Source organism: Winogradskyella vidalii, assembly GCF_013403955.1.
Lineage (GTDB): Bacteria > Bacteroidota > Bacteroidia > Flavobacteriales > Flavobacteriaceae > Winogradskyella > Winogradskyella vidalii.
Window position 1 is genome coordinate 1,268,774 of the sequence record NZ_JABFDG010000001.1, and the last position, 323,632, is coordinate 1,592,405.

266 protein-coding genes, 6 tRNA genes, 1 other RNA gene, 2 pseudogenes and 1 riboswitch (1 of these 276 only partly in view) are annotated in these 323,632 nt (G+C 33.2%); of the genes and pseudogenes, 167 read left to right on the plus strand and 108 right to left on the minus strand.

Annotation, left to right across the window (positions count from 1 at the left end; all coding sequences use genetic code 11):
- Positions 1 to 4,413, minus strand: the 5' portion of a protein-coding gene (locus tag HM982_RS05425) for a DUF4132 domain-containing protein (protein WP_179352088.1). 588 nt of this gene lie to the left of the window's left edge; only the first 4,413 of its 5,001 coding nucleotides appear in the window; its start codon is at positions 4,411 to 4,413; its stop codon lies off the left edge, out of view.
- Between the two features lie 219 nt (positions 4,414 to 4,632).
- On the opposite strand from HM982_RS05425, the gene HM982_RS05430 reads away from it, so the two are divergent.
- The 7 genes from HM982_RS05430 to HM982_RS05460 all read left to right on the plus strand — a co-directional run bounded on the left by HM982_RS05430 (position 4,633) and on the right by HM982_RS05460 (position 15,419).
- The gene (locus HM982_RS05430) at positions 4,633 to 7,146 is read left to right on the plus strand and encodes a leucine-rich repeat domain-containing protein (RefSeq protein WP_179352089.1); all 2,514 of its coding nucleotides are present in this window, start codon (positions 4,633 to 4,635) and stop codon (positions 7,144 to 7,146) included.
- Positions 7,147 to 7,224: 78 nt separating this feature from the next.
- Positions 7,225 to 9,750: a leucine-rich repeat domain-containing protein gene (locus tag HM982_RS05435; protein WP_179352090.1), complete on the plus strand. Its 2,526-nt coding sequence runs from the start codon at positions 7,225 to 7,227 to the stop codon at positions 9,748 to 9,750.
- Positions 9,751 to 9,916: 166 nt separating this feature from the next.
- Positions 9,917 to 11,026, plus strand: a complete 1,110-nt coding sequence (locus HM982_RS05440) for a sensor histidine kinase (RefSeq protein ID WP_179352091.1) — start codon at positions 9,917 to 9,919, stop codon at positions 11,024 to 11,026.
- Positions 11,023 to 11,739: a LytR/AlgR family response regulator transcription factor gene (locus HM982_RS05445; protein ID WP_179352092.1), complete on the plus strand. Its 717-nt coding sequence runs from the start codon at positions 11,023 to 11,025 to the stop codon at positions 11,737 to 11,739. The genes HM982_RS05440 and HM982_RS05445 overlap by 4 nt, the downstream gene beginning before the upstream one ends.
- Positions 11,740 to 11,838: 99 nt before the next feature.
- Positions 11,839 to 13,023 (plus strand): Lcl C-terminal domain-containing protein, encoded by a 1,185-nt coding sequence (locus HM982_RS05450; RefSeq protein WP_179352093.1) that lies wholly within the window; start codon positions 11,839 to 11,841, stop codon positions 13,021 to 13,023.
- Positions 13,024 to 13,122: 99 nt separating this feature from the next.
- Positions 13,123 to 14,346, plus strand: a complete 1,224-nt coding sequence (locus HM982_RS05455; RefSeq protein WP_218849764.1) for an Lcl C-terminal domain-containing protein — start codon at positions 13,123 to 13,125, stop codon at positions 14,344 to 14,346.
- A gap of 56 nt (positions 14,347 to 14,402) precedes the next feature.
- Positions 14,403 to 15,419 carry an arylsulfotransferase family protein gene (locus HM982_RS05460; RefSeq protein WP_179352094.1) on the plus strand — a complete coding sequence of 339 codons (1,017 nt, stop codon included), beginning with the start codon at positions 14,403 to 14,405 and terminating at the stop codon, positions 15,417 to 15,419.
- Between the two features lie 134 nt (positions 15,420 to 15,553).
- Here the strand turns inward: HM982_RS05460 and HM982_RS05465 are convergent.
- The 8 genes from HM982_RS05465 to HM982_RS05500 all read right to left on the minus strand — a co-directional run bounded on the left by HM982_RS05465 (position 15,554) and on the right by HM982_RS05500 (position 20,694).
- Positions 15,554 to 15,626 (minus strand) — tRNA-Gly (locus HM982_RS05465).
- A 148-nt stretch (positions 15,627 to 15,774) separates the two neighbouring features.
- Positions 15,775 to 15,856 (minus strand) — tRNA-Tyr (locus HM982_RS05470).
- An 88-nt stretch (positions 15,857 to 15,944) separates the two neighbouring features.
- Positions 15,945 to 16,017: transfer RNA gene (locus HM982_RS05475), tRNA-Gly, on the minus strand.
- A 261-nt stretch (positions 16,018 to 16,278) separates the two neighbouring features.
- Positions 16,279 to 16,470 carry a hypothetical protein gene (locus HM982_RS05480; protein WP_179352095.1) on the minus strand — a complete coding sequence of 64 codons (192 nt, stop codon included), beginning with the start codon at positions 16,468 to 16,470 and terminating at the stop codon, positions 16,279 to 16,281.
- Between the two features lie 3 nt (positions 16,471 to 16,473).
- A complete protein-coding gene (larC, locus tag HM982_RS05485; RefSeq protein ID WP_179352096.1) occupies positions 16,474 to 17,757 on the minus strand; it encodes a nickel pincer cofactor biosynthesis protein LarC in 1,284 nt (427 codons plus the stop codon).
- Positions 17,754 to 18,416 (minus strand): nickel pincer cofactor biosynthesis protein LarB, encoded by a 663-nt coding sequence (gene larB, locus HM982_RS05490; RefSeq protein WP_179352097.1) that lies wholly within the window; start codon positions 18,414 to 18,416, stop codon positions 17,754 to 17,756. Before larB ends, larC begins: the two co-directional genes overlap by 4 nt.
- Positions 18,409 to 19,206, minus strand: a complete 798-nt coding sequence (larE, locus tag HM982_RS05495; RefSeq protein ID WP_179352098.1) for an ATP-dependent sacrificial sulfur transferase LarE — start codon at positions 19,204 to 19,206, stop codon at positions 18,409 to 18,411. Before larE ends, larB begins: the two co-directional genes overlap by 8 nt.
- Positions 19,207 to 19,233: 27 nt before the next feature.
- On the minus strand, positions 19,234 to 20,694 hold the full coding sequence (locus HM982_RS05500) for an aldo/keto reductase (RefSeq protein WP_179352384.1): 1,461 nt from the start codon (positions 20,692 to 20,694) through the stop codon (positions 19,234 to 19,236).
- Between the two features lie 480 nt (positions 20,695 to 21,174).
- On the opposite strand from HM982_RS05500, the gene HM982_RS05505 reads away from it, so the two are divergent.
- The gene (locus HM982_RS05505; RefSeq protein ID WP_179352099.1) at positions 21,175 to 22,134 is read left to right on the plus strand and encodes a sterol desaturase family protein; all 960 of its coding nucleotides are present in this window, start codon (positions 21,175 to 21,177) and stop codon (positions 22,132 to 22,134) included.
- 1 nt (position 22,135) lies between these two features.
- On the opposite strand, the gene HM982_RS05510 is transcribed toward HM982_RS05505, so the two are convergent.
- On the minus strand, positions 22,136 to 23,941 hold the full coding sequence (locus HM982_RS05510; RefSeq protein ID WP_179352100.1) for an SLC13 family permease: 1,806 nt from the start codon (positions 23,939 to 23,941) through the stop codon (positions 22,136 to 22,138).
- A 367-nt stretch (positions 23,942 to 24,308) separates the two neighbouring features.
- Here HM982_RS05510 and HM982_RS05515 point away from each other — a divergent pair, with 367 nt between their 5' ends.
- On the plus strand, positions 24,309 to 25,109 hold the full coding sequence (locus HM982_RS05515) for a phospholipase A (RefSeq protein WP_246296575.1): 801 nt from the start codon (positions 24,309 to 24,311) through the stop codon (positions 25,107 to 25,109).
- Between the two features lie 6 nt (positions 25,110 to 25,115).
- Here HM982_RS05515 and HM982_RS05520 read toward each other — a convergent pair whose 3' ends face one another.
- On the minus strand, positions 25,116 to 26,114 hold the full coding sequence (locus tag HM982_RS05520) for a metal-dependent hydrolase (RefSeq protein WP_179352102.1): 999 nt from the start codon (positions 26,112 to 26,114) through the stop codon (positions 25,116 to 25,118).
- Positions 26,115 to 26,418: 304 nt separating this feature from the next.
- Between HM982_RS05520 and HM982_RS05525 the strand changes: the two genes are divergently transcribed.
- The 9 genes from HM982_RS05525 (at position 26,419) to HM982_RS05565 (ending at position 37,003) form a co-directional block, all read left to right on the plus strand.
- Positions 26,419 to 26,829 carry a response regulator gene (locus HM982_RS05525; RefSeq protein ID WP_179352103.1) on the plus strand — a complete coding sequence of 137 codons (411 nt, stop codon included), beginning with the start codon at positions 26,419 to 26,421 and terminating at the stop codon, positions 26,827 to 26,829.
- Complete coding sequence (locus tag HM982_RS05530) at positions 26,829 to 27,368, plus strand: heme NO-binding domain-containing protein (RefSeq protein ID WP_179352104.1); 540 nt, start codon at positions 26,829 to 26,831, stop codon at positions 27,366 to 27,368. The genes HM982_RS05525 and HM982_RS05530 overlap by 1 nt, the downstream gene beginning before the upstream one ends.
- Positions 27,368 to 29,710, plus strand: a complete 2,343-nt coding sequence (locus HM982_RS05535; protein WP_179352105.1) for a PAS domain-containing sensor histidine kinase — start codon at positions 27,368 to 27,370, stop codon at positions 29,708 to 29,710. Before HM982_RS05530 ends, HM982_RS05535 begins: the two co-directional genes overlap by 1 nt.
- A 2-nt stretch (positions 29,711 to 29,712) precedes the next feature.
- Entirely contained in the window at positions 29,713 to 30,846 is a 1,134-nt protein-coding gene (locus tag HM982_RS05540; protein WP_179352106.1) for an FIST signal transduction protein, read from the plus strand.
- Complete coding sequence (locus tag HM982_RS05545; protein ID WP_179352107.1) at positions 30,846 to 31,898, plus strand: sensor histidine kinase; 1,053 nt, start codon at positions 30,846 to 30,848, stop codon at positions 31,896 to 31,898. The genes HM982_RS05540 and HM982_RS05545 overlap by 1 nt, the downstream gene beginning before the upstream one ends.
- Positions 31,898 to 32,215, plus strand: coding sequence for an Hpt domain-containing protein (locus tag HM982_RS05550; protein WP_179352108.1), 318 nt, complete (start codon positions 31,898 to 31,900; stop codon positions 32,213 to 32,215). Before HM982_RS05545 ends, HM982_RS05550 begins: the two co-directional genes overlap by 1 nt.
- 10 nt (positions 32,216 to 32,225) lie before the next feature.
- Entirely contained in the window at positions 32,226 to 32,951 is a 726-nt protein-coding gene (locus tag HM982_RS05555) for a LytR/AlgR family response regulator transcription factor (RefSeq protein WP_179352109.1), read from the plus strand.
- 363 nt (positions 32,952 to 33,314) lie between these two features.
- Positions 33,315 to 35,891, plus strand: a complete 2,577-nt coding sequence (locus HM982_RS05560) for a DUF6923 family protein (protein WP_179352110.1) — start codon at positions 33,315 to 33,317, stop codon at positions 35,889 to 35,891.
- Positions 35,892 to 36,085: 194 nt separating this feature from the next.
- Entirely contained in the window at positions 36,086 to 37,003 is a 918-nt protein-coding gene (locus HM982_RS05565; protein WP_179352111.1) for a hypothetical protein, read from the plus strand.
- 372 nt (positions 37,004 to 37,375) lie between these two features.
- Here the strand turns inward: HM982_RS05565 and HM982_RS05570 are convergent, their stop codons facing one another.
- Positions 37,376 to 39,439, minus strand: a complete 2,064-nt coding sequence (locus HM982_RS05570) for a tetratricopeptide repeat protein (RefSeq protein WP_179352385.1) — start codon at positions 39,437 to 39,439, stop codon at positions 37,376 to 37,378.
- A gap of 145 nt (positions 39,440 to 39,584) precedes the next feature.
- Here HM982_RS05570 and HM982_RS05575 point away from each other — a divergent pair, with 145 nt between their 5' ends.
- Together HM982_RS05575 and HM982_RS05580 are read left to right on the plus strand one after the other, a co-directional pair.
- Entirely contained in the window at positions 39,585 to 40,850 is a 1,266-nt protein-coding gene (locus tag HM982_RS05575) for an oligosaccharide flippase family protein (protein ID WP_179352112.1), read from the plus strand.
- Between the two features lie 109 nt (positions 40,851 to 40,959).
- Complete coding sequence (locus tag HM982_RS05580) at positions 40,960 to 42,177, plus strand: glycosyltransferase (protein WP_179352113.1); 1,218 nt, start codon at positions 40,960 to 40,962, stop codon at positions 42,175 to 42,177.
- 32 nt (positions 42,178 to 42,209) lie between these two features.
- Here HM982_RS05580 and HM982_RS05585 read toward each other — a convergent pair whose 3' ends face one another.
- The 3 genes from HM982_RS05585 to HM982_RS05595 are packed head-to-tail and all read right to left on the minus strand — an operon-like array spanning position 42,210 to position 48,021.
- The gene (locus tag HM982_RS05585) at positions 42,210 to 43,724 is read right to left on the minus strand and encodes a glycoside hydrolase family 2 TIM barrel-domain containing protein (RefSeq protein ID WP_179352114.1); all 1,515 of its coding nucleotides are present in this window, start codon (positions 43,722 to 43,724) and stop codon (positions 42,210 to 42,212) included.
- Positions 43,718 to 44,932 (minus strand): hypothetical protein, encoded by a 1,215-nt coding sequence (locus HM982_RS05590; protein ID WP_179352115.1) that lies wholly within the window; start codon positions 44,930 to 44,932, stop codon positions 43,718 to 43,720. Before HM982_RS05590 ends, HM982_RS05585 begins: the two co-directional genes overlap by 7 nt.
- Positions 44,932 to 48,021: a hypothetical protein gene (locus tag HM982_RS05595; protein WP_179352116.1), complete on the minus strand. Its 3,090-nt coding sequence runs from the start codon at positions 48,019 to 48,021 to the stop codon at positions 44,932 to 44,934. The genes HM982_RS05590 and HM982_RS05595 overlap by 1 nt, the downstream gene beginning before the upstream one ends.
- 181 nt (positions 48,022 to 48,202) lie before the next feature.
- Between HM982_RS05595 and HM982_RS05600 the strand changes: the two genes are divergently transcribed.
- The 12 genes from HM982_RS05600 to HM982_RS05655 all read left to right on the plus strand — a co-directional run bounded on the left by HM982_RS05600 (position 48,203) and on the right by HM982_RS05655 (position 57,816).
- A complete protein-coding gene (locus HM982_RS05600; protein WP_179352117.1) occupies positions 48,203 to 49,381 on the plus strand; it encodes a response regulator in 1,179 nt (392 codons plus the stop codon).
- A 21-nt stretch (positions 49,382 to 49,402) separates the two neighbouring features.
- The gene (locus HM982_RS05605; protein ID WP_179352118.1) at positions 49,403 to 49,885 is read left to right on the plus strand and encodes a glycosyltransferase; all 483 of its coding nucleotides are present in this window, start codon (positions 49,403 to 49,405) and stop codon (positions 49,883 to 49,885) included.
- A gap of 20 nt (positions 49,886 to 49,905) precedes the next feature.
- A complete protein-coding gene (locus HM982_RS05610) occupies positions 49,906 to 50,874 on the plus strand; it encodes a type I phosphomannose isomerase catalytic subunit (RefSeq protein ID WP_179352119.1) in 969 nt (322 codons plus the stop codon).
- Positions 50,875 to 50,962: 88 nt separating this feature from the next.
- Entirely contained in the window at positions 50,963 to 51,760 is a 798-nt protein-coding gene (locus HM982_RS05615; protein WP_179352120.1) for a sulfite exporter TauE/SafE family protein, read from the plus strand.
- A 463-nt stretch (positions 51,761 to 52,223) separates the two neighbouring features.
- Positions 52,224 to 52,481, plus strand: a complete 258-nt coding sequence (locus HM982_RS05620) for a heavy-metal-associated domain-containing protein (RefSeq protein ID WP_179352121.1) — start codon at positions 52,224 to 52,226, stop codon at positions 52,479 to 52,481.
- A gap of 18 nt (positions 52,482 to 52,499) precedes the next feature.
- Positions 52,500 to 53,498, plus strand: coding sequence for a Tll0287-like domain-containing protein (locus HM982_RS05625; protein ID WP_179352122.1), 999 nt, complete (start codon positions 52,500 to 52,502; stop codon positions 53,496 to 53,498).
- A gap of 14 nt (positions 53,499 to 53,512) precedes the next feature.
- Positions 53,513 to 53,806, plus strand: coding sequence for a thioredoxin (trxA, locus tag HM982_RS05630; protein WP_179352123.1), 294 nt, complete (start codon positions 53,513 to 53,515; stop codon positions 53,804 to 53,806).
- A gap of 118 nt (positions 53,807 to 53,924) precedes the next feature.
- A complete protein-coding gene (locus HM982_RS05635) occupies positions 53,925 to 54,119 on the plus strand; it encodes a hypothetical protein (protein WP_179352124.1) in 195 nt (64 codons plus the stop codon).
- A 284-nt stretch (positions 54,120 to 54,403) separates the two neighbouring features.
- Positions 54,404 to 55,129, plus strand: coding sequence for a peroxiredoxin (locus tag HM982_RS05640; RefSeq protein WP_179352125.1), 726 nt, complete (start codon positions 54,404 to 54,406; stop codon positions 55,127 to 55,129).
- Positions 55,130 to 55,391: 262 nt separating this feature from the next.
- On the plus strand, positions 55,392 to 56,738 hold the full coding sequence (locus tag HM982_RS05645; RefSeq protein WP_179352126.1) for an MBL fold metallo-hydrolase: 1,347 nt from the start codon (positions 55,392 to 55,394) through the stop codon (positions 56,736 to 56,738).
- 13 nt (positions 56,739 to 56,751) lie between these two features.
- Positions 56,752 to 57,204, plus strand: coding sequence for a methyltransferase family protein (locus tag HM982_RS05650; RefSeq protein ID WP_179352127.1), 453 nt, complete (start codon positions 56,752 to 56,754; stop codon positions 57,202 to 57,204).
- 6 nt (positions 57,205 to 57,210) lie between these two features.
- Positions 57,211 to 57,816 carry a class I SAM-dependent methyltransferase gene (locus tag HM982_RS05655; protein ID WP_179352128.1) on the plus strand — a complete coding sequence of 202 codons (606 nt, stop codon included), beginning with the start codon at positions 57,211 to 57,213 and terminating at the stop codon, positions 57,814 to 57,816.
- Positions 57,817 to 57,882: 66 nt separating this feature from the next.
- On the opposite strand, the gene HM982_RS05660 is transcribed toward HM982_RS05655, so the two are convergent.
- From HM982_RS05660 to HM982_RS05680, 5 genes are all read right to left on the minus strand, one after another.
- Positions 57,883 to 58,500, minus strand: coding sequence for a TlpA family protein disulfide reductase (locus tag HM982_RS05660; RefSeq protein WP_179352129.1), 618 nt, complete (start codon positions 58,498 to 58,500; stop codon positions 57,883 to 57,885).
- 11 nt (positions 58,501 to 58,511) lie between these two features.
- Complete coding sequence (locus HM982_RS05665) at positions 58,512 to 60,173, minus strand: bifunctional metallophosphatase/5'-nucleotidase (RefSeq protein ID WP_179352130.1); 1,662 nt, start codon at positions 60,171 to 60,173, stop codon at positions 58,512 to 58,514.
- Between the two features lie 55 nt (positions 60,174 to 60,228).
- Entirely contained in the window at positions 60,229 to 60,651 is a 423-nt protein-coding gene (locus HM982_RS05670) for a sulfur reduction protein DsrE (protein WP_179352131.1), read from the minus strand.
- 2 nt (positions 60,652 to 60,653) lie between these two features.
- Complete coding sequence (locus tag HM982_RS05675) at positions 60,654 to 61,058, minus strand: DoxX family protein (protein WP_179352132.1); 405 nt, start codon at positions 61,056 to 61,058, stop codon at positions 60,654 to 60,656.
- A 100-nt stretch (positions 61,059 to 61,158) separates the two neighbouring features.
- Positions 61,159 to 61,521, minus strand: coding sequence for a hypothetical protein (locus HM982_RS05680; protein ID WP_317167418.1), 363 nt, complete (start codon positions 61,519 to 61,521; stop codon positions 61,159 to 61,161).
- Between the two features lie 261 nt (positions 61,522 to 61,782).
- Here HM982_RS05680 and HM982_RS05685 point away from each other — a divergent pair, with 261 nt between their 5' ends.
- The 13 genes from HM982_RS05685 (at position 61,783) to HM982_RS18615 (ending at position 74,017) form a co-directional block, all read left to right on the plus strand.
- A complete protein-coding gene (locus HM982_RS05685) occupies positions 61,783 to 63,117 on the plus strand; it encodes a cytochrome ubiquinol oxidase subunit I (protein ID WP_179352133.1) in 1,335 nt (444 codons plus the stop codon).
- 2 nt (positions 63,118 to 63,119) lie between these two features.
- Positions 63,120 to 64,196 carry a cytochrome d ubiquinol oxidase subunit II gene (gene cydB, locus HM982_RS05690; protein WP_179352134.1) on the plus strand — a complete coding sequence of 359 codons (1,077 nt, stop codon included), beginning with the start codon at positions 63,120 to 63,122 and terminating at the stop codon, positions 64,194 to 64,196.
- 14 nt (positions 64,197 to 64,210) lie between these two features.
- Entirely contained in the window at positions 64,211 to 64,507 is a 297-nt protein-coding gene (locus HM982_RS05695) for a hypothetical protein (RefSeq protein ID WP_179352135.1), read from the plus strand.
- Between the two features lie 93 nt (positions 64,508 to 64,600).
- Entirely contained in the window at positions 64,601 to 65,215 is a 615-nt protein-coding gene (locus HM982_RS05700) for a TetR/AcrR family transcriptional regulator (protein ID WP_179352136.1), read from the plus strand.
- Position 65,216: 1 nt separating this feature from the next.
- A complete protein-coding gene (locus HM982_RS05705) occupies positions 65,217 to 66,467 on the plus strand; it encodes a TolC family protein (protein ID WP_179352137.1) in 1,251 nt (416 codons plus the stop codon).
- Between the two features lie 125 nt (positions 66,468 to 66,592).
- Positions 66,593 to 67,498, plus strand: coding sequence for an HlyD family secretion protein (locus HM982_RS05710; RefSeq protein ID WP_179352138.1), 906 nt, complete (start codon positions 66,593 to 66,595; stop codon positions 67,496 to 67,498).
- Positions 67,499 to 67,621: 123 nt separating this feature from the next.
- Positions 67,622 to 68,080, plus strand: coding sequence for an OsmC family protein (locus HM982_RS05715; RefSeq protein WP_179352139.1), 459 nt, complete (start codon positions 67,622 to 67,624; stop codon positions 68,078 to 68,080).
- Between the two features lie 6 nt (positions 68,081 to 68,086).
- Complete coding sequence (locus HM982_RS05720; RefSeq protein ID WP_179352140.1) at positions 68,087 to 68,989, plus strand: ABC transporter ATP-binding protein; 903 nt, start codon at positions 68,087 to 68,089, stop codon at positions 68,987 to 68,989.
- 112 nt (positions 68,990 to 69,101) lie between these two features.
- Positions 69,102 to 69,830: an ABC transporter ATP-binding protein gene (locus HM982_RS05725; RefSeq protein ID WP_179352141.1), complete on the plus strand. Its 729-nt coding sequence runs from the start codon at positions 69,102 to 69,104 to the stop codon at positions 69,828 to 69,830.
- Positions 69,831 to 69,952: 122 nt separating this feature from the next.
- Positions 69,953 to 71,059 (plus strand): ABC transporter permease, encoded by a 1,107-nt coding sequence (locus HM982_RS05730; RefSeq protein ID WP_179352142.1) that lies wholly within the window; start codon positions 69,953 to 69,955, stop codon positions 71,057 to 71,059.
- Positions 71,059 to 72,180, plus strand: coding sequence for an ABC transporter permease (locus HM982_RS05735; RefSeq protein ID WP_179352143.1), 1,122 nt, complete (start codon positions 71,059 to 71,061; stop codon positions 72,178 to 72,180). Before HM982_RS05730 ends, HM982_RS05735 begins: the two co-directional genes overlap by 1 nt.
- 153 nt (positions 72,181 to 72,333) lie before the next feature.
- Positions 72,334 to 73,791 carry an NAD(P)/FAD-dependent oxidoreductase gene (locus HM982_RS05740; RefSeq protein ID WP_179352144.1) on the plus strand — a complete coding sequence of 486 codons (1,458 nt, stop codon included), beginning with the start codon at positions 72,334 to 72,336 and terminating at the stop codon, positions 73,789 to 73,791.
- A 91-nt stretch (positions 73,792 to 73,882) separates the two neighbouring features.
- The gene (locus HM982_RS18615; RefSeq protein ID WP_256371294.1) at positions 73,883 to 74,017 is read left to right on the plus strand and encodes a hypothetical protein; all 135 of its coding nucleotides are present in this window, start codon (positions 73,883 to 73,885) and stop codon (positions 74,015 to 74,017) included.
- Between the two features lie 118 nt (positions 74,018 to 74,135).
- Here HM982_RS18615 and nadB read toward each other — a convergent pair whose 3' ends face one another.
- From nadB to HM982_RS05760, 4 genes are all read right to left on the minus strand, one after another.
- The gene (nadB, locus tag HM982_RS05745) at positions 74,136 to 75,719 is read right to left on the minus strand and encodes an L-aspartate oxidase (protein WP_218849765.1); all 1,584 of its coding nucleotides are present in this window, start codon (positions 75,717 to 75,719) and stop codon (positions 74,136 to 74,138) included.
- 10 nt (positions 75,720 to 75,729) lie between these two features.
- Positions 75,730 to 76,725, minus strand: coding sequence for a quinolinate synthase NadA (gene nadA / locus HM982_RS05750; protein WP_179352145.1), 996 nt, complete (start codon positions 76,723 to 76,725; stop codon positions 75,730 to 75,732).
- Between the two features lie 208 nt (positions 76,726 to 76,933).
- A complete protein-coding gene (gene pncA, locus HM982_RS05755; protein WP_179352146.1) occupies positions 76,934 to 77,536 on the minus strand; it encodes a bifunctional nicotinamidase/pyrazinamidase in 603 nt (200 codons plus the stop codon).
- A gap of 2 nt (positions 77,537 to 77,538) precedes the next feature.
- Positions 77,539 to 78,936 carry a nicotinate phosphoribosyltransferase gene (locus HM982_RS05760; protein WP_179352147.1) on the minus strand — a complete coding sequence of 466 codons (1,398 nt, stop codon included), beginning with the start codon at positions 78,934 to 78,936 and terminating at the stop codon, positions 77,539 to 77,541.
- A gap of 230 nt (positions 78,937 to 79,166) precedes the next feature.
- Between HM982_RS05760 and HM982_RS05765 the strand changes: the two genes are divergently transcribed.
- The 5 genes from HM982_RS05765 to HM982_RS05785 all read left to right on the plus strand — a co-directional run bounded on the left by HM982_RS05765 (position 79,167) and on the right by HM982_RS05785 (position 85,733).
- A complete protein-coding gene (locus HM982_RS05765) occupies positions 79,167 to 80,477 on the plus strand; it encodes a TolC family protein (protein WP_179352148.1) in 1,311 nt (436 codons plus the stop codon).
- An 80-nt stretch (positions 80,478 to 80,557) separates the two neighbouring features.
- Positions 80,558 to 81,637 carry an efflux RND transporter periplasmic adaptor subunit gene (locus tag HM982_RS05770; RefSeq protein ID WP_179352149.1) on the plus strand — a complete coding sequence of 360 codons (1,080 nt, stop codon included), beginning with the start codon at positions 80,558 to 80,560 and terminating at the stop codon, positions 81,635 to 81,637.
- Positions 81,638 to 81,826: 189 nt separating this feature from the next.
- Positions 81,827 to 85,021 (plus strand): efflux RND transporter permease subunit, encoded by a 3,195-nt coding sequence (locus tag HM982_RS05775; RefSeq protein WP_179352150.1) that lies wholly within the window; start codon positions 81,827 to 81,829, stop codon positions 85,019 to 85,021.
- A gap of 128 nt (positions 85,022 to 85,149) precedes the next feature.
- Positions 85,150 to 85,455 (plus strand): hypothetical protein, encoded by a 306-nt coding sequence (locus tag HM982_RS05780; RefSeq protein WP_179352151.1) that lies wholly within the window; start codon positions 85,150 to 85,152, stop codon positions 85,453 to 85,455.
- Positions 85,456 to 85,523: 68 nt separating this feature from the next.
- Positions 85,524 to 85,733: a YgaP family membrane protein gene (locus tag HM982_RS05785; RefSeq protein ID WP_179352152.1), complete on the plus strand. Its 210-nt coding sequence runs from the start codon at positions 85,524 to 85,526 to the stop codon at positions 85,731 to 85,733.
- A 65-nt stretch (positions 85,734 to 85,798) separates the two neighbouring features.
- Here the strand turns inward: HM982_RS05785 and HM982_RS05790 are convergent, their stop codons facing one another.
- Complete coding sequence (locus HM982_RS05790) at positions 85,799 to 87,535, minus strand: alkaline phosphatase D family protein (protein WP_179352153.1); 1,737 nt, start codon at positions 87,533 to 87,535, stop codon at positions 85,799 to 85,801.
- Positions 87,536 to 87,729: 194 nt separating this feature from the next.
- Between HM982_RS05790 and HM982_RS05795 the strand changes: the two are divergent.
- From HM982_RS05795 to HM982_RS05825, 7 genes and pseudogenes are all read left to right on the plus strand, one after another.
- Positions 87,730 to 88,091, plus strand: a pseudogene (locus HM982_RS05795) (DUF4870 domain-containing protein).
- Between the two features lie 134 nt (positions 88,092 to 88,225).
- Positions 88,226 to 91,135, plus strand: a complete 2,910-nt coding sequence (locus HM982_RS05800; RefSeq protein ID WP_179352154.1) for a sensor histidine kinase — start codon at positions 88,226 to 88,228, stop codon at positions 91,133 to 91,135.
- A gap of 7 nt (positions 91,136 to 91,142) precedes the next feature.
- A complete protein-coding gene (locus HM982_RS05805) occupies positions 91,143 to 91,895 on the plus strand; it encodes a LytR/AlgR family response regulator transcription factor (protein WP_179352155.1) in 753 nt (250 codons plus the stop codon).
- Between the two features lie 113 nt (positions 91,896 to 92,008).
- Entirely contained in the window at positions 92,009 to 93,241 is a 1,233-nt protein-coding gene (locus HM982_RS05810) for a hypothetical protein (RefSeq protein WP_179352156.1), read from the plus strand.
- A gap of 38 nt (positions 93,242 to 93,279) precedes the next feature.
- Entirely contained in the window at positions 93,280 to 93,786 is a 507-nt protein-coding gene (locus HM982_RS05815; protein ID WP_179352157.1) for a hypothetical protein, read from the plus strand.
- Positions 93,787 to 93,947: 161 nt separating this feature from the next.
- Positions 93,948 to 97,043 (plus strand): T9SS type A sorting domain-containing protein, encoded by a 3,096-nt coding sequence (locus tag HM982_RS05820; protein WP_179352158.1) that lies wholly within the window; start codon positions 93,948 to 93,950, stop codon positions 97,041 to 97,043.
- An 80-nt stretch (positions 97,044 to 97,123) separates the two neighbouring features.
- A complete protein-coding gene (locus tag HM982_RS05825; RefSeq protein ID WP_179352159.1) occupies positions 97,124 to 97,666 on the plus strand; it encodes a hypothetical protein in 543 nt (180 codons plus the stop codon).
- An 80-nt stretch (positions 97,667 to 97,746) separates the two neighbouring features.
- Here the strand turns inward: HM982_RS05825 and dnaN are convergent, their stop codons facing one another.
- From dnaN to HM982_RS05855, 6 genes are all read right to left on the minus strand, one after another.
- Positions 97,747 to 98,865, minus strand: coding sequence for a DNA polymerase III subunit beta (gene dnaN / locus HM982_RS05830; protein ID WP_179352160.1), 1,119 nt, complete (start codon positions 98,863 to 98,865; stop codon positions 97,747 to 97,749).
- Between the two features lie 219 nt (positions 98,866 to 99,084).
- On the minus strand, positions 99,085 to 100,755 hold the full coding sequence (gene gldG / locus HM982_RS05835; protein WP_179352161.1) for a gliding motility-associated ABC transporter substrate-binding protein GldG: 1,671 nt from the start codon (positions 100,753 to 100,755) through the stop codon (positions 99,085 to 99,087).
- Positions 100,742 to 101,239 carry a hypothetical protein gene (locus tag HM982_RS05840; RefSeq protein WP_179352162.1) on the minus strand — a complete coding sequence of 166 codons (498 nt, stop codon included), beginning with the start codon at positions 101,237 to 101,239 and terminating at the stop codon, positions 100,742 to 100,744. The genes gldG and HM982_RS05840 overlap by 14 nt, the downstream gene beginning before the upstream one ends.
- A gap of 1 nt (position 101,240) precedes the next feature.
- The gene (gene gldF / locus HM982_RS05845; RefSeq protein WP_179352163.1) at positions 101,241 to 101,963 is read right to left on the minus strand and encodes a gliding motility-associated ABC transporter permease subunit GldF; all 723 of its coding nucleotides are present in this window, start codon (positions 101,961 to 101,963) and stop codon (positions 101,241 to 101,243) included.
- 17 nt (positions 101,964 to 101,980) lie between these two features.
- The gene (locus tag HM982_RS05850) at positions 101,981 to 102,277 is read right to left on the minus strand and encodes a putative quinol monooxygenase (protein WP_179352164.1); all 297 of its coding nucleotides are present in this window, start codon (positions 102,275 to 102,277) and stop codon (positions 101,981 to 101,983) included.
- A 4-nt stretch (positions 102,278 to 102,281) separates the two neighbouring features.
- Positions 102,282 to 103,121 (minus strand): SAM hydrolase/SAM-dependent halogenase family protein, encoded by an 840-nt coding sequence (locus HM982_RS05855; protein WP_179352165.1) that lies wholly within the window; start codon positions 103,119 to 103,121, stop codon positions 102,282 to 102,284.
- Between the two features lie 120 nt (positions 103,122 to 103,241).
- Between HM982_RS05855 and HM982_RS05860 the strand changes: the two genes are divergently transcribed.
- From HM982_RS05860 to hpf, 3 genes are all read left to right on the plus strand, one after another.
- Complete coding sequence (locus HM982_RS05860) at positions 103,242 to 104,195, plus strand: PhoH family protein (protein ID WP_179352166.1); 954 nt, start codon at positions 103,242 to 103,244, stop codon at positions 104,193 to 104,195.
- A 155-nt stretch (positions 104,196 to 104,350) separates the two neighbouring features.
- On the plus strand, positions 104,351 to 105,298 hold the full coding sequence (locus HM982_RS05865; RefSeq protein ID WP_179352167.1) for a phosphoribosylaminoimidazolesuccinocarboxamide synthase: 948 nt from the start codon (positions 104,351 to 104,353) through the stop codon (positions 105,296 to 105,298).
- Positions 105,299 to 105,426: 128 nt separating this feature from the next.
- Entirely contained in the window at positions 105,427 to 105,726 is a 300-nt protein-coding gene (hpf, locus tag HM982_RS05870; protein ID WP_179352168.1) for a ribosome hibernation-promoting factor, HPF/YfiA family, read from the plus strand.
- A gap of 169 nt (positions 105,727 to 105,895) precedes the next feature.
- Here hpf and rlmH read toward each other — a convergent pair whose 3' ends face one another.
- Positions 105,896 to 106,369 carry a 23S rRNA (pseudouridine(1915)-N(3))-methyltransferase RlmH gene (rlmH, locus tag HM982_RS05875; protein WP_179352169.1) on the minus strand — a complete coding sequence of 158 codons (474 nt, stop codon included), beginning with the start codon at positions 106,367 to 106,369 and terminating at the stop codon, positions 105,896 to 105,898.
- A 111-nt stretch (positions 106,370 to 106,480) separates the two neighbouring features.
- Here rlmH and nadC point away from each other — a divergent pair, with 111 nt between their 5' ends.
- From nadC to priA, 4 genes are all read left to right on the plus strand, one after another.
- Positions 106,481 to 107,338: a carboxylating nicotinate-nucleotide diphosphorylase gene (gene nadC, locus HM982_RS05880; protein ID WP_179352170.1), complete on the plus strand. Its 858-nt coding sequence runs from the start codon at positions 106,481 to 106,483 to the stop codon at positions 107,336 to 107,338.
- A gap of 68 nt (positions 107,339 to 107,406) precedes the next feature.
- Positions 107,407 to 108,369 (plus strand): YihY/virulence factor BrkB family protein, encoded by a 963-nt coding sequence (locus HM982_RS05885; protein ID WP_179352171.1) that lies wholly within the window; start codon positions 107,407 to 107,409, stop codon positions 108,367 to 108,369.
- 253 nt (positions 108,370 to 108,622) lie between these two features.
- Positions 108,623 to 109,048, plus strand: coding sequence for a DUF2147 domain-containing protein (locus HM982_RS05890; protein WP_179352172.1), 426 nt, complete (start codon positions 108,623 to 108,625; stop codon positions 109,046 to 109,048).
- Positions 109,048 to 111,501, plus strand: a complete 2,454-nt coding sequence (gene priA, locus HM982_RS05895) for a replication restart helicase PriA (protein WP_179352173.1) — start codon at positions 109,048 to 109,050, stop codon at positions 111,499 to 111,501. Before HM982_RS05890 ends, priA begins: the two co-directional genes overlap by 1 nt.
- Positions 111,502 to 111,698: 197 nt before the next feature.
- On the opposite strand, the gene HM982_RS05900 is transcribed toward priA, so the two are convergent.
- A complete protein-coding gene (locus HM982_RS05900; RefSeq protein ID WP_179339550.1) occupies positions 111,699 to 112,394 on the minus strand; it encodes a LytR/AlgR family response regulator transcription factor in 696 nt (231 codons plus the stop codon).
- Between the two features lie 202 nt (positions 112,395 to 112,596).
- Here HM982_RS05900 and rpsF point away from each other — a divergent pair, with 202 nt between their 5' ends.
- The 5 genes from rpsF to HM982_RS05925 all read left to right on the plus strand — a co-directional run bounded on the left by rpsF (position 112,597) and on the right by HM982_RS05925 (position 115,377).
- Positions 112,597 to 112,947 carry a 30S ribosomal protein S6 gene (rpsF, locus tag HM982_RS05905; protein WP_179352174.1) on the plus strand — a complete coding sequence of 117 codons (351 nt, stop codon included), beginning with the start codon at positions 112,597 to 112,599 and terminating at the stop codon, positions 112,945 to 112,947.
- Positions 112,947 to 113,246 carry a 30S ribosomal protein S18 gene (gene rpsR / locus HM982_RS05910; RefSeq protein ID WP_173280593.1) on the plus strand — a complete coding sequence of 100 codons (300 nt, stop codon included), beginning with the start codon at positions 112,947 to 112,949 and terminating at the stop codon, positions 113,244 to 113,246. The genes rpsF and rpsR overlap by 1 nt, the downstream gene beginning before the upstream one ends.
- A 14-nt stretch (positions 113,247 to 113,260) precedes the next feature.
- On the plus strand, positions 113,261 to 113,722 hold the full coding sequence (rplI, locus tag HM982_RS05915) for a 50S ribosomal protein L9 (protein ID WP_179352175.1): 462 nt from the start codon (positions 113,261 to 113,263) through the stop codon (positions 113,720 to 113,722).
- Positions 113,723 to 113,865: 143 nt separating this feature from the next.
- The gene (locus tag HM982_RS05920; protein WP_179352176.1) at positions 113,866 to 114,753 is read left to right on the plus strand and encodes a glycerophosphodiester phosphodiesterase family protein; all 888 of its coding nucleotides are present in this window, start codon (positions 113,866 to 113,868) and stop codon (positions 114,751 to 114,753) included.
- A 150-nt stretch (positions 114,754 to 114,903) separates the two neighbouring features.
- Positions 114,904 to 115,377, plus strand: coding sequence for a DUF6495 family protein (locus tag HM982_RS05925; protein WP_179352177.1), 474 nt, complete (start codon positions 114,904 to 114,906; stop codon positions 115,375 to 115,377).
- 119 nt (positions 115,378 to 115,496) lie between these two features.
- Here HM982_RS05925 and HM982_RS05930 read toward each other — a convergent pair whose 3' ends face one another.
- Positions 115,497 to 116,738 carry an ABC transporter permease gene (locus HM982_RS05930; RefSeq protein WP_179352178.1) on the minus strand — a complete coding sequence of 414 codons (1,242 nt, stop codon included), beginning with the start codon at positions 116,736 to 116,738 and terminating at the stop codon, positions 115,497 to 115,499.
- 240 nt (positions 116,739 to 116,978) lie between these two features.
- On the opposite strand from HM982_RS05930, the gene hisS reads away from it, so the two are divergent.
- The gene (gene hisS / locus HM982_RS05935; protein ID WP_179352388.1) at positions 116,979 to 118,349 is read left to right on the plus strand and encodes a histidine--tRNA ligase; all 1,371 of its coding nucleotides are present in this window, start codon (positions 116,979 to 116,981) and stop codon (positions 118,347 to 118,349) included.
- Positions 118,350 to 118,413: 64 nt separating this feature from the next.
- Complete coding sequence (locus HM982_RS05940) at positions 118,414 to 118,758, plus strand: DUF3024 domain-containing protein (protein ID WP_179352179.1); 345 nt, start codon at positions 118,414 to 118,416, stop codon at positions 118,756 to 118,758.
- Positions 118,759 to 118,875: 117 nt separating this feature from the next.
- Here the strand turns inward: HM982_RS05940 and HM982_RS05945 are convergent, their stop codons facing one another.
- Positions 118,876 to 122,115, minus strand: coding sequence for a LamG-like jellyroll fold domain-containing protein (locus HM982_RS05945; RefSeq protein WP_179352180.1), 3,240 nt, complete (start codon positions 122,113 to 122,115; stop codon positions 118,876 to 118,878).
- 344 nt (positions 122,116 to 122,459) lie between these two features.
- Here HM982_RS05945 and HM982_RS05950 point away from each other — a divergent pair, with 344 nt between their 5' ends.
- Together HM982_RS05950 and HM982_RS05955 are read left to right on the plus strand one after the other, a co-directional pair.
- Positions 122,460 to 128,525: a PKD domain-containing protein gene (locus tag HM982_RS05950; protein ID WP_179352181.1), complete on the plus strand. Its 6,066-nt coding sequence runs from the start codon at positions 122,460 to 122,462 to the stop codon at positions 128,523 to 128,525.
- 7 nt (positions 128,526 to 128,532) lie between these two features.
- Entirely contained in the window at positions 128,533 to 129,537 is a 1,005-nt protein-coding gene (locus tag HM982_RS05955) for a PorP/SprF family type IX secretion system membrane protein (protein WP_179352182.1), read from the plus strand.
- A 16-nt stretch (positions 129,538 to 129,553) separates the two neighbouring features.
- On the opposite strand, the gene HM982_RS05960 is transcribed toward HM982_RS05955, so the two are convergent.
- Both HM982_RS05960 and HM982_RS05965 read right to left on the minus strand, forming a co-directional pair.
- Complete coding sequence (locus HM982_RS05960; RefSeq protein ID WP_179352183.1) at positions 129,554 to 130,783, minus strand: hypothetical protein; 1,230 nt, start codon at positions 130,781 to 130,783, stop codon at positions 129,554 to 129,556.
- Entirely contained in the window at positions 130,776 to 132,071 is a 1,296-nt protein-coding gene (locus tag HM982_RS05965; RefSeq protein WP_179352184.1) for a DUF4270 family protein, read from the minus strand. The genes HM982_RS05960 and HM982_RS05965 overlap by 8 nt, the downstream gene beginning before the upstream one ends.
- Positions 132,072 to 132,357: 286 nt before the next feature.
- Between HM982_RS05965 and HM982_RS05970 the strand changes: the two genes are divergently transcribed.
- From HM982_RS05970 to HM982_RS05990, 5 genes are all read left to right on the plus strand, one after another.
- Positions 132,358 to 133,185: an outer membrane beta-barrel protein gene (locus HM982_RS05970; protein WP_179352185.1), complete on the plus strand. Its 828-nt coding sequence runs from the start codon at positions 132,358 to 132,360 to the stop codon at positions 133,183 to 133,185.
- A gap of 10 nt (positions 133,186 to 133,195) precedes the next feature.
- Complete coding sequence (locus tag HM982_RS05975; RefSeq protein ID WP_246296577.1) at positions 133,196 to 134,188, plus strand: Kelch repeat-containing protein; 993 nt, start codon at positions 133,196 to 133,198, stop codon at positions 134,186 to 134,188.
- A 119-nt stretch (positions 134,189 to 134,307) separates the two neighbouring features.
- Complete coding sequence (locus tag HM982_RS05980) at positions 134,308 to 134,661, plus strand: DUF4907 domain-containing protein (RefSeq protein WP_179352187.1); 354 nt, start codon at positions 134,308 to 134,310, stop codon at positions 134,659 to 134,661.
- 22 nt (positions 134,662 to 134,683) lie between these two features.
- Entirely contained in the window at positions 134,684 to 135,733 is a 1,050-nt protein-coding gene (locus HM982_RS05985) for a sensor histidine kinase (protein ID WP_179352188.1), read from the plus strand.
- Entirely contained in the window at positions 135,714 to 136,442 is a 729-nt protein-coding gene (locus HM982_RS05990; protein ID WP_179352189.1) for a LytR/AlgR family response regulator transcription factor, read from the plus strand. The genes HM982_RS05985 and HM982_RS05990 overlap by 20 nt, the downstream gene beginning before the upstream one ends.
- Positions 136,443 to 136,448: 6 nt before the next feature.
- Here HM982_RS05990 and HM982_RS05995 read toward each other — a convergent pair whose 3' ends face one another.
- Positions 136,449 to 137,888 carry an SLC13 family permease gene (locus tag HM982_RS05995; RefSeq protein WP_179352190.1) on the minus strand — a complete coding sequence of 480 codons (1,440 nt, stop codon included), beginning with the start codon at positions 137,886 to 137,888 and terminating at the stop codon, positions 136,449 to 136,451.
- An 813-nt stretch (positions 137,889 to 138,701) separates the two neighbouring features.
- Here HM982_RS05995 and HM982_RS06000 point away from each other — a divergent pair.
- Positions 138,702 to 139,502: a hypothetical protein gene (locus HM982_RS06000; protein WP_179352191.1), complete on the plus strand. Its 801-nt coding sequence runs from the start codon at positions 138,702 to 138,704 to the stop codon at positions 139,500 to 139,502.
- A gap of 767 nt (positions 139,503 to 140,269) precedes the next feature.
- Here the strand turns inward: HM982_RS06000 and HM982_RS06005 are convergent.
- The 3 genes from HM982_RS06005 to HM982_RS06015 are packed head-to-tail and all read right to left on the minus strand — an operon-like array spanning position 140,270 to position 144,158.
- Complete coding sequence (locus HM982_RS06005; protein WP_179352192.1) at positions 140,270 to 141,178, minus strand: endonuclease/exonuclease/phosphatase family protein; 909 nt, start codon at positions 141,176 to 141,178, stop codon at positions 140,270 to 140,272.
- Positions 141,178 to 142,134 carry a hypothetical protein gene (locus HM982_RS06010; protein ID WP_179352193.1) on the minus strand — a complete coding sequence of 319 codons (957 nt, stop codon included), beginning with the start codon at positions 142,132 to 142,134 and terminating at the stop codon, positions 141,178 to 141,180. Before HM982_RS06010 ends, HM982_RS06005 begins: the two co-directional genes overlap by 1 nt.
- On the minus strand, positions 142,134 to 144,158 hold the full coding sequence (locus tag HM982_RS06015) for a phospholipase D-like domain-containing protein (RefSeq protein WP_179352194.1): 2,025 nt from the start codon (positions 144,156 to 144,158) through the stop codon (positions 142,134 to 142,136). Before HM982_RS06015 ends, HM982_RS06010 begins: the two co-directional genes overlap by 1 nt.
- Before the next feature lie 294 nt (positions 144,159 to 144,452).
- On the opposite strand from HM982_RS06015, the gene HM982_RS06020 reads away from it, so the two are divergent.
- The 9 genes from HM982_RS06020 to HM982_RS06060 all read left to right on the plus strand — a co-directional run bounded on the left by HM982_RS06020 (position 144,453) and on the right by HM982_RS06060 (position 157,802).
- Positions 144,453 to 146,021 carry a type I restriction-modification system subunit M gene (locus HM982_RS06020; RefSeq protein WP_179352195.1) on the plus strand — a complete coding sequence of 523 codons (1,569 nt, stop codon included), beginning with the start codon at positions 144,453 to 144,455 and terminating at the stop codon, positions 146,019 to 146,021.
- A gap of 1 nt (position 146,022) precedes the next feature.
- The gene (locus HM982_RS06025) at positions 146,023 to 147,192 is read left to right on the plus strand and encodes a restriction endonuclease subunit S (protein ID WP_179352196.1); all 1,170 of its coding nucleotides are present in this window, start codon (positions 146,023 to 146,025) and stop codon (positions 147,190 to 147,192) included.
- Between the two features lies 1 nt (position 147,193).
- Complete coding sequence (locus HM982_RS06030; protein ID WP_179352197.1) at positions 147,194 to 148,258, plus strand: abortive infection family protein; 1,065 nt, start codon at positions 147,194 to 147,196, stop codon at positions 148,256 to 148,258.
- On the plus strand, positions 148,259 to 151,105 hold the full coding sequence (locus tag HM982_RS06035; protein ID WP_179352198.1) for a type I restriction endonuclease subunit R: 2,847 nt from the start codon (positions 148,259 to 148,261) through the stop codon (positions 151,103 to 151,105). It begins immediately after the preceding gene.
- A gap of 2 nt (positions 151,106 to 151,107) precedes the next feature.
- Complete coding sequence (locus HM982_RS06040) at positions 151,108 to 152,244, plus strand: phospholipase D-like domain-containing protein (RefSeq protein WP_179352199.1); 1,137 nt, start codon at positions 151,108 to 151,110, stop codon at positions 152,242 to 152,244.
- Positions 152,237 to 153,076: a GIY-YIG nuclease family protein gene (locus HM982_RS06045; protein WP_179352200.1), complete on the plus strand. Its 840-nt coding sequence runs from the start codon at positions 152,237 to 152,239 to the stop codon at positions 153,074 to 153,076. The genes HM982_RS06040 and HM982_RS06045 overlap by 8 nt, the downstream gene beginning before the upstream one ends.
- Before the next feature lie 40 nt (positions 153,077 to 153,116).
- A complete protein-coding gene (gene rnhA, locus HM982_RS06050) occupies positions 153,117 to 153,821 on the plus strand; it encodes a ribonuclease HI (protein WP_218849766.1) in 705 nt (234 codons plus the stop codon).
- Between the two features lie 52 nt (positions 153,822 to 153,873).
- On the plus strand, positions 153,874 to 156,861 hold the full coding sequence (locus HM982_RS06055) for a DEAD/DEAH box helicase (protein ID WP_179352201.1): 2,988 nt from the start codon (positions 153,874 to 153,876) through the stop codon (positions 156,859 to 156,861).
- Positions 156,862 to 157,463: 602 nt separating this feature from the next.
- On the plus strand, positions 157,464 to 157,802 hold the full coding sequence (locus HM982_RS06060) for a hypothetical protein (RefSeq protein ID WP_179352202.1): 339 nt from the start codon (positions 157,464 to 157,466) through the stop codon (positions 157,800 to 157,802).
- Between the two features lie 119 nt (positions 157,803 to 157,921).
- Here the strand turns inward: HM982_RS06060 and HM982_RS06065 are convergent, their stop codons facing one another.
- The 5 genes from HM982_RS06065 to HM982_RS06085 all read right to left on the minus strand — a co-directional run bounded on the left by HM982_RS06065 (position 157,922) and on the right by HM982_RS06085 (position 161,540).
- A complete protein-coding gene (locus HM982_RS06065; protein ID WP_179352203.1) occupies positions 157,922 to 158,107 on the minus strand; it encodes a hypothetical protein in 186 nt (61 codons plus the stop codon).
- A 71-nt stretch (positions 158,108 to 158,178) separates the two neighbouring features.
- Positions 158,179 to 158,790 (minus strand): DUF1989 domain-containing protein, encoded by a 612-nt coding sequence (locus HM982_RS06070; protein WP_179352204.1) that lies wholly within the window; start codon positions 158,788 to 158,790, stop codon positions 158,179 to 158,181.
- A complete protein-coding gene (gene gntA / locus HM982_RS06075; protein ID WP_179352205.1) occupies positions 158,787 to 159,470 on the minus strand; it encodes a guanitoxin biosynthesis heme-dependent pre-guanitoxin N-hydroxylase GntA in 684 nt (227 codons plus the stop codon). The genes HM982_RS06070 and gntA overlap by 4 nt, the downstream gene beginning before the upstream one ends.
- Before the next feature lie 265 nt (positions 159,471 to 159,735).
- A complete protein-coding gene (locus tag HM982_RS06080; RefSeq protein ID WP_179352206.1) occupies positions 159,736 to 160,188 on the minus strand; it encodes a hypothetical protein in 453 nt (150 codons plus the stop codon).
- A 119-nt stretch (positions 160,189 to 160,307) separates the two neighbouring features.
- Complete coding sequence (locus HM982_RS06085) at positions 160,308 to 161,540, minus strand: cation:proton antiporter (RefSeq protein WP_179352207.1); 1,233 nt, start codon at positions 161,538 to 161,540, stop codon at positions 160,308 to 160,310.
- Positions 161,541 to 161,813: 273 nt separating this feature from the next.
- Positions 161,814 to 161,910, plus strand: a riboswitch (TPP riboswitch).
- A 63-nt stretch (positions 161,911 to 161,973) separates the two neighbouring features.
- On the opposite strand from HM982_RS06085, the gene HM982_RS06090 reads away from it, so the two are divergent.
- The 6 genes from HM982_RS06090 to HM982_RS06115 all read left to right on the plus strand — a co-directional run bounded on the left by HM982_RS06090 (position 161,974) and on the right by HM982_RS06115 (position 169,212).
- Positions 161,974 to 162,690, plus strand: coding sequence for a class I SAM-dependent methyltransferase (locus HM982_RS06090; RefSeq protein WP_179352208.1), 717 nt, complete (start codon positions 161,974 to 161,976; stop codon positions 162,688 to 162,690).
- Entirely contained in the window at positions 162,690 to 163,745 is a 1,056-nt protein-coding gene (locus tag HM982_RS06095; RefSeq protein ID WP_246296578.1) for an AIR synthase family protein, read from the plus strand. The genes HM982_RS06090 and HM982_RS06095 overlap by 1 nt, the downstream gene beginning before the upstream one ends.
- Complete coding sequence (locus tag HM982_RS06100) at positions 163,742 to 164,383, plus strand: thiamine phosphate synthase (protein WP_218849767.1); 642 nt, start codon at positions 163,742 to 163,744, stop codon at positions 164,381 to 164,383. The genes HM982_RS06095 and HM982_RS06100 overlap by 4 nt, the downstream gene beginning before the upstream one ends.
- The gene (locus HM982_RS06105) at positions 164,380 to 164,670 is read left to right on the plus strand and encodes a Trm112 family protein (protein WP_179352210.1); all 291 of its coding nucleotides are present in this window, start codon (positions 164,380 to 164,382) and stop codon (positions 164,668 to 164,670) included. Before HM982_RS06100 ends, HM982_RS06105 begins: the two co-directional genes overlap by 4 nt.
- 494 nt (positions 164,671 to 165,164) lie before the next feature.
- Positions 165,165 to 166,802, plus strand: a complete 1,638-nt coding sequence (locus HM982_RS06110; protein ID WP_179352211.1) for a tetratricopeptide repeat protein — start codon at positions 165,165 to 165,167, stop codon at positions 166,800 to 166,802.
- Between the two features lie 106 nt (positions 166,803 to 166,908).
- Complete coding sequence (locus HM982_RS06115; RefSeq protein WP_179352212.1) at positions 166,909 to 169,212, plus strand: T9SS type A sorting domain-containing protein; 2,304 nt, start codon at positions 166,909 to 166,911, stop codon at positions 169,210 to 169,212.
- Between the two features lie 269 nt (positions 169,213 to 169,481).
- On the opposite strand, the gene HM982_RS06120 is transcribed toward HM982_RS06115, so the two are convergent.
- Positions 169,482 to 169,555 (minus strand) — tRNA-Met (locus HM982_RS06120).
- A 182-nt stretch (positions 169,556 to 169,737) separates the two neighbouring features.
- Here HM982_RS06120 and HM982_RS06125 point away from each other — a divergent pair.
- Entirely contained in the window at positions 169,738 to 170,130 is a 393-nt protein-coding gene (locus tag HM982_RS06125) for an START-like domain-containing protein (RefSeq protein WP_179352213.1), read from the plus strand.
- A 129-nt stretch (positions 170,131 to 170,259) separates the two neighbouring features.
- Positions 170,260 to 171,111 carry an aminotransferase class IV gene (locus HM982_RS06130; RefSeq protein WP_179352214.1) on the plus strand — a complete coding sequence of 284 codons (852 nt, stop codon included), beginning with the start codon at positions 170,260 to 170,262 and terminating at the stop codon, positions 171,109 to 171,111.
- 81 nt (positions 171,112 to 171,192) lie between these two features.
- Here the strand turns inward: HM982_RS06130 and HM982_RS06135 are convergent, their stop codons facing one another.
- The 5 genes from HM982_RS06135 to HM982_RS06155 all read right to left on the minus strand — a co-directional run bounded on the left by HM982_RS06135 (position 171,193) and on the right by HM982_RS06155 (position 175,742).
- On the minus strand, positions 171,193 to 171,747 hold the full coding sequence (locus tag HM982_RS06135) for a YqgE/AlgH family protein (RefSeq protein ID WP_179352215.1): 555 nt from the start codon (positions 171,745 to 171,747) through the stop codon (positions 171,193 to 171,195).
- 132 nt (positions 171,748 to 171,879) lie between these two features.
- Positions 171,880 to 172,152 (minus strand): HU family DNA-binding protein, encoded by a 273-nt coding sequence (locus HM982_RS06140; protein WP_008271173.1) that lies wholly within the window; start codon positions 172,150 to 172,152, stop codon positions 171,880 to 171,882.
- 196 nt (positions 172,153 to 172,348) lie between these two features.
- Entirely contained in the window at positions 172,349 to 173,308 is a 960-nt protein-coding gene (fmt, locus tag HM982_RS06145) for a methionyl-tRNA formyltransferase (RefSeq protein ID WP_394354342.1), read from the minus strand.
- Positions 173,305 to 175,200 (minus strand): RecQ family ATP-dependent DNA helicase, encoded by a 1,896-nt coding sequence (locus HM982_RS06150; protein WP_179352216.1) that lies wholly within the window; start codon positions 175,198 to 175,200, stop codon positions 173,305 to 173,307. Before HM982_RS06150 ends, fmt begins: the two co-directional genes overlap by 4 nt.
- Positions 175,200 to 175,742, minus strand: a complete 543-nt coding sequence (locus tag HM982_RS06155) for an AAA family ATPase (protein WP_179352217.1) — start codon at positions 175,740 to 175,742, stop codon at positions 175,200 to 175,202. Before HM982_RS06155 ends, HM982_RS06150 begins: the two co-directional genes overlap by 1 nt.
- Before the next feature lie 214 nt (positions 175,743 to 175,956).
- Between HM982_RS06155 and HM982_RS06160 the strand changes: the two genes are divergently transcribed.
- The 4 genes from HM982_RS06160 to rocD all read left to right on the plus strand — a co-directional run bounded on the left by HM982_RS06160 (position 175,957) and on the right by rocD (position 179,791).
- Positions 175,957 to 176,250: a DUF493 family protein gene (locus HM982_RS06160; RefSeq protein ID WP_179352218.1), complete on the plus strand. Its 294-nt coding sequence runs from the start codon at positions 175,957 to 175,959 to the stop codon at positions 176,248 to 176,250.
- Positions 176,251 to 176,340: 90 nt separating this feature from the next.
- Entirely contained in the window at positions 176,341 to 177,000 is a 660-nt protein-coding gene (locus HM982_RS06165; RefSeq protein ID WP_179352219.1) for a DUF4290 domain-containing protein, read from the plus strand.
- A gap of 6 nt (positions 177,001 to 177,006) precedes the next feature.
- The gene (gene murA, locus HM982_RS06170; protein WP_179352220.1) at positions 177,007 to 178,323 is read left to right on the plus strand and encodes a UDP-N-acetylglucosamine 1-carboxyvinyltransferase; all 1,317 of its coding nucleotides are present in this window, start codon (positions 177,007 to 177,009) and stop codon (positions 178,321 to 178,323) included.
- Between the two features lie 223 nt (positions 178,324 to 178,546).
- Positions 178,547 to 179,791 carry an ornithine--oxo-acid transaminase gene (gene rocD, locus HM982_RS06175; protein WP_179352221.1) on the plus strand — a complete coding sequence of 415 codons (1,245 nt, stop codon included), beginning with the start codon at positions 178,547 to 178,549 and terminating at the stop codon, positions 179,789 to 179,791.
- An 80-nt stretch (positions 179,792 to 179,871) separates the two neighbouring features.
- Here rocD and HM982_RS06180 read toward each other — a convergent pair whose 3' ends face one another.
- Positions 179,872 to 180,204 carry a CCC motif membrane protein gene (locus tag HM982_RS06180; protein ID WP_179352222.1) on the minus strand — a complete coding sequence of 111 codons (333 nt, stop codon included), beginning with the start codon at positions 180,202 to 180,204 and terminating at the stop codon, positions 179,872 to 179,874.
- A 12-nt stretch (positions 180,205 to 180,216) separates the two neighbouring features.
- A complete protein-coding gene (locus tag HM982_RS06185; protein ID WP_246296579.1) occupies positions 180,217 to 180,519 on the minus strand; it encodes a DUF2752 domain-containing protein in 303 nt (100 codons plus the stop codon).
- A gap of 175 nt (positions 180,520 to 180,694) precedes the next feature.
- On the opposite strand from HM982_RS06185, the gene HM982_RS06190 reads away from it, so the two are divergent.
- Both HM982_RS06190 and HM982_RS06195 read left to right on the plus strand, forming a co-directional pair.
- On the plus strand, positions 180,695 to 180,910 hold the full coding sequence (locus HM982_RS06190; protein ID WP_179352223.1) for a hypothetical protein: 216 nt from the start codon (positions 180,695 to 180,697) through the stop codon (positions 180,908 to 180,910).
- Positions 180,900 to 181,457 carry a Smr/MutS family protein gene (locus HM982_RS06195; RefSeq protein ID WP_179352224.1) on the plus strand — a complete coding sequence of 186 codons (558 nt, stop codon included), beginning with the start codon at positions 180,900 to 180,902 and terminating at the stop codon, positions 181,455 to 181,457. Before HM982_RS06190 ends, HM982_RS06195 begins: the two co-directional genes overlap by 11 nt.
- Here HM982_RS06195 and HM982_RS06200 read toward each other — a convergent pair.
- On the minus strand, positions 181,454 to 182,404 hold the full coding sequence (locus tag HM982_RS06200; RefSeq protein WP_179352225.1) for a hypothetical protein: 951 nt from the start codon (positions 182,402 to 182,404) through the stop codon (positions 181,454 to 181,456). The two genes, HM982_RS06195 and HM982_RS06200, sit on opposite strands and share 4 nt — an antisense overlap.
- Before the next feature lie 161 nt (positions 182,405 to 182,565).
- On the opposite strand from HM982_RS06200, the gene HM982_RS06205 reads away from it, so the two are divergent.
- Positions 182,566 to 183,714, plus strand: a complete 1,149-nt coding sequence (locus HM982_RS06205) for a cysteine desulfurase family protein (protein WP_179352226.1) — start codon at positions 182,566 to 182,568, stop codon at positions 183,712 to 183,714.
- A 43-nt stretch (positions 183,715 to 183,757) separates the two neighbouring features.
- Here the strand turns inward: HM982_RS06205 and HM982_RS06210 are convergent, their stop codons facing one another.
- The 3 genes from HM982_RS06210 to HM982_RS06220 all read right to left on the minus strand — a co-directional run bounded on the left by HM982_RS06210 (position 183,758) and on the right by HM982_RS06220 (position 189,962).
- A complete protein-coding gene (locus tag HM982_RS06210) occupies positions 183,758 to 185,566 on the minus strand; it encodes a T9SS type A sorting domain-containing protein (protein WP_179352227.1) in 1,809 nt (602 codons plus the stop codon).
- A gap of 140 nt (positions 185,567 to 185,706) precedes the next feature.
- Entirely contained in the window at positions 185,707 to 188,175 is a 2,469-nt protein-coding gene (locus HM982_RS06215) for a TonB-dependent receptor (protein ID WP_179352228.1), read from the minus strand.
- Positions 188,176 to 188,273: 98 nt separating this feature from the next.
- Complete coding sequence (locus HM982_RS06220) at positions 188,274 to 189,962, minus strand: M23 family metallopeptidase (protein WP_179352229.1); 1,689 nt, start codon at positions 189,960 to 189,962, stop codon at positions 188,274 to 188,276.
- Between the two features lie 280 nt (positions 189,963 to 190,242).
- Here HM982_RS06220 and HM982_RS06225 point away from each other — a divergent pair, with 280 nt between their 5' ends.
- The 4 genes from HM982_RS06225 (at position 190,243) to rny (ending at position 192,681) form a co-directional block, all read left to right on the plus strand.
- Positions 190,243 to 190,533, plus strand: coding sequence for a hypothetical protein (locus HM982_RS06225; protein WP_179352230.1), 291 nt, complete (start codon positions 190,243 to 190,245; stop codon positions 190,531 to 190,533).
- A 21-nt stretch (positions 190,534 to 190,554) separates the two neighbouring features.
- Positions 190,555 to 190,842, plus strand: a complete 288-nt coding sequence (locus HM982_RS06230) for a cell division protein ZapA (protein ID WP_179352231.1) — start codon at positions 190,555 to 190,557, stop codon at positions 190,840 to 190,842.
- Between the two features lie 62 nt (positions 190,843 to 190,904).
- Positions 190,905 to 191,051: non-coding RNA, 6S RNA (ssrS, locus tag HM982_RS06235), on the plus strand.
- Between the two features lie 58 nt (positions 191,052 to 191,109).
- A complete protein-coding gene (gene rny, locus HM982_RS06240) occupies positions 191,110 to 192,681 on the plus strand; it encodes a ribonuclease Y (protein ID WP_179352232.1) in 1,572 nt (523 codons plus the stop codon).
- 40 nt (positions 192,682 to 192,721) lie between these two features.
- On the opposite strand, the gene HM982_RS06245 is transcribed toward rny, so the two are convergent.
- Both HM982_RS06245 and xerD read right to left on the minus strand, forming a co-directional pair.
- Positions 192,722 to 193,903 carry a PAS domain-containing sensor histidine kinase gene (locus HM982_RS06245; protein ID WP_179352233.1) on the minus strand — a complete coding sequence of 394 codons (1,182 nt, stop codon included), beginning with the start codon at positions 193,901 to 193,903 and terminating at the stop codon, positions 192,722 to 192,724.
- Between the two features lie 68 nt (positions 193,904 to 193,971).
- Positions 193,972 to 194,868: a site-specific tyrosine recombinase XerD gene (xerD, locus tag HM982_RS06250; protein WP_179352234.1), complete on the minus strand. Its 897-nt coding sequence runs from the start codon at positions 194,866 to 194,868 to the stop codon at positions 193,972 to 193,974.
- 367 nt (positions 194,869 to 195,235) lie between these two features.
- On the opposite strand from xerD, the gene HM982_RS06255 reads away from it, so the two are divergent.
- The 4 genes from HM982_RS06255 (at position 195,236) to HM982_RS06270 (ending at position 197,710) form a co-directional block, all read left to right on the plus strand.
- Complete coding sequence (locus HM982_RS06255) at positions 195,236 to 195,856, plus strand: outer membrane beta-barrel protein (RefSeq protein ID WP_179352235.1); 621 nt, start codon at positions 195,236 to 195,238, stop codon at positions 195,854 to 195,856.
- An 81-nt stretch (positions 195,857 to 195,937) separates the two neighbouring features.
- Positions 195,938 to 196,354: a type II 3-dehydroquinate dehydratase gene (gene aroQ / locus HM982_RS06260; RefSeq protein WP_179352236.1), complete on the plus strand. Its 417-nt coding sequence runs from the start codon at positions 195,938 to 195,940 to the stop codon at positions 196,352 to 196,354.
- Between the two features lie 52 nt (positions 196,355 to 196,406).
- Positions 196,407 to 196,889 (plus strand): outer membrane beta-barrel protein, encoded by a 483-nt coding sequence (locus tag HM982_RS06265; protein WP_179352237.1) that lies wholly within the window; start codon positions 196,407 to 196,409, stop codon positions 196,887 to 196,889.
- A 182-nt stretch (positions 196,890 to 197,071) separates the two neighbouring features.
- Complete coding sequence (locus HM982_RS06270) at positions 197,072 to 197,710, plus strand: porin family protein (RefSeq protein WP_179352393.1); 639 nt, start codon at positions 197,072 to 197,074, stop codon at positions 197,708 to 197,710.
- A gap of 395 nt (positions 197,711 to 198,105) precedes the next feature.
- On the opposite strand, the gene lpdA is transcribed toward HM982_RS06270, so the two are convergent.
- Together lpdA and msrB are read right to left on the minus strand one after the other, a co-directional pair.
- The gene (gene lpdA, locus HM982_RS06275; RefSeq protein ID WP_179352238.1) at positions 198,106 to 199,482 is read right to left on the minus strand and encodes a dihydrolipoyl dehydrogenase; all 1,377 of its coding nucleotides are present in this window, start codon (positions 199,480 to 199,482) and stop codon (positions 198,106 to 198,108) included.
- Positions 199,483 to 199,742: 260 nt separating this feature from the next.
- Positions 199,743 to 200,234 carry a peptide-methionine (R)-S-oxide reductase MsrB gene (msrB, locus tag HM982_RS06280; RefSeq protein WP_179352239.1) on the minus strand — a complete coding sequence of 164 codons (492 nt, stop codon included), beginning with the start codon at positions 200,232 to 200,234 and terminating at the stop codon, positions 199,743 to 199,745.
- 137 nt (positions 200,235 to 200,371) lie between these two features.
- Between msrB and HM982_RS06285 the strand changes: the two genes are divergently transcribed.
- The 9 genes from HM982_RS06285 (at position 200,372) to HM982_RS06325 (ending at position 212,260) form a co-directional block, all read left to right on the plus strand.
- Complete coding sequence (locus HM982_RS06285; RefSeq protein ID WP_179352240.1) at positions 200,372 to 201,775, plus strand: glycogen synthase; 1,404 nt, start codon at positions 200,372 to 200,374, stop codon at positions 201,773 to 201,775.
- Positions 201,776 to 201,779: 4 nt separating this feature from the next.
- On the plus strand, positions 201,780 to 203,045 hold the full coding sequence (locus HM982_RS06290) for a glucose-1-phosphate adenylyltransferase (RefSeq protein WP_179352241.1): 1,266 nt from the start codon (positions 201,780 to 201,782) through the stop codon (positions 203,043 to 203,045).
- Positions 203,046 to 203,048: 3 nt separating this feature from the next.
- Positions 203,049 to 204,983 carry a 1,4-alpha-glucan branching protein GlgB gene (gene glgB / locus HM982_RS06295; RefSeq protein WP_179352242.1) on the plus strand — a complete coding sequence of 645 codons (1,935 nt, stop codon included), beginning with the start codon at positions 203,049 to 203,051 and terminating at the stop codon, positions 204,981 to 204,983.
- A gap of 230 nt (positions 204,984 to 205,213) precedes the next feature.
- Complete coding sequence (locus tag HM982_RS06300) at positions 205,214 to 205,621, plus strand: hypothetical protein (RefSeq protein ID WP_179352243.1); 408 nt, start codon at positions 205,214 to 205,216, stop codon at positions 205,619 to 205,621.
- Positions 205,618 to 206,472: a hypothetical protein gene (locus HM982_RS06305; RefSeq protein WP_179352244.1), complete on the plus strand. Its 855-nt coding sequence runs from the start codon at positions 205,618 to 205,620 to the stop codon at positions 206,470 to 206,472. Before HM982_RS06300 ends, HM982_RS06305 begins: the two co-directional genes overlap by 4 nt.
- Before the next feature lie 176 nt (positions 206,473 to 206,648).
- The gene (locus tag HM982_RS06310; RefSeq protein ID WP_179352245.1) at positions 206,649 to 209,066 is read left to right on the plus strand and encodes a glycoside hydrolase family 31 protein; all 2,418 of its coding nucleotides are present in this window, start codon (positions 206,649 to 206,651) and stop codon (positions 209,064 to 209,066) included.
- A gap of 72 nt (positions 209,067 to 209,138) precedes the next feature.
- Positions 209,139 to 209,963: a M48 family metallopeptidase gene (locus HM982_RS06315; protein ID WP_179352246.1), complete on the plus strand. Its 825-nt coding sequence runs from the start codon at positions 209,139 to 209,141 to the stop codon at positions 209,961 to 209,963.
- Between the two features lie 89 nt (positions 209,964 to 210,052).
- Positions 210,053 to 211,435 (plus strand): MFS transporter, encoded by a 1,383-nt coding sequence (locus tag HM982_RS06320; protein ID WP_179352247.1) that lies wholly within the window; start codon positions 210,053 to 210,055, stop codon positions 211,433 to 211,435.
- A gap of 33 nt (positions 211,436 to 211,468) precedes the next feature.
- On the plus strand, positions 211,469 to 212,260 hold the full coding sequence (locus tag HM982_RS06325) for a hypothetical protein (RefSeq protein WP_179352248.1): 792 nt from the start codon (positions 211,469 to 211,471) through the stop codon (positions 212,258 to 212,260).
- 155 nt (positions 212,261 to 212,415) lie between these two features.
- Here the strand turns inward: HM982_RS06325 and HM982_RS06330 are convergent, their stop codons facing one another.
- The 3 genes from HM982_RS06330 to HM982_RS06340 form a co-directional block, all read right to left on the minus strand.
- The gene (locus tag HM982_RS06330) at positions 212,416 to 213,504 is read right to left on the minus strand and encodes a hypothetical protein (protein ID WP_179352249.1); all 1,089 of its coding nucleotides are present in this window, start codon (positions 213,502 to 213,504) and stop codon (positions 212,416 to 212,418) included.
- The gene (locus HM982_RS06335; protein ID WP_179352250.1) at positions 213,482 to 214,036 is read right to left on the minus strand and encodes a hypothetical protein; all 555 of its coding nucleotides are present in this window, start codon (positions 214,034 to 214,036) and stop codon (positions 213,482 to 213,484) included. The genes HM982_RS06330 and HM982_RS06335 overlap by 23 nt, the downstream gene beginning before the upstream one ends.
- A gap of 142 nt (positions 214,037 to 214,178) precedes the next feature.
- Positions 214,179 to 214,727 carry an RNA polymerase sigma factor gene (locus tag HM982_RS06340; RefSeq protein WP_179352251.1) on the minus strand — a complete coding sequence of 183 codons (549 nt, stop codon included), beginning with the start codon at positions 214,725 to 214,727 and terminating at the stop codon, positions 214,179 to 214,181.
- Positions 214,728 to 214,955: 228 nt separating this feature from the next.
- Here HM982_RS06340 and lon point away from each other — a divergent pair, with 228 nt between their 5' ends.
- The 5 genes from lon (at position 214,956) to HM982_RS06365 (ending at position 220,565) form a co-directional block, all read left to right on the plus strand.
- Positions 214,956 to 217,409, plus strand: a complete 2,454-nt coding sequence (gene lon / locus HM982_RS06345) for an endopeptidase La (RefSeq protein WP_179352252.1) — start codon at positions 214,956 to 214,958, stop codon at positions 217,407 to 217,409.
- Positions 217,393 to 218,163: a LysM peptidoglycan-binding domain-containing protein gene (locus tag HM982_RS06350; protein ID WP_179352253.1), complete on the plus strand. Its 771-nt coding sequence runs from the start codon at positions 217,393 to 217,395 to the stop codon at positions 218,161 to 218,163. Before lon ends, HM982_RS06350 begins: the two co-directional genes overlap by 17 nt.
- Positions 218,164 to 218,314: 151 nt before the next feature.
- A complete protein-coding gene (gene porQ, locus HM982_RS06355; RefSeq protein ID WP_179352254.1) occupies positions 218,315 to 219,346 on the plus strand; it encodes a type IX secretion system protein PorQ in 1,032 nt (343 codons plus the stop codon).
- Between the two features lie 84 nt (positions 219,347 to 219,430).
- Positions 219,431 to 220,120: a (d)CMP kinase gene (cmk, locus tag HM982_RS06360; RefSeq protein ID WP_179352255.1), complete on the plus strand. Its 690-nt coding sequence runs from the start codon at positions 219,431 to 219,433 to the stop codon at positions 220,118 to 220,120.
- 43 nt (positions 220,121 to 220,163) lie between these two features.
- On the plus strand, positions 220,164 to 220,565 hold the full coding sequence (locus HM982_RS06365; RefSeq protein ID WP_179352256.1) for a hypothetical protein: 402 nt from the start codon (positions 220,164 to 220,166) through the stop codon (positions 220,563 to 220,565).
- Positions 220,566 to 220,641: 76 nt separating this feature from the next.
- Here the strand turns inward: HM982_RS06365 and HM982_RS06370 are convergent, their stop codons facing one another.
- Complete coding sequence (locus tag HM982_RS06370; protein WP_179352257.1) at positions 220,642 to 221,019, minus strand: LysM peptidoglycan-binding domain-containing protein; 378 nt, start codon at positions 221,017 to 221,019, stop codon at positions 220,642 to 220,644.
- A gap of 288 nt (positions 221,020 to 221,307) precedes the next feature.
- Between HM982_RS06370 and rpsA the strand changes: the two genes are divergently transcribed.
- The 5 genes from rpsA (at position 221,308) to HM982_RS06395 (ending at position 226,270) form a co-directional block, all read left to right on the plus strand.
- Positions 221,308 to 223,140 (plus strand): 30S ribosomal protein S1, encoded by a 1,833-nt coding sequence (rpsA, locus tag HM982_RS06375; RefSeq protein ID WP_179352258.1) that lies wholly within the window; start codon positions 221,308 to 221,310, stop codon positions 223,138 to 223,140.
- Positions 223,141 to 223,449: 309 nt separating this feature from the next.
- Complete coding sequence (gene pyrR, locus HM982_RS06380) at positions 223,450 to 223,989, plus strand: bifunctional pyr operon transcriptional regulator/uracil phosphoribosyltransferase PyrR (protein WP_179352259.1); 540 nt, start codon at positions 223,450 to 223,452, stop codon at positions 223,987 to 223,989.
- Between the two features lie 102 nt (positions 223,990 to 224,091).
- Entirely contained in the window at positions 224,092 to 225,021 is a 930-nt protein-coding gene (locus HM982_RS06385) for an aspartate carbamoyltransferase catalytic subunit (RefSeq protein ID WP_179352260.1), read from the plus strand.
- A 3-nt stretch (positions 225,022 to 225,024) separates the two neighbouring features.
- Positions 225,025 to 225,360, plus strand: coding sequence for a ribonuclease Z (locus HM982_RS06390; RefSeq protein ID WP_179352261.1), 336 nt, complete (start codon positions 225,025 to 225,027; stop codon positions 225,358 to 225,360).
- A gap of 1 nt (position 225,361) precedes the next feature.
- A complete protein-coding gene (locus HM982_RS06395; protein WP_179352262.1) occupies positions 225,362 to 226,270 on the plus strand; it encodes a ribonuclease Z in 909 nt (302 codons plus the stop codon).
- A gap of 2 nt (positions 226,271 to 226,272) precedes the next feature.
- On the opposite strand, the gene HM982_RS06400 is transcribed toward HM982_RS06395, so the two are convergent.
- On the minus strand, positions 226,273 to 226,689 hold the full coding sequence (locus HM982_RS06400; protein ID WP_179352263.1) for a hypothetical protein: 417 nt from the start codon (positions 226,687 to 226,689) through the stop codon (positions 226,273 to 226,275).
- Between the two features lie 82 nt (positions 226,690 to 226,771).
- On the opposite strand from HM982_RS06400, the gene pdxH reads away from it, so the two are divergent.
- Positions 226,772 to 227,419, plus strand: a complete 648-nt coding sequence (gene pdxH / locus HM982_RS06405; RefSeq protein WP_179352264.1) for a pyridoxamine 5'-phosphate oxidase — start codon at positions 226,772 to 226,774, stop codon at positions 227,417 to 227,419.
- A gap of 314 nt (positions 227,420 to 227,733) precedes the next feature.
- A complete protein-coding gene (locus HM982_RS06410) occupies positions 227,734 to 228,234 on the plus strand; it encodes a CAP domain-containing protein (RefSeq protein ID WP_179352265.1) in 501 nt (166 codons plus the stop codon).
- Positions 228,235 to 228,304: 70 nt separating this feature from the next.
- Here HM982_RS06410 and HM982_RS06415 read toward each other — a convergent pair whose 3' ends face one another.
- The 4 genes from HM982_RS06415 to HM982_RS06430 all read right to left on the minus strand — a co-directional run bounded on the left by HM982_RS06415 (position 228,305) and on the right by HM982_RS06430 (position 237,467).
- Positions 228,305 to 229,210, minus strand: a complete 906-nt coding sequence (locus HM982_RS06415) for a carboxypeptidase-like regulatory domain-containing protein (RefSeq protein ID WP_179352266.1) — start codon at positions 229,208 to 229,210, stop codon at positions 228,305 to 228,307.
- Between the two features lie 151 nt (positions 229,211 to 229,361).
- The gene (locus HM982_RS06420; protein WP_179352267.1) at positions 229,362 to 231,302 is read right to left on the minus strand and encodes an OmpA family protein; all 1,941 of its coding nucleotides are present in this window, start codon (positions 231,300 to 231,302) and stop codon (positions 229,362 to 229,364) included.
- A gap of 13 nt (positions 231,303 to 231,315) precedes the next feature.
- The gene (locus HM982_RS06425; protein WP_179352268.1) at positions 231,316 to 232,251 is read right to left on the minus strand and encodes a PorP/SprF family type IX secretion system membrane protein; all 936 of its coding nucleotides are present in this window, start codon (positions 232,249 to 232,251) and stop codon (positions 231,316 to 231,318) included.
- A 14-nt stretch (positions 232,252 to 232,265) separates the two neighbouring features.
- Positions 232,266 to 237,467 (minus strand): DUF6923 family protein, encoded by a 5,202-nt coding sequence (locus tag HM982_RS06430; protein WP_179352269.1) that lies wholly within the window; start codon positions 237,465 to 237,467, stop codon positions 232,266 to 232,268.
- Between the two features lie 605 nt (positions 237,468 to 238,072).
- On the opposite strand from HM982_RS06430, the gene HM982_RS06435 reads away from it, so the two are divergent.
- From HM982_RS06435 to HM982_RS06450, 4 genes are all read left to right on the plus strand, one after another.
- On the plus strand, positions 238,073 to 238,558 hold the full coding sequence (locus tag HM982_RS06435; protein WP_179352270.1) for a SixA phosphatase family protein: 486 nt from the start codon (positions 238,073 to 238,075) through the stop codon (positions 238,556 to 238,558).
- Positions 238,558 to 240,612: a polyphosphate kinase 1 gene (ppk1, locus tag HM982_RS06440; RefSeq protein ID WP_179352271.1), complete on the plus strand. Its 2,055-nt coding sequence runs from the start codon at positions 238,558 to 238,560 to the stop codon at positions 240,610 to 240,612. Before HM982_RS06435 ends, ppk1 begins: the two co-directional genes overlap by 1 nt.
- A 2-nt stretch (positions 240,613 to 240,614) precedes the next feature.
- On the plus strand, positions 240,615 to 241,520 hold the full coding sequence (locus HM982_RS06445) for a Ppx/GppA phosphatase family protein (RefSeq protein WP_179352272.1): 906 nt from the start codon (positions 240,615 to 240,617) through the stop codon (positions 241,518 to 241,520).
- A 104-nt stretch (positions 241,521 to 241,624) separates the two neighbouring features.
- Positions 241,625 to 242,155, plus strand: coding sequence for a porin family protein (locus HM982_RS06450; RefSeq protein WP_179352273.1), 531 nt, complete (start codon positions 241,625 to 241,627; stop codon positions 242,153 to 242,155).
- 110 nt (positions 242,156 to 242,265) lie between these two features.
- Here the strand turns inward: HM982_RS06450 and HM982_RS06455 are convergent, their stop codons facing one another.
- The 3 genes from HM982_RS06455 to HM982_RS06465 form a co-directional block, all read right to left on the minus strand.
- Positions 242,266 to 243,846, minus strand: coding sequence for a M28 family peptidase (locus tag HM982_RS06455; RefSeq protein ID WP_179352274.1), 1,581 nt, complete (start codon positions 243,844 to 243,846; stop codon positions 242,266 to 242,268).
- Between the two features lie 125 nt (positions 243,847 to 243,971).
- Complete coding sequence (locus HM982_RS06460; protein ID WP_179352275.1) at positions 243,972 to 245,003, minus strand: M28 family metallopeptidase; 1,032 nt, start codon at positions 245,001 to 245,003, stop codon at positions 243,972 to 243,974.
- A 157-nt stretch (positions 245,004 to 245,160) separates the two neighbouring features.
- The gene (locus tag HM982_RS06465) at positions 245,161 to 245,484 is read right to left on the minus strand and encodes a hypothetical protein (RefSeq protein WP_179352276.1); all 324 of its coding nucleotides are present in this window, start codon (positions 245,482 to 245,484) and stop codon (positions 245,161 to 245,163) included.
- Positions 245,485 to 245,789: 305 nt separating this feature from the next.
- Between HM982_RS06465 and HM982_RS06470 the strand changes: the two genes are divergently transcribed.
- Positions 245,790 to 245,874: transfer RNA gene (locus tag HM982_RS06470), tRNA-Ser, on the plus strand.
- A 170-nt stretch (positions 245,875 to 246,044) separates the two neighbouring features.
- Here the strand turns inward: HM982_RS06470 and HM982_RS06475 are convergent.
- The 3 genes from HM982_RS06475 to HM982_RS06485 all read right to left on the minus strand — a co-directional run bounded on the left by HM982_RS06475 (position 246,045) and on the right by HM982_RS06485 (position 248,859).
- Positions 246,045 to 246,500 carry a hypothetical protein gene (locus HM982_RS06475; protein WP_179352277.1) on the minus strand — a complete coding sequence of 152 codons (456 nt, stop codon included), beginning with the start codon at positions 246,498 to 246,500 and terminating at the stop codon, positions 246,045 to 246,047.
- Positions 246,501 to 246,597: 97 nt separating this feature from the next.
- Entirely contained in the window at positions 246,598 to 247,827 is a 1,230-nt protein-coding gene (pepT, locus tag HM982_RS06480) for a peptidase T (protein ID WP_179352278.1), read from the minus strand.
- A gap of 201 nt (positions 247,828 to 248,028) precedes the next feature.
- Positions 248,029 to 248,859 carry a universal stress protein gene (locus tag HM982_RS06485; protein WP_179352279.1) on the minus strand — a complete coding sequence of 277 codons (831 nt, stop codon included), beginning with the start codon at positions 248,857 to 248,859 and terminating at the stop codon, positions 248,029 to 248,031.
- A 136-nt stretch (positions 248,860 to 248,995) separates the two neighbouring features.
- Here HM982_RS06485 and HM982_RS06490 point away from each other — a divergent pair, with 136 nt between their 5' ends.
- From HM982_RS06490 to HM982_RS06505, 4 genes are all read left to right on the plus strand, one after another.
- Positions 248,996 to 250,024: a quinone-dependent dihydroorotate dehydrogenase gene (locus tag HM982_RS06490; protein ID WP_179352280.1), complete on the plus strand. Its 1,029-nt coding sequence runs from the start codon at positions 248,996 to 248,998 to the stop codon at positions 250,022 to 250,024.
- 123 nt (positions 250,025 to 250,147) lie between these two features.
- Positions 250,148 to 250,765 carry a LysE family translocator gene (locus HM982_RS06495; RefSeq protein WP_218849768.1) on the plus strand — a complete coding sequence of 206 codons (618 nt, stop codon included), beginning with the start codon at positions 250,148 to 250,150 and terminating at the stop codon, positions 250,763 to 250,765.
- A gap of 4 nt (positions 250,766 to 250,769) precedes the next feature.
- Positions 250,770 to 251,516 (plus strand): hypothetical protein, encoded by a 747-nt coding sequence (locus HM982_RS06500; protein ID WP_179352281.1) that lies wholly within the window; start codon positions 250,770 to 250,772, stop codon positions 251,514 to 251,516.
- A gap of 131 nt (positions 251,517 to 251,647) precedes the next feature.
- Positions 251,648 to 252,511 (plus strand): hydroxymethylglutaryl-CoA lyase, encoded by an 864-nt coding sequence (locus HM982_RS06505; RefSeq protein ID WP_179352282.1) that lies wholly within the window; start codon positions 251,648 to 251,650, stop codon positions 252,509 to 252,511.
- On the opposite strand, the gene HM982_RS06510 is transcribed toward HM982_RS06505, so the two are convergent.
- Together HM982_RS06510 and HM982_RS06515 are read right to left on the minus strand one after the other, a co-directional pair.
- Positions 252,512 to 253,693 carry an HmuY family protein gene (locus HM982_RS06510; RefSeq protein WP_179352283.1) on the minus strand — a complete coding sequence of 394 codons (1,182 nt, stop codon included), beginning with the start codon at positions 253,691 to 253,693 and terminating at the stop codon, positions 252,512 to 252,514.
- A 5-nt stretch (positions 253,694 to 253,698) separates the two neighbouring features.
- Positions 253,699 to 255,855: a TonB-dependent receptor plug domain-containing protein gene (locus tag HM982_RS06515; RefSeq protein WP_179352284.1), complete on the minus strand. Its 2,157-nt coding sequence runs from the start codon at positions 255,853 to 255,855 to the stop codon at positions 253,699 to 253,701.
- A 101-nt stretch (positions 255,856 to 255,956) separates the two neighbouring features.
- Here HM982_RS06515 and HM982_RS06520 point away from each other — a divergent pair, with 101 nt between their 5' ends.
- The 6 genes from HM982_RS06520 to guaB all read left to right on the plus strand — a co-directional run bounded on the left by HM982_RS06520 (position 255,957) and on the right by guaB (position 263,037).
- Complete coding sequence (locus HM982_RS06520) at positions 255,957 to 256,859, plus strand: DUF6607 family protein (RefSeq protein WP_179352285.1); 903 nt, start codon at positions 255,957 to 255,959, stop codon at positions 256,857 to 256,859.
- A gap of 22 nt (positions 256,860 to 256,881) precedes the next feature.
- A complete protein-coding gene (locus tag HM982_RS06525) occupies positions 256,882 to 258,363 on the plus strand; it encodes an ankyrin repeat domain-containing protein (RefSeq protein WP_179352286.1) in 1,482 nt (493 codons plus the stop codon).
- Positions 258,364 to 258,371: 8 nt separating this feature from the next.
- Complete coding sequence (locus HM982_RS06530; RefSeq protein WP_179352287.1) at positions 258,372 to 258,860, plus strand: DUF2271 domain-containing protein; 489 nt, start codon at positions 258,372 to 258,374, stop codon at positions 258,858 to 258,860.
- A gap of 9 nt (positions 258,861 to 258,869) precedes the next feature.
- Complete coding sequence (locus tag HM982_RS06535) at positions 258,870 to 261,068, plus strand: PepSY domain-containing protein (RefSeq protein WP_179352288.1); 2,199 nt, start codon at positions 258,870 to 258,872, stop codon at positions 261,066 to 261,068.
- 12 nt (positions 261,069 to 261,080) lie between these two features.
- A complete protein-coding gene (locus tag HM982_RS06540) occupies positions 261,081 to 261,434 on the plus strand; it encodes a DUF6686 family protein (protein ID WP_179352289.1) in 354 nt (117 codons plus the stop codon).
- 130 nt (positions 261,435 to 261,564) lie between these two features.
- Complete coding sequence (gene guaB, locus HM982_RS06545; protein ID WP_179352290.1) at positions 261,565 to 263,037, plus strand: IMP dehydrogenase; 1,473 nt, start codon at positions 261,565 to 261,567, stop codon at positions 263,035 to 263,037.
- A 102-nt stretch (positions 263,038 to 263,139) separates the two neighbouring features.
- On the opposite strand, the gene HM982_RS06550 is transcribed toward guaB, so the two are convergent.
- From HM982_RS06550 to thrA, 9 genes are all read right to left on the minus strand, one after another.
- Positions 263,140 to 264,000: an SDR family oxidoreductase gene (locus HM982_RS06550; protein ID WP_179352291.1), complete on the minus strand. Its 861-nt coding sequence runs from the start codon at positions 263,998 to 264,000 to the stop codon at positions 263,140 to 263,142.
- Positions 264,001 to 264,013: 13 nt separating this feature from the next.
- Positions 264,014 to 264,214 carry a hypothetical protein gene (locus HM982_RS06555; protein WP_179338400.1) on the minus strand — a complete coding sequence of 67 codons (201 nt, stop codon included), beginning with the start codon at positions 264,212 to 264,214 and terminating at the stop codon, positions 264,014 to 264,016.
- 87 nt (positions 264,215 to 264,301) lie between these two features.
- Positions 264,302 to 265,165, minus strand: coding sequence for a helix-turn-helix domain-containing protein (locus HM982_RS06560; protein ID WP_179352292.1), 864 nt, complete (start codon positions 265,163 to 265,165; stop codon positions 264,302 to 264,304).
- A 174-nt stretch (positions 265,166 to 265,339) separates the two neighbouring features.
- Positions 265,340 to 266,104 (minus strand): thioredoxin family protein, encoded by a 765-nt coding sequence (locus HM982_RS06565; protein WP_179352293.1) that lies wholly within the window; start codon positions 266,102 to 266,104, stop codon positions 265,340 to 265,342.
- Positions 266,105 to 266,110: 6 nt separating this feature from the next.
- Positions 266,111 to 266,665, minus strand: a complete 555-nt coding sequence (locus HM982_RS06570; RefSeq protein ID WP_218849769.1) for a TlpA family protein disulfide reductase — start codon at positions 266,663 to 266,665, stop codon at positions 266,111 to 266,113.
- Between the two features lie 70 nt (positions 266,666 to 266,735).
- Entirely contained in the window at positions 266,736 to 267,086 is a 351-nt protein-coding gene (locus HM982_RS06575; RefSeq protein ID WP_179352294.1) for a ribose-5-phosphate isomerase, read from the minus strand.
- A gap of 39 nt (positions 267,087 to 267,125) precedes the next feature.
- Positions 267,126 to 268,415, minus strand: coding sequence for a threonine synthase (gene thrC, locus HM982_RS06580; protein WP_179352295.1), 1,290 nt, complete (start codon positions 268,413 to 268,415; stop codon positions 267,126 to 267,128).
- A 208-nt stretch (positions 268,416 to 268,623) separates the two neighbouring features.
- Positions 268,624 to 269,547 (minus strand): homoserine kinase, encoded by a 924-nt coding sequence (locus HM982_RS06585; protein WP_179352296.1) that lies wholly within the window; start codon positions 269,545 to 269,547, stop codon positions 268,624 to 268,626.
- 26 nt (positions 269,548 to 269,573) lie between these two features.
- On the minus strand, positions 269,574 to 272,048 hold the full coding sequence (gene thrA, locus HM982_RS06590; RefSeq protein ID WP_179352297.1) for a bifunctional aspartate kinase/homoserine dehydrogenase I: 2,475 nt from the start codon (positions 272,046 to 272,048) through the stop codon (positions 269,574 to 269,576).
- A 443-nt stretch (positions 272,049 to 272,491) separates the two neighbouring features.
- Here thrA and HM982_RS06595 point away from each other — a divergent pair, with 443 nt between their 5' ends.
- Complete coding sequence (locus HM982_RS06595; RefSeq protein ID WP_179352298.1) at positions 272,492 to 274,063, plus strand: NAD(P)H-hydrate dehydratase; 1,572 nt, start codon at positions 272,492 to 272,494, stop codon at positions 274,061 to 274,063.
- Positions 274,064 to 274,127: 64 nt separating this feature from the next.
- Here the strand turns inward: HM982_RS06595 and HM982_RS06600 are convergent, their stop codons facing one another.
- Entirely contained in the window at positions 274,128 to 275,168 is a 1,041-nt protein-coding gene (locus HM982_RS06600) for a TlpA family protein disulfide reductase (RefSeq protein WP_179352299.1), read from the minus strand.
- 126 nt (positions 275,169 to 275,294) lie between these two features.
- Between HM982_RS06600 and hutH the strand changes: the two genes are divergently transcribed.
- Entirely contained in the window at positions 275,295 to 276,824 is a 1,530-nt protein-coding gene (hutH, locus tag HM982_RS06605) for a histidine ammonia-lyase (protein WP_179352300.1), read from the plus strand.
- A 12-nt stretch (positions 276,825 to 276,836) separates the two neighbouring features.
- On the opposite strand, the gene HM982_RS06610 is transcribed toward hutH, so the two are convergent.
- Together HM982_RS06610 and HM982_RS06615 are read right to left on the minus strand one after the other, a co-directional pair.
- Positions 276,837 to 277,226 carry a hypothetical protein gene (locus tag HM982_RS06610; RefSeq protein ID WP_179352301.1) on the minus strand — a complete coding sequence of 130 codons (390 nt, stop codon included), beginning with the start codon at positions 277,224 to 277,226 and terminating at the stop codon, positions 276,837 to 276,839.
- Between the two features lie 75 nt (positions 277,227 to 277,301).
- Positions 277,302 to 279,851, minus strand: a complete 2,550-nt coding sequence (locus HM982_RS06615; protein ID WP_179352302.1) for an ATP-dependent Clp protease ATP-binding subunit — start codon at positions 279,849 to 279,851, stop codon at positions 277,302 to 277,304.
- A gap of 425 nt (positions 279,852 to 280,276) precedes the next feature.
- Here HM982_RS06615 and gyrA point away from each other — a divergent pair, with 425 nt between their 5' ends.
- Together gyrA and HM982_RS06625 are read left to right on the plus strand one after the other, a co-directional pair.
- Positions 280,277 to 282,814, plus strand: coding sequence for a DNA gyrase subunit A (gene gyrA, locus HM982_RS06620; protein ID WP_179352303.1), 2,538 nt, complete (start codon positions 280,277 to 280,279; stop codon positions 282,812 to 282,814).
- A gap of 37 nt (positions 282,815 to 282,851) precedes the next feature.
- Positions 282,852 to 284,138: a tetratricopeptide repeat protein gene (locus HM982_RS06625; protein WP_179352304.1), complete on the plus strand. Its 1,287-nt coding sequence runs from the start codon at positions 282,852 to 282,854 to the stop codon at positions 284,136 to 284,138.
- A 47-nt stretch (positions 284,139 to 284,185) separates the two neighbouring features.
- Here HM982_RS06625 and HM982_RS06630 read toward each other — a convergent pair whose 3' ends face one another.
- Both HM982_RS06630 and HM982_RS06635 read right to left on the minus strand, forming a co-directional pair.
- Entirely contained in the window at positions 284,186 to 284,935 is a 750-nt protein-coding gene (locus HM982_RS06630) for a C40 family peptidase (RefSeq protein ID WP_179352305.1), read from the minus strand.
- 9 nt (positions 284,936 to 284,944) lie between these two features.
- The gene (locus tag HM982_RS06635) at positions 284,945 to 286,123 is read right to left on the minus strand and encodes an acetyl-CoA C-acyltransferase (RefSeq protein WP_179352306.1); all 1,179 of its coding nucleotides are present in this window, start codon (positions 286,121 to 286,123) and stop codon (positions 284,945 to 284,947) included.
- A 110-nt stretch (positions 286,124 to 286,233) separates the two neighbouring features.
- Between HM982_RS06635 and HM982_RS06640 the strand changes: the two genes are divergently transcribed.
- Positions 286,234 to 288,285, plus strand: a complete 2,052-nt coding sequence (locus HM982_RS06640) for an HD family phosphohydrolase (RefSeq protein WP_179352307.1) — start codon at positions 286,234 to 286,236, stop codon at positions 288,283 to 288,285.
- A gap of 121 nt (positions 288,286 to 288,406) precedes the next feature.
- Here HM982_RS06640 and HM982_RS06645 read toward each other — a convergent pair whose 3' ends face one another.
- The gene (locus HM982_RS06645; protein ID WP_262886535.1) at positions 288,407 to 289,123 is read right to left on the minus strand and encodes a tRNA-uridine aminocarboxypropyltransferase; all 717 of its coding nucleotides are present in this window, start codon (positions 289,121 to 289,123) and stop codon (positions 288,407 to 288,409) included.
- A gap of 326 nt (positions 289,124 to 289,449) precedes the next feature.
- Between HM982_RS06645 and HM982_RS06650 the strand changes: the two genes are divergently transcribed.
- Positions 289,450 to 290,706, plus strand: coding sequence for a tyrosine-type recombinase/integrase (locus HM982_RS06650; RefSeq protein ID WP_179352309.1), 1,257 nt, complete (start codon positions 289,450 to 289,452; stop codon positions 290,704 to 290,706).
- Positions 290,707 to 291,495: 789 nt separating this feature from the next.
- Here HM982_RS06650 and HM982_RS18620 read toward each other — a convergent pair.
- From HM982_RS18620 to HM982_RS06680, 6 genes and pseudogenes are all read right to left on the minus strand, one after another.
- A pseudogene (locus HM982_RS18620) lies at positions 291,496 to 291,624 on the minus strand (SUMF1/EgtB/PvdO family nonheme iron enzyme); the annotation flags it as partial.
- A 77-nt stretch (positions 291,625 to 291,701) separates the two neighbouring features.
- The gene (locus HM982_RS06660) at positions 291,702 to 292,721 is read right to left on the minus strand and encodes a UDP-glucose--hexose-1-phosphate uridylyltransferase (protein ID WP_179352310.1); all 1,020 of its coding nucleotides are present in this window, start codon (positions 292,719 to 292,721) and stop codon (positions 291,702 to 291,704) included.
- A gap of 13 nt (positions 292,722 to 292,734) precedes the next feature.
- Positions 292,735 to 293,883 (minus strand): galactokinase, encoded by a 1,149-nt coding sequence (gene galK, locus HM982_RS06665; RefSeq protein WP_179352311.1) that lies wholly within the window; start codon positions 293,881 to 293,883, stop codon positions 292,735 to 292,737.
- A 5-nt stretch (positions 293,884 to 293,888) separates the two neighbouring features.
- Positions 293,889 to 295,535, minus strand: a complete 1,647-nt coding sequence (locus tag HM982_RS06670) for a solute:sodium symporter family transporter (RefSeq protein WP_179352312.1) — start codon at positions 295,533 to 295,535, stop codon at positions 293,889 to 293,891.
- Between the two features lie 10 nt (positions 295,536 to 295,545).
- Positions 295,546 to 296,460, minus strand: coding sequence for an aldose 1-epimerase (locus tag HM982_RS06675; RefSeq protein WP_179352313.1), 915 nt, complete (start codon positions 296,458 to 296,460; stop codon positions 295,546 to 295,548).
- A gap of 4 nt (positions 296,461 to 296,464) precedes the next feature.
- The gene (locus HM982_RS06680) at positions 296,465 to 297,463 is read right to left on the minus strand and encodes a GntR family transcriptional regulator (protein WP_179352396.1); all 999 of its coding nucleotides are present in this window, start codon (positions 297,461 to 297,463) and stop codon (positions 296,465 to 296,467) included.
- Positions 297,464 to 297,579: 116 nt separating this feature from the next.
- On the opposite strand from HM982_RS06680, the gene galE reads away from it, so the two are divergent.
- Both galE and HM982_RS06690 read left to right on the plus strand, forming a co-directional pair.
- Positions 297,580 to 298,611 carry a UDP-glucose 4-epimerase GalE gene (galE, locus tag HM982_RS06685; RefSeq protein WP_179352314.1) on the plus strand — a complete coding sequence of 344 codons (1,032 nt, stop codon included), beginning with the start codon at positions 297,580 to 297,582 and terminating at the stop codon, positions 298,609 to 298,611.
- Between the two features lie 6 nt (positions 298,612 to 298,617).
- Complete coding sequence (locus HM982_RS06690; RefSeq protein WP_179352315.1) at positions 298,618 to 299,613, plus strand: LacI family DNA-binding transcriptional regulator; 996 nt, start codon at positions 298,618 to 298,620, stop codon at positions 299,611 to 299,613.
- Between the two features lie 573 nt (positions 299,614 to 300,186).
- Here the strand turns inward: HM982_RS06690 and HM982_RS06695 are convergent.
- Entirely contained in the window at positions 300,187 to 300,783 is a 597-nt protein-coding gene (locus tag HM982_RS06695) for an RNA polymerase sigma factor (RefSeq protein WP_179352316.1), read from the minus strand.
- 26 nt (positions 300,784 to 300,809) lie between these two features.
- Between HM982_RS06695 and HM982_RS06700 the strand changes: the two genes are divergently transcribed.
- From HM982_RS06700 to HM982_RS06740, 9 genes are all read left to right on the plus strand, one after another.
- Positions 300,810 to 302,054, plus strand: coding sequence for a FecR family protein (locus HM982_RS06700; protein WP_179352317.1), 1,245 nt, complete (start codon positions 300,810 to 300,812; stop codon positions 302,052 to 302,054).
- Between the two features lie 166 nt (positions 302,055 to 302,220).
- On the plus strand, positions 302,221 to 305,652 hold the full coding sequence (locus HM982_RS06705) for a TonB-dependent receptor (RefSeq protein WP_179352318.1): 3,432 nt from the start codon (positions 302,221 to 302,223) through the stop codon (positions 305,650 to 305,652).
- An 11-nt stretch (positions 305,653 to 305,663) separates the two neighbouring features.
- Positions 305,664 to 307,034, plus strand: a complete 1,371-nt coding sequence (locus tag HM982_RS06710; protein ID WP_179352319.1) for a RagB/SusD family nutrient uptake outer membrane protein — start codon at positions 305,664 to 305,666, stop codon at positions 307,032 to 307,034.
- Positions 307,035 to 307,068: 34 nt separating this feature from the next.
- Entirely contained in the window at positions 307,069 to 308,370 is a 1,302-nt protein-coding gene (locus HM982_RS06715; protein WP_179352320.1) for a YdcF family protein, read from the plus strand.
- Positions 308,371 to 308,381: 11 nt separating this feature from the next.
- Complete coding sequence (locus tag HM982_RS06720) at positions 308,382 to 310,301, plus strand: outer membrane protein assembly factor BamB family protein (RefSeq protein ID WP_179352321.1); 1,920 nt, start codon at positions 308,382 to 308,384, stop codon at positions 310,299 to 310,301.
- Between the two features lie 321 nt (positions 310,302 to 310,622).
- A complete protein-coding gene (locus tag HM982_RS06725; RefSeq protein ID WP_179352322.1) occupies positions 310,623 to 311,507 on the plus strand; it encodes a DUF6528 family protein in 885 nt (294 codons plus the stop codon).
- A gap of 26 nt (positions 311,508 to 311,533) precedes the next feature.
- A complete protein-coding gene (locus HM982_RS06730; RefSeq protein ID WP_179352323.1) occupies positions 311,534 to 312,487 on the plus strand; it encodes a glycerophosphodiester phosphodiesterase family protein in 954 nt (317 codons plus the stop codon).
- A gap of 95 nt (positions 312,488 to 312,582) precedes the next feature.
- Complete coding sequence (locus HM982_RS06735) at positions 312,583 to 313,887, plus strand: MFS transporter (RefSeq protein WP_179352324.1); 1,305 nt, start codon at positions 312,583 to 312,585, stop codon at positions 313,885 to 313,887.
- Positions 313,888 to 314,833: 946 nt separating this feature from the next.
- A complete protein-coding gene (locus tag HM982_RS06740) occupies positions 314,834 to 316,090 on the plus strand; it encodes a tyrosine-type recombinase/integrase (protein WP_179352325.1) in 1,257 nt (418 codons plus the stop codon).
- Between the two features lie 241 nt (positions 316,091 to 316,331).
- On the opposite strand, the gene HM982_RS06745 is transcribed toward HM982_RS06740, so the two are convergent.
- On the minus strand, positions 316,332 to 316,706 hold the full coding sequence (locus HM982_RS06745) for a transposase (RefSeq protein WP_179352326.1): 375 nt from the start codon (positions 316,704 to 316,706) through the stop codon (positions 316,332 to 316,334).
- A gap of 95 nt (positions 316,707 to 316,801) precedes the next feature.
- Entirely contained in the window at positions 316,802 to 317,437 is a 636-nt protein-coding gene (locus tag HM982_RS06750) for a class I SAM-dependent methyltransferase (RefSeq protein WP_179352327.1), read from the minus strand.
- 647 nt (positions 317,438 to 318,084) lie between these two features.
- Here HM982_RS06750 and HM982_RS06755 point away from each other — a divergent pair.
- The gene (locus tag HM982_RS06755; protein ID WP_179352328.1) at positions 318,085 to 318,696 is read left to right on the plus strand and encodes a hypothetical protein; all 612 of its coding nucleotides are present in this window, start codon (positions 318,085 to 318,087) and stop codon (positions 318,694 to 318,696) included.
- A gap of 322 nt (positions 318,697 to 319,018) precedes the next feature.
- Positions 319,019 to 319,100, plus strand: a tRNA-Leu gene (locus tag HM982_RS06760).
- Between the two features lie 340 nt (positions 319,101 to 319,440).
- Here the strand turns inward: HM982_RS06760 and HM982_RS06765 are convergent.
- Positions 319,441 to 320,274, minus strand: coding sequence for an aldo/keto reductase (locus HM982_RS06765; protein ID WP_179352329.1), 834 nt, complete (start codon positions 320,272 to 320,274; stop codon positions 319,441 to 319,443).
- A 91-nt stretch (positions 320,275 to 320,365) separates the two neighbouring features.
- Positions 320,366 to 321,304, minus strand: a complete 939-nt coding sequence (locus tag HM982_RS06770; RefSeq protein WP_179352330.1) for an aromatic alcohol reductase — start codon at positions 321,302 to 321,304, stop codon at positions 320,366 to 320,368.
- Positions 321,305 to 321,409: 105 nt separating this feature from the next.
- Between HM982_RS06770 and HM982_RS06775 the strand changes: the two genes are divergently transcribed.
- Complete coding sequence (locus HM982_RS06775) at positions 321,410 to 321,793, plus strand: winged helix-turn-helix transcriptional regulator (RefSeq protein WP_179352331.1); 384 nt, start codon at positions 321,410 to 321,412, stop codon at positions 321,791 to 321,793.
- 238 nt (positions 321,794 to 322,031) lie between these two features.
- Here HM982_RS06775 and HM982_RS18675 read toward each other — a convergent pair whose 3' ends face one another.
- From HM982_RS18675 to HM982_RS06790, 3 genes are all read right to left on the minus strand, one after another.
- Entirely contained in the window at positions 322,032 to 322,193 is a 162-nt protein-coding gene (locus tag HM982_RS18675; protein WP_394354343.1) for an integrase core domain-containing protein, read from the minus strand.
- 75 nt (positions 322,194 to 322,268) lie between these two features.
- Complete coding sequence (locus HM982_RS18680) at positions 322,269 to 322,460, minus strand: DDE-type integrase/transposase/recombinase (RefSeq protein ID WP_179352332.1); 192 nt, start codon at positions 322,458 to 322,460, stop codon at positions 322,269 to 322,271.
- 487 nt (positions 322,461 to 322,947) lie between these two features.
- Complete coding sequence (locus HM982_RS06790) at positions 322,948 to 323,175, minus strand: transposase (protein WP_246296580.1); 228 nt, start codon at positions 323,173 to 323,175, stop codon at positions 322,948 to 322,950.
- Positions 323,176 to 323,632 lie beyond the last annotated feature (457 nt).

Genomic DNA, 323,632 nt, shown 5'->3' on the forward strand with positions numbered 1-323,632 from the left:
ACCACGTAATAAGGCTACGGTTTTTTTAGGTTGAATTTGGTGGCCTTGGTAACGTTCTGAGCGGTTACTATGCTCACGCTCATCGTCGGTTATGAGGTATAATTCTCTAAATACTTGTTTAAAGGGTTGTACTAAGCGTTCTGCAAATAAGTGTTTTTGATAGATATCCCATTCAACATTTTTGTAAAGATGAGATGGATGCGCAATAAGCAAGACATCGTCTTCTGCTAATTGGTGTGTTTTACCTGTGGCATCTGTTAAAATACCTGCGGTGTAAAATCCGGTAATTTCTTTTTCTGGAACGTACATGACTAATTTGCTCAACATCACTTTTACAATAGGATGCTGCATCATATTATGAATTTCTTGTGCCGTAAATTTATCTTCGTTTACCATCGCATTTTCCAACGATAAACGTGTTCTGCTGTATTGTCTAGACAGATATGTTTTGTTATCTTTTAAAGCAATAACTTGCTTGTCTTTACGTAATTTAGCCGGAATATTTTTTAATGATTTTCCTGCTTTGGTGATTTTAAATTCTGTTTTACCAAGGTCATTAATTACTAATTCTATCACCGTTTCTTCTATAGAGATTACGGCATTTTTCATAATAGTTTGCGTGGCTTTGGCTTCCATGGCCCAACTGAAACGTACGCGGTCTTGGTAACCTGCAGTTCTAGATAAATTATCTAGACTAATTTCTACGGCAGTAGCTTCACTTTCCTGACGTTGTGCCCCAAATTGCTTGCTTTCTTTAAGGAAGTCTTGCAATAAGTTGTAACGTTTTAATAAATCTTTTTCTGGTACGGTTTTACTTAACGGAATTAAACCTAAAGCACGCACGTAATCTTTATCGCGTTTGTCTTTAATTTTTTTCAGCGTCTCGGTGATTTTTACTTCGCCAAGCATCACACTAGAATAGAGTTTTACTTGTCGGTGTCCGTTTCCATCAGTAATATATTTGGCGGCATCGTGTAGTAGTTTCCAATTGCTTTTTCCAATAGTTTTATAAACTTTATTAAACCAATCGACATCGATGGCGCCAAGAGCAAAATCACTTTTTGGAATGTTAGAATAACGCGAAATAATCGTTTCTTTTTCGCTATTCATATAATCTGAAGCGTGTGCTTGAAACCACCAAACAGCATCTTCTAATTTTTCTAACCCTAAATATTCACCCACAACACCTGTCCATTGTGTGGCATAACAGGCCAATTCTATTAATCGTTTTTTAGTCACTTTAGAGCCGTCTGCACGTGCGGCAAAATCGGCATAACTTTCATTGTCTTTAAAAAGAGATTTTTTTAGAAGGCCGCTAAAAATTGTTTTTTTACTATCGCCGTAATAGCTGTAACCACGTTCAAAATTATCTTTTCCTAAACGTTCTAAAATTCTAAAGACATAATCTACACCTTCTACGCGGTGAATACCATTCATGTAGCCTGTTGCCGTGGTTTCTAAATCACCGCGCTCTAATTCTGTTTCTAATAAATTGGTTTTTAAAGGTAAAAATACGTGCTTAGGCACACAGTCTTTTTCTATCCATTTATAATTCATTCTGTAATTAAAACCACCATCCATGATGACCATCAATTCACGAGAATGTAAGGCTTGAAAGCGTATGTCATCATCATTAATTAAGCCTTTTTTGTAAAGTCTTAATGTAACAGCGATACTAGGGAATGGTACAATACCAGGTCTACTGAATTGTTTTGTAATTACCTTTACATCCTCAGTCGTATTAGGATAAGCAATATCTTGTGCTACTAAATACATATAAGTTCCCCAATATTTTTGAAGTTGTGCTTCTGTAAGAAACTCCAAATTACTCATACTTAAACTTGGTACAAGAGGTAAAATAACATTTGTCCAGTTAAACGTTTTTTTATTGTAACGATAATTAGAGGTTTGATACTGTACTGACTTAAGCTTGTCAGGGAAATTAGCAATCATATCTTCCATAACATCTAGCTTAAAATTAGCAATCGTTTTTTCTTCTGCGTAGACTTTAAATAGACGAATTAAAATTTTAGTATAGGCATCAGATTTTGAATTGTAACGATCTTTTTTATCTAATTTTAAACCATTTAAATCTGGATAGTACTGTCTAGCAAAAGACTCAAAATCTTTATAATCTCCAAACGGGTTATTGTGATTTTTAATGTAACGAATTGCAGCATACATTTCAAAATCATTTAGTTGACTTTGTTCGTACCATGCAATCCAAGCTTTAGCTAATGGAATGTTATGCAACAGCTCTTCTGGTGTTGCATCATCACCTAAGCGTTTTATATCTCGAATGCCTTTTTCAATATAAGTAGTTGCTATTTCTCCTTTATAAAGTTCTGTTTGATATTCGTAATTATTATTTTTAGTAACACTATCTATTAACGCATTAACAGCTTTTACAATTTTATTAGTATCAATAAATTCTTTGAATTTAAACCCTAAAGATCCAGATGTTGTGATTCCTAATTTATCAAAGAAATTGGTTTTTTTCTCAAAACGTGATTGTGGAATATATAGAGGCGTTAAATTATCGTAATCGATAGCTCCAAAACCATTACTGTAATTAAATTCTTCTGAAGTATCCGAAAATTTATCTAAATACACCTGTTCGTTTTTAGTGATTTTAGGACGCTCGTTATACATGTGAATTTGCTCTTCTACATAATTAGATTGTCTGTTGGCATCATGCAAAAGGGTTAACACTTCTAATCCTGCTAAACGCTGGTCGATGCTTTTTGAAGACACTAAATTGGTTGTACGCGTTCTTAAGCTGTCTACCGGTAATTGGAGTAGTAACTGAATTAAAGCCGTTCGTAAACCTTTATGTTTTCGTCTTAATAAATCTTCAACAATGTCTAAATCGGCATCATAAAGATGCATTTTACTGAACAAATTTAACCCCGTAGACATGAGCAGTTCATTACGGTTGTAAATGGCTTTTCTTGCTAAGGCGCGTTTCCAAGAATATTGGTCGAAATTTAAACGTTCTTTCTCCTTTAATTTTTGTTCGTAATTGTAAAAAGAATAGCTGTAATGTTTTGAGAATACTTTTCGAATATAGTCTTCTCTAAATTCGGTTGGTATAATCTCTAAATCATTAGAAATTAATTCTAATTGCGCTTCTGTGGCACCATTAATTAAAAAACGATAGAAATACAGTGGATTTGGTGTAAAACTCCACCATGAGAATATTTTACTTTCAAAGGTTTTACCTTTTGCTTCGGCTGTTTTTGCAACAGTAAATAGTTTTAAAAAGGTTTCATTATCTAAAGTTTGGGTTGGTAAGTTTACCGCTACCCAATGGTCTAGAGCATAATCTTTACCTACTTCATTTTTGAAAAAATCCACCAAAAGATCATTTGTTTTGTCGGTTTGACTAATGAAATATAAGGCAAGAACCTTTTTGTGTCTATCTTCCGATTCAAAAACAATATCGAGGGCTTTTCTGTTTGCGGTATCTACATCTAAAATACCAATGGACCACAAACCAACTAACACTTCTAAATTATCTTTACTCTTTAAGTAGGTGTCTACTTCTTTTACATTTAAAATTAGAGATTGCGCCAATTGTAATACGCGGTTAATAACCGATTTTTTAGGCGTGTCCCAATTTAATCCAAACCACGTGCTCACTGCCCTGTTAACACTGCTAAAACGAGCTAAGTCGTTTTCTAAAACAACAGAAATCATATATTTTAGGGCGCCAAGACCAGATTCATCTAAAGCTTCTAAAATGGTTTGTCTTAAACCTTCTTGACGTTGGGCGGCGAGTAGTAATTTACCCACCATTTCCCAATGTTTTTCGTCTTCAGAAAGTAGCAGGGCTTTTATAATATCTGCGCTTATACCACCAATTTCATCTTCATTTTGAATAATATCGTCTAACAATTCATCAAACATACCATTTCCATTATGAAGTAAAATGGCTAAAAAGAGGCTGTTTCCGTGAGGAAAATAGGTGCTGTATTGAAAATGTTCATGTAGTGTTAATCCACCAAATCCCATTCTGCTAGAGTTTAGGAATGCTCTAAAAGTCACTATTTTTTTGTGTATAACATCTTCGCCATCTCGCGATCTAAAGGCTTGCCTATTATAAGAATCTTGATAGGGTAAGGTGTTTATAAAATCCCACATTGCTGCTAGATATGGCGCTTGAATAATACCGAATAACTGCATTCCTAAACGCATCCCTTCTGGTGTGGTCCAAGGATTTATATTAAAAGGATCTTCGAAGGCGGCAATAAAATCATACTGATTATAGTAGACGCGTTTATCTTTTTCTATACCAGCCAACACTTTTGCTAAAACACGATAAGGCTCAGAATACGCACGAAATTCAAACCGGTCTACCGCTGGTTTTTTGTATTGCTCAAGGTGTTTTCTAGCATCTTCTATAGGGATCATATCTCTTAAATATTTTTAACTATGGTCATTAACAATGATTTGTCTTTTTCTATACAAACCGAATTACTGATGGCAAGGTAAAAGAAATCTGTTTGTTTAAACTCACGGTATTTAGTGATTTTTATAAAGGGCGTTTTTTACGTTTTAAATATCACAGAATACAGTGACAAAACACAGCTGCTTTTAAAATAGGTTTGTAACATAAAATTAAACGGCCTTATGATACTTGCTAAACACGAACTTGGTTTCAACTTTTATGAAGATGAAGCATCTTTTGAAAAAATTAAAGGGTGTAAAAATTATCCTGAAGATTTTTATTACGAGATTTTTGTACTTGCTAAATCTACTAAAAACAAGCAGATTAGAACCGAATGTGCCAATATCATAAAAAAACAGGCACCAGAAACTTTACAACTCGCCTTTAAGAGTCGAAAAAAAATAACGACAATACAAGATTCTCAATCTTTTAACAAAAAACTGATTGCTATATTAGAATACGGTGTACTTTCAGAAGACTTAGACCTTTTTAAACTATACACACTTGTTTGTAAGCGTTTAACGCTTTCGCTTGAATATAGAAGTAAAGAGGTTATTGAACTTTTCATAGAAACACCACGTCTTTTAAGTCAGTTTAATGGTATTAAAGAATTAACAATTAGCACCTCTAGACAGAAAGAAGGTTTTAGTAGCGTTGTAAACAACATAACGCAACTTACTTCATTAGATAAACTTGAACTTGACATTGATTATAAATACATACCAGAAGAACTAGAACGATTAGTTAACTTAAAAGAGTTTATACTAGCAGCACCTAATTTGGTATGGGTTCCCGTAGGAATAACAAAACTAAAAACACTTAAAAAGTTGGAGTTTAGAGGAAGTTTTCCTTTTGGTAATGACGAGCCTAATCCTAACATAGTTAACTTTACTTGGCTTAAAGAATTGACAAGTTTAAAGCATTTAAAAATAGGTTCTTTTGCGGTACAAGATCTCTCTGATGTTGAGCTTCCGGCAAGTTTAAAAAAATTAGAGCTTTTTAGGTTAGAAAATCTAACCGCTTTACCAGAAACACTTGGTCACTTACCAAAACTAAAAACATTAAGGCTAAGTGGTATGAGGGAGCTAGAACACTTTTCTGCATCTGTTAGTGAATTTAAAACCTTAGAGGTTTTAGAAGTTATTCATTTATCTAAATTAAAAAAAGTTCCTGCATCCTTTATTTTTGGACCAAATATTAAACGTTTACTAGGTTTGTATACAGAGTTTATGCCTTATGGAGTAACCCCTGTAACTAAGCTAAAAAGAATCGTTTTTACCAATCCAGAGCTTCTTAGTTTTGTATTAGGTAATGCCTTGTCTTTTCCTAATTTAAAAGAGATAGAAATTACTTGTGATGCACCACAAAGAAGAAGTGCGCATACGCTTTCTGCATTTAAAAAACTTAAAAACCTTAAGTATAAGTTAGCACATCATTTAGAATGGGTTTTAGAGGGTATTCACGAATGTAAAAAGCTAGAAGACGTTTTTATTTATGGTATATATAATGGAGCTGATGCTGAAATAACGAACGCTGATGTTGCTAATTTTCCTCAGTCATTTTCTAGAATAGAACATTTGCAAACCTTAAAAGTGCACAGTGCAAAAGCACTTGTTTTAAATACAGATTATTTACCTATAAAGACAGATAGTCTTATCATTACAGATATAAAAGTCATTGAGCCGGGTATTGAAAATTTTGAGGTAAATCATATAAAAGTAACAGATACACCTATTACCGCATTGCAAAAGTTTTATTCAGTAATACGTGCTAAAAAAATTGAGTTAGACGATGTAAATAGTGTTAAAAATGAGACTTTAGATTTTGATACTTTTAAAGCCCCTGAAAGCTTTAAAGATTTTATATTTAATAGTAATGTAAAAGGTTTAGATAAGGCATTAAAAGCACTTTGTAATTTACAATCACTAACCATTGATTTTAATAAAGATAATGCCAAACAAAACAACGGTTTAACCGCTTATACACACCATAATTTAAAGAACTTGACTATTAAAAATTTTAATGGTGACACTAGTGTTATTAAATTATTATTAGAGCATACGCCTCATCTAGAGTTTTTAGAAATTTACGATTGTATAGGCCTTGTAAATCTTCCTAAGGTTACTTTAAATAAACTAAAAACGCTAAAATTATTTTATAGCGATGATATACAGTCTATAGAAAACTTAACAGTGCCCAACATAGAACTTTTTAAAGTTTTATCGTGTGACAATTTTGGTTACGATGCTATGGTTACGGCATCGCATTGGAAAACGCTTAAGTTTCTTTGGTTACAGAACATTAGTAAAGATCTTGAAACCTACCCAGAGACTATTGCAGACTTAAATTTAGACACCTTTTTTATTGATGGATTTTTAACTAAAAGACAAATACCAAAATGGATAGGCAGAATGAAATCCTTACGAGTTCTAGGAATAGAACAGTTTTATTATTGTCCATTACCGGAAGAATTAGCCGAATTAACCCAATTAAAAATAATGAGTATCAGAGGCTGTGATTTTACAGAACAAGTGTCTGATAAATTTAAGAATTTGAATTTAGAAGATTTAATTTACAGGTATTCAAAATTTAATGGAAACAATATGAAATCCTCTAAATTTTACGCATTAGCTAAAAATAAAATCTTAAAAGAGGATTTTGATAACAGATATGAAAAATATGATCTGTACTGTTAAAGAAATTAAAGCACAACGTACTGTATCTAAAAAAACTGTTTCCAAAAGAAATTTATACTTTAAAAATTAACGATTATTATGACAAAACCAGCAGAAACACCTGTTTTCAAGTTTTATACAATGGATGAGTATTATGAAGACATTAAAAAGTGTAAAAACTTTCCAGAGGATTTTTATTATGAAATTTTTGTGATTGCAAAAGCAACCTCAGATAAAAAAAATAGAACAGAGTGTGCTAACATCATAAAAAAACAAGCCCCAGAAGCTTTGCAATTAGCTTTTAAAAGTCGAAAAAGAATAACACAAAAAGGAAAGCGTGTAGCCAGAATGATTTCTATTTTAGAATATGGATTGCTATCTAAAGACTTAGACCTTCTTAAATTACATAACCTAATTGGTGGAGGAACAAAACTATGGTTTTTACATTCTTCGACAGATTTTTTAGATCGCTTGTTAGAACATCCACATATATTAAGACGATTTAATGGCGTAAAAAGTTTAGAAATCCATTTAAAAGGAGAAGGCAATACCTATGATAGTATTCTTAATGAGATATCAAAATTAACGTCTTTAGAAGAAATAGATCTAGAAGGTGATTATGAACAACTACCAGAGGATTTTGGTAATTTATCAAATTTAAAAAAACTAAAGCTTGTTGCGCCTTCTTTAAAAAAGTTTCCAAGTACAATGTCTCAGTTAACAGCCTTAAAAAAAATACGTATTGAAGGTGATTATTGGATTGGAAAAATTATTCCTAATATGAATCTAACCGATTTTAATTGGCTTACAAAACTTACTAAATTAAAAGTGTTCAAACTACGTTATGTAGGCGTGCAAGACCTATCTCAAGTCGTGTTTCCTGGATCCTTAAAACGTATAGAATTGTTTTACTTAAATGAATTAACAGCATTACCTAAAGATGTAAGCCATTTAAAGCAACTAAAAGAGTTTGAGGTTTTATCTAAAAGCATAGATAACTTACCAAGCGGATTTGAAGATTTACCAAAATTAGAACATTTTAAACTTAGTGCACCTAAGATAGATTCCATATCATCTACCTTATTTTTTGGCGATGCGTCTAGATGTTTTGAAGAAACGCCTAGACCTAAATTAGAAACAAAAATTACATATAGCGAAACTAATATTTCACCAATGACGGAAATTAGTCTGCGAGAATCTATAGAAATAGATTCGGCTAAACTTCTGAACTTTGTGTTAGATAACGCGTCGTTTTTCCCTAATTTAAAGACGATAACAGTAGATTGTGAAGCACCAGAAATCCCTCATAAAACATCATTAGCTGTATTTAAGAATTTAACTACGCTTCATTACAAACTAGAACATAAACTAGATTGGCTTTTTGAAGGGATTGAGCAATGTACAAAACTTAAAAATGTAGAATTATACAGATTTAAAGAGTGGCATACTAAAGATATAAAATTAGCTGTTAGAATTTTTCCTTCAGTATTTTCAAAAATAACGCAGTTAGATAACCTGACGATTAAAAATGCGAGTGCTTTAGTTGTAGACACCGGTCATTTACCTAAGCATATTACTAATTTAACTATTTCTGAAATTAAAGGCATAAAAGCAGGAACAGAACCTTTTGATGTGTTTAATCTGGAAATTAAAGCCACACCAATTCTTAATTTACAGGAATTTTATGCAGTAATTAGTGCGGCTAAATTTAATCTTGGACATAGAAATAATGATGTCAATAATGTGTTAGATTTTGAAAACTTTAGACATCCAGAAAAAATTGAATCGTTTGATTTTACCAGTGATGTGAGTCAGTTAAATAGCTTACTTAAAAACTTCGAAAATTTAAAAGAGCTTACCATCACATTTAAAAAAGCCAATCCAGAACGTAACAATGCATTAACTGCTTTTAAACACACCAATTTAAAAGTATTAAGAATTGATGATTATAACGGAACTACCGAAGCTCTAGAACGTTTATTAAGTCAGACACCAAACCTTGAGTTTTTAGGAATATTTGAAGCTAAAGGTTTTGATGCTTTTCCTGCTGTAAATTTGCCTCAGCTTAAAAAATTAAGAATGCAGAGTGTCGCGCTTAAAACCATAGACAAGCTTAAAGTAGAAACTATAGAAGCGGTAAAACTAATACATTGTGATCATATTAACGATGAAAGTATTGAAGTGATATCGCATTGGAGTTCTCTAAAACATCTTTGGTTAGAAGGTTTAGATGAAAAGGGAAGCACATACCCAGAATCGATTTCTGACTTAAATTTAGAAACACTTTTTATTAGCGCACATAACAGAGAGGAAAAAATACCGACTTGGATTGCCAATCTAAAAAAATTACGTGTTTTAGGAGTAAATAAATTCAAACAGGTGGTTTTACCTGTGGAATTAGCATCATTAACACAGCTTGACGTGTTAAGTATTAGTGGATGTGAATTTTCAGAAAAAGTATCGGAAGACTTTAGAAATCTTAATCTAAAGAAATTAGTGTATTGGACGTCTAAATTTAATGGAAGTAATATGAAGTCTGAACTCTATGAGCCCTTAGAACATAAATTAGTGTCCCAACGAAATTTTGATGAAATAGATAGTGAAGCGGCTTTTAGATACGAGTAAAGTAAATAAAGTAGGAGTTTTCCAGTATTAGCGCGTTAAGCGTGCTATCCGTTGCTTGTAATTTTATTTCTGTTGAAGGATAGGAGGTTTCTATTGAATATTTTTGAATCCTAAGGCTAGGAGTTGCATTTTTGTAGAGATAGTTAAAGCTCATTAATACGCAAGCATGAATCTGAAATTTTTAGATAAGCAACATTCAAAATTTTTCGAGTTGGTTTTTATAACCGCGTTTTGGCTGTTATTATTTATGGCACCTTTGTTTTTTCAGTGGATTAATAAAGGGATGGTTAATTGGGTGGTGCTACTTAATGTTTGGAGCGATTATATTCCTTTACTTATAGTCTTTGCAATTAACCGTGGTATATTAATTCCTCAGGTTTTATTTAAAAATACACTTCCGGTATACTTGCTTACAGTTGCGGTTTTAATTTCAGTAACGGTTTTTGGTTCCATTTCTGTTAGAGACCATTTATATCCGGAAAAAACACCAACAGCCATTCAAGGTGGTACGCTTCGCTTTCCAGATGCCAACAAAGCTAAAACTAATAGAAAGCTTCAAACACAGAAAGTACCATTGTCAGCCATACCACCATATGTGAATCTTGTTTTGTTATCTATTTTATTGGTAGGTTTTGATACGGGGATGAAACTTTCGGTAAATTATGCCCAAGCGCTTCAGAAAAATGCAGAAGTAGAGAAGGAGAATATTAAAAACGAATTAGCTTTTCTTCGGAATCAAATTAGCCCGCATTTTTTAATGAATACGCTTAACAATATTCATGCCTTAATAGATTTCGATTCTAAAGAAGCACAACGCTCTATAGCGAAGCTTTCAGTTTTAATGCGGCATTTATTGTATGAGTCGGATGCCAAACCAACCACTTTACAGAAAGAGATTACCTTTATTAAAAGTTACATAGAACTCATGCAGTTGCGCTATTCAGACGATGTGCAAATTAAACTTGAATTGCCAGAACAGATTCTTAATATTTCAATACCACCGCTCTTGTTTACGAATATATTAGAAAATGCTTTTAAATATGGTATTAGTTATGAAGAGGAATCGTTTGTGTATATAAAGCTAGAGCTTCGGGATGCCGAGTTAGAATTTCAAATTAAAAATAGTGTGCCCCAACAAAATAACCATGCCGAGCAACATGGAATAGGTATAAATAATACCGAAAAACGCCTTAAATTATTGTACCAAACTAATTATACGTTTACCCATGGCCAAAAAGATAATATCTTTACGGCAACTATAAAAATTCCGATATGATACGATGTATAGCTGTAGATGATGAGCCTTTGGCACTGAGACAGATGTTGTCTTATATTGAAAAAACACCATTTTTACAATTGGAAGCTCAATTTATGAGCGGAAAAAAGGTAAAAGACTATCTAGAAACCAATTCAATCGATTTAGTTTTTTTAGATATTAATATGCCTGATTTAAACGGTATGGAACTTGCTAAATCTTTGGAGAATCCACCCAAAATAATTTTTACAACAGCTTATAGTGATTATGCTATTGAAGGCTATAAAGTAAATGCCTTAGATTATTTACTAAAGCCTATAGAGTATGACGATTTTTTGTTAGCCGCGACGAAAGCCGAAACGGTTATAAAAAAAATGGCCTTGCTTAAAACTGAATTTAAAAAGACGGGCGATTATCTATTTATTAAATCGGGGCAAAAACACATTCGTATCAATTTTAATGATATTGAATATTTAGAATCTCAAAAAGAATATGTCTGTATTCATTTAATACATAGTGAGCCGGTAAGAACCTTAATCCGACTAAAAAATATTGAAGACGTACTGCCTTCAGCTAATTTTATGCGTATTCATCGATCTTTTATTGTGAACCTCAATCATATTGTAACGGTAGAACGCAATCAGATTATTTACAGCAAAAAACGATCTATTGTGGTGAGTGATACTTACCAAAAAGCCTTCAAGACCTTTCTTTCCAATCATTTTTGTAACTGAGTTTTCATTGATAAAAACCGCAGTTCTGTTGATTGTACTTTTATTTCATTCCTATTTTAAGGTCATTTGTAGTATGTAAATGATTAAAAAACGATTAAGATGAATATAAATAAAAGAATAACTGTTGGCCTGGGGCTTATTAGTTTCTGTTTTCAAATGCTAACGGCCCAAAGTAATTACCCCATAGTAGATACCAATGTTTCTGATTTTTATAGTGATGTTAATATCATTTCAGAACCGAAAATATCCGATGCTTTTTACGGACAAGATGCTACCTATGATGGAAACCAAACTTCGTATACGGATAATAACGATGGTACTATAACAGATCAGGTTACTGGCTTAGTTTGGGAACAAGATATGGGCGATAAAATGACTTATGAAGCTGCTTTTATTAAAGCCGAACAGTCTACACTTGGCGGTTATACAGATTGGCGCGTGCCAACCATAAAAGAGTTGTATTCCTTAATTCAATTTACAGGTCAAGTGAAAGGACAGCATACCATTAGTAGGTTTATCGATACAGATTATTTTAATCAACCGCTTGGAGATACTTCAAAAGGCGAACGCGAAATAGATGCACAAACCTGGTCGGCAACAGAATATGTAGGACGTACCATGCGAAATGACAAAACTGTTTTTGGGGTGAATTTTATAGATGGTCGTATAAAAGGCTATCCCGTGGTTAAAAAGAAAACGGGTAACAATAATACCATGTATTTCCGTTTAGTTAGAGGTAATACAGACTATGGTAAAAATAATTTTATAGATAATGGCGACGGTACAGTCAGCGATTATGCAACGGGATTAATGTGGCAAAAAACAGATGACGGCGAAGGACACGATTGGGAAGACGCTTTGGCCTATGCCGAAGATTTAGAATTAGCAAATCATAAGGATTGGAGGTTGCCAAATGCTAAAGAATTACAGAGTATTGTAGATTATTCTAGATCGCCGCAAACTACAAGTTCTCCAGCTATAGACCCCTTGTTCTCGACTTCAGAAATCAAAGATCCTAATGGGAAATCTGGACAATATCCATTTTTTTGGACGAGCACCACACATTTAGACGGAAAGAATCCCTACGGTAGTGCCGTGTATATTGCTTTTGGAGAAGGTTTGGGGAAGATGCATAACACGTTAATGGATGTGCATGGTGCAGGATGCCAAAGAAGTGATCCTAAAAGTGGAAATTACAATCGTTATCCTGAATTTTTCGGTCCGCAAGGCGATGTGCGTTACGTATATAACTATGTGCGCGCTGTAAGAGATATAACTGAATAACTTTTGGTTGATGATATTGGACCTTCTGTTGATATCTATTGGAGAGGCCATCATCCGATAATAAATTTGAAAAAATATGAATTTAAACGCAAAATAAATATGAATTTTAAGAATAGAAGCTTAGCTGTTTTCATGCTAGCATTAACAATGTTTTCTTGTAGTAGTGAAGATAATAATGGGGAAGAAAATCAAATTTCTGTAATACCTACAGATCATACCTATGCGATTGTAGATACGGGGGTGTCAGATTTTTATAGTGATACCAATATTATTGCAGAACCCGCCGTGGGCGAATCTTTTTATGGTCAAGATGCCAGCTACAATGGTAACCAACCTTCATACACAGATAATGATGATGGTACGGTAACCGATAACGTTACAGGTCTCATGTGGCAACAAGATATGGGCGTTAAAATGTCTTATGCTGACGCCGAACTGACCGTAGCATCTTTAAATTTAGGAGGCTACAATGATTGGCGAATACCAACTATTAAAGAATTGTATTCCTTAGCAAATTTTACCGGACGTTGTTTTGGAGATGAAGCGGTAGATATGTTTATCAACACTGATTATTTTGAGCAACCAATTGGAGATGAATCTATAGGGGAACGTGAAATTGATGGGCAAACATGGTCTAAAACGCATTATGTCGGTCAGATTATGAATGGGGAAGAAGCTATTTTTGGTTATAATTTTGTTGACGGTAGATTAAAGGGCTATCCTAAATACAAAGCAGCTACAGGCGCTCCAAATACCATGTATTTCCGTATGGTGAGAGGGAATACAGCATATGGTGAGAACAATTTTATAGCGAATGGTGACGGTACTATAACGGATCTTGCAACTGGGTTAATGTGGCAACAAGCAGATAATGGCGCTACTTATGATTGGGGGAGCGCTTTGGAATATGCGGAAGATTTAACACTTGCTGGACATAGCGATTGGAGAATGCCTAATGCCAAAGAATTACAAAGTATTGTGGATTATATGCGCAGTCCTTCAACCACAAATTCACCTGCGATAGACCCTTTGTTTTCATGTACAGCAATTGTAGACACCAATGGTAATTCTGGTCAGTATGGTTATTATTGGTCCAGTTCGCCTTTACAAGATGGACCAACACCATACACCGATGCGGTTTATTTTTGCTTCGGAAAAGCCCAAGGTATCATGAATGGGCAATTACTAGATGTTCATGGTGCAGGTGCGCAACGTAACGACCCTAAATCGGGGGATGCAGCAGACTTTCCTGATAGTTTTGGGCCACAAGGTGATGTGCGTTACGTCTATAATTTTATCAGATGTGTAAGAAACGCAGATTAAAAATGAAGGTGGTTTTATAAGTTAAATTATGGTATAACATGAATTTTTTCAAGACTATGAATTATTTAAATAAATTAATCATTTTAACCAGTTGCGCTTTGTTTTTTACCTGTGATTCTGATATGGATACCGTAGAAGAATTGGTAACTGCGCCTAGCGATGGCTATGTGCTGTATGCCTTTATGGGAGATACTACTATTCATCTTATAGATACGCTAGGGAACGATGTTAAAACTTGGACCTCTAGTAACAGAACCTCTGGAGCGGCTTATCTCTCAAAAACTAATAACCTCTTACGATTAGGTGCCACGCCTGAAGCAAATACAGGAGTTTTCTCTGGAGGTGGTGCTGTAGGAGGTCTCATTGAAGAGTTGAATAGTGATAGTGACGTGGTTTGGTCAATTCGGAAAGAAGACAGTGAGGCAACCTTTCATCATGATTTTAAAGAAATTGATGCGCAAAGCATTGTAGCATTGTCTTGGGAGCTTGTAAATTATAATGGTAATATTTATTGGAATGAAAACATTCTGTGGATTGATAAAACGAGTAATGAGGTCATTTGGTCTTGGAGTGCGATTGATGATGGAGAACTCACACCTAACGCTACTAGCCAAAAAGACTTTCTGCATTTTAATGCCGTAGATTATAAAGACGGTGAGATTCTTGTGAGCTCTAGAAGTCAGAAAAGCCTTTATATCATCAATAAAGAAAGTAAAACGATAACGGCATCATTAACTGCCAATGGTAGTTTGTCAGGACAGCATGATGCCACCTTTTTAGAGAATGGAAATATCTTAGTCTTTAATAATAATGCAGGACCTAATGCATCAGAGGTTTTAGAGCTTTCTAGATCCGATGAAATTGCATGGAGTTACTCTAATGATTTTTATTCCAACCATATTTCAGGGGTTTCTCGATTAGATAATGGAAATACTATTATCTGTTCAGGTGTCGAAGCCCGTTTTATAGAAGTCACAGAGTCAGGCCAAGAGGTTTGGGACTTTATACCAGAGCATACGGTGACGTTTAATTCTGAAGAAATATTCAAGATTAGGAAGTATACAAGTTATTAGATGTTGCTTATATAAATATGGTACAACGCCTTTAAAAATAAAGGGGCGCTGTTTATACAAAGTACTAATTGGTGTTAAACAGCGTGTTGTGCTTAGAGCAAAAAAAAGACCTCATAAAGTTATGAAGTCTTTAGAGCGAGAGACCGGGTTCGAACCGGCGACATTCAGCTTGGAAGGCTGACGCTCTACCAACTGAGCTACTCTCGCGTTTTATAATTAAATGCCTTTAATTAATGGTGTTTCTATACTGTAAAAACCGCTTGGCTATATTTTAGTTTTTAGCACCTACTTGATTAAAATTTTATTGAAAATAGATAAAGTCGGGTCGACTAAAATAAACGATTGGTAAATATAGTGGGGAGAGCAGGATTCGAACCTGCGAAGACGTAGTCAGCAGATTTACAGTCTGCCCTCGTTGGCCGCTTGAGTATCTCCCCAAAAACTTTAATTCAATATTTCAAAAATCATTAATTGATTAATGATTTAGGCTAAAAAAAGACTTCATAAAAAATTGAAGTCTTTTTGAGCGAGAGACCGGGTTCGAACCGGCGACATTCAGCTTGGAAGGCTGACGCTCTACCAACTGAGCTACTCTCGCAGTGGTTATAAGCGGGGTCAAAGATATAACTATTTCATAAAATAACCTTAACTTTTTAAAGCGTATTTTAAAGAATTTTCAAGAATGAATTAATGTAAATTAAAACGTTTATTTACACTTAATTAGAAGTCATTTTTTTAACCGTAAGCGCTGCTACATTTTTTTTTGACACAAAAAAAGAATAAAAAAAAAGCCCATAGGTTTCAAGCAAGGGCTTTTTTTAGTCTTTATAAATAATCGTTAGTTGTAAAAAGTAAAAAATTAGTTTTCGCTTTTTTTAGATTCTGATTTGCTGTTAAATTTCCATATAAGAAATGCTACTAATGCTACTGCAGGAACAAGTAACCAAGCCCATTCGCCCATAAATGTATCATGTGTATGATCGGCGCCAGGGTGTGCTAATAAAATTTGTGAACTTATCACGAAAAGTAAAATTGAAAATGATTTTTTCATAGTTTAAGAATTTTTAAGATTAGTATTATTGAGTTTGCTTATAACCTGATATGATGATTGATCGTTTTCTCTTGCCAGTCGTTGTATATCATCAAATTCGGGTTTAATTTTTATCGTATTTGTTGGTGTTATAGTCTCTTTAACTTCAATTTCTCCTAATGCCGTCTGTTTTTTCTTCTGTAGTCTTGGAAGTTCAATACGATTAATAGGGTAGTATCTTACGCCTATAGTGCTCGTACTGTCAAAGAGGTAGTTAGAGACGTTTTTTAATTCTGATGTAGGAAGAATAACGGCTAATAGAAATGCGAACCTTCCCTTTTTCATTAATTGCTGTGTGATACTAAAATCTACAGCACCGGAAGTTAATAACCCATCTTGAAAGTCTGTTCCTAAATATTCAGGAGACATGTCGTCAATAGAAGCTTCTAATTGAAGATAAGTGTCTTTCTCTGCTTCATTTTCAATTAAAGAAATTCGCACCACGTTAGCATTATGAAAATCTTTTTTACCAGGTCCGTAAGCTGTTTTTATTGGCGTGTAGGCTTTACTTTTAAAATCGGGATTAAGATATCTTAAGATAGCTGCACCTGTTGGTGTTATTTTTTCGCCTTCTTCATTACCTGGATAAATAGGCATGCCTTGAAGTAATTCTGCCGTCGCAGGTGCCGGAACAGGTAACATGCCATGTTGGGTTTTTACGATACCAAAGCCTGTGCAAATTGGTGTACAGTACACTTTTGATAGGTTTAGTTTGTCAATAAGTACTGCATTTCCGACAATATCTATAATAGAATCAACACCACTGATTTCGTGAAAATGAATGGTTTCTAATGGCATATTATGAATTTTTGACTCTGCCTTTCCAATCATAAGAAATATCTCATGAGCTATTCTTTTTGCATTATCGCTGATATGCGCATGGTCTATAATTTTTTGAATATCACTCAAATGACGGTGGGCAGCATGATGGTGATGATGCTCGTGTGAATGGTCATCATGGCTATGCGAATGACTATGATTGTGGTCATGAGAGTGATCATGCGAATGTGAATGGTCGTGGTCGTGATGCGATTCTGAGTTCGCTTCAAGATTTAAATCTACCACCTCTACATATTTACAGGTGATGCCATTTTTATCGGCTTCCTGAATTTCAATTTTACCATCTGGTAAATGTAGCTTTTTAGGTAAATCTAAGAGTTGCTCGTAATCATCGAGTAATTCACTAAACGCACTTAGGAACATATTTCCTGAAAGTCCTGAAAAAGCTTCTATATATATGGTATTCATTTTTTTTCTAATAATTTAAGCATTCTAAACGCACTCATGGCTGCGCCATAACCATTATCAATATTTACGACTGTAATGCCATTGGCACAACTTGTTAGCATGGCGTGTAAAGCAGTTACGCCATCTTTAGCAGTGCCATAACCTACGGATGTGGGTACGGCAATAATAGGTTGGGGTAGAAGACCACCAATAACGGTAGGTAAAGCACCTTCAAATCCGGCGACAACAATTAAAATATTAAAGGTTTTTATAAATTCTAATTGGTTTAATAAGCGATGTAATCCGGCAACACCAACATCGTGAATGACATGAGATTTTACGCCCATATATTCTAAGGTATAGTGCGCTTCGTTGGCCACACCAATATCAGAACTTCCGGCAGAAATGATGCCTATATTGGCAGATGTATCTTCCGAATTTTTAACGCGAGAAAGCATAAAAACTTCAGATTCCTTATCGTAGAATGCTGTTGTAAATATGCCTAACAAAATTTCCGCTTTATCTGCTTGAAGTTTGGTGATTAAAACATTGCTTTTCTTTTCGGTATATTCATTTAATATTTCGGTAAGTAAGGCAACGCTTTTTGAGGCCCCAAAAATGACTTCATCAAATCCTAAGCGGCGTTTTCTGTCTTCATCAATAATAAATGATTTATCCATTTAATACACGGTTTAATTTTCCAGAAACAAAACCTTCTTCATCTATAGTTACTTTAGAGAAGCCTAGTGCTTTAATTTCATTGTTAATATCATTGAATTTGCTTTGTAAAGCGTCGAGTTCTGTTATTGGAACTTCGATAGAGGCTTCTTCACCTTTATAGCGTACCCTTACATTGGTAAAACCATAACGATTTAAAACATATTCTGCATGTTCAATTTGTTTTAAGCGCTCGTTGTTGACGGCAGTTCCGTATGGAATTCTTGAACTTAAGCAAGGGCTTGGTGGCTTAAATGCCGTTTCTAAGCCTAAAGCATCTGCCATAGCAATCACTTCTTCTTTATTAATTTCAAGTTCAGCCAAAGGCGAACGAATCTGGTGATTTTTAGCGGCATCTAAGCCTGGTCTGTAATCGCCCAAATCGTCGAGATTGGTGCCATTCAGAATCGTATAATCTGGATATTCTTCCTTTATAATGTCTACCATTGCTTCATACAAATGCGTTTTACAAAAGAAACACCGATTTGCCGGATTAGCCGTGTAATTGGGGTCACTTAACTCGTCGGTTTTAATCACATGTAAATTAATGTCGTGTGCTTTACAAAAATCTGTTGCTATTTTAAAATCCTTAGCTTTTAAACTTTCAGAGTTAGAAATTAATCCAATAGCAGCATCGCCAAGTACTAATTTTGAAACATATAACACCAAAGAGGAATCTACACCACCAGAAAAAGCGGTAACGGTTCCTTTATGGTCTTTAAACCATTGTTTTAGCAATGCTAATTTTGACATGTATTAAATTTTAATTGAGGCGTTAAATTAGGCTTTATGACCTGCTTTATCTACAGTATACACCTTAAGATTTCCAGGTGTTTTAGTTTCAAAAGCAAAAGGTTCATCCTTAAGAGTTTGAGGTTTGTGATCTACCTTACCAATCATTCTATTTTCTAACATTATTTCGTAATGCGAAATAGGGTTTTCAGCAGCATAAGCAGTTTGCCATGTGACTTTAGTGATGCCATTTATGGTTTCTTGCTTAAGATCTCTAGGTCCTGTTAAATCTATTTTATCAAGCTGAAAGAAATTGGTGCGTTCGCCTGCTGCCTTTGCTGTTTTAGCTTCAATCTCAAGTCTTTTTTCTTCAGACATAGCATCTGGTTTCACTTGAGAGGCGTAATAATTTTGAGTTAACTGACATTTAAGCGGGTCTTCGTCTATATGACCAATTCCTATAATTAAAGTATCTACACCAGGTGTGGTTAATACGTATTCTATAAGTTCATGACTAGGTAATTCGGCAGAACCTACTTTACGGTAAATTTGATTAGGTTCTCTAGAGAATCCAGGGACTTCTTTATACATGGTTCCTGCTCCAAAAACTTTCATCCCAATAACACCAATACCTTTAGCTTTAGCTAATGGAATCACATTGTGTTTCATGTTGAAATACAAATGGTCATTAGAGTTAATAGATACTAATAAAGCATCTAATAATCCATATTTGTCACGTTGCATAAAATCAATCATAGCTTCAGGATTATTATGTCCTGAAAAGCCAATATGGTTTATTAATTTTTCGTTTTTAGGATTTGTTCCTGTAAAATTGGTCCCATCTCTAAAATCTTTTAACACCACTAAGGCGCCAAAATTTTCATCGGGTTTAATAGGGGTTTCAATACCTTTATATAATATGTCGTTCTCTTCAATAGCTTGTAAAGCATGAACCATAACGATATCTACATATGAACCCTCTGGATAATAGCCTTTTCCATCACCAAAAAGTTGCGTCATAGTCCTTCTAATGTCATCTGCAGCAGTTTGCACATCTTCACCATTAGATTTGTTTCTCACATTCTCCTTTTCTTCCCAGCCTGGTCTTCCCCATCGCATCAATGTTTTACTTGTAATGGTAATGGATTCTCTTAGCTTTTTATCATAATTCGGTTGCCCTGGAATTAAATTCATTTTTTCAAATGCCGAGTGATAGTGTAATTGGCTTAAATCATAAACATTGGAGGTGTCAAAATAATTGATGCCCAAGTCAAATGCTTTGGTAATAATAGAAACAGGGTCTACATCATCTGCTGTCCATTGAATAGATGCTTGACCTCCAAGTCCCAAAGTTGTTACTTTATTTTTTAAACGACCAAAAGGTCTCATCATTGGTGCAGGTGCTTTATCTGCAAAAGAGCCTAATAAAGGTAAAACGGCCAAGCCTGCAGTAGCTGTACCAGTTAGTCTAATAAAATCACGTCTTGATACTGGGTATTTCTTTTTCATTGGTCTTGGATTTAGTGAAATCTAAGATAATGATACTTTGGTTGAAGGCTATGAATTCTAAGTCAATTATATTTTTTTTAACATGAATATAAGGCCTGGGGTTAATACTATAAACAATAGGGGTAATATCGTATTTATTTTATGAATTTTAAAAATCATGTAATATTATAGCTACAATTTCAACGTTTTTTCCTCATATAAAAAAGTTAATGTCAATAACAAAAAAAAAGACTTTTATGAGTTTGCTTCTTAGAATAATGATGATAATTTGATGTTATTCATAAAATTTATTAAAACTTGGAGTGAAAATTCGGATATCTATTAGTGTTGCTGTATATTCAGCGCCTAAAGTCAATTTCAAGAAATTTTGATTAGTTATTAATGATTTTAGAGACCTATTAATGAGGAATATTTTTACAAAACTATTCTTCAAAAAAGGCCTATAATTATTTATCACCAATTTTTATAAAAAAATAATAAATGGATATCACAAATCCTCTGGTTTACGGAGCTCCTTGCTTTATAGGGCTTATAGCTCTAGAGCTTTCATACAGTAAAACCTTTGATAATAAAAAATTATATAAATGGAAGGATTTAAGGTCTAGTTTATCGCTAGGTGTTGGTTCAGCAGTTCTTGGTGCACTATTAAAAACAATTTCGCTTGTCGTTATTTTTAATTTTGTTTATGAGATTTTTAATCCAATGGTAGATGGTGTGCGTACCAATATTATGGGGTGGGAGTCTTTTGGTTATGTTTGGTATATTTGGATCATATGTATGCTCTTAGATGATTTTGCATATTATTGGTTTCATAGACAAAATCACATGGTTCGCTTTTTCTGGGCTGCTCATATTGTACATCATTCTTCTGAAAATTTTAATTTAGGAACTGCAGTGCGTAACGGTTGGTTTACACTTTTTTACAAACCATTTTTCTACATGTGGATTGTTGCGATAGGGTTTCCGCCAGAAATGCTAATTGTTTGCTTAGGAATTGAATCCTTATGGCAATTTCAGTTGCATACACAGTATGTAAAAAAAATGGGCTTTATAGAAAAATTTCTAAATACGCATACCATGCATCAGGTTCATCACGCACAGAATATTGAATATATGGATAAAAACCATGGTGGCATTTTGAATATATTTGACCGCGTTTTTGGCACTTGGAAAGAATTAGATGAATCTATAGATATTAAATATGGGGTTTCTACACCTCCAAATTCGTATAATATTTTTGTTATTCTTACTCACGAATACAAGAATATTTGGGATGATATGAAAAAAACTAAAAACTGGTATCACAAGTTTATGTACATTTTTGGCCCTCCAGGTTGGAGTCATGACGGCAGTACACTTACCATTAAGCAACTGCGACGTGAGATTGCTAATGGTAATATAAAATTGGAAGATTTAAAGGCCGCTAAATCCCAAGCTTAAATTAAAGTCCTGTTGATAAAACTAAGGTGCCCACAAGCCAAAGGGTTAAGGAAAGTACGCCACCTATTATCAAAAAATGTTTAAATTTATAAGCGCCAGTACCATAAATTAGGGTATTGGTTTGGTACCCAACGGGTGTAAAAAAACTAAAGTTAGAGCCAAACATCACCGCTAACAAAAATGGCTTTATATCTAAGTCTAAACCACTAGCAACGGCTATAGCAATGGGAGCCATGATTATAGCGGTTGCATTATTAGAAATTACACCAGATAACAGTATGGTAATTCCAAAAAGCAGTCCTAAAACAACTGTGGGAGTCTGATTGTTCATTAGGATTAATAACTGCTTAGATAGCCATAAATCGGCTCCACTATTGGTCATGGCAATACCTAAGGGAATCATGCCAGCTAGTAAAAAAATAATTTGCCAGTTAACTTTTTGATAGACGCTTTCTAACTGAATGATATTGGTTAATAACATGGCAGAAACCCCAACAAGAGACGCTGTTAAAATACTTAAATAACTCGTCGCTGCTAAACCAATTACGCTTAATAAAATTACAAGCGCCATTATTCGTTTAGATTTTGGCACATGGGGTTTAAACTCGTGTTCGTTTAGGATAGCAATGTTTTTAATTTGATATAGGTCTGAAATTTTGTGTTCTTGCATTTCTAATAATACACGATCACCAGGTTTCAAATTGATATCCTTAATGTTTTTTCGCCGTAAGCGCTCTTCTGTATTTCTTATATTTCTTCGTTTTTTTATAGCAATAGGGTAAGCGCCCTGAAATGATGAGCTACGTAAATTTCTAAGTGTTTTTCCAATGAGGTTAGACCCAGGAAGAATAAGCGTTTCAACATAGGTCATATCGTACTCTGTACTTGGCTCTCTATTTGCTTCAATTTCTTTTTTTTGGCGTTCTTCATTGACCACAAAGCCATTTGTTTTCATAAAGGATTGAAAATTTTCTAGATTACTCATCAGTACTAAATTATCATTAGCCATGAGTTTTATGTATTTTCCAGGGGCATTAATGATTTGGTGATTTCTAATGAGTTTTAATATTTTGGCTTCATCATTTTTAAAAAAATCTACAGCTCCAAGCTGTTTATTGATTAAAGGTGATTCTTTGGTGACTTTGACCGTAAAAACATAGGAGTCAATGTTGTAATCTTTAGATAAATTATGAGTCTTTTTTTTCGGTAAAAAACGAGTCGCAATGGTCATTATCACTAAGCCTACCGCAAAGAAAATGATGCCGTACCATGAAAATTCAAAAAAACTAAAGGCTTCTACACCTTGTTCTTTGGCAATGGCATTTACAATTAAATTAGTTGAGGTTCCCATTAAGGTGCAGCTGCCACCTAATATGCCAGCAAATGAAATGGGCATTAATAATCGAGATGAGGAGAATCCGTATTTTTCAGATAATTGATTGACTATTTTGATAAAAATAATCACTACTGCGGTCGTACTTATAAAAGCAGAGATGCTTGCAGAAATAATCATAAATGCAGGTGTCATTAAAATTAGGGGTAAAATCCGTAGTTTTTTTATACCATCTGAAAGCAATTGAATGACGCCATTCTCTTCAAGTCCAACGGCTAAAATCATTAAAGCTAAGACCGTTATTGTCGCTGGGTTTGCAAATCCGCTAACCGCTTCTTCTGGAGTTGTTAGTTGCAATAATACCAAAGCAACGATGATAAAAAATGAAATCTTATCTACAGGAAATAACTCAGTAATAAAGAGTAATATGCTGACACCAATAATGATGAAAACGAGTATAATAGGGAGTTCCATAATTGATATTGTGTATAGCGTTTAACTGAGATAAAAAACTCTAATTGATTACCTTTTGCTTTTTTGTGCCTATTTAGTATTATAAATTAGTCTTGGTAGGAATTTTAAAGATAGTTGCCTGATTAATTACATAGGTAGCTGTATCTGTAATAGTTTTAACTCATTTGCTTAGTGTTAAATATAATGGCCGATTCCAATCTTGGTTTTCTTGTTTAAGTTACATTCCATTGTATTAGGGTTAAGCTTTACCTGTTTTGAATCATAAATTTGTAGGCCTATTTTCAACTGTTTTAGATTTAAAAATTATTATATGAACCAATCTTTGCTCGTCAACCCCTTATTCAAATTATTTAGCTTTATAATAATCATGTTTATGTTTCTTGATGGAAATTCGCAAGATTACACCAAACAAGAATTAAGTGATTCTATTGCCAATTCTCCTTATTTTTCAATCCATAAGGATAATTATTTTATTACAGGTGTACCAACTAACACTGCTATTAATAAAAATACGGCCAATGCCAAGTATCAAATTAGTTTTAAGCAAATTCTCACTAGAAGTCGATTGCCTTGGGATACATATTTGTTTATGACGTATACCCAAAAGTCATTTTGGAATATTTACAAGGAATCATTTCCTTTTAGTGATATCAATTTTAATCCTTCAATAGCCATAGGAAAAGCTTTTTTTGATAAAGAGGAACGATTAAAAGGTGTTGCAACACTTTCTTTTGAACACGAATCTAATGGTAGGGACAGTATTTTTTCTCGTAGTTGGAATCGATTGAGTTTAGAATATGCCACTAATGTTTCTAAAAACACCATCGGAAGATTTAAAGTGTGGATGCCATTTGCGTATAAAGAAGGTAACCCAGATTTATTAGAATATACGGGCGTAGGGCAAATTAACCTTTCACATATTTTTAAGCCAGATAAATTTTTTGTCGACTTTAGAATTAGAAAAGGCTTGAATCTAGATTTTAAAGGCTCTGTAAGAACACGTGTTTATTTTAATCCGTTTGACAATAATATCTCTAATCAATATTTAATGCTAGAGTGGTTTGTTGGCCAGGCAGAAGGCTTACTCAATTACGAACAGTCACAAAGCATGATCAGGCTTGGCTACGTAATAAGAACCAATGAATTTAAGTGGTTAAGAGGGAAATAATTATAATTAATTGCCTTTTAATCGTTTCCAAAGTTCCCCCATTAGTTTTTTACCATCACGTTGTGTTTTTTCTTGTTCAATAAACTGAACTTGACCAGAATTATCCACATCAATTAAGTACTTAAACACAAAATCTTGTGAATCGGGTTCTAAATTCATCAAGCCAAAACGCAAGTCGTTATAATATAATTTCCCGTCTATTTTAGTAATCGTAAACCAGCCTTCAGAAATAGCAATCATACGTTTTACTTTTTCATTCTTTGCGAGGTCACCTAACAAATTATGGTTTTTGGGATAGGTTTCAAATGTTATTGGTTGCGTGTCTAAGAAAGAATAGGTTCCTAATAAGTAATTGTCTTCAGTATCTACATTGGCATTCCACAAAATCGTATTAAGTGGAGAAGGTCTTGTGTCTAATTGCCGGTAAACTATATCTTGTGTTAGTAAGGCATCTTCAAAACGAGTTGTCGCTACATCTTTTAGAATAAAGGTTAATGCTAAATAGGCGGTACTCACAGTAAGTCCTATTCCATTGTAAAGGCGTCTTTTTTTAGATGTCCGTTTCTGAAACATGGTTAAAATTAAAAACACTAGAAAAGGTAAGGTGTAAAATGGATCGATTACAAAAATGGTCTTAAAAGCTAATCTTAAATCTAATGGCCAAAAGAGTTGTGTTCCCCAAGTTGTGTGTGCATCTAAAATAGGATGCGTAATTAATGCCCAAAAGAAGAGCCATGCCCAACCTTTAAAATCTTTATAGGATTCATATCGCGATACAATCCAACCAAAAATTGGAGCAAAAAGCACAGAAAAGATAATAGAGTGTGTAAACCCACGATGAATTGCTAAAGCCGAAACAGTATCTGTAAAATAAGATGCAAAAATATCTAAATCAGGAATGGTACCTGCAATAGCACCATATAATATAGCTTTGTTGCCTACTTTTTTTCCTAAAACAGCTTCGCCAACGGCTGCGCCTAAAACGATTTGTGTAAGTGAATCCATATTAAAAACAAAAGTAAGTGTTCTCTATTATAAAATCTTATTTTTAATTAATTCAGTGGAATAAATGTAGAATTAATTTTTAAAAATTAATGTTGCTTTTTAAGCTTTTTACTAAAGAATAGCCTAACTAAAGCTGAATGATTTTTTGTGTATTAACAAAGGATTGAGTCGTGGCTTTTTTCGTACTTTACCGTTCGTCGATACTTTTTTTCCATCCGACGACAGTATAACCCAGTCAAACGAATATAATCTATATACATATAAAATTAGATTAAGTTAGCTCTTTAATAATAAAACTGTGTAAATGAAAACCCTCAATATTTTACTTATAGAAGACGATATGATTGAAGTGATGAAGCTTAATAGGGCTTCAAAATCAATTCAATTAAATCATAATGTCATTGAAGCTAATAACGGCGAAGAAGCTCTTAAGTTATTGGAAAACAAAGATAATTTACCAGATATTATTTTACTAGATTTAAACATGCCTAAAATTAACGGTATAGAATTTTTAAAAATTTTAAAAGCCGATAATCGACTAAAGTATATTCCTACTATTATTTTAACGACCTCAAATAATCAGCGCGATTTATTAGAGTGTTATAAAATAGGAATTGCTGGTTATGTATTAAAACCTTTAAAATATGAAGATTATGTTTCTAAAATCGAAAAATTATTATCATATTGGAGTATTAATGAATTAATAACAGCGTAATGAAAGGAATTGTTTTTACAGAATTCTTAGATTTAGTAGAAGAAAAGTTTGGTTTAGAGATGGTTGATAAAATTATTTCTAGTTCTAAACTCGAGTCCGATGGGGTTTATACTTCCGTTGGGACTTACAGTTTTTCAGAAATGCTACAATTATTACAGCACCTTAGTAATAATACGGGGATTTCTATAGACAATTTGCTTTTAGTATATGCGGAGCACTTTTTTAGTGTTATAGAAAAAAGTTATCCAGGGCTGTTAGAAACCTACAACGACCCAATAGAGATGTTATCTTCTATAGAAAATCATATTCATATTGAAGTTCAAAAGATTTACCCAGATGCAGAACTACCTACTTTTGAAGTGATTGAGAAAACCGATAATTCGCTTATTATGGACTATAATTCCAGTAGAGCGATGCATCATTTTGGATTAGGTTTAATGAATAAAACCTTTGAACATTTTAACTCAACCGCAACCATTCAATTAGAAAAAATAAAAGAAGATGGCACTAAAGTAAGATTTATTATTAATAAAGATTGATGAGCCAAGACCAAATCGCTATCCTACAACGCGCACTAGAAAGAGAAAAAAAAGCTAGAAAAGCCGCAGAAAAAATTCTTGAAGAAAAATCAAGAGAACTCTACTTTACCTCACAAAAATTAGAGAACTTATTAGATGAAAAATCATCCCAATTAGAAGGCGTTTTCGAGAATATCGTTGACGCTTTTGTTTTAATGGATATTAAGGGTAATATTTTAAAATTTAACGATGCAGCGACCAAACTGTTTGGTTATGATATTTCTAAAGAATCTATAAATGTATCTAATCTTGTACATCAAGATGATTTTAAATATGCGGTTTTGTCTTTTGAAGAACTTATAACTAAAGGTTTTTTTAAAAATTACGAGGCTAGAGTTTATACCAAATCTAAAGAGATTAAATGGGTACATATCAATGCTAGTATTGTTTTTGATAGAAAAAATAAACCAATAGCAGCCCAAGGTATTGTAAGAGATATTACCCAAGAAAAAGCTTTAAAACAACAGTTAGAAGATCAAAAAAACCAATTGAGTATTATTATAAATAATTCGCCAATTGGTATATCGCTTTCTAAATCTAATTATAGAGGGTTATTACAAATTAATCGAGCATTAGTCAATATGTTAGGTTACAGTGCTGAAGAGTTAAAAACTATGAAAGTACAAGATATAACTCATCCCGATGACGAAGAAGCTTCTAAACTATTAAGGGATCAATTATATAGTGGTGAGATTGATCAATTTAATATAGAAAAAAGATACATCAAAAAAGATGGTAACATTTTTTGGGCAAAAACCAATGTTACTGCCGTACGCGACAAATATGGGGAAATAGAATACCAAGTCGCAACACTAGAAGATATCTCTAAAGAGCGCGAGTCAAAAGAAAAACTAATAGAATCTGAAAATAGATTAGCAACCTTAGTTTTAAACTTAGATAGTGGTATTCTTTTAGAAGATGAAAACCGTAAGGTAGTGCTAACCAACCATAAATTTTGTGAGCTTTTAAATATAGATATTGCTGTTGATGATTTATATGGTATGGACTGTTCTGAAGCCGCAGAGCAAAATAAAGTTTTATTTAAGGACCCCAATGCTTTTGTTAAGCGGATGAATGAAATTGATAGCGCAAAACAAATGGTTATTGGAGATGAATTAGAAATGCTAGATGGAAAGATTTTAGAACGTAATTATCTACCTATAACTATTGGAGAAAAATCTAAAGGTTTTCTTTGGACGTTTACAGATGTTACTTTAAAGCGTAGATATAGTAAAAGTCTTGAGGCTCAAAAACAAAAATATTATAACATTATTGCTAATATGAACCTAGGGTTGGTTGAGGTGAGTAGTGATAATAAAATTTTAATGGTCAATCAGAGCTTTACGGAAATGTCTGGTTATAATGAAGTAGAATTATTAGGAAAACATACCAATGCTATTTTTAATACAGAAGAAGCCAAAGCAGTTATAGCAATAGAGAATGCAAAACGAAAAAAAGGACAATCTAATTCTTACGAAGTTAAGGTAGAAACAAAAAATGGAGAGATACGATATTGGCTTATAAGTGGTGCTCCAAATTACGATTTAAATGGAGATATTGTAGGTTCTATTGGGGTACATTTAGATATTACAGAGCTAAAAAAATTAGAACTTCAAAAAGAAAAATTATTACTTAAACTTGAAAAAAGTAATGATGAATTACAGGAGTATGCCCACATTGTGTCTCACGATTTAAAATCGCCCTTAAGAAGTATTGATGCATTAGTAAGTTGGTTAAAAGAGGATAACAAGGGGAAATTAGATGAGATGAGTCTTAGGAACTTTGATCTAATAGAAACCACTTTAGAAAAGATGGAGCAACTTATATCAGATGTGCTTGCCTACTCAAGCATAGGAAGCGATTCAGATACAAAAGCAGATGTAAACCTAAATACTAAATTAGATAATATTATCTCAATGCTTTATATACCCGAGCATATAGATATTAAAATTTTACATCCTTTACCTATTGTTAATGGTGATGCTACTAAACTGCAACAATTATTTCAAAATTTAATCAGTAATGCCATCAAATTTATTGATAAAGATAAGGGGGTAATAATTATTGATTTTGAAGATCTAAAGAGCCATTATAAATTTTCAATAAAAGATAATGGTATTGGTATAGACAAACAGTTTCACAATAAAATATTTAAAATTTTTCACGCTTTAAATAAAAGTAAAGATTCAACAGGTATCGGATTATCGATAGTAAAGAAAATTATCGATTTACATGAAGGTCAGATTTGGCTAGAGAGCGAGCCAAATGTAGGAACTACATTTTACTTTACTTTAAAAAAATAAAAATGAAAACAGTACAATTAATAAAATACAACGACAAAGACTGGGTGTATGTTGGTGACAATCAAAAATTAAAAGCGCCTTTAGTTTTGGTTTTTGGTAATCGTTATATGTTAGAAGATTCATCCATTTATACAGAAATTAAAGCATTATTTCCAGATGGTCATATAGTATTTGGTTCGGCTTGTGCTGAAATTTCTTCAAGTACAGTAAACGAGGATAGTATTACCATTACGGCAATGGAATTTGAACGGAGTACATTTGATATTAAAACAAGTAATGTTCTTGATACAGATTTAGATAGCTTTAAAACAGGAAAAGAATTAATTGAGAAATTTTCAGCCGAAGGATTAAGATATGTTTTGGTAGTTTCTGAAGGAAGTTTTATTAACGGAAGCCAGTTAACTAGAGGTATGAGTATGTCTGGTATGGATAACCTGCTAATTACAGGTGGTCTTTGTGGAGATGATACCCGTTTTGAAAAAACCATAGCTTCTTATAATGAAAATCCTAAAGCCGGCGAAATTGTTGCAATTGGTTTTTATGGCGAATCCTTAGAAATTTCATTTTCAATTTATGGCGGATGGACGCCTTTTGGGCCAGAACGAACCGTAACAAAATCTAAAGATAATATTCTTTACGAACTAGATAATAAACCCGCTTTAGATTTATATAAAACCTACTTAGGAGATAAAGCAAAAGATTTGCCAGGAGCCGCATTATTGTATCCTTTAAATGTTAAGTCCGTAGATGAAGAGCAATCCATAGTACGTTCGATTTTAAATATCAATGAAGAAGAAAATGCCGTTGTTTTAGCAGGTGATATTCAAATAGGTTCTAAGGTACAATTAATGATGACTAATGTAGATAACATTGCAAATGCATCCGAACGTGCCGCTAAACAAGCGTTAGAATTTAGAGTTAATACACCTGAAATTGCTTTTTTAGTGAGCTGTATAGGTAGAAAATTAGTATTAGACCAACGTGTAGAAGAAGAAATAGATGAGGTAATTGAGGTTTTGGGGACAGAAACTACGGTTAGTGGGTTTTATTCTTATGGTGAAATAGCACCATTTCATGGAGAAACAGCATGCCAATTGCATAACCAAACGATGACGATAACATTAATTAGTGAATAATGAATTCGTTATTAAAGCGGCAAATACGAAAATATTTAAGTGAAGACTTAAAGGCAAACGAAGATTTAGCTGAATTTTTAAAAGCGGTTAATCAATCTTATAATAATTTTGATGAACAGTCCTCTATGATTCAAAGAGCAATGTCTATTAGTTCTGAAGAATTGTACACTGCTAACAAAAAACTACAAAACGAAGCTAAAGAACAACAAGAACTAATAGATAAGTTAAAAGAGGTGATTAATACACTTAAATTCTATAAGTTAAAAGAGGATGAAAAGGAAGATGCAGTTAAATTAACGAGTTCAGAATTGGTAGACTTTATCGATGATCAAACCAAAGAGATTATTGAAATGAACAAGCAAAAAGAATCCCTTTTAAATGAATTGGCTTATCAAAATCAAGAGTTGAGTGATTATGCCCATATGGTTTCGCACGACTTAAAATCTCCGTTACGTAGTATAGATACTTTAACAACATGGCTTAACGAAGATTATAAAGATGCTTTTGATGCTAGTGGAGAAAAAAGCTTACAACTTATTAGATCTAATGTTCAAAAAATGGACACGCTAATAAATGGGATTTTAGAATATTCAACGATAGGTAAAGATCATATAGAAACGTATGATGTAAATCTTAATAAATTGCTGATTAGTATTTTAAGTATCATTGAAGTACCAAAGCATATTAAGGTTAAAAAAACTATTTTACCAATGGTTAAAGGTGATAAATACCGATTACAACAGGTGTTTAAAAATCTTATAACGAATGCTATAGCTTACAATGATAAAGAAAAGGGGATAATTAAAATAGGAGCTACAGATCGCGGTGATTTTTGGGAATTTTCAGTGGAAGATAACGGTATTGGTATTGAAGAGGTGTATTTTGATAAAATATTTAAAACCTTTGAAAAACTAGAAAACAGAACTGAATCTACAGGAATAGGATTATCTATAGCTAAAAAAATTGTAAATTTATATGGTGGTGAAATATGGTTGAAATCAAAAATTAATGAAGGCACTACTTTTTATTTTACTTTAAAAAAAACGATATAATGGAACAGCCTAATTTATCCTATATTAATAGTATGTCTGGTGGAGATAAAGCTTTTGAGCAGAAATTAATAAGCATCATTAAAGGAGAGTTTCCAGAAGAAAAAAGGGTGTATTACACCAATTTAAAAGCAAAGAATTATAAACTTACCGCAGATAACGTTCATAAACTTAAACATAAAATTAGTATTTTAGGCCTTGAGAAGAGTTATGAGATTGCAGTAGCATTCGAAAATAATTTATTAGAAGGAAATACCGAGCTTCAAGACCAATTCGAATCTATTCTTAAAACCATAACACGATATTTACAAGAGTTATAAGTAGGAGAATATGAATTGTATTATTATAGATGACGAAGCTACAGCAAGAGCAATCATTGGACAGCTGTGTTCAAATATAGAGAGTTTAACTGTTTTAGAAGAGTTTCCTAATGCTATGCAAGCCATAAAATATTTAAATCAAAATACCATTGATTTAATTTTTTTAGACATTCACATGCCCGATTTTACAGGTTTTGATTTTATAGAAACTATTAAAAACCCACCCAAAATCATTTTAACAACATCGGATCCTAATTTTGCGATTCAAGCTTTTGAGTACGATTGTATTGTAGATTATTTGGTAAAACCAATTACTCCAGAGCGTTTTCAAAAAGCTATTCAAAAGGCAGAAACAACTGTCACTAAACCTAAAGCACATACTGCAACATCTGATGCTTCAATAGAAAAAGTAGAATCTAGTTCTGGTAATGATCTTTATGTAAACATTGATAGACGATTGATAAAAATTGATATTCCTAGTGTTTATTTGGTAGAGGCTAAAGGGGATTATATTCAGATTAAAACAGAAGATAAAAATTACACTGTGCATTCTACTTTAAAAAAAATTGAAGAGAAGTTACCAGATGATTTATTTTTAAAGATTCATCGATCCTATATTATAAATGTGGATAAAATTATTGATATAGAAGATAATAGTGTACTGATAAAAAAAGATGTGATACCAGTAAGTCGTTCTAACCGACCAGAATTAATGAAGCGTCTTAATTTATTATAAGTACTAGTATCCATATAAAATAAATACTCCGATTTTTTATAAAATTACCATTCGTCGTTACAATATTGTTACCCAACAGGCTGGGTGTTTTACTGAACGAAAAAAAATATAAATGAGGCTACTAACTGCTATATTTGACATTGAATTGTTAGATTAATAATGATTAAGTAGTTGATTAAGTTTTAAGGCAAAAGATTTTTCTTTTGCCTTTTTTTTATACTATGAATCTAAGTAAAAAAGTTGAAAACCATTCATCGACACTAATAAGTATATTAACGTGTAACCAACCTTACCAATCGAAAATTTAAAAATACAGCCTAGAAACCCTGTAATTTTGTTTCATAATTAAATACAAAACAGAAGATGAAAACATTTTACACTTTAAAAAATCAATTACTACTTATAGTTTTAACGTTTATTAGTTTTGCTATTCAAGCACAGGACGAACCTTTTAACTGTGATTATAATGCTTATTTGTTTCAATATAATGATGTGTATGCTATTGATTTAGCTTCTGGAAATTCTTATATGGTAGCAGAAGATGTTACGCCTGGTAATATTAATGGTGCTGCATATAATCCTGCTGATGGCTACATTTGGGGCTATTTAAAAACACCAGAAAAAACCATTGTAAGAATTGGTAAAAACTTTACAACCACCTCTTATTATATTGATGAATTATCTAGTAGCAATAAATACATTGGTGATATAAGTGCAGAAGGTATTTATTATCTTAAAGGTAGCGGAACAACTTATTCTAAAATAGATTTAGATCCAGAATCTGATAATTATACGCAATATCAATCTACAGCGGTATTATCTCAAAATATTAATATTCATGATTGGGCTTTTAATGCTGTAGATGGTCAATTATATGCTGTTGAAAAAAACACTAATATTTTATATCGAATTAATCCAGAAGACGGTGTAGTAACCACTTTAGGCATTGCGCCAATTCTATCAGGATTAAGCTATTCTTATGGCGCTGTTTATTTTGATGCAGATGGTCGTTTTTATATTTCGGCAAATGAAACAGGAACTATTTACGTTATTCAAAACGTACAAGACATTAATTCGGTAATCGATATAGATGCAAATTTATTTGCTTTTGGTCCTTCTAGTTCTAGTAATGATGGCGCACGTTGCCCAACGGCACCGGTTTTACAGGAAATTTGTGATAATGGCATCGATGATGATGGTGACGGACTTATAGATTGTGAAGATCCTTCTTGTTCTGGTTTTGGAATGTGTGATGTGATTGCTGCACCAACTTCTAGCTCAAACGATGGCGGATTAGAAAGTAATAACAGATTATCGGAACAAATAAATGCTAGAAACTTTAAACGAGCAAAAACAGGTTATAAATTTAATGTAGCGACAGCTAAGCGTGTTTCTAAAACTTTAAATTATGCTAAGAGTAATCTCAATTCAGGTTTTACATTACAAGATTTGGTGCCACTAACAAGTATCAATGAAGATGAAGCAGTAGAAGCTACACCAGCAGATTTAATAGGGATTACAAATGCGACCGAAATATATGCTTTAGATTATATAAAAAACAATAGTTCAGTAGCTTCCGTTTTAGCTTTAAAAACAGAAAACGGCGTATATGAGCATACCAAATATATTTGTGATCGTTTGCTAGGAGCAGAAATAATAGCTGTATCTACAATAGCTATAAATGAACAACAATTTATAAAGTCTATTATTAAAAATGAAGATGGGACGCATGAGTTTGTTTTAAGTTTATCTGCAAAAGTAGTTAATGACGATGCTAACTTTGCAGTAGATAGTCACTGGAATTTAGATCAGTACGAAGACAATGTCACCTATTATAACTTTCAGATTTGGTCTAATACTATTGATGATTTATATCTATTAGGACAAGAAGTCTTAAATTTATTAGAAGTACAAAAACCTATTGATAGTTATAACAATTCAACGCCTCCAACGGTATTTGTTAGAAAAGGAAGTTATAATAACGGTGGTTTAGATTTACAAATTATTAATACCAATGCAACAGAAACTGTATATTTAGATGCAGGCTATAGAACTACGGAAACAGAAGATTTCCAAAATCTTAATTCAACAATTAATTTAGATGGCAATTACATTACTAATATAACAATTGATACTGGAAGTTTATTTGATATTGGTTTTAGAATTGGAGATGGTATTGCAACTCCAGATGACCTATTTATGTCTGATGGTCCTTGGGGTATTGATGCGTCGCAAAGCGGAACAGAAATTTTAGATTATAGCGTTACTACTAATGATTTTGAGTTTAATACTTCAGATTTCCCAGTAGAAAGAAATGTAAATCTTACGGCCATTACAGATTCTTATGTGGCTGCTTACCGAGCATTAACACCAAGATTTAAAGCCGTAGACTTATCAACGTATAATAGTTTTAATTTTAGTGCCAGCGGTACAGGAGAGTTAGAAATTACATTTGTAAGAGAGAGTATAGCTAACTGGGAGGAGCAATATAAAACCACAGTAACGTTAAACAATGCATTACAAGATTATACTGTAATTCTTGATGATGCTAATCTAAACGATGTTGTAACACTTGTATTTACGATGGTGTCAGAAGACGGAACGACAGCAACTAAAGAAATGACTTTAAACAACCTGTATTTTTCAGAAACGAGTGCATTATCAATTACAGAATACACTACGGATACCAATATTATAAAAGCATTTCCTAACCCTATGATTACACAGGCGGAACTACAATTTACGGTTGGCCAAAACGAAACTGTACAATTCATAATGTACAACCAATTAGGTAAGCAAGTGTATAATACGACTTACAATGCTAAACCAGGCAAAAATAGTATTTCCATAAACAGAGCGAATTTAAGCTCAGGGCTATATTTCTGTAAAATTGTTAGTAATCAGTACGAATTTAATCCCCTAAAATTAATTATTAATTAATGACCCTAATTAATTCCTTGTGATATAAGGCAAAAGCGAAAGCTTTTGCCTTTTCTTTTTTTATCGTGGTTTGGGTTTAAATGGTATATTTATGAGGTGATTAATAAAACATCAAAAATTTAACAACACTGTACACTTATATTAGAATATCATTTTTACTTGTATTCTGTTGTTTGTACGTAACTATAAGTAACATGAGAATAACGACAATAATTCTGCTATTTTTTACAATTAATCTAAATGCGCAAGAAAAATCTGAAAAAGCAAAAGCGTTTCTCAAAGCTCTGGACTCGGACAAAGTAATTACTGAATATTATGGTAAATACAAGAATAAGATACTGGAATCAGCAGAATTAATTTTAATTGAATCAGGTTTAGATATAAAAGATAGTTTAACTGTAAATGAATTTACAGAATCTATTAACAAAAACTTTAGGTTTTATATCCAAGAAGCAAAAGATAGAACGTTATTAATTTATTCAAATTATGAAGTGGACAGGTTAGAGAACTTCATCAATTTAACTGAATCAGAACCAGATTTCAACAAAGTGCTTGTAGAAACTAATTATGCAAAAATTGTTGAAAACATTATAAATGAACATAGCGAATATGTCTTACATGATATACCATTTATAATAAAGGGAATAAAAGCTATTTATAAACCTTTAAAATTAAGACTAATAATTGATAACGACACTATAATAAATATTAGTAAAACTGACTTGAATTTAAAATTAGTGACCACAAATGAAAAATATCCACAAATAGAAGTTTTAAATAAGTTAACCTCTGATATTACAATTCCAGAAGATTTAGAATATAAAGATATAGAACATGTACTTGTTACTTATAATGACAAACAATATACTTTTTTCGAAAATCATTATGAAAGTTTACCAAAAGAATTAAGAGCGATTTTAAGTGAAAAAGATAAAGAATTACATAATCCTTTATCTAAATATTGTTTTGAAAAATTACTCTATTGGGAAATTAATATTGACAACAACCCTAAACAAAACCGAGATTATGAATTAATTAAAAGAGAAAATGAGAATATTAAAGGCATGATAAGCTTTAAAACTCGAATGAAAACAATCGGAACAATAAAATAGCTACACATAACACGGTGTATTATTAATTGTATGGCTTTGGTTCATCTAAATTATTCCGAAGGAATGTTAATTTTATCAGGCTCAGTTTTGTCTGCTAAACTAGTAGCGTAAAGTACGCTACTGATTATGCACAAAAATGCTAATATTTGTGAGATACTCATAAAATATCAACTTACCTAATCGGATTTTTTATAGGGTCAGCTTTGTACTTCTTAAAAATCTAAACGCATAAATAGGTAGTTTCGTTCTAGAATAATTGTTCCAATAATCTCTTTGTTATTCGAACTTTATTTAGTCAATAAAAATGGAGATAAAAAGGTGTTTTAGAAATCGTGTTAAAAATATAAACGAATTGAACTGTAAATAAATTTATTAATCTCTATCAAAAACCGCTTTCTTCAAAAACAACCATTTAAAACGTAACCCAACTTCTGTAAACGTAAATCCAGCAGCTGTAGCAGAAGCAATATTACTACGTGTACCATAAACATTTAATAAACTACGTTCCGAGAATCGGTAGCCAAAAGCACCTTGTAAACGGTAAGTGCTCTGTTTGGCATCATCTTCAATAAATTGATAACCAAAAGCGACTGTAGCGTTGTAAAACCATTCTTTAGGTTTGGCAGCAGCTTCGTCTTTAATAATATTAACAAATAGTTCTCCAGCATTAAATTTCTCAGGACTAAAATATATAGTTGGAACTTGTTCTTTAAATGTAATATGTTGATAGTTGAAACCCGCTTTTAAAGAAGGTTTTGGCAGCAAATTGTAATATAAAGAAGTAAATAATAGGTTTCTGTTATTACCATCATTTTGAGAGGTGTGAATTAACTGTGTAAACCAACCCAAGTTAAAATTAGTACTTAAGTTATAATTAGCATAATAGTTATTTTGTACCAACTCTCGGTCTAATAACTCGGCATTAAAACTTTCTATCTGACGTTTGTAACCAATATCTAGGGTTTGCATTTTAAACGATTTGATATTAAGAGACAAGTCCGTTAAAAGTTGTGTGTAATTAGAAGTGTCTGCATTTGCAGAAGTTACACCTGCTGTACCTTTAAAGGTAATACTAGGAATCAATTGATACCCTATGCCTAAAGACAAATCACTAGACGTAGCACTAATATCTGTTACAGTATTTTTAGTCGTTCTGTAGCCATAGTTTCCTAAGAGTTTAAATCGGGTAGACAACGGAAATTCTACTGTATTAGTAAGCGCATAAGCTTCGTTGTCGCCATTATCAAACGTATAAGACGCTTTCGTTTCTAGGGTAGGTGTAAAACTGTTATCTAATTGCTTAATAAAATTGACAGCATCTTTTTGATTGTCGTAAAAGGTTAAGGTATTTTCTGCTGAGGTGTATGCATCGCCTGTATAACCCAAAGCTTTTAATACGTTTGCTTTTCCGAGGTTTCCATCAAAAGACGTACTATCGTTTTTTAATATTTGATTATAATCTATTAAACTCTTTTTAAAATCACTCTTGTAAATATTTAAGGTTGCTCTTAAAGCTAATACCCAATTTTCGTTAGGGGTTTTTGTAATTAATCTGTCAATTAAATTTTTAGCCTCTTTAAATTTTTTATTCCAGATTAGTGCTTGTGCGTAGCGTTCTGTAGTTTGTTTAACGATGGAAGCTTCTGTAGCGGAGGTTAAACTATTATAGGCTTCAGTGCTTAATTCTAAAGCTTTTTTCTCTTTTCCATTTAAGTGTTCTACCAAAGCCAAACCATTTAAGGCAATAATTTTGTGTTTTGGTTGTTCGGCCAAACGATTATAGATGGTTTTAGCACGATCTAATTTGTTCCAAATTAAATAGAGGTTGGCTAAGTTTAATAAGATGTCTTTATCATCACCATATAATTCTAAGTTTTTGTTTAGTAAGGTTTCTGCTTTTTCATAATTCTGGGCTTGTTGATTTTGATACGCATAACCCAAATAAATATATTTTTTAGAAACCATAGCATTTGGGTTTCCTGGTGAAACGTCTAATGCTTTATTTACCATTGTCAAAGCATCTTCATATTCCTTTAAATTAGACAAGGTATTAGCAAAACCTAATAAAGCAGCAAAACTTTTTGGGTCTTCTTTAACTAATCCTTGGTAGTATACTTTTGCAGCTGTAAAGTTGCTATTCCATAATAGTGATTCCCCATAATTTAATTTTACTTCAAAATCATTGGGGTAATCGGCAAGTAAATCGGTAAATAAGGTGTTGGCTGCTTCTGGTTTTCCGTTTAGGCCTATAGCTCTACCATAACATAGACGGGCTGTTTTATTATCAGGGTGTTCTTCTAATACAGAACTAAAGAATGATTCCGCTTTAGCATATTTACCAGTTTCTAGATAGGTGAACCCTTCTTTCATGTTTTGAGCGGAGGCGCTAAAAAGGATAAAAAGTAAGCCGATATTTATAAGAGATTTTAAGGTCATAATTTCTTTGTAATTTTCTAATTGCAAGTTACGGCTTAATAGTTCGTCATTCATCTACAGCAACTTGCCATCCGTCGAAATATACAGAACATACACGGAAATACGAGAGATATTTGTGTCAGATTTAAACGAATACCTATTAAAAATGAAGCAAATATTAGCTGTAATCCAATCGAGAAAATTAACGCCAGAGCAAGTCTTTATGGTCAGTGTTTTAGCTGTAAATGGAGGCAATTATTTATATAACCTTATATTAGGAAGGGTACTTGGGCCTACCGAATTTGCGGATGCAGCCGTATTAATTACTTTTCTATTAGTTCTCTCTTTTATGGCGATGACCTTTCAATTGGTAACCGCAAAATTTTCTGTATTATTTGAAAATAATGTCTTTAAAAATTTTATAGCCAAAACTTATCAGCAAGCTTTTTTAATAGGAATTGCTTTAGGGATTTTAATTATCGTTTTTTCGTCTCAGTTAAAAACAGTTTTTAATACCTCTTCCTCCTTAATGTTTGTCATTTTTGGATGTGGTGTGCCTTTATACTTTTTAATGAGTGTTAATAGAGGGACTTTTCAGGGTAAAAAAGCCTATAAGTCTTTATCAATAACGTATCAAGGTGAAATGTTAAGTCGGTTGTTAATTACATTAGGGTTGATATTTTTATTCAATATACAATCGTCTGCGGTTATTGCCATTGGTATTGTACTCTCTTTTGTATTCGGAATGTTTCCTTTTGCAACCAAAAATATCAGTTTTAAAAAACCGAAAGCCTTAACTTTAGATTACAGCAAACAGATTAAAAACTTCTTTTTGTTAACGGCTTTTTATGAACTTACACAGATCATAATTAATAATAGTGATATCTTATTAGTAAAACATTATTTTGAATCTTACGAAGCGGGCTTATATGCTTCATTGGCCTTAATAGGTAGAATTGTATATTTTATAGCATGGATGTTTGTAATGTTATTATTGCCAGCGGTGGTAGAGTTGAAGAAAGAAGGCAAAGAAACGGCTTCCGTATTATTTAAATATGTGGGTTATATTGCTTTCATTTCAATCATTATTGTTTTAACCTGTTTCAGTTTTCCTGAGCTTATTATAAAATTACTTTTTGGAGAACAGTATATTTCTATGGCGCCTTTATTATGGAAATATGCCATTGCCACTTCTATGTTTGCTATTTCTAACATCTTTGCGTATTACTACCTCTCTTTAGATAAATATGTTCCCGTAATCATTTCTGGAGTGTTCGGAATGCTACAAATGGTGTTAGTTGTATTTTTTCATGATAGTTTAGAACAGGTTGTGCATATGCAAATAATAGCAATGACGTTGTTGTTAATCATACAGTTAGTGTTTTTTAAACTTGAAATAATGACACAAAAAACGGCTTTGTCTAAACAATAATTCCATTCGTCGACAGTAAAGTGTCTTCGAAAGAAAGAGTTGATTATTAGACAAATAAAATCTGAAATTTGCATTGTAATTAATAAAAACATTTAAAATTTACCTCATTATGAAATTAGCTATTGTTACCGCATATCCTCCAAGTAAAGTCACTTTAAACGAGTATGCTTACCATTTAGTAAAGCAGTTTAGACAAAAGCAAGCGGTTACAGAACTTATTTTACTGACCGATAAAACTGAAGGAGCAAAGGATATTGAATTTACAGAGCAAGGTTGTATAATTACAGTTAAAGAATGTTGGTCTTTTAATAGCTACAGAAATATATTTTCAGTAACTAAAGCCATTAATACTACAAAACCAGATGCGGTATTGTTCAACCTACAGTTTATGAAGTTTGGTGATAAAAAAGTGGCTGCAGCCTTGGGTTTAATGTTGCCATGGGTTTGTAAGTTAAAAAATATTCCTAATATCGTATTATTACACAATATTTTAGAAGAAGTAGATTTAGGAAGTGCAGGTTTTACGTCTAATAAATTGATGCAAAAAATTTACGGATTCATTGGAACTAGTTTAACAAAGCTAATTTTAAAAGCGGATACCGTAGCGGTAACCATGCAGAAATATGTTAATATATTAGAGGTTAAATATTTAGCTCCTAATGTAAAATTGATACCTCACGGTACTTTTGAAATCGCAGAAGAACCAAACTATAGTTTACCAAAGGGACCAATGCAAATCATGACCTTCGGAAAATTTGGAACCTACAAAAAAGTGGAAGGAATGATTGAAGCCGTAGAATTGGTTAGAGCTAAAACAGGATTAGATTTAGAAGTTGTTATTGCAGGAACAGATAATCCAAATGTTCCAGGATATTTAGCTAAAGTACAAGAAGATTATAAACATGTTTCTCAGGTAAGATTTACAGGTTATGTTGAAGAACACGAGGTACCAACCTTATTTAATGAAAGTGCGGTAGTTGTATTTCCTTACACATCAACTACAGGAAGCTCGGGTGTTTTACACCAAGCAGGAAGTTACGGTAAAGCAGTGGTTATGCCAGATTTGGGTGACTTAGCTTTGTTAGTACAAGATGAAGGTTATAGAGGTGAATTTTTTGAGCCAACTAGCGTAGAAAGTTTAGCATCGGCCATAGAGGCCATAGTAACCGATGAAGCCTATAGACTAAAACTTTCTAAAATTAATTACAATGCAGCCACAGCACATCCAATGTCGCAAATAGCAGATATGTATTTAGAAACCTTTTCAGAAATTATGACTAAAAAAGAACATAATGCAATGGTTGTTAATACAACCGTGATTAAGTAATCTAAACTTACTAAGAATAGAAATACTTAATATTAATTAGAAATATATTTAAACGATTCCTTTTTTGTCCCATTTTTATCAATAAACCCAAAATGCTTTTGAGCATTTTTACGCCAAGGAAGTTTACCTACAACTTCCTTTGGTATGTATGTAAAGTCATATAAAGTCCAAGACATAAATTGTAAGTTATTAACTGCAATGAGTTCTTGGATTTTTTTGTGGTAATTAGCTTGGTCTTCTTCTGAAGATCCATGTGGTTTCCAAAAGCCAGAATAAGAAGATATTCCAAATTCCTGCAATACTAAGGGTTTATTCGGGATTTCTTTTTTTAAGGTTTTTATAGCTGTGTCTAATTCCTCTAAATCTTCGTAATAATGAAAAGATACTATATCTACTTTGTCTTTTAAAATAGGAGCACTTTGTGTATTAGACCAACCTATAGTGACCGGGTGAATAGAATCTGTAGATTTTACAATAGCTATCATATGGTCTAACCATGCAACCACATTTGCTTTACCTCGAGATTCAAAATCTAAATTGGGCTCATTTTTAATATCCCAAGCAATAATAGCGTTGTGGTCTTTAAATGTAGAGACAATGATTTCAGCATGACGTTGGTTTAAGGTCCAGTCCATAACAGAATAATCCCCGTAAAAATCGAATAGCGTTAACACCACTTTTAAGTGCTCAGCTTCAGCTAAATCTAAAGTTTGTTTAAGTTTTTCTAGCTTTTCTGGTTTTACATTAGCTTTTCCAAAATCTTCATATTGCACAAAAATACGGACGGAATTTAATCCAGCGTCTTTTATAATTTTAAAGTCTTTAGCAATAGTTTCAGTAGAAAAATCATCGCCAAACATATCCCAAGGATTAGCTTGTGGGTAATAGTTGATGCCTTTAATGTCAATATTATCGGTTGCAATGGTTTTAGCTTCAAAATGGTAAGGCTTACTTTCTTCTTTTACCAAATGTCGAATCCGCCAAAATCCATCTTCCAGTAAAAATACCATTTTATAGGTTGAGGTTTCGGTAGTTTCAAGTATTAGTTTTTCAGCTTTAAAAACACGTTTGTATTCTACCACATTTCTATCGGTAACGACTGCCAATTGTCCATCTTCACTAAAAAATTCTAAAGTAGGATTATGGTTTAAGGTTGTGGCTTCTATGCTAATGTTTTTAGATTTGTTTAGAGTAATAAAATCATACAGGTTTTTTCTAGCACTATCGGTATAATAATCTTTTATACCTGCTGTTTTGTTGCTCTTGTAAGCTATTTGTTTTACATACCAAGCGTCCAAATAATCATTTTGTAAGGCGCTTAAATTTTCGTTATCCATTGGTCGCCCTTCGTTTTGTAAAGGTTCCCAAGTTAACTTTGGTGTGTATTGTTCTACTTTTTGTATTTCAGTATGTAACATACTACTTCGGTCTGCACCTGTATTTAAGTAACTAAATAAGGCACTAACACCAGAAATAATAAAGGCAATAACCATAATATATGAGATAATTAATATGGTACGTAGTATGTTCTTGTTAAGACCTACCATAGTGTTTTGGTGTTTATTTTTTTTGTTTTCCCTGCTGTTTCTATGCTGAAATTATAAGCGCCATTTTGATACATTGCGGGTTTTAAATTGAAATTAACATAACCATTAAAAGATGTTTTTATAATGCTATCAATTAAAACGTGGTCTCTATAGATGTTTAATGTTACATGTAAGCCATCAGGAATCATTTGCCCCATAAAACTCTGTAAAGGACCAACGGTTATTGTTCTATTTTTATTTGAAAATAAGACGTCAAAATCTTCAATAACTTGTTTATAAGTTAGTGTAATGTTATCGCTTTCAGACATGCCATCTACGTAAGCTTTAATACGCCAAGTGTCTTCATAATCAGGATGAATTATTTTTGCTTGTGCAATACCATCTATAGTTGTCCCTGTAGTTTTTAAAATATTCTGATTCTTATTGGTAATGTAAAAGGTGACAAACGTCCCATCGCTTACGACATTATTTTGCTTGTCTTTAATGATTGATGTTGAAAACGTGGTCACCTGATTGCCATCTGCATAATCGTGTGGGCGTATTGCAGAAATAGTAAAATCTGTAGGAATTGCTGCAGCTACATTAATAGTAAATTCTTTGGAATTAATACCTAAACTTTCTGAAGACACTAACATACGACCACTTTCTTTTTTTGAATAAATATTCCTAAAGGCGATTAAATTGTTGGTGTAAATAGCGTTTGTGTCTTCGGAATCTAAAAATTGATGCTTTTCTGTGACTAAAGTATTTGTAGGAACGGGATTGTCTAATGAATCCGTAGGTATAACCACTAGCATGGTGTAGTCTGTTTCGCCAGCTTCAATACTTGGCGGACCAATATAGGTTTCCATAGTAGCAACTTCAGCTTTTGGTTTAATATTGAAGCTTCCTTTTATAGAAGTTGTTTTGTCTGTCAATATCCAATTTACAACACCTATTTTTTTAGTTATGTGTTCTGGTAAGGTATATTCTAAGGTGTTTGAATTTAAAACACCAGAAATTAACGTCGAACCAAAACTGTTAGAACAGTAAAGTAAAGGTTTGTCACTATTTGAAGTAGAAAATTTTAAACTAATAGGATTCCCCACTTCATACTGTGTTTGGGGTGTAATCAGTTTAATATTATATTCTTCATTCTGTTGTTTGACAGCAAAAGAGGACAATAAAATTAATCCTAAAAGAAACAGATATGTGAATTTGTTTGGCATTAATTAGGGTTTCCGATATAGGTGTTTATTTCTATTTTAATATAACTAAAATCTGGATGGTCAATTTTTTGTAGCTGAGTTTCCGAATGATTTTCAATTCTGTTAGGCACTATTTTACCAGCAATAGCATCGTTAGGAAGTCCGTTGACAAAAATATTAGACATATCTTCATTAATGATTTTTACTTTTCCATGGTTTAAAATTTCATATTTAAAATCTTGTTTTCGTTGTTGTCTGATACCAGCTTTTACAAATAAATGGTCTACCCAAAGCATATTTTTATGTTCATCATAATAAGAGATGAGTAGCTGAGGTATTGTTATTTCTTGAATACCACTATTAAATAAATTTCCGCTAATGGTTTCGTCTTTAATATTCATGGCGCTTAAAACAACACTTTTGTATAAGTCAGAGCCTGATACATTTCCTGCAGCTTGTAAATTGAATTTGGTTGGTTGTTCTTCAAATTCAACAGGTGTAAATTCATCAGGATTAAAGGTGTCTGGAATAGAATCTTGCGTTTTAGACCAAGCAATACCTTCAAAATTAATTCTAAAACTGCTCAATTCTTTAGGCATTAATTTATGCTTCATGTGGTATTTTGCATTATATGTAGCAAGTTGTTTATTCGCATCGTTGTACAATGTTCCTTTTAAAATAACATCTGCAGGGACATTATCGATGTTTTGCACTTCACCTATAATAGCATAATGCCCATTGTATTGGACCAGTTTTGCAGATACAACTTCTAAAACGGGTTGTTTTAAAATGTCTTCATGATGGGTTTGTTCTGTGGTAATACGACGTCTACCTTGATTAAAATATTTGGTAGCATTGGCAGAATATAATTGGTCTGGTGGTAAATCGTTATTTAATTCGTCGGGTTGTAAATACCATTTTTTATTTCGTTTAGATAGCGTTTTGTAATCTACCTTTTCAATCTTTTCTAAAGGTGTAATCCATTGGCTGGTCACTTTTGCAGAGACTGTGCTATCGTTGTGTTTTGTAATTTCGGTTTTAATCGCATCCATTTTTGCATAACTACTTAATAAACCATCGGTTACCGAAATTTCTAACATATACTGTGCAATGGGCAGTTTGCTTTGTGGATCGATTAAGCTGTGTGCTTTTTCAAATTCTTTAAAATCTAAAGCATCATAATAGGCTATTATGGCATTTTCAGGACTACGTTGCGAGTCGTTTTTTAAATAGAATACGTATACGCCGTAAAACACTACAATAGCCAAAAATAATGACCAAATATGCGTGACTCTCAATACATGTCTATTAAATTTAGTGTAAGAAACCGAATATTTTAAAAAATCGGGTAGAGGTTTTACACGTGTTTTTAGCATGTTAACCCAAAGCATTTGTATGTTTAAAACAAAGGCAACTAATACAGTTAAAAACGGAATAACGCCCCACATTATTTTTAACCAAGTAGCCACATCTTCTTTTGGTAAAATAGAAGATACTGGTGGGATATTAAGGCGTTCCCAAACCATAATGCCATTTTCTAATTGTCGTAAACGTTGCCAACCACAGAAGTAGAGAATAGGGTCGTAAAATTTATCGTTAGAAAATATGTATTTGAGGTTGTATTTTTCTGGTGTGGTTAAAAATTGTTGTAACGATCCAATACCCGCAACGCCTTTAAATTTTGAGTTTTCTAACCGCTCAATGGGTCTTGTTGTTAATTCGGGGAGGCGTCTTGCAGAGTGGTAGTTTCCATCGACCGTTAAGGCATTGGTTTGTGCACTTAACCAAGCCATTTGGTCGCCAAAACCAAGGGTTAAAAAGCGCCATTTATCATGATCATCTTGATTTAAGAAATTCACAATGGGCAACATCTTTATTTTTTGTGGTTGTGACGGTCTAAAATAGTTGAGACTCATGGTGAAAACAACCATAAAAACAACTAGTCCCGCTAGTAATCCACCAGTAATACGATGATAAACGGCTCCAAACTTTTTTTGAATCAATGTCTTTAAGTCGCCTTCAACGAAACGGTAGGCAAATTCACCCAATAAAGGAATGGATAAAATGGAAGCCCAAAGTGTAAAACGGTCTAAGGTTAAAATATTAAAAGCAGTTTCGCCTAACATTTTAAGAGGAATAGGCGTAGTACCACCCGTTCCTAAAATGGTGCAAATAGTAACCGATAATCCAAAAAACAGATAACGCTTGCTGTAATATCTGTAAAATATGTAAGGTAACAGCACTAATAATATACCCCAAGGAATTAAAAAGAAGACTAAACCAGAAGAGGTGATTTCTAAAAAATTATCGCGAGACCCATGAGGAATTGGTACTTGTGTAATTGGGTTGGCTTTAGAGTTCAACCAATACGGAAAAATACAGCCTATAATTAAGACTAAAGATAACATCCCAAAGCTTACAATACGTTTAAAGAGTTTAAAGAAACTATTTAAAAATAACTTAAAAGTGACGTCTTTTATAGAACTTACTTGTTCTCTAGACACATCCATTATCACCATACCTATTAACGGGAAAATAAAGAAAATCATTCCAAAGATAGGAGTGACGTGATGCGAGGTAACCGTTACAGCAATAAGCGATAAACTGGTTGCTAAATACCATTTTCTACCCGTTTTTAACCATAAATAGATTTCGGGTAAGGCATGCATTAATACAGAAACACCAATAATACTTGGTAGTTGACCAAAGATGTGAAGCGTTTCTACAAAAGAGGAGGAAAATACAGCTAATAACGAGGCATAACCAGCAACAGTTTTATTCCCTGTCATCATCAAAGAAAAACGATATGTTCCTGTAATAAATAATACAATAGCTATTAACGCTACGCTAAACATGCCGAATTTTAAGCCACCAATAAGGGAGAGTAACCCTATAGATTGGTGAACTAAGGGGGGATAACTTTGTACGGTAAAACCAGTATACCATTCATAATTCCAAGGTTCAAACCAACTGTTCGCATAATGATCCGCAAAAAACAGATGTATTAAAGCATCATAAGTGGTCTCCAAGGTAAAAAAGATGGCACTACCGTGAAAAGCTAATCCTAAGAGAAGCGCAGATATTAAGTATTTGTTCGAGGTTTCTTTCATTTAGAGCCTAAGCTATAACAACATGGTAAAGATATATAATTTAAATAGGGGTTCTATTTTTAATTATCTACAGAAATCTACCATTCATCTACACTTGTCTATAGGTTAAGCTAAATTAGAATTTTAGAATTGTCTTCTACTGTACTTTTGACTTAACAAATAATATAAAAATCTACTTATTATGAAAGTTTTAGCCATAGACGACCAACAGTTAGTATTACTTCCTTTAGAAAAAAGATTAGTTGAATTGGGTTATGAGGTAAAAATAGAAACGGATGCTACTAAAGGATTAGAATTATACGATTCTTTTCATCCAGATTTAGTAATTGTAGATATTAACATGCCAGGGCTATCTGGCTTAGACTTTGTAAAATACATTAGAGTAACTAAGAATTCGCAGACACCAATTATGGTTTTGTCTGGAAATACACAAGACGAAACCATTACAGAAGGATTTGAGTTAGGTATAAATGATTATATGAAAAAACCTTTAAGCCTTAATGAAATCAGTGCACGTGTAAAACGTTTAATTGGTGCGCCAGAAACGCAAAATTCTGTAGTTAAAAGCGATGTAATGATTCAAGAACGCTGTGTAGGAGTTGTGATTCCTTGTTATAATGAAGAAGAACGATTATTTAGAGATGAATTTATTACTTATATCGATAAAAACTCTGGTTATCATTTATGTTTTGTAAACGACGGAAGTACGGATAAAACTTTAGAGCTTTTAAAAGATTTACAAAAGGGAAGAGAAGATTTTATTACGGTTTATGATTGCGAAAAAAATGGAGGCAAAGCTGAAGCTGTACGTTTAGGAATGCTTCATATGGCTAAAAAAGAAGATTTAGATTATATAGGTTTTTTAGATGCCGATTTATCAACAGATTTAGCTGATTTTGATGATTTAGTTAAGACGATTGAAACCTCTGATTTTAAAATTGTAAGTGGATCTCGAATCTCTAGAATGGGAGCAAATATTACTAAGGAGTCGGCACGAAAAATAATAAGTCTAACCATTAATTTCATTATCCGAAAGATTTTAAAAATGGACTTCAAAGACACCCAATGTGGTGCTAAAATATTTAGTAAGGATGTTATTAAAATAGCATTTGGAGAAAAGTTTGTTACACAATGGATTTTTGATGTTGAAATTTTTAAAAGAATGAGTATCCATTTTGGTTTAAAAAAGGCCAAAGCGATGCTATGTGAACAACCTTTAAAACGTTGGATTCATGCCGATGGCTCTAAATTATCTATGAAAGATTCAGTGAAAATTGTTGGTCAATTAGCACAAATTGCTTGGGTTTATAGATCAAAAAAATCAGATGGTAATGCCCCTAAAAACTTAGAGGTTGCATAATTTATCTAATAACAACGATTAATGAGAATTGGAATTATAATAATTTTTCATAATAATGAAACTGACATTGATACGACCTTCTTTATAGAGCAAATTAAAGCCTCCGAGTATATTGATTTATGTTTTGTAGATAATGAAAGCAAAGATGCCACCATAAGCGTATTAGAAGACATTAAAGAAGCATGTCCTACAAAAGTATCTGTGATTGAAATTAAGCGTTCTGTATCTGAAATAGCAGCAACCAAAGCAGGAGCACGATATATGTTTAATGAGTTTAATTTAAAGCATATTGGGTATATTAATGTGAATGCTTTAAAACCAGAAGAACAAACTTTAAATGCGCTTATTAAGAGTTTTTGCACCCATAAAGATGGTATTATAGACTTTAATTTAAAAACAATAAAAGATCAAGAGATTAAAAAAACATTGTTTAAAAGTGTTTTTTCTGTTGTAGAGTATTTACAACATATAGAAAGCTCTTTACTAGTAACCCCAACCACTTAACCCTAAAATTCTAGAAACTCATGCAAACTTATCCTATAAAATTTCAACCTATTTTAAAAGAAAAAATTTGGGGAGGAGAAAAACTCGCTACACTCTTAAATAAATCTTCAACGTCTAATAATATTGGGGAAAGCTGGGAGATATCAGGAGTTAAAGAAAATGTCTCTACCGTTTCTAATGGTATTTACAAAGGTTTAACCTTAAATGAATTAATAAAAACATATAAAAGTGAATTTTTAGGAGTATCTAATAGTAACACTTTTGGCGAAAATTTTCCTTTGCTAATAAAATTTTTAGATGCTAAAACAAATTTATCTGTACAAGTGCATCCAGATGATGAGATGGCTAAAGAACACCATCAATCTTTCGGAAAAACAGAAATGTGGTATATTATGGATAGTGATAATAATGCCGAAATTGTTTTAGGTCTAAAGAATGATGATGTCGATAAAAGTGTGTTAGCAGATATTAATGCCACTAATATAGATGCTATTTTTAATACTGAAAAAGTAAAACAAGGCGATAGTTATTTTATTCCAGCAGGAAAAATTCATGCTATTGGTGCTGGTGTTTTGGCGGCAGAAATTCAGCAAACAAGTGATATTACCTACCGCGTTTACGATTGGGATCGTATAGATGCTGATGGTGTTCAACGAGAATTACATACTAAATTAGCCCAAGAAGCTACCAAAACTTTTACCTCAAACGGAAAACGTAATTACCAATTAAGTGATAAGGAAACTTGTAATTTAGTGAATTGTGATTTTTTTACAACAAATATTTTTGAAGTAAAAGGGACGGAATATAAAGATTATAATAACCTTGATAGTTTTGTGATTTTTATGTGTGTAGAAGGTGCTGTAGAAATCAACGTAGATAACAGTAGTGAATCGATTAAAATGGGAGAAACTATTTTAATTCCGGCAAACACAAAAGAGGTTGTTTTTAATGCTCAACAGGCTAAACTGCTAGAGGTTTATATACAGTAGCTATATTTAAACAATTTTTTTAAAAGCCATGTGACTTTGTAACATTGGTTACAGCGCAGAGGGAAGATAGTTTTTAGCTTTGTTAGACATGAGTTTAACAGAGATTTTAGGTTATTTTGGCGCTTTATTTATAGGTATAGTTCTAGGGTTAATTGGAGGCGGTGGCTCTATTTTAACAGTACCTATTTTAGTATATTTACTTACTATTAATCCTGTAACGGCTACAGCATACTCCTTATTTGTAGTCGGGGCTTCTTCTTTGGTGGGTGCCATTAAAAATATGCAAAAAGGATTAGTGGACTACAAAACTGCATTTTCATTTGCTATACCAGCAGTTACTGTGGTGTTTTTAACACGTAGATTTTTAGTGCCTGCCATTCCTAATGTGTTATGGACAATTGATGATTTTGAATTAACTAAAAACATTGCAATAATGTTGTTTTTTGCTTTGTTAATGCTTTTTTCTTCTTATTCAATGATTACATCTCAATCTTTAACTAACGCGGTTTCTCAAAAAAGACCAAGTTATAAATTATTAGTTTTACAAGCTGTTATTATTGGTGTTGTTACTGGTTTGGTAGGAGCAGGAGGAGGATTTTTAATTATTCCGGCTTTGGTGTTATTAGCTAAAATTCCAATAAAACGTGCTGTCGCAACTTCGTTATTAATTATAGCCATCAACTCTTTAATAGGCTTTACAGGAGATATTATTAATACATCTGTGAATTGGTCTTTTTTATTAATTTTTACTTTTATTTCAATTTTAGGAATTTTCTTAGGGATGTATTTATCTAATTATATCGCAGGAAAAAATTTAAAAAAAGGTTTTGGTTGGTTTGTTCTTTTAATGGGGAGTTATATTCTGTTTAAAGAATTATTTAATTAGATAAATTCATATTTCTAACATTTCTACTACTTGTATTTTTTATTTAAGGTTTTCTGTAACATTAGTTACTGGGTAATAGCTCTGGGCTTAGTAACTTTAAAATTATATGAATTTTAGCCAGTAGGCCTCTATTTTTTATCCAACATAGGATTTAAATTAAAATCTGATTGTGATTTTAAGCAACGATAAATAAAAGCAGAGGTAATAAATATATAGGTCATTTAAATCTATAAAATCTTCATTTTTTTCTATAAAATTTCTACAAAAATCAGTAAATTTAATAGCAATAAATAAAGACAAAGCACTCTGATTTTATAGCATGTTTTATAGTTTAAAAAGGAGGTTATTTGTTTTCGGGTAAAATCCTGTAAATAATAGGTAGTATGATTTTTAAAGTGGAATTCACTTAAAAAAACGTAATTCTCTTATTTAAGATTTTAGACTGCTTATTAAATATAAAAGAATGAAGACTTCAGTGATAGTTCAAAATTTAAAATATAAGGCTAGCATACATGTTATTGAGTCCAAGTTAAGAGAATTTGATTTTATTTCGGACTTAAATGTTAATGTAAAAGAAGGTAAAGTAACATTTAATTATACGAGTAATATGAATGCGATAAAAGTAAAAGAGCGATTAAAAGATTTAGGCTATCCTTCTATTGGAGATGATAACACGTTTGCGTTAAGAGTAAAATCTCTTTTAAATTGTGTAGCAGGATAACTTTATAAATAATTAGATATGAAAAAATTAATCTTATTAACCTTACTCGTAGTATTTGCCTTTAGTTGTAATGATAAAAAAAAGAAAGACGAATCTAAATTAGAAAAGCAGAGTTTAGCCAACAAGCATCCTGGAAAAAAATTAATGGAAACCAACTGTTATCTATGTCATAGTCCAACAGCAAGTGAAACCGATAGAATAGGACCGCCAATGGTGGCTATAAAACGGCATTATATAAGCAAAAACACCACTAAGGCGGACTTTGTTGCGGCCATGCAAACTTGGATTGAAAATCCAAACATAGACGATGCAAAAATGCCAGGTGCGGTAAAGCGTTTTGGTGTGATGCCTTACCAACATTATCCAGAAGAAACCATTGCTCAAATTTCAGACTACATGTACGATTTTGAAATAGATCAACCCAATTGGTTTGAAGCGCATTATAACGAAGCGCGCAGAAATGGTAACAGACAGGTGCAAAGAGAACAGAAACGCCAAGGTAGCTCAGTAGTCCAAACAAATTTTGAAAACTTGCCTTATGGTGAACGTGGTTTAAAGTATGCACTAACGACTAAAGCGGTATTAGGAAAAAATTTAATGGGAACAATTCAGCGTAAAGGCGTTTTAGAAGCTTTAGCATTTTGTAATGTAAAAGCCTATCCATTAACAGATAGCATGGCTGTGGTACATAAGGCTGTCATTAAACGTGTGACTGATAAGCCCAGAAATTCTAATAATAAAGCTAATGCGGAAGAATTAGAGTACTTAAATGAATTTAAACACGTAATTGCAAACAACCAAGAGCCGCAACCCTTAGTAAAAGAATTGGATGATAAAGTGAAAGTTTATTATCCAATAACGACTAATAACATGTGTCTGCAATGTCATGGAAAACCCAACGAAACATTGAAGCAATCAACCCTAACAAATATTAAGAGGTTATACCCTATGGATCAAGCAATAGGTTATGATATTAATCAGGTTAGAGGGATTTGGAGTATTACATTTAATAAATAAAAATCAAGTCAGGTATGAGTAAATTTTCAGAAATAATAAATCAAAATCACCCCGTTTTAGTCGATTTTTATGCCGATTGGTGTGGGCCATGTAAAATGTTGAGTCCCATTCTAAAACAGGTAAAAGATGAATTAGGAGAAGGGGTTTCAATTATTAAAATTGATGTGGATAAAAATCAAGCATTAGCTTCAAAATATCAAGTTAGAGGTGTGCCAACGATGTTATTATTTAAAAACGGTACGCAAGTTTGGCGACAGTCTGGTGTATTACAAAAAGAAGCTATTATTAATGTAATATCAAATAATTAAAGCAGATTATTAAAATATTAAATCAAGCTCTTTTTTTTTTAATATTTAGAGGGTTTTATGATAATTATCATATTTGATTATGAACTCTCATCTTATATTTACACTTTAAATTTGTATTATGATTTTACACCACATTGCATTATATAGTTGGAATACAGGCGTAGTGATGATTGCCATTTTTGCGCTAGTTTGTATAGCCTTAGTAGGGATATTAATCAATTTTTTAATGGGTGGTAAACCTAAAGATGTATCAGAAAGTATTGATGCGTCAAACAATCTAGGTGAAGAGAATAATACAGAAAATATTAATTAATAGCTGATTATATTTTAAAAAGAGGGTAGTTTATAGTGGGCTACCCTCTTTTTTATGACTGTATTTTACTTTTTTATGAGGTGCAAAACTATCTATACCTTAATATTACGTTCTGCCTTCTTTAATTGCTGTAGTTCTTACATCCGCATTACCAAATAGTGCTAATACCTTTTCTTAGCACTTTTAATTTTTTAGCTAAATTATGCCGCTACAGTAACTTAAGTTACATAGTTAAATTCTATTGTGTTCTATATTTGTTATAAGTTAAATTAATAATATAAGTTATGAATACAAACGAAATAATAAAAGAAGAGCAAACATTTTCAATGCCAAGAATTGGAGATAAAGCACCAGAATTTAAAGCAGTAACAACACAAGGTGAGATTAATTTTCCATCCGATTATAAAGGGGAGTGGTCAATCTTATTTAGTCATCCTGCCGATTTTACACCCGTGTGTACATCAGAGTTTATGACCTTTGCACATTTGGAAGATAAATTTAAAAAAGCTAATTGTAATTTAATTGGTTTATCTATTGATGGATTGTATAGCCATATTGCATGGTTAAGAACAATTAAGGATAAAATCAAATTTAACGGCATGGAAAACATTGAAGTTAAGTTTCCTTTAATTGAAGATATTTCTATGGAAGTTGCTAAGAAATATGGAATGATTCAGCCAGGCGAAAGTAAAACACAAGCGGTTAGAGCGGTCTTTTTTGTCGATCCTAACGAAATCGTGAGAGCTATTATTTATTACCCACTAAGTTTAGGCCGTAATTTTGATGAGCTTTATAGAGCTTTAATAGCGATGCAAACTTCAGATAAATTTAATGTCGCAACACCTGCCGATTGGAATCCTGGTGACGATGTTATTGTTTCACCTGCAGGATCTTGCGGTGTTGCAGAAGAACGAATGACAGATACTGAAGAATTAGATTGTAAAGATTGGTTTTTCTGTACTAAGAAGCTTGATAAAGATTTAGTATTGGGCGAAATTCTTAAAAAATAAAACAATTAGAGTAATATACTGCTTAAAAGTTAATCAATAATTAATTAGTCAACTTGAGTACGGATTAAAAATCAGTATGAATTATATTTTTAATGGCGCTCAAAACGACATTATTTTATCAACTTTTAAGCAGTTTTTTAAGCAAATTAGTTCTTAGATGTAGATTTAAAAAAGTCCTCTAAAATACTGTTAAAATTAGAGCATGAAATGAAAGATTAAATTGCTTTTTTTTATCTTATAAATTATTCAAAAAAGAAAAACCATGATCATCATACAATTCGAAGACAAGCCATTAGCACATTATTCTTATGCGATTATAAGTGATAATGAAATGGCTGTTGTAGACCCATCCAGAGACCCGAAACCCTATTATCAGTTAGCAGAAAAGCACAAGGCTAAAATTGTAGCGGTTTTTGAAACGCATCCACATGCTGATTTTATTAGCAGTCACCTACAAATACATGAAGAAACCGGCGCTAAAATATTCGTTAGCAAATTGGTTGGCGCAGATTATCCTCATCAAACTTTTGATGATGGAGATACCATTAAAATAGGAAAGGTTACCTGTTCTTCAATTAATTCGCCAGGCCATTCACCTGATAGTATTACCATTATAGCAGCAGATAAAGATAACAACCACGCGATGTTTTCTGGAGATACTTTGTTTATTGGTGATGTTGGTCGACCAGATTTAAGAGAAAAAGCCGGTAACATGAAAGCTAAAAGAGAAGAATTAGCAAAACGTATGTACCACACCATGACGCATAAATTCAATCATTTACCAGATGATACAATCGTTTACCCAGCACATGGTGCAGGTTCTTTATGTGGAAAAAACATGAGTACAGATAAGTCTAGTACTTTAGGAAAAGAACGCAATGAAAATTGGGCATTTAAAAATTTAACTGAAGATCAATTTGTGGCTCATATTTTAAAAGATCAGCCATTTATTCCATCTTATTTTGGATTTAATGTAGATATTAATAAACAAGGTGCCGAAAAACTTGATTTATGTGTGGCTGTACCAGCGTTTCATTTTAAAGTGACTGATTTCAAAAATATGGAAGCTTTAATTGTTGATACGCGAAGCAAAGACGATTTTAAAAACAACCACGTACCCAACAGTATTAATATAATTGCTGAAACCGAAGACGATAAATTTGAAACATGGTTAGGGTCTATTGTAAAACCAAATGAAGCCTTTTATTTAATCATCAATTCTATAGAAAATCGCGATAAAATGCTGTCTCGTATTGCTAAAATTGGTTACGAAAAACAATTAATTGGGTTACTAACTTTAGGTGAAACGGATTATGATGTATCTGAAATTCTTGATTTTAAGGATTTTGAAAACCATAAAAATAAGTACACTATAATTGATGTCAGAAATAAAAGTGAAGTCAACGACGGGAAAATATTTAAGGATGCTTTAGCCATTCCGCTTCATCAATTAAGAGATGCTAAAAGTGAAATTCCAACAGATAAACCAATTGTAGTGCATTGTGCCGGAGGATACAGAAGTGCAGCCGGAAGCAGTATTGTTTCAAATATTACAGGCAAAGTTGATGTGTTCGATTTAAGTGATTTAGTTACGAAATTTCAGGATTAAAAAGCGACAGCAATTGATAGTAGAAAAGCCAACAAAAAAAGACTATATATTTGTTGTTATTCAGGTTTTGCTTTTTGTGGCATATGTGGTTCCCATTAAAATAATAGCCATAGACCTTTCGGAATGGCTAAGATATTCAGGTTTAATTATGGCTGTTATGGGATTTATATTTGGAGGTATAGCAGTGTTACAGATAAACACAAAACTATCGCCATTTCCGACGCCAATTGCAGGTGCGAAATTGCTAACCAACGGCACTTATGCTATTGCCAGACATCCAATTTATACGAGTATTTTAGCAATCACATTAGGCTATGCGGTGTATGAAGCCTCAGTATTTAAATTAATAATTTTTCTAGCCTTAGGCTTCCTATTTTATTTTAAATCTATTTATGAAGAACAACTTTTATTGAACACATTTTCTGAATATTCAACCTATAAAACAAAAACAAGACGATTTATTTAATACCTTATGAAGAATAATCCAGCAGAATTTTGGGACGACCGCTTTGGTAACGAAGCGTTTATTTACGGTACAGAACCCAATACATTTTTTAAAGAACAATTAGACCACTTACAAGCAGGATTTTTACTTTTACCTGCCGAAGGAGAAGGTCGTAATGCGGTGTATGCCGCAAAACAAGGTTGGACAGTTTCAGCTTTTGATATTAGTGAGAAAGGAAAAGATAAGGCGATGCTATTATCGGAGCAAAACCATGTTTCTATAGATTATAAAGTAGAAGGTGTTTTAGAATATCATAGTTCTACGCAATTTGATGTCATTGGCTTAAGCTATGTTCATTTTCCAACAGACATCCGTAAACAAGCACACCAACGCATTTTAGGATTTTTAAAAAAAGGCGGAATACTCATTTTTGAAGGCTTTGCAAAATCGCAATTAAAACATAATTCAGGAGGTCCTAAAAATGAAAACATGTTGTTTTCTCTTGAAGAGATAAAGGAAGAATTTACGGGTTTGGAATTTTCTATATTAGAAGAACAAACGATAGCGCTTTCTGAAGGTGAATTTCATAAAGGCGCGGCCGACGTCATACGATTTGTAGGTAAAAAGTCTTAATGTCATTAAAGAGATAAAAAAAACCACATCGAGTAATAATCTCAATGCGGTTTTTTGTTTAGAGCTTTACTTTAAACTGTTTAGAAACTCTTTAAATTTTGAAGTGTTATAATCTGCCATACCTTTATGTGTTAAGGCTAAATTTCCTTTAGCGTCTATAACAAAGGTGGTTGGTAATGCCGTGGATTCAAACATTTCAGGAAGGTTACTTGCGAGTTTATAAGTTGGGAAATCATAACCTTTTCGTTTATTAAAGGCTTTTGCTTTTTCAAAATCTTTGTCAAAGGACAGCATTACAAAAGCGATCTCATCACCCATTTCTTTATGTAACTTATTAATACTTGGCATTTCAGCAACACAAGGCGGACACCACGTAGCCCAGAAATTCATGAAGATGACTTGGCCTTTTAAATCTTCAAGCGAAACTATATTTCCCTCAATATCCATAAGTTTTAAGTTGAAATCTGCCTTTTTAGAGTTTGCCGTATCGCTTTCATCTTTATTATGACGTGCTATCGCTAATTCCTCAACATCAGGATTCATTAAACCCGTTTCTAGGAGTCCACGTTGCGCAAAGCCAATAACTTCGGTGTGTAAACCTGTAAAGTAAAGTACAGCGACAACGGCAATGAAAATCCCATTTTTAATCCACGATTTCTTTATATTCTTTTTTTCTTTAGTCATAATTTTAATTTTTAATGAAACTCATAATCGGTTTGTGGCACTGTAGAAAAAGAATATTCACCAAGATATTCGCAATAGGCTCTTCCTTCTAGTGTAGGCGAAACCGGAGAATTTTTCTGAAGATACTCTTCAACAGCTTCATGAATCGTGTAGTCTTTGACTTCCACATCTTTAACATTCGCCATTCTACATAAATTATCAATTGGGTCACCAGGACGTACACAGGCTGAAATAGTGTAGTATTCGTCATCTTGCATTGGTTCCCCTTTTACAGTAATTGAAGAGATACGTTCACCTTTGTCATTTTGACTATTAAAATCGACTTCCATTCCAGAAAAACGGACTAGCCAACCACCAAAGCGTTCGGTTGGGTTTTGTGAAAAGGCATTATGCATTTCTTTTTCTAACCAATCTTTAATTTGTTTACCTGTTGCTTTTCCTGTTTTTACAGGCTCGTTTACAGGCAGTAAATTCCATAAATTAGCTCTTGTAATTGGTGCAGGTTTTCCGTCTTGTGGTACAATAGGATTTCCAAATCTAAAACCATTAGAAATTGAAATGTCAGCACCCGTTTTCCAACGAGCAGCATCTGTAATCATATTATCCATAGGATTTTCAACGGTTAGATATCTGTAAATTGGTGTATTTGTATAGCCAATAATAGTTTCTAAATTATCTTTATAAGGTGCTTTTGCCTTATCAACAAGTGCTTGAATTTTTTCATCTGCAGGATAGATTTCTGGATCCACATCAATCAAATTATAATCATCACCAACCACTTTACCATCGACAAAATGAAGGGTTAACTTCCCAACAAAAGAACCAAATGCACCTGGTTCTGTAACCTTAGCATATGTCCCTTGAATCATCTCACGTACACGCTCGTGTGTATCGTTGCCTAAAACATAATCTGCATGTTCAGCAATGGGATTACTTGCCAATTCAACTTGTTTAAAAATGCCAATATGTGTTACCAAGAAAAGCACATCTATTTTTTCGTTGACTTTTATGTCGTCCACCATTTTTTTAAGTTCGTCATTAAGTCCACTAAAACCAATGCCTTCACTAAAAATAGGATTTTGTCTTACAGGAACGTCTGGGTCATTGATACCAACAAAACCTAAACGAACACCATCAATTTCCTTTACCGAATACGCAGGAAATAATGGGTTTTCATTGTTGTCATCAAACATGTTTTGTACGATGACGTCAGTTTCATAACCGTTCATAATTTCTAGCATCATATCCTTACCATAAACCACTTCCCAATTGCCAGGAATGATAACGTCGTAACCCATATTTTTAATGACGTTTTCCATCACTTTACCTTTAGATAAAGCAGCATAACCACTTCCTTGGATTAAGTCACCACCATCTACAATGATGGTTCTATTTGGGTTGGCTTCACGTTCTTTGTCAAAAAGTGTTTTGATGTTAGCAAGGCCACCACGATTTTTAAACTCAATTTTATCGTTTTCCCAAAATAGTTCGGGATGCGTATCTAACTGTCCATGAATATCGGCTGTTTGTAAAATGGTAATGCTTAAGGTGTCGCTTTTAGTCGCATTAATATTTGTCGTTTGATTCTTTTTTTCCGATTTACAGGAAATCGTTATGGCTAATATGCCTAAAAGGAAGACGATTTTTAATATTATTTTGTTATTACTTTTCATGTTTTCGTATATATTGTTTTAGTAAAAAGGCATTGATTTGCTATGACTTTCTCAATTATAAACTTAGACTTTTATACCCTTGTTTTTGAAGTTGAAAATTGTACAAAATTCCGTTTTCAACAATTTTAATGGCTTTAGGAACCGTTGCTCTGTCTACTTTAAATTTATTTAATGAAAATCCGCAAGCCACGATAGTAACGCCAGCTTTTTCTGCTTTTTCAATAAAATCCCCCATTTTATCAGCATCAGTAATGTCGCCAATAAGTTGACCACAAATAAGAATTTCAAAATTACCAAAGTCGTTTCCTTCTTCAGCTTTTAACGCTTCTGCAGTTAAGATTATGGGTTGAAATTGAGGCACTTTTTTAGTGACTACTATATAATTGTTTTTGGTTGTATCTGTGTTTTGTGCTTGTAGATTGATGGTGCTTACTAAAGCGACTATTAAAAAGATGGTTCTAAGAAGATATTTTTTCATGATTATTTTGTTTTTAAAAGGTTGTCGGTGTCATTCAGAATAAAAAACAGAAGTCCACCTAAAATTGCGATGTTTTTAAATAATGGTCCAAGTGTGGTTATTTGTCCGACTTGAACGGTTAATGTTATTGGAATTAAAATAGCCGTTAATACTATTGCAGCCCATTTGGTTTTGTAACCTATTAAGAATAGAAAACCTGCTACAATCATTACGATTCCTGAAAGCACAATGAGCAATTGAGGCTCACCAAAAAAATAGGCAATGCCTTTAAAGTTGGCTTGCTCAATGCGTTTTGCTGTTTTTTCAATATGTAGTAAGTGGTTGGCTCCTGCAACGAGGAAAATACCACTAACTAAAATTCGTAATAGTTGTATGGAACGGCGACTTATTAAAATGTTTGTCGTCATTATTAAAATGTAAAAAAGATTTGTTTGCTGAAGTGATTTCTTAAAGTAGCTTATAAAGCTATTTAAGAAATTCAGACTTCGAATTTCAGGTCCAATGAAATTAAGCCAAACGAGGAGGAGGAGATACGCTTTCTAGATAGCGGTAACTTAATCTAGAAGTAAGATAATCGTTAAAAACTGTAATTGGTTTTATAGTATGGGTTGTCCAAGACAATAGTTCAAATTGAAACTGAGAGGTGCAAAAACCACTGAATAGAATGTCCTGAGAGGTCATTGAATCAGCTTGAGAAAAATCCATTGTTTGACCCGCTAATTTTGGAGCATTTTTCTTTTTGCAAAAAGGTTTTACAAAAGAGATGTTGTTACCATCAAAGAGTATATTTAAAGCATTGGCATCTATGGCAATAAATTTAGCCAAAAACACAAATGCTAATAGAGCAGCTATGTAGGTTTTAGTTTTCACGAATTTCAAAAATAATGGAATTAAGATGCTTCATTTGTAACTTTTGTTACGTAAAGAAAATATGTTGAGATTAAACTAATAGGTCGCATAAAAATTATTAACTTAGTTAATGATTATAGTTAACCTAAATACAGGGCTTTATTGCATTTTTAAATTTTGTGTAAATAGTAGAAATAGCTTTAGGTTACATATGTTACACATAGCGTATATTATATCATTATTTTTGCTTAATATTTTAGTTTCATAAAATACTTATTCAGTATGGAAGACATGCTTTTTTATGATCGTATGCAGTTTGCATTTACGATTACATTTCACTACTTATTTCCACAATTAACTATGGGATTATCGTTAATGATAGTCTATTTTAAGTGGAAATTCCTAAGAACAAAAGTTGATAAATTTAATGATGCCGCAAAATTCTGGATGAAGATTTTTGCGCTCAACTTTGCTATGGGAGTGGTCACAGGTATTCCTATGGAATTTCAATTTGGTACCAATTGGGCAAAATTCTCAGAGCTTACGGGTGGCATAATTGGTCAAACTTTAGCCATGGAAGGGATGTTTTCTTTCTTTTTGGAGTCCTCCTTTTTGGGGCTCTTTTTATTTGGTGAAAAGCTTCTGGGGCAAAAATTACATTTCTTAACCGGTTTTCTCGTCTTTTTAGGCTCATGGGCAAGTGGTTACCTAATTATTGCAACCCATTCTTGGATGCAATATCCTGTGGGTTATGAAATTTTAGAAAATGGAAAATTTGTCCTCACTAATTTTGGAGCCTTGTTTTCTAACCCTTGGTTATTACCGTCATTCTTACACAATCAAATGGGGTCTGTAATCACCTCTTCGTTTGTAATGGCTGGTGTTGGTGCTTTTTATTTACTGAATAATAAACACAGTGCTTTTGGAAAATTGTTTGTAAAAACAGGTGTTATTTTCGGATTAATATCAAGTATTTTAGTGGCATTTCCTACAGGAGATTTAGCAGCTAAAAATGTGGTGAAATACCAACCGGTCACTTTTGCCGCTATGGAAGGTATTTTTGAAACTGAAGAAGGAGGTTCAGAAATTATTTTAATTGGTCAACCCGATGTAGTAAACAAAAAATTAGATAATAAAATTGCTGTACCAAATATTCTAAGTTTCCTAACCTACCAACGTTGGGATGCCGAAATAAAAGGACTAAATGAGTTTGATGAAAGTCTTCATCCAACAAATATTCCTGGTTTGTATTACGCCTATCATATTATGGTTGGCTTGGGAACTATTTTTATTGGTTTAATGCTATTAGCAGCAGTGCAACTATACCGAAAAAAATTATACGATACCAAATGGATTTTATGGGCTTTAATGTTTATGTTGCCCTTTCCTTACATTGCCAACACCACAGGTTGGTACACGGCAGAATTAGGCCGTCAACCTTGGTTGGTTTATGATTTACTAAGAACGGCAGATGGAATTTCACCAACCGTGTCTTCTGGAAACACACTATTTACTTTACTTGGATTTATTGGACTTTATATTTTATTAGGATTGTTATTTCTAATGCTTGCCGGAAAAATAATAAATAAAGGACCCGAAACTGCTAAAATTAACTAACTATGGAATTATTCTGGTATATTGTTTTAATGACCATGCTAACTATTTATGTCATTTTAGATGGTTATGATTTTGGTGCGGGAATTATTCATTTATTCTTCGCGAAAAAAGAAAAAGACAAAAAAGCAATCACTAGTGCTATTGGGCCGTTTTGGGATGCTAACGAAGTATGGCTTATTGCCTCTGGAGGTGTGTTGTTCTTTGCCTTTCCAACCTTGTATGCCTCGTCTTTTAGTGGATTTTACTTGCCTTTAATGATGATTTTGTGGTTGTTAATTTTTAGAGCGATTGGTTTAGAATTAAGAGGGCAAGTTCACAATAAAATATGGGAATCTATTTGGGATAAAGCCTTTGGCATTTCTAGTTTATTATTAGCATTATTCTTCGGGATTGCTTTAGGAAATGTGGTTAGAGGTGTCAACTTAGGTATGGTAACTAATGGTGTTTCGGCTCACGAACCACACTTTTTCTTTTTACCGCTTTGGAATTCTAGTTTCAGTCCACATGCAGAACACCTAGGCATTATTGACTGGTTTACTTTATTACTTGGTATTATAGGCGTTGTAGCATTGGCGATTCATGGTGCAAATTGGATTATTTTTAAAACCAATTCTGATTTAAACGAAAAATTAAAGAACGTGGCTTTTAATTTAAATATAGCACTGCTAATCCTCGTGATTGTATCACTTTTTATTTGGCATATTATAGAACCGCATCCTTTCCATAATTTTATAGATCAACCTTGGTTGTGGATTTTTCCAATCATAACATTTACGGGATTATTTGGTTTGTTTAAGGTCAAATCATTTAAGAAGCATGGCTTAGGCTTTTTGTTTTCGTCATTATTTCTTTTTGGTGGACTGACCTCTACGGTGGCTTCAATTTTTCCAAAAGTCTTACCGTCAACCAATGATGTAAATCCAGATTTAACCTTGTATAACGTCGCCGCTCATGAGTATGGCTTATCTGTTGGAGTGTATTGGTTTATTATCGCGGCTTTTTTAGTGGGCGTTTATATGTTTGTTCAATACCGTGTGTTTACTGGTAAAATGGACGATGTTGATTATGGTGAACATTAGAAAAACACAATATTATGACAGGAACATTAATTTCATTAATTAGTATTTTCATAGGCATCATTGCAGCTAATGTTTTTGGCTACTTTAATAAAAAATACACGTTTAATTTTACTGGAAATACCTTAATTGGTGTTTTTGGAAGTATATTTCTTATCAAATCCTTTGGACGATTAGGCTTCGACCCATGGTCTATTATGAATGATGGTGATTTTGATGGCGTACGGCTAAGTATTAATATGTTGGTCTCGGCTTTAGGTGGTGTGTTAGGACTTGTGTTTACAAGGTTGATTTATAATAAGATGAATAAATAATATTTATAAATACTTAGAAAATAATCAAACTAATTTTGTGTTTGATTATTTTTTGTAACTTCATTAACCATTTGGTTAAACTATTTAGTTGGTATGAAGAAAAAGAAAGACGAAAATACAGAAGTACAAATATTAGAAGCTGCAAAAACCATATTTCAATCTAAAGGCATGGATGGTGCGCGTATGCAAGAAATAGCAGATGAAGCAGGTATTAATAAAGCCATGTTACATTATTATTTTAGAAATAAGCAACTATTATTTGAAGCCGTTTTTAAGAATGCTTTTTTATTATTAGCACCACAATTAAGTGCGGTATTAAATGATAATTCTTCTATTGAAGTTAAGGTGCGAAACTTTACATCTAACTACATTTCGTTTATTCTCGTTCACCCTTATATTCCGAGTTTTATCATTCAAGAGCTTAATAGAAACCCCGATTTTATTTTAAAGTTAAAAGACAATCCAAATTTTCCAAATCTTGAAAAATTTAAAAAACAAGTAGAAGAGGAGGTGCAACAAGGACTTATAAAGCCAATTAGTGCAGAGCAGTTGTTTATTAATATTATGGCATTAAATGTATTTCCATTTGTCGCAAAACCTTTATTAAAAGCTATTACAGCTACAAATGATGAGCAATATCAAAAACTGGTAGAAGCGAGAACCACAGAAGTAGCCGATTTTATTATTAATTCAATAAAGACTATTTAAGATGAAAGAATTTTTAGTGCTAATCACTATTTTAATAACGTTTTCTAGTACAGCACAACAAAGTCTGTCTTTAGAAGAATGTTATCAATTGGTAATCAAAAATTACCCTTTAGCAAAACAAACACCATTATTAAATACACAGCATAAATTAGAGGCTGAGGTGATTTCTACGTCAAAATTGCCCCAGTTTAGTTTAGATGCGTATGCAACCTACCAGTCTGAGGTTATTGAGTTTCCAACGGCCATGCCTGGTGTAGAACCTTTAAATAAAGACCAATATCGTGCTACGGTTTCTGTTAATCAATTAATATATAATGGCGGAGCAACATCGGCTTCATTAGATTTAAAATCAGCACAACTTCAAACAAAACAAAAGCAGGTTGAAGTCGGTTTATATCAGTTAAAACAGCAAATTAATCAACTTTATTTTTCAGTATTATTAGCTCAAGAATCAGAAGCTTTATTAAATGCACAAAAAGAACAACTTGAGGCAAAACTTAAAGAGGTGGCGTCAGGTATAAAGTTTGGTGTACTTTTACCTGCTTCAGATAAGGTTCTAAAAGCTGAATTATTAAAAATTAGTCAACAATTCAAAGCGTTAGAAAGCAACAAAGCAGTTCTTATTGAGACGCTTTCCAGTTTAATAAACCAACCTTTAGATTTTGAAGTTGAATTTCAAAATCCAATTGTAGAAACAGTGTTGAATTCAGAATTAACACGTCCAGAACTCGAATTATTTCAATTTAAAACAGAGGAGGTTGAAAATTCTGAAAGGCTACTGTCTAAACAAAACGCACCTAAATTATTTGGTTTTGCTACAGGTGGTTACGGAAATCCTGGGTTGAATATGCTCGATAATTCGTTTCAAACATTTTATACTGTGGGTTTAAAGTTGAATTGGAATGTTTTTGATTGGAATGCGAATAAAAAGCAACGTGAAGCTTTAGCAATCAATAAAGATATTATAGAAAATGAAACTGAAATATTTAAGTTAAACACCAATATAGAGCTGAATCAACACCAAAAAGAAATTGATAAAATAGAAAGTTATATCAATTCAGATTTAGAAATAATAAAGCTTAGAAAAGAAGTTCTTAAATCAGCTGATTCTCAACTTAAAAATGGTGTGATTACGTCTTCAGCTTACATTACAGAGCTTACTAATTTATACGAAGACGAAAACACCTTAGTAAAACACAGAATTCAATTACAATTAGCAAAAGTAAATTTCAATATCATAAAAGGACAATGATTGGTTTTAGCAGATTCACGCAGATTTATTTAGTTTGATTCTGCAAAAACCTGTGACCTGAGTGACAGCGAACTGGCGAAGCAAATTTGTGGGAGAAATAGAAAAGAAATAATATAAAACATAAAATGAAAAACTACAAATACATACTAGTAATAAGCATCATAGCAGCAAGTCTTTTTTCATGCGGAAACGGTAGCGGAAAAGCAGACGGCTACGGAAATTTTGAAGCTACAGAAATTACCATTTCAGCAGAAAATAACGGTAAATTAATGCAGTTTAATGTTGATGAAGGTGATGTGTTAGAAAAAGACCAATTTATAGGATACATAGATACTATTCCTTTGTCTCTAAAACGCGAACAATTAGAGGTTTCAAAAGCCGTAATTAGTTCAAAATCTAAAGGGGTTTTGTCTCAAATCAGTGTGTTGAATTCTAGATTGAAAACAGCACAAACTAATAAAACAAGAATAGAAAACCTGATTGAAGACAATGCAGGAACACAAAAGCAATTCGATGATGTTTCTGGAGAAATTGAGGTGTTAAAAAATCAAATTAGAAGTGTAGAAATTCAAAATGCACCTGTTGTAAATGAATTAAAATCTATTGATGTACAACTCAAACAAATTGATGACCAAATTGAAAAAAGTAAAATTATAAATCCCCAAAATGGAACTGTTTTAACAAAATATGTAGAACCCAATGAAATTACGGCTTTTGGAAAACCGCTGTACAAAATAGCAGATTTAAACATCATGGAGTTGCGTGTTTACATCAGCGAAACTCAATTAGGAACGATTAAAATAGGTGAAGAAGTGACTGTTAAAATAGATGATATAGATTCTATGAAATCTTATAAAGGTAAGATTAGTTGGATTGCTTCTGAAGCCGAATTTACACCTAAAATTATTCAAACTAAAGAAGAACGGGTGGCCTTGGTATATGCGGTAAAAGTGAATGTAGAAAACGATGGCAGTTTAAAAATTGGCATGCCTGCTGAAATGTGGTTAAATACTTCAGAAGAAAAAGAATAAGAGTTTTATCACTTAAATAATAGTTGTAATCAAGAGCTTCAATTAGACTAATATATTGAGGCTACGAGTATAATCTATTAAGAAGAGAAAAATAATAATAAGAATATAAAAGCATACTATATTATGGAAAAACATACTTACAACGTTAATGTAAACTGGTTAGAAGAGCGTAAAGGGACTATGTGTTCACCAGAATTAAATAATAATGAAGCAAATGAAAGCAACTGTATAGAAGTTGCAACACCACCAGAATTTCCTGGAGGGATGAAACACATTTGGTCACCAGAACATTTATTTACAGCAGCTGTGAGCAGTTGTTTAATGACCACATTTTTGGCGATAGCTGAATTTTCAAAATTAGAATATGTGAGTTTTAAATGTGATTCTAAAGGTGTTTTAGAAAAAGTGAATGGTAAGTTCGTGATGAGCGAAGTATTATTATTTCCTGAAGTCGTAATTACAGATGAATCTAAAAGAGCACGAACCGAACGTATTCTTCAAAAGGCAGAAAAAGCGTGTTTAATTTCCAATTCTATTACTTCTAAAATCACTATGGAAACAAAAATCGTGGTAAATAACTAGAACATAATGAGCATTATAGTTTCTAACATATCAAAATCTTTTAAAAAGGTAAAGGCATTGCAAAATATTTCTTTTGATGTCAATGAAGGTGAGCTTTTTGGTCTTATTGGTCCAGATGGTGCTGGTAAAACCACCTTGTTTCGTGTTTTAACCACCTTGTTAATTGCTAATGAAGGGGCAGCAACGGTTGCCGGGTTTGATGTGTTAACAGAGTACAAAAAGATTAGGGATAATGTAGGCTATATGCCAGGGAAATTTTCTTTATATCAAGACTTAACCATTGAGGAAAATTTAGATTTCTTCGCCACTATTTTCGGGACAACTATTGAAGAAAATTACGATTTAATAAAAGATATATACGTTCAGATAGCCCCTTTTAAAGACAGAAGAGCAGGGGAATTATCGGGAGGAATGAAACAAAAATTAGCACTCTGTTGTGCTTTGATTCATAAACCTAAAGTCTTGTTTTTAGATGAGCCTACAACGGGTGTTGACCCTGTTTCTAGAAAAGAATTTTGGGATATGTTAAAGCGATTGCAACAAAAAGGCATCACTATTTTAGTCTCTACACCTTATATGGATGAAGCTGCATTGTGTGATAGAATTGCGTTAATTCAAGATGGGAAAATTTTAGAAATTGACACACCAGAAGCTATTGTAAAACATTACCCAAAACAAATTTATAACGTACGTGCTAATAATATGTATCAACTTATTAATAGTTTAAATGACTATAAGTATAATCATAGTGTTTATCCATTTGGCGAATTTGTACACTATAGCGATAGTAGAATAGATTTTAATCCAGAAGAATTAAAAACGTATTTAGAATCTAAAAAGTTATTAAACATAGAAATTGAAAAAACACAAGCCACCATTGAAGATACCTTTATGGAATTAGCGAAGTGATTTTTTATTAGACCTTTCAGGTTTCTAAACAAGTATCCTACAAGGTTTTCAAATACCTTGTAGGTATAAAAGTAAAAACGAAAATAGATTCCCACTTTCGGGGGACATAAATATGAACACAAACAAAGTCATACAAGTAGAAGGGTTAACCAAAATGTTTGGCGATTTTGCAGCTGTAAACGCCATCACTTTTGATGTAGAAAAAGGTGAGATTTTCGGATTCTTAGGTGCTAATGGTGCTGGGAAAACTACCGCGATGAAAATGCTCATTGGTATTTCTAATCCAACATCAGGAAAAGCAAATGTAGCTGGTTTTGATGTCTTTAAAAATGCTGAAGCCATCAAAAAAAGCATTGGTTATATGAGTCAGAAATTTGCCTTGTATGACGATTTAACGGTTAAAGAAAACATCTCTTTTTTCGGTGGTATTTATGGTTTGTCTAGAAAACGAATCAAAAAAAAATCAGAAATTTTAATCGAAGAATTAGGATTGGAGGATGTAGCCAATAAGTTAGTTGGTTCTTTACCATTGGGTTGGAAACAAAAATTATCTTTTTCGGTGTCCTTATTACACGATCCTAAAATTGTGTTTTTAGATGAACCCACAGGTGGTGTAGATCCCATAACAAGACGTCAGTTTTGGGAAATGATTTATAAAGCAGCCCATCAAGGCACAACCGTATTTGTAACTACTCATTATATGGATGAAGCCGAATATTGCGATAGAGTTTCGATTATGGTTAACGGAAAAATTGAAGCCTTAGATACCCCAAAAAAATTAAAAGAACAGTTTAAAGTTGATCATATGAATGATGTGTTTTTGAAACTAGCTAGGGGATGAATTGTTTTCCACAGATTTTTACAGTTTTACGAAATAAAAATTTTCGTAATCATGATAATAGAAATCTGCGGGAGATATGAAGTATTAACAATTAAAAGATTCCTGCTTTTTAGGAATATGATATGAAAAGATTTATAGGTTTTATAAAAAAAGAATTTTACCATATTTTTAGAGATAGACGCTCGTTGTTTATCCTTTTCGGTATGCCAATAGCTCAAATAATGCTCTTCGGTTTTGCTATAACTAATGAAATTAACAATGTAGATATAGCCATTTTAGACCATTCAAAAGATGCTACAACCGAAGCAATTATCAATAAAATCTCAAACTCAAAATATTTTAGTGTCAAACAGTTTTTAGACCAAGAATCAGATATAGAAGCTGTTTTCAAAAAAGGAAAAGTAAAAGCAGTCTTAAATTTTGAAAACGATTTTAGTAAAAATCTAATTAAAGACCACAACGCAAAAATACAGATATTAACTGATGCTACAGACCCCAATACCGCTAATAGCATAAGTAATTATATAAATGCAATTCTTTCACAATACCAAAAAGAATTAAATAAAGATAGTAATGTTGCTTACCAAGTTATTCCACAAAGCCGAATGGTTTATAATCCTGAACTCAAAAGTGTGTATATGTTTGTTCCAGGCGTTATGACCGTAATTTTAATGTTGGTATCTGCAATGATGACTTCCATTTCTATTACTCGCGAAAAAGAATTAGGAACCATGGAAATCTTACTAGTATCACCACTCAAACCAATTCAAGTTATAATAGGGAAGGTGTTTCCTTATATTTTTCTGTCTATTATTAACGCTATTGTTATTGTACTACTGAGTATTTTTATTTTTAAAATGCCCATTCAAGGTAGTTTGGTTTTACTAGCATTAGAAAGCGTGCTGTTTATTATTACAGCATTGGCTTTAGGAATATTAATTTCTACCGTTTCTGCAACACAACAAACTGCAATGATGATTTCATTAATGGGGCTCATGCTTCCTGTGATTCTATTATCAGGTTTTATTTTTCCAATTTCAAGTATGCCATTACCATTACAAGTTATAAGTAATATTATTCCTGCTAAATGGTTTAATATTATTATCAAAGCCATTATGCTTAAAGGTGTTGGTATTCAATATATATGGAAAGAAACCTTAATTTTAATAGGTATGTCACTCTTTTTTATAGCGGTAAGTGTAAAAAAATACAAAATTAGACTGGAGTAATGAAGACCATCCTATACATTATACAAAAGGAATTTAAGCAAATTTTTAGAAATAAAGGCATGCTTCCTATCATTTTTGTAATGCCCATCTTACAACTCGTTATATTATCGAATGCCGCCACCTTTGAAGTTAAGAACATTAAATTTGGTTATATTGATAACGACAATACCTCCACATCTAGAGCTTTAATTGAAAAATTTACCGCCTCTACTTATTTTAATGTATTATCCGATTTTAATTCCGAAGTAGAAGCAAGTTCAGCCATGCTAAAAGGGGATATTGATGTTGTTTTAGATATTCCACAAAATTTTAATCATAATTTACAAAAAGAGAAATACAACAATTTAGGCATTACTATAAATGCGATAGATGGCGCAGCAGCAGGTGTAGAAAATGTGTATGTAACTCAAATTATAAAACGTTTTAATAAAGATTTAAAAGTTGATTTATTACAGGTTTCAGACCAACAAATACAAACAGTTACTATAGAAAGTATTCCCTTATTTTGGTTTAATAAAACATTAAATTATAAAACCTATATGGTGCCTGGTATATTGGTTTTACTAGTTACGATGATTACATTATTTCTTTCAGGAATGAATATTGTACGCGAAAAAGAAATAGGAACTTTAGAACAAATTAACGTGACCCCAATTAAAAAAAGTCAGTTTATTATTGGAAAGCTTTTTCCTTTTTGGATTATTGGTTTAGGGTTATTAACTATAGGATTAACTTTAGCTAGACTCATATTTAATGTGCCAATGTTAGGTAGTTTAGGATTGATGTATCTCTATACATCTATTTATATTTTGGTGATTTTAGGCATCGGTTTATTTATTTCAAACTTTACAGATACACAACAACAAGCCATGTTTATTTCTTGGTTTTTTGTCGTTATTTTTATCTTAATGAGTGGGTTATTTACGCCAATTGAAAGTATGCCGTATTGGGCACAAAAAGTCACAGAATTTAATCCAGTAAAGCACTTTGTAGAAGTGATGCGTATGATAATGCTTAAAGGTTCTAACCTTAATGACATAGGTCCTCAACTCTTAAAAACTGCACTTTATGCGTTTATTATGAATGGTTTAGCGGTGTGGAGTTATAAGAAAACCAATTAAAAAGTTTGTGTAACAATAGTTACGGTTTACTATAATCTAAATGACAACCTTTGTTGTATAATTTAGGCTTTAAGGTACTTTTTTATTCCTACTGATTCACATCATTTTATAGCCTATTTTTTAATCTAAATTCACCAAAACAAAACATAAGTAATGTCTAAAATTGTCATTTTAGGAGCAGGTATTTCTGGTCATGTTGCAGCAGCACATTTACGAAGAAAATTGTCTAAAGAACACGACGTTGTTGTTGTGTCTCCTAACAGTAATTACCAATGGATTCCATCTAATATTTGGGTTGGTATTGGTCGAATGAAATCCGAAAAAATATTGTTTCCGTTAGCACCATTATATAAAAAGAAGAGGATTGGTTTTAAGCAGGCTAAAGCCATTTCATTTCATCCTGAAGGTGATAAAACCGAACAAAAACCCTATGTCTTATCAGAATATGTTGTTGGTGCTAATAAAGGGCAACAAGAAAAAGTCACCTACGACTACTTAATTAATGCCACAGGACCAAAATTGAATTTTGAAGCTACTGAAGGCTTAATTCCTGGAGAAAACAAAACCTATTCTGTTTGTACGTATACCCATGCCGAACACGCCTGGAAAGGTTTAAACGATGTTATTCAACAAATGAAAGCTGGTAAGAAAATCAAAATCTTGATTGGTACAGGTCATGCCAAATCCACTTGCCAAGGTGCTGCTTTTGAATATATTCTTAATGTTGAACAAGAGCTTCGTAATCACAATGTTCGTGATATGGCTGAAATTACTTGGATTGCAAATGAACACGAATTAGGTGACTTTGGAATGGATGGTGTTTTGATGAGCTACAACGATATGATTATGAAATCGAGTGAGTTGGTTGAAATGATTTTTGAAGATCGAGGCATTAAATGGATTATTGAAGCAGGCGTTAATAAAATTGAAGATGGTGTAGCGCATTACGAAACTTTGGATGGTGAATACAAAACGGAACCCTATGATTTTGCGATGTTAATTCCGGCATTTTCAGGACATGGTTTTAAAGCTTATGACAAAAACGAAAATGATATCACTGAAAAACTTTTCAAAGGGTTCATGATTGTAGATGCCGATTATACGCCAAAACCTTATGAGGAGTGGACGGTACAAGATTGGCCAGAAACCTATCAGAACCCGAGTTATAAAAATATATATGCACCTGGAATTGCCTTTGCGCCACCACATGCGATTTCTAAACCTCGCAAAAGTAAAAACGGAACCGATATTTCACCTGCGCCACCTAGAACAGGAATGCCTTCAGGTATCACAGCTAAATTAGTTGCCGAAAACATCATTGATACAATTAAAAATGGTAAAGATTCCGTAGAACATAAAGGTTCATTAGGAAATATGGGTGCTGCTTGTATCGCTTCTGCAGGATTTGGATTTTGGAAAGGTAGTGGAGTTAGTATTACGACGTTTCCTATAGTTCCAGATTTTAAAACCTATCCGGATTCTCATGGTAGACATTTAGGAAAAACATTTGGTTCTATTGGTTTAGCAGGCCACTGGCTTAAGCTAATGTTACACTATGCGTTTATTTATAAAGCAAAAATGAAACCATTTTGGTGGTTGATTCCGGAATAGGAATCAAACTTAAAAAAGTTGATTCCGGAATAAATAAGTGCTCAGTCATAGTATTCAGTAAACTAAAAATTAGTATAAAAATTAAAATATCATGAAAAGAATATCACCAAGAATGCGATTTAGAATGATGAATCCTGTTCTGCAGTTTTTCAAGTTTATAATTCTAAGCATAAAAATAATGGTTATCGTCGCTGGTGGACATGGCGGCACAAGAAAAGTTAACTGATGTGGTTGTCAGTTTTTTTGGTTGGTTAGCGAGAAGCATTCGTTTTATAATGGATGCTTCTTCTTTAATTCTAATTTCTATTCGTAAAATAGAATAGCTTTATCTAAATTTTAAAATATTACACCAAATCCATATTGTAAAATCCACCACAGTTTTCTTTTCGTTTTTTTGAAAATTTAGTAATTAAATAAGCGGTTATAATTAGGTTTCGTAACTCACATAATTCCGAAGATAATTCCGAATGGTCATACAATCGTTTATTGTCCTTGTGAAGAACTCGTAAACGTTTTTCAGCACGCAATAAACGTTCGTTAGAGCGTACAATTCCTACATAATTACTCATTATAGTTTTAACTTCATTTTTGTCGTGCGTAATTAAAATATTTTCCATGTTTTTAATCACACCGCTATCATTCCATTCCGGGATTCCTTTTGGCATGGCGACCTTGTTAAATTTTTTATTTACATGCAAATAAGCGCGGTGCGCATAGACTAATCCTTCTAGTAAAGAATTTGAAGCTAGTCGATTGCCACCGTGTAAACCTGTTCGGGTCACCTCACCACAAGCATATAGGTTTTTGATAGAGGTTCTGCCATTTTTACTCACTTTAACACCACCACAGATGTAGTGAGATGCTGGTAAAACTGGTATGTAGTCTTTTCTAATGTCAATACCAAGCGAAGCACATTTTTCAGTGATGTTAGGGAAGTGCGTTTTGAATTTTTCGTAATCTAAATGGGAGCAATCTAAGTACACGTGAGGCGAACCGCTTTTCTTTAATTCGTTATCAATCGCTCTAGCTACAATATCTCGCGATGCTAATTCTTCGCGTTTATCATAGTTGTGCATAAATGCTTTTCCCTCAATAGTTTTTAATTTGGCTCCAAAACCTCTAACTGCTTCCGAAATTAAAAAAGCAGGATATTCCCCAGGATTATACAAGGCTGTTGGGTGAAATTGAATAAATTCTACATCTGCAATTTCAGCTTTTGCTCTATAAGCCATAGCTAAACCATCACCTGTTGCTACTTCCGGATTTGTAGTCGTTTCGTATACTTGGCCGTTACCTCCCGAAGCTAACATGGTAAATTTGCTTACAAAGGTTTTTACAACCGATTTCTTTTCATCCAAGACATAAGCTCCAAAGCAAGATATTTTGGTATGGCGCTTTGTTTTGGTTTTTTTAGCTTGATGTTCTGTAATAAAATCAATAGCATAATGGTGCTCTAGAAATTCAATATTAGGCTGTGCATTGACTTGAGCAATTAAAGCCCGTTCAATTTCAGCACCAGTCACATCGGTATGATGTAAAATACGGTTTTGTGAATGGCCACCTTCACGACCTAAATCGTATTCCCCTGCATCATTTTTATCAAATTTGGTTCCCCAATCAATTAATTCTTGTAGACGTTCTGGAGCGTGTTTTACCACCATTCTTACCACTTTTTCATCGCACAAGCCATCACCGGCAATTAATGTGTCTTGTATGTGCTGTTCAAAACTATCGATTGTTTTGTCATAAACGGTTGCAATACCACCTTGTGCATACTTGGTGTTGGATTCTGTTTTTTCGTCTTTAGTGACAATGATGACTTTAGAATCTTTATATTGAATTGCTATTTTTAAGGCAAAAGTTAGGCCTGAAACACCAGAACCAATAACTAAAAAATCGGATTCTATTATTTTTTTTTCACTTACCATGTCGTCGTATTTATTTTGAAAGCTCTAACATTCTTTCAATAGGAATAATGGCTTTTTTTGCCAATTCAGCGTTCACTTCAATGTAGGGCAATTCGTGTTTTATACACAAATAAAGCTTTTGTAAAGTATTCATTTTCATATAAGCACATTCGCTACAAGCACAAGTATTATCTTCTTTAGCAGGCGCAGGAATAATGTCTTTATCTGGATTTTCTTGCATCATTTGAAATAGAATTCCCGCTTCTGTTGCGACTATAAATTTGGTCTTATTACTGTTTCTTACATGATTTAATAAACCGGCTGTAGAGCCAATATATTTAGCTACTTGGAGTAAATGGGATTCCGATTCTGGGTGTGCAATAATTTCAGCATCCGCATGGGCTTTATGCAAGTCAATTAATTTTTCCAAAGAAAATGCTTCATGAACAAGGCAAGAGCCATCCCAAAGCAACATATTACGTCCGGTTTCTTTATTTAAGAAAGCGCCTAAATTTCTATCGGGAGCAAAAATGATAGGTTGCTCTTTCGGAATTGCATCTACGATTTTTTTAGCATTAGAAGACGTACAAACATAATCGCTAAGCGCTTTGATTTCAGCAGAGCAATTAATATAGGTAACAACGACATGATTAGGATATTGCTTTTTAAATTCAGAAAATTTATCTGGTGGACAAGAGTCTGCTAAAGAACAACCCGCTAATAAATCTGGCAACAGGACCTTCTTATTTGGATTTAAAATTTTAGCAGTTTCCGCCATAAAATGCACACCAGCAAAAATTATCACGTCGGCATCGGTTTTAGCTGCTTGTTGTGCTAAAGCTAAACTATCACCAACAAAATCTGCAATTTCTTGGATTTCGTCTCTTTGATAATAATGCGCTAATAGAATAGCATTTTTCTCTTTTTTTAAGCGATTTATTTCTTTTACGTAATCAATATTTGGCGTTTCAATATCTAAGTACCCTTTTTGTTTCAGGTTTAATTTGGCGGATTCTAATCGTTGCATTTTTAAGAAGTTTCAATACGTATTTTAAAAATAGCGCATAAGTCTTTTGCAAAAATAGAATGTTCATTTTTTTTAAAACATGATAAAAAACATATAAATATTGTGAATTTATCTGAGCGATAGTCTGTGAATGATGATAAAATCTACAGGTTGTAAAAGACTATAGTTAACTAATTTTATGAGATTGATGTCGTAATTTTAATCAAATTTAAAATTCTGATGTTACTATTTTAATTCCCTTAATAACCATTTTTGTTTTAAGCTTTTCAAATCCTTTAGTATCTAATGCTTTAGAGGCGTCTTCTATAAAAGTACAGTTAAATCCCTCATTGTAAGCATCAATAATTGAAAAGTAAACACAGATATCAGAAGCTAAACCACATAAGAAGAGTTCGGTGGTTCCTTTTTCTTTTAAATAACTCGCCAATCCGGTTGATTTTATATGGCCGTTGTCATAAAACGCGCTATAACTGTCAATGTTTTTATCTGTTCCTTTTCTAAAAATAGCTTCAAAATTTTCAGTATTTAAATCCGGATGAAATTCAGCGCCTTCTGTGCCTTGCACACAATGATTTGGCCACAAGGTTTGTGGTTGACCATGAAGTTCAATCACATCAAAATTAGATGTCCCGTCATGATTGCTAGCAAAACTAATATGATTCTTAGGATGCCAATCTTGAGTGCCAATTATCAAATCAAATTGATGTTGTATGCCATTGATGATAGATACAATTTTATCTCCATCAGGAACAGGAAGCGCCCCGCTTGGCATAAAATCATTCTGTACATCAATTATCAGGAGGGTTTTCATATTTAGAATTTATGTTGTTTTATTAAAGTGTCGCGCTCATTCTTAAGTTGAGAACTCAAACCAATTTTGTAAATATGCGGATTTTGAAAACGCTTGTATTCATTGGGAAGTTGTTTTAAGCGCGCTTGAGAATATTCCGAAATTTCAGTAACGGTTCTCGATGGAACTGTTTTTTTTCCATCTTTCATCACTTGTTCAAGAAGCGGTTCATGTTTAAAAGAATTAAGATCTAGGCTTTTAGTTGTGTCAAAAGGATGTTCCATTAGCGCCACTTTATCTTCAGAAAAAAGTCCTGTTGCATCTGCTCCGTAAAACATACCTTTATCGTCTATCATCCGATACACTTGCTTTTTAAAAGGTAAGGATATTTTAATAATATTTTCAGAAAGTTTGATTCTTGGTGTATCATTATATTCTGATAATTTATACACGCCGTCTATGGCAGCATCTGGTTTTCCGGTGACCAGATTTGTACCAACACCAAAAATATCAATAAGCGCCCCTTGTTCTTTTAAACTTTTTATCACATATTCATCCAATTGATTGGACGCTACAATTTTTACATAACCTAAATCGGCATCATCTAGTATAGCTCGCGTTTTTTTAGACAAATAAGCTAAATCGCCACTGTCTAAACGAACGCCTAATAATTGCTCTCCTCGTTGCTCCATTTCTTTGGCTACCGTGATGGCTTTGGGTAGTCCACTTTTAAGCGTATCATAAGTATCTATTAAAAGGACACAGTTTTTTGGTCGCAGTTTAGCAAAGTCTCGAAAAGCTTGTAATTCTTCATCATAACTTTGTATAAAAGAATGTGCCATAGTACCAGAAGACGGAATATTATAATCTTCAGCAGCTTTAACATTACTTGTACTGTCAAAACCTCCAATAGCAGCGGCTCTAGAGGCATAATAACCGCCTGTAGCATGTGCACGACGTAAGCCCATATCTAATAAAATACCATCTTTAGCGCTATATCTTATTCTACTTGCTTTTGTAGCAATCAAGGTCTGAAAATTGAGAATGTTTAATAAAAGCGTCTCAATAATTTGGGCTTCAATAATATTAGCTTCCACTTGCAAGATAGGTCGGTTGGGGAATACCACATCACCTTCTTTGCTAGAATAAATAGTTCCTTTGAAACGAAAATTCTTTAAATAGTCTAAAAAATCACTTTCAAATCCTTGTTGTTTTAAATATGAAATGTCAGATTCAGAGAACTTAAGGGTTTCAAGAATATTTAAAACATCTTCTAATCCTGCAAAAATCGAATAACCACCTTTAAAGGGATTGTGTCTAAAATAATAATCGAAGACCGCGCGTCCATTGGGTTTTGTTCCAAAATAAACTTGGGCCATTGTAATTTGATAGAGGTCGGTATAAGCAGCTGTAATATTCATAAAAAGTTTTAAAAAATAAAGAGAATAAAATTACGGATATTTCGCCACACGAAAGATAAGACCATAAAAAAGTTCAAGTTTATTTACTCTAAAATAAAATTAAACACCTTTTTACGGAATAGTATTAATGAGTGGTATCCTTATGAAAAGACTATTTTTTTCTTCGGTAACATTGGTTACTAACTTAAATTATTTATCGCTCTATTTTTGTATTAGAAATAATTCAAAATATGAAAAGAATAACTTTAATAGGTATGCTTTTAGTGGTGTTTTTCAATCTTGACTTGCAAGCGCAGGAGAAGGTGGCTATTACAAAAGCTGAAGTCTTAAATAAAGTTTCAGAGCATAATACAAGTATTAAAATTTCTGAAGAAGATTTCAATCAGGCCAAAGCAGATTACAGACAAAGCAACGCTATTTTCTTACCCAATATTACAGCGAGTCACACCGCAATAGCAACCACCAATCCGTTAATGGCTTTTGGTTCTAAATTGAATCAGGAAATTCTAACGCAAAACGATTTTAGTCCAGCCTTATTAAATGACCCTTCGCAGATTGAAAATTATGCTACAAAATTTGAAATTCAACAACCCTTAATTAATGTCGATGGGATGTTTAAACGTAAAGCTGCGAAATCTAAAATGGAAGCCATGGCTTTAAAAACGGAACGTACCCAAGAGTATTTAGCTTTTGAGGTAGAAAAAGCTTATATGCAATTACAGTTGGCTTATAAAGCGGTAGATGTTTTAGAAAAAGCATTAGAAGCTGCAAATGCGAATAAAACTTTAGCCGATAATAGTTTAAAACAAGGATATCTACAACGTGCCGATGTTTTGAATGTAGAAGTACGTGTTACCGAAGTGCAAAACCAATTACAAGCCGCAAAAAGTAATGTGCAAAACGCCTCTAATTATTTGTCTTTTTTAATGAATGACGAAAGTTATGTGGTATATACGCCAACGGATAGTTTAACGGTTTCAACCTATACGATGACAGATAAAAGTATTTCAGAAAATCGTTCAGATATTAAGGCGATGCAATTGGCTTCTAATGCTTACGAAGCCATGAATAAAGCTGATAAAATGGCTTTCTTACCACGTTTAAATGCCTTTGGAAGTTATGAATTGTATGATGACCAAATTTTTCAAGCCGATGCTAATGGGTATTTATTTGGAGCACAATTGAGTTGGGATATTTTTCAAGGATCTAAACGCTTTGGTAAAGCTCAAAAAAGTAAATCAGAATTTGAAAAATCAAAACTCGAATACAAACAATACGTATCTCAAAGTAATTTAGAACTAAATAAGGCCAAACGCGCTTTTGTAGATGCTGAAAATAAATTAAAACTAACGGCTTTAGCTTTAGAGCAATCGGAAGAGTCTCTAAGAATAAGAACCAATAGATTTAAAGAGGGTTTAGAAAAAACATCCGATTTATTAATTGCCGAAACACAGTATTCACAGAAGCAACTCGAATATTATCAAACCATTTTTGAATACAATTACGCACAAGCTTATTTACAATTTTTAACCAAGGAATAAAACCTCTTAACTAGAATCGAAGTGACAGAATATTGTCCGGTAGAGCGCAGTCGAGACCTAACTAATAAACAAATTACAAAATGAAAAAATATATTTACTTACTAACCTTAACAGCAACAGCATTTTTTTTAACAAGCTGTGGCAGTGAAGACAAAAAAGCCGTTGTAGATAATTCACCTGCAATTGTTGTAAAGACGAGCCAGGTAGATACTAATGGGAATAGTCCATTTTTATCTGTAAGTGGTAAAATTCAAGCTTCAAATAGTGCAGACTTAAGCACAAGAATGATGGGGTATGTTAATAAAGTGCATGTTAATGTTGGTGATAAAGTAAAAAAAGGGCAATTGTTAGTTTCTATTAATAATGCCGATTTACAAGCTAAGAAAGCCCAAGTTAATGCCGGAATTACTGAGGCAACAGCTGCTTTTAAGAACGCACAAAAAGATTATAACCGTTATAAAAATTTATTTGCCGAAAACAGTGCATCTCAAAAAGAAATGGATGATATGACGGCTAATTTTGAAGTGGCTAAAGCACGTTTAGAATCTGCTAATCAGATGAAAAATGAAGTCAATGCACAATTTACTTATAGTAATATTACAGCGCCATTTAGTGGTACAGTAACGCGTAAAAATGTAGAAGCAGGTAATATGGCAAATCCGGGTGTGCCTTTAGTGAGTATAGAAACACCAGGGCATTTTGAAGTGATGGCTATGGTTCCTGAAACAGAAATTTCTGAAATTAAAAAAGGCACTACAGTTGATGTTTTGGTAAAATCTATTCACCAAACTATTAAAGGAGAAGTTACGGAAGTAAGTACATCTGCTAAAAATACTGGTGGACAATATTTGGTTAAAATTGATTTAGAAAAAACAGAGGCCAATATTTTATCGGGAATGTTTACTACCGTTCAGTTTCCTATTGAAAGAAAATCGAAATCAGAATTAGTATTAGTACCAAGTGAAGCTATAATTACTAAAGGACAATTAACCGGTTTATACACGGTAAGCCAAAGTAATACAGCACTATTGCGTTGGTTACGTTTAGGTAGAACGTACGGAGACCAGGTAGAAGTATTATCGGGTTTAAATGCGGGAGAAACTTATATTGTTTCAGCTGAAGGGAAACTTTTTAATGGAGCTAAAATTAATGTCCAGTAGATAGTGCTTAGTCACAGTTTGCAGTACCCTGCAAGGTTTCAAAAACCTTGTAGGTATTAACAAAGAAGAGTAAATAACACAAGAGTAAGCGCGTTAAGGATAGTAGTGGAAATCCTTTTTTTGCTGCCATGTATGGCAAAAAAAGATTGCAATGCATAGCCTGTTAAAACGCCCAAAATATAAAACAAAATGAAAGAAGGTATCGCAGGTAAAATTGCCAAAGTATTTATACAATCCAAATTAACGGTGTTGTTAATGATTGTATTTATGGTTGTTGGTGTTTATAGTTCATTTTTAATTCCACGTGAAGAGGAACCACAAATTGATGTGCCTATGGCAGACATTTTTGTAGGCTATCCTGGAGCAAGTCCTACGGAAGTAGAATCAAGAGTTATTAAGCCATTAGAGCAATTAATTTCGAATATCAAAGGGGTGGAATATGTGTATTCGACGTCGATGAAAGAGCAAGGTATGGTGATTGTTCAGTTTTATGTGGGCGAAGATATTGAGCGTTCGTTTGTAAAATTATACAACGAAATTAACAAACACATGGACCAAATGCCTGATGGTGTAACGTTTCCTTTAGTAAAAACACGTGCTATTGACGATGTGCCTATGTTAGGCTTAACCTTGTGGAGCGAGAATTATGACGATTACCAATTAAGCCAAATGGCACAGGAGCTAGAGGCGGAAATTAAAAAAGTTAACGATGTAGCGATTACGCATAAAATAGGAGGGAGAGACCGTCAACTACGTGTGGTTTTAGATAAAGATAAATTAGCGGCTAGTGGTTTGGATTTCTTGTCAGTTTCTGAAATGATTAAGGCGAACAACAGTCAATTGAGTTCAGGAAGTTTTGATAAAAACGATACAGAGTTTTTAATTAACACCGGAAAGTTTTTAGAATCGGTTACCGATGTTGAAAATTTAGTGGTTGGTGTTCAGCAAAATCAACCGATTTATTTAAAGCAAGTGGCTCAAATTATAGATGGTCCAGAAGTGCCACAGAATTATGTGAGTTTAGGTTTTGGAAAAGGAAGCGTGAAATCCACTGATTACAAATCAGAATATCCTGCGGTAACAATTTCCGTTGCCAAAAGAAAAGGGGCCGATGCCATGAAAATAGCAGAGGTGATCATTGAAAAAGTAGACCACTTACGTGCTAATTTAATTCCAGATGATGTTCATGTAGAAATTACTAGGAATTACGGAGAAACGGCGTCTCATAAAGTATCGGAATTATTGTGGCACCTTATCGGTTCTATTGTTGCCGTTACTATTGTGGTGATGTTAGCCATGGGCTGGCGAGGAGGATTAGTCGTGTTTTTGTCCGTGCCAATTACGTTTGCTCTAACGTTGTTGAGTTACTATATGATGGATTATACGCTCAACCGAATTACCTTATTCGCATTAGTATTTGTAACAGGTATTGTCGTTGATGATTCCATTATTATTGCCGAAAATATGCACAGGCATTTTAAAATGAAACGTCTACCGTTTAAACAAGCAGCTTTATATGCGATTAATGAAGTGGGGAACCCAACCATATTAGCAACCTTTACAGTTATTGCTTCGGTATTACCAATGGCTTTCGTATCTGGGTTAATGGGGCCATATATGGCGCCAATGCCAATAGGAGCTTCTATAGCAATGATTTTATCACTCTTTGTAGCCTTAACCATTACACCGTATTTGGGCTATATTTTCTTAAGAGAAAAAGATAAAAAAGGTGCGGAAGAAAAACCAGAAAAAGCAATTGAGGACACACGTATATTTAAAATTTACAACAAGTTTGAAAGACCACTTTTAGAAAATAAAGGAAAACGATGGTTGTTTTTATTGGGAACTTTTGCAGTTCTAATGGGTACGATGGTATTATTTTATACCAATTCGGTAGCCGTAAAAATGCTGCCTTTTGATAATAAGAATGAGTTTCAGGTGGTGATTGATATGCCTGAAGGCACTACGCTAGAACGTACAGGTGTTGTGGCTCAAGAAATTTCGCAATACTTATCTACACGACCAGAAGTGGTGAATTATCAAAATTATGTAGGGACTTCTGCACCAATCACCTTTAATGGTTTGGTACGTCATTACGATTTACGTGGTGGTAGTAATATGGCAGATATTCAGGTGAATTTAATAGGAAAAGAAGAACGTACAGCGCAGAGTCACGATATCGCTAAATTATTGCGTCCAGATATTCAGAAAATAGCTTCAAAATATAAGGCGAATGTGAAATTGGTAGAGGTTCCACCAGGACCACCAGTAATGTCTACGATTGTTGCTGAGGTTTATGGCCCTGATTACGATGAGCAAATTAAAGTAGCAAAACATGTAGAAAATATTCTTAATAATACAGCTGATGTTGTCGATGTAGATTGGATGGTAGAAGCAGACCAAACGGAATATCAATTTAAGATTAATAAAGAAAAAGCCATGTTGTATGGTGTAGCACCACAGCAAATTGCTTATACCATGAATATGGCCTTGTCTAACAGAGCGATTACTAATTTGTATGACGAAGATGCGGTTAATCAAATTGGTCTAGTGTTGGCTTTAGATGAAAAAGAGAAATCGACTATTACAGATATTTCACAATTAAAAGTAAAATCTAAGCAAGGCCATATGATGCCAATTTCAGATTTGGTTACGATAAGTGAAACTATGGCAGCAAAGAGTATTGCTCGTAAAAACCAAAAACGTGTCGTTTATGTGATGGCAGATATGGCAGGAGAATTAGAGAGTCCGGCGTATGCTATTTTAGGAATGGAAGAAAAATTAAAAGAGATTCCATTGCCTCCAGGTTACGCTATTAACGAAATGTATTTAGGTCAACCTGAATTTGAAGATGATTATACCGTGAAATGGGATGGTGAATGGCAAATTACTTTGGAAGTATTTAGAGATTTAGGAATTGCCTTTTTAGGAGCTATTATCTTAATCTATATCTTAATTGTAGGATGGTTCCAAAACTTTAAAGCACCAATTGTAATGATGGTTGCAATTCCGTTATCCTTAATCGGAATTATTCTGGGGCACTGGATTATGGGTGCATTCTTCACAGCAACTTCTTTTATTGGTATGATTGCTTTAGCAGGAATTATGGTAAGAAATTCAGTATTACTTATTGATTTTATTAACCTAAGAACAGCAGAAGGTGTACCCTTAAAACAAGCTGCTATTGAAGCTGGAGCTGTAAGAACAACACCAATTTTACTAACAGCAGGAACGGTTGTTATCGGTGCCTTTGTGATTTTGTTTGACCCAATTTTCCAAGGATTAGCCATTTCATTAATGGGAGGAACTATTGTATCAACAGTCTTAACGCTATTGGTTGTACCATTAGTGTATTATATGATAGAGAAGAAGAATTATAAATAAAATCGCGTCAGTTCGAGTGATTCCGAAAGTATTCGGAATTGTGTCGAGAACATATTTAAAAGACTTCTCGATACAATTTTCTATCGAAAATCACTCGAAGTGACGATAATATCAAAATATAGAAACAAATGAAATTAGTCATAGTAACAGCAGTAGAGCAGTTTCAAAAGGAGGTTTTGAATTTGTTCAAAAAAGCAAATATTCAAAATCTAAGTAGTTCTGATATTGATGGACATAAAAATAGTGCTTCCATAACGATGGCGTCTAGTTGGTTTCCTGGTGAAAAATATGGTAATGAATCCCAATTGTTTTTTTCATTTGCAAAAGACGAAAATATTGATGCCTTATTTGAATTGTTAAAAGAATTTAATGCTAATGTAGAAACTAATAACCCTATTAAAGCGGTTGTGGTTCCTATAGAGAAATTTATATAAATAGTAAGTTTAGATACTGAAACGAGTTCAGTATTTTAACCTTTCAGGTGAAATAAAAAAAAGAAAACATGTTAAATACATATTTTAGAGTTATCGTAGGTACAATGGTTTTGTTAAGTGTTGTACTTACCGTTTATGTGAATCCTAATTGGATGTGGTTTACCGTATTTATTGGGGTTAATTTAATTCAGTCTGCTTTTACAAAATGGTGTTTGTTGGAAACTATTTTGGTGAAATTAGGCGTAAAAAAAGAAGGCGGTAGTTGTAAGTCTTGCTAACAACGCTTGCCCTCTTTTGTATATAAAGATAGATTTGGGGCTTCTTTATAAACTATGATATCTAATTATATAGTAATTGTATGTCCGGTTTGTGTGCTATAAGTTTCTGAAAAAACGGTGTCTACAAAGACCCAATTAGAGCTTGTAGCACCAGGACTAAAAGTGACTTCCATATAACCACGTCTTGCAGAATCAAAATAGTTGAGGTCATCAATAAGTATGGTTATGGCTTGTTGAAAACTTGCTACAAAGCTAGGTTCTGAACCTAAATAAGTATCAAACCCAGGAGATGATACGGATGATGTGGCAAATTCAGTTACTGAAGCATTACCGCTATTAGACACAATATTATTTGACCAAGCATTGTGGGTATCACCCGCTAAGACCACCACTTTTTTATCGGCAAAGGCTTCTAATATAATTTCGCGTTCGGTAGGGTAACCATCCCAAGCATCTAAATTATATGGCAAGACGGTATTGATTCTTGCTAATTCGGTTTCTGTAAGTGTAGGGTCATTAGCCTGAACTCTTAATTTGAGTTCTACCAGCTCTCCTAATTGTTGCTGAAAACTAGCCATTGATGAGTCGGAAGCAGAACCTGTTGCTGTAATTTCGGCTATAATGGTTGTTAAAGCCATTAAAAGTTCTGCCGGAACCATCATTTTTCCCATTAAAACTTGTTGGCCTAAAACTTGCCATTCAGCACTGTTACCACTAACTTCATTTATAAGCCAGTTCTTTTGTGTTTCTCCTAAAATAGTCCTATTTGAATCTAACCATTCTTGTTGAAAAGTGCTGGCATCAAAACTACCGGTTGCATCAAAATAGTCGGTTATTACTAATTGTTTATCTCTACCAACTAATCTTGTATCTAACATCACTAGGTTAACTAAATCGCCTATTTGGAAACTACGGTAAATGATACTGATGTCATTAGTTTTAGCTGGTAAATATTCGCTATACGCTTGTAGTGCACTTTGTTTTCTGGTTTCAAAAGATCCTTCATCACTTTGATGATTTTCAGCACCATCTTTATAAGTATCATTGGTGATTTCATGATCGTCCCAAACACATATAAATGGTTTTTTCTGGTGAAGTAATTTTAGATTTTCATCACTTCTGTATTGTTTATATCGGGTTCTATAGTCATTTAAGGAGATGGTTTCATGTGTTGGAGAATGCGTTCGTCCTAAGGCTGCGGTATAGGCATTAGTTCCGTATTCATTTTCTCCATATTCATAGATATAATCTCCTAAATGAATAACAATATCTAAGTCAGAATTCGCCATAGAATTATACACCGTAAATAAGCCAGCCGCATAATTAGCACATGAAGTGACACCTAATTTTACTTGACTTACACCTCCTGTTGCTAAAGTAATGGTTTCACCGATTGGAGAAGTAGTTTCGTCTTCAATATTTATAAAACGGTAATACAGTTTTAAGTTGGCATCTAAATCTTGGATTTCAACAGCTGCTGTAAAATCTCTAGAACTATCTGTTACAACTTCACCACTTCTAAGTATTGTAGTAAAATCACTATCTAAAGAAATTTGCCATTGTAAGGTTACAGAAGGTATTGTGGTTGTGTAGCGTGTCCAGATAATTACCTGTGATTGAGTAGGGTCGAAGCTAGCTACACCCTCATTAAAATTTTGATTTGTAAATCCATTGAAATCTACATCTTCATTTGTAAAATCGTCATCACTACTACAACTAATAAAGTTGGGAACTAATAAAATACCACCTGTAGCTAGGGCTGCGTTTTTTATGAAATTTCTTCTGCTGAAATTCTTATTCATGTCTAAATAACTTTTTTGCGCAAGTTATTTTTAACACTTCATAAGAGTTTTATGAAATTGTTATGAGTCAGTAACTACTGGGTTAAGATTATTGAGTTATGTTAAGCTAACTTTTAAAAATATTATTGGATTGAGTTTAAAATACTGTAACAAATTAGATAAATTAACGTCATATAGTCGTAAAATCATCAATTATGGAATCAAATTATCACACATTAAAACGAACAGACAATCAATTATTGGTCATAACCCACTTATCTCAATTATTAACTTACGCCACAGGTTTTGGAGGACTTATTGCGCCATTAATTCTTTGGGCCACACAAAAAGAACAGGTAGAGGGAATGGATGTGCACGGAAAAGCTATTTTGAATTTTCAAATTAGTATATTAATCTATTCTATAATTAGTATTCCTTTAATTTTGTAGTTGGATTAGGGATTTTAACTTTAATATTAGTAGCCATCCTGGCCTTTATTATGCCAATTATAAATGCCGTAAAAGCAAGTAACGGCGAATTACCATATTATCCGTTGTCTTTTAATTTTGTTAGTTAGGAATTTTTTTTAATGGATTTAAGAAAGCTTCATCTATTTTGGTGAAGCTTTTTTTATTTAGAAAAAAATTACTCTATTACAGAAAAATCAAAAAGCGATACTATATTTATAACCTATGTTTGCTTTTTTTATATATGCGTGTTATTTTAAAAAACATATTAATTTTTATACTACTCTTTATATCTCAATTAGTCATAGCTCAAAATCCTGTGACTGAACATATGGCTAAGGTTTCTAATTTACCAGATATTGAGTTTTATGATATTCTAGAAGACCAAGATAATTATATCTGGCTAGCAGCAGACAAGGGATTATACAGATATGATGGGAAATCGTATAAACGTTTTAGTCACCAACAACAAAAAGGGAGTTCATTATTTCAATTAAGATTAGATGAAAAAGGACGTTTGTGGTGTGCCAATATTCATGGGCAAATTTTTTATGTTGAAGATAATCAATTAAAACTGTTTTTTGACTCCGGTCATTTAGTGAAAGGACAATTACCATCTTATGTTATTTTAGATACTAAAATTCGATTATTTACAATAACTGGAGTTTATGATGTAAATAGAACAACTAAAAAAATCACTAAAATATTTGATGGTATTTGTATTAATCATGCTAATGAGGGAGCAGTTGATTATGTGTATGTCATAAACTTAGAAAAAAACATAAAAGAACATCGTGTCTATAAATTAGACAAATCTAATAACACTAAGATTTTAGAAATTTTAAGTACACAGCGTATACAGTCTCCTAAGTTATTTGCATTTGATAGAGAAGTTTTCCTAATGCATAAGAGTAAAGAGGAAAACGTTATTTTTCTTATTAATAAAATAAACGATACCTCAAAAAAACTGAATACACCACTTCAATTAAAAAAGGATATTATTTATAATCTTTTAAAGATTGATAATGATTATTGGTTTTTAACAGCTTCTGGTGTGTTTATTTACACGTTTAATAATGAAGCGTTTACCTTTAAAAAACAGTTGTTTAGTACGGAATCCATTACGGACGTTGAAATAGATTTTAATAAAAACTATTGGTTTACGACGCTAGATAACGGGGTATTTGTGTCTCCAAATTTAAATATTAAACATATTGAATTAAATTCTATAAAATCTAAGATAACAGCATCTTGTGCTTTAGCCAATAATCAATTTGTATTAGCGACCAATGATGGTAAACTTTTATTTCATAACCAATCTAATCATTTTAAAACATTACTATTACCACAATCAGTAATAATAGGGAATCTGTTTTACGATGCTAAAGCACAACAATTAATTATAAGTGTTAATGCTTCAGAATCCTATGTGGTAGACCTTAAAACGGATAAGATTACTAATACGGTAAATAAATATTCAGTCGCAAAAACCTTTTCAAAAATAAATGATAGTACTCTATTTTACGGTAATTATAAGGAGGGTATTGTTTATAAAAACACATTTTCTTCAGAAGAAAAAAAGGTTATTCGTTCTAGTCGTGTAAAAACTTCTATAGTTACGGATAGTGCACTTTTTGTGTCTTATATTGATGGTGTTTTTAAATACAATTTAAATGCATTTTCATCTGTAGAACTTAAATATAATAAAAACAGTTTGTTGGTTAGTTCTGTTGCTAAAACGGAAAATACGGTTTGGTTGTCTACACAACATAATGGTTTGTTGAAATTTGAAAATGACACACTTTCAAAATCGATAATTTCTCTTCCTAAATCTTTAGAAATAAATACAATAAAATCCGAAGATATTTTTTTATGGATTTCTACAGATCAAGGCTTATATAAGTATAATACTAAAACGAAGAGTTTAAAATCGTTAAGTGCTCAAGATGGATTAAATACTGCTGTAAATTCTTTTCTTATTCTTAAAGATGTTATTATCATAACCTTACCCAAATCATATTATATATTACCAAAAAGTAAAGGGTTATTTAAAGATTTTAAAACGGCTAAAATCAATGTAGAAACGGTAATTATAAATGATCGAGATACCTTGGTGCAAAGTCATTATAAACTTCCATACAATCGCAATAAAATTAGTGTTAAATTTAATTCAAACGGATTTCAATCTAACCAGCACGTGGTGTACCAATATCGTGTAAAAGAGATGGATTCCACTTGGCATGACTTACCTGTAAATACACATTTTGTGAATTTTAATAGTCTTTCTAGTGGCACCTATACGTTAGAACTAAAGGCTAAAAATCTTAGTGCTAAAGATGCTATTTTTACGTCACCAATTACTTTTATAATTACAGAAGCTTTTTGGGAAACCTGGTGGTTTTATACTATAATATTAGGGAGTGCTTTGGGAGGACTTTGGTTGTATTTTAGACGACGACTCAAACAAAAAGAAGCACAGCGTATTGTAGAAATAGACAAAGTTCTTGTCGATAAGAAAATTACTAATTTAAGGTTAGAAAATTTACGCTCACAAATGAATCCGCATTTTATTTTTAATGCGTTAAATTCTATTCAAGATTATATTGTGTCTAATGAAAAAGAATTAGCAAGCTCGTATTTAGTAAAGTTTAGCCGATTAATTCGGATGTATCTCGATTATAGTCAGCAAAACGAAATCACCTTACAAGAAGAATTAAATGCTTTAAAATTGTATTTAGAATTAGAAAAAGTACGTTTTGAAGACGAGTTAGAATATCAAATTCATATAGATTATCAACTAAAAACAAAACAAATAAAAGTGCCCTCGTTATTCATTCAGCCTTATGTGGAAAATGCTTTAAAACACGGCTTATTACATAAAACAACGGATAGACAATTAAAGGTTGAAGCTAAAATTATTGAAAACAATAACTTACAAATTACTATTGAAGATAATGGTATAGGTAGAGCACAATCCGAAAAATTAAAACGCCCTAACCAACAGCACAAACCTTTTGCAACCAAAGCCAATGAAGAACGTGTGCACCTTTACAAAAACAAATTAAAACGTAATATAACCATCGCTATTGAAGATTTGTACAATGAAAATCAAACCGCTTCAGGAACCAAGGTGGTTATAACAATGCCTATATAATACAACCATGAAAGCCATAATTATAGACGACGAAAAACGCGCCAGACACTTACTATCTAAGCTCATAACTGAACATTGTACAAGTATCACAAGTATTGCAGAAGCGCAAGATTTATCTTCTGGTGTGGACTTAATAAAGTCTTCAAAACCAGATATTGTATTTTTAGATATTGAAATGCCAAATCAGTCCGGTTTAGATATTTTAGAATACTTTCCAAATCAAATCAATTTTAAAATCATATTTGTCACCGCGTATAACCAATATGCTATTGAAGCCTTCAAATTATCTGCAGTGGATTATCTGTTAAAACCTGTTGATACTAACGAATTAAAAGAAGCGGTGACCAAAGCCGAAGAAGCAATAAAAGCTAACAATTTAAACGATCAATTAAATAAGTTGCGCGACTCTCTAAAGCAGTTATCCATGGATAAAATAGCCTTAGAAATCCCTAAAGGTATCATGTTTGCATCTCATAACGACATTGTATATTTTGAAGCCGATAGCATGTACACCAAAGTACATTTAATAGATGGCAAACAAAAAACGATTTGCAAGCCCTTAAAGCATTTTGTAGCGCAATTAGAAGGTAATGCCATGTTTTTTAAATGTCATCGTTCCTATTTAATCAACCTAAAATACGTAGACGAATTGGTAAAAGATGATGGCGATTATTTATTGATGACGAATAAAAAACGAATACCTATTTCAAAATCTAAACGCGATCAGTTTTTAGAAGTCATTAAGGAAACATTTTTATGAGATTAGCTTAAAATTTCGTTTTCATTTAGAAAAAAAATCCACAGCTTTAGAAAAATCGCTATTAAGAATGGGGGTTTAGTTACTTCTTTTGAAGTCTATTAAACACAATTCTTATGAAAAAAATAATTCTATTATTAGTTTTAGCATTATGCTACAATACTTCCAATGCACAATTGGGTAAAATGCTAAAGAAGAAAGCCAAAGCAGCAGTAGAGAAGAAGCTGAAAAACAAAGAGGAGGCAAGCTCATCTTCAAAATCCGACAATGCTACAGGAATGGTTGGTAGTACTTCAACTTCCAATAAAAATGCATCTAAAACTGAATATACTGATGAAGAATTTAAAGCAGAATTAGCCAAAAAATACCCTAACGACCAAGCAAAGCAAGATTTATATTATCAAAAATATCTCGAGAAAAAACAAAAGGAAGCCGACGCTAATAAACCTAAAACAGCCTCTAATATAAGTGATGACTTTTTATACATGTCTTATCCTTTTGCAATGACTAAAGGGATGAGTGCTGTTGGTGTAGACCGTGTAAAATTAAGACGTCAGATGACTGATATGGGCGATAATATCGATGTGTTACCAGCCCAAGATCCTGATTATGCTTGGTTACGTTTTTTAACAACACCAGAATTAGAAGCCATGTCACCAGAAGGTTATATTGGTTATGAGTTAGTATCCGGAATGTTTACCACCAAAGTAGGTGCAGACCGATCACAAACGCTCGAGCTTGGTACAGGAATGCCAATTTTGGTAAGAGGAATGCTTATTGCAGACGATGTGTTTGTTATTTACGCGGCATCGCATCAAGGTGGTCATGCGTTTAATGTACCATCGTATATGCATCAAAAAGATATTACCATTTTAAATGTAATTGGTAAAGGCGAGCAACAGTTTCATTTAGATTGGTTAGAAAAAGCAAAGCCGATAGTAATAGAATTTGAAGCAACCTTAAAAGCCAATTATGATGCTGCGGCAAAATCTACAATGGCGGCTATAAAAATGCCCAAAGCAGGAACTATGAATAGTAACACATCATTAGTAAATTTTGCTAAACAAAATGTGTCTAAAACTATTGAGAAAGATGGTGCTCAACTTTTGAAGTTAAATATAGAATCTAACGATTGGAGTGTGGTTAAAAACAAATATACAGGTCACATTTTGTACCGTTGGATTAAAGGGGCATTTACCGAAAAAAATAAAAATAACGACTGCTACTTACAAGGCTTTTTAATTAAGCAACAATATAATGGTAGTGGTTATGGTAGTTCAGAATTTGGTGGGATTATTCATGGACAAATGCCTTACGGCCAAAAAATTAACTGCGAAAACGCCAATTAAAACCATAGATGCAATACATCCTAAAAACCTTATAAATTATGAAAAAGTTATTTATACTTCTAACTATTTTAACTATTGGCGCAGCACAACCTGTAAATGCGCAATTCTTTAAAAAAGTTAAAGAAAAATTAGATCAACCACTTATAAAAAAGAAGAATAAAAAAATAAGTGAAGAAGAGCTAGAAAGAAGAAAAAATATTAAGCTACCAGATGCTGGCATTTTAGATAAAGATGAAGCTTTAAAAGCCATTGCAGTAAAAGGTTTAGATGCGTATTATAGTAAGCATAGTATGAGCAACACGCATCAATATATTACATCAAACAATTGGTCTACCGTAAAACATAAAGATACAGGAGTGCCTTTATACCAATGGGCTGTAGGTGCTGTTGTTCAAAGAAATTCAGATGGTCAATGTATGCTTTACGAGTTTATTCTGAGACGCGAATATACAGGAGGTGGTAATTATGGTGATACTTATTTTAATGGCATAAATAGAGGAACGATTAAAGCGCCTTATGGTAATTATATAGCTTGCGTAGAATAATACCTAAAAGGTATGTACTTTCAACGTTTTAAAAGAGTTTACAAGATGTAGACTCTTTTTTTATTTAGAAAAAAATCGAAGTGTTTCAGAAAAATACAAATTGAAAAACCATGCAATAACTATTGCTTTGTAGTCTATTAATTTAAAAATTCTCAACTACAATGAAAAAAACTTTACTCTTATTTACAACCTACTTATGTTTGGGTTTGTTTTCGGCTTTTGCCCAAAATGTGAACATTCCAGATGCTAATTTTAAAGCATATCTTGTTGGCGATACAGCCATTAACACTAATAATGATTCAGAAATTTCTGTAGCCGAAGCGCAAGCTTTTACAGGAGCATTAGATGTAAGCGATTTGTCAATTGCAGATTTAACTGGTATAGAGGCCTTTGTTAATATTACAGGACTAGATTGTTATAGTAATAATTTAACAGCTATTGATGTAAGTAGTAATTTGGCTTTAACACGTTTACATTGTGCTGATAATAGCATCACATATTTGGACATAAGTTTAAATACGCAGATTGATGAAATTCTGTGTTATAATAATCAACTTACAAATTTAAATATAGCCAATGGTAAAGGTGCTGCGTTTACATACATGAAATCTTATAACAACCCTAATCTTACCTGTATTCAAGTAGATGCTGGAACTGTGCCACCGGCTAACGTAGGTGTTTATGATGTGGGATGGACGCGAGATTTAGAAACTAGAGTCGTAGAAGACTGTAGTACAAGTATTACTTACATCACTATTCCAGATGCTAATTTTAAATCTTATTTAGTAGGTAACGGTGCAATTAATACAGATTATGATCAAGAAATATCTGTTGCTGAAGCTCACGCTGTAACAGGAGCATTAGATGTAAGCAATTTGGCTATTTCAGATTTAACTGGGATTGAAGCTTTTATTAATCTTACCGCATTGGATTGTAGTGATAATACAATATCTGCTTTAGATGTGTCAACTATTACAGGTCTTACAAGTTTAAATTGTAAAGAAAATAATATTGGTAGTTTAAATGTGCAGGGGACTTCTTTAATTACCTTGGATGCTGAAGATAACAGTTTAACGAGTTTAGATGTTTCAAATCTAGCGACCTTAACAACTTTAAACACGAGATCAAATAGTATTTCAAATTTAAATCTTCAAGGTGCAACTGCTCTCGAAGTTTTAGATTGTAGCGATAATAGCTTATCTACGTTAAATGTAAGTGTAAATACAAACCTTATTGATTTAAATTGTAGTGATAATAACTTAACGACTGTAGATGTGACTAATTTAACAACTTTAACAGGTTTAAATATTAGTGACAATGCCATCTCATCGATTGTACTTACCGCGAATTCTAATTTAAATACTTTAATTGCAAGCGATAATAACTTTGCTAGTATTGATGTTTCTAATAACACTTTGTTAACTGAATTAATTGTGGCAAGTAATAGCTTAACAAGTATAGATATTACTAATAACACAATGCTTACTGCTGTAGATTTCCAAGATAATTCAATCAGTAACCTAGATATTAGCAATAACCCTAATTTAACTAGGATTCACGCTGCTTTTAACCAATTTACGACTTTTGATATTAGCGCCTACCCTCAAATAAATCAATTGTTAATATATGACAATCAGCTTACTAGCTTAAACGTGGCTAATGGTAATAACTCTAATTTTGTATATATGAAGGTATATAATAATCCTGATTTAACATGTGTACAAATAGATTCAGGATATACACCAAACCAAGTAGGTGTGTATGATAATGGATGGACTAAAGATACAGACACAAATTACAGTGAAAATTGTACACCTACAGTGTATTATGTGAATGCAAATGCTACAGGGAATAATGATGGAAGCTCTTGGGCAGATGCTTATACAACCATCAATGATGCATTAAGTAATGTATTATTAAATGATGAAATTTGGGTGTCTCAAGGTGTGTATAGTCCGGCAAATACTACATCAGTTCTCACATTAGATTTAGAAAGTTTGAAAATCTATGGAGGTTTTGACGGCACTGAGTCAACTTTAGCTGATCGAGATTTAACTAAAGTATTTACAGATAACGCTACGATTATTTCTGGTGATATTAATGGTGATGATATAGAAGGAGATTTCACAACTAATAAAACCGATAATGCTACAATATTAGTGAGTCTTGAGGCAGATCATGTCATTTTTGATGGTTTTGTTCTTCAAAATGCCTACACATCTAGTTCTAGTCCTGTAATAGTTACTAATACAAATATCACCGATTTTACATTAAAAAATACATGGATTACAGAAAATTACAGTGAAGGTTTACTATTAGATTGGAGAGATTTTTCTGGTGACTTAGTGGTTGAAAATGTAGCAATAACCAACAATGCTACCAATAATGGTGTTGTTTTATTAGAGCATAGTGCTTCCAATTCAGATGCATTAACGTCTCATTGGTCAAATATTCTGTTTACAGATAATACCTATAATTCAGATTTTGGTGCAATTTGGTTTAGAAGGAGTTCATCTTCTAATGGTAACAGAAGTATAGTTCACTTTTTAAATAATGCTACAATTGTAAATAACGTGAACAACCACGCAACAGTACAACAAGTTATTAATGTTAGTGGAAGTGGATGGATACGTCTAGAAACAAGAAATAGTATTTTTTGGCAAAATAAATATAATGGAAACCAATTCAATACAGTAGATATTGACAATAGCAAAACAGGCGAAGGGGATAGCCAAACTATCAATGTATATAATTCGGTTATACAGGTTACTTCAGCTGCTACTTCTGGTACTTATAACGCTTCAGACATTACTCAATTAGATCCGGCTACCGATAATTTAAATTTAGATAGTGATTACAAACCGACATCAGCTTCAAATTATATCATAGATCAAGGCGATAATTCTTATTATGATACAGCAATTTTTGCAAGCTTAGATTTATCTGGAAACGAAAGATTTTTCAATACCACTATAGATTTAGGTGCTTATGAGTACAATTCGACATTAGGAATTGATAATGTTTTTTTAAATACAAATGCAGTAAAATTATACCCGAATCCTGTAAGCGATAGATTATATATTCAATCTACTGAACAGATTGAAAGTGTAGCTATTTACAACACTAATGGGCAATTAGTAAAAGAATCTCACACCGTTAATACCGGTATTGACGTGTCTAATTTGTCTACAGGATTATACCTTATTCAAATGAAAACCGCTTCTTCATCTATAAACCAAAAGTTCTTTAGAAACTAAAGTTGTGGTTGTGTCAGCTTAACTTAGCGCTCACTTTTGTGAGCGCTTTTTTTACCAAATCATTTAAAACATATTTAATAATGAAACATTTAAAATTTTATGCCATTGTACTTTTTGCAATGCTTCTAACAGCATGTTCTTCAGATGATGATAATTCTGATACCTATGAAAATCATATTACGGTAGGGGAATCTGTATTTGAAATGCATACCGCAGTTGTAGAGCCTTCACTGAATAGTGTGTTTTTAAGTTTAGCCAATAGCTCTGAGGCCGAAATAGTAGCCGCTTCTGATGGTACTGCATTGAGTAATGTAGATTTGTTTACAGCACGAATTAGTTATTTAGATTTAACACCTGGAGTAACTTATGAGTTATCTGAAATTTCAAATTTAGAGTTCATGGTAAATGGCTCTATTGTTGGAGGTGAATTTGAAAACGGAATCAGTCAGTTTTACAAAAGCGGAAGTAACGCAGATTTAGAAGTTACCCAAGGAACTATTACAGTAACTGAATATGATGTTGATTTTATTCGTTTATCATTTGCGTTTACAAGGGCAGATGGCGTTGTAATTTCTGGAGATTACGAAGGTTCATTTCTTTATATAAATAATAATCTTAATTGATAGTGATTATATTAACTAAAAAAAGCTCACCAATAATAGTGAGCTTTTTTTATAAATAAATATTATGAGTAATAAAAAGTTTAGCTATTAAGCATCACAGGCATCACCAACATCGTAACGTGTTCACCCTCATCTAAACCATCTGTAGGCGTTAAGATACCAGCTCTGTTTGGTAAACTCATTTCTAACTGTACGTTTTCGGCATTTAAGTTGTTAATCATTTCAGTTAAGAAGCGCGAGTTAAACCCTATTTGCATATCGTCGCCTTGGTAATCACAAGATAAACGCTCTTCGGCTTTGTTTGAATAATCGATATCTTCCGCAGAAATATTTAATTCAGCACCTGCAATTTTTAAACGAATTTGATGTGTTGTTTTGTTAGAGAAAATACTAACACGCTTAACCGAGTTTAAAAACTGTGTACGGTCTATGACTAATTTATTTGGGTTTTCTTTAGGAATTACCGCTTCGTAATTAGGGTATTTTCCATCAATTAAACGACAGATTAACACAGAGTTTTCAAAAGTAAACTTAGCATTAGATTCGTTGTATTCCACTAAAACATCATCATCACTTCCTGCTAAAATCCCTTTTAAAAGTGTTAAAGGCTTTTTAGGCATTATGAATTCTGCAGATTCTGTAGCACTGACATCATTTCTAGTATATTTTACCAATTTGTGAGCATCTGTTGCTACAAAAGTTAAATTATCTTGAGAAAACTGAAAGAACACACCACTCATTACAGGTCTTAAGTCATCGTTACCAGCAGCAAAAATAGTTTTACTAATCGCAGTGGCTAAGATATCACCCATAATGGTTGTTTTGCTAGCATCTTCAATAGAAACTGCATTAGGGAATTCTGCGCCATCGGCATAAGCTAAAGCATATTTACCGTGATTAGAGCTGATCTCAACCGTATTGTTTTCTTCAACAACAAACGTTAAGGGTTGCTCCGGAAACGTCTTCAATGTGTCTAATAATAATCGTGCTGGTAAAGCAATGTTACCTTCAGAATCACTTTCTACATCAATAGTTGCAGACATCGTGGTTTCTAAATCACTTGCCGAAATCGTTAGTTTTGATTGGCTAAGTTCAAATAAGAAATTATCTAAAATCGGTAGTGTATTACTGTTGTTAATGACACCTCCCAATACCTGAAGCTGCTTTAATAAATAGGTGCTTGAAACAATAAATTTCATGTGTTATATATTAATTGTTTTTATTGGTCATACTTCGACTGCGCTCAGTACAAATATGAAACATCTAATCGATACGGCTAGAGGTTGCATACTGAATATATGTGGTTTATACTTTTAATTAGTGTTACAAATATATCTTAATAGAAGGGTTTTTTAAAACTAACTTATTAACAAATTCTTCCTGTAAAAGTAGGAATTTGGTTGTGTGAAGCTGAATTTTTATTGGGCGTATTTTTTCTTTCTAAGATAATTAAATAGCAAACCAAAGCCCGCTAAAAGTATGAGTGGCAATACAATATTAATAAATTGCCAGGTGCCTCTGTTTTCTTTTACTTTCTCATTGTCTAAAAAAGCCACATTAATTTCCTTGGCTCTTATGTTTATAAGTCCAGTGTCGTCTAAAAGGTAATTCACGGCATTCAGCAAAAATTCCTTGTTGCCAAACGATTTTCCGGTGAGTTGGTCAAAGCCTAATTCTATAGGTCTGTTTTTTATTACGTCGTTTTTAATGACGTTTCCATCGGAAACAACGACCATTTTTGTAGGCGTACCTTTAGACTTAAAATCTTTGACTTTAAAAGGTAAAACACGTTGGTCGTACACCGAAGTAAATTCACCTTCTAATAATACGGCTAGATTTTGTGGTCCTTGATTAAAGCTAGCTTCATCAGGTGCTTCAGTAACCGCATCTAAAGAAATGGTGGTTGGCGCACCTTCTAATTTCGATTTTGGTGAACTCTGTAATAATATAGATTTTTTAAGGTCGTTTTTTAAGGTGTCAATCGGACTCGCAAAATCATACTTTACCAAGTTTAAATTTTTGGTGATAGGATGGTTGGGGTTTGATGCTGCTAAAGGTGAATATTGCCATTGTACGGGTTGCATTTGTGCCTGGCTACCTTCGCCAATAGCTAACATTATCGGAGCAGAATACAGGTCTTTTACCAAGGTCGGATTCACACGAACACCGTATTTAAAGAAAAAATCATTTAAGTTTAAATCGCGCATAATAGAAACACCACGACCTGCAGCGTTGTACAAGCTGTCTTTGTCCATAATTACAGACTCAGTTAGCCATAAACTTTTTCCCCCATTCATGGTATACTGGTCTAGAACTAATTTTTCATGTTCTGAAAACGCAATACTTGGTTTTGCTGAGATAATTAAATCATAAGATTTAAGCTTGTCTAAAGTTCCTTGTGGATTGGTAGCAACACTGTCTAAGGTGAATTGCGCTAAATTATAATAAGGTTTGATCGTTTGCAGAAAGTCAGCAATTTCAATATCATCTAGCTGTCCATTACCTTTTAAAATGGCCACTTTTTTAGCCTTAGCGTTTACCAATTTGCTAAACCCATCAGCAAAGGCATATTCTAAAGCTTGTACCGAATTGGTAATCTGTTCTTGTAATCCTTGTGTAACGCTTCGTTTTAACAATGGAATTTTTACGGTCTGGTCTTTATAACTCGCAAAAGCCCATGGGAAAATGATATCTTGTTTTACTTGTCCGGTGCTGTTATCAGTGCTTATGTAGGGCTCTAATCCCGATTTACTAAGCTCTTCAATATTGCGCTGTCTTGTGGTTTCATCTTCAATGGGATTGATGTAGTTGATGAATATTTGGTCAGTTTCTAGTTGGAATTCTTCTATTATTTGTCGGACTTCGGTTTGAAGTAATATAAATTCAGAAGGAAAATCACCTTCTAAAAAGACATCAATTACTAAAGGTGAATCTAGATTGCTAAGTAATGATTTTGAAGCTTCCGAAAGGGTGTAACGGTTGTCTTTAGTGAGGTCGAAACGTTCGTAAATAACGCTTGAAATGGCATTCAATATAACGAGTCCAACAACAATAGCAGCAATATATAATATGGATTTATTCTTCTTCATTCTCGAATGTTATTTCTTCTTGATAAGGCTTTAGGGCTACCACTTTATCAGCTTTAAATATAATTTCTACACAATCTCTTTGGTCATTAAAAGCACCAGGCTCTATACCTAGTCCATAATTCCATTTATCAGTGTCATGTGCTTTTTTAGCATCATTCCATGTCAACCATTCCGCTTTACCCAAAAGTGTAGCTAGTTCCGCTTTAGAAGTTCCAATTAAAGTATCTGTTTTTATGGTGCTATCTATCATTTCGTAGCGTAACGCCGGGCTTTCTATCCAGGCTTCACTATCAAAATATTTTTGATGATGATAGCTACTAATAATATTTAAGAATGGATAAAACATATAAAAGTATACAAAAGGTGTTAAAACCAAACTGATGAGTGCAGTAAGCCATTTACGTTTGTCAACCGTATTTAAAAATAAAAATAGCAGTACAAAAAGAACGATTAAGAATACAATTAATAGTGGTGTTACAATCATGTTACTGGTTTTGGATTCTCAATTTTGTAAATAGTAAAAAAGCTAAGGCAATACTTATAAAATAGACTAAATCTCTAGTGTCAATGACGCCACGACTCATACTATTGTAATGTGCAGCCATACCGAGGTTTTCCATATAAACCAGGTTGCCAAATAGATTGTAATTGGATAAGCCTTCAAATCCAAAATAGAAAAAGAAACAGATAAAAACGGCAATGATAAACGCTACAATTTGATTGTCAGATAGGGTAGAAGCAAACACGCCAATAGCTGTATACGCAGCTACTAAAAAGAGCAATCCAAAATAAGAGCCTATGGTGCTGGCCATATCTAGATTAGCTTCTGGATTTCCTAATCGAGACACCGTATAGACATATAATAATGTCGGGATCAAAGCTAAGATGATTAAAGTGAAAGCGCCAAAATACTTGCCTAAAACAATCTGAAAATGCGAAATAGGTTTCGTAACGAGCAATTCTAAAGTCCCTTGTTTTTTTTCATCACTAAAACTACGCATGGTTACCGCAGGAACTAAAAAAATAAGAATCCAAGGTGCAAGTAAAAAGAAAGAAGATAAACTGGCTTGGCCATTATCTAAAATGTTGAACTCCCCTTTAAAAACCCAGAGAAAAAGGCCGTTGAGTAATAAAAACACCCCAATAACCAAATAACCAATTGGTGAGGCGAAAAAGGTGTTAATTTCTTTTTTTAGTATTGCTAACATATATTAGTGTTCAGTATTTATTTTAGACTTTCCAATTTATCCACACTCCACGCTTCAGGTTTAGCATTAAACAAAGGTTTTGTTTTTCCCCAAACGCCTTTAAATAATTCGGAATGTCTATAATGATGTAAATCGGCTTCAGAATTCCAATAACTATAGGTGAAAAAGATATTAGTTGTATTCTGATCGCGGTACAACTCTAAAAATTGACAACCTTCAAAAGCTCTAATTTTTTCTTTAACCGTTTCAAAATTAGCCAAAAATTCATCAATTTTAGACGGCTCAAAACTCATTTTTACAATTCTTACTAACATATTTTTAGGGCTTTAAGAAGTTTATGGTCACGGTATCCATCGTTTTTAATCCCATTAGTGTAGAAGCGCTACCAACGGTGCTGTTATTGCTTTTATAAATTGCAATTTCTATATAACCCGATGAATTAAAAACGACCATGCCTTTACCTTCAATATTTCGTTTTGAAGTTTCTGTTTCATCATAGTTTATAATATCACTATACTTATTAAAAATGGTTTTAAATTTATGGTTTCTTGCAGAGATTTCATAAGCCCTTCCTTTTTGATGCTGTTCAAAAAATTTACGTTTAATGTTGGTAATCACATTACCGTAATTGTCAATGTAAATAACACTACCAATAATTTGATTTTGGTCGTCATTAACAAAAGGATGTAAATTTTTAATTGGCTTAATGCTGTTAATAACTTTTCCAATCACGCCTAAAGTTCCTCCTCTTGCAATATGGCAAGCTACCTTTACAAAAATGTCTAATACAGGAAAGCTAGTTTCTACTTTGTCGTGGATGTTAATCTCTACAATTTCTTCAGCAGCAATGTCGGCACATATCATACTCATTATACCATTGTTAGCACATATAAAGTAATGGTCGTCTAATTTAACGGCAATATGTTTATTTTCAGGACTTAACTCAGAATCTATCCCGATTAAATGTATCGTTCCTTTGGGGAAACTGCTATAGGCATTTTGAATAACATAAGCGGCTTCAGAAATATTAAAAGGCGAAATTGAATGCGAAATATCGACAACGTTAACCGCTTCAAGTTCGCTAAATATAGCCCCTTTTATGGCTCCAGAAAAGTGATCTTTTTCTCCAAAATCAGTCGTTAAAGTGATTATCGCCATGGATTGATTGTTGATATTTTTTTAAGGATTATGGTTGTAAAATTGTTAAATTTGGTGTGTATAACAGAATTACAAAATTAGTAAAAGAAAACAGATTAACACATTAAATCAAGCACGCTTTTGAATGAACTTATCTTAGAACTCGAAGAAATAACGCCTAAAGAATTCTTTGGTGCACAAAATGCAAATATTGAATTATTAAAAAAGTATTTTCCTAAGCTCAAAATTGTAGCCAGAGGCAATAAGTTAAAAGCTTATGGAGATGAAGATTTATTAGAAGAGTTTGACCGTCGAATCACAATGCTTATGAAGCATTTTGGAAAGTATAACAAACTTGATGAAAATGTTATAGAGCGCGTTTTAACCAGTCAAAGCACCGATGATTACGAAACGACCGCAAAAAGTGGTGAGGTTTTAGTACATGGTGTTGGTGGAAAGTTGATTAAAGCCCAAACCGCTAATCAGCGTAAGTTGGTAGAGAGCATGCGTAACAACGATATGGTTTTTGCTATTGGTCCTGCAGGAACTGGTAAAACTTATACGGGTGTCGCTCTAGCTGTTGAGGCCTTAAAAAAGAAAGAAGTTAAGCGTATAATATTAACACGTCCTGCTGTAGAAGCTGGTGAGAATTTAGGGTTTTTACCAGGAGATTTAAAAGAAAAATTAGATCCTTATATGCAGCCTTTATACGATGCTTTAAGAGATATGATTCCTGCTGAAAAGTTAGATAGCTATATTGAAAAAGGCGTGATTCAAATTGCACCTTTAGCCTTTATGCGTGGTCGTACCTTAGATAATGCCTTTGTGATATTAGATGAAGGGCAGAATACGACGCATGCACAAATGAAAATGTTTTTAACCCGAATGGGAAAAAATGCAAAATTCTTATTAACAGGTGACCCTGGCCAAGTAGATTTACCACGCCGAACCATTTCAGGATTAAAAGAAGCCCTTTTAGTGTTGAAAAACGTTGAAGGTATTGGTATGATTTATTTAGATGATAAAGATGTGATTCGCCATAAATTAGTACGAAAAGTGATTGCGGCGTATAAGCATATTGAAAATAGAGAATAAGTAGGGACAAGTCGCGACTTGTCCATACCTCGTCATTTGTCCGTGCGTTGCGATTTGTCCGTAACGCAATTATTCAGCAAATGAACCCATTCAATAATAATTTTTCCGCATTGCAATTAGTCCATAAAAATTAAGAAAAAAAATAAATTAAAATAATGTCAAATACCATAATAGATACCAATTTCAATTTTCCAAACCAGAAAAGCGTTTACAAAGGAAAAGTACGAGAAGTCTATAATATTAATGATGAGCAATTAGTAATGGTTGCTACTGATCGCCTCAGTGCTTTTGATGTGGTGATGCCTAAAGGGATTCCTTATAAAGGGCAAATTTTAAATCAGATTGCCACTAAAATGATGAAGGAAACCGAAGACTTGGTACCTAATTGGTTGGTGGCTACACCAGACCCTAATGTGGCTGTAGGTCATTTATGTGAGCCTTTTAAGGTAGAGATGGTTATCCGTGGCTATATGTCTGGCCATGCTGCTAGAGAATATAAAGCAGGCAAACGAACACTTTGTGGTGTTGCAATGCCAGAAGGTATGAAGGAGAACGATAAGTTTCCTGAGCCTATTATAACCCCTGCGACTAAAGCAGAAATGGGAGATCATGATGAGGATATTTCTCGAGAGGATATTCTAAAAAAGGGCATTGTGTCTGAAGCAGATTATATAGTGCTTGAAGATTATACCAGAAAACTATTTCAAAGAGGTACAGAAATCGCAGCTAAACGCGGATTGATTTTAGTAGATACCAAATATGAGTTTGGAAAAACAAAAGACGGTAAAATTGTATTGATTGACGAAATTCATACACCAGATTCATCACGGTATTTTTATGCCGAAGGTTACCAAGAACGTCAAGATAAAGGGGAATCTCAAAAGCAATTATCTAAAGAATTTGTAAGGCAATGGTTAATTGCTAACGACTTTCAAGGTTTAGAAGGACAAACCGTTCCTTTTATGAGTGATGACTATATTGAAACTGTAAGTGAACGTTATATTGAACTCTATGAGAATATTACTGGCGATACTTTTGTAAAGGCCGATGTTAGTGCTATTCAAAGCCGTATTGAAGCTAATGTTTTAGCATACTTAGACTAATTTTGAGATCTGTTATTCTTCTAGTAAAAATAAAATTTTAATTCAAATTTATGATATAAGTCAGTCGCATCATTGACTTAAACTTGTACCTTAGTAAAAAGAATTAATCATATAAAAAAAGATAGAATATGACGGTAAATTTTCAATATGTAAACATAGATGTTAGTGAAACACTTTCAGCATTAACGGAAGAGAAATTAGAAAAATTAGCCAATAAATTCGAGTTTTTAATTTCAGCTCAAGTTTATTTCAAACAAGATGAAAAAGACCACGAAGCAGGTAAAATTTGTAATATAGAATTAAGCTTACCTGGTCCACGTATTTTTGCAACTTCTAACGAGAAGAATTACGAAATGGCAATGACCGAAACCATAAATGATTTAACTCGACAATTAAAAAAACGAAAAGAAGTCTTTAAAACCCATTAAAAAGTTTTCAGTCGCAGTCACTGTTTTCAGAGTCATAAATTTAGTGAGAATAATTATTTATAGAATTAATGCTATGAGTTCTCACAAAAAAAATGGTAATGAGCATGTGACTGCGACTTTTTTTTAAATAAAAAAGTAAGCACTGCGATTAAATACTGCAACTGTAAACTTATCTATGGTGATAAGGTTCATTTCTAAGGATGGTAAAGCCTCGGTATAATTGCTCTATAAAAAACAAACGTACCATTTGGTGTGAGAAGGTCATTTTTGAAAGGCCTAATTTGCCATTTGCTCTCTGGTAAACGGCATCTGAAAATCCGTAAGGGCCACCAATGACAAAGATTAAGGTTTTTATACCCGAATTCATATGTTTTTGCAAATAACCCGAAAAGGCTACGGAATCTAATTGTTTGCCATTTTCATCCAAAAGAATTAAAACATCAGCAGGCGTTGTTTTTGCTAAAATTAATTCGCCTTCTTTGTCTTTTTGTTGGGCTTCAGATAAATTCTTAACTTTTTTTAAGTCGGGAATCATTTCAAATTCAAACTTGATATAGAAACCAAGTCGTTTGCTATAATCGGTAATTAAAGCTTGAAGATTTTTATTGTCAGTTTTGCCTATGGCGATTAGTTTTATATTCATGATTCAAATTTACGATTTACAAGTTATGATTTTAGATTTTTTTCTGATTCATAATTCTAAAATCGGATATCGTTAATCAATTTCCTATTTTTACAGCAAATAAGTATTTCAATGATTTCAAAAGCTCAATTCGATAAAGAAATAGAATTAATTATCTCTAACGCTATCCGCGAAGATGTTGGTGATGGTGACCATAGCTCTTTAGCTTGTATTCCTGCTTTAGCACAAGGTAAAGCCAAGCTATTAGTAAAAGATAACGGGACTATTGCTGGTGTTGATTTTGCAAAGCAAGTCTTTGCTTATGTTGATGACAACATGACTATTGAAACGCTTATTGAAGATGGTCAAAAAGTAAAAAAAGGCGATATTGCATTTTACGTAGAAGGCGCATCACAATCCATTTTAAAAGCCGAACGTTTAGTGCTTAATGCTATGCAGCGTATGAGTGCAATTGCAACAAAAACCAGACAATTTGTAGATTTATTAGAAGGTACAGGAACTAAAATTTTAGATACACGTAAAACAACACCAGGCATAAGAGCGCTAGAAAAATGGGCTGTAAAAATAGGAGGCGGTGAAAACCATAGATTTGCCTTATATGATATGATTATGTTAAAAGATAATCATATTGATTTTGCAGGAGGTGTGGCCAAAGCAATCAATCAAACCAAACAATATTTAAAGGCTACTAACAGAGATTTAAAAATTATAGTTGAAGCTAGAAATCTAGAAGAAATTAAAGAAATTTTAGATTGTGGTGGCGTTTATAGAATTCTTATCGATAATTTTAATTATGACGATACGCGAAAAGCTGTAAAACTGATTGGAGACCAGTGTTTGACGGAGTCTTCTGGCGGAATTAATGAGCATACACTTAGAAAATATGCCGAATGTGGTGTTGATTATATTTCTTCTGGAGCCTTAACACATTCGGTTTATAATATGGATTTAAGCTTAAAAGCGGTTTAAGGTATCGTTTAAAAATTCATTTTATAAATTAATAGAAAAGCAAAAGGTCAAGTGCCAAAAGCTATATAATGACAAAACATATAGAAGATAAAGTTGAGAAAATTCCGGTACTAAACGTTATTATGCGTTTTTTAAAAAAAATTAAACTGCCAGGATTTGAAGGATTATCCATGTACGATTTGCTAGAGCTTTACGGTATGGGCGTTCTTAAGGGCGCATTAACCACTAGAGCTAGTGCCATTGCATTTAGTTTTTTTACGGCTATTTTCCCGTTTTTATTATTTGTAATTATCATTATTCCACATATCCCGATTGAAAATTTTGATGTGGCTTTTTCCAATTTTTTAGAGTCTTTTTTACCACCTCAAACGTCTGAATTTTTTTTCGATAGTATTTTTAAGGATATCAGTCAGAGTGCCAGTGGCGGCTTAATTTCTACAGTGCTTTTATTGTCTGTTTTTTTAATGGCTAATGGTGTTAATGCTGTTTTTTCGGGATTTGAAACCTCTTATCATAAGCAATTATATCGCAATGTTTTTAAACAATATGGCGTAGCACTTGGTGTGGCGCTTATTTTAGCATTTTTAACCTTATTAACCGTAGCTGTTTTTGGTTATTTTCAAATCTATATTCTAAGACCTTTGTATACCAGTTTTACAGGTGACATACAGTTTGCAGAAGCAGAGTCCGTTTCAGGTTGGATTTTTGTTGTTAAATACCTCTTTTTTGTACTTATGGTTTATATTGCAACCGCCACTTTATATTATTTTGGAACCAAAGAAGGGAAGAAATCAAAATTCTTTTCTGTAGGCGCTTTGTTAACCACATTGCTGATTATAACAACATCATATTTATTTGGAATCTATATAGAGAATTTTTCTAAGTATAATGAGATTTATGGATCTATTGGGGCATTATTAATTTTGTTACTGTATCTGTGGTTAAACTCTAATATTTTACTTTTAGGCTATGAATTAAACGCATCACTTCAGTTTTTAAGAAAATATCCAGGAGCTAAACAAGAACGTTAACAGGTGTCATTTTTAGAGCATTAAGAATTCGTTTTTTAAATTATTACCATCACTTTTTTAAAATATAAGTATTTTTTAGTGTTATTATTTGTGTTTTTATTAATTTAAACCCAAATAAAGAAATATTAAATAGAGACTTGGTAAAGTGCTTAATGATCTATAAATATGGTTTTGTTGATTAAACCAATTACATTTGAAATATTATATAAGGTTATACTGTTATTAATTGTATTAACCTCAGAAATGCTAAATTATGACTAAGAACACGATAATTTTTTTACTACTTTGTTTTGTAACCTCTGCTGTAACAGCTCAATCGATAACAGGTAAATGGAAAACCATAGATGATAATACAGGAGAAGCTAAATCTATTGTAGAAATCTATGAGAAAAAAGGTAAAATCTACGGACGTATTATTTCTATAGTTAATCCAGAAGCTAGAGATAATAAATGTGTTGACTGTAGTGGTAAACATAAGGATCAGCCTATCATGGGCTTGGTATTTATAGAAGGACTCACTAAGAATGAAGATGTTTATGATGGTGGCACAATCTTGAATCCTGAAAATGGAAAAACATACAAATGCCGACTTAAATTTGAAGATGATCCAGATACACTTCAAGTTAGAGGTTATTTGGCATTTTTCTACCGAACGCAATATTGGAAGCGTGTCAAATAATGCTATATTTTATTGATGTCATATTACCTATTCCGCTTCAAAAAGCGTTTACATATCATATTACGGAAGCTGAATCTAAATTTTTGGCTCCTGGAATGCGTGTTGCTGTGCCCTTCGGAAAAAGTAAAATTTATACGGCTTTAGTCTATACCATTCATCAAAATCCACCTACGGCATACGATGCTAAAACCATTCATCAAATATTAGATGATACTCCTGTAATTACAGCACAACAACTAAAACATTGGAAGTGGATTGCTGATTATTACATGTGTAGTATTGGAGAGGTAATGCGTGCAGCAATGCCAAATGCTTTTTTGCTAGAAAGTGAAACCATTATTTCTAAAAATGAAAAAGCTAACATTAATGAATCTGAATTAAAGGACGAAGAATACTTAATTTATGAAGCTTTACAGCAGCAGTCCTCATTAAAAATAAATGACGTCGTTTCCATTTTAGATAAAAAACGAGTGCTACCTATTATTAATAGTTTAGTTAAAAAAGGTGTTTTAAATCTACAGGAAGAAATTTACGAGAAATACACGCCTAAATTAGTGCGTTATGTAAAGCTGCATCAAAATCATAAATCTCAAGAAAAACTCCAAGAATTATTAGAAGAGCTGAGTCGTGCACCAAAGCAACGCGAAGTGGTGTTAACGCTATTTACTTTGGAAGCTTCCTTGCAGCAACCCATTAAAGTTTCAGAATTAGCGGAGCGTAGTGGGGCATCTTCAAGTATCATTAAAACTTTAATTGATAAAGATATTTTAGAAGAGTATCATATTCAAACCGACCGCATACAATTTGATGGTGAAGCTGATGCTAATGCGAAGCATTTAAGTGAAGCACAGCAAAACGCTTATAATGAATTGGAAGCTGTGTTTAAAGAAAAATCAGTAGCTTTATTACACGGCGTCACATCTTCTGGTAAAACAGAAATCTATGTGCAGCTGATACAAAAACAACTGGAGTTAGGGAAACAAGTTTTGTATTTGTTACCCGAAATTGCTCTAACAACACAGTTGGTAAACCGACTTCAAGATTATTTTGGAGAAAAAGTAGCTGTTTTCCATTCTAGATATTCAGGAAATGAAAGGGTAGAGGTCTGGCAGAATATGTTGACTAATTCCGAAAAAGCTCAAGTTATTATTGGTGCGCGTTCGTCTTTATTATTACCGTTTTATAATTTGGGATTGATAATAGTAGATGAGGAGCATGAAGCATCTTTTAAACAATTTGATCCTGCGCCACGTTACCATGCTAGAGATGCAGCGATTGTTTTAGCGAATTTATTTAAAGCTAAAACACTCTTAGGTTCTGCAACACCAAGTTTAGAAAGTTACTTTAATGCGAGCCAAGGAAAATACGGTTTAGTAGAATTAAATACACGTTATAATAATGTGCTAATGCCCGATATTGAATTGGTAGATTTAGCAGATAAGTACAAGCGTAAACGTATGAAAGGTCATTTTAGCGACCGAATGATTGAAGAAATGACGGAAACTTTAGATGAAGGTTTTCAAATTATATTGTTTCAAAATAGAAGGGGATTTTCGCCTATTATAGAATGTACTACTTGCGGAACCTCACCGCAATGTCCTAATTGCGATGTGAGTTTAACGTATCACCAATATCGTGATCAATTGCGTTGTCATTATTGTGGGTATAATTCGGCGATGCTAAAAACTTGCCAGGGCTGTGGTAATTCAACTTTGGATACCAAAGGGTTTGGGACTGAGCAGATAGAAGCTGAGGTTAAAGTGTTATTTCCTGAAAAGAAAGTGGCACGTATGGACTTAGATACCACAAGAGGTAAATACGGTTTTGAAAAAATAATAACGAGTTTTGAGCAGCGCGAGATTGATATATTAGTCGGAACACAAATGCTAACCAAAGGACTCGATTTTAGATATGTAAAATTAGTCGGTATCATGAATGCTGATAATTTGCTGAATTTCCCAGATTTTAGAGCGCATGAACGCAGTTACCAATTAATGGCTCAGGTTTCTGGTAGAGCAGGACGAACCGATTTACGTGGAAAAGTACTAATTCAAACCTATAATCCGCATCATAATATTTTGCAACAGGTTTCTACAAATGCTTATAAAGAAATGTTCGCAGAGCAAATGAATGAGCGTTACAATTATAAGTATCCTCCCATTTATAGATTGATAAAAATAACCTTTAAACATAAAGATTATAATCGCGTGAATATGGCAGCAGAATGGTATGCCAAATCTTTAAAGCAATTGTTTAAACATAATGTTTTGGGCCCTGAATTTCCACCAGTATCCAGAATACGGAATTTATATCATAAAAATGTTTTGGTGAAAATACCACCAAAACAATCTTTAGCAAAAACTAAAGAGGCCATTATAAAGATTGATAATAGTTTTAATGCTGTAAAAGATTTCAGACCAGTGCGCGTGGTTATCAATGTCGATAATTATTAGTAATACTAATTTCGCTGAAGAGCGGAATTTTAAAAGAATATTACAGGCTTGTTAGTTTACATTTTGAGTAAATAAACCGCCCTTGTGTTATAGGTTTCGACTACGCTCAACCAAACATAAACTAAAAAATCCTGAGCAAATTGCTCAGGATTTTTTAAACTTATAATGTAATGCTTTAATAATATAGATGTAGACTACTACATATTATTTAAAGCATCTACTAATTGGGTCTTTTTATTTCGGCTCAATGGAATTTCGTAAGCACCAACTTCAACATTTTTACTGTTAAATCGGTCAATTTTATCGAGGTTCACAATGTAGGATTTGTGGATTCTTAAAAATTTACCTTCTGGCAACTCTTGTTCAAAAGCCTTCATTGTAGATAATACAACTAAGCTATTTTCTTCTGTGACTACTTTTACGTAATCGCCAAGGGCTTCAATCCATTTAATGTCCTTAATATAAACTTTACGTTTTTTAAGATTACTTTTTACAAAGATATGTTCACCGTCTGTTTCGTTAAAGTCGAGTTTTAATTTATGTTGCTCAATAGCTTTTTCAACGGCAACATTAAAACGTTCTTTGGTGATAGGTTTTTGGAGGTAATCAGTGGCATCGTAATTAAATGCTTTAAAAGCATATTCCGTTTTACCGGTAACAAAAATAATTTGGGGTTTGTTGTTGAGTACATCAAGTAGTTCAAAACCGTTTAATACCGGCATCTCTATATCTAAGAAGATAAGATCTACTTTATGGGTATTAAGACCGTTTTTTGTTTCTAACGCACTACTGTACTCTGCAATAAGATTAAGTGAGGAATGATTCTCAATTAACTTTACAATAGAGAGACGCTGAATCGCAGAATCATCAACAACTACACAGTTTAAAGTCATAACATTATTAATTTTAGGTTAAGATATCGACAATAGTACGATAAATTCGGTTAAAAAACAAATATTACCGACAAACCGTAGAATTTTATATCAGTTTTTTATTAATAAGTGATTGTGAATATTACTTTTAAAAAACATTGTCAAATATAGAATAAATGTGTATTTTTGCACCCGTTTTTAACAATAAACAAAATTATTTATTATGAATCATTATGAAACTGTTTTCATCTTAAATCCCGTTTTATCTGAAGACCAGGTAAAGGAGACAGTAAAGAAATATGAGGATTTCCTCGTTTCTAAAGGAGCTAAGATGGTATCAAAAGAAGATTGGGGACTAAAAAAATTAGCCTACCCAATCCAAAACAAAAAAAGTGGTTTTTACCATTTATTTGAGTACACTGTAGCTGGAGAAGTTATTGAGCCTTTAGAGGTAGAATTTAGACGTGATGAGCGTTTTATGCGTTACTTAACTGTGAAATTAGACAAACATGCGATTTCATGGGCTGAGAGAAGAAGAGAAAAATTGAAAGTTAAAGCAAAAGCAAAAGCGTAATTATGTCATCAATAGAACAACAAGCAAAAGGAAAAAAAGACGGCGAAATTAGATATTTAACACCGTTAAATATTGAGACGTCTAAGACTAAAAAATATTGTCGTTTTCAAAAATCTGGAATCAAGTATGTAGACTATAAAGATGCAGACTGGTTATTAGGTTTTGTAAACGAACAAGGTAAATTATTACCAAGACGTTTAACAGGAACGTCTTTAAAGTATCAAAGAAAAGTATCTGTGGCCGTAAAAAGAGCTAGACATTTAGCCTTAATGCCATACGTTGCTGATTTATTAAAATAAAATATCATAACACAATGGAACTTATATTAAAACAAGACGTTGATAATTTAGGATTTAAAGACGATATTGTATCTGTTAAGAACGGTTATGGTAGAAACTTTTTAATTCCTCAAGGACAAGCTGTAATGGCAACTTCTTCTGCTAAAAAAGTATTAGAAGAAACTTTAAAGCAAAGAGCTTTTAAAGAAAAATCGATTATTGCTGAAGCAGAAAAATCTGCTGAAGGTTTAAGAGGTTTAGAAATTAAAATAACAGCTAAAGCTGGAACAGGTGCTACTGCTGGAGATAAATTATTTGGTTCTATTACCAATATGGATTTAGCTGCTGCACTTAAAAACGCTGGTCACGAAGTTGATAAGAAATTTATCGCTATTACTGGTGGTAACATTAAGCGTTTAGGTCAGTACGAAGCTGCAATTAGATTACACCGATCAGTAACAGTAGATTTAACATTTGATGTTGTCGCTGAAGCTTAATCGCAATTAAAATAATTATTTAAAGCCGTTTAGTTTTCTAAGCGGCTTTTTTTAATGAAACTTATGTCGTGTTTTTTATAAATCTAGTAATCCTAAAAATCGTCGAGATTATTATATAACAGATCTTTAAATAGGGTTTTATTATGAAACATTTTTTATACATTTTTATCGCTTTTGCTTTCTTAGCTTGTAAAGAATCTAAAGAAGCAACACCAGTTTTAGAAGCAACACCAACTTTAGACGTTCAACCTTCTAAACTCATAGAAACCTTTAAGGCTTCTAAATCTAATTACCCAGCTGTTAGCGTGCATCGTGGAGGTGTTGATATACTGAATTATCCTGAAAATTGTCTAGAAACAATTCAGTATGTTAGTAATCGTATTACTGCAATTTATGAAATAGATGTCGCTCAGACTAAAGATGAAAAGTTAGTTTTACTTCATGATAATTCTATAGATAGAACCACCACAGGAAGTGGTAAAGTCACCCAATATACTTTCGATGAATTAAAACAATTTAACTTAATCGATGATTTTGGAAATGAAACAAGCTATAAAATTCCTTTGTTTTCTGAAGTGTTAACTTGGGCTAAGAAACACAACGTTATATTAACTATTGATATTAAACGAAGTGTTGGTCAGCAAAAAGTCATAGAAGCCATAAAATCAGCAAAAGCTGAAGATATAGCTGTTATAATAACTTATGATTTAGAAGAAGCAAAATCAGCTTACCAATTAGCTCCAGAATTTTTATTATCTGTTTCAGCTCGAAATAATGACGAATTTGAACGTTTATTAAAGTCAGAAATCCCAACTAAAAACATGCTTGCTTTTACAGGGACACGTTTGTCTGATGCTTCACTGTTTGAAAAATTACACGCTAATGATATTGTTTGTATACTAGGAACATTAGGTAACTTAGATAAACGCGCAAAAGCTAGAGGTGAGGAGCTATACCTTCAATGGAAAGAAAACGGTGCCGATATTTTGGCTACTGATAGACCTTTTGAAGTATTTGAAGCTATAAATTAAAAGTACAATAAATTCAAAAATAATTAGATTTCACATCAATTACGAGAAAACGAGGTTTTTCAATGATATGCGAGACTCCTAATTATAATTAATAAAAATATTTTTAGGCATACCATCTGTCCTTTAAAAAAAACAATAAACTAAAACCAGATGAAATACAGAAGATTAACTAAAGAACAATTTGAAGAGTTACACCAAGAATTCATCAATTTTTTAGCTACACAATCTATTACGGCTGATGAATGGATGGATATAAAAAAGAATAAACCAGAAGTTGCAGAACAAGAACTAGATGTGTTTAGTGACTTAGTTTGGCTTGGCGTTTTAGATAAAGTGAAGTATTTAGAGCATATTTCACCACAGCAAATTCATTTGTTTGAATGTCAAGAAAAAGGCATGCGATTAATTGCCTTAAGAATAGAAAACGAAGCTATTGACTTTACTACAAAAGAAGGATTCCAATGGTTACGTGATAACTTATTATCAGATTCTGTTGAATTTTTTAATGCTAAAAAAGACTATTCTGAAGATAAGCATTTAGATATTTTTAAAATGATTGAATCTGGCGCTAATATCACTAAGGGTGAGTTGTTTAATTATTTTGCCAACCTAGTAAAGGGTTAAACGATGCCTTTAAAAAAAGAAATCTCTTCGTAGAAGTAAGGTCAAACAAGTAGGGTTTGAAAGTAACTTATTTCGTTTTATACCAAACTTATAAACTCCTTTGAAAAAAGGAGTTTTTTTTATTCATAACGCAATGATTCAATAGGATCTAATTTAGCGGCTTTGGTTGCTGGATATAAACCCGAAACTACCGCTACAATAAACGCAATAGTAGTCGCCCAAAGCATAGCAACCCAAGGTGTAGAGAATTCGAGTTCAAAACCCTTAGCAACACCCATACCGATTAAAATACCTAGTATAATTCCTAAAATACCACCAAACTGTCCAATGATAATGGTTTCCATAAAAAATTGAAAAGCAATGGTTTTGCTTTTGGCACCTAAGGCTTTTCTAACTCCAATTTCTCTGGTACGTTCACTTACCGAAACAAGCATAATATTCATTAATGCAATGGTAGAACCAAAAATTGTAATAATGCTAATAATCCAAGCTGCGATATAAAGTGCGTCGATATTCTGAGTCGCCTGATTTAATAAATCATCGCTGCGTTCAATGCCAAAATCATTCTTTTCAACAGGGTTTAATCCTCTAATATTTCTAAAGGTTAATATGGCGTTATCTTGAGCTGCTTCAAGTAAATCACTATCATCCACTTTAACACTTAAACTGTAATTGATATTTGGATTGGTAAAAATGGAACGTGCCTTTTGTATCGGCATTATCACTCTTAAATCTTGATTATTTCCAAACGTAGAGCCTTTTTCTTTGAGCACACCAACCACTTTAAATTTAGCCCCTCTAATACTTATAGTTTTTCCAATAGGGTTTTCATCAGGAAATAGTGCGGTTTGTAAATCGCTACCAATCACACAAACAGCATTACTATTATCGACGTCAAAAACATTTAAGGAACGTCCAAATTCAATCTCTAGGCCTGAATTTTCTATAAAAAATTCATTGGCACCAAGCACAGCAACTTCTGGGTCCGTTTTTTTGTTTTCGTATTTAACTTCAGCTGCAGACGTTCCATAAAAGGATACCGCAACTTTAGTCATCGGGAAGTTATATTTTTCTTCAAAATCCTTAACGTCTCTATAATCAATTACCGGATTTATTTTCTGACGTTCTCTACTACTTTGGCGCTGGGCTGTAAATTCATAACGTTGAAAGTTAAATGTATTAGAACCCATGGAAGAAAAATTACTAGAAATCGTATTCTCTAAGGCAGAGACACCACTTAAAATCCCTACCAATGCCATAATACCAATGGCAATTATTAAAACGGTTAAAATGGTTCGTAATAGCTGACTTTTAATGGAATCGAAGGCGATTCTAATATTCTCTTTAGCTAATGAAAACATAATTGATTTTGCTTTAGTTAGGTTGTTTCAAATATAAGTCTATCAAAACAGCATAAAGTTACTATAAAATTGACTTATCTTGGTAAGACCTCTAAAAATTGTAATATTTTTGTGACTTAGAAGTAAGTTCAGCCGAGGTGTATCTGATATAAATAATGAGATTTCTCGGCTACGCTCGAAATGACAGAGCACAAAAATAAAGTTTCATTTAAAGAGATTCCTACTTTCGTAGGAAATAATATGGCACAGAAACCAAGCATACCAAAGGGTACAAGAGATTTTAACGCAACCGAAGTGGCGAAGCGTTCGTATATTATGGAAACGATAAAGACACAGTTTCAAGTTTTCGGATTTCAACCTATAGAAACCCCGAGTTTTGAGAATTCCAATACATTGATGGGAAAATATGGTGATGAAGGTGATCGTTTAATTTTTAAGATTTTAAATTCTGGTGAGTTTTTAAAAAAGATTTCAGATGCAGATTATGCTGAAAAATCGGAACGACTAATGACACCTAAAATATCAGAAAAAGCGTTAAGATACGATTTAACAGTGCCTTTTGCACGCTATGTTGTACAACACCAAAATGAGATAGAATTTCCATTTAAGCGTTATCAAATTCAACCCGTTTGGCGTGCAGACCGTCCACAAAAAGGACGTTTTAGAGAATTTTTTCAATGTGATGCTGATGTAGTGGGCTCAAAATCATTGTTTCAAGAAGTCGAATTTGTACAGCTATACGATGCTGTTTTTTCAGCCTTAAAATTAGAAGGTGTTACCATTAAAATCAACAACCGTAAAATTTTATCTGGTATTGCCGAAGTGATAGGAGCACAAGATAAACTGATTGATTTTACAGTAGCTTTAGATAAACTCGATAAAATAGGTGAGGAGAAGGTTAAAGATGAAATGCGAAGCAAAGGTATTTCTGAAGACGGTATTTCTAAGCTTCAACCTTTATTTACTTTAAAAGGTGATTTCGGAAATCAAATAGCGAGTTTAAAATCTATTTTAAGTGCTTCAGAAATTGGATTAAAAGGGATTGAAGAACTCGAATTTATCAATACCGCTATTTCGAATTTAAAATTAAAAACAGCGACATTACAGTTAGATGTCACTTTAGCTAGAGGTTTAAATTATTATACTGGGGCTATTTTTGAAGTCTCAGCACCCAAAGGTGTCAAAATGGGCTCTATTGGTGGTGGTGGTCGTTACGATGATCTTACCGGAATTTTTGGGCTAAAAGATATGAGTGGCGTAGGCATAAGCTTCGGATTAGATCGTATTTATTTGGTGTTAGAAGAAATCGAGTTATTTCCGGCGACAATAACAGAATCCACAAAAGTACTCTTTATCAATTTTGGAGATAAAGAAGCTATGGCTTGTTTGCAGGCGGTTACTAAACTAAGACAAGAAGGCGTAAAAGCAGAATTATATCCAGATCCCGCTAAAATGAAAAAGCAAATGAATTATGCGAACCGTCGTCAAATTCCATTTGTAGTTTTAGTTGGTGAAGAAGAATTAAATTCAGGGGCATTTACACTAAAAAATATGACTTCAGGAGAACAGCATAAGGTCGCATTTGAAGCACTTTTAGATTTGTTGAAATAGTCGGTTTTAGGTTTTATATAATTTAGAAGCCTGTTGTTTATAAATGGAATTAAATTATAACGAAATGAAAAATACCATAATTGACATTAATGAATCAACTGTAAAAACGTACGTAGAATCGTTACGACCTGAAGATCCTGAAATTCGAGAGCAAGTAGATATTGGGTATTCTTATGATGGTAAAGTGGTTATCTTATTCGAAATCCGACCAGATTGGGATGATTCTACAAAAAAGAAACATATTGAGTTTGCTAAAATTCGTCATTATAAATCACGAAAAGAATGGAGTTTATATTGGATGCGTGCCAGTGGAAAGTGGGAACTTTATGAACCTTTTCCTAAATCATCTCACTTAGACAAAATTATAGATATTATAAAAGACGATGCACATGGCTGCTTTTTTGGATAATAAAAAAATAATGGTATCGTTTACATGTCATTTGCTTTAAGAAAGTTTAAAATCAATTAAAAAAGCCTCAACCCATATAGGATTGAGGCTTTTTAACACTAACTAAAAACAATCAATTTAATCCACTATAATTTTTTTTGTCACTACGTTTTCTGTAGCGGTATGTAACTTAATAATATAGGTGCCAGCACTAAAGTTTGGTATTCTATATTCAGAATGTTGATTTTGTTCTATGTCTTTAATCACATAAACGGACTGCCCAAGCATATTAAAAACACTTATTGATTTTAAATCAATTTGGTTGGGGTTTACAACTACAATTTTGTCTATTGTATTAGCATAAAGTACATCTAGAGGTGTTCTGTTTTCATTGCCAATTCCTAAGATATCTTCAGGCGAACCAAATGTAATTTCAAATCGATTATGGTATTCACCTGCATTTAGGAAAATCGAGTAGGCGCTCATTTTTAAATCATGATAAATATCCAATAGATTATCGTGTAAGTAAACATTGAAATTATCAGGAACATGTTCTAGATCATCTATCATTATGGTGTTGATACCCGCTGTACTAGTTAAAATTCCAAGCGGATAAACAGTGGTGATTTCGGCTTTATCACTTCCCTGAATAATGTAGGCTTTATCGTTAATTAACCAATACATATCGTCTATTTGATCTTCATTCATTTCGCCATCAAAAGCCCAATCGACAGCTTCACTTGCGTTTTCGTCAATAGTTAACAACAATTGTCGACGTATGGTATTTACAGAGTTGAATCCGATTCTAAATTTCATTCTTAAATCCTCATCGGTAGCCGCTTCTTCATAAGTTTGATTATTTTCAGAATTCGTATGTCGCATAAAGACTGAAGCCGTATTTTCTTTTTTAAAGACCCGTTGTCCGTTATTAAAATTTATAGTTCCTGAGTTGACACCCGAAACAAAGAAGCCTTGACCAACCGAAATATATTGTCCTGGTTTTTTTGTTGGTGACAAAGAAGTGCCTATGTCGGGGTGGTTGCTTCCTTTGTAAGCCGCGGCAACAGCTCCAGAAAAATTGCGCGTTGCATAACCACCCTCATAATCTTCTAAAATATGAGAGCCTCCGCCCCAGTGATTCCAGAAATAAAGTGTTCCAGAAATTAAAGGTTCAGCATTTGAAACGCTTGGACCATTATCTATAATAAATTGAATAGCATCGATTGCTGAAGGGTAGGGGTTTCCTACTAAGTAATCATTATCAGCATTCAATGTGAGGTTAATATTTCCGTTATTAGGTTGACCGGTAAACACATAATTTTGTTGGGATGTTACGGAGCCTGTTCCTGGGCCTTTCATGGTAAAACCTTCTCCTGGTAAAATGGTTCCGGTTCGTCGTATGTGTTGCCATGCAGAATAAGAGTCGCTAGCGAGATTACTGTATTTCCAAATCCAATAATCAGCAATGGTTATAGGTTGGGTTGCAGCGCCATTATAACCTGAAGAGGAAAAATTAATAGCGGCAATATCTGATGCTATTGTGCCGTCTTTCATAACATCAGACACCTTATAGTTGTTAACCGTAGAATTTGTTTTAGTTACTGGTGAAGACCAATAATTGTAAGTATAAGTATCTGCTGTGCCTTGTTGGTCGCGTTCTATTTTTCCGTTTGAAATAACGTCTAAATCACTATTTAAGGTTTGTATTAATTGCGATTCACCTTCTAGATCTATTTTTCCAGTAAGGCTTAAATAATGTGTAATGGTTAAACCGTTTCCTGTATTGGTATTATTGTCGCCTTCTATGACTAATTCATTTTCATCCACATAAAGTCCTAAAAGCGTTCTGTTGTCTTGTTTTCTAAGTGGTAGGTTGGTGTTAGATAGGCTTAGATTGTGTGATGTTTTAACGATATTCCAATCTATGGTTACGTTAGGATTAACAAGTGCTGTTGATCCTGGAGTATCTTGTACGGAACCATTAAGCCAAGTGGTGTTGTGATCCCATTCGCCATTTTGCACTGATTTATATGGTATTGGTGCTGTTTCTTCGGCGATTGTTATTTGTTGTTTAAGTAAGCCGTGATTGTTGTTTCCGGTAGCATCTACAGTCATTCTATAAGTATAACCAGACATGGGGTAGTAGGCTGCTAAATCTGACCAAGGAATTGTATGTACTTCATTTTTAGTTATATTTAAGGGAAGTTCTTTTCCGCTGACTTGTCCTGAATTGTTAGTGATTTCTTGATTCATCATAAAACGGATTTGGTTTTCTGTTAAATAGGTGTTCCAAATTCGTACTTCATCAATATGACCTTTATAAAACTGTGTTGGTGTATCATTTCCTGCAGCAGCGATAAAAAATGCTTCATCTGTACCTACAGGTGCTGTTTTGTTGGCAAAATTATCTAAAACGCCATCAATATATATAGAAGCCTTATTGCCATTATAGGTTACGGCTATATGATGCCATTTATCACTAGGAATAGCAGTGTAAGATTCTAGAGATTGTGTACTACTATTCTGCCATTCAATTTTAATTGTCTGAGCTTCTGTAAGACTTAAATCGTAACCTTGGGAGAAGGCAACATCTCTTTTAGAAAGTATAGACATAGCATTTGCCCCAGTTCCATTATGCTTAATCCAGGCAGATAAAGTAAAGCCATCTGGGTTAAGGTCTAAGGTGTTTTGCATATCCATATAGCTATCAGAACCTTCAAAATACATAGAACGTGCTACCTCTATTTGAGGTGAAAATCCAAAAGTGATATAGGAAGTTTCGTTGAATTGATAATCTGTAGTTAAATTTCCAGAACCATCTAAAGTCATGATTTTAAATTCAGCATCTATATCAAACAATTCAGTGTCAGATATAAACATATAGTAATGACCATCGTTACTGAAATTAGGCATTAATTCTTGTGGAATTGAAAGTGTTACGGAAGGTGTTTGTTCTTCTGAAGGTATAAATTTCCATACACGTTGCATCGTTTTGTAGGAAACATTAGTGGTTATATCGGAATTAACCTCAGCACTTAAATTAACAGTAACAGGTAATTCAGTGGCAGCTATACTAGCATTATTATTACCCCAAACAAGAAGGTTTCGCGATGGAAAGTTTAAATACGTACTGTTATTTGGGTTTAGTACAGTATTATTTTCAGTTAAACTGACAGTTAGAATATCTTCATTACTGTAGGTGTTACTGTTATTCGCATTCTCTACAATTGAAATGTTATAATTGTAAGGCGTTAATTGAGTTGTAATAGCTTGATTATTAGCGTAGAAATCAGCAGATTCTCTAGCGCTTATTTGCTGAGCATATGTAAATATAATGCATGTGAAAAATAAAATAAAGGTCAGCGTAATTTTTTTCATCAGATTTGGGATTGAATGAAATAATCATGACGCAATATACTACAATTTTTTACATTTCATCTATAAAATGCAAATAAATCCGATAAAGTGTAATTTTTTATTAGGTTTTAAAAGACCTCTGGTATTGTTATAACTGAATTTTAGGGTTGAATTAATGAGATAATGACCGTATTATGGGCCTTTTATTTACTGATAAAAAAACAATTAATTTATACTTCGATGATCTACGTTTTGTGTCGTTAAAAGTTATTTTTATGTTCTTGTCGAAAAAAATATGAAAGTTTATAGAGTATATAAGGGAATTAATTACATTGTCACCTGTAGGTATTCAGCTATTAAAATTTATGGGGAAAATTAAATATGGCCTTTTGTTGCTTATAGGTTCCGTATGTGGAATAATAAGTGCAATCAATATAACGGATCGCGTTTTTATCAATGAAAACATTTCAGAAGCAAAAGCTTCGGAATTGGCTCTAATGCCACCAACGGCAACAATTTCAGGAACAACTACGGTTTGTGTTGATAGCAGTCCTTTACCACAAATTATATTTACAGGTGCATCTGGGGCTACGCCATATACGTTTACTTACACACTTAATGGAGGAGCGCCCCAAACTATAACTACGGGGGGAGCTAATTCTTCAATCAACTTAAATGTAAATACAAACACTATAGGTGATTTTACCTACCAATTAATTTCTGTAACAGATAGTTCAGGAGAAACAGTTAATGTAAATCCTTCAGCAACAGTATCGGTAAGTTCACCACCTACGGTCGATTTTACATTTAATAATTACGGTTGTTCTGCTACACCCGTTCAATTTACACCAATAATTACAGGTAATGGTCCTTATACTTATCAATGGAATTTTGGTGATGGTAATAACGCCTCTAACGCAAATCCATCTCATATATTTGATGCTTTTGGGTGTGGATTTTCAAGTTACACCGCCTCATTAACGGTTACAGATGTTAATGGCTGTACAACGACCATTACTAAACCAGTGGAGGTAGAGCAAAGACCCGACCTAAGTTTTCAGGATTTGGACGCCTTGTTTACCCCTCCTTTTGATAACTGTGGAAATAATACGGTTAATCCCGAGTATACAATTAATGTCGGTAATACGTCTCCTTCAGATAGCTGTATAACGTCTTATGATATTGATTGGGGCGATGGTAATGCTGAGACCAATGTTACATTTCCGCTTACCCATACTTATGAAGAATTAGGTTCTTTTAGTATGGTAATAACGGGTTATGGTGACAGTGGTTGTAATGCTGTTGAAACGATATTGGTAAAAAACTCCAGTAATCCTATTGGTTCTATAATAAGTCCTGGTAACACCGTAAACTTATGTTTGCCTATTAATGAGTTAGATTTTCAAATTGGGTCTTGGGGAGCTAATCCTCCTGATACGGTTTATGATGTCAATTATGGAGATGGAACCACTGAAAGTTATACACAAGACGATTTAATTGCGGCAGTATCTAATTATGACCCAGATAATCCTACTGCAGCAAATCCATTTCCTATACCTCATGAGTATACTGAATCGAGTTGTCCTAATGCAAGTTATACAATTACTTTAGTCATTTCAACATCCTGCGGTGAAACAGTACTAACTGCAGGCCCTATAATAATATTGAGCAAACCCGAAGTCGATTTTAGTTTTGAAACCCCAGGCTGTTTAAACACAGAAATTCAATTTAACAATTTAACGGATGATGGTTATGGACCAAACTGTATAGAACAGATGCTTCATACCTGGGATTTTGGAGATGGAACGACATCGACTCTAGAAAATCCAAGCCACATATACACTGCACCGGGAACTTATACGGTAACATTAATCGAAGAAAATTTTTGTGGTTTAACAGATCCAGTAGTAAAGACAATTTGTATTGAGCCAGAATTGGTACCTGAGTTTACTTTAGATGTCAATTCAGGGTGTACGCCATTAGATGTTAACGTAACTAATACTACAGATTTAACGGATTCTTGTGGTTCGGTTACTTACGATTGGGAAGTAATATATACTCCAGAATTATGTGGTACTTCAGCAAATTGGAGTTTTACCAATGGTACTAATGAGACTTCGGCGGATCCTTCGTTTCAATTTATTGCTGCGGGCTATTATGAGCTTATAATGACAGCTACAAATTCTTGTGGTGATTTTACAACATCTCAATCCGTAGAGGTGAAGCAACCACCAAATGTAACATTAAATCCTATTGCAGATGCTTGTGATGCATTGTCGTTTAATCCAATAGCTACAGTTTATACTTGTGCGCCAACGTCTGAGACTATCATTTATAACTGGTCATTTCCGGGAGGGTCTCCAGCGACGTCCAATCAATTAGATCCAGGTGTTATTACATATGCTACAACAGGTGACTATACGGTTACGTTAAATGTCACAAATTCATGTGGTACAACAACAGCAACTGAAACTTTTTCAATCGATGCCTCACCTACGATTACCAATACAGATCTTTCTCAAACAGTATGTTCTGGCTCAATAACTTCGGCAATTAATTTTTCTACTGATATTACGGGGACAACGTACAGTTGGATATCTAATAATCCAACGGGATTAACAGGTTTTGTGCCAAGTGGAACTTCTAATAGCATCCCTACACAAGTCATAAGTAATACCACAACGTCTCCACTTACGTTAACCTATACGGTTACTCCAGAAGTCAATGGTTGTGCAGGTGCTCCGGTTAATTTTGATATTATAGTAGAACCGGCTCCTTCAATATCGCAACAACCACAGTCTAATGCGGTTTGTCAAAATGGAACAGCAGAAGCATTATCTATAACATTTCAAGCCTCAGGAACAGCCAATTATCAGTGGTACGAAAACAGTATCGATGACACAAGTACGGGAACTCCGATACCAGGAGAAACAGCAGCGACTTATACACCACCTACAGATACTGTTGGAACAACCTATTACTACGTTGTTATTGTATTTTCTACTGGAGATTGTAATGAAATTACTTCAGACACCGCTGAAGTTGAAGTCGCAAACACTACACAAATTGATAGTCAACCCCTAACAACTCAAGCCTTATGTATTGGTGGAACTGCACAAGAACTTTCAATCGTTACATCTGGTGGTGCGGGGGTTGAATCTTACCAATGGTTTAGTAATACCACAAATACAAATTCAGGTGGAACGGCTATTTCTGGAGCCACAGACGCAACTTATACACCACCCGTATATACAACCACGGGGACTTTTTATTATTATGTGGAAGTGTCTTATACAGGGAGTGGCTGTGCAGGACTCAGCAGTGCAGTCTCTGAAATAGAGGTTGTAAATGACCCTATAATTACTTCTGAACCTATTGCATTTCAAAATTTATGTCAAAATACAATACCTACAGATTTAAGTATCGTTACCGCTAATGGCTTAGGAACAACCGCTTATCAATGGTATGTAAATACGGTGAATGATACCACTACAGGAACAGCTATTGCAGGTGCTACAGCAGCAACTTTTACACCTCCAGTGACAGCTGTTGGGACTTTATACTACTATTGTGTTGTTTCGCAAGATGTTTCGGGTTGTGAAGTGACGAGTGCCATAAGTGAGGTTGAGATAAGTCCTGGAGCGCAATTTGATGACCAGCCTATTTCAGATGAATTGTGTTTTGGAGAAACCACACCATCTTTAATGGTAGCGTTTAGTAATGGTACAGGAATAGCAGGCTATCAATGGTACCAAAATTCAGTAGATGATACTACAACAGGAACAGCTATTGCCGGGGCAACTTCAGATACGTATTCCCCTGATGTTACGAGTGTAGGAACAACGTATTACTACGTTATTATTACATTTAGTTCGGGCGGCTGTACGGAAATTGTATCAGATACAGCTGAAATTATCGTTAATGGAACACCTAGTATTGGTGATGCAACGGCTCTAATCTGTAGTGGCAATACATTTGAATTTATTCCAGAAGATACCCCAGGAAATGTGGTGCCTGTAAATACCTTATACTCATGGACAACACCAAATGTTAGTCCGGCTGGAAGTATCACAGGTGCAGTGGAGCAGTCAACACCAATAGCAACTATTTCACAGTTTTTAGAAAATACAACAACTAATCCGGCAACGGTAACTTATACTGTAACACCAGTTACAGGTGATTGTATAGGGGAAGATTTCGAAGTCTTGGTAACTATAAATCCATCGATTACCGTAGCATCCACGCTTGTAAATAACCTTTGTTTTGAATCTAATAATGCCAGTATAGAAACTACAATTGTAGGAGGTGTGCCTTTTTCTACAGGAGATCCATATTTAATCACTTGGACAGGACCAAGTGGTTTTACGAGTACAAATACTTCAATTTATAACCTAGAAGCAGGGGCGTATGTGTTAGCTATTGCGGATGATGGTGGTTGTCCATATACAGAGACATTTACAATAACAGAACCAGACGAATTGATATTTGATTTGGTGGACTTTGATCCTAATACCATATCTTGTTTTGGTGCTAACGATGGCGCCATCGGAATTGATATTGCAGGCGGAACATTGCCGTACACCTACTCATGGACGCGAGATGGTGCGCCGTTTTCAACTGATGAAGATTTAACCGATTTAGAGCCTGGTGATTATACGATTACAGTTACAGATGCGAATAATTGTGGCCCAATAACTCAGAACTTTAGCATTGAAGAACCTGAATTGCTAGTAGTTTCATTAGATACAAAAACGGATGTCCTTTGTTATGGTGATAATACCGGTGCGATTAATATTACGGTTGTGGGAGGTAGAACTGATTATGAATTTACTTGGGCAGGTCCTAATGGCTTTTCAAGTAGCAGTCAAAATTTAGATGCCATTTATGCTGGAGTTTATAATTTAACAGTGACGGATAATTCAGGATGTACAGATACATTAGACGTTGAGATACTTCAAAATAGCCAAATAGAAATAGAGGTTACTGTCACCGAAATTATCTGTTATGGCGATAATGATGCTTCTATAACTATAAATAATGTATCAGGTGGTATTCCACCTTATGAAGTGAGCTGGAGTAATTTTGGAACGGGTAATTCACAGGTAGATTTATCTGCAGGAACGTATACAATTACCATTACAGATGCCGAAAACTGTGCGAGAGATTTCCCTATTGTAATTGAGGAAGCGCCACTATTTTTAATTGACCCAGTGGTGACTCAAATGAGCTGTTCGGGTGAAAATGATGCCAGTATAGTTTTAAATTTTGTTGGAGGAATAGCACCAGTCACTGTAGTTTGGGATGATGGCTCTACAGCAGGTACTGAACGTCATAATTTAGCACCGGGAACTTATAGCGTTACAATTACTGATGGTACGCCTTGTATTATTCAAGATAGTTTTACAATCCATAATATTTTACCCTTAGAACTTTCGGCTAATGTTACGGATGCCTTAGATTGTGATGACCCTAATAGTGGTGCGATTAATTTATTAATTCAAGGCGGAACACCACCTTTTGATGTCCTATGGTCTAATGGAGCAACAACAGATGATTTAGACACCTTACCACCGAATACTTATACTGCAAATGTAACGGATGCTAATGGCTGTGAAATTGAAGGTAGCTGGACAGTTAATAGATTTGAAACTTTAACCTTAGATGTCGAGACACAATTAGAGGTTAATTGTGAAACACGGACTATAAATCAAACTTTTGAAGCTGTAGCTAGTGGTGGGGTGCCACCATTTCAATACCATTGGTCTAGCGGCACCGTCAGTGGAGCTAATAATGAGTTAATGACGACTGATATTGATGGCTTAGTGATGTTAGAAGTTGTAGATAGTATGGGATGTACTACCAACTATTCATTAAATGTAGAGGCTCCAGTTATAGGAGAAGCTGATTTTACAACCACATCATTTGGTTATTTAAATTATGGTATTTATGCGATACAAGATCCTATTGAATTTATAAGTTCAATTACCGGGAATTATGAAAGTGTATTATGGGATTTTGGAGATGGTAGTTTTTCTTCTGAAGAAAGCCCTTTTCATACTTATTTTACTCCAGGAAGTTATGTGATAACACAAACCGTAACTTATGCCCATGGTTGTGTGTATGTAAAAACAATGACCCTAGTTGTAGAAGAAGGTTATAAATTAGTAATGCCAGATGCCTTTACGCCTAATGATGATGGTATTAATGATTTCTTTGGCCCTGTATATATAGGCTTAAATAATTTAGAACTTAGTATTTATGATACTTGGGGTAGCCTTATTTATAAAGAGTCGGGTGATGCTATAAGAGGATGGGACGGCAAAGTTAAAGACGAAGAAGCCGAAAATGGAAATTATTATTACACCTTTTCTGCACAAACTTTTTACGGCAATGACATTAGTAAACAAGGCGCTTTTGTATTTATCAAATAAAACCTAAATGACAATAAGAACAACAATTACAATTATAATAGCGGTTTTATTTGGGTGTTTTACTCAGGCTCAAGATCCTATATTTACACAATCTAATTATATACAAGAAACCATTAATCCGGGGTTTTCGGGTTTTGAAGATAACGATAGAATAAGTGCAGGTCTGCTGAGTCGTACCCAATGGCCAAACCTAGATTTAAAGGTGAGTACCCAATATTTTTTTATTAATAGATCCTACGAAAACAATAATAGTTCGGCATCAGGAATTGGGTTTAATGCGCTATGGCAAAATGAATCGTTTAGCAATTATAATTACTATCAGGTTAATGCGAATTATATGCATCGGGTTAACCTTAATGATGGATGGTTTTTTAGGCCCGCTATAGAAATTGGTTTCGGGTTAAAAGATGTTGGTTTTAAAAGCTTAACGCTTGCCGATCAAATTAATATTAATTCAGGGGTGATTAATCCTAATTCAATTGATCCTTTTAGTAGTAATTTAGATACCGTACAATTTTTTGATGTATCTTCAGGTTTTGTGTTCGAAAAACAGGCCTTTAATGATGTGTCTTATTGGTTTGGGGTTTCGGTAAAACACTTAAACCGTCCTAATATTTCTTTTGTAAGGGACCAGAATGTACCCTTAGATATTTTTTATTCGCTTCATGGTAATTTCCGATTTCCTTTCTTAAACGATTATAGTGTAATGATGACTGCTAATTACATGCAGCAAGGCGAATATAACCGTTTAGATGTTGGGTCTTTGTTCCAAGTTAATCAGTTTTTACTTGGTGTTACGGCCGCTACAAACCCAGCACAAAATGATGATAACAGTCATTTGTTAACGTCAATTAATGGCTTTTTGGGGATAGAATACACCAACTTTAGATTCGGTTTATCTTATGATGTTAATACAACAAAAATCGGAAGAACTAATGGCGTTTACGAATTTTCGGTAACCTATATGTCGCGTTGTCGTACTTGCCCAACGGACCGTAGCCGAAAGCGTTAATTAATTCAATAGGGTTTTAGTCGTATTTTCGTTTTTGAAACCACAAATCAGATAGTGTAATGTTAATGTTTAGGGTGTTAACATATTCCTTAACTAAAATACTTTCAGTAGTTCCTTTTTTTCCTAAAGCATACGATATGTTTAACAAAGACCTTCTGCCTACAGGTAAACCAATACCAACTGATGCTGTATAAGTGTCAATTTTTGTGTCATCGACTTTAAGATAGCCTGAATTGTAGTTTAATCCCATTCTAAAATCTACACGTTTCCAATATTTATAACTGGTTGGGTCTACAGCGTAGGAAGCACCAAAGCTATAAATATCTTGGTTGCTGTAGTCTCCAATAGCATCAGTTTGGTCTGTTGATGACCAAAAGCTCTTGTTGTAATCAGCAGATAAAAGAAGGTTGTTGAACTTTGTGCTATACCCAAACCCTAGTTGTAAGGGAAGGTGAAAATTATCGATAGACTCATCTTCTGTTTCTTCTAATATAGTATAAGCATAGTTTGAATATTTACCAATAACCACATCTTTATAGCCTTTTAGAGTGGTAGGAAAATCTACAGTGAATCCAAAATGATGTTTTTCAGATAAATCATATTGTGCACCTAAACCTAATCTAGCGCCACTGTAATAATTAGTTTCAGCGATTTCAAGATAACTATCGGTAGTTATAATCGATTCATCTTCTTCAATTTTACCAAATAAATAGGAGGCTTTTATACCAACACTTAAATTATCTGCTATATTTCTACCATAATCTAATCGCACTTCATTAAGGCCACCAGACCCTTCAATATTGGTGTTAAATTGCTCATCACTGCCTTCAATATTACTTTCTATTCCTATTAAAGAATACCCAACATTAGTGGCTGGTTTTAATGTTAAGGCCATACCATAATTATCACCACTGTTAAACCCAAAAGAAATATTAGTGAAATTATAGGTGGTGTTTTGCTCGCTTAAATCGTCGCCAGTAAATTGCATATATTCTATTGATCCTCCAAAATCAAATACAAATTCATTAGGCGTTAAAGAGGCTAGTGAAGCTGGGTTATAGAGGTTAATACCATATTTAGCTTCTAAGGATATACCGGTGTTACCAAGACCACTATTTCTACCAGTACCCGAATTACTTTCTACTCCTAATCCAAAAAGCGAATAAGGAGAACTTGTAAGGTTGTTAGATTGTGAATAGCTATTAAGGACAAAAAACGTAGCAATAATAATGAGATACTTATTCATAGATAGCATAGGTTACAATTAATTTGGTCTTATAGTCAGAGCGCTGACTATCGTTAAAAATTATTTTATTTATAGTCGAGTTATAGTCGGTAGGAATTAAGATAAGTGCGTTGCCAGTTTCTGGACTCTCACTTAGTTTCTGATCTAGAAAATCAATCACAGGCACCTCATAAACAATGGTGTTAAACTCTGAGCCATCAGTCGTCAATTCTGCCGAAACCACATCAACACTATTACTTATTTGACTCGCTAAATCATTATTTTGGTCAATGGTGTAAAGCGATAATGTTTCACTTAACGGTTGAATAGTGCTGTGTGATAAAGCGTTGGGTTCTATATAAAGGGTGGCTTCTAATACAGTGCCTTCACCATTAATATTATAAATGTTTTTAATCGACGGAAATTCAATTTTTGTAACATATCCTGTACCTGCTTGGTTGTAACTTATACCATTACTAACAGCGGACTCAAGATTGTATTCTTGGTCGGTTATGCTTTCAAGTGGTAAACCACTTACATCACTCTTAATATGATTATAGTAGGTGTTAATGTTGATGTCATACGTGTAAGTTTCTGCTTCTAATTCATCAGGAATGGTATAGAAAAATCGAACATAAGTATTTTCACTAGAGGGAGAAAACCCAATGATTGAGCCGTCATCATTAGCGCCTGGTTGTAGGGTTAAGCCTTTTAACTGTTGGTAAAAAGACTCTTCGTCCGTAATGTTATTGTCTCTAATGTCATTAAATAATTCTTCCCCAAACGTGTATGGAAGCGTTACATATATGGAATCGTTGTTGGGTGATGGTGTGTAATTCTGACTAACTAAAGGGGTGACTTCATAAGGCGTTTCTGTAGTGTTGTAATAATACGTGTCATCAGTACTCATTTTATCGGTAAGCTTATGAATGTTTAATGTGGCTACTTGGCTGGTGTCGTTATAATAGTAATTGTCATAGCCAAGAATTAAGCGCACACTATCTAAAACGGCATCATTATCTAAGCTATACGATGTTGGGCTAAGCTGAAGATAGGCCGAGGCGTTTAATATTCCCATATCGTTATCGTTATATTGACCAATCATGAGTCTTTCGCTAGATGAGGTAATCACAGAATCAAACTTAATGGTTGATAACTGTACGGTAAAGGTATCTATAGATAATACCCTAATATTGGTGTTGGTAAAACCTTCTCCAGCAAGCAAGCTGTCTTCGGTGTCTGTAGAACAAGATATCACAAGGAGTACTGTGGTAATTACTGCAAATAATTTTAGGTATGATTTACGCATTTGTATTATAGTATTTATACAAATCAACTACCCATTTAAACCAATAAAAAGTAAAATAGACCTACAGCGATTATCCATCTACAAATAGTGCTTTTTAGACTATAAAAACCGAGAGGTGTATTTGTAGATTAAAAAGCAGTTTTAGTCTACATAAAATGTGTCTTGGTATATTTTATAATTACAGTAAATGTTTGCCGTAGTATTTTCGCTCTCGATGAGTAATAAAACAATACATTATTTAGCTTTTAGTTTAATCTCTATAGCATCGTATGGGCAAAAAATGTTCATGTCAACAGAAACTGAAGATTTGGTGGCCTTAGACTATGAGATGTATACGAGTTTGAATCAGATTCAATTTGAAAACAAAACTGTAGCTGTAGATTTAACCAGTTTACTAGAGCCTTCTAATTTAGGTTTTGGAGTAACGTACACTAACCATAGTATAGATTTTGAAGACTATGAGATGTATCATAATTTCCAGGCATTAGAAACACTGCACAGTGTTGAAGTTTTTGCAAAATACCAAAAGGCATTAGCTAACAATTGGAATATGGGTATTACACTAGCCCCATATTTGTCTTCAACATTTAACGATGCGGTTAGTAACGAAGATTTTGTGTTTAGCTATGCGGCAAATTTTATTAAAAGTTGGGATAATGACGGACATAAATCCTATTTAAAATTAGGTTTAGGTTACGGTGCTGTATTTGGAAAACCTAGTTTTTACCCTTTGCTGTCTTATACAAAGCATGTTGATGAAAAATTACGTTACGAAATAGGGTTTCCGCGTTCGGGGGCTTTCTATAAGATAAACACACAAAGTAGTGTCGATTTTACCCTAGCGCCAACATCTGTTTATGCGAATAATTCATCGGATTTTAGCTTAGAAAATGGTATGGTGTATTCTAATTCAAAATTAGAATTTAAAGCCTTAAAAGCAGCACTTGGCTATACGTTTCAGTTTGATGATTACTGGTCAAGCTATTTTAGTGTAGGGTATTTAACCGCAAGTGAGTTAACGCTAACAAATAACGATAATAAAATATATGATTTTGATTCTAATGAATCACTGTCATTAAACCTTGGAATTAGTTTTAATTTAAATAAAAAGTAAAATGAGAAAAATGAACAAAACAGCCCAAAAAATACTTTTTTTAAGTGCCATACTTGTGCTATTTTATAATTGCAGTGACGATGATGATGATGATACGTCAGGAAACTGGGTAAAGAAATCAACATTTAACGAAGAAGCGCGTAGTAACTCTGCAGCCTTTACCATAGGTAATATTGGTTATATGGGTACGGGTTATGATGGTAGTGACTATTACAAAGATTTTTGGAGTTATGATATTGATACAAACTCATGGCAACAATTATCAGATTTTCCTGGTTTAGAGCGTAGTTCTGCAACAACGTTTGTTATTAATAACGAAGGCTATATGGGAACAGGTTATAACGGTGATTATAGCGATGAACTAGCTGACTTTTACAAATACAACCCAGTAACTAATAGTTGGACGCAAATAGCAGACTTTGGTGGTTCAGCAAGATATGGGGCAGTTGGTTTTAGTTCCGATACCCATGGTTATGTAGGTACAGGTTATGACGGAAGTGATAAAAAGGATTTCTGGAAATACAGTCCTTCAACCGATTCTTGGGAAGAGTCTTTAGGTTTTGGAGGTGATAAACGAAGAGACGGTGTTACGTTTACCATTGGTAACGAGGTGTATTTAGCAACAGGTGTTAGTAATGGAGTTTATGAAGAAGATTTTTGGGTATTTGATTTAGATACTGAAGTTTGGACAGAGCTTGAAGATGTAGACGAAGATGACGACGATTACATTACCCGTTCTAATGCGGTAGCTTTTACAATGAATGGTAAAGGTTATATTGCTTGTGGCGAATACAGTTATAGTATTAGTTCTGTATATGAGTACACGCCTTCTACTGAAAGTTGGGATGAAAAAACAGAATTTGAGTTGTATGCAAGACGTGATGCAATAGCATTTAGTAATGGCCAACGTGCTTTTGTAGCCTTAGGTAGAAACGGTACCCTATATTTAGATGATAATATGGAGTTTTTTCCTAACGATGAACAAGACGACGACGATAACTAAACTTTACCCTCATACATAATTAAAGGCTTTATTAAAATAGATTAGTAGCCAATCTTGAGTCGGGATATAAGGTGTTTGTATCATTTTTTCCCGGCTCTTTTTAAAACATAACACAAGCGATGAAAAGACCTTATAACTATATCATGGTATTTCTTACCATTACAATTGTAATACTCCTGTTTTTTTATCTTAAATTACCTCATGAAAAAAGCACGGCGAATCCATCAGAATCCCCTTATGCTTTACAGGTTATAGAACAAGATAGTTTATGGATTTATGAAATCTATGAAGAGGGTAACTTATTTATACGTCAAGAATTTATTCCTGCGGTTAAAGGAAAACAAGTGTTTAAGTCTAAGAAAGATGCTGAAGCCATTGGTAAATTAATGGTTAGTAAGTTGGCCAACAATGAGTTTCCAGCCATTAGTATTGCAGATTTAAACCAGAATAATATTCGTTATAATAACATTTAATTGATTCACTAATTATTTAGTCTTGACAAAAAAGAATCCTTATAGAGAAATTTTAATACATACATTAGTATGGTTGTTTATTAGTGTATTCCAGTTATTTACAGCATACATTAACTTGGGTGAAATTCCTCGAGGAATGTTTATTAGGCAAGCCATTACCCCAATTCTTTTCTATGTTAATTACTTAGTTTTTGTTCCTTATATTTTACTAAAACGAAAACTGCTTCTTTACATCGTGGCTTCCATAGCGTTTTTAGTACTCTACAATTTTCTTACTGAAGAGTTAATTTTTAATTCAGTTGCTAGGGAGTTAAGAGACCTGCCTAGACCACCCAATAGAGTGGGAGGGCCATTTGGCATCCGCCATGCCATGCCACTTGTATTCTCATTAACGATTTTTTTGTTAGGTGGTATTTTTAGCCTGGTGGTTGATTTTTATAAGCGCGAACGTTTGTCTAAAGCCTTAGAAAATGAACAAAAAGAAATTAAGCTGCAGTTTTTAAGAAATCAGTTAAATCCTCATTTTCTATTTAATTCTCTCAACAGTATTTATGCCTTGGTAAGAAGTAAATCTGATGATGCGCCTGAAGCCGTCATTACTTTATCAGAATTAATGCGGTATATGCTTTATGAAGCTAAAGATGAGCAAGTCTCGCTAGAAAAAGAAATGGTGTACATACAAAACTATATTGCATTACAGCGTTTGCGCTTAAAAAATACCGAAGACGTAAAATTGAATATTAGAGGTGAAACCAAGCATTTAAAAATTTACCCTTTGCTGTTAATTTCTTTTATAGAAAACGCCTTTAAATTTGGTACCGACTACAAAGGCAATACCCATATTAATATTAAAATAGAGGTGGTTGGTCACAGCTTTAATTTTTATATAGAAAACCTTATAGGCCTGTATAGACGCGATGATAAGAATTCGGGGGTTGGTTTAGAGAATATTAAAAATCAATTTAATTACCTGTATAAAAACAATTATAAACTCACTATAGAAGAAGACCAATCGTATTACAAGGTGCATTTAATCTTAAATTTATCTCAAAATGAAGTGTATAATAATTGATGACGAGCCTTTAGCAATAGATGTTGTAGAATCTTATTGCCAAGCTTTGGGTGCCGTTGAGGTCATCCGTACGTTTACGAATGCCATAGAAGCTATAGAGTTTATAAACACTAACCGTATAGACTTGGTGTTTTCTGATATTGAAATGCCAAACATATCGGGTATAGAACTCATTAAGTCCTTAGAAGGTAAAGTGCCTTATTTTATTTTTACAACCGCTTATCCGCAATATGCTTTAGAGGGGTTCGATTTAAATGCGGTGGATTATTTAGTAAAACCTATTCCGTTTCCACGATTTATAAAAGCCGTTAATAGGGTAAAAGAAATGATGAAACTCAATAATGGCGGTGCCTCATTTAATGTTTCGTCTGCCGGAGGGCAAGCGCCCACACACGAAGACGATTTTATTTTTGTAAAGTCTGAATATGAAAATCTAAAACTAGACATCCATACCATTAAGCATATTCAAGGGCTAAAGGATTATTTAAAAATTCATTCTGAAACCGCCAAGCCGGTACTAACCTTAATGAGTTTTAAAGAGATTCAATCTAAGCTTCCAGAAACCATCTTTATAAGGGTCCACCGGTCTTATATTGTTAATGTCAATAAAATCACGTCCATTCAAAAAAACAGAATTATTATTAATGACGAGCGTATTCCTATTGGTGAAAGTTACCGATCTATGGTGTATAGTCGTTTAAATATTTAAAATGGATTATAAATCCCAAACTAAAGGCAATACAAAATAGACAATTAAAGTTACTAGGAGTATTGAAATCACATTCATCCAGAGGCCTTTTTTTACCATATCTTCAATTTTTAAATAGCCCGAACCAAACACTACCGCATTAGGAGGTGTTGCCACAGGAAGCATAAACGCACAAGATGCGGCTAAAGTCGCACTGACTAATAAGATGTACGGATGCACATCTAACACCGTAGCTAAGGCCACTAAAACAGGTAGTAACATTGCTGTGGTGGCCATATTAGAGGTGATTTCGGTGAGGAAGTTAACTGCTGCAATCAGTACCAAGAGCAATACAAAAATAGAAACGCCCACTAAAGCTGTTAGTTGGTTGCCAATCCAGGCCGCCAAACCACTCACTTCAAACCCTGAAGCTAAAGCCATACCACCACCAAATAGGAGCAAAATACCCCAAGGTAATTTAACCACATCTGGCCAAGAGAGTAGGGCATCGTTTTTTTCCTTATCAGGAATTAAGAATAAAACCACAGCAGCACTAATGGCAATTATGGTATCATCTATAGCCGGCAACCACTTTGTGAGTATAAAGGAGCGGCTGATCCATGCTATAGCAGCGATAGTAAACACCACTAACACCACCTTTTCTTCATAGGTGGTCTTACCCATGGCCTTAAGTTGGCGTTCAATTTCTTTTTTACCGCCTGGAAATTCTTTTTGTTTAAACTTAAAAGCAAATCGGGTTAAATAAATCCAGCAGATTATTAAGAGTATGACGCTTATAGGAAACCCAAATAAAAACCACTGGGCAAAGGTAATTTCAGTATTGTAGGTACTTTCTACCACGCCCGCTAAGACTAAATTTGGCGGTGTACCAATCAGTGTGGCAATACCTCCAATAGAAGCGCTATAGGCAATGGCTAGCATTAAGGCTTTACCAAAGATGAGGTTTTCGTTTTTATCGGTATGGGGGTTATCTTGAAGCTGTAATACTATAGCCATTCCTACGGGTAAAATCATCACTGCAGAGGCTGTGTTTGAAATCCACATAGACAACAAGGCCGTTGCCACCATAAAACCAAGAATGATTTTAGTGACGTTAGTGCCTACAAAATTAATAATGTTTAAAGCAATGCGTTTGTGTAAGTTCCATTTTTCAATAGCAATAGCTAATACAAATCCGCCCAGAAAAAGAAAGATGTATTTATGACCATAGGAGGCTGTGGTTTCAGCAATGGAAATACCACCAGACAGCGGAAATAACACTATAGGCAATAAGGCCGTGACGGGTATGGCTATAGCTTCGGTAATCCACCAGACCGCTACCCAGGCTGTGGAGGCTAATATGGCATTGGCAGAATCGTTTAAACCTGCTGGATGAAAGAAAAATTTAATCAGTATAAATAACAAGGGGCCTAAGAAAAGCCCTATGTATTGTTTTGTTGTTTTCATTGGTATTTTTGGCTTTATAGGTTGATGTACCTATCATGAGATTGCCATGTCTTGTTTGTTAGGCGTTTGCTTAGAAGCGTTTGTAACAGGACGCGCAATGACCTTATGAAGGTATTGTATTTTGTTGAATAATCAAATGGAAATGTTAAAGAATCTTAGCGAGGGTCTGCTGATTTGCCTCTGTTTAGCTATTTTATCTCCCGTGTTTTTGAGTGCGTTGGTTTGGTGCTTTATTTATTTGTAGGAAAAAACTACAGCTAACACGCTTATGACACGCTTATGACACGCTTAAGACACGCTTATGCTATGGTTAAGGTCTCATCCTATTATTTTGAGTCAATGTTAGGGTATTTTGTTTTTTTAAGGTGTTGTTCTGGCTATGTGTCGTACTGTATTTGTTGTTGTTTTTGTTACTGAGTTACTTCTTGTATGTTGTAAATTGCTGTAATACAGTGGTTTATTTCCTAAAAATATGGCCATAATCATTTTTATGATATTTTTAATGGGTATGCGTGTCTGACTGCTAATTTTTCAATTTAGGTATAAAATAAGTTGATTTTATTAGAAAATTTTCAATAAAACTGAGGTTTTTATGTAAATATCTGTTATTGAGCAGTTTGCGAATTAAAATATTTTGTATATGTTTGAAGCATAGTTGTTTAGCGAGTTAGCTACTCGCCCTATATAGTTTCCGGAATTATTTACAACTTTTCTTCCCTCATTTCTTTAATTTGTTCAAAGCGTTTGGACAAATCTTAACCAGATATGGTGTTGCTTTTATAAAGTATCACTTATCACAAAGCCTTAAATATCATGGCTAGAAATAATTCTTTTATTAGATTGGAAGGAACTCTGGATGGGTTAACCTTCTACAGAAAAAACGGTGAATCTTTTGTAAAGACAAAAAACCGTGTTAGTAAAAACCGCATCATGAACGATCCTGCGTATGCTAGGACTCGTGAGAACATGCAAGAATTTGGAGGCGCTGCCAAATGCAGTAAATCTTTTAGGACTTCCTTTGCAGGCATTAGCCGCTTGGTTTCGGATTCTTATTTGAACTCTCGTATCACGGGGAAATTCAGGCGTATTGTTGGTAACGGTGCTGGTCTAAGAGGTCAGCGAACGTATGATATTGTTAATCAGGTGACGGATTTTATTGATTTTAATTTCAATATTGATAAGCCGTTTGACTCTAATTTTAATGCGCCCTCTGGTGGCCCTATGATAAATGCCAGTAGAGATAGTATTACTTGGGATATTCCGGATTTTAATACGGATACTTACATTGAAAAACCTTTAGGTGCTACGCATTTTAAATTGGCTTTAGCTGCGGGTTACACCAGTAATTATGAATGGGACACAGCGGTTAATGGTTATGTTCCGGTAGAAGAGGTGCCTGATGGTGCTGGCGTTGTAACGTACAGTTCAGCGTTAACTATTGGCGGTATGGTTGGTTCTGCAACTTCGTTGACGGCCGATTTAACGGCTTATGCTCCGATACCTGCAACCACGGCGCTATTTGGTGCGACCGGTATTGTATTTTTTCAGGAGGTTAATGGCGACCTTTATCCTTTGGCTCAGGGCCATAGTATGAAAATTGCAGTTGGAGGTTAGTGTTTAGCTTTTGGCTTTTAGCCTTGTTAAATCCCGTATTGGTTTATCCTTTACGGGATTTTTTAATTGGTTTTAGTTGTATTCGTGAATGTTGTTACTGTTGTGAAATTAGTATTCATAGCTTTACAAATGTTAAACGTTCATTTTGTCTTGACACAAAACGAACCAAAAAGTCAAAACGATTTGTAATGAAATTGCAAGCACCATTCGCTGCAGCATTGATGTTTTTAGTTCTCTATTTTATTCTTATTTCCAGTCCTAGATTTAGTTGTTTAAGTTTGATTGTTGCTCATTATTTCTGAAAATCGTTGGTTCCGACGCTGTCGGAATGCGGGTGTTGCTTTTTTGTGGGCTTTTGGTTTTTGGACTTTTGGTTTGTTTATTTTTTGTATGGTTTATCCTTTACGGGATTTTTTAATTGGTTTTAGTTGAGGTGGTTTTGTTGCTTATTGCTATTCTTGTTTGTTTAAGGTGTTTTAAGATAGGTGTTTATCAGTTTGTTTTGTTTGTAGGGGGTGAATTATTTGATGTATTGATTTGTTTAATTTTTGATTTTTATTGGCGGATTACGGATATCCGTAAGGGTGTATTTTTTGATGTTATTATCTTTGATATCGCCATACTAAAACCGCATTGTATGATAAATAGAGGGAAAATCCTGCACTTAAATTTTGAGTTGCTATTTTAGGGAATACTATTCAATAAGTGATTCAGGTAATTAAAGGCAGCTAGCAATAGTTGCCTTTTTTTCTACTTATCTTAATAGATTATTGGTTTTTAAACTCTAAGAATACAGGTAAATGATCAGACAACGTTCTAGAAGCTTCTAAATTATCGCAAGAACCTACAAAATCTTTAGAACCTGAATCAATTGCTGTGATACCTTTAGCATAATAAATGTTGTCTATCGGGTGATTTAAATAATTCCCATACCTACATTTTATTTTTAAGGTTGTTTTTGTGTTTTTTAGAGCGGATTTATAACCTGTATTGTAGAAGTTGTTCCATACGTCATGAGTTTCACTTAGGTTAAAATCTCCTAGTATAACAATGTGATCAGAATGAAGTCTTTTTGTATACTCTTTAAAAAAGATAATTTCATCTTCAGGGTTATCATTATGTTTGCGAGAATGAAAGTTGATAGCATAAAACGGTTGTGTCTCATTTTTTATATGAAACTTACCTATATAAGGCTCTCTGTGTATGGTATCTTCTAATTCTGAATCTAAATAAGTACGACCAATAAGATTTACTTTAGATGTTTTCCACAGAAAAGCATAGCGTTCACTGATGTATACCGATGGACTCTTAGTAGGATTGCTGATACGGTAATCCCATTTAAAACCCATCCTATTTAATTCATCTGCAATTTTAGCTACGGCTTGTGCACCAGCAGGATCTTTTGCAACCACTTCTTGTATGGCAACGAGGTCAAATTCTTTAATGATGTTTGCGATTTCTAATAACTCTTTGTCGTCTTTTGTGCGTCCTAAGTCCCTAATATTCCATGATGAAATTTTTAAAGTGTTTGAGGTTTTATCATTAAAATGAATAGTGTCTCTTAAATGCGCGCTGTTTTTTAAATTGTGCTTAGTTGCAATAGCACCTTTACTAATAGAGGTAAAGGCAACAACTAATATAAATAAGATAAAAGCTTTAGGGTGTGTTTTTATCATTATACTTTTGAGATAAACATTTTTAACTCTTCTAAAAACTCTTCTTTAGAGTTTGCTGTATCTAATATTTTATAATGTTTAACGCCAGACTGCTTTAACCAGTCTTCCCAGAACAACGTTAATATTTCAAAGTCATTAGGAGAAACGGTCTGGCTACCTGTTGTTCTATTTAAAGAGCGGTCATAGAGTTCTGAAACTAAAATTTCTGTGTTTTTAAGATTTTCATTGTCTATAGGAATAATACCATAACCAGATGTTTTAAAAAAGTCTTTTAAGTTGGTATTACCAGAAGCTTTGAATGCTTTTCTAAATTCATCAACTTTAGTTTTTGATAAATAGTAGCATTTTTTGTCTCTACAATTTTTATTCCCATATAGTCCTGCTTCTATATACCCGTCGGTTAGCAAAATAATAATATTTCTTTGAATCGTTATAACTTCATTATTATCAATAATCTCAGGGGCTTTGGTTTTTTTAATTGAAGTGGTTGTTATTTCTTTTTTTAAGTAGTTGTATATATCGCCTCCTGTTGTATTGTTTTTAGCTTTAGTATAAAGGCTTTTAACTTCGGTATTAAGGGTTTTTAACATGTGCTTATTGCCGCCATTAGCTAAAAAACTAATCCGTTCTGAAGCATTCATTTGAGATAAATCCATCCTTAGGTTTTCTGTATTGATATCAAAATCATTGATGATACTAGGGTTAGTAAAACGAAACTGGATAATATCTTCCTGGCCAATAACCCTGTTGTTAATGTTATAAATACCAGGGTAATAGTTGGTGTAAATATTGCTAATAAGCGCTACATCAGAAACAGGCTTAGCGTATAAGTCTTCTATCCTGTTAGATAAATCGGGTGTAATAATGAGGTTAATATGCTCGTTGATGGTTGTTTTTTTTTTACCACCACAGTGTATAAAAGATAAAGCTACTAATATTATGACTATATTTTTCATTAGGCTTCAATTTTTTTCATATTAACTTCCATCCACTGGTCGCAAGCTTCAATGGCTTCTTGAGACATACTAACAGCTTTGTCTATAGCATACTCATCATGTAGCCATTCGTTCCAGCCTTCAATAAAAGCACTGACGCGATCTTTTAAGGAGCTTAATGAAATTTGAATATTATCGTTTTCGATATCATTTTTGTAAACATCAGCCTTTTTTCTAATATCCGCAATGTTATTGTTTGCTTTTTGATTGGCCTGTGTTATTTTGGTATCTAAATCTTTAGGTAAATAAATTAGGGCTTGCTCTAATTGATTTAAGTCACATTCAAGTTTTTCAATTTCTAAACCAATACTGTTGGCTTTATTATTGTGTGTTGAGATTTCTTGTTCTAAAGCTTCAATTTTAGCACTTAAAACCTTTTTTTCTACCAACATTCGCTCTCTTCCCGATTGGGTATTGCGTTCTGCTAAAAATTGAATCAATTTGTTCATTATAATAGCTAAAAAGAAAAAAGGAATAGCACCGAGGAAAAATACGAGCCAAAAATTAATATCAGATAAAATCCCAGTTACAGAATTATCGGGAGCTATACCCTTAGATAAGTAGTTAATTTCACTAATGGTTGTCGATACCTTAATCGCGATAAACACATCGATTAATATTACTATAGTGTAAGATATTAAGGGGATGAGTATTGCGCTCAGTGTTCTCTTTTTATTAGAAATATCGTTTTCCGTTTTGCTATGAGCTATATAGGCAATCGTAAAAGGAATGAATACAAAAAATAAGATATAAGACAGGGCTGTACCGCCTTTAGCCAACGCCTTAGATAGTGCTTTGGCTTCATAGACCTGTGGATTTACAGAAATACCGGCACTAGCAGCTTCTAAAGCATCTTCGTAAGAATAAAGCATAATATAAGCCGAGGAAGAATAAAATAAAAACAGTGCCACTGATAAGCCTAAAAAGAATAAAAGTAAGGGAATAAATTCGTGGTATTTAAACATGGGTTTTACAAATTCTATGTTTAGATCTGTAAGCTTATCTTTTAAATTCGATATTTTTTTCTCTATTTCAGTTATAGTGGTTTCAAGTATGTTTTTTTTCTCGGTTTCTTTTTGTTCTTTTTTACCTAAAAGATCTGTTTTTTGAAATGCTATCTTTTTTTCTTCCGCTTGGTTTTCTATATGTATAGAATTTATAATTTCATCTTTTTCGCTAGTAATGTTTTGGGTAAACTCTGCCACTCGATGATCAATCTTGTTTAGTAGATTTTCCTTATTGATATCATTTTCTTTTTTGTCGGAAACAAATAAATGATACAACGAGTCCATAAAATTAGTAATAACTTGGTAGTCACCACTGACTTCTTTGGCCTGGTCATAAGCTTTTTCCTTTATTTCATTTCTATTGGTTTTCTTTATTTCAGCAGAAATTATAGATTTAAATATATCATCTACACTAAGTGTCTTTGTTGGCGTCTCTGTAGTACTGGTAGCAGCGTTTTGGGGTTGCTCTATAGCAGCTGTTTTTTTTAGTTTGTTTTTAAACTTAGATAACCAAGTATGGGGTGTTTTTTCTTCTTTAGACTCTAATGTTTCTTGTTCCATTGTAAGTGATTTGAAATCGTTTAATAATTCTTCTATAATAGATTTTAAGTTGGTTTTTATAACAGACTCTGAGTTGTTTTTTCTAGCATTAACGGTCCAGTTATACGATCCATGAAAAGCTGTTTTTTTATCAATGATGCAGTATTTTTGGTGCATTATGCCATAACCTTTACCTTTAATTCTGGTCAGCGTACCTCCTAAGGCTTCTAGCTCAGAGAAGTCGAGTTTTAAATTATCCTTATTATCACCTATAACAACAGATACCTCAATATTTTCTTTAGCTTTTAAAATTAATAGTTCTAGTAAATTAGGGTCTGTAAACCATGCGGACACTACATAGATACTAGATTTAGCAGCGTTTAGGCTAGAGGCGAGGTTTTCGAAAATGGCTTTGCCTTTTAGTAAGGATTGTTTCATTATGTAATTGTTTTACCTGAGCTTTAAGGTTAACTCTGAAAGACTTGGAGTAATAAAAAGCATCAAACAAACTTAGTTTAATGAGACATAAGCTTTTTACGGATTCCCGTAATGTGCCCTTTTTTTAAGATATTATTTTTACTTATTACGGAAAACCATAAAATCCCTTTGTATAAATACACTACTTTTCGCTTTGAAACATAAACCCTTTTTATATCTTTAGTGTTGCTTTAAGAATTCCTCTCATTATAGAGGTAATAACATATACTACAATACTAATACTACAATATTAAAATGTCCGAAGACCAAAAAAAAATACTAGAATCCCAACTTTGGGGAATTGCTAATTTATTACGAGGAAAAATAAGTGCCGATGATTATCGCGATTATATCCTTGGATTTATTTTCTACAAATACCTTTCTGAAAAGCAATACTTATACGCTAATGAGTTATTGGTTGGCGAAGAAGTAACCGACTTTAAAGAAGTAACCGACAAAGACACTTTAGAAGCCATTAGAGAAGAATCACTTTTAAAGTTAGGTTACTTTTTACAACCTGCAGAATTATTCTCAGCAATTGCAGCCAAAGGGAATGCAGATATAGAAGATGAAAGCAATTATATCTTAGAGGATTTACAAGCTGTAATGAACCATATTGAGGAAAGTACGATGGATACGGAATCTGAAGAAGATTTTAACGCCTTGTTTGAAGACCTCGATTTAAACTCTACCAAAATAGGACGTACTGTTGGAGCAAGAAATGCAGTCATTGTTCAAATATTAAATCATTTAAATAAAATCGATTTCAAACTCGATGAAATAGAATCTGATGTTTTAGGTGATGCCTACGAGTATTTAATTGCAAAATTTGCTGCTGGAGCAGGAAAATCTGCAGGTGAGTTTTACACACCACAACAAGTCTCTAAAATTTTGGCTAAACTGGTGACTACAGATAAAACCAAGTTAAAAAGCGTGTACGACCCAACGTGTGGTTCTGGCTCATTGTTATTACGAGTTGCTAGAGAAGCTGATGTAAGTGAATTCTATGGACAAGAATTAAACAGAACGACGTATAACTTGGCACGTATGAATATGATTTTACACGATAAACACTATCGTGAATTTGATATTAAGCAAGAAGACACTTTAGAAAACCCACAACATTTAGAAAAACGTTTTGAGGCTATTGTTGCTAACCCACCATTTTCTGCTCATTGGAAAAGCGATAATAACCCATTAAATAATACTGACCCAAGATTTAGCCAATATGGTCGTTTGGCACCAAAAACAAAAGCAGATTATGCCTTTTTAACGCACATGTTATACCATTTGGCAGATAATGGTACTATGGCTAGTGTATTTCCTCATGGTGTATTGTTTAGAGGTGCAGCGGAAGGTACTATTAGAGAGTTTATTATTAAAGAAAAAAACTGGTTAGATGCTGTTATAGGCTTACCTGCCAATATTTTTTATGGTACGTCTATCCCAACCTGTATTATGGTGTTGAAAAAATGCCGAAAAGCAGACGATAACATTGTATTTATTGATGCAAGTGGCGACGAGCATTTTGAAAAAGTAGGCAACCAAAATGAATTAAGAGATATAGATGTTGAAGCCATTATTGAAGCTTACCAAAGCCGTACAACTATTGATAAGTATTGTGAAGTAGTAACTTTAGCTGATATAGCCGAAAACGATTACAACCTAAACATACCGCGTTATGTGGACACCTTTGAAGAAGAAGAAAAAATTAAATTAAAAGTGGTTTCTGCCGAGTTAAAAAAATTAGACACAGCATTAGAAGATACAAATAAAACCATTGCTTCTTTTTGCGAAGAATTAAATATCTCAACACCTTTTTAATATGAAGCATGAGAGTTTAGTTCCTGAATTGCGGTTTCCTGAGTTTAAAGGTGGATGGTCGATTAGAAAACTGGATGAAATAACTTCAAAGATTGGTAGTGGTAAAACACCTAAAGGAGGTGATGAAGTATATGAAAAATCAGGGATACCATTTATTAGAAGTCAAAATGTAATAAATAACGCCCTTATTTTAGATTCTACACATATTCCGATTGAGATTCATCAGTCTATGAAAAGCAGTACTGTAAAAAGCGATGATATATTGCTAAATATAACTGGTGGCTCTATTGGTAGAAGCTGTGTTGTTCCTGAAAATTTTGAGGAAGGAAATGTTAATCAACATGTTTCAATTATTAGAATTGAACAAAATAGCCCAAAGTTTTTTCAATCTTTTTTGAGTTCTTGGAGAGGACAAAAGTTAATACATCAAGGTCAAACAGGAAGTGGAAGAGAAGGATTAAATTTTCAAAGTATTAAAAACTTTAAAATTGCTTTTCCAACTATATCAGAACAACAAAAAATAGCCTCATTCTTATCGGCTATTGATAAACGCATCAAACTTCTTGAAGAAAAGAAAACCAAATTAGAGCTATACAAAATAGGCGTGATGCAACAATTGTTTAATCAAGACATTCGCTTTAAAGATGATAATGGTAAAGATTTTCCTGATTGGGAGGAAAAGAGGTTGGGAAAAATCTCAGATATTACTACAGGTAGTTCAAACCGTCAAGACTCTGGGTTAGATGGTGAATATACTTTTTTTGACCGTTCTGAAGATATTAGAACAAGCAGTATTTTTCTTTTTGATGGAGAAGCGATTATTGTTGCAGGAGAGGGCTCTGACTTTGTTCCAAAATATTTTGCAGGCAAGTTTGATTTGCACCAAAGAACTTATGCTATAATGAATTTTAAAAATTCAGACGGTAAATTTTTATTTTACAATATTCATTATTACAGAAGATATTTTTTAAGACAAGCGGTAGGTTCTACAGTTAAATCTTTAAGGCTGCCTATGTTTCAAAAGATGAGTATAAATCTGCCATGTATTGAAGAACAGGAAAAAATTGCAGAAATTTTATCCAAAATTGATGAATCTATTTATATAATTTCTGTTCAAATAGATGAAACAGCGGATTATAAAAAAGGCTTATTACAAAAAATGTTTGTGTAGTATGAGAGCAACTAGAGCAATTATATCTGCAAATCTGGATAAACATGATCATTTAGAAGAGTATTTCAAGATAATTGAAATAATTGAAGCTAATGAAAATGTAAATCCTGATATCTGTATTGAAAGTTGCAAAGCACTTGTTGAAGGTATATCAAAGACTATATTAATAGAATTAGATGCTACTAAAACTGCAGAAAATATTGATGACGACAACTTACCCAAATTATTCAATAGAGCGATGCGTCTTTTGTCTGATGAATGTGAAGATTTAGAAGGTGATTTTGTTGTTAGGTTTTCATCAATTATTCAGGTGTTAGGTGAAATAAGAAATAAAAGAGGAGATATTTCTCATGGAAGAATGGCACCTAAAGCAATATTTAGTTCTGCCAAACTAGCTTCAACGGTTAAGAATATGACTGAAAGTATGCTAGAGTATATTCTTGAACATTACTTCACATTAGATTTTTCGTCTAAGTCAAAATTTAAATATGATTCAAAAGAAATGTTGCCATATAACAATTGGTTAGATGAAAGTATTGATTTTCCCATAAAGAAAGCGAGTTATAGCAAATTACTTTTTGAAAACGACTATGATGAATATGAAAATAGATATCAAAACGAATTCAAAACCGTTGATATTGATGAAGAAGTAAAGGAAAAATTAGTTAATCTAATTGAGGTTTTAAGAGAAAATGCGATAAAATTAGAATCTGAAAAATCACAATTAAAAGATAAAGAGGTTGATAAAAAAGAGCCTGAGGTGATTGTTGAAGTAGAACATTCAACTTTAGAATATTTAGTAAATAAATTCAATGAAGATTTATTTTGGACAGAAAAGAGGAACTTAATGTTATCCATTTTTGTAGTAGATGAAAAACTAAAACTAGAGAAGTTTAAAGAATTAGTTAATGATATTCTTTTTACCGAAAAAGAGCCATTGAGAGATGATGTTAGAGATGTGATGATTAAGCCACCAGCATTATTGGAAAGTAAAAAGGTGTTACCAGAATTGACTGTAAAAATATTAAAACTAATAGAAGAACTTAAAGGCGAAGCAGAGGAATAAATGACCACACAACCAGAACAAATATTAGAAAATAATTTAGTAGCACAACTAGAAGGGTTGAACTACAAAAAAGTGGTTATAAAAGATGAGCAAGATTTAATTTCAAATTTTAAAATTCAATTAGAAAAGCACAACAAAGTATCATTAAACCATAAAGAGTTTAAACAAGTTTTAAACTATATTAATAAAGGCAACATTTTTCAACGTGCCAAAGTATTGCGTGAGCGTGTACCTTACATCAATGAAAAAGGAGATACCAAAACGGTTGAGTTAATTAATCAAATACATTGGTGCCAAAATGAATTTCAGGTAACCCAACAAGTTACTATAGAAGGTTCGTATAAAAACCGCTATGACGTAACTATTTTAATTAACGGTTTGCCTTTAGTACAAATAGAATTAAAACGTAGAGGTTTAGAGTTAAAAGAAGCTTTTAACCAAACCAATCGTTATGAGCGTCACTCGTATGGAGCAGGACATGGGTTGTTTCAATTTATTCAACTCTTTGTTATTAGTAATGGTGTCAATACAAAGTACTATGCTAATAACCCAGTAAAAGCACGTTCGTTTAAGCAAACTTTTTACTGGACAGACGTTAAGAACAAACTCATTACCCAACTTTCAAAGTTTACAGAGGAATTTTTAGAGCCTTGTCATGTGTCTAAAATGATAACCAGGTACATTGTGCTTAACGAGTCTCAAAAAATATTAATGGTGTTACGACCTTATCAATTTTATGCTACAGAAGCTATTATTGATAGAGTAAAAACCACTACCAAGTTTGGTTATATATGGCATACTACAGGTTCTGGAAAAACCTTAACCTCTTTTAAAACGGCACAAATACTTACCAATCTACCTATTGTACATAAGGTGGTTTTTGTAGTAGACCGTAAAGATTTAGATTACCAAACCACCAAAGAGTTTAATAGTTTTAGTAAAGGCAGTATTGATGGTACTAACAACACTAAAACGTTAGTTAAACAAATGTCTGGAGATAACAAGTTAATTGTTACTACCATTCAGAAACTAAATACTGCCATTAGTAAGAAACGGTATTTAAGCCAAATGGAAGGCTTAAAAGACAAACGCATCGTGTTTATTTTTGATGAATGTCATCGTAGTCAGTTTGGTAAAACACATAATGACATAAAGAACTTCTTTCAAGAAAGTCAGATGTTTGGTTTTACAGGAACACCAATTTTTGAAGATAATGTAAGTAATAACGAGTTTGGTAAACGTACAACAACCATGCTTTTTGATACTTGTTTACACAAGTATGTTATAACAGATGCGATACGAGATGAAAATGTACTAAAGTTCTCTATAGAGTACATAAGAACCTTTAAAAAGAAAGATGGAATAGCTGATATTAACGTAGAAGCTATTGATGAAGCTGAGGTCATGAAAGATCCTAGACGTTTAAATAACATCTCGGATTATATTATACTAAATCACAATAGAAAAACACATAATAGAGAGTTTACAGCTATATTTTGCGTTCCAAGTATTCCTATTTTGATTGAATACTACAATTTGTTTCACGAAAAGAAACAAAAAAAATTACACGACCTTAAAATCGCAACCATATTTTCTTACGGAGCAAATGAAGATGATAAAGATGCGGTTGGTTTTGTTGAGGATTCAGAATTTTTAGCAGCAGCCGAACCTGAAGCAGAATATAATACAAAACACTCTAGAGATAGTTTAGAAGAGTTTATTGGATATTATAATAAAGATTTTAACACCAATTTTACCACAAAGGATAGTCAATCGTTTTATAATTATTACAACGATGTTGCAAGACGTGTAAAGAATAAACAAGTAGATGTTTTACTGGTTGTGAATATGTTTTTAACAGGTTTTGATAGTAAAAGCTTAAACACATTGTACGTTGATAAAAACTTAAAATATCATGGTTTAATTCAAGCCTTTTCTAGAACCAATAGGATTTTAAATGAATTAAAATCCCAAGGAAATATTGTTTGTTTCAGAAATCTAAAACCTGCAACAGATGAAGCTATCACTTTGTTTTCTAACATAGATGCAAAAGATGAAATCATCTTAAAACCTTATGAGGAATATATTACACTCTTTAATCAAGCGTTTATTGAATTACTACAAATTACACCAACTGTTAATAGTGTAAACGATTTACCAAGCGAAGAGGAAGAACTAAAGTTCATTAGAGCATTTAGAGAGTTAATGCGTCTAAAAAATGTATTAGCGACTTTTACGGAATTCGAGTTTGACGATGTTTCCATGGACGAACAAGGTTTTGAGGATTATAAAAGCAAATATCTAGACCTATATGATAAAGCCAAAAGCCATAATCAAAAAGAAAAAGTATCAATACTTGGAGATATAGACTTTGAATTAGAATTGATTCACAGAGATGAGATAAATGTTGCTTACATCTTAAAATTATTGTCCAAACTAAAAGATGCAACACCAGAAGAGCAAGAACGTCAGAAAAAAGCATTAATAGATTTAATTTCTGGTGATACTAAATTGCGAAGTAAACGTGAGCTGATAGAAAAATTTGTTCAAGATAATTTACCTCATATTGAAGATTCTGAAGATATACCTGATGAATTTGAAACATTTTGGGATGCAGAAAAAATAACAGCAATCAATAAATTAAGCAAAGACGAAAACTTAGATTCTGAAAAGTTAGAAAAGATTATAGGTGAGTATTTATTTACTGAAAAGTCACCAATGCGAGATGATGTAATTGGTATGATGAAAACAAGACCGAGTTTAAAAGAACGGGGAAGCACAGCGGAACGTATTACAAGTAAAATTTTGAAGTTTGTTGAGACTTTTATAAGTGGTATTTCGGGATAATTATGAAAACAATACACGAAAATTGGCTACAAGAATTCAAGAATGAGTTGAACAATACAAATGAAGTTTTTATTGTTTCACCTTTTATTACTGACAATATAGTAAAACATTTATTAGAAGTCTTTAAAGGAAAATTGATTAAAGTTATTACTAGATACAATTTAAACGACTTTAAGAAAGGTGTTTCTAGCCTAGCAGCATTAGAAAGATTGGTAAAGAGTAACGCACAAATAAAAGGAGTCATTGGTTTGCATAGTAAACTTTATCTTTTTGATAATAAAAGTGTAATTATTACTTCTGCAAATTTTACAAATGGAGGTTTCTTTAATAATAGAGAGTTTGGTGTTCTGTCTTTAAGTGATAAAACAGTTAAAGAATCACATAATTATTTTAATGAGCTATGGAGTATTGATTCTGATTTATTAAGCCAAAATAAAATAAACGAGTGGAGAAATATAATTGTTAATTCTAAACCAAGTCCAAAATTTAAAGAAGAGCTTCCGGATTTTGGTAGTTCTTATCAAAAATCAATAATTGGCAAAAGAAGATATTTTATTAAGTTTTTTGGTAAAGATGATAATAGGTTCGGATTAAAAGACAACATTATAGATACGTTAGATGGTGGTTGTAGTCATTTTGCATTGTCTTTTTCAAGACATAAAAGAGATGCTAGACCTAGAAGATATAGGTATGGAGATATTGTTTTTATGGCTTATTTAACTAAGGAGCCAAATGATTATGTAATATTTGGAAAAGCAGAAACATTCTCTCATAATGATAAAAGAGATGTTGCTAGTAGTGATGATATAAAACATATTCCTTGGTTACAAGATTGGCCAATTTTGGTAAGAGTTAAGAATCCAATTTTTATTGATTCAAAATTATCTAAATGTCCTAAATTGAGTAATTTAATGCATGAGCTTGGCTATGATAGTTTTGCAAGTACTAAAAGAAAATATGATAATGGAGTAAGAAATATTAATCCAAAAAATACTCTAATGCAAAAAGGAGATGTAATACTTAGTGATTCTGGTGCTCAATGGATGGAATTAGCATTTCAAAAAGTAATTAAAGAAGAAGGAGAAGTTGATGAACAGCTTATTAAAGGTTTCTATCAAAGTTTAAAAATAAATGACTAGACCACAAACCATACAAATATTTTTACCAGACGGTTCGCCAACCAGTATTCGTGAAGCAGAACTCACCAATAGGTTGGTAAAAGCAATTTTGTTTCCTAGAAATAAACTGCAAGAAGCTGCTAAACGCGAGATGGTACATTTTACTGGTGTATACTTTTTATTTGGTAACACGGAAGATGGTGCGAAGCCATTAGTTTATATAGGAGAAGGCGAAGATTGTTTTTCTCGTATTCAATCTCATAACCGTAAAAAAGACTTTTGGACACATTGCGTTATCATCACAACAAAAACTGACGAGTACACCAAAACAGATGGGAAGTATTTAGAGCATTATTGTTTAGCTAAAGCTAAAGACATTGGCAGGTATGTAACAGATAATGATACAGGTTCTAGAAAGCCTTCTATAAGCGAAAGTAGAGCGTATGATTTGTTAGACAATTTTGATACCGCCAAAATACTGTTAGCAACATTAGGATATCCCATTTTTGAAGAAAAACGTAAAGCAAAAAGCCCTAAAGAATTGTTTTATTGTCAAGGTAAAGAAGCGTCTGCTATTGGTGAATTAACAGATGATGGTTTTCTTATTTATAAAGGAGCAAAAAGCAATATAAAAGAAACTAAATCTATTGGTTCTTGGGTTTCTAGAATACGAAAACAACTTATGGAGGATGCCATTTTAAAAGAGGCGAATGGTGTTTATGTTTTTCAACAAGATTATGTTTTTAATTCACCAAGTGGAGCAGCAGCCGTTGTACTAGCTAGAGCAGCAAATGGTTGGACAGAGTGGAAGGATAAAGATGGTAAAACTTTAGATGAGTTAAAGCGGAAATAGAATGACTATTTAAAAAAGTAAAGGAATCTATAAACTACAATTGGAAACGAAAGTAATACCACATATAGAATTATTTACCGATGGTGGCGCAGAACCCAACCCAGGCAAAGGCGGTTTTGGTGCTATATTAAAATATAATGGCAGGCAAAAGGAATTTTTTGCAGGCTATGAATTAACTACTAATAACAGAATGGAGTTAATGGCGGTGATTTTTGGCTTAGAGAGAATAAAGACTAAGGCTAAGGTAACTGTTTATTCAGATTCTAAGTATGTTGTTGATGGTATTGAAAAAGGCTGGGCAGTAAATTGGGAAAAGAATAATTGGATTAAAAAGAAAGGTAATCTAGTCCTTAATAAGGATTTATGGAGCCGATTATTGGATGTTATAAAAAAACATGAGGTTACATTTCGTTGGGTAAAAGGGCATGCGGGCCATATAGAGAATGAACGCTGTGATTTTTTAGCTAACAAGGGGATAAACTCAAAAGATAGAATTAAGGATGAAGGCTACTTGGAATACCTTGAACATATAGAATTATACCAAGAACAGAAAATACAAAAAGAAGGCGATTTATGTAGAAAGTGCAACACTCCTACGGTGAAGAAAATACCTAAAAAACGGAAGATGAAACCGAATAAATCTTTTTATTATGAGTACTATTTGTATTGTCCTAATTGTAGGGCTATGTATATGGTGGAAGCTGCTAAAAGAATTATTCCTGAAGGAAATAATTTATTTGAATAAAAAATCTGTCTAACAACGACGCAATGACCTATTAGATCAAATATCCTATAAAATGAATGACAGAAATATAACTTTAGCAATAGGTAAGGCCATTCGAGAAGGTAAGTATCTTAATATCACGTATAAAAACAAAGATGGGGATCATACCCGATTTTGGATAGCGATATTAGATATTAACGTAAAAGGAGAACTTTATGTTAACATATTCAATGTCACTAAAGATGAACCAATTTTAAATGCAAAGATTTTTATAGCGAGCATTCAGACAGCCGAAATCTTAAAATTTTCACACTATGATGTCTCAGACAAACTTGTTAAAAAGATTACAGATGATGAAAGTTTGCAGAAATATGACTTTGATAGGTATAACCATAATGTATTAAACTATTATTTAGAATGCTACAAAGCAAATAATAACCCGTTTTTGCATAAAAAGCACTTAATTCCAAACGTCGATAGCCATGAATTAATAAATCAAAACCCTTATCAGCTATCAGATAAACAGCAACAGCACATTATAAAAGAAATTTATAATAATGATTATAATACATTTTACGATTATGAACTGGCTTTATGCGAATTTTCTATAGACCTAGAATCTAGAGGGAAATTTGTGGTTGCTTACAGAATGCTGTCCTATAACCCAGTTGAGAATCAACTTAAAATAGGCTCAAAAATACTTTTCAATTCAGATTTCTACATTAAGGGGACTAAATATTCACTGTCATATTATACAGATTTAAGCCGAACAGATTTTGAAGCCTTATACCTAAATGATAAAAATGGTACCATAGAACGATTGATGGGTAATTTTAGATCTGGGGAATTACCTAATACGCGACCAGAAATTGTTATTTTAGGTTATGCTCAAATTGATATTTCAAATATTTATGATCAAATACACTCAGAACACACCAAAGGAGAATTAACAAAACCTTTAAAAGCATTATTTCAAAACCTTTCTTTACTAGACCGGAAAAATAGAAAAGAACCTCATATTGTCCTTTACGACAACAATATCAATATAGACCAGCTCCGTACTATTTATAATTCATTAAAATATCCAATTACCTATGTACAGGGACCGCCAGGAACGGGGAAAACACAAACCATCTTAAATATTGTGGTAAACTGTTTAACCAATACCAAAACCTTGTTAATTGCCTCTAATAATAATATTCCAATTGACGGAATAAATGATAAATTGTACCTAGGTACGTATAGAAATAAAGAGATTCTGTTTCCTGTTATTAGATTAGGAAATAACAAATGCACAGCAGAGGCTTTAAAAAAAATAAAAAAACTTTATGAATTTGAAACTAGAGATACTCCTAACGCGAATCTATTGGCTAAGTTAAAAGAAAAGTCTAAAGAAAATAACAGAAAATTACACAGTAGATTAGAAAATTATGAAAAGCGTTTAGATGTAGAACAAAATTTAGAGTTTATTAATGGTTTAATAAAAAAAGGAAAAGACAGTTACTGGAAATTAGAAGAAGAAAAAAAGATACAACAGAAGCAATTAAATGACATTCCAATAACTACCGATGATAATGTTAAAGGCATATTTGAAATCATTAAAGGAAATTATCAATTACAGCAATTTTTTTATTTTGAATCTTTAAGATACATAAAACGCTTAAAAACAAAAAAATATAGCGACCTCGTTGAAATACTTTATATCGAAGAGGAAAAAGCACAAGTAAAGCAATTTAATACTTGGCTTGCTCAAGACGAGAATTTAAAAAAATTCACAAAAGTATTTCCAATTATTCTTACAACTAATATCTCAAGTCGTAGATTAGGGAATAAGTTCAAATTTGATTTGTTAACAATGGATGAAGCTGGCCAATGTGATATTGCCACGAGTTTGATACCAATTTCCAAATGCAAGAATATGGTTTTGATTGGTGACACCAACCAATTAAAACCTATTATTGTTTTTGATGAGTCGAGAAATGAAGAGTTAATGAAGCAATTTGGAATTGATGAACAATACAATTATTTCCACAATTCTATTCTTTCATTATATAAAGAAATTGATAATATTTCAAGAGCTATTCTATTACGATATCACTACCGCTGTGGAAAAAAGATTATCAATTATTCTAATATGAGGTTTTATGAGAACCAGTTAAATCTTTCAGGAATTAAAGGAAATGGTAATTTAAAATTAATAGATGTAAACAATGTAAATCACAAGAATAAAAATTCACAGATAGAAGAGGCTATTCAAATAGTTAAGTACATAAAAGTTAACAGATTATCAGATGTTTTTATTATTACACCATTTCGAAATCAGGAAGAAGTTCTAAATTATTATATAAAAGCAGCAATTACAAAAGGTGAATTAGATCCTTCGGTGAGTTGTGGAACCATTCATAAGGTTCAAGGACAGGAGAATAAAACTATTATAATTTCTACTGCAATTTCAAGAAATACAACCTTAAGAACGTACGATTGGATTAAAAATAATAGTCAATTAATAAATGTAGGCGTTACAAGAGCCAAGGAGAATCTAATTGTAGTCGCAGATAGAAAAGCTATCGATGTTTTATCTAAAAAAGATGATGACCTATATGCGTTGATTAATTATGTTGAACAAAACGGTGCCTGTGATGTTTTTCAAAGTAATGTAAATAAACTTACAATTGGATTCTCTAATAATTCAAAATTTGAAGATGAATTTTACGCAACAATGCGTCATCATTGTTCAATACGTGGTGGCAGGTTTAAGAGAAATGTAAAGATTATAGACCTATTTCCTGAAGAAAAAGATAATAAATACGTCAGTAAAAAAGAATTTGATGGCGTACTTTTTTTAGGTATTCAGCCCAAAGTTGTATTTGAACTAAATGGTAAAGAGCATTATACCGACAAAAATAGAATCAAGTCAGATAAGATTAAGATGGACTTATTAAAATCTAAAAATATCGAACTGATTTTTATTCCAAACCAATATGTAAAGCATTATGAATTTATAAGAGAGTTAATTAATAAATTCGAAGGAGATATTTATCAAAAAACTTTATTTGGCTAATAAAATAATCTGTTAATTAAACCTATTAAAAGTAATATATGTTATTCGATAAAGTAAAAGGAGAGCACATCTTAAAAGGGAATAAAAGACTATGAGGAAAAGGGTTATTCTGATGGTTTTGTTCCTTCCTCCGTCTATGATATCATTCACGATGGACAAAGTTATCCTCCAAAAGCCATAATGGCCTACGCTAATTTTTACGCATCTGGTAGGAAAATTGAACGATACTTTAAAGGAGGAAATGGACCATCAATGTAAAATGGGGTTTGTATCAGTTTTAAATACAGATAATGAATTAGATACAACTATCGGTTTCAAAATTATGAAGCTATTAGATTAGTTTATGGTTTTCTGTTTGATGAAGTAGAAATTTGATTCGTTAGAATAGATGTGATTTTACACCCCTATGAGCTTCGCTCGCTACCATTACACCCAACGTGTTTTGTTTCTCGTTAATCCTCAATGAGACAACCCTAAACCTCAACACATAGTTTAATTTAAAAAACGATTCCTGTAGCATATCAGTCAATAACAAAGTGAATAACGTTACGCTATAGTCTTAATATATAGTACTTTGTAGCAAATCTAAAAATCATACAGTTATGGACAACGAATTTGCAAAACACGAAGAAAACTATATTGACATCTATCAATCTAAAGGCTATACGGCAGGTTTCCATTTTAAAGATGGCAGTTTGATAGGCAATGATTCCTCACATACGTACCAACCCGAGGACTTACATATTGTGGCAGAGCACCGCTATGAAGGGATGAGTAATCCATCGGATATGTCTATATTATATGTTATTGAAACGAACCAAGGCGAAAAGGGTACGATGTTGTTAGGCTTTGGACCTAATGCCGACTTGGAATTGTCTGAGTTTTTTAATGCTATACCGGATTCTCAAATTTCGGATAAAGCTAGTATTAACGCCGATTAGGTCTCAGTGCTTCTACGCGCTTTAAGGTATAATAAAAAAAGTCCAATCTTAATTGATTGGACTTTTTGTGGTTGTTGTTTATAATTACAACCCCAAAGGGGGTGAACATAAGCGTTTAATTAATCGTCTTTGTTTTTTATTTTTTCGGCACGGTCGCGGCGTGTTTCGTTTTGTTTACCATATTGGTTGTAATGGTCGACTTTTAAAGCGCCTTTCTCGTCGGTTGTATTTTGATGCAAACGCTTTTCGTGTTCTTTGTCTTTGTCTTTGTCTTTATTTTGGTCGTCTTTTTTATCTTTTGTCATGATTAAAGGTGTTTAAATTATTATTGGGTTTATGTCATTGTGTTGTAAAGCTTTAAATAAAAGCTGTCCTCTTAAGAGGGGGGCCTTACAGTTTCGGTTTTAATGCTATAATGTATAGGTTTAAATGTTCCGCCATTGCTGTCTTCTGCAGAACAGGCGGTAAGTGCCACTAGCAAGTCCATTTGTGCTTGAAACTCAATGTAGTCTCCAGCTTTAGATGTTGGTGGCTGTACAGATAGTTGACCATTGGTGTTGAATTGTACATTCATAAAAATATTAAAGGCTGTGGGTATGTCATCTACGCCAATACCGTAAGGTTGCAGGTGGTGTTGTAAATTACCTAAGCAACTGGGATGCTCGCCTTTGTGGTTATACATAATTTGAAATGTTTCTGGGCTGCAAGGGGCTAGTAGGAAATCGTTTCGTCCGTTAGTATCTTCAATAATTTTCATCATTTTCTGCGAACGATTGGACCAGAGGTAATTTCCTTTGGTTAGTAATAGGTTTTCTTCAAAATCTAAAGATTTGCCAGAGGATAATTTTTCTTGGTGATCTTTAGCATTAAATAGCACCATATCACTTACTTGCTCTCCCATGGGGTCTATGACGGTAAGAATCTCGTTCTTTTTAAGCAGAAAGGCTGCGCCAGATTGTTTGTCTATTACGTTAACTAGTGGTTTCATGTTGTTGGTTTGGTGTTATGAAATGGACATTTCCAATGGCTATCTACAGCTCTGCCACTGTACTGTTTGGTTTCAGAATCTTTTCCGAAATCTTTAAGTACCGGATTGATATGTCCTTGTAATTTTTTATCTCGTTTTCTAATGCGTTTTTTTATTTTCTTATAACTTCCCATGGCTCTTAATTGCTCAAACTGGACGTGTAGATTAAATACGATGGTTGGGTATGGACTTTGCCTTGCTATTCTGGAACTGTTAGGATGAAGCCCTACAATATAAAACGCACGGCCTTTGAGGCTGAAACTAAAGGTGGCCTCTTCTGGGTTATCACTAACCGATGGGTCCCAATCACAGTCGTCTAACTCGTGCAGTTGTTGGAGCGTTTGCCATAAGCTGTTTTCAAAATCGATTTCAGTTTCGTAATGCTCAAAAGGAAAAACAGCTAAGAATGATTCAAATGTATTTGATTCGAAATCATATTGGTCTATAAAAGCTTCGAGATCATTTAAAATATTATTTAACACCTCAGTCTGCTTAGAGGATTGGTAAACTTTGAGATGGTAATTGTCGGTCATAAATAAAGTTTTAGCCATTACACAAGGATGTTTTTGTGTAAGGATAAAATCTTTATATGCTTGATCTATTGTTTTGTATATGGGGTATGATTTGGCTATTGTTTTCATAGTTACATGGTACTAAATGTATGATTGAATCAAATTTAAAAACGATAAAACCAATGATTTTCCTCCATTACTAATTTTTTTAACTCCATTACTTTGTAGTTACCTGCTCTCGACTTGTTTAGTGATTGCCTTGCTTTATTTAGAAAAGCTGTTGCTGTTGTAGTACTATGCCTAAGGTGTAAATAATATAGGGGATTAATTTTGTACTAACCTCTGTATAAAGGTGGGCATTGTTGGTGATGTAGGCTAGTTTACTAACCGTTATTTATCGTTTGTCATTATCAGCTGCCCAAGTCTTGTACCGGTCAAACTGCTCATCGTCTAGGATGTCTTTTAGAATCTCAGCTTCTGCATCAATACGGTCGTTAGCCGAAAGTTGTTCGTAAGGGTTTTCGGGGTCTGCAGTCATCCACTCGGTAAGCGCCGTTTCATAACGTTGCTGTTGGCTATCGTTCATTTCGAACCGCGCATATAAACGCATCTGTCTTTCGGGGTCTTTTAGATTCCAATTGGTATCTATATCAGCCGTTTTCTCTTCGTAGGTATAGTCGTCGTCTTCAAGGTTACCGTCTTCTTCTTCATAATTTCGAGTGTCGGTAAGTTCTTCGTTCATAGGATTTCTAGTATCGATATGAACGGGGTCTTTTGAGGTTTCATTTTTACATGAAAAGGAAAGCGTTAATAGTGCTATAGCTAGAATTTGATAGGTCGTCTTCATAATATAATATTTTATAGTTTTAATAAATATAAGCTGAAGGCGGTCATTGTATTAGCGCTATCGATTTAAATGTTGACCAATTTAGAACGTAGAATTAATTGAAACTATTATGAAGGTATCTATTCTTGATTAACCTTAGGCATTAATCGTTTGGTGGTGATACCATGTAATACAATAGATAGTAGGATAATAAAAGCGACAATAGAGAACACGTGATTGACGTCTTCAAAATTACCGTGTTTTATGGCATAGGTGAGGTAAAATACGGAACCGATACCACGAATACCAAAAAAGGAGATGGCCCATTTCTTTTTAGCGCCTAACCCCGATTTATACAAGCTTATATATCCTAAAAGTGGTCTTGCTATGAGGACTAAAAACACGCCGAAGCCTAGTGTGGGCAAGGAATTAAAATTGAGAATACCACTCATTAACGAACCGCCAAAGAAAATCATCCAAAAGATAATGAGGAACTTTTCTACATTGGTAATAAACCCTAAACTAGGCGCGCCTTCGGTAGTTTCGTTATTGGTATGTTTGTGGTAATGGGCAAATAGCCCCGCCATAAATACGCTTAAAAACCCATAGCCATCTAAAATTTCGGCCAAGCCATAAGAGATTAATGTTAATGATAAGGCCACAAAAGCCTGATGAATTATCCGCGCCTTAGGAGTGGCGAGTTTGTGAGTCATATAGCTGTAAGCAAAACCCACAACAATACCGACAATAACACCGACTATGATTTTAAACAACAGATAATAGCCCAGCCATTCTTTCCACTCGTCAATACCTAAGGTATCGCTTTTAGACCATAAAATGGCTAAGAATACAAAGGGAAACGCTAAACCGTCATTAAGTCCGGCTTCTGCGGTAAGGTTATATTCAACCCCCACATTTTTAGTCGCCACCGTTTGTTTTTTATTGAGTTGTATTTCTGAAGCTAAGGCCGGATCTGTAGGTGCCAAAACAGCCGCTAATAGTACCGCAACAGGACCATCGAACCCGAGGATATAATAGGCGATTAAAAACACAGCAGCCATAAATAAAGGCATGGTAAACCCAATTAAACGCAAGGGGTTATGCCATTCTTTCCATGAGTAATTAAGGCCAATCTTTAGACCCGCTACCATTAAACTGATAATCACAACCAGTTCTGAAAAGCGTAAGGTCATATCAATTTCCCATACAGGGTTAGGCCAGGGTAAAGGTGTTTCTAAAAAATATAACAATGCCCCTAATACCAATAGCGGAATGGTGTAACTGATGCGAAACTTTTTTAATACAATAGGAAGGAAGCTTGCAAAAAGCGACGTGATCCCTACAATAAGTAATATGGTGTAATAAGGTGTCATAGCTTAACTGTTGAACGTAAATTGTGATCAGGTTGCGTTATTGTTGAGGTTGAAATTTGGGGGTGTAAATCTCAATAAGTTACCGGTTACAAATTGGCATTATTTTTTTACTAAGCTTAACCCATTTCCGTTTATTAGTGGCTTATTTAGTGTGTTTTATCCTCGGTTGGGTTGCGTTGTTAGAAGCTGAAATAAGCGCACTCTAAAGACTTAAAAGAAATAATATCTTAGGGAATAAAATGCTAAGCTCAGAATATTTACCTAACTTTGAAACAGAAATGCGTGGGGTGTTCTGAGCAATCAGGACTGAGATGATACCCATAGACCTGATTTGGATAATGCCAACGTAGGGATGCAGACATAGGATAATTTCCATTGCACCAATTTATTGGCTTCCATAATAGGGTTCTTAATCTTTAAAAGAACTATAATAATGGAATTAGAAAAAGTAAATCAACAACTTGTACCAGAGAAAACAGAAACCTGGCAAGGACGATCAGAATGGTTTTTTAACCGAAAATACACCGACACTTACGAAGCATATTACGAAGGCCCTTATAAGCGTGCCGAAGTATGGCAAAAAGAGGTCTTAGAACAGCTGGTGTCTAAAGATAAACGTGTTAGTACGTTACTCGAATTTGGTTGTGGTACTACCCGTTTTACCCGTTGGTGGAAAGACATTGGTATTGAAGCTACGGGGGGCGATATTTCACCTTTTATGCTGTCTCAAGCCTTGCATCGCTTTGATGGTGATTTGGTGATGGCAGATTCGCATCACCTACCTTTTAAAGATAACACCTTTGATGCTTTAGCCTTTATAACCACGTTTGAATATTATAAAGACCCCGTAAAAGTGATTAGAGAAGCCGCTAGAGTAGGGCGACACGGTATTATTATGGGGATGATGAATCGGAATACGCCCAAACTAATTAGACGACGTACCCAACAGTTTTTTGGGAAGAATGATTTTTATGTCACAGCCACGTTTTACACCCCTCAAAAGCTAATTAAGATTATCGATGTGGCTTTAGAAGGGCGAACGTATAGCATAGAATGGAAAACCACAGGGTTGCCAAAATGGTTTCCTGTACAGAAATGGAATTTGCCTGTAGGGGACTTTTTTGGCTTGTACATTAAACTAGAAGATTGATGATGGCAAAGAAAACAGGTAAAATAACAGCATCTGATTTTAATCAATTTCTTTTGAACAAATGTGGGAAGACTCGACCAGAAGTTTATGTAGGTCCACAATTTGGTGTTGATGTGTCTATTGTAAACTTGCCCAATGGCCAAGCCATGGCTACGGCAAGCGACCCCTTGTCTTTAATTCCCTCATTAGGTTTAAAGGCGTCGGCTTGGCTTTCGGTACAGTTAGTGGCTAATGATATCGCAACCACAGGATTTGCGCCCATGTATGGCCAGTTTGTACTGAACCTGCCAGCACATTTTCCTGAACAAGATTTTCAAACCTATTGGAATTATATCCATCAGTTTTGTACCGATTTAGGTGTGGCCATTACAGGCGGTCATACCGGATTTGTAGAAGGACAGCATTCAACCATTGCAGGTGGTGGCACATTTACTACCATAGCCGCACAAGAGCAGTTACTCACCTCAAGCTTAGCGCAAGCAGGTGATGTGATTTTAGTGACTAAAAGTGCTGCCCTATCGTCGTCTGCTATATTAGCGATGCATTTTCCTGAGACCGTAAAGCAAAATGCCGGCATTGAAAATTACCAAGCAGCCTGCGCTTCGTTTTACGATATTTCGGTGTTGCCAGAAGCTGTAATTGCCAAGGCTTTAGAAAATGGAAAGGCCATCACCGCCATGCACGACGTTACTGAAGGTGGTATTTTAGGTGCTATCTATGAAATGGCTATAGCTTCGGGAAACGGTGCTATTATTGAAAATGAGAAACTTCCTGTAGATGAAGCCCAATCTAAAGTCTGTGAGGTGTTTTCATTAGACCCACGCTATTGTATTGGTGCAGGATCTATGATTATAACTTGTAAACAAGCAGCTGTTCCTCAGCTTATAGCGCAGTTAAAAACTAAGGCAATCCCTTGTGTTGAGGTCGGTAGAATGACTAAAAAATCACAAGGTATAACGTTAATTGAGAAAGACGAAACCACGGATGTTATCTATCACGATAAAGATCCGTATTGGGCCGCCTTCTTTAAAGCTTTACAATTAGAATGGAAATGAGCCCCCATACACAACCCATAGCTTCAGGAATCTATCTGGTGATTGATCCCGCTATGGCAGAACCTATTTTACTAGAAAAGCTTCAGGTGATTCTCACTAGGAACATTGCAGCGGTTCAGATTTGGGATAATTTTGATGAGGTTGCCAATAAATTAGCACTTATCAAGAAAATCCATACACTATGTGCAGCAAAACAAGTACCTGTACTTATAAATAACCAATGGGAAATTTTAAAAACGGTGGCCTTAGAAGGGGTTCATTTTGATAAAACACCTCTAAATATAGACGTCATTAGAAAAGAAATTACTCCTAATGCGCTAATGGGGCTGACCTGCGGCAATGATTTAGATGTAGTACACTGGGCAGCCCATCATCAAATGGATTATATTTCGTTTTGCTCCATGTTTCCGTCATCTAGTGCCGACAATTGTGAGATAATAAGCCACGAGACGATAAAAAAAGCAGCACAAATTTTTAAACAGCCGCTTTTTTTGGCAGGAGGCATTCACCCCGAGAACATAAAAGCATTAAAGACCTTAGATTTTGATGGCATTGCAGTAATTTCAGGAATAATGAATGCTGAACATCCCGATGAAGCCATTGATACTTATACCAACCACTTAAAAACTATAGCATGAGACTTAATACGATAGAAAAATTATGTTGTCCGTTTGATAAATCGGATTTAACCTTAAGAATTATTACAAAAGAAGATACCGATAACATTAAGGAAGGCATTTTGTCTTGCGCACATTGTAAACGTGTGTATCCGATTGTGTCAGGAGTTCCGATTATGAATCCTGATGAATTTAGAGATTTTGAACGCGAAGCACCTATGCTTGAAAAATGGGAACAACACTTGGTGGACAACCATGCCGATACGTTTAAAATTTCAGAAGGAAAAATTATTGCGATAGCGCCGTAGCAAGATTTAGCTTATGAGCAGAAAATTAAGTCTATTGTTACCAATTGTTTTACTAAGGTCTTAAGAACTAACAGCTGCTAAACTAGAAACCGAAAAGACAAGGAAACCTGAATTTATGAACGGTGTTGACACGGTTATTAGCAATGCCAAATCTTTTTAGAAGGCCTAAAGTCATTGCGGTTATACCATAAGTGCCAACGTTTTAAGGGCCTCAACCAGTAAGTAGAAATTATAAGACGGATTTTTCTCAATTAGTTTTCCTTAACTCCATTAAACGGTATGATATTACATGCACTACGTGGTATTTGAAATTACGACATACGCTCTTATAAGCCCAAATGTTAAGCAAAAAAATGAAACCTGTCAATCAGCACTTTAGTGTTTTGCGTATACAGAAAAAAGTGAGGCTGATACTTTGGTCGCGTTTTTTTTGAACTAAAAAAAAACTATATTTATCGCTTTAGCTATTTGCTAAGGATTTACAGGTACAAAGTATGAAGCGTATAGTAAGCGTAGTCGTTATTTTTTTTAGTGTGGTGCTCAATGCACAACACCTAGAGCGATTAGACAGTTTGTTGCTTGAAGGCATTTCTGCCCGAAGTAACAAGGACTATGCAACGTCTTTAGAATTATTAACCGAAGTACGTACGGTAGCTGAAGCTAACCATTGGTACAAACAACAGTTTTTGGCGTTAAATAATATTGGTGCTAATTACTACTCTATGTTAGATTATGGGGAGGCGCTAGACTACTATTTGGAAGCCTATACCATTGCTTTAAAACACCTCAATGAAAACGAGGAAATGACCGTTTTAAATAATATTGCCATTCTGTATAGTAAAGAAGGTGAGCCCGAGAAAGCAAAAGCCTATTTTTACAAGGCCTATCTGATGGCAAAAGAACACGACGATACGATTAAAATAGGACTTTATGCCGTTAATTTAGGACTTGCGGGGAATGAACTGAACACGTTAGATGAAGCCTTAACGTATTTGGAAGAAGCGAAGGAGCGTCTTACAGGCCGTGCTAACTTAATACTTTTGGTAGATATTGCGCTGGCTGAAAATCATTATAAACGAGGGGATTTAGATACGGCAGAAGCCATGGCTAAAACACTATTACCACGTCTAAACGCTATAGAATTTATTGAAGAAAAGATTTCTACACTTACAGTACTGTCTAATGTGTATCAGGAAAGGGGAGCGCTTACAAAAGCTATTACTTATGCTGAAGCAGCTCGGGAAGCAGCGCTAAATCCAGATCTTAAAATCTCAACGTATGAGCAGTTGGCCAAATTGTATAAAGCTCAGGGACTAATGGATGCAGCGCTAGTAGCTAAAGATTCTATTATTGCTTTGAATGACACTTTGTTCACCATTAAGAACGGTCGCTTTTTTGAGGCCAATAAAGTAAAATTTGAAATTGCTAATTACCGTCGAGAATTGCAGCAAAGCAGCGCTGAGCAACGTGCCGAGCGTATGCGACTTTATACTTTGTTGGGCTTTTGTGCGTTGGTTATTGTATTAATATCTTGGGCCTTGCGGAACAGCTTTATTAAGAACAAGCAACGTAAGATACTACACGACAGGAGTCAGGAAATTATAGCCTTAGAACTTGAAAAAGAAAAGAGCGATAATTTGGTGTTAGAAAAGCAACTGCATGCTAAAGAAGCTTTTTTACTATTAGAACAAGAAAAGCTTAAAAACAAAATAGAGACCCAAAACCAAAAGTTGGCGGCTAAAGCCTTGCAGATATCTAGTAGAAATGAATTGCTAAAGGATGTGATTAATTCGTTATCTAGCCAAACTGAGATTTCGAAAAACGTCTTTCTTACTCGCAAAATAAAAGAGCTAAAAAGTTTACTAAAAAACGATAATGAATGGGAAAGTTTCCTAAAGCATTTTGAAGCTGTTAACCAAAATTTTATTTCCGAACTTAAACGACGTCATCCAGAATTAACCGCCAATGATATTCGCTACATCAGTTATTTGTATATGGATCTTACCAATAAAGAGATTTCGTCGCTCTTTAATATTACCGCTGTAGCCTCTAGAAAGCGAAAAGAACGCATAAGTCAGAAAATGGGACTCTCTGAAAGCTCAGACTTATATCGTTATTTGTCAAGTATTTAGCTAGTGATGTCACACTTTTTATTTTTTCTGTCGCATTAATTGTTTGAAAAACTTAGCAATTGTAATTAGTATTGGAGAATATTGAAATTCACTAAAACGATTCATTATGACAAAAACAATTACGCGCTTTTTACTAGTACTCGTCTTTGCAGTACAACACACATTTGCTCAAGTTGAAATTACCGGATCCACAGATTACGGTAGACTATTAGACCTCACTTATGATGCTAATGTCCCTAACAAAATATATGGTATTACCTTAGGAAACCATGTTGTGGTCTCTGAAGATAATGGCGCAACCTGGTCTATTTTATACACCATGGATTTAGTGGATTACTCACAAATTGATCAGTTAAAGCTTTCTGCAGATGGTACAGCCTTAACGTTTACGCTCTATGCACAGAACTCTACGGAAAATGCCGTTTTGGTTTATGATTTAGCTTTAGAGGCCTTGGTACGAATAATACCGGTGCCTAACCAAGACGAATTAGCACACGTTTCCTCTTACGATTTTTATGATGGCAATATGGATGTGCTTATTATGGATACTAATTTTCCTGTAGGCTGGGATAGGGAATCTAAAGTATATTACACTGCTGATGGTGGGATTACTTGGGATATGATTTACTATACCAATGATTATGATACGGTTTTTTTAAATGAAGTAGCCATAAGTCCTTCAGATCCTGATACTGTGTTTTTAGTAAGAGGAAATGGAAGTACCGATATTGATGGCGGTTTATTTGTTTCTACAGATGCTGGTGCGACATTCACAGAAGCTTTATCTGGTAATGTTTTAAGTACTATGGCCTTTGATCCATCAGATGATCAAACGATGTATGTAGGTACAGGTATTAGTTTTGGAGCTTCACCAGAAAACTTATATAAATCTACAGATGGAGGTACAACGTTTAGTGCCGTGCCTATTACGTGGACAACAGGTATATTAGAAGATATTATAGCTATTAAATTTAACGAGAATAACCCGTCGCAAATCATTGTTTTAGAAGAAAATGAAATCGTGATTTCTGAAGACGGCGGTACCACCTTTGTGAATTATGTATATCCTTACGATAACACCGATAGTTACTTTTACGGTTTAAATGCTAGCTATAACCCACAGAACTCTGATGAGATCGTGATTAGTTCTAACTATATTCCGTTATTCTCTACCGATGGTGGTGAAACAGTTAGTGTTATTGCTAATCCTTATTTTGTAAGTACAGGTACGAATGCTATTTTTTCTGATGTTAACAATTCTAGTCTTTATTACGGTGTGCAACAAGGTTTTGTACATAGAGACTTAACCACGGGAGAAGATACGCCTTATAATTTGATGCCTTTAAATTCGTATTCTACAGGAGGGACATCCTATTTTTTTGATAGCAATGTTGCTAATCGTGTTTTTAGTTTTAGTTCTAGCTTTATAGGAAGTGCTTTCAATATTAGTAATGACAATGGTTTAAATACTACGCAATTGCTAAGTGTATTTACTAATAGAGTGTCTGCTTTAGCAACCTACCCTTCAAATACAGAAACTATGATTGTGGCATTTGCAGGCTATGATCCTGGTGAAACACAATTAAAAAAGATTGATTTTAGTGATTTAAATGCCGTTGTAGTTACAGATATTGTTTTACCAACGGTAGATTATATTAACGGTATTGTAATTGATGCTAGTGGTACTATTACGATGTCTTTAGGGACTGAGGTGTATGTGTCTACAGATGATGGCAGCACTTGGGAAGCCAATAGTGCGGGCTTAGAAATTTTAGATGTTTTTGATACGATTTACGACTTACAAGAAGATCCCTTAACGCCAGGCACCTTTGCTATGGCAACTACTAAAGGTGTTTTTATGTCTACAGATGGAGGTGCAACTTGGGCTCAAAAATCTACTGATGTTACTAATAAAGTTGCATTTTCTACAGAAACTGTAGGAGCAATGGTGGCTACAACTTATACGAGTATATCTACATTATTTGAGTTGCATTACTCTGTAGATTATGGTGAAAGCTGGACTAAAATTCATAACGATCAATTATTAAGTATAGGGTCTTCATCGTCATCATATCAATTTGAAGATAATGCGGTGACTGTATTTGTTGGTACTTATGATATAGGACTTATGGAATATAGTATAGATTTAGAGGTGCTAGGAACACCTGACTTTGCAGAAAGTGCTCATACGATGGCTGTTTACCCTAATCCTACATCGGGTGTGCTACAAGTAGATTTAAACAAAGCTACAGTGACAGAGGCTACGGTATATAATTTGTCTGGAGCCAAAGTAATGACCTTTAAAGGAAGTGCAACCCTTGATATTTCTGATTTAGCATCAGGTATTTATGTTTTACGTGTACAAGACTCTAACAATGTAGTCGGTTTTAAACGTATTGTAAAGCAGTAATTATTAATTTCATCCCTTATTATTAATTACGCTCCAAGAGCCCTCATAATTCTTTTTATGAGGGTTTTCTTTATGTTAGGATATATTAAGAAGCTTTTGTTATGTACGTTTAGTTATGCTGAATCTTCGCCGGTTAGCTGTACAATAGAAAACGTCTACCATGCTAGCGCATTGCTATGGCCTTTTTTTATGCACTTACGCTTTGAAGCAGAGCTTCGGCGTAGTGCATAAAAAAAGTCTAGCACTTTCGTGCTAGACTTTTACTGCTGTAGCGAGAACGAGATTTGAACTCGTGACCTCTGGGTTATGAATCCAACGCTCTAACCAACTGAGCTACCTCGCCATTTTCAATTACATTTTGATAAAGTTGCTCAAGTTATTGTCAAAAGCATCTATGTAATTGCGGCTGCAAATATAAAAACAATTTCCAGGATAGCAAGCAATAAAAACTAAAAAAATTAATTTTAATTTAATGATTAAAACTCGGCTATAATTGTATATATTGAGCAAATAATAAATGTATTTATGGACGATAAAGAAAAATTTGAAATGGAGTTTGTGATTCAATCATCACCAGCATTACTATATACATATATATCAACACCTTCAGGTCTGTCTGAGTGGTTTGCTGATAACGTAAACTCTCGTGGAGAGCTATTTACTTTTATTTGGGATGGCTCAGAAGAACAAGCTAAAGTATTAAGTAAAAAAAGTGGCGAACGTATTAAGTTTCGTTGGTTAAGTGATGACGAAGATGGCGCGCCTTATTATTTTGAAATCCGAATACAAGTCGATGAAATCACTAAAGATGTTTCTTTAATGATAACTGATTTTGCTGAAGATGATGAAATAGATGAGGGGAAAATGCTATGGACGAATCAAATTTCTAGCCTTAAACAAGTGTTAGGTTCAGCTTAAGAACAAACTAATTACCTTATCTTTGTCTCGATTTAATTTTAGAATTAAATCGAGATTTTTTATGTCATAATTTTATAGTACATATTTTTTAATAATACGGTCTTCTTACGGAGGCCTCCGATTTTTTTTATGATAAATTTTAACGGTACACTACTTTCTCAGTCAGATTCTAAACTCAGCACAGAAAACAGAGGTTATAAATATGGCGATGCACTTTTTGAAACTTTAAAAGTTGTCAACGGTAAAATCTTCTTTTGGGAAGACCATTATTTTAGATTGATGTCTTCCATGCGAATTCTTAGAATGGCTATTCCAATGCACTTCACTATGGAATTTTTAGAAGCTGAAATTTTAAAAACCCTTGAGGCTAACCATTTATTACATGCTGCTGCACGCGTACGATTAAATGTGGATCGTGGTGAAGGTGGAAAATACTTGCCCTCAACAGAAACTCAGGTTAATTTTAATATTGTAGCAGAACCACATACAGATCCTTTTTACAGTATTGATGTTAAGGCGACTTGCTTAGTGGATTTGTATAAAGATTATTTTATGGCCCCAGGGCTACTGTCTGGATTAAAGTCTAATAATAAAGCCATTCAAGTTATAGGGAGTATTTATGCTGAAGAAAATGATTTTGATAATTGTTTGGTTTTAAATACCAATAAAAGTGTCATAGAAGCTTTAAATGGTAATTTATTTTTGGTAAAAGGCGGTCATATTAAAACTCCACCATTAGAAGATGGTTGTTTAAAAGGGGTGATGCGCAAACAAGTTTTAGAACTGCTTTCTAAAGATGTTAATATAACGGTAGAGGAGGCTTCTATTAGTCCGTTTGAACTTCAAAAAGCAGATGAACTGTTTGTAACTAATGTTATTAAAGGGATTGTGCCGATTACTAAATATCGTAAAAAAACGTATGAAAGTACTTTTGCTCAAGGCTTGGTATCTAAACTTAATGCACGACTGCGTTTACTATAGACACTTCAAAAATCTTGTATTTCAATTGAGTTAAGCTTCTGTTGTAATAAGTAGAATTTTATTTCTTAATGTATAACAGCTTTAATTATAGCTCGGGTGTTCTGGTGCATTAGACCAAATACTGTAATCACCACCCAGTTCTAGCATTTTTTCGCGCCAAAATGAGTTACAAGATTTAGAAATAATATCTTTATTGTAGATGTTTTCAGAAATTAGCCACGCATTAGATTCGAGTTCGCTGTCTAATTGCTGTTCATCCCATCCTGAATAGCCTAAAAAGAAGCGAATATCAGAACCTACAATTTTTCCTTCATTGATTAAGTTTAATACAACTTTAAAATCGCCTCCCCAAAAAATACCATTAGATATCTCTATACTGTTGGGGATAAGCTCTGGTGATTTATGAATAAAATAAAGATTGTCTTGTTCAACGGGACCACCATTGTAGACTGTAAATTCAGATTCGGTACCTTCTATAAGATCTTTGAGATTGTATTCTAAGGGCTTATTTAAAATAAAGCCCACAGAACCTAAAGCATTATGGTCGGCTAATAAAATTACAGCACGATTAAATGAAATATCACCGATAATTGATGGCTCGGCAATAAGTAAATTACCTTTTTCGGGTTTGTTCATTTTTAGCTTTTTCTAAGTTAATGGTCTTTAAATCTATGTTTTTTTTGTTAATAAAACAACAAATACTGTTAAAATTAGAGCAAAAAAAAACCTGCTCGATGAGCAGGTTCTGTATTTTAAATAAAAAATGGCTTAGTTTACAGCGCTACTTAAGTCAGATCCTGCCTTAAATTTTACTACATTTTTAGCTTTAATTTTTATAGTCTTTCCAGTTTGTGGGTTTCTTCCATCTCTGGCAGCTCTTCTAGAAACTGACCAAGAACCAAATCCTACTAAAGATACTCTGTTACCTTTTTGTAAAGATCCTTCGATATCAACTAATAAAGAATCTAATGCTTTTTTAGCAGCTGCTTTTGTAATTCCAGCATTTTCTGCCATTCCATTGATTAAATCTGTTTTGTTCATAATATTTATTTTAAATTGTTAAAAATTGGTTTTAGAAAGATACTCCTTTTTAAATCCGTACACAAAATTATTAGGAATATTAAGCTATACAAGTAATAGCAAGGGAAATACGGCTTTTTGTTAATAACTTGCGACATTTGTTAATAAAGACTATGTATTTCGTCGGATTTTTTGCTATGTCAATGATTATAAGGGTTTACAGCAGTTTTGCGCTATCAGAAAAATCATAACCGTTTAAAAGTGATTTTACGTTCATTTTACGTTTTCCTGGGAGTTGAATTTCTATAATAGTGATATAACCATCTTGGCAGGCAACTTTTAAGTCATCTTTAGTGGCTATTAACGTCCCAAATTCATAATTATGTGGCGCTTCATGCTTTTCTACTTCATACAGTTTTACACGTAAAGGCGTTGGGTCATTATTTTCGAGGTAGCACCAAGCGGCTGGAAAAGGATTTAAGCCTCTAATTTTATTATATATAGTGGTTAGTGGTTGCGACCAATCTATTTTACAATTATCAGCGTTAAGTTTATAAGCTGTTTTTAAATCTTCGGTTTGCGGTTGTACTTCAGTACTCACCGTTCCTGTTTCAATCTGTCTAACCGTCTTAATAACGAGTTCGCTACCAATTAACATAAGTTCATCATGCAATTGACCAACGGTTGTATCTGTTCCTATAGGAGTTGATTCACTTGAAATAATGGCACCGGTGTCAATTTTTTCATCTATAAAAAACGTTGTGACTCCAGTTTTAGTCTCGCCATTAATTATAGCCCAATGGATGGGAGCTGCACCTCTATATTGTGGTAATAATGAGGCATGAAGATTAAAGGTGCCGTATTCTGGCATTTGCCAAACCACTTTTGGGAGCATTCTAAAGGCGACTATGATTTGTAAATTGGCTTTTAAAGCTTTTAATTCCTCTAAAAATGATTCAGCTTTTAGATTTGTAGGTTGTAAAATAGTCAGTTTATGTTCTAACGCAAATTCTTTTACCGCCGAAGCTCTTAGCTTTTGGCCGCGTCCTGCAGGTCGATCTGGAGCCGTAATTACACCTACTACCTCATAGTTGTGTTCAATTAATGCCTTTAATGTGGTCACTGCAAAATCTGGTGTGCCCATAAAAACAATTCGTAAGTCGCGTTTTTTCATCATATAAGCGTATAAGTATTAGCTGGTGTTAATTTAATTTTTTTGAGTTCTATTAATTCTGAAAGTCCCAAAATAAGGACCTGTTCTGAACATTTAAGGTGTTCTAATAACTGTCTAGATGATAAAGCTTGTTTTTCTAAATGGTTAATAATTTGAAGCTTTATCGTTTTAATTGATGTGGCATCTGTACTTAAAACTTTAGCCTTACATACGGAGCATTGTCCGCAATCTTGATTTGTTTTTTCTCCAAAATAGCGTAATAGTTGTTGGCTTCTACAAACAGAATCATTTTTAATATACGTTAAAACCGATTCAATCTGCCGATGTTTTAAAGTGTGCTGTTGCTCTATATTTCTGGCAATAGGATTAATGGTAATCGCATCTTCGCGTGGTTTTAAAAGCGTGATTTCTGAATCGGTATTGGCCATTTGTAAACTAATAACTTCGTCTTTTTCTAAACGTTGCAATTGCTCAATAACTTGTTTTTCTGAAAGCTTAGCTTTTTTAATCACCAAACTGAGATTCACCTTTGTTTCATAATCAAAAATACCGCCATAAGTTCTTAAGAGTACTTTAACCAAAACATTTAAATCTAAATGTCTTTCTAAATAGTTAAATAGGACGGCATTGGTGGTTGTAAATTGAATTTTAGTCCTGAAATTAAAATGTTGCATTAGCGTTATAACCGCATTTCGGTCTAACAACAATAACGCATTATAAGTGATGCTGGCATTTAGTTTATAATGGCTACAAAACGATTTAAAATCGAATTGATGCATTGTATTTTCGCCTTCACCATAAGAAATCTGAAAATAGTTACACAGCTTATTATAAACGGTTTTAACAAAAGCCACCGATGGCAAGGTGCTTAAAAACTGCTTACGTAGGTGGTCTTCATCAATATGCTGTTTTAAAATGATGGCGTGGGCCAATTTGCCATCTCTTCCAGCTCTTCCGGCTTCTTGATAATAGCTTTCTAAACTTTCGGGTAAATTAAAATGAATAACGGTTCTAACATTAGCCTTGTCAATTCCCATTCCAAACGCTGTTGTCGCGACCACAATTTCTTTTTGACCGTTAGACCATTGCTGTAAGCGTTCTTGCTTTTCTTTATTGGTTATGCCGCCATGATAAAAGGTGGATGAAAACCCTTTGGCATTTAAGAAGTCATTAATCTGAATCGTTGCTCTTCGGTTTCTTACATAAATAATAGAGGTGCCCGTATAAGTTTTTAAAAGGTGTTCTAGCTGAAATAATTTATCGTCCGTATGCAGCACATTGTAAACGATATTTGGTCTCGCAAAAGACGCTTTAAATATTTTAGGGTTTATAAAATCGAGATTTTTAACAATATCATCAACGACATTATGTTTGGCCGTTGCAGTTAAAGCAATACAATTAACATGCGGATGCATTTGCCTTAAACTAACAATATTTTTATAAGCGGGTCTAAAGTCATTTCCCCATTGGCTGATACAATGCGCTTCATCAACCGCAATTAAATTGACTTTCATTTGCTGAATGCGCTCTTGTACCAAAGTTTGCTGTAAACGCTCAGGTGAGAGGTACAGAAATTTATAATTACCGTAAATACAATTGTCTAATTGGGTATCTAAATCTTTGTAAGCCATTCCTGAGGTTAATGCAATGGCCTTAATTCCTTTTTCTTTTAAGGTATTAACTTGATCTTTCATTAAGGCAATTAAAGGCGAAACCACAATGCAAATACCATCTTGTATTAAAGCAGGAATCTGAAAACATACCGATTTGCCGCCACCCGTTGGTAATAAGGCAAAGGTATCCTCTTGGTTTAAAACCGAAGTAATAATCTCTTCTTGAAACGGTCTAAAGGATGTATGTTGCCAATACCGTTCTAAAACTTCTATAGGGTGCATTACTGCAAATTTAAGAACTCTAAAACAAAATCGGTCCTAGTTTTAACACTTCCGAAGGGCACATCAATTAATTGGTAGCCAAAACGCTGATAGGTGGTTAGTAAATGCTTATGGATTTCAATGGCTTCTTCAAAGTTTTCGTACCGTTCGCTATCACTAGTAAATATCTCTTGCCAAGGAGCTAACACAAAGATAACATCGTACTTATGGGCTTCACAAGTCTTAACAAAATGATCTGGATAGGTGTCACCAATATAATCCATATAAGCAATAACATCTGGTAAACCACGATCTAAAAATACGGTAGATTTTGTTTCTTTTTCTGCGTTTAAAAATTGTTGCGTTCTACCTTCTAGTAGTTTTTCACTAAAAAGTAAAGGTTCGGTAAGGAACATTTGCTCAACGCCATCTTTTCGGGCTTGTAATGTGATTTGTCTTGAAATTTCATCATAACAAATAAAATCACGTTTTTTTAATGCATTAATAATAGTGGTTTTTCCACTGCCAGGACCCCCTGCGATGACAACTTTTTTCGGATTCAAATTAGAATAGATTTTGAAAAATAAAATAGAGGATAAAAATAAGGGTTTAAATATAGAATATTAAAATCCGATTGATATTTTGAGCTCAAATGTTTAATTCGTGTCTAATTGTAGTCATTTTTAACTTTTTTTTAAGTTGAAAAGCGTACCGACACCTGATTTAATCTTTCGTTTTTAAGTTTTAAACGTATCTTTGTCCCTGAAAAATTTCACTATGGATAGTTCTAAGAAAACAGACGAATTTTACGAAAAACTAAAGTCGCAACTTTACGATACTTCAAGTTGGCCAACCGAATATTTATATAAATTTATTGTGCTTTCAAAAGGTACGGGAATTGCAGATGTTGAAGGACTTTTTAATAGTCTTGGAGCCGTGATAAATACAAAGCCTTCTAAAAATGGAAAATATACAAGTGTTTCCATTAACGTAAGAATGAAAAACCCTGAGGCTGTGATTGCTAAATATAAAGAAGTGGCAGAAAATGTTGAAGGCGTAATTTCACTATAAATTTTCTTTTAAGCATCATATTTTTTTGTACTTTGCAACAAAACCTAGAAGACTACAGGTTTAGAACTTTACACTACACACTTTATAATTTTGATTGACGATTTAGAATACAACACAGAGCGCGAGCATTTAATTATACCAGAATATGGACGTCATCTGCAAAAGATGATTAATTACGCTAAGTCTCGCGAAACCAAAGAAGAACGCAATAAAGTCGCTAAAGCCATTATTTCCGTAATGGGAAATCTACAACCACATTTAAGAGATGTGCCCGATTTTCAACATAAATTATGGGATCAGTTGTTTATTATGGCTGATTTTGATATTGATGTCGATTCCCCTTATGGCGAACCTTCTCAAGAAGAAATACAAGCGCGACCAGAACCTTTAAGATATCCGCAAAACCATCCTAAATACCGTTTTTATGGGAATAATATAAAGACCATGATAGATGTTGCGGTAAGTTGGGAAGATGGTGAGTTAAAAGAAGCGTTAACCTACACCATTGCCAACCACATGAAAAAATGTTTTCTTAATTGGAATAAAGATACGGTTGAAGATATTGTGATTTACGATCACCTCTACGAACTTTCGGGTGGTAAAATTAATTTAAAGGAAAGCAAAGAAGATTTAACAGATGCTTCAAGCTTAATGCGTACCAAATCAAAATATGGTAGCAAAAACAATTCAAACAAAAAGAACAATTCTTCGAATAAAAAGAAATATTCTAGTAACAGAAAACGCTACTAAAAACGCATGAGTACATTTAAAATTGAAGGTGGTCACCGATTAAAAGGTAAAATTCAGCCACAAGGAGCTAAAAACGAAGCTTTGCAAATCTTATGTGCAGTACTTTTAACTGCTGAAGAAATTCAAATTGATAATATTCCAGATATTATTGATGTTAATAAGCTCATAGATTTATTAAAAAAGTTAGGTGTTAAAATCAATAACATTGGCAAAGGATCTTACACCTTTAAAGCTGATGACCTTAACTTAAAATATTTAGAATCTGCAGAATTTAAAGAAGATGGAAAAGGCTTAAGAGGCTCTATTATGATTGTTGGTCCTTTGTTGGCCCGTTTTGGTAAAGGTTATATTCCTAAACCAGGTGGAGATAAAATTGGTCGTCGTCGTTTAGATACCCATTTTGAAGGCTTTATAAAATTAGGTGCACAATTCCGTTATAATAAAGAAGATTTGTTTTACGGTGTTGAAGCTGAAAAGCTAAAAGGTACTTATATGCTTTTAGATGAAGCTTCGGTTACAGGAACAGCCAATATAGTTATGGCAGCCGTTTTAGCAGAAGGCACAACTACAATTTATAATGCTGCTTGCGAACCGTATTTACAACAATTGTGTAAAATGCTGAACCGTATGGGCGCTAAGATATCTGGCGTTGGTTCTAACCTTTTAACGATTGAAGGTGTAGATGTACTTGGAGGAACCGAACACCGCATGTTACCGGATATGATTGAAATTGGGAGCTGGATTGGTTTAGCTGCGATGACTAAAAGTGAATTGACCATTACTAATGTAAGTTGGGACGATTTAGGCGTGATCCCTAATATTTTTAGAAAAATAGGCATAACGGTAGAACGCCAAGGTGATGATATTCATATTCCCGCACATACTGATGGTTACGAAGTACAAAACTTTATTGATGGCTCTATTTTAACCATTGCAGATGCACCATGGCCAGGATTTACACCAGATTTGTTAAGTATTATCTTAACCGTTTTAACACAAGCAAGAGGAAGTGCTATAGTACATCAAAAAATGTTTGAAAGCCGTTTGTTCTTTGTCGATAAATTAATTGACATGGGCGCAAAAATTATTCTTTGTGATCCGCATAGAGCAACCGTTATTGGTCATGATTTTAAATCGACATTAAAAGCCACCACCATGACATCGCCAGATATTAGAGCAGGGGTTTCCTTGTTAATTGCAGCATTATCAGCAAAAGGGACGTCTACAATTCATAATATTGAACAAATTGATCGTGGTTACGAAAATATAGATGAACGTTTAAGAGCTATTGGTGCTAAGATAGAACGCGTCGATGGAAATTAATTAGATAATAAACACACCAAATTGGTGTAAGATTAAAATAAAAAAAGCCTAAAGTTCATTCTTTAGGCTTTTTTATGGTTTAATATTTATTTTGAAAATATTTTATTATTTTCGCAACTCTTCAGGGATGATTTCTTTCCCACGCTGCTTTTTCAATACTTTTTTGAAAGAATAAAGGTAGATAAGGAATGGATATAGTATTCATTTAAAAAAATATTAAAAAATGGCTGTTTTAGACCAATTAACATCGCAAGAAGCGATAGATTTAGAAAACAAATACGGTGCCCATAATTACCACCCATTACCTGTAGTTTTAAGTAGAGGTGAAGGTGTACATGTTTGGGATGTAGAAGGGAAACAATATTATGATTTTCTGTCAGCATATTCGGCTGTAAACCAAGGACATTGTCATCCAAAGATTGTCAATGCTATGGCTGAACAAGCAAAAACGTTAACCTTAACCTCAAGAGCATTTTATAATGACATGTTGGGTAAGTTTGAAAAATACGCTTCAGAAACCTTTAATTTCGATAAGCTTTTACCAATGAATACAGGAGCAGAAGCTGTAGAAACGGCTTTAAAAATCTGTAGAAAATGGGCTTATGAAGTCAAAGGTATTGATGAAAATGAAGCTGAAATCATTGTATGTGAGAATAATTTCCACGGAAGAACCACCACTATTATTTCATTTAGTAACGACCCCGTAGCACGAAAAAACTTTGGGCCTTACACTAAAGGTTTTATTAAAATTGAATATGATAATCTTAAAGCTTTAGAAGCGGCTTTAGAAAACAATGCTAATGTTGCAGGCTTTTTAGTAGAGCCAATTCAAGGGGAAGCTGGTGTATATGTACCAAGTGAAGGTTATTTAACTCAGGCTAAAGCTTTGTGTGAAAAGCATAATGTTTTGTTTATTGCAGATGAAGTGCAAACAGGAATTGCAAGAACTGGGAAAATGTTAGCTGTAGATCACGAAAATGTAAAACCAGATGTTTTAATCTTAGGTAAAGCCTTATCTGGTGGAGCTTATCCGGTGTCTGCTGTTTTAGCAAATGATAACATCATGAATGTGATAAGACCCGGAAATCACGGTAGTACTTATGGTGGAAACCCGGTTGCAGCAGCGGTTGCTATTGCGGCTTTAGAAGTGATTAAAGAGGAAGACTTAGCAAATAATGCAGAAGTTTTAGGACAATTATTTAGAGCTGAACTTTCTAAGTTCATCGAAAGCAGTCCTATTGTAAATGCTGTTAGAGGAAAAGGCTTATTAAATGCCATTTTAATAAATGATGCAGAAGATAGTGATACGGCTTGGAATATTTGCTTGAAATTAAGAGATAATGGTTTGTTAGCGAAACCAACGCATGGTAATATTATTCGTTTTGCACCACCATTAGTTATGACTGAAGCACAGTTATTAGACTGTGTGGCTATTATTACAAAGACACTTAAGGAATTTGAAAAATAGTTATAGCGACTAAATTATATGTATAAAAAAAGCGATTTTCTTAATTGAAAATCGCTTTTTTATTTATGTTAATAACAAGATTATTGGCCTAATAGTTCTTGCATTTTTTCTTGCATTAATTGTTCGTCTTGTAATGTTTCCATTCCAAAGAAAGAAATAATCCAAATGATATAAGCCACCATTAAAACACTAAGTACTATACCAATAATTCCCATGATTTTTCCAGCTTTTACATTCCCGTAACCTGAATAACTTTCAGGAGCTTCCATATAAAGTTTAGAGGCTTTTCCTGCGAGTATAATTGCTACAATTCCGAAAATTAATCCAGGAATACCATAACAGCAACAGCCAATAATTGATAAGATTCCCATGATTAGGATTAGGGTACCATTAGGGATTTGTTGTTTTTCCATTTTTTTTTGTTTTTAGTTGATTAAAAAAGTTTTAGTTATAAAGCTCGTTACAATAATACTAATATTTAATAGAAATAGGCCAAAAATTATTTTATGACCATTTTTATATTGAAATTTAAGATGAAATAAAAGGTAAGTAAACATAGCAATAAGGGTGTATATGGCAGGATACATATAAAAAGCTGCTACAAATTCGCCTTTCAGAATAAACGACAATGAGCGTTGCATGCCACAACCCATACAATCAATATTGAAAGTTTGCTTCCAAAGGCATGGCAGCATATAGTCATCTAAGCCTTTTGCTAGTAAAATCATGCTGCTAAATTAACAATTTGGAATTACTATCTGATGAATCGCTTTTAAAAAATTAATGACTATTTTCTCATAAGTATTATTACGGCTTTAATTGGCTATTAAAGTGATAATTTTAAAGGACTAATCCTAAAAATATTTTTCTAAACCTTACTTTTGTGTTTTAATTTATAGAACTATGAATTTTTCAAGAACCCTCAATTTTCTTTGCATCCTTGTTGGTGGTATTATTGCTTTTTATGCCCAAGCACAAGAAGAACAAAATACGTATATATTATTAGCTGGTATTATGTTATTGGTTTTTGGAGTCTATAGAACTTCGCGTAATATTCCAGATAAAGAGGAAGAAGCCGATGAATCTTTCGTAAAAACAGAAAAAGAAGATGAAGTTTAAAGTAGGCGATAGCGTAGAAACTCTTGATGATGATATTTTTGGTGTTATCACAAAGATTTTAGGAAATCAAATTACGGTTGAAGATAATGATGGTTTTGAGCTTCAATTTGAAGCCCATGAACTTATGCTAATGGCTTCTGGGGATTCACTTGAAGATGCAGTTTATAATACCGATATAGAAGCTGTAAAAAAAGAAAAAGCATCTAAAAAACGGCAATCAGCACCTGCAGTAAAACCTAAGGAACGTAATGCGCCTAAGTTTGAAGTTGATTTGCATATTCATCACTTAACAAAATCTGTAAGAGGTATGACTAATTACGATATGTTAAATCTTCAATTGGATACCGCCAGAGGGCAATTAGAATTTGCGATTAGAAAACGCATCCCTAAAGTCGTATTTATACATGGTGTTGGCGAAGGCGTGCTTCGTCAAGAATTAGAAACGCTTTTTGGTCGTTATAATAATGTTGTGTTTTATGATGCCGATTATAAAACTTATGGTTTAGGCGCTACTGAAGTTAAAATTCTTCAGAATGTAGCTCCTTAATCCAGAAGTGATTGAGCATCGACTTCTAAATCTGTGGTTAGTGTACCAAACTCTACAGTGGTTGCTCTTAGAATATCTAAATCAATACCTATAATTGTTATACTTGTTGTTACCGTTCTAGAAAATGTAGTGGTTCTTTTTCCGGGATCGGTATAAGCTTCAACGGCATTAGATTGACTAGATAAATAGCGAAACACATTTTCTCCAGTTTCTTCATCTACCACATAATTTGCTGGGTCTCGTGGGTTTTGATCACCGTCTTTGTCTTCTAAATACGTGAAAACGAAGTCGCCATCATCATCATTATCTAAATGATTATAGGTGCCATCCTCATCGGTATCCAAAGTATGAGTCAAAGGATTGTAATCGTCATCATCTTGAATAATCTCATCTATCGTTAAGACATTATCATTATCATCGTCTTCATCGATGTAATCTGGTATACCATCTTCATCAGTGTCTTGAGAATCCCAATAAATACCATCTTCATAGGCTTCACCGGCTAAACCTTCATATTCAGTAGGTATGCCATCATTATCATCATCTACTATAGTTACTGTAATTTGTATTTCTCCTGCATCAGCTTCGTAATCATCAATTATACTCAATGTTCCAGGTGGTATAATTTCACATAAGTCGCCGCTTTCTAATTCTCTATTATACGTTCTGTAAATAAATCTTACGTCTGTATCACTTATATCTATACTATAGGGTTCGTCTACAGGTGTTGGTGTCGTAAACAAAGCGTTGTTATCATCATTTTTAGGAATAACTAAAATTAGTGCTTCACTTGGGTCTTCTCGTGTATCATAGATTAAATGATACTCCTCAAAATTATCACAACGTTCTAGTTCTTGATCAAAGACTAAATCTACCGATAAAATATCGCCATCATCACAAGCAACCAAAACGATAAAACAAAAAAGGATATAAAAATGACGTCTCATAGATTCAATTTTTAGCAAAAATAAAGGATTTGTAAAATTATAACGCTTCATTATCTAAATAATTTTATTTACAATATTTTTGTGATTATCAAAGTTGATTTTTAGTGTTCAAACTTCAAATTTAGAAGCTTATTAAGCATTAGAAACAAAAAAGAGTCGCTATGAAGCAAATATATTTAGATAATGCCGCAACAACAGCAATTAGGCCAGAGGTTATTACACGTATGACGAAAGTGATGGGTGATAACTATGGAAATGCGTCGTCTACACATAGTTTTGGGCGTTCATCTAAAGCACTCTTAGAGCAATGTAGAAAAAATATTGCGGCTTATTTTAATGCAAACGCCTCGGAAATTGTGTTTACTTCTGGAGGTACAGAAGCTGATAATTTAGTATTGCGTAGTGCGGTTAGAGATTTGGGTGTTACCGAAATTATAACCTCTAAAATTGAGCATCATGCTGTTTTGCATACCGCAGAGCAGTTGCAAAAGGAATATGATATAACGCTTAAATTCGTTAATGTTGATGCCTGTGGTAATATTGATTACTCGCATTTAGAACTTTTACTTCAAAATAGTTCTAAAGCAATAGTGAGTTTAATGCATATTAATAATGAAATAGGAAATATTCTAGATTTAGGACGCGTTGCTGAACTTTGCACAACGTACAAGGCTTTATTTCATTCTGATACGGTTCAATCTGTGGGTCATTATAATATAGATTTAAAAGCCATTTCTATTGACTTTTTAGCAGCAAGTGCACATAAATTTCATGGGCCAAAAGGCGTTGGATTTTGTTTTATACGAAAAGAATCGGGATTAAAACCGTTGATTTTTGGAGGTGAGCAAGAGCGTGGTTATAGAGCAGGTACAGAATCTATTCATAATATTATGGGAATGGATGAAGCTTTAAAAATAGCCTATACAACTCTTGAGGATGAAAAAACATACATTTCAGAATTAAAGTCTTATTTCATTCAGCAAATAAAAACCCATTTACCAAAAGCGAGTTTTAATGGAAATTGTGAAGACAACGAAAAGAGTACCTTTACGTTAGTTAATGTTTGTTTACCAATAGCTCCTGAAAAAGCGTCTATGTTACAGTTTCAACTCGATTTAAAAGGTATTGCATGTTCAAAAGGGAGTGCTTGCCAAAGCGGAAGCAACCAACAATCGCATGTACTGACCGAAATTTTAGATATTGAAAAATTAAAGCAGCCTTCAATTCGTTTTTCGTTTAGTATTTATAATACCAAAGAGGAATTGGATTATGTAGTTAAGGTTTTAAAGGAATTTATGAAGCCTAATTAATTTAGGTATATTAATCACAGCGAGTTTTTTAAAAGCAATACAATTAATTCTTAATAATTACTTTTTGAGATTTCGCTATACTGCTTGCGTCCAAAGATACATTCACAATATAAACACCATCATTTAAATTTATTGTAGATAAATTATAGGCTTCTTCAATAGCATCAAAATCCGATTGAAGTACGCGTTTACCAGCAACATCATAAAGGGTAATACGCTTTACATTCATACCATTTGGGTTTTGTACTGAAAGTTGGTGATGCGTGTTGTCTTGATTGATTATTAATTGTGTGGTATTAAATTCATCAACATATAAAGCTTGGTTGGTAAAAACAATGTTAAAACGATCCGTATAGTTGCCTGACTCTATGTTCAGTTCGTAATCTAGATTTCTTAAATTAGTGTAGGCGTTTGTGACATTATCATGAATATAAATGCCTTGAGAATCATCGAAATTCTGAATGTCAAATATTCTAAATCGCAAAGGTTGCTCTTGTTCAATATTAATGGCTACAGGAATTATTAATGCTTCTTCAAAAGCAAATGCTTGACCAGAATATACCTTTTCATCTAAAGAGAAATAGGCATCTGAACTGTAGCTTTCTGAACGTATGAGTTCTAAACCATAATCAAATCCGGCGGTTGCAGAATCATGAAAATTTAAAACCAATTGTCTTGTGTATTGTAATTCGTCATCACTAAAGTCGACATTAATTCTAAAGCGTTTATAATCTTCTGGTATAATAGAGAGCCCATTATCTTGGTATTGTATGCCTATTGGTTCATTCGTTTCAGTGGTATTAGAATCATTTGTATTGCTCCTAAAAAAGTAACTATTGCCATCAGATTCTTTTGCAAACGCCCGATGTGAATTCCTAGTATACACCATTGCGGGAGCTTCTGGTGTGCCAGCGATACCTTCAACCATAAAGCCTTGCCCAACGGGTATGTAGCGTAACGCTTGTTTTGATCCTGAGCCTCCAGGTCCAGGAGGTAAAGAAAATACGTTATCTTGTTCATCGTATGTAAAGAAAACAGCAGGGGTGTTAGTGATAATTGCACCAAATTCATCAATTGTAAATAAAGAGTACCCACCAATATAATCTTGTAAGACATGAGAGGGTACATTACCATCTTGTTCCCAATATTGTAACGTACCATTAATTGATGCTTGGTTGGCAGGGTCATGAATAAACGCAGCGGAATCCATAGCACTTGGATACGGATTACCAATTAAAGTGTTTAAGCCATTAGCAACATCATTGGTAATAGTTCCGTTATTTGGTTTACCTCTAAAGTCATACAATTGGCTGCCTGTTAAACCTGTTCCATTTCCTTTCATGGTAAAACCAAGACCTGGTTTAATATTTCCTGTAGCGCCAACAAAAAACCAATCGAGATATTGATCTGATATTTGATAGGTCCATAACCAGCGTTGAGCTATCGATAATGGACTAGCACTGCCGTCATAACCTTCTACAAATAATGCATCTACGCTCGATGTTAATCCTGTGGCATCATCAATTAAATTAACGCGTGCATCTTCATTACCAAAAGCGGCTGAATTATTACCAACAGGTGAACACCAGTAATTATAACTCCATTGGTTTACTGTCCCTGTTTGATAGACACTCAATTGCCCAATACCAGAATTACCAGTTGTTCCATTACCTTGAAGAAGTTGAGCTTCGTCTCTTAGATATATTTTAGAATCAACATCATCAATGTTAACATCGTCTGTAACATAAACATATTGGTTTTTTACAAAGACATAAGCGTCATTTTGAACACTAAGTTGCGCAAATGAAATACTACAATAAATTAGTAGTAATGAAAAGAGAGGAAGTTTCATGAGTCTTAAATTTTGAACTAAAGTATTGAGAGTAAGTTACTCCAGATAATTTAGCTGCTCAAAATTAGTTATTTATGATGATGTTTTCTTGCTGAATTCATCCAAAAACATACTCATTTCATTCTAAACAAGGCAATGATTTAAAAACGTGCAGACAATCTCACATTAAAAACACGAGGCGTTAAATAATTAGGAATAGCGTATTGCGCTTTAGAATAAACATCTCTTACCCAAGTATTGGTGATGGAGTTCTGGTTGTTAAACATGTTGTAAATCTCAAACCCAATAGATAGTTCTCTTAACGACTTTTTCCATCTGGCATTATAAGTTTTTTCAGGATTAATGATTTCATATGAAATCCCTAAATCAGCACGTCTGTAATCGCGTAGTCTTAGTTGATATATATAGGGGTCTGCATAGCTAGGTGAACCACCAGGAACACCTGTATTATAGACCAAATTTAAATACATTTTTAAATCGGGCATATTAGGCACATAATCTTGAAACAAAGCTCCAAATTTTAAGCGTTGATCGGTTGGACGTGCAATATAGCCACGATTGTCAATATTTTCTTCCGTTTTGAGATAGCCAAAACTAAACCACGATTCGGTACCAGGAACAAATTCGCCATTAAGTCTTAAATCCAAACCATAAGCATAAGCTTTGGCATTGTTATCAGCACTATAGCGAATTCTTACATTTTCTAGTGTATAAGGATTAACGTCTGTCATTCCTTTGTAATAGGCTTCAGTAACTAATTTGAAAGGTCTTTCCCAAACTTCAAAACTATATTCATTACCTAAAACCACATGAAAGGATTTTTGTGCTTTAACATTTGGGTTTACTGTTCCTGAAGAATCTCTTAACTCTCTGTAAAAAGGCGGTTGATAGTATAAACCCGTAGCGACTCTAAAAAGCATGTCTTTTTCCCAATTAGGCTTTATTGCAAATTGGGCTCTTGGACTAATAACAGTTTGTGTTTCTCCATCTGAAATATCATTACCACTAACACTCCAACTGTGTGTTCTTATACCAGCATTATAAAAGACCTCATTACCGTTCCAATCGGTACGTTTGCTATACTGAACAAAGGCTTGCAATCGATTTATTTTTATAAAATTGGTCGCTCTTATGTTTTCAAAAGCAGTTAATGGGCCAGAAAACGAAGTGTAAGGTTGTTGGTTGGGTTCGCTAAAACGCGGCGGTCTAATTGAAAAACCAGCCGAATCAATAACTTCGTATTCTGCTAAGCGATCTCTAATATCTTCGTGGGTGTATTTTGCAGACCATTCAAGGGTGCTTTCGTTATCAATTTTATAATCGCCTCGATGTTCTGCATTAATAATAAAGGCATCTAAATCATTACGAGCATGGGTTAATTGTGAGCCAATACCTTCACTAAACTCCACATCACCTAAATTTTCATCACCAATATTAGTGTTAACTTCACCCAAACGGTACTGCGCTAAAATGTCAAAATGTTCTTGCTCGGTAGTATGATAAGCCGAAGCAACTAGCTTTAATGTTAAATCTTCACTCGCAAAATAATTGGCTTTAAAGGCCCCAAAGTAAGTTTGGTACTGGTCTTTTTCTTGACCATCATAGAATACTAATAATGCCACAGGATCACTTAAAGTTCCGAAGTTGGTTTGTCTGTTTTCTGGTTGGAAATTATAGTTGTTTAAAGAGATATTTCCTAAAAAATTCAAATGGAATTTACTTGAAAAACGATAGGTCAAAAATGTTTGCGCATCTGCAAAAACAGGCTCTACATTCCCTTCGGTTTCTAAGCTATTTAATAATAAACTGTTATCTCTAAAACGAACACCTGCTATACCAGAAAACTTACCATCTTTTGAAACTGTTTCAGCAGCAATACTTCCGCCTAGTAAACTTAAATCGGCTCTAATCCCAAAATCTACAGGGTTTCTGTAAGTGATATCTAAAACTGAAGAAAGTTTGTCGCCGTATTTAGCTTGAAAACCACCCGCAGAAAAATCGACATTCTGAACCAAGTCCGTATTTACGAAACTTAAGCCTTCTTGATTACCAGAACGGATAAGAAATGGTCTATAGACTTCAATTTCGTTGACATACACGAGGTTTTCATCAAAATTACCTCCTCTAACAGAATATTGTGTACTTAATTCATTTGAAATATTAACGCCAGGTAAGGTTTTTAAAATATTTTCTACACCAGGTTGTGCACCTTTAATGGTTCTAATCATTTGCGGTGAAATAGAGGTGACACCATCAACAGATTGTCTGGTATTAGTGTTAATAACTACGGTCGAAATCTGCTCAATTTCTACAAGCATTACCGGATTGTATTCTATTTCTTGGCCGTTTTTTAGACTGAATTTTTGTTCAACACGTTCGTGAGAAATGTGAGTAAAAATAACTGTGACTTCAACATCTGATGGGATTTTAAGTTCATAAAACCCGTTGTTATTTGTGGCAGTACCTTGGCCAGTACTAGCTTTTATGTTAACCCCTTCAATAGGGGAATTGCCTTCGTCTAAAATTACGCCTCTAACTGTAGCGGATTGTGAAAAAGAAAGCCAACTAAAAAGTAAGCTTGTCAGGATAATAAAATGTAAGCGTTTCAAATAGTTTAGTTGTTTAAGTTAGGTTGAAATAGGGATTTCAATACTAAAATTCAGCATGCTTTATTTTAGTCGCCTAAGCGGTCGTAATACTATGATTTTTATTTTCTAAAAAATGTCGCTTCAAATGTAGAACTATTTCCTGCATTATCCGTCACAATTATTTTTAATTCGTTCTTAGTGTCTTTAACGATATTATCGTTAAAATCGTGTGTTAAGGTATTGGTTTTGTATTCATATTCCATTAAAATCCATTCGCCATTAACAGTTGCTCTGTATTTGCTAATCCCCGTTAATGCATCATCTATCTCAACTTTTAGGTAGCGATAATTACTAATCCACTTTTTATCATGAAAATTTATAGGTTTTATTGTTGGTGGTTCGTTGTCTATTGCTAAAGCAAATTTACCTAAAGCCTTAGTTTTTGCGGTGAGCATATTGCCTTTTCGTGTGGTAGGTACATAGTAGGGTTTCCAGTAATCACCATAAAAACGTGCAAAGTAAAGTTTGTCTTTATGCTCAGATTTAATATTAGTTAGGTCGTAATTGATATAAAAATTTTTTTGCATGGCAATAGTATCATCACCCATAAAAAGTGTGTCTGCGCTAGTTTTAAAATCTATGTAGGTATCATCGTATAAGGTATTATTGTAGAAGTTAACAGTAAAATTTCCTGCGTTTAAAGTCGTTGGTTTGTTGCTGTGTACTAATAACTTTCCTGTGTTATCTATTAGGCTGTCGCGTTCAATAACTTCATGTTTTCCGGTGATTGGAATAGTGACCCATGATTCATTCTCATGAAAGTCTCGTATTCTAACTCTATAAACGGAAGCCGTACTATCTTCAACTTTAACATAGCCATTATCATAAGCTGTTTTAAAAATACCTAAGGGGTTGTTAGATTCAATAAATAATTTTTGAATTTTAGATTTCTTGCTTTTGTAATATTCATAATCTACATACCGCTTAATATGTTTGGTTTCATCAAAACTGATACGTTTAAAATCGACTTCAAGGCTTTTATTGCCATTAAAAAAAGTTTGAATATTACTAACACCATTGTTATTTGGTGCTAAATCTTGTTTGTCATTTGATACAATTCCGAAACCAATGTTACCGTGAGCTGTAATATTTTCAACGGTATAATCGCCTGTTTTTTGTGGGATCAACCTTAGGTTAACGCGTTTGTTTTTGCCATTAATAATAGCATTGTTGTCTTTTGGGTAAGCAAAAACGCCAGTGATGTAAGGTGGTTTGGTGTCTTGGACTTTAAAGCCAAATAATAAGGGGTTCAGTGGACGTTCTTGATTGTCTCTAATTTCAAAATGTAAATGAGGTCCACCAGAGCTTCCGGTATTACCTGAATAGGCAATAACTTCATCTGCTTTAACTATGAGTTCTTCGGAATGAGGAAACACTTCAACCTCATAACTTTCTTTGTCATATTGGCATTGTTTGATGTACGCTTCTAATCGTTTTGAAAGCTTTTTAAGATGGCCATAAACTGTGGTATAACCATTAGGATGTGTAATGTAAATCGCTTTTCCGTAGCCAAAATGCGAAATTTTAATTCTACTAATATAACCTTCGGCAGCCGTATAGATTTTTAAACCCTGGCGTTGTTGTGTTTTTATATCTAAACCACCATGAAAATGCGTAGATCGCAACTCTCCAAATGTGCCAGAAAGCACTAAGGGAATATCTAATGGATTTCTAAAATAATCTTGAGGATATTCTGATTGTCCATATAAAGAGGACGTTATTAAAAAGAGTAGCAAAATTTGTTTCATAAGATGTACTAATATAGCGAAAATATTAATTTGGTTACGAATTTCAAATGGAATTGGTGTAATAATTTAAATAGGGTAAATCTTACAAGTTATACTAAAGGATTAACGCTTCACTGCCATAATATTATTTTTTTATGCTTTAATTTTGAGCTGTTTTATTTTATTAAATTTTATAAAGAGCTAAGCCTTTAGATGTTATAATAATAAAAAATAATTGTAAAACAATTGTATTTTTTCATTAGGTATGTTAACTTTGTTTCAATTGTATTGAAATGCCTTAATGAGTAAAATAGAAGATATTGTTGATGCTTTAGAGAATAAAATTAGTAAGATTTTACATAAGCAAGAGGTTTTAAGACAAACCAATGCTAAACTCTCTGAACAATTAGAACAGCAGCAGCAAAAAATTTTAGAACAGCAGGAAGAAATTGCTGACTGGGTTGAAAAACATGACACTCTTAAGATGGCGAATTCAATGCTAGGTAGTGACGAAAATAAGCGAGAAACAAAGCTCAAGATAAATGCACTTATTAGAGATATTGACCATTGTATTGGACAACTCTCAGAATAAAGTTGTAAATTTAGATTAAATATGTCAGAACAATTAAAAATTAAACTTTCTATAGCTAATAGAGTTTATCCGTTGACGATAAATCCGAGCCAAGAAGAAGGTTTACGTAAGGCTACAAAGAAAATTGAGGCTATGATTGGACAGTTTGAGCAGAATTACTCTGTAAGAGATAAGCAAGATGTTTTAGCCATGTGTGCTTTACAATTTGCCGCTCAAGTAGAGCAAAAGTCAATAGATAAAGAGTATGTTAATGAAGAAGTTCAGGAAAAGTTAGAAGCTTTAAATGATTTATTACAAGCACATATTTAACTCGTACGTTCTTATAAAATACAATAAAGGTTACTGCCTACATTAGTTATATTTTTTGATAAACTCAACGATCAATTCTTTAAAAAGGGTGAGTTTAAGTTGTAAAATCGTGCTGCTAGTGCTTTATGCTGAATTTATTTCAGTATCTAAAGTATCTCAGGCAGATTTTTGATCAGCTTGTTAGCCCTAAACTTGTTTTTAAGGAGTTTATACAAAACCAAATCTAATGTAGGCTTTTTTATATACTATACTAAACTAAATTATAAAATGAATACAATTATATATGCTGTTGGAGCTGCAGTTTTAGGACTTATTTTGGGCTATGTTATAGCCAAATTCCTAGAGAAAGGTAAGGCTTCAAAATTAATTCTAGAAGCAGAAAGCGAATCGAAATCTATTTTAAAACAAGCCAAATCAGATGGTGAATCCATTAAAAAAGATAAAATACTTCAGGCTAAAGAAAAATTTATTGAATTAAAATCAGAACACGAAAAAGTCATTCTATCGCGTGATAAAAAAATGGCTGAAGCTGAAAAACGTATAAGAGATAAAGAATCTCAGTTATCTAGTGAACTTAATAAATCTAAGAAGTCTAACCAATCTTTAGAGGATAAAATCAAGGATTATAACTTTAGGTTAGAGTTTCTTGATAAGAAACAAGAAGAAATAGATAAAGCACATAAAAGCCAAATAAAACAGTTAGAAGTTATTTCTGCATTATCTGCAGAAGAAGCTAAATCTCAATTAGTAGAATCTTTAAAAGAGGAAGCTAAGACCGATGCAATGGGCTTTATTCAGGATCGTGTTGAAGAAGCTAAATTAACCGCACAACAAGAAGCTAAAAAGATAATTATTAATACCATTCAACGTATTGGTACAGAAGAAGCGGTTGACAATTGTGTGTCTGTATTTAACATTGAGTCCGATGATGTAAAAGGTAGAATTATTGGTAGAGAAGGTCGTAATATTAGAGCTATTGAAGCGGCTACAGGTGTAGAGATTATTGTAGATGATACACCAGAAGCGATTATTTTATCTTGTTTTGATTCTGTAAGACGTGAAATTGCCCGTTTATCGTTACATAAGTTAGTTACTGATGGTAGAATTCACCCTGCACGTATTGAGGAAATTGTACGAAAAACAGAAAAACAAATAGAACAAGAAATTATTGAGGTTGGTAAACGTACGGTTATCGATTTAGGAATTCATGGTTTACACCCTGAATTAATAAAAATGGTCGGTCGTATGAAGTACCGTTCGTCTTACGGACAAAATTTACTACAACACTCACGTGAAGTAGCTAAACTTTGTGGTGTAATGGCAGCCGAATTAGGCTTAAACCCTAAATTAGCGAAGCGCGCAGGATTATTACATGATATTGGTAAAGTACCTTCATCTGAAACTGACGTAGAAACACCGCATGCTATTTTAGGAATGCAGTGGGCTGAAAAGCACGGTGAAAAACCAGAAGTTTGTAATGCAATAGGCGCTCACCACGACGAGATTGAAATGACCACGTTATTATCGCCAATTATTCAGGTTTGTGATGCTATTTCAGGTGCAAGACCAGGCGCAAGACGCCAAGTGTTAGACTCTTATATACAACGTCTAAAAGATTTAGAAGATGTTGCTTTTGGGTTTACAGGTGTTAAGAAAGCATATGCCATACAAGCTGGTAGAGAACTGCGCGTTATTGTAGAAAGTGAAAAAGTAACTGATGATAAAGCAGCAAGTTTATCGTTTGAGATTTCTCAGAAAATACAAACGGATATGACGTATCCTGGTCAGGTAAAAGTTACCGTTATTAGAGAAACAAGAGCAGTGAATATAGCCAAATAATACAGGCTTAAATTTTTATAATAAACGCATTCTAATTTTTTTAGAGTGCGTTTTGTTTTTTTAGTGTAATTGAAAACGCAGTTCCTTCTTTAAGTGTGCTTTCTACTTCAATTTCGCCTTGTAAAGCTTCTACTTGGGTTTTAGTAATGTATAATCCTATTCCTCTAGAATCTGAGCGGTCTGTACCATGAAAGGTTTTATACATTTCAAATATTTGATTTTTATACTTCGTCATATCTATACCAATTCCATTATCAGAAATTAGAATTTTTATGGTTTCCTTAGTGTGAACGGATTGAATAACTATTTGAGATTTTTTACTCGGGTCTGAGTATTTTATTCCATTTGAGATTAAATTATATAATACGCTTTCTAAATACGATTTATTTGTGAATATCGCTTCATCTTTTCTTAGAGCGTTATGTATAGTAACCCCAAGTTTTTCACTATTAATTTTTAAGCTTTCAACTATATTATCTGTGAGGTTGTACAGATTAACATGCTCATTTAGTTGATTGATATTAATTTTAGATTTGATACTCACAATATCATCTAAATCGGCAATAGTTGTCGTTAAGGACTTAGAAATGGATTGTAAATGATCAATCAGTTCTACTTTTTCTTCTTCATTTTTAGCTTCATCATAAAATTCAAGGATACTTTTTAGGTTTCCAATATGTGTGTTTAAATTATGAGAAACAATATGTGTAAAACTATAGAGTCTTTTGTTCTGACTTGTTATGAGTTGAAGATTTTTTTGCAGTTGTTCTTCATTATATTTTGAAGTTGTGATATCCGTATGCGTACCAATAATACGCGAAGGGTTTCCCTTTGCATCGCGTTCTATTACTTTTCCTTTATCTAAAATCCATTTGTAACTTCCATCTTTACATTGAATTCTGTAGGCTTTTTTGTAGAGGTCTATTGAACCATTTAATAGTGCTTTAAAATCACTGTAGTAAATGTCTTTGTCTTCTGGATGTACTTTTTTATCCCAAAATTCAGACGTGTTTTCTAATTCTTCTTTTTTATAACCAATGATTTGTTTTGATTCTTTAGAGTAAGAAACTTTATTGGTTGCAATGTTCCAATCCCATAGGCCAACACCAGATAATTCTAATGCTATTTTATGTTTCTGACTGTCTAGCGACTGGTCCGTAATCGTATTTTTTTTGTAAGTATTTAGAAAATAGTTTCTTAAGTTAAGAGTAGGAAATTTCATAAGGCTTCACTTTATTTTAAGACACTTTTTTAGAGATTGAGTCACAATAAAAATGCATAAATTTGATGTTATTTTCTTGGGTGAAATTTATTTAAAACCTCACTTAAATGAGAACGATTAACATGCATATATATTTCAGTTGTGGTGATGCTTTCATGTCCCAGCATAAGTTGTATAGCTCTAAGGTCCGCACCATTTTCTAAGAGGTGAGTGGCGAAAGAATGTCTAAACGTATGTGGAGATACCGTTTTGTTTAATCCTATTTTCTCAACTAGTTGCTTTATGATGGTAAAAATCATAGCTCGTGTTAATTGTTTGCCGCGTCTATTTAGAAATAAAATATCTCTATGTAATTCATTGATGGGAATATGTGGTCGGATATCTTTCATATAGATAGAAATGTATTTTTTAGTTAAAGGACTTATAGGTACAAAACGTTGTTTATCGCCTTTACCTGTGACTTTAATAAAATCTTCTTCAAAGAATAAATCAGATAGTTTAAGGTTGGTTAATTCGCTTACTCTTAAACCACAACTGTACAATGTTTCTATAATAGCTCTATTGCGTTCTCCTTGTGGTGTTGATAAGTCAATGCTTGTAATTAAAGTATCAATCTCTTCAACAGATAAGGTGTCTGGTAATTTTCTTCCTATTCTCGGAGAATCAACTAGGTCTAAAGGATTTGTTGTGCGATAGTTTTCAAAAATAAGATAATCAAAAAAATTACGCAGTCCAGAGATTAAACGTGCTTGTGATCTTGGGTTAACGGATTTTGAAACCGAATAGATAAAATCTTTAATAACGGTGTGCTCAATCTCTATAGGCGAAATTTTAATAGACTGTTCTTCGAGAAAAAGCATGAGCTTTTTAATATCATAGCTATAATTAATAATAGAGTTTTTAGACAAGCCACGTTCAATCTGTAAATAGTGTTTATAATCTGCAAGTGCTTGTTGCCATTTCATGCTTGAAAGTAATTTCTTGGCTTCTCAAATTAAGATAGCCATGGTTAACAAATATATCAACTTTTAAAATTAACTATTTGTTATAAAATAAATAATGTCGTTAAGTAATTTTTATGATTGATTGTTTCGGTTTTTCTTTTGTTTAGTGTTAAAAATAATGATGGATAGCGTGTGTTAAATTTCTTTTTTGTAGCAGAAAATACAAGTGTTTTTTAGTAGGATAGTTTTGAGCTAGTTAGGCTGTTCTTACGATTAAAAAAAATACTCGTCGATGAAATACGTTAAATTTTAACATTTCAGAGTATTTTCTAACTCATGTAAACAACTACTTTTGCCGACCAATTTAAACAAAAACAAATTTTTAATTATGAAAAAATTATTATTTAGAGCTGCAATTGCGGTATTAGGATTTACATCTTTAAGTGCACAAGAAGAAGTTAAAACTTTTGGTTTTACTGAAGGCGATATTTTCTTAGAAGGTAATATTGGTTTTGGTAGTGAAAATGACAAAAATACTGAGGAGAAATCTAGTAGCTTTAATATTAGCCCAAAATTAGGCTACTTTATGAGTGAAGATTTAGCTATTGGAGGTCGTGTATCTTTCAATTCTTATAAAGAAGAGGTTTTAGGTACAGATACAGTAGATGCCACTGGTTTTGGTGTTGGAGCTTTTGCGCGTTATTATTTTTTAGATTTAGGTGCGCGTTTTAAAACGTATACCGAATTTGGTATTGGTTATGACAGTAGAAAAAATAAAATTGCTGATGTAACAGAAAATACTATTGGTGCTGGTTTAGATTTAGGTATCAATTATTTTGTAACTGAAAAAATTGCTTTAACATTTGGTTTAAAGAATGTATTAGGATTTTCTTCAACAAAACTGGATACTGATGGGGCAGAAGCTGTTTCAAACTTTAACTTAGGTTTTGGAGATGTTGCTAACCCTTTTGGTGGTAATGCTGCTTTTGGTATCTTATTCAAGTTATAAGAACAACCCTTTATTATAGATATTAAAACCGAAGCAAGCGCTTCGGTTTTTTTGTGCATAGATTTTTAATATCTTTACTTTATGAAGCAACTTATCATAATTAATGGACCTAATTTAAATCTTTTAGGTAAACGTGAACCAGAGGTTTATGGTCACCAAACGTTTGAGGATTATTTTGAAGTTTTAAAATTAAAATTTCCTAAGGTGTCAATAACCTATTTTCAATCTAATATTGAAGGTGAAATTATTGGTAAACTACAAGAGGTTGGGTTTTCTTATGATGGTGTTATTCTTAATGCTGCGGCTTATACACATACATCTGTTGGTATTGGTGATGCTGTAAAAGCAATTACAACACCTGTTGTAGAAGTTCATATTTCTAATACGCATTCTAGAGAAGATTTTAGACACCACTCTTACATTGCGGCAAATGCAAAGGGTGTTATTTTAGGATTTGGTTTACAAAGCTATGATTTAGCTATTCAAAGTTTTATATAATTTAGTTTTAAGCATTTCAGAAATATAAGTTACCTTAAAAGAAAATTTTGATATGAAAAACAGCCTTAAAGTCCTTTTGTGTTTTACTTTTTTATTCGGCATGTTAAGCTCATTAGCACAAACAGATTTTGGTGTTAAAGGAGGGCTTAATTATACCTTTTTTAAAGTTTCAGAAGGTAATTTTGGAAATTTTACGACAACAGAAACCGGTTATTACGGAGGTGTTTTTGCGGATATCGAAATTGAAGACAGTTTTGATTTGCAAGTAGAATTACTTTACATCGGCTTAAATGACTTTAAATTCTTGAATGCGCCTATATATCTAAAGTATAAAATCTATGATAACTTTCATATCCTAGTAGGACCAAGTCTAAATTATTTTTTTGATTTTTTTAATGCGAAACTTAAAATTAGAGCCGATTTAGGATTGGCTTATAATTTGACTCCAGATTTAGATGTCCATATGAAATATGTTATTGGTTTTAATGAAATTTCTCCAAATGGTGTGTTTTTAGGTGTGGGCTTTAAACTTTAAAATACGTGCTATATTCACATATGAGTCAATTATTTTTTTAATTGCGTTGACCATTTATTTAAACATTCCCGATTGATTTTACTGTAAAATCTTAATCTTGTTAAACTGCTGTTAAGTCCTATTGTTAAAGGGGTTATGGCTTTTAGATTTGTTGTTTTAACCCAAATAAAACAAGATTAATGATGAAAAATTTAATTGTATTTACAACAGCCTTTTTATTTATATTTACAACTGGTTATGCACAATCAGATTCGAGTACTATTCAACTAGGAGCAAAGGGAGGTGTGAACTTCTCTAAGTTAAGTGGAGACGATTTTGATGATGTTGATTCAAGAACAAGTTTTAATGTTGGTTTAGTAGCCGAAATTCCACTTTCTGAAAGAATCTCTTTTCAACCAGAAGTCTTTTACTCAGGTCAAGGTTTTGATATTTTAGAACGTGATCAAGATAACGTTTTTGATACCGACCAAAATATAGAATATCAACTAGATTACATTCAAGTTCCATTATTGCTTAAAGCATACCTTGTTAAAGGATTAAGTGTTGAAGCAGGACCACAATTCGGATTTAAAATTCATGAAGAATTTGATTCAGAACCAACCTCAGATGGTGGTGATTTAGAAATTGATGAGGATGACTCTTATGTCAAAGATTTTGATACAAGTGTTGCGCTTGGTACATCTTATAAATTTGATAATGGTTTCTTTTTAAGTGCACGTTACACGTTAGGTTTAACAAGTATTTTTGAAGACGATACTTTTTTTGAAGATGTTGATGGTAAAAATGAAGTATGGCAATTTGGTTTAGGTTTTATGTTCTAATTTAAAATCTACATAATTATAGCATAAAGGTTCCAGAATTTTCTGGAACCTTTTTTTATGGTGTTTTAAAAGAATTATAAGGCGTCTGTTTTTATTAACCTGAAAGATTACTGTGTTTAAAAAGCTGATTTAAAGTTGTATTACGACTACACAAGTATCAATAAGTTACATTTTAATCCCTTTCATTACATTACAATATAGTAATTGTCAGTGTATATATGCTCATTAATTCGTGATATACATATAATTATAGTTGAAATATATGGTATAAAAAAAAGTGATTCAGATAACAATCAGAATCACTTTTTTTTTAATTTATTCTAGCTTCTAGCTTCTAGCTTCTAGCTTCTAGCTTCTAGCTTCTAGCTTCTAGCTTCTAGCTTCTAGCTTCTAGCTTAAAGGTGAATCACTTCATCGTAAGCATCAGCAACAGCTTCCATAACTGCTTCACTCATTGTTGGGTGAGGGTGAACTGTTTTTAATACTTCATGTCCTGTAGTTTCAAGTTTACGGCCTAAAACAGCTTCTGCAATCATATCGGTAACTCCAGCACCAATCATATGGCAACCTAACCATTCACCATATTTAGCATCAAAAATAACTTTTACAAAGCCATCTTTAGCGCCACTTGCACTTGCTTTACCTGATGCAGAGAATGGAAATTTACCAACTTTAATATCTAAGCCTTGTTCTTTAGCCTTAGCTTCAGTTAAACCAACACTAGCAACTTCAGGAGAACAATAAGTACAACCAGGAATGTTACCATAGTCTAAAGCTTCGACATGCTGACCTGCAATTTTTTCTACACAAAGAATACCTTCAGCAGAAGCCACGTGTGCTAAAGCTTGTCCAGGTGTTACATCTCCAATAGCATAATAACCTGGGATGTTAGTTTGGTAAAAATCATTAACTAATATTTTATCTCTATCAACAGCAATACCAACATCTTCTAAACCAATATTTTCGATATTAGATTTAATACCAACAGCAGATAATACAATATCAGCTTCTAATACTTCTTCGCCTTTTTTAGTTTTAATTGTTGCTTTTACGCCAGATCCAGATGTGTCAACAGAAGTTACTTCTGCAGAAGTCATAATCTTTATTCCAGATTTTTTAAAGCTACGTTCTAATTGCTTAGAGACATCATCATCCTCAACAGGAACAATTTTATCTAAATACTCTACAATAGTCACTTCAGTTCCCATTGAGTTATAGAAATAAGCAAATTCAACACCTATAGCTCCAGAACCCACAACAATCATTTTCTTAGGTTGTTTGTCTAAAGTCATAGCCTGTCTGTAGCCAATTACTTTTTTACCATCTTGAGGTAAGCTAGGTAATTCACGAGAACGTGCCCCAGTAGCAACAATAATGTGGTCTGCAGAATATTCAGTACCATCGACATCTACTTTTTTTCCAGATTTTAATTTTCCAAATCCTTCAATAACGTCAATTTTGTTCTTTTTCATTAAGAACTTTACGCCATTACTCATACCATCAGCAACACCGCGACTTCGTTTAACAACGGCCTCAAAATCGTGCTCAGCACCATCAACTTTTAAACCGTAATCGCCTGCATGTTTAAGGTATTCAAAAACCTGTGCAGATTTTAAAAGTGCTTTAGTTGGGATACATCCCCAATTTAAACACACGCCTCCAAGGTTTTCTTTTTCAATAACAGCGGTTTTAAATCCTAGTTGTGAAGCTCTAATTGCAGTTACGTAGCCTCCAGGACCACTTCCTAATACTATAATGTCGTATTTACTCATGGGTAAGTTTTTTAATGAAATTTGTAGTCACAAAAATAAGAAATTTCAGAAAGATAACGTTAATTTTTTGAGGTATTAAATTGTAAAAATAGGTGTTTTTATTTGCGATTAAATTAATATCTGGTTCGTGTTTGTATTTTTTTTAATCAAAATTCTTTCTAAATCGTTTTCGACATTTTCACCTATAAAATTTAATTGAGCTACGATTATTGGATTAACGATTTTAATAAGTTAGATTCACAAGAACAAATGCATTAAGTTTATTCATTAGAAGGAACAAATTCTAAAGCAACACCATTTACACAATGACGCTCTCCTGTAGTTTCTTTTGGTCCATCATTAAAAACATGCCCTAAATGACCACCACAGTTTGCGCAATGTTCTTCAACTCTCGTATAACCTATTTTGTTATCTGTGCTAAAGGCGACATTGCCTTCAATTACACGGTCAAAACTTGGCCAACCACTACCTGAATCATATTTATGTTTACTTTCAAATAATGGCGTATTACAAGCGGCACAATGGTAAGTACCCTTGTCGTAGTTTTTGTTTAAGGGACTAGAAAAAGCGCGTTCTGTTCCAGCTTCTCGCAATACATAATATTGTTTTTCTGTAAGTTCAGCTTTCCACTCGGCTTCAGTTTTGGTAATGTTGAACGTTGCTTTTTCACTTTCTGAAGTTTTGTTTTTTTGAGCAGAACCGTTGCAGCTGTATAAAGCTACAATTAAACTCATTATAAGAATTTTTTTCATTTTTTAGAGATTGTAAAAGTTAATTTATTTAATGAGTCGTATTAAGCTTTGTTTAATTACTAATATCTTTCAATTTATTTGCGAATAGCATAATTTTTATGAAAAAAAATTGCTAAATTTATGGACAAAAATTGTAAATGAAGATATTCCATCTAAGTGCCGAATGTTATCCTATAGCTAAAATTGGAGGCTTGGCAGATGTTGTTGGTGCTTTGCCAAAATACCAAAATGAGGTTGGTGAGGCTAGTGCTGTAATCATGCCATTTTACAATAATGAATTTACCAAGAATCATGAGTTTGAAACAATTTTTAATAGTGAACTTTATCTTGGAAATGCGGTCTATCCTTATCGTGTATTAAAAGCTTTAGATAGCAATTTAGATTTTGAAGTATTTTTTATTGATGTTGAAGAATTACTTTATAAAACATATGTGTATTCTAACGATGATATTGATCGCTTTTTAGCCTTTCAGATAGCGGCTTTAGATTGGATTTTAACTCTAGAACATCAACCCGATATTCTACATTGTCATGATCATCATACCGGGTTAATTCCATTCATGACTCAAGAATCCTATAAATATGAATCACTAAATAAAATACCAGTGATCACTACCATTCATAATGCACAATACCAAGGTTGGATGTCATATAAGCATCTTTATAAAATCCCTCAGTTTAGTATGGAAAACATTGGGTTGTTAGATTGGGATAAGATGATTAATCCGCTTGCTGCAGCCATTAAATGTGCTTGGAGAGTGACTACTGTTTCGCCGAGCTATATGGAGGAACTTAAGCATAATGCCAATGGATTAGAACATCTTTTAGCGCATGAAAGTGCTAAAACAGAGGGGATTTTAAATGGTATAGATACCGACGTATGGAACCCTGAAACTGATGATTTTATTATTAAAAACTATAGCAAAACCTCCGTAAAATCTGGTAAAAAAGAAAATAAAAAGTGGCTTTGTAAAACGTTTAATCTCGATGAGAACAAACCTTTAATAGCCTTTATAGGACGCTTGGTTGGTGAGAAAGGCGCTGAACTATTACCTGAAGTTTTTCATAATATCATGCAAAACAAAGAAGCAAATATTCTTTTATTGGGTTCTGGTCTTAAAGAAACAGAAGCACAACTTAGTCATTTAAAAACATTACATCATGAAAATTATAATGTTTTTATTGGCTATGATGAAAAGCTGTCTCATATTATCTATGCAGGAGCCGATTTTTTATTAATGCCATCGCGCGTAGAACCTTGTGGACTTAATCAAATGTATTGTTTAAGATATGGAACTGTTCCTGTAGTTCGTAGCATAGGCGGTCTTAAAGATACTGTTGTGGATATCGATAATCATGGTTTCGGAATCTGCCATAATGAAGTCGCTGTTCACGATATCGTATTCGCAATTAATCGCGCATTAGAATTCTATAAAGACCAAACTAAATTTAATGCTAATAGAAAACACATCATGAGTATTGATCACTCTTGGAAAGCCTCAGCAAATGCATATATAAACCTATACAATTCAATAAACTAACAACATGATTAACGACAGAGTATTATCAATTATTTTAGGAGGAGGTCAAGGATCTCGGTTATATCCACTCACAGAAAAAAGGTCGAAACCCGCAGTACCAATTGCAGGGAAATATCGTTTGGTTGATATCCCAATTTCTAATTGTATCAACTCTGATATGAAACGTATGTATGTACTTACACAGTTTAACTCTGCATCGCTTAATAGGCATATTAAAAATACGTATCACTTTAGTTTTTTTAGTTCTGCTTTTGTAGATGTATTGGCGGCAGAGCAAACGATTAAAAGCGATAAATGGTTTCAAGGTACAGCAGATGCCGTAAGACAAAGTATGCATCACTTTTTGCAACACGATTTTGAGTATGCTTTAATACTTTCTGGAGATCAATTATATCAGATGGATTATAACGATATTATTGATAAACATATTGAAAGTAATGCTGATATTACAGTCGCTACATATCCTGTTAATGCTAAAGATGCCACGTCTTTTGGAATCTTAAAGTCTAATGAAGAAAATGTTATTACCTCATTTATTGAGAAACCATCATCAGACTTATTAGTAGATTGGAAGTCAGATGTGGGTGATGAAATGAAAAGTCAAGGACGAGAATATTTAGGCTCTACTGGAATTTATGTGTTTAACAGAGAGCTATTAGTGAAGCTTATGGAAGATGAAAGTACAGTCGATTTTGGAAAAGAAATTATACCGCAATCCATTGAAAAATATAAAACAATAAGTTATCCGTTTGAAGGATATTGGACAGATATTGGTAGTATCGATTCCTTTTTTGAAGCCAATATTGGTTTAACAGATGATATACCACAATTTAATTTGTATGATTCTAAACAACGTGTATATACTAATGCACGTATTCTTCCGACGTCTAAAATTTCAGGTACTAGTTTAGAAAAGGCAGTGATTTCAGAAGGCTGTATCATTGGTGCCGCAAAAATTGAAAAATCTGTAATTGGTATTCGTTCGCGGATAGGTAAAGACTCTACCATTATTAATACCTATATGATGGGTAATGACGATTATGAATCTTTAGAAGGTATAAATAGAAACCACACTGAAATATTAGTGGGAATAGGAGAGCGCTGTTATATTAAAAACACCATAATAGATAAGAATGTACGTATAGGAGATGATGTAAGAATTAATGGAGGACCACATCTTGAAGATACCGAAACAGATAAATATGTAATAAAAGACGGTATTGTGGTACTCAAAAAAGGTGCTGTAATTCCTAAAGGTTTTGTACTTTAATATATGGCAAAAGTAATTGCACACAGTCGTTTTACGGATTTTGATATCGGACTTTTTAAATCTGGAAAACATTACCGACTGTACGAGAAATTTGGTTCACATATCACTACTGTAGATGGTGTAGAAGGTGTGTATTTTGCGGTTTGGGCACCGAGCGCTAAAAGTGTATCCGTTATTGGTGATTTTAATTTTTGGACAGAAGGAGAACACCCACTCAATGTACGTTGGGATTCTAGCGGTATTTGGGAAGGTTTTATTCCGGGAGCAGGCAAAGGTAGTGTCTATAAATACAAAATTCATAGTAACAATAACGATATTAAAACCGAGAAGGCAGATCCTTATGCGAGACGGTATGAACATAATCCAAAAACAGCCTCTATTGTTTGGGATGATTCTTACGCTTGGAAAGATAAGCAATGGCTAACTAAGCGTAAAAAACACAATGCTATAGAGGCGCCATTTTCAGTATACGAAGTACATTTAGGATCCTGGAGGAAGAAAGTCGATGAAGGTCGCTTTATGTCTTATGTTGAAATGGCAGATGAATTGGTAGCGTATGTTAAAGACATGAATTTTACACACGTAGAATTAATGCCTGTCATGGAGTTTCCTTATGATCCGTCTTGGGGTTATCAAGTTACAGGCTATTTTGCACCAACCTCACGATTCGGTTATCCTGAAGAATTTAAATTATTAGTTGATAAATTTCATCAAAATGATATCGGTATTATTCTCGATTGGGTGCCTTCACATTTTCCAGAAGATGTACATGGTCTTGGTTTTTTTGATGGTTCTGCACTTTATGAGCATCCCGATAAAAGAAAAGGCTATCACCACGACTGGAAGAGTTTAATTTTTAATTACGGTCGTAATGAAGTGAAGTCATTCCTAATAAGTAATGCTATTTTTTGGTTAGATCAGTTTCATGCAGATGGCCTTAGAGTTGATGCAGTAGCCTCCATGTTATTTCTAGATTACAGTAGAGAAGAAGGGGAATGGGAACCTAATATGTTTGGCGGAAATGAAAATTTAGAAGCCATGTCTTTTTTAAGAGAAATGAATGAAGCGGTCTATGCCTCTTTTCCAGATGTGCAGACTATTGCAGAAGAGTCAACAGCATTTCCTATGGTTTCTAAGCCTACGTTTATGGGCGGTTTAGGCTTTGGCATGAAATGGATGATGGGGTGGATGCACGATACACTTCAGTATTTTGCTAAAGAACCTATTTACAGACCTTATCATCAAAATGATTTAACATTTTCAATGACCTACGCGTTTACTGAAAACTTTATGTTGCCTTTAAGTCATGATGAAGTTGTTTATGGTAAAAAATCTATTTTAGGTCGTATGCCAGGCGATGAATGGCAACGTTTTGCAAATTTAAGGTTGCTTTATAGTTATATGTTTACACACCCAGGAACTAATTTATTGTTTCAGGGTGCTGAATTTGGACAAAGTAGTGAATGGAATTTTGAACAAGAACTCGATTGGTATTTGTTAGATTTCAGTCCGCATCAAGGGGTTCAGCAATTAATTAAAGATTTAAACACACTTTATAAAACAGCGCCGGCTTTGTATGAAAAGCAATTTTTAGCAGAAGGTTTTGAGTGGATTGATTATGGCGATTCTAAAAACTCAGTTTTTACCTATATTAGAAAAGGAAATGACGTAAAAGATGATATAATTGTAGCCTGTAATATGACGCCAGAGCCTAAAGAAAATTACAAATTAGGAGTGCCTCGAAAAGGTAAATTGAAAGAAATATTTAATAGTGATTTAGTGAAATATTTTGGGACAGGGCAGTATAAAAACAAAATAAAAACCACAAAAGCCGACCCTTGGCATTTTAGAGATCAATCGGTTGAGATAACCATTCCGCCATTAGGAATGGTTGCCTTTCAATATGGAAAAAGTGCTAAGCCCAAGCTTAAGTCTTAGGCAGAGTCAAAACCTAAATCAAAATATATAACAAGGACCACTAAAAATAGATGTAAAGCTCTTATAATAGCTGTGCTTTTATGAATAATTAAAAAAGACCTATTAGCAATTAAAACGCTATTAGGTTTTTTTACTTCTAAGAAGGTTTTAATTCAAAATAATTAATGACGAGTAAAAAAAATAACCGTTGCTAATTCAATTTCTATATCTTAGTCAATCAATAAAATAAAATGCCCAACAAATCAAAAACATTTTTTCTAAAGTATGGTGTGCCATGGCTTGCCGTTATTGTTATTGTGATACACTTCTTTTTTACTAAAACTCAAAATCTTAATCCTTGGAAAGGTGGTGGTTATGGGATGTATACGGGCATACATTTTTACTATAATCAAATATACATACCAGGGATGTCGTCCGATTCTTTAATGGAAGCTAATTTTGATATAAAAAACACTTTCCGTGATTTGAAAATAATGCCAAATGATAAAAACTTAAAGGAAGCAGCTGAACTAATTTTAAAAATTACTGAGAAAGACAGTATTCAAATCCAGATATGGAAGCCTACGGTAAATTCGAAAAATGGCATCTATACAAGGGTTTTAGTTAATGAAATTTATTTAAAGAAATCAGAGCTTTGAAATATTGGTTAGATATAAAAGCACAATTAAAAAGTAATATTGAAATTAGTATTCAATTATTACTATTACTGCTTGGAATTTATGTCATGATAATGTCAGATAATGAGCGTATATGGAAAGTGCCTTTGCTTTTTGTAGGTGCTTTTATTTGGTTTTTCTACCGAGGAAAAACGAAACACCCCATTGCCTTGATTGTGTTTTCTACACTACTTATAATAGACCTATGTTATTTGTATTTTAGAGTGGCTAATCATCATTTTATGTTGTTATTTATGGTATTGCCTGTCATAGGCTATAGCTATCATCAGCGGATTGAAATTCTTTCTAAAAACATGCAGTTCCTTCTAGTGATTGTTATAATGACTTCGGTTATTCAAAAATTATTATCGAGTCAGTTTATGAGTGGAGATTTTTATTATTACATGATGAATAGAGGAGGAATGTTTAGCCGATTTATTAATTTTTTCCCAGAAAATTTAGACGTAATAAAAGAGAATAAAATAAATATAATAGCGTTAAACGATACTAACCCTAATGATTTAAAAACGATTGTATTAAAAGATATTTTTAAGAATCTTGGTTTTATGAGCCTTGTTTTTGCTTGGGTCACTGTAATTGTGGAATCTATAGTAGCAATTTCTATATTGTGGAAACCCAGAAGTACATGGGTTCATATATTATTTACTTTTATGATTATCGGTATACTTTGCACGAGATTAGAAACAGGATTTATGGCATTACTTGCTATTTGTGGCTTAATTTTATGTAACAACAGTTTCCTTAGATTGGTATATGTATTAATTGTATTAGGATGCATTACATTAATAGTGACTAAAATAGGGTTTCATTAACTTAATTAAATAATAATTCGTTTTACATGTTTCTTTTTAATAAAAACTCATTAACTGTAAAATACAGATTTCGAAAACGTTATAGTTTACAATAATTATTAATAACCAACGCTAACTTTTTTTAATGTTGGATTTTTTCCGTTTTTTTGCTCGTAATTTTTTCAAAAAATTAACCCATGATTATAAATACAGAATTAGAAAATAAAGGAAATTTATTTCCTTCAAAAATAATAGACTTTAAAAAAGATGTTGATAAGCTGTATTTTACGGCAGACAATGATGTTATTTTAGAGTTAACAGTTGTAAGAGATAGTTTACTTCGTTTTAGATATACTACTGTAGGTAATTTTAATAACGACTTTTCTTATGCAATCACCAAATATGCTAGTATTGGTTATAATAAATTAGAAATTGAAGAAACTGAAACTTGTTTTGTAGTCATTACTTCAAAATTACGCTGCGAAATTTCTAAAGAAGATATGCGTAAAACTATCTATGATGTAAAAGATGGGGTTATGATTAATCAAGACGAATATGGCTTTCATTGGGAAGAAAGTTACGAGTTTGGTGGCAATGTTGTTAAAATGAGTAAAGTGTCTAAAGATGGTGAGAGTTATTACGGTCTTGGAGATAAGCCTAATCATCTTAATTTAAAGGGTAAACGTTATAGTAATTGGGTTTCAGATTCATATGCTTTCGGAAAAGATACGGATCCCATTTATAAAGCGATTCCATTTTATATGGGACTTCATCATGGAAAAGCGTATGGCGTTTTTTTTGATAATACATTTGAATCGTCTTTCGATTTTGCACATGAGCGTAGAAATGTAACCAGTTTTTGGGCGCAAGGAGGAGAAATGAATTATTATTTTTTCTACGGACCAAAAATGAATGATGTTGTAGAAAGTTATACTGATTTAACGGGTAAGCCACACCATTTACCACCACTTTGGGCTTTAGGGTTTCACCAGTGTAAATGGAGTTATTACCCAGAAAGTAAAGTAAAAGAGATAACATCAACCTTTAGAAAACTTAAAATTCCGTGTGATGCGATTTATTTAGACATCGATTATATGGAAGGGTTTCGTTGTTTTACATGGAATAAAGACTATTTCCCAGATCCAAAGCGCATGGTCAAGGAACTAAGAGAACAAGGTTTTAGAACCGTTGCTATCATTGATCCGGGCATTAAAATAGATAAAGAATATTCAATTTTTAAAGAAGCTCTAGAGAAAGATTATTTCTGTAAGCGTGCGGATGGCGATTATATGAAAGGAAAAGTATGGCCTGGAGAATGTTATTTTCCAGATTTTACTAAACCAGAAGTGAGAGATTGGTGGTCTGGATTATTCCAAGAACTCATTGAAGATATCGGTATTAAAGGAGTTTGGAACGATATGAACGAACCTGCCGTAATGGAAGTACCTAATAAAACATTTCCAGATGATGTTCGTCACGATTACGACGGAAATCCATGTAGCCATAGAAAAGCTCACAATATATATGGAATGCAGATGGCCAGAGCCACGTATCAAGGCTTAAAAAAATATTCATTCCCCAAACGTCCTTTCGTTATAACACGTTCAGCCTATTCGGGGACACAGCGTTATACGTCCACTTGGACAGGCGATAATGTCGCTACATGGGAACATTTATGGATTGCAAATATCCAAGTACAACGTATGGCCATGTCTGGTTTTTCATTTGCAGGAAGTGATATCGGAGGATTTGCAGAGCAGCCTCAAGGCGAACTGTTTGCGCGTTGGGTTCAACTAGGTGTTTTTCATCCTTTTTTTAGAGTGCATTCTTCAGGAGATCATGGCGATCAAGAACCTTGGGCTTTTGATAAGGATGTAACTGATATTGTCAGAAAATTTATTGAAATTCGTTACCAATTATTACCGTATTTATATACCGCTTTTTGGAAATATGTTGATCATGGTACGCCATTATTAAAATCTTTGGTACTATACGATCAAAAGGATGTGCAAACCCATTACAGAACGGATGAATTTATTTTTGGAGAACAGATTTTAGCTTGTCCGGTTTTAGAACCTAACGCTAAAGGAAGACGCATGTATTTTCCAAAAGGGAAATGGTATAATTTCTGGAATGATGACGTTGTAGAAGGCGGTAGAGAATTATGGGTTGAAGCTGATATTGATAGCATGCCAATTTATATAAAAGAAGGCGCTATAATTCCAAAATACCCTATTCAACAATATGTAGGCGAAAAAGAAATTACTGAAATTACTTTAGATGTTTACTATAAAGAAGGTAAAGAAGAAAGTGAACTTTTTAGTGATGCCAATGATGGATTCGATTATACCAAAGGCCGTTTTAGTTTAAGAAATTTTTCATTAACAGGAAGAGCTAATGAGCTTATCATTAGTCAATATAAAGAAGGAAAATATATTACGGAGTATATGACTTTCAATATTAAATTTCATGGTCTACCTTTTGACATAGTTGAAGTACAAATAGACAATGAGAAGGTGGTTTACGAAAGTGTAAAAGTTGATAATATAGCTTCAATTGTTGTCGATAAGAATTTTTCTGAGTTACATATTTTAGGAATAAAATCAAAATCTTAGTGACAAACCTATTATTTTAGTGTCCAATAAATACAAATTGATTTTTATTACACTTTATAAATACATTTGAAAATGAAATTAAATAAATTAATATCGAGTTTTGTTATTGTTGCTGTTGTGTTTTCATGTGCAACTAACCCATTTACAGGGAGTAAAACGATGGCGTTTGTGGGGAATGATCAGTTGTTTCCATCAGCTTTTGCACAGTACAACCAAGTACTTACAGAGAGCAAAGTTGTTAAAGGCACTAGTGATGCCGAAATGGTTACACGTGTGGGGCAGCGGATTGCGGTTGCTGCAGAACGGTATTTAAACGCAAATGGCTACGAAGGATATCTTGAAGATTACGAATGGGAATATAAACTTATTGAATCTGAACAAGTAAACGCATGGTGTATGCCAGGCGGTAAAATAGCTTTTTATACTGGAATTATGCCAATTGCGGCTAACGAAACAGGTGTTGCTGCTATTATGGGACACGAAGTAGCACATGCCTTGGCCAATCACGGACAACAAAGAATGAGTGCTGCTTATATTCAACAAGGTATCTCAATTGCGGGTAATATAGCTTTGGCAGATGATGAAAATTTAGACATTTATAATCAAGCATTTGGTGTCGCATCTAACGTTGGAGGAATGTTGCCTTTTAGTCGTGCACACGAGACGGAAGCTGATGAAATAGGGGCTTATTTAATGGCGATTGCAGGTTATAATCCAGATGAGGCTGCTGAGCTTTGGAAACGTATGAAAGCCAATAGTGGAGGTGAAGCACCACCAGAGTTTTTAAGTTCTCATCCAAGTAATGATTCTCGAATTGAAAATTTACAATCTATAGCTGATAAAGCTAAAGCTGAAGCTGCTAAATATGGTGTCACATCATTTAGACCTATAAATTAAAATATTAATAATATTTGTTTACTTTAGAAGCCGCTCAATTGAGCGGCTTTTTTTTATGAAACTATTCCAGTAAAATGATATAATTATTTATGAGCGAACTTAAAAAAGGAAGTAAAAAACTTCTTAATGCTTGGGCATTTTACGACTGGGCGAACTCTGTTTATACCTTAACTATTGCCTCTTCTATATTTCCAATATTTTATTCGGCGCTTTTTGTATCTCAATCAGAAAAAATAGTTCCAGCATTTGGAATGGTTTTTAAAAGCACCGCATTAATTACTTATGTTACGGCGTTTACTTTTTTGGTAGTTGCTTTTATGTCTCCAATTCTTTCTGGTATTGCCGATTACGTAGGAAATAAGAAAAGCTTTATGAAATTCTTTTGCTACGTTGGTAGTTTGGGATGTATTGGCTTGTATTGGTTTAGTATAGACAGTATTCATATCAGTCTTTTGTTTTATTTTATGGGACTCATTGGGTATTGGGGAAGTTTGGTGTTTTATAATTCGTATTTGCCAGATATAGCCTTTCCAGAACAGCAAGACCGCATTAGTGCTAAAGGCTTTGGTATGGGGTATTTGGGAAGTGTTATTCTATTGATTGTAAATTTAGCTATGGTTATGATGCCAGAACGCTTTGGTTTTGATATTAGTATTTCAAAAACTATAGCAGAATCAGGTTCAGAAAAAGAAATAGCTGAAGCATTAAAAATAGCTAAGAATAAAGCGTCATTTGAAGCCATGAGAATTTCATTTATCACAGTTGGTTTGTGGTGGGTTCTTTTTAGTCAATATACATTCTACATTTTACCTAAAAGAGTTTCTAAAGGCGGTAAAGTGACAAAAGATGTGTTTTTTAATGGGTTAAAGGAGTTAAAACAGGTATGGATTCAGCTGAAAGAAAATTTACCTTTAAAACGTTACTTAGTCGCTTTTTTTGTATTCAGTATGGCGGTGCAGACAATTATGCTGGTTGCTGTATATTTTGGTGAAGAAGAGATTGCATGGGGAACTTCAGAAGCCAAAACGCAAGGTTTAATTACAAGTATTTTAGTCATTCAATTGGTGGCCATACTTGGTGCTTTTTTAACGTCTCGTGCCTCTTCAAAGTTTGGAAATATTATAACGTTAATTGTTATAAATTTCTTTTGGATGGCACTTTGCTTTTATGCCTATTTTATGGAAACACCGCTTCAATTTTATATTGCTGCAGGATTTGTAGGTTTAGTAATGGGAGGGGTACAGTCTTTAGCCAGATCTACGTATTCTAAGTTTTTACCAGAAACAGATGATACAACATCGTATTTTAGTTTTTATGATGTGGCCGAAAAAATAGGTATTGTAATAGGTATGGTGATTTTTGCGACCATAGATCAAGTCACAGGAAGTATGCGAAATGCTATTTTATTCTTAGTTATCTTTTTCTTAGCTGGGATTGCCTTATTATTTAGAGTTCCTAGAAAAAATAAATAAATTCAGTATGTTTGCTTATATATAAACTAAATTATGATGAAAATTACTAAACTAGCTTTTACTTTTATTCTTTTAATTTGTGTGGCTTCAATTCAGTCTTGTGAAAATGAGCCCTTAGATCCAGATTTAACTTCAGGAATCTCTGATGGTACAGGAAATGGCGGTGGTACGGATGATGGAGGAACGGATGACGGTGGTACTGACGGTGGAGGTACAGATAACGGAGGTACTGATGGTACAGGTCAGGATTCATCTGGTGATTATTGGCCTAGAGCTATTGGTAACATTTGGAATTTTAATGATACAGTGTATGGGGAGGTTACCTATGATATGGTAGAAACAGAAGTTATTGATGGTGATACATATTACAAATTTGACAATTTGTTAAATTCTGAATCTTGGTTACTAAAATCTGGAGATAGTTACTATTTAAGAACAGCTATTGGGGGATTTGATATTCCTGGGTATTCAGTAACGACATCGTATATTACCACAAAAATGTTAATAGACACTGCTGAAGAAGGAGATGAATGGGTTAGTAATGTGAGTTATACTATAGCTTATTTACCAACTGATTCAAACTATCCTGAAATTCCTGATATTGATTATAGTGCCGCTTATAATTTCAAAATGATGGCTAGAGATTTAACACGTACAGTAGAAGGTGTTGAATACGACAATGTATTACAGGTACAACTAACATTAGAAGCGCTTGGAAATCCAGAAGATGTTGTTGTTCAATATTATTACGCAAAAGATGTTGGATTAATTGAGTTTGTCGGAGACTTGAGTTCAGGAACTTTAGTAAGCTATAATCTTAATTAATACGTACAATACAGTATGCAAAAAGGATAAGTTTACAGCTTATCCTTTTTTTATGCAGTTATATTAACAAGCTTAGATATTAGGTGTCTGCATTTAATAGTTAAATTGTCTCAGCAAATCTTAAACCTAGTAACTAGCTTTAAAAGCTAAGAATACTAATTTTTTTTAAAACTTACACTTCCGTATTCTGAGTCAATTTTTATCATATTTCCTGAATTTTGCGTTCCGTAATAGCCTTTATAATTTTTCTCTGTATAATCTATTTCTTTACTGATAAAATTAAAACCGTCAGACTCTCGCAAAGAGGCATATTCTAATTCGATATCAAAGTCAAAATTATAGTCGGTATCATGCCCAATAGTAATTCCTGTAAAGTCGGCATTAATATCTATATTATGAGCTTTAGATGCTATTCGGTCAATTTTTATAGACCCATAATTAGCGTTTAATTTTACGTTTTTAAAAACATTTCCTATACGTAAGGTTAGGTAGTCTCCGTTGCCTTCTAAGTTATTAATGTGGTCTACTTTTAAAGAGCCATAATCACAATTGTAAGTTGCATTTTCTGCGGCCTCAATAACAGATTTTGTATAGTCGGCATTTACAACTAAATCTTTGGTTTTTGCAACTGTGAATCCGCTGTAATCCGCTGTTATTTTTCCGCTTTTTATGTATTCAAAATAACAATCGCTACTATAATCAAATCTTAAATCATTGTTATCTGCCATAAGCTCTTTGGTGGTTATTTTACCATAATCACAATTAAGTTTTGCTACACCATGTAGGCGATCTAAATTAATGGCACCGTAATTATTAGTGATGTCTACATGGTTAGATATAGGCATTTTTATGACATAATTAATTTCTAATTGGGTTGTTTTGCTATTTCCCCAACTCCACCAGCTATTTTTGGTTTTACTGATTCTAGTGGTTGCTGAAACAACATTATTAGTTGTTGAAAACTCTACAGTAATACCATTTAATCGTTCTTGGGTTTTATCAGCATCGTTTCCAGTAACTTTAATAATGATATCAAATTCAATGCGATTGCTGTCCCAAGTAATTACATCAATGCTACCATAGCTGTTGTTCACTTTTAGCGTGTTATTAGAAGATACATCAAAGGATTTCTTTATTTGTTTTTCTCTACTTGTTTTAACCAAGTCTGTAGGTGTGTTAGCGATTGCAATGCTGGGAATTAGCAAAAGCAATACTATAATTCTAAAGGGTATTTGTAAATTCATTTTTTTTTGTTTTAATGGCATCAATCTGTTCTAAGACATGATTTAAAATATCTATTCTGTTCTGAAAGTTAGAGATCATCGCATAAATGACACGTTGGTTTTTTCCACTTTCGGTTAAATCTGTTTTTAAGTTTTGGTAGTCGGTTTCTAAAAGTTGAATTTGCGCTAGAGCATCATTAATAATTTGTTCTGTTAAAGGCGACCGTTCTTGGTTGAGTTTTTTAAGTTCATTTTCAATAGTTACAGTGAAAAAATCTTGTGTTTCAGATAATTCTGGAGATACATTAGCTAAGTCTAAGGTTTTAGGTTGTTGCTTTAATGTTATAAATACACTAAAACAAATCACTATTGCAGCAGCAGTAGCTAAAAGAGGTTTCCAATTAAAACGAGTTTGCTTTTTAACTGAAGTAGAGCCATTCTCGTTGGCCTTCAGCTTTTCTAAAAAACGTTGCTCATGATTAGTGTTAGGGGCTTCAATATCAAATTGACCTTTCAAACTATTAAATATGTTATTTAAATCATCTTTATTCATAATTATTTTTTCAAGAGATTAAAAAAAATATAAAAATGTCACGTTAAGAACAGTCCAAATACTATTAAAATTCAAAGAGTCTTCTACTGCGCTTAGACAGACAACTTAAGTCATCAGATAAGTTATCTGCACATTTTTTTTATCAATTCATCATTAGTTTTTTACGTAAACTCTCTTTTGCTCTAGATATTAGCGTTCTACAATTGGCATATGAGATATCCATAATTTCACAGATTTCTTCGTAATCATAACCTTCTATAAGGTGTAATGTTAACCCGATATTATAATTAGATTTTAAGGTTTTCATAGCTCCTAAAATCAACTTTACTTTGTCGTTATTTTGTTCGTTCTCATTAAGGCCTTGCTCATCTTCAACTTTATAAATAACACTATCTAAAGGCACTTCATTTTGTTTTATGATTTTGTTGTAATACCCAATACTGTTGTTAACAACAATACGTTTTAACCATGCGCCAAATAAATTGAGGTTCTCTAAAGTGCTCAATTTTGTAAAAGCTGCTAAAAAAGATTCTTGTACAATATCTTCTGCCCTAAAAGAATCTTTTACAATCCTTATGGCGGTATTAAACATCGCTTTATTGTATCTGTTGTAAATTTCCAATTGTGCACGTTGGTTTCCAGATTTGCAAAGCACTAATAACTGTTCGGTATTTTGATTGGTTGATGTCAAAAAACAATTGCTTTTACTTATAGAGGGTGACTTTTTAAAAGTGTTACAGTTTAAATGAAAAAAGTTTTATGATGTTATAAAGGTAATGGCATAACAATTGAAAATACATTAGTGTGAATAACTTTGGATATCTTATAAACCTTTGATATTCAATGTAAAGTTATTTTTTAATACATTTAAAACATGTTATTCTGTATGTAATAGTGACAGAATGACTTAAAAATATATATGGGAAAATCAAATTTTTTAAACTTAGACAATCTGTCATTTCAGGATTTTGATGAGAATTCAGAGTTAATTCCATTGATGACACCTGAAGATGAAGAGTTAATAAACAATGAATCTTTACCAGAATCTTTGCCAATTTTACCGTTGCGTAATACGGTTTTATTTCCTGGCGTAGTGATTCCGATTACTGCCGGACGAGATACTTCAATAAAACTAATAAACGATGCTAACAAAGGCGGAAAAGTTATTGGTGTGGTGTCGCAAAAAGATGAAACGGTAGAAAATCCAACGGCAAAAGATATTTATGATACAGGTACCGTAGCACGAATTTTAAAAGTGCTAAAAATGCCTGATGGTAATACTACCGTGATTATTCAAGGTAAAAAACGTTTTGCGATTAATGAGGTCGTTTCGGAAAAACCGTATTTAACGGCAACAATTTCTGATATCGCCGAGGCAAAACCAGCACCAGATAATGAAGAATTTAAAGCCATTATAGATTCTATAAAAGATTTATCATTAGATATTATAAAGGAAAGTCCAAATATTCCGACAGAAGCGAGTTTTGCTATAAAAAATATTGAGAGTAATTCGTTTCTAATTAATTTTGTGTCCTCTAATATGAATCTTAAGGTAGAGGAGAAGCAAGCCTTATTAAAAATAAATGATCTTAAAGAACGCGCGCTTCAAACTTTGAAATTCATGAATCTCGAATTTCAAAAATTAGAACTTAAAAACGATATTCAGTCTAAGGTTCAGAGTGATATGAATCAACAGCAACGTGAGTATTTCTTGCATCAGCAAATGAAAACCATTCAAGAAGAATTGGGTGGCGGTGTGTCTTCTGGGGAAGAGATTGAAGAAATGAAAACGCGTGCTAAGAAGAAGAAATGGGATGATAAAGTAAAAGAGCATTTTGAAAAAGAATTAGCAAAAATGCAACGTATGAATCCTCAAGTGGCTGAGTATTCAATTCAACGTAATTATTTAGACCTGTTTTTAGATTTACCTTGGAATGAGTTTAGCAAGGATAAATTCGACTTAAAACGTGCGATGAAAATTTTAGATCGTGATCATTTTGGTTTAGATGATGTTAAAAAACGAATCATAGAATATTTAGCGGTTTTAAAACTTCGTAATGATATGAAATCGCCAATTTTATGCCTTTATGGCCCTCCAGGTGTGGGTAAAACATCTTTGGGTAAATCTATTGCAGAAGCCTTAGGTCGCGAATATGTACGTATTTCATTAGGTGGTTTACGTGATGAAGCTGAAATTAGAGGGCATAGAAAAACATACATTGGTGCTATGCCAGGCCGAATTATTCAGAGTTTAAAAAAGGCACAAACCTCTAATCCTGTGTTTGTTTTAGATGAAATTGATAAATTGTCAGCAGGTCATCAAGGTGATCCTTCGTCGGCAATGTTAGAGGTTTTAGACCCAGAACAAAACAATGAGTTTTATGATAATTTCTTAGAGATGGGGTACGACCTTTCTAAAGTGATGTTTATTGCCACGTCTAATAGTTTAAATACGATTCAGCCTGCATTAAGAGATCGTATGGAAATCATTAACGTAACAGGGTATACCATTGAAGAAAAAGTAGAAATAGCTAAACGCCACTTGTTGCCAAAGCAGTTAAAAGAACATGGTTTAGATAGTTCGGCATTAAAAATAGCAAAACCACAGCTCGAAAAAATTGTTGAAGGTTACACCCGAGAATCTGGTGTGAGAGGCTTAGAAAAGCAAATTGCAAAAATGGTGCGTTATGCCGCCAAAAATATTGCAATGGAAGAGTCGTATAACATTAAAATTTCTAATGCAGATGTTATTGAAGTACTAGGAAGCCCTAGAATGGAGCGTGATAAGTACGAAAACAATGATGTTGCTGGTGTGGTTACTGGCTTAGCTTGGACAAGCGTTGGTGGTGATATATTGTTTATAGAATCTATTTTGTCTAAAGGAAAAGGGACCTTATCAATCACTGGTAATTTAGGTAAAGTAATGAAAGAATCATCTACTATTGCCATGGAATACATTAAGGCTAATGCCGATGAATTTGGAATTGATTCTGATATTTTTAATAAGTATAATGTTCACATTCACGTGCCCGAAGGTGCTACGCCAAAAGATGGACCAAGTGCAGGGGTTACGATGTTAACGTCTTTAGTATCTTTGTTTACACAACGTAAAGTGAAGAAGAGTATAGCTATGACAGGTGAGATTACCTTACGTGGTAAAGTTTTACCAGTTGGTGGTATTAAAGAAAAAATCTTGGCAGCCAAACGTGCGCGTATTAAAGAGATTTTACTTTGTGAAGACAACCGAAGAGATATTGAAGAGATTAAACCCGAATATTTAAAGGGCTTAACCTTTCATTATGTTACTGATATGAGTGATGTTTTAAAACTAGCACTCACCAATCAAAAAGTAAAAAATGCTAAACAGCTTTAAATTAATATTGACATTTTTAATAAGTCTTACTTTAGTAATGCAAGTCGTTGCTCAAGATGATACTGAATTTAAAGCGGTCAAATTAGATGGAAAGCCTGCAAAATTAAATGTTGCAACTGGAGAAATTACCTTAGTTACCCAAGAAGAAAATAATGTTACTGTAACTAAAAAAGACTCTATTTCTACAAGGTCTATAATTTCAGCAGATAAAAATATAAACAATACTTTAAACACTTCCGAGGTTTCACTAGCTGAGACCTCGGATTTTTATAGTGTAAAAGACGGTGAAACGCTATTAGATATCGCAAAGACTTATAATGTTTCTCTAACAGATCTTAAGCGTGCCAATAATTTAGAAACTACTTTAATCAGTAAAGGACAAAAGTTAAGGGTTAAAAACTTTAGCCAAACTACTGATTATGATAGCACTTTAGAAATTGAAAATTCAAATTTTCATGTAGTAAAAAAAGGAAATACATTATATAGTTTAGCAAGAGATTATAATTTAACTTTAGAAGAATTAAAAAGTCTCAATAACTTGCATTCTAACCAAATTGAAATAGGTCAAAAACTTAGAATTAAAAGTTTTAAAACTTCAGCTGTAACGCAAAGTCTTTCAACATATAGTGTTAAAAAAGGGGATACCCTATATCGTATTGCCTTAAATAACGGCACAACAGTTGAAGCTCTCAAGAGTTTAAATGGCTTAACCGATAATGTTATTGAAATTGGTCAAATATTACAATTAAGGTAGAAAAATACAGTACTTCAAAAATAAAAAAATCATATTTTCGTTTTAAGATAGATTTATGATATCAATTTTACTAGTGAGTTATTATGAAAGTTAAAAAGGACGTTTTTTTATAGTAATTTTTAAGTAAAAATGATATAATATTGCAAAGTCTATGATTAAAAGGATTTCTACCTTATGTTTTATGCTTTTGGCATTGCCTGCGTTCGCTCAATTAGGTGGAGAATCAACCTATCAATTTCTTAATTTAGTTTCCTCACCAAGACAAGCAGCCTTAGGTGGGAAAATTATCACCAATTTTGATCATGATGTTACGGAAGCATTATACAATCCGGCTTCTATAAATTACCAAATGAATAACCAATTAGCGGTTAATGTTTCTAATTATTTAGGCGGCATCACTTACGGTACTGCAGCCTATGCCTATACTTGGGACAGACACGTGCAAACCTTTCATTTTGGGGTTACTTATATTAATTATGGCACCTTTGATGGCTATGATCTCAACGGTAATTCCACAGGCACATTTAGTGGTAATGAAACCGCTATTTCCATGGGCTATAATTACAATATTCCTTATACCGATTTTTATGTTGGCACCAATTTAAAGATTATAACCTCTCTTTTAGAACAGTACAATTCCGTTGGTGGTGCTTTTGATTTTGGAGTGATGTATATCAATGAAAAACTCGATTTTCATGCCGCATTAACCGTTAGGAATTTTGGAACCCAGTTTTCAACTTATGCTGGTCAAAATGAGCCCTTGCCGTTTGAGGTGAACTTCGGGATGTCACAAACCTTAGAAAATGTCCCTTTGCGCTGGCATTTAACCTTAGAGAATCTACAAAAATGGCCGATTGGGGTTTCTAATCCGGCAAGAGCCACAACTGATTTAGATGGTAATCAAACCCAAGAGGAAGTTGGGTTTTTAAATAATACCTTAAGACATCTTATTTTGGGAGCTGAATTATTTCCTGAAGGAGGCTTTAATGTTCGATTAGGCTATAATTTTAGACGTGCCGAAGAGTTGCGAATTGTTGATCAAAGAAACTTTTCTGGACTCTCTGTTGGAGTCGGTATAAAATTAAATAAATTGCGATTTAGTTATACACACGCGCGCTACACAAGTGCTTCAAATACAAGTTTTTTCGGACTTCAAATAGATTTAGACGGTCGAAGACGTTAGGTTATAAGTATTTAAGCTTGAAGTCAATTAACAAAAATATTTTCGTTTTCACGGAAAAAGTTACTGAATTAAATTCAGCATAAAATGAATAAAATAATTATTGCCATAGATGGCTTTTCATCCACAGGAAAAAGTACCATAGCTAAACAGTTAGCTAAAAAACTGAACTATATCTATGTAGATACGGGTGCAATGTATAGAGCAGTGACTTATTTTGCTCTTGAAAATAACTTAATAGGTGACGATTTTTTTAAGGAAGATGCTTTAGTCAATAAACTAGAGGAAATTAGTATCAATTTTAAGTTTAATAAAGACGCAGGTTTTGCTGAAGTTTATTTAAATGGAGAAAATATTGAAGCTGCTATAAGAACACTTCGGGTTTCAAAATTTGTGAGCCCTGTAGCTACCTTATCTGCAGTACGACGAAAGTTGGTAGAGCAGCAACAACTCATGGGGAAAGATAAAGGTATTGTTATGGATGGACGCGATATTGGAACGGTTGTTTTTCCTGATGCTGAATTAAAAATCTTTATGACAGCTTCGGCAGAAACAAGAGCAAAACGCCGTTATAAAGAATTATTAGATCGTGGTCATAAGCTCAGTTATGATGATGTCTTAGAAAATGTGACAACTAGAGATCATATTGATTCAACAAGAGAAGATTCCCCTTTAATAAAAGCCGATGATGCTATTGAGATTGATAATTCTGATTTAAGTATTGAAGAGCAGTTAAACCGATTGGTTGCTTTCGCTGAGGAATTGATTTCTAGATAGTATTATTATTATTCCTTGTATATTGATTGCAAAACATTTAAATATGAAAAATAAACTTATTTTAATTTTAATGTTTGTCACTTTATATAGTTGTTCAGCTGATGACTACTCGTCAGCTAGGAATATTGTTGATGAATGGCAATTGATAGAAATCCGTTATTCTGGTATCGAGGGAAATACGACAGTCAATTATTCAACGTCTAATATTATTTATGATTTTCGTGAAGATGGCACATTAATAGTATATGGAGCACAATATGGAGTGCATGCTAACGGCACCTATACCTACCTTATTGAAGAGGGTTCATTAGAAGGCCAATCTGATTTAGAAATTTTAACGGTAAAAATAGATCAAACCTATTGGTCTTATGATTTAACCAATGGCATTATGAAATTAGGACAATCTCATGTCGATGGTCCTGATCTGGTCTTTGAGAGAAATTAAAAAACGACTTTATCGATTACTTTAGGTAGCCGAAATAAAGTCGCTTTTTCTAATTCTAATTTTTTTAATGACCCTATTATAGATTAGGAATCACTAATTCTTGACCTGGGTGAATCACATCAGGATTCTTTAATATAGCCGTATTTGCTTCAAATATTTGTTGGTATTTACCAGGCTCACCATAATATTGTTTGGCGATTTTACCTAAAGTTTCACCAGATGCTACCGTGTGTCTAGCATAAACAGATTCATCGGCAACTTTAATATCGGCCATGATGTCTGAAGGATTTTCACCACCAACTTCTTTAATCTTATCCCAGATTAAGTTTTTTTCATATTGCGTAGCTGCAGTACCTTTAACTTGAAGGACACCTTCTTTTTCGCTAACATCACCATTTTGGATGTTTAATTTTTCGCCTAAGTCTAGAACGTCTTGATATTTTGCTTTTACCATAATATTGTGTTTTTTAAGGTTATTTGTGTATTGTAAAGATATCAAATTATGTAATAAAGTATAAACCCTCAGACATCAAATTGTATCTCATATCATTAGACACCAATTAAAAAAGAAAGTCACTTAATTTATGTGTTTGGTTTTTAGAATAATAAATAGTACTTTTGCACTCCTTTTTAGCGGATGATAAGAAAGTAAGAAAAGGGACAAAAACAAAACTAATAATAACTTCTGTAAATTTTTCGCAAATCTTTCAAAAGATACAGAATACAAATTTTAATTCAGCACATGTCTGAAAAAGAAACAAATCAAGCTGAGGTTGAAGCAACTGAAGCAGTAGCAAAAGAGGCTCCTGTAGTATCTGAAGCTCAAGCAAACCCAGAAAAATTCTTAAAAGAGTTCGATTGGCACAATTACGAAGAAGGAATTGAGCAAGTAGCGGATACTAAATTAGAAGAATTTGAAAAATTAGTATCAGAAAATTTCGTTGACACTTTAGATGACGAAGTCGTAGAAGGTACTGTTATCACAATCACAGATCGTGATGCTATTATTGACATTAACGCAAAGTCTGAAGGTGTAATTTCTCTTAATGAGTTCCGTTACAATCCAAACTTAGCTGTTGGTGACAAAGTTGAAGTATTAATTGATGTTCGTGAAGATGCAACGGGACAATTAGTATTATCTCACAGAAAAGCGAGAGTAATCAAAGCATGGGATCGTGTAAACAACGCACATGATACTGGCGAAATCGTAAACGGTTTTGTAAAATGTAGAACTAAAGGTGGTATGATCGTTGACGTATTTGGTATAGAAGCTTTCTTACCAGGTTCTCAAATCGATGTGAAGCCTATTAGAGATTACGATCAGTATGTAAATAAAACTATGGAATTTAAAGTGGTTAAAATCAACCACGAATTCAAAAACATAGTTGTTTCTCATAAAGCTTTAATTGAAGCAGATATTGAAGAACAAAAGAAAGAAATCATTGGCCAGTTAGAAAAAGGACAAGTCTTAGAAGGTATTGTGAAAAACATTACGTCTTATGGTGTGTTTATCGATCTTGGTGGTGTAGATGGTTTAGTTCATATTACAGATTTATCTTGGTCTCGTATCAACCATCCAAATGAGATTGTTGAATTAGATCAAAAATTAAATGTTGTAATCCTTGATTTTGATGAAAACAAATCAAGAATCCAATTAGGTCTTAAACAATTATCTAAGCACCCTTGGGAAGCTTTAGGTGAAACTGTAAAAGTTGGAGATAAAGTAAAAGGTAAAGTTGTAGTCATCGCTGATTACGGTGCTTTTGTTGAAGTAGAAGAAGGTGTAGAAGGCTTAGTTCACGTAAGTGAAATGTCATGGTCAACACATTTACGTTCAGCTCAAGATTTCGTATCTGTAGGAGATGAAATCGATGCTGTTATCTTAACTTTAGATAGAGAAGACAGAAAAATGTCTCTTGGTATTAAGCAATTAACGCCAGATCCATGGACAGATATTACAACGAAGTATCCTGTAGGTTCTAAGCACACAGGTATTGTACGTAACTTTACAAACTTTGGTGTTTTTGTTGAATTAGAAGAAGGTATCGATGGATTAATTTACATCTCTGATTTATCTTGGACTAAGAAAATTAAGCACCCATCTGAGTTCTGTAACGTAGGTGATAACTTAGACGTTGTTGTTTTAGAGTTAGATGTTGACGGACGTAAATTATCTTTAGGTCATAAACAAACAACTGATAACCCTTGGGACAAGTACGAAACTGAGTTCGCTTTAGGTACAGTTCATAAAGCTGCTATTACTGAAATGGTAGATAAAGGAGCAACAATTGATTTTAACGAAGATATCGTTGCCTTTGTACCAGCCCGTCATTTAGAAAAAGAAGACGGTTCTAAAGTTGCTAAAGGTGAAGAAGCAGAATTCAAAATCATTGAATTTAATAAAGAATTCAAACGTGTTGTAGCATCTCATACAGCTGTATTTAGAGAAGAAGAAGCTAAAATCGTTAAGCAAGCTGTTAAAAAACAGGAAGCTCAAGCGGCAGAAGCTAAACCAACTCTTGGTGATGCAAATGATGCTTTACAAGCACTTAAAGATAAAATGGACGGAAAATAAAATTTCCAATTTCTAGCGAAAGCAGAAATTCATTAATCTATATTATAAAAGCCTCTCGATATTCGGGAGGTTTTTTTATGCTTTAATTTTGAGCTATTTCTACCAACTTTATACAATCTATTTAAATCTGCATAGGCCAAGTTTTTTACATAATTCGCTGAATATCTTTATCGGTCTCAGTGAAACTCTGCGCAACTACTGAATATAAGTGTTTGTTACAATCGAATTCTACAGCTAAACACATTAAAATATATATTGTAAACAAAAATTTTTATCCTAACTTTGTATACAATAACGCTTGGAAACAATATGAGTCAGAAAGTACTACTTAACTCAAAAGAAGTCAATATTACCCTTCATAGATTGGCTTGCCAACTCATTGAAAACCACGATGATTTTTCAGAAACGGTATTAATAGGTATTCAATCTAAAGGAAAGTTTTTAGCGGATCGTTTAGCGCAAATTCTCACCGAAGATTATAAGATTAAGAATATTGAATTAGGCTATCTAGATATCACTTTTTTTAGAGACGATTTTAGAAGAGGCGATAAACCACTAGAAGCTAACACTACTGTTATAGATTTTATAATTGAAGATAAAAATGTGGTATTTATTGATGATGTTTTATATACAGGCCGAAGCATACGATCAGCACTAACAGCTATTCAATCTTTTGGAAGACCCAAAGATATTGAACTCTTAACTTTAATAGATAGACGTTTTAGTAGACATTTACCAATACAACCCAATTATAAAGGCCAACAAGTAGATGCTATTGATAATCAAAAAGTAAAAGTCAATTGGATGGAAAATGAAGGTGAAGATGCTGTTTATTTAGTCGATAAATAAAAAAACTTAAGTTAAACTTGAAATCGTAGTTAAACTTAACAAAATAAAGTTTAAAGTGAATTTGCTAAAGGCGATAAGCTGATAGCCAAAAGCCATAAAAAAATGAGCGAATTAAGTGTCAATCACTTATTAGGAATTAAATATCTGACTAAAAAAGATATAGACCTTATTTTTGAAACTGCTGATCAGTTTAAGGAGGTTATTAATAGACCCATTAAAAAAGTGCCTTCTTTAAGGGATATTACGATAGCAAATCTGTTTTTCGAAAATTCTACACGTACAAAATTATCGTTCGAATTAGCTGAAAAACGCCTTTCTGCAGACGTTATTAATTTTTCAGCTTCACAATCATCGGTAAAAAAAGGGGAGACTTTAATAGATACGGTGAATAATATCCTTTCTATGAAAGTAGATATGGTGGTTATGCGTCACCCTAATCCAGGAGCAGGTGTATTTTTATCCAAACATGTTAACGCAAGTATTGTCAATGCTGGCGATGGTGCCCATGAGCATCCTACTCAAGCGCTTTTAGATTCGTATTCAATTAGAGAAAAATTAGGTAGCGTTAAAGGTAAAAATGTAGTTATAGTAGGCGATATATTGCACAGTCGTGTGGCGCTTTCAAACATTTATGCCTTACAATTACAAGGCGCAAATGTAATGGTTTGTGGTCCTAAAACATTGCTTCCAAAATATATTAAAGATTTAGGCGTTAAAGTAGAAACCAATCTAAAGAAAGCTTTAGAATGGTGCGATGTAGCCAACATGCTTCGTGTACAAAACGAACGTATGGATATTAACTATTTCCCTTCAACCAGAGAATATACACAACAATTTGGCGTTGATAAACAACTTTTAGATAGTTTAGACAAAGAAATTGTAATAATGCATCCAGGCCCAATAAATAGAGGCGTGGAAATTACAAGTGATGTTGCTGACTCTAAACAAGCCATTATTTTAAATCAAGTAGAAAATGGTGTTGCTGTAAGAATGGCAGTGATTTATTTATTGGCGTCCAAAATAAAACAATAATTTATGATTATAGATAGAGACGGTAAAACAACCCTAATAACTCAAGAAAATGCTTCAGTAAAAACTTTAGTCCACAATATTGAACAAGCTTACGATAGTACATATAAAAACTACCACCTTATTGTAAGACTTTCTAGCTTAGAAACGATTGCTCTAGAGGATATTATTGAATTTCTACGTTTAAGTAACAACCATAGAGCTGATAAAAAAAGTTTTGTTGTTGTTTCTGAAAAAGTGAATCTAGACCAAATGCCAGATGAAATTGTTGTCGTACCTACCATTCAGGAAGCTTATGATATTATAGAAATGGAAGATATGGAGCGTGATTTAGGATTCTAAAATGAAATTAACCATACTCGGCTGCCACAGTGCAACACCACGAATTAATACGAATCCAACATCACAAGTTTTGGAGATTAAAAACCACATGTTTTTAATTGATTGTGGCGAAGGAACTCAGGTAGAGTTACGGCGGAATAAGGTTAAATTTTCAAGAATTAAGCATGTTTTTATATCGCACCTTCACGGAGATCATTACTTCGGTTTAATAGGTTTGGTAAATACCTTTAGTTTATTAACTAGAGAAACTGAACTTCATATTTATGCACCAAAAGGTTTAAAGGAAGTTATTTTACTTCAAATGAAATTATCATCGAGTTGGACTAAATATCCTCTTATTTTTCATGAACTAAACGCTTCTGAATCCGAATTAATTTATGAAGACGAGAAAGTAGAAGTCTACACGATTCCGTTAATACATCGAATTTATACGAATGGCTTTTTGTTCAAAGAGAAGGAAAATGAACGCAAATTAGACATTAACTTAGTAAATGAGGCTAATATTGATGTCGCGTATTTCAGAAAATTAAAACAAGGGTTTGATGTTGTAAATGAAGATGGTGTTTTAATTAGTAATGAAAAAGTAACTAAAGAACCAATACCAGCTAAAAGCTATGCGTATTGTAGCGATACAGCATATAATGAAGCCATGCTTCCGATTATTAAAGACAGTACAGTTTTGTATCACGAATCTACTTTTTTAGATAAAAATGAATCGCTTTGCCTGCCAACCAAGCATAGTACAGCAAAACAAGCGGCTACAATCGCTAAAAAAGCAAACGTGGAAACTTTAATACTGGGACATTACTCAACCCGTTATAATGATTATAATGCCTTTAAAGCTGAAGCACAAACTGTTTTTGAAAATGTGTTTTTATCTAAAGACGGTAAAACATTTAATTTTGAATAAAATTATTTTTTAAACTCATCTAAATTGATCATCCATTCAATAGCTTCATCTAAATTGGTACAACGTTTTAGGCTTTTTTTGAAGAATTTTTTTTCTAGAGAAGCATTGAGATAGCTAAAATCTGAGTATGTGACTATAGCAGAGGCGATAAAAGCATCATACTCACTGTTAAAATCAACCCAAGTATGGGGGTCAAATGAGTAGGAGTTATACCGATTAGCGATGTAGCCAATTTTAATACCTTTGATGAGTTCGTCACTAAAATGTGAAATTAAATCACTCGCAATATTATAGTCGACATGAACCCCTTCTTTAAATTCGGAAATAATAAATAATTCTGTGATGTAAAAAGATCCAAAAGAAAATTCTACTTTTTTAAATGGAATAAGCTTAGAATATTTACTGTTTTCAAACTTCATTTATAGGTTTTAATCCTTAAATTTATGTTGAAAATTACTACCGAAAAAATAAAATAAGAAAAAAAAATAAAATTTATACGTAATGAATGCAGACTTAGGTGATTATAGAAAATCCTACGAAAAGGGAGAATTATTATTAGATAATGTTCCAGAAAATCCATTAGAATTGTTTAGAGATTGGTTTGTAGAAGTCGATACTCATTTTAATGTTGGTGAGGCCAATGCCATGACAATTTCAACTTTTGGCTTAGATGGTTATCCTAAAAATAGGGTAGTGTTGCTAAAAAAATATACACATGAAGGGTTTATTTTCTATACTAATTACGACAGTGAAAAAGGAAAAGCGATTCTAGAAAACCCTAATGTTTGTTTATCTTTTTTTTGGCCTGCTGCCGAACGGCAAATTATTATCAAAGGTAAGGCTGAAAAAATTTCTGAGAATCTCAGTGATGGTTATTTTGAATCACGACCAAGAGGCAGTCAATTAGGAGCATTAGTTTCTAATCAAAGCGAGGTTGTAAAGGATAGAGCTGAACTAGAATCTAAATTAAAAGCTTTAGAAGTAGAATTTGAAGGTAAAGCTATCGAACGGCCTAAATATTGGGGCGGTTTTATAATTAAACCCATAGAATTAGAATTCTGGCAAGGTCGGCCTAATCGCCTTCATGATAGAATACGCTTTAAATTACAAGCCGATTACAATTGGAAAATTGAACGTTTGGCACCTTGATCTGTAGTAGATTATTTCGCTACGTATTATGAAGTATAAAACTTTTTTTTTGGACTTCAATTTACTTCTTAGATTATAATACAGCATTCTTATTTTACAATTATTATATCTTTAAAAAGTAGTTAATGTGTTATTCGACGAAACGTATTTATTAACGCTTAAAAGCATGGTTTTTGATTTTGAAAGTGTATTTCATCGATGATTTGCATTAAAAATCGATTAAGTGCGTGTATTTTATCGATTTTAACATTTTTTTAACAGTTTGATTCAAATATGAAGTTAATTTAGTAGTCCCAAACCTAATTAACCTACATATGAATGCCTCTAAACTCTTGCCATTATTGGCTATTGTTGCCATTTTTAGTTTTACATCTTGTTCAACTGATACTATGGATGATGATACATTAAAAGCTATTGAAGTCTCTAATGTACCCCAAGCAAAACAGATTGAAATAGAAATTATGGAAATCATCAATGACTACAGAATCAATGAAGGGTTAAACCCTTTGCAATACCATAGTGTAGTGAAAGCTGTAGCTTATACCCATACTGACTATATGATTGAAGCTAATAACGTGTCGCACGATAATTTCTATTTAAGAAAGCAAAGTCTTCAGGCTAACGCAAGTGCCGATTTAGTATCTGAAAATGTAGCCTACGGCTTTAATTCTGCAGAATCAGTTGTAAATGCTTGGCTAAATAGTCCAAGCCATAAGGCTAACATAGAAGGTGATTTTACTGATTTTGATGTTTCAGCAGAAATGAATACACAAGGGAAGTGGTATTTTACTAATATTTTTATTAAGCGTGGTTAAACAAATAGCTACACACTCAATTCTATTTTTTTTAAGTAGATAACAGTATTTATAGAGGGCTGTGTATACTTTAATCTTCTTTTTCATAGAGCACCTTCACCTTTATAAAAGGTGCCGTATAAAACTTCTTTTTAAATACAGATTTTCGTTTGTTTTTATGCCATTCATTAGAGCGGAATCTAGAATATTCTAGATTCTTTTTTGTATGTGTATAAAGCACATTTGGCGTTGTTAAGTACATAGAACTTTCTATGGTTACGTCGTCTGGCTTGATGGTTTCTATACCTATAAAAATTCCATTCTTAAAAAAAGGGATGGCTTTATCTTCTAAATCAATTTTATAGTTCTTTGTGTCTATTTTAGGCTTGATGATGATATTTTCAAAATGTAAAAGAGCTCCTGGGAATCCTAAATGATTAACATCATAAAAAGCTAATCTATAATACGTTTTATAGGTTTTATAGTCGTTATTTATTCTGCTTTTAAATTTTAAATGCAGTTCTGTGAGTTTTCCTTTTTTATGTTTTGGGTTTTCAATAAAGCTGGCTGTTTCAGAACCATAGGGTAAAGAAGAGGGATAAGTTTGTTTTCTACTTCCTGTAGAAAGTTGAATTTTGTTATGGCTATATCTTTTTTTCTTGTCTAATATTAAAACCTCTTTTAAGTGTTCAGTTTTTGGAATTAATTGAAAATTGAGCTGATACGTTTTCTCTTCTTTAAATTGAGACATAGGTATAGCTTTGTTTTTATATCCAATTAATGAGATGATTAAGGTGTCTTTAACTGTTGTTTTAGATAAATTTAAATCATAGCAGCCATTCTCATTGCTATAAGCTCCTATAGGTTTTCCTTTAATCACCAAATTAGCATAAGATAGTTTTTCATTGCTCATACTATCTATGATAACTCCTTTTAATGATTGAGAATAGGTTATTAGTTGATAAAGAAGTAAGCTTGTAAATATGAGATATTTCACGGTCTAAAAATAGTTAAGCAATATTTTGCAAAATAACCTTCTTAAGTCACTTATCCTTTATAAGCTATAGTTGAATTTTATATAAAAATAAAAGAGCAAGCTTATCATAAGCTTGCTCTTTTCCTTAGTATTAATTTAGTTTGGGATACGTTTACTCTTCGGTTTTATTTTTTAAATCGGAATGTAAGATGTAGAAATAAGAACGTCTATTGAGTTGGTGTTCATCTTCTGTACATTTCACACCATTAGAACATTCATTTAATAAGCGTGTTTCTCCATATCCAATGGCACTTTCAATTCTACTAACATCAATTCCTCTTGAAATGATATAATCTTTAGTTGATTTTGCACGCCTATCTGATAATTTTAAGTTGTAATTATCACGACCTCTACTATCGGTGTGCGATTCAATTTTAATTATCATTTCAGGATGTTTTCGCATGACATCTACAATATTTTCTAATTCATATTCTGCATCGGTTCTAATGTTTGATTTATCAAAATCGAAAAAGATAGGATTTATGACAATCTGGTTATTCAGAATTAACGATGTCAGTGTTAAGTCAACCGTATTTTCTTTCTCATTTTCATCTGATGTGGTCAGCTTATGCTGATCATCTTTATAGTCTGGTTTTGTTCCTAGAATAGTATAAGTAGAATTACAGTCGGCGTCAAAAGTATAACTACCATCTTCTTCAGTTACAACTTCTTCAATAATTTTACCTGTTTCATCAATAAGCTGTACGGTTACACCACTTAATATAATATCGGTTCGAGCTTCTCTAGCAATACCTGTGATAGTTTGGCTACATTCAGTAATATTGAAGCTATAAATATCATCGCTTCCTTTTCCTTCGGGTCTGTTTGAAGAAAAATAGCCTTTATTAGTTTCACTATCTACATAATATGCAAAATCATCATAGCCACTATTAAATGGCGCTCCAATATTTACAGGGTCAGCGATTAATTCGTCTTTTAGAATATTAGATTTAAAGATATCCAATAACCCTAAATTCAAATGACCGTCTGAAGAAAAATAGAAGTTACCATCTTGCGCTATAAAAGGAAACATTTCACGACCTTCAGTATTAATTTTATCGCCTAAATTTTCAGGGTCTCCATAAGTACCATCGTCATTGATCGCCACTGAATAAATATCAGTTTGTCCAATACCGCCTTCACGATCAGAGACAAAATATAAAGTTTTATTATCCGGACTTAATACAGGATGACCTGTGGAGTAAACATCATCATTAAATGGTAATTCTACCACATTAGTCCATGCGTCACCTTCTAGTGTTGCTTTGTATATTTTAAGATATGTAGTTCCTTCTTTATCGTATTTTAAGCGATTACGTTTGTTGATGTTATCTCTAGTAAAGTACATCGTTTTGCCATCATTTGTTAAGGCAATTGATGCTTCATGATAGTCTGTGTTAACGTCTTCGGCATTAATCTGAACAGGTTCGCCGTAAGTTTGTGTGTCGTCTTCTTCATTATCGGTGATTTCAACTTGAAAGATGTCTAGAAAAGGTTCTTTATTCCAGCTATATACTTTACTGTCATCACCTCTTGATGTTGCAAAGTAGAATGTGTTTTCATGTATATAAGACCCAAAGTCAGAATTTTCAGAATTGAAAGGTAAGTTTTCAATAGTGACAACCAGGTTTTCATTTTTAGACGTTAGTTTATCAAAAATATCAACTTCATCGGGATTATAACCTTTAAGTCTGCTATCTCCTTCTTGTGCTTCCTTTAGTTTTTTAAACCATACATCAGCTTCTTTATAGTTGCCTACACTTCTTAATGATTGTATATATTTATAAATATATTCAGCTTCAATATCATTGTGTTCTGTAAGCGCTTTGTTGTACCAATAAACCGCTTTTTCAGAATTAGAGTTGTTGTAGTTAGCATCTCCCAAACGCGTTAATACGTGTGCGTCTGCTTTTCCTTTTTCAACGACTTTTTCATAGAGTTCTATGGCTTTAACATAACCGTAGTTTTCAAAGAATTTGTCTGCCAATTTAGTTTGGGCAAAAGAGCATGAACTGCTTAAAATTATAACGAGCGCTAGTATTTTAATTTTCATAATTGGGGTCTTTTTAGAAATATCTTGGCGATTTAATTCGTTTACTTTTAAAGACTTCAAACATCAGTAATACTTCGTGAGTACCACTAGTGTAAGGTCTAATATCTGAAATTGGATATTCATAGGCATAACCAATTCTAAGCTGTTTAGAGATTTGGAAATCTGCTATTCCACCTATGGCTTCGGCATATTGATTAATACGGTAAGCGCCTCCTAACCATAACTTTTCATTAAATAAAAAGTTAGCAGAGAGATCAAAAGATAAAGGTGCTCCATTTGTAGCTTTTAATAAAGCAGAAGGTTTTAGTTTTGTGTTTTCACTAAGGTTAAAGACATAACCACCAGTAAAATAATAACTAATACGTTCTAAGGCAACGTAATCTACTGAGCCGCTTCCACCATTGTTATAATCTGTGTTTAGTATTCTTGGTGCTGATAAGCCTAAATACCACTTATTAGAGTGTAAGTATACACCAGCTCCAAAGTTAGGACTCCAGCGATTAGATACATCGTCAAAGAATAAATCATTTACAACAGAAGGATCGTTAAGAAGCTCTTGATCTAAGCTGTAATGGGTAAACCCACCTTTTAATCCAAAAGCTAATTTTACGGTTTCACTGGCTTTAATAGTGTACGAATAATCTGCGTATAGGTATGAAAAATTTTCATAACCCAATTTGTCATTGATAAAGGAAACTCCTAGACCCATGTTTTCATTTCGCAAAGGCGCGTGTACAGATAATGTCTGTGTTTCTGGGCCACCTTCTAGGCCAACCCATTGACTTCTATGTAACCCAACAACACTTAGTGTTTCTCTACTTCCGGCATAAGCGGGATTAATAGAAATGGTGTTAAACATGTACTGCGTAAACTGAGGTAGCTGCTGAGCAAAGACAGTAGAAACACTCAAAAAAAGTACAGCAATACTTATAATTTTTGATAACTTCATTGGTTAAGTTTTATTTAGTTTGTGGCTACGTAGATAGGACCTGCCATAGGTGCTAATCCACTATTTCTTAAGTTAATAATGTAATAATATGTACCTGTTGGGACTTTCCCAGAATTTCCAATAGAAGAACTATGTGCTTCTCCATTCCAATCATTTAGGTAATTATTTGATTTATATATTTCAGCGCCCCAACGGTTGAATATCTGTAACTCTATTACAAATCCACAATCTTCAATACCCGTAATGGTAAAGAATTCATTATGAGCATCGCCGTTAGCAGTTACCGTTTTTGATATGACAACATCATCTTCTCCACAAGCTAAAACCACACAGTCATCATCTAACGTTACTGTAACTTCTACTTCTGTTGGACAAGCATCTTCAGTAATAGCATACATAAATGTATATTCACCAACTTCAGCAGTAGTAGGATCAAAGAAGCTTCCATTATTAATAGTTGCATCTCCAGATACAACACTCCATGTTCCATTGGTATTAAAATCACCTGATAATAGTTCGAACAAATCAAATTCAATATCTAGTATACATCGGTTGGCATCATTAGCATAAATAACATTTGTCATTTCTACGTTGATAGTTTGTGTGTACAAGGCTTGGTTTTCGCAATCATCAGTAACTGTCCAAGTTCTTGTAATTATGTAGTCGCCGTTTTCATTAGGTTCACTTGACGTTTCATCAAAAGATACGCTAATATCATTTGAACAAGAATCTTCAAATACTGGGCTTGGAACTTCTGGAATAGCATCACATAAAACCGTTATGTTTTCTTCAAAATCATTTATAGACGTTGGAGGTGTATTATCTTGAACATTAATGATTTGTGTATGCATTGTTTCATTACCACAGCTATCTGTTGCAATCCATGTACGTTCAATGATATAATCTCCCATACAAGACCCGTTAGTGATTTCTTCTTCAAATACAACATCAGCAGTTCCACAGTTATCTGAAGCAGTTAATGTTTCTGCTGTTGGTACAGCATCACACTCGGCATCTAAATCTTCTGGTAAGGTTTCGTTAAATGCTGGCGCTGTTGTATCTTGAATTGTAATGGTTTGTGTGAATGTTGTGGTGTTATCACAATCATCAGTTAAAGTCCATACTCTAGCAATTGTAGATGAAATAGGACAAGTGCCATCCGTAACAGTATCGGTAAATATAGCTTCAAGTTCTGTTGCACAGTTGTCTGCCTCATCGGTAACGTCTCCGGTAATACTTAAATCATTAATATCGACATCACATTCTACCGTAATATCAGTAGGAACAGTAAATGTAGGCACTGTTGTATCTTGAACCGTTATAGTTTGGGTAAAAGTTGTTGTATTATCACAATCATCAGTTAATGTCCATATTCTAGATATAATTGAAGAATTGGTACAAGAACCATCTGTAATAGTGTCTGTAAATGTAGCTTCAAGATCTGTTGCACAGTTATCTGCTTCATCGGTTACGTCTCCTGTAATAGTTAAGTCCGTTACATCTTCATCACATTCTAAAGTTATATTAGCAGGTACTGAGAATGTTGGAACAGTAGTATCGTGTACAATAATTGATTGTGTACATTCAGCACTATTTAAAACCGTGGTTTCATCATCATCACGAACACCATTGCCATTTGTATCTTCATAAGAAGTTACTGTGTAAGTCCGTGTAATAGTTTGTTCGCAAGTGTCTTGGTCACTACTGTTTTGAGCCGTAATTTCAATAATTCCACAAGCATTGTCTCCAATAACACCATCGGCATTACCTAAGGCTTCAAATGCTTCAATTGAATACGAAGTTTCTGAAGGTAAGTCGCTATAGCAATCTACAGTGGTTTCTTCAAAAGTAGGACAAGTCACTTCAAACGCGCAACAAATTGCTGCTTCACCAGATAGCGTAATTGTATTACAACCATTTTCATCTGTGATTTCAACATTATATGCTTGATCACCAGCAATAGCAGTTGAAGTCCATGTAAAAGTATCATCATCATTAGTGACCCATGTACCAGTTTCTCCTGAGCCTGTTGCAGTGAATGGTGCTGAACCTGTAAAGGTAGCAACAATAGTATAGGTTAATCCATCTTCTGAACATACCAATTCTTCTGTTGATACTAATGTAATATCATCTGTAAAATTAACAGTAACTTCTAAACGTGTTTGACTTTCACAGCTATCTGAAGTCGTTTGAGTTGCAAAATAAACATCGCCATCAATTAAAGCTTCAGAAGTATCTAGAGGTGTTGTACTCGTTTCACTTGAGTACCATTGAATATCTTCTCCAGTAGCCATTAAGTCAGCTACAGTTGGCTCACTAGAACTACAAAATTCTTGTGTAGTAGCTCCTGATGGTGCTGATGTTGTATTTGAACTTACTGTTATAATAGCAGGTGTAGACGGCGTCCCTATAATATCTGTAATAATATATTCTACTGACGCACCTGAAAAACTTGGTAAAGCTTCAAATGTTACAATACCGTTAGCACCAACTGTAAATGTTCCTTCACTCGAAATAGTAACCGTGTTAGTTGGTAATGAAGTTACAGGGTCTAAAAGTTGTACTGAAGTAACATCAATGTCATAAGTGCCTTCCGAATCATTTTCTAAAGTATTTATCTCAATTTCTGTTTCATCAGTGATACAAGTAAAATCATCTTGTGCCATAGGAGGAATTATCTGTGCAGGACAACGTGCACCATCACCAGGGTGTACATCTATTAAATTGCTATAATAGGTAGCATTTATATTTCCTGTGTGTGGCGTTTCTATCCTGTAAATATTTCCAGATTGATTATTAGCAACATACATATTACCTAGAGCATCTGTAAAGGCTGTTCCAAAGGCATTGTCGGATTCTGAATCTAAGCCGGTCACAGCACCTAAGTCATCAATAGTGTTATCCGCAACATTTAAACGTAATAATTTTTTAGTGGCTGTACTCGTTAGCATATATAAATTACCATCAATAGGACTGAAAGTTACATCATGTATGCTTACACCGTAATTTACTAAGTTTGTAGCTGTTAAATAATTTGGACTACTTGGATTAAGGTCAATAGAAACAAACTTATTGACACCATGTAAATACAAAATACCATTGTCATCAATATCTCCAGCACTGTAATTACCAACAGTAAAAGGGCCTACAATAGGCAGCTGTTCTACATTACCTGAAGCATCAATTTTTACAATTTTATTAGTGAATTGTTGCATTCCATAAATACTGTTATCTAAACTATTGTAGCCAATACCATTGATGAATTGCGATTGAGTAGTGTCTTCAATTAGAGGGTATTTAATTAGAGTTTGTGTATTGGTTACTAAATCATAAGAGTATAAACCAGATATAAAATTATGAATACCACCTCCTGTATTTACAATAACATAAGCTAAACCGTCTTCACAAGCAAAAGGCGTGGTTAAACATTCTGCTGGTGAATCTCCTGTTAGGGATAACGAACCACAATTATCTTCTATAGTTACGTTATAAGTTTCAACAGAACTTTCAATTGGGCTAGACACCCAAGTTGTAGTGCCATCTGTATTTTCTGTAAAGGTTCCAGATTGTCCATCGCCAGAAGCTGTAAATGGTGCCGTACCTGTAAATGTTGCTTCAATGGTGTAAAGTGTACCATTTTCAGTAACACAGCTTGTTTCTTCTGGTTCAGTTAATGCGATTTCAGGGCTGAAAGCTACTGTAACAGCTGTTCTTTCTACACTTTCGCATCCTGAATTACTAGTTTGAGAGGCGTAATACGTGTTACCGTCACTAATTGCGTCTGTAAAATCTAAAGGACTTTCGTCAGTTGCACTAGCATACCATTGAATTGTATTCCCAAAAGCATTTAAGTCTGCTAAGGTTGGGGTATCACTTTCACAAAACTCTTGAGTTGAAGGTGCTGTTGGGGCTTCTGTTTCATTTAAATTAATAGTGATAAAGCCAGGGCTGGATAAATATCCTATTACATCTGAAATGGTATATTCAATGGTTGTTCCTGTAAAAGTTGGTAGTGCTTCAAATGTAACGTCTCCGTCAGTTCCTACGGTAAATGTACCTTGGTCTGAAATTGTTACTGTATTTGATGGTAATGAAGTCTCTGGGTCAATAAGTTGAACAGAGGAAGTATTTATAGCATAAGTTCCTTCAGAGTCGTTATCCGTTACGTTTAAGGTAACCTCAGTCATATTGGCAGTAATACAAACACTATCTGCAATGGCCATTGGTTTGGTAGGTTGGCTAGGACAACGTGCGCCGTCTCCAGGACTAACACCTGGTAAATTACTATAAAAAGTTGCTGTTAAACCACCTAGATGGGGTGTTGCTATTTTATAGGTATTACCAGAGACATTATTTGCAACATACATATTTCCTAAGCTATCCATATAAGCCGTACCAAAAGAATTGGTGCTTTCTGACTCTAATCCAGATACCTGTCCTAAATTGCTAATAGTATTCGTAGCCGAATCAAATCTCAACAGCGACCTAGAGCTTGTACTCGTCAGCATATAGATATTGTTATCAATAGGGCTAAAAGCCATGTCATTGATACTTGTTGAGTGTTGTAGTACGATGTTTGCGACTAAATAGTTAGGACTTGATGGGTTTAAATCAATAGTTACAAAACGTCCTGACCCGTATAAATACAAAATACCATTTTCATCTATATCTCCTGAAGGGTAAGTATTTCCAACTAAACCTGTTACTGTTAGTAATTCAAGATCCCCATTTTGATCAATTTTTACCACTTTATCACTTCCAAGTAGCAATCCATATAAGTAATTATCAACTGTATTGTAACCAATCGCATTTACAAACTGAGATGTTGATGTATCAGAAATTAAAGGATTTTTTATTAATGTGAGCGAGTTTGTAGATAAATCAAAAGCGTATAAACCTGTGACATTTCCATTAGGACTACCTACGTTGGTGAGTATATAGCTTAACCCATCACTACAATCGAACGTCATATTAGCTCTGCCGCTTAACGTATTTTGAAGGTCATTATACTTCGATTCTGGAATGTTACGAGAATAACCGTTTGTTAGTCTAAAATCCTCAGAAGGCGTTTGATTGATTTTAGAATTGTTTTGGCTTTTTACAGGCGAAACCTGACCAAAAGAGCTAAAACTAACCATAACTAAAGTTACGATAAACACCAATGACATTAGCGGATTGAGAGGTGTTTTTGATTTGGGATTGTATAAGTGTTTCATTTTAAACTTTTTTAAGTTAATCAGGTTATGATTGCTTTAAAATTTGATTTTGTATATTTAATAGTGGAAATATGTTATATAAACATCTATATAAATAGGTGTAAAATAAGTAGATGAATTCTTTAAAATTTGTAGTGAACTTAGAAGTGATTGTAGGCTTGTTAGTTATTGAATAAGAAGAACTGTGATTATTCTTTTTCAAAGTGTCATTTAACACATGAGCTTTTCGATTTTGAATAACGTTAAGCAAGTTGATGTAAATACCAATGCTTTTTCCATTCAGTCCTATTTTTTTTTCTAATTCCATGACACTTAATTTTAAATGTTGATGTCGTAAACTTCTAGATATAAATATTTATTAAACATATCCTTTGTTTAATTGCTTAATTGAAATATTTTAGAGGGAGGGAATTTGGTAACTCTGTACCAAAAAAATGGATTCTTTAATAGTTTTTATTTGGGGGCTTTTTACATTAATTTTACATAACAAAAGTAACTTATATTAATATTTATTTACAAATATTAATGTTGAAGCGGCAATATACTCGTCAAAACGGACATACGCAACCTTTTGTCGATAAAAAATAACCTTTAATCGATAAAAAATGAAAGAAATTATACTTGCTAGGCATGGTAAGTCATCTTGGGAGTTGGATATTACTGATAGAGATAGGCCTTTAAAACCAAGAGGTGTAAACGATTCTTTACTGGTTTCTAAGGAGTTAGGTCTTAGGTGTGATGTTTCTCATGCTATTTATTCAAGTCCAGCTAACAGAGCGTTGAGTACTTGTAAGATTTTTACAGAAACATTAAAGATTTCTGAGTCTAAAATTAAAATTATTGAAGATTTATATGATTTTGAAGGGAAAAATGTCATTAAGTTTATTAAAAGTTTACCAAATGATTTAGATGAGGTTATGATTTTCGGTCATAACCATGCTTTCACATCTATTTCTAATATCTTTGGTGATACCTATATTGATAATCTTCCTACAAGTGGTGTAGTTAAACTCCGTTTTGAGATAAACGATTGGGAAGATTTAAAACAAGGGACAACCGAATTTATAATTATTCCAAAGGAATTAAAGTAATGACAAAAGAAAAAAATATTTATATAAACCGAGAATTGAGTTGGTTAAAATTTAATGAGCGCGTTTTACAGGAGGCAGCAGATAAAGAGGTTCCTCTTATAGAACGGTTACGCTTTTTAGGGATTTTTTCAAATAATTTAGATGAGTTTTTTAAAGTAAGATATGCTACTGTAAAGCGAATTTACGAAGCAGGTAAAGGTGGTAAAAGTGAATTAGGAGGGATTAAAGCAGGAGACCTTTTAGAAGAAATAACACAGATTGTAATTGATCATCAAAGTTATAGTTTAGAAATTTTAGATGAAATTGATAAAGAGTTAGAGAAAGAGAATATCTACGTTATTAATGAAACAGAAATAGATGAAGAACATCATGAGTTTATAAAAAATTATTTTTATCAAGAAATCAGTCCAGCTTTAGTCGTTATTATGCTAAATGAAGAAGTTGCCTTACCAGAACTGATGGATATTTCGGCTTATTTAACCGTAAAGATGTCTAGTTCTGAAGAGAAAGACCAATTTGCTTTGATAGAGATATCGTCAACTATGGACCGTTTTGTAGTGCTTCCAAGTAAAGGTGAGAATAATTATATAATAATGGTGGACGATATTTTAAGATATTGTTTAGATGATATTTTCAACATCTTTAATTATGATGATATCAGTGCTCATATGATTAAAATTACTAGGGATGGCGAATTAGATTTTGATAGTGACCTAAGTAAAAGTTTTATAGAGAAATTAACCGAAAGTGTTAAAGACCGACAAAGTGGTGTTCCTGTGCGATTTGTTTATGATAAAAATATAGAACAAGATACATTAGAGTTTTTACTTAAATACATGTCAATAGATGAAAAAGAGAGTATTATTCCAGGGGGGCGTTATCATAACCGAAGGGATTATATGGGATTCCCAAGTTTGGGTAGAACAGATTTACTATATGATAAAATCAAACCGCTTCCGGTTAAAGGGCTTAATCTAGAGGAGAGTATATTTAAAACCATTGCTAAAAAAGACTATTTGGTTTATACGCCTTACCATACCTTTTCTTATATTGTAAGGTTTCTAAGAGAAGCGGCATTAGATCCTATGGTTAAATCTATAAAAATTACAATTTATAGACTGGCTCAGGTTTCCCATGTGGCTAGTTCATTGATAAATGCAGCAAAAAACGGTAAAAAAGTAACCGTTTCTATAGAGCTAAGAGCACGTTTTGATGAGGCTGCAAATATCAATTATGCAGAGCAGATGCAAAATGAAGGCATAAAGATGTTGTTTGGGGTTACAGGCCTAAAAGTCCATAGTAAAATGTGCGTTATCGAGCGTATAGAAAAAGACAAACTGGTAAGATATGGATTTATAAGTACAGGTAATTTTAATGAGTCCACAGCTAAGATTTATACAGATTTTACATTAATGACGTCAAATTCAAAAATATTAAAGGACATTAATAAAGTATTCGACTTTTTTGAAGTCAATTATAAAGTCAATCGATATAAACATATAATTACTTCACCGCACTATACAAAGTCAAAATTTTTCGCTTTAATAGATAATGAAATCGAAAATGCTATCCAGGGAAAACCAGCTTATATAAAACTTAAAATGAATAGCATTAGTAGCTATAAAATGATAGATAAGTTGTACGAGGCAAGTAGAGCAGGAGTAAAAATACAAATGATTGTTAGAGGACTTTGCTGTTTGGTGCCAGGTATTAAGGGAATGAGTGAGAATATTGAAATTATTAGTATTATAGATAAATTCTTAGAGCATACAAGAATGTATATATTTTCTAATCAAAATAATCCAAAAATCTATATATCTTCTGCAGATTGGATGACGCGTAACATCGATAATAGAGTTGAGGTGAGCTGCCCTATATATGATGAAGATATAAAGCAAGAGTTACAACATTTGTATGATATTTGTTGGAATGATAATGTTAAAGCTCGAATTATTAATGAAAAACAAGATAATACCTATAAAAGAAACGATGCCCCTAAAATTAGAGCTCAGTTTGAAACTTATTCGTATTATTTAAATAAATTGGAAGGATAATTATGCTGAAAATACAGAAATTCGCAGCTATAGATATTGGATCTAATGCTGTACGATTATTAATATCAAATATTATTGAGCAAGATGGCGAAAAGGTAGTGTTTAAAAAAAACTCTCTCGTCCGTGTACCAATTAGATTAGGTGCAGATGTATTTCTTAAAGGTGAAATATCAGATTATAACCAAGAGCGAATGATTGATACTATGCTGGCGTTTAGTTTAATAATTAAGTCTCATGGTGTGGTAAAATATAAAGCCTGTGCAACTTCTGCCATGCGAGAAGCTAAGAACCGTATTCCTTTATCTGAAAAGATTTTAGAAACTAGTGGAATTAATATTGAAACTATTGACGGGGAAGATGAAGCAGCCATTATTGCCGCAACCGATTTGCACACGTTTATTAATCCTAATAAAACCTATTTATATGTTGATGTTGGTGGTGGAAGTACCGAATTTTCAATCATTCATAACGGCGAGAAAAAACTATCTAAATCCTTTAAAATTGGAACGGTAAGATTGCTGAATGATATTGTTAAAAATGAGACATGGTTAGAAGTTGAAAACTGGGTAAAAACACATACCAAGCCATACGATAAAATAGAACTCATCGGTTCTGGTGGTAACATTAATAAAATATTTAAACTATCGGGTAAAAGTATGGGAAAACCCCTAACGTATTTTTACTTAACTAGCTATTATAAGATGCTTCAAAATTATTCATATGAAGAACGTATCACGGAGCTAAACTTAAATCAAGATAGAGCAGATGTTATTATTCCGGCAACACGTATTTATTTATCAGCAATGAAATGGAGTGGTGCTAAAGATATCTATGTGCCAAAAATTGGACTTTCAGATGGTATTATAAAAAGTATGTATTATGAAACGGTTTCTAGTGTTAGTATATAGTTAAGTCTTATAAAATACCATTGGGCTGATTTTTCGCTATTAAATCTATTAATTTATTTGAATTTTATAAATTCTTCTATATTAGCATTCTCAAATTGAAAATTATGAAGAACTATTTATTTGCTCTATTCTTGGTGACATTTACAACAGTTGGTATGGCTCAAGATATTAAATATGGTGTAAGAGGTGGCATTAATATCTCTAACCTAGATTTTGAACCTGATGCTGATTTTGAAAACAAACATCGCAATGGTTTTGCTTTTGGAGGTTTTGCCGATTTAGCACTTAGCGAAAACGTATCATTGCAAGTCGAATTAGAATGGTCAGCAGAAGGTGGTAAAGATGAAGAACTTAGAGCAGATTACATTCATTTACCTTTATTTTTAAAATTTTCATTTTCGGATCGCTTATCGGTTTTATTAGGTCCTAAAGTTGGACTTAAAACTTGGGGTTACGAAGATGGATTTTCAACATTTATATTTTCTGGAACAGCAGGACTAGAATATATGTTTACAGATGAGTTATTTTTTGATGTAAGATTAACTAATGGTTTTACAGATATTTTAGATGATGATTCTGGTAGGTTAGAAGCTAAAAATCATGTGATTCAGTTTGGTTTCGGAATTAAGATTTAAACAATTTTTTTAAACTTAAGTTGAAAAACAACGGTTTATAAATAACAATGGCGGAAAAGTAATTTTCCGCCATTTTTTTATAGGGTAATAATTAATTTATAAAGCCGTCGTTACTCTGTTGCTTTATCAACAACAAGTCTTTTGTCTCTATTGGCAACTTCCCAAGCTGTGTAGAAAACCAAACGTGTTCTGTTTTCTAGTAAATCATATTCTATTTTGTCAGCAGTATCTGTTGGTTTATGGTAATCATCGTGAGTACCATTAAAATAAAAAATCACCGGGATATTGTTTTTTGCAAAATTGTAATGATCAGATCTGTAATAGAATCGATTAGGGTCATTATCAGCGTTAAATGTATAATCTAATTCAATATTGGTGTAAGTTGAATTGACGTCTTCAGATAAATTATGTAAATCGGTACTTAGTTTGTCACTACCAATTAAATAAATGTAATTTCTAGAACCCGTAGTGCGTTTTGGGTCAATTCTTCCAATCATATCAATATTTAGGTTTGTGACGGTGTTTTCTAGAGGAAAAATAGGGTCGTTATCGGTGTAATGTTTAGAACCTAAAAGACCTTTTTCTTCGCCAGTAACATGTAAGAATAGGATGCTACGTTTAGGACCATGACCAGCTTTTTCTGCAGCTTTAAAAGCTTGCGCTATTTCTAATAGCGCTACGGTTCCAGAACCATCATCGTCAGCACCATTATATATTTCGCCATCTTTTATGCCTTCGTGATCTAAATGCGCTGATATTACTACAATTTCTTCAGGTTTCTCTGAACCTTCAATATACGCCACTACATTTTCAGACATGATGCTTTCAGATTTATTTCCAATTTCTAAATCAAGATTTGTTTCAATAACTTTTGGTGTAGTATCTTCTTCTATAGTAGCATATAATGCTTCACCTAAGTTTTTACTTATTAGCATCATTGTAATACCATTGGTGTTGCTTTTTAATGATAAGCGACCTGAGACTCCAGATTCTGCCTGGCGTTGTAAAAAAGTTGCGTATCTCGAAAATATAGCGTCATCTAAATATAAAAACCCATTAGCGCCATTGTCTTCAGCAGCATTTCTTTTACTAGTTAAAGATTGACGGCTGTTTGTCCATTGAGTATCTTTAGTAGTTCCTGAGGTTATGTAATTACCTTCGGCATCTTTTGGCTCTCCTGCTTTTGCCAAAACAAATTTACCTTTAACATCAATTCCGTTGTAGTCCGAGTAATTGTCATCATCAATACCATAACCTACATAAACTATATTATTAATAGAAATATTAATGTCATTTGAAATCGCCAAAACAACATGGTCTTCAAAACTTTTAAAAGATTGATTATTTAAAGTCAATTGTGCTTCAGAAACTTTTTGCTTTTCTAAAGGCACGTTTTGAAAATAATTGTCACCACCCAAAGGCGATGGAATATCCATAGCTTTATATTTTTCTTTTAAATATTCAACAGCCAATTTTTGTCCTTTTTCACCTGTATCTCTACCTTCAAATTCATCTGAAGCATAGGTGTATAACATGGTTTTTAGTTCTTCGGAAGTAATTGTGGAAGCATATAGCTTAGGGTCAATATTTTCAGCAGTTTGAGGCTGTGAATCTTTAACGTTACTTTTTGAAGTCGTTCCACAGCTTAGCATTATAGAAAATGCAAAACCTAATAATAGCAATTTTTTCATTTAAGGAAATAAGTTAGGAAATTGGATTATGAAAAAAACTCATATCCAAAAGGGTTAATGGATAAAATTACAAAAATTGATCAGGTTTGGTATTTTTAGAAATCTCTTTTTAACAAAGTTTAACATTAGATGATTTCGGCTTTCAAACGTGTTTCAGCATTTGCAATATACCAGGCTGTAGCAAAAATAAGCTTAGTGCGTTTTTCTAGTAGTGGATAGTTAATTTTATCGGCTGTATCTGTAGGTTTAGTATAATCTTCGTGTTCGCCGTTAAAAAAGAAAATTACAGGCACTCCTTTTAAGGCAAAATTGTAATGATCAGAGCGGTAGTAATAACGGTTAGAATCATTGTCGTCATTATATTTATAGTCAAGATTGAGGTTGACAAAGGTTTTATTTGCACTTTGAGCAATATAGTGTAATTCGGTACTGATTTTGTCAGCACCAATTAAATAAATGTAATTTTCGTTATCTATATGCCTGTCGTCAACACGGCCAATCATATCTATATTAAGCGTGGCTATGGTGTTTTCTAGTGGAAAAACAGGATTCTCAGTGTAATATCTAGAGCCATGAAGTCCAACTTCTTCAGCAGTTACATGTAGAAATACAATGCTTCTTTTAGGTCTGTAACCCTCTTTAACAGCTAAACTAAAAGCTTCAGCCATTTCTAATACGGCTGCTGTACCAGAGCCATTATCGTCAGCGCCATTGTAAATTTGTCCGTCAATAACTCCTTCATGATCAGAATGTGCTGAGATAAAAACATATTCATCAGGAAACTCTGAACCTTCAATATAGGCGATGATATTTTGCGAATCGTTTAAACCGTCTGGTAATGCTGATTTTGGAACTTTTTGATAGTAATTAGAATACGACTCAGGAGCAATAATCTGATTGTTTTTATAGTAATCTCTAATGTAATCGCAAACCTGATTATGACCTTCTTCTCCTGTTTTTCTACCATTGTATTTATCTGAAGAAACTTCTTCTAAATGAATCTTTAGGTCAGCAGAATTAATGGTGTTTAAATAATTTTCAACAACCGCTTTATTATCATAAGTAATACTGCTTTTAAGGTTATCAATTTTTTCGCTGTGTCTTATTGTTGCACAAGAACCGACAAATAGGAGTGCAGTTGCAATTAAAGCTTTCATTTGTTGTTATCTATTATTTTAATAGGGTTACCTATCGTTTTACCATTGATTATTTATTCAATTTTAAACTATATTTTGGTGTAACGGTTTGATTTTGTCAAAAATAAGATAAATAGATTGAAAATTTTCTTACAACTTAGGAGAAGTTTTAAAATCGTTAATACTTTTCAACGGTATTATTAATAGTATCCGAATCATCAGAATCTTTAATGTTTTGTTCTTGTTGATCAGTAGCCTCAATTTCGGGAGTTTTTAGAACCCCTTTGTAAATGGTTAAACTCAATGAAATAATTACTAATAAAAAGATATATTGAATAGGTTTTGGTTTTGTTTCCGCTTTATTGGAGAGGAATAAGATGGCTAAACCACTTGTAAAAGCAATAATTATAGGGATTACTGCTTGATTTGAAAATTTAGTTACAGAAAGTATCGTTGCTATGATTGCTGATGCTAATCCTATAATAACGGCTGCTTTTTTCATGCTGATTTAATGTTTTAAGCTGAATGATTATTTAATTATTGAAATAAAGCTTTTACAAATGTAAAATTACATATTAATCTAAATTGAATACGTATGCAAGTTTTAAAATATTGATTTGAATACAATATTATAGTTAACATTAACTGTGCCGAAAAATTTATAATTTTCTAAAAGCTTTATAAATCAGTGATATAAATTATAATATAAATTTTTTTTAAAAAAACTATAGAAAAACCTTTGGCTAGATGAAAAAGGGTTTTATATTTGCACCCGCAATCAAGCAAATCGCTTGGTGGAACACTCAAGGAGAATTGGCAGAGTGGTCGAATGCGGCAGTCTTGAAAACTGTTGAGGGTCACACCTCCGGGGGTTCGAATCCCTCATTCTCCGCAAAAGCCTTGCAATTAGCAAGGCTTTTTTATTTTATGCTTTATCGTATTCGTTAGAGTCTACCACGAATTCTGAAAATTCAATACTTTCTCGTGGAATTATATAAATCCTGTAGTTTAGTTCTTCAACTAATTAATCTAAAGTCTTTTTTGAACTATTGTTAGTCAAATTTACTTTTTTAACACCAACTCTGCTTTGTTGATTTTTAATGTGGGATTGTCTGACGATTTTAAAATAGCTTTAAAAGTATAGTTTCCATCTTCTTTAATACTAAAGTGTTTCATTTTGCCCGAATAACGCCAAGTCGTTGTGTTACCTAATACTTTTTTTACTTCCATTAGTCTCGGGTTGGTGTTTAAAGCATCTAATTCTGTTCTGCCTATTTGTGTAGAATCTTTCCAGATTTCAAGAATATAAACCAGTGCTAAATCATTTTTATAGACAATGTCTGTATCGGTCCAAAAGGCTATTTTTTCGCCTTTTTTTAGGCTAAGTGATGTTTCTTCAGTGTGTAGCTCAGAATTGCTTGCCTCATTAATCACTAACCTTCCAATTTCTTCTCCTAGTAGCGTTTCACAACCGACTAAAAGAAACGTTATAACAAGAACACCAATTATTTTTTTCATAAGCGAATTTATTGTGAAGTAAAAAAAAGTTAGCAGTAAACTTAATTAAAAATCAAGTGAATACTGCTAACTAATTTATAAGATAAAAAAAATAAGCTTATTTTTTCTGTGCTGTTAATTCTACGATTTTAACAATAACGTCTACGGCTTTTTGCATGCTTTCTACAGGAACATACTCGTAACGTCCATGAAAATTATGACCACCTGCAAAAATATTAGGACAAGGTAAGCCCATATAAGAGAGTTGAGAACCATCAGTACCACCTCTAATGGCTTTAATTAATGGAGCAACTCCAACGGCTTTCATAGCTTCTTCTGCAATATCTACAATGTGCATTACAGGCTCCACTTTTTCTTTCATGTTAAAGTATTGATCTTGTAATTCAATTTTAAAAATATCACTTTGGTATTTCGTGTTTAAATCGAGAACAATTTTTTCTAATAAGGCTTTTCTTGCTTCAAATTTGTCTTTATCATGATCACGAATAATGTACTGAAGTGTCGTTTCTTCAACATCACCTTCTATATTATGTAAATGAAAAAAACCTTCGTAGCCTTCTGTGTGCTCTGGCGTTTCTAAGCGTGGTAAGACATTAATAAATTCCGAAGCGTAATACATGGAATTAATCAGTTTTCCTTTTGCATAACCAGGATGCACAATTTTTCCTTTTACCGTGATTTTAGCACCAGCCGCATTGAAATTTTCATATTCTAACTCGCCAACTTGACTACCATCCATGGTGTATGCCCAATCAGCACCAAACTTTTCTACATCAAACTTATGGGCGCCTCTACCGATTTCTTCATCTGGTGTGAAACCTATTTTAATGTCGCCATGTTTTATTTCTGGATGATTAATTAAGTATTCCATTGCAGTTACAATTTCTGTAATACCTGCTTTATCATCAGCACCTAAAAGGGTTGTACCGTCAGTAGTAATTAGGGTCTGACCTTTGTAGAGCAGTAAATCTTCAAAATAATCTGGAGATAAAATGATATCTAGTTCTTTATTAAGAATGATATCTTTACCATCATAATCTTCAATAATTTGTGGCTTTACATTTGCTCCGGTAAAATCTGGAGAGGTATCAAAATGCGAAATAAATCCAATAGTCGGTACCTTGTGGTCTACGTTACTTGGTAAAGTTGCCATAATGTAGGCATTCTCGTCTATGGTAACATCACTTAGTCCTATTTGCTTTAATTCTTCTACCAGTTTGTTCGCCAGATCCCATTGTTTGGTGGTGCTTGGCGTGGTATTAGAATTTGGGTCAGATTCTGTGTCTATAGTTATATAGCCTATAAAACGATCTATAATATGTTGCATATAAAAGGATTTTATTATTAAAATTATTCGAGAAGAATCTGAAACAGATTGCTTTTATATTTGTATTGTTTTCTTCTTAGAAAGTACAATCCCGAAAGGTATCGGGATTGTATATCTTAAAATTTGATGCTATTATAATTAAGCCTGTTTGTATTTTTACTGACAAATTGAGTTAATAAAATAGCAGTAATGATTTTAATATTAGAGTTTAAACGTAATTACAGGAAGTGTTGTATGGTTAACGACATCTTCTGAAATACTGCCTCCAAAGAAATGGCTTAATCCTGTTCTACCGTGTGTAATCATGGCTACAGAATCACCATTATGTCTATGTGCATAACTCACCACGCCATCTTCAACATTATGATCAGAAATACGAGCAATGTTCACTTCAGCTTCACTTAGTTTAGATTTTTCTAAAAACTCAGCAATTCGCTCATCAACTTCGTCGGTACTTAAGAATGATAAGTTAGGGAGGTTAATATGCAGTAATGTTATTTTTTTACTTAATTTGGTTAGTAATTGTAACGCTTTTTTAACTGCAGGAATACTCTTTTCTGTAAAATCAGTGGCAAGAACACTGTGGTTAAAATTAACTGATTCTGGCTTAGATTTTACCACTAAAACTGGAGTATCACTATAACGTACTACTTTTTCAGTATTAGAACCTGTAAACACACCATCATAGTCATTGTGACCACGAGAGCCCATTACAATTAAATCAGCTTTAATCTCAACAGCGACTTCTGCTACCTCTTTTAAAACTTTGTGGTATTTAATTAATGGTGTTACTTCTACATCTTCAAGATATGCTTTATCTAAAAAAGATTCAAACTTTTTATTAGCAATCATCATCATGTAAGCATTTTCTTCATTACGCTGTGCGCTAGTGGTAGAAAAAATAGATTCAGATAACTCAAGCATGTGCATTACGACCAATTCAGATTGGTGTTGTTTAGCTAGTGCAGCTCCAGTTTCTAACGCATATTCAGAATGTTTTGAAAAATCGACAGGAACTATAATTTTTTTCATGGTTAATGGTTTTTAGTTGTGAACCCAAAGTTAGTCATTTATCTACGTATAAAGAATGATAATTGACAGTTTTTGATAAAATTAATCTGTAGTTTTAGGGATTAGATGCTTATTTTTGCAACGCTAAATCCTTGCCATGTACAAAACTATAATCAAACCCATTTTATTTAGTTTCGATCCAGAGAAAGTACATTATTTTACTTTTTCTTTAATTAGAAATATATCTAAAATACCAGGAATTAAAAGTCTTTTTAAAGCGTTATATGTAATTGAAGATAAACAGTTAGAGCGTCAATTATTTGGTTTTACCTTTAAAAACCCAGTAGGTTTAGCAGCAGGTTTCGATAAAAATGCCGTTTTGTATAATGAATTGGCAAACTTTGGATTCGGTTTTATTGAAATAGGAACCGTTACCCCAAAAGCTCAGGCAGGAAACCCTAAAAAACGTTTATTCAGGCTTAAAGAAGACCACGGTATCATTAACCGTATGGGCTTTAATAATGAAGGTTTAGAAGCGGCCATTTCCCAACTCAAAAAAAATAAAGGCCAACTTATTATTGGGGGGAATATTGGTAAAAATACCCAAACGCTTCCTGAAGATTACACTAAAGATTATTTGGAATGTTTTAATGCTTTACATCCTTATGTCGATTATTTTGTACTCAATGTGAGTTGCCCAAATGTAGGAAGTCACGCCAAATTAAACGATAAAGATTATTTGTTAGAGCTTATTTCTAGTGTTCAAAAGGCAAATTCAAGCTTTGAAAAACAAAAGCCAATTTTACTTAAAATTGCACCAGATTTAAATGAGGTTCAGTTAGATGAAATTATTGAGCTTATAGCAGAGACCAATTTAGATGGTGTTATTGCCAGTAATACTTCTGTAGATCGAACGGGATTAAAAACTAGTGATGCACGACTTACAGAAATAGGTAATGGCGGTTTAAGTGGGCAACCCATTAAAGAAAAATCGACTAAAGTTATTCAATATTTAGCCGATAAAAGTAATAAGGCTTTTCCTATTATTGGTGTTGGCGGTGTGCATTCTGCAGATGATGCCCTAGAGAAAATTGAAGCCGGAGCAGATTTGGTTCAGGTATATACAGGCTTTATTTACGAAGGCCCTGCTTTAATAAAACGAATTAATAAGGCTTTGTTAAAATAAAGTGGGGAGATAGATTAGAAACTCTATAGCTTCTTAATAAGTGTCTTATTGTGCAGAGTCGCAATAATTAGATTGTTGGTTATTAGATTTTATAATGTATTCAAACTATAATAGAAATCATATTTGAATTACGACATCCTTATATCATTCGCATTGGCAACATCAGTTTTAGCCATGTCTCCAGGACCAGATAATATCTATGTATTAGTTCAAAGTATTGCTAATGGTAAATCTTACGGAATGGCCACCGTTTGTGGCTTAATTACAGGTTGTATTATCCACACGACTTTATTAGCTTTTGGGGTCTCTGCAATTATTGCTGCTAACGACTATTTATTTTTTGGTATTAAACTTTTGGGCGCTTGTTATCTTTTATTTCTCGCTTATAAAGTTTTTAAATCTGATGCTGAACTCAGTTTTAACTCTGATAATGTGCCACATAAAAACCTAAAACAACTTTTTGTTCAAGGTTTTTTTATGAATGTGCTTAACCCCAAAGTCGCTATCTTCTTTCTAGCATTTTTTCCAGGGTTTTTGTTTAGTGAATCCATGAGCACAGTGGTTCAATTTTATATGTTAGGTGGTGTTTTTATGTTAGTATCGTTTGTTATTTTTTCAGCAATTGCATTACTAGCAGGACAGATAAAAAGCTATATTTTAAAACATAAAAATTCGGGTGTTTTTTTTAAATGGCTTCAAATTATCGTATTTATAGGAATTGCGATTTTTATCTTACTTTAGTTAAATGCTAAGATTTAATTTTCTACCTAAGTTTTCCATAATTATAGGTTTAACATTCATTCTATTTACGGTTATAGGAACACTTTCTCATGAGTATGGACATATTGTAGTCGCTAAGTATTTTGGTTATGATACCACGTTAAGTTATGGAAGTATGAATTATTTTCCTGAAGGCTATCTTAATGATGTTGAAGTAGAGGAGATTAATACACTTATTCAAGATTATAAGCCTGAGAATTATGAGAATTGGCCTAATGATTTAAAACAAAAAGCTGAAGCTAAAAGCAACAAATTAAGGCACAAATACCCACAAAATGAGACACATAGTTTTTGGATTGGAGTAGGAGGTCCTGCTCAGACCATGCTTACCAGTTTTATAGGATTACTAATCTTATTTTTTAGGCGAAAAAAAAGAAAACACCAATTTAAAATTATAGATTGGTTCGCTGTTTTTATGAGTCTATTTGCGCTACGAGAAGTCTTCAATTTTATCGATGCACTTTTTGTTTTAATAAGCAATCCCGAAGCCAATTTCAATAGTGATGAATTTGGAATTTCTACAGGTTTAGGTTGTAATGAATGGGTAATCCCCATATTAAGTTTTATTTTAGGAATGCTAATTTCATGCTATGTGATTTTTAAAATCATTCCTTTAAAATATCGCTTTTCATTTATAATAGCGGGTTTTGTTGGTGGCATCGTAGGCTTCGCAACTTGGTTTGGTTTTTTGGGACCAGCATTATTCAATTGAAATAAGATATTAATGCTATGTATTATTAGTAATCATAGGTGCTGTATATATCACATGAAAGGTCCAAAATTTTAAACTTCAAATTTAATTTCGAGTTCAATTTCAATTTCAATTAATGTATATTTGAGCCAATGAATAAGCCTGTTAAAATAATAGAATGTCCAAGAGATGCTATGCAAGGCATTAAGGATTTTATACCTACAGAAAAGAAAGTACAGTATATTCAATCCTTACTCCGTGTTGGTTTCGACACCATTGATTTTGGAAGTTTTGTATCACCAAAAGCAATTCCGCAAATGGTAGATACCGCCGAAGTTTTAGCACAGCTCGATTTAAGTAAAACTGAAAGTAAACTTTTAGCTATTATAGCTAATACACGTGGGGCAAACGATGCTTCGGTACATTCTGAAATTGATTATTTAGGCTTTCCGTTTTCGATATCAGAAAACTTTCAGATGCGTAATACACATAAAACCATTGCACAATCTGTTGTTACATTGTCTGAAATATTAGAAATTGCTGATAAAAACAATAAAGAAGTGGTGGTCTATATTTCTATGGGCTTTGGTAATCCCTATGGTGATCCTTGGAATGTAGATATCGTAGGGGAGTGGACAGAGCGTTTATCTAAAATGGGCGTAAGAATTTTATCGTTAAGCGACACAGTTGGAAGTTCTGACCCAGAAACTATTGATTATTTGTTTTCAAATTTAATTCCTGCGTACGCCAATATCGAATTTGGTGCCCATCTCCATACCACACCAACCACTTGGTTTGAAAAAGTTGACGCTGCTTATAGGGCAGGCTGCTGTCGTTTTGATGGAGCTATTCAAGGTTTTGGTGGCTGCCCAATGGCTAAAGACGATTTAACCGGTAATATGCCTACCGAAAAAATGCTGTCTTATTTTACACAAAAAAAAGCCCATGACTTAAATGCCATGAGCTTTGAAAGTGCCCACAATGAAGCAACTAAGATATTTTCAGTTTATCATTAATTAATCGACTAATAACTCGTATTGAAATTGCGGATAACCGCGTTCTCCTGTTTCGCTTTCAACAGCCGTAAATCGTAACTTATAATAATTATTATCGGTGTCTTTAACGACATAATAGGTGTCTTCTCTTACCGAAGTTTCTCCTGTCATATAGTCTACACTTCTCCAACCGCTACCAATTACAGCACGGTTATTATATTCAAAATTAGCTTCGTTAATATCGGCAGATGTAAAATCAGTATAACTTGGAGTAGATTCATCTTCTACAGTTACTTGGTATAAAACGACACCACCAAGTGTGTTATGTAAGGTGAAATCAGAATAGGTTAAGCCTGCAGCTATTGTGCCTTGTAAACCATAATACGAAAATACACCTCCAAAATCAATATCCCAATTAGAAGATTCTGGTTCTACACTAACCACTTGTCCATCGGTTAAACTCACAGCTGTAAGGTTGTAACTATTGTTTTTTGATACTGTAATTTCAGAAAAATCTGAAGTATTAGTTAGTGACGCATATTGAATAGTATAACTATTACCGTCTGTTAATACTCTTACTTTCATAAACCCTCTTGGGTCTCCAGTGGTATTTATTGTGCCATTATTGGCTGTAGGGATTTCGTTACCTAGATTTACAATGTATACATTATTGTCACTGTCTGTAGTAGAGATTTCTTCAAAAGCAGTCCCCGTTAATTCACCTTCTTTACTATCTGTAAAAGAAATACCAGCATCTAAGTTGCCATATTGGTAATAACCAACAGGTAAACCTTCCATTAATTCTGCAACGGTGTTAACTGTTACAGTAGTTGGAGTAAAACTTTGGTCTAGTGCATTTAAAGTTAAAGGTGAGGTTAAACTTGTTGCTTCTGTAACAGAAGTGATATCATTAATACCTTCTAGCTCTGCAGCAGAAACTAGTAGCGCGTTATTAAGGTAAATTCTATTTTCAGAACCGTTATATACCGCAATTTCCCAAGAATCTCTTCGAGAAGATAATTGTTCTCCGGTACTTAAATCTACATAGACACGATTAGCCTGGTTAAACCCACCCACATCAGGGTCTATAATTCCACCTGAAGTTGGAGGTGTAATCGTAATGGAAGGACTGTCATCGCTGCTACAACTTGTAACAAGTGCGGCACTTATAAATAAGATTAGTGTAAAAAATTTGTTTATCATAATTGTTAGTGTTTAAAATTTAAATTATATGAAAGTTTTAAAAAATAAGATCGGCCATTACCGATAAGTCTTGATGTAGATGTTGTGCTCGTATGGCTTCCGGCAGAAGCTACAGAGTTAATATTTACAACATCTAAAATATTTCGTACGCCAAGTGTGGCATTAAGTTTAGAAGTAAGCTTTGTTCGGATTGAGGCATTTAACCAGGTGAATGCTTCTGTTAAACCAATGAATGTTTCGCCATCATCGTTACTAAATATACCTTCGGTTTCCCCTGTGTATTTTAGTTGGCTAGAAACTGTAGTATTCCATTTTGGGATTTTATAAGCCAATGAAGATTGTAAATTTAAACTCCATAAATAAGCATCATTGTTAGTGTTAGATTCTGAGATGTCATTTTTAACACCGAGATATGTTGCTCCTAAACCAATATTCCAGTTCTTGTATATAAAGCTATTGTCTAAGGTAAACCCTAGCCTGGCACTATAATCTATGTTGTCTTGTGTAAAAAGTGTTCTTCCATCATCGTCTTCTGTTGTAATACTCGTAATGGCATCTTTTAAATAGATATGAAAAAAGTTGAAGCTAGTATTTAGATAACCTTCTTTGGCTATTTTAAAGTTATCTTTCAGATTTACAAAAAGAGAAATACCGTCTTCTGGTTGTAAGTCTGGATTGCCTTGTACATTATGATTAGCATCTACAAAATAATAGAAAAGTTCTTCAAAATTAGGCGCTCTATACGCTGAGCCAATCACAGCTTTTAGTTTAAGCTTTTCTGAAAAATTATAATTAGAAGATAAAGACCATATTAAATGATTATCAAATTGCGTGCTATGCGTAAATCTTGCGCCTGGATTTATGGATAGCTTTTTTGTCGGTTGAAACTCAGTAATACCAAATAATTCATAATTGGTGATTGTGTTGGTTACGACCTCGTTAGAATAAGCTCCAGTAGCATTGGCGTCAAAACCAGATTGATTTGTAAACTCATAACCTAATTGCAAATCAAATAAACGAGATTTTGGTAGAATACTGTTTACAAAAGCTTTAGAATACCAAACGTCACTCGATTGGCTTAATGCATCAATTTCTACAGATTGCGTTTGCTGCTCTATAATATTGTATATAAATTCTTTATAGTTACGTTTTTGATTTTGATACGATAATGAAAAATTATACTGTGTTGCACCTTTTAGTGGACCTGAAACATTGATGTTGTTAACCCATCTATCCGTTTTGTAATTTTCATCTAATGCTGTCGGGTTTAAGCTTCCGTTTTGATATCTACCATTTACAGTGTGATTATAGATATCTAAATCTTCATTAAAATATTGTAACTTATAAAAGATATTGTGTTTGCCTAAATCTAAATTAACATTAGCAGAGGCTGTAATTTGTTCTTTAGGGTTCCATTCAGTACCACGCAAACTATCATTAACGACTATATTATCTTGAACATTGACATAGTTTTTACCTTTATAATCGTTATAATAGCCAGCAAAATCATTTCGAGAGACCCCAAAAGCATAGGATAATTTTTCATTGACTTGATTTGTCGCTCTAAAATTTTGAATGTGTCTTCCTTTATCAAAAAATTCAAATTCATTCCCCACAGTTTCTTCCTGAAGTGATAACTGAAGCTCCCATCCTTCATTTTTTAGACCTCTTTTTGTAATTATATTAATGACTCCTGCTACAGCATTATCACCATATAATACGCCCATTGAACCTTCAACAATTTCAACACGTTCTACATCATCAATATTAATTTGAGAGATATCTATATTGTTTCCTACACCATTATCACTAATTACAGGAATTCCATCGACTAAAATTTTTACATATTGCCCATCCAAACCAAATAGGCTAACAGTTGAGCGTCCTGTAGAAGCATCCGGATTCACACTTATATTTAAGTTGTTGTATAATATGTCTGCTAAGTTGTTTCCTCCTAAATTGTCTATGTCTTTCCTGTTAATTGTACCTACAGTAAATAACTTTTTGCTCAAAGACATCACATTACTTTCGCCTTTAACAACAACTTCATCTAATGGATTTACTTCTGTTGTGTCACTTACTGTTCGCTTTTGTTGAGCAAATGACCATGAAAAGAAAATAATTGAAAAATAAATCGAGATTTTATTTTTATTTAGACTCATTCTTGATAGATTTGTGGCAAATATAGAATCTTATTTTAATTCATTCTAAATAAGGAGCCTTTTTTTAATATTTTTTTTAAACACATTTATAAAAATTATCAATGAGAAATACAGTACAGGTTTTAGTAATTATGTTGTTCTTTAGTTTTTCTGCTCATGCGCAAAAAAAGAAGACACAAGACCAAGAATCTATTAAAGATATGTGTGGTTGCTTTGAAGTCACTTTTAATTTTACTGAAACTTTTAATTATAGTAACGATTCCCTTTACAGACCTTCTGAAACAAAGGTTGATAGAGGTTTAGAATGGGCACAATTAGTAGAAGACGAGGATGATAAAATTTCTATTCAGCATTTATTGCAAGTAGGTCGTCCAGATGCCCCTATGATTATTAAACATTGGCGACAAGATTGGTTGTTTGAAAATCAAGATTTTTATATGTACAATGGTGATAATAATTGGACCTTTACAAAAAAATCTAAAGACGAAGTAGAGGGACAGTGGACACAAAAAGTATTTCAAGTAGATGATAGCCCACGTTATGAAGGTTCTGGCTCATGGGTTCATGTCGATGGAAAGAATTACTGGGAGAATACAACAACAGCACCGTTACCAAGACGAGAATATACCAAACGAAACGATTACAATATTACATTAAGAGGTAACCGTCAAGAAATTACAGATTTTGGTTGGGTTCATAATCAAGATAATGCCAAAGTTATTCGTGAAGCTGGAGAACCAGATGTAATTTTAGCTAAAGAAAAAGGTTACAATACCTATAAAAGAGTAGACGATAGTAGATGTCAATCTGCACAAGATTGGTGGAAAGAACATGAAGACAAGTGGCGTTTAGTTAGAGCTAAATGGGATAATGTTTATAAGAGTGACCAAGATTTAACGCTTAAAAATAAAGTAGATAATAAACTCTTGTATAAGTATTTATTTGATGATGCTATTAATTCTGAAGAACAAATAGAACGTATTATAACATCTTTTGTAAAATAAGTTTAAAACTAAACCAATATATATGAAATTAATAAAGTCAATTACAGTATTTCTTTTGGTAACTTTCACTTTACCATTTTTTGCCCAAAGCGAAAATATTTTTCTAAATCGTGATTATTGGGGTAATAAGCCAACCGTAGCAGAGGTTAAATCAAAAATAGAAGAAGGCAATGACCCTGCAGAGGCAAATGGTTCTAATTTTGATGGTGTTACTTATTCTATTATACAAAATGCGCCTCTAGAAACCATAACATTTCTTATATCTCAAGAAGGAAATGATGTAAATAAACTAACGCATGATGGTAGAACATACATTTTTTGGGCTGCCTATAGAGGTAATGTTGAATTAATGAAATACCTTATTAAAAACGGTGCAAAAACGGACGTAAAAGACGACAAGGGTAGTTCTATAATTAATTTTGCTGCTGCTGCAGGAGAAGATAATACCAAAGTTTATGATCTTATTATGGCTCAAGGTATCGATTTAAAAACGGACCTAACACCAAAAGGTGCAAACGCATTATTGGTAGCTGCACCATCTGATAAAGACTTTAAACTAATAAAGTATTTTATATCGAAAGGTTTAGATATAAATTCTGTTGATAAAGATGGTAATGGAATTTATAATTATATCGCTAAATCTGGTAATACAGTCGCTTTAGATAAAATTTCAGAAATGGGTGTTAAAGGTACTGATCAAGCTTTCATTTTTGCTGCAAATGGTATGAGAAGACAACCAACAGACCTTAAAGTATACCAATACCTAAAAGACCAAGGGTTTAATCCAAATATCACGAATAACCAAGGAGAAACCCCTTTACATATTCTAGCTGGCAGAGGTAAAAACAGAGCTGTATTTAATTTTTTATTAGAAAATGGACTCGATGTGAACCAAAAAGATAAACATGGAAATACAGCATTTATGAATGCTGCTTCTAGTAACGATTTAAAGCTTGTAGAATTTTTATCTAAAAAATTAAAAGATATAAATACGATTAACAAAAAAGGACAATCGGCTTTAATGCTAGCTACAGCAAATAACAAAGTTGGGGTTGTAGAATTTTTATTGGATCATAAAGCAAACACAACGCTTAGCGATGCTGATGGCAATAACTTGGTTTATTATTTAGTGGATTCGTATTCAAAACGTAACGAATCTAATTTTAAACAAAAAATGGCATTACTTCAAAATCACGGTATAAAGTTAGAAGAACTTAAAAATGATGGTAACACTTGGTTTCATTTGGCCGTTGAAAAAAACAGTTTAGATTTATTAACCTACAGTACTAAGTTTAAACAAGATATCAACGCTAAAAATAATGAAGGTAATACCGCTTTACATATCGCGGCAATGACATCTAAAGATGATGCATTATTAAAATATCTTATTAAAAATGGTGCTGAAAAGGACGCTAAAACTGATTTTGAAGAAACGGCTTACGATTTAGCAAAAGAAAATGAATTGCTAAAAGCGAATAACATTTCAGTAGAATTTTTAAAGTAAAATTACCGATGAAAACTATTAAATTATTAAGTATTGCAAGCCTTATGTTTTTAGGGTTAATGTCTTTTACTACAGTAGCAGAAAGTTCAAAATATAAGTGTATGATTCAGATGACGAATTATACAGGTGAAGGCGCTTATATCGTCATTTCATTAATGAATCCTGAAGGGGAGTATGAAGAAACCTTAAACGTTATTGGCGATGATGAAGAATGGTATAACACCATTGAATCTTGGTGGGACTTTTACGGTAAAAGACGTCCAGATATCGATGCTATAACAGGTGCAACCGTTAGTGGAGGCGAACGTACAATTAATGTCATTGAAATTGATGACGATAAACTAGATAAAGGGTATAAGCTTCGTTTTGAATCGGCTGTTGAAGATCAAGAGTATTACGAAAAAGATGTAGAAATAGAGTTAACTTCTGCCAACGTAAAGTCTAAAGTAGAAGGTAACGGTTTTATTCGTTACATCCGAATGATGCCTCAAAAATAAAGTGTTAATATGACCATTTCTATCTGGAGGTATAGCCATTTAATACTCGCAATATTAACATCTCTATTTGTTTTAATAGCATCAGTAACTGGTGCTATTTTGGCATTTGAACCTATTTCAAATCAATTGCAACCTTATGCCATTTCTGGAGCCCATGAGCGTTCCCTTGCGGAAACTTTAAGTGTGTTGCAACAAGAGTATGATGAGGTATTTACCCTAGAGGTCGATAAAAATGGTTTTGTTAGTGCCTCAGTAATTACAAAAGAAGGGGATAGTGATACGTTTTATATCAATCCTGTCACAGGAGAGAAATTAGGTGACCTCATTAAAAAAGCACCACTTTTTGAATTTGCGACCAACTTACATCGCTCACTGTTTTTAAAAACCACAGGTCGAATTTTAATTGGTGTTGTGTCCTTTTTATTGATTTTAATTACTATAACTGGAATTAAATTAATCTTGAAGCGTCAAGGTGGTTTTAAACGCTTTTTCTCAAAAGTAGTTAAGGAAAATTTTAATCAATATTACCATGTGGTCATTGGTAGATACGCGCTAATTCCTATTCTTATAATTACCATAACAGGAGTGTTTTTATCTTTAGAACGCTTTGAGTTATTACCAATTACTAAAACGTCACACCAATATCTAGAACAAGTTGAACCGGAAAATAAATTAGCATTAAAAGATCTAAAAATATTTCAAGATTTAAAACTTGAAACAGTAAAACAGGTTGAATTTCCTTTTTCAGATGATATTGAAGATTATTTCATTGTTCAATTAAATGACAAAGAGTTATTAGTTAATCAGTTTACGGGTGACGTTGTTAGCCAACAGAATTCGTCGTTAGTAACTATACTCACAGATTGGAGTATTATTTTACACACAGGTGAAGGCACCATAATCTGGTCGGTTGTTTTGTTGTTAGCAAGTTTAGCGATTTTGTTTTTTATGTATTCGGGCTTCGCCATGACTATAAAACGACGAAAAGACACTTCAAAAATTAAAAATAAATTTAAAAAAGATACTGCTGAATATATCATATTAGTTGGATCGGAAACAGGAAACACCTTCAATACCGCTAAGTTATTTTATGATGCATTATTAGCAGCAGGACATTCTGCTTATGCAGCTTCTTTAAACGAGTATTCAACCTATAACAAAGCAAAACATATCATTGTTTTCGCGGCAACATATGGTGAAGGTGAAGCGCCTATTAGTGCTTCAAACTTTAATAAGTTATTTGCGGAAGTTAATCAAAAGCAAACCATTTCATATGCGGTTATAGGCTTTGGTTCGCTGATGTATCCTGATTACTGTAAATATGCAATTGAAGTAGACCAAATGTTTCAAAAGCAGCCTAATTTCGAAGTGCATTTACCGCTTTTTAAAATCAATAATCAGTCTTTTGAAGCTTTCAAAACATGGATTCAACAATGGAATAAAAGCAGTAATCAAGATTTAAAAATTCAATTTAAAAAACCTCAAATTAAAACCAAAAGCTTAAAGGAATTTAAAGTGGTGCAAAAAACAGCTTTGAATATTGACCATACGTTTTTAGTGCAACTACGACCTCAAAAAAAGACCAAATTTACATCTGGGGATTTACTGTCGTTATTTCCGGATCAAGATTTTATAGAACGTCAATATTCTATAGGAAAAATAGAAAATGACATTCTTTTAAGTATTAAAAAGCATGAATTAGGAGTTTGTTCAAATTACTTTAACCAACTAAAATTAAACGATGTGGTTAAAGCGAAAGTAAAACGAAATTATGAATTTCATTTTCCTACGGATGCAAAAGCGGTAATAATGATTGCCAATGGTACAGGAATAGCACCTTTTTTAGGCATGATTAACGACAACCAAAATCAAACAAAAACACATCTATTTTGGGGCGGAAGAACACAGGCCTCATTAGATATTTATAAAAATAGTATTGATACAGCGTTTTCTAAAGATACCCTATCAAGTTTTCATGTCGCGTATTCACAAGAACAAGAAGAAAAATTCTATGTTCAAGATTTACTCTTAAAACATCAAGATTTATTATCACAAGTATTAAATACTAATGGTGTTGTGATGATTTGTGGATCTATAGCGATGCAAAATCGTGTTTTAGAAGTCTTAAATAGTGTCACAACAGCAAAACTCAACAAACCATTGAGCACGTTTGAAAGTAACGCGCAAATAAGGATGGATTGTTATTAAAAACAAAAGCCCATGTGCAAACGAATAAAAATTTTATCAAAAGTTAGTAATGGCGAATTATCTGTATGCGAATGTTGCGGAATTTATCATTTAGAGTTTAATAACATTTATTTTGAATTCACCCACGAACAATACCATCATTTTAAAAACTATTTAATGACAATAGAAGAAGACTATTGGGAAGACTTGTATGCTAATGCTAGCGTAAAACGTAAAATTCCAATTCCGTCTGTTCAAGAAAATTTAGTGTTGATGTTTAATCGTGAAGAAATTTTACAATTAAGATTATTATTCTGTAAGAGAGGCTGTGTTTATCAAAACTATATTTCACTCAAGGATATAGATTATAAGATATTTCTCAACTAAATAGTGGTATAAAAAACCAATTTCTAAGCAAATTATTGAGGAAATAAAAAATAATATTTAAAACCTCATATTAGGCTTCCAAGTTGATATATAATGTTTAACTTTGTGCGCAATTAAATCATTAATTGCAATGAAAGCACACGAAAGCAAAATAGTTGGAGAAGGTCTCACTTATGACGACGTACTTTTAGTTCCAGCATTTTCAGAAGTTCTTCCTCGCGAAGTCAGTATTCAAACAAAATTTACACGAAATATTTCCATTAACATTCCTGTTATTTCTGCAGCAATGGATACGGTTACGGAAAGCAAAATGGCAATTGCCATGGCGCAAGAAGGTGGTATTGGTGTATTGCACAAAAATATGACCATTGCACAGCAAGCGGATAAGGTTCGTCGTGTAAAACGTGCCGAAAGTGGTATGATAATAGACCCTGTAACTTTGCCCCTAGATGCTACAGTTTTTGATGCCAACTCAAATATGGCAGAACATAGTATTGGTGGTATTCCAATTGTAGATGATAGCGGTACCTTAAAAGGTATTGTAACCAATAGAGATTTGCGTTTTGAGCACGAAAGTGATAAACCGATAGTAGAAGTAATGACCAAAGAAAATTTGGTAACTGCTGCTGTTGGAACTTCTTTAAAAGATGCTGAACAAATTCTACAACAACATAAAATTGAAAAATTACTTATCGTTGATGAGGACTTTAAACTAAAGGGCCTTATTACCTTTAGAGATATTACTAAAGTCACTCAAAAGCCAAATGCCAATAAAGACTCTTATGGAAGATTACGTGTAGCGGCTGCAATAGGTGTTACAGGAGATGCGGTTGAACGCGCTGAAGCCTTAGTGAACGCAGGTGTTGATGCCGTAATTATTGATACAGCTCATGGCCATACTAAAGGTGTGGTTGCCGTTTTAAAAGAAATTAAAAGTAAGTTTCCTAAACTTGAAGTGATTGTCGGAAACATTGCGACAGGTGCTGCAGCAAAGTATTTAGTTGAAGCTGGAGCCGATGCTGTAAAAGTAGGAATCGGTCCGGGTTCAATCTGTACAACTAGAGTCGTAGCAGGTGTTGGCTTTCCTCAGTTCTCTGCAGTATTAGAAGTTTCTGCAGCAATTAAAGGAACAGGAGTGCCGGTGATTGCAGATGGTGGTATTCGCTATACAGGCGATATTCCTAAGGCGATTGCAGCAGGTGCAGATACCGTGATGTTAGGCTCACTTTTAGCCGGAACAAAAGAAAGTCCAGGAGAAACCATTATCTACGAAGGAAGAAAATTTAAATCTTACCGTGGCATGGGCTCAGTAGAGGCTATGAAGCAAGGAAGTAAAGATCGTTATTTTCAAGATGTTGAAGATGATATTAAAAAATTAGTTCCTGAAGGTATTGTAGGCCGTGTACCTTACAAAGGTGAATTGGTAGAAAGTATTCATCAGTTTATCGGCGGACTTAGAGCCGGAATGGGCTATTGTGGCGCAAAAGACATTGAAACTTTAAAAGAAAATGGTCGTTTTGTAAAAATTACAAGTTCTGGTATCAATGAAAGTCACCCTCATGATGTGACGATTACTAAGGAAGCGCCTAATTATTCGAGATAATGAAATTCCTGCGAAAGCAAGAATCTTAATATAAAATTTAAAACAGCAGCTTGAAAAAGCTGCTGTTTTTTGTTGTTAATAATTATTTAGCGGGAATTGAGATTAGTTTTGAAGGTGATTTTGATGGTATTGTTCTATCATTTGCAAGGCCGGCTTATGTGCTCTACCTGCTGCTTTTTCATAATCAGAAGGCACATCATTGGCCCCATTTTTTATGCCTTCGTAAATTCCGGCGATGATAGTACCTAGAAACTCACCAAGTTCAGCAATTCTGTCTTTTTTATAAGCTTCTACAGAAAACGTATTATAAACTAATTTTGTGCCGAAAACCTGATTAATAAAATTAGCGAGTTCCTTTTGCGAGATTGCTTCACCTACTAAATTATAGGTGTTACCATTGTGTTTGTCTTCTAATAGCATTTTAACGTAGGCATAACTCAATTCTTCACGACTTGTATATGTGCACTTTCCTTGGTCTGCAGAATTTCTTATCTCACCGTCTTTTATATAGGTATCTAAATAGTCTAAATCGGGTTCAATATAAATACCGTTTCTACCAATAACCCAATTTAAACCGGAATTACGAATGTCTTCTTCCGTCTGGCGATTGCTTTGCACAACTGGACTAAAAGCATTGTTTTCTTCAGCGCCAACAATACTCGTATAGACTATTTTTTTGACTCCATTTTGTTTAGCGGCTTCAATAACATTGCGATGTTGTTTTATTCTTTTTTGTGGATCGTCCATACCAGACACTAACAGCACAGTGTCAATGCCTTTTAAAGCGGCAATGAAATCTTCACGACTATTGTAATCTCCCTTTCTGACTTCAACACCTAAATGTGTCGCGTTTTCAGGAGTTCTTGCGATAGCAATGACATTTCCTTGTTCAGTAGCTTTTAAAAGTGCTTTTACAATGGCGGTTCCTAAATGTCCGCTTGCTGATGTTACTGCAATTTTCATAATATATAATAGTTTATGAATGTTTAGATTTTAAAGCCTCTAACTCTTTTTCAAGTTGTTCTGCTTTTGTTTTAAACTTTTCAAGCGCTTTCTTCATTTGGCCAACTTTTTTTAAAGCCTCTTCATCTTGTACTGCTTGATAGGTGGTTTCTCCTTCTTTTTCTTTTATTTTAGAATAACTGCCACAAGTAGGGCATTTTGCAATGTCGCTCATAATATTTATTTATTACAAAGTTCTGAATAGGACTAAAGTTGCAAAAGGTAAATTATCTGTTAAAAATGGTAAATGTGAAACCTAAATCTAAAGTGTAGATTTAAATGCCTTGGGAGAGAGACCTGTATGTTTTTTAAAAAACTTGGTAAAATTAGTAACTTCATCGAATCCATTTTCATAAGCGACTTCTTTAAGACTTAAAGTGCTACTAAAGATGTCACGCTTAATTTCTAAGATGACGTAGTTATCAATAAAATGCTTCGCTGTATTTAATGTGGTTGCTCTAACTATGGTGTTAAGATGCTTCGTAGAAATGTTTAATAGCTTCGCGTAATCTTTGACATTCCGCGTGTTTGTATAATTTTTCTCTACTAAATTTTTAAAATTAATAAAAAGACTTTGGTATTTTTTATTGAACGTTTCAAGTGGTGTTTTATAAGCTTCACGTTCCAATTTTAATAAAAATAGTTCTAATATTTTTGCTATAATTTCATGCTGTACATAGGTATTTGTACTTTGAATCTCTTCTGTTATTCGTTCTAAAAAAAAAGCGTTTAACGCGCTGTTTTCAACTAAAGGATCTGAAATATGATAGTTGTACAAATGCGATATATACTCGATAGAAGATTTCGAGAAATATTTTAAAACAAAATCCTCTGTAAATAACACGAGATAACCCTTGTATTGCGGATGATTTTGAAAAGCGTGAACCTGACCTTTTGCAATTTTAAGTATAGAGTCTTTCTGAATTTTATAAGTCTTTAAATCAACTTGATGTTCACCGTGTCCTTCAGTTACAATTAATAAGGCAAAAAATGAAATGCGGTGAGGCAAATGTGGATTGTGATTTGGATCGTTTTCAATTCGTGTGAATAATTCCGATAATTGAATGCATTCAATGTCATTAAATCCATCGCTACTTTTAAAAGATATGTTAGGGATATGATTCAATGATGAATTAATTTTAGGTTTTGAATAAAAATAACAATTACTATTGAAAGCATTGAGAATTGAAATGAGTTAATTTTCTTTTTAGTCTTAATCTAAGGATACATTTAAAACTAGTAGAAAAACAAAAACAGCATCAATATGATGCTGTTTTTTTGTAACTGTTATTATAGAACTTTATGCCTTACTCGCTTTTACAGGACAGCCTATCGCTTTTGTGAAATTAGGGCTTGGTTTCTCACCTTTTTCTAAAGCCTCAATAGCGTCTTTAACGTAGTTTACTTTGACATCCTCTGGTGATTTTGAATTATCATCAATAGTACCAATGTACTGTACTTTACGCTCAGCATCCAATAAAAAGACATGTGGTGTTCTTACGGCACCATATTGTGGATATATTTTTTGTCCTTCATCAACTAAATACGGAAATGTAAATCCTTTGTCTTCTGAACGTTTTTGCATGGCTTCATAGCCTTCTTTTTCATTCGCTGGACTGTTCGGATTAATGGCGATAACAGGATAGCCTTTTGGTGCATATTCATTATTTAATGCAATTAAACGGTCTTCATACAATACTGAAAACGGACACTCATTACACGTGAACGTTACGATATAACCCTTTGCATTTTCAAAACTGTCTAGAGAAACCATAGAACCATCAACATTTTTTAAATTAAAATCAGTTGCAACATCACCAATCGCGTAACCACCGATTTCTTCCAATGTTTTGGTTTGTTCTGGTAGACCTCCTCTTGGTGGCCCTTTGCGTTCACCTCCATGTGGTGGTGGTCCTTTTCTATCTCCATCATGAGGAGGACGCTCTCCTTTATGCTCTTGGTTTTCAGCAGTAGGTTCTCCTGAAGTTTTAGATTCGTTTTTACAAGAGACTAGCACACTTGCAGATAAGCCAATAATGGCTAATAGGACACTGATTTTTTTCATGGTTTTTTAATTTAGTCTTTTTATTTGGTTTTCTAAGTCTTCCAAGCTTTCAAAAGAACGCTCGTAAAATAAACGATTGTTTTTGTTAAACATAATGGTAAAAGGAATGGCACCAGACCAGTTAGGATCTATTTTATCTATCCATGTATTAGCATCCGGATCATCCAATAGTACAACTTTTTGTGTTATGTTTTTTTTCTTTAAGAAAGGTTTAAGTTTTGTGTCAATATCTTTTGGGAAATCTAAGCTCACCAATATGACTTCTACATCTGGGTGTTTCGCCGAAAATGCTTCAATGTATGGCAATTCTTTAACACAAGGCGCACACCACATCGCCCAAAAATTAACGATATAGGTTTTATCGGATTCAGTGTAAATTAGTGGTTCAAATTCACTGAAATCGTAAACAGGGATGTCTTGATTAAGGTCAACGTTTTTTTTAGTAGTTGTGTCTTTAGCTGAGTTTGTGTTGTTACAACTAATGCAAAAGCAGAAGATAAGAAGTGAAAATAATATTGATTTGTTAGCTTGAATACGATGCTTTCTTGTAAATAAATTCAAAATTTGGATTTTAATTATTTTTGTTAGACGCTATGTGAAACAAAAGGTTTAATCTAAAATGATTTTTTTTTTAATTAAACCAAACAGCATAACCTTCTCGCCGTAATTCTAGGGCTATTTGCTCTTCCGCTTTCAAAGCTTCTGCGCGTGTAAAAAACGGATCGATGTGGTTGAATAAACTCGGTCGTAAATAGGTGCCATATTTTTCAACAATATTTGCTGAGATTTTATAGCCTTTCTTGTTACGATGTCCTGTTTTATGCTGAAGAAAACGTTCTTTTGGTGTTTTAGAGGTCATACCGACGTATAAACATTCTAAAACACCGTTGAACTGTGGGTTGGCTTTTCTAAACTTTGTGTTTTCCGTGAACACACGTTTAGATAACTCTATGACATAAATTGTATAAAGCGTTTTTACCATGATTATATTATAATTTCATAATGAAACTTTAAACAAGAATTAGCCTAATAAAAATTGTTTTAATTCGTCATAAGTACTAATTTTTGTAGACTTTTTTTTCTTGTGCATTACAGACTCAATCTGAGGTGGTAAGCTTATATTTTGTCTAATAATATCGGTAACAATATCTAAAAATTTGGTAGGATGCGCTGTTTCTAAAAATACGACATGTGCGTCATTATTTTTTAAATAATCTTTAGCACCTAAATAACCAACAGCACCATGAGGATCAGCAACGTAAGTATAATCATTATATAATTCTAAAAGTGCTTCTTTTGTCTCTTCGTCAGTATAACTATACGAAGACAAATTAGCTTTTAAAGCTTCAAAATCATTGTTGTGTAATTCTTGAATTCTTATAAAATTACTAGGATTACCAACATCCATAGCATTACTAATGGTTTGAACGGATGGTTTAGGAGTATAGGTTTGTGAAATCATATAATTCACAACGGTATCATTGGCGTTATTTGCAGCGATAAAATGTTTGATAGGTAAACCTAATTTTTGAGCGACCATACCCGCACAAATATTGCCAAAGTTTCCACTTGGTACAGAGAATGCAATGTCTTTGTGTTTCGATTTTAGTTTTTTATAAGTAAACATAAAATAGAAGAGCTGTGGTAACCAACGTGCAATATTTATAGAGTTTGCAGAGGTTAACTGCATTTTGTCAGTTAATTCTCTATCTGTAAAGGCTTTTTTAACCATGTCTTGGCAATCGTCAAAAACACCATCAACTTCCAAAGCTTTAATGTTTTTTTTGAGTGTCGTTAACTGCTTTTCTTGAATATCACTCACTTTACCACTCGGATAAAGGATAACAACATTTACGCCTTTTACGCCTAAAAATCCATTAGCAACGGCACCTCCTGTATCTCCAGAAGTCGCCACTAATACTGTAACATCTTTAGTATTGGTTTTGTTGAAATAACCCAGACATCTCGCCATAAAACGAGCGCCAACATCTTTAAATGCCATCGTAGGACCATGAAATAACTCTAAAGATGAAATGTTTTCGTTGATTTCTACAACCGGAAAATCGAAACTCAACGTGTCTTCAATAATAGATTTTAAAACATCTTCAGGAATCTCTGGTACAATGAATTGCTTAATCGCTTCAAAAGCTATTTCGGTATTCGATTTGTCCTCAATCGTTTCAAAAAAAGAAGGGTCTAACGGTGTAATTGATTCTGGGAAATATAAGCCCTTGTCTGGTGCTAAACCTCTTACTACAGCATCTTCGAATGTTGTATGAGGTGCTTTTTTATTTAAAGAATAATAGTTCATAATGTAGAGACAGAATACGGAAGACTAATGATAGACTGCCGAATTCATTTTTTTAGTTAATATTTCTTTTAAACGCTGCCATTTTGTTTCTTAAGTGAAATGCAGAGTTGTATAATTTAATAAAATTTCTTCAGAAATATAATTTCTGTTTATTTTAGATTTTTCATTTAAAGCGCCCTTCTTTTGTTATTAGACATCAGTCATTTTATTATAAAACCTGAATCCCTTCAGTATTAATCTTAGAAACATAGGTTTCAAATGCAATAGCTGTTTCCGAATATACATTTTTAATTGCTTCTTCTACAGCTTCAGCGACTGCTTTCCCCTTACTCAACATAAAAATTGAAGGTCCAGAACCTGAAATTGCGCAACCTAAAGCGCCTGCTTTTAAAGCAGCGTTTTTTACAGCATCAAAGTGCGGAATTAACTGCTTACGATAAGGTTCTATTACCACATCATTTAAAGCATCCTTTATTAAATCATAATCTGAAGTATGCAATGCATGCACCAAACTTCCAACATTGGCCCATTGTGCAATAGCGTTACTTAGCGGAATCTCTTTGGGTAAAATAGCCCTAGATTCGGAAGTCTTAATTTCAATTTGAGGATGAATTAAGGTTGCATATAAATCTGAAGGTGTTGGTAATTCTAATATTTGTAAAGGATTAGCACTTTTAACGAGTGTGAATCCACCAAAAATAGCTGGTGCTAAATTATCGGCATGTTCGCATTGGCTGGCTAAAGCTTCACCTTTCATGGCAAAATAAGTCAGTTTTGTTTTGTCTAACGGATAGCCTAATAAAGCATTCATTCCAAAAACACTTCCTGCAGCACTTGCCGAACTGCTACCAATACCACTTCCGGGTTTTATCTTTTTATAGATTTCAATTTCGAATCCACAATCTGGCTTTAAATCTTTATACATCGCTAAAGCAGAAACTCCAGCAACATTTTTTTCGGCTTCAAAGGGTAAATCATAGCCTTCAATCTTTGTGATTCTGATGCCTTTTTCTTCCGTTTTTCTAATGACCATCTCATCACCAATGGTGTCTAAACAAAAACCGAGTACATCAAAGCCACAAGCCACGTTAGCTACGGTTGCAGGCGAAAATATTTTAATTTCGTTTTCCATATTCATTTGCCGCTAAAAGCGGTCGTCTAGTTATTAGCGATTCTTATAATATCTGCAAACAATCCTGAAGCTGTAACATCTGCTCCAGCACCTGCACCTTTAATAATCATAGGTTGCTCAGGGTAACGTTGTGTGTAAAACATTACGATATTGTCTTTTCCTTTTAGATTGTAAAATGGATGTCCTTCAGGAATTTCTTGAAGTCCAACTTTTGCAACACCATCATTAAACTCAGCAACAAACTTTAACTGACAGTTATGGTCTTGAGCCGATTTAAATAAGCTTTGGTAATAGGATTCTTCTTCCTTTAAAGTTTCAAAAAAATCATCCACAGAATCTGAATTTGATGCTTTTTCAGTGAGGAAACTTTCACTTTTTAGATCCGCTAACTCAATAGCATGACCACTTTCTCTAGCTAAAATTAAAACTTTTCGAGCGACGTCAATCCCGCTTAAATCAATTCTAGGGTCGGGTTCTGTAAAACCTTCTTCTTGTGCTTGTTTAACAACATCATAAAATGTAGTTTCAGCATTAAAATTGTTGAATATAAAGTTAAGACTTCCAGATAAAACAGCTTGAATAGTATTGACTTTATCTCCAGACGTGATTAAATGTCCTAATGTATCTAAGACAGGTAAACCAGCACCAACATTGGTTTCAAATAAGAATGCTGCGTTGTATTGTCTGGATAAGGCTTTTAATTCGTTGTAATATTCAATATCACCCGAGCAAGCAATTTTGTTACAAGCCACCACAGATATACTTTCCTTAAGATAACGACTGTAAATATTAGAAACAGCTTGGTTGGCTGTAATGTCTACAAAAACAGAATTTCTTAAATTTAATTCTTTGGCATGTTCAAAGAAACCATCTAAACTAGCTTTCTCGCCGTTTTCAAGTGCTTCTTTCCAGTTTTTTAAATTGATGCCATCATCATTAACCACCATAGTTCTTGAGTTAGACAAACCGGCTATTCTCAAGTTGATTTTAAAGTTTTCTTTAACATAAGCTTTTTGTTGTTTAATTTGTTCAATTAAACGTTCGCCAACATTACCAACACCTGTGATAAAAAGGTTGATTTGTTTGGTCTTAATTTCAAAATATTGCTCGTGTAAACTGTTGAGTGCTTTTTTAACATCGTTTTTATGAATTACGGCTGAAATATTACGTTCAGAAGCGCCTTGAGCAATGGCTCTAATATTCACGTTGTTTTTACCTAAAGTGCTAAACATTTTTCCACTAATCCCTTGGTGATTCTTCATCTTGTCACCAACTACGGCTATAATAGATAAATCTGACTCAACAATAATAGGGTCAATTTTTAAGAGTTGAATTTCATATTCAAAAACCAAATCAATTAGTGCTTTAGCGCGTTGCGCATCGCTATCAGCTATACCAAAACAAATAGAATGTTCTGAAGAAGATTGTGTAATTAAAATAATATTAATTTTTTCTTGGGCGAGCGCTTCAAATAAGCGTTTACTAAATCCTGGAATACCAACCATACCATTACCTTGCAAGGTTAGAAGCGCCACATTATCAATATTGCTAATCCCCTTAACAGGTGAATTATCATCAGGTTTAATTTTTTTTGTAATTGTAGTTCCGGCGGCTTCAGGATCTAATGTGTTTTTAATTACAATCGGAATTTCCTTTTTAAGTACCGGCATTACCGTAGGTGGATATAAAACTTTAGCACCAAAATGCGATAACTCTATGGCTTCTTGGTACGATAATTCTACAATAGGAGCGGCTTGTTTTACTAATTTAGGATTGGTAGTGTACATACCACTTACGTCTGTCCATATTTGTAACTCATCAGTTTCCATAGCAGCGGCTATAATGGCAGCTGTATAATCGGATCCACCTCGTCCTAGTGTTGTAATTTCTCCAAAAACCGACTTAGATACAAAGCCTGGTAATAATACAATGGCATTAGAATTGGCACTAAAAAAGTTCTGTATGTTGCTATTTGTGGTTTTAAAATTGACAATTGCATTATTAAAACTAGAATCGGTAATAATCAATTCTTGAGAGTTTTTTAAAACAGCATCTAATTGTCTCGATTTTAAAGTGTGAAAAATTATAGTTGATGATAACGCTTCTCCAAAACTCAATAATTTATCTTTAGTTTTTGGCGATAATTCATTGATAAGGTAGATGCCATTTAAAAGATTTTTGAGCTCATTTAATTTTTCTGAAATAAGCTCATGAAGACTTTCTTGCTGCTTTTTAAGGGGTTCATCGTTTTCTGGGTTCAAAAACAAACCCTCAATAATAGTATTATGAATAGACCAAATGGTATTGTATTTCTGTTTGTAGTCTAGATTTTTATCACAAGCTAAATGAGCAGCTTCTAATAACTTATCTGTTATACCACCAACGGCAGAAACAACCACTGCGATATTAGTATTTTTAGAACTTTGATCTAAAATTGAGATGACTTTATTTATATTTTCGGCTGAACCTACTGAGGTGCCACCAAATTTGAGTACTTTCATGTGTTTATATGTTTTAAAGAGAAATGTATTTGTCTGTTAGTGTAGACAATAAAGTGGATGGATTATATGTATTATAAATTACCCCAAAGGGTAATAATCGTTGAAATGATAAACATAGAAATCGTTAGGCAATTAGCCATTTCTGATGTATTTGTTGATAGGTGTATATTTTTCGTCATTACAACTCAAATGTATTATTTTTACGACAATAAAAAAACTTATTATTTCTTTTTGAAGAATTATTAGAAAAAGCGATATCTTTTTATTAAAAACTAAACAAATTAGCCAAATACGAAAAATAACTCATTATTGTTAAATTTAATATTGAGCTTGTACATCTATAAATAAATTCACGTTTAAAATGTGTCTGATAAAGCTGTATTATTCTTAATAATAAATACTCGTAAGTCACAAGTGAGAAAAATATAAAATAATATAATTAAATGAAATTATTTTCTAAAGCCCAAATTTATGAAGGGGATAAGTTAACCACAGAACACCAAAATATTTCTTCTACAGATTTAATGGAGCGTGCCGGTATTCAGATATTTAATTGGATTCATGCGCGTATGCAAGGCGCTCAAGTTCCTATTCATGTTTTTTGTGGGATAGGTAATAACGGCGGTGATGGTTTAGTATTAGCAAGACACCTAATTACACATGGATACAATGTGTTTACTTATATTGTTAACTGTAGTGATAAGCGATCAAAAGATTTTTTAATCAATTATGACCGTGTTAAAAACGTAACTAAAGATTGGCCAATAATGTTAAGTTGTAAGAACGATTTTTCAGAATTTACTATTGGTACCGATGATATTATTGTAGATGCTATTTTTGGTATCGGTTTAAACCGACCTCCCAATGATTGGGTACAAGCACTATTTCAAAAATTTAGTGCCTCAAAAGCATTTACGTTAGCTGTAGATGTTCCTTCTGGTCTATACACAGATAAAGCTGTTGAAGATGAAAAAGCTGTTGTGCATGCCAATTATACGTTGAGTTTTCAATCACCAAAATTGGTGTTCTTTCTACCAGAAACGGCAAAGTTTACCACACAATGGGAAGTTTTAGATATAGGGATTGACCGTGATTATCTAATGAAAACAGACACTGAAGCAGAACTGATTACAAAGCTTGAAGTATTACCAATTTATAAACCAAGAGAAAAATTCTCACACAAAGGTAACTTTGGCCATGTGATGATTTTAGGCGGGAGTTATGGTAAGATTGGTGCCGTAAATTTAGCAAGTAGAGCAGCTTTAAGTTCTGGTGCAGGTTTGGTTACGGCCTATACACCTAAATGTGGTTATCACAGTTTGCAAACCGCTATCCCTGAAGTCATGGTAATTACGGATAGTGATGACACACAGATCACGACTATTAATTACGATATAGAACCTACGGTTATTGGACTTGGCGTAGGGCTGGGAACCTCAGATAAAACAGCGAAAGCATTAGATACTTTTTTAAAAGGTAATAAAGTACCGCTTGTAATTGATGCTGATGGTTTAAATCTTTTGTCAAAAAATAAAACCTTATTAAAATACTTACCAACTAAAACAATTATTACGCCCCATCCTAAAGAGTTAGAGCGTTTAATAGGTAAATGGACTGATGATTTTGATAAGCTGAAAAAAGTAAAGGGTTTTTCTAAAAAATATAATCTTATTGTGCTTGTTAAAGGCGCAAATTCTATAACGGTTTATAATGATAAGCTTTATATTAATTCAACCGGAAATCCAGGAATGGCGACAGGAGGAACAGGTGATGTTTTAACAGGAATGATATCTGGACTTGTAGCGCAAGGTTACGAGCCATTGGCAGCGACAATTTTTGGCGTTTACCTGCATGGGAAATCGGCTGATATTTCTGTGGAAGATTATGGTTATCAAAGTTTAATAGCGAGTCATATAGTAGAGACGATAGGCGAGGCTTATATCGATTTGTTTAAGCAACCCGAACAACCTAAGCAAGCAGAAGCGACTGATGAGCCCTCGCAAAAACAGCGTTGATAAGAACAAAAAAAGCCTGATTACTTAGACGTGTAATCAGGCTTTTTTTAGTTTCATTTTTATTTTAAATTCCTAATTCGTCAAATAAAGAAACTAATGCTTTGCTTGATGGACGTGGTGCATCAGCATTTACAATGTTGCCATCAGGGTCTATAAGTAGAAATCTAGGAATACTATTTATTTTATAGTCTCTGATAAAAGTAGAGGTAAAGCCATTATCAGCCATGAGTTGAATGCCTCCTAAATCTTTATCGGCTACCATTTTTTTCCAACCTTCATAAGCGGCATCCTTATCGCCTTTATAACCTCTGCCTTCATCAACAGAAATACTTACAAATTCAATGTTTTTATCTTTATATTGTTCTTCTACTTTTTTAAGTGAAGGAATTTCTTTTATACAAGGCCCACACCAAGTTGCCCAAATATCGAAATACACATATTTTCCTTTTAAATCAGAAAGTGACATAGTACCACCTGCAAAATTCTCGTAGTTTTCAAAAGAAGGTGAAGGTGAGCCTTTAGGAAATGCATTTCGAGTGGCTAATTTCATTGACATAAATCTCTGTAATTGCATGGAAGCATTCTTTATGTTTTGATCCATTTTGGCAACGCGTGTAGAATCAATTTCAGAATATTTATTTTTAATTGCCTCGTAATCATCCTGGTAAGCCTTAAGCGCATTTTTAAGGTCTTCTTCTGTACCATTAGCGATTAAGTCTTCTGTAAAATGCGTTTTAGAAATTAAGAAAGATTTTAAAGAAAAGTTGTTGATGTCAGAACCATCACCTGAAAATTCCATAGAATCTATAAAGGATTCATTATCGGTATTAAAAGATGAGACATTGTCATTTTTTAGATAGATTTGACCATATTCATTACCATACTGAAAAGTATAATCGCCTTCGGCTACTTTTAACGTATCTTCAAAAGTACCGTCCTCATTAAGTGTAATGATTTTTTCGAACACATTTCCTTGAAAAACCCTCAAAGTATCGTTGTTGTTTGCGTTTTCAATTTTTCCAGAAATTGTAGCGTAATCTTTGGGTTCTTCTTCTTTGCAAGTAAATAAACTTATTGCTGTAAAAAATATTAATAATCGTTTCATAAAAAGTAATTTGTTTATACCGTAAAAATAAACATTATAAAGCAAAATGAAACTACTAATGAATTATTAACAAAACCTTGTAGAATCCGAAATTATTCACAATTTTTGAGGTATAAAATTACGCCAATGGATAATTATCATATCATCTCATCTGAAGCTTTAGATATTGTAACAATTTATAATATTTTCTATCAAAATAAGAAATTAAAACTTTCTGAAGCGTCTGCAAATAGTATAACGAAATGTAAATCTTATTTAGATGAAAAATTAGCGCGTGAAAAAAAACCTATGTATGGTATCAATACCGGTTTTGGGTCTCTTTATAATGTGAAAATTTCTGATACAGACTTAAGTCAACTTCAAGAAAATTTAGTAATGTCTCATGCTTGTGGTACAGGTGATCGTGTTCCAGAGGCGATTGTTAAAGTGATGCTACTCTTAAAGATTCAATCCTTGAGTTATGGCCATAGTGGTGTGCAGTTAGCTACTGTAAACAGATTGATTGATTTTTTTAATAATGATATTTTTCCATTTGTTTTTACGCAAGGTTCCTTAGGAGCATCCGGAGATTTGGCCCCTTTAGCGCATTTAGCCTTACCGTTATTAGGGAAAGGAAAGGTGGTTCATAATGGGAAGGATTATGATGCCGCAACACTTTTAAAAGAATACGATTGGGAACCTATTACGCTTGAAGCTAAAGAAGGTTTAGCCTTATTAAACGGCACACAGTTTATGAGTGCCTATGGTGTTCATTTATTGTTAATGTCTCATAAAACATCTTTTTTGGCAGATATGATTGCTAGTGTTTCATTAGATGCTTTTGATGGTAGATTAGATCCGTTTCACGATTTAGTACATGCCGTTAGGCCACATCCAGGACAACGCAAAGTGGCTAGACGTTTTAATGAGTTTTTAAAAGGAAGTGAGCTAATTATGCGTGAAAAAGAACATGTACAAGATCCATATTCTTTTCGATGTATTCCTCAGGTTCATGGCGCCACAAAAGACACTTTAGATTTTGTTGAAAAAGTGATTTTAACGGAGATTAATTCCGTTACGGATAATCCTAATATTTTTCACGAAGAAGATTTAATTATTTCTGGTGGAAACTTTCATGGGCAACCTTTGGCCTTAGCTTTAGATTACCTAAAGATTGCAATGGCAGAAATTGGAAATATATCAGAACGACGTGTTTTTCAATTAGTTTCTGGCTTAAGAGGTTTGCCGGCGTTTTTAGTGGACAATCCAGGATTAAATTCTGGGTTTATGATTCCACAATATACAGCGGCAAGTATTGTAAGTGCTAATAAGCAAATGGCATCTCCTGCAAGTATTGATAGTATTGTGTCTAGTAATGGCCAAGAAGATCATGTTAGTATGGGAGCTAATGCTGCTACGCAGGCTTATACTTTAGTTAAAAATGTAGATCGTATTATTGCTATTGAATTAATGAATGCCTCTCAGGCCTTAGAGTTTAGAAGCCCTTTGAAAACTTCACCTTTATTAGAGGCTTTTTTAGAACAATACCGAAAAGCAGTGCCGTTTATAAAAGCAGATGAAGTATTGCACGATTCTATAGAAGCATCAATTCAATTTTTAAAAGATTTTGACATTGAAATTGATGAATTATTCTTAAATCATTATGATTTAAAGTAAAATTAAATGAGTTTATTTAATTTTAATTAATTCATCAGCCCATTTAACAGCGTCTTCTAGCTCAGTAAAGATTTCAAAAGGTTTATTGAAAAATATTTTTTCTATCTGCGCGTTTATTTTAGCATGGTATTTTTTAGATACTACTGTGATACCTTTTAAGGTTTCTATCTGAGCTGTATCGTGATAAATTTTTGGGTCTACAGAATAGGAGTTAACTCTGTTAGTGATGTACACAAAGGGCTGGTTAGAAAAGTATTTTTCGTTGATTTTTATTAGTGCTCTATTGTATTTAGGGGTTACATTTACACCTTCGTTTATTTCAACGATAACATAATGGTTATAAATTTCAACTTTACAAAAGTCTAATATAAGTGTGTCTTTCGAAATTAGAGAATCTTTCATAATTAAAAAATATTTTATAAGGTATAAAAAAACTCCTTCAAAATGAAGGAGTTTTTTTAGAAATGTATAATCGGTTTATGATTCCGTAGTCTTAGTTGACGATTTAATTTCAACATTTAACGTCTTATTCTCTTCATCTAAGTCCATTAAAATAGTATCACCTTCATGGATTTTAGAGTTAATAATTTCTTCGGCTAACGCATCTTCTACATACTTCTGAATTGCTCTATTTAGTGGTCTTGCACCATATTGCTTGTCAAATCCTTTTTCAGCAATATAGTTTTTTGCTTTTTCAGTTAATTCAAGTCCATAACCTAAATCTTTAATTCTATCAATAAGCTTCACAAGTTCAATATCAATGATTTTACTAATATCAGCTTGTTCTAGTGCGTTGAATACAACAACATCGTCAATTCTGTTTAAAAACTCAGGAGCAAATGCTTTTTTAAGTGCATTTTCAATAACTCCTTTTGCGTAATCGGATTCTTGAGCTGTTTTAGCAGACGTGCCAAAACCAACACCAGTTCCAAAGTCTTTTAATTTTCGGGCGCCAATATTAGAGGTCATTATAATGATTGCATTTCTAAAATCAATTTTTCTACCTAAGCTATCTGTTAGGTAACCGTCGTCTAAAACTTGCAATAACATATTAAAGACATCAGGATGGGCTTTTTCAATTTCATCTAAAAGCACTACAGCATAAGGCTTGCGTCTAATTTTTTCGGTAAGCTGACCGCCTTCTTCATAACCAACATATCCTGGAGGTGCTCCAACTAAACGTGAAATTGCGAATTTTTCCATGTATTCGCTCATATCAATTCTAACTAAAGCATCATCACTGTCAAAGAGCTCGCGAGCTAAAACTTTAGCGAGTTGTGTTTTACCAACACCTGTTTGGCCTAAAAATATAAATGAACCTATAGGTTTGTTTGGATCTTTAAGTCCGGCTCTATTTCTCTGAATTGCTTTTACAACCTTAGCAACAGCTTGATCTTGACCAATAACTTTACCTTTAATTAATTCCGGTAATTTTGATAATTTGTTGATTTCTGTTTGTGCTATTTTATTAACAGGAATTCCTGTCATCATAGACACTACGTCAGCAACGTTATCTTCGGTAACAATTTCTTTGTGTAGTTTCGTTTCTTCTTCCCATTTTTCTTGAGCTGTAGAAAGTTCTTTTTCTAATCGTTTTTCATCATCTCTGAGCTTTGCCGCTTCTTCATATTTCTGCTTTTTAACGACGCTGTTTTTGGTTTCTTTGACCTCTTCTAGTTTCTTTTCTAATTCTAGAATTTGTTTTGGGACATCAATGTTTGTAATATGAACACGAGAGCCAGCTTCATCTAAAGCATCAATAGCTTTGTCTGGTAAAAAACGCTCTGTCATATAGCGATTGGTTAGCTTAACGCAAGCTTCAATGGCTTCAGGTGTATAGTTAACATTGTGGTGTTCTTCATATTTACTTTTAATATTATTGAGTATTTCAATCGTTTCATCAACAGAAGTTGGCTCAACAATAACTTTCTGAAAACGACGCTCTAAGGCACCATCCTTCTCAATATACTGTCTATATTCATCTAAGGTAGTCGCACCAATACATTGTATTTCGCCTCTTGCTAAAGCAGGTTTAAACATGTTTGAGGCATCTAAGCTTCCGGTGGCACCGCCAGCACCAACGATAGTGTGAATTTCATCTATAAATAGAATAATATCGTCATTCTTTTCAAGCTCATTCATAACAGCTTTCATACGCTCTTCAAACTGACCTCTATATTTAGTACCAGCGACTAAACTTGCTAAATCTAAAGTAACGACACGCTTATTAAATAAGGTACGAGAAACCTTTCGTTTAACGATACGTAAGGCAAGTCCTTCGGCTATGGCAGATTTACCAACACCAGGTTCTCCAATTAATAAAGGGTTGTTTTTCTTTCTTCGACTCAAAATTTGAGACACACGTTCTATTTCTTTTTCTCGTCCTACAACAGGGTCTAATTTGTTTTCTTCTGCTAATACAGTTAAGTCTCTTCCAAAATTATCTAAAACAGGCGTTTTAGATTTTTTGTTTGTTTTACTCGCTTGTCCACCAAATGGGTTTTGCTTAGCATCGCCATCTTCAGCCATATCATCTTCAGAAAATGATTCTGCTTTTGGGGTTTCTAAATAATCATCTTCGCTAGTTGCCATAGATTTAAATTCTTCTTTTACGTTATCATAATCTACTTTTAGCTTGTTTAAGAGCTTTGTGGTAGGGTCATTTTCATTTCTTAAGATGCACAATAATAAATGTGCTGTGTTTATTGAGGTGCTTTGAAACAATTTTGCTTCTAAAAATGTTGTTTTTAATGCACGTTCTGCTTGCCTCGTTAAATGCAAATTCTTTTTTTCGTTAGAGGTCGTTGTGATATTTGGATTTGCCGGACTTAAAATCTCAACCTTACGTCTTAGGTGGTTAAGATCAATGTCTAGTGCACTTAAAATATCAATCGCTTTACCGTTGCCATCTCTTAATAGACCAAGCATTAAATGCTCAGTACCTATAAAATCATGACCTAAACGCAAAGCTTCTTCTTTGCTATAAGCAATAACATCTTTAACTCTTGGGGAAAAATTATCATCCATATTATATTCCTTTCTGCTTTAAAAATAATAAAAACATATTGACTATAGGTCAAAAACTGTACCTAAACCCAATGAATTTTAAAATAGGCCTTAAAAAAATGAATTATTTGTAACTTGTATGCTGTAGAAAGTATAATCAAAACTTGAGTGTTACCGATTTGTTTTCTAGTGAAATACGCGTGCAATAAAAACGAATTTTAAAGCTTGTTATAAGGTTTCTTAGACCTCTAGTATAAGTTGTAAACGAAGAGAGTGAAAAAGCATTTTATATCAAAGCAAATATGCAGATACTTATTAACGAAAAAGATATCACATATTGTTAATAAAAAATCCCAAAAATGATAAGGTCTTTGGCTATAAACAGTCGTATTTTGGTTATATTAGCATGTTATGAAAACTTACAAAAACACTAATTAATTTTATATATGGCAGAAGGAGAAAAACTCATTCCAATTAACATTGAAGATGAAATGAAATCGGCTTACATTGACTATTCAATGTCAGTCATTGTGTCACGTGCGTTACCAGATGTAAGAGATGGTTTAAAACCAGTACATAGACGTGTACTTTATGGTATGCATGAGCTAGGTATTAGGGCAAATTCGGCACATAAAAAATCAGCAAGAATAGTCGGTGAAGTTTTAGGTAAATATCACCCACACGGTGATACATCTGTATATGATGCTATGGTACGTATGGCTCAAGAATGGAGTCTGCGCTATATGCTCGTTGATGGCCAAGGTAACTTTGGGTCAGTAGATGGTGATAGTCCTGCTGCAATGCGTTATACAGAAGCAAGAATGCGAAAGATATCTGAAGATATGTTGGCAGATATTGATAAAGAAACTGTGGATCATAAATTAAACTTTGATGACACGCTCGAAGAACCTACTGTATTACCAACACGTATTCCAGGTCTTTTAGTAAATGGTGCATCGGGTATTGCTGTAGGTATGGCAACGAATATGCCTCCTCACAACTTAACAGAGGTTGTTAATGGTACTATTGCTTACATTGATAATAACGATATTGAAATAGACGAATTAATTCAACATGTTAAAGCGCCAGATTTTCCAACTGGAGGAACAATTTATGGGTATGACGGTGTTAAGGAAGCTTTTCATACCGGTCGTGGACGTATTGTAATGCGTGGAAAAGCGGTCATAGAAGAAGTTCAAGGTAGAGAATGTATTATTGTGACTGAAATTCCTTACCAAGTTAACAAAGCAGATATGATTAAAAAGACTGCTGATCTTGTTAATGACAAGAAAATGGAAGGTATTGCTTCTATTCGTGATGAATCGGATAGAAAGGGGATGCGTATTGTTTATGTTTTAAAACGTGATGCTATTCCTAATATCGTACTTAATAAATTATACAAATACACTGCTTTACAAACGTCTTTTAGTGTTAATAATATTGCATTAGTTGATGGGCGTCCACAATTATTAAATCTTAAAGACTTAATTCATTATTTCGTTGAGCATAGACATGAAGTTGTTGTAAGACGTACCACATACGAATTACGTAAAGCCGAAGAACGCGCTCATATTTTAGAAGGTTTAATTATAGCTTCTGATAATATTGATGAAGTGATTAAAATTATTCGTGCTTCAAATAATGCAGAAGAAGCTCGTAATAACTTAATTGAGCGTTTTGAACTTTCAGAAATTCAGGCTAAGGCTATTGTTGAGATGCGTTTACGTCAATTAACAGGCTTAGAGCAAGATAAATTGCGTGCGGAGTATGAAGACATCATGAAAACAATTATTGACCTTAAAGACATTCTTGATAAAAAAGAGCGTCGAATGACTATTATTAAGGAAGAGTTAGAAGTTGTTAAAGATAAATATGGTGATGAGCGTCGTTCTGTAATCGAATATGCTGGAGGTGACTTAAGTATTGAAGATATGATTCCGGATGCGCAAGTTGTGATTACAATTTCTCATGCAGGTTACATTAAAAGAACCTTACTTTCAGAATACAAAACACAACATAGAGGTGGTGTTGGCCAAAAAGCATCAACAACACGTAATGAAGATTTCTTAGAAGATTTATTTGTGGGTACCAACCACCAATACATGTTGTTCTTTACGCAAAAAGGAAAATGTTTCTGGATGCGTGTTTACGAAATTCCAGAAGGTAGTAAGACCTCTAAAGGTAGAGCCATTCAGAATTTAATAAACATTGAGCAAGATGATAAGGTTATGGCCTTTATCTGTACGCAAGATTTAAAGGATGAAGCTTACATAAACAGTCATTATGTCATTATGGCAACTAAAAAAGGTCAGGTTAAGAAAACGGCTTTAGAGCAATATTCTAGACCACGATCTAACGGTATTAATGCGATAACGATTAAAGAAGACGATGTTTTATTAGAAGCAAAATTAACGACTGGCGAAAGTCAAGTTATGTTAGCTTTAAAATCTGGTAAAGCGATTCGTTTTGAAGAAGCTAAAACACGACCTATGGGTAGAAATGCTTCAGGTGTTCGTGGTATTCGTCTTCAAGATGAAAAAACAGACGAAGTTATTGGTATGGTTGCTGTAAATGATATGGAAAGTAATATCTTAGTAGTCTCTGAAAATGGTTACGGTAAGCGTTCTAGTTTAGAGGATTACAGAATTACTAACAGAGGTGGTAAAGGTGTTAAAACGATTTCAATTACTGAGAAAACAGGTAATTTAGTATCTATAAAGAATGTTACTGATGATGACGATTTAATGATTATTAATAAATCAGGAATTGCCATTCGTATGGGCGTCGCTGATTTACGTGTTATGGGAAGAGCAACCCAAGGGGTTAAATTAATTAATCTTAAAGGTAACGATTCTATTGCAGCTGTAGCGAAAGTGATGAAAGACGAAGAGGAAGTAATTGAAGATATTGATGCCGAAATTTTAGATGCAGATCAAGCTCCAGAGGATGGCACGGCTATTGATAATACAGATAATGAAAACTAAAATAAACTATATTAACAAATAAACTATTTATTACAAGATGAAAAAATTACTGACATTAGTGCTAATCATGGCAATTTCGTCAATGACCTTTGCTCAAAAAAGTGAGGTAAGAGATATTGAAAAAGCACTTAAAGATTCAAATTTCGGAGATGCTAAATCTGCTGTAACAACTGCAGAAGCTTTAATTGGAAGTATGGATGATAAAACAAAAACTAAGTTTTATTATTTAAAAGCTCAAGCTTTATATGCTGAAGGTCAGGGTTCTGATGCTGATATTGATGAGGCTATTGCTAGTTTAGATCAATTAAAAACATTGGAATCGGAAATAGGTAAAATGAGATATACTCAAGATGCCAATGAAATGACCTCTAAAATGGTAAATACATTTTTAACTAAAGCTAATGATGCATTTACTAATAAAAATTATAAAACTGCAGCCAAAGGATTTGAAAAAGTATATAGAATGTCTCCTAAAGATACCTTGTACTTATATTACGCAGCTTCTTCTGCCGTATCTGAGCCTGATTATGATGCCGCTTTAGAATATTATATAGAGTTGAAAAACATAGGGTATAGTGGTGTGAAAATGAACTATATGGCAACTAACGTAGAAACTAATGTTGTTGAGACGTTTGGAGATAAAACTTCTAGGGACTTATCTGTTAAAGCAAAAATGCATTCTGATCCTAAGGATGAAATGAGTCCATCAAAAACAGCTGAAATCGTAAAGAACATTGCTTTAATTTATGTGTCTCAAGGCGATAATGAAAAAGCTTTAGGTGCTATGGCAGATGCTAGAGCAGAAAACCCAGATGATATTGGTTTATTATTGTCTGAAGCTAATGTCTACCTTAAAATGGGTAACAGAGAAAAGTTTAGAGACTTAATGGAGGAAGCTACAGAAAAAGACCCTGATAATGCAGAGTTACAATACAATTTAGGAGTTTTAGCAGCTGAAGGTGGAAACGGTGATGCAGCTATTAAATATTACGAGAAAGCAATAGAAATTAATCCTAACTACGTTGATGCTTATAATAATATTGCAGTAGTGATACTGGGAAAAGAAGCAGATATCGTTGAGGAAATGAATGGTTTAGGTACTAGTTCGGCTGATAACAAAAAATATGATGAACTTAAAGAACAACGTTCTCAACTTTATCACGATGCTATTCCTTATTTAGAGAAAGCTTTAGAGTTAAGAAGCAACAATATTGATGCTGCTAAAACTTTGATGAATATCTACAGTGTGTTAGGTGAAATGGATAAGTTTAACAAAATGAAAGAACAGATTGCAGAAATGGAATCTGCTGCAGCTGGGAATTAAGAAAAACATAGATTGTATAAAAAAAAGCGACTTTTAAGTCGCTTTTTTTATACAATTTTTTTAATTACTCTTAGTTTATGAGTATGCATATTTTTATCCGTATTATAAATACCGCTATGATCTAAGCGATCAATTCTTACCTTACCATGGGCATGAATAATATAATTGTTCTCCATTATAATGCCCACATGTGTGATGTTACCTTCATTATTATCAAAAAAGGCTAAATCGCCTGGTTCGCTTTCTTCAATAAAACTCAAAGCTTCACCTTGAGTTGCTTGTTCAGAGGCATCTCTAAATAACTTGTAACCGTTAAGTTTATAAACCATTTGTGTAAAGCCTGAGCAGTCAATTCCAAAAGGAGTTTTTCCTCCCCATAAATAAGGAGCATTCAAAAATAAGAATGAGGATTTAACAATATTTTCCTTAGCACTTTTAGAAGATAATGCTTCACCGTCAAATTGATGGTCTAAAACTGTTAACCCATTTAAATCAGAACCTACAGGAATAGGGTAAAGGTGGTTTGATTTATCAGCTACAAATTCAATTAAATCCTTAGATAAATTAATGTCTGAAGACTTAAGTTGGTTGTAGTTGGCTTCATCAAGTTCTAAATACTGTTTGTTATCAATCCAGCCTTCATAATTGTCAAACGCAAAACGAATGCGACTCCATTTTTTTCGTTGCTCAAGCACTTTAAAAAAATCGCCATACAGCGCCTGTGTTACCATTTCACTGGTATCATTAGGTTCTAATCGTATAGGTACAATGCCAAGATTGCAAATGCCGTATTGCATAAGATAGGGTTAAACGCGTTCTAAAACCATTGCTGAAGCACCTCCACCACCATTACATATGGCAGCAGCTCCAAATTTAGCGTTATTTTGCTTTAACACATTAATTAAAGTGACTAATATTCTTACTCCAGAGCATCCAAGGGGATGGCCTAAAGAAACAGCACCTCCATTTACATTTACATTACTATCATCTAAGCCTAGAATTTTCATATTGGCTAATCCAACGACAGAAAAAGCTTCATTAAATTCAAAGAAATCTATTGCATCTATATCTAAGTTAGCTTTTGCTAATGCTTTTGGTAAAGCCTTAGCAGGAGCTGTTGTAAACCATTTAGGTTCTTGGGCTGCATCGGCATAACTTTTTATAACAGCGATAGGTTCTAAGCCTAATTCAGCTGCTTTTTCTCTGCTCATTAATACCATTGCTGCTGCACCGTCATTTATTGTAGATGCGTTTGCTGCAGTAACGGTACCATCTTTTGTAAAGGCAGGACGTAAAGCTGGAATTTTATCCATTCTTACATTAGTATATTCTTCATCTTTTACAACAACTAGAGCGTCACCACGTCGCTGAGGCACTTTAACAGGCGTTACTTCTTCGTTAAATTTACCTGTTTCCCAAGCGGCTTTAGAGCGTTCATAAGATTGAACAGCATAAGCATCTTGATCTTCTCGAGAAAATTTATATTCAGTTGCACAAGCATCTGCACAAACGCCCATAGCATTATTGTCGTAAGCGTCAACTAAACCATCTTTTTGCATTCCGTCTTCTAGGGATGCAGGTCCAAATTTTGTAGCTGTTCTAGCATGATAATAATGTGGTATTAAGCTCATATTTTCCATGCCGCCTGCAACTACAATATCTGCATCGCCTAACTGTATTGCTTGAGCAGCTTGCATTACAGCCTTCATGCCAGAGGCACAAACTTTATTAATGGTTGTACAAGGTGTCGTGTTTGGTAGGCCAGCGTAAATCGCTGCTTGTCTAGCTGGTGCTTGTCCAGTGCCAGCTTGTACAACGTTACCCATGATGACTTCATCGACCAATTCAGGCTTTAAATTAGCCTTTTCTAAAGCTGCTTTAATTGCAGTGGCCCCTAATTGTGGTGCTGGTACTGTAGATAGGCTTCCTAAAAAACTACCAATTGGTGTTCTAACTGCTGAAACAATAACGACGTCCTTATTCATTGTGATTATGTTTATATTCTCTGCGAAATTAAACATTTTTTAAGAGATTTTAGAATGTATTAATGATATTAGCAGTCTAAAATTTTAATATTTACTACATTTGATTGTATATGAATGTATTCCTTAATAAGTGGTATAAGAATCATGCTTTAGTCTATAAGGTATTGCTATTCTTGTTGACCACACTGTTTATTGTTTACCTGTTTCCTAAAACAGGAAAGTTTAAGTATGCTTTTGAAAAAGGCAAGCCTTGGCAATCCGAAAATTTATACGCCCCTTTTAATTTTGCGATTAAGAAATCGCAAACTGAAATAGCTAAAGAAAAACAAGACATTGAAAGCCATAGCTCTTTATATTTTGAAGTTGCTTCAGGTGTTAAAGATGATGTACTGTTAGACTACACGATGCGCTATAACCAAGTGTTTAGAGATTCTAGTTCTACCAATAATGAAAAATCGGATTTATATAAGCATGGAAAAACAATAATTAATAAGCTTTACAAATCAGGTATATTAGATTTAGATTATAATTATGACGATGATCGATCTGTAATTTTAACGATTTCTAACACCATTCAAAAAGAATTACAGTATGGCAACTTGTATGAGTTAAGTGAATGGCGGCAATTTGTAGAAAAAGATTTAGGAAACACTTTATCTGTTGATATTAAAAAAAGAATGCTATCTATCTTTTTTGATGTTATAAAAACTAATGTTACACTAAATAAAAGTTTAAGTGATAAAGCACTAGAAGAAGACCTGTCTCGAATCTCATTAACGAGAGGGCATATTGAAAAAGATCAACTTATTGTCTCAAAAGGTCAGGTTGTTGAAGATAATCAGTTTGATGTATTAAGCTCTTTAAAATCCGAGTACGAATCTCAAGTATGGAACTCAGCTAATTATAATTGGGTGCTTGTGGCTTATACCTTATTAGTAGCACTAGCACTTTTGATGTTGTTATTATTTTTACGAAAATATAGATTAGACGTTTTTTTAAATAACACTAAAGTTACTTTTATATTTTTCAATATAGCATTAATGGTCTTGTTAACCACTTTGGTCATTAACTATAACTCGCAATATATTTATGTGGTACCCTTATGTATACTACCATTAGTTTTAAAAGCGTTTTTTGATACGCGTTTAGGGTTGTTTGTACATGTACTTACGGTTTTACTTTTGGGCTTTATTGTGCCTAATAGTTATGAGTATATGTTTTTACAGATTATAGCAGGTATGGTGACTATATTAACGGTATCTGAATTATATAAAAGGGCAAATTTATTTATTTCAGTAGGACAAATTACATTTATATATATCATTGCTTATTTTGCCTTTTTTGTAATTCATGAAGGGCAATTAACAGGGTTAAAACTAGAGACCTTCGGCTTGTTTATTTTATGTGGTTTAGCAACTTTGTTTGTTCAACCTTTAATTTATATTTATGAAAAGGTTTTTGGCTTAGTCTCCGATGTATCACTGCTAGAACTCTCAGATACAAATACAAAACTGCTAAAAGAATTATCTAATAAAGCACCAGGTACATTTCACCATTCCTTAAACGTTGCGAATTTAGCAGAAGCTTCAGCAAACGAAATTGGAGCAAATGCTATGTTGATTAGAGTAGGGGCACTGTATCATGATATTGGTAAGATGAATAACCCGACTTACTTCACAGAAAATCAAAGTACTGGGATTAATCCTCATGATGAATTATCGAGTAGAGAGAGTGCCCAAATTATTATTGACCATACTATAAAAGGTATTGAAATTGCTAAAAAATATAATTTACCCGATCGTGTCATTGATTTTATTAGAACACACCACGGGACTAGTGTCGTTTATTACTTTTATATGAAAGAGAAAGCGGTTAATGAAAACGTCGATATTTCAGACTTTATGTACCCAGGCCCAAAGCCTTTTAGCAAGGAAACTGCTATACTTATGATGTGTGATAGTGTAGAAGCTGCTTCAAAAAGTTTAAAGGAACCAACAAGTACTAAGATTAATGATTTTGTAGAGCGTATTATTGATAAGCAAATGGAAAGCGGACAGTTTTTAAATGCGAATATTACGTTTAAAGAAATTCAAGCTATAAAAAAGGTGCTTAAACGTAAACTAGCTAACATTTATCATTTAAGAATTGAGTACCCAGAATAGAGGCTTTATTTAGGATTAAATAAGTTAAACCCATTCTAATTCAGATTTAGAATGGGTTTTTATTTACCTGAAAATAATCGTGTAAAATTATAACAGATTCAAACTATCCTACAGATGAATATTACGATTCTTGTTCAAAAATAATATTTCTTTCTGTACTTTTCTTGTACATATTCTTAGCAGTAACCGTATTGTTCTCGGTTAAACGATAGTTCTTACTGTTTGGGTTTAGTATATATTCAAGTTGGTGTGCAATCATTTTTTCAAAAGGAATCAGAAAACCTTTTGTTTCGCATTGTTCTAAGCCACCTTCCTTAAGTAAATTTAAGACTGTAAAGACGGATTCAATTGTACTAAGACAAAGTGATTCTGGCTGCTGCTTGATGATAAATTTTGATTTAATTTTATTATCAAAACTTACTCTTCTTAGTTTCTGTAAGTTTGTACTTAATTTTAGCATTTTACGTGCGCAAGGCCATGTACCATCAAGAATAAAGAGGTTTGGGGTGTCGCCCATGAATGAATTGATTTCTGAACTTTTTCTTACGGATAAGTTAAAGTTATCTTTACCAGGATAAAGTAAAAAAGAAGCGCTTTTTTCTTGAGCAAGAATTTCATTTACACGATTATTATTGCTAAAATCGACACCAACTATAATTTCTGAGTTTTCGAGTTGAAGCTTCGTCATATGTCCTGTACCGTTTTTTTCTTTTTTATACTCTTTAGGATGCATAAGAATAATAAAACGAGTTTTAGTTTGTATAGGACTGATATGCTTACAAACGCATGTACTCTTAGGATTCATACATTTATAACATGTTATTCTGGGGGCTTTCATTTCTATTGGCAAAGTGAAAATCTCTTAATCTTTCTAACGAGTTTGTTTATCACTTATTTAAAGAAAAGTGAAGATACATTATAAGCAACAAAAAAGCCTCAACATACATGTTAAGGCTTTTTGTGATCGCACTAGGATTCGAACCTAGGACCGCCTGCTTAGAAGGCCAAAAAAGCGACTATTTTCACAAGTAATATTATTTATAAATAGTTGATTTTGTTCGGTTTAGTTAATTTTGAGGTTGTTTGATATGAATTGTACTCAAACAAAAGTGTGCGTAAAGTGTGCGTAATTTTTGCTAACTTTATATCTAAAATTACTGAGAAATGGCACGAGCAAAATTAATTTTGGATACCAGAGCTAAGTCAAAAACTGTGAATGATGGGTTGTTTCCAATCGTAGTTAGAGTTTTTCATAAAAGACCTAGAATGATTCGTCTTCCTTATAAGACTTCTAAAGCTGGATGGGATGCAAATAACATGACTATTAAAAAATCAGTTTCTGTAAATAAGGATTTGGATTGCAGTGAGATTAATAAAACGTTATATGAAAAACTTCATTCAGCAAAGTCTTTGATCAATGAACTTGGTGATACTCTTAACCAGATAACAGTTGATACGCTAGTTGAGAATATTAAAAAAATATGGGATGATAAATTAGATTCAAAAGTTAAGAAAGATCTTTCTAATGAAATTACTATTGAGGAATGGGGGAACGTTTTAATAAATCGAAAACTGAAATCTAACAAGCCAGCAACTGCTAATTGGTACAAAAATGCAATAACAGCTTTTGAAAAATTTAATAATAATTCTCCTGTAAAGTTTCATCAGGTTACAGTAACTTTTTTAACTGATTTTGAAATAGAACATTTGTCAAAAGGAAATTCTAAAAATTGTATAAGTTCATACACTAGAGCAATTAGAGCTATTTATAACACTGCAATTAAAGAAGATGTATTTATACCGTTTAAACATCCTTTTTCCAGTTATAAAATTCCATCTACAACGAGAACAAAAAAAAAGGCTTTGTCTAAAGAAAAAATAATTGCTATTCGAAATTTGATATATGAAGAAAACAGTAGTCTTTGGCATACAAGAAATTATTTCTTAGCCATGTTTAACTGTAGAGGTATGAATTTAATTGACCTTGCTAAATTGAAATTATGTGATATAAAAGGAAATAGAATATATTATGGTAGAAGTAAAACAAACGACCCTTTATCAATTAGAATCACAACAGAATTTTCTGAAATACTTAAGAAATATACCCATGATAAAAATCCAGATGACTTCATATTCCCAATTGGTTATGATGGTTCGGTTGAAGCATTTAAAAAATATCGTTCAGATAGAAGATTAGTCAATAAATTATTGAAAATAATTGCGAAGGATGCAAATATTGAAGAAAAAATCACCTCCTATTATATTAGACATTCTTGGGCAACAATCGCAAAAAATATGGGCATTTCTACAGAAATTATAAGCGAAGGGCTGGGACATCAATCTATAAGGACAACCGAAATTTATTTGAAAAGTTTTAGCAATTCTGTATTAGATGAGGCAAATGATCTTATAGTTGGTTAAGAATGAGTATAGACTTAAAGAGAAATAGTCTGTAAAAATATTATAATACTGCTTTGGTAATAATTACATACGTCACACATAACGTCTTGTATTACGAGTTGTTGGTCTTCTAACTTCTTACTGGTACTTTTAATTACAATATTACCGTCCATAATCTCTTTATAGAAGCTTTTTTTAGCGCAATTCAGGTGAAGCATTTGAACTTTTTAAGTAAAATTAAATTTTTAGAGGTCAGTATTTAAATTCATATTTTTAAGTTCAACACATATAAATATAGACATAGAAAGGCTCAAATATAAAAGGATTTTTATAGACCCTGTAATATATACTCTTTATATGCAACTAACTACTGACCTCTATAATCTGATATTTGTTAAGAAAAAAAACACTCAATTCTCTAATATGAATAGAGTGTTTTTTTATTAGATACTATTTAATAAATTAATTGTTAGATGACATTGATTTATACTGATAAATCTTATTTTTAATGAGATAGCATATCTAAAGTCGGGACAGTTCTAAAACCAGAATAATCTAATCCAGAATCGGCTCTAGTACTCATTTTTGCTGAGATTCTAAAACTAAAACAATAACAGGCGTTACATGGAAATGAACCCCCCTTTAATAATATGTTCTATAGCATAAGGATTAAAAGCCGTATAGGTTTTTGATGCACCTTTAGGATTAGCAATTATCGCTTTAGTATCTAATGTTTTATAATAGTTGGTATTGAAGAAATGGTTGTAAGATAGAGTCGTGAGGTTTTGATGTTCCTACACGTAATTGGGCTTACAATTCTTCCCAATCAATCTTACGTTCTATAATGGTTACATAGTCTGTAGCATCAACAAAAGCTTTAAATTGTTTGTTTGTTACTTCTGTAATGTTAATAAAGAAACTATCTACTTTTACGTTGTGTGCTGGTTTTTCTCATGGCATGAGTAAATAGAAATACTAGAAGATAAAATGATTTTTTCAATATTGGCGTAACTTTATTATGATAAGTTTTTTAATCGGTCTGCGGCTTGCTCTGCTGTGATATCTCTTTGAGGAGAACCAAACATTTCGTAACCAACCATAAATTTCTTAACCGTTGCACTTCTTAATAAAGGTGGGTAAAAACTCATGTGCCAATGCCAATGGTCATTAGGTTGACCATCCGTTGGTGATTGGTGAATTCCGCTAGAATACGGGAAAGAACACTCAAATAATTTATCGTATGCTTGAGTTATTTTAGAGATCGCATCCGCAAAGTTAAAACTTTCTTTCTTAGAAATCTTAGTGATATTAGTATATTGTTTTTTAGGAACAATCATGGTTTCAAAAGGCCAAACAGCCCAAAAAGGGGTTAGTACAACAAAATCGTCATTTTGATAAATGATGCGTTCGTCAGCCTCTAATTCTTGCTTTAAATAATCTCCTAATAAACTACTCTTATTTTTATCGAAATACGTTTTTTGATGTTGATTTTTTTTATCAACTTCATTAGGTAATGTAGATTGACTCCAAATTTGTCCGTGAGGATGTGGATTACTACAACCCATTACAGATCCTTTGTTTTCAAAAATCTGGACATAGTTAATCATTTCATGAGCACCCAATTCTGTATATTCTTGTTGCCATGCCTTCACAACTTTGTCAATATCTTTGACATCCATGTCTGCCAAACTCTTAGAGTGATCTGGACTAAAACATATAACTTTACAAATTCCTTGTTCACTTTCAGCTTTAAATAAGCCTTCGTTTACAGCAAATTTTGGTGATGTAGTTTGTAAGGCTGCAAAATCGTTTGTAAAGATAAATACATCGTTATATTTTGGGTTTACTTCGCCATTAATTCGTGTATTTCCAGCACATAAATAACAACTTGGATCATGTGCAGGGCGTATGTCATTTGAAATCTCTTCGTTCTGTCCTTGCCATGGTCGTTTTGCTCTATGAGGTGATACTAAAACCCATTCCCCAGTTAGTATATTAAATCGCTTATGCGAATAGTCTTGCAAATTTGTATTCATTGTATTGATATTTTTATTTAACGACTTGTGTTCCTTGCGATAGTTTTACACTATAAACTGAACAGTCCTTTTCAAATTCTTTTCTAAACTTTTTAGAAACGTCTTTTTTAAATTTCTTAAACTCGTCTTTCTTAACTAAGTTAATGGTGCAGCCTCCAAATCCTCCACCCATCATTCGAGATCCTAAAATATGCGGATTTTCTTTAGAACATTCAACTAAAAAGTCTAATTCTGCACAACTTACTTTATAATTGGTACTTAAGCCTTCATGCGATTGGTATAGTAAGTCGCCTAGAGCTCTAATGTCATCTTTTTTAATAGCTTCAGAGAATTGCTTTACACGATTATTTTCATTAATTACATAAAGTGCTTGCTGATAATCTTCATCTGTAATATCCCCTTTTATTTTATCTAAGTCTGCTTTTGAAGCATCTCTTAATGCTTCAAGGTGTAATAATTTTGATACTTTTTCACACACTTCGCGTCTATTATTATAGGCGCTTTCAGATAAATCATGTTTTACATTAGTGTTAATTAACATCAGTTTATAATCATGAAAATTAATTTTATAAGGTTTTGATTCTACGGTTCTACAATCGAGTAGAAGTGCACTCTTTTTAACTCCAAACATACTTGCGTACTGATCCATGATACCACACTTTACACCTGCAAAATTATGTTCGGCTTTTTGAGAAATTAAAATCATTTTGTGTTTTGATAAACCTAAATCAAATAGTTCATTAAGTCCAAAGACAAAACTATTCTCTAAGGCTGCTGAAGAAGACATGCCAGCACCTCCAGGAATGTTGCCAGCAAAAACACTATTAAAGTTTCCAATAGGTTTACCTAATATTTGCAGTTCTGCAACAACGCCAAGAATGTAATTACGCCAACCTCCACTTTCTAAAGGTTTGACGTTTTTTGTGTTGAATTCGTAAAGTTCTTCTTTATTTAAGGCGAAAGACTTACTTATTTTAGAGTCGCTTTTACTTATCGCAAGGGCAATACCTTTATTAATAGCAGCAGGAAATGCAAAGCCATCGTTATAATCTGTATGCTCTCCAATGAGGTTAATTCTACCTGGTGAAAACACAATAAGCGGCTTGGTTTTAAATTGCTCTTTAAAACTGCGCTTTACGTCTTTAATTAGTCTCTTATTCATAATAATTATGCAAAATAAATATAGACTCCTATTACAATGCCACAAATAGCAAAACCAGCTTGTTTAACATATTTCCATGGTGTAATATCTACTTGTTGTGTATATTCTTGAACAAATGGTTCTTCTCTTGGTTTTATTTTTCCGATGATTAGCATTATTACGATGTTAAGTATAAATAATATAGCCATAACATCTAAAAAGTGAGGGTAAGCTTGGGCTTCTGTAAGTGCTAATGTTGCTTCATCAGTAATTCCGGAAGCTTTTGAGTTCTCAAGTGCTTTATCTATAAAATAAGGCTGAAGTATAAACTGACTAAGTATGTATAGTAAACATCCAGAAACTAATCCAATTTTAGCAGCGATTGCTGGGACGCGCTTTGTCAAATAACCTACAACAATAATAGATAATATAGGAATACTGTATATACCATTAATCTCTTGAAGGTATGCAAATAAACTTCCAAAATTAGCAATAAGTGGTGCGATAAACATAGAGGCAATTGCTAAACATACACCAAATATTTTACCATATTTTACTACGATTTTTTCTTCAGCGTCTTTATTAATATGTTGTTTGTAAACATCAATTCCGAATAAGGTTACCGAGCTATTTAAAACACTATTAAAAGAACTTAAAATGGCACCAAATAATACGGCTGCAAAGAAACCAAGCCAAGCACTAGGTAGTACTTTTCTAACTAACATTGGATAAGCACTATCTGCACTTTCTAAATTCCCTTGAAATATGTAATATGCAATAATACCTGGTAATACCACTATTAATGGACCTAATATTTTTATGAATGATGCTAATAATAACCCTTTTTGTCCTTCTTTTAAATTTTTAGCACCTAATGCTCTTTGAATAATTTGTTGGTTAGTTCCCCAATAAAACAAATTGACTAGCATCATACCAGTAAAAATAGTATGAAAAGGTACAGGGTCTGTTGGTGCACCAAGTGATTTGAATTTGTCTGGATTTTCTGCTGTTAAAATAGAAAGTCCATCGAATAAATTTCCATCCCCAATGAGCATTAGACCAAATATTGGGATTAAAATACCACCAGCTAATAATCCAACAGCATTTATAGAATCGGATATAGCTACGGCTTTTAAGCCACCAAAAACAGCATATACTGAACCTATGATTCCTATTCCCCAAACACAAATCCAAATAGATTGTGTATGCGTAACACCCAATAATTCGGGCACATCAAACATACCACTTATAGCTAATGAACCAGAGTAAAGAATTACAGGGAGTAAAACCACAACATATCCCGTTAAAAACAAGATTGAAGTTAGTGTATTAGTTGTAATATCAAAACGTTTGGCTAAAAACCCAGGTACCGTTGTTAAGCCTCCCTTTAAATATCTAGGAAGTAAAAACAAGGCAGTAACAACCATCGCAATTGCCGCTAAAGTTTCCCAAGCCATCACAGATAATCCACTTTGGTATGCTGAACCGTTTAGTCCAATAATTTGTTCCGTAGAAAGATTGGTTAATAGTAGAGAGCCTGCAATTACACCAGCGGTAAGGCTACGGCCACCTAAAAAGTAACCGTCTGAAGAAGACTCTTCTGTTCCTCGTGTTTTGTAATAGGATATTATAGCTACTAGAACCGTAAATCCTAAAAATGTTAAAATTTGCATCGTTTGTTGTTTAGTTAGTTTCTTTAGGAGTTAGATTATTAATTGCTAAGTTCCATTCTACACTTAAAATGTCGTTTGGTAGTAGCGTTTGTAAACCTATTTTATTATTAAAATTATCTGCAGCACCAGTCATTGGCTCAATCGCAATTACATTGGATTTATCTGGTGTGTAGAGTTGCAGAAAATTTTGTTTTGATGTTGCTTGTATTTTGAAACTATATTCTGGTGTTAAAAATTCTATTTCATTTGTTTTAAGCGGATAGCCATCGTCTAAATTTATATCTTTTAATTGAAAAGGCATTTCAATATTTAGGTAATTAATACCTGTAATGATTTGTTGTTTATCAAAAGTATATTTCTTGTTGGCACTGAAAGAAATAGAACTATTATTTAAATCTGAACTCACAAAATAAGGATGCCATCCTAATGTAAACGGAAATGCTGTTTTATCTTTATTAATAACTTTTACAGACAAATTAAGTCCACTTTTACTTAAAGTATAAGTCAGTTCAATATTAAATATAAACGGAAAACCTTTAAAGTTACCTTCATCTCTATATTGTATCGTTGCAGAAGCAGATTCTGAAGTTGTTTTTTTATTAATGCAAACAAAAGTTTTATTATAAACTAAACCATGTAAAGCATTATTTTTATCTACTTCGTTACAATTAAGTTGATAGTTAGAACCATTAAAACGATACTCTCCATCTTTGATTCTGTTAGCGAAAGGGAATAAGATAGCGGAAGCGTAATTATCCTTATAAGTTGAAACATCATAATTGGCAAGAATTTGAATGTTTTCAAATTTAAAATCACTCAACCGTCCTCCTTGGTTAAGGCATATAGTCGCTTTAGAATTCCTATCAGAACTTGTAAGCTCTATAAATTTTAAATCTGTTGTTTCTATTTCGCTTAATATATACAAATTACTATAATGATTTTCTGATGATTAGACCGTTTGGATTTTCAACTTGAGCAAATTCATTATTTAAAATCATTTCTGCTAAGCGCTGGCCCATTAAATTAAAATTGGTTGATATAGTTGTAATTCCGCCTTCAACTATTTCTTTTAAAAGCGTCTCGTTATAAGAAATAATACCAATGTCTTTAGCTAAAATTAAGTGCTGCTCTTTTAACCCTTTTATAACTCGAATTAAATTCTTATCGTCTAATATGATATATAATTCTCCACATGAAAACACACGATTATTTAAAGTGTTAATGGTTTCATTTTGAATTGCATAATGAGAACAAAATAAGTTAAAACCTTCTAAAAGCCCTTTTGGTTGATGTTCCTCTCTATAGAGTAGAATTGCTTTTTGATAATTCTTTATTTGTTTAAGACCAGATTTAAGGCCTTGATAGATATCTTTTTTAAAGTTCTGATGCACCGAAGGATAACCTAAAAGCTCTTTGTGCATTTGGTCTAATATGTAAACTTTGTCTTTTGGTAATCTATCAATAATATTTTCAGTGCCTTTAAGATTTGCTGGCATAATGACATAAGAACTGTAATTACCTACATTATCATTAATTAGTTTAGAAAAGATATTAAAGTTAAAATGATGGAAAAAAATATCGACTTGTATATTGTCTCCCAGACCAGTTAAGAAGGAATTGTATAAGTCTTCTTTAAATGAATTTAGCTCATCAAAAAGCAAAAATATTTTCTGATTAACTTCGATGTCTTCAGTATTTACATAGTAGCCTTTACCAACAATTGATTGAATAATACCACGTGTCTTTAATTCATTAAAAGCTGTAAGTACAGTGTCTCTAGATAAGAAATGTTGGTTTCTTATACTATTTAATGAAGGAAGTTTGTCTCCTTTTTTTAGAGTGCCATTCACAATAGCATCTTCAATAGAAGAAATAATTTGCTTGTACTTAGGTGTACCGGATTTTTCTATAATAGTTACAATTCCCATCATACAAAAATAGAATAATATTTTAAACGTGCAAACTAGTAGGTACTAGTATTTTTTTGTGTAAATACTTTATATATTGCACCGATAATTAAGTAATTAATACAAATTGATAATAAATGAAAAGTAAAATTATAGTTACTGGAGGATGTGGATATATTGGATCACATACGGTTATTGAATTAATAGAAAATGATTTTGAAGTTGTTATTTTAGATGACTTATCAAATTCTACAGAGAAGACTTTAGAGCGTATCCATAAGGTAACAGGAGTCACACCAGCTTTTGCAAATATTGATTTAAAAAATGAAACAGAAACTAATAAAGTTTTTGTAGCTCATAATGATGCTAAAGGTGTTATTCATTTTGCAGCACATAAGGCTGTAGGTGAGTCTGTACAAGAACCCATTAAGTATTATAAAAACAACTTTTATTCGCTTTTAAATTCTTTAGAAGCGCAAAGTAAAAATGGTATAAATAATTTTATTTTTTCATCTTCAGCGACGGTTTACGGAACTCCTGAGACATTACCAATTACTGAGAAGAATGAAACACAACGTCCATTTTCTCCTTACGGAAACACAAAAAAAATAGCAGAAGAAATCTTAGATGATTTTACGAAATCTAACGAAGCATTCTCTGCAATATCACTTAGATATTTTAATCCAATTGGAGCACATTCATCTGGTGAAATTGGTGAATTACCAAGTGGTATTCCTAATAATCTTATGCCATATATAACGCAAATAGCAGCAGGTGTTAGAGATAAACTAATGGTTTATGGTAATGATTACCCAACCAAGGATGGTACACCAATAAGAGATTATATTCACGTGGTAGATTTAGCAAAAGCACATGTTATTGCAATTAAACGACTTCTTAAAAATGACCAAGAAAAATCCTTAGAGTTTTTCAATTTAGGAACGGGTCTTGGCTATTCTGTATTAGATGTTATCAATACTTTTGAATCTGTAACGAACTCTAAACTTAATTATGAAATAACTGATAGAAGAGCAGGTGATGTGCCATGTTTATATGCCTCCACAGACCTTGCTAAAGAAAAATTAGGTTGGACAGCCGAAAGAGAGCTGAGTGATATGATTAGTTCTTCATGGAAATGGGAACAGAACTTGAGAAACGAATCTAAATAAATTGTTATGATACAAACAAGACCTACACTTTCTGAAATGTCTAAAGCCTTAAATCTGTCCATTTCGACAATTTCAAAATCGCTTTCAGATAGTTCAGAAATAAGCAGCCTTACCAAAACAAGAGTTCAAGATTTCGCTAAAGAATGTAATTATATTCCAAATAGTTTAGCGACAAGTTTTCTTAAAGGTTATACTAATACAATTGGTTTAGTTATACCTAATATTCTAAATTCTTTTTATGCTAATGTGTTGTCTGGTATTGAAAAGCATTTAGATGAAAATGGATTCAAATTAATCACATCAATTTCGAACGAATCAATCGATAAAGAATCTAATAGTTTAAAAAAAATGTCTGCTGGTTATATTGATGGTTTAATTATTTGTCCGTCTAAAGAAGCAGAACTTAAGAAAGATTATAATCATATTAATTCATTAGTCGGCCAAGGAACACCTGTGGTTATGTTTGATAGAATTTGTGAAGGAGTAAATTGTGACAAGGTTATTATCGATGATTATAAAACCTCGTTTGAGACAACTGAGCATCTTATTAAAGAAAAAGGGTGTAAGTCTATAATAATGACATCACTTATAGATAGTTTACAACATGGAAAGTTAAGAGCAGACGGCTTCAAAGAAGCCATGGCAAAGCATAAACTTAAAAATAATATTATTGTAGCAGATAGTATAGAAGACTTAAAGAAAAAAATAAAAATTACACTTAATAACGATTCTAATATCGATGGTGTTTTTGGAATAAACGAACAAGCTGTTTTACAGGCCATGCATGTTGTTCGCGATTTAAAAGTTCAAAATTCAAAGAAAGATATCGTTATGGCGGGGTTTTGTAATCAAAGCCAAGCAGATCACAACCCATCTTTAATTGTTGTCAATCAAAATGCTGAAAAAATTGGAATAGAAGCTGTTAAATTGATCCTTAAGAGAATAAAAAAAATAGATAAGAAAACATTCTTCACAAAAATTGTAGCAGCTTGTTTTTTATAAATTAGAATTAGATGGTTAACCGTGATATGTACTTTCTAAATTCTCAATATTTAGTCGAATGTTATTAGTACAGGTGCTTTTTACATCTTTGTTATTGTGGATAACGCACCAATTACAGATACAGATGGAGATGAAATTACTGTTTCTGTTGATTTGTGTTTAATGGTCTAGCGTACAGAACAGCTGACGAAAACTTACGTATTATTAGACTTTTAGATAAATAAAATCCAGCTACTGGTGCTAAGTCAAATGTTAGAGATGAGTTGTAATACATAATACAGGGACAACAAGTTAACTTGCTTTAACTGAACATAAACAAGGAAATAGCTCTCCTTTTGAAGCTAAATCTGAAATTTTAGCTAATGAATTGGATGCTTGGACTTATGAAATGACATTTGAATTTACTTTTAGTAATGGTGTGCCTATAGAAATGGTATCTAATAATTACTTGAATATTTAAAAATGGCTAAGTCATAGATGTATGCGAGAGTAATACAAAGAAAAGTAAGTGGAGATATGGCGTTATTAAGACAAAAAATAAAATTAAAAATTTAAAATTGAATTATAACGACTCTATTTAAATTGCTCTTTTCTAGGAACACCAAATAATAAAAATAAAAGGCCTTGTAATTTTCCGTCCACAGTTTTCCGCAATATAGAAAATGCTTTTGTAATATGAGCTTCGACAGATTTTATAGATACGTTTAAATACTCGGCAATCTCTATATTTGTTAATCCATCTTGCTTACTTAGTAAAAACGTTTGCTTGCATTTAGGAGGGAGGTTTTCAATCTCTTGATTTACAATCTTTATAAGTCGATCTAATGAATTTTCATCTTCCTCAACAATGGAACTCAAGGCATCAATATATTTTTTCTCAAGCTCAATAACCGATTTCTTTTTACGATACTGGTCTATAAATTCATTGTATACAGACCTGTATAAATAATTTTTTATTGAAAAATCATCTTTAAGTTGTTTGCGTTTATTCCAAATATTAATGAAGACGTTTTGCACGATGTCTTCAGAATAATCATAGTCATTTGTAAGCCCGAAAACATAAATGCATAATTTATGATGAAATGAATCAACCAAATAAGAATATGCTTTTGGCTCGCCATTTTTTAATGACTTAATAAAATCAGTATCATTTTTAAATTTATTTTGCACTAATTGATAGAATTTAGCATGAATTAATGCTAAAATATAAAATACTTAGCAAAAAAGTTAGGGTTGCGCAATTTTGTTTCGTTTTACTAATAAAGGATGAGATTTTAATGATGTCGAAAAATAACGAGTATTTAATTGTTAAATATTTAATTAACCAAACTTCTTCTCAAGAATTAGATGAATTAGAACTTTGGCTAAGAGACTTTGATAACAAAAAGGAATTTAAAAGTTTTGTTAAAACCAATTATATAATAGATTATAATTTGAAGAAATTTAATACAGATAAAATAAAGAATAAACTTAACCATCTTATAAAAGAGGACAAAAAAGTTTTAAGACTTAAAACGATACAAAAATATTCTAAGTATGCTGCTCTCTTTATTGGAATACTGTTTTCGATTTACTTTGTCAAAGATGGAATTTATGATAAACCTGTAGAAACCAACCCCGTGATTGTAAATAGTACAATTGAATCTGGTACGGATAAGGCAATACTGACGTTAGGAGATGGAACACATATATCTCTAGGAAAAGAAGCGTCTTTCCAATCAAAAAATGCTAACAGTAATGGAGAGGAAATTGTTTATGAAGGAGGAGAAACTAAGACAACAGAAGTAGCATATAATTATTTGACTATACCAAGAGGTGGACAGTTTTTTGTAAAGCTATCTGATGGAACTCAAATATGGTTAAATTCAGAATCAAAAATAAAATATCCTGTTAACTTTATTGAAGGAGAAACCCGTACAGTGGAGTTAGTTTATGGTGAGGCTTACTTCGATGTATCGCCCAGTTCAGAACATAAAGGAGCAAAATTTAAAGTATTTAATCAATCTCAAGAAATAGAGGTGATAGGCACTGAATTTAATATCAAGGCATACAGGGATGAATCAAATATTTACACAACCTTAGTAGAAGGAAAGGTCTCTGTTAATTCAGGAATATACAAACAAATATTAAAACCTAATCAGCAAATTAATCTTAATCTTGAAGTGAATTCAATGACTATTTCTGAGGTTATTGTTTACAACGAAGTTTCTTGGAAAGATGGGGTTTTTAGCTTTCGTAGAAAATCTTTGGAAGATATTATGAAAGTATTATCTCGCTGGTATGATGTAGATATAGACTTTGCCAATGAAGAACTTAAAAGCGCAGGATTTAACGGGGTTCTAGGTAAAGATCAAAAGATTGAAGATGTATTAAAAACAATAAAGAGTTTTGGGGTAATTGAAGGTTATGATATCCATGACAAACAAATTACACTCAAATAGATGGAAAAAGCAAAGGGATCGAAGTTAAACATTTTGCCGTGAATCAACTTCGTCCCTCTAAACTGTACTAATCAATACTGATGTATAACTAACACAATGTAAATTTATGAAAATTGAATTAATCAAGGCGCGTTCCCTCGTTCGAAAGCGACTTTTATTTATCTGTATGAGAACGTTTATTTTCTTATTATGTACTTCTGTTTTTAGTTTTAATACTATGACTTCTTTTGCTCAAGAAGAGGTGACTATAAACGTAGACAAAATAGTGTCTGTAGATGAGGTTTTTTATCTAATACAACAACAAACGAAATATCGTTTTTTATACCCTCAGGATTTGTTTAAAGATGCACCCAAAGTTGCTCTAAAAAAAGGAAAAATAGAATTAACTAAACTTTTGGAGCAAAGCCTTATGGGAAATAATCTAAAGTTTAAATTTTCTGAAAATAATATAATTGTTATTGAAGAGGAAACCCCCAACCCAATAGTAGCGAACCAACAATCACAAGGTGTTAAATTATCAGGTGTTGTTACGGACAATAATGGTCAGCCTTTGCCAGGAGCTAGTATTATAGAGAAAGGAACCTCTAATGGTGTACAAACAGATTTTGATGGCAAATTCACCTTAACAATTACTGATGCTAAATCATTAGTTATTGTGTCTTACATAGGGTTTATTACTCAAAAAATTGAAGTGGGCATTGATAAAAATATTAATGTTCAATTGAAAGAGAATACTGCTCAATTAAACGAAGTTGTTGTTGTTGGATATGGAACCCAGCAACAAACAAAGGTCTCTGGCTCTATTGCAAAAGTTCCGATGAACGAATTACAAGATTTTCCGGTGTCAAATTTTGACCAAGCATTAGCAGGAAAATTGGCAGGTGTACAAGTTTCTCAAACTACAGGAGAACCAGGTAGAGAGCTAACTATAAAAGTAAGAGGAACAGGAAGTATAACCTCAGGAACTGAACCATTATACGTGATTGATGGTGTTCCGTTAGAAAGTGGAGGTCAGGCAACGGAAGTAGTAAATATGGAAGATATTGAATCTATTCAAGTATTAAAGGATGCAGCCTCTACGGCTATTTATGGTTCTCGAGGGGCAAACGGGATAGTGATAATTACTACTAAAATGGGGAAGCAAGGTAGAATGCGGGTCAATTTTAATCACTCTACGGGTTTTCAACAGGTATCAAAAAAAATTGATATGATGGATGCTTATGAATACGCTCAACTTTCAAGAGATGGACATAACGCCGCTTATTTACAAGATGTACCAACAGGTAGTGTTAATGATCCTAATAGCGTCAGACCAATTGGATATCAAAAAATCCCAGAGGAATTATTTCCTTATTTAAATGGAGAAACTGGACTTACCAACACGGATTGGCAAGATGAAATATTTAGGACTGCGTTTCTTCAAAGGTCTAACATTTCAATAAGTGGAGCTTCAGAGAAAGTGAATTATTTTGTTTCATTAAATCATTCAGATCAAGAGGGAGTCATAATTAATTCAGACTACTCTAAAACTGGTTTACGTGCCAATGTTGGATTTACTTCGGGCAAATTTAAAATTGGTGTTAATATAAGTCCATCTTACACTTTTGAAAATAGGGTGTCTGCTAATAGTCCATATTTCGATGACGGTATTGTGCATACAGCTTTATCATATGCGCCAATATGGCCAGTATATAATTCAGATGGAAGTTTTAATCAGCAAGGAAATGGGTTTTTGAGGATAGGAACAGATTATCAGCATAATGAAATGGTAAATCCTGTTGCCTTAGCTTTAATTCCGCAAAATGAAATAGAGCACCTTAATTTATTAAGCAATTTGTTTGTGGAGTATGAGGTAATGAAAGATTTGAAACTAAAATCATCATTTGCACTAAGTTACAACGAGTTTCAAAATGAATACTATCGTCCTGCATCGTTAGAGACAAGAGGGCGTAATAATACTGGGCGACCATCTATTCCAATAGGTAGATTGAGTACTACGAATATTTATAAATGGACATTTGAAAATACGGCAAACTATAAGAAAAGTTTTGGTAATCATAATTTACAATTATTAGGAGGTATTACTGCGGAGAAAAGCAGAACCAAACTACAACGCATATCAGCTCAGGTAGACCCAAGTACTCGTGTGGATAATGCAATACAAGTTATTACGGCTGCTGCTGCTGATGGAGTTAGCTCTACAGCTAGTTTAGGTGAATGGTCTCTGTACTCTTTATTAGCTAGGGCACAATATGATTACTCTATCAAGTATTTATTTTCAGCGTCTATAAGAGCCGATGCTTCTTCGAGATTTGGTGCCAATAATAAATGGGGATATTTCCCTTCAGTTTCTGCTGGATGGAGAATTTCTGAGGAATCATTTTTTGAAGAAACTCATTGGGTTAATGAATTAAAAATAAGAGGAAGCTATGGTGGCACAGGTAACTTCCAAATTGGTAATTATCAACAGGCCGCACTTTTAGGGGTCGATGAATATATCACAGGTGTTCCTGGACAGATACAAACCGGCTTTAGACCTTCTCAGATACCTAATCCTAATCTAAGTTGGGAGTCTAATTATATGTATAATATTGGTATTGATGCAAAATTTTTTAAGAGACAATTAGGTTTTACATTAGAGTATTACAACGGGAATACTGAGGATATGTTATTAAATATTCCAGTGCCTCAAACTACTGGGTTTGGGAGTGCGCTACAAAATATTGGTAAGCTTAATAATAGAGGTTTTGAAGCTTCATTAAATATTTCACCTGATTTAGGCGAGTTTAAGTGGAGCAGTAATTTTAATATTTCTGTAAATAGAAATGAGGTAAAAGAGTTAGGACCTGAGGGTACGCCTATAATTGAAACTGCAGGGACTGATCATGCGTTTTTTAAGACTGAAATTGGGCAACCTGTTGGTAATTATTTTTTATTGGTACAAGATGGTATTTTTTCTACGCAGGAAGAATTAGACCAGTATCCACACTTTGAAAACACTGCTGTAGGTGATTTTAGGTTTGTGGATGTAGATGGTGATGGCGTTTTAGATGTTAATAAAGATAGAGCCATTGTTGGTAATTATGCACCAGATTTTACATATGGTTTTTCAAATGCTTTTAATTATAAAGGTTTTGATGTTAATGTTTCATTACAAGGAAGTTATGGGGGTGAAGTACTTAACCTTCTGAGACGTTATGTTGTAAATGGTGAAGGCAACTTCAATAACACAAGAGAATTACTAGGTAGATGGCAATCTGAAGCAAATCCTGGTGATGGTAATACTAACAGAGCCAACAGAAAATCTAGTGGTAATAATGGGCGTACTTCTACATGGCATGTTGAAGATGCATCATATTTGAGGTTAATGAATGTGTCAATAGGATATTCTCTTCCTAAATCTCTTTTAGAAGGATTAAGTCTAACTAAGGTAAGACTTTATATATCAGGTAATAATCTTCATACATGGTCTAATTATACTGGCTATAATCCAGAAGTTAGTTTAGGAAGTGGTAGTAATCAACTAACCCCTGGCTTAGATTATGGAGTTTATCCGCTAGCAAAAACATATTCATTAGGCCTTAATGTGTCATTTTAAATCAAAGAAAAATGAAAAAAATAATTTATACAATATTAATAGCTTGTTTAATTTCTACAAGTTGTAGTGACGATTTTACAGAAATAGTCTCAGAGAATGATTTAACTACAGATAGTTTTTATAATAACGCTGACGATTTTAATGCTGCCGTTTTAGCAGCTTACGCAAAATTACAAGGACAAGTTGGTATTTATTTTGAATTAAATGAATGGCGTTCAGATAACCTAGATTTATTGGCGCCTACAGCTGGTACACAAGATAGGTTTAATATCAACAAGTTTCAAGAAACATCTGCAAACGAACTAATTAGAAATGCCTGGGCTAATTTTTATAATGGTATTTTTCGTGCCAACTCGGTAACTGATAATCTTGATGGAGTAGCTTTTGATGAAACATTAAAAAAGCAGTATGAAGCTGAAGCTAGATTTATTAGAGCATTAACGTACTTCAATATAGTGCGCTTATGGGGAGATGCACCTATTATTTTAAGAGTTATTTCAGTCGAAGAATCACTTGAAATTGGTAGAAGTCCTGCACATGAAGTCTATGAAGCCATTGAAGAAGATTTGCAATTTGCTGCAAGCAATCTACCATCTTCTTACGCTGCACAAGAATTCGGTAGAGCCACATCAGGGGCTGCTAAAACCTTACTTGGTAAAGTGTATTTATCCCAAAATAAATATAGTGAGGCTATAACAATATTAAATGAAGTAGCAGGGCAGTATAGCTTATTACATGACATTTCTGATGTATTTGATACAGAAAACAAGAACAATAATGAAATTATATTTTCAATACGGTTTAATAAAGAAATTCAAGGTGAAGGTCATGGTTTATGGTTTGCAGTTTCTGATCTTTCAATATCTCCTTTTACATCAAAATTGGTAAATGCCTATACAGTATCTGATACACGTAAAAGTTTAATAGAATATCAAGCCGTAGGAAATCTTTTTGTACCTGCTAAATTTCATGATACAGAATCAGCTTTTCGAAATTTTGGTAATGATTATATTTTATTGAGACAAGCAGATGTACTTTTAATGTTAGCAGAAGCTTTAAATGAACAGTCTTACCAGGCTAATGGTGATGCATTTAATTATTTAAACGATGTGCGAATAAGAGCAAATTTATCGCCAGTAACATCATCGGATATAACAGATCAAGCAAGTTTTAGAGATGCTGTTTTAAATGAACGTTTTTTAGAATTTCCATTTGAAGGGCATCGCTGGTTTGATTTAATCAGGACTAATACTGCGGATACAGAAATAAATTCAGGAATCGGAGTTTTAATACAAGAGTATCAATTGCTCTATCCCGTTCCACAAGTAGAAATAGAAAAGATCAATAATGAATCCTTAATTTATCAAAATGAAGGCTATTAGACTAATTTATATACTCACAATACTAACCCATTTTTTGAGTTGTTCCTCTGATTCTAATATCAATGGAGACAACTTAGGTAGTGATGATGATGATGGAGGGGAAAATCAAAATACAATAATTGCACTTTCAGAATTTAATAGAAATTATAATTCTATAGAAAGTAATTCCATGGTAAAAGATCGTAATTTTTATTGGGCTACCCTAGTTGAAAACAATGCAATAATTAATAATTTAATTAAGGATGATGTTGAGTTGTCGGTTTATCTAGAAACGGCGAAGCAAAGGTTAAGCAATATAGCGAGTCAAAATAATGTTACATCACTACAATATGCCAATGCATTAAAGTTCTCAAATAATGAGATTATAGCTATTTCTACAGCTATTAAAAATGTGGCTGAAACTAATGCACCCTCATTTATTAATTTCAGTAATTCACATATTGGTCCCGCAGGTGTATTTAATCAATTTGCTGAGATTACGGAAGTTGATAGACTGCAACAATTAATTGTAGAAGAAATGTTGCAAGGTATAAATCAAATTATAGATACCTACGTAGCAGGAATAGACCCTGCTTATCCAGATTTAGATCGCGTTAGCTATGATGTAAATAGTTCACAGTATAGATTACTCTTAAAGAATTTAGTTTCAGATCTAAATACTAATACTAATCAAATGGAATTGTTTTATCAGCCATTCTTAGATTTTGCTCTAGGCGCTTTGGAAATTAATAACAGAGATGAGGCGGCGCGTTTTATGCCTTTAAAGTTAGGTGAGAATGCAGCAACTTATCAAAATATTCAAAATATTGATTGGAATGATTATCAATATTCTATGATTGTTGTGTTAGGAGATGCACCTAACTCCTCTGGTGATTTACCAAATATTAGTATTGGTGGTATGTTACGTTCTGATCATGGTGTTGATTTGCTTAACCAGGGCCTAGCTCCATTAATTGTTTTTACTGGTGCCAACGTTGCACCTTTTCAATCAGAATTTCATGAAGCTACTGAAATGAAAAGTTATATTATGGATAACTATAATATTTCTGAAAATAAGATTTTAGTGGATCCACATGCTCGACATACAACTACTAATATGCGTAATGTAGGTCGGTTTATTTATAAATATGGAATTCCAATTGATAAAAAAGCCATAGTCAGCACTTCTACATCTCAAAGTAGTTATTTGTCTTCTAGTGGATTTTTAACAAGATGCACAACTCAAATGGGCCATATACCTATGACTTTACATAATCGTTTATCTGATTTCGATATAGAATTTACGCCAAAAATTGAAGTATTACACTTAGACTCATCTGATCCTTTAGATCCTTAAATAATAGTAAAATGAAAAAAATAAACTTAGTATATATTAAATTATTAGTATTAATAGTCTTGTTTTCTGCATGTGAAAACGATGATTTACCTAAAGCAAATTTTGACCTTGATTCTGTAACGGTATTTTCTGGTGAGGTCGCTCATGAAAAAGCAAGTCTAATATGGCAAGTGCCATCAGGAAATTCATCTCCAGAAAACTACTTATTAAATTGGACTCCTGATGGAGAACAAACTATTCTTGATGCAGCTACGACCACTTATGAAGTATCTAATCTAATTAATGGAACAAATTATAGCTTTAGTATTCAAGCGGACTATGGGAGTAGCGGTGTATCTGGTCAGAATGAAATTGAACTTGAACCCCAGGACCAATTAAACTTTATAATATTACCTGGTAATGAGTTGGCAATAGCATCATGGAACACACCTAATAGAAATGATATTATTGGGTATAAATTGTCTTGGTCTCCGAATGGACAAACGATTGAAATACCTTCTGGAACAAACACTTATCAAATTTTAGGCTTAACTAATGATGTTGAATATAGCTTTGATTTTCAAATTGATTATTCAGGAGGAAATAGTTCAAATGAGGTTCGAGATGTTATTACTCCTGGAGAAATATCAGCTTTTTTATTAAGTGTTGAGTCCCCTATGGCTAGTGAGTTAGTTGGCTTTACATATAATCCTGCATACTTGCCAGGAAGCACTGCAGCTTCTTGGAATTATGATTTCGGAGATGGTAATACTAGTACAGAACAAAATCCAACACACACATACTCTACACCAGGAATTTATAATGTAGTTGTTCAAATAACTGATGAACAAGGCACAATTTTTAATGATTCACGAGAAGTTTTTGTTTGGGGAGAAAAATGGGAATATGATCTAGGAAATCAAATTAAGCCGCAGTCTCCAGCTATCGCAGATGATGGTACGATTTATATCGGATCGGAGGATAATACAAACTTTCATGCCATTAATCCTGATGGTACATTAAAATGGATATATTCCCAACTAGGAGACAATGTATATTCATCAGCAGCTGTGGGTAATGATGGTACTATTTATGTAGGTTCAAAAGACAATAATTTGCATGCCATTAATCCAGATGGCACACAAAATTGGATATTTGATATAGGTGGGGATGCAATTTATGCAACACCTTCAATTGCTTCAGATGGAACAATATATATTGGATCCGATAGTGACAATTTATTTGCGATCAATCCAGACGGAACACAAAAATGGGTGTTTAACACGGCAGATAGTAATATTCGTTCTACGCCAGGAATCGCACAAGACGGTACAGTTTATATAACGTCTGATGATGACAATCTATATGCACTTGACCCAGGTAATGGATCTGTAGTATGGTCGTTCCCTATTGATGGAAATGCACAAAGTGGCATTGCAATCGATTCTGATGGCACCGTTATCGTTGGAGTAGACCAAGGAGGTAGTGCTGGAGCCATTTATGCTGTAAACCCCGATGGTACTGAAAAATGGAGTGTCCCTGTTTTAGGCAGAATTTCGGTATGTGCGCCAGCAATTGCCAGTGGAAGAGTATATGTCGGTACTAAAGAAGGTAATAATTTATTAGCATTGGATGCTTCCAACGGAATGCAAGTATGGTCGTTTGATACTCCTGGAGCCATAATAAACTCTTCACCAGCAATAGATGTAAATGGTGTGATATATTTTGGATCATGGGATAATCACGTATATGCTGTTAACCCAGATGGTACTCTAAAATATAAATTCTTAACAGGAGGAGATGTTTGGTCTTCACCAGCAATTGGATCTGATGGTACAATATATGTTGGCGGTTACGACAATAAGTTGCATGCCTTGGAAATGTTTTCAGAAGGCTTGGCTAATGATGTTTGGCCAATGTTTGGTAAAAACCCAAAACATACTGGTAGATAGAAAACAATATGCAACATTTGATTGTCCTGTGTTAAAAAAATTTTCATAGCATGAATTTCACGATTCACGTTAAATTAAAACGCTTTTGGTATACATTAGTTCTTCGTTTTACTAGTGTAAAATATAGTTTAAAAAAAGATAATACCATATTAATTAATCTTTAAACGTTTTAATTATGAAAAAAATCACATTATTATTTTGTCTAATGTTAGTTCAGGTTTCTTTTGGACAGACTAATAATTGGTTCTATAAATCTATAAAGGCATTTTATATGTAGGTTCTTTTGACAATAATTTTAATAATACTGTAGATTTTGAATTCATGACGAAAAGATATTATACACTTCTACTATTACTGTGTTTTATTTCATGTAAAGAGAAAAAGAGTAAATTAATTGCGTGCGGTAGTGATAAGGTAATTATAATAGATATTGAAGATTCTTTAGTAGAAGCAAAAATCATTTGGCAATGGCAACCTGCAGACGCAATAAGTTTACCGTTAGTATATCAAGAAAATAATTTTAAAAAAATTGATGAATGTAAGCCATCATATGATGGCAAAAATATTATGATTACTTCTAGTACTGGTGGTATTGCTATTATAAACAAACAAAGTAAGGATGTAATATTTTATGCCAAAATCGGAAATCCTCATTCTATTGAACAATTACCAAATGATATAATAGCTGTTGCAGCATCTAATAATAAAGATGGTAATTGTATTGCGTTTTACAATAAGCATAATGTCGAAAACAGCCCTTTTCTTAAAGATAGTTTGTATGGTGGTCACGGACTCGTTTGGGAAAAAAACAACAAATTACTTTATGCTCTTGGATCAAATGAACTAAGAGCATATAAACTAATCAATTGGTCATCAGAATCAAGAAGAGTTCAACTTCAAGAACAATGGGCTTTGCCAGATACTGGCGGTCATGATTTAGTAAATTTTAATCAGAGAGACTTATTGATAACAACAAATAACAATATTTGGAGATTTAACAAAACGTTAGAAAATTTCGAAGTTTTTCGGCCTTTAGAAGGTGTTAAGGATATTAAAGGAATTAGTATAACCGAAAATGATAAAATTGCATATGTAAAAGCGGAAGAAAAATGGTGGTCACATCATATTTATATAACCAACCCTAATAATAAACTTTCAATTCCAGACGTAAATCTATACAAGGTGAGATGGTGGAATTTTGAATAAGAATTAACATTTTAATAATTAATTTAATGAAAAATATAATATTTATATCAGTCTGTTTTATTCTTTTTTTCTTTTCATGTAAAGAGGCACCAGCAATTTCAACTGTTAGTGACTCAGTAAAAGATTCTGATTCAAAAAGCAATCGGATAGAAGACTTATTGGTCAATTTAAGTAATCCTACAAGTAATAAAATAATGGTCATTTCTCATAGAGGTGATTGGAGAAATGCTCCTGAAAACTCAATTCAAGCAATTCAGAATTGTATAGAAATGGGAGTGGATATGGTAGAAATAGATATTCATAGAACAAAAGATAATCAGCTAGTGGTTATACATGATTCCAAATTAGATAGAACTACCACAGGAAAAGGCCCTGTAAAGGAGTGGACTTTAGATTCACTTAGGACTTTAAGACTAAAAAACGGGACTGGCAGACCAACACATCATAAAATTCCAACATTACGCGAAGCTTTATTGACAGCTAAAGGTAAAATCCTTATCAATTTAGACAAATGCTATGATTATTTTGATGAAGCTTATAAAATAATAGATGAAACAGGGACTTCTAAACAAGTTGTAATAAAAGGTTATAATAAATCGGTAGAAGATGTACAAAGGGATTTTGGAAGTAAATTAGATTCTATAATTTTTATGCCAATTATACATTTAGACAAGCAAAATAACGCAAGATCTATTCTATTGGAATATCAAAGTAAAATTAAACCACTTGCTTTCGAAATCGTATTCTCTCGGGATACCTCTTCAGTAATTAATCAGTTTTCTAAAATTAAAAATAATGGAAGTAAAGTTTGGGTGAATTCACTTTGGAAAAGCTTAAATTCTGGTTATGAGGATGATGTAGCCCTTGTTAATACGGATAGTATTTATGGTTGGTATGTAGATAAAGGGGTCAATATGATACAAACAGACAGACCAGAATTATTACTAAAATATTTACGAGAAAATAAACTCCACGATTAATCTCATATTTATTATTGAGTTTAGTGAGATGAAATAGCGCAGTGTTATTTAATTGCTGCGCTTTTTCTAATAATTAGTTAATCATTTTTAATACCATGATGCATTATTTTAAAAAATCGCTTCCTAAAACAATAACTTTAGGGGATAAGCAACAAAAAGCTTATTATAAAAAGTTGAAATGGCAAGTGTTTATTTCAGCTACATTGGGCTATGGTCTATATTATGTTTGTAGATTAAGCTTAAATGTGGTTAAAAAACCTATAGTGGATACTGGTATTTTAACAGAATCAGAATTAGGAATTATTGGTTCAGCTCTATTTTTCTCATATGCTATTGGTAAATTATCAAATGGCTTTTTAGCAGATCATAGTAACATTAAACGCTTTATGGCCTTAGGTCTTTTAGTATCTGCTTTAGCTAATTTAGTAATGGGTTTCACTAGTACTTTTTTGTTTTTTGTAATCTTCTGGGGGATAAATGGTTGGGTGCAATCCATGGGAGCACCTTCATGTGTAGTGTCACTCTCTAGATGGTATAAAGATAAAGAACGTGGAAGTTTTTATGGGTTTTGGAGTACTAGCCATAATATTGGAGAGGCTTTAACCTATATATTAACCGCAGTAGTAGTTTCTTATTTTGGATGGGAATGGGGTTTTAGAGCTGCGGCTATAGTTGGGTTGTTGGGGGCTTTAATTATTTCTTTGTTTTTTCATGACACCCCAGAAAGTAAAGGACTACCGCCAGTAAATGAAGATTTTAGAAAAGAAAAAAAATCTACGTGGGATGAGCAGAAAGCCGCTTTGAAAAACCCTTATGTTTGGATATTAGCTTTGGCAAGTGGTTTTATGTATATATCAAGATATGCAGTAAATAGTTGGGGGCCTTATTATTTTGAAGCAGCTAAAGGATATACATTAACTGAAGCGAATAGTTTAGTAGCCATAAGTGCAGTTTGTGGTATTCTCGGAACAGCATCGTCAGGCTTTATTTCAGATAAGTTTTTTAAAGGGAGAAGAAATATGCCAGCATTAGTTTTTGGGTTAATGAATGTGTTTGCTTTGTCACTTTTTCTATTAGGTCCAAAAAATATATGGTGGTTAGATGCTTTAAGTATGGTCATATTTGGTTTGGCTATAGGGGCGTTAATTTGTTATTTAGGCGGTTTAATGGCAGTAGATATAGTCTCAAAAAAAGCATCAGGAGCTGCTTTGGGTATCGTTGGAGTTATGAGTTATGCAGCAGCAGGAATACAAGATATAGCAAGTGGATATTTGATAGAAAATAACAAGTCAGTAGTAAACGGAGAAACGTTATATAATTTTGACTCCATTAGTATTTTTTGGATCGGAGCAGCTATATTTTCGTTTCTATTTGCTTTGCTGACTTGGAAAAAGACATGAAATCAAAACGATTAAAATTAATTATGTGCAATTATTAACTTTTATCGGTTTTATATTATTGGTAGCAATAATTTCTTATATAGCTACAAGAGAAACAGAAAATGTTAATCGTAATTATAATCTCAACTTTGATACACGAATTACTACAAGAGAGTGCGAAGTCACAAAAATTAGGGAGACGTTTTCTTCAGATTAGAAAAAGGAGAATTTATTACATTCGCAGACGGAAAGGACAGGTACGTACAGTTCAAACTTCCTAAAATCGAAAAACGATTACCAATCAAAATTTATGGCTCTTCTGATGCCGATTTACAAGCCAATTTTTGATAGAATCTATAAAAGGGAGAAATCAATATTTGAATAATAACGTCAAATATATGTCGTTAAAAGACTGTATGTTATTCGTGTTTATTTTTGAAATGTCGCTTATTTATGCGAAAAAGATCATATTTGTTGTTAATAAACGACAATATGAATTATAAGAAAGCAATATCTATCCCTAAGTCTTAAAAGGATACTTGTTGGATTTGGTAAAAATATTAAGTTTGTGAGAAAACGCAGATAGCTAACTAACGAGTAGCTTAAAGAACGTGAGGGTATTCATCACGCTGGCTTTTATCGTGTAGAGAAAGAACATCCAACTGATATAATCATTATTTACCTTAACTTGCTGAATGTACGTCAACCAATACGATTATGTTTTAAACACAAAAAAGGCTTAACATTACTGTTAAGGCTTTTTGTGATCGCACTAGAATTCGAACCTAGAACCACCTGCTTAAAAGGCCAAAAAAGCGACTATTTTCAAAAGTAATATTATTTATAAATAGTTGATTTTGTTCGGTTTAGTTAATTTTGAGGTTGTTTGATATGAATTGTACTCAAACAAAAGTGTGCGTAAAGTGTGCGTAATTTTTGCTAACTTTATATCTAAAATTACTGAGAAATGGCACGAGCAAAATTAATTTTGGATACCAGAGCTAAGTCAAAAACTGTGAATGATGGGTTGTTTCCAATCGTAGTTAGAGTTTTTCATAAAAGACCTAGAATGATTCGTCTTCCTTATAAGACTTCTAAAGCTGGATGGGATGCAAATAACATGACTATTAAAAAATCAGTTTCTGTAAATAAGGATTTGGATTGCAGTGAGATTAATAAAACGTTATATGAAAAACTTCATTCAGCAAAGTCTTTGATCAATGAACTTGGTGATACTCTTAACCAGATAACAGTTGATACGCTAGTTGAGAATATTAAAAAAATATGGGATGATAAATTAGATTCAAAAGTTAAGAAAGATCTTTCTAATGAAATTACTATTGAGGAATGGGGGAACGTTTTAATAAATCGAAAACTGAAATCTAACAAGCCAGCAACTGCTAATTGGTACAAAAATGCAATAACAGCTTTTGAAAAATTTAATAATAATTCTCCTGTAAAGTTTCATCAGGTTACAGTAACTTTTTTAACTGATTTTGAAATAGAACATTTGTCAAAAGGAAATTCTAAAAATTGTATAAGTTCATACACTAGAGCAATTAGAGCTATTTATAACACTGCAATTAAAGAAGATGTATTTATACCGTTTAAACATCCTTTTTCCAGTTATAAAATTCCATCTACAACGAGAACAAAAAAAAAGGCTTTGTCTAAAGAAAAAATAATTGCTATTCGAAATTTGATATATGAAGAAAACAGTAGTCTTTGGCATACAAGAAATTATTTCTTAGCCATGTTTAACTGTAGAGGTATGAATTTAATTGACCTTGCTAAATTGAAATTATGTGATATAAAAGGAAATAGAATATATTATGGTAGAAGTAAAACAAACGACCCTTTATCAATTAGAATCACAACAGAATTTTCTGAAATACTTAAGAAATATACCCATGATAAAAATCCAGATGACTTCATATTCCCAATTGGTTATGATGGTTCGGTTGAAGCATTTAAAAAATATCGTTCAGATAGAAGATTAGTCAATAAATTATTGAAAATAATTGCGAAGGATGCAAATATTGAAGAAAAAATCACCTCCTATTATATTAGACATTCTTGGGCAACAATCGCAAAAAACATGGGCATTTCTACAGAAATTATAAGCGAAGGGCTGGGACATCAATCTATAAGGACAACCGAAATTTACTTGAAAATTTTCGACAACACAGTGCTAGATAAAGCTAATGATCTTATAGTTGGATGATTAAATTGGAAAAAATGTGAAGAGTTTAATAAATAAATATTCGTAAAGATGATAAAATATTTTGATATATTTTTCAGGTTTAATATTAGGTAGCTTATATTCAGGACGAGTCATAATCTATTGTTCTAGTTTTAAACGCTTATCAGCTCTAGATTTGTATTTATAATACGCATCACGTTTAAGTCCAAATCAACTTGCTATAGTAGATAAAGAAGCAAATCCCTCAGCTCTATTTCTAGTTTTAATAAAAGCTAGATATTGAGTTTTTTTTAAGTTGCTGAACATTTTTATATCCTAATTTTTCTGCAGCTACTTCAAGATAAGATTCCTCTATCATTGCATCCAAATCCTTTTTAAGCAGTAGCTTTTTAAGTTTTTCATTCTCTTTTTGCAATGCTTTGATTCTAGATATTTCGTCTTTCGTTTCCACTTTTACTCTGGTGTTCATTAAGTCTTTACGATTATACTTTTTAATCCACTCATTGACTGTAGTAGGTGCAATAGAGTAGAGTTTACAAAGTTCGCTCTTTGTGTGTTTTTCGGTTGTAAGTTCCGCTAAAATTTTCAGTTTAAATGGTTCTGAATACCGTTTGATTACTTTGTCATTTTTGTACATAATGTTTAAAATTATGTAGCCTTTATTCAGGACGGGTCAAAAATTATACACAACGGTTTGGCAATGAGCAGTAGCGTACCGCAGGGCGCTATTGCTTATAGGTGTTGTTGTGGGTAGTTTTTTTTACATATTACCATCCAATGTTTTTCATTTGGATTTTGTTCAGGCTCGTTGATTTCTTTTAGCTCAATAATATTATACATTCGAAATTCTTTTTTTACGGACGCTTCGTCATAGAAGTATAGATTTAACCCGTGTTTAGAGTGAAAGGTGTTTTTTTCTATTTCTTCTCCCTCACCAAATCGTTTATCGTTTGATGATAATGCGACAAAAACCATTATTCCATAAGGCGCTAATTGTAAATAGCAAGCTCTAATTAGTTTTGACCTGTCCACTGGGTTCAAAAGATGAATTAGTGAATAACAATAAATTGAGTCGTAGCAGGCTGTGTCAAATGGCATGTCAGTAACAGAACCGTGGTGTATCGTCACATCCTTTCCAAAATATTTTTGAGCTCTCTCAATCGCGGTTTTAGATATTTCAATTCCTGATACATTTAATCCATTATCATAAAACACCTTTGCATTTCTTCCATATCCGAATCCTGGAATTAGGATGCTTTTAATTCTATTCTTTTGAAACAACTTAAGGACATTCTTTGCATTGTCAGTCGAATTCCCTCCCCACATCTTATCGTTACTCTTAAAGGCAGATTCCCAAAATTCATTCATTATCCTATTATTTTTAATGAAGTATTGACTGATTAAGGTCATTTTATTCAATTACCCACAACATTGTTGTGTATAGTTAGTTGCGTGGTTAAGCAACTAAGTTAGCAAACTTTTACGAACCCGTGAATATTCCTCAGGAATATTCGCAAGTAGGGAAGAATACAGCAATTAATTATACATGGTGTTAGCTTTTAGTGCTTTTTGTCCTTTAATAATTAATTCTTTTATTCAATTCTGAAATTTACGTTTTCTAACTTTGAGTAAATTCAGACTTTTTTAATTTCTTAAATATGCTCAGAATTTTCCATTTCAATGACATTTTCTTTTTATAATTAAAATATATTATTCCAAAATGATAAATAGATGCAATAAAAATTAAAACAATAAATATTCCATCGATTGAAAGCTTGTATTCTCTACTAAAATCTAAAAATCGATGGTTTGGTTCTAAATATTGTTTGCCAAAGATTAGTAATAAAAAGAAAATTCCTAAAATATTTGTATTCTACATTTGGGTAAGAAATTTCGAGGCTATTTATCACTACTAAAAAGTTAAAACGCCTTTTGATATTGTAGTAAGTGTAAATTTGTATATTGGTTTAAATTCAACTTAATATATTCACTAAACTAATATCTCAAAACGTATAATGGAAGAAAAAATATACTTTTCAGATAGTTATGGAAAACCTATCTCTGAACAAGATTCAATGAATAAATTTCACAAGGCATACGAAGAGAATGGTGTAATTAGAAAAATTGAAGCTTATGAAGTCAATGTTTTAATGGATATTGAATATTTTCTAGATGATAATGAAAATACAGATACTGTTTTAGCCAAGTTAACAGAACATGTTAAAAGGTTTGTAACCCTCGGCAGAAGAAAGGAATATGGAAAATATACTATTGTGAAAAGTTCACAATTTAGTAAAGGTAAAGTGTTATTTAAGGCATGTGAATTGGTAGATGAAAATAATAATGTTATTTGCATACAGGTTTTGGATTGGAAAACCGAAGAACCTATCCTAGAAAGTACAGAAAAGTATATAATTGATGATAAAGGTTACGATATTGCTTTTTTTAATTATAATGATGAAGGGAAGTTTAAAAGTTTAACTGGATCTATTGTGTCTGAACTAAGTGTTTTTATAAGAGAACCCCTTTACGAAATAGAGGAAGTTAATAAATATCTTCCTAATCTGTTTCAAGAATATCCATATTATCGAAATGCTACATTTCTTCCTGAAATATTAACATTATAACAAAACTAACTAACCCTTTTTTGAATCATTTTTTAACTCAACTATTTTAAAATAATACTTATCACAAATCAGAATCATAACATATATTGATTTTTTTATGTCTAAAATACAGTATAACTTAGGAATCAACAGATGTAAAAAAATAGCATTGCATTCTGTTTCGCTTTATCCTTTTAAAATTAAATATTTCGTTTTAATACTCAGAATTTAATTCCGTAAATATTTTTGCATTAAAGCTAACGGTCTTGTGTACGAGTAGTAGCGGATTTTTACTCACTAACCTTAGGACTTATCCAAGGAAAAGTTCTAAAAATATTAAAATGCAGGTGTGGTGGAATTGGTAGACACGCCAGACTTAGGATCTGGTGCCGCGAGGTGTGGGAGTTCGAGTCTCCCCACCTGTACAAAATCCGAAGGGAAATCTTCGGATTTTTTTTGTTTAAAATTGTTTCAATACAAGGTCAGGTACAACATAGGTACAACATTTTGGGTTTTTCAGGATTGAATTGTCTTTGTTGCTGTATTATTTCATTTGATATTTAATTATATTTTCTCTAAATTATAGGTTGTATTATCATAATATACACGCAATTTAAACTCTTAAATACTTCGGGTAAAAGAATGTTATTTAGGATGGGTCAGTTTTACAATCTGGTTAATATATTTAGCTACATTACTTTTATAAAGCAATGAAAATATTTTATTGGTTATTGAGATTATTAGTGAAAAAGATAAATACACTAATTAGAAATTGAAATTAGCTGGATCTGGCCCCATTCGAAAATTACGGTTAAGTGAATCCAATAAAAACATATCTTCTACAGAGATTTCAAAATCGAATAATAATGAATTTTCAATGATATGTATCTTGCTTTTACTTTTTGGTATAATAATGACGTCCTTTTGGAGATTCCATCTTAATAATATTTGAGCTATGGTGCGATGATATTTATCTGCCAATTTTTGAAATATTTCTATTTTAAATGCTTCTCCGTGCATTAGCGGAAACCAAGATTGATATTGTATCTCTTCCTTCTTACAGAACCTCTGCAAAGATTCTTGTGTTAAAAATGGATGAAATTCAACCTGATTGACCATAGGCTTAATATGAGAAAATGCCATAAGGTCTTCAAGCTGAAACTGTAAAAAATTGGAGACCCCTATTGCTTTTATTTTACCTTGTTCATAAAGTGTTTCCATAGCTCTCCATGTATCTTTGAATTTACCTTTTACTGGCCAATGTTGAAGATATAGATCGACATATTCCATATCCAACTTTTTAAGCGAGTTATTAAAGGCTTTAATAGTACTATCGTAGCCTTGATCACTATTCCAAACTTTGGTTGAAATAAATATTTCTTGCCTAGAAATTTTATGCTCCTTTATAGCCTTTCCTACACCTTCTTCATTAAAATATGCGGCGGCAGTATCTATGTACTTATATCCTGTGTCCAATGCATATTTAACAGCATTATAGACTTCCTTACCATTTTTTGTTTTATAAACTCCGAGACCTAAATAAGGCATTTTTATATCGTTACTAAGTGTAACGGAACCATTGATATCTGTTATTTTCATAAAATTTTTGTTTTGAATTAAACAAGAAGATTAGAGATAATTTGATATCTCTAATCTTTTTAAATTTCTAATTCTAATTTGTGTAATACTTTTAAATATTAAGATTTTTCACTGCCCACTGTTCAGCGTTTTCCATTTCAAATCCTTCTTTAACGTTGAAAGTCTTAGCTTTGTCCCAAGAGACACCTATACCTTGACCAAAAACGGCGCGATACCTTTTAATATTATTATCTGGGTCTTTTTCTATTTCATTTTTAAGAAAATCTAGATCCCACTTCACTCGCTTCATGTCTGTTTTTAAGACTTTTTTAACAATATTTGCTAATTTATGATAAGAAACCGTGTCACCTGCCACATAAACAACGTCGTTTACTATTCGAGGTTCAAATAATAAAACCTCGGCAGTAAGGCGTCCTATATCTTCTGCTGAAGTAACCGTCACTTCTGTATCCCAGTCTCCAAGTGCATGTATGGTTTTATTTTTTAAATCTACAACACCAAAAGAAGGTTCGAATAAGAAACTCGTTATCATACCTACGGATACAATTACCCATTCCGTATTTTGCTGAGATCTTAGAAGAGTACGAACATCGCTTTGCTCGTCAAATACCGGTTGCGGACTCCCTTTACCTACTAGATCATAGTCAACACCAAATTGCCAAGGAAAATACCTTTTTACATTGGCCTGAAGTATTGCTTTAGTAATTTTTATTTGAATACCTGGCCCTGCCGAAAACCCTAAACAACTAACAACCGTATGATAATTATTAAATTTAGTGGCGATTTCATCTATAGTTTCACTTACTACATTTCCTTCTATAATTTTTATATTTCGTTTTTCAAGTGTTTTTATAATATTCTTTTCAAAGGCATTTGTAGAATGTATTACTTCTGGTAATAAAAGTACCGAAATTGAGTATCCTGGGTTTTCTTTAATTTTATCAGATAAAAATTTGGTGACGTTCATTCCTAATTCTCCTGCTCCTAATATTAAAATATCAGTTGTTTGTTTTTTGGCTGTTTTTTTCATTTCTTTAGTTTTTATTTATACTATACTTTGTATACTTGCAAATCTATATATAGTTTAAATATGGTGCAATAACTATAACTTTTGATAGTGTTTAAACCCCTTGATATGATTGATAAAAAAGATGAAAAATTTAAATTTAAATTGAATGGAAAAGGATTTCATTGCGAGACCGATGTTGCAATTAGTTTGATTGGTGGTAAATGGAAAACTGTTTTGCTGTGGTATTTAAAAGAAGAAAAAAAGCGTTTTGGCGAACTCCGTAAACATTGCCCACATATTACCGAACGCATGCTATCTATCACTTTAAAACAGCTTGAAAATGATGGATTGATCTCAAGAAAAGTTTATACAAAAAAACCACCTTTGAAAGTTGAATATTCTTTAACCGATTTCGGCAAATCGCTTATTCCAGTTTTGGACACAATAGCCGCTTGGGGGAAAGATGTGGCAGAAAAAAAAGGAGAAAGTTTCATCGGTAAAGTCACATAATTTTTATTTATTCTTGTCAAAAAAAATATAAATTATTGAAGTTGGTCCTATACCAATAATTAAGTTTAGGCTATCAAATGTATTATACTGAAATAGGTTGATTCTTTTTGGTTCATATTTAAAGTGTCTTGTCCTGAAATACGGCTACAGGTTAAAATTGAATTATGCTGATAATTTATATACTATATTAGGTGTTTTATAATCTAAAGATAAGTGTAATCTTATTTCGTTGTGTAAATTAATTGCACTTTTTGAAGCTCTCTTTTGCGTGTGCTAAGTTTTCAAAGGTTTGGTCTAGATAAAATTCGTCTTTTAGTATTCCGTTTACACGTTCAGCTATAGCATTTACGTAACAATGATTTTCTTCTGTCATACTAATATCTATCTTTTTTCTTTTCAATATCTGTGTATATACATTGCTACAATACTGTATTCCTCTATCAGAGTGGTGTATGAGTCCTTTAATGTTTTTAGCTTAATAAATGGCCCTATTAAGCGCTCTCACGCATCCTTTTAGTTCCAGGCTATCACTTAGGTCATATCCAACTATTATTCTGTAATACATATCAGTTATCAAAGCCAAGTAACAAAACCCTTTTATAGTTCTTATGTATGTAATATCAGATACCCAAACTTGATTAGGTCGCGTTATTTCAAGGTATTTCATAATGTTGTTATACTTATAAAGCGATGATATGAGTTAGTAGTTCTTGCATTGGTTTTCTTTCTAAGAGTTAGCATATTTTGTTTTCTAAGGATCTTAAATAGCGTATCTCTACCAACTTTAACGTTTGCTTTTGTAAACTCATCATTTAATGATTTTTGGGTTTGCTCACACCTTCTCTAGGAAGAGATTTACGTTTTTTACTGACTATATTTATAATCTGTTGTTCTAGTTTTAAACGCTTATCAGCTCTAGATTTGTATTTATAATACGCATCACGTTTAAGTCCAAAACAATGAGCTATAGTGGTTAATGACGTAAATCCCTTAGATTTCTTTTTAGCTTTTTAAGGTTTTAAACTTAGCTTTTTTTAGCTCGTTAACTGATTTGTGTACCCAAGATCTTCAGCAGCTACCTCAAGGTGTGAATCCAATACCATAGCATCAAGGTTCTTTTTAAGTAGTAGCTTTTTTAGCTGTTCAATCTCTTTTTAAAGTGCTTTAATTCTAGATATTTCGTCTTTAATTTCCACTTTTACTCTGGTGTTCATTAAGTCTTGACGATTGTACATTTTAATCCATTCATTAACCGTTGTAGGCGCAATAGAGTAGAGTTTACAAAGTTCGCTCTTTGTGTGTTTACCGGTTGTAAGTTCGGCTAAAATTTTTAATTTAAAAGGTTCGCTGTAACGTCTAATTACTTTGTCATTTTTAAACATAATGTTTAAAATTATGTAGACTTTATTCAGGACGGATCAGTATTGCACACAACGTGTTTGTGTATGATTTCGTTGCGTGTTTCAAGCAACTAATTTAGTAAATAATTAAGACAAAGAAAGTCCGTGAGGACTTTCGCAAGTAGGTAATAAGCCATCAATAAATTATATACGGCTTAAGTTAGCAATTAAATAAAAACACTAAATTAAGATTTATAAATTAGAAAGCACAAAAGAGAGGAGTAAGGTTATTATATACGCAGAGACTTCAGATCTCGTCAACATTGAAAATCCCCTCTCTTTTCTACACAGATTTCGTACAGTTCTATGAGGCTTTAAGACCTCGATTTTAAGTCGTTGAAACTCGCGTAGATTGTCCTTTGAAAAAAACATTTCTTATGAATAAAGATATTAAATATTTTGGAATAGACATTAGCCATTTGGTTTTTGATGTCACAGA

Excerpts from the sequence above, each read along its gene's own strand:
- hisS (WP_179352388.1), top strand. The coding sequence starts at position 116,979 with ATGGCACAGAAACCAAGCATACCAAAGGGTACAAGAGATTTTAACGCA.
- HM982_RS05580 (WP_179352113.1), top strand. The coding sequence starts at position 40,960 with ATGAAATTAGCTATTGTTACCGCATATCCTCCAAGTAAAGTCACTTTA.
- HM982_RS05685 (WP_179352133.1), top strand. The coding sequence starts at position 61,783 with ATGGAAGACATGCTTTTTTATGATCGTATGCAGTTTGCATTTACGATT.
- nadB (WP_218849765.1), bottom strand. The coding sequence starts at position 75,719 with ATGGTAAGTGAAAAAAAAATAATAGAATCCGATTTTTTAGTTATTGGT.
- HM982_RS06630 (WP_179352305.1), bottom strand. The coding sequence starts at position 284,935 with ATGCAATACGGCATTTGCAATCTTGGCATTGTACCTATACGATTAGAA.
- HM982_RS06745 (WP_179352326.1), bottom strand. The coding sequence starts at position 316,706 with ATGTACAAAAATGACAAAGTAATCAAACGGTATTCAGAACCATTTAAA.
- pyrR (WP_179352259.1), top strand. The coding sequence starts at position 223,450 with ATGAGTCAGAAAGTACTACTTAACTCAAAAGAAGTCAATATTACCCTT.
- HM982_RS05480 (WP_179352095.1), bottom strand. The coding sequence starts at position 16,470 with ATGAAAAAATCATTTTCAATTTTACTTTTCGTGATAAGTTCACAAATT.
- HM982_RS05590 (WP_179352115.1), bottom strand. The coding sequence starts at position 44,932 with ATGCCAAACAAATTCACATATCTGTTTCTTTTAGGATTAATTTTATTG.
- HM982_RS05815 (WP_179352157.1), top strand. The coding sequence starts at position 93,280 with ATGAAAAAGTTATTTATACTTCTAACTATTTTAACTATTGGCGCAGCA.
- HM982_RS06635 (WP_179352306.1), bottom strand. The coding sequence starts at position 286,123 with ATGAATAAGGACGTCGTTATTGTTTCAGCAGTTAGAACACCAATTGGT.
- HM982_RS06025 (WP_179352196.1), top strand. The coding sequence starts at position 146,023 with ATGAAGCATGAGAGTTTAGTTCCTGAATTGCGGTTTCCTGAGTTTAAA.
- HM982_RS06100 (WP_218849767.1), top strand. The coding sequence starts at position 163,742 with ATGAGCCCCCATACACAACCCATAGCTTCAGGAATCTATCTGGTGATT.
- HM982_RS06735 (WP_179352324.1), top strand. The coding sequence starts at position 312,583 with ATGATGCATTATTTTAAAAAATCGCTTCCTAAAACAATAACTTTAGGG.
- HM982_RS05695 (WP_179352135.1), top strand. The coding sequence starts at position 64,211 with ATGACAGGAACATTAATTTCATTAATTAGTATTTTCATAGGCATCATT.
- HM982_RS05445 (WP_179352092.1), top strand. The coding sequence starts at position 11,023 with ATGATACGATGTATAGCTGTAGATGATGAGCCTTTGGCACTGAGACAG.
- HM982_RS06500 (WP_179352281.1), top strand. The coding sequence starts at position 250,770 with ATGCTAAGATTTAATTTTCTACCTAAGTTTTCCATAATTATAGGTTTA.
- gyrA (WP_179352303.1), top strand. The coding sequence starts at position 280,277 with ATGGCAGAAGGAGAAAAACTCATTCCAATTAACATTGAAGATGAAATG.
- HM982_RS06730 (WP_179352323.1), top strand. The coding sequence starts at position 311,534 with ATGAAAAATATAATATTTATATCAGTCTGTTTTATTCTTTTTTTCTTT.
- HM982_RS05780 (WP_179352151.1), top strand. The coding sequence starts at position 85,150 with ATGAAATTAGTCATAGTAACAGCAGTAGAGCAGTTTCAAAAGGAGGTT.
- HM982_RS05575 (WP_179352112.1), top strand. The coding sequence starts at position 39,585 with ATGAAGCAAATATTAGCTGTAATCCAATCGAGAAAATTAACGCCAGAG.
- HM982_RS05670 (WP_179352131.1), bottom strand. The coding sequence starts at position 60,651 with ATGAAAAAATATCTTCTTAGAACCATCTTTTTAATAGTCGCTTTAGTA.
- HM982_RS06320 (WP_179352247.1), top strand. The coding sequence starts at position 210,053 with ATGAGCGAACTTAAAAAAGGAAGTAAAAAACTTCTTAATGCTTGGGCA.
- porQ (WP_179352254.1), top strand. The coding sequence starts at position 218,315 with ATGATTAAAAGGATTTCTACCTTATGTTTTATGCTTTTGGCATTGCCT.
- HM982_RS05885 (WP_179352171.1), top strand. The coding sequence starts at position 107,407 with ATGACAAAACATATAGAAGATAAAGTTGAGAAAATTCCGGTACTAAAC.
- HM982_RS05995 (WP_179352190.1), bottom strand. The coding sequence starts at position 137,888 with ATGAAAACAACAAAACAATACATAGGGCTTTTCTTAGGCCCCTTGTTA.
- HM982_RS06040 (WP_179352199.1), top strand. The coding sequence starts at position 151,108 with ATGAAAACAATACACGAAAATTGGCTACAAGAATTCAAGAATGAGTTG.
- HM982_RS06705 (WP_179352318.1), top strand. The coding sequence starts at position 302,221 with ATGAGAACGTTTATTTTCTTATTATGTACTTCTGTTTTTAGTTTTAAT.
- HM982_RS05825 (WP_179352159.1), top strand. The coding sequence starts at position 97,124 with ATGAAACATTTAAAATTTTATGCCATTGTACTTTTTGCAATGCTTCTA.
- HM982_RS05850 (WP_179352164.1), bottom strand. The coding sequence starts at position 102,277 with ATGTTAGTAAGAATTGTAAAAATGAGTTTTGAGCCGTCTAAAATTGAT.
- HM982_RS06395 (WP_179352262.1), top strand. The coding sequence starts at position 225,362 with ATGAAATTAACCATACTCGGCTGCCACAGTGCAACACCACGAATTAAT.
- gntA (WP_179352205.1), bottom strand. The coding sequence starts at position 159,470 with ATGAAAACAATAGCCAAATCATACCCCATATACAAAACAATAGATCAA.
- HM982_RS05805 (WP_179352155.1), top strand. The coding sequence starts at position 91,143 with ATGAAAGCCATAATTATAGACGACGAAAAACGCGCCAGACACTTACTA.
- HM982_RS06515 (WP_179352284.1), bottom strand. The coding sequence starts at position 255,855 with ATGAGTCTAAATAAAAATAAAATCTCGATTTATTTTTCAATTATTTTC.
- HM982_RS05595 (WP_179352116.1), bottom strand. The coding sequence starts at position 48,021 with ATGAAAGAAACCTCGAACAAATACTTAATATCTGCGCTTCTCTTAGGA.
- pdxH (WP_179352264.1), top strand. The coding sequence starts at position 226,772 with ATGAATGCAGACTTAGGTGATTATAGAAAATCCTACGAAAAGGGAGAA.
- HM982_RS05790 (WP_179352153.1), bottom strand. The coding sequence starts at position 87,535 with ATGAATAAGAATTTCAGCAGAAGAAATTTCATAAAAAACGCAGCCCTA.
- HM982_RS06530 (WP_179352287.1), top strand. The coding sequence starts at position 258,372 with ATGAAAACTATTAAATTATTAAGTATTGCAAGCCTTATGTTTTTAGGG.
- HM982_RS05585 (WP_179352114.1), bottom strand. The coding sequence starts at position 43,724 with ATGGTAGGTCTTAACAAGAACATACTACGTACCATATTAATTATCTCA.
- HM982_RS05540 (WP_179352106.1), top strand. The coding sequence starts at position 29,713 with ATGAAAACAGTACAATTAATAAAATACAACGACAAAGACTGGGTGTAT.
- HM982_RS05565 (WP_179352111.1), top strand. The coding sequence starts at position 36,086 with ATGAGAATAACGACAATAATTCTGCTATTTTTTACAATTAATCTAAAT.
- HM982_RS06465 (WP_179352276.1), bottom strand. The coding sequence starts at position 245,484 with ATGAAAAAAGCAGCCGTTATTATAGGATTAGCATCAGCAATCATAGCA.
- HM982_RS06390 (WP_179352261.1), top strand. The coding sequence starts at position 225,025 with ATGATTATAGATAGAGACGGTAAAACAACCCTAATAACTCAAGAAAAT.
- HM982_RS06060 (WP_179352202.1), top strand. The coding sequence starts at position 157,464 with ATGGACAACGAATTTGCAAAACACGAAGAAAACTATATTGACATCTAT.
- HM982_RS05700 (WP_179352136.1), top strand. The coding sequence starts at position 64,601 with ATGAAGAAAAAGAAAGACGAAAATACAGAAGTACAAATATTAGAAGCT.
- HM982_RS06140 (WP_008271173.1), bottom strand. The coding sequence starts at position 172,152 with ATGAACAAAACAGATTTAATCAATGGAATGGCAGAAAATGCTGGAATT.
- HM982_RS06600 (WP_179352299.1), bottom strand. The coding sequence starts at position 275,168 with ATGAAACGATTATTAATATTTTTTACAGCAATAAGTTTATTTACTTGC.
- HM982_RS06150 (WP_179352216.1), bottom strand. The coding sequence starts at position 175,200 with ATGCACCCTATAGAAGTTTTAGAACGGTATTGGCAACATACATCCTTT.
- HM982_RS05510 (WP_179352100.1), bottom strand. The coding sequence starts at position 23,941 with ATGGAACTCCCTATTATACTCGTTTTCATCATTATTGGTGTCAGCATA.
- HM982_RS06430 (WP_179352269.1), bottom strand. The coding sequence starts at position 237,467 with ATGAAACACTTATACAATCCCAAATCAAAAACACCTCTCAATCCGCTA.
- HM982_RS05660 (WP_179352129.1), bottom strand. The coding sequence starts at position 58,500 with ATGACTAAAGAAAAAAAGAATATAAAGAAATCGTGGATTAAAAATGGG.
- HM982_RS05655 (WP_179352128.1), top strand. The coding sequence starts at position 57,211 with ATGAAGAATAATCCAGCAGAATTTTGGGACGACCGCTTTGGTAACGAA.
- HM982_RS06285 (WP_179352240.1), top strand. The coding sequence starts at position 200,372 with ATGAAGATATTCCATCTAAGTGCCGAATGTTATCCTATAGCTAAAATT.
- HM982_RS06325 (WP_179352248.1), top strand. The coding sequence starts at position 211,469 with ATGATGAAAATTACTAAACTAGCTTTTACTTTTATTCTTTTAATTTGT.
- HM982_RS06670 (WP_179352312.1), bottom strand. The coding sequence starts at position 295,535 with ATGCAAATTTTAACATTTTTAGGATTTACGGTTCTAGTAGCTATAATA.
- HM982_RS06385 (WP_179352260.1), top strand. The coding sequence starts at position 224,092 with ATGAGCGAATTAAGTGTCAATCACTTATTAGGAATTAAATATCTGACT.
- HM982_RS05705 (WP_179352137.1), top strand. The coding sequence starts at position 65,217 with ATGAAAGAATTTTTAGTGCTAATCACTATTTTAATAACGTTTTCTAGT.
- msrB (WP_179352239.1), bottom strand. The coding sequence starts at position 200,234 with ATGAAAAAAATTCTTATAATGAGTTTAATTGTAGCTTTATACAGCTGC.
- HM982_RS18615 (WP_256371294.1), top strand. The coding sequence starts at position 73,883 with ATGAAAAGAATATCACCAAGAATGCGATTTAGAATGATGAATCCTGTT.
- HM982_RS05925 (WP_179352177.1), top strand. The coding sequence starts at position 114,904 with ATGAAATACAGAAGATTAACTAAAGAACAATTTGAAGAGTTACACCAA.
- HM982_RS05535 (WP_179352105.1), top strand. The coding sequence starts at position 27,368 with ATGAGCCAAGACCAAATCGCTATCCTACAACGCGCACTAGAAAGAGAA.
- HM982_RS06575 (WP_179352294.1), bottom strand. The coding sequence starts at position 267,086 with ATGGTAAAAACGCTTTATACAATTTATGTCATAGAGTTATCTAAACGT.
- rpsF (WP_179352174.1), top strand. The coding sequence starts at position 112,597 with ATGAATCATTATGAAACTGTTTTCATCTTAAATCCCGTTTTATCTGAA.
- dnaN (WP_179352160.1), bottom strand. The coding sequence starts at position 98,865 with ATGAAATTTATTGTTTCAAGCACCTATTTATTAAAGCAGCTTCAGGTA.
- HM982_RS05710 (WP_179352138.1), top strand. The coding sequence starts at position 66,593 with ATGAAAAACTACAAATACATACTAGTAATAAGCATCATAGCAGCAAGT.
- HM982_RS05735 (WP_179352143.1), top strand. The coding sequence starts at position 71,059 with ATGAAGACCATCCTATACATTATACAAAAGGAATTTAAGCAAATTTTT.
- HM982_RS05720 (WP_179352140.1), top strand. The coding sequence starts at position 68,087 with ATGAGCATTATAGTTTCTAACATATCAAAATCTTTTAAAAAGGTAAAG.
- HM982_RS06445 (WP_179352272.1), top strand. The coding sequence starts at position 240,615 with ATGCTGAAAATACAGAAATTCGCAGCTATAGATATTGGATCTAATGCT.
- HM982_RS06310 (WP_179352245.1), top strand. The coding sequence starts at position 206,649 with ATGATTATAAATACAGAATTAGAAAATAAAGGAAATTTATTTCCTTCA.
- HM982_RS06205 (WP_179352226.1), top strand. The coding sequence starts at position 182,566 with ATGAAGCAAATATATTTAGATAATGCCGCAACAACAGCAATTAGGCCA.
- HM982_RS05800 (WP_179352154.1), top strand. The coding sequence starts at position 88,226 with ATGCGTGTTATTTTAAAAAACATATTAATTTTTATACTACTCTTTATA.
- rplI (WP_179352175.1), top strand. The coding sequence starts at position 113,261 with ATGGAACTTATATTAAAACAAGACGTTGATAATTTAGGATTTAAAGAC.
- HM982_RS05740 (WP_179352144.1), top strand. The coding sequence starts at position 72,334 with ATGTCTAAAATTGTCATTTTAGGAGCAGGTATTTCTGGTCATGTTGCA.
- HM982_RS05640 (WP_179352125.1), top strand. The coding sequence starts at position 54,404 with ATGAATACAAACGAAATAATAAAAGAAGAGCAAACATTTTCAATGCCA.
- larE (WP_179352098.1), bottom strand. The coding sequence starts at position 19,206 with ATGTCAAAATTAGCATTGCTAAAACAATGGTTTAAAGACCATAAAGGA.
- HM982_RS05940 (WP_179352179.1), top strand. The coding sequence starts at position 118,414 with ATGAAAAATACCATAATTGACATTAATGAATCAACTGTAAAAACGTAC.
- HM982_RS06550 (WP_179352291.1), bottom strand. The coding sequence starts at position 264,000 with ATGAAAATTGCAGTAACATCAGCAAGCGGACATTTAGGAACCGCCATT.
- HM982_RS05920 (WP_179352176.1), top strand. The coding sequence starts at position 113,866 with ATGAAACATTTTTTATACATTTTTATCGCTTTTGCTTTCTTAGCTTGT.
- HM982_RS06115 (WP_179352212.1), top strand. The coding sequence starts at position 166,909 with ATGACAAAAACAATTACGCGCTTTTTACTAGTACTCGTCTTTGCAGTA.
- HM982_RS06450 (WP_179352273.1), top strand. The coding sequence starts at position 241,625 with ATGAAGAACTATTTATTTGCTCTATTCTTGGTGACATTTACAACAGTT.
- HM982_RS05665 (WP_179352130.1), bottom strand. The coding sequence starts at position 60,173 with ATGAAAAGTAATAACAAAATAATATTAAAAATCGTCTTCCTTTTAGGC.
- HM982_RS05990 (WP_179352189.1), top strand. The coding sequence starts at position 135,714 with ATGAAGTGTATAATAATTGATGACGAGCCTTTAGCAATAGATGTTGTA.
- HM982_RS06090 (WP_179352208.1), top strand. The coding sequence starts at position 161,974 with ATGGAATTAGAAAAAGTAAATCAACAACTTGTACCAGAGAAAACAGAA.
- HM982_RS05570 (WP_179352385.1), bottom strand. The coding sequence starts at position 39,439 with ATGACCTTAAAATCTCTTATAAATATCGGCTTACTTTTTATCCTTTTT.
- HM982_RS06245 (WP_179352233.1), bottom strand. The coding sequence starts at position 193,903 with ATGAAATTTCCTACTCTTAACTTAAGAAACTATTTTCTAAATACTTAC.
- HM982_RS05505 (WP_179352099.1), top strand. The coding sequence starts at position 21,175 with ATGGATATCACAAATCCTCTGGTTTACGGAGCTCCTTGCTTTATAGGG.
- HM982_RS06435 (WP_179352270.1), top strand. The coding sequence starts at position 238,073 with ATGAAAGAAATTATACTTGCTAGGCATGGTAAGTCATCTTGGGAGTTG.
- HM982_RS05635 (WP_179352124.1), top strand. The coding sequence starts at position 53,925 with ATGATTTTACACCACATTGCATTATATAGTTGGAATACAGGCGTAGTG.
- HM982_RS06640 (WP_179352307.1), top strand. The coding sequence starts at position 286,234 with ATGAATGTATTCCTTAATAAGTGGTATAAGAATCATGCTTTAGTCTAT.
- hutH (WP_179352300.1), top strand. The coding sequence starts at position 275,295 with ATGGATAATTATCATATCATCTCATCTGAAGCTTTAGATATTGTAACA.
- HM982_RS06370 (WP_179352257.1), bottom strand. The coding sequence starts at position 221,019 with ATGGTAAAAGCAAAATATCAAGACGTTCTAGACTTAGGCGAAAAATTA.
- HM982_RS05930 (WP_179352178.1), bottom strand. The coding sequence starts at position 116,738 with ATGTTTTCATTAGCTAAAGAGAATATTAGAATCGCCTTCGATTCCATT.
- nadC (WP_179352170.1), top strand. The coding sequence starts at position 106,481 with ATGATTTCAAAAGCTCAATTCGATAAAGAAATAGAATTAATTATCTCT.
- HM982_RS06755 (WP_179352328.1), top strand. The coding sequence starts at position 318,085 with ATGGAAGAAAAAATATACTTTTCAGATAGTTATGGAAAACCTATCTCT.
- HM982_RS06410 (WP_179352265.1), top strand. The coding sequence starts at position 227,734 with ATGAATGCCTCTAAACTCTTGCCATTATTGGCTATTGTTGCCATTTTT.
- HM982_RS06365 (WP_179352256.1), top strand. The coding sequence starts at position 220,164 with ATGAAAAATAAACTTATTTTAATTTTAATGTTTGTCACTTTATATAGT.
- HM982_RS05600 (WP_179352117.1), top strand. The coding sequence starts at position 48,203 with ATGAAAGTTTTAGCCATAGACGACCAACAGTTAGTATTACTTCCTTTA.
- HM982_RS06350 (WP_179352253.1), top strand. The coding sequence starts at position 217,393 with ATGCTAAACAGCTTTAAATTAATATTGACATTTTTAATAAGTCTTACT.
- HM982_RS05945 (WP_179352180.1), bottom strand. The coding sequence starts at position 122,115 with ATGAAAAAAATTACGCTGACCTTTATTTTATTTTTCACATGCATTATA.
- HM982_RS06210 (WP_179352227.1), bottom strand. The coding sequence starts at position 185,566 with ATGAAACTTCCTCTCTTTTCATTACTACTAATTTATTGTAGTATTTCA.
- HM982_RS06045 (WP_179352200.1), top strand. The coding sequence starts at position 152,237 with ATGACTAGACCACAAACCATACAAATATTTTTACCAGACGGTTCGCCA.
- HM982_RS06475 (WP_179352277.1), bottom strand. The coding sequence starts at position 246,500 with ATGAAAAAAATAATTGGTGTTCTTGTTATAACGTTTCTTTTAGTCGGT.
- HM982_RS05980 (WP_179352187.1), top strand. The coding sequence starts at position 134,308 with ATGAAAAGACCTTATAACTATATCATGGTATTTCTTACCATTACAATT.
- HM982_RS05965 (WP_179352184.1), bottom strand. The coding sequence starts at position 132,071 with ATGCGTAAATCATACCTAAAATTATTTGCAGTAATTACCACAGTACTC.
- HM982_RS06540 (WP_179352289.1), top strand. The coding sequence starts at position 261,081 with ATGTGCAAACGAATAAAAATTTTATCAAAAGTTAGTAATGGCGAATTA.
- HM982_RS05775 (WP_179352150.1), top strand. The coding sequence starts at position 81,827 with ATGAAAGAAGGTATCGCAGGTAAAATTGCCAAAGTATTTATACAATCC.
- HM982_RS06255 (WP_179352235.1), top strand. The coding sequence starts at position 195,236 with ATGAAAAAATTATTATTTAGAGCTGCAATTGCGGTATTAGGATTTACA.
- HM982_RS05555 (WP_179352109.1), top strand. The coding sequence starts at position 32,226 with ATGAATTGTATTATTATAGATGACGAAGCTACAGCAAGAGCAATCATT.
- gldF (WP_179352163.1), bottom strand. The coding sequence starts at position 101,963 with ATGTTAGCAATACTAAAAAAAGAAATTAACACCTTTTTCGCCTCACCA.
- HM982_RS06400 (WP_179352263.1), bottom strand. The coding sequence starts at position 226,689 with ATGAAGTTTGAAAACAGTAAATATTCTAAGCTTATTCCATTTAAAAAA.
- HM982_RS06130 (WP_179352214.1), top strand. The coding sequence starts at position 170,260 with ATGATAAATTTTAACGGTACACTACTTTCTCAGTCAGATTCTAAACTC.
- HM982_RS05620 (WP_179352121.1), top strand. The coding sequence starts at position 52,224 with ATGAAGACTTCAGTGATAGTTCAAAATTTAAAATATAAGGCTAGCATA.
- HM982_RS06185 (WP_246296579.1), bottom strand. The coding sequence starts at position 180,519 with ATGATTTTACTAGCAAAAGGCTTAGATGACTATATGCTGCCATGCCTT.
- fmt (WP_394354342.1), bottom strand. The coding sequence starts at position 173,308 with ATGATGAAAAAACGCGACTTACGAATTGTTTTTATGGGCACACCAGAT.
- rlmH (WP_179352169.1), bottom strand. The coding sequence starts at position 106,369 with ATGAATATAAAACTAATCGCCATAGGCAAAACTGACAATAAAAATCTT.
- HM982_RS06520 (WP_179352285.1), top strand. The coding sequence starts at position 255,957 with ATGAGAAATACAGTACAGGTTTTAGTAATTATGTTGTTCTTTAGTTTT.
- HM982_RS06315 (WP_179352246.1), top strand. The coding sequence starts at position 209,139 with ATGAAATTAAATAAATTAATATCGAGTTTTGTTATTGTTGCTGTTGTG.
- HM982_RS05810 (WP_179352156.1), top strand. The coding sequence starts at position 92,009 with ATGAAAAAAATAATTCTATTATTAGTTTTAGCATTATGCTACAATACT.
- pncA (WP_179352146.1), bottom strand. The coding sequence starts at position 77,536 with ATGAAAACCCTCCTGATAATTGATGTACAGAATGATTTTATGCCAAGC.
- trxA (WP_179352123.1), top strand. The coding sequence starts at position 53,513 with ATGAGTAAATTTTCAGAAATAATAAATCAAAATCACCCCGTTTTAGTC.
- HM982_RS05840 (WP_179352162.1), bottom strand. The coding sequence starts at position 101,239 with ATGATTGTAACACCACTATTAATTGTATTCTTAATCGTTCTTTTTGTA.
- HM982_RS06740 (WP_179352325.1), top strand. The coding sequence starts at position 314,834 with ATGGCACGAGCAAAATTAATTTTGGATACCAGAGCTAAGTCAAAAACT.
- HM982_RS05900 (WP_179339550.1), bottom strand. The coding sequence starts at position 112,394 with ATGACTTTAAACTGTGTAGTTGTTGATGATTCTGCGATTCAGCGTCTC.
- rocD (WP_179352221.1), top strand. The coding sequence starts at position 178,547 with ATGGCTGTTTTAGACCAATTAACATCGCAAGAAGCGATAGATTTAGAA.
- HM982_RS06180 (WP_179352222.1), bottom strand. The coding sequence starts at position 180,204 with ATGGAAAAACAACAAATCCCTAATGGTACCCTAATCCTAATCATGGGA.
- HM982_RS06510 (WP_179352283.1), bottom strand. The coding sequence starts at position 253,693 with ATGATAAACAAATTTTTTACACTAATCTTATTTATAAGTGCCGCACTT.
- thrA (WP_179352297.1), bottom strand. The coding sequence starts at position 272,048 with ATGAAAGTACTCAAATTTGGTGGCACCTCAGTAGGTTCAGCCGAAAAT.
- HM982_RS06160 (WP_179352218.1), top strand. The coding sequence starts at position 175,957 with ATGGATAGTTCTAAGAAAACAGACGAATTTTACGAAAAACTAAAGTCG.
- HM982_RS06615 (WP_179352302.1), bottom strand. The coding sequence starts at position 279,851 with ATGGATGATAATTTTTCCCCAAGAGTTAAAGATGTTATTGCTTATAGC.
- HM982_RS06660 (WP_179352310.1), bottom strand. The coding sequence starts at position 292,721 with ATGAATACAAATTTGCAAGACTATTCGCATAAGCGATTTAATATACTA.
- HM982_RS06750 (WP_179352327.1), bottom strand. The coding sequence starts at position 317,437 with ATGAATGAATTTTGGGAATCTGCCTTTAAGAGTAACGATAAGATGTGG.
- HM982_RS06020 (WP_179352195.1), top strand. The coding sequence starts at position 144,453 with ATGTCCGAAGACCAAAAAAAAATACTAGAATCCCAACTTTGGGGAATT.
- pepT (WP_179352278.1), bottom strand. The coding sequence starts at position 247,827 with ATGCAACATATTATAGATCGTTTTATAGGCTATATAACTATAGACACA.
- HM982_RS06225 (WP_179352230.1), top strand. The coding sequence starts at position 190,243 with ATGAGTAAAATAGAAGATATTGTTGATGCTTTAGAGAATAAAATTAGT.
- HM982_RS05785 (WP_179352152.1), top strand. The coding sequence starts at position 85,524 with ATGTTAAATACATATTTTAGAGTTATCGTAGGTACAATGGTTTTGTTA.
- thrC (WP_179352295.1), bottom strand. The coding sequence starts at position 268,415 with ATGAACTATTATTCTTTAAATAAAAAAGCACCTCATACAACATTCGAA.
- HM982_RS06455 (WP_179352274.1), bottom strand. The coding sequence starts at position 243,846 with ATGAAAAAATTGCTATTATTAGGTTTTGCATTTTCTATAATGCTAAGC.
- HM982_RS06625 (WP_179352304.1), top strand. The coding sequence starts at position 282,852 with ATGAAAAAATTACTGACATTAGTGCTAATCATGGCAATTTCGTCAATG.
- HM982_RS05435 (WP_179352090.1), top strand. The coding sequence starts at position 7,225 with ATGACAAAACCAGCAGAAACACCTGTTTTCAAGTTTTATACAATGGAT.
- galK (WP_179352311.1), bottom strand. The coding sequence starts at position 293,883 with ATGAATAAGAGACTAATTAAAGACGTAAAGCGCAGTTTTAAAGAGCAA.
- HM982_RS06595 (WP_179352298.1), top strand. The coding sequence starts at position 272,492 with ATGAAATTATTTTCTAAAGCCCAAATTTATGAAGGGGATAAGTTAACC.
- HM982_RS05545 (WP_179352107.1), top strand. The coding sequence starts at position 30,846 with ATGAATTCGTTATTAAAGCGGCAAATACGAAAATATTTAAGTGAAGAC.
- priA (WP_179352173.1), top strand. The coding sequence starts at position 109,048 with ATGCTATATTTTATTGATGTCATATTACCTATTCCGCTTCAAAAAGCG.
- HM982_RS05550 (WP_179352108.1), top strand. The coding sequence starts at position 31,898 with ATGGAACAGCCTAATTTATCCTATATTAATAGTATGTCTGGTGGAGAT.
- glgB (WP_179352242.1), top strand. The coding sequence starts at position 203,049 with ATGGCAAAAGTAATTGCACACAGTCGTTTTACGGATTTTGATATCGGA.
- HM982_RS05615 (WP_179352120.1), top strand. The coding sequence starts at position 50,963 with ATGAGTTTAACAGAGATTTTAGGTTATTTTGGCGCTTTATTTATAGGT.
- HM982_RS06290 (WP_179352241.1), top strand. The coding sequence starts at position 201,780 with ATGATTAACGACAGAGTATTATCAATTATTTTAGGAGGAGGTCAAGGA.
- HM982_RS05500 (WP_179352384.1), bottom strand. The coding sequence starts at position 20,694 with ATGAAAAAGAAATACCCAGTATCAAGACGTGATTTTATTAGACTAACT.
- HM982_RS05530 (WP_179352104.1), top strand. The coding sequence starts at position 26,829 with ATGAAAGGAATTGTTTTTACAGAATTCTTAGATTTAGTAGAAGAAAAG.
- HM982_RS05955 (WP_179352182.1), top strand. The coding sequence starts at position 128,533 with ATGACAATAAGAACAACAATTACAATTATAATAGCGGTTTTATTTGGG.
- HM982_RS05975 (WP_246296577.1), top strand. The coding sequence starts at position 133,196 with ATGAACAAAACAGCCCAAAAAATACTTTTTTTAAGTGCCATACTTGTG.
- HM982_RS06190 (WP_179352223.1), top strand. The coding sequence starts at position 180,695 with ATGAATTTTTCAAGAACCCTCAATTTTCTTTGCATCCTTGTTGGTGGT.
- HM982_RS05960 (WP_179352183.1), bottom strand. The coding sequence starts at position 130,783 with ATGAATAAGTATCTCATTATTATTGCTACGTTTTTTGTCCTTAATAGC.
- HM982_RS06005 (WP_179352192.1), bottom strand. The coding sequence starts at position 141,178 with ATGATAAAAACACACCCTAAAGCTTTTATCTTATTTATATTAGTTGTT.
- HM982_RS06525 (WP_179352286.1), top strand. The coding sequence starts at position 256,882 with ATGAAATTAATAAAGTCAATTACAGTATTTCTTTTGGTAACTTTCACT.
- HM982_RS06710 (WP_179352319.1), top strand. The coding sequence starts at position 305,664 with ATGAAAAAAATAATTTATACAATATTAATAGCTTGTTTAATTTCTACA.
- guaB (WP_179352290.1), top strand. The coding sequence starts at position 261,565 with ATGAAAGCACACGAAAGCAAAATAGTTGGAGAAGGTCTCACTTATGAC.
- hpf (WP_179352168.1), top strand. The coding sequence starts at position 105,427 with ATGACGGTAAATTTTCAATATGTAAACATAGATGTTAGTGAAACACTT.
- HM982_RS06000 (WP_179352191.1), top strand. The coding sequence starts at position 138,702 with ATGGCTAGAAATAATTCTTTTATTAGATTGGAAGGAACTCTGGATGGG.
- cydB (WP_179352134.1), top strand. The coding sequence starts at position 63,120 with ATGGAATTATTCTGGTATATTGTTTTAATGACCATGCTAACTATTTAT.
- HM982_RS05440 (WP_179352091.1), top strand. The coding sequence starts at position 9,917 with ATGAATCTGAAATTTTTAGATAAGCAACATTCAAAATTTTTCGAGTTG.
- HM982_RS06585 (WP_179352296.1), bottom strand. The coding sequence starts at position 269,547 with ATGGAAAACGAAATTAAAATATTTTCGCCTGCAACCGTAGCTAACGTG.
- gldG (WP_179352161.1), bottom strand. The coding sequence starts at position 100,755 with ATGAAGAAGAATAAATCCATATTATATATTGCTGCTATTGTTGTTGGA.
- HM982_RS05520 (WP_179352102.1), bottom strand. The coding sequence starts at position 26,114 with ATGGATTCACTTACACAAATCGTTTTAGGCGCAGCCGTTGGCGAAGCT.
- HM982_RS18680 (WP_179352332.1), bottom strand. The coding sequence starts at position 322,460 with ATGAAATACCTTGAAATAACGCGACCTAATCAAGTTTGGGTATCTGAT.
- HM982_RS06725 (WP_179352322.1), top strand. The coding sequence starts at position 310,623 with ATGACGAAAAGATATTATACACTTCTACTATTACTGTGTTTTATTTCA.
- HM982_RS06015 (WP_179352194.1), bottom strand. The coding sequence starts at position 144,158 with ATGAAACAATCCTTACTAAAAGGCAAAGCCATTTTCGAAAACCTCGCC.
- HM982_RS06085 (WP_179352207.1), bottom strand. The coding sequence starts at position 161,540 with ATGACACCTTATTACACCATATTACTTATTGTAGGGATCACGTCGCTT.
- HM982_RS06300 (WP_179352243.1), top strand. The coding sequence starts at position 205,214 with ATGCCCAACAAATCAAAAACATTTTTTCTAAAGTATGGTGTGCCATGG.
- HM982_RS06770 (WP_179352330.1), bottom strand. The coding sequence starts at position 321,304 with ATGAAAAAAACAGCCAAAAAACAAACAACTGATATTTTAATATTAGGA.
- HM982_RS05560 (WP_179352110.1), top strand. The coding sequence starts at position 33,315 with ATGAAAACATTTTACACTTTAAAAAATCAATTACTACTTATAGTTTTA.
- HM982_RS05725 (WP_179352141.1), top strand. The coding sequence starts at position 69,102 with ATGAACACAAACAAAGTCATACAAGTAGAAGGGTTAACCAAAATGTTT.
- HM982_RS06690 (WP_179352315.1), top strand. The coding sequence starts at position 298,618 with ATGATACAAACAAGACCTACACTTTCTGAAATGTCTAAAGCCTTAAAT.
- nadA (WP_179352145.1), bottom strand. The coding sequence starts at position 76,725 with ATGCAACGATTAGAATCCGCCAAATTAAACCTGAAACAAAAAGGGTAC.
- HM982_RS05865 (WP_179352167.1), top strand. The coding sequence starts at position 104,351 with ATGTCAAATACCATAATAGATACCAATTTCAATTTTCCAAACCAGAAA.
- aroQ (WP_179352236.1), top strand. The coding sequence starts at position 195,938 with ATGAAGCAACTTATCATAATTAATGGACCTAATTTAAATCTTTTAGGT.
- HM982_RS06555 (WP_179338400.1), bottom strand. The coding sequence starts at position 264,214 with ATGAGCGACATTGCAAAATGCCCTACTTGTGGCAGTTATTCTAAAATA.
- HM982_RS06270 (WP_179352393.1), top strand. The coding sequence starts at position 197,072 with ATGAAAAATTTAATTGTATTTACAACAGCCTTTTTATTTATATTTACA.
- HM982_RS06110 (WP_179352211.1), top strand. The coding sequence starts at position 165,165 with ATGAAGCGTATAGTAAGCGTAGTCGTTATTTTTTTTAGTGTGGTGCTC.
- HM982_RS06335 (WP_179352250.1), bottom strand. The coding sequence starts at position 214,036 with ATGAATAAAGATGATTTAAATAACATATTTAATAGTTTGAAAGGTCAA.
- HM982_RS06775 (WP_179352331.1), top strand. The coding sequence starts at position 321,410 with ATGATTGATAAAAAAGATGAAAAATTTAAATTTAAATTGAATGGAAAA.
- galE (WP_179352314.1), top strand. The coding sequence starts at position 297,580 with ATGAAAAGTAAAATTATAGTTACTGGAGGATGTGGATATATTGGATCA.
- HM982_RS06765 (WP_179352329.1), bottom strand. The coding sequence starts at position 320,274 with ATGAAAATAACAGATATCAATGGTTCCGTTACACTTAGTAACGATATA.
- HM982_RS06080 (WP_179352206.1), bottom strand. The coding sequence starts at position 160,188 with ATGAAGACGACCTATCAAATTCTAGCTATAGCACTATTAACGCTTTCC.
- HM982_RS06030 (WP_179352197.1), top strand. The coding sequence starts at position 147,194 with ATGAGAGCAACTAGAGCAATTATATCTGCAAATCTGGATAAACATGAT.
- HM982_RS05950 (WP_179352181.1), top strand. The coding sequence starts at position 122,460 with ATGGGGAAAATTAAATATGGCCTTTTGTTGCTTATAGGTTCCGTATGT.
- xerD (WP_179352234.1), bottom strand. The coding sequence starts at position 194,868 with ATGAAATGGCAACAAGCACTTGCAGATTATAAACACTATTTACAGATT.
- HM982_RS06790 (WP_246296580.1), bottom strand. The coding sequence starts at position 323,175 with ATGTTTAAAAATGACAAAGTAATTAGACGTTACAGCGAACCTTTTAAA.
- HM982_RS05730 (WP_179352142.1), top strand. The coding sequence starts at position 69,953 with ATGAAAAGATTTATAGGTTTTATAAAAAAAGAATTTTACCATATTTTT.
- HM982_RS06680 (WP_179352396.1), bottom strand. The coding sequence starts at position 297,463 with ATGGGAATTGTAACTATTATAGAAAAATCCGGTACACCTAAGTACAAG.
- rpsA (WP_179352258.1), top strand. The coding sequence starts at position 221,308 with ATGTCTGAAAAAGAAACAAATCAAGCTGAGGTTGAAGCAACTGAAGCA.
- HM982_RS06125 (WP_179352213.1), top strand. The coding sequence starts at position 169,738 with ATGGACGATAAAGAAAAATTTGAAATGGAGTTTGTGATTCAATCATCA.
- HM982_RS06610 (WP_179352301.1), bottom strand. The coding sequence starts at position 277,226 with ATGAAAGATTCTCTAATTTCGAAAGACACACTTATATTAGACTTTTGT.
- HM982_RS06460 (WP_179352275.1), bottom strand. The coding sequence starts at position 245,003 with ATGAAAGCTTTAATTGCAACTGCACTCCTATTTGTCGGTTCTTGTGCA.
- cmk (WP_179352255.1), top strand. The coding sequence starts at position 219,431 with ATGAATAAAATAATTATTGCCATAGATGGCTTTTCATCCACAGGAAAA.
- HM982_RS05970 (WP_179352185.1), top strand. The coding sequence starts at position 132,358 with ATGTCAACAGAAACTGAAGATTTGGTGGCCTTAGACTATGAGATGTAT.
- HM982_RS06645 (WP_262886535.1), bottom strand. The coding sequence starts at position 289,123 with ATGAAAGCCCCCAGAATAACATGTTATAAATGTATGAATCCTAAGAGT.
- HM982_RS05625 (WP_179352122.1), top strand. The coding sequence starts at position 52,500 with ATGAAAAAATTAATCTTATTAACCTTACTCGTAGTATTTGCCTTTAGT.
- HM982_RS06485 (WP_179352279.1), bottom strand. The coding sequence starts at position 248,859 with ATGAAAAAAATTATAGTTCCTGTCGATTTTTCAAAACATTCTGAATAT.
- HM982_RS06200 (WP_179352225.1), bottom strand. The coding sequence starts at position 182,404 with ATGAGACGTCATTTTTATATCCTTTTTTGTTTTATCGTTTTGGTTGCT.
- HM982_RS06700 (WP_179352317.1), top strand. The coding sequence starts at position 300,810 with ATGCTAAAATATAAAATACTTAGCAAAAAAGTTAGGGTTGCGCAATTT.
- ppk1 (WP_179352271.1), top strand. The coding sequence starts at position 238,558 with ATGACAAAAGAAAAAAATATTTATATAAACCGAGAATTGAGTTGGTTA.
- HM982_RS06065 (WP_179352203.1), bottom strand. The coding sequence starts at position 158,107 with ATGACAAAAGATAAAAAAGACGACCAAAATAAAGACAAAGACAAAGAC.
- HM982_RS06070 (WP_179352204.1), bottom strand. The coding sequence starts at position 158,790 with ATGAAACCACTAGTTAACGTAATAGACAAACAATCTGGCGCAGCCTTT.
- HM982_RS06195 (WP_179352224.1), top strand. The coding sequence starts at position 180,900 with ATGAAGTTTAAAGTAGGCGATAGCGTAGAAACTCTTGATGATGATATT.
- HM982_RS05855 (WP_179352165.1), bottom strand. The coding sequence starts at position 103,121 with ATGGCGATAATCACTTTAACGACTGATTTTGGAGAAAAAGATCACTTT.
- HM982_RS06490 (WP_179352280.1), top strand. The coding sequence starts at position 248,996 with ATGTACAAAACTATAATCAAACCCATTTTATTTAGTTTCGATCCAGAG.
- HM982_RS05610 (WP_179352119.1), top strand. The coding sequence starts at position 49,906 with ATGCAAACTTATCCTATAAAATTTCAACCTATTTTAAAAGAAAAAATT.
- HM982_RS06650 (WP_179352309.1), top strand. The coding sequence starts at position 289,450 with ATGGCACGAGCAAAATTAATTTTGGATACCAGAGCTAAGTCAAAAACT.
- HM982_RS05675 (WP_179352132.1), bottom strand. The coding sequence starts at position 61,058 with ATGACGACAAACATTTTAATAAGTCGCCGTTCCATACAACTATTACGA.
- HM982_RS06105 (WP_179352210.1), top strand. The coding sequence starts at position 164,380 with ATGAGACTTAATACGATAGAAAAATTATGTTGTCCGTTTGATAAATCG.
- HM982_RS05890 (WP_179352172.1), top strand. The coding sequence starts at position 108,623 with ATGACTAAGAACACGATAATTTTTTTACTACTTTGTTTTGTAACCTCT.
- HM982_RS05450 (WP_179352093.1), top strand. The coding sequence starts at position 11,839 with ATGAATATAAATAAAAGAATAACTGTTGGCCTGGGGCTTATTAGTTTC.
- HM982_RS06420 (WP_179352267.1), bottom strand. The coding sequence starts at position 231,302 with ATGAAAATTAAAATACTAGCGCTCGTTATAATTTTAAGCAGTTCATGC.
- larC (WP_179352096.1), bottom strand. The coding sequence starts at position 17,757 with ATGAATACCATATATATAGAAGCTTTTTCAGGACTTTCAGGAAATATG.
- HM982_RS06425 (WP_179352268.1), bottom strand. The coding sequence starts at position 232,251 with ATGAAGTTATCAAAAATTATAAGTATTGCTGTACTTTTTTTGAGTGTT.
- HM982_RS06095 (WP_246296578.1), top strand. The coding sequence starts at position 162,690 with ATGATGGCAAAGAAAACAGGTAAAATAACAGCATCTGATTTTAATCAA.
- HM982_RS05645 (WP_179352126.1), top strand. The coding sequence starts at position 55,392 with ATGATCATCATACAATTCGAAGACAAGCCATTAGCACATTATTCTTAT.
- HM982_RS05605 (WP_179352118.1), top strand. The coding sequence starts at position 49,403 with ATGAGAATTGGAATTATAATAATTTTTCATAATAATGAAACTGACATT.
- HM982_RS06220 (WP_179352229.1), bottom strand. The coding sequence starts at position 189,962 with ATGAAACAAATTTTGCTACTCTTTTTAATAACGTCCTCTTTATATGGA.
- HM982_RS05760 (WP_179352147.1), bottom strand. The coding sequence starts at position 78,936 with ATGAATATTACAGCTGCTTATACCGACCTCTATCAAATTACAATGGCC.
- HM982_RS06330 (WP_179352249.1), bottom strand. The coding sequence starts at position 213,504 with ATGAATTTACAAATACCCTTTAGAATTATAGTATTGCTTTTGCTAATT.
- HM982_RS05770 (WP_179352149.1), top strand. The coding sequence starts at position 80,558 with ATGAAAAAATATATTTACTTACTAACCTTAACAGCAACAGCATTTTTT.
- HM982_RS05525 (WP_179352103.1), top strand. The coding sequence starts at position 26,419 with ATGAAAACCCTCAATATTTTACTTATAGAAGACGATATGATTGAAGTG.
- lpdA (WP_179352238.1), bottom strand. The coding sequence starts at position 199,482 with ATGAGTAAATACGACATTATAGTATTAGGAAGTGGTCCTGGAGGCTAC.
- HM982_RS05820 (WP_179352158.1), top strand. The coding sequence starts at position 93,948 with ATGAAAAAAACTTTACTCTTATTTACAACCTACTTATGTTTGGGTTTG.
- HM982_RS06055 (WP_179352201.1), top strand. The coding sequence starts at position 153,874 with ATGAATGACAGAAATATAACTTTAGCAATAGGTAAGGCCATTCGAGAA.
- lon (WP_179352252.1), top strand. The coding sequence starts at position 214,956 with ATGGGAAAATCAAATTTTTTAAACTTAGACAATCTGTCATTTCAGGAT.
- HM982_RS06135 (WP_179352215.1), bottom strand. The coding sequence starts at position 171,747 with ATGAACAAACCCGAAAAAGGTAATTTACTTATTGCCGAGCCATCAATT.
- HM982_RS05430 (WP_179352089.1), top strand. The coding sequence starts at position 4,633 with ATGATACTTGCTAAACACGAACTTGGTTTCAACTTTTATGAAGATGAA.
- HM982_RS06010 (WP_179352193.1), bottom strand. The coding sequence starts at position 142,134 with ATGAAAAATATAGTCATAATATTAGTAGCTTTATCTTTTATACACTGT.
- HM982_RS06565 (WP_179352293.1), bottom strand. The coding sequence starts at position 266,104 with ATGAAAAAAATCAGTGTCCTATTAGCCATTATTGGCTTATCTGCAAGT.
- HM982_RS06505 (WP_179352282.1), top strand. The coding sequence starts at position 251,648 with ATGAATAAGCCTGTTAAAATAATAGAATGTCCAAGAGATGCTATGCAA.
- rny (WP_179352232.1), top strand. The coding sequence starts at position 191,110 with ATGAATACAATTATATATGCTGTTGGAGCTGCAGTTTTAGGACTTATT.
- HM982_RS06230 (WP_179352231.1), top strand. The coding sequence starts at position 190,555 with ATGTCAGAACAATTAAAAATTAAACTTTCTATAGCTAATAGAGTTTAT.
- HM982_RS06720 (WP_179352321.1), top strand. The coding sequence starts at position 308,382 with ATGAAAAAAATAAACTTAGTATATATTAAATTATTAGTATTAATAGTC.
- HM982_RS06035 (WP_179352198.1), top strand. The coding sequence starts at position 148,259 with ATGACCACACAACCAGAACAAATATTAGAAAATAATTTAGTAGCACAA.
- larB (WP_179352097.1), bottom strand. The coding sequence starts at position 18,416 with ATGGATAAATCATTTATTATTGATGAAGACAGAAAACGCCGCTTAGGA.
- HM982_RS06265 (WP_179352237.1), top strand. The coding sequence starts at position 196,407 with ATGAAAAACAGCCTTAAAGTCCTTTTGTGTTTTACTTTTTTATTCGGC.
- HM982_RS05455 (WP_218849764.1), top strand. The coding sequence starts at position 13,123 with ATGAATTTTAAGAATAGAAGCTTAGCTGTTTTCATGCTAGCATTAACA.
- HM982_RS05765 (WP_179352148.1), top strand. The coding sequence starts at position 79,167 with ATGAAAAGAATAACTTTAATAGGTATGCTTTTAGTGGTGTTTTTCAAT.
- HM982_RS05460 (WP_179352094.1), top strand. The coding sequence starts at position 14,403 with ATGAATTATTTAAATAAATTAATCATTTTAACCAGTTGCGCTTTGTTT.
- HM982_RS05515 (WP_246296575.1), top strand. The coding sequence starts at position 24,309 with ATGTTTATGTTTCTTGATGGAAATTCGCAAGATTACACCAAACAAGAA.
- HM982_RS05715 (WP_179352139.1), top strand. The coding sequence starts at position 67,622 with ATGGAAAAACATACTTACAACGTTAATGTAAACTGGTTAGAAGAGCGT.
- HM982_RS06535 (WP_179352288.1), top strand. The coding sequence starts at position 258,870 with ATGACCATTTCTATCTGGAGGTATAGCCATTTAATACTCGCAATATTA.
- murA (WP_179352220.1), top strand. The coding sequence starts at position 177,007 with ATGAGTACATTTAAAATTGAAGGTGGTCACCGATTAAAAGGTAAAATT.